Annotated in this window: 394 protein-coding genes, 5 tRNA genes, 1 other RNA gene, 1 pseudogene and 1 other annotated feature (1 of these 402 only partly in view); of the genes and pseudogenes, 133 read left to right on the top strand and 268 right to left on the bottom strand. The window is 37.2% G+C overall.

All coding sequences use genetic code 11. From position 1 onward, the window contains the following. A protein-coding gene (locus tag FHY60_RS03265) for an EAL domain-containing protein (RefSeq protein WP_243122209.1) crosses the window boundary here: on the top strand, nucleotides 1-665 show its 3' end. The gene continues 1,504 nt to the left of window position 1, outside the view; the window shows 665 of its 2,169 coding nt (coding positions 1,505-2,169); the start codon falls outside the window, past its left edge; the stop codon is at nucleotides 663-665. 82 nt (nucleotides 666-747) lie between these two features. On the opposite strand, the gene menA is transcribed toward FHY60_RS03265, so the two are convergent. The 3 genes from menA to FHY60_RS03250 form a co-directional block, all read right to left on the bottom strand. Then, nucleotides 748-1,695, bottom strand: a complete 948-nt coding sequence (menA, locus tag FHY60_RS03260) for a 1,4-dihydroxy-2-naphthoate polyprenyltransferase (protein WP_139903424.1) — start codon at nucleotides 1,693-1,695, stop codon at nucleotides 748-750. Nucleotides 1,696-1,799: 104 nt separating this feature from the next. After that, nucleotides 1,800-2,396 carry a protein kinase gene (locus FHY60_RS03255; RefSeq protein WP_139903421.1) on the bottom strand — a complete coding sequence of 199 codons (597 nt, stop codon included), beginning with the start codon at nucleotides 2,394-2,396 and terminating at the stop codon, nucleotides 1,800-1,802. A 182-nt stretch (nucleotides 2,397-2,578) separates the two neighbouring features. Next, nucleotides 2,579-2,905 (bottom strand): hypothetical protein, encoded by a 327-nt coding sequence (locus FHY60_RS03250; RefSeq protein ID WP_139903419.1) that lies wholly within the window; start codon nucleotides 2,903-2,905, stop codon nucleotides 2,579-2,581. 151 nt (nucleotides 2,906-3,056) lie between these two features. Here FHY60_RS03250 and FHY60_RS03245 point away from each other — a divergent pair, with 151 nt between their 5' ends. Beyond that, nucleotides 3,057-3,467: a hypothetical protein gene (locus tag FHY60_RS03245; protein ID WP_139903416.1), complete on the top strand. Its 411-nt coding sequence runs from the start codon at nucleotides 3,057-3,059 to the stop codon at nucleotides 3,465-3,467. Nucleotides 3,468-3,481: 14 nt separating this feature from the next. Beyond that, nucleotides 3,482-3,718: a DUF3892 domain-containing protein gene (locus FHY60_RS03240; protein ID WP_139903413.1), complete on the top strand. Its 237-nt coding sequence runs from the start codon at nucleotides 3,482-3,484 to the stop codon at nucleotides 3,716-3,718. Nucleotides 3,719-3,784: 66 nt separating this feature from the next. Here the strand turns inward: FHY60_RS03240 and FHY60_RS17770 are convergent, their stop codons facing one another. From FHY60_RS17770 to FHY60_RS03225, 5 genes are all read right to left on the bottom strand, one after another. Then, nucleotides 3,785-3,943, bottom strand: a complete 159-nt coding sequence (locus FHY60_RS17770) for a hypothetical protein (RefSeq protein WP_163215719.1) — start codon at nucleotides 3,941-3,943, stop codon at nucleotides 3,785-3,787. Between the two features lie 18 nt (nucleotides 3,944-3,961). After that, complete coding sequence (locus tag FHY60_RS17765; RefSeq protein WP_163195483.1) at nucleotides 3,962-4,126, bottom strand: hypothetical protein; 165 nt, start codon at nucleotides 4,124-4,126, stop codon at nucleotides 3,962-3,964. A gap of 227 nt (nucleotides 4,127-4,353) precedes the next feature. Continuing rightward, the gene (locus tag FHY60_RS03235; RefSeq protein ID WP_139903411.1) at nucleotides 4,354-4,953 is read right to left on the bottom strand and encodes a manganese catalase family protein; all 600 of its coding nucleotides are present in this window, start codon (nucleotides 4,951-4,953) and stop codon (nucleotides 4,354-4,356) included. A 3-nt stretch (nucleotides 4,954-4,956) separates the two neighbouring features. Further along, on the bottom strand, nucleotides 4,957-5,241 hold the full coding sequence (locus tag FHY60_RS03230; RefSeq protein WP_139903408.1) for a spore coat protein CotJB: 285 nt from the start codon (nucleotides 5,239-5,241) through the stop codon (nucleotides 4,957-4,959). 14 nt (nucleotides 5,242-5,255) lie between these two features. After that, nucleotides 5,256-5,462 carry a spore coat associated protein CotJA gene (locus FHY60_RS03225; protein WP_139906272.1) on the bottom strand — a complete coding sequence of 69 codons (207 nt, stop codon included), beginning with the start codon at nucleotides 5,460-5,462 and terminating at the stop codon, nucleotides 5,256-5,258. A gap of 193 nt (nucleotides 5,463-5,655) precedes the next feature. Between FHY60_RS03225 and FHY60_RS03220 the strand changes: the two genes are divergently transcribed. Together FHY60_RS03220 and FHY60_RS03215 are read left to right on the top strand one after the other, a co-directional pair. Beyond that, complete coding sequence (locus FHY60_RS03220) at nucleotides 5,656-7,731, top strand: MASE3 domain-containing sensor histidine kinase (RefSeq protein WP_139903405.1); 2,076 nt, start codon at nucleotides 5,656-5,658, stop codon at nucleotides 7,729-7,731. Nucleotides 7,732-8,060: 329 nt separating this feature from the next. Continuing rightward, nucleotides 8,061-8,834: a 3'-5' exonuclease gene (locus FHY60_RS03215; RefSeq protein ID WP_139903402.1), complete on the top strand. Its 774-nt coding sequence runs from the start codon at nucleotides 8,061-8,063 to the stop codon at nucleotides 8,832-8,834. Nucleotides 8,835-8,908: 74 nt separating this feature from the next. On the opposite strand, the gene FHY60_RS17760 is transcribed toward FHY60_RS03215, so the two are convergent. Beyond that, complete coding sequence (locus FHY60_RS17760) at nucleotides 8,909-9,103, bottom strand: hypothetical protein (protein WP_180375376.1); 195 nt, start codon at nucleotides 9,101-9,103, stop codon at nucleotides 8,909-8,911. Here FHY60_RS17760 and FHY60_RS03205 point away from each other — a divergent pair. Next, entirely contained in the window at nucleotides 9,030-9,239 is a 210-nt protein-coding gene (locus FHY60_RS03205) for a hypothetical protein (RefSeq protein ID WP_139903396.1), read from the top strand. The two genes, FHY60_RS17760 and FHY60_RS03205, sit on opposite strands and share 74 nt — an antisense overlap. 50 nt (nucleotides 9,240-9,289) lie before the next feature. On the opposite strand, the gene FHY60_RS17755 is transcribed toward FHY60_RS03205, so the two are convergent. Then, nucleotides 9,290-9,439 (bottom strand): hypothetical protein, encoded by a 150-nt coding sequence (locus FHY60_RS17755; protein ID WP_163215718.1) that lies wholly within the window; start codon nucleotides 9,437-9,439, stop codon nucleotides 9,290-9,292. A gap of 344 nt (nucleotides 9,440-9,783) precedes the next feature. Between FHY60_RS17755 and FHY60_RS03200 the strand changes: the two genes are divergently transcribed. Together FHY60_RS03200 and FHY60_RS17750 are read left to right on the top strand one after the other, a co-directional pair. Continuing rightward, nucleotides 9,784-10,014: a hypothetical protein gene (locus FHY60_RS03200; RefSeq protein WP_139903394.1), complete on the top strand. Its 231-nt coding sequence runs from the start codon at nucleotides 9,784-9,786 to the stop codon at nucleotides 10,012-10,014. A gap of 74 nt (nucleotides 10,015-10,088) precedes the next feature. Next, nucleotides 10,089-10,256, top strand: a complete 168-nt coding sequence (locus FHY60_RS17750; protein WP_163215717.1) for a hypothetical protein — start codon at nucleotides 10,089-10,091, stop codon at nucleotides 10,254-10,256. 119 nt (nucleotides 10,257-10,375) lie between these two features. Here the strand turns inward: FHY60_RS17750 and FHY60_RS03195 are convergent, their stop codons facing one another. From FHY60_RS03195 to infC, 6 genes are all read right to left on the bottom strand, one after another. Continuing rightward, the gene (locus FHY60_RS03195) at nucleotides 10,376-10,669 is read right to left on the bottom strand and encodes a hypothetical protein (protein ID WP_180375462.1); all 294 of its coding nucleotides are present in this window, start codon (nucleotides 10,667-10,669) and stop codon (nucleotides 10,376-10,378) included. A gap of 384 nt (nucleotides 10,670-11,053) precedes the next feature. Further along, a complete protein-coding gene (locus tag FHY60_RS03190; protein ID WP_139903390.1) occupies nucleotides 11,054-11,458 on the bottom strand; it encodes a hypothetical protein in 405 nt (134 codons plus the stop codon). A gap of 24 nt (nucleotides 11,459-11,482) precedes the next feature. Beyond that, a complete protein-coding gene (locus FHY60_RS03185) occupies nucleotides 11,483-12,316 on the bottom strand; it encodes a DegV family protein (RefSeq protein ID WP_139903387.1) in 834 nt (277 codons plus the stop codon). A gap of 177 nt (nucleotides 12,317-12,493) precedes the next feature. After that, nucleotides 12,494-13,405 (bottom strand): tRNA epoxyqueuosine(34) reductase QueG, encoded by a 912-nt coding sequence (queG, locus tag FHY60_RS03180; protein ID WP_139903384.1) that lies wholly within the window; start codon nucleotides 13,403-13,405, stop codon nucleotides 12,494-12,496. A 247-nt stretch (nucleotides 13,406-13,652) separates the two neighbouring features. Then, entirely contained in the window at nucleotides 13,653-14,588 is a 936-nt protein-coding gene (locus tag FHY60_RS03175; protein ID WP_139903381.1) for a D-2-hydroxyacid dehydrogenase, read from the bottom strand. Nucleotides 14,589-14,759: 171 nt separating this feature from the next. Further along, nucleotides 14,760-15,266, bottom strand: a complete 507-nt coding sequence (gene infC / locus FHY60_RS03170; protein WP_243122263.1) for a translation initiation factor IF-3 — start codon at nucleotides 15,264-15,266, stop codon at nucleotides 14,760-14,762. Nucleotides 15,267-15,871: 605 nt separating this feature from the next. Between infC and FHY60_RS03165 the strand changes: the two genes are divergently transcribed. Continuing rightward, entirely contained in the window at nucleotides 15,872-17,200 is a 1,329-nt protein-coding gene (locus FHY60_RS03165) for a helix-turn-helix domain-containing protein (protein WP_139903377.1), read from the top strand. Nucleotides 17,201-17,287: 87 nt separating this feature from the next. Here FHY60_RS03165 and FHY60_RS03160 read toward each other — a convergent pair whose 3' ends face one another. Continuing rightward, nucleotides 17,288-17,584: a hypothetical protein gene (locus tag FHY60_RS03160; RefSeq protein ID WP_139903374.1), complete on the bottom strand. Its 297-nt coding sequence runs from the start codon at nucleotides 17,582-17,584 to the stop codon at nucleotides 17,288-17,290. Between the two features lie 415 nt (nucleotides 17,585-17,999). Here FHY60_RS03160 and FHY60_RS03155 point away from each other — a divergent pair, with 415 nt between their 5' ends. The 3 genes from FHY60_RS03155 to FHY60_RS03145 all read left to right on the top strand — a co-directional run bounded on the left by FHY60_RS03155 (nucleotide 18,000) and on the right by FHY60_RS03145 (nucleotide 19,688). Continuing rightward, nucleotides 18,000-19,175, top strand: coding sequence for a DEAD/DEAH box helicase (locus FHY60_RS03155; RefSeq protein WP_139903371.1), 1,176 nt, complete (start codon nucleotides 18,000-18,002; stop codon nucleotides 19,173-19,175). Nucleotides 19,176-19,262: 87 nt separating this feature from the next. Then, on the top strand, nucleotides 19,263-19,427 hold the full coding sequence (locus FHY60_RS03150) for a zinc-ribbon domain-containing protein (RefSeq protein ID WP_139903368.1): 165 nt from the start codon (nucleotides 19,263-19,265) through the stop codon (nucleotides 19,425-19,427). 36 nt (nucleotides 19,428-19,463) lie between these two features. Then, nucleotides 19,464-19,688 carry a hypothetical protein gene (locus FHY60_RS03145; protein WP_139903363.1) on the top strand — a complete coding sequence of 75 codons (225 nt, stop codon included), beginning with the start codon at nucleotides 19,464-19,466 and terminating at the stop codon, nucleotides 19,686-19,688. Nucleotides 19,689-19,836: 148 nt separating this feature from the next. Here FHY60_RS03145 and pflB read toward each other — a convergent pair whose 3' ends face one another. Then, the gene (pflB, locus tag FHY60_RS03140) at nucleotides 19,837-22,062 is read right to left on the bottom strand and encodes a formate C-acetyltransferase (protein WP_139903360.1); all 2,226 of its coding nucleotides are present in this window, start codon (nucleotides 22,060-22,062) and stop codon (nucleotides 19,837-19,839) included. A 403-nt stretch (nucleotides 22,063-22,465) separates the two neighbouring features. Between pflB and aroC the strand changes: the two genes are divergently transcribed. Then, nucleotides 22,466-23,536 (top strand): chorismate synthase, encoded by a 1,071-nt coding sequence (gene aroC, locus FHY60_RS03135; RefSeq protein ID WP_139903357.1) that lies wholly within the window; start codon nucleotides 22,466-22,468, stop codon nucleotides 23,534-23,536. A 144-nt stretch (nucleotides 23,537-23,680) separates the two neighbouring features. Here aroC and FHY60_RS03130 read toward each other — a convergent pair whose 3' ends face one another. Both FHY60_RS03130 and FHY60_RS03125 read right to left on the bottom strand, forming a co-directional pair. Further along, the gene (locus tag FHY60_RS03130; RefSeq protein ID WP_139903355.1) at nucleotides 23,681-23,890 is read right to left on the bottom strand and encodes a hypothetical protein; all 210 of its coding nucleotides are present in this window, start codon (nucleotides 23,888-23,890) and stop codon (nucleotides 23,681-23,683) included. Nucleotides 23,891-24,358: 468 nt separating this feature from the next. Beyond that, the gene (locus FHY60_RS03125; RefSeq protein WP_139903352.1) at nucleotides 24,359-25,075 is read right to left on the bottom strand and encodes a TerC family protein; all 717 of its coding nucleotides are present in this window, start codon (nucleotides 25,073-25,075) and stop codon (nucleotides 24,359-24,361) included. Between the two features lie 137 nt (nucleotides 25,076-25,212). Between FHY60_RS03125 and FHY60_RS03120 the strand changes: the two genes are divergently transcribed. Continuing rightward, the gene (locus FHY60_RS03120) at nucleotides 25,213-25,473 is read left to right on the top strand and encodes a thioredoxin family protein (RefSeq protein ID WP_139903349.1); all 261 of its coding nucleotides are present in this window, start codon (nucleotides 25,213-25,215) and stop codon (nucleotides 25,471-25,473) included. A gap of 181 nt (nucleotides 25,474-25,654) precedes the next feature. Here FHY60_RS03120 and nudC read toward each other — a convergent pair whose 3' ends face one another. The 3 genes from nudC to FHY60_RS03105 are packed head-to-tail and all read right to left on the bottom strand — an operon-like array spanning nucleotide 25,655 to nucleotide 27,716. Then, entirely contained in the window at nucleotides 25,655-26,503 is an 849-nt protein-coding gene (gene nudC / locus FHY60_RS03115) for an NAD(+) diphosphatase (RefSeq protein WP_139903346.1), read from the bottom strand. Between the two features lie 15 nt (nucleotides 26,504-26,518). Next, nucleotides 26,519-26,836, bottom strand: a complete 318-nt coding sequence (locus FHY60_RS03110; RefSeq protein ID WP_139903343.1) for a hypothetical protein — start codon at nucleotides 26,834-26,836, stop codon at nucleotides 26,519-26,521. Between the two features lie 13 nt (nucleotides 26,837-26,849). Continuing rightward, nucleotides 26,850-27,716: a DMT family transporter gene (locus tag FHY60_RS03105; RefSeq protein ID WP_243122208.1), complete on the bottom strand. Its 867-nt coding sequence runs from the start codon at nucleotides 27,714-27,716 to the stop codon at nucleotides 26,850-26,852. A 166-nt stretch (nucleotides 27,717-27,882) separates the two neighbouring features. Between FHY60_RS03105 and FHY60_RS03100 the strand changes: the two genes are divergently transcribed. After that, nucleotides 27,883-28,767 carry an RNA methyltransferase gene (locus FHY60_RS03100; RefSeq protein WP_139903340.1) on the top strand — a complete coding sequence of 295 codons (885 nt, stop codon included), beginning with the start codon at nucleotides 27,883-27,885 and terminating at the stop codon, nucleotides 28,765-28,767. A 174-nt stretch (nucleotides 28,768-28,941) separates the two neighbouring features. Here the strand turns inward: FHY60_RS03100 and FHY60_RS03095 are convergent, their stop codons facing one another. The 12 genes from FHY60_RS03095 to FHY60_RS03050 form a co-directional block, all read right to left on the bottom strand. Continuing rightward, nucleotides 28,942-29,220: a hypothetical protein gene (locus tag FHY60_RS03095; protein ID WP_139903337.1), complete on the bottom strand. Its 279-nt coding sequence runs from the start codon at nucleotides 29,218-29,220 to the stop codon at nucleotides 28,942-28,944. Between the two features lie 27 nt (nucleotides 29,221-29,247). Continuing rightward, nucleotides 29,248-30,300 carry a tetratricopeptide repeat protein gene (locus FHY60_RS03090; RefSeq protein ID WP_139903335.1) on the bottom strand — a complete coding sequence of 351 codons (1,053 nt, stop codon included), beginning with the start codon at nucleotides 30,298-30,300 and terminating at the stop codon, nucleotides 29,248-29,250. Beyond that, the gene (locus FHY60_RS03085; RefSeq protein WP_139903331.1) at nucleotides 30,288-31,007 is read right to left on the bottom strand and encodes a tetratricopeptide repeat protein; all 720 of its coding nucleotides are present in this window, start codon (nucleotides 31,005-31,007) and stop codon (nucleotides 30,288-30,290) included. Before FHY60_RS03085 ends, FHY60_RS03090 begins: the two co-directional genes overlap by 13 nt. Nucleotides 31,008-31,134: 127 nt before the next feature. Continuing rightward, on the bottom strand, nucleotides 31,135-31,266 hold the full coding sequence (locus FHY60_RS18425) for a hypothetical protein (protein WP_279230435.1): 132 nt from the start codon (nucleotides 31,264-31,266) through the stop codon (nucleotides 31,135-31,137). Between the two features lie 337 nt (nucleotides 31,267-31,603). Then, complete coding sequence (locus tag FHY60_RS03080; RefSeq protein ID WP_163215715.1) at nucleotides 31,604-32,929, bottom strand: S8 family peptidase; 1,326 nt, start codon at nucleotides 32,927-32,929, stop codon at nucleotides 31,604-31,606. Nucleotides 32,930-33,177: 248 nt separating this feature from the next. Next, on the bottom strand, nucleotides 33,178-33,312 hold the full coding sequence (locus FHY60_RS18420; RefSeq protein WP_279230434.1) for a hypothetical protein: 135 nt from the start codon (nucleotides 33,310-33,312) through the stop codon (nucleotides 33,178-33,180). 52 nt (nucleotides 33,313-33,364) lie between these two features. Continuing rightward, complete coding sequence (locus FHY60_RS03075) at nucleotides 33,365-34,648, bottom strand: helix-turn-helix domain-containing protein (RefSeq protein WP_163215714.1); 1,284 nt, start codon at nucleotides 34,646-34,648, stop codon at nucleotides 33,365-33,367. A 124-nt stretch (nucleotides 34,649-34,772) separates the two neighbouring features. Further along, nucleotides 34,773-34,922, bottom strand: a complete 150-nt coding sequence (locus tag FHY60_RS03070) for a hypothetical protein (RefSeq protein WP_139903324.1) — start codon at nucleotides 34,920-34,922, stop codon at nucleotides 34,773-34,775. Nucleotides 34,923-35,044: 122 nt separating this feature from the next. Beyond that, a complete protein-coding gene (locus tag FHY60_RS03065) occupies nucleotides 35,045-35,302 on the bottom strand; it encodes a hypothetical protein (RefSeq protein WP_139903321.1) in 258 nt (85 codons plus the stop codon). A gap of 80 nt (nucleotides 35,303-35,382) precedes the next feature. Beyond that, on the bottom strand, nucleotides 35,383-36,297 hold the full coding sequence (locus FHY60_RS03060) for an SPFH domain-containing protein (RefSeq protein ID WP_139903318.1): 915 nt from the start codon (nucleotides 36,295-36,297) through the stop codon (nucleotides 35,383-35,385). 13 nt (nucleotides 36,298-36,310) lie between these two features. Further along, nucleotides 36,311-37,288 (bottom strand): FtsH protease activity modulator HflK, encoded by a 978-nt coding sequence (hflK, locus tag FHY60_RS03055; protein ID WP_139903315.1) that lies wholly within the window; start codon nucleotides 37,286-37,288, stop codon nucleotides 36,311-36,313. Between the two features lie 172 nt (nucleotides 37,289-37,460). Continuing rightward, nucleotides 37,461-37,943: an LURP-one-related/scramblase family protein gene (locus FHY60_RS03050; RefSeq protein WP_139903314.1), complete on the bottom strand. Its 483-nt coding sequence runs from the start codon at nucleotides 37,941-37,943 to the stop codon at nucleotides 37,461-37,463. A gap of 146 nt (nucleotides 37,944-38,089) precedes the next feature. Between FHY60_RS03050 and FHY60_RS18600 the strand changes: the two genes are divergently transcribed. Both FHY60_RS18600 and FHY60_RS18595 read left to right on the top strand, forming a co-directional pair. Further along, nucleotides 38,090-39,157, top strand: coding sequence for a GH3 auxin-responsive promoter family protein (locus FHY60_RS18600; RefSeq protein ID WP_341472544.1), 1,068 nt, complete (start codon nucleotides 38,090-38,092; stop codon nucleotides 39,155-39,157). Then, entirely contained in the window at nucleotides 39,138-39,752 is a 615-nt protein-coding gene (locus FHY60_RS18595; RefSeq protein WP_341472543.1) for a GH3 domain-containing protein, read from the top strand. Before FHY60_RS18600 ends, FHY60_RS18595 begins: the two co-directional genes overlap by 20 nt. A 103-nt stretch (nucleotides 39,753-39,855) precedes the next feature. Here FHY60_RS18595 and FHY60_RS03040 read toward each other — a convergent pair whose 3' ends face one another. Together FHY60_RS03040 and pulA are read right to left on the bottom strand one after the other, a co-directional pair. Then, the gene (locus FHY60_RS03040; protein ID WP_139903312.1) at nucleotides 39,856-40,107 is read right to left on the bottom strand and encodes a hypothetical protein; all 252 of its coding nucleotides are present in this window, start codon (nucleotides 40,105-40,107) and stop codon (nucleotides 39,856-39,858) included. Nucleotides 40,108-40,265: 158 nt separating this feature from the next. Then, the gene (gene pulA / locus FHY60_RS03035) at nucleotides 40,266-48,920 is read right to left on the bottom strand and encodes a type I pullulanase (protein WP_139903309.1); all 8,655 of its coding nucleotides are present in this window, start codon (nucleotides 48,918-48,920) and stop codon (nucleotides 40,266-40,268) included. A gap of 458 nt (nucleotides 48,921-49,378) precedes the next feature. Between pulA and FHY60_RS03030 the strand changes: the two genes are divergently transcribed. The 5 genes from FHY60_RS03030 (at nucleotide 49,379) to FHY60_RS03010 (ending at nucleotide 54,497) form a co-directional block, all read left to right on the top strand. After that, complete coding sequence (locus FHY60_RS03030) at nucleotides 49,379-50,638, top strand: hypothetical protein (protein ID WP_139903308.1); 1,260 nt, start codon at nucleotides 49,379-49,381, stop codon at nucleotides 50,636-50,638. A 236-nt stretch (nucleotides 50,639-50,874) separates the two neighbouring features. After that, nucleotides 50,875-51,600 (top strand): ABC transporter ATP-binding protein, encoded by a 726-nt coding sequence (locus FHY60_RS03025; protein WP_139903305.1) that lies wholly within the window; start codon nucleotides 50,875-50,877, stop codon nucleotides 51,598-51,600. Further along, complete coding sequence (locus FHY60_RS03020; RefSeq protein WP_139903302.1) at nucleotides 51,587-52,339, top strand: ABC transporter permease; 753 nt, start codon at nucleotides 51,587-51,589, stop codon at nucleotides 52,337-52,339. The genes FHY60_RS03025 and FHY60_RS03020 overlap by 14 nt, the downstream gene beginning before the upstream one ends. A gap of 9 nt (nucleotides 52,340-52,348) precedes the next feature. Further along, nucleotides 52,349-53,794 carry a sensor histidine kinase gene (locus FHY60_RS03015; RefSeq protein WP_139903300.1) on the top strand — a complete coding sequence of 482 codons (1,446 nt, stop codon included), beginning with the start codon at nucleotides 52,349-52,351 and terminating at the stop codon, nucleotides 53,792-53,794. A gap of 7 nt (nucleotides 53,795-53,801) precedes the next feature. Beyond that, nucleotides 53,802-54,497 carry a response regulator transcription factor gene (locus FHY60_RS03010; RefSeq protein ID WP_139903297.1) on the top strand — a complete coding sequence of 232 codons (696 nt, stop codon included), beginning with the start codon at nucleotides 53,802-53,804 and terminating at the stop codon, nucleotides 54,495-54,497. A 21-nt stretch (nucleotides 54,498-54,518) separates the two neighbouring features. On the opposite strand, the gene FHY60_RS03005 is transcribed toward FHY60_RS03010, so the two are convergent. Then, complete coding sequence (locus FHY60_RS03005) at nucleotides 54,519-55,190, bottom strand: LysE family transporter (protein WP_163215713.1); 672 nt, start codon at nucleotides 55,188-55,190, stop codon at nucleotides 54,519-54,521. Between the two features lie 123 nt (nucleotides 55,191-55,313). Between FHY60_RS03005 and FHY60_RS18680 the strand changes: the two genes are divergently transcribed. After that, a complete protein-coding gene (locus tag FHY60_RS18680; RefSeq protein ID WP_139906270.1) occupies nucleotides 55,314-55,430 on the top strand; it encodes a DUF2278 family protein in 117 nt (38 codons plus the stop codon). 111 nt (nucleotides 55,431-55,541) lie between these two features. Here FHY60_RS18680 and helD (FHY60_RS02995) read toward each other — a convergent pair whose 3' ends face one another. Next, entirely contained in the window at nucleotides 55,542-57,833 is a 2,292-nt protein-coding gene (helD, locus tag FHY60_RS02995; RefSeq protein ID WP_139903291.1) for an RNA polymerase recycling motor HelD, read from the bottom strand. A 230-nt stretch (nucleotides 57,834-58,063) separates the two neighbouring features. After that, nucleotides 58,064-58,318: a peroxide stress protein YaaA gene (gene yaaA / locus FHY60_RS02990; RefSeq protein ID WP_207671439.1), complete on the bottom strand. Its 255-nt coding sequence runs from the start codon at nucleotides 58,316-58,318 to the stop codon at nucleotides 58,064-58,066. 194 nt (nucleotides 58,319-58,512) lie between these two features. Between yaaA and FHY60_RS02985 the strand changes: the two genes are divergently transcribed. The 3 genes from FHY60_RS02985 to FHY60_RS17740 all read left to right on the top strand — a co-directional run bounded on the left by FHY60_RS02985 (nucleotide 58,513) and on the right by FHY60_RS17740 (nucleotide 60,444). After that, nucleotides 58,513-58,776: a hypothetical protein gene (locus FHY60_RS02985; protein ID WP_139903286.1), complete on the top strand. Its 264-nt coding sequence runs from the start codon at nucleotides 58,513-58,515 to the stop codon at nucleotides 58,774-58,776. A gap of 218 nt (nucleotides 58,777-58,994) precedes the next feature. Beyond that, nucleotides 58,995-60,164 (top strand): 3D domain-containing protein, encoded by a 1,170-nt coding sequence (locus FHY60_RS18415; RefSeq protein WP_279230433.1) that lies wholly within the window; start codon nucleotides 58,995-58,997, stop codon nucleotides 60,162-60,164. 142 nt (nucleotides 60,165-60,306) lie between these two features. After that, nucleotides 60,307-60,444, top strand: coding sequence for a hypothetical protein (locus tag FHY60_RS17740; RefSeq protein ID WP_163215712.1), 138 nt, complete (start codon nucleotides 60,307-60,309; stop codon nucleotides 60,442-60,444). A 62-nt stretch (nucleotides 60,445-60,506) separates the two neighbouring features. Here the strand turns inward: FHY60_RS17740 and FHY60_RS02975 are convergent, their stop codons facing one another. Genes FHY60_RS02975 through FHY60_RS02965 form a run of 3 tightly spaced genes read right to left on the bottom strand, consistent with a single transcriptional unit; the run spans nucleotide 60,507 to nucleotide 65,085 of the window. Further along, a complete protein-coding gene (locus FHY60_RS02975; RefSeq protein ID WP_139903283.1) occupies nucleotides 60,507-62,369 on the bottom strand; it encodes an ABC transporter ATP-binding protein in 1,863 nt (620 codons plus the stop codon). Further along, nucleotides 62,366-64,597 (bottom strand): ABC transporter ATP-binding protein, encoded by a 2,232-nt coding sequence (locus FHY60_RS02970; protein ID WP_139903280.1) that lies wholly within the window; start codon nucleotides 64,595-64,597, stop codon nucleotides 62,366-62,368. Before FHY60_RS02970 ends, FHY60_RS02975 begins: the two co-directional genes overlap by 4 nt. Before the next feature lie 8 nt (nucleotides 64,598-64,605). After that, the gene (locus FHY60_RS02965) at nucleotides 64,606-65,085 is read right to left on the bottom strand and encodes a MarR family winged helix-turn-helix transcriptional regulator (protein WP_139903277.1); all 480 of its coding nucleotides are present in this window, start codon (nucleotides 65,083-65,085) and stop codon (nucleotides 64,606-64,608) included. 228 nt (nucleotides 65,086-65,313) lie between these two features. Between FHY60_RS02965 and FHY60_RS02960 the strand changes: the two genes are divergently transcribed. After that, nucleotides 65,314-67,341, top strand: coding sequence for a methyl-accepting chemotaxis protein (locus FHY60_RS02960; RefSeq protein WP_139903274.1), 2,028 nt, complete (start codon nucleotides 65,314-65,316; stop codon nucleotides 67,339-67,341). 200 nt (nucleotides 67,342-67,541) lie between these two features. Then, entirely contained in the window at nucleotides 67,542-68,828 is a 1,287-nt protein-coding gene (locus FHY60_RS02955) for an MFS transporter (RefSeq protein ID WP_139903271.1), read from the top strand. Between the two features lie 64 nt (nucleotides 68,829-68,892). On the opposite strand, the gene FHY60_RS02950 is transcribed toward FHY60_RS02955, so the two are convergent. The 3 genes from FHY60_RS02950 to FHY60_RS02940 form a co-directional block, all read right to left on the bottom strand. Next, complete coding sequence (locus FHY60_RS02950) at nucleotides 68,893-70,971, bottom strand: methyl-accepting chemotaxis protein (RefSeq protein ID WP_139903269.1); 2,079 nt, start codon at nucleotides 70,969-70,971, stop codon at nucleotides 68,893-68,895. Nucleotides 70,972-71,143: 172 nt separating this feature from the next. After that, entirely contained in the window at nucleotides 71,144-73,420 is a 2,277-nt protein-coding gene (locus tag FHY60_RS02945) for a glycoside hydrolase family 65 protein (protein ID WP_139903266.1), read from the bottom strand. A 23-nt stretch (nucleotides 73,421-73,443) separates the two neighbouring features. Continuing rightward, complete coding sequence (locus FHY60_RS02940) at nucleotides 73,444-75,753, bottom strand: glycoside hydrolase family 65 protein (protein WP_139903263.1); 2,310 nt, start codon at nucleotides 75,751-75,753, stop codon at nucleotides 73,444-73,446. A gap of 214 nt (nucleotides 75,754-75,967) precedes the next feature. Between FHY60_RS02940 and FHY60_RS02935 the strand changes: the two genes are divergently transcribed. Continuing rightward, nucleotides 75,968-77,233 carry a response regulator gene (locus FHY60_RS02935; protein WP_139903260.1) on the top strand — a complete coding sequence of 422 codons (1,266 nt, stop codon included), beginning with the start codon at nucleotides 75,968-75,970 and terminating at the stop codon, nucleotides 77,231-77,233. A gap of 196 nt (nucleotides 77,234-77,429) precedes the next feature. On the opposite strand, the gene FHY60_RS02930 is transcribed toward FHY60_RS02935, so the two are convergent. The 3 genes from FHY60_RS02930 to FHY60_RS02920 form a co-directional block, all read right to left on the bottom strand. Beyond that, nucleotides 77,430-78,311 (bottom strand): carbohydrate ABC transporter permease, encoded by an 882-nt coding sequence (locus FHY60_RS02930; RefSeq protein WP_139903258.1) that lies wholly within the window; start codon nucleotides 78,309-78,311, stop codon nucleotides 77,430-77,432. 11 nt (nucleotides 78,312-78,322) lie between these two features. Beyond that, nucleotides 78,323-79,237 carry a carbohydrate ABC transporter permease gene (locus FHY60_RS02925; protein ID WP_139903255.1) on the bottom strand — a complete coding sequence of 305 codons (915 nt, stop codon included), beginning with the start codon at nucleotides 79,235-79,237 and terminating at the stop codon, nucleotides 78,323-78,325. A 123-nt stretch (nucleotides 79,238-79,360) separates the two neighbouring features. Beyond that, nucleotides 79,361-80,791, bottom strand: a complete 1,431-nt coding sequence (locus tag FHY60_RS02920; protein ID WP_139903253.1) for an ABC transporter substrate-binding protein — start codon at nucleotides 80,789-80,791, stop codon at nucleotides 79,361-79,363. Nucleotides 80,792-80,995: 204 nt separating this feature from the next. Here FHY60_RS02920 and FHY60_RS02915 point away from each other — a divergent pair, with 204 nt between their 5' ends. After that, nucleotides 80,996-81,970 carry a hypothetical protein gene (locus FHY60_RS02915; protein WP_139903250.1) on the top strand — a complete coding sequence of 325 codons (975 nt, stop codon included), beginning with the start codon at nucleotides 80,996-80,998 and terminating at the stop codon, nucleotides 81,968-81,970. Here FHY60_RS02915 and FHY60_RS02910 read toward each other — a convergent pair. From FHY60_RS02910 to FHY60_RS02845, 14 genes are all read right to left on the bottom strand, one after another. Beyond that, nucleotides 81,967-83,742: a cache domain-containing sensor histidine kinase gene (locus tag FHY60_RS02910; RefSeq protein ID WP_139903247.1), complete on the bottom strand. Its 1,776-nt coding sequence runs from the start codon at nucleotides 83,740-83,742 to the stop codon at nucleotides 81,967-81,969. The genes FHY60_RS02915 and FHY60_RS02910 overlap by 4 nt on opposite strands. 143 nt (nucleotides 83,743-83,885) lie before the next feature. Next, nucleotides 83,886-85,217, bottom strand: coding sequence for a hypothetical protein (locus FHY60_RS02905; RefSeq protein WP_139903245.1), 1,332 nt, complete (start codon nucleotides 85,215-85,217; stop codon nucleotides 83,886-83,888). Between the two features lie 3 nt (nucleotides 85,218-85,220). Further along, the gene (locus FHY60_RS02900) at nucleotides 85,221-86,075 is read right to left on the bottom strand and encodes a hypothetical protein (protein WP_139903240.1); all 855 of its coding nucleotides are present in this window, start codon (nucleotides 86,073-86,075) and stop codon (nucleotides 85,221-85,223) included. A 33-nt stretch (nucleotides 86,076-86,108) separates the two neighbouring features. Next, on the bottom strand, nucleotides 86,109-86,735 hold the full coding sequence (locus FHY60_RS02895) for a discoidin domain-containing protein (protein ID WP_139903238.1): 627 nt from the start codon (nucleotides 86,733-86,735) through the stop codon (nucleotides 86,109-86,111). Nucleotides 86,736-86,762: 27 nt separating this feature from the next. Further along, complete coding sequence (locus FHY60_RS02890) at nucleotides 86,763-88,253, bottom strand: glycosyl hydrolase family 28 protein (protein ID WP_139903236.1); 1,491 nt, start codon at nucleotides 88,251-88,253, stop codon at nucleotides 86,763-86,765. 196 nt (nucleotides 88,254-88,449) lie between these two features. Next, a complete protein-coding gene (locus FHY60_RS02885; protein WP_139903233.1) occupies nucleotides 88,450-94,242 on the bottom strand; it encodes a cell wall-binding repeat-containing protein in 5,793 nt (1,930 codons plus the stop codon). A 70-nt stretch (nucleotides 94,243-94,312) separates the two neighbouring features. Further along, nucleotides 94,313-96,526, bottom strand: coding sequence for an AraC family transcriptional regulator (locus FHY60_RS02880; protein ID WP_139903230.1), 2,214 nt, complete (start codon nucleotides 96,524-96,526; stop codon nucleotides 94,313-94,315). 211 nt (nucleotides 96,527-96,737) lie between these two features. Then, nucleotides 96,738-98,291 (bottom strand): extracellular solute-binding protein, encoded by a 1,554-nt coding sequence (locus FHY60_RS02875; RefSeq protein WP_139903227.1) that lies wholly within the window; start codon nucleotides 98,289-98,291, stop codon nucleotides 96,738-96,740. A 190-nt stretch (nucleotides 98,292-98,481) separates the two neighbouring features. Continuing rightward, on the bottom strand, nucleotides 98,482-99,378 hold the full coding sequence (locus tag FHY60_RS02870) for a carbohydrate ABC transporter permease (RefSeq protein ID WP_139903223.1): 897 nt from the start codon (nucleotides 99,376-99,378) through the stop codon (nucleotides 98,482-98,484). A gap of 18 nt (nucleotides 99,379-99,396) precedes the next feature. After that, nucleotides 99,397-100,377 (bottom strand): ABC transporter permease, encoded by a 981-nt coding sequence (locus FHY60_RS02865; RefSeq protein WP_139903220.1) that lies wholly within the window; start codon nucleotides 100,375-100,377, stop codon nucleotides 99,397-99,399. A 359-nt stretch (nucleotides 100,378-100,736) separates the two neighbouring features. After that, entirely contained in the window at nucleotides 100,737-102,263 is a 1,527-nt protein-coding gene (locus tag FHY60_RS02860; RefSeq protein WP_139903218.1) for an ABC transporter substrate-binding protein, read from the bottom strand. Nucleotides 102,264-102,461: 198 nt separating this feature from the next. Continuing rightward, complete coding sequence (locus FHY60_RS02855) at nucleotides 102,462-103,952, bottom strand: glycoside hydrolase family 30 protein (RefSeq protein ID WP_139903215.1); 1,491 nt, start codon at nucleotides 103,950-103,952, stop codon at nucleotides 102,462-102,464. A 154-nt stretch (nucleotides 103,953-104,106) separates the two neighbouring features. Beyond that, the gene (locus FHY60_RS02850; protein ID WP_139903212.1) at nucleotides 104,107-104,625 is read right to left on the bottom strand and encodes a glycoside hydrolase family 5 protein; all 519 of its coding nucleotides are present in this window, start codon (nucleotides 104,623-104,625) and stop codon (nucleotides 104,107-104,109) included. 257 nt (nucleotides 104,626-104,882) lie between these two features. After that, nucleotides 104,883-106,307: a glycoside hydrolase family 30 protein gene (locus FHY60_RS02845; RefSeq protein ID WP_139903210.1), complete on the bottom strand. Its 1,425-nt coding sequence runs from the start codon at nucleotides 106,305-106,307 to the stop codon at nucleotides 104,883-104,885. A gap of 449 nt (nucleotides 106,308-106,756) precedes the next feature. Between FHY60_RS02845 and FHY60_RS02840 the strand changes: the two genes are divergently transcribed. Continuing rightward, complete coding sequence (locus tag FHY60_RS02840; RefSeq protein ID WP_139903207.1) at nucleotides 106,757-114,712, top strand: glycoside hydrolase family 3 N-terminal domain-containing protein; 7,956 nt, start codon at nucleotides 106,757-106,759, stop codon at nucleotides 114,710-114,712. 86 nt (nucleotides 114,713-114,798) lie between these two features. On the opposite strand, the gene FHY60_RS02835 is transcribed toward FHY60_RS02840, so the two are convergent. The 10 genes from FHY60_RS02835 to FHY60_RS02795 form a co-directional block, all read right to left on the bottom strand. Then, a complete protein-coding gene (locus tag FHY60_RS02835) occupies nucleotides 114,799-115,569 on the bottom strand; it encodes a response regulator transcription factor (protein ID WP_139903205.1) in 771 nt (256 codons plus the stop codon). Beyond that, nucleotides 115,562-116,608, bottom strand: coding sequence for a sensor histidine kinase (locus tag FHY60_RS02830; RefSeq protein ID WP_139903203.1), 1,047 nt, complete (start codon nucleotides 116,606-116,608; stop codon nucleotides 115,562-115,564). Before FHY60_RS02830 ends, FHY60_RS02835 begins: the two co-directional genes overlap by 8 nt. Before the next feature lie 285 nt (nucleotides 116,609-116,893). Further along, nucleotides 116,894-117,403: a GNAT family N-acetyltransferase gene (locus tag FHY60_RS02825; protein WP_139903199.1), complete on the bottom strand. Its 510-nt coding sequence runs from the start codon at nucleotides 117,401-117,403 to the stop codon at nucleotides 116,894-116,896. A 267-nt stretch (nucleotides 117,404-117,670) separates the two neighbouring features. Next, nucleotides 117,671-119,551: a putative bifunctional diguanylate cyclase/phosphodiesterase gene (locus FHY60_RS02820; RefSeq protein WP_163215711.1), complete on the bottom strand. Its 1,881-nt coding sequence runs from the start codon at nucleotides 119,549-119,551 to the stop codon at nucleotides 117,671-117,673. 330 nt (nucleotides 119,552-119,881) lie between these two features. Beyond that, nucleotides 119,882-120,739, bottom strand: a complete 858-nt coding sequence (dapA, locus tag FHY60_RS02815; protein WP_139903193.1) for a 4-hydroxy-tetrahydrodipicolinate synthase — start codon at nucleotides 120,737-120,739, stop codon at nucleotides 119,882-119,884. Nucleotides 120,740-120,824: 85 nt separating this feature from the next. Continuing rightward, nucleotides 120,825-121,101 (bottom strand) — a binding site (T-box leader). 239 nt (nucleotides 121,102-121,340) lie between these two features. Then, nucleotides 121,341-122,255: a transposase gene (locus FHY60_RS02810; RefSeq protein WP_243122207.1), complete on the bottom strand. Its 915-nt coding sequence runs from the start codon at nucleotides 122,253-122,255 to the stop codon at nucleotides 121,341-121,343. 126 nt (nucleotides 122,256-122,381) lie between these two features. Further along, nucleotides 122,382-122,537 carry a hypothetical protein gene (locus FHY60_RS17735; RefSeq protein ID WP_163215710.1) on the bottom strand — a complete coding sequence of 52 codons (156 nt, stop codon included), beginning with the start codon at nucleotides 122,535-122,537 and terminating at the stop codon, nucleotides 122,382-122,384. Nucleotides 122,538-122,957: 420 nt separating this feature from the next. After that, nucleotides 122,958-123,695 (bottom strand): tRNA pseudouridine(38-40) synthase TruA, encoded by a 738-nt coding sequence (truA, locus tag FHY60_RS02805; RefSeq protein ID WP_180375461.1) that lies wholly within the window; start codon nucleotides 123,693-123,695, stop codon nucleotides 122,958-122,960. Between the two features lie 223 nt (nucleotides 123,696-123,918). Next, a complete protein-coding gene (locus FHY60_RS02800; RefSeq protein WP_139903187.1) occupies nucleotides 123,919-124,878 on the bottom strand; it encodes a glycoside hydrolase family 53 protein in 960 nt (319 codons plus the stop codon). Nucleotides 124,879-124,932: 54 nt separating this feature from the next. Next, on the bottom strand, nucleotides 124,933-126,993 hold the full coding sequence (locus tag FHY60_RS02795) for a beta-galactosidase (RefSeq protein WP_207671457.1): 2,061 nt from the start codon (nucleotides 126,991-126,993) through the stop codon (nucleotides 124,933-124,935). A 140-nt stretch (nucleotides 126,994-127,133) separates the two neighbouring features. Between FHY60_RS02795 and FHY60_RS02790 the strand changes: the two genes are divergently transcribed. Beyond that, nucleotides 127,134-127,961, top strand: coding sequence for an AraC family transcriptional regulator (locus FHY60_RS02790; protein ID WP_139903181.1), 828 nt, complete (start codon nucleotides 127,134-127,136; stop codon nucleotides 127,959-127,961). A 64-nt stretch (nucleotides 127,962-128,025) separates the two neighbouring features. Here FHY60_RS02790 and FHY60_RS02785 read toward each other — a convergent pair whose 3' ends face one another. The 4 genes from FHY60_RS02785 to FHY60_RS02770 form a co-directional block, all read right to left on the bottom strand. Continuing rightward, the gene (locus tag FHY60_RS02785) at nucleotides 128,026-131,133 is read right to left on the bottom strand and encodes a glycosyl hydrolase 53 family protein (RefSeq protein WP_139903178.1); all 3,108 of its coding nucleotides are present in this window, start codon (nucleotides 131,131-131,133) and stop codon (nucleotides 128,026-128,028) included. Between the two features lie 149 nt (nucleotides 131,134-131,282). Continuing rightward, entirely contained in the window at nucleotides 131,283-132,812 is a 1,530-nt protein-coding gene (locus FHY60_RS02780) for an ABC transporter substrate-binding protein (RefSeq protein ID WP_139903175.1), read from the bottom strand. A 55-nt stretch (nucleotides 132,813-132,867) separates the two neighbouring features. After that, on the bottom strand, nucleotides 132,868-133,827 hold the full coding sequence (locus FHY60_RS02775) for a carbohydrate ABC transporter permease (RefSeq protein WP_341472542.1): 960 nt from the start codon (nucleotides 133,825-133,827) through the stop codon (nucleotides 132,868-132,870). Nucleotides 133,828-133,845: 18 nt separating this feature from the next. Then, nucleotides 133,846-134,766, bottom strand: coding sequence for an ABC transporter permease (locus tag FHY60_RS02770; RefSeq protein WP_139903173.1), 921 nt, complete (start codon nucleotides 134,764-134,766; stop codon nucleotides 133,846-133,848). A 260-nt stretch (nucleotides 134,767-135,026) separates the two neighbouring features. Here FHY60_RS02770 and FHY60_RS02765 point away from each other — a divergent pair, with 260 nt between their 5' ends. The 3 genes from FHY60_RS02765 to FHY60_RS02755 all read left to right on the top strand — a co-directional run bounded on the left by FHY60_RS02765 (nucleotide 135,027) and on the right by FHY60_RS02755 (nucleotide 139,247). Then, nucleotides 135,027-136,559, top strand: a complete 1,533-nt coding sequence (locus tag FHY60_RS02765; RefSeq protein WP_139903170.1) for a response regulator transcription factor — start codon at nucleotides 135,027-135,029, stop codon at nucleotides 136,557-136,559. A gap of 29 nt (nucleotides 136,560-136,588) precedes the next feature. Further along, complete coding sequence (locus tag FHY60_RS02760) at nucleotides 136,589-138,340, top strand: sensor histidine kinase (protein ID WP_163215709.1); 1,752 nt, start codon at nucleotides 136,589-136,591, stop codon at nucleotides 138,338-138,340. 97 nt (nucleotides 138,341-138,437) lie between these two features. After that, nucleotides 138,438-139,247, top strand: coding sequence for a DUF3221 domain-containing protein (locus tag FHY60_RS02755; RefSeq protein ID WP_139903165.1), 810 nt, complete (start codon nucleotides 138,438-138,440; stop codon nucleotides 139,245-139,247). Between the two features lie 64 nt (nucleotides 139,248-139,311). On the opposite strand, the gene FHY60_RS02750 is transcribed toward FHY60_RS02755, so the two are convergent. The 7 genes from FHY60_RS02750 to FHY60_RS02720 all read right to left on the bottom strand — a co-directional run bounded on the left by FHY60_RS02750 (nucleotide 139,312) and on the right by FHY60_RS02720 (nucleotide 146,032). After that, on the bottom strand, nucleotides 139,312-140,997 hold the full coding sequence (locus tag FHY60_RS02750; protein WP_139903162.1) for a coagulation factor 5/8 type domain-containing protein: 1,686 nt from the start codon (nucleotides 140,995-140,997) through the stop codon (nucleotides 139,312-139,314). Between the two features lie 76 nt (nucleotides 140,998-141,073). Further along, on the bottom strand, nucleotides 141,074-141,784 hold the full coding sequence (locus tag FHY60_RS02745; RefSeq protein ID WP_139903159.1) for an SDR family NAD(P)-dependent oxidoreductase: 711 nt from the start codon (nucleotides 141,782-141,784) through the stop codon (nucleotides 141,074-141,076). A 25-nt stretch (nucleotides 141,785-141,809) separates the two neighbouring features. Continuing rightward, on the bottom strand, nucleotides 141,810-142,553 hold the full coding sequence (locus FHY60_RS02740) for an SDR family oxidoreductase (protein ID WP_139903156.1): 744 nt from the start codon (nucleotides 142,551-142,553) through the stop codon (nucleotides 141,810-141,812). Nucleotides 142,554-142,578: 25 nt separating this feature from the next. Then, on the bottom strand, nucleotides 142,579-143,211 hold the full coding sequence (locus FHY60_RS02735) for a ThuA domain-containing protein (RefSeq protein ID WP_139903153.1): 633 nt from the start codon (nucleotides 143,209-143,211) through the stop codon (nucleotides 142,579-142,581). A gap of 169 nt (nucleotides 143,212-143,380) precedes the next feature. Beyond that, complete coding sequence (locus FHY60_RS02730; protein ID WP_139903150.1) at nucleotides 143,381-144,022, bottom strand: hypothetical protein; 642 nt, start codon at nucleotides 144,020-144,022, stop codon at nucleotides 143,381-143,383. 265 nt (nucleotides 144,023-144,287) lie between these two features. Continuing rightward, nucleotides 144,288-145,220, bottom strand: coding sequence for a peptidylprolyl isomerase (locus FHY60_RS02725; RefSeq protein ID WP_207671438.1), 933 nt, complete (start codon nucleotides 145,218-145,220; stop codon nucleotides 144,288-144,290). 155 nt (nucleotides 145,221-145,375) lie between these two features. Further along, nucleotides 145,376-146,032, bottom strand: coding sequence for a hypothetical protein (locus tag FHY60_RS02720; protein WP_139903147.1), 657 nt, complete (start codon nucleotides 146,030-146,032; stop codon nucleotides 145,376-145,378). Between the two features lie 652 nt (nucleotides 146,033-146,684). Between FHY60_RS02720 and FHY60_RS02715 the strand changes: the two genes are divergently transcribed. After that, nucleotides 146,685-148,226: an LTA synthase family protein gene (locus tag FHY60_RS02715; RefSeq protein WP_243122206.1), complete on the top strand. Its 1,542-nt coding sequence runs from the start codon at nucleotides 146,685-146,687 to the stop codon at nucleotides 148,224-148,226. 74 nt (nucleotides 148,227-148,300) lie between these two features. Here the strand turns inward: FHY60_RS02715 and FHY60_RS02710 are convergent, their stop codons facing one another. From FHY60_RS02710 to FHY60_RS02700, 3 genes are all read right to left on the bottom strand, one after another. Further along, nucleotides 148,301-151,228: a glycosyl hydrolase gene (locus tag FHY60_RS02710; protein ID WP_163215708.1), complete on the bottom strand. Its 2,928-nt coding sequence runs from the start codon at nucleotides 151,226-151,228 to the stop codon at nucleotides 148,301-148,303. Between the two features lie 327 nt (nucleotides 151,229-151,555). Beyond that, complete coding sequence (locus FHY60_RS02705) at nucleotides 151,556-152,572, bottom strand: LacI family DNA-binding transcriptional regulator (RefSeq protein WP_139903140.1); 1,017 nt, start codon at nucleotides 152,570-152,572, stop codon at nucleotides 151,556-151,558. A gap of 282 nt (nucleotides 152,573-152,854) precedes the next feature. Then, a complete protein-coding gene (locus FHY60_RS02700) occupies nucleotides 152,855-153,919 on the bottom strand; it encodes an aldose epimerase family protein (RefSeq protein WP_139903137.1) in 1,065 nt (354 codons plus the stop codon). 288 nt (nucleotides 153,920-154,207) lie between these two features. Here FHY60_RS02700 and FHY60_RS02695 point away from each other — a divergent pair, with 288 nt between their 5' ends. From FHY60_RS02695 to araA, 4 genes are all read left to right on the top strand, one after another. Beyond that, the gene (locus tag FHY60_RS02695; RefSeq protein ID WP_139903135.1) at nucleotides 154,208-155,800 is read left to right on the top strand and encodes a xylulokinase; all 1,593 of its coding nucleotides are present in this window, start codon (nucleotides 154,208-154,210) and stop codon (nucleotides 155,798-155,800) included. Nucleotides 155,801-155,908: 108 nt separating this feature from the next. Then, a complete protein-coding gene (locus FHY60_RS02690) occupies nucleotides 155,909-156,997 on the top strand; it encodes a GntR family transcriptional regulator (RefSeq protein WP_139903132.1) in 1,089 nt (362 codons plus the stop codon). A gap of 33 nt (nucleotides 156,998-157,030) precedes the next feature. Then, the gene (gene araD, locus FHY60_RS02685) at nucleotides 157,031-157,720 is read left to right on the top strand and encodes an L-ribulose-5-phosphate 4-epimerase (RefSeq protein WP_139903129.1); all 690 of its coding nucleotides are present in this window, start codon (nucleotides 157,031-157,033) and stop codon (nucleotides 157,718-157,720) included. A 58-nt stretch (nucleotides 157,721-157,778) separates the two neighbouring features. Then, a complete protein-coding gene (araA, locus tag FHY60_RS02680) occupies nucleotides 157,779-159,269 on the top strand; it encodes an L-arabinose isomerase (protein ID WP_139903127.1) in 1,491 nt (496 codons plus the stop codon). A gap of 56 nt (nucleotides 159,270-159,325) precedes the next feature. On the opposite strand, the gene FHY60_RS18675 is transcribed toward araA, so the two are convergent. The 10 genes from FHY60_RS18675 to FHY60_RS02630 all read right to left on the bottom strand — a co-directional run bounded on the left by FHY60_RS18675 (nucleotide 159,326) and on the right by FHY60_RS02630 (nucleotide 170,955). After that, nucleotides 159,326-159,475 (bottom strand): RICIN domain-containing protein, encoded by a 150-nt coding sequence (locus FHY60_RS18675; RefSeq protein WP_139906265.1) that lies wholly within the window; start codon nucleotides 159,473-159,475, stop codon nucleotides 159,326-159,328. 327 nt (nucleotides 159,476-159,802) lie between these two features. After that, nucleotides 159,803-160,825, bottom strand: a complete 1,023-nt coding sequence (locus tag FHY60_RS02670) for a glycoside hydrolase family 43 protein (RefSeq protein ID WP_207671437.1) — start codon at nucleotides 160,823-160,825, stop codon at nucleotides 159,803-159,805. Between the two features lie 22 nt (nucleotides 160,826-160,847). Next, on the bottom strand, nucleotides 160,848-162,599 hold the full coding sequence (locus FHY60_RS02665) for a glycoside hydrolase family 2 protein (protein ID WP_243122205.1): 1,752 nt from the start codon (nucleotides 162,597-162,599) through the stop codon (nucleotides 160,848-160,850). After that, nucleotides 162,596-163,009: a DUF4064 domain-containing protein gene (locus FHY60_RS02660; RefSeq protein ID WP_139903125.1), complete on the bottom strand. Its 414-nt coding sequence runs from the start codon at nucleotides 163,007-163,009 to the stop codon at nucleotides 162,596-162,598. Before FHY60_RS02660 ends, FHY60_RS02665 begins: the two co-directional genes overlap by 4 nt. 10 nt (nucleotides 163,010-163,019) lie before the next feature. Continuing rightward, on the bottom strand, nucleotides 163,020-163,862 hold the full coding sequence (locus FHY60_RS02655) for a carbohydrate ABC transporter permease (protein ID WP_139903122.1): 843 nt from the start codon (nucleotides 163,860-163,862) through the stop codon (nucleotides 163,020-163,022). Between the two features lie 19 nt (nucleotides 163,863-163,881). Beyond that, complete coding sequence (locus FHY60_RS02650; protein WP_139903120.1) at nucleotides 163,882-164,751, bottom strand: carbohydrate ABC transporter permease; 870 nt, start codon at nucleotides 164,749-164,751, stop codon at nucleotides 163,882-163,884. Between the two features lie 109 nt (nucleotides 164,752-164,860). Then, nucleotides 164,861-166,096, bottom strand: coding sequence for an extracellular solute-binding protein (locus tag FHY60_RS02645; protein WP_139903117.1), 1,236 nt, complete (start codon nucleotides 166,094-166,096; stop codon nucleotides 164,861-164,863). Between the two features lie 771 nt (nucleotides 166,097-166,867). Beyond that, entirely contained in the window at nucleotides 166,868-167,797 is a 930-nt protein-coding gene (locus FHY60_RS02640) for an ArsR/SmtB family transcription factor (RefSeq protein WP_139903114.1), read from the bottom strand. Nucleotides 167,798-168,151: 354 nt separating this feature from the next. After that, the gene (locus tag FHY60_RS02635; RefSeq protein ID WP_163215707.1) at nucleotides 168,152-168,346 is read right to left on the bottom strand and encodes a glycoside hydrolase family 30 beta sandwich domain-containing protein; all 195 of its coding nucleotides are present in this window, start codon (nucleotides 168,344-168,346) and stop codon (nucleotides 168,152-168,154) included. Between the two features lie 338 nt (nucleotides 168,347-168,684). Next, entirely contained in the window at nucleotides 168,685-170,955 is a 2,271-nt protein-coding gene (locus FHY60_RS02630) for a beta-glucosidase family protein (RefSeq protein ID WP_139903108.1), read from the bottom strand. A 205-nt stretch (nucleotides 170,956-171,160) separates the two neighbouring features. On the opposite strand from FHY60_RS02630, the gene FHY60_RS02625 reads away from it, so the two are divergent. After that, entirely contained in the window at nucleotides 171,161-172,411 is a 1,251-nt protein-coding gene (locus FHY60_RS02625; RefSeq protein ID WP_139903105.1) for a helix-turn-helix domain-containing protein, read from the top strand. A gap of 63 nt (nucleotides 172,412-172,474) precedes the next feature. Here FHY60_RS02625 and FHY60_RS02620 read toward each other — a convergent pair whose 3' ends face one another. Then, the gene (locus tag FHY60_RS02620) at nucleotides 172,475-173,389 is read right to left on the bottom strand and encodes a DMT family transporter (RefSeq protein ID WP_139903101.1); all 915 of its coding nucleotides are present in this window, start codon (nucleotides 173,387-173,389) and stop codon (nucleotides 172,475-172,477) included. Between the two features lie 49 nt (nucleotides 173,390-173,438). Continuing rightward, the gene (locus FHY60_RS18410) at nucleotides 173,439-173,564 is read right to left on the bottom strand and encodes a hypothetical protein (protein ID WP_279230432.1); all 126 of its coding nucleotides are present in this window, start codon (nucleotides 173,562-173,564) and stop codon (nucleotides 173,439-173,441) included. A 288-nt stretch (nucleotides 173,565-173,852) separates the two neighbouring features. Between FHY60_RS18410 and lplA the strand changes: the two genes are divergently transcribed. Beyond that, nucleotides 173,853-174,851 carry a lipoate--protein ligase gene (gene lplA, locus FHY60_RS02615; RefSeq protein WP_139903098.1) on the top strand — a complete coding sequence of 333 codons (999 nt, stop codon included), beginning with the start codon at nucleotides 173,853-173,855 and terminating at the stop codon, nucleotides 174,849-174,851. An 84-nt stretch (nucleotides 174,852-174,935) separates the two neighbouring features. Here the strand turns inward: lplA and FHY60_RS02610 are convergent, their stop codons facing one another. The 3 genes from FHY60_RS02610 to FHY60_RS02600 form a co-directional block, all read right to left on the bottom strand. Further along, on the bottom strand, nucleotides 174,936-175,127 hold the full coding sequence (locus tag FHY60_RS02610) for a hypothetical protein (RefSeq protein ID WP_180375460.1): 192 nt from the start codon (nucleotides 175,125-175,127) through the stop codon (nucleotides 174,936-174,938). Nucleotides 175,128-175,152: 25 nt separating this feature from the next. Then, nucleotides 175,153-175,707, bottom strand: a complete 555-nt coding sequence (locus tag FHY60_RS02605) for a hypothetical protein (RefSeq protein ID WP_139903092.1) — start codon at nucleotides 175,705-175,707, stop codon at nucleotides 175,153-175,155. Nucleotides 175,708-176,192: 485 nt separating this feature from the next. Next, nucleotides 176,193-177,128 carry an aldo/keto reductase gene (locus FHY60_RS02600; protein WP_139903089.1) on the bottom strand — a complete coding sequence of 312 codons (936 nt, stop codon included), beginning with the start codon at nucleotides 177,126-177,128 and terminating at the stop codon, nucleotides 176,193-176,195. Between the two features lie 375 nt (nucleotides 177,129-177,503). On the opposite strand from FHY60_RS02600, the gene glpK reads away from it, so the two are divergent. The 8 genes and pseudogenes from glpK to FHY60_RS02560 all read left to right on the top strand — a co-directional run bounded on the left by glpK (nucleotide 177,504) and on the right by FHY60_RS02560 (nucleotide 182,685). Next, nucleotides 177,504-178,997 (top strand): glycerol kinase GlpK, encoded by a 1,494-nt coding sequence (gene glpK, locus FHY60_RS02595; RefSeq protein ID WP_139903086.1) that lies wholly within the window; start codon nucleotides 177,504-177,506, stop codon nucleotides 178,995-178,997. Between the two features lie 736 nt (nucleotides 178,998-179,733). After that, nucleotides 179,734-180,345, top strand: a pseudogene (locus FHY60_RS18585) (N-acetylglucosaminidase); the annotation flags it as partial. 129 nt (nucleotides 180,346-180,474) lie between these two features. Continuing rightward, the gene (locus tag FHY60_RS02585) at nucleotides 180,475-181,851 is read left to right on the top strand and encodes a methyl-accepting chemotaxis protein (protein WP_139903083.1); all 1,377 of its coding nucleotides are present in this window, start codon (nucleotides 180,475-180,477) and stop codon (nucleotides 181,849-181,851) included. 411 nt (nucleotides 181,852-182,262) lie between these two features. Further along, a tRNA-Pro gene (locus FHY60_RS02580) sits at nucleotides 182,263-182,338 on the top strand. 10 nt (nucleotides 182,339-182,348) lie between these two features. Further along, nucleotides 182,349-182,423: transfer RNA gene (locus FHY60_RS02575), tRNA-Gln, on the top strand. 3 nt (nucleotides 182,424-182,426) lie between these two features. Then, nucleotides 182,427-182,502 (top strand) — tRNA-Lys (locus tag FHY60_RS02570). A gap of 5 nt (nucleotides 182,503-182,507) precedes the next feature. Further along, nucleotides 182,508-182,591, top strand: a tRNA-Leu gene (locus FHY60_RS02565). A gap of 19 nt (nucleotides 182,592-182,610) precedes the next feature. After that, a tRNA-Gly gene (locus tag FHY60_RS02560) sits at nucleotides 182,611-182,685 on the top strand. 165 nt (nucleotides 182,686-182,850) lie between these two features. Here FHY60_RS02560 and FHY60_RS18580 read toward each other — a convergent pair. Continuing rightward, nucleotides 182,851-182,997: a trypsin-like peptidase domain-containing protein gene (locus FHY60_RS18580; RefSeq protein ID WP_341472553.1), complete on the bottom strand. Its 147-nt coding sequence runs from the start codon at nucleotides 182,995-182,997 to the stop codon at nucleotides 182,851-182,853. A 185-nt stretch (nucleotides 182,998-183,182) separates the two neighbouring features. On the opposite strand from FHY60_RS18580, the gene FHY60_RS02550 reads away from it, so the two are divergent. The 5 genes from FHY60_RS02550 to FHY60_RS17725 all read left to right on the top strand — a co-directional run bounded on the left by FHY60_RS02550 (nucleotide 183,183) and on the right by FHY60_RS17725 (nucleotide 186,844). Next, on the top strand, nucleotides 183,183-183,545 hold the full coding sequence (locus tag FHY60_RS02550) for a hypothetical protein (protein ID WP_139903081.1): 363 nt from the start codon (nucleotides 183,183-183,185) through the stop codon (nucleotides 183,543-183,545). Beyond that, a complete protein-coding gene (locus FHY60_RS18215) occupies nucleotides 183,479-183,670 on the top strand; it encodes a hypothetical protein (protein ID WP_139903078.1) in 192 nt (63 codons plus the stop codon). The genes FHY60_RS02550 and FHY60_RS18215 overlap by 67 nt, the downstream gene beginning before the upstream one ends. Then, complete coding sequence (locus FHY60_RS02540) at nucleotides 183,646-184,467, top strand: glycoside hydrolase family 2 TIM barrel-domain containing protein (protein WP_139903075.1); 822 nt, start codon at nucleotides 183,646-183,648, stop codon at nucleotides 184,465-184,467. The genes FHY60_RS18215 and FHY60_RS02540 overlap by 25 nt, the downstream gene beginning before the upstream one ends. Nucleotides 184,468-184,603: 136 nt before the next feature. Then, nucleotides 184,604-186,730 carry a glycoside hydrolase family 3 C-terminal domain-containing protein gene (locus FHY60_RS02535; RefSeq protein ID WP_139903073.1) on the top strand — a complete coding sequence of 709 codons (2,127 nt, stop codon included), beginning with the start codon at nucleotides 184,604-184,606 and terminating at the stop codon, nucleotides 186,728-186,730. A gap of 9 nt (nucleotides 186,731-186,739) precedes the next feature. Continuing rightward, a complete protein-coding gene (locus FHY60_RS17725; RefSeq protein ID WP_163215706.1) occupies nucleotides 186,740-186,844 on the top strand; it encodes a beta-xylosidase family glycoside hydrolase in 105 nt (34 codons plus the stop codon). A 118-nt stretch (nucleotides 186,845-186,962) separates the two neighbouring features. Here the strand turns inward: FHY60_RS17725 and FHY60_RS02530 are convergent, their stop codons facing one another. From FHY60_RS02530 to FHY60_RS02490, 9 genes are all read right to left on the bottom strand, one after another. Then, entirely contained in the window at nucleotides 186,963-190,316 is a 3,354-nt protein-coding gene (locus FHY60_RS02530) for an ABC transporter permease (RefSeq protein WP_139903070.1), read from the bottom strand. A gap of 2 nt (nucleotides 190,317-190,318) precedes the next feature. After that, the gene (locus tag FHY60_RS02525; RefSeq protein WP_139903068.1) at nucleotides 190,319-191,023 is read right to left on the bottom strand and encodes an ABC transporter ATP-binding protein; all 705 of its coding nucleotides are present in this window, start codon (nucleotides 191,021-191,023) and stop codon (nucleotides 190,319-190,321) included. 167 nt (nucleotides 191,024-191,190) lie between these two features. Further along, the gene (locus tag FHY60_RS02520; RefSeq protein ID WP_139903065.1) at nucleotides 191,191-191,796 is read right to left on the bottom strand and encodes a TetR/AcrR family transcriptional regulator; all 606 of its coding nucleotides are present in this window, start codon (nucleotides 191,794-191,796) and stop codon (nucleotides 191,191-191,193) included. Between the two features lie 207 nt (nucleotides 191,797-192,003). Continuing rightward, entirely contained in the window at nucleotides 192,004-192,927 is a 924-nt protein-coding gene (locus FHY60_RS02515) for a carbohydrate ABC transporter permease (protein ID WP_139903062.1), read from the bottom strand. 18 nt (nucleotides 192,928-192,945) lie between these two features. Then, a complete protein-coding gene (locus tag FHY60_RS02510) occupies nucleotides 192,946-193,923 on the bottom strand; it encodes an ABC transporter permease (protein ID WP_139903059.1) in 978 nt (325 codons plus the stop codon). A 123-nt stretch (nucleotides 193,924-194,046) separates the two neighbouring features. Continuing rightward, nucleotides 194,047-195,765 (bottom strand): type 2 periplasmic-binding domain-containing protein, encoded by a 1,719-nt coding sequence (locus FHY60_RS02505; protein ID WP_139903056.1) that lies wholly within the window; start codon nucleotides 195,763-195,765, stop codon nucleotides 194,047-194,049. 130 nt (nucleotides 195,766-195,895) lie between these two features. Continuing rightward, the gene (locus tag FHY60_RS02500) at nucleotides 195,896-197,461 is read right to left on the bottom strand and encodes a response regulator (protein WP_163215705.1); all 1,566 of its coding nucleotides are present in this window, start codon (nucleotides 197,459-197,461) and stop codon (nucleotides 195,896-195,898) included. A gap of 172 nt (nucleotides 197,462-197,633) precedes the next feature. Further along, complete coding sequence (locus tag FHY60_RS02495) at nucleotides 197,634-199,313, bottom strand: sensor histidine kinase (RefSeq protein WP_139903051.1); 1,680 nt, start codon at nucleotides 199,311-199,313, stop codon at nucleotides 197,634-197,636. Nucleotides 199,314-199,458: 145 nt separating this feature from the next. Then, nucleotides 199,459-201,039: a response regulator transcription factor gene (locus FHY60_RS02490; RefSeq protein WP_139903048.1), complete on the bottom strand. Its 1,581-nt coding sequence runs from the start codon at nucleotides 201,037-201,039 to the stop codon at nucleotides 199,459-199,461. A 226-nt stretch (nucleotides 201,040-201,265) separates the two neighbouring features. Here FHY60_RS02490 and FHY60_RS02485 point away from each other — a divergent pair, with 226 nt between their 5' ends. After that, nucleotides 201,266-205,483, top strand: a complete 4,218-nt coding sequence (locus FHY60_RS02485; protein ID WP_139903045.1) for an endo-1,4-beta-xylanase — start codon at nucleotides 201,266-201,268, stop codon at nucleotides 205,481-205,483. Between the two features lie 185 nt (nucleotides 205,484-205,668). Here the strand turns inward: FHY60_RS02485 and FHY60_RS02480 are convergent, their stop codons facing one another. Both FHY60_RS02480 and FHY60_RS02475 read right to left on the bottom strand, forming a co-directional pair. Continuing rightward, complete coding sequence (locus FHY60_RS02480) at nucleotides 205,669-206,667, bottom strand: endo-1,4-beta-xylanase (RefSeq protein WP_139903042.1); 999 nt, start codon at nucleotides 206,665-206,667, stop codon at nucleotides 205,669-205,671. A 67-nt stretch (nucleotides 206,668-206,734) separates the two neighbouring features. Beyond that, entirely contained in the window at nucleotides 206,735-207,532 is a 798-nt protein-coding gene (locus FHY60_RS02475) for a polysaccharide deacetylase family protein (protein WP_139903040.1), read from the bottom strand. A gap of 164 nt (nucleotides 207,533-207,696) precedes the next feature. Between FHY60_RS02475 and FHY60_RS02470 the strand changes: the two genes are divergently transcribed. Genes FHY60_RS02470 through FHY60_RS02455 form a run of 4 tightly spaced genes read left to right on the top strand, consistent with a single transcriptional unit; the run spans nucleotide 207,697 to nucleotide 211,062 of the window. After that, nucleotides 207,697-208,074, top strand: a complete 378-nt coding sequence (locus tag FHY60_RS02470) for a BlaI/MecI/CopY family transcriptional regulator (protein WP_139903037.1) — start codon at nucleotides 207,697-207,699, stop codon at nucleotides 208,072-208,074. Then, nucleotides 208,049-210,367 carry a M56 family metallopeptidase gene (locus tag FHY60_RS02465; protein ID WP_180375458.1) on the top strand — a complete coding sequence of 773 codons (2,319 nt, stop codon included), beginning with the start codon at nucleotides 208,049-208,051 and terminating at the stop codon, nucleotides 210,365-210,367. The genes FHY60_RS02470 and FHY60_RS02465 overlap by 26 nt, the downstream gene beginning before the upstream one ends. Further along, complete coding sequence (locus tag FHY60_RS18670; protein ID WP_139903031.1) at nucleotides 210,360-210,710, top strand: DUF3307 domain-containing protein; 351 nt, start codon at nucleotides 210,360-210,362, stop codon at nucleotides 210,708-210,710. Before FHY60_RS02465 ends, FHY60_RS18670 begins: the two co-directional genes overlap by 8 nt. Continuing rightward, on the top strand, nucleotides 210,691-211,062 hold the full coding sequence (locus FHY60_RS02455; protein WP_180375457.1) for a hypothetical protein: 372 nt from the start codon (nucleotides 210,691-210,693) through the stop codon (nucleotides 211,060-211,062). The genes FHY60_RS18670 and FHY60_RS02455 overlap by 20 nt, the downstream gene beginning before the upstream one ends. Nucleotides 211,063-211,198: 136 nt before the next feature. On the opposite strand, the gene FHY60_RS02450 is transcribed toward FHY60_RS02455, so the two are convergent. Beyond that, a complete protein-coding gene (locus FHY60_RS02450) occupies nucleotides 211,199-211,930 on the bottom strand; it encodes a SatD family protein (protein ID WP_139903024.1) in 732 nt (243 codons plus the stop codon). Nucleotides 211,931-212,111: 181 nt separating this feature from the next. After that, entirely contained in the window at nucleotides 212,112-212,975 is an 864-nt protein-coding gene (locus FHY60_RS02445) for a YitT family protein (RefSeq protein ID WP_139903019.1), read from the bottom strand. A 408-nt stretch (nucleotides 212,976-213,383) separates the two neighbouring features. On the opposite strand from FHY60_RS02445, the gene FHY60_RS02440 reads away from it, so the two are divergent. After that, nucleotides 213,384-217,019 carry a CARDB domain-containing protein gene (locus FHY60_RS02440; RefSeq protein ID WP_139903016.1) on the top strand — a complete coding sequence of 1,212 codons (3,636 nt, stop codon included), beginning with the start codon at nucleotides 213,384-213,386 and terminating at the stop codon, nucleotides 217,017-217,019. 67 nt (nucleotides 217,020-217,086) lie between these two features. On the opposite strand, the gene FHY60_RS02435 is transcribed toward FHY60_RS02440, so the two are convergent. From FHY60_RS02435 to FHY60_RS02415, 5 genes are all read right to left on the bottom strand, one after another. Continuing rightward, the gene (locus FHY60_RS02435) at nucleotides 217,087-218,190 is read right to left on the bottom strand and encodes a DHHW family protein (protein WP_139903014.1); all 1,104 of its coding nucleotides are present in this window, start codon (nucleotides 218,188-218,190) and stop codon (nucleotides 217,087-217,089) included. Between the two features lie 63 nt (nucleotides 218,191-218,253). Further along, nucleotides 218,254-219,507: an MBOAT family O-acyltransferase gene (locus tag FHY60_RS02430; RefSeq protein ID WP_341472541.1), complete on the bottom strand. Its 1,254-nt coding sequence runs from the start codon at nucleotides 219,505-219,507 to the stop codon at nucleotides 218,254-218,256. Nucleotides 219,508-219,658: 151 nt separating this feature from the next. Beyond that, on the bottom strand, nucleotides 219,659-220,156 hold the full coding sequence (locus FHY60_RS02425) for a hypothetical protein (RefSeq protein ID WP_139903008.1): 498 nt from the start codon (nucleotides 220,154-220,156) through the stop codon (nucleotides 219,659-219,661). A 101-nt stretch (nucleotides 220,157-220,257) separates the two neighbouring features. After that, nucleotides 220,258-221,013 (bottom strand): DUF4097 family beta strand repeat-containing protein, encoded by a 756-nt coding sequence (locus FHY60_RS02420; protein ID WP_139903005.1) that lies wholly within the window; start codon nucleotides 221,011-221,013, stop codon nucleotides 220,258-220,260. A 91-nt stretch (nucleotides 221,014-221,104) separates the two neighbouring features. Further along, entirely contained in the window at nucleotides 221,105-221,893 is a 789-nt protein-coding gene (locus FHY60_RS02415) for an SDR family NAD(P)-dependent oxidoreductase (protein WP_139903001.1), read from the bottom strand. A gap of 184 nt (nucleotides 221,894-222,077) precedes the next feature. On the opposite strand from FHY60_RS02415, the gene FHY60_RS02410 reads away from it, so the two are divergent. Together FHY60_RS02410 and FHY60_RS02405 are read left to right on the top strand one after the other, a co-directional pair. After that, nucleotides 222,078-223,253 (top strand): hypothetical protein, encoded by a 1,176-nt coding sequence (locus tag FHY60_RS02410; RefSeq protein ID WP_139902999.1) that lies wholly within the window; start codon nucleotides 222,078-222,080, stop codon nucleotides 223,251-223,253. Between the two features lie 218 nt (nucleotides 223,254-223,471). Beyond that, a complete protein-coding gene (locus tag FHY60_RS02405) occupies nucleotides 223,472-228,364 on the top strand; it encodes a TIM-barrel domain-containing protein (RefSeq protein WP_163215703.1) in 4,893 nt (1,630 codons plus the stop codon). Nucleotides 228,365-228,427: 63 nt separating this feature from the next. Here FHY60_RS02405 and FHY60_RS02400 read toward each other — a convergent pair whose 3' ends face one another. From FHY60_RS02400 to FHY60_RS02320, 17 genes are all read right to left on the bottom strand, one after another. After that, entirely contained in the window at nucleotides 228,428-230,194 is a 1,767-nt protein-coding gene (locus FHY60_RS02400) for a sensor domain-containing diguanylate cyclase (protein ID WP_139902995.1), read from the bottom strand. A 182-nt stretch (nucleotides 230,195-230,376) separates the two neighbouring features. Then, nucleotides 230,377-230,823 (bottom strand): hypothetical protein, encoded by a 447-nt coding sequence (locus FHY60_RS02395; protein ID WP_139902993.1) that lies wholly within the window; start codon nucleotides 230,821-230,823, stop codon nucleotides 230,377-230,379. Nucleotides 230,824-230,891: 68 nt separating this feature from the next. Then, complete coding sequence (locus FHY60_RS02390) at nucleotides 230,892-231,089, bottom strand: hypothetical protein (protein ID WP_139902991.1); 198 nt, start codon at nucleotides 231,087-231,089, stop codon at nucleotides 230,892-230,894. Between the two features lie 22 nt (nucleotides 231,090-231,111). Beyond that, complete coding sequence (locus tag FHY60_RS02385) at nucleotides 231,112-231,492, bottom strand: hypothetical protein (RefSeq protein WP_139902989.1); 381 nt, start codon at nucleotides 231,490-231,492, stop codon at nucleotides 231,112-231,114. Further along, nucleotides 231,450-232,070 (bottom strand): hypothetical protein, encoded by a 621-nt coding sequence (locus FHY60_RS02380; RefSeq protein WP_139902987.1) that lies wholly within the window; start codon nucleotides 232,068-232,070, stop codon nucleotides 231,450-231,452. The genes FHY60_RS02385 and FHY60_RS02380 overlap by 43 nt, the downstream gene beginning before the upstream one ends. A gap of 129 nt (nucleotides 232,071-232,199) precedes the next feature. After that, nucleotides 232,200-233,531: a glycosyltransferase family 4 protein gene (locus FHY60_RS02375; protein ID WP_139902985.1), complete on the bottom strand. Its 1,332-nt coding sequence runs from the start codon at nucleotides 233,529-233,531 to the stop codon at nucleotides 232,200-232,202. A gap of 33 nt (nucleotides 233,532-233,564) precedes the next feature. Beyond that, nucleotides 233,565-234,707: a glycerate kinase gene (locus FHY60_RS02370; RefSeq protein WP_139902982.1), complete on the bottom strand. Its 1,143-nt coding sequence runs from the start codon at nucleotides 234,705-234,707 to the stop codon at nucleotides 233,565-233,567. A 35-nt stretch (nucleotides 234,708-234,742) separates the two neighbouring features. Further along, on the bottom strand, nucleotides 234,743-235,534 hold the full coding sequence (locus tag FHY60_RS02365) for a sugar phosphate isomerase/epimerase family protein (protein WP_163215702.1): 792 nt from the start codon (nucleotides 235,532-235,534) through the stop codon (nucleotides 234,743-234,745). 21 nt (nucleotides 235,535-235,555) lie between these two features. Continuing rightward, nucleotides 235,556-236,593, bottom strand: coding sequence for a zinc-binding dehydrogenase (locus FHY60_RS02360; protein WP_139902977.1), 1,038 nt, complete (start codon nucleotides 236,591-236,593; stop codon nucleotides 235,556-235,558). A 29-nt stretch (nucleotides 236,594-236,622) separates the two neighbouring features. After that, nucleotides 236,623-238,308, bottom strand: coding sequence for a sugar phosphorylase (locus FHY60_RS02355; protein ID WP_139902975.1), 1,686 nt, complete (start codon nucleotides 238,306-238,308; stop codon nucleotides 236,623-236,625). A gap of 21 nt (nucleotides 238,309-238,329) precedes the next feature. Further along, on the bottom strand, nucleotides 238,330-238,989 hold the full coding sequence (locus FHY60_RS02350) for an SGNH/GDSL hydrolase family protein (RefSeq protein ID WP_139902972.1): 660 nt from the start codon (nucleotides 238,987-238,989) through the stop codon (nucleotides 238,330-238,332). Between the two features lie 63 nt (nucleotides 238,990-239,052). Next, nucleotides 239,053-240,693, bottom strand: a complete 1,641-nt coding sequence (locus FHY60_RS02345) for an MGH1-like glycoside hydrolase domain-containing protein (RefSeq protein WP_139902970.1) — start codon at nucleotides 240,691-240,693, stop codon at nucleotides 239,053-239,055. Nucleotides 240,694-240,711: 18 nt separating this feature from the next. Continuing rightward, nucleotides 240,712-243,339: a glycoside hydrolase family 38 N-terminal domain-containing protein gene (locus FHY60_RS02340; RefSeq protein ID WP_139902967.1), complete on the bottom strand. Its 2,628-nt coding sequence runs from the start codon at nucleotides 243,337-243,339 to the stop codon at nucleotides 240,712-240,714. 20 nt (nucleotides 243,340-243,359) lie between these two features. Continuing rightward, nucleotides 243,360-244,463 carry an ABC transporter ATP-binding protein gene (locus tag FHY60_RS02335; protein ID WP_139902964.1) on the bottom strand — a complete coding sequence of 368 codons (1,104 nt, stop codon included), beginning with the start codon at nucleotides 244,461-244,463 and terminating at the stop codon, nucleotides 243,360-243,362. Between the two features lie 10 nt (nucleotides 244,464-244,473). Beyond that, on the bottom strand, nucleotides 244,474-245,520 hold the full coding sequence (locus FHY60_RS02330) for a carbohydrate ABC transporter permease (protein WP_139902961.1): 1,047 nt from the start codon (nucleotides 245,518-245,520) through the stop codon (nucleotides 244,474-244,476). Beyond that, nucleotides 245,520-246,440, bottom strand: coding sequence for a carbohydrate ABC transporter permease (locus tag FHY60_RS02325; RefSeq protein WP_243122203.1), 921 nt, complete (start codon nucleotides 246,438-246,440; stop codon nucleotides 245,520-245,522). Before FHY60_RS02325 ends, FHY60_RS02330 begins: the two co-directional genes overlap by 1 nt. Nucleotides 246,441-246,523: 83 nt before the next feature. Then, entirely contained in the window at nucleotides 246,524-247,819 is a 1,296-nt protein-coding gene (locus tag FHY60_RS02320; protein ID WP_139902958.1) for an ABC transporter substrate-binding protein, read from the bottom strand. Nucleotides 247,820-248,216: 397 nt separating this feature from the next. Between FHY60_RS02320 and FHY60_RS02315 the strand changes: the two genes are divergently transcribed. Further along, nucleotides 248,217-249,227 (top strand): LacI family DNA-binding transcriptional regulator, encoded by a 1,011-nt coding sequence (locus FHY60_RS02315; protein WP_139902956.1) that lies wholly within the window; start codon nucleotides 248,217-248,219, stop codon nucleotides 249,225-249,227. A 420-nt stretch (nucleotides 249,228-249,647) separates the two neighbouring features. Here FHY60_RS02315 and FHY60_RS02310 read toward each other — a convergent pair whose 3' ends face one another. The 8 genes from FHY60_RS02310 to FHY60_RS18405 form a co-directional block, all read right to left on the bottom strand. Beyond that, nucleotides 249,648-251,837 (bottom strand): alpha-galactosidase, encoded by a 2,190-nt coding sequence (locus tag FHY60_RS02310; protein ID WP_139902953.1) that lies wholly within the window; start codon nucleotides 251,835-251,837, stop codon nucleotides 249,648-249,650. 37 nt (nucleotides 251,838-251,874) lie between these two features. After that, complete coding sequence (locus FHY60_RS02305) at nucleotides 251,875-254,271, bottom strand: glycoside hydrolase family 65 protein (protein ID WP_139902951.1); 2,397 nt, start codon at nucleotides 254,269-254,271, stop codon at nucleotides 251,875-251,877. 17 nt (nucleotides 254,272-254,288) lie between these two features. After that, nucleotides 254,289-255,329 carry a Gfo/Idh/MocA family protein gene (locus tag FHY60_RS02300; RefSeq protein ID WP_139902948.1) on the bottom strand — a complete coding sequence of 347 codons (1,041 nt, stop codon included), beginning with the start codon at nucleotides 255,327-255,329 and terminating at the stop codon, nucleotides 254,289-254,291. A gap of 189 nt (nucleotides 255,330-255,518) precedes the next feature. After that, entirely contained in the window at nucleotides 255,519-255,992 is a 474-nt protein-coding gene (locus FHY60_RS02295) for a hypothetical protein (protein ID WP_139902945.1), read from the bottom strand. Between the two features lie 109 nt (nucleotides 255,993-256,101). Continuing rightward, nucleotides 256,102-256,299 carry an anti sigma factor C-terminal domain-containing protein gene (locus tag FHY60_RS18665; RefSeq protein ID WP_139902942.1) on the bottom strand — a complete coding sequence of 66 codons (198 nt, stop codon included), beginning with the start codon at nucleotides 256,297-256,299 and terminating at the stop codon, nucleotides 256,102-256,104. Continuing rightward, entirely contained in the window at nucleotides 256,230-256,745 is a 516-nt protein-coding gene (locus FHY60_RS02285; protein ID WP_139902939.1) for an anti sigma factor C-terminal domain-containing protein, read from the bottom strand. The genes FHY60_RS18665 and FHY60_RS02285 overlap by 70 nt, the downstream gene beginning before the upstream one ends. A 36-nt stretch (nucleotides 256,746-256,781) precedes the next feature. Next, nucleotides 256,782-256,952 (bottom strand): hypothetical protein, encoded by a 171-nt coding sequence (locus FHY60_RS17720; RefSeq protein ID WP_180375456.1) that lies wholly within the window; start codon nucleotides 256,950-256,952, stop codon nucleotides 256,782-256,784. 19 nt (nucleotides 256,953-256,971) lie between these two features. Further along, nucleotides 256,972-257,103 carry a hypothetical protein gene (locus FHY60_RS18405; protein ID WP_279230429.1) on the bottom strand — a complete coding sequence of 44 codons (132 nt, stop codon included), beginning with the start codon at nucleotides 257,101-257,103 and terminating at the stop codon, nucleotides 256,972-256,974. A gap of 370 nt (nucleotides 257,104-257,473) precedes the next feature. Between FHY60_RS18405 and FHY60_RS02280 the strand changes: the two genes are divergently transcribed. Then, entirely contained in the window at nucleotides 257,474-258,037 is a 564-nt protein-coding gene (locus tag FHY60_RS02280; RefSeq protein WP_139902937.1) for a hypothetical protein, read from the top strand. Nucleotides 258,038-258,122: 85 nt separating this feature from the next. Here FHY60_RS02280 and FHY60_RS02275 read toward each other — a convergent pair whose 3' ends face one another. After that, nucleotides 258,123-258,341, bottom strand: a complete 219-nt coding sequence (locus FHY60_RS02275; RefSeq protein ID WP_139902934.1) for a hypothetical protein — start codon at nucleotides 258,339-258,341, stop codon at nucleotides 258,123-258,125. A 239-nt stretch (nucleotides 258,342-258,580) separates the two neighbouring features. Between FHY60_RS02275 and FHY60_RS02270 the strand changes: the two genes are divergently transcribed. The 3 genes from FHY60_RS02270 to FHY60_RS02260 all read left to right on the top strand — a co-directional run bounded on the left by FHY60_RS02270 (nucleotide 258,581) and on the right by FHY60_RS02260 (nucleotide 259,325). Next, entirely contained in the window at nucleotides 258,581-258,751 is a 171-nt protein-coding gene (locus tag FHY60_RS02270; RefSeq protein WP_139902932.1) for a YvrJ family protein, read from the top strand. Nucleotides 258,752-258,843: 92 nt separating this feature from the next. Continuing rightward, complete coding sequence (locus FHY60_RS02265; RefSeq protein ID WP_163215700.1) at nucleotides 258,844-259,068, top strand: DUF1659 domain-containing protein; 225 nt, start codon at nucleotides 258,844-258,846, stop codon at nucleotides 259,066-259,068. Between the two features lie 38 nt (nucleotides 259,069-259,106). Next, nucleotides 259,107-259,325, top strand: coding sequence for a DUF2922 domain-containing protein (locus FHY60_RS02260; protein ID WP_139902925.1), 219 nt, complete (start codon nucleotides 259,107-259,109; stop codon nucleotides 259,323-259,325). Between the two features lie 284 nt (nucleotides 259,326-259,609). Here FHY60_RS02260 and FHY60_RS02255 read toward each other — a convergent pair whose 3' ends face one another. After that, the gene (locus FHY60_RS02255) at nucleotides 259,610-259,816 is read right to left on the bottom strand and encodes a DnaD domain protein (protein WP_139902920.1); all 207 of its coding nucleotides are present in this window, start codon (nucleotides 259,814-259,816) and stop codon (nucleotides 259,610-259,612) included. Between the two features lie 118 nt (nucleotides 259,817-259,934). On the opposite strand from FHY60_RS02255, the gene FHY60_RS02250 reads away from it, so the two are divergent. Beyond that, nucleotides 259,935-260,240 carry a hypothetical protein gene (locus FHY60_RS02250; RefSeq protein ID WP_139902917.1) on the top strand — a complete coding sequence of 102 codons (306 nt, stop codon included), beginning with the start codon at nucleotides 259,935-259,937 and terminating at the stop codon, nucleotides 260,238-260,240. Nucleotides 260,241-260,425: 185 nt separating this feature from the next. On the opposite strand, the gene FHY60_RS02245 is transcribed toward FHY60_RS02250, so the two are convergent. Next, complete coding sequence (locus FHY60_RS02245; protein ID WP_139902914.1) at nucleotides 260,426-261,334, bottom strand: RpnC/YadD family protein; 909 nt, start codon at nucleotides 261,332-261,334, stop codon at nucleotides 260,426-260,428. A gap of 328 nt (nucleotides 261,335-261,662) precedes the next feature. On the opposite strand from FHY60_RS02245, the gene FHY60_RS18400 reads away from it, so the two are divergent. The 4 genes from FHY60_RS18400 to FHY60_RS02230 all read left to right on the top strand — a co-directional run bounded on the left by FHY60_RS18400 (nucleotide 261,663) and on the right by FHY60_RS02230 (nucleotide 264,308). Beyond that, nucleotides 261,663-261,797: a hypothetical protein gene (locus FHY60_RS18400; protein WP_279230428.1), complete on the top strand. Its 135-nt coding sequence runs from the start codon at nucleotides 261,663-261,665 to the stop codon at nucleotides 261,795-261,797. Between the two features lie 355 nt (nucleotides 261,798-262,152). After that, complete coding sequence (locus tag FHY60_RS18660; protein ID WP_423243583.1) at nucleotides 262,153-262,344, top strand: hypothetical protein; 192 nt, start codon at nucleotides 262,153-262,155, stop codon at nucleotides 262,342-262,344. Nucleotides 262,345-262,403: 59 nt separating this feature from the next. Next, on the top strand, nucleotides 262,404-262,664 hold the full coding sequence (locus FHY60_RS02235) for a hypothetical protein (RefSeq protein ID WP_139902910.1): 261 nt from the start codon (nucleotides 262,404-262,406) through the stop codon (nucleotides 262,662-262,664). 138 nt (nucleotides 262,665-262,802) lie between these two features. Further along, nucleotides 262,803-264,308 carry a flavocytochrome c gene (locus FHY60_RS02230; RefSeq protein WP_139902907.1) on the top strand — a complete coding sequence of 502 codons (1,506 nt, stop codon included), beginning with the start codon at nucleotides 262,803-262,805 and terminating at the stop codon, nucleotides 264,306-264,308. A gap of 87 nt (nucleotides 264,309-264,395) precedes the next feature. Here the strand turns inward: FHY60_RS02230 and FHY60_RS02225 are convergent, their stop codons facing one another. Then, the gene (locus tag FHY60_RS02225) at nucleotides 264,396-264,902 is read right to left on the bottom strand and encodes a GNAT family N-acetyltransferase (RefSeq protein WP_139902905.1); all 507 of its coding nucleotides are present in this window, start codon (nucleotides 264,900-264,902) and stop codon (nucleotides 264,396-264,398) included. Nucleotides 264,903-264,988: 86 nt separating this feature from the next. Further along, nucleotides 264,989-265,834 carry a hypothetical protein gene (locus FHY60_RS02220; protein WP_139902902.1) on the bottom strand — a complete coding sequence of 282 codons (846 nt, stop codon included), beginning with the start codon at nucleotides 265,832-265,834 and terminating at the stop codon, nucleotides 264,989-264,991. 213 nt (nucleotides 265,835-266,047) lie between these two features. Here FHY60_RS02220 and FHY60_RS02215 point away from each other — a divergent pair, with 213 nt between their 5' ends. The 5 genes from FHY60_RS02215 (at nucleotide 266,048) to FHY60_RS02195 (ending at nucleotide 268,070) form a co-directional block, all read left to right on the top strand. After that, the gene (locus FHY60_RS02215) at nucleotides 266,048-266,272 is read left to right on the top strand and encodes a DUF1659 domain-containing protein (protein ID WP_139902899.1); all 225 of its coding nucleotides are present in this window, start codon (nucleotides 266,048-266,050) and stop codon (nucleotides 266,270-266,272) included. A gap of 37 nt (nucleotides 266,273-266,309) precedes the next feature. Beyond that, nucleotides 266,310-266,528 (top strand): DUF2922 domain-containing protein, encoded by a 219-nt coding sequence (locus tag FHY60_RS02210; protein ID WP_139902897.1) that lies wholly within the window; start codon nucleotides 266,310-266,312, stop codon nucleotides 266,526-266,528. Nucleotides 266,529-266,782: 254 nt separating this feature from the next. Further along, nucleotides 266,783-267,340, top strand: a complete 558-nt coding sequence (locus FHY60_RS02205) for a hypothetical protein (protein WP_139902894.1) — start codon at nucleotides 266,783-266,785, stop codon at nucleotides 267,338-267,340. A 139-nt stretch (nucleotides 267,341-267,479) separates the two neighbouring features. Further along, a complete protein-coding gene (locus FHY60_RS02200; RefSeq protein WP_139902891.1) occupies nucleotides 267,480-267,725 on the top strand; it encodes a hypothetical protein in 246 nt (81 codons plus the stop codon). A gap of 57 nt (nucleotides 267,726-267,782) precedes the next feature. Further along, a complete protein-coding gene (locus FHY60_RS02195) occupies nucleotides 267,783-268,070 on the top strand; it encodes an AAA family ATPase (RefSeq protein WP_180375455.1) in 288 nt (95 codons plus the stop codon). Between the two features lie 217 nt (nucleotides 268,071-268,287). On the opposite strand, the gene FHY60_RS02190 is transcribed toward FHY60_RS02195, so the two are convergent. From FHY60_RS02190 to FHY60_RS02180, 3 genes are all read right to left on the bottom strand, one after another. After that, nucleotides 268,288-268,761: a hypothetical protein gene (locus tag FHY60_RS02190; RefSeq protein ID WP_139902886.1), complete on the bottom strand. Its 474-nt coding sequence runs from the start codon at nucleotides 268,759-268,761 to the stop codon at nucleotides 268,288-268,290. Between the two features lie 177 nt (nucleotides 268,762-268,938). Continuing rightward, nucleotides 268,939-269,817, bottom strand: coding sequence for a hypothetical protein (locus FHY60_RS02185; protein ID WP_139902883.1), 879 nt, complete (start codon nucleotides 269,815-269,817; stop codon nucleotides 268,939-268,941). 4 nt (nucleotides 269,818-269,821) lie between these two features. Beyond that, nucleotides 269,822-270,220 carry a matrixin family metalloprotease gene (locus tag FHY60_RS02180; RefSeq protein ID WP_139902880.1) on the bottom strand — a complete coding sequence of 133 codons (399 nt, stop codon included), beginning with the start codon at nucleotides 270,218-270,220 and terminating at the stop codon, nucleotides 269,822-269,824. A gap of 1,062 nt (nucleotides 270,221-271,282) precedes the next feature. Here FHY60_RS02180 and FHY60_RS18210 point away from each other — a divergent pair. Then, nucleotides 271,283-272,035, top strand: a complete 753-nt coding sequence (locus tag FHY60_RS18210) for a DUF6431 domain-containing protein (RefSeq protein ID WP_243122202.1) — start codon at nucleotides 271,283-271,285, stop codon at nucleotides 272,033-272,035. A gap of 30 nt (nucleotides 272,036-272,065) precedes the next feature. Next, entirely contained in the window at nucleotides 272,066-272,377 is a 312-nt protein-coding gene (locus FHY60_RS02170; protein ID WP_139902877.1) for a DUF6618 family protein, read from the top strand. A gap of 109 nt (nucleotides 272,378-272,486) precedes the next feature. Here the strand turns inward: FHY60_RS02170 and FHY60_RS02165 are convergent, their stop codons facing one another. The 15 genes from FHY60_RS02165 to FHY60_RS02090 form a co-directional block, all read right to left on the bottom strand. Then, complete coding sequence (locus FHY60_RS02165) at nucleotides 272,487-275,834, bottom strand: DEAD/DEAH box helicase family protein (protein ID WP_139902874.1); 3,348 nt, start codon at nucleotides 275,832-275,834, stop codon at nucleotides 272,487-272,489. A gap of 230 nt (nucleotides 275,835-276,064) precedes the next feature. Then, a complete protein-coding gene (locus FHY60_RS02160; protein ID WP_139902870.1) occupies nucleotides 276,065-276,862 on the bottom strand; it encodes an RpnC/YadD family protein in 798 nt (265 codons plus the stop codon). Between the two features lie 12 nt (nucleotides 276,863-276,874). Further along, a complete protein-coding gene (locus FHY60_RS02155) occupies nucleotides 276,875-277,510 on the bottom strand; it encodes a restriction endonuclease subunit S (protein ID WP_139902867.1) in 636 nt (211 codons plus the stop codon). Nucleotides 277,511-277,581: 71 nt separating this feature from the next. Next, a complete protein-coding gene (locus FHY60_RS02150; protein WP_139902865.1) occupies nucleotides 277,582-278,028 on the bottom strand; it encodes a hypothetical protein in 447 nt (148 codons plus the stop codon). Next, entirely contained in the window at nucleotides 278,021-278,476 is a 456-nt protein-coding gene (locus FHY60_RS02145; protein ID WP_139902863.1) for a DUF3990 domain-containing protein, read from the bottom strand. Before FHY60_RS02145 ends, FHY60_RS02150 begins: the two co-directional genes overlap by 8 nt. A gap of 65 nt (nucleotides 278,477-278,541) precedes the next feature. Continuing rightward, nucleotides 278,542-279,531: a site-specific tyrosine recombinase/integron integrase gene (gene xerA / locus FHY60_RS02140; RefSeq protein WP_139902860.1), complete on the bottom strand. Its 990-nt coding sequence runs from the start codon at nucleotides 279,529-279,531 to the stop codon at nucleotides 278,542-278,544. Nucleotides 279,532-279,866: 335 nt separating this feature from the next. Beyond that, nucleotides 279,867-280,895: an AAA family ATPase gene (locus FHY60_RS02130; protein WP_139902859.1), complete on the bottom strand. Its 1,029-nt coding sequence runs from the start codon at nucleotides 280,893-280,895 to the stop codon at nucleotides 279,867-279,869. A gap of 110 nt (nucleotides 280,896-281,005) precedes the next feature. Continuing rightward, nucleotides 281,006-282,187 carry a restriction endonuclease subunit S gene (locus FHY60_RS02125; RefSeq protein WP_139902856.1) on the bottom strand — a complete coding sequence of 394 codons (1,182 nt, stop codon included), beginning with the start codon at nucleotides 282,185-282,187 and terminating at the stop codon, nucleotides 281,006-281,008. A gap of 4 nt (nucleotides 282,188-282,191) precedes the next feature. Beyond that, a complete protein-coding gene (locus FHY60_RS02120; protein WP_139902853.1) occupies nucleotides 282,192-283,652 on the bottom strand; it encodes a type I restriction-modification system subunit M in 1,461 nt (486 codons plus the stop codon). A 363-nt stretch (nucleotides 283,653-284,015) separates the two neighbouring features. Continuing rightward, entirely contained in the window at nucleotides 284,016-285,803 is a 1,788-nt protein-coding gene (locus tag FHY60_RS02115; protein WP_139902850.1) for a hypothetical protein, read from the bottom strand. Between the two features lie 237 nt (nucleotides 285,804-286,040). Next, nucleotides 286,041-286,646: an IS21-like element helper ATPase IstB gene (gene istB, locus FHY60_RS02110; RefSeq protein ID WP_139902847.1), complete on the bottom strand. Its 606-nt coding sequence runs from the start codon at nucleotides 286,644-286,646 to the stop codon at nucleotides 286,041-286,043. Next, a complete protein-coding gene (gene istA / locus FHY60_RS02105) occupies nucleotides 286,615-287,844 on the bottom strand; it encodes an IS21 family transposase (protein ID WP_139902844.1) in 1,230 nt (409 codons plus the stop codon). The genes istB and istA overlap by 32 nt, the downstream gene beginning before the upstream one ends. A gap of 362 nt (nucleotides 287,845-288,206) precedes the next feature. Further along, nucleotides 288,207-288,701, bottom strand: a complete 495-nt coding sequence (locus tag FHY60_RS02100) for a transposase (RefSeq protein ID WP_180375454.1) — start codon at nucleotides 288,699-288,701, stop codon at nucleotides 288,207-288,209. A 204-nt stretch (nucleotides 288,702-288,905) separates the two neighbouring features. After that, nucleotides 288,906-289,388: a hypothetical protein gene (locus FHY60_RS02095; protein ID WP_139902841.1), complete on the bottom strand. Its 483-nt coding sequence runs from the start codon at nucleotides 289,386-289,388 to the stop codon at nucleotides 288,906-288,908. 102 nt (nucleotides 289,389-289,490) lie between these two features. Beyond that, nucleotides 289,491-289,865, bottom strand: a complete 375-nt coding sequence (locus tag FHY60_RS02090; protein ID WP_139902839.1) for a transposase — start codon at nucleotides 289,863-289,865, stop codon at nucleotides 289,491-289,493. Between the two features lie 238 nt (nucleotides 289,866-290,103). Here FHY60_RS02090 and FHY60_RS02085 point away from each other — a divergent pair, with 238 nt between their 5' ends. The 3 genes from FHY60_RS02085 (at nucleotide 290,104) to FHY60_RS02075 (ending at nucleotide 292,051) form a co-directional block, all read left to right on the top strand. Continuing rightward, entirely contained in the window at nucleotides 290,104-290,655 is a 552-nt protein-coding gene (locus FHY60_RS02085) for a hypothetical protein (RefSeq protein WP_139902837.1), read from the top strand. A 113-nt stretch (nucleotides 290,656-290,768) separates the two neighbouring features. Beyond that, nucleotides 290,769-291,479, top strand: coding sequence for a hypothetical protein (locus tag FHY60_RS02080; protein ID WP_180375453.1), 711 nt, complete (start codon nucleotides 290,769-290,771; stop codon nucleotides 291,477-291,479). A 119-nt stretch (nucleotides 291,480-291,598) separates the two neighbouring features. Then, nucleotides 291,599-292,051 carry a hypothetical protein gene (locus tag FHY60_RS02075; RefSeq protein WP_139902833.1) on the top strand — a complete coding sequence of 151 codons (453 nt, stop codon included), beginning with the start codon at nucleotides 291,599-291,601 and terminating at the stop codon, nucleotides 292,049-292,051. Nucleotides 292,052-292,103: 52 nt separating this feature from the next. On the opposite strand, the gene FHY60_RS02070 is transcribed toward FHY60_RS02075, so the two are convergent. From FHY60_RS02070 to FHY60_RS02045, 6 genes are all read right to left on the bottom strand, one after another. Further along, nucleotides 292,104-292,271 carry an IS3 family transposase gene (locus FHY60_RS02070; protein ID WP_279230464.1) on the bottom strand — a complete coding sequence of 56 codons (168 nt, stop codon included), beginning with the start codon at nucleotides 292,269-292,271 and terminating at the stop codon, nucleotides 292,104-292,106. Between the two features lie 172 nt (nucleotides 292,272-292,443). Then, complete coding sequence (locus FHY60_RS02065) at nucleotides 292,444-293,670, bottom strand: IS256 family transposase (RefSeq protein WP_139902829.1); 1,227 nt, start codon at nucleotides 293,668-293,670, stop codon at nucleotides 292,444-292,446. Nucleotides 293,671-293,911: 241 nt separating this feature from the next. Beyond that, a complete protein-coding gene (locus FHY60_RS02060; protein WP_139902828.1) occupies nucleotides 293,912-294,091 on the bottom strand; it encodes a hypothetical protein in 180 nt (59 codons plus the stop codon). 151 nt (nucleotides 294,092-294,242) lie between these two features. Then, nucleotides 294,243-294,467: a hypothetical protein gene (locus FHY60_RS02055; RefSeq protein WP_139902826.1), complete on the bottom strand. Its 225-nt coding sequence runs from the start codon at nucleotides 294,465-294,467 to the stop codon at nucleotides 294,243-294,245. Between the two features lie 85 nt (nucleotides 294,468-294,552). After that, nucleotides 294,553-295,731: a leucine-rich repeat domain-containing protein gene (locus FHY60_RS02050; RefSeq protein WP_139902824.1), complete on the bottom strand. Its 1,179-nt coding sequence runs from the start codon at nucleotides 295,729-295,731 to the stop codon at nucleotides 294,553-294,555. Between the two features lie 15 nt (nucleotides 295,732-295,746). Then, nucleotides 295,747-296,475, bottom strand: a complete 729-nt coding sequence (locus FHY60_RS02045; RefSeq protein WP_139902823.1) for a DUF1361 domain-containing protein — start codon at nucleotides 296,473-296,475, stop codon at nucleotides 295,747-295,749. A 166-nt stretch (nucleotides 296,476-296,641) separates the two neighbouring features. On the opposite strand from FHY60_RS02045, the gene FHY60_RS17715 reads away from it, so the two are divergent. Then, on the top strand, nucleotides 296,642-296,803 hold the full coding sequence (locus FHY60_RS17715) for a hypothetical protein (protein ID WP_163215919.1): 162 nt from the start codon (nucleotides 296,642-296,644) through the stop codon (nucleotides 296,801-296,803). A 192-nt stretch (nucleotides 296,804-296,995) separates the two neighbouring features. Here FHY60_RS17715 and FHY60_RS02040 read toward each other — a convergent pair whose 3' ends face one another. Beyond that, nucleotides 296,996-297,304 carry a glutaredoxin gene (locus tag FHY60_RS02040; RefSeq protein WP_139902821.1) on the bottom strand — a complete coding sequence of 103 codons (309 nt, stop codon included), beginning with the start codon at nucleotides 297,302-297,304 and terminating at the stop codon, nucleotides 296,996-296,998. Between the two features lie 236 nt (nucleotides 297,305-297,540). Here FHY60_RS02040 and FHY60_RS02035 point away from each other — a divergent pair, with 236 nt between their 5' ends. Then, entirely contained in the window at nucleotides 297,541-298,218 is a 678-nt protein-coding gene (locus FHY60_RS02035; RefSeq protein ID WP_139902818.1) for a 3-keto-alpha-glucoside-1,2-lyase-like domain-containing protein, read from the top strand. Between the two features lie 139 nt (nucleotides 298,219-298,357). Further along, a complete protein-coding gene (locus FHY60_RS02030; protein WP_139902817.1) occupies nucleotides 298,358-298,744 on the top strand; it encodes a (deoxy)nucleoside triphosphate pyrophosphohydrolase in 387 nt (128 codons plus the stop codon). Here FHY60_RS02030 and FHY60_RS02025 read toward each other — a convergent pair. The 6 genes from FHY60_RS02025 to FHY60_RS02000 all read right to left on the bottom strand — a co-directional run bounded on the left by FHY60_RS02025 (nucleotide 298,739) and on the right by FHY60_RS02000 (nucleotide 307,630). Continuing rightward, nucleotides 298,739-300,433 (bottom strand): molecular chaperone HscC, encoded by a 1,695-nt coding sequence (locus FHY60_RS02025; RefSeq protein ID WP_139902814.1) that lies wholly within the window; start codon nucleotides 300,431-300,433, stop codon nucleotides 298,739-298,741. The genes FHY60_RS02030 and FHY60_RS02025 overlap by 6 nt on opposite strands. A 2-nt stretch (nucleotides 300,434-300,435) precedes the next feature. After that, complete coding sequence (locus FHY60_RS02020) at nucleotides 300,436-303,783, bottom strand: tetratricopeptide repeat protein (RefSeq protein WP_163215921.1); 3,348 nt, start codon at nucleotides 303,781-303,783, stop codon at nucleotides 300,436-300,438. Between the two features lie 187 nt (nucleotides 303,784-303,970). Then, nucleotides 303,971-305,218: a GNAT family N-acetyltransferase gene (locus FHY60_RS02015; protein WP_139902809.1), complete on the bottom strand. Its 1,248-nt coding sequence runs from the start codon at nucleotides 305,216-305,218 to the stop codon at nucleotides 303,971-303,973. Between the two features lie 103 nt (nucleotides 305,219-305,321). Beyond that, nucleotides 305,322-306,080, bottom strand: a complete 759-nt coding sequence (locus FHY60_RS02010) for a transposase (protein WP_139902806.1) — start codon at nucleotides 306,078-306,080, stop codon at nucleotides 305,322-305,324. A gap of 97 nt (nucleotides 306,081-306,177) precedes the next feature. Further along, on the bottom strand, nucleotides 306,178-306,468 hold the full coding sequence (locus FHY60_RS02005; protein ID WP_139902804.1) for a hypothetical protein: 291 nt from the start codon (nucleotides 306,466-306,468) through the stop codon (nucleotides 306,178-306,180). Between the two features lie 166 nt (nucleotides 306,469-306,634). Next, the gene (locus tag FHY60_RS02000; RefSeq protein ID WP_180375451.1) at nucleotides 306,635-307,630 is read right to left on the bottom strand and encodes a nucleotidyltransferase domain-containing protein; all 996 of its coding nucleotides are present in this window, start codon (nucleotides 307,628-307,630) and stop codon (nucleotides 306,635-306,637) included. A 169-nt stretch (nucleotides 307,631-307,799) separates the two neighbouring features. On the opposite strand from FHY60_RS02000, the gene FHY60_RS01995 reads away from it, so the two are divergent. Further along, on the top strand, nucleotides 307,800-308,339 hold the full coding sequence (locus FHY60_RS01995) for a DUF4865 family protein (protein WP_139902801.1): 540 nt from the start codon (nucleotides 307,800-307,802) through the stop codon (nucleotides 308,337-308,339). A 79-nt stretch (nucleotides 308,340-308,418) separates the two neighbouring features. On the opposite strand, the gene pfkA is transcribed toward FHY60_RS01995, so the two are convergent. From pfkA to FHY60_RS01975, 4 genes are all read right to left on the bottom strand, one after another. After that, nucleotides 308,419-309,378: a 6-phosphofructokinase gene (gene pfkA, locus FHY60_RS01990; protein WP_139902798.1), complete on the bottom strand. Its 960-nt coding sequence runs from the start codon at nucleotides 309,376-309,378 to the stop codon at nucleotides 308,419-308,421. Between the two features lie 165 nt (nucleotides 309,379-309,543). Further along, the gene (locus FHY60_RS01985) at nucleotides 309,544-310,005 is read right to left on the bottom strand and encodes a flavodoxin domain-containing protein (protein ID WP_139902794.1); all 462 of its coding nucleotides are present in this window, start codon (nucleotides 310,003-310,005) and stop codon (nucleotides 309,544-309,546) included. Between the two features lie 112 nt (nucleotides 310,006-310,117). Then, the gene (lon, locus tag FHY60_RS01980; protein ID WP_139902791.1) at nucleotides 310,118-312,472 is read right to left on the bottom strand and encodes an endopeptidase La; all 2,355 of its coding nucleotides are present in this window, start codon (nucleotides 312,470-312,472) and stop codon (nucleotides 310,118-310,120) included. A gap of 27 nt (nucleotides 312,473-312,499) precedes the next feature. Next, nucleotides 312,500-313,075, bottom strand: coding sequence for a TetR/AcrR family transcriptional regulator (locus tag FHY60_RS01975; RefSeq protein ID WP_139902788.1), 576 nt, complete (start codon nucleotides 313,073-313,075; stop codon nucleotides 312,500-312,502). Between the two features lie 435 nt (nucleotides 313,076-313,510). Here FHY60_RS01975 and FHY60_RS01970 point away from each other — a divergent pair, with 435 nt between their 5' ends. From FHY60_RS01970 to FHY60_RS01955, 3 genes are all read left to right on the top strand, one after another. Then, a complete protein-coding gene (locus FHY60_RS01970; protein WP_139902785.1) occupies nucleotides 313,511-314,140 on the top strand; it encodes a YczE/YyaS/YitT family protein in 630 nt (209 codons plus the stop codon). 21 nt (nucleotides 314,141-314,161) lie between these two features. After that, nucleotides 314,162-314,908, top strand: coding sequence for a DeoR/GlpR family DNA-binding transcription regulator (locus FHY60_RS01965; protein WP_139902782.1), 747 nt, complete (start codon nucleotides 314,162-314,164; stop codon nucleotides 314,906-314,908). A gap of 412 nt (nucleotides 314,909-315,320) precedes the next feature. After that, the gene (locus tag FHY60_RS01955) at nucleotides 315,321-315,806 is read left to right on the top strand and encodes a staygreen family protein (protein WP_139902779.1); all 486 of its coding nucleotides are present in this window, start codon (nucleotides 315,321-315,323) and stop codon (nucleotides 315,804-315,806) included. Nucleotides 315,807-315,876: 70 nt separating this feature from the next. Here the strand turns inward: FHY60_RS01955 and FHY60_RS17710 are convergent, their stop codons facing one another. The 10 genes from FHY60_RS17710 to FHY60_RS01910 form a co-directional block, all read right to left on the bottom strand. Continuing rightward, nucleotides 315,877-316,014 carry a hypothetical protein gene (locus FHY60_RS17710; protein ID WP_180375450.1) on the bottom strand — a complete coding sequence of 46 codons (138 nt, stop codon included), beginning with the start codon at nucleotides 316,012-316,014 and terminating at the stop codon, nucleotides 315,877-315,879. 300 nt (nucleotides 316,015-316,314) lie between these two features. Continuing rightward, nucleotides 316,315-320,196: a DUF7902 domain-containing protein gene (locus FHY60_RS01950; RefSeq protein ID WP_139902776.1), complete on the bottom strand. Its 3,882-nt coding sequence runs from the start codon at nucleotides 320,194-320,196 to the stop codon at nucleotides 316,315-316,317. A gap of 91 nt (nucleotides 320,197-320,287) precedes the next feature. Beyond that, a complete protein-coding gene (locus FHY60_RS01945) occupies nucleotides 320,288-320,758 on the bottom strand; it encodes a hypothetical protein (RefSeq protein WP_139902773.1) in 471 nt (156 codons plus the stop codon). Between the two features lie 180 nt (nucleotides 320,759-320,938). Next, complete coding sequence (locus FHY60_RS01940) at nucleotides 320,939-321,538, bottom strand: DUF3137 domain-containing protein (protein ID WP_139902770.1); 600 nt, start codon at nucleotides 321,536-321,538, stop codon at nucleotides 320,939-320,941. A 220-nt stretch (nucleotides 321,539-321,758) separates the two neighbouring features. Then, a complete protein-coding gene (locus tag FHY60_RS01935) occupies nucleotides 321,759-322,259 on the bottom strand; it encodes a GNAT family N-acetyltransferase (protein ID WP_139902767.1) in 501 nt (166 codons plus the stop codon). 25 nt (nucleotides 322,260-322,284) lie between these two features. Further along, nucleotides 322,285-322,908 carry a class I SAM-dependent methyltransferase gene (locus FHY60_RS01930; protein WP_139902765.1) on the bottom strand — a complete coding sequence of 208 codons (624 nt, stop codon included), beginning with the start codon at nucleotides 322,906-322,908 and terminating at the stop codon, nucleotides 322,285-322,287. A 95-nt stretch (nucleotides 322,909-323,003) separates the two neighbouring features. Next, the gene (locus FHY60_RS01925) at nucleotides 323,004-323,432 is read right to left on the bottom strand and encodes a MarR family winged helix-turn-helix transcriptional regulator (protein ID WP_139902762.1); all 429 of its coding nucleotides are present in this window, start codon (nucleotides 323,430-323,432) and stop codon (nucleotides 323,004-323,006) included. A 153-nt stretch (nucleotides 323,433-323,585) separates the two neighbouring features. Further along, complete coding sequence (locus tag FHY60_RS18205; RefSeq protein WP_279230426.1) at nucleotides 323,586-323,729, bottom strand: BCCT family transporter; 144 nt, start codon at nucleotides 323,727-323,729, stop codon at nucleotides 323,586-323,588. Between the two features lie 22 nt (nucleotides 323,730-323,751). Beyond that, nucleotides 323,752-325,365, bottom strand: coding sequence for an ABC transporter permease (locus FHY60_RS01915; RefSeq protein ID WP_139902760.1), 1,614 nt, complete (start codon nucleotides 325,363-325,365; stop codon nucleotides 323,752-323,754). Between the two features lie 20 nt (nucleotides 325,366-325,385). Next, nucleotides 325,386-326,267 (bottom strand): ABC transporter ATP-binding protein, encoded by an 882-nt coding sequence (locus FHY60_RS01910; protein WP_139902757.1) that lies wholly within the window; start codon nucleotides 326,265-326,267, stop codon nucleotides 325,386-325,388. 309 nt (nucleotides 326,268-326,576) lie between these two features. On the opposite strand from FHY60_RS01910, the gene FHY60_RS01905 reads away from it, so the two are divergent. Next, entirely contained in the window at nucleotides 326,577-327,173 is a 597-nt protein-coding gene (locus tag FHY60_RS01905) for a TetR/AcrR family transcriptional regulator (RefSeq protein ID WP_139902754.1), read from the top strand. Nucleotides 327,174-327,321: 148 nt separating this feature from the next. On the opposite strand, the gene lacZ is transcribed toward FHY60_RS01905, so the two are convergent. Beyond that, a complete protein-coding gene (gene lacZ, locus FHY60_RS01900) occupies nucleotides 327,322-330,327 on the bottom strand; it encodes a beta-galactosidase, LacZ type (RefSeq protein ID WP_139902752.1) in 3,006 nt (1,001 codons plus the stop codon). 260 nt (nucleotides 330,328-330,587) lie between these two features. On the opposite strand from lacZ, the gene FHY60_RS01895 reads away from it, so the two are divergent. Then, entirely contained in the window at nucleotides 330,588-331,412 is an 825-nt protein-coding gene (locus tag FHY60_RS01895; protein WP_139902749.1) for an AraC family transcriptional regulator, read from the top strand. Between the two features lie 77 nt (nucleotides 331,413-331,489). Here FHY60_RS01895 and FHY60_RS01890 read toward each other — a convergent pair whose 3' ends face one another. The 3 genes from FHY60_RS01890 to FHY60_RS01880 form a co-directional block, all read right to left on the bottom strand. Continuing rightward, nucleotides 331,490-333,145: an extracellular solute-binding protein gene (locus FHY60_RS01890; protein WP_139902747.1), complete on the bottom strand. Its 1,656-nt coding sequence runs from the start codon at nucleotides 333,143-333,145 to the stop codon at nucleotides 331,490-331,492. 71 nt (nucleotides 333,146-333,216) lie between these two features. Next, entirely contained in the window at nucleotides 333,217-334,086 is an 870-nt protein-coding gene (locus FHY60_RS01885) for a carbohydrate ABC transporter permease (protein WP_139902744.1), read from the bottom strand. Nucleotides 334,087-334,105: 19 nt separating this feature from the next. After that, on the bottom strand, nucleotides 334,106-335,050 hold the full coding sequence (locus FHY60_RS01880) for an ABC transporter permease (protein WP_139902741.1): 945 nt from the start codon (nucleotides 335,048-335,050) through the stop codon (nucleotides 334,106-334,108). Nucleotides 335,051-335,511: 461 nt separating this feature from the next. Here FHY60_RS01880 and FHY60_RS01875 point away from each other — a divergent pair, with 461 nt between their 5' ends. From FHY60_RS01875 to FHY60_RS01865, 3 genes are all read left to right on the top strand, one after another. Next, nucleotides 335,512-336,354, top strand: a complete 843-nt coding sequence (locus FHY60_RS01875) for a helix-turn-helix domain-containing protein (RefSeq protein ID WP_139902739.1) — start codon at nucleotides 335,512-335,514, stop codon at nucleotides 336,352-336,354. Between the two features lie 223 nt (nucleotides 336,355-336,577). Next, a complete protein-coding gene (gene uxuA, locus FHY60_RS01870) occupies nucleotides 336,578-337,651 on the top strand; it encodes a mannonate dehydratase (protein ID WP_139902736.1) in 1,074 nt (357 codons plus the stop codon). 11 nt (nucleotides 337,652-337,662) lie between these two features. Beyond that, entirely contained in the window at nucleotides 337,663-339,297 is a 1,635-nt protein-coding gene (locus FHY60_RS01865) for a mannitol dehydrogenase family protein (protein WP_139902733.1), read from the top strand. A gap of 118 nt (nucleotides 339,298-339,415) precedes the next feature. Here FHY60_RS01865 and FHY60_RS01860 read toward each other — a convergent pair whose 3' ends face one another. From FHY60_RS01860 to FHY60_RS01820, 9 genes are all read right to left on the bottom strand, one after another. Beyond that, nucleotides 339,416-340,486 carry a Gfo/Idh/MocA family protein gene (locus FHY60_RS01860; protein WP_139902731.1) on the bottom strand — a complete coding sequence of 357 codons (1,071 nt, stop codon included), beginning with the start codon at nucleotides 340,484-340,486 and terminating at the stop codon, nucleotides 339,416-339,418. 2 nt (nucleotides 340,487-340,488) lie between these two features. Beyond that, entirely contained in the window at nucleotides 340,489-341,643 is a 1,155-nt protein-coding gene (locus FHY60_RS01855) for a Gfo/Idh/MocA family protein (protein WP_139902728.1), read from the bottom strand. Nucleotides 341,644-341,756: 113 nt separating this feature from the next. After that, nucleotides 341,757-343,262, bottom strand: coding sequence for a GH39 family glycosyl hydrolase (locus FHY60_RS01850; RefSeq protein WP_139902725.1), 1,506 nt, complete (start codon nucleotides 343,260-343,262; stop codon nucleotides 341,757-341,759). A 39-nt stretch (nucleotides 343,263-343,301) separates the two neighbouring features. Next, nucleotides 343,302-345,347 carry a glycoside hydrolase family 52 protein gene (locus FHY60_RS01845; RefSeq protein ID WP_139902722.1) on the bottom strand — a complete coding sequence of 682 codons (2,046 nt, stop codon included), beginning with the start codon at nucleotides 345,345-345,347 and terminating at the stop codon, nucleotides 343,302-343,304. A gap of 66 nt (nucleotides 345,348-345,413) precedes the next feature. Continuing rightward, the gene (gene uxaC, locus FHY60_RS01840; RefSeq protein ID WP_139902719.1) at nucleotides 345,414-346,814 is read right to left on the bottom strand and encodes a glucuronate isomerase; all 1,401 of its coding nucleotides are present in this window, start codon (nucleotides 346,812-346,814) and stop codon (nucleotides 345,414-345,416) included. After that, the gene (locus FHY60_RS01835; protein ID WP_139902717.1) at nucleotides 346,811-347,461 is read right to left on the bottom strand and encodes a bifunctional 4-hydroxy-2-oxoglutarate aldolase/2-dehydro-3-deoxy-phosphogluconate aldolase; all 651 of its coding nucleotides are present in this window, start codon (nucleotides 347,459-347,461) and stop codon (nucleotides 346,811-346,813) included. The genes uxaC and FHY60_RS01835 overlap by 4 nt, the downstream gene beginning before the upstream one ends. 139 nt (nucleotides 347,462-347,600) lie before the next feature. Continuing rightward, nucleotides 347,601-349,169 (bottom strand): glycoside hydrolase family 43 protein, encoded by a 1,569-nt coding sequence (locus FHY60_RS01830; protein ID WP_139902715.1) that lies wholly within the window; start codon nucleotides 349,167-349,169, stop codon nucleotides 347,601-347,603. 28 nt (nucleotides 349,170-349,197) lie between these two features. Further along, nucleotides 349,198-352,656, bottom strand: a complete 3,459-nt coding sequence (locus FHY60_RS01825; protein WP_243122201.1) for a glycoside hydrolase family 2 TIM barrel-domain containing protein — start codon at nucleotides 352,654-352,656, stop codon at nucleotides 349,198-349,200. Between the two features lie 124 nt (nucleotides 352,657-352,780). After that, a complete protein-coding gene (locus FHY60_RS01820) occupies nucleotides 352,781-354,865 on the bottom strand; it encodes an alpha-glucuronidase family glycosyl hydrolase (protein ID WP_243122200.1) in 2,085 nt (694 codons plus the stop codon). Nucleotides 354,866-355,085: 220 nt separating this feature from the next. On the opposite strand from FHY60_RS01820, the gene FHY60_RS01815 reads away from it, so the two are divergent. The 3 genes from FHY60_RS01815 to FHY60_RS01805 all read left to right on the top strand — a co-directional run bounded on the left by FHY60_RS01815 (nucleotide 355,086) and on the right by FHY60_RS01805 (nucleotide 359,073). After that, a complete protein-coding gene (locus FHY60_RS01815; RefSeq protein ID WP_139902711.1) occupies nucleotides 355,086-355,880 on the top strand; it encodes a Nif3-like dinuclear metal center hexameric protein in 795 nt (264 codons plus the stop codon). 71 nt (nucleotides 355,881-355,951) lie between these two features. Then, nucleotides 355,952-358,048: a methyl-accepting chemotaxis protein gene (locus tag FHY60_RS01810; RefSeq protein ID WP_139902708.1), complete on the top strand. Its 2,097-nt coding sequence runs from the start codon at nucleotides 355,952-355,954 to the stop codon at nucleotides 358,046-358,048. A 41-nt stretch (nucleotides 358,049-358,089) separates the two neighbouring features. Beyond that, entirely contained in the window at nucleotides 358,090-359,073 is a 984-nt protein-coding gene (locus tag FHY60_RS01805) for a glycoside hydrolase family 43 protein (RefSeq protein ID WP_139902704.1), read from the top strand. A 209-nt stretch (nucleotides 359,074-359,282) separates the two neighbouring features. Here FHY60_RS01805 and FHY60_RS01800 read toward each other — a convergent pair whose 3' ends face one another. Together FHY60_RS01800 and FHY60_RS01795 are read right to left on the bottom strand one after the other, a co-directional pair. After that, a complete protein-coding gene (locus FHY60_RS01800) occupies nucleotides 359,283-360,644 on the bottom strand; it encodes an MATE family efflux transporter (protein ID WP_139902702.1) in 1,362 nt (453 codons plus the stop codon). A gap of 399 nt (nucleotides 360,645-361,043) precedes the next feature. Next, nucleotides 361,044-361,745 (bottom strand): ferredoxin reductase domain-containing protein, encoded by a 702-nt coding sequence (locus tag FHY60_RS01795; protein WP_139902699.1) that lies wholly within the window; start codon nucleotides 361,743-361,745, stop codon nucleotides 361,044-361,046. 330 nt (nucleotides 361,746-362,075) lie between these two features. Here FHY60_RS01795 and FHY60_RS01790 point away from each other — a divergent pair, with 330 nt between their 5' ends. Further along, the gene (locus FHY60_RS01790) at nucleotides 362,076-362,828 is read left to right on the top strand and encodes a DUF975 family protein (RefSeq protein ID WP_139902696.1); all 753 of its coding nucleotides are present in this window, start codon (nucleotides 362,076-362,078) and stop codon (nucleotides 362,826-362,828) included. 458 nt (nucleotides 362,829-363,286) lie between these two features. Further along, nucleotides 363,287-363,511 carry a small acid-soluble spore protein Tlp gene (gene tlp / locus FHY60_RS01780; protein WP_139902693.1) on the top strand — a complete coding sequence of 75 codons (225 nt, stop codon included), beginning with the start codon at nucleotides 363,287-363,289 and terminating at the stop codon, nucleotides 363,509-363,511. Nucleotides 363,512-363,553: 42 nt separating this feature from the next. On the opposite strand, the gene FHY60_RS01775 is transcribed toward tlp, so the two are convergent. From FHY60_RS01775 to helD (FHY60_RS01735), 9 genes are all read right to left on the bottom strand, one after another. Further along, nucleotides 363,554-364,405, bottom strand: coding sequence for a DUF6544 family protein (locus tag FHY60_RS01775; RefSeq protein WP_243122199.1), 852 nt, complete (start codon nucleotides 364,403-364,405; stop codon nucleotides 363,554-363,556). Further along, the gene (locus FHY60_RS01770; RefSeq protein WP_139902690.1) at nucleotides 364,398-364,856 is read right to left on the bottom strand and encodes a MarR family winged helix-turn-helix transcriptional regulator; all 459 of its coding nucleotides are present in this window, start codon (nucleotides 364,854-364,856) and stop codon (nucleotides 364,398-364,400) included. Before FHY60_RS01770 ends, FHY60_RS01775 begins: the two co-directional genes overlap by 8 nt. Nucleotides 364,857-365,039: 183 nt before the next feature. After that, nucleotides 365,040-365,516, bottom strand: a complete 477-nt coding sequence (locus FHY60_RS01765; RefSeq protein ID WP_139902687.1) for a hypothetical protein — start codon at nucleotides 365,514-365,516, stop codon at nucleotides 365,040-365,042. A gap of 9 nt (nucleotides 365,517-365,525) precedes the next feature. Next, on the bottom strand, nucleotides 365,526-365,996 hold the full coding sequence (locus FHY60_RS01760) for a PulJ/GspJ family protein (protein ID WP_139902684.1): 471 nt from the start codon (nucleotides 365,994-365,996) through the stop codon (nucleotides 365,526-365,528). Between the two features lie 9 nt (nucleotides 365,997-366,005). After that, nucleotides 366,006-366,392: a type IV pilus modification PilV family protein gene (locus tag FHY60_RS01755; protein WP_139902682.1), complete on the bottom strand. Its 387-nt coding sequence runs from the start codon at nucleotides 366,390-366,392 to the stop codon at nucleotides 366,006-366,008. Beyond that, the gene (locus FHY60_RS01750; RefSeq protein ID WP_139902679.1) at nucleotides 366,393-367,817 is read right to left on the bottom strand and encodes a prepilin-type N-terminal cleavage/methylation domain-containing protein; all 1,425 of its coding nucleotides are present in this window, start codon (nucleotides 367,815-367,817) and stop codon (nucleotides 366,393-366,395) included. A 442-nt stretch (nucleotides 367,818-368,259) separates the two neighbouring features. Next, nucleotides 368,260-368,784 (bottom strand): 3-isopropylmalate dehydratase small subunit, encoded by a 525-nt coding sequence (locus tag FHY60_RS01745; RefSeq protein ID WP_139902676.1) that lies wholly within the window; start codon nucleotides 368,782-368,784, stop codon nucleotides 368,260-368,262. A 15-nt stretch (nucleotides 368,785-368,799) separates the two neighbouring features. Further along, complete coding sequence (locus FHY60_RS01740; RefSeq protein WP_139902673.1) at nucleotides 368,800-370,086, bottom strand: 3-isopropylmalate dehydratase large subunit; 1,287 nt, start codon at nucleotides 370,084-370,086, stop codon at nucleotides 368,800-368,802. 195 nt (nucleotides 370,087-370,281) lie between these two features. Further along, nucleotides 370,282-372,561, bottom strand: coding sequence for an RNA polymerase recycling motor HelD (gene helD, locus FHY60_RS01735; protein WP_139902670.1), 2,280 nt, complete (start codon nucleotides 372,559-372,561; stop codon nucleotides 370,282-370,284). A 545-nt stretch (nucleotides 372,562-373,106) separates the two neighbouring features. On the opposite strand from helD (FHY60_RS01735), the gene FHY60_RS01730 reads away from it, so the two are divergent. Next, nucleotides 373,107-373,997 carry a transposase gene (locus tag FHY60_RS01730; RefSeq protein WP_139902667.1) on the top strand — a complete coding sequence of 297 codons (891 nt, stop codon included), beginning with the start codon at nucleotides 373,107-373,109 and terminating at the stop codon, nucleotides 373,995-373,997. 37 nt (nucleotides 373,998-374,034) lie between these two features. Here FHY60_RS01730 and FHY60_RS01725 read toward each other — a convergent pair whose 3' ends face one another. From FHY60_RS01725 to FHY60_RS18200, 7 genes are all read right to left on the bottom strand, one after another. Next, the gene (locus tag FHY60_RS01725; protein ID WP_139902664.1) at nucleotides 374,035-374,382 is read right to left on the bottom strand and encodes a hydrogenase maturation nickel metallochaperone HypA/HybF; all 348 of its coding nucleotides are present in this window, start codon (nucleotides 374,380-374,382) and stop codon (nucleotides 374,035-374,037) included. A gap of 28 nt (nucleotides 374,383-374,410) precedes the next feature. Beyond that, entirely contained in the window at nucleotides 374,411-377,119 is a 2,709-nt protein-coding gene (locus FHY60_RS01720; protein WP_139902662.1) for an FAD-dependent oxidoreductase, read from the bottom strand. Between the two features lie 35 nt (nucleotides 377,120-377,154). Next, nucleotides 377,155-377,826: a hydrogenase nickel incorporation protein HypB gene (gene hypB / locus FHY60_RS01715; protein WP_139902659.1), complete on the bottom strand. Its 672-nt coding sequence runs from the start codon at nucleotides 377,824-377,826 to the stop codon at nucleotides 377,155-377,157. 150 nt (nucleotides 377,827-377,976) lie between these two features. Beyond that, the gene (locus FHY60_RS01710) at nucleotides 377,977-378,954 is read right to left on the bottom strand and encodes a DUF5692 family protein (RefSeq protein ID WP_139902656.1); all 978 of its coding nucleotides are present in this window, start codon (nucleotides 378,952-378,954) and stop codon (nucleotides 377,977-377,979) included. A gap of 136 nt (nucleotides 378,955-379,090) precedes the next feature. Then, nucleotides 379,091-379,663 (bottom strand): TetR/AcrR family transcriptional regulator, encoded by a 573-nt coding sequence (locus tag FHY60_RS01705; protein ID WP_139902652.1) that lies wholly within the window; start codon nucleotides 379,661-379,663, stop codon nucleotides 379,091-379,093. A gap of 15 nt (nucleotides 379,664-379,678) precedes the next feature. Next, a complete protein-coding gene (locus FHY60_RS01700; RefSeq protein WP_139902651.1) occupies nucleotides 379,679-380,143 on the bottom strand; it encodes a GreA/GreB family elongation factor in 465 nt (154 codons plus the stop codon). 181 nt (nucleotides 380,144-380,324) lie between these two features. Then, a complete protein-coding gene (locus FHY60_RS18200) occupies nucleotides 380,325-380,573 on the bottom strand; it encodes a hypothetical protein (protein WP_243122198.1) in 249 nt (82 codons plus the stop codon). 144 nt (nucleotides 380,574-380,717) lie between these two features. Here FHY60_RS18200 and FHY60_RS18575 point away from each other — a divergent pair, with 144 nt between their 5' ends. After that, entirely contained in the window at nucleotides 380,718-381,050 is a 333-nt protein-coding gene (locus FHY60_RS18575) for a hypothetical protein (protein WP_243122197.1), read from the top strand. On the opposite strand, the gene FHY60_RS17705 is transcribed toward FHY60_RS18575, so the two are convergent. The 4 genes from FHY60_RS17705 to FHY60_RS01675 all read right to left on the bottom strand — a co-directional run bounded on the left by FHY60_RS17705 (nucleotide 380,994) and on the right by FHY60_RS01675 (nucleotide 385,551). Beyond that, nucleotides 380,994-381,191 carry a hypothetical protein gene (locus FHY60_RS17705; protein WP_163215928.1) on the bottom strand — a complete coding sequence of 66 codons (198 nt, stop codon included), beginning with the start codon at nucleotides 381,189-381,191 and terminating at the stop codon, nucleotides 380,994-380,996. The genes FHY60_RS18575 and FHY60_RS17705 overlap by 57 nt on opposite strands. 45 nt (nucleotides 381,192-381,236) lie before the next feature. Continuing rightward, on the bottom strand, nucleotides 381,237-382,988 hold the full coding sequence (locus FHY60_RS01685; protein WP_139902645.1) for a putative bifunctional diguanylate cyclase/phosphodiesterase: 1,752 nt from the start codon (nucleotides 382,986-382,988) through the stop codon (nucleotides 381,237-381,239). A gap of 360 nt (nucleotides 382,989-383,348) precedes the next feature. After that, entirely contained in the window at nucleotides 383,349-385,112 is a 1,764-nt protein-coding gene (locus tag FHY60_RS01680) for a glycosyltransferase family 39 protein (protein WP_139902642.1), read from the bottom strand. Between the two features lie 157 nt (nucleotides 385,113-385,269). Continuing rightward, nucleotides 385,270-385,551 (bottom strand): hypothetical protein, encoded by a 282-nt coding sequence (locus FHY60_RS01675; protein ID WP_139902639.1) that lies wholly within the window; start codon nucleotides 385,549-385,551, stop codon nucleotides 385,270-385,272. Between the two features lie 117 nt (nucleotides 385,552-385,668). Between FHY60_RS01675 and FHY60_RS01670 the strand changes: the two genes are divergently transcribed. Further along, a complete protein-coding gene (locus FHY60_RS01670) occupies nucleotides 385,669-386,100 on the top strand; it encodes a vWA domain-containing protein (RefSeq protein WP_139902638.1) in 432 nt (143 codons plus the stop codon). Nucleotides 386,101-386,149: 49 nt separating this feature from the next. Here the strand turns inward: FHY60_RS01670 and FHY60_RS01665 are convergent, their stop codons facing one another. The 4 genes from FHY60_RS01665 to htpG form a co-directional block, all read right to left on the bottom strand. Continuing rightward, nucleotides 386,150-387,538 (bottom strand): alpha/beta hydrolase family protein, encoded by a 1,389-nt coding sequence (locus FHY60_RS01665; protein ID WP_180375449.1) that lies wholly within the window; start codon nucleotides 387,536-387,538, stop codon nucleotides 386,150-386,152. Nucleotides 387,539-387,742: 204 nt separating this feature from the next. Continuing rightward, complete coding sequence (locus FHY60_RS01660; RefSeq protein WP_139902632.1) at nucleotides 387,743-388,834, bottom strand: amidase domain-containing protein; 1,092 nt, start codon at nucleotides 388,832-388,834, stop codon at nucleotides 387,743-387,745. Nucleotides 388,835-389,071: 237 nt separating this feature from the next. After that, the gene (locus FHY60_RS01655) at nucleotides 389,072-390,895 is read right to left on the bottom strand and encodes a cell wall-binding repeat-containing protein (RefSeq protein WP_163215931.1); all 1,824 of its coding nucleotides are present in this window, start codon (nucleotides 390,893-390,895) and stop codon (nucleotides 389,072-389,074) included. Nucleotides 390,896-391,040: 145 nt separating this feature from the next. After that, the gene (gene htpG, locus FHY60_RS01650) at nucleotides 391,041-392,921 is read right to left on the bottom strand and encodes a molecular chaperone HtpG (RefSeq protein WP_139902626.1); all 1,881 of its coding nucleotides are present in this window, start codon (nucleotides 392,919-392,921) and stop codon (nucleotides 391,041-391,043) included. 313 nt (nucleotides 392,922-393,234) lie between these two features. On the opposite strand from htpG, the gene FHY60_RS01645 reads away from it, so the two are divergent. Then, nucleotides 393,235-393,999, top strand: coding sequence for an SDR family NAD(P)-dependent oxidoreductase (locus FHY60_RS01645; protein WP_139902624.1), 765 nt, complete (start codon nucleotides 393,235-393,237; stop codon nucleotides 393,997-393,999). Nucleotides 394,000-394,518: 519 nt separating this feature from the next. On the opposite strand, the gene FHY60_RS01640 is transcribed toward FHY60_RS01645, so the two are convergent. The 3 genes from FHY60_RS01640 to FHY60_RS01630 all read right to left on the bottom strand — a co-directional run bounded on the left by FHY60_RS01640 (nucleotide 394,519) and on the right by FHY60_RS01630 (nucleotide 397,117). After that, nucleotides 394,519-395,844, bottom strand: coding sequence for a methyl-accepting chemotaxis protein (locus tag FHY60_RS01640; RefSeq protein WP_139902619.1), 1,326 nt, complete (start codon nucleotides 395,842-395,844; stop codon nucleotides 394,519-394,521). A 220-nt stretch (nucleotides 395,845-396,064) separates the two neighbouring features. After that, the gene (locus tag FHY60_RS01635) at nucleotides 396,065-396,634 is read right to left on the bottom strand and encodes a nitroreductase family protein (RefSeq protein WP_139902616.1); all 570 of its coding nucleotides are present in this window, start codon (nucleotides 396,632-396,634) and stop codon (nucleotides 396,065-396,067) included. Nucleotides 396,635-396,778: 144 nt separating this feature from the next. Continuing rightward, nucleotides 396,779-397,117 (bottom strand): hypothetical protein, encoded by a 339-nt coding sequence (locus FHY60_RS01630; protein ID WP_163215934.1) that lies wholly within the window; start codon nucleotides 397,115-397,117, stop codon nucleotides 396,779-396,781. A 347-nt stretch (nucleotides 397,118-397,464) separates the two neighbouring features. Here FHY60_RS01630 and srtB point away from each other — a divergent pair, with 347 nt between their 5' ends. Further along, a complete protein-coding gene (gene srtB, locus FHY60_RS01625) occupies nucleotides 397,465-398,394 on the top strand; it encodes a class B sortase (RefSeq protein WP_139902611.1) in 930 nt (309 codons plus the stop codon). A 57-nt stretch (nucleotides 398,395-398,451) separates the two neighbouring features. Here srtB and FHY60_RS01620 read toward each other — a convergent pair whose 3' ends face one another. From FHY60_RS01620 to FHY60_RS01600, 5 genes are all read right to left on the bottom strand, one after another. Beyond that, on the bottom strand, nucleotides 398,452-399,381 hold the full coding sequence (locus tag FHY60_RS01620; RefSeq protein ID WP_139902609.1) for an ABC transporter ATP-binding protein: 930 nt from the start codon (nucleotides 399,379-399,381) through the stop codon (nucleotides 398,452-398,454). After that, nucleotides 399,371-400,450: an ABC transporter ATP-binding protein gene (locus FHY60_RS01615; RefSeq protein WP_139902606.1), complete on the bottom strand. Its 1,080-nt coding sequence runs from the start codon at nucleotides 400,448-400,450 to the stop codon at nucleotides 399,371-399,373. The genes FHY60_RS01620 and FHY60_RS01615 overlap by 11 nt, the downstream gene beginning before the upstream one ends. Before the next feature lie 13 nt (nucleotides 400,451-400,463). Next, a complete protein-coding gene (gene opp3C, locus FHY60_RS01610) occupies nucleotides 400,464-401,528 on the bottom strand; it encodes an oligopeptide ABC transporter permease (protein WP_139902603.1) in 1,065 nt (354 codons plus the stop codon). After that, nucleotides 401,521-402,462, bottom strand: coding sequence for an ABC transporter permease (locus tag FHY60_RS01605; RefSeq protein ID WP_139902600.1), 942 nt, complete (start codon nucleotides 402,460-402,462; stop codon nucleotides 401,521-401,523). Before FHY60_RS01605 ends, opp3C begins: the two co-directional genes overlap by 8 nt. A 98-nt stretch (nucleotides 402,463-402,560) precedes the next feature. Further along, entirely contained in the window at nucleotides 402,561-404,234 is a 1,674-nt protein-coding gene (locus FHY60_RS01600; protein ID WP_139902597.1) for a peptide ABC transporter substrate-binding protein, read from the bottom strand. A gap of 463 nt (nucleotides 404,235-404,697) precedes the next feature. Here FHY60_RS01600 and FHY60_RS01595 point away from each other — a divergent pair, with 463 nt between their 5' ends. Further along, the gene (locus FHY60_RS01595; protein WP_243122196.1) at nucleotides 404,698-405,747 is read left to right on the top strand and encodes an MATE family efflux transporter; all 1,050 of its coding nucleotides are present in this window, start codon (nucleotides 404,698-404,700) and stop codon (nucleotides 405,745-405,747) included. 96 nt (nucleotides 405,748-405,843) lie between these two features. Here the strand turns inward: FHY60_RS01595 and FHY60_RS01590 are convergent, their stop codons facing one another. Next, complete coding sequence (locus tag FHY60_RS01590; protein ID WP_139902595.1) at nucleotides 405,844-406,995, bottom strand: ABC transporter permease subunit; 1,152 nt, start codon at nucleotides 406,993-406,995, stop codon at nucleotides 405,844-405,846. Nucleotides 406,996-406,997: 2 nt separating this feature from the next. After that, complete coding sequence (locus FHY60_RS01585; RefSeq protein WP_139902593.1) at nucleotides 406,998-407,885, bottom strand: ABC transporter ATP-binding protein; 888 nt, start codon at nucleotides 407,883-407,885, stop codon at nucleotides 406,998-407,000. A gap of 537 nt (nucleotides 407,886-408,422) precedes the next feature. On the opposite strand from FHY60_RS01585, the gene FHY60_RS01580 reads away from it, so the two are divergent. The 3 genes from FHY60_RS01580 to FHY60_RS01570 all read left to right on the top strand — a co-directional run bounded on the left by FHY60_RS01580 (nucleotide 408,423) and on the right by FHY60_RS01570 (nucleotide 410,679). Next, nucleotides 408,423-409,451, top strand: coding sequence for a threonine aldolase family protein (locus tag FHY60_RS01580; RefSeq protein ID WP_139902590.1), 1,029 nt, complete (start codon nucleotides 408,423-408,425; stop codon nucleotides 409,449-409,451). An 81-nt stretch (nucleotides 409,452-409,532) separates the two neighbouring features. Next, a complete protein-coding gene (locus FHY60_RS01575) occupies nucleotides 409,533-410,099 on the top strand; it encodes a restriction endonuclease (protein WP_180375448.1) in 567 nt (188 codons plus the stop codon). A gap of 10 nt (nucleotides 410,100-410,109) precedes the next feature. Further along, nucleotides 410,110-410,679, top strand: coding sequence for a restriction endonuclease (locus tag FHY60_RS01570; RefSeq protein WP_139902583.1), 570 nt, complete (start codon nucleotides 410,110-410,112; stop codon nucleotides 410,677-410,679). 46 nt (nucleotides 410,680-410,725) lie between these two features. On the opposite strand, the gene FHY60_RS01565 is transcribed toward FHY60_RS01570, so the two are convergent. Both FHY60_RS01565 and FHY60_RS01560 read right to left on the bottom strand, forming a co-directional pair. After that, the gene (locus FHY60_RS01565; RefSeq protein ID WP_139902581.1) at nucleotides 410,726-412,225 is read right to left on the bottom strand and encodes a methyl-accepting chemotaxis protein; all 1,500 of its coding nucleotides are present in this window, start codon (nucleotides 412,223-412,225) and stop codon (nucleotides 410,726-410,728) included. Nucleotides 412,226-412,453: 228 nt separating this feature from the next. After that, nucleotides 412,454-412,975 (bottom strand): RNA polymerase sigma factor, encoded by a 522-nt coding sequence (locus tag FHY60_RS01560; protein WP_163216076.1) that lies wholly within the window; start codon nucleotides 412,973-412,975, stop codon nucleotides 412,454-412,456. A 198-nt stretch (nucleotides 412,976-413,173) separates the two neighbouring features. Between FHY60_RS01560 and FHY60_RS01555 the strand changes: the two genes are divergently transcribed. Continuing rightward, nucleotides 413,174-414,235: an iron-containing alcohol dehydrogenase family protein gene (locus tag FHY60_RS01555; RefSeq protein ID WP_139902575.1), complete on the top strand. Its 1,062-nt coding sequence runs from the start codon at nucleotides 413,174-413,176 to the stop codon at nucleotides 414,233-414,235. 120 nt (nucleotides 414,236-414,355) lie between these two features. On the opposite strand, the gene FHY60_RS01550 is transcribed toward FHY60_RS01555, so the two are convergent. The 4 genes from FHY60_RS01550 to FHY60_RS01535 all read right to left on the bottom strand — a co-directional run bounded on the left by FHY60_RS01550 (nucleotide 414,356) and on the right by FHY60_RS01535 (nucleotide 421,307). After that, nucleotides 414,356-414,709, bottom strand: coding sequence for a PqqD family protein (locus FHY60_RS01550; protein WP_139902572.1), 354 nt, complete (start codon nucleotides 414,707-414,709; stop codon nucleotides 414,356-414,358). A 27-nt stretch (nucleotides 414,710-414,736) separates the two neighbouring features. Further along, the gene (locus tag FHY60_RS01545) at nucleotides 414,737-416,656 is read right to left on the bottom strand and encodes an OPT family oligopeptide transporter (protein ID WP_139902569.1); all 1,920 of its coding nucleotides are present in this window, start codon (nucleotides 416,654-416,656) and stop codon (nucleotides 414,737-414,739) included. A gap of 386 nt (nucleotides 416,657-417,042) precedes the next feature. Beyond that, complete coding sequence (locus tag FHY60_RS18190; RefSeq protein ID WP_139902566.1) at nucleotides 417,043-418,722, bottom strand: M15 family metallopeptidase; 1,680 nt, start codon at nucleotides 418,720-418,722, stop codon at nucleotides 417,043-417,045. 182 nt (nucleotides 418,723-418,904) lie between these two features. Then, a complete protein-coding gene (locus FHY60_RS01535; RefSeq protein WP_139902563.1) occupies nucleotides 418,905-421,307 on the bottom strand; it encodes a diguanylate cyclase in 2,403 nt (800 codons plus the stop codon). Between the two features lie 180 nt (nucleotides 421,308-421,487). Here FHY60_RS01535 and FHY60_RS01530 point away from each other — a divergent pair, with 180 nt between their 5' ends. The 5 genes from FHY60_RS01530 (at nucleotide 421,488) to FHY60_RS01510 (ending at nucleotide 424,482) form a co-directional block, all read left to right on the top strand. Then, entirely contained in the window at nucleotides 421,488-421,679 is a 192-nt protein-coding gene (locus FHY60_RS01530) for a hypothetical protein (RefSeq protein ID WP_139902561.1), read from the top strand. 46 nt (nucleotides 421,680-421,725) lie between these two features. Then, nucleotides 421,726-422,118, top strand: a complete 393-nt coding sequence (locus FHY60_RS01525) for a hypothetical protein (RefSeq protein ID WP_139902558.1) — start codon at nucleotides 421,726-421,728, stop codon at nucleotides 422,116-422,118. A 1-nt stretch (nucleotide 422,119) separates the two neighbouring features. Further along, nucleotides 422,120-422,914 carry a Cof-type HAD-IIB family hydrolase gene (locus tag FHY60_RS01520; protein WP_139902555.1) on the top strand — a complete coding sequence of 265 codons (795 nt, stop codon included), beginning with the start codon at nucleotides 422,120-422,122 and terminating at the stop codon, nucleotides 422,912-422,914. Nucleotides 422,915-423,390: 476 nt separating this feature from the next. Continuing rightward, nucleotides 423,391-423,657, top strand: an RNA gene (gene ffs, locus FHY60_RS01515) — signal recognition particle sRNA large type. Between the two features lie 147 nt (nucleotides 423,658-423,804). After that, complete coding sequence (locus FHY60_RS01510; protein ID WP_139902552.1) at nucleotides 423,805-424,482, top strand: uracil-DNA glycosylase; 678 nt, start codon at nucleotides 423,805-423,807, stop codon at nucleotides 424,480-424,482. Nucleotides 424,483-424,704: 222 nt separating this feature from the next. Here the strand turns inward: FHY60_RS01510 and FHY60_RS01505 are convergent, their stop codons facing one another. After that, nucleotides 424,705-425,469: a MerR family transcriptional regulator gene (locus FHY60_RS01505; RefSeq protein ID WP_139902549.1), complete on the bottom strand. Its 765-nt coding sequence runs from the start codon at nucleotides 425,467-425,469 to the stop codon at nucleotides 424,705-424,707. Between the two features lie 141 nt (nucleotides 425,470-425,610). On the opposite strand from FHY60_RS01505, the gene FHY60_RS01500 reads away from it, so the two are divergent. Together FHY60_RS01500 and FHY60_RS17700 are read left to right on the top strand one after the other, a co-directional pair. After that, entirely contained in the window at nucleotides 425,611-426,117 is a 507-nt protein-coding gene (locus FHY60_RS01500; RefSeq protein WP_139902546.1) for a hypothetical protein, read from the top strand. Nucleotides 426,118-426,268: 151 nt separating this feature from the next. Continuing rightward, nucleotides 426,269-426,454, top strand: a complete 186-nt coding sequence (locus FHY60_RS17700) for a hypothetical protein (RefSeq protein ID WP_180375447.1) — start codon at nucleotides 426,269-426,271, stop codon at nucleotides 426,452-426,454. 182 nt (nucleotides 426,455-426,636) lie between these two features. Here the strand turns inward: FHY60_RS17700 and FHY60_RS01490 are convergent, their stop codons facing one another. The 3 genes from FHY60_RS01490 to FHY60_RS01480 form a co-directional block, all read right to left on the bottom strand. Further along, nucleotides 426,637-427,242, bottom strand: coding sequence for an NUDIX hydrolase (locus FHY60_RS01490; protein ID WP_139902541.1), 606 nt, complete (start codon nucleotides 427,240-427,242; stop codon nucleotides 426,637-426,639). 322 nt (nucleotides 427,243-427,564) lie between these two features. After that, on the bottom strand, nucleotides 427,565-429,355 hold the full coding sequence (locus FHY60_RS01485) for an ABC transporter ATP-binding protein (protein ID WP_139902539.1): 1,791 nt from the start codon (nucleotides 429,353-429,355) through the stop codon (nucleotides 427,565-427,567). Between the two features lies 1 nt (nucleotide 429,356). Continuing rightward, the gene (locus FHY60_RS01480; protein ID WP_139902536.1) at nucleotides 429,357-431,105 is read right to left on the bottom strand and encodes an ABC transporter ATP-binding protein; all 1,749 of its coding nucleotides are present in this window, start codon (nucleotides 431,103-431,105) and stop codon (nucleotides 429,357-429,359) included. Nucleotides 431,106-431,247: 142 nt separating this feature from the next. Between FHY60_RS01480 and FHY60_RS01475 the strand changes: the two genes are divergently transcribed. Together FHY60_RS01475 and FHY60_RS01470 are read left to right on the top strand one after the other, a co-directional pair. Continuing rightward, the gene (locus FHY60_RS01475) at nucleotides 431,248-432,096 is read left to right on the top strand and encodes an AraC family transcriptional regulator (protein ID WP_243122195.1); all 849 of its coding nucleotides are present in this window, start codon (nucleotides 431,248-431,250) and stop codon (nucleotides 432,094-432,096) included. A 75-nt stretch (nucleotides 432,097-432,171) separates the two neighbouring features. Then, nucleotides 432,172-432,618: a hypothetical protein gene (locus FHY60_RS01470; RefSeq protein WP_139902531.1), complete on the top strand. Its 447-nt coding sequence runs from the start codon at nucleotides 432,172-432,174 to the stop codon at nucleotides 432,616-432,618. A 56-nt stretch (nucleotides 432,619-432,674) separates the two neighbouring features. On the opposite strand, the gene FHY60_RS01465 is transcribed toward FHY60_RS01470, so the two are convergent. The 4 genes from FHY60_RS01465 to FHY60_RS01450 form a co-directional block, all read right to left on the bottom strand. Further along, nucleotides 432,675-433,361, bottom strand: coding sequence for an ABC transporter ATP-binding protein (locus FHY60_RS01465; RefSeq protein WP_139902529.1), 687 nt, complete (start codon nucleotides 433,359-433,361; stop codon nucleotides 432,675-432,677). Beyond that, on the bottom strand, nucleotides 433,354-434,520 hold the full coding sequence (locus tag FHY60_RS01460; RefSeq protein ID WP_139902526.1) for an ABC transporter permease: 1,167 nt from the start codon (nucleotides 434,518-434,520) through the stop codon (nucleotides 433,354-433,356). The genes FHY60_RS01465 and FHY60_RS01460 overlap by 8 nt, the downstream gene beginning before the upstream one ends. Before the next feature lies 1 nt (nucleotide 434,521). After that, on the bottom strand, nucleotides 434,522-435,175 hold the full coding sequence (locus FHY60_RS01455) for a cobalamin B12-binding domain-containing protein (RefSeq protein WP_139902523.1): 654 nt from the start codon (nucleotides 435,173-435,175) through the stop codon (nucleotides 434,522-434,524). A gap of 136 nt (nucleotides 435,176-435,311) precedes the next feature. Next, nucleotides 435,312-436,154 (bottom strand): undecaprenyl-diphosphate phosphatase, encoded by an 843-nt coding sequence (locus FHY60_RS01450; RefSeq protein WP_243122194.1) that lies wholly within the window; start codon nucleotides 436,152-436,154, stop codon nucleotides 435,312-435,314. 114 nt (nucleotides 436,155-436,268) lie between these two features. On the opposite strand from FHY60_RS01450, the gene FHY60_RS01445 reads away from it, so the two are divergent. Next, the gene (locus tag FHY60_RS01445; protein WP_139902520.1) at nucleotides 436,269-436,805 is read left to right on the top strand and encodes a LysM peptidoglycan-binding domain-containing protein; all 537 of its coding nucleotides are present in this window, start codon (nucleotides 436,269-436,271) and stop codon (nucleotides 436,803-436,805) included. A gap of 66 nt (nucleotides 436,806-436,871) precedes the next feature. On the opposite strand, the gene FHY60_RS01440 is transcribed toward FHY60_RS01445, so the two are convergent. Next, entirely contained in the window at nucleotides 436,872-438,002 is a 1,131-nt protein-coding gene (locus FHY60_RS01440) for a sensor domain-containing diguanylate cyclase (RefSeq protein WP_139902518.1), read from the bottom strand. Nucleotides 438,003-438,232: 230 nt separating this feature from the next. On the opposite strand from FHY60_RS01440, the gene FHY60_RS01435 reads away from it, so the two are divergent. Then, a complete protein-coding gene (locus FHY60_RS01435; RefSeq protein ID WP_243122260.1) occupies nucleotides 438,233-438,823 on the top strand; it encodes an RNA polymerase sigma factor in 591 nt (196 codons plus the stop codon). Continuing rightward, nucleotides 438,810-439,475, top strand: a complete 666-nt coding sequence (locus FHY60_RS01430) for a hypothetical protein (protein WP_139902513.1) — start codon at nucleotides 438,810-438,812, stop codon at nucleotides 439,473-439,475. Before FHY60_RS01435 ends, FHY60_RS01430 begins: the two co-directional genes overlap by 14 nt. 139 nt (nucleotides 439,476-439,614) lie before the next feature. Here FHY60_RS01430 and FHY60_RS01425 read toward each other — a convergent pair whose 3' ends face one another. After that, complete coding sequence (locus tag FHY60_RS01425) at nucleotides 439,615-440,442, bottom strand: DUF3298 and DUF4163 domain-containing protein (RefSeq protein WP_163216082.1); 828 nt, start codon at nucleotides 440,440-440,442, stop codon at nucleotides 439,615-439,617. A 136-nt stretch (nucleotides 440,443-440,578) separates the two neighbouring features. Between FHY60_RS01425 and FHY60_RS01420 the strand changes: the two genes are divergently transcribed. After that, the gene (locus FHY60_RS01420) at nucleotides 440,579-441,097 is read left to right on the top strand and encodes a hypothetical protein (protein WP_139902507.1); all 519 of its coding nucleotides are present in this window, start codon (nucleotides 440,579-440,581) and stop codon (nucleotides 441,095-441,097) included. A 182-nt stretch (nucleotides 441,098-441,279) separates the two neighbouring features. Further along, complete coding sequence (locus tag FHY60_RS01415) at nucleotides 441,280-441,915, top strand: hypothetical protein (RefSeq protein WP_139902504.1); 636 nt, start codon at nucleotides 441,280-441,282, stop codon at nucleotides 441,913-441,915. 77 nt (nucleotides 441,916-441,992) lie between these two features. Here FHY60_RS01415 and FHY60_RS01410 read toward each other — a convergent pair whose 3' ends face one another. From FHY60_RS01410 to FHY60_RS01400, 3 genes are all read right to left on the bottom strand, one after another. Next, nucleotides 441,993-443,981: an HD domain-containing phosphohydrolase gene (locus FHY60_RS01410; protein ID WP_139902501.1), complete on the bottom strand. Its 1,989-nt coding sequence runs from the start codon at nucleotides 443,979-443,981 to the stop codon at nucleotides 441,993-441,995. 232 nt (nucleotides 443,982-444,213) lie between these two features. Continuing rightward, complete coding sequence (locus FHY60_RS01405) at nucleotides 444,214-444,855, bottom strand: hypothetical protein (protein WP_139902498.1); 642 nt, start codon at nucleotides 444,853-444,855, stop codon at nucleotides 444,214-444,216. Nucleotides 444,856-445,047: 192 nt separating this feature from the next. Then, nucleotides 445,048-446,277, bottom strand: coding sequence for an aminopeptidase (locus tag FHY60_RS01400; RefSeq protein ID WP_139902495.1), 1,230 nt, complete (start codon nucleotides 446,275-446,277; stop codon nucleotides 445,048-445,050). Between the two features lie 317 nt (nucleotides 446,278-446,594). Between FHY60_RS01400 and FHY60_RS01395 the strand changes: the two genes are divergently transcribed. Together FHY60_RS01395 and FHY60_RS01390 are read left to right on the top strand one after the other, a co-directional pair. Beyond that, complete coding sequence (locus tag FHY60_RS01395; protein ID WP_243122259.1) at nucleotides 446,595-447,641, top strand: AI-2E family transporter; 1,047 nt, start codon at nucleotides 446,595-446,597, stop codon at nucleotides 447,639-447,641. 149 nt (nucleotides 447,642-447,790) lie between these two features. Beyond that, nucleotides 447,791-448,723 (top strand): TRM11 family SAM-dependent methyltransferase, encoded by a 933-nt coding sequence (locus FHY60_RS01390; protein WP_139902488.1) that lies wholly within the window; start codon nucleotides 447,791-447,793, stop codon nucleotides 448,721-448,723. Between the two features lie 44 nt (nucleotides 448,724-448,767). On the opposite strand, the gene FHY60_RS01385 is transcribed toward FHY60_RS01390, so the two are convergent. Next, entirely contained in the window at nucleotides 448,768-450,213 is a 1,446-nt protein-coding gene (locus tag FHY60_RS01385) for a DEAD/DEAH box helicase (RefSeq protein WP_139902485.1), read from the bottom strand. A 158-nt stretch (nucleotides 450,214-450,371) separates the two neighbouring features. Between FHY60_RS01385 and FHY60_RS01380 the strand changes: the two genes are divergently transcribed. Continuing rightward, complete coding sequence (locus FHY60_RS01380) at nucleotides 450,372-451,496, top strand: GerMN domain-containing protein (RefSeq protein ID WP_139902482.1); 1,125 nt, start codon at nucleotides 450,372-450,374, stop codon at nucleotides 451,494-451,496. 152 nt (nucleotides 451,497-451,648) lie between these two features. Here the strand turns inward: FHY60_RS01380 and FHY60_RS01375 are convergent, their stop codons facing one another. Further along, nucleotides 451,649-451,891 (bottom strand): glutaredoxin family protein, encoded by a 243-nt coding sequence (locus tag FHY60_RS01375; protein WP_139902480.1) that lies wholly within the window; start codon nucleotides 451,889-451,891, stop codon nucleotides 451,649-451,651. Between the two features lie 232 nt (nucleotides 451,892-452,123). Between FHY60_RS01375 and FHY60_RS01370 the strand changes: the two genes are divergently transcribed. Together FHY60_RS01370 and FHY60_RS01365 are read left to right on the top strand one after the other, a co-directional pair. Then, complete coding sequence (locus FHY60_RS01370; RefSeq protein ID WP_180375497.1) at nucleotides 452,124-452,288, top strand: DUF1540 domain-containing protein; 165 nt, start codon at nucleotides 452,124-452,126, stop codon at nucleotides 452,286-452,288. 117 nt (nucleotides 452,289-452,405) lie between these two features. Further along, nucleotides 452,406-453,137, top strand: a complete 732-nt coding sequence (locus FHY60_RS01365) for a lysoplasmalogenase family protein (protein WP_139902477.1) — start codon at nucleotides 452,406-452,408, stop codon at nucleotides 453,135-453,137. A 110-nt stretch (nucleotides 453,138-453,247) separates the two neighbouring features. On the opposite strand, the gene pyk is transcribed toward FHY60_RS01365, so the two are convergent. Further along, nucleotides 453,248-454,993, bottom strand: coding sequence for a pyruvate kinase (pyk, locus tag FHY60_RS01360; protein WP_139902474.1), 1,746 nt, complete (start codon nucleotides 454,991-454,993; stop codon nucleotides 453,248-453,250). 600 nt (nucleotides 454,994-455,593) lie between these two features. Here pyk and tnpA point away from each other — a divergent pair. From tnpA to tnpC, 3 genes are all read left to right on the top strand, one after another. Further along, nucleotides 455,594-455,902 carry an IS66 family insertion sequence element accessory protein TnpA gene (gene tnpA / locus FHY60_RS01355; RefSeq protein ID WP_139902291.1) on the top strand — a complete coding sequence of 103 codons (309 nt, stop codon included), beginning with the start codon at nucleotides 455,594-455,596 and terminating at the stop codon, nucleotides 455,900-455,902. Next, the gene (gene tnpB / locus FHY60_RS01350) at nucleotides 455,896-456,252 is read left to right on the top strand and encodes an IS66 family insertion sequence element accessory protein TnpB (protein ID WP_139902289.1); all 357 of its coding nucleotides are present in this window, start codon (nucleotides 455,896-455,898) and stop codon (nucleotides 456,250-456,252) included. The genes tnpA and tnpB overlap by 7 nt, the downstream gene beginning before the upstream one ends. A gap of 140 nt (nucleotides 456,253-456,392) precedes the next feature. Next, nucleotides 456,393-458,027 (top strand): IS66 family transposase, encoded by a 1,635-nt coding sequence (gene tnpC / locus FHY60_RS01345; RefSeq protein ID WP_139902287.1) that lies wholly within the window; start codon nucleotides 456,393-456,395, stop codon nucleotides 458,025-458,027. 67 nt (nucleotides 458,028-458,094) lie between these two features. On the opposite strand, the gene FHY60_RS01340 is transcribed toward tnpC, so the two are convergent. Then, nucleotides 458,095-459,183: a DUF3810 domain-containing protein gene (locus tag FHY60_RS01340; RefSeq protein WP_139902473.1), complete on the bottom strand. Its 1,089-nt coding sequence runs from the start codon at nucleotides 459,181-459,183 to the stop codon at nucleotides 458,095-458,097. A 228-nt stretch (nucleotides 459,184-459,411) separates the two neighbouring features. Between FHY60_RS01340 and FHY60_RS01335 the strand changes: the two genes are divergently transcribed. After that, nucleotides 459,412-461,334, top strand: a complete 1,923-nt coding sequence (locus tag FHY60_RS01335) for a putative bifunctional diguanylate cyclase/phosphodiesterase (protein WP_139902470.1) — start codon at nucleotides 459,412-459,414, stop codon at nucleotides 461,332-461,334. Nucleotides 461,335-461,373: the final 39 nt, after the last annotated feature.

Here is a 461,373-nt window from a genome sequence, read left to right as displayed (position 1 = left end):
TATGTGGATTTGAAGCACTGCTTAGACTTAATGGTAAGGAGTTAGGTTTTATTTCCCCTGCAGAATTCATTCCAATAGCGGAGGAATCCGGACATATTGTGGAATTAGGCCGCTGGGTATTAAAAACCGCCTGTACTAAAGCTTCTCAATGGCGCAACAAAGGTCTTGACTTTGTTTGTATGGGAGTGAATATTTCATCTATACAAGTTAAGCAGCCTGGTTTTATATCCATGGTGCGGGATATCCTTGCTGAAACAGGTATGGCACCACAGGATCTGGAGCTAGAGATTACGGAAACTGCGCTTATGAAATCCCTGGACACCAATATCGAGGTATTAAATGAACTAAGGTCCCTAGGGATACGAATAGCCTTGGATGACTTCGGTACCGGCTACTCCTCCCTGAATTATTTAATGAAAATTCCCATCACTACTTTAAAGGTAGACAAGTCATTTATTGATAACTTATGTTGCAGCAACACAGAAAAATCCATCATAGATAGCATCATTCAAATGGCTCACCACATGAACCTAAAAGTAGTGGCTGAAGGTGTTGAAACTTCTGTTCAGCTGGAAGTACTTAAAAGCAAATGCTGTGATAAAGTTCAAGGCTACCTATTCAGTAAGCCTCTGTCTGAAGAAGATGCGGAAAAATTGATGAGATAAAAAGTTCCGGGTTACGGCCCGGAACTTTTTTGTTCGGAAAAGAAAAAAATTGCGTTAATACGCAATTTTCTTTCTGGTCAAACTACTTCCATAGCAGTGCAACTGCTATTGTAACTATAAGGGTCACATTCATCATTACAAAGTTCTTTACTGACAATGGAAAAGTATCTTTTTTCGTCTGTAACTTGTCAAAGGTTTTTAAATTCTTATTGACAGGAATCAACGTAACTAATACTAATAGACAGCTAATAGGCTCTATTCCAAGGATTACAAGCAGTATGACCACGGCAAAGGCAATATAGTAAAGGCTTCTAAAAAGCTTCAGAGAATTTTCTCTTCCTATATATATTGGTAAGGTGTATCTTCTATTTTCTCTATCGTCTTCGATATCGCAAATGTTATTTGCCAGCATTATGTTTGCTATTCCGCTTACTGCCGGAATGGAGAGTAGGAATATATACAGAATTTCAAGAATGCCAATACTTAAGCTTAAATTGCCGCCACTGTAGACTATATTCAATACATTTTGGTCAAAAATATGGATATAGACAGAAATAAACACTATCACAAATCCCATAAATAAACCTGAAAAAAGTTCCCCAAAAGGTGTCCTTGATATTGGTATTGGTCCAAAGGAATAGGATATTCCCACTGCAAAGGAAAGAGCTCCTAGCAGTAATATTATTATGTCAGTATTTAAAAATAAAAGCACTCCAAACACTACTGCAATAGTGAGTAACAAAAAAATAACCGTAAGTACAGTGAATTCTTTCAACTTATACTTTACGATGGCATTATGGGTTTCATACCCATAGCCATGGGTTTTTTTCGCCTTTTTAAAATCCATATAATTGTTCACTGCTGTGGTTACCATATCAAAGGTCAGTAAAGAAACAAACATAAACGCAAAATTGCGTAGATTAAAGGTCTTAAATCTATAAAGTGAATATACCGTCCCTAACAGCAAAGGAATCATACTTGCAGCCTTTGTTTGAATCTCTACTAGCTTTAAAAAGCTTCTTATGTTCATATTATCCCTCCAAAATTTGATGCTACTATTTTAACACAGCATTTTTATTTCTCCAAGGACTCTATGGTTAAAGTTAAGCTGGCAAATACTTACAGTGTATTGCATCAAAACTCAGAAGGAAATGTGTCCTCAATATACTTTTCTATGTCTTTGTGCCACTTTTCATATAATTTTGGTCTTTCTTCCTTTAGGATCCACATAAAATCGTCCAATACGCCAAGTTTATATAAGCCCTTTGATAAATGACTTGGGAAATTTCGCTTTTTGGTATAGAACTTTTTGGGGTCTATCACCATTAGGGATTCATCAGCCTTAACCATGATATCCTTGCATCGTACATCCTGTTTAGTAAACTTAAGTTTTTTAAACTCTTCTAACAGCTCTATAATATTTATGGCCAGTCGTCTGGTAAATCCATTTGTTTTTATATGTTTATGTAGGGGCACACCATCTACATAATCCCTAATCATATAATTTCCCATCATACCATAAACTCTGGGAAAATACTTATTGTCATGAATTCTTTTCAATATATTATATTCTTTACGGCAGCTTTCAACTTCATAACAAATTTTAATAATCTTACCTTCCGGAAGCAGATAAACTACTCCATTATTACCTTTACCAAGGAACTTGCATTTTAGCAGATCTATATCGAAGTTTTTTATATATCGGTCATATATGTTCTTGTCCTTGCTCATCTTAACCCCCTTTTCTCTAAATTTCTATATATGTAGTTTTATGTATGGCACTCTACTTAGTGCTTACATTAGTATATGAATAAAGTTCCCGCTTTGACACCATATTTTTAACAATATTCAGAATTTCATATTTAGCACAAAAGAAAGACCAAAAGCTCTACACCTTTGGTCTTAAACATTTTCTATTTTCTATGGTACTTGTAATATGCTATAACTTCAACATTTTCACCGGTTTTATGATCTATATAACTCAAAATAATGCCATCTAAACTCATAAGTTCGGAACCCATGAGACCTTTAATTGGGTGTTCAAAAACTATTTTATTATCACAGATTATCCTGTATATATCATCAACTATTTCGATAATTCCATACTTACCTATTATACTCTCACCATAACAAATACCATCTCTGGTTGTTACATAGCGAACCTCAAAATTGTTAGTTCTTCTCAGTCTTGCCTCATTTTCCTTAAGCTCTTTTTGTCTGCTCCTATTAAAAAATCCCATCCCATCACCTTTTATCAATGTATTGCAAGTATATACATTATTATATACTAATGCAGTACACTTATCAAATTCAAGTATAAAAAATCCGTAATGAAGTAAATTATAACTATATGACTTTAGCAGCAGTAACTTTAAGAAAGGTAGTGATTATATGAAGTACTCATTATTTGTAATAACTCAAGAAGATATTGATGAGACAGCTATTATGGATTTTGAAAGAGAAAAAATCTATATTAGACCTTTCATTGAGAACATAGAAGAAGGTATGACAGGCCACTTTTACTATGAAATAACTAATGGAAACTCACCTGAAGAAGAAGATGTAAATCCTTATAACAAAATTGAAGGAATTCATGAAGTTTTAAAGATGATACATGAACTAGGAAGTTTTAAGCTTGTAATCTTAGATAGTGAGAAAAAAGTTCAGGATTTATTGGCTCAAGAACATGGAAATATAGAAAAAGCCTTCACCAGCCTCACTCAGGAAAAAGTTGATTTGGATAATCTATTGGAAAGATATCCTCACATGATAGATACCAATAGAATCTACATCATAGATTAAAAGGAGGTTTTTGTATGGATAATAATAAAAAAGCAAAAATCACCAAAGTCAGGAAGAATTCTGAAGGTGAAATCACTGATGTAATGACAGATAATGGAGATATTTATTCCATAGACGAGGCCATAATGATGGCAAAGGATAATGCTATCCAAGGAGTTAATGTAGGCAAATCCAGGAATGGTAGAGAATTTTTAAGAAGCAACCCAAATGATTCTGAAAGTGACAATCTAGATAATTTGCCAACATTTTAGTATCCAGAACATAATATTTAATAATAGTAATGAGGTAGAGATTACTGCTCTACCTCAAAGTTATTTTTAATGCACATCCTTTTTCTTCTTTGCAATCTCTAAAGCGCTGGCATACTTAACGCTTTTAAATTCCTGGGAAGTTTTTTCTCCCAACTTACTGTTCAAATATTCAGCAGCCTTATTTTCTTTCTCTATCTCATTACTCTTTTTTGTACTGTCTACCAAGACCATCACCCTCTTCTGTTACTTGATACCGGAATTTCTAGTATCTTTTTTCATAGCATTAGAGTAGTTTTCACTATTAAATTCTTCTGAAGCATTTTCTCCTAAGGTATCATTATAAAACTGCACATCATTATTTTGGTTATTCTTCTTATCAGGTTTATTTTTAGTTGAATTATGATTCATACATATTCCCCTTTCTTTTCTAAAATACAACTGTAGTATTTGCATTTTAAATACTAATTATTAAACACAATAAAATTTTAAAATATAATCACAAGAATAGAAAAAATAAAAGAAAATAAACACTGAAAAAAAAGGAAAGATTTTTCTTAGAGTTTTATTCGCAATATCCCTTCATTTTAACAAAAAAGAGCTGCCGCTCTTTTTTAGTGCGGCAGTTCATTTTAAAATTATTTCATAAAATCAGGTTTTGGTATAACAAAGAGATGTGGGTCTTGTAAATAATCTTGAACAATTCTCAGAGCTTCACCAAATCTTTGATAGTGAACCACTTCTCTTTCTCTTAAGAATTTCAATGGCTCTATTACATCTGGATCATCTGCGAAATTAAGTAACCATTCATACGTTCCTCGCGCCTTCTGTTCAGCAGCCAGGTCTTCTGTTAAATCTACAACTGGATTTCCTTTAACTTGAACATATGCAGCCGTAAATGGCACCCCGTTTGCATCTACAGGATATACCCCTTTGTCATGATCAGTATAATAAGGAGCCAAGCCTCCTTTTTCTATTTCTTCAAGGCTTGCACCCTTCATCAGCTGATGCACCATAGATCCAACTATCTCCAGATGTGCTAATTCTTCAGTTCCTATATCATTTAGTGTAGCTATAGCTTGAGGTGTTACCATTGAAAATCTTTGACTTAAGTATCTCAAGGATGCTGCTAACTCACCATCTGGTCCACCATACTGTGAAATAATAATTTTAGCCATCTTAGGATTAGGATTTTTTATTTTTACAGGAAACTCTAGCTTTTTTTCATACAACCACATAGATTATCTATCCTCCCCATCTAATCTCGGATTAGCTTCATATTGCCATGGCCATGGTTCATTCATCCACTGCCATGGATATGGGCTAGTAGAATTTTGAGTTATTGGCCCGTAGAGTCTCTCATAACTTTCTTTTAGCATTTTAGATTGCATAACGAAGGTATTATACTTAGCAATAGCCTCTCTGTCCATAGGATGAGTATTCAGATAAAGATGAAGGTCTATTATCATAAAATCTGAAGCCATGATCTGTTCTAACAATTCAAATTTACTTTTTTCATTGCTCATTATTATTCCTCCTTCTATCTATATCTGATGTCTGTCCTAGTTTTTTTCTCTTTACCATCATAGGGACTAAAAAGCTCCGGGAAAGCAGTGCCTCTTTTTAAGGCTTCCATTGGAGAGAATAGTGTACAAAGTTTCTGAAAAGGAACATAGGCTCTAGCTAGTAGTACGTCCTTAATCACAGTTTCCTGTGGAATACATTTTCCAGATGGTTGGCTACTCATTTTTTTCATATCATCGGCCACGGTATAAATTTCCTCCTTATATGTTGTTCACACAATTCCATCATATTCAAAATCATAGTTGGTGTGACTATAATTTTTTCTATTTATTTGAAGATAAAAAAAGGAATTTGTCACAGCACATAGAATAATAATTTGTAGAATAACCAATATAAACCAAGGTGAGGAGAAAATTATGTTGCAAAATAATACTTCTTCTAACAATCCAGAGCACATATCTAACTTGTCAGAAAGAATTGTTATTTTTTCCGTTGTAATAATCGCTCTACTTTTCTTGGCCTCCTATGATATTAATTTTTTTCATATAATAGTTGAAAATATCGGTGTCGTCCTAGGCTGCTGTATAATGATAATATCCTTGTTTACCTACAAATTATCACAAGACAAGAACTTTCATTTTATCGGTCTTACTTATGGCTTTGCATCTATATTCGAATTTGCTCAGGCCCTTTATCCCCCACATACATGCATATCTTTACAATTTTCTGTATTAGCAAGATTTTTTCAATGCTTTTTTCTACTTTTTATTAATAACAGAAGAAGGCGTAAGCTTAGCATAAAAAGGTTATTTTATATTTATTCTGTAATAACTATTATTTTGTTTATTTCAGTATATTTAGTTGATATGCTTCCAGAGTTTGAAATCACAGATGGAGTATTTTCTACTTCCTATATAGTACTCTGCTACATTTCAATCGCCGTATTTTCTGTATCAATAACTTTTCTTATAAAAAACAGACTTAATGACCATGCTGAAATAAGAAAGTACATACTAACTTATTTTATATTAATGATACTGTATCAAGTCAGCATTATAATCGCTATACCAGATACAGAATTACACTTAGCGGTAATACACTTTATTAAGTTATTCTGCAGCTATCCTATTTTTATGATGATTATTAAGCTGGCTTTTAAAGATCCAATAAAACTATTTTTTGCTGACTTGAGCATTAAGAATGATGAATTGGCAAAAAAAGAACAACTGCTAAAGAGACAAAATCAAGAACTTGTAACTAAGAATAAAGTACTGATAAGTGCTAACTCCGAAATCTTGAAAAGTCACCATAGATATAAACAACTTCTTCATTTTTTACCACATGCCGTAGTATTGTTAAAGGGTACTCAGATAGTTTTTACAAACAAGGTCTGCAATGAAATGTTTAAGGATGTTTGTGATGGCAGCCTCTTAAATCGAAACATAATAGACTTAATACCTGAAGACTGTAAAAATAAATTTAGGGGGCAACTCGATGAGGTCTATTACGGAAAAAACATTCAATGTGCACAGGCAAAACTTATATTAAATAAAAATAAATCCTATGATTTGGAATACACTTTACTTTATAATGTCTTAGACGATGAGCAATATGCGCTGCTTATACTTGAAGATGTTACAGAAAAAAAACAAGCTCAAGAAATATTGACTAAAGCAAAAATTGATGAAGAAAATGAACAGCTAAAGATTGGTTTCCTGGCAAATATCTCACATGAACTTAGGACCCCCATTAATCTTATATACAGCGCAATTCAATTAGAGGATAAATACATACACTCAGGTAAAGTCTCTGATACTCATCGTTTCAATAAGGTGATAAAACAAAATTGCTTTAGGCTACTAAGGATTATAAATAACCTAATTGACGCTACTAAGATTGATGCATGTTTTTTCAAGCCGAATATGAGATATATGAATATAATCACTGTCATAGAAGAATGTACTCTGTCAGTAGTTCCATTTGCTGAAAGCAAGTCTATTTCCTTGATCTTTGATACTGATGTGGAAGAAAAATATATGCTAATTGATCCGGATCTCATCGAAAGGATAATCCTAAATTTATTGGCCAATTCTGTTAAATACGGCGTATATGAAGGTAAAATATATGTCAATATTGAAGACTTAGTTGATTCTATAAATATCCGATTAAAGGATAATGGTATTGGGATTCCTAAGGACAAGATATCTTTACTGTTTAATCGTTTTGCACGAATAGACAAGTCTTTTTCCAGAAACACTGAAGGCAGCGGAATAGGCCTCTACCTTGTTAAACAATTTGTGGAAATGCATGGAGGCAGTATATCAGTGGAAAGTGAAGAAGGCAACGGTGTTGAATTCTGTATAAATCTTCCCTGTAATAAAAATCAAGAGTTACCCTTTGAAGAAATTAAAATGGTAGCTACAGATCTGGCAGAAAACTCAAATATAATTGATAAGGTAAATATAGAATTCTCTGATATATACATGGAATAAATAATAAAGCTATCCACATTAAAATCCAAGTTGGCTTTTTGTGTGGATAGCTTTATTATTCATTTCCTATTTCACAAAAGACTATTAGCTGTTGGTTTCATTTTATTTCCTCCCCATATATCTCTCAAAAATTTCTCATAATATATTTTAAGTGAATATATTTACAAATAAGGTTCCAAAATTCTTAATTTTTTCTTACAATAAGATGTATAATGTATATATAAATGTTCGAAGTTTGCGTAAAAGTTTTATATAATATTAAGGGTAAAGGCTTTTTTGTTAATGTTGGGCAATAATAAATAATATAAGTTACATTGTGAGGAAAAATTATGAGTTACATAGTATTTGATTTGGAGTTTAACCAAGCCTATAATAATAAATTACCAGATACAAACGAAGCTTCTTTACAATGTCCCTTTGAAATTATTCAAGTTGGGGCAGTGAAGCTAAATGACAACTTAGAGACTATCGCTACTTTGGATAGATTAGTGAAACCTCAAATATTCACGAAGCTCCATCCTTTTATTAAGGAGATGACAGGTATAACCCGTAACAACTTAAATACAGCAAAAAGTTTTAAGGAGGTCTTCGAGGAATTTATTGGTCTGGTAGACGACAGGAATACCATCCTTTGTGTTTGGGGTACAGCGGATATGAGGGAGCTTTTTAGAAATGCTGAATTTCATGGTTTAAATATAAGCTCAATTCCCAGAAAATATATAAATCTACAATCTTATATGTCAAAACTGCTTAGTTGTGAAAAGGGTACTAATATAGGTTTAAAAAGCACTGTAGAGTTGCTTGGCATTCCTCATAATAACGAGTTTCACGATGCCTACAGCGATGCTTACTTTACAGCAGAAATTTTCAAAAGAGTATATAGTGATAAAATAAAGCCCAAGCTTTATAATACAAATAATCCTAAACTCAGCAGCCGGTCTTCAGCAGGAAAAAAATATCTGGATAGTGAAGCTTTAATAAATCAGATGGAGAAAATGTTTAGCAGAAAAATGTCTGAGGAAGAAATTATAATCATTAAGTTAGCTTATATGATGGGAAAAACTAATCAATTCCAAATTTCAGAAAATCCAAACTCTAAGTAAATAAAAAACTAATAAAGCTATCCTTCATAGATAAAGCTTTATTAGTTTACTTTTTTATCAATAATTGTTGAATACTATAAGTTTTCTATTATACCAGCAACCATGTTGCATAAATCCTTTGATGCTTTTGGGGCAGTTTCCTCTACTCTTTCATGAGAATGCTTCACCTTCTGTATTCCCCTTGCCATATTTGTAATGCAGGCAATTCCCAGAACCTCAACTATAGGTCTGGAAGCGGCAACACTGCCATACTTAATTAAGCTAGTCAATAAAGGTATAAAAAATGCTCTAAGAGAAGATCCCGCCTTGCTTCTTGGTCTTAACACCTATAATGGCCATATAACATGTAAGCCCGTAGCAGAAAGTTTAGGACTAGCTTATACTGACCCCTTGACTATATTATAATGCATAAAGCCAAAAACTCGGAGGTCACTATCCTCCGAGTTTTTTGATATCTATTGTGTTTCTCTCTTATTTCTGTGCACCGGTGCATTCTTTGGCCTATTATTTTGAACAGGACCAATATTTTCGAATACTCCTTGTCGTACCTCTCTAAGATTTATATCTGCAAGCATCTTTTTTGAAAATTGTCCTTTTGTTGTCATGGTCTTACCTCCTAACGTTGTTATAATAGAAGAAAATTGCGAAGCAATAAAAATAAAACACGGAATCTACGGAGAACACTGATGACATGGAAAATTATATTGTTAAACAAAACCTGCAAATAAAGCAAAAATAAAATCCCTTCAGCGTAATTCAGCGTCTTCTGCGTGTTCCGTGATGAATATTTTGCTTTGCAATTTCTTTATATTGATACTATACACTTAGGTTGTGTCACCATGATTTTTTTATTCCCCCATTCTCAATTAGCAGCTTAAATAAAAAAGGAATATTTAAAATTGATGTTGGAGAAACTGACAATGAAGAAAGCAAATATGGAGGTGTTTCCGTGCCAGAATATAGAAGGAAAAATACAATATCCAATACCAGGGATAAGCTTGCTGCCGGACCGGTCACCACTGGTGATTTTGCTGCCTCTTCATCCTCTAACCTCACGGTAGATTCTGAAGGTGCTTATGATAAACCTGGAGAGCTTTTTCCACATAACAAGATAAACAAATCTAAAGATAATAAAGTAAGCAATGATAGCTTCGCAAACTCAGGAAATACTTTCTTGTAAATGAAAGATAATTTCAGAAAACATCATATTAAAGTTTCATCTATTTAAATAACTAAAAAAGGAGACTGTAAATTATGCAAAAGGGTAAAGAAAGTCTTGAAAGAAAACTAAAAAATAATAAGTATCACACAGAAGAAGTGTCTCATAACATAGAAATGAGATTTAAAAAGAGCACTCACACCAAGGCTAGTGCCATGCTTTCCGGCCTAGGAAGTGATAAAGAAGATACCCAGGAAGAGTAGCTCTTCTCTCTTATTCACTCCGACAGGGAACTCATAAAATAACAAAAGTCTGACCGCCCAGCGGCCAGACTTTTTTGTAATGTACCCAATATAGCATCTTATGTGGTTATCAACAGAAATTACTTTCTCTGCCTTACTACTTTTCTCTCCCAAGTTTCTAACAACTCCACCTCAATCCACAAGGCTCGTGGTTCTGTAGCTTTAAATCTTTTTCCTGTAACCTTGTATAGTCCGTTTCGCAGTTCAATCCTGTCAGCATTGAGGTACATATCAATGATCTTCGCATCTTTTTCAGTATCTAGGTCTTCGTACCCACAATCAATAGTTGATATATCCTTTTGTTCTTTTACTATTCTCTCATTTATGTCCTTAGCTGTAAATAATGGCTCAGTATATCCTCTCTTAAAAAACATAATCCGGATATTACTCATATAAACATCTCCCAATAAGTTTTTTTCACATAAGACCTAATTTATGTGTTCAATATTTATATATGCAGTTACGTTCTGGTTGACACTTTATAGGCCGAATATTTGAATAATTATAAGAATACTTTGAATTTCATCCAATTATATTCATTTGTATGTATAAAAAATATAAAACAAATAACGACATTACTTATTTATTGATAATCATTGTTGACAAATTACATGCTTTATTGTATTATTAAATCAATAAATACTTCCTACAAAATCCCCCCCAAATTACACATTAAAACTCCATCTATAAGGCAAAGATTTAAGACAGGATATCTTCAGCATAAAGAAAAGAAACCAGCAGTTGCTGGTTTCTTTTCTTTAATTAAAGTCAATTGTTACATAAATTTGCTCTCCTGACATACTTATATCCCGTACTTTTACATCCTTAAAATTGTCACCAGTAAATTTATTAACATCGACCTGTACCATATCTTTTTCCAGCCTTATGTAATCATTAAGGTTCTTGCCCCCCAACTCATTCATAAGTCCCATAAGAATCTTTATTCCACCCTTTGTTATTATATTGAAATAAAGTCTTCCGTCTCTATATCCATTAAAGGCCACCACTACCTTCATATCCGGGAAGAACTTTCCCACACTTACAGTAATTTCGGTCTGGCTTCCGTTTATAAGTTTTATACTTTTTATTCTATCTCGGTTGTAATTTATATTTTTATCAATAAAACCTATCGCTTCAGTCAAGGAAATATTTAAATATGCCATATATAAACCTCTTACAATACTAATTTAGAAAGCTATTACTATTCCTCCCTCATCAGCATAGGTAGAAGATAAGCCTCCCATTTCAACAATAATTATATCCTTAAAGTTGTATCTCTTTAATACCTCTTCTTTAAACTGCAGGGCTTTGTCCAGACAATTGCAGTGAGCTATGCCTAATACTTTATCCTCAAAATCCTTGCCCTTCTCACCTATTGTTTCAACTAATCTCATAAATGCCTTCTTATAGCCCCTTACTTTCTCAAAGAGCTTTATTGATCCTTCATCGCCACACATTATAGGCTTTATTGAAAACACAGAAGCTACCTTTGCAACTAGAGGACTCAGCCTGCCAGCCTTTGCTAAGTGTTCTAAGCTTTCCAGTAAGAAAAAAGTCTTCATTTCTTTTATATAGCTTGAGACTTTATCTACTATCTCCAAATCACTTATATTATGCTTTGAAAGTTCATGTATCTTACGGGCCACCAAAGTCTCCCCTACTGAAGCGCTTAGTGAATCAAAGACATGAATAAATTTATTACCTATTTCCTCTAAAAAAATATTTTTTGCCAATACAGCACTGTTATAGGAACCACTGAGTTTAGAAGATAGGGTTACTACAAAAACACTTTCATCACCTTCATATTTTTTAATATAGTCCTCAGGGGATGGGCACGCAGTCTTTGGTGATTCTTCGCACTGGGCCATATCCTGTATATATTGCTGTACATCTAGATTTTCATCATCCACATATGCCTTGTCCTTTAAGTATAGTACTAGAGGCGCCAAATCCACTTTCATTTCGGCCTTCATTTCAGCAGTTAAATCGCAGCTGCTATCGGCAACAATTTTTATAGCCATCTATTTTCCACCTTCCATAATACGGGTAAACCAAATTATATATATGCAAAATATATATAATTGAACTATACCATATTATTTGCATTTAATCCAGTTATTATTTACTTACATGACACTTACTCATTTAATAATATTAATTTTCTGTAGATATTTTGTTTCATTATATCTCTTAATGATTTAATCTTTGTCTTCATCGTACATATTTTTGATTATCTCATAATTTCTTGTAATAACCGCTTTTCCCTGCCAACTGTATGCTCTATCCCTATATCTTCTGATAAACTCCTTATTAGATATGCTCATAAGCTCTTCATAATCAATGTTAAATTTTAAATCCTCTTTAAATTCATCCAGTATTGTTTCTGCTACCTTCTTATTATGTGGACAAACATCCTGACAAACATCACATCCCCACACAAGTTTGTGCTTTTTTAATATTTCAATGTCTCTCTCAGAAAGTTCTCTCTTCTTCTGTGTTATATAGGACTTACATCTTAAGGGATCAATTGTAAAATCTCCAAGTACAGCACATCCGGGACACTTTTTTACACAGGTAAAACATTGATAGCAGGTTCTGTCCTGCGGTTTATCTGGTTCAAAGGGATAGTTATTTAATATATAACCTATAAAAACATAGGACCCATATTTATCAGTTATTATATGGCCATTAATCCCGAAAAAACCAAGTCCCGCCTGATGTGCTAAATACCTATCTGCCAGCGGTCCTGTATCGGAAAAAACCTTATATTTAAACCCTTCTATCTTATCCACGAGAAACTCCGCTATTTTTTCAAGCTTTTCTCTTGCAATGATATGATAATCTCTTCCAAAGGTATATTTGGATATATTCGCCTCTTCTTTGTGGCCAACAAAGTATGGGAATAGGCATACAATGACAGACTTTACCCCCGGAAGAGTAATCTCAGGATATACCCTCTTTTCTATATCCATCTCCTCAAAACCACATACATGTCCCTTTTCAATTTTATTCTTCCATATCTTTTCGAATTCATAATAGGGTCCCGGCGGTGCAATTCCTATATATTCAATGTTTAAAGTTTTACAGAATTCTTTTAACTGTTCCTTCACTTTCTTTTCTCCTTAATTATGCTTTTTATAATATCATTTGCATAATATCATATTTTTAGTAAAACATAAAAGAAAATTGCGTCACAACGCAATTTTCTAAATGAGTAATGAGCAGTGAGGAATGAGTAATTGAGGAAGATTTTTCTCCGCTGTCCTGCTAACTTATAAATAGCATATATTACTTGTCTCCTCAGTAAACAGCTTATTGTTAATATGGATATAAGCACTGATAAGGTCATAACATAAATTAATATCCCTTTTTTATACTAACTTTATTTTTTAAGTTTGTTTCCCCACTTTCTATCCCTGTCAAAGTATTCAAAAAGCACTCTACGGCTTCATCAACATCTGTTATTGCAGAAATATGCGGCGTGATTATTATATTGGAATTACTCCATAACTCAGATTCCAGTGGAAGAGGCTCAGCGGGAAACACATCTAAAATAGCAATCTTGATATTGTTATTGACTAATGCCTTAAGTAAAGCTTTTTCATTTAGCGTACTCCCCCTACCTACATTTATAAATCCTGCAGAATTTAGATACTTAAAAATATTATCATCTATAATTCCTTGGGTACTCTCTGTTAATGGCAAGGTATTGATCAGCCAATCCACCCTACTTAAATATTCTTGTACATCACTAAACTTTATAGTCCTATTGAAATAATTCACTGTCTTTCCACTTAGGGATACACCTATAACCTCTGCACCAAAATAACTTAGGCTCTTTGCAACTTCACTTCCAATTACACCTGTCCCCAATATTAGTATGGTCTGACTTCCTATAGACGCAGGAGTTAGCTGTTTCCAAAGCTTTTCCTGCTGATTTTTCTTAAATTCTCTATGATGCTGCAGGTCCGAAAGTATATAACTCAGGCAATATTCACTTATCTTTTTACCAAAAGAACAGATTGTTCTTGTCAGCAGCACATCCTTCTTCCACTGCCGTCCAAATAGAAAACCATCTACCCCAGCCCCTAAGGCATGTACCCATTTAATGTTGTAGAAAGCAAAATTATCTGTTGGCTTAAAGGCTACATAAGCATCAGCACAGCGCAGCTCCTTCTCTGTCACCTTATCTTCCGGAAGGCATAAAATTTCCTTTGATATTTTACTTTCCAATGCCTCCCCTATTTCCCTGTATAGCCTCCCGGTTATAAGTATCTTATTTATATCTGACATACTCTTCCCCCTAATAGAAATTTACTTGTTGAAATTTCGTGTATAATTTCTTTTATTTTGTCTTTTCCTTATATTATGATACCAAGACGATTACTTATCAACTTATTCTGTACTTTTTAAAATTAAAAAACTTGCAGCAATTAAGTCTGCAAGTTTTTATTAGGCTAAATACTAATGTTTTTTAGTTCCTATGATCATAAACATATTTCTGCCTTCTAACTGAGCGGCTTTTTCAACTACTCCAAATCCCTCTATTTTAGATAGAAATGCATCAAACACCTTAACTCCTACTCCGGTATAGTTGTTCTGGCGTCCTTTGAACCTAATAGACACCTTAACTTTATTTTCATCCTGTAGGAATCTCTTGGCATTATTAGCTTTTATCTCTATGTCATGCTCTTCAATAGTGGCACTTAGTCTTATCTCCTTCACCTCTACAACCTTTTGATTTTTTCTTGCTTCCTTCTGCTTTTTAGACTGTTCGTATAGGAACTTGTTATAGTCCATTATTTTGCAAACCGGCGGATTAGCGGCAGGAGAAATCATAACCAAGTCTAAGTCCTTTTCTCTAGCTAGCGACAGAGCCTCCTTTGTACTTATTATGCGGCTTTCTTCATCGCTAACAAGTCTTATTTCTTTTTCTTTGATACCTTCATTCAGATTTACGTTTTTAATAATCTACAACACCTCCAAAATTCGAAACATAATAGTTTCCCTATCTATCGTAACACTAAAACTTAAAATTTGCAAATAAGTACATACTATTCATCCAAAGCACCAGAGACACATTCTTCTATTATGTCATCTGTTATAACAAAAGTGTCTGAAGTTTGTTCATCAATTTTTATTTCTTCACCCAAATTCATACTGTTACCTCCTGTTTTACTTTTAAAAATATGCCATGATAATGAAACTAATGAAAGTCGTTATACAACATATTATCCCAGGCCTGATTTAACTTAACTGTGATTACACAATACAGTTATAGTTTATGCTAATACACCTTTTGGTGATTGTAGTATTAAGTAAATATTATAACCATCCATACAAATTTTATTAAATTTAATAAAATAACTATTTTTATTAATTATAGTATGACTTTTTGTAAATATATGGTATATTTCATTATAATTTACATTATATGAAATTTGCAAGAGCAATTTTTATTTTTATTAAGTTTAATATAATTTAATTTTCTTTACTGTTAACACTTGTATGTTAAATTAAACTATACTATAATAGTACTATAGTAAAATTTTACAGAAGCTTGGAGGTTGCTCTATATGGATCAATCAATTGGCGAAAGAATAAAAACTCTTCGTAAAGAACTGAAGTTAACCCAAACAGAATTAGCCGGCACAGAAATGACAAAGAGTATGCTGAGTCAAATTGAAAATAATCAAGCAACTCCTTCCATGAAGAGTCTTCAGTATCTTGCAAAAAAACTTGGTAAACCACTGTCATTTTTTATAGATGGTACAGAGTATTCATCAAATAAACCTGCTGTTGACTTACCTGTGGAAAATATAAATAAGCAATTAAACGAAATTATCTCCCTTATAAAAAAGCAAGAGTATTTCATAGCTCAAGCAAAATTAGAAGACTTGATTAATTCCTATGAATATGACAGGAGCAGTAAGCTATATGCTGATATAATTTTTAGATATGGGCAATGCCTAATCAGCCTTGAGGATTTTGATAAAGGCGAGGAATATATTAGACTTTCAGTAGATATATATATGTCTCAGCATCTTTTTGCTTATGCAGCTCGTGCTAACATGGAGCTTATGGGCAGATGCTATAGCGATTTTCAATATGATAAATGTCTAAATATTCTTGATGAAAGTTTAGATATGTATAAGCATGCTGTAAATCCAGATAATACTTTGGAAGTAGAAATGCTGTACTACAGAGCTCTTATGAAGCTTGCCAATGCGTCTGCGGAAGAGGTTCTTGCACTTATCCAGGAAGCATTAGATATATCAAAGGAAACCGGTACCTATTATAATTCTGATGAGTTATATAGGCTTAAAGCCTATATATATTTCATAATGGAGAAGTTTGATGACTTTAAGTTCTGCATCGAAAAAGCTAAACAATTTGCTGAGTTCACTGATAATCATATAAATCTTGCAAAAATAGAGATACTTCTCGCCCTATATGAAAATACAATTAATAATCCACATAATGCTCTGGAACATCTAAAAAAATGTGATATGTTAACGAATAAAAAAAGATTTAATTATTACATGAATCTTGCTTATGCCAATTATCTTTTAGGAGATTATGAAGCCGCCTATGAGGCTGTGGAAAATATAGAATACAACTCCAGATCAAACCATAAGGTGGATTATTTGACAATGTGGACCGGTAAAGTCTATGAAGGTTTGATACTTCATAAGCTCCATAAGCCTGAAGAGGCTTTTGCAGCAATAAATACAGCCATTGAGAAGTTGCGTTTTTTTGGGCCTTCAAAGTATCTAGCCTTTGCCTTCGAAAGTCTTGCTAACATTTATGCAGAATTAAATGATTATAAGCCGGCTTATGAATCAATATGCGAAGCTTATAATATTCGTATTTCCCTGCAGCGACAAGGTAAAATAGCCTTTTAAAAAAGAACCCCATCCGTTACCATAATTATAACGGTGGGGTTACAATTTTATCTTTTTCATATCTCCATTCCCCGATTCCAACGAATATCAGCAACTCAACCTATTTGGCTTAACCTTATATTGAACGAGTTTTATAATCATATTTTTATCAAGGTTAACGTTTTCAGTAAAACAATCCGTTATCTTATAAGTTGCACACCATACGTTAGAATCATTAATTCTCTTCAGTTGTTGCAGTGAGTTTTCCTTTCCTGACAATTCTGCATAAACTTCACTATCATTGATGTCGCCCTCTGCCTGCCACATAATCTTAGCTAAAAGATGCTTTCTGTCATTCTCGATTCTTTCGAAGGATACTTTTACTTTTTCTTTATTGTCTGCCATAATATTCTCCCCTCCTTAATTCTTGTATTTACCAGTTCTTATACTTATATTATATGCAACGTAGAAAATAATGTCAATAAAATGTTTAATCAAACTAAACATTTCGCAAGTTATCAATAATAAGTTTAATCCATTTCAACTTTTATATAATAGCATTGCCACCTTTAATGATTTTTCAATAAATTGTCATTATTTTTGATTTTTTACTATCATACCCTTTATATCGTATGCATGAATACTTTCACTGATACTAAAATATTCAAATAAAGGAATAGTTCAGGTGATTTAATTAATCTACAGGAAGCACAGGCTATAAAACTTCTTAACTGATAATATTGAAAATTTGTGTAATAATAGGTATAGTTTATTAATGTAATAATTAAGCATTAGTATTTTTTATAGGAGATTTAACATTATGAGTAATACATTTGATACACTTGGTCTAAATAACGCTTTGATAACAGCTTTAAAAAAGTCAGGAATCACCGAACCAACAGAAATTCAAAGCAAGGTTATTCCAGTAGCCCTTGATAACAAGGACATTATTGGTCAATCTAAAACCGGAACAGGTAAAACCCTTGCTTACCTGCTTCCACTGTTCAATAAGATAGATGCTGCAAAAAGAGAAATGCAAGTAATAATACTGGCACCAACCCATGAGTTAGTTATCCAAATACATAAAGAAATAGCAACTTTATCACAAAACTCAAATCTGGGAGTAACCTCAGCGGCAATAATCGGAAATGCCAATTTGGGAAGACAGCTTGAAAGACTTAAAGAAAAGCCTCATATAATCGTCGGCTCTTCCGGTAGAATACTTGAATTGATAAAAATGAGAAAAATCACCGCTCATACTATTAAGACAATAGTAATCGACGAAGCAGATCGTCTCCTTGATGCTACTAATCTAGAAACAGTAAAAGCTATTATAAAATCAACCTTAAGAGACAGACAGCTTATGTTATTCTCAGCTACTATGCCCAAAAAAACCGTGTCAATTGCTCAGGAATTGATGAAGTCACTGGAAATCATCAAGGTGGACGAAAAGGATGAGGTAAACCCTAATATAGCACACTACTATTTTGTTTGCGATCAAAGGGACAAAATAGTACTTTTAAGGAAGCTTGTACATGCAATAAAGCCAGAAAGAGCCCTAGTTTTTATTAATAAAAGCGAGGATATTGAGCGAAATACTGCAAAGTTAAAATATCATAAGCTAAAGGCAGAAGGAATCCACGGCAGTAATGCTAAAGAGGAAAGAAAGAAAGCTTTGGAAGATTTTAGAGCCGGCAGGATAAATCTTCTGGTAGCATCAGATATTGCCGCCCGAGGTTTAGATATCAAAGGTGTTACCCATGTATTTAATTTAGAGGTTCCGGAAGATCCAAAAGATTATTTACACAGGGTCGGCAGAACGGGACGCGCCGGATCTGAAGGTACAGCATTGACTATTGCTACAGAGAGAGAAATTCCACTTATAAATAACATCAGAAAGACATATAAGCTGTCAATACAGCAGAAAGATATTTATATGGGAAAAATTATAGATAAAAAAAATAGAAGGTATCACTCTGATAAAAATTACAAGTAATAAACTATTACAAGCTGTCTATACTAAAAATAGTAGGTTATCACCTAAACCTATAAATTTCATTGTTTATTGAGGGAGGCTATTTATATGACAGACAAACATTTAATCTGTAAAGATTGCGAAAAGGAATTTACTTTTTCAGAAGGAGAACAGGCCTTTTATAAAGAAAAGGGCTTCGAAAATGATCCGGTAAGATGTCCTGAATGCAGAAAAGCAAGAAAGCAAAATAACGATAGGGGCTTTAGAAAATAGTATCTATTTTGCTCACCGCAACAGGAGGTGGCTCTTTTGGATTTGGCAAGCATTAAGAAGGTTGAAGACCTTACTATAATGGGAGATGTTAATAGGCGTTTAGAAGAGGGTTGGGTTCTTATTGATACATATGTCAATAACTATGACCCCAATTCTTATCCAGGCGCCAACACACTACACTATGTTTTAGGACTGCCTGCAGGTCTCTCCAGCACAGAGATTCCTCAGGACACTAATTATGAGACAGACATGGGGTTTTAGTATTCAAAAAAATTTTTAGCTGCAAAGAAGTTAATTTAATTCTTTGCAGCTTTTATGTACTCACTAATAAAAAAATACCGAACTATCTACCATATTAGGCTGATAGTCCGGTTATTTATATTTATTTAAGAGGGGTTACTCACTAGGGTTACATTTTATCGTGGAAGGTTCTGCTTATAACTTCAAGCTGTTGTTCTCTTGAAAGTCTGTTAAAGTTAACTGCATAACCTGATACTCTAATTGTCAATGTTGGGTACTTTTCAGGGTGACTCATAGCATCTTCCAAAGTAGCTCTATTAAATACATTAACATTCAGGTGATGAGCTCCTTGGCCGAAGTATCCATCCATTATACTTACTAGATTGTCAATTCTTGTTTCTGCAGTCTTTCCTAAAGCATCCGGTACTATTGAGAAGGTATTTGAAACACCGTCTTCACATACTCCTGCATAAGGAATCTTTGCTACTGAGTTCAAGGAAGCAAGAGCACCTTCTATATCTCTTCCATGCATTGGGTTTGCTCCCGGCGCAAAGGCTTCACCAGCACTTCTTCCATCAGGAGTAGATCCTGTCTTCTTACCGTATACTACGTTTGAAGTAATAGTTAATACTGAAAGTGTATGCTTAGCTCCTCTGTAAGTTGGGTGCTTCTTAAGCTCATCGGAGAACTTCTTAACTATTTCAAGAGCAATTTCATCAACTCTGTTATCATCATTTCCGTACTTAGGGAATTCACCTTCTATTTCAAAATCTACTGCAATTCCATTTTCTCTTACAGGCTTAACCTTTGCATACTTAATTGCACTCAATGAGTCTGCTGCAACAGATAAACCAGCTACACCGAAGGCCATAAGTCTGCCTACTTCTGTATCGTGAAGAGCCATCTGTCCCGCTTCATAGGCATACTTGTCGTGCATGTAGTGGATTGTATTCATTGTATTTACATAAAGTCCTGCTACATATTCAAGCACTTCAAAGAACTTTGCCTTTACCTTTTCATAATCAAGAACTTCATCTTCTATCTTTTCAAGCCCCTTGATTACAGTCTTGCCCTTCTTCTCATCTACTCCACCGTTGATTGCGTATAGAAGGGATTTTGCAAGGTTACATCTAGCCCCAAAGAACTGCATCTGCTTTCCAACTTTCATAGCGGATACACAGCAAGCTATAGCGTAGTCATCACCATATATTGGTCTCATAACGTCATCATTTTCATACTGAATTGAGTCTGTTAATATAGACATTTCTGCACAGAACTTCTTGAAGTTTTCCGGGAGTCTCTGTGACCATAACACTGTCATGTTTGGTTCTGGAGCAGGACCTAAATTAATTAATGTGTGTAAGAATCTAAAGGAGTTCTTTGTCACAAGTGGTCTTCCATCTTCACCTACGCCACCGATAGATTCAGTTACCCATGTTGGGTTTCCAGCAAATAATTCGTTATATTCAGGTGTTCTAAGATGTCTTACCATTCTTAGTTTTATTACGAACTGGTCTATTAATTCCTGAGCTTCTGCCTCAGTTAATGTTCCATTCTGAAAATCTCTTTCGATATATATATCAAGGAAAGTAGATGTTCTTCCTAGTGACATCGCTGCCCCATTGTTTTCTTTAACTGCAGCTAAATATCCAAAGTAAACTGCCTGAACTGCTTCCCTAGCATTAGAAGCTGGCTGAGAAATATCTATTCCATAAGATGCTGCCATCTCCTTCATTGCCTGAAGAGCTCTTATCTGTTCAGAAACTTCTTCTCTCTTTCTTATAAGTTCATCAAGGAAATCACCCTTTAGATCCTTTAGATCTTTTTTCTTTTCTTCTATCAGGAAATCAATTCCATATAGAGCTACTCTTCTGTAGTCACCTATAATTCTACCTCTGCCATAAGCATCTGGAAGTCCAGTTAAGAGTCCTGCTGATCTAGCAGCTTTCATTTCTTCACTATAGGCATCAAATACTCCATCATTATGAGTCTTTCTGTACATTTTAAAATACTTATGAATTGTTTCATCCAGCTTAAATCCATATGCATCCAGAGACTGTTCAACCATTCTCATACCACCAAACGGATTAACAATTCTCTTTAAAGGTGCATCAGTCTGAAAACCAAAAATGACTTCATTTTCCTTATCAAGATATCCAGGCTTAAAATTGTTTATACCGGAAACAATTCCTGTTTCTACATCCATTACACCTTTTTTTATTTCTTCAACTATAAGCTTAGCAGCCTTATCCCAAACCTTCTTTGTCTTTTCTGTTGGGTTTGTAAGAAAGCTCTTGTCTCCTTCATACAAAGTATAGTTCTTCTGTATAAAATCTCTTACATTGATACCTTCTGTCCATTCTCCAGCTTTAAAACCTTCCCATTGTTTAAACATTTTACATACCCCCTAAGTTTTATAGAATTCTCATTTTCCAAAATTTGCAGTTCCATGTTCATTTTTATTTTATAAGTAATTAATAATTATTATCCCTATATTTTTATTATAATATCACTATAACAGTTTGTCAACATAACTGGTACAGTTTTTTATTTCACGATTTTTTCGTATTTTACAGCCATGTTAACAATTACGCTTTGACTATAACAGTATTTTTATTATTTTAACCATCTTATATTATTGAAAATTTTTCTTTGGTCCAAACCGTTATAATCTTTTTATTCTGTCACAATTTATCTTTAAGCAAATATACTAAATAAAAACTCTAGACATTATGTTTCTTTAAGGAGATAATATATAATAATTCATAAATCTGTATAATAATAACGGAGGTGCCAAAATGAGCGGCGTTTGGGGCAAAAAAATTCAGTATTCTATTTTCGGTGAATCACACGGAGCAGCCATAGGTATAACCATAAGCGGATTACCTGCTGGTCTTAAGTTAGATTTCGATCTTATAAAAAAAGAAATGCAAAGAAGAGCTCCTGGTTCCAGTGATCTTGTAACACCAAGAAAGGAAGAGGACAATTTTGAGATTTTAAGTGGTTATTTCGAAGGGAGAACCACCGGTACACCACTCTGTGCTATTATAAGAAACAAAAATACACAATCCTCGGATTACACCAACTTAAGATATGCCATGAGACCCGGACATGCTGATTACAGTGGAAGGGTAAAATATAAGGGCTTTAATGATTTCAGGGGAAGCGGCCATTTTTCCGGCCGTATTACCGCCGGCTTAGTATTTGCCGGCGCCATCGCTAAGCAAATACTAGTAGAGAAAGGCATAAAGATAATAAGTCATGTAAACAGTATCTACAATATAAAAGATACCTCCTTGGATTTAACAAACATATCGGAAGATATTATCAATAAACTTTCCACTATTCCTTTTCCTGTGATTGATGATAAAGCCACAGAGAAAATGAAACAGTGTATAAGAAAGGCAAAAGAAGAGAAAAACTCTGTGGGCGGAGTTGTGGAGTGTGCAATCTTAAATATACCGCCGGGTATAGGCGATCCCTTTTTTGATTCTTTGGAAAGCACGCTGGCCCACCTGCTCTTCTCTGTTCCTGCAGTAAAGGCTGTAGAATTTGGAAAGGGTTTTGAAATTACCACAATGAAAGGTTCACAGGCAAATGATCCTTACTATATTGACAACGGAACCATAAAAACTTCTTCTAATAATAACGGTGGGATAATTGGCGGTATAACCAATGGTATGCCAGTGATCTTTAGGTGTGCAATTAAGCCTACAGCTTCCATCAGTCTTGAACAGAACACTGTTGATATAATTGATATGAATAATACAACCTTGACCGTTGAAGGCAGGCATGACCCCTGCATAGTTCCAAGAGTTCTCCCTGTAATAGAAGCTGTAAGCGCTCTTGCTGTGTTAGAGCATATTTAACCTTCACATGTAAAGCTGTATTCTCATAGACAAAGATTAGAGTAATTATTAGGAGAATGTACGTGATTTGCCAAAATTTACCCAACTTGAATATCAATTATTAATTGAAAAAACTGCGCTGACGCGCAGTTTTTGTTATGTAGCCTATACCTTATAATTTCCAGGTCTCAGCTCCAGGTTTTTCATATCAATCCAGTAAACACCTTGTCCATCTGTTACACAGGCCTTACTTTTAAAGAAATCAAACTCTGATATTTTTATCTTTATAATATTTACAATATCACCATAGTTGAATTTGCCATAAGGTTCTATAATCTGTCCAACTACTCCATCCATTTTAACTCTCATCGGCATTTCAATCCCTCCCAAAATTCCTCTTACATATTTATACGTTTACAATAATAAATTGGCTCGCAAATTAACCTATCTTTTTTACCGGTTTATCAAAAAGAATAAATTAACTTACAAGTATATTATAACACAGTATAACAAAGACAGTATTAAATACTTCTTAAAATGTTATTAAAAATTTGTTAACTCCATAAAGAAATCCTCATAACTCCCTGCCACAGTTGCTTATGAGGATTTTTTAGATCTCCACTGGCATCTTTCAATATTTGTCTCGCCTCTTCTTCATTTTTTGTCAACCTCATACCCTATAGTTTACACCAGCAACTTCTTCGAAGCCTCCCATACCGCTTACCATAGGGCTTGCTGCTAAAACAGGTCCTTTTCTTGGGTCCTCCAGGCCTTCATCAGAAGTAATCTCTCAAAGCTATTCTCTCACAAATGATATGACATTATACCTGTATAATAAATAATTTAAGAGGCTCTTGTAATTTTATTTCTATTATTGTCAATCTGACTCTTTGATTCCTTGGCCCGGCCGTATCCGTAGATCAATGTTATGAGTGCCGCATTCCATGGAAGAATTTTCTCTACATTATTCCCTAAGGTAATATAATGCTTAAACAGAGCATCTTCTACTATCATTCTTACAGAGGTAAAAGCAAGAATTGCCCCTCCAATATAAATTACCATGGGATTCTTTTTCATTAATTTAACTACAAACTGACTGCCGAAAAAAATAATTGGTATATTAAGCAAAATACCAAAAGTAATTAGAAGCATGTTTCCATCTGCCGCACCGGTTATAGCTAAAACATTGTCAAGACTCATGCTTATATCAGCAATAATTACAGAAAATACTGCATCCCAAAACTTTTTATTTTCTTTCCCGTGGTATTCTTCATCTTCATGGTCGGACTTTATCAAATCCCATGTTACCTTAGCAAGAATTATACCCCCTACAAGCCTTAAAGGTATCCATTTTACCTTTAAAAAAACAGAAATACAGGCGGCAAAGTAAATTCTTAATATAATGGCTCCAGTTATCCCAATAAAACTGGCAAGTTTAGCAGACTTCTTTGGTAACTCCTTTGTGGCTAAAGCAATTATGCCAATATTGTCTCCGCACAGCACTAAATCCAACATGGTGATTTCTAAAATTCCTAATATCAAAGTTATGTAATGTTCCATATAATCTCCTCATTTAAAATATGTACTTATATATTTTATTACTGATGATTCTTTTTATGATACTTATAGGTTTTATATATTTTTTTATAATTTTGAAGTATAATATGTATATCACAATTTAAAAGGCTGGTGATAGAATGAAACCTGTAACACTATTTATTTTACATAACTGTCCATATTGCAAACGTGCTCTTTCCTGGATGGAGGAGTTAAAAAAGGAGCACCCCAGGTATGCTGATGTTCCTGTTATGATTATAGATGAGGGCATGGAACCGGAAATAGCTAATCAGTATGATTATTATTACGTTCCAGCTTACTATATAGAAGGAGTTAAGGTCCATGAAGGCGTGGCTTCCAAGGAAATTATACAGCAGGTTTATGAGAAAGCCATGAAGTAATTTTATAGACGAGAAAAAGAGATTGAAAGATAAATATCAATCTCTTTTTCTTTTATATGCAAGCTGATGATTACATTTTATATGATGAGGACCTGGATAACTTTATCTCAAATGAGGAAAATCCAACTTACATATTGTAAAACTTTTATTGTCAATTAAACTTATTCACCTTTTCTTTCGGTTATACAACATCCTTATTATTTGTATTTTCCACAAACCACTTAATGAGTTTCCCTGCAATCGTAACTTTTGATGGTATGGAGGGAAGATTATCCGCCGTATACCAATTCGCTTCTTCTATTTCCACTCCATCCGGACTTATTTCCCCACTATCATATTCAGCAGTGAAACCTACCATTAAGGAATTGGGAAAGGGCCATGTCTGGCTCCTAAAGTATTTTATGTTTTTTACCCTTATGCCAACTTCCTCCATAACTTCACGCTTTACGCATTCTTCGAAGGTTTCTCCGGGATCTACAAAGCCGGCTATTACACTGTACATACCTGGTTTAAAATTTTTATTGTGTGCCAATAAGATTTCCTTTCCCCTTGTTACCGCCACTATTATGGCCGGTGATATCCTTGGGTAGTTTATGAGCCCGCACTCAGGACACACCTTGGCCCTCTCCCCCCTCTTCAGTTTCATGAGGGCACCACAACAGCCGCAGTACTTGTGTTCCTTGTCCCAATTTATTATTTGAATTGCCCTGGCTGATACAAAAAATATTTCCGGCTCAAGACTGGGCATTATAGTTTTTAAGTCAATAAATTTAAAATCCTCTCCCACTGCAGTTGCATTATCCATTTCAGCAGTATAGCATTGTATGCCTCTTAATTCTCCTAAATAGAATACGCTCTTCAACTTGTCTCTGTATTCATTCACTTTAGCGTTCGAAGGTATTTCTGCTTTATCATTCCTTGTTTCTACTGCAAGCTTATTTCCGTTAAAAACGAACCATAAAGCTTCAGTGCTCTCTTCTTCCGGGAACTCAACAGCCGGTATAAAATAAAGATATTCTCCATGTTCCATATTAGAGACTCCTTCTCATTCTAATTCATTGCTTACTTTTTCTAGCAGCTTAATAAATTCCTCTTCTTTCTTCATTTCTAGGTATAGGTTCAACAGGGTTCGTGTGGACATATTTTTATACCCTTTATGACCATGTTCCAGAATTTCTCTAAGAATTTCTTTGTATTCCTCACTTCCACTCTCTATACTTTTAAATACCTTCACTAGAGTATCCTCTATGAGTTCCTCCTTCAGGTATTCTCTAAATAATTCAGAAAAACTTTGTAAGTATGTCTGCACCTCTTCGGGATAGGCTGAGAAATCGCCGGACATCAAATCCTCTATCTTAAACAAGACTATCGCTCCTCTATACATTTTCTTTTTTTATACTGTACGCAGCGTATATAACCATTGCAGCACCAAGCAGCTGTATAGGGGCTGCAGTTTCCTTTAACAGTAAATAGGACAGAACCATTGCTGTTGGGATCTCCAGATTGCCTATAATCGATACTCTTAATGAGCCTATGTATTTAATTGCAGCATATAGGAGAGTTAAAGGCATGATCTCACATATAACAGCCAATACCGCTGTTAAGATTACCAGTCTAACTGTTACCTCTCCGCTGAATAAGAAAGTAGGCGGCTGATAGATAACCAATGACAGCAGCGAAAAGGCGGTGGAGTAAAAATTAATACAAAGCGGATTCATAGTGCTGAGTTTCTTCTCAGAATAGATATTCATAAAGGCAAAGAAGACCGCAGCTAAAAGCCCGACGCCTATTCCCACCAAGGAAACCTTTCCTGCCCCTTCCATCAGACCCAAAGCAAAAAAACATCCTACAAAGGCCAAGATTAGGGCTATGAGCTTATTGCTGGTTATAGATTCTCTTTCAAAAATAAATGAGTACATAAAAACAATAATTGGATATGTATATAACAAAATTGCTACCAATGAAACATCCAAGTAACTAAAAGCCAGATAATAGAACACAGTCATAAAGGTGTTTCCTACTATGCCGAGCACCGCTGTATGGTACAAATCCTTTTTACTTATCTTTAGAGCACTTCTATTGGTGATAAGTATAAGAAAGAACATTATTGCTACAGCAATTATATACTGTAAGGTTAACAAGCTTATGGATTCTGCCCCCTCAGCAAAAGCAAGCTTAATTATTACTCCTGCACTTCCAAACAATATAGCAGACATTGCAGAATATATGTATCCTTTAATCAAAATTAGCCCTCCTTTGTTCACCGTAAATATTAGTATATGATAAAATCTTTCGTTATACAATGAATAATTTTCTTGAATATTTACTTATTGCCAGCCTTGTAGCACTGGTTTATAATTAACTCAATTGTACAATACTATTAATAAATAATAGGTGGGAGTAATTAGGATGAGTAACTTTGAAGATTTAAGAAATTATACACTGGAAGAAAAAGAAAAATTGATTGTAAATAGATATAAGTCTAGGCTTCACTTTGCCGGTAAGCAGCATCCTCTTATAAAGAAAATAGATGCGCTAAACAAAAATACCAAACCAAACCCAGAGCGACTTGCAGTTATTGAAGGCATCTGGGGATTAAACTTGCTGGCGGAAAATTCAATACGAATCAAGTACCTTATTATATGCATAGAAGATATTTACACTATAGAAGCTCAAGTGCTAATTGATAAGCTTATGAATGCGGCAGAAGAAGTCTATGTGCTGTCTAAAAGAGTGTTTAGTTCAATCAGTGAGAAGGATAACTCTCACGGTTTGATGGCGGTATGCTATCTTCCTTATGCCTCCTTTGATGATATCGTGCTTAAAAAGAATAATATAGTTGTAGTTCTGGATGGCCTAGAGATACCTGGAAATGTGGGTACCATTATACGATCTGCAGACGCTACAGGTATTGATGCCATAATAATAAATAACCGAAAAACCCGACTAAATCACCCAAAGACCATCCGAAGCAGTCTTGGAGCGTGTTTCACAGTACCCATTATAGACAGTAATTATGAAGAAACTATCAACTGGCTTAAGAAAAATAAGTTTAACATAGTACTCACTGATACGAGAGCAGAAAATCAGTATTTCGATTTAAATTACGAAAACAGAGTGGCTATAGTGATGGGAAGCGAAAAATACGGCATTGATGAAACCTGGTACAATACAGACTACACCGGTATTTCCATTCCTATGCTTGGAAGCTGCGACTCCCTAAATGTTGGAGTTGCAGCCACCATTATCATGTATGAGGTGGCTTTGAAAAATAAGGGAATAATGAAGAGATAATTTCAATTTGTGCTAAATTTAAGCGGAAGCCTATAACCTAGGTTTCCGCTTTATATATTATGAGATAACTCCATATATTTATTAGCTTTATCTAGCTTGCCTTGTTTTATATAAAATTCAGCAATTTCAAGGTAGGTCTTCTTTAATTCTTGGGGGTTTTTATTCTTAAGTAGTTCAATAATACTTATAAATAATTCCTCTAAGTGATGTTTTTTCATTCTTACTAAACTTTTCATAGTAGTCTGCCACTTTAAAATAACATTTAACAGCCTCAGTATAATTATATTTATAGAAGTAACTATCTCCAAGCCTCATATTAGCTTCAGCCTCTACACACTGAATATTATGTATTTTTGTGATTTTGATAATCTCCTTCAACTCTTCTTCACAAATATCCTGCTGAAGCTTTTTGCTACAATACCGTTCAGCTTCGCTACTTGTTAGAAATTCCATTTAATCTTCCTGCCTTCTTAATGGTCATCAATTCCCTTCTAATGATAGTTTTATATATTCATCTGCCTTGTCTAGCTTTCCTTGACTAATATAATATTGGGACATTTGTAAATATATCTTTTTTAAATCTTCCGGTTTTTTTTCTTTAAGAAATTCAATGTTCTTTGAATAGATTGCTTCAATTCTCGCATCACATTTTAAAGCTTTATAGACTATTATCAGATACTCATGTCCTTTTAAGACATATTCATAGTCATTATGTGTAGATGCCAGTTCAATACCAGCTAATAAAGCCTCCTCAGCTTCAATAAAAAAACCTTTACTAATGTATACTATAGATTTATCAATCATTGTACGACCGTATTTCTGAGGTTCTTTCATTTTTCTAATTTCCTCTGACCTAAAAAAATAATTCAGGCTTTCATCTAAGTCTCCTTTTAAGAAATAGAGATTTCCAATATTATTATACAAGTATGCGGTCACAATATCATTGTGATCCTTTATCTCATCTATTAGAATTCTACATATTTCTATTGCCTTATCATATTTTCTCATATCTCCATAGCAGTTTATCTTTATACTATAAAACATGATATACTTTTCAGGACATGACTTATAACTTGTTTTCTCTATGCACATCTCCGCATACTCAATAGCCTTATCAAACCATTGCATTTTTCTATATATTAGCGCCATATTAAACAAGGACTTTATTTCTATATCCGAATCACAGAACATAATAGCATATACATTAGCCTTATCAAAGTAGACTAATGCTTCTTTATAATTCATGTTCAAATATTTATATACACCTATTTGATTATATAAAAATGCTAATTTATCTTCATTTCCAATTCTTATATAATAATCCAGTATTTTTTGACAGTAATGTGCTGCATCATAATATTTTTTGATGCTATAATAAAAATCTGCCGCCTTTCTATATGCTTTAATTTCTAGGATTTCAAGCTTATAAAAACTAACGATTTCAATAATCTTTTTTATATCTTCTTCATCAATGTTCTGTTCTAAATTATCTCTACAATATCTCTCAGCTTCATCACTTGTTAGAAAATCCATAAAACCTTCCTCCTATACTCTAGAGACTTATCAAAAAATTCAATTGCATCATTAAACTTACCAAGCTCTATGCATAAATTGCCCATATTATTATATAAAAAACCTATGTTAAATTTTGATCCGTCCTTGACAATATTTGCTAGCTTGTAGCTTAATTCAAATGCTTTTTGAAAGTCTTTTTTATCATGATAGCAATTTATCTTTATCATATGTGCCATCACATGTTCATTGCTGTTTGTCTGGACTCCAGTTTGAGAAATACAAACATCCGCATATTCAATGGCCTTATCCAGCCAGGAAAGTCTTCTGTAGCACATAGCACTATTGAGTATAGAATGTATTTCTGCAGTTTTATCATTATACACAACAGCAGAAATATTAGCCTTATCAAATAGTTCGAGTGCCTCATGATACTTCATTTCTGCATATTTACATGCGCCTATTCGGTTATATAGAAATGGAATCTTTTCATATATATTATTTTTATTATAAAAATCCAGTACCTTGGTATAATGTTCAATGGCCTGAATATATTTATACTTATAAAAATACTCATCTCCAAGTATTCTATTAGCTTCAGCTTCAAGACTTTTGATATTAAATAATTCCGTAAATTTAATAATTTCTTTTAAATCTTCTTCACTAACATCTTGCTTCAGCTTTTCACTACAATAACGTTCTGCTTCATCACTTGTTATAAACTGCATAAGTAATTCCTACCCTCTTTTTATTCTACAATAAAGCCTTGTAATGATTTCATTATCTATCAGCCAACTTAACCAGCAATCAATGATTCCTTATCTACTAATTTATCCATTAGATGATAGCTATCTTCTAACATCTTGGTATAATCTTTTTTATCTTATAATATTTTAAGCTTTTATCAAAATCACCTAAATCCAAATATGGACTTCCTATATTGTTAAAAATCTGCCCTGCTATAAAGGAGTTTATACATTTTTTCAATTTCTGTCACTTCTTTTATTCCTTCTTCACTATTTTGATTTTGTATTTATCAATACAATACTCTTCCGCCTCATCACTTGTTTTAAATCCATAATTTTCCAATATTCATATTATTAAATTTATAGTTTCATCTAACTTTCCCCATTTTTCAACAATTATTGTCAAGAACCCTACCCAAATATTATTATACTACACTAAAAATTGTGGGAAAAGTAATACATTTTGCAACATGCATATATGAATTGAAATTTATTTCTAGCAACCCAATAGGACAGTCTATATACTGGCAAAATAAAAACTGCAGTTTTATTCTGCAGTTTTAGAAATATTAATTGGGTCATCCTTTTGTAAAATGACTTCCTATTATAGCCCCAATTGAAACCATTAAGTTAGCAAAGGCAAAAAATAACCTCTTATTGCCCTTATTTTCTTTTTTAAACCCTGAGTCTGCTCCTGGAACATACTTGTCTATTGGTTGAGACCAATCTAATACCTTTGCCGCTATATCTGTACTAATTATGTTATTTTTATCTGAATTTATTTTTATAAAGTAGTTTCCCGGCACATCATAATTCAGCTTCCAGAACAGCCTACCATTTTCATAAGTAAACTTTTCACTCATTAAAATTTCTTTTCTCAATCCATTAAGTTTGTAAAGTTCTATCTCTACCTCACCGGTAGAATCCTCTACTGCCTTTCCTGAACCATAATATAATTCTGCCTCCCATTGGTTCTGTAAATAAAAGCCGTCAGCATATTTGACATTCCAATAGTAATATTTTGTTCTTGGATTATCCAATATACCCGAATACTTTATAGAATCAAGGCAACTTTTGAAGTTTAAGATATTTTTTACTTCATAACTATCATAGTTGTTAACTATGCACTTCCTAGCTGGGGAATATTCAAGCAAATTCATAAATTGGTAAGTATTTATATCAGGTTTTATTGACTTGGCCATTACAGCCATAGCACAGACTGCTGCTGCAGCATAGCATGTACCATATGTAGTTGCCATTCCATCTTTATCTAATTCCACTCTAAATTTTTGTGCCTGCTCCTTTGTTAATGGTCCCCTTAAATTTGTTCCTGGGGCACATATGTTTATAAGGTTATTAAAATTAGAATGATATGCTAACTTGCCGTTATGGTCTATTGAAGCTACAGAAACCACATTATCCAGGGCTGAAGGAAAAGTATATTCACGGACTATAACATTTTCACTATGTGAGATCACTATTATTCCCTTTTCCACTGCTTCATTTATTTTACCGGCAAGTTTTGCATTATAGTTTACATTAGAAGTTCCTAAATAAATTACGTCTGCTCCTCTTTTAATTGCTATATCAATACCCTTGCAAATATCATCTATAGCAACTCGCGGCCGCTTACCAAGCTTTATACTCAGTATTTCAGGTTTTCTTGTTTCTTCAATGTCTAAATATTGAAGAAACAAACCGCAGAAGAACGTTCCATTGCCAGCCTCATCGCCCTCTGCTTCTCTTCCATATCCATCAACACAGTCGATTGGTACATTTTTGAAGAAGCTATGGCTAGTCTCGCACCCCGTATCCAGGAGGGCAATTTTAACCTTGGTGATCCTGTCAAAGTCTAAGGTTTCCCAAGCCTCTTTAACTTTTAATAATTCAAATACCCAGTTCAAATTGATCCCTCCTAATATATGCATTCATGATTATCCTTTCATACATACATTTATCGTAACATATCCATTGAATACTTTGTTTCACGGCATTTTCAAAATTAAACCTTTGTGTATTTAAAGTCATATATGTAGAATCATTTCTATAAGTAAATTGTTTTTACAAGTAAATTATAACATAAAAAAAACATATTGCAACATGATTTTAATAAACCAAGTCGCAATATGTTTCAAGTTAACTATTCAATATTTTAGTCCTTAAGCATTACTTTTATCATTGGTGTATCTTCTTCAACAACATTAAGTACAAATCCACCCGTCCATCCAATAGCAGCTAATGCAATTAGACATACACACAAAATTCTTTTTAACTTCTTTGTAAACATTGAAATCACACTCCCTTTTCTATATCATATAATGCTTTAAGAATATACTTTTTTAGTAACCTTTAACAATGCTTTCTTGCGACAAACTTATATATCTCTCTGCTTTGATAAGATCGCCTTGTTTTATATAGAATTTACTAATTTCAAGATAAATTCTTAATAGTTCAGTCCTATCTTTACTTTGTAGAATATTTGTAACCTTCATATAGGTTTGTTCTATACCTCTTGTATCTCCTAAATTTGTATAAACATCAATTAGGTTATAATATGCCCTTAACAAATAATCTTGATCACTATATTTCATCGTCATATCAATTCCTAATTGAAGTAACATTGAGGCTTCTTCATTTAATCCTTGTTTTATATAAGCCCTCGACTTATCAATTATTGTATGACTTAATTTATTAGGCTCCTTATTCTTCCTTATTTCTTGGGATTTTCCAAAGTACTCCATGCTCTTGCTTATATCGCCTTTATCTAGATAGATATTGGCAATATTGTTATATACAAACGCCGCCGTTATACTTTCATCATCCGCAAGCCAACTCAAAAGTTTCTCTCCTATTTGTAGTGCTTTATCATACTCACCTTTATCTGAGTAATTATTGAACTTAATCATATTAGCTCGAACATACTTATCCGGTTCAAGCTTATCATCAATCTTTGAAATACATATGTCAGCAACATTAATAGCATTATCAAATTTGGATAGTCTTCTATAGCATAATGCTAAGTTAAATAGTGCCTTAATTTCCATTTCTCTTTCACCATAGATAGATGCATAGTTATTTGCTCGTTCAAAGTACACTAGTGCTTCAATATACTCCATGTTTGCATATTTGCATGAACCCAACATATTATACAAATATGCCTGTATCTGCTTATCATCAATATTTTTAGCAATATCCAGTGCATTACTAAACGCTATAAAAGCATCCAAATACCTATAATTGCTGTGGTATATTATCCCAACCTTCTTATAAGCCTCCATCTCTATATCAGGTAAGTCATATTCCTTGGCAATACTCAGAACGTCATATATTTCTTCTTCCTTCAAATCCTGAGATAGCTTGTCCTTACAATAGTGTCTTGCCTCCTCTTGCGGAGACATCATAAGATATTCAGGGCTTATTTCCAGTTCTACTCCTAATGATTTAGCCTTTTTATTAAATTTTTCAGCAATACTTGTAGCTATTTTCACATTTATATTTCTTTTGCCAGCTTCAATCATTCCGAAGTAACTTCTGGTCATGAATTCTTCCTCAAAATCTTGCTGAATCATATTAAATTGTTTTCTCAATTTTTTAATTTTCTCACCAGGAGTTAAAAATTTCATCAGTTCATCTTCCTCTTGCATTATAAATAATCGTTTTATAATTGCTTTCTTACATTTTTTACAACCATCTACTAAAATTATACTACAACAAATCAAAATAATAAAGTGTTTCTTTACAATTTTATTAACTTTTTTTAATTTCAAGATTATTGGTCATCAGCCTTATTTTTATTACCATTAAGTCGCTTAATATTTGCGTACCTATACCATAATCCTTCATATCAGAAGTAAAATCCAACGCTAAATTTGCTTCTCCTGTGTCTAAACTATGCAAGAAGTATTCTCTCCACTAATAGGGGATACTTGTGTACCATTGTAATAATCTATTATACTTATAATAAAACCACAGTATGCTTAATCCTTTTAAGCACACTGCGATTTTATTTGCTGTAATATTTAACTATAATTGTCCTTAACCCACTGTTGTATGTTTTCAGAGGTTCTCTTGTCTGCGCACTCAATTGCTATGGTTGTGGTTCCTTCATCGTCATCAATACGTCCGGTAACCTTTATATCTTCATGATTATTTTTATCTGACAGAAGATACCCATTGGTTGTCTTTTTCTTTACTTCTAAATCAAAGTTCTGTTGAACTCCAGCAATAATCTTATTATAGTTTTCTACAGATTCTAACACTATGGTAGTCCTATCCAAACCTTATCACCTCTCAAGCATTTTCCCTTATATTATTTGCAAAATAAAGTCTTTTATGCCAAGAGATGAGGATAACAGTATTAGTTGCCCATCAATATTTTGCCAATTTCGCTGTCTGCTGGGATTTGAATGGTTATTTCATTGTCACCCGCAGAGTCAGCAACATTCTCCCACATCTTTATGGTTTTATAGTATTGATAGAAGTCCACATCTGTAGAATACACACTGTTATAAATGTTCTTTGCTTCCTCATTACCTTGTGCTATAGTATTGCTCTTGTATAGTTCTGCCTCATTGTATAAAAGCTTTATCTGCTTCTGGAACTCTGCTCTGATATCATTTGCCTGTCGTATACCGTCATTGATTATCTCATCTGCAACTCTTTTCCTATCCGCTGTGATATTTGTAAAAATAGCTTCTACATTTTGTTCAGGCAAGTATATGGAAGGAATAATAACTCGTCTTATCTCTAGTCCATAATCTTTTATCTTGTCCTGAGCTAAATTAGTGATTTCTTCTTCAATTTTACTAAGAATAGGATTTATTTCTATCTTCAAAGTGCCGGTTTCTGCATCACCAACTTCACAATTTTTTATAATATCGCTGTAATTATACTTAGCAAAAACATTTTTACTTATTTCATACACCACGTCTTCAACTCTTGAAGTAGCTCCAATATAGTTTTTTACCGTAAGCAACATCTGATTTACATCTCTTATATTAAATACTATATTGGGACCCATAATAAATATTTTATTGTCCTTAGTATAAGTGTTGGATGACTTTGAGGAATACATTACCATTGAAGTATCTACTACTTCAAACTTTTGAATAAAAGGTATTTTTATAGCTAGTCCATTTTCAACTTGCCTTACAGGTCTATCCCACTGTTTTATGACAACTGTCTGATTAGGTAATGCTATCTTCACATTGTAAGAGCAAAAGATATATGCAATAAAAAAGACTATGCTGAACCAAAATAAGAACTTTCTCATACTTTCCCCTCCCCTACTGTGTTACCTGTTTAGGTGCAAGTTCACCAATATTCATATACTTTACAGTACCATTACCATCATCGATTATCACCTTTGCCTTATCTAAAAGCTTTTCCAGCATATTTACAAGAAGCTGTCTCTTAGTCATATCTTTGTTCATCTTAGCCATTTCCAGCATAGAGAAATATTCTGCTACATCTCCCTTCGCCTTTGTGATGATTCTATCCTTCTCCGCATCAGCATCCCCTTTAATTCTTGCTACTTCAGACTTGGCTTTATTAACTTCTACAGCTTCTTCGGATTTAGCCTTTGAAATCTCCTGTTCTGTCTGAAGCTTAGCTTCATTAACCTGCTTATAGGCCTCTGCTATTCTTTCCGGCGGCTGGATATCTTGTATCTGGATAGTTCTTATAGCATAGCCAATATCTAAGTTTTTAAGATCTTCGTCAATGCCCTTGCTTATCAGCGGCGCAATCTGGCCTCTTCCGGTAGTGATAACATAATCAAGAGTTACGCTATTGATAAGCTTTCGCATATTTGTTAAGCAGACCTGTCTTATGGCATCCTGTGGATCTTTTATATTAAACATAGCCTTATTAGGATCTGTTATGTAGGCTTCAACAATCCACTCTGCTTCAACAATTTTATCATCTCCGGTTAGCATCCTTGCCTCTTCATCTATAGTCAAATACTGTTGATTGCCGTTATCCCTATAGCCAATATATATAGGGATAATAGCTCTTGTGTTCTTTATCATCTTTATAGTTTGGATATAAGGAACTTTGAAATGTCCCCCTGCTTCCACTACAGCAGTTTCCTTACCCAGTGTATACACAACTGCCACCTCATCTGTAGGTACACGATAAAAAGAATTCATAGCTAGCATCATTAAAATAATAATAATTAGCACTACACCGGGATAATTCTTAATATTCCTAAAGAAGTTCATCATTGCGTCGGTGTCACTGGTTTTCTTGTTTCTATTGATCACTTAATTCTCCCCCTTATAATATCATTGAATTATATATAACATAGTTTTTCAACATATTCAATTAAAAAAGAGCTTATTTTACTCAAGCTCTTTTTTAATAGATCTTCCTATATACCCGTACCTTATACCCTTCTGAGCCATACTTTTGTGAATAAAAAAATTATAAAAATAATTATTTATCTCTATTATCATGAAAAATTTGATCAATGGCTATTACCATTGACAAAATGAAGGGATAGCTCTCATTGTCATTTATATCAACTTCATAGGTGTCACTAAAAGCAAAGGCTCTTTTACTTATATCCGCGACTGAAATTCCGTTCCTATAAACTGTAAAGTTATAGGAAAAAATGCTTCCCTCTATGTTAAAGCTACCAAATACGCTATCAATATGAAGCTTCGGTTTGAAAAAAGAAAACTCCTTTTTGAGTACCGCAACTACAGAATTATCCATATGAATATAATATTCAGGCAAAAACTTAAATAACTTTTGCTCTATATATACTAGTTCCCTGCCATCCATACTGTATAGGTGAAGCTTGTTTCCAAAACTAAACACCTTTCCAACTACCTTATATGCATCATAACCATCTATATCTTTTATTGTAAAGTTATCACCAAAGCTGAATACTTTTTCTCTTACATAAAATTTCATACCCGCACCTCCTTAGATAATTGTATCAATCTATAAATTATATGTAAACCTATAAATCTTATGTTATTTTTAACTAACAAAAGACTAAAGTCCTACATATAATGTAGCGTACTTCTTATAGGGAGATGTTTACTACGGGAATTTTTGTGAAGTTAGCCTCTTATTCCATGATAAAAGCAGCTAAACTATCAGAAAAAAGATATGAGAATGATACTAAGCACGCCTACGATATCAACTTAAGTATCTTAAAAAAGATACTTGAAACTAATAAGGCCACTGAAATTGGGAGAAAGTATAATTTCTCCAGTATTAATAGCATATCAGATTTTAAAAGCTCTATTCCTTTAAGTACCTATAAGGATTATGAAGATTACATCCTCCGTATGTCTAGGGGTGAAAAAAATATATTGTTTAAGGAAGAGGTAAGCTACTTTAGTATAAGCTCAGGTACTACAGGAAAGCAAAAACTAATACCTGTTACAAAAACTTCAAGGCGCATTTCTTCCAGCTATATGGGAATATTGCCCCAAAGAATTCTTTATAAAAACTTCAAGGAAAGTTGGACCTATGGAAGAGGACTTGCCGTTACAGATATGACAACTACAAGCTACACCGAAAGCGGCATCCCCATTTGCTCTGCTACCTCAGGAGGTATGAAGGCTATAAAGAGAATTATTCCTCTGATTTGGACTACACCTGTAGAAGTTATGAATTTAGGAAAAGGGGTTGATACCTTGTATCTTCACCTACTCTTTGCCCTTAAAGAGCGAAATTTGATGTATATAAGCGGCATATTCATCTCTTCTGTTTTGGACCTTTTCAGATACATGGAACTTCATTGGAAGGAGCTTGTCTCAGATATCCGCAAAGGTACCATAAGCAGGCGCATTGTAATGGAGGAACCATCAAGAAAAAAGCTCCTTTCCTATATGTCACCAGATGCGGGGCGTGCTGACTTCCTTGAAATGGAGTTTAAAAAAGGCTTTAAGGGAATTGCAAAACGAATTTGGCCGAAGCTGATTTATATTATTGCAGTAACCGGTGCTAACTTTTCCATATATGATGACAAGGTTGCCGAATACACTGACAACCTTCCCATTTACTCCAGTGCATATGCAGCCTCAGAAGCGGTTATGGGAGTCAATATGCATATAGATAGATACATTTACTCTCTTATTCCCAGAACAGCCTTCTATGAATTTATACCAAATTAAAAATATTTATGATACTAATCCTATTACCATAAACATTAATGAACTCCGGTTAGGTGAAGAGTATGAGATTGTTATAACCAATCTGGCTGGCTTGTATAGGTATAGGTTAGGTGATGTGGTGAAAGTGGTCAGCTATTTTAACAACTGTCCGGAAGTTCAATTCATGTATAGAAAGAATCAGCTTATAAATATGGTATCAGAAAAAACCACCGAAGAGCATGTACTATCAGCACTTACCAATACCTTTAGACAACTTAGAAGCAGTATAAATGATTATACTGTACTGCCTGATAACAGTGTATCACCCGGGAAATATATATTTTTTATAGAGCCGAAGACTCCCGTATCTCAACCAAAAACCAAAGAAATAAGCAGCCTTTTAGACAGGGAGTTATGTAAAGCAAATTTAGCCTATGAAAGGCAGAGGCAGAAAAACAGGCTGGCTTCTGCTGAAGTACGTCTTGTTCCTTATGGCACCTTTGAGTCTTTGAAGAGGATAAAAGTTCAAAAGGGCATATCGAAAAGTCAGATTAAAATACCAAGGGTATTAAAATCACAGGAGGATATCCTGTTCTTCTATAATTGTCTCAGATAGAAAAAAGAAGAATAAGATAGCAGCATAAATTAATAGGGTCCCAGCTTACACAAAATAAGCCGGGGCTCTACTAATTATTTATAGCTTATCTCAAAAGTATAACTTAATATCTGCAGGTCTTACTATGGCAATCACATTCATAATCACAATCATCATAATCATCGAAGTCATCTCTATCTGAGTTAATGTTAATTATATTGGTATTTTGTGATGCTCCGGCAACACCTGTAGGATTGGTTAATGCAAATAATGTTCCAAGAATTAAAAGTAATAAAGCCCCTGAGCCGCTTCTAGATCTCCTTACGATTTTACAGCAAGATCGTCGGCAGCAGCGTCCTCCATGCCCACAACTCATTTTTTTCTTCCCCCTTTGTTCTATTTTTTATCCTTCTGTAATTTGTGAAAAACTGTTCTTTGTATTATTTTATTCCGGCTTGGTGTTTTTCGTACCATATATAAGTCTTCAAAGGTAAAAGGATGTCAAATTATTGACATCCTTTTGCTTAATATTAATTATTTTAATATGCTTTCTACAGTTCCGGATGTTATTACACCTTCACCTCCCAGAACTTTGACCTTACTAACTTTTGATATTATTGACTTTACATAAGTCTTCTGAGAAGTTACATCCTTACTATTTACAAGTATTACTGGTGCTTTTACGCTGCCAGCCAATGCTGAACCGCAGATTGCATCAGGATAGTTACTTCCTGTAGCAAGGTAAATATTTGAGAAATCATATCCGTCAGCAAACCTCTTCAATACTGCTAAATTTGTAGCATATCTGTCTACACCTGATATTCTTTCTACTCCTGCTATACCCTTAACAGCAGTTTCTGAAATTACTCCGGTACCACCAATTACATAAACTTTGCTATTGTTGTCCTTTATGAATTTTGAAACTCCAGCAGTTAATTGGTTCTCAGCAGTAAGAAGTATTGGGCTTCCTGTAGCTGCCGCATAAGAAGATATTGAAAGTGCATCCGCATAGTTTCTGCCTGTAACCAGGAATACTTGATTCTTAACTTTCATCATATTAGCTACTGCAAGAGAAGTTTCATATCTGTCTCTGCCGCCTATTCTCTCTACTGTAATGCCCATGGTCTTAATAGTATTTTGTACAGCAGCTGATACAGCTCCTGTCCCACCAATGATATATACTTTTTTAGCCCCTAATCTAATCAATTCAGCTTTAACACTTGCATCAAGTGTATTGGTGGGAGTCAGAAGGATCGGTGCATTTAACTGTTTAGCAAATGGAGCCGCAGTCAATGCATCTGCATATTCATCCCCTCTTGCAAGAACTACATTTGCAGAAGTTGTCCACCCAGCCTGAGAAACCTTAACAGCAGTCTCATATCTGTTGGCTCCACCTGTTCTTTCTATAGTAGGTGCCTTTGGTTCTGAAGATATATCTAGAAGATTTTTTGAGGATACCACATAATCACTGTTATGATTTATTTCAAACTCCACATAACCTTCTCCATCGGCTTTTAGGCCAGTAGCTACTGCTTCAAGCTTCTTAGCAGCTTCATTATAGTAGTAGATATTGATATTGTTTCTATCATTACTTACAAGCCAAGCAGCATCAAGCATAATTCTTACCTTAGCCTTTCCCGGTAACTGTCCGTTGTTAGCAAAGGATATTACAAGTACGCTTTCATTGTTTACTGCCTTAGCTATATCTGCCTTATTTCCGGTAGCAGTATTGTTAATTGAAGACACGGTCACTGACATGTCAATAGCTTTTGTTATTCCAGTGATATCATTACCGCTGAAGGTCCATTCTACTCCATTTTGCTTAAAGATTACGGTCTTCTCGGTTCCTTTTATAGCATCGAATATTTCCTTAGCCACCTTTTTATTATTTGTTATATCTACGGTTACAGTTCCATTGTTTGTCACGCTGTTAATAACACTGATAACCACGCTGGAGTCGCTGTTTGTAACACTTGCATCTGATGGAGCTGTAGGTGCTGGTGTATCAGGCGTAGAATTCTTGGAAGCCTCAGCTAAAATTACTGTAGCGCCATCAGCAATAGCGGGTAATGTAAATGTCACTTTTTTATCAGTAGTAACCGTAAATTCTCTTCCACTGTATAGGTCTCTCACTATGCTTCCTGCAGCAAACGGAACTGTTACAGTGATATTCTTTGAAGTAATATCTGTATTTATGGCTACCACTAGAGACTTACCTTCGTAAGTTCTATCAAATACAAGATACTTTTCAGCATCTCCGCCTGCTATCTTAGTTCTGGTTCCCTTTGCAAATACTTTTGAGTACCCAGCTCTAATGTTTAACATTGTCTTGTAGTGTTTATGCAATGAGGAATACATAGGATTGTTTAACCTATCCCAAGGCATATCGTAACGATTTTCGCTAAAGTTTCCATCAGGGCTGCTCATGTTATTTGCAGTTCTGCCGCTTGCACCTAGTTCCTCTCCATAATAAACTACGGGTTGCCCCTTAGCGGTCATCTGGAGGGCTACAGCAGCTTTTAACTTGGCAATTTTCTCTTCATCTGTTCCACTTAACCTTGTTAAGAAACCATCCTCATCGTGACTGCTTAAGAATAGGCCCAGTGAGGCAGTATTATCAATTTTTTCATTGATCTCCTCCATATAGTCTTCCACACCATCAATTTGTCCATTTACAAAGTTCAGTGCTGACCATTTAAAAGAGAAATCCAGTATTGAGTCCATCTGTCCGCTTCGCAATTGGCCTCCATCTTGATTAATGTTGGCATTATAAGCTTCACCAATCAGTTTGAAACCTGGATTAATAGCGGTAACCGCGTTCTTAAGAGCTTTCCATGTTGTATTTTCCACATTATTTACAGTATCTACTCTAAAGTAGTCGATAGTATTTCCTTTTTGTGTCTTTAGCCTATTTATCCAGGCAGTTTGCCATTCTATTAACTTATTTCTTACATCAGGATCTTCAGTCTTAAAGTCAGGAAGTCCTGATAGGTCACCGGTTACCTGGTCACTGCTGCCAAGTGGTCTAAACATCCCCTCAAACTTAGCCTTTTCTTCATCTGTTGGATAATTGTCTAAATTATTTGTGTTCGTATCAGTAGTTCTCATACCATATCCAGCATGGTTAATAACTACATCCAGCATTATCTTGATACCTCTGCTATGGGCCTCATCTATTAGTTCCTTAAAGTCATCCAAACTTCCAAGATGTTCATCTATTTTTCCGAAATCCTTAGCCCAGTAGCCATGATACCCGTACTGCTGCTTATCTTTAGCTGATAATTCACTGTCTGTCCAATTTCCAGCTTGATTAAAGTCAATATTGTCTACAATTGGAGTTATCCAAATGGTATTTATTCCAAGGTCCTTTAAGTAATCAAGTTTTTGAGTTATTCCTTTAAAGTCCCCTCCATGATAAGTTTCAAGATGTGTCTTATCATACACTACTCCATTGGGACTATCATTACTTGTATCTCCATTGTTGAATCTATCAGTCAGCATAAAGTAAATTCTAGCTTCATCCCAGTCAAAGTCTGTATTTCCCACTGACTGTCTAGCCTTTACCGTAACTGATGCAGCAGAGTGATGTGTATTACCAAATTCATCTGTTATAGTTATTGGAATATTCTTTTCGCCAGCTGTTATAGAATCTTTAACCGCTATAGCCTGAGCCATAAGTTCTGTATCTACATTTACCTTTTCTTTTCCGCCCAATTCCCTTAAGTCTAAATATGCTTCTCTTATTTTAACATTTTCTTCTGATGTAACATTTAGACTCAATACTGCATTTTGGTTATAATCTATAGCCGAAGGTGCAACAGTGGCACTTATATTTAGCTTAGGTATTGCATAAACAACCTTTGATACTCCATCAACTGTATTCATAGGATCTGTGATTTCTCTGGTATTACCCTTTTCATCAGTAACCAGGAAGGTATATTCATAGGTACCTTCTCTAGTTAAGTTCATGGTATAGGTATAAAGTTCTTCTAAACTCTTATACTCCATATCATAAGTTTGTCCGTTAACTTTAACCTTAACCCCTTTCAAGGTTTCCATCTTGTCTTCTGCAAATAAGGCCGCATCCCTGTAGTAGAAGGTCAGCTTACCGTTGTCCAGGACAGGTCCTGATACTGCCGGTGTTGTGAAGAATTCTCCGACCCCAGTGGTTACAGTAGCCTTAATTATAGTGCTATTCAAATCTGTTATGATCTTTCTGTCGTAATCGATTGTATCTTTTTGTTCCCAATTTAGACCTTTTCTCAGTACAAATCCAATCCAAGTTGTTTCAGGAGCAATTTCAATTTTTGCAAAAGCACCTTCTTCAGTCACAGATTCAAATTCGATCATATCGTTCCTGACGCCGGTGTTCCACACCCAAATATTCCAGCCGTCATAATCGTTATTAGGTCTTATATACCTGAAGTATACATATCTCTTGACATTTGGCTTAACTGTTATTACTATAGTTGATCTAGCATTACCGGCTTGAGCTGTTATTGTCACTGTACCAGCAGCAATTCCTGTAACCTCTCCATTTTCGTTTACCACTGCTTTACTTAAATCAGATGAGGTCCATGTTACAGATCTGCCTGTCATCGGCTGTTCAAATTGATCTTTAACCAAAGCTGTAAGAGTTGTACTTCTTGTTGCATAGACTATATTGGAACCACTTATTGTTATTGATGTTGGAACTAAATTAGCTACAGAAACTCTCATTGTGCTTTCAGCACTTCCGCATTGAACTTTGATTTCTGCAGTTCCATCTAGCTGTTTAGCAGTTATTTTGCCCTTTTGATCAACAGTTACGATTTCATCTGCACTAGAAGACCATTGCACTTGTGCATTAGGCATTATTTTGCCCTTTTGATCTCTTACAACAGCTGTAACATAAGTTGATGTCCCTTTCTCCAATCCAATAAAGGCTTTTGACAACTCAATGGTTGTTGCTGTTGGTGTATAGGTCTCTGATGCTTCATCATAGAGCACCATCATGGATAAACCTTCAACAGAAACTCTATTACCCTTTACTTCTCTGATTACTTGTGTCCCTGCCTTACTATGGTCAACAACAACCTTCCATGTACTGCTAAAAGGTAGATCCATACTTGTTACTGATTTATTTCCGTTGTATATAACCACAATATTTTTCCAGTCATCACCATTGGCGTAGTTCTTTAGCTGGAATACCACAACATTGCCATCTTGCTTTAATACTACTAAATTACTGTTTATGGCTTCCTTCGTATCCATTCTGAGAGCCGGATGTGATTTTCTAAGTTCAATCAACCCTTGATAATAGTCAAATACAGGTTTAAAGTCAGCCTTATTCTGCCATCGTATCATATTGATAGCATCTGGGCTCTTGTAACTGTTATGATCACCGTATTTTGTTCTTAAGAACTCATCTCCAGCTTGTATAAATGGTATACCTTGTGAAGTAAACACTATGCCATTAGCTAAAAGCGTTCTCTTAACAGTTTCATTATCTAAAACATTATTTAAATCTATATGTTTATAAGGATCTGCATTATTCACAGCATCTTCTACAGAACCGCCATCAACTAATTTACCATCTTTAATATTGAGGAAACCAACTTCTTGTGCTAGGCCCCCGGCTGTGATAAATTTATCCCAAAGATTTAAATTATCATGTGCTGTTACATAGTTAATAGTTTCAGTGGGCGAATTTGTAAAGTCATCAATGGCCCCCCTAATGCCCTTAACTATATCAGCTTCTTTTCCAGGTTCACCACTGGCAAATCCTTTGGTGGCATCATCACTTCCGCCTTTAATGGCACCTCTGATATTATCATTGAATACCGCAAAGCCCTTATCTTTTTGACTTCCTTTCAAAGTTTGTTCAGTGAGCGGTGAGGATCCACCTGTCCATGGTTCCCCATAAATCAGAACGGAAGGATTTATTTCATTTCTTAGTTCATCAACAATCTGAGTCATAGTAGTTGTATCTATTAACCCCATTAGGTCAAATCTGAAGCCATCCACCCCATATTCATCAGTCCAATACTTAACAGAATCCTTGATGAACTTTCTAACCATGGGTCTTTCACTCGCTACTTCATTACCAACACCTGAACCATTGGTATAACCGCCAAAGTCATCAGTACGATAATAGTATCCCGGAACAATTAGATCAAAAGAAGAGTTTCCAGTTGAATAAGTGTGATTATATACTACATCCATAACAACACTTATACCCTTATCATGAAGAGCCTGTACCATTTCCTTAAACTCTGTCACTCTTACCGCTGCATCATCTGCATCGCTTGAATATGAGCCTTCAGGAACATTATAGTTTTGAGGATCATATCCCCAGTTATATTGTGGATCTGATGATTTTTCGTTAACCGTAGCATAATCATATGAAGGTAATAAGTGTACATGAGTGATTCCCAATTCCTTAAGATGATCTATTCCTGTTTTTATGGATTCATCTCCTTCTAGTGTCGTACCACTTTCTGTAAAGGCTTTAAACCTACCTTTATTATCAATTCCAGAGTTAGGATCTATTGAAAAATCTCTTACATGCATTTCATAAATTATGGCATCGGTAGGTTTAATCATTGTTGGCCTATCGTTAGGATCAAAGTTTTCCGGATTTGTCTTAGAAAGATCTATTATGACTCCCCTCTGGCCATTGGCTGAAACTGCTTTAGCATATGGGTCAACAGCATAATTAACTTTGCCGTCTGCAAATTCAACCTTGTACATGTAGTACTTTCCAGCAAGGTCGCCTTTAACTTCCAGGGACCATACTCCATTGTCACCTCGTACCAGGGCTGTTTCTGATCCTCCAGTGTGATCCACTACCTTACCGGATTCATTATATACTCCTTCAGAATCATAAGTAGCCAGACTAACGCTTTTTGCTGTAGGAGCCCAAAGTTTAAATATACTGCCGGCAGGAGTATAGGTTACTCCTAAGTCATCACCAGAGTAATAATACTTAGGATTATCTAATATTTTTCTCATTGTAACTTTACCTGCAGCGTAAGCCTGACTTTTTACCTCATATTGTTTTGTTACATCAATTGATCCTTCTTGCAAGGATAATTTAACTTTATTGTCCCCTAGCTTAATCGCATTTACAGGAATAGTTGCTCCCTCTTCTACGTCTATCAATTGGAAAGTAGCAACATCTGAGTCAGCTATAGATCCGGATGTAACAGCATAGATATCTGTCAAGCTATCAGCCATTGCTGACATCACTCTTGCTGATATATCTATAGGACTATAGTATACCTTTACATCCCCTTGCCGTAACCATATTTCAGTGGATGTTCCAGTGGTGATTTCCACAAAGCGGTCTCCGCCTTCCTGGCCAGCACTCCAATCTGATTTTGCTCTTGTTATAAAGTTTAGTTTTTTAAATGGAAATGTAAATGTGGCCCTAGCAAACCCCTCTTCTGTCTCTTCGGTAAAGGTATATAAGGCACCGTTACGGCCGTCTTCCCACAGCCACAGCCCCCAATCTGAGAAAGCTTTTCCGTCATACCTATAGTAATTAATAGTGAAGGAATACATTTGAACTATTTCTATTATCTTAGTTGCCGTTTTACCATTATAGGAAGCCTGCACAGTTACTGTTGTTTTATCCACAGCATCTTCTGCAGCCACCAGTTCATTTCCCTCTATAGAAACTTTTTTATCCGTTTCTAAAACAGACCAAGTTGCTTCCACTTCTGTCTGAACTGCATGTTCATCAGTATAGATTGCTTTCAGAAGTATTCTACCTCCCATTGGAAGCTGTTGTGGAGCTTGGATATTTAGCATTGGTTCTATGGTGTCGCTTGGTTCTGTTAAGGTATACACGCTGCTGTAAGTTGATTGAACATTGGGATTTCCCAATTCATTCCAGTTAGCAGCTATTGCATTATCATCAGTCTTAGGAATCACATCAAAAGCCCCATGTTCAGCACTGTTATTGCCACTTAGTACAACAATACCTTTTACTTTGTCACCAGGTTTTAGTCCTAACAAATCTAAAGGGATTCTTCCTTCAAAACCAATTGTTCTATCTACAGCGAAGGCTGCCCCCTGTAAATCGTTGAAATTCAATATCTCCTTATGGGTACCGTCTTCAGCCTTATATACAGATACCCAATTTATCTGGTTATCTCCCTTAACTCTAAACATTATGTGTATATTGGGCTTAACATCTGTTCCGCTATAATTATATTGTGAAGCCCATGGATTTCCATCATAACTCGAATCCACTTCATTGACATTCAATGCTATGTCAATTAGTTGACCATTATCTCCCCAGTTTGGTACATTTACCGCATCTACCCAGAAGTATAGGTTTTCATAATCATTAACAAGATAGAAATTATCAATGTCAAATCCTTGCCATCCACCACCGGACGATATACCTATGGGAGTTAACGCATTCCACAGTCCATCCTTCTGTCCATCAATAACTATATTTAACTTAGGTCCAGAGCTTATCGTATAGGCATCACTATATATGGATTGTACGTCAGGTCCTGCTGATTCATTCCAGCTGTCAGCCAGATTATTACCTGTAGCTGCAGGACTTACATCAAAGGCACCATGTTCTGCCTCGTTATTACCACTTAGTACTACTATTCCCTTTACAATATCGTTATAGTTAAGGCCTAGAACATTTAAAGGTATGCTACCCTCAAATCCATTTTCTCTGTTAACCGCAAAAGCTGCGCCTTGCAGATCATTGAAGTTCAAAACCTCAGCAGGGGTACCCTTTACTACCTTATATACAGAAACCCAATTTATCTCATTATCCCCCTTAACCCTAAACATTATATGGATATTGGGCTTAACATCTGTTCCGCTAAAATTATATTGTAAGGCCCATGGATTCCCATCATAACCTGAATCCACTCCATTGACGTTTAATGCGATGTCAATAAGTTGTCCATTATCCCCCCAGTTTGGTACATTAATGGCATCCACCCAGAAGTATAGGTTGTTTCTGTCATTGGTCAGATAAAAGTTTCCAATGTCAAAGCCTTGCCAACCAGCAGTATCCGATGAAGCTAGCGGATCTAAAGCACTCCATCTGGCATCCCTGATACCGTCTATTGCTATAATACCTTCTGCTTTTGTCGTCAACGAAAAGCTTGGCAACAGACTGAATAATAATAAGAAAGATACTATTAAGCTAATCTTACTTTTTAGTTTTTTCATACTACACCACCTCTCTTAAATTACGCAATCGTTTGCTTGTTTTGGTATGGCAAACGATTGCACAAAGTTATTATAACATTATTTGTAAACCTATTCAACAGTGTTTTCCATATTATTGTTGACATTTTTTTATATTTTTAAGCTTTTTTATCACTTCTTTATCTTTATAGTTCTAAATATATTACTTTTTCTATCCTGCTCATCCAAAAAATCATTATTTCATCTCATTTTTCGCAATCGCTTGCATATGTTTGTCTTGCATAATTTTATAATAAGTTTCAACTTAAGAACTTCTAAGACCATAATTCATATAATGTTCTATACTAATGTAAAAATGGCGGTAACTAATGATCAAAGTTAATATTTTCTTAATATTTAGTTTAGTCATAATCAAGGAATATCTGTTAAAATACTAGTATGGGAAGCTTTCCAAAGAAATTATGAGAGGATGTTATAAATTGAGGATTAAGAAGAAAACAGCTATGCTTTTAAGCTTTGCATTGGGCTCTACTTTATTTGTTACCACAGCCTTTGCTGAGGTAACCACCAAAAGTGGCTACGATCAATTGAAGGATGCCATTAAATATACTTCAAGAAGTTTAAGTGAGACCTTATCCAGCTACACTGCTGATGTTTCCTATGAATTAAAAGACAATGGAGTTACATTGAGTTCTGAAAATGCTGTCCTAAAAGTAGACCTTGAAAAACAAGCTAAAGAAAATACTGTATTATCTGTTGACTTTGATGGTATTAAAAGAACTAGCTACAGCTATGTAGACAAAAAGACCAGTATTTACTACGATGAAAATGAGGATACCTATAATGTGCTCAATTTAATTGACTATGAAAATACTGTAGTATCACCTGACCCCTTTAAAGAAAGCGTTACTGCTGATATTGAGAGGATAATTGATGCACTTGTAGGTAATCTTAAGGACTATGTTGCAGTTGATGACAATACAGATGGCAGCAAGGAAATATCCGGTTCTTTGAAGGAGTCACAAATACCGGCTTTAGTTAACGCGGTAACCTCTTTTGCGTTTAAACAATCCTATCAGCTTAGGTATACCACTAACAATGATAGTTCCACCAAAACTATGCCGAATCTTATTAAGGATATCTTTGTAAAAGAAGCTTCTGGCAAGATGCAGGTAAGCAAGGATGGATTAATCTCAAGTGCCTTTGCCACAGCAACTCTTTCAGGTAAAGATGATAAAAATGCAGACCATGATATAACTCTAGAAGTTTTGGTTAAAATTAGTGAGATTAATAGTGCTCATGTTACAAAACCGGATTTGACTGGAAAGAAAGTAGTTGAATCTACTTCTCAGCCAAAAGAAAATAACATTAATACAAAATTATATATAGGTAAGTTTAAGAACGATATTGTTATCGAAAAAGACAACCAGTTCGTTAAAGTTGGAGAAAGAATTTTAACCATAGAGAAGATAGAAGGCAACACTATTATAGGAAACTATGATGAAGAATTTATGGCTGGATTTGAAGACTATGCTAAGGAGTCCCAGAATTTTCACTTTGTTGGCGAAATTATGGAACCTGGATACTCTGCAACAGTATATGCATCAGATTCAGATAAGACCTCAGTGTTAGGAGATATTAGATTTGATTATCCTTCATCTGCCGTACATTTCTATCATCAAAAGGCTTATGCTACAAGCTTTAATTATGATGGATCATTTTATAAGATATTTGAATAAGTAACTATCAACGTATAAAACTAATACGTAACAGAAACAAAGTGCGAAGCACTTTCTTTCAATGAGTAGAGAGTAATGAGTAATTAAGGATGAAATTCAGCGGAGCTGAATTTCTGCTAAAATTACTCATTCCTCACTGCTCATTACTCATTTAGGAAATTGCTTTAATACGGAATTTCCTTATATTATACACTGACTTTATCATAATAATTGATTGGATTTATTAGGAGGCTTATATGGAAAAGGTAATTGAAATTACTAATTTAACTAAGATATATAAAAACGGAAGAGGTATAAAAGATATTAATCTAGATATCTATAAAGGTGATATCTTTGGTTTTCTAGGTCCTAACGGTGCCGGTAAAACTACTGCCATGAAAATTATGACCGGTCTAGTAAAGCCAGATAGCGGCAGCGTTAGAATAATGGGCTATGACATAGCTGACGAATTTGAAAAGGGCATGGCAAGGGTAGGCTGCATCATAGAGACAGTTGAAACTCACCAATATCTCACAGCCTATGAAAATCTGAAGCAATTATCCAGATACTATACATATATAGATGATAATAGGATAAATGAAGTCTTACACCTAACTGGATTATTGAAATTTAAAAATGAAAAACCTAGGAAGTTCTCACTTGGAATGCGTCAGAGGCTCGGTATTGCTGCGGCTATACTATCAAAACCGGAAGTAGTTATATTGGACGAGCCTTTAAACGGATTGGATGTAGAAGGCATGATAGCAATGCGAAATCTTATTAAGGATTTAGCCCAAACTGAAAAAACAACCTTCTTTATATCCAGTCATCTAATTCATGATGTGGAGCTTACCTGTAACCGTATTGGGGTTATATATAACGGAAGATTGCTTAATGTAGATACCACAGAAAACATACTGACTAGCTATGCCACTCTTGAAAATTACTTTGTTAGCGAGGTAGAGAGAAATGGGAGGATTTAAGCCAGCTTTGATTAATGAAATAGAAAAACTATATAAAAAGAAAAAGGTTACAGTATCCGCAGTATTATCCGTTATAGTAATAATACTGGTTCAATTAACCATGACTGTCCTACAATCCGGAGTAGGTTTGAGATCTGTGGGAAGTATGGAGTTTCCAATACTTGTGCTATCAGTCACGGTGGTTTCGATACTCCCCCTTTTTACAGCACTTGTAACCATAGACAGTTTCTCCGGTGAATTTTCTCACAACACCATGAAAATTTCTTTAACAAGACCAGTTACAAGATTAAAATTACTCCTTGCAAAAATATGTGCAATAATGTGTTTTGTCCTGGCCAATTTGCTGCTTGTTATGATTCTCTCATTATTAGTTGGACTAATATTTAATAGAAATTCTTTTACACTTTTAGGTTTATATAGGGTACTAATTTCTTACATAGTCACCCTGTTGCCAATGCTTGTATTATCAATCATGATTATATTCTTTACTAACATATTAAAAAGTGGTACCGGCGTATTTTTTCTATCTATAATTGTCTTTATAGGTTTTAAGGTCTCAGAAATTATTTTTTATCAATATTCAGGATTATTTCTCACTTCTATGCTGGATTGGTATAACCTGTGGATTATGGATATTTTCCCACTTGGAAAGATAATCCGTACATTTGTGTTAATGTGCAGTTATGTTATAATTTTATTTACAGGAAGCTATAGTTTATTTGATAAAAGAGACTTTTAAGGTGAAATAATGAATATAAAAAGACGTTTGATTTATTCTAATACTCTTACTATTATCATCCCACTTTTCATAAGCTTTGTAATTGCTATTGCAGTAATAAATATTACATCTTTAGCTTTTAAACGGGATATAAATTATGAGAATTTCAAAGAACTTGTATCTGTGAAAACAGAACTTCTTCACATAAGCAGTGGTATAGCAAAGCAAAAGATCAACATTATTGAATACAATGAGTATAAGGAATTTTTGCTTCAAAGGTTATCTCCAATACAGGGAGAGTTTATTGTAACTCAGAATGATAGTCTTGTATTTTCAAGCGGTAATATTACCAAAATTGATTTAGAAAAGTGTTTGGAAGCATCAAAATCAGGCTTTTTAAGCAAGTCAATAAAAATTAAGGGCAGATCTCAATTTATCCAAGTTATTGAGCATAAGTTTAAAGACGGCACCACAGGAAAAATAATCTTATTAGCTCCAATAAATGAAAAGTCTGATTTCTTGTTTAATTTTATCCTTTTGGTTGGAGGAGTATTTGTCTTATCCTTTATTTCAATAAATATATTTATGTCCTACTTAATGTCCAAAAGAATATTAAAACCCGTAACGCTTCTAAAAAAAGCAGCCTCAGAGATAAGCAGCGGAAACTTAAACTATGAGGTTATTGAAGATGGAGATGAAGAAATTAAGGAACTATGTAAGGATTTTGAGCAAATGCGTTTGCAGCTTAAGGATTCGGTCCATGAGAAAATGCTCTATGATGACAACCGTAAAATGTTAGTATCCAGTATCTCTCATGATCTAAAGACACCTATAACATCAATTAAGGGGTATGTGGAGGGTATTTTGGACGGTGTAGCCGCTACTCCGGAAAAGATAAATGAATATTTAAAAACCATTTATTCTAAAGCCAGTCAAGTAGATCTCATGATTGATGATTTGCTCTTATATTCGAAGCTGGATCTCCATCAGCTCCCTTTTAATTTTGAAAGCACAAATATCATCCAGTACTTTGAATACTGTATATCTGATTGTGCTGAGGAATTAAGAAGATCCGGTATAGAAATAACTCTGGAAAACAATCTTACAAATTCAAAGTTTGTACTTATAGATAGAGAAAGAATGAGACGTGTTATAACTAATATAATTGATAACTCTCGTAAATATATGAATAAAGAAAAGGGCCAGATAAAAATAATTTTGAGAGAAACTAATTCCAGTATACTTGCTGAAATAAGGGATAATGGCTCCGGTATAAGCAAAGACGAAGTAAATCAGATATTTGACAGGTTTTATAGAGCAAATAAGGCCCGTACCGGTACAGACGGCAGTGGTCTAGGCCTTGCAATTGCTAAGCAAATTGTTGAAGGCCATCAGGGTAAAATATGGGCTATTAGCCATGGTAATGATGGTACAAGCATTATAATATCTCTTGCCAAAATGGAAGGAGTGAAATAACACCCCTATGAAAAAAATTCTAATTATAGAGGATGATTTAAGCATAGCAAAACTTCAGAAAGACTATCTTGAAATGGCTGGGTATGAGGTTACTCTTAGTACAGATGGTATTTCGGGGCTAAATTCTTTAAAGGAAAATCAGTATGATTTATTAATTTTAGACCTTATGCTGCCCCATTTAGATGGTTTTGATATATTAAGAATTATCAGGGATGAAAAAGCTATTCCCGTATTGTTGGTTTCTGCAAGGAAGGAAGAAGCAGATAAAATTATGGGGCTTGGCCTAGGAGCCGATGACTACATCACTAAGCCTTTCAGTTTCGGAGAACTGGTTGCAAGAGTGAACTCACACATACAAAACTATGAAAGATTAAGAAACAAATTTGGTGGTAAGACCCCGTCAAATATAATCACCATCCGCGGATTAGAAATACAAAAGGATTCCCGAAGAGTATTTCTAAATGGCAAAGAAATATTTTTGGCTCAAAAAGAATTTGAGCTTTTGCTGCTATTAGCTCAAAATCCCAACAGGGTCTTCGGCAGAGAGGAATTGTTTGAAAGAATCTGGGGGTTGGATGCTTTGGGTGATATTTCCACAGTAACCGTGCACATAGCCAGGCTCCGTGATAAGCTGGAATCCACACCTTCAAATCCACAATTTATAGAAACAGTTTGGGGTGCCGGTTATAGATTTAAAATATAAGGCTAAAAATTAATTAAATATTCATTGAAAATGCGGATACAGTTTTATTAGTCCAAAGATAAAGAAGCCTACTCCCAGCAGAGCTATACCATGAGCAAGTAGATTGGTAAACTTTCCTGTTTCCTTTACTTTTATCACCTTTCTTCCTTTAGATGCCAAATAATTAATACCTGTAAGACCTGTAAGTATGCCTGACAACATTGAAGTCACAAAGGTTGCATAAGGAATTACCCCAAGATTACGCCAGTACCTTATAAAGGTAGTACTAAAAGTCAGCCAGGAAAAATGTGTCATAGGATAAGTCAAGGTTATAATAAATCCTGTAAAAACTGGGTGCGCAGTAATTCCCTTCTTTTCCAAGAGCTTTTCCTCTTCATTGAGGTCATAGCTCTTACCGCTTTTTACTGCTCTTAACCCAATAAAGAAGGTAACTATACCGGAAACCGTCCAAAATAGGGCTTCCATTAATTTATTTGATTCAATCCAGCTTAGTAAACCAAAATTAATCAGTACAGCATCTAGCACGTCTACCATGACTGACCCCATTGCAACAAGAATTCCTCTCCTAAATCCCTTGGTTATAGTCCATCTTACAGACTCTATTCCCGCCGGACCGATTGGAATCGATATTATAATGCCTGTTGCCAGTCCTATGAATAGTGCTTTTATAAATAATATGTAGCTATCTGCCATTGTCATTCTCCTCTACCAAATAGTCTTCATAGGCTCATCTTCTATTAAACCACAATTATTAACTATTATAAAGGTATTTTTTAACATCACCTTTCATGAGCTTACGTAGTATAGTATTATTAAATCCATGCTATAACAAATACAACCTGGCAGGATGGCGGTTTATTAGTACATTTTCAACAGGAAAACAAATGGGCTGCCATCTTTTGGGCCTTTCAGTCTCAGAAGGCTGCATTATAGGAAAGTAAGCAGTTATAGCCTATTAATCCATTTTAAGCTATCAAAAGCAAGACTGCAGGGTATGTATATAACATTCCTCTTCAGTCTTGTTTATTAAAAATTCATTTATAGCTATTTCAGCAACTCTGATGGCCCACCCTTATATAATATATATTCCATATGGAGCGCTCTGGTTAAAACTACATATAATAATCTTTTGTCTAGCTCTGTATCCCCGTAATTAAAGCTATCACAATCAAAAACTATGCTGCAGTCAAATTCCAGCCCCTTTGTCATATAGGAAGGTATTATTATTTTATCCAAGTCTATCTTCTTGTCGGAATCACTGATTAATTTCCACTTTTGCTTACTCTTTCTCAAAACCTTTTTAAGCTCACTGCACTGCTGATAGGTCTTACAGATTATCGTTACGTTTTTCTTCCCTGCCTGCTCTGCTTCCTCTACTATTCTATCAATGATTTCAACCAGGTTCTTATTGTCCTTATACTCTACTAATTCAGGCTCTTTACCATGCCTCAATACCGGTTTAGCAGGTTCTAAGCTGTTCTTTTGCTTTCTAAGCACATTGTTGGCAAAGTTGACAATTTCCACAGTAGACCTATAGCTTTGTGTCAAAGGAGTATAATAAATATCCTCCTCATATACATCCTTAATAAGCCTCTGCCAGTCATCAATTCCTTTATAATAGTAAATGCTTTGACCGGTATCTCCCACAATTGTCAGCGAGGAGTTATATGCTAACTGTTTTAGCACATAAAGTTCAAACATGCTGTAGTCCTGTGCTTCATCGATAACAATATGCTGAAACTTATACTTTTCATCTATACCATTTATTTTAAAATGCAGATATAGCATTGCAGCTAAGTCATCACTGTCAATTCTTCCATTATTAAAGTTTTCATTTATCTCATCAACCATAAACTTAGCAAGCTTCTCGGGAATTTTGTCATCCGTCATTATCTGGAATATATTTTCATCATTAAACAACATTAAATACAGCTTAACTATATCATCCTTTTGCCAGTTTGTAATGTAATTATTAATGGCTTCCTTGGCGGCTTCCCTCAGCCCTTGCTTTTTATTGTCTCTCTCATTATATAAATTGGAAAGTATAGCCCTTCTCTCACTGCTATCTTCCATGGAATTTCTTGCAGCAGCTATCTGCCTTCCATATTCCGCTTCAATATCTGCACTTATAGTGGCAAGTCTATCCTCCAGCCTGTTAACCAGGTATTTCTTTATCTCTTGCTTTCTTTTACTGATGGGTGTATGAGATAAGTCTTTTACATATAATCTCTTTACTTCTCTGCCACGGAAAATGGTGTGTCCCTCTACAACAATATCCTCATAATCCATTCCTGTGGCTTCTATATATTTCGCATACCTGTCAATTATGGTTTTATACACCATGGTTCCTTTAATTTTGCTGCTGTTTGTAATATATTTTGCCCTCTCATCTTGTGAACTCTCAATAATATCAGCAAGTTTCTTATCCTTTGAATATATCTTATACGGTATGCCCAGAGTTTCCAGGGCAAACTCTTCAAAAGTACTCTGCTTTACATCTTCAACTCCCAAGTTTGGCAATATATCTGAAATATAGTCGAGAAATAATCTATTAGGAGCAACTACAAATACATCGCTTCCTATCATTCTCTGCCTATGCTTATATAGCAAATATGCTAACCTGTGCAGAGCCACTGTTGTTTTTCCTGAACCTGCAGATCCCTGCACTATTATGACCTTACTCTTTTCCGCTCGGATAATTTCATTTTGCTCCTTTTGTATAGTAGCTACTATGTCCTTAAGTTTTCCCTTAACAGCCTCTTCAAGATTTATCCTCAGGAACTCGTCAGTTAGGCCTTCTTCATTACCTCCATCCTTAGACTTTAATATTATTTGATCGATACCTTCATCAAAGACATTAATCAGCTCTCCATCTCTTATCAGCAGCTTTCTCTTGAGAAGCAGCTCTCCCTCTATAACACCCATAGGTGCCTCATAGGAAATTCTTCCTGAGGTACCGCTGTAGTATAAATCTGCAATAGGTGCCCTCCAGTCCACCACCTTTTCCTCTCCTGACTCCTCATCCATTAGGCCAAGCTTCCCTATGTAAAAACTGTCTAAAGTCCCTCTGGCTTCTTCAAAATCAATTCTGGCAAAATAAGGTTGTTTTCTTACTTCTTTATAGTCATTCAAGATTTTACTGCTTATATTCTGCAGATTAATTGCTGTCTCTAATTCATGATTATAGGAGCCTCTTGATTGCTTTTTTAACTCAGCTACCTTGCTTTCCAGCCTTGAGTAGTATCTCTCTTTATTTTCAATTTCCTTATCCAGCCACTGACCTGTATTTTTCAAAGCATTTTTTTCATATATAAAATCTTCTTCTCGAATCGACATATATACCTCCATATAGCAGAGTTAATTCTTCATACTTTCCTGTTAAGAAAAATCTCCCTCTGTCACCATATTTTTTATAATTATAGGTTTGAATGAAATTAAATCTGTCAATAATTAAAATATCATAAATCGAAAGGGGTCTTAGATCATGGGGAAAAAAGTTTTAATAGGCGTATCAGTAACTCTTGCAGCAGGACTACTTACCTTACTCGGCAGATCCAGGATTAAGGCTAAATCTTAGCAAAAGGCGGGATAGAGATATCCTGCCAAAAGCTATATAGATTACTTCCCTTTTGATTTTCAAGCTTCTGCCCCATCTCCAATGGATAGGGCTGAATAAAATCAGTTGGTCTAAGTATACCATATAATCCAGAAAGGATTCTTAAGCTTTTTTGAGCAAATTCTATGTCTTCGGAATCAAAATCTTCAGCCTTTAGAGCCTGAAAAACAATGCCGTAAAAAGCTACTTTCTTATTTCCTATCAAAATTAACTGTTTTCGCCGATGATAATATTATTAACATTGATGCGTTCTCCTTAGTCACAAAGTTAAAGAGACTATTCCCTCCTGATGTAGAATGCTTTATAATAGTCTCATAAAAGATATTATACTATATTCTAGCCCTAGGGCATAGGTCAAGTAAGTTTATAAATTTGTACTTATATTAAGGAGAGTATACTATGGAAGATGAACTATTAGAAATAATAGTATTAACAAGAAAAGATTCTGCTGGACTTCCGATTCCGGAAAGAATCTTCATTAACGATGGTATTGAAGGTCCCTCTCAATACCAAGTTGAGAGAATAATTAGACGTGATAATGAGATAATTAAGGGTGAAAAAACAACTATGTTTACATGCTTGGTTAAATTAGAGAATATAAAGCGCACCTGGGATATACGATATTATCACGATGATGACCGCTGGATGCTGTATAGGGCCTAGGCCTAAAGCAGAAACAATTAAAGTGTACGCCTAATATGAAGGATAACATATTAGGTGTATATTTTTTTGTAATGTGTAAAAATTTATCAAATTTTATCTTACAATTTTTACCATGAACTTCCCTTTCAACCTAGTAATTCATTTTACTGCTGTGTTATAATACTAATTGTATTGTAAATACTAATGAACTTTTACCTTATCTGCTAAGGAGGTGCAGCTTGTTGCATAAAAAACTGTTAGCCCTGTCAATGTCAATAGTTTTATTGTTTAGTACAAGCTATATAACCTATGCCATATACTCTCCCCAAGATGCCATCAAGGAAAGCAAAGCTAAATTTAACCAGCTAAGTACTAAAATACTTGACATGAATGTTGAAATATCAAGTTTAAATAAAGCTATAGACGATCTAAATGAGGTTATAAGTGAAAACATTGTATCTATAGAAGAAAATGTAAAGCAAATTGAAGTTTTAGAAAAAGAGCTGAGTCTATTGGAGAAAGAGATACAGGAAAGTCAAGAAATCGCCGATAAACGCCTTAGGGCTATGTACAAAAATTCCTACAATAAAAGCTATCTTTCTTTACTTCTGACATCTAAAAACTTTTCTGACCTATATGAAAAAGTTGAGGCAACTGAAAGAATTGCAGCCATGGATAGAGAATTACTTGAAAATTTAGGAGCAAAGAAAGAAGAATTAAATAATAACTTGGCAAGTCTGGACCAAAAGCGTCAGCAGCTCATAGACCTAAAAAATACTAACGTATCTAATCTACAGAATTTGAATGATAAAAAAGCTAGCTTGGAAAAGTTGATTGTTCAGCTGGATGAAGAAAAAAAGCTTGCAGCTGCAATGATTGAAGAAAATGAAAACAAACTTATAGCTCACTCTATATCAGTAATTGACTCTCAAGGCTCAAGTATTGAAGGCATGAAAGGTGCCATTTCCACTTTAAAGTCCTTAATCCCTCAAATAAGTACAGCTTCAGTGAAAAAGAAGGCTGAAGAATATTTATCAACAGGAAATGAGAAACTGACAATAATGATACTTAACAGTAAAAATGCAGAAAATAATGCTGGCGGAAATACTACATATAAAGCTACATATACTATGGTGGCAACGGCTTATGCCGGTCACACAATAACGGCTATGGGGCTAAAACCTGTAAGAGATCCTGATGGCCTAAGCACTATTGCAGTAGATCCCAGTGTTATCCCCCTAGGTACTAAAGTATACATACCCGGTTATGGCTATGCTATCGCTTCCGATACCGGTGGTGCAATTAAAGGCTACAAGATAGACCTGTTCTTAAATTCAAATGCAGAATGCTATAAGTGGGGTCGAAGAACTGTCACCCTTCACGTGGTGGCATATCCAGGCGAATGGTAGTAATAAAATATAACTAAAATTATAAAGAAAATTTCACATATATTTCTAGTTTTTTAAAGATTAAAGTCATACATACATCAACGTTTTCAGCAGAAACTATATTTGTTACTGATATAGATTTTGAATACGAGGAGATGTGGTTATGACAAAAAATAAAAATAAAGTTAAGAATCAGATGTCAAACAAAGCGCCAAGCAGTAACAAAGCAAACAGTCAAGGAGTGAAAACCTTAGAAAGTCAAACCCTCCAAACTAAGCGCTACCAGTACGAAGAAGAATAATAAAAAGCAAAGGGGATGTATTATTTCCGCCTATTGGTGGTAAACAATACGTCCCCTTGCTATTAGCTTGCTGTTTCAAACTGGCTGTTATAGAGGCTTGCATAAACGCCGCCCTTTGCCAGAAGCTCCTCATGATTACCTTGTTCTACTATATCTCCATGCTGCATTACCAGTATTAAGTCTGCATCTCTTATGGTTGACAGTCTGTGAGCTATGATAAAGCTGGTTCTATTCTTCATTAAGTTGTTCATTGCCTTCTGAATTTGTACTTCTGTACGGGTATCCACAGAGCTAGTTGCTTCGTCGAGAATCAGTATCTTAGGATCAGCTAAAATTGCTCTTGCGATGGTTAACAACTGTTTCTGCCCTTGAGATATATTGGTTGCATCTTCATTGAGCACCATATTATACCCGCCCGGAAGTGTGTGTACAAAACTATCAACATGGGCCGCCTTAGCTGCCTTTATAACCTCTTCATCAGTAGCATCAAGTCTGCCATATCGGATGTTTTCCATAATTGTGGCATTATATAACCAAGTATCCTGTAGTACCATACCAAACATTGAGCGGAGATCTCCGCGTGTAAATTCTCTTATGTCATATCCATCAATCAATATAGCCCCTTCATTTACATCATAAAAACGCATCAGCAGCTTAACCATAGTAGTCTTACCTGCTCCGGTCGGACCAACTATAGCAACTCTTTGACCTGAACGAACTTTTGCAGAGAAGTCATTTACTATGATGGTATCCGGATTGTAACCAAAGTGAACATTCTTGAATTCTACATTACCGTTAACATTTTCAAGTTTAACAGGGTTAGCTGCCTCAGGAACCTCTTCCTCTTCTGCCAGGAACTCAAATACACGCTCTGCAGAAGCAGCAGTTTGCTGAAGTACGTTTGATATATTGGCAATTTGTGAAATAGGCTGTGTAAATTGTCGAACATATTGTATGAAGGCTTGAATATCACCTACAGGGATTCTTCCCTTTGCAGCCATATATCCGCCTAAAATACATATTGCTACATAGCCTAGGTTCCCAACAAAATTCATAAGAGGCATCATAATACTTGTTAAAAATTGTGATTTCCACGCTGTTGCATATAGTTTTCCATTCAGTTCATCAAACTTTTCAATGCTCTTCTTTTCACCGTTGAAAGCTTTTACTACCAGATGTCCGCCGTACATTTCTTCCACATGGCCGTTTACATGCCCTAAGTAATCCTGCTGCTGCTTAAAATACTTCTGTGATTTTTTTGCAATAGTCATTATCAGCACCATTGATAAGGGAAGTATTAAACCTGTTACAAGCGTCAGCTGCCAGCTTATTGTCAGCATCATTACAAAAACTCCTACCAAGGTGGTCACTGACGTAATGATCTGGCTTAAACTTTGATTAAGTGTTTGGCTCAATGTATCCACATCATTGGTTATACGGGATAATACTTCACCATGATTAGTGCCGTCAAAATACTTTAGAGGCATTCTGTTAATCTTTTCAGAAAGTTCTTTTCTGAGATTGTAGCTTACTTTCATAGATACATTTGACATAACCCATCCTTGTATATATGAAAACAGTGAACTAACTAAATATATAGCTAGTAATATTAGCATTATATTTCTGATATAGGTGAAGTCTATGCCGCCTTCCCCTTTTATCTTTCTAAGAATACCATTAAATATCTCAGTGGTTACATTACCTAAAATCTTAGGACCTGCTACTGAAAGAGCCGCACTAACTGCCGCAAATATTAAAACTATTATAATGGAAAGTTTATAAACATTTAAGTAAGCCAATAACTTTTTCATGGTACCTTTAAAGTCTTTAGCCTTTTCCCCTCCGCCCATCATGCCCATGGGTCCATGACCTGCCCCAGGTCTTTGGGTCCGCCTAATTTTTGCCGCCTTATTCTGCTCGCTCATGCCAATTCCTCCTTTGAAAGCTGTGATAGGGCAATTTCTCTATAGGTTGCACAGGTTTCCATAAGTTCTTTATGAGTACCTATTCCAACCATTTTACCTTCATCAAGAACTACTATCTGTTCAGCATTTTTAATTGTTGAAATACGCTGTGCAACGATAATTACTGTACTGGAGGCTGTTTTTTCTTTCAGAGCTTTTCTTAAAGCTGCGTCTGTCCTAAAATCCAAAGCTGAAAAACTGTCATCGAAAATATAAATTTCCGGCTTTTTCATTAAAGCTCTTGCAATAGCCAACCTTTGTTTTTGTCCACCAGAAACATTAGTTCCAGCCTGAGAAATCTCAGATTGAAATTTATCCTCCTTGTCTTCAATGAACTCCATGGCTTGAGCAATCTCTGCTGCAGTAGCCAAATCTTCTTCTGTGGCATTTTCGTTCGCATACTTTAGATTACTTTCAATGGTACCGCTGAATAGGAACCCCTTTTGAGGTACATATCCGATTTTATCTCTCAGCTCCTTTTGATTTACTTCTCGCACATCAGCCCCATCAACAAGTACCTGGCCTTCTTTAACATCATAAAAACGCGGTATCAAGTTAATAAGGGTAGTCTTGCCGGCACCGGTGGCACCAATAAAGGCAGTGGTCTGTCCAGGGAGAGCCTTAAAACTTATATTCTTTATAACATCTTCCTCAGCACCAGGGTATCTGAAGGATACATTCCTAAATTCAACCACTCCCTTTTGCTGCATATCGAAGCTTTTGGGTCTTTTGGGGTCCTCAATTACGTTCTTTGTTTCCAGAACTTCAGCTATACGTTGAGCTGCTACAGAAGCTCTTGGAATCAAAATAAACATGAATGACATCATTAAGAAGGCAAATAAAATCTGCATGGCGTACAGCATGAAGGCCATCATGTCTCCTACCTGCATACTGGATTGCTCTATTTGATGGGCTCCTACCCACACAATAAGCAGTGAAACACCATTCATTATCATCATCATAATTGGCAACATAACTACCATTACCCTATTTACGAAAAGGCTTGTTTTAGTAAGGTCCCTATTGGCCTTGTCAAACCGTTTTTCTTCAAACTTCTGTGTATTAAAGGCTCTGATAACCATCATACCAGAAAGATTTTCACGGGTTACAAGATTAAGCCTATCAATAAGTTTCTGAATAGCTTTAAATTTAGGTAATGCTGCTGATATTACTGTTATTATCAGTAGCAGCAAAGCTGTTACAGCCACAGCAATAATCCATGACATAGAAGAACTTTTAGCTGTAGCTCTTATTACTCCTCCAATACCTATTATAGGGGCGTAAAAAACCATTCTTATCATAATGACAATAAACATTTGTATTTGATTAATGTCATTTGTTGTCCTTGTAATCAATGAGGCTGTGGAGAACTTATCCATCTCCGTATTTGAGAAGCTTTGAACTTTGTTAAATACTTTACTTCTTAAGTTTCTTGCAAGCCCTGCTGCTGTCCTGGAGGAGAGGAAACCTACCGCTACTATGGCGGCAGCGCTCAGCAAGGATATTAGCAGCATGTATACTCCTGTTTTTAAAATATACCTGGTTTGTATTTTATCTGTATTCATGCCTATGGCTTTATATTCAGCTCTAACTGCTCCGGCAGCTGCCTGGACAATCATGCTTTCCCCAAGGGCAGTATAAGTCTCGCTGGCACTATCTGCTATAGCCAGTCTTTCCTCTTCAGTACGTTGTGAAAGTAAGGCAAGTAAGTCTGTATTATTGGGTATCTTTACCCCATTAAATTCTATATCTTGTCCTTTTTCAATGGCGGTCTTTTGTATTTCTTGTATACCATAAACCGTAAGTATGGACTTACCCATCACTGCATTTAGTCTATCTATTTGTTCTTCATCTAGATTCTTAAGTACATAAACAGGTTCATTTTCCAATGCTGGATAGCGCTTAACATACTTGTCGTAATTTTCACCGGATTTATCTATTAGTTCATAATTACCTAAAACTTCTTCCTTATCATTGCTATTCATAAATAAAACTATCTTATCCATTTGGCTCTTTCTTATAGCTTCAGGTACGGCGGACTCAATACCTCCCTGCTGTATACCTTTATTTACAATACTAGACAGATAGTCCGGAAGAGCTAGGTCACACATGGCCTGTACAAACAATAAGAATATTGCAGCTATTATTAGACCAATAAATGGTTTTAAGTACTTACCCAGTTTAAACATTATTTCATTCACTCCTTCTGCTTGATTTTATTTTGCTCAGTTTCCCATTTTTCTTGTTTTCTGTGCAGGACTCTTTCCAGCACTGCAAGGCCTTTTAGTATTTCGTCCAGTTCTTCAGGGGTAGCCTCACTGACCATTGCTTCAAACTCCTTCTCTACACATTTGAAATGTTCTTCCGTATTCTTTTTTGTCTCCTCTGTTACACTGACATAAACAACTCGTCTATCTTCCTCACTGCGGGTTCTTTCAACCAGTCCCTGCTTTTCCAGCCTATCAATAATACCGGATACGGTGCTGTTTGAAAGACCTAGCTCTACGCTTAAGTCACTGACTTTCATTTCTCCATGCTTTGCTAAAATTCCTATGAGCATTCCTTGCGGTGCAGTTAGGTTTATTCCCTTAAAGTGGTGCTCCAAATTATGTTTAATATAATGCATGACTCTGTTTATTGTTTTGACTACAATAATACCTTTATTTTTTTCCTCCAATAGTTATTCACCTTCTTAACGTAATTTTATTGAAATTGATTACAGATATTTTGCATACACATATTTCGCATCTAAATATTTCGTACACGAAATATATTTTACCCTTTTAAATGTTTTTGTCAAGGTAGAAAACAATAAAAATCTTGCAAACTTAACTTTAAGTGTTTAGAATTATAGAATATACAGATACTTATGACAAATTGTTCGCTATGATTGGGGGAGCCGGATATGAGAAAAAAAAGTAAAGTAAAAACCATTAAAACGCAGTCAATAAATAAAGAAGTAGTAAAACTTTTAGTCCTAGCTGTAGTGTTACCTTTTGCTCTAATTATGATCGTTAATATTTATTCACTAAATAAATTTGTACGAGATGATTTTAAGAAGCTGTTAAATAGCCATACTGATAGAATTTTTGATACGGTAAATAGCCTATATAATACCAATTCTGAATTAGTTGATTTATTATCAAGAGACCCAAATGTAAAGAATTTTAACGGAGATGCTAATAGCTTGTACTTATTGAAAAATAACCTGCAAAATGTAATAGTAACTCATAATTCAATTATGAGTTCGTCTTTAGGCACAGAGCAAGGCCTGCTTATTTCTATTCCTGAACATAGAGACAATAGCTCTAGTAATCCTAAAGAGTTAGATTGGTACAAGCTTGCAGTGGAAAATTCCGGTAAAGTTGTAGTGTCTAGTCCCTATCAAAGTAACGGTGCCTATAAAGGTTATGTAATAACCTTTGCAAAAACTATCAGTAACGCAACGGGCAAACTGGTAGGTGTAGCTTCAATTGATGTTAAATTCTCCAGTGTAATTGATGCTCTTTCTTCAGTGCAGCTTGGATCCAATGGGTTAGCTATGGCTGTAGATAACAGTGGTACTATTATTGGGCATAAGGATTCTAATTTAATTGGACAAAATAAACAGCAGCTACCTTGGTTAAATGATATATTATCTAAGGAAGGAAAAGAAACTGTGGCCACCATAGACGGTGAGAGCTATATAGTATTCAAAAGTTTAAATAGCGAAACCGGTATAACAGTTATGGGAATACTGCCTATGCAGGAAATACTGGATAAGGTTATCTCAGCCTTACTCCTATCAATTATAGTAATTATTATATCTATAATAATAGCAGCTCTGATTGGATATATATTAGGAAAGAAGTTAACCTCACCTATACGTATCTTGGTTAAGACACTTAATAGGATTAAAGAGGGTGACTATTCTCATAGGGTTGATGTATCCCAGCTAAGAAATACAGAAGCATTACTTATTGCCAATGCTGTAAATAGCCTTGCTGGTTCCATTAATGTAATGATGGAAAACCTGGAGTCTACTTCCAAGGACGTGAAGGAGTCTTCAGACTCATTATTAGAAATAACAAAGAGCTTTAGTTCCGCAAATGTCGAAATTTCCACTGCTATTGAACAGGTAGCTGCAAGTTCCGTAGATCAGGCTCAAATTCTGAATCAAGGCGTAACCTTATCTTCGGAACTTGGTTTAGAAGTGGAACAATCTCTTTTAAGCTCTGAAAGCATGCTGCAGGCTGCAAGTCAAACACAAAATTTTGCGGTTGATGGCTTGAAAAATATAGCAAGCTTAACAGAAACCTTTAAAGAAAACTATGAAGCCAATAAAGTTGTTATGTCGGAGTCACAGACTTTAGTTAAAAAGGCCTCAGAGATCAGTTTCATCACCAATGCAATCAAAGCAATTACTGAGCAGACAAATCTGTTGGCACTAAATGCCAGCATTGAAGCTGCCAGAGCGGGTGAAGCCGGAAGAGGCTTTGCAGTAGTAGCTGATGAAATAAGAAAACTTGCAGAACAATCTTCAAAATCTGCTGAAGAAATTAATAAGGTTATAACTCATATTAACAATAGTATCCTGCTATTGCAGCGCCACTTAGGGGATTCCAACAGGCTCTATGAAATAACCGGAGAGCACGTGAAGCAGACCAGTGAAGGTTTCTCCAGCATCAATAACTCTATTAGTCTGCTAAAAGAGAATGTTATTGTGGTTGCAGATTCCTTAAAGAAAATCCATGAGAAAAAGTCAGAACTTCTTGATACCATAGTTAAATGTGCTTCTATTTCTCAGGAAAATGCAGCTACCACAGAGCAGGTTAGTGTTTCTGCAGAAGAACAAAACTCCGGTCTGCAAGACATATTGGAGGATTGCGAAAAGCTAAACAACCTGGCTGAAAAACTGAACAAATTAATGGATACTACAGGGAAGTCTGAGTAAAAAACTGCGTAAACCGCAGTTTTTTTAATGTATTTTTTTATACAAGTGGCTACAGTAATATCTGAAAAACAGGCTTATTTAATACATTGGCTATGCCCTTGTTCAATGCTATAATATACTGGATTATGGCCTTTGTTTTTTTAAATAAGGCATGGTGATATTAATTGAGTAATAATCTTAATGAGACTATAGGTGGTAGCATGCAATTAAGTTTAGCAAATAAATTCAGAAAAATAAAGAAAAGTGACAACAATATGCTTCTCTTCGCTTTCGAAGGAGTTCTTATTACATTAATTAATAATTTAATCAATAACAACAATAATCTTTTCGCAACCAGACTTGGAGCAAGTGATTTTCAGTTAAGCCTTCTCATTACTATACCTCAGATAGTAGGAATGCTGGTTCTGATTCCCGGCAGTATTTTAACAGACCGGATGATAAATAAAAGAAGGATGGTTATTCTTTCTCTTTCTGCCCTTGTCTGTGTCTATGGTGCAATAGGCTTTGTACCAATGTTAGGCAACTATAGCTTTACTGCATTTTTGATACTATTGGCAATATCCGTAGGTCCCATGACCATGTATAATACCTCCTGGCAGGCCTACTTTTCAGATGTCATACCAATTAACAGGAGAAATCAGACCTTTACTCTACGTACAAAGTGGACTTTTCTGGTTGGAGTAGCTACACCCTTGGTCACCGGTTTTCTACTTGCTTGTGCACCAACGGTTTCCGGAAAAGTTATATTACACCAAAGTTTCTTTTGGGCTAGTTGTGTATTTCTTCTTCTGCAAATAACCACCCTAAAGAGAATCTCCGGTGGTAATTCACAAGCTCAAAGCGGAAGTATTGGGCTTAAAGATTTGAAAGTTGCTGCTTTAGACATGCTTCATAATAAGAAACTATTAGGCTTCATTGGAGTATCCCTATTTTTTCACATGGCCTGGCAATCTGATTGGACAATGTATTACATTGGACAAGTAAACTATTTAAAGCTTAATGAAGCTTGGTTAAGTTATGTAATAGTTGGTGGAGCTGCAGTACAGTTTCTTACCGTAGGCTTTTGGAGCCGGATAAATGAGCGTTATGGAGTTAGGTTTTCCATAATCTTTGGAGGTTTCGGCCTATGTTTGTTTCCTTTAAACATGATTTTGTCTACAAGTTTGCCTGCCCACATAGGACCTACTGTATTTCTTGTGATGGGAACTCTTGCTAACTTTGCTTTTGCAACGGTTTCTCTAAATCTAATGCAGTGCCTGCTTCAGGTAGTGCCTGAGAAAAACAAGACCTTGAGTATTGCCATTTATGCTTTGCTTATTGCACTTTCCAATGCAGTGATGCCTATGGCTGGTGTTAGGCTTTATACTTCCTTGGGAGCTAACCTGAATGCACTTCGCATCACATTTACTATAATATTTATTGCCAGAATTGTAGCAGCAGGATTATGGACCTTACGTTGGTGGTTGCTCCGCAGTGATCCCAAGTAGAAAAAAGGGACACGTTATTAATTCAAAATAACGTGTCCCTTTTAATGCACATAACCCAGCCCAATTAGGCTTTAAATTTACTTATAGCCTTGTTCAGATTTTCAGATAAGTCTGCCAGCTTCTGGGTCATAGCATTAAGCTCTTCTGTATAAGCCAATTGTTCTTCTGTTGAAGCAGATACTTCCTCAGTAGAAGCAGTTGTCTCTAAAGCTACAGAGGATATAGACTGTATACTATTTATAACTTGCTCCTTATCCCTATTCATCCTATCAACAATATCCGATATACTTAAGATGTTTGATGATAGAACCTCCATTGATCGGTTTATTTCGTTAAACATATCAAAGGATTGCTCCACTGCTTTAAACTGAATGTCAGAGGACTTTTCTGTATTTGTAATTGATTTTATTGTCCTTTTGATCTGAGAAGAAATTTTCTCAATGATCTTATCAATTTCTTTTGTTGAAGCTTCTGACTGACCTGCTAACTTTCTTATTTCTTCAGCAACCACCGCAAAGCCTCTACCGGCTTCACCGGCCCTGGCAGCTTCTATTGAAGCGTTTAAGGCCAATAAGTTTGTTTGGGCAGAGATAGCTTTAAGCATGCCGGTAATCATATTTATGTCAGAGGTGTATTTATTCAATGTGCTTATGTCTTCAGATAAGTCATGAGTTAGGTTCTTTGTTTCAACTGATGTTTTATTTAAAATATCTGCAACAGAAGTACCCTTCTTAGTCAATTCAACTACCTTCAGGGAAGTATCTGTAATTGCTTCTATGGAGGTTACAACATTGTTAATCTTATCTGATAATTGTACAAATGAATTAAGACTTTTTTCTATTTCTGCTGATTGATTGCTCATTCCTGCAGCCACTTCCGATATTGTCTTAGCAACATCACTGGCAGCCAAGGTGTTTTCCCTTGAAATCTTTGAGATATCAACAGATAATGAATTTATATTCACAGAAATATCCTTATTTTGTGCTATAATGGATTTTAATTGATATACCATAGATTTAAAGTTGCTGATCAAGGAACCAATCTCGTCTTTTCTATTGCTGCTAACCTCTACTTTTAGATTGCCGCTTTCAACTTCTTCCATTGATTTTGACAGCTTAGTTAATTCCTTGGTAAATCTATAAGAAAATATTAACATTGCTATGATACCAATAATGCAGCAGAGTATAGCGATAATTACAATAGTATATTGAGTTGAGGTCACTGAAGAAAGAATTTCTGCCTTTGAAGCCGTTGTTACATAGGTCCAATTGTTGCTGGATTTAAAATATGAAACTAACAGCAAACCTTCATCACCTTTTATTTCAAAGGTGTTTTCAGTACTGGTCTTGGCATGTTCAATAACGTCCTTGATAAACTGTTGCTTTTCTATATCAATGTCATCTTCAATAGGTGAAATAACTCTACCCTTTGGTGTAATAGCATATGAGATTGCATTCTCACTGACATTGCTATTTAAAAGTGCCTCTTTGAAAACATTAAAATTAAGGTCTACTATGTATAAAAAGTTATTATCTACTCCTTTTCTCGCAAATGAAGCCAAAGAATTGGTAACTAAAGAATCTTCTTTATTCAATATAGTTTTGTCCAAGTTTAACTGCCAGGGCTGACCTTTTACAGTGTCGATGAGTTCATTTTTCCATTTCTTTATTGCTTCCGGCTCTTTAAAATAAATAACACTTCTATCTGTTACCATCATTTTATCTGTTACTATATAATAGTGATCAATTGCCTTATTAAGGGTAACATTAGTTGATAGTTTCTTTTGAATTTCTATGTTGAATAGCTCGTTTTGAATATTGTCAAAGTTACTATCATTTGGATACATCTGTTTGTCTGTAAGTAACTGAGTTGTTTCATTGGTTACTTGATCCAGCAAAAGTGAAAAATAGTTCTCAATTTGAATGACGGAGTTACGCATGTTTTCCCTTGCTTTTTGAGTCAATATCTTTGATGCTACTATAGAAGTTGCAGTTCCGATAGTGATAGAAAAAACTAGAAGAAGACATATTGTAGCACTTATAAGTTGTCCACGGATAGTTCGGCCACCGGTTATTTTTCCAACTCTCGTAAACAATTGCTTAAACTTTGTTTCTTTGCTGGTGCTTTTGCTCTTAGGTTTCATTGCAATTACCCCTTTCGATTTTTGAAATTGTTTTCACAGAAAATTTCATGGAAAAAGCATGAAGATTTTCAGCCTCATGCTTTTTCCATCTCAACCATTGCAATAGTCCCGAGGTTATACCATCCGGCATAAAACTGTGATGTAATCATGATACCGGAAAACAGACATAAGCTCACTGATATCTAATTTCTTTAATATCGCCGCTCCTGCACATAATTTTTTCATTTGCTATAATAAAGGTTTCTTCCATGCTATTGCTATTATCAGCCTTTATGACCACTGCATCTTTAGTAATTTTAACTTCAAACTTCTGACCTTCATGCACCAGTTTAAACTTTATGGATTCCCACTTTTCCGGGAGTCTTGGGTTAATAGTTATGACATCCTGTGAAGCATTAACACCTGCAAAGCCCAGAATAACTGCCATCCAGGCCCCTCCGTTGGAAGCGGGATGGGTTCCGCCAATATATAGAGTACCTACATATTGTTTTGAATCACCGGTAAGGTCGATAGTTGCAGTCTTCATAAAGTATTTATAGGCCCAGTCAACTTTCCCTATTTCCGCAGCCAAAAGTGCATAGACACAGGCACTTAAACTTGAACCATGCTCAGTAATTGGCTCATAGTACTCCCAGTTAGCCTTTTTTATCTCCATGGAATATCTATCTTTAAATAAATTTAGCATTAACACTACGTCCGCCTGTTTCAATACTTTTGTGGCAGTGGCAAGTCCATTACCTCCTCCAAGATATTCATTTGGATTTAAAATTCTTGACTTGAGTTCTTTTAGAGTAATATCCTCCAGTCTCTTATATCCGTCAAACTGTTCTATAATTCCGGTTGATGCATCCGGTTCCGGCACATAAAGCCTCTTTAGCATGTCCTTTAATTTGTCTATATCATCCTCAAAATAGATTTTTTCTTCAAGCTCATCATACTCTTTCTTATATTTAGTCCTCAGTAAATCTATGACTTTCATCACGGCTTCCAAAGTGCATCTTACCATGGCATTTGTATAGGCATTATTGTTAACCCTTTCATGGTATTCATCAGGGCCTGTAACATCCAAAAGTTCATATCTGTTCTTTCCCATGTTGAAATAGGCATAGGAGTAGAAAAATCTGGCACATTCAATAATTACCTCGGCGCCGCCTTCCAAAAGGAGACTTTCATCTCCAGTCATCAAGTAATACTGCCATATTGCATAAGCTACATCTGCACTGATATGAATCTGCTTATCCCTGAAATAAGTTCTCATAGGCCTGCCGGTAAACACATCGGTAACATTAAAATAGGTACAGGCATCATCACCGCTGTCTTGGCTTTCCCAAGCATAAAAAGCCCCCCTATAGCCATATTCTGAGGCCTTTCTTCTGGCTCCATCCAATGTATTGCACCTGTATTTCAATAAATTCTTAGCTATCTGTGGATTGGTGTGTAAAAAGAATGGCAGCATAAATATTTCAGTATCCCAAAATATAGCTCCTTTATACACCTGCCCTGAGAGGCCCCTGGCAGGGATTGAGGCCCTGCCAGTATGAGTTGGAGCAATGATCATCAAATGATACATGCTATACCTCAGAGCTAGCTGAGCATAGTCATCCCCCTCAATTACTACATCTGCCTTCTCCCATCTTTGTCTCCACAGCTCTTTATTGTCACTAAACAGTTGGTCATAGCCTTTCTCTACAGCCACAGCATTAGACCTTAGGGCTGCCTCAGAGCAATCCTTTTCCTCATCCTGTGCTGTAAAAACTGAAACATACTTAACAAAACTATATTCAATACCGGCTTCAGCCTTAACAGATATTTTCCTCAAAATAGAGTTTTGCTGCCTTTCTATTGTTTCCTCACCAAAAGTTCTCTCAATTCTTTCTGCTACCACTACCTCATATCTCTTTTCATGAGTTACTGCCTCTGCAAGAAGGTTGTCACTTTCCACCCGGAGGGTTAATTCTTCCAAATGAGGACCATTGATGTCCCATACATCAGCGTCTATACCGGTCTCTAAAACTATACTGCAGGGTTCTGAAACCCGTAAGCTGTACTTCATACATAAAAGATGAATATTTGACAAGCTTAAGAACCTCTCAGAATTAACCTCTACTCTGGCTCCCTTACTTGTAGTAAAGATTGTATGCCGCTTGTGTACCACATTTTTTATGTCAAGGACCTGCTCATGTTCTAAAACTTCACCGGACAACACTGACATAGGCTCTCCATTGCAATAGAGCCTGGTAATCAATCCATTTGGGGCATTTACCGGTTCACGCCACTTGTTCCCTACCTTATCATACACATTTGACAGATTACAGGCTACAAGCTGGTCCTTAGTGTATTCTTCCATGGTGCCCCGATAACCCATATATCCGTTACCTATGAGATACTTGTTTCCATTATGTTCAATCTTATTCTTATGGAATTTCTCATCCTTAACAATCCATTCCAAATTAACACCCCTTCTAAGCTTCATTAACCCTTTTGCCTTTCAGGCAATGGCAGAATTATTCCATCTTCATCTATTTCATAATTGCTTCCATAAATATTAAGAGATACCTTTTGTCCGGAGTTTACCTTCACCTTAACTGCTTCTTTATTCACACTGACACTCACAACAGAGCCCTTGTATAAAATTTTAAAAGAATAAGACTGCCATTCTTTCGGAATTGATGGATTCATTTTTATATAGTTTCCATCGGATCTCATACCTCCGAAACCGTACACAATATTTACCCAGGATGCAGCTATAGAAGTAGTATGAAGGCCCTCATTGGTATTTCTGTTGTAGTTATCCAAGTCCATTCTTGTAGCAAATTTAAAGAATTCGAAGGCTTCTCTATGCTTGCCCAGCTCAGCAGCAAAGATAGAATGTATTGAAGGTGAAAGTGAAGATTCATGAATACATCTTGGCTCATAGAACTCGTAATTTACCCTCTTGCTTTCCAGGGAGAAATCTTCACTGTATAAAAACATAAACATTAATACATCCGGCTGCTTTATCATGTCATTTCTATAGATCCTGTCGTAGGACCAATGATTATAAAGCGGAAAATCTTCCACAGGTATTTTATTAATATCCACATGTGGCAGGTCAAAATACCCATCATGCTGTTCATAAATTCCTGTAGCCTTATCCAGAGGAATTCGCATCCTGTTCACCATCTTGGTCCAGTTGTCAACTTCACTGTCTGAAAAGTCTAGTTTAGTGAAAAGAGCCTGAAGTTTTTCTGATGCATTTTCCTTCATTTCCTTTATCACATCAATGGCGTATTCAAAGGTCTTTTTAGCCATATAGTTTGTATAGCAATTATTGTTCACCATCATCTGGAACTCATCCGGTCCCATAACTCCAAAGTAACCAAACTCACCGGTGCGGCTGCCCCAGTCTCCCCGGGTAGCTAAGAATCTGCAGATTTGTATGAGGGTTTCGCAGCCCTTTTCATATAAAAACTCCTTATCCCCGGTCACTTTTACATAGTGGAAGATACCATAGGCCACCGCAGTACTTGGCTGGAACTGAAGACTTGCATGCTGCCATAAAGTACACGCTTCCCTTCCGTTAAGTGTAGCAATGGGGTAGCAGGCTCCTTCACAATCCAACTGTTTTGCTCTCTCTAAGGCCTGATCTAAAGTATTGTATCTATACTCCAGAAGATTTCTTGCTGCCTTTGGATTATTGAATATATAAAAGGGCAGGCAGTAAGTCTCTGTATCCCAGAAAGTATGTCCATTGTAAGCTTCTCCGGTAAGCCCCTTAGCACCTATATTCAGCGTAGGGTCTTCACCATGATAGGTTTGATGCATTTGGAATATACAATATCTAATCCCCTGCTGATTCTCCAAGTCCCCTTCAATTGTTATGTCAGAAGTGTCCCAAACTCTCTGCCAATAGGAAGCGTGCTTTTTCTTTTCTTCATCATAGGATCCTGTTAATAATTCCTCAGCAAGTTTTTCCCCTTCAGCCCACAGGTCACTTTCATCAATACTCTTATCTTTTACCACGTGGTTCAGTACGAGCTTGTCTACGTTAACTTCTGTACCCTGCACTGCTTTCACCCTGAACTCATAACCTATATACTTCTCCCTCTCCACTACCGCTTTATCTAATGCTTGAGTTGAGGTAACTACGGCTGCTGAATATATCTTCTGCTCCGTTATAGAAGTTTTACCCATTATAGAAATTGCTGCTTCATCTCCATGAACTTTAGGACAGTTCCAATAGTTTTTTCCGGTGGACCTGTGAATTGTATTAAAATCTAGCCCCATGGAAACCTCTACTTGTCCATCAAAGTTCAATGCCTTGAAAGTTATTCTTTGGCAGCCGTGTTTAGGGCTCGTCATACTGACAAATCTTTCAAAGCAAATGTTCAGAAGTTGTCCCTTGGAGGTTTCCCACGTAAAACTTCTGCTTAGTACACCTGTCTTTAAATCTAAAATCCTTTTGTAATCCTTTATTTTCGAAGCTGCTAAATCCAAAGTTTCTCCCTCCAGAGAAATCCTGGTATAAAGCCAATCTAAAGCATTAATCATAAAGTGGGTCTGCTTGACAATACCCTTATAGTGTAAGGCAGCTGCATCCTCACCAATCTCATAAACTCCATTAAAGTAGGAACCTAAAAAGCTTCCACCGCTATAACCTTCTTCAAAGTATCCTCGGATTCCCATATACTCATTTCCCAGTGAAAATATAGACTCCGATACATTATTTCTTTCAGGATCAAAGTTTTGCTCAATAATCCTCCACGGATCCACTACCAAATACTTATCTGCATACTTTTGCATAAATAACACCCCTTAAGAATTTATACTTAAATTATAGTTTTTGGTAATGGCAGAACATAGTACGTAATCCTATTAAATGGTTTGAAAAAATGCTCTAAATTCCGTACATAATGAAATAATTTGAGACATATGTTAAAATAGTTATGTGAACTTTTACATAATTTCAGTATTACTGTATTTAAATAAAATTGCGACCTGAAAGGCGGTATATAGGATGTATTCAATGTTAGTTGTAGATGATGAGTACCTTGTTCGGGTTGGTATCAGAGAAACCATTGAATGGAAGGAGCACTCAATAGAGATAGTCGGAGATGCGGATAATGGTAGGACAGGCTTAGAACTTGCCCTAAAATACAAGCCTGATATTATTATTACAGATGTAAGGATGCCTAATCTGGATGGTCTGGAATTTCTCAAGGCAATAAAAGCTGCTAACTTAGATTCTATAGTAATTATCTTGAGTGGATATGAAGAGTTTGACTATGTCCGTACAGCTCTTCGCAGTGGTGCCTTTGCATACCTCTTGAAGCCTATAGACAACAACGAATTACTGGAAACAGTTTTGGATTCAGTGAAAGAAATTAATAAAAAACGCAGCAAGCTTCAGCATTATTCACGAATAGAAAGAGAGCTTTCCAGTGTTAAACAGCATTTTGTAAAGGATCTCATAATCGGAAAGATTTTGGGCATAGATAAAATCCGTGAGAAGCTTGAGCTTTATAATATCACCATCTCTGAAAAGGATAATTTTGCTCTGTGTCTTAATGTTAACTCTTCAGAATACCTTATGAAGTCCTTAACTCAAGATAAGCTTCAAGCATTAAAAAATTCAATGACAGACATAATATCTAACTTCATATGCTGTAATAACTTTAAGGCTGTATATACTGATATGTCAGACTTGCAGTGGATGATTATTCTCAGCGCTCCAGAAGAAAAAAATCCATTGAAGTTAATTAAAGGATCCATAAAAGAAGCTATAGATGAGTTTGAACAAGTGACAGGCCAAACCGTTACTGTAGGCATAAGCAATGTATGCAATGACCTGTCAGAACTTCACACTGCCTGTGCCGAAGCCATTAAGGCTGTAGGATTGAATATGTTCACAGACATAAACCGCATTCTGTGCGCAGGCGTATCTGAGAACAATATATCCTCAAGAAAAATAAATGAAGCCATAAAATACATTACCGCCAACTATAATAAGGATATATCTGTGGAATCTGTAGCTAATGCCCTTTATATCAGCTCCTCATATCTTATGCATCTTTTTAAGGACAACCTTGGAAAAACCTTTAATGAATGTCTTACAGAAATCAGGATAAATGCAGCAAAAGAATTGTTAAGTAACCCTAAATACAAGGTCTACGAGGTTTGTGATAAGGTTGGATACAACGATATAAAATATTTCAGCCAGATATTCAAGCGCTCAACCGGTATGACACCAAGCGAGTACTCCAAGTATTGTAACCATAACTAGTTGCCTGACACACTTTGGGAATTAGTAATTAGCAATGAGTAATGAATAATTATGGTTGAAATTCAGCAGGGCTGAATTTCTTCAAATCATGTATATATTATTAAAGGATAGCGTTGGCTATCCTTTAATTTTTATTTATGTCATATTATTTGAAGTAGTTATATGTCATAAATCTCTATTTATCTATTGTAAAAATCTACTCCTTCACCGCTCCCAGAGTGGCTCCGGCTGTAATCCTCTTTTGGAAAAGTATAAACAGGATAATGGGGGGAATAATTGCAAAAGTTATGCACATCATCAGCTGGTCCGGTGTAATCTTACCGCCTTCACGGGCAACGTACAACTTTACCATAACCGTAAAACTGCTGTCCTTCTTAAGTACCAGATATGGCAGAAGGAAGTCTGACCAGGCTGCATTTACCGCATACATGGCAACTACCATGTTCATAGCTTTGCTCAGCGGTGCTACTATGCGGAAAAATATCTGAAAGTCTGAGCACCCATCCAGTCTTGCAGCTTCTATGAGCGAAGAAGGGATTGACTTAAAAAAGTTTACGTATAAAACGACATAAAAGGCATTAGCTCCAGCTGCAAACCATAATGGTGTAAACTGATTATTCATTTTCAAAGCAACTATATTTTTAAATAGTGGAACTAAGCTTGTGGTTGCCGGAACCATAAGGCTCAGCATAATCAAGCTATATACTATTTTACTTCCCTTTGGCTTTAACATTGCAAGTACATAAGCAAGCAATCCATTAAATACTACGGCACAAATCACACTTCCTGCCACACTTATAAAGGAGTTTTTATAGTATTGTAAAAATTTAAGTTTATTCCAAGCTTCAACTATTCTTTCCGGATGAAACTCCTCAGGCCAAAAGGTTGGTGGCTGCCTAAAGAATTCTTCTTGAGACTTTACACTGGATAACATTACCCAAAGTGGAGGCACAATTGAAATAAGTACAATTATAAAACATAGTAAAATTAAAAGAAAATAAACAAACTTTACGGATCTTTTTTTCAAATCAAAGGAGGTTATTGCTCCAATATTTTTCTCACTAAGCCTTGACACCATTCAGTTACCTCCTATTCCTCAGAATTTCTGTTTAAGAAATTATAAATGCAAGTTAAAACTACTAGTATTATAGCAATTATGACACCTACTGCCGTAGCCTGTGATATTTTCATATCTATAAAAGCATATCTGTAATTCAGCTGCATCAGTGAAATGGAAGCATTGTTAGGGCCTCCTCCGGTCATAACCATTGGTTCATATAACACTTGGAAAACCGCAATTATCTGCAGGATCAATAAAGTTCTGCAGGTACTGAAAAGCCCTGGTATAGTGATATAAATAATCCTGTGCCATATTCCTGCCCCGTCTATGGATGCCGCTTCATAATGGTCTTGGTTTATACCCTGAAGTCTTGCTAAATATACTAATGCCGTAGAACCGGCACTTTTCCAGGTCATTGTTACAACGATCAGGGGAATTGTCCAACTGGGGTTCTCCAACCATACCTGTGGTGATATTCCAAAAAGGCCTAAAATAGAATTGAGTATTCCGCCATTTCCAGGTGACATAATCAAAGTCCACATCATAACTGTAGCTACTCCTGGTACTACATTAGGGAAGTACATCCCTACTCTAAACAGTGATTTAAAGTAAGTAACTTCGTTTAAGAGAATAGCCATTATAATAGGAACCATAAAACCTATCAGCAGTGACCAGAATATATATTTAAAGGTATTACCTAAGGCCTTTAAGAAAACAGGATCCTTAAATACCTTAATATAATTTTCAAAGCCTATAAACTCTGTAACAGTAAAACCCTTGGTGCTATAAAAGGAAAGCCGTACACTTTCCATAAGAGGTATCCAAACATAAAAAGCAAACAATATCAGAGATGGCAGCATTATTGCCCAGCCTGACATATGTGAACGGTATTTATTGCTGATAATTTTTCTTCTGACTGTAGATGTATTTAAGGCACTCTTCATGGTATAACCATCTCCTCCCTCATGTTATTAAAATATCATAGGCTGCGTAGCATTGTCTAACTCATAACCCGGAAAATATTGCCACGCAGCCTAGATTACTACACTTTAAATATTAGCTAATATTTACTGATTTACAGAAGCATCAAGTTTCTGCTGGAAGTTACTGTTTGCTTTATCCAAGAGTTGTTGTATATCAGCATTTTCATTTGTCAGCACTTCCTGAATAATTGGGTATAACTCAGCATACATATCTTGGGTCAGATTAGGTTCTTCTGTACGTAGGGTCTTTGCAGAAATTTCAAAGTAATCTTTATATAGATTATAGTTTATGTTTTCATAGTTCTTTCTGACTTCTTCAACTTTGTTTATATAATCCTTATTAGTCCAAACCTGGAAGGATGGAATAACTGGGATTCCATTATCTTGACGATATTTAGCATCATCTTCAAGTCCTTTTTCTGTATCTTCATTTAATACTGGTGCTCTACCCATGATTTCTAGGAATTTAAGAGCTGCATCGATTTCTTCAGGAGTTGCTGTAGCTGAGAACATGTAAGGTGTACCACCCATTAATGAGTATTGTCCACCAGGACCAGCCGGCATTGGAACCAATGCTATGTCATCTTTAGGAAGACCATAGTCCTTTGTTGGAACGCTGATTGCGTCTTGTGCAGCAAAGTACATAGCTGCATTTCCAGTACCTATAGCCTGCATACCGGAGGACCAATCCTGAAGTATTTCATCTGTCAATGCATTATACTTCCACTTTAAATCCTTTACAAACTGCATAGCTTCAACAGCTTCCTTAGAATTCAAGTTTGCCTTCCATTTACCGTTTTCCTGTACCTGGAGCTCAGCACCAAAGGCCCAAGCTATATTTGAGAAATGCCATCCGCCTGAATTGTCCTTTGACAACATTACGAATCCAGCTTTTCCTGTCTTCTCTTTAATTATTTTAGCGGTTTCTGCAAGCTCCTGCATAGTCTTTGGATACTTTGGTATATCCCCATCCATCAGGCCTGCTTGCTTGAATAGAGGGATATTTATAAACATACCTAATGCATATCCATCTCTGGGAACTCCGTAAATCTTACCGTCCTTAGACAATAATTCACGGACTCTTGGATCCATGGAATCATACCAGCCGTTAGCTTTTAACTGTTCAGTAATATCTGCAACATAGCCGTTAGCGATAAGCTTCTGTGGTTCCGTGAACCAGGTTTCAAATACTGTTGGAAGTTGTCCACTTTCAGCCAGCGGAATAAAGCTTTCTACGCTGTACTTGTAATGTGCAGGTTCTACAGTTATCCAGTCATATTTTGATTCACACAGCAGTTTGTAATTGTTAAACAGTTCAATTTGATCTGCATTAGTGTCTTCCGGCCACATACCTATTTTAATAGTAACCTTTTCATGCTTTTCAGTGCTTTCGGTAGGTGTTGTGGTAGGTGTTGTGGTAGGTGTGTCTTTTGGCTCTTCCGTCTTTTTGCATCCAGCAAGAGATGATACTGCAAGTAATGCAGACAATAGTAGTAAAGATAGTCTCTTTTTCATTTTCTTTCCCCCTTATTAGATTTAATCCTCTGATTCAGATGTGTTCATACATCTTATACTGTAATTATACAAAACTGGTAAAGGGTTCAAAAGGCTGCAATCATGCTAAATGGTTTAGTAATCTGCTAAGTAATTTATATTCATTGAAAGCTCCTTACATTTTATGTATAATTAAGCTAAGCTTATCGGATTGGGGGAATCAATTTGTCTGCTAAAATGCGTATAGTTCTGCAATCTGTAATAACAGTGATGCTTTGTATACTTCTTATAATGATACTAGGCTATAGCAAGATGCGGGATGTGCTACTGGATAACCGAATACAATTCTATAGCGAATCCATAAAGCTGCAGCGTCAAAATACTGAATATTTTATGAAGCTTATTGAAAATATAACGGATTACTTCATTGTTGAAACAAAGCTGGACAACTCCTTAAAAGAGAATAAATATGACTCTATTGTCACAAATAATCTATCAAATCTAAGGGGAATTAACCTGGACATAATTGGTTCCACGGTATATTCGTATAATGGACAACGTTATGAAAGTAACAATATCTACAACTTCCCTGCCTTCGATATATTTTCCAAATCTAAGGAATATCAGGAGTTTAAAAGGAATGGTCTAGGGGATATGTGGATATTTTGTACTGATGATATTCCCTCTTATAATTATACCGTCAAAGTAACCCCTGATGTTATTTCCTACATAAGGGAAGTTGATTACGATAAGAAACCTGTTGGAATTATAATCGTTACCATTGCTACTTCTTCCTTCACTAAGTACTTCAGCTATGATTCTTTTAATTCAGACTTTACACTATCTGTTTATCTACCCGGAAGGAAGCTGCTCTATGAATACGGAAATAAAAACCTCCCCTTACCTGAACAGGCTGATCTTGATAAACTAATTGCATCAGGCAAGGGCTATATGTTATCAAAGGGAGGTAATGAGCTCATAATTGCAGAAAAGCTTTTAGGTAAGAATACCTATATAATTAAGGCTGTATCCCTTGAAAATTTCTATGCTGAAACTCATAGACTAAAAGTCACCTTTATATTGATAGCTGCTGCCCTGTCAATTATACTTGTTCTCTTCTATACCAGCTTGGCAGATAATATTCTAAATCCACTTATGGTTCTCCATGATAAAATTATAAAATACCGCGGTCAACCTTAGTTGACCGCTGTTTTATTTTGTGCTTTAATTTCCTTTAAAGTTTTTATACCCACCTTTATTATTACCGTTGTACCACAATTGGGCTGACTAAATATAGTTATGCCATACTTATTTCCGTATTCCAGCTTTATTCTCTCATCTACATTTTTCAAGCCGTATCCACCGGATTTGCTCTTATCGAGATTGTCATACTCATCCAGCATATGGGGATCAAAACCCATTCCGTTATCCATTACCTCAAAAATAATCATATCTTCATATCTCATACCGTTTATCTGAATTTTTCCGTTTTCCTTCTTCTCTCTGATACCGTGTTTTAAGGCATTTTCAACTACCGGCTGCAATATGAGCTTAAGAATATATATATCCATAATATCTTCCGCAATGTTATAGGTAATATCCAGCTGATTTGGAAATCTCATTTGCTCAATGACTACAAAACTCTGGACAAGACTTATCTCTTCTCCTACTGTGATAAATTTATCTCCCTTGTGAAGGCTTAGTCTAAAGAACTTTGCCAAGGCCATGGTTATTTTCTCAATGTCAGGTTGTTTCTTTATCTTAGCCAGCCATACTATTGCATCAAGAGTATTGTATAAAAAATGAGGATTGATTTGAGCCTGAAGGGCTGATAGCTCCAGTTCTCTTTGTTTTTCCTTTTCCTCATTGTTTTTGATTATCAGTTCATCAATTCTGTTAACCATATCCACATAGGCCTTTTCCAGTTCACCAATTTCATCATATACTCTATCACTAACCTGAACATTCTGCCGTATTCCTCGGAAGCCCTTCATAGCAGCCTGCAGCCTTCTCAGTGGCTTTGAAATATATGCTACGGTCAGAAAGGATAAGGCAATTGCGATGACTGCACTTATAGCAGAAATTATCCAAACATTATAACTGATCTGTCTTGTAATAACCTGGATACTATTTTCTTTTATGTAGGTCAATATATGCCAATCAAAGCCTATGGTTTTCAATTGCTTGCTAAAGGAGGTACCTGCTACCACCATTTTTTCTCCCCTATAGTCAATGTGCCTCAAACCCTTGACACCAAGGTTACTGTAATCATAGTCAAAGATGGTTTTTCCTACATTTTCACTATCTACTGAAGACATAATTGTACCATTACTGTTAACAAGCATGGAAAAGCTGTTGTTAATCAATACATGATTATATATCTTCATAAGATTGTTGGATTTTAAGTATATTATCAGATAGCCGTTAGTGTTTCCGGTATCCAGATTCCTAAACTTTCTCCCTATCATAATATAGGTTTCGTTGTTACTGCCTCTGGCAATTCCATCACTATAGGTTATGGTTTTTGCCTTGTCTATGCCATCCAGAAAAGCCCTGTCCGGAAGGGTTATATAGTTATCATCGGACATTTTGTAAACCTTACCATCCGCAGTAATAATGACCACTTCGCCGATAATGTCATAATTGCTCATCTCTGAAACAAGCTGTTTCTTTACAATACTGTATTTTTCACTGTCCGGTATTGATCTATTATAAATCAACTGATATAGTCCTTCTCTTGAGAGCAGTTTTACAGAGGCCATATTAACATCATTTATTATCAAATCCATACTTTTACACATCTCACTTTGGGCTGAATAAAGATAAGAGGTCAAGTCTTTATATATCATATTTTGAGAATAAAAAAATAAGGCCACGGTAATTATTACTGTTGCTATCATAAGAATTAACAGGGTATTTCTCAAGAAACTATTATATAGGCTTTTTCTTTTAAAAACAGATAATCTACTCATCTTGTCCCCCTTACTGCTGAGCTGTGACTAAGGATTTACTCTTGCTTAAATTTACTAGTATTCATATTTATATTATATTTCCATTTACTAATCATGTAAATAAATAACGGCCCTCTTAACTCTTAAGAGGACCGTTATTCTGTTTATTGCTGCTGTGCTTTTTTCCTTGTTAGAATTACCAAAGCTGCGGCTGATGCCAATGCCGCTGCAGCAGCTGCTACAGGGAAAGTATCCCCCGTACTTGGATTTGGTAGGGTATTTGTCATGTATATAAAGTCTATGTCAAGATTCATTGGCTGCCAAGATCCTATTTGGAAGGCATTGCTCCCGCCTCCAAGGGCAAAGCCGCTCTTCTCCAGGTCTATTACTATATTCTGCCATGAGCTGGTGATCTTAGGAACTGGATTTCCGTCTGGTCCCTTTATATCTGCAAAGGACTTATCTCCTCTTGCAGCATTATCATCTATGTCTCCTCTTTCGGCTACGCCTATTCTTGTATAAATTTTCTCATTAACTGCTCTTTGGTCACCTTTTATTCTGATTACAACATATTTGAAACTCTCTGTGTTATTGGTTGCTAATCTATAGAAACCGCCATCGTTCATCTTAGCATGCAATATTCCGTTGGAAATAGTGAAGATTCCTGCGCCTGATTGATTCCAATAAACTGTTGTACCATCACTCAGTTTAGTATTGCTTAGGGGTAATTCTGCTCTGTTAAAGTTATCTATTAAAGCGCCGGTAATTATATCCTCTGGATTTGTAACTTTAGTTGGAGCCGGGCTTGTCGTCTCTGCAGGTGTAGCCGGTGCTGCCGGTTCTGCTGGTGCGGCTGGCTCTGCCGGAGTTGCCGGCTCAGCGGGTGTTTCCCCCGGAGCACTTGGATTTACATTTGTCATGAATATATAGTCTATATCCAAGTTCATAGCCTGCCAGGTACCAATTTGGAAACCATTGCTGCCACCACCAAGACTAAAGCCACTCTTTTCCACGTCAATCACTATATCCTGCCATTCTGTTGATACAGCCGGAACCGCCTCTCCATTTGGTGTTTTCAGTTGGGCAAGGGATTTGTCTCCTCTCTCTGCATTGTCATCAATGGCGCCTTTTTCAGCAGGTCCTATTCTTACATAGATCTTATCGTTAACTGCTCTTTCGTCACCCTTTATTCTAATTACAACATACTTGTAGGTTTTATCATTATTGGTTGCAAAGCGGTAATAGCCACCTTCGTTCATCTTAGCATTCAACACACCATCCGAGATTGAAAAGGTTCCGGCACCGGCACCGTTCCAATATATAAATGTACCGTCGCTTAGTGTATTGTTTTCGCCGTTAACTGCTACTTCTGCCCTTTCAAAATCGTCCAAATAATTCCCCTCTACCGCTGGTTCAGCAGCTAACACAGACAAAGATGTGGATACTAAGGTGAAAGCCAGTGTCAAAGCCGTTGCAAGAAGTTTTCTTTTCCTCATAACTTATTTCCTCCTTAATTTATTTGGTTTTCTTATATATAGTACATAGACTACTCCACCTATGGCTAAAACTGTAACACCTGCAATAGCACCTGCCAATACTCCTTTGTTGTCATTGCTTTCCACTATTTCTACCACCGGTGTACTATCTACAGGTTTACTTTCTTCTGTTTTATCGCTTGAATCCTCTGCTGCCGGTTTTTCCTCCGCAGGCTTTTCCCCTTGAGGAGTTTCAGCCGCTGGTTTTTCCTCTTCTGGCTTGTCTTCTACAGAAAAGTCCGCAGGCTTTCCATCCTTAGACAGATAAATTTCATCTATATATATGGTAACCGGTTCAGTGTTATTGAAGTGTATTGCCTCTAATCCATCCGGCAGATTAAAGCCTGAGGCTGCAATGTCGATAACTATGTCTTGATATTCAGTAGTTATTGCCGGCACCGGATTTCCATCCGGACCTTTTAAATCCACAAAATTTACTAATCCCTTAGCGTCAGGGTTTATTGATAGGAATTGTTCTTCTCCTCCCTTTTCGCCCTTTACTTTCATTATGATATATTTAAAGGCAGGATCCTTTATCATGCCGCCTTCTCCAAACCACCCCTGAGCTTCCATTTGAAGTTTAAGTGCTTTATCTTCTATTTGTGGAACTGCCTTGGCCCATTGTATCCAATAGATTGTTATGCCTTGACTGTTAGGTGTGTTGTAAGCTCCGCCGTTTCCTTCCACCCCCAATGAACTTCTGTTATAGTCATCAAGCAGTAATGCGTTATCCGGTGATGCTGCAGAAACCCTCATAGTAAATATTGACATGACAAAGGCTATAACTAAGGCAAATATGCCTATTTTATTCTTCTTCATACTCCACCCTCCTGAATATCATTGTATTTGTACTTAATTGGCTGCATAAACCTCAAATTCTGCTACCTGCCCACCAACAGCTCCGGTGTTTGCAGTAAACTGAGCCCTGATAAATTGCACTTCTGTTCCCTGGGGCAAGTCAATAGTAACTTGATTTCCGGTTTTAGGATCATATTTGTAGTCTGTACTTGGCACTATTTCCTTGAAATCATTGCCGTCATTGCTTCCCAGTATAGAAAAAGTCTGAACTCTTTTTCCCCATATTTTATCCGGATTAACCCTCAATCGAAGTTTAGCAATCTTGGTAGGTGCTCCCAAATCTACAGTAAGGTTATTGGGATAAGAATTTGCCTTACCTTCCCAATAGGTATTGATATCACCGTCTGTACTGTATTTTCCTTCATATACATCTTGGAAGGAATCAGCTGTGGAAGTTTTGCCCACTGCAATATTCTCACCTAAGTCCTCAAATTCATACTCAGATGTTTCTGCCCACTTGGGTGTCATTACCCTAGTTTGGTCCGGTGTGGATACCTTGGTAACAGTGCCGGCAATCTGAGAAGCCTTGTTATCTCCCAGAACATAGCTTTCAGCTATTACTCCCAGTGATAGAATCAGTATTATTGAAAGTGCTGCGATAACATGTTTATTTTTATTCATAGCTTGCCACCTCCCTTTTATCACAAATTACTCAAAGACGATACCTGAGACATATTCGTTAGTTTCAAGGTTTGCATCTTCTGATGACTTTATGTCTTTACCAAGAATGTTGAGCCCCTTTATCTTTACATTCTCAACCATATGGTCTTTATCAAAGCCAATTATTCTGGAAGGTGCAGCTTTTCCGCTCAAAATCTTTACATTTTCTACAGTGATATTTTTTATATGTCCTCTTTCTTTTGTAGCAGACCAACCGCTGCCCATGATAGTAAAGTCTATCAATTGCTTGTTTGCACCGGCATCTCCTTCACCCATTTGGGCATCTTCTACAATTATATTGCTGTAGCGGATATCCCGAACTGTTGCATCGTCTGAGTTATGAATGCTTATTACAGGCTTATGAAAATTGTGCAAAACAGTTATGTTCTTAAAAGTAATATTGCTAATAACAGCATTTTCCCTCTGTCCTTTGTTGGTTTCATAACCTATTTCGCAGGATTGGGCAAGGTCCGTCCAAACCTTTATGTTGTCAAAAGTAATATTGTCTGAGTTTCCTTCGTAGTTCTTAACTACCAAGCTATCATCCCAGGATCTCACAAAGGAATTGGTAACTGTGAAATTCTTGCAGGATTGCAGTGTTATTCCGTCTCCGTTCTGCCTTGCAGATATGATTTTTATGTTATCAATTGTGGCATTTTCCGAACTCAATGAATTAAAAGTCCATGCATTGGGATTCATGAATATGATACCTTCTACGTAGATATTTTTTGAATTTACAAAGTCTATCGGCACCCTTGCTATTTGGCCTTCATTCTTCCAACTTGACCAGAGGCTTCCATCCATTATTCCCCTTCCACGTACAGTTACATTTTCTACGTTATTAGCCCTTATTGTTCCATAGACTACAGCTCCCCCGGAAAGGTATAGTGTCTGTCCACTTTCTAGCCCTACATTATCTATATTCCATAAGCCCGGACCTACGTAGATGACATTCTTATCGTTAAAATCAGGAAGATCCTGCTCCAGGGGATTTGCAAATATGTGTATAGCTGTCTCAACGCTGTCATTGTATTCAACAGTATATTGGTCTGGTTTTTTTACGGTAAAAGTAATTTTGTTACCGTTTACTTTCGGCTTAATACCAGCTGATAGTGGTGATACTTTAACCTTTGATATGTCTGTAACCTCAGTCAGTTCAATCTCTATCTTAGCAGTGCCTTCAAAGTCAAAATATGTCATGGCCGTATAATCCATTGGCGGATTTCCATTTTCCACCCATGTATGTGTATTATTTACAGGTGCATTATACACAAAAAGAGGATTCCCATTGACGCTAATCTTTGTGTCGCCTGCTTGCCTCATTAGCTTGGGCCCATCATAGAGCACTAATGTAGCCTTTGTTGAATTTGAAATTAAATCTACTATCCTATAGGTTGCAAAGGCAACAGATAATATTGCTGAAATTGCTAATATTAATATTGGCAATTTACTTTTTTCTTTCACTGTCATAACTTCCATTGACCACCCATCCTTCCCTACAATATAGATTAAATATAATTATTGTCCTACTTTAATTTTACAGTGTGTCAATTTTAATAAAAAGTGTATAAAACTGCTAAATGGTTTAATAAAGTGCTTTGATTTATTAAAAAAGAAAAAGCTACCAGCCTATATGTCGGTAGCTTTTTCTTCATATGTTTGTGAAATGTCTATTTTATTTTAAAACCTTTTGAACTGTTTCAGCAGGCAATACTCCTGCCCCGCCAATAACATTAACTTCCTTTACCCTGGATCCTATTGTCTTGATATAAGCATTTTGAGCATTTGTATCATTACTGTTAACCAGAATGATGGGAGCCTTCTTACTTCCTGCTAAAGCGGAGCTACAGATTGCATCCGGATAGTTAGCTCCTGTTGCAAGATAGATAACAGAGAAGTCAAAACCTGCGGCAAACTTATTTAGAATTGCTAAGTTTGTAGCATATCTGTCATTTCCGCCTATTCTTTCAGCTCCTGCAATACTCTTCATAACGGTGTCTGCAATTACTCCGTTACCCCCAATCACATATACCTTGCTGTTGTTGTCTTTTATGTATTTTGCAACCTCAGCAGAAATTGAGTTCTTAGTTGTTAGAAGTATTGGACTGCCAGTGGCTGCTGCATAGGAAGAAATTGAGAGTGCATCCGCAAAGTTTGTGCCGGTGGCTAAGAATACTTGACTCTTATTTGTCATCTTCTTAGCTATTGTCAAAGCTGTCTCATATCTGTCATTTCCGCCTATTCTCTCTACTTTGATACCCATTGCAGATACAGCATTTACTACTCCGGAAGAAATTGCTCCAGTGGCGCCAATTACATATACCTTCTTGGTCTTAAGTCTTATTAACTCTGCTTTTACTCTAGCATCAAGAGCCTTAGGTGCAGTCAGAAGTATCGGTGCATTTAACTGTTTTGCAAATGGTGCTGCGGTCAGCGCATCTGCATATTCATCTCCTCTTGCCAGCACTACATATTCAGAAGTTTTCCAGCCAGCCTGAGAAACCTTAATAGAAGTTTCATATCTGTCTGCACCGCCTAATCTTACTATAGTTGGCTCTACCGGTACCATAGTTAAAGCCTTGTCTGATACGATATAATCACTGTTATGTGTAATATGGAACTGTACATAACCTTCTGAATCTGCTGTTAATTCACTGGCTACAGGTTCTATTGCTTTACTTACCTCATTAAAGTAATAGATATTTATATTGTTCTTATTTCTGCTTGCTAACCATGCATTATCGAGTTTAAGTTTTATCTTTGCTCTTCCGGGCAATTGTCCGTTATTTGCAAAGGATATTACCAATACATTTTCATTGTTGATTTTTTCTCCTATTAAGGCTTTATTCTCACTTGTTGTTGAATTTAAAGTTGCAATTCTTACTGTCATGTCTATATCCTTTGTAGTTTCTGTGATGTCCTTACCTGTAAAGGTCCATTCAACTACATCTCCTTTGAATATAAGGGTTTTATTCGTCCCCTTTATAGCATCAAATATCTCCTTTGCTACTGTCTTGTTATTAGCTACATCTATGGTTACACTTCCACTGCTTGCTACGTTGTTTATTACTGAAATAACAACTGCAGTGTCCGTATTAGTAACACTTGCCCTATCCGGCAGCGGTACATTTTCATCTCTGGTTTCATCTGTGTTATCACTCGTATCTATTACAGATAGGGTGAGCTTTACTTTTCCATCATAACCGTCAACTTGTCCCTCAAATATAAATACTCCGGATTTGGTTGTGTCTACAGTATTTGGTGTCCATACGATGTCCACAGCTCTTGTACTATTATCTGACATTGTTGCAATTACTGCTCTTGGTAAGGTGAAATTGCCACCTTTCTCTATAGAAGCTGTTATATCTGAAATACTTACAATGGTGGGCTGTGCGCCTCCTACCTCTCCCGGTGCCGGTGGGCCATCTGACGGATATTTAGCAAAGTAGATATCATCAAAGTAATATGTGCCTGCGTTCCACTGAGCAAGAGCTATTGATACAATGTTACGAGTATCAATTCCGCTGCTTTTAACAGCATTCAATGGTGCATAAACCTTGGTCCAGGTATTCTTGGTAGAGCCTGTATCAGTCCACTGACTTGCTATTTTTCCATCCTTGTCTTTGAAAACTAAAAGAACAGTATTTGATCCCTGAGTGTCTTTTACATATAAGGACACATAACCATAATCTGTGATGTCAAAAACTTCTGATCCCTTTGGTGTTACAATTACACTGCTCTTAGTAGTGCCCGGATTGCCGGTCTGTGTAGTTACAAGTTTTGCAACCCTTGTTCCCGTCAATGCTGCATCTGAAGCTATTTCAGCTGTAGCTCCTATGCCTGCCTCTAAAGTCTCAACATTTTCAAAGTCTTGATACCATATTGAGGCTCCTGCAGGTGTAACCTGAGGTGTAGGGTCATTAATATAAGTTGAGAAGTATAGCTTATTAAAATAATACTTTCCTTCTGCAGGTACTTTTATGTTCACTTTATTAACAGCAGCAGTATCTAAATGGTCTATATTTGCTCCTGTTGCTACGCTTAGCTTTGTCCATTGTCCTTTAACCGTCTTAGCTGTAGCTTCTGCTTCCCAAGATACTCCCTTGTTATCTGTGAATATAACTGATATGGTGTTCTCTCCATTCATATCTTTAACATAGAAGTTAAAGTAATCGTAATTAGCTAAGTTAGTTGCCGCCAATTCTCCACCCTGTGGCAGAACTGTAATACTTGTCGCCTTAGAAGCAGTAACTTCAGTTGCTTGAACTGCGCCATTTTCACCATCTAAAGCTACTGATTTAATAGCTGCCCCATCTCCTGCGGTAACACCGCTGTTTGAACTTAAGCTATTATACCAGGTAGATTTTCCTGAAGCCTTTACTGTAGCAGGATCACTGACCTTTGTATACCTGTTATACTTTTCTGCAAAAATACTAGTCAGTGGTTCCTTTGGAGTTACCCTATCCATATGGATAAGTCCCATGGTCTGGGTCTTGGTTATTTCTGTATACCAATTGAAGGCACACCACCAAGCACCACCGCTTATAAAACCATCAGGATTTTCTGTGCCATCCTCCTTGGTATTTGCAAGCTTAGTAAATGCATTAAAGGTTGTATTAAAAATTTCATATTGCTTAGTAATTGTAGTATCACCGTCAGAAGACCAATATCCATATTCCGTAGCCAGTATTGGCTTATTAGGGAACTTGTTGTGCATTTGAGTTAGAACATCTATGGTACCGTTATAAGCATTAACTCCTGTAAATACTCCTTGGTACATTGTCATACCTATTATATCAGCTGCCCTGTGGGAATCATCGGTTGCATCTCCGCCGGAAGCAGACTGACCAACTAATCTTGTTCCATCAATTAAGCTAGCTGCATTCTTTAAATCAGTTATATAGTTTACTCTTGAAAGTTGCCCGCCGGATTCATTTGTAGTTCCGTTAAACCATACTGATGGCCTGTTATAGGAAGCATAAATCATTTCCATATACATTTGTCTTGCTAAACCACGGTTAGTCTGCGTTTCGAAGGCCTCTCCGCTGAACCAGTAGGCCGGTATTTCCTGCCAAACCGCCAAACCTAATCTGTCTGTGTATAAATAAGCAGTTTTATTAGCCGGGAAGTGACCTGTTCTAACAAAATTAGCCTTTAAAGTGTTCTTTATTATTTCAAAGTCTTTGAATTGCTCTTCATTATTCATTGCTGGGCCTTTGGTGGGATGGTCTTCTGTTCTACCTACACCGGCAAGGTAAGGTGCAAGTTCACCGTTAAGAAGAAGCTTATCTCCGTCAGTGCCAAGTGTTCTTACCCCGAATTGAGTATAATAAGTATCTAATACATTACCATCAACCTTTGCAGTAACCTTTAATACATAAAGATTTGGTGTTGAAGGTGTCCATAACTTTACATCCTCTATCTTTGCATCTAATGTATCTACAGCTATATCTGACAAGGTAACATTTCGACTTTCAACTACATTTGCGGCAGCCCCCAATAAGTCTTCTGCATATTCACTGGTTTTGTTTTCAGCAGTAACTTCAGCTTCATAAACTTCATAGGAAAGCTCAACATTTTTTGCAGTATTGGCCCTATTGTTAAGCACTGTTTTAACTTCAATTGATCCATCTGTATCAAGAGGTTTAATATCGCTTCTCACTATATGAATATTATCAGAAGCTTCAAGGTAGCAAGGCCTAATCATACCGGTATAGTTCAACCAGTCAGAGGTTACATAGGGGAGTATTTCTCCATTGGAGAAGGACTTATCCCAAGCTGAGTTGTCCACTCTTACTGCTATAACATTTTCTGACCCATATTTTATAACATCTGTCACATCGAAGGCAAAGGGTGTATAGCCTCCCTGATGTCCGCCCATATATTGTCCATTAACCCAAACATCAGCAAAATAGTTTACACCTAGGAAGTTTAATGTTAAGGTTTTGCCTTCTAAAGCCTCATCTACTGTAAAGGTTCTTCTATACCAAACACCGCCTTGGTATTCCTCAAAGCCAGCCTTTGTTTCAGCCTTATCAGCATAAAGGTCATTTTCCGGTGCAGGAAGTACCTTAGAAGTCCAAGAGGAGTCATCAAAGTCTACAGTATATCTTTCTTCTGCTTCAGCTTCAATAGCAGCTATTCCCGCTGCATCTCTTGTAGCTATAGACTTTTGTGGATCCAAGATCACTCTTTCCTTCTTCCATTCTCCACCCAAGTGAATATTTACTCTGGACTTTTGTTTTTCAAAGGAGCTCATAGGAATGCCATTTTGATATGGCACTGTGGTTCCATCTATATATTTAAGCTTTAAGCTTGTATGTCCATGATTAGGAGGGTTATCGTTTTCATTTTGAGCAAAATATACATCATCAAAATAATAAACGTTGTTCCAGTCCCAATACATTCCTAGTCTTATTTCACTTATCTTGGTAAAGTCGATATCTTTGTTATAGTCAAGTGGAATGACCATCTTAACCCATTCATTTTTAACAGTCTTCTGTGGATCTGATGAAAAATCCCATGACTTATTATTAATATCTGTGATAGTTATATGAACATCATTGCTTCCGCTTGTATCTTTTACATAAAAGATCATATATTTATAATTGGATACATCCATATATCTCTCATAGTCATACTTTTTGTCCTCATCCTTAGGATCAAGCGAAGGAGCCAAATACATTGGGGTAATAATTACACTGTTTTTGCTGTTATCCCAGTTACCCCCCTGATTATCTGACATAGTAAGCTTAACGGAATTAAAACCATAAGCTGTTGCTGTATCCACCCTCTCCAGTGAGGTAGTTACTGTGCTTGCGGGAGCAAAACCATCGCCATATTCAAAGTTTTGGAACCATTGTGGAGCAAGCTCTGGTATTTCCGGGTTAACTTGAGGCTTTTCAAAGTATATATCATCAAAATAATAGGTTCCCCGATTATACTCACCTAATCTTATCTTTATTATCTTTGTAAGATCTACACCGGTAAAACTAGCCAAAGATACCTTCAGCTTAACCCATTCACCTTTTACACCCTTATCTACCCATAAGCCTTTTTCAGCTCCATCCTCAGATGTCAATGTTACTTCGACGCCATTATTTCCTTCCATATCTTTAACATAGAATACAAGGTTTGCATATTCACTGGCATCCATGGATGATCCAACAGCGGGTACCACATCTATGTAGTTCCCTTCTACATTGGGCCAACCAGCATTACCGGTTACCTCCATTTTTAAACTTTTAGTTCCTTCTTCACTGGCATTTTCTGCTGTATCAACAGTTACAGTTACACCACTGCCTCCGGTAAATCCTGTGCCTGTTTCAAAATCGTTATATACTAAAGTGTTTGTTTCCGCCTGTACCTTTATGGGTACCTGGACTAAGGTCAGTGACATTAAAAACATTATAAGTTGAAATAATGAAGTCACCCTAAGAAACTTGTTGCCTATTCTAGGTTTATTCATTTACTTTGCCTCCTTGAATTATAATATTGATGTAGCAGCTATCCTTCAACTACCACCTCAACACAAGTTACTACTTGTAGGTATTCCTGTATACACTAGGCGTAATCCCAACAACTTTTTTAAAGGCCCTATGGAAGTAAGTTATATTTGCAAAGCCACATTTTTCCGCTATGACAGCTACACTGTGGGAGGTTTGAGTTAGTAAGGCTTTAGCACATTCTATGCGCTTCTCGTTAATATATTCTATTACTGTTTTCCCTGTGTGCTGTTTAAAGATTTTAGTAATATAAGAAGCAGTAAATCCAATCTCATCTGCAACAGACTCAACAGATAAATTAATATCTCCATATCGCTGGTCAATTATCTCCATAACATTCTTAGCAATATTTTCATACTTTGAAGAACTGCTGGTCTTATAGCTTTCTGCTATGCCCTCAAAGATCTGGAAAACAACTTGATTGAATGTATTTATGCTTTCAACACTGGACATTTCAGTAGTTAAAGCCTCCAATTTTTCAACCCAATTATTACTTTCAGCTAGCCTTATGTTTTTTATTCCCTGGCTGACCTCCCAGAATAAAAAGGTGGAATAAATTTCAAAAGTGGAGTAGTTACACTTTTCAAGTTCATTAATAACTTCCATGTATAACTCTTTTGCCTTTTCAACCTTACCGGTTGTAAGTGCTGAAACTATTTCTTTACCTTTGTGTTCGGGATATGAATATTTCACTTTAGTTCTATTTTCAATTTCTTCATAAGTAACGATGGCTCCACCATCATGAAAGAATTCATTTCTTGCCCCTTCCTTTAAATACTCAAAGGATTTTTGAAGGTTTTTATAGGGAATTATTTTATTGCTTATACTAATAGAAAGAACAGCTTTAAAGTAATTGTATATAAGTTTCTGAATCTCCTGAATGTCCTTATCAATTATATCTTTGTAATTCTCATCGTCTATGTCTCCATTTATTATGAACAGTAACTCGTCTTCAGAAACATATATAAACTCTGTTTTATATCTTCCTTGTAATATTTCCTTAGCAATATTGGTGACAGCAAACTTAATGAGATTAAAGTCCTTTACGTCTTCTGATGAAACATGTTTTGTGTCTATTCTAACAAGAATCAGAACATAGGGTAAGATTACAGATAGGCCTATGCTATACTCCTCAAAACCTTTTTTAATAAAGGTCTCCTGCAACTCCTTGCTATGATAAATAAAGTTTGATAAGAACTTTCTTTTATTTTCCTCTAGAATATCCATCTGTTGAATCTCATACTCTGACAGTTTCTTTAAAAGGTCCTCTACAGGGTCATACAACTTTCTTGACAGGAAGATAGCAGCACCTATACCTACAAGAACTATAAATCCACAGAGAAGTAAAACCTTTACAAGTACTCCGGATATACTCTTGCTGGCAACCTTGAATGGTGTTACAGATATCAGGTTCCAATCTAATTCCGGCATTTTTATATACGTAATTAAACATTTCTCTCCATTCACTTCTTCTATTACATATCCACTGTTAATGGAATTGGAAGCAATATCCCTAATATATTTCTCTTTGAGAATGCTTAAAGGCTCTTCATCTCCATCACTTATTATGACTCTTCCGCTTCCGTCTGTTATTATATTCTTTGTACTGCCCAATTGCTTCATTTGATTCGTAACCCTTTTAAGCCATTGGTTGCTTAGATTTATTATGATAACACTATTAGGTCCTACGGCTACTTTATCATAGAAAAGAAAACTATAACCTATGGTTTCTTCGCCGGTTTTTAAATCTGCAATCATTCTTGGAATTGGAGTATGAGTTTCATAGGATCTATGTTTATCGATAATCTCTACAATGCTCTTATCTATAAATTCTTCCTTGTTCTGAATTAAATTAGGTGCATTTTCATCACTTATATAAAATCTTTCGGCATTATATACATATATAGAATCTATATTGCTTACTGCACGTCTATAGTTAGTCATCTGTTCTAGGGCAGGTATAAATTGAGTGGCATCGGGTTCATTATAGCTGCACAAAAGATTTATATATTGATCATATCTTATTTGAATGCTTGTACTTTTTATCATGTTAATGGTAGCTTGAATATCACTGGTTGATTTTTTTAGGTCTTCAATATGAATTTCATATAGCTGCTTAAGCATGTTATTTCTCATATTGAAGAACAACGTTCCTGAAACCGTGATAATAAATATCTCAATTACTGCAATAGTCATTGTCAGCATTTTAAAATACACTCTATCTTTGCGTTTGTACTTAAATGTCATATGTAAACCTCCAAATCCAAAGTTACTTCATAATGCATTATATCACGGATAAGTATTTAGTACCAACTTCAGTATTTTCCACACTTTCTTCAACCATCAAATATGCGAAGCCACCAAGGGAATACATTAAATTATTGCAAAAACCAAATATACAAGCTAAACACTTGTCCAGCTTGTATATTTAGTTCTGATTAATTAACTAGTTTAGTCTCTATCTGGTACTAAAGTATGCTTCTATCTGTTTTTGAACTTCTTCACGATATTTATCTAAGCCAGCATTCTTGGATTGAGTTAATAATGTATTGTATGATTCTTCCACATTTTTTACAAGACCTGCTTGAAGTGGCTTACCATATTGGTTCTTAACTTGATTGATTGCAGCTACTTCGGTCTGAACCGGTGTTTGATCCAATATGAACGCATCTAGAGGATTTGGAGTAGCAAGTTTCTTGTTCTCTTCAATTATTGATTGCCACTTTTCCCATGTTCCAACTTGCTTATAGGATAGAGCATCATTTCTCCAAGCCCATGAGGATGGAGCTCCATGCTTGTCGGAATCTATATTACTAAAGTCTATTTCATTATTGGCTGTCAATTCATAGGAAACATCCTTTATACCATACTGCATTAGATCATAGTATTCTCTGTCTGTCATTAACTTTTCAAGTAATGCTAATGCTCTTTCTGGATGTTCTGATGCTTGTGGTATAGCTGTTAAGTTCTGAGTTGGAGCTGATGCATGAACCTTGTTCATCAATCTGTTGTATTCAAAAATACCAACTTCCCATTCTGGATGCTTCTTTAGTAAAGTTTCAACTGTACCCTTTGCCTTTGCTAATGTAGAGTTGAAGGAAGCTGCAGCTTTACCGTTTTCGAAGGCTGTTACACCATCTTCAGTTAAGGAAAGTGCACTCTTTGACCAGAAACCTTGATCTGCCCAAGACTTCATTTTTTCCATGAAGGGCTTATATTCTGGTGTTTCTATTGTTGCTAACACTTTTGTTGGATCCTTAGGATCGATTACAAGATTTGAAGTACCCTTGTCACCTGTATCAACTATTTCATAAGGAGTTGTGAAAATAAATAGGTTGTCATATGCGTCTGAACCAGCTTCATTTGTAGGCATAATATCCGGTTCATTCTGCTTAATACCTGCAAGGTAAGCTTCTATAGTATCTACTGAGTTAATTTCCGGTAAGTTATGTTTCTTTCTCAAATCTTCTCTGTATATGAAAACACCTTGTACAAATTCCGGATTCTGGTTTGGAACACCATATATTTTTCCATCAACCTTTACTCCATCCCATCTGTCCTCACCTATCTGTTCAAGCAGTTTTGGTGCATATTTAGGTATTAAATCTGTTAAATCGATGAAAGCATCATTCTTTGCATATTGTGCATAAGTTAACCAGTTAGCTGAATAAACCAAGTCCATTGGCTCCCCTGAAGTAAGCATTAGGTTATACTTTGTACCAAAGTCTGTCCATGTTGAGTAAGTAATCTTTACTGAAGCATTTAGATCTCTTTCAGTTAGCTTATTCAATTCTGCAAGTATTAAATCATGGTCCTTAGCTTGGTCTCCCATAAGGTATAAATTTAGTTCAACATGCTCGCTAAGGTCTAATGCACCCTCTTCTGGAGCAGTTGTTTCAGTTGTTGATGGAGAAGGTGTATCTTTAGTTTCTTCTTTCTTACATCCTGCTCCTAATGAAGCTACTACTGCTAAAGAAGCAGCAAGAGCAACCAGCTTTTTCACCTTTTTCATAAATGTACCTCCTAAATTTGCAATTTAAATTTTTTAAACTTTGTTTTTAGTAAGTAAACTTATACATTTTCATCTGAAGATAAGTTAATATTGTTTTCCCTATCTTCTTAATTTTTTATTGAAAGGATTGCATTCCGGACTGCAATCTTATTTCCAGATTAATATTTTATAAATAGTAAGCAATGAATTTTTAGCCTTTAACAGCACCTATAGTTATACCCTGAACAAAATACTTCTGTACAAATGGGTATAGTAATATAATTGGACCAGTTGCTACCACGGCGGTAGCCATTTTCAAAGATTCCTTAGGCAAATCGCTTGTTGAGATCATGCCCCCTACCGGTGAAGCTTTTATAAACTGAGCACTTTGAAGAGTTCTGTATAGCAGATACTGCAGCGGAAATTTAGCCTCAGTCTTTATAAACAGAGATGCCATAAACCAGTCATTCCAGTAACCTAAACCAAGGAAAAGCCCTACGGTGGCTAGTACCGGTTTAGACAATGGCAATATAATCTTCCAATATATATAGAAATCTCCTGCTCCATCAATCTTTGCTGATTCAACCAATGATTCAGGTATAGAATTCATAAAGTTTCTTACCAACAGTATGTTAAAAGAACCAACCATACTTGGGATTATCAATACTAATAAGCTGTCTTTTAAACCTAAATATTTAGTTATTAATATATACCAAGGTATTAAGCCGCCTGAAAACAGTGTTGTAAAATATATAAAGAAGGCTATTTTGTTTCTATTTTTAAAATCTTTTCTTGAAAGAACGAACCCCGCCATGGAAACAATCACTATTCCACCAAAAGCTCCACAGGCTGTAACAAGTATACTAACACCATAAGCCCTTATTATCTGTTCCGGGAACTTAAAAAGTGTCTTATATGCCATTACTGAAAATTCTTTTGGTATAATAGAAAATCCATACTTTACTATTGCCTCATCCGCAGTAAAGGATCCGGATATAACTAATATAAAGGGAATTAAACACAAAACCATGAGGATGGTTATAAATATATATCCTATAATATTAAAGGCCATTACATCAGGCTTCCTTATAACTGATGTCTTTCTCATCTCTTTTCCTCCTTTAGTCTAGAATAAGGCGTAATCCTCGTTAACTTTTTTAATGATAAAGTTTACTGTAAGGATAATTATTAGGCCGAAGACTGATTGATATAAACCTGATGCAGTTCCCATACCCACATCGAAGGTAACCGCCAAGGACCTATACACATAAGTATCTATTATATCAGTAGCATTAAACAAAGCTCCGTTATTTCCTACAAGCTGGAAGAACAAGTCAAATTGTCCACGCATTATTCCACCTAAACTAAACAACAGTAACATTATGAATGTCGGTTTCAAGGATGGTAAGGTTAGATATCTTATCTTCTGGAATACATTACATCCATCTATGTCCGCTGCTTCATACATTTCCCTGTCAATACCCATAACAGCAGCTAAGTATACGACGGTCCCATAACCTAGACCCTTCCAGCTATTAAAGAAAACAAGAATATATTTCCAATAACCTGATTCACCATAAAAATTTATTGGCTCCCGGCCTAAACTTTTTAACAATCCATTTATTGATCCATATTCATAATTCAAAAGGTTATAGGCAAAAAAGCCAACCAAAACCATTGATATAAAATGTGGTAAAAGCATTACAGATTGAGCAAACCTTTTGTAGAGTTTTCCAAGGAGTTCGCTTAATACGATTGCAGTAGTAATTTGAAGAATATTACCTACTAAAATAAATGCGATATTGTATAGTACTGTATTTTTTGTAAGTGTCCAAATTATGGCATCTTTACCACCCTTAAAAAGGAATTCAAAATTCTTCAGCCCAATAAAAGGACTTCCAAATAATCCGCCTTTAAAGTTGTACTTGGTAAAGGCATAGTATATACCAACCATAGGCAGATATGAAAATACTATAAAGAAACATATTGCAGGTAAAATCATAAGATAAAGAGTTTTATTTTGTTTCAATTCTTTTAAGAAGGCTTTCTTTTTCTTCTTATAAGGAGACTGTACCGCTGCAACTGTTTTGGTTTCGTCATTAAGCATAGTTCTCTTTCCTCCTAGCATTCCACTTTTTGTTGGCAAAGCTTATCATGCTTTACCTTCCATTAAATTGTTTTGCATTAACTTGTGTTAGCTAACTTATGTTTACAGAATAGTACAAGCTGTATCTTGTGTAAATTATACATACTGAGAAAACAATGCACATTTCCTAAAAATCCATAGTATACTTTTTCGATTTCATTGAACTTTTTTGATTATGTACACATAAAAAACACCAAACTTACGCTGATTTTTATCTAAAAGAAGGTATAAAAAAAAGCTGCAGAAGCCTTAACTTCCGCAGTTTTTTATTTCTTCCTAGGTTTTATATTCTTTTTTATTGTTTGTTCAATTTCTTACTGCTACTTTTTAATATTAAAATAATCCCTCAACTGCTTTTGGACCTCATCACGATACTTATCAAGGCCGGCTGCTTTAGATTTACTTAATAATGTCATATAGGACTCTTCAACGTCCTTCACGAGTCCCGCTTGAAGGGGTTTTCCATATTGATTCTTTATTTGGTTAACCGCCGCTATTTCGTTTTGTATTGCATCAGTATTGATTACAAACCCTTCTAATATATTGGGAGTGGCTAGTTTGAGATTTTCTTCAACTCTTGGCTCCCATTCTGCCCATCTTCCAACCTGTGGAAGCTCTAAATTAGTGTTTATCCATGCCCAGGCCGCAGGTGCCCCGTGCTCATTCCTATCAATATTTGTATAATCTAATTGGCCATCTTCAGTCAAGTTATAGCTTAGGTCCTTTATACCATATTGTATGAGATAGTAGTACTCTTTATCCGTCATCAGCTTCTCAAGCAGTGCTAAGGCTAATTCGGGATACTTTGATACATTAGGAATAGCCGTTAAATTCTGTGTCGGCGATGCCGAATGGACCTTATTGCTTATTCTGTTATACTCAAACACTCCAATTTCCCATTCCGGCTTCTCTTTTTGCAGTCTTTCAACTACCCCCTTTGCTTTTGGCAGGGTAGAATCAAAAGTAGCTGCTGCCTTTCCGCTTTCAACGGACTGCGTACCATCTTCATTGCTTGAAAGGGAGCTTCTTGACCAAAAGCCTTTATCCGCCCAAGCTTTCATTTTTTCCATAAAGGCTCTGTATTCCGGCGTTTCTATGGTTTCTAAGACCCTTATTGGGTCTTTAGGATCTATTAAAAGGTTGGATGTTCCGGTATCGCCTGCATCTACTATTTCATATGGAGTGGTAAATATAAATAAGTTATCATAGGCCTTTGAGCCCGGATCGTTAGTAGGCATAATAGTTGGTTCGTACTTCTTTATGCCATCAAGATATGCTTCTATTGTATCAACTGAATCTATTTCAGGAAGATTGTGCTTTTTTCTAAGGTCTTCCCTATATAAAAATGCCCCTTGCACAAATTCAGGATTTTGATTCGGTACCGCATATATTTTATTGTCTACTTTTACCCCTTCCCATCTGTCTGCAGTAATTTGTTCATACAGTTTTGGGGCATATTGGTGTATTAAATCGGTAAGATCTCTGAATGCTCCTTTTTTTGCGTAAGTGAAGTAGTTCAACCAGTTTGCTGCATATACAAGATCCATCTTGTCCCCGGCTGAAAGCATGAGATTGTACTTTGTATCAAAATCTATCCATGTGGAATAGGTTATTTTTACTGTGGCATTAAAATCTCTTAGGGTCAATTTATTTAGTTCTTCAAGTATTGCATCATGATCCTTGGCAGGGTCGCCCATTAAATACAAGTTAAGCTCAATCGTATCATCCCCCATATTCTCTGTCTGCTGGCTTTCCGATGGCGTTATATCTGACTTACAGGCTACTAACAGGGCTGTCACCATTATTATTGCTGTAATACTAGAAACAATGCTTTTGAACTTCCTCATAATATCCCCTCAAATATTTTTAAATTTATAACTTCTTTTTCGTTTGACTATAGTATAGTTTAAATCATCTACGCTGTAAATTGGATTAATCGAAACAATATTGCACTTTTCGAAAATCATTATAATTTTAGCAAATTGTAAGTGTACAAATATGAACAGTAGACATTTTAGCTACTGTTCATATTTGTACAGCTTTTATTAATTACCACTATTCATGTTCCAAGTAAAAGTAACCGCAGCGTTGGATGGAAGAGTGTATTCATAGCTGGAGCTTCCATAATTAACCTGAAAACTTTTCTCGCTTCTGCTCCTATTATGGGCAATAAGTGCTATAGAATTATCAGGATTTTTAAAGGCCACTGTCTCAACCTCATCCTGATAATTATCTGAATCAATTCTGTAAGCCCCGGGTTCAACGAATTTGCTGATATGGCCCATGGTGTAATAATCCAGGTTATAAGTTACCTCCTTAGTATCAGTATCTATTTTAACTATTCCACGGCATGTACTATTACTTAATACAGTTGGCCCATTATTTTGATCCAGTGCGATATTCCACCATACTACAGTCTTAGCATAATTTCTTGTAGCGCGGATTACATGCATCATCTGGTCATTAAAAGCATCTTTAAAGGGTGGCACCCATTCTCCACCGGAAGCTTCCGTAAACCATATTTCCTTATCCGGGAACTTGTCATGTACTGCAGTCATGGCATCATGAGTTCCACCATAGCAGTGCCAGGCAGAGCCCGCAACATATTTTGAAGCTTCCTTCAGTACAACCATAGGATAGGCTTTTAGATCCCAGTTGTGATCATAGGCAATAATCTTTGTATTTATGTTGTTCTTCTCAAATTCCGGTCCCAGATAATTATTAATGAAGTTAACCTGCTCGTTGGGATCCATTCTCATGCCTGTATACTCTGTAGGTACATACATAGGCTCATTTTGCGGAGTTATTGCATAAATTGGAATGCCCTCTTCCTCATAAGTCTTAATAAACTTGCTAAAGTATTTTGAGTATACTTCGTAGGCATCAAGCCGCAAGGCTCCTCCAATAAGATTATCAGAAGTTTTCATCCAGCCCGGAGCACTCCAAGGGGATGCCATAACCTTTAACTTTGGGTTTAAGGTAATAGCCTGCTTAACTGCAGGGATTATGTATTCCTTATCATGATTGATAGAGAATTTTTCAAGGTTAAAATCTGTTTCTCCTTTCGGCATATCATCATAGCTATATAACTTATGGGCAAAATCAGAAGCTCCCATAGGCTGACGGAGAAAGGACATATTAATTCCCTTTTCTTTAGTAAACAGCTTCTCCATAAGCTCGTTACGATCTTCTTCAGGGAGCACCTTAAATACCAGCCAAGCGGAAGCATCAGTAAAGGAAGCTCCAAAGCCATCCATCTGCTGATAGGTTATCTCAGGATTTACGGAGATAACCAGTTTCTCAGATGATGTATTTTTCTTGGCCTTGTTAGTACTTTCTGGAATTATGGCAGGTTGTTCCGTTAAAAGATTTTTTTGATCTATAGTGGAAAGCCAAACCTCTACATTACTGCTTATATTCATATTATCACCCTTCTCAGTGTCTATTTTTTGTTCTACTTTACACCCGCTTAGTGTTACGGAAATTATTAAAAACATCAGCGCAGTTAGCATTAATAGAATTTTTCTGCTTCTCATTAACTTACACCTCATCTTACTTATTTTGTATACCTTGATATTAAGCCTGCTATAGTAATATTTTTGTGGAAATTACTGGTTTTTATTTGCTCTCCCCATTTTCTTTTAATCTCTTCAAAAGAATCGTTTGTTGTATCCGCCACTTCTTTTTTGTCTATCCAAAGGAACCAGTTATTACTTGTTCTTGCTTTGCTCCTTTATAAGCCCAAGTTGTCCAGCTTATTCCCAGCTTGTTATATTGCTGCATGGCGTATTCTTCATTTGGTCCGTTATTAAATTCCCCAACGTAGCCTGCAACTACAGGACTGTCTTTATATCGTTCTGCAATTTTAACCCACAAATCCTTCATGAAATTCCTATACCAAAAGGGTATGCGGATACAATTAACTCCCATTTCACTTAGTTCGTCAAAGTCGGTCTCAGTAATCCAGTTGTCTTGATATGTATCATAGAGGTCTAAAATTTCCTCATGGCTAAAACCACGGCTTTTTAAGGCATTAATGCTATCCAGATTTGCCCACTGCCTATCAATACCGTATACGGGACACATCCAAGATTCTTGTATCAACCATCCCCCAAAATTAGTCCCTCTTAAAGCTACAACTTTTCCGTTTTCATTCACTAAACCTGTGCCCTGAACCTTTAGAAAATCTGAACTGACTATACTTCTCATACGCTTTCCCCCTATATTTCCTTCTACTGTTCTGATTAAAATTTTATATATTCTATATAAATCTACAATTATAAATATAGGTATTATATATAGTTTTAGATAAAATGAAGATTATACATTTCAGTAATATATAAACTTTTCAGTAATACTACTATTGTAGTTTGTAATTTTACGGTTAAATAAAAAAGTTTAGAAAATATGCTATTGAATAATTTTCTAAACTTCTGAATTTCTGATTATATTCTTGTTAATTAACTTTAAATTCTGTACCACCTGTAGGTAGCAACGGCTTTTGCCGGAACTTTCCCTGAAATTTGAACTCCTTCACATACTATATTAAAGTATTGTTTATTCTTAGTTTGATTGATTATAACAACAACTATTGTATTGTCAGGATTTAAAAAAGCTACATTTGTCAGAGTTTCTGGTGATCCGTAATTACTCTCTATTCTCTTTGCACCACGCTGTATAAACTTAGAAAATTGGCCAAGTATGTAGTATTCAGGAAGGCACCAATAATTATCATATACCTTTTTACTACCTATAACTCCGGTAGCTTCTGCACTTTGCAAAATCATTGCAGGCCCCGGCGTTCCTGTCCATTGATGAGGACCTATATTGCTATCAAGCATAGTTACCCAACCATTATAGCTGATAGCCCAATTTCTAAAGTATTGAGCTATTCTATCAGCCCCCATTGTTCCCCATACAGCACGTTCCGTAAGCATTATATCCTTAGAAGGAAATAACTCATGGGTCCTTGTCATTTCAATTGGCTCGCCATCATAGTCATGGAAGGCAATACCGTCAACTGCGTTAAAAGCCTCCTCGCTGTTGAGTACTCCAGCGGCAAACTCAACACCCTGTTCGAAATTATGGTCAAATATCCATATCTTAACGTCTAGGCCCTTCAATACCAGTTCCTTTTTTAAAGCTATAGAAAGTTTCTTCTGTTGGTCCGGAGTCATACCGCAGCTTGGATAAGATATTTCAAACAAGGGTTCATTCTGCAGCGTTATAGCATATATTTCTATACCCTGCTCCTTATAAGCCTCCAGGAACTTTATAAAATACTTTGCCAAAGCAGGTATATACTCGTCTTTAAGTTTTCCTCCGTTTAGATTGTTGTCATCTGTTGAAGCAAACTCTTTGCTTTCCTCTTTCATCCAACCCGGTGGGCTCCAAGGTGATGCAAAGAATTTCACCTCCGGATTTATATCCTGTATTTCTTTTAATGTATCAATTATATGAAAATCTATATCCTTTTGTATTGAAAAATGCTTCAAATCGGGATCAGTTGAGCCTTTTGGCATATCGTCATAGGAGTAAAACTTTCGGGCTGTAAAATCCGGTGTTCCTATACACACTCTAATTAAGTTCATACCGATACCTTTTACGGAATCAAACAGCTTTGTAATTACCTCCTTTCTTTTTTCAGGAGACATTCTGGCCAAGTTAAATACCGTAGTTTCTTCCATAGATGTCCCTATGCCAAGCATTGTCTGAAATTCCTTATTTACATCAATATTAATAGTGGTGACTTTTGAACTGTATTCTAGTTTGATCTCTGTGTATGGAATTTTATCCATCTTATACTCTATTTCCTTAGGCCCATTAAACCAAGTCCCTGATCCCGGTTCCCTTTCTGAACTTATCCAAAGCTCTGCCATTTTATTATTCATATATTGTTCTCCTTCCTTCACCAGTTCTAAAAAAGGACTATCCACTCACATTTATTCCAAGTTTCCTATGTAAAGCTTATCTCTATTTTATATGACTAATGAAAATTAACAACTATAAATATCACTATTTTATATATTTTTTTAGATAATGTTAGTTATACAATTTAAAAAAATGTAACCTTTTCGAAAAATAATAGCTTCTATACTGCCCAAACCTAAAAAAGTGTATAAAATTTCCAACCTTTTCTTAATTTTATGTACTTTTTTACCAATATAAAGGTTTATATAATAGCTTTGTATAAATAATTATAATTTTATTTCTAACAAATAGGAATGATTTACAATCTAACAAAATACCATTGAATGGAGGTGTATATGAATCCTTTGAAATATGTGCTAAGTAAACGTTAACAGGCACGGTGAAATTTTATTAAGGGGGAATTAAAAGTATGCTTAAGAAATCCTTGGCCAGATTCTTAGCAACTACATTCACTGCTACAATGCTTTTAGGCAATGTACAACCTTTGGCGGCAGTGGAAACACCAAAATACCTAAACTCAAGTCTATCTATAGCTGAAAGAGTTGAAGACTTACTTGGAAGAATGTCCCTAGAACAAAAGGTTGGTCAAATGATTCAGACCGAAAGAGCAACCACAAGTCCAGAAGACGTTAAGACTTATCACTTAGGCTCCGTACTAAGCGGCGGTGGTTCCCTACCTACTCCTAACACTGCAGAGAGCTGGGCAAACATGGTAGATGCCTATCAGGCTGCAGCCATGTCTACTGGGCTTGGTATTCCAATAATCTATGGTGTAGACGCAGTACATGGACACAACAATGTTGTGGGAGCAACAATTTTCCCACATAACATAGGTCTTGGTGCTACAGGAAACACCTCTCTTGTTAAAGCAATAGGTGAGGCTGTTGCTGAGGAAGTAAGAGCTACTGGTGTTCATTGGACCTTTACTCCAACACTTGGCATTCCACACAGTGAGAGATGGGGAAGAACCTATGAAACCTTTGGTGAAAATGCAGAGCTTGTTTCTAAAATGGGCGTAGCATATATACAAGGTTTACAAGGCGATAATCCGGATAAAAGTCTTCTGAGAACAGATAAAGTTATAGCTACAGCAAAGCATTTTATAGGAGAGGGCTTAGCTGAAAACGGTACAAACCAAGGTGATATTAAACTAAGCGAAGAAGACTTTAAAAATGCTTTAGAGAATGAGTTGCTTATACCTTATAAAGCAGCTATAGATGCTGGTGTAAGATCTGTAATGATTACTTATAATAGTTTGAATGGTGAAAAAATACATGGTAATCCTGAGTTGATAACAAAAGTATTAAAAGAAGAACTAGGCTTCACCGGAATTGTCATATCAGATTACAATGGAATTGATCAAATCGCGGCTTCCACCAAAAAGGATAAAATAGCTAAGGCCATAAACGCCGGTATTGATATGGCTATGGAACCTACTAATTGGAAAGGTTTCTATACAGATCTATTAGCCCTAGTGAAAGAAGGTAGAGTTCCTCAATCCAGAATTGATGACGCTGTAACCAGAATTTTAACGGTAAAATTTGAGATGGGACTTTTTGAAGACCCCTATGCTCAGAGAGATTTGTTAGACAGCTTTGGTTCAGAAGAACACAGAGAATTAGCTAGACAAGCTGTGAGAGAATCCTTGGTTTTACTTAAGAATGATAACGATATCGTGGGAAGGCTAAAGGATATGGATAACATCCTTGTAGCTGGGAAGTCTGCTGACGATATTGGGATACAATGCGGTGGTTGGACTATCAGCTGGCAAGGCAGTGCAGGTAATATAACTTCCGGAACTACTATTTTACAGGGCATTAAGGATGCTGTTGGTGATGGAGTAACGGTAACCTATAATAAACGTGGCAGAGCCTCCGCTGATAACGATGTGGCTTTAGTATTTATAGGTGAAACCCCTTATGCAGAGTCTAACGGTGACAAAAGTACCGATGCATTAAAGCTTGATTCTGAGGATCTAACCACACTAAAAAATATTAAAGAAACAAATCCCGATCTTCCAATAGTAGCTGTACTGGTAACCGGAAGACCTATAACAATAGCCGACCAAATAGAAGACTTTGATGGGCTGATAGCAGCATGGCTTCCCGGAACTGAAGGTCAAGGCATAGCCGACGTATTATTGGGTGATTATGACTTTACCGGAAAACTAACATTTACATGGCCATGGTATGCAAAAGACATCCCACTCAAGCATGAAGCAGGAAAAGCACTGTTTAACTATGGTTATGGACTAAAGAAAGGTGAAACTTCTGTGCTGCCTGAAAAGCCTGAGGAAGCTGATATACCAGCTAGTCCTATCCCTGGAAAATTAGAAGTAGAAGAGGCTAGGAATCAAAACGGATTTAGTTTTGAAAACTGCAGTGATGAAGGCGGTGGGCAAAATGCCGGATGGACAGATGCAGGAGACTGGCTTGATTGGTATGTTGATGTTGAAGAAGAAGCTAGATATAAAGTTACCTTTAGAGTTTCCAGCCCAGGCGGCTCAACAGGTGGGCTCGAACTCTATGCAGGTTCGAGACTTCAAAGTAAGGCTGATGTTCCTGACACCGGTGCCTGGCAGAACTGGACTTCAGTATCAGGCACAGCTAATCTTAAGGCCGGAAAGCAAACCATAAGATTTAGGGCTGGAGCCGGTAACTTTAATATCAACTGGATTAGCTTTGAAAAAGTTGGGCCATATGAAGAAGGACCGGAGGACCCACAAGAACCAGAGGTAATCTATACCCCAGAAGGAAACATGATTGAAGAAGACTATGTACAAGTATGGATGAGTTCTTCGGAACAATCTCAAAGCATGAGCTGGTATGATTCTCCAGAGGAAATATCTAACAAGCTAGCTAGAAAGTTTAATTTGGATATAACTTCACCGGATGGTCAAGAAGCAACGACTATACTTATTGATACTTCAAAGACCTACCAGACCTTCTTAGGAATGGGAACATCAATGGAAGAGTCTACAGTTAATAACTTAGCTAAGATGAGTCAAGAAACTAGAACAGACTTCTTAAAGAAACTTGTGGACCCAGTTGAAGGTGCTGGAATGAGTATCTTAAGAGTAACTATAGGTACAGCAGACTTCACCGGTCAAGAATTCTATACCTATTATGACGAAATTGAAGATCCAAGTAATCCAGACTGGTACAATACTACAGGCAAGGGATTTTCTATTCAAAAGGATATCGATTATAAAATAGTAGATACAATTAAAGAAATTTTAGCTATAAACCCAGATGTTAAATTATTCGCTTCTTCCTGGACTCCACCAGGATGGATGAAGCTCCCTACTTCAAACAGTAATAGCTACCCAGATAACGAAAAGCTTCTAAAGGGTGGAAAGCTCAATGATGATTTTATCGATGATCTTGCAAAATACTATGTAAGATTCATGGAAGAATACGCCAAGCTTGGAATTCCAATATATGCAATTACCCTTCAAAATGAACCAGAGTTAGAGATTAATTATCCAAGCTGTAATATGACACCTGCACAGGAACTTAAGTTAGCAATAGCTATAAAGACGGAAGTTGCCGCCAGTGAAATTCTTAAGTATCATAACATAGCTCCTAAGCTTTGGGCCTTTGACCATAACTTTAGCGGCGCTGTAAGCTATATGGCACCAATATTTGGAGACGAAGAAGGTTATGCTGCTGTAGATGGTGTTGCCTTCCACGATTACAGCGGCGAACCAACTGCAATGACTCAAATGCATAACTTATATCCGGAAAAGGAAATGCACCTTACTGAAAGGTCTGTCTGGGGAACAAGCGGTGCGGACAGAATAGCCCAATACTTCAGAAATTATGCTGAAAGTTATACTGCATGGGTAACTATGCTAGATAGCAATATTGCCCCAGAACAATGGACAGGTACCCCTGACCCAACAATGTTTGTACAAGATGCTAACGACCGTAACAACTATTGGGCCACTCCTGAATATTATATTTCCGGTCAGTTCACTAAGTTTATCCGACCAGGTGCTGTAAGAATAGATACAAATTATGGTTCTTCATCAACAGTTACTAACGTAGCCTTCCAAAACACAGATGGTTCTATAGTAATGGTAGTTATAAACCAGACTGATAAACCTCAGAAGTTTGTAGCTTTATGTGGCGGAACTCAATTTGGCGATGTAATACCTGCTAAGAACGTTGCCACTTATAAATGGTATCCAATCGTAGGTATTAAGGTTGTTCCAGGAAAAATAGAGGCTGAAGACTTGACTGGCGGATATGATTTTGAGGTTGAAAATGGTCATGTAGGTTATATGCATGAGGGTTCATATCTTGACTACATTATTGATGTAAAAGAAGCCGGATTATACAACGTTACCTTCCATTACGCAACCGCTGATTCAAAGGCCAAGTCAATAGATATTCTGCAGGGTTCAAATATCCTTGGTTCTGTAACTGTAATGCCAGGCACTGATGAGCATAACTGGCAGTGGGGATGGTTTAGAGATGTAAGAACCACAGTTAAATTTGAGAAGGCAGGCCAACAGAAAATCAGACTATTAATTCATACCGGTGAATTTAATCTTGACTCCTTCACTTTTGAAAAAATAGATGAAATACACACTTTACCGGGAATAATCCAAGCTGAGAACTTTTTAAAGGCTTCTTCTGTAGGAATTGAGAATCTGGACACACCGAATGTAACGGTAGGCTATATAGAGTCAGGCGATATTCTGGAATATAAGGTTAATGTACCGGTAGAAGGTGATTATCCGATTTCAGTTAGGCTTGCATCTGATGTTGATAATCCAGGCTTCAATTTCTACTCTGATGATGAGTTAATAGCTACAATGAGCTTCACAAAAACTGGTGGCTGGTCAAATTGTGAAATTCAAAGTGATGTAATCCACCTTAAGGCCGGCGAACAAACTATTAAGCTAGAAGCAACGAACGGTTTTAATATAGATTGGTTTGCAATAGGTCAGGCATTGATTGCAGCTTCGGAAGCCTCCATTTTAGAAGGTACTGAGGATGGAAGTACCATTACAGTTACTCTGATAAACGGAACATTCGCAGACAACTTAACGGCTGAAAATTGGACAATAGCTAATCTTCCCCAAGGGGTTACATTGGGCGCCGTTGAAAGAGTTAATGCTACAACAGCAGAATTATCTTTAGAAGGAAACAGGACTGTGGATTATGATTCCGATATTGAATTAACCGTTACTTGTGCCGCTGCTGAGTTCAATGGTATAGCCGGTACTTCTGCAAAGCTGATGGTTACCGCTATTAATGATGGTGAAATTTTAACTTCTGAATCAGATATTACCCCTAATACTTCGGAGGTAATAGTTAAAATTAACGGTGGTAACTTCATACAAGATAAAGTAAATACGATTACTTTGTCCGGTGCTATGATATCTGCAGGAAATGTTGCCCTTGACTCCGTAGAATATATAAATTCTACTGAAGTGAAGATTAAATTAAAAAACTGGAAGACCTATTATGAAGATCTGACTTTAACAGTAAATGTACCCGTAGCTGCCTACAGTGATTCTACTTCCGGAACTCCTCTTAAAGTAGACATCACTTGTGTACACCAAGGTACATTGCCTACCCCTATTACTTTAGGGGATGATCCGGTTACACTAACGGAAGCCATAGCCTTTAGACTAAAGGGTTCCTTAGTAAGTAATGTAGCCACCGGAAATAGGGCTGACTACTTCCTAAAGGTTGAAGAAGCGGGAGATTATACACTAACCTTTGCTGCATACAATAATGGCGGCGTTACTAACGCACTTAAGTTAAGTAAGGGCCGTGGTATTAACATCGATGGAAACCTCATAACCTACAACATGGGTAACTTCTGGGGCTCAATTAATGGCTTTAAGGACACAATCCGCTTAGAAGCCGGCGAGCAAACCTTGCGGTTCGAAGCTGTAAGTCCTGAATTTAGACTTCATTCCGTTAAAATTGAGAAAAAAGCTCAACCTATAGGAATTTCAAGTATCCTGGGCGAGAAATCCGTCATTATGGCAGATGCCTTCTTTAGAGCTTCAAATGATAAGGGTTATGCTATTGAAACCAAGAATGGTATCAAGAATATTGGCTGTACCGTAGCAGGTAGTTGGTTGGATTATTCAATCGATGTTTCATCTGCAGGAAAATATAAAGTTAACCTAAATTACGGAACAAACGTAGGTGGAGCCATAGCAGTTCTTCAGACAGAAACTGGTAGAGAATTATCAAGAATGCCATTAGCATCAAATGGTAGCTGGGATGCCTTTGTTGACACCACTACTCCGATGTATGTCACTTTAACTGCAGGCGAACAAATCTTGAGAGTTTATGTTGATGGAGATGGATACAATTACAGATCCTTAACCTTTGAACCTGTGGTAGATCAAGGAGCACCGGTAATAAGCGGTAAGGATGGTGCAGTAGAAATCGGAACTGAAGTTGACTTAATCAGGGCTTTGTCCATAGTTGCTACTGATGACTTAGACGGAAATATAACTTCAAAGGTAGTAATTGACGACAGTGCTGTAAACTATGCTGCCGCCGGAACTTATGATGTCAAGGTATCCGTTACTGATGATTCCGGCAATACTTCAGAAGTTACCTTTAAGCTCACAGTAAAAGAAGATGCTACAGCACCGGTAATACTTGGTAAGAACGCTGTAATTGCAGTAGGATCAACCTTTAACCCAATCAGAGATCTAGGTATTAGTGTTACGGATAACAAAGACGGGGATATAACTTCTAAGGCCATAATAACCCACCAAGTAGTAACGGACAAGGTTGCAATATTCGTAGTTAAGGTTGCGGCCGTTGATAAGGCAGGAAATTCTTCTGAAAAATACTTTGTTGTTAGAGTACTTGAAGAAGGTCAAGTCCCAACAGATCCAGAAGAGCCATCTGACCCAAGCGGTGGCGGAACTATGACACTACCGGAGACTGCTTCTATTGTAAATGCAGATGTAGCCATAGTTATTACTGTAATAAACTGCGTAACCAATAACGGAAAAGTATTTGTAGATATCACTAATAACAAAATAGTTGCAAAGGAAATCTTTGATGCTATCAAAGGAACGGATAAAACTGTTATCTTTACACAAAGTGGCATAGAATGGTCCTTTAACGGAAGAGATATTGCCGGTACAACCAAGACTATTGATATGACCTTTGCTATGGCATCATTAAGCACTACCACTAGCAGTAATAAAGCAGCTATAAGCCAGAAGGCAAACAATGAAGAAGTTCTGGTACTATCCTTTGCAAACAATGGACAGTTGCCTGGAAAGGCAAGAATAAAGGTTAAGCTGGATGAAGCTTGGCTTGATGGTAAGGACAAAAATAATTTAAACCTCTATTATTATAATGAAGTTTCTAAAGCTATAGAAACAGTAGCTAACGGCTTAGGATCAGACCCAGATGGTTATGTTCATTTCGATATAACTCATAACAGTGATTACATCATAATGGATAAAGACCTGACAAAGTTACCAAAGCCAATAACTACTGTAAGACTGGGCGGAGCAAACAGATATGAGACTTCTGTTATGGTTTCTCAAGCCGGATGGACTACTGCTGAAAATGTAGTATTAGCAAGAGGCGATGATTTCGCAGACGCATTATGCGCAGCACCTTTTGCTAAGCAGTTAAATGCTCCAATACTTCTTACTTCTACAAAGACTCTAGATAGCAGCGTAATTGCTGAGTTAAAGAGACTTAACCCTAAAAAAGTATATGTAATTGGTGGTATAGGTGCAATCTCAACAACTGTTGAAACCCAAGTTAAGGCAATGGGTATTGTTGTAGAAAGAATTGCTGGAAATGACAGATATGAAACTTCTCTGGCTATAGCCAATAGGATGACTAATAAGGGCCAAGTATTCTTAGCAACAGGAACAAATTTCGCAGATGCACTTTCAATATCCTCCTATGCAGCAGCTATAGAAAGCCCAATACTTCTTACCGCTAAGGTCCAAATCTCTGCTGATGTTGCTAACTTCATAAAGACTAACAAGAGCAAGGTTTATGTAATTGGCGGTGATGGAGTTGTATCAGAGGCTGTAGTTAAGAGCATAGCCGGTGCAGAGAGAATTTCAGGAACAGACAGATATGCTACCAACTTAGCAATACTAAATAAGTTTGAAGCAGACTTTGATTTCTCAAATATATACCTTACAACAGGTTCTGATTATCCGGATGCTATCTGCACTTCAGCCTTAGCTGCTTGCGGAAAATCACCTATTATACTGGTGAACACTAAAGATACTGCAGCACAAAATACCTACATCAAATCAATAATATCTAAGGTTAAGACTGTAAATATTATTGGCGGTGAAGGAGTAATATCAACAGACACTGTTGAGAAGGTTCTAAAATAGCTTCAATATATAATGACTAATTTTAAAAAAGGGGCTGTCGCATTAGCGATTTTTTATCGTTAATGTGACAGCCCCTTTTAAGCCTTTTATTGCATTGAATTTCTAAATTCCCTTGGAGTTAAGTTTGTACACTTCTTAAATATTTGAGAAAAATATTTTTCATCCTTGAAACCTACCTTATAAGCCACTTCATAGGTTTTATATTTCAAATCCGCAAGCAACTTTTTAGACATTTCAATTCTATACTTGTTGAGGTAGTCAACAAAATTAATATCTAATTCCTTCTTAAATAATAAACTTAGATAACCGGATGTAATGAACACCTTATCTGCCACCAATTTGAGGTTTAAATCCTTGGAATAGTTTTCGTGAATATAGTCTAAAGCCGTCTTTAAAACAACATTGATATTTTTACTTGCTGAGGACACACTGCTTTCTATTAAATTTCTATCTCGTATTACTGCAAACTCAATTCTCTTATCCTTTTCCACTATTTCCTTTGCATTAAGCACAGCTTTCAATATTTCCTCCGGCATACATGGCTTTAATAAATAATCGCAAGCTCCATACCTAAGAGCCAATCGGGCATAATCAAAATCGTCATAGCCACTTAAAAAAATGACTTTCACCTTCAAACCGTTTTCATTAATTACCTGTAAAAGTTCTAACCCCGTCATATTTGGCATTTTTATGTCCATTAAAGCTATGTCCGGATGAACCCTTCTTATAATATCTAAAGCATCTTGTCCATTATTTGCCGTTGCACATACGTCAATACCATTGCATTCCCAATCAATTACACTTTTTATGCCACTTATAACGTTAGGCTCATCATCTACTATAATCAATTTACACACTTCTTACTCCTCCATCAATAATTTTTTTACTATTAATCGGAATAATAATTTCAATGGTAGTTCCATTCATCTCTGTGCTATAAATATTGAAATTAAAATTATCATCATAATATAAAGATAAACGCTTTCTAATGTTTTTCATTGCGTAGCCGGTAGACTCATTAGCTATATTAGACCTGTCATCTGATAAAATCTTTGCTATTAATTCACTGCTCATTCCTCTACCATTATCTTTGATAGTAAATCTAATTCCTTTATCGTGCTGGTCTCCGGTAACAATAATCATGCTTTCAGTATTACTAAACTCTGTGCCATAGGCTATGGCATTTTCTACAAAGGGTTGCAATATGAGCTTTGGTATACGATATGATAATATTTCCTCATCAAATCTTATAGAGTAACTCAGCTTATCACCATACCGCATTTTCTGCAGCAAGAGATAGTTTTCAATAAAATCCTTTTCATTCTTAATGTACGTAAACTCATATCCTCTATTTAGCGTAAGCCTAAATAACTTTGATAGAGCATAGATCATTTCGCTTATTTCCTTGTTATTTGATTTCTGAGCCTTCCAGAAGATTGAGTCTAAAGTATTATACAGAAAATGTGGGTTGATTTGAGCCTGCAAAGCCTTAAGTTCTGCTTCCTTCTCCTGTATTTGCAGTAGATATACTTTATCAATCAGGTTATTGATATTATCAATCATGTCATTATATTGCTCTCCCAACACCCCTATTTCATCATTATATTTAAAATTGACCTTCTCCTTAAAATTCCCCTTTTTTACTCTTTCCATGGAATCTATTAATCTATTTATGGGAGAAGTTAAGTATGTAGAAATAAACATTGTGAATATCAGTGCTACAATGAGACAGCCTATTACTACCATGATTGTAGCAATGAGAACAGAATTCAAATCACTGAGGAGCTCCTTCATCGGCACAGTATATATGATTCTCCATGAACTTTGCTCAGTAGTATAATACTTATCCACCACCGTTTCTATATAAGCTCTACTGATTATATCCTTATCCGGCATTATTCTATAAATTAAAATTTTATTGCCCCTTTCTTAAAAATACAAGACTGCCATAACTGAAAGGGTATAACAGAAAATTGTCCATATATAATAAATATACCTCTTAAAGGATTATATAATAGTATAATATTTAATAAAAAAGTTTAAATTTTCATAATTCTTGTGATGTAACATTGAAATTTATAAGCGTAAAGAAGTATTGTATTTAAAAAGAGGTATATTTTGTTCTACACTTTGTGACTTTGTGCGGAACAAAATATACCTTTAATATTTAACCTTCACTTACTATGCTACAAGCTTCAGAAATTCATCCATAGACATAGCATACTGTATCTCCTTGGCTAACTCTTTCTCTTGTCTAAAGCCTACTTTTCTAAAAGCTTTTAATGACCTTTCATTTCTAAAGTTTACTTTTGCCACTACCTCTCCGGCTCTCCAATTAAAAAAAGCAAACTTTAAGCCTTCAATAATGGCGTTTGGTCCCAGCCCCTTCCCCCAAAGGTCCTTGTTGCCGATGACAATGACCATTTCTGCTCCACTTAGTTTTGGTACTAGTCTCAAGAAACCAATGGGTTCATTTTCATTGATGGTTATAACGAAGAAACTTCCATTTTGATTAAACAAATGTGTCAGTATAGGCATGTTTACTCTGTCTAAGACCTGCCTGATTCCACTGCATACATTTTGTTGTTCGTTCAAATATCGTATAACCTCCTCGTCCTCTAACCAATCGATGATTTTAAATACATCTGATCTGTACACCTCCTGCCGTAATTGAACACTTATACCTTTCATTAGTACAATCCTCCCTAAAAGTTATTAAAAGCCTTTCAAGGATTTATATCCTGATGGTTCTTTTCCAATTACCACCCAATAATACCATCCTGAAACATTTATGTAAAATAACCTAGAAAGGATTACGGCAAAATGCCTAAGGAAATATAAGTTTTTCGCCGTTTTACTGGAAAAAAGTTAAGCAATCCATTAAAATACTTTCCTTAAATTAATTTCATAAAATAAGGTTATGTATAAGTGCTTTATCACAAACATAACCTCATTTTTTTATACTTCTGCCTCTTTTTCCTTCAGTTGTGACATTCTGGAGTAAAGAGCCGTATATTTAAATGCATGCTTCTTAGTCATTTTATTTTTTTCTAAGTACTCCATATTAGCTTGCAGCACTTCTTCCAATTCGTCATCAGCCAATGGAATACTATAAAGAAAGCCTTGCACACTATCGCACTGCTTTTCTTTTAAGATTTCCAATTGGCTCTTTTTCTCTACACCTTCCGCAACCACCTGTAACCCTAAATTGTGAGCCATTTGAATAATTCCTTCACAAATCTCTTGATTCTTGGTAACACTTGTTAAATCAGTTATAAAGGACCTATCAATTTTCAACTTATCCAGTGGTATTTTCCTTAGATAGTTCAGTGATGAATAACCAGTACCAAAGTCATCAAGGGCTACTTTTATTCCTATATTCTTAAGTTCATTCAATAGATTTATATTACTATCCATGGACTTCATAAGAACGGATTCTGTAAGCTCAATTTCCAGAAATTTTGGTTCTAGCCCTACCTCATCCAGTATTTCATTTATTACATTTATTAAATCGTTATGTTGTAGTTGAATGGCGGATATATTTACACTGATACAGCCAAATTTAAGCCCTTTTCTCTTTAGATACACATTCTTTTCGCAGGCCTTCCTGAGACACCACTTTCCAAGTTCAACAATAGTTCCACTCTCCTCAGCAATAGGTATGAATTCAGCCGGGGAAACAGGTCCCAATTCCTTGCTGTTTAGTCTTAGTAATGCTTCTATGCCTATAATGGCACCAGTTTTTATATCATATTGTGGTTGGTAATATACCTTTAGTTCATTATTCTTAATAGAACTCCTTAGTATTCCCTCTATTTTTGTTTTTCTCTCCAGCCCTTTCAGCATATATTCATTAAAAAATATGTACTTGTTCTTTCCTGCTTCCTTGGCCTTGTACATAGCTGCATCTGCATTTTTTAACAGTCCGTTGGGGTCAATACTATCCTTAGGATATATGGCAATACCAATACTCCCAGAGATATAAACCTGTTTATCATTTATCTCATACATATTATTAAGTATTTGTAACGCCTCTTCTGCACACTTTATTATGTAGCTATTATCTTGCAGGTTAGTGAGCATTATAAGAAATTCATCTCCACCTAATCTGCAGGCTATATCTTCATTCCTAAGTATACTTCTTATTTTTCCTGAAATCTGTTTTAGCAATTCATCTCCATAATTGTGACCTAAAGTATCATTTACATTCTTAAAATTATCTAAATCGATAAACAAAAGTGCCAAAGAACTATTTTTTATACTAGCCCCAGTAATTTCTTCCTTCAGGCGTTCCATGAAATGTGTCCTGTTAGGCAGTTTGGTGAGGGTATCGTAATAGGCTAAGAATTTAACCTGTTCTTCTGCCTTCTTAAACTCTGTGATATCTATAATAGAACCTGAAAGAATTGGAGTTTGTCTTATAGCATCTCTTATAGCTTGTCCTTTACATAAAACCCATATTTCCTTTCCATCCTGATGGGTTACTCTAAACTCAATTCTTAAGCAATCTGCCTTTCCATATATATAGGCTGTCGTATCATTTTTTACTCTTTCCCTATCTTCCGGATTGATATGGCTTCTATCTATGTAGCTGATTTCCATATACTTAGGAATATCATCATACATAAGCTCACGCCATTTTTCAGTAGCAAAAAAGTTTCCGGTTTCCAAATCCCATTCCCAAAGAACTTCGCTTGCATTGGTTAAGGCACCATTGTATCTTTTTTCAATATCAGTCTTTAATCCTTCTAGATTCCTAAGTCTAGTAATATTTATATAGTTTAATATTAACATTATTAGCAATACAAAAACCAAAAATACCATAAGTACATTATTCAAGATTTTACCTCCAAGCTTAAAAAAATAAGTAAAATGTTTCATATGTAATCAAATTTTACCTTATATATTACCATAATTCTACAAAAAACTTCAAAACCCTTCTTATTACTTATGTTTTTTCATAATAACTTTGTCCATTGTTAAATTGATTTTGGAGGACTAAAATAACCTTAATTAGAGCATTAGTGGTGAAGGGGGACGGTTCAGCTTTTATCATACAAAAAATTGTTTAAGAATTTTGAATATAAGTTTGCATATGTAATGTTACAAGCAAAAAACACCCTGGTTATTACCAAGGTGAATATTTTAAGTAAAAATGTTGAACCGTACCTATACTTTATCCAGCTTGCTTTTCAAGTTATCGCTTATGTCCATCAGCGGTAATCTAACTTCGGATGATTTTATCAATTTATTTTTATGCAGGATATATTTTATTGGTCCAGGATTAGGTTCTTGAAATAGCATTGGTACAAACTCATGGAGTTGTTTCCATATTTCAAGTGCTGATTTGTGATCATTATTCTGTATACATTTATAAACTTGAACGAAATTTTCTGTTCTAATATGAGAAGATGCCAATATGCCTCCGTGCCCTCCAAGTAATAGTGTTGTATAGAATAGTGCATCCTCACCGGTTAGTATAGAAAAATCCTTTGGTGGATTCAAAAGTAGTTCTGTACTTTGTTTTATATCTCCACAAGAGTCTTTTATACCTACTATGTTTTTCAGCTCAGCTAGCCTGTATATAGTAGAATTCTCTATATTTCTACCGGTTCTGTATGGAATATTATATACGATAATATTTAAATCTGTTGCTTCCGATAATCTTAAGAAGTGCTCATAGATTCCTCTTTGATCAGGCCTGCTGTAATAAGGTGAAACAGATAAGATTCCATCAACCTTGTATTTTTCCAAGGTTTTAACCTGTTTTACAAGCTTTTGAGTATTGTTCCCTCCAAGACCAACATAAACCGGAACTCTACCGTTTACATATTCCATAGTCTTTTCAACAATTTGCTCAAATTCTTCTTCGCTTATTGTAGGACTCTCTCCAGTAGTGCCTAGGGGCATAATTCCTGAGATTCCCTTAGGTATATAATATTCTAAAAGGTTTTTGTATGATTCAAAGTCTATACCGTCATTTACAAAAGGTGTTATTATCGGTAGCCAAACTCCTGTTAACTTCATATTATCTCCTCCTTGTATAACTATCTTATGAACTAAAAAGTATTAAAATGCAATAAAAAAACTCCCACCTCCAAGACCTTTATATCTTGGGGACGAGAGTTGATAATTCGTGGTACCACCCCAGTTTATCAATATGTCGCCATATTGACCTTATTGAGTACGACAACTGCTTATCATGAACCATAATTAGTTGTATATACTCTAGCTCAATAACGGGAGCTCCCGTCACAGTCTACCCCTCAGTTGAGGCTCGGTGTGAAGCTCAGAGACCTTTTTCCATAGAAACATCTTTATTCCTTCTCAGCTAACGGAACTCTCTGCAAAAGACAGTGTCTATGTACTCTTCTCATCACGGCTTTATAGTAGATTTTTTATACATTTTATTTTATAATAATACACTAGATAGAATATTTTGTCAACTTATATTGGGACGGTTCAATACTTTGAGAAATTTGACTATTTCTTAATTTCTGGCTGTTTTTTCAAAATATCAGCTTGTATACATTATATACTTGTCCACTTATAATACAGTTTTTTAGAAAGTTCTTAATTAGCTTTTTTTGAGACTTACTCTACAATTACAAAGCATAAGGCAATATTTTTATGCGATACTAAGCTCCTTTATGATATCACTTATCAATGACTTGTATCTATTGTCCTCAGTAATTAGTGAGTACCCCTTTTCACAAAGCCTACTTACAGTAGAAATAGTGACATTGCCAATATATTGACATATATCCTTATGGCTATAATTTCCTAAAGACCGCATGATTAATATACATACAGCTTTTAGCTCTATATGTCTATGATTAAATTTAATATGTATATTAAAGTATTGGTTTGTATACTTTGATACAAAGTCAATAATGTCCTCTGCTTTTACATCTCTTAGTAAAATCTTACGTTCACTTCTACATTCACTTCCTTCATTTATAAACTCTACATCTATTTCCTCTTGCCTGTCAGATATCCTATTTATATATTCTAAGTAAGACTTTCTTGCTCTATCAACATTTATACTGAAGTGTCCAAGTATAAAATCAGTACCTAATATATAAAATTCATCATGAAATATTCCAAGATATACTCCTAGACTTGAATACTTATATCGTTCAACGCATTTTTCATACCTGGTAATGTCCTTGGGATTGTTGTGTATATAAGCTGATAAGGTCACCAGATATCTTTCATCATCTACGAGCTTGCTTTTAAATCTGTCTTGAAATACATGTCCATGCCTATTGTACTTTTTATTAAAATAGGCAGCATAGCACTGATTAATAGACTTCATTATCTTACTTATATCAGCTCCGCAGCAGTCAATTACAATATGCCCATGTGTAGTCATAAGACAATAGGCATATACCTTAAAAAGAAAGATTTGTTGGTATTTTTTAATTAAATGAAGATATTTATCCTTATCAACGTCATCCCTAAAAAGTGCTACATCACTTATACTTCTAACCATAATGTGGTAAATACCTGCTTCATTCTTAATTCGTGCAACTCTTGGCATGGCAATCATCCTTTCCTTTTTTTAGATTATTGCCACTGATGCTAATATTAAACAAAAATACTTGAAAAAATTATAATTAATTTAAAAATACATTATTATCTATTCTATACAATTTTGATACACACATTAATCAAGCTTCCCATCCCATGCCTGTATTTTTATATTTGCTAAACTTTTTATTAACTTCACCAAGATTTTTGACATGATACCTTTCTGGCCTAAACCATAGATAGCTTTATTTGCCTCAATAGTTATGCACTGTTTAAGTTCTGCTTCATCCATCCCCTAAGATTTAGCAATATCAAAGGCAGTCTTACCTTGGGCCCTTGCCTTCTCTATTTCAACTTCTGTAATTTTCAACTTATTCTTAAGCACTTCAACTACTCTTCTGCTGTACTTACTCATAGGCCTCATTTCTGTCCCGTATGCAATGTACCCAATATTTAAAATAAACAATAATAAAGTGAAAAATTTTAATATTTTCTCAAATTTAATATATTTTCCTCCTAATAAGAAGTTTCCATGTGTATATAAAAATTATTCCTACTTTCAATAATTTTCTTGGTTATAAGGATAAAGCCTATGCTTAATACTATTGAACCGTCCCTTTGCACGAGGCTATACAAATGTGGTGGAAGCCTTCTCATCCTTAGGCGCTGATATAGCAATATATGAAGATTCAGTAACAATGGAATTTTATATCTAATAATTAACTTCCTTTAGACAAAGTCCTTTGGCAGGTGCTATGGGCCCTGCTTCTGACCTCTTCTTTTCCTCCAATATTATTACCACATCTGAAGGTGTTAGTTTCCCTGTTCCTACTTCTATGAGAGTTCCGGTTATGATTCTCACCATATTCATCAGAAAGCCGTTTCCGTTGACTTCTATTTCTATGTTGCCCATTTCTTCCTTTATATTTATGTAATTAATAGTCCTTGTGGTGGATTTTTTATCTGATTTCAAACTGGTAAAACTTTTAAAATCATGTGTGCCTATCAGCACTTCAGCAGCTTTTCTCATCTCGTCTAAATTTAATTTTTCATTCATGTGGTAAACATATTTTCTGTTGAACACGTCTCTATACTTATTGTTGTTAATGCTATAGACATAGGTTTTTGACTTTACATTATACCTGGCATGAAACCGCTCTGATGTATCCTTCATAGTCTTCACCACTATATCTTCCGGAAGGAACTCATATAAGTAGTCCAGCATTGCCTCCACAGGAATAGTGGAATTGGTATGGAAGTTTGCCACGTAATTATCGGCATGAACTCCTGCATCCGTCCTTCCGCAGCCAATGACCTGGATGTCTTCACCCGTCATCCTTGACAATACATTCTCCAGTTTGGCTTGAATTGTTTGCTCTCCTTCTTTTTGTTTCTGCCATCCCTTATATCTGCTTCCGTCGTATTGGATTGTCATCTTTAAGTTTCTCATTATCAAACACCTCAAATTTATTTTTAGTATCAGCTGTAAAATACATTATTTTCTTTATTTTTGCTTTATTATTTCCTATACCTCTTAACATTATATAGGTAAACACCTATTAAATCTAGAGTCAACATTATCTAGAGTCAACATTATCTACAGTTTAAAAATAAAGTGAGGCATAAGTATCATTGCACTTATACCTCACTTTGCTTGTAGTTTCATTATTCCCTTATTTAAAAAATGCATCTATTGCAATGGTAGGTTTTCCATCATTGCCCCAAGCGCTGAGATTATAATGGCTCCAATTGGCTGCACCTTGAGGCTCCCAGTAAAATACACCGAGTCCTTTATCATCTTTAATTGCCTTTACTCTTGCGATAACTTCCCTCAGCATGTCATAAGTATTCTCAGGCTTTGTATACTCTCCGCCAATTTCACATATCATGACTTCTTTCCCGTATCTTGATATCATTTCATCTATGTTATTGCATAAGTTATCTATTGTTTCAGTATAGTCTTTATTAACCCAGTAAGGATAATAGGACATACCAATGACATCATATTTTCCCCCATTTGCATGATGCTTGTCAAAAAAGTTAATATATCTGGCTCCGTCGTCGCCCTGATCAAGATGGATAATGACCTTTGCATCCTTGCAGACAGCCTTTACAGCCTCATAGCCGCTGTTTAACAATTTGCTTAGTTGTTCAAAATTATCCGTGCTGCCCTCCGGCCACATCATTCCAAAGGGAATTTCATTACCTGCTTGTACCCATTCAGGATCTACATCACTATCCTTTAAAACTGTCATAACCTCAAATGTATAATCATAGACGTCTTTTACTAACTCTTCAAAACTATGATTTGCCCAGGCTGCAGGCTTTACCTGTTTTGCAGGGTCTGCCCAGGTGTCGCTGTAATGAAAATCTATCATTATCCTAAAGCCCATTTTTTTAGCTCGTAGGGCCATTTCCACTACTTCAGTAGTACTACAGTGTCCGCTTGCCGGGTCATCAGACGGATTCACCCATGCTCTTAGTCTTATAGAATCTATTCCATGTTCTTTTAGGATTTCAAGGCAATCCTTTTCCACCCCGTTATCATCATAAAATTTATAACCCGTTGCTTCCATTTGGGGGAGCCAGCTTACATCAGCTCCCTTTGCAAAGTTTGTCACCTTATTATCCATACAATTTTCACCCCATTATACTGACTTCAAAGTACATCCTGTATCGTTATATGCTTATATTTGCTCCTTAAGTATAGCTATACCAAAGGGCTTTAAGTTGATTTCATCCTGTACTTGGTCGCCGGAAAGTACATCGGTATATTTTTCACTACCTAATGAAACCTTCTGCTGTGTATCATTAAAATTCATTACAAAGGTAAATTTATTCTTTTCATCTACTCTTTGTTGAGCAGTTACCCCTGCAGGCAGCTCTGCCTTTATTGCTTTATTTAACATAAGAGTATCTATTAGTACTCCATAGAATGCATCATTAAAATCATCCTTTACCCTTGTAGCTATATAATAAGCCTTACCTGCTCCAAAATTATTAACAGTAAGAGCCGGTGTTCCTGCATAAAAGTCTTTCTGGTACACTCCAAGTACTTCTGCAGTCTCAGCATGTATCAATTCGCAAAGATCTATAGATTCGAATTTGCCTTTTATGTTAAGTAAGTTGTCTTTCTGAACCTCAATTTCATTGGTCTCCCCATCATACAGGCAATCTATTTCCTCTGCCCAAATTCCAAGCACCTTTCTCAGTGGTCCCGGGAAGCCTCCTAGGAAGCAACGGTCATTTTCATCTACTATACCTGACCAATAGGTGACCACAAGGGTTCCGCCGGCTTTAACGAATTCCTCTATTCTTTCTGCAACACCAGGTCTAACCATATATAGCATGGGTGCTATAAGCAATTTGTATTTAGAAAAATCACAGTCCATATTTATAATATCAACAGGTACTCCCTTTTTCCAAAAGGCCTTATATTGACCCTTTACTGTTTCGTCATATTCTATTCCGCAGTTTCTTGGTCCTTTTCCATCGTTAACTGCCCATCGATTTTCCCAATCAAATATAATTGCTGTCTCAGCAGGGACTGTTGTACCTATTACTTCATCCAGTTTAGTAAGTACTCTTCCCACTTCAGTAACATCTCTAAATACTCTTGTATTTTCATGTCCAACATGATCCACTACAGCACCATGAAACTTCTCACTGGCCCCTCTGCTTTTTCTCCACTGGAAATACTGAACTGTGTCTGAACCGTGAGCCACTGCCTGAAGTGAAGACAACAAGTGCATGCCAGGCTTTTTCAATTTGCTTATTGGCTGCCAGTTTGTAGTACTTGGTGTACTTTCCATAAGCATGAAAGGCTTTCCACCTTTAAGCGACCTATTTAAATCATGTACCATAGAGATAAAGGAAGCTAACTCTATATAATCAACATCACTATGCCACATAGGATAATTGTCCCAGGACACTACATCTATTTCCTTTGCCAGTTTCCAATAATCAAGTCCATCATAAGTTCCCATAAGATTTGTTGTTACAGGAAGATCCGCATTTACTTCCTTTAGTACTTTAATTTCATGCTTCATAAAATCTATAGTTTGGTGAGTTACAAATCTTTTCCAATCCAAGTTCAAGCCATGGAGAGTGCTATCTCCATGAGGAGCTGGAGATTGAATCTGGGACCAATCTGTATATGTATGGCTCCAAAAGCTAGTCCACCATGCCTCATTTAATTTATCTAAGGTTCCATATTTATCTTTAAGCCAATTACGAAAGGCTTCTTGGCATAGGTCGCAATGACATTCTCCACCAAATTCATTTGAAATATGCCAAAGCAATACTCCAGGATGATTTGCATATCTATCAGCCAGCTGCTTATTGATTATTGCAACCTTTTCTCTATATACCGTGGAGGTGTAGCAGTGGTTATGTCTCTCTCCATGCAAATTCCTCACTCTGCTGGAAGTAACTCTTAAAACTTCAGGATATTTAGCTGAAAGCCATGCGGGTCTAGCACCGCTTGGAGTTGCTAATACTGTATAAATTCCATTATTGTAAAGCTTATTTATAACGTTATCAAGCCATTCAAAATTAAACTTCCCTTCTTCTGGCTCAAGAGCACTCCATGCAAATATACCAACACTCATAACATTGCAATTAGAAAGCTTCATCAGCCTAATATCTTCATCAATGATCTTGGGATATTTAAGCCATTGGTCAGGGTTGTAGTCTCCTCCATGATAGAAATGAGGAAATTTATTATTTATTGGACCATAATTTTTCATCATAGAATCACCTCTATACATCTTTCAATTAGTTATATTAGGTACTATAATATAACTATATTAATATTATATGTCCGCATTTTATCCATAAACAATCTAAACATATTAAGATAAATATGAATATATTAAGGTGGTAAAGCATGAGTTATATAATGTTTACGGCAGCAACGGATTTTGAGGCCCATCTCCCATTTTATCTCGTAGGCGTAGGGATTAAACACCAGCAGGAACATGTAATACGTCCTTATGGATATCCTTACCTTCAGTGGATTCAATGCAGGAAGGGCTGCGGTCAGCTATTAATAGGAGGAAAGTCTTTCACTGTGCAAGAGAGACAAGGCATGCTTCTTTTTTCCAATGTTCCTCATGAGTACTATGCAGTTACAGCTTCTTGGGAAGTGGCTTGGGTTACAATCGGCGGTTTTGCTGCTGAGCAAAGCCTATATAATGGAGGAATATCCCAATCTGCAGTATTATCTGTATTAGATCCTGAATTATTTTTACTAAGAGCTGAGAAGTTACATGAAATGGCCAAATCCTATAATTCCTTGAATAGCCTAGAGTGTTCTAAAATTATTTATTCATTACTTATGGATATTTTAGCCTACACTGCTACTCCTAAAGTTGAGTCCAGGCTAAATCAATACTCTAAGCTAAAACCGGTTTTTGATTATATAGAGAGTAATTATAAGGATATAATTACCCTAGAAAACTTATCAGAAGTAGCTAACCTTACCCCTCAATACTTTTGTTCATTATTTAAGAAAACTACAGGAATCCGTGTCTTTGAATATATTAATAGTGTCAGGATTAAAAAGAGTAAGGAAATGTTAATAAAAAATAAGGATATGGCTGTTAAAGACATAGCATTAACATGTGGTTATGACGACGTCAGCTACTTTTGTTCTATATTTAAGAAACAAGAAAAACTGACTCCTTTGGAGTTTAGAAAACTTCATGGAGTATAAGCTTCTCTATATTAACTAATGGACAGGAATGGTATATAGAACCATCCTGCCCGTAAAATAATTTTTACTTGTTAGAATATCTTCTTTTTCTCACTGTTAGTGCTAAGCCAGAGGTTAGTATGGAAAATCCTATAATCATTAATAGAGTTTGATCTAACAAGAATCCTGTCTTTGGAAGTTGTCCTTTAGCAGTTTCTGTCTTTGCCTCTTCAGTCTTTGGAGTTTCTGTCACATAGCCTGTTCCTTCAGCAGGTTTATCTGTCTCATCGCTAACAGGTTTATCCCCCTTATTATTTTCAGCAGTATGGGAAGGTTCCTGAGGCTTTGGTTCCTCTGCATCTGTGTAAGTTTTTTCATCTACATTAGATACTTCATCTGTATTAGTTCCTGCTTCTTTGCCTATAACCACAATATGTGCTTCTGCCTCTATTCCATAAAAATCAACAATCCCCTTTATGGTAAAGCTTCCTGCATTAATATAAAGAACTTGATTTATACTGTTCCAGGTAACACTGACCTCTTCAGTTGTATTATCGCTAAACTTAGCCTTGACCTTTTCTGGCAAAACCGGAGCAATACCCTCGTCGGTTGTTATATTTACAGCATCAATAGCCACTATTGTTCTTGGAAGTTCACCTACCTTTACTAGTTTGAAATCATCAATTGCTCCCCAATTTCCTGCATTTCCATCTACCGAAGCTCCAATGGTAATAGTTCCATTTGTTATCTTAATATTTTCTATAACGGGTGTCTGCCACTCATTCCAGCCCTTAGTTTTATATTTAGCCCTTAACTCCTCTCCACCATAATTCTTTGCAAAAATAAATGCAGAATTCTCTCCTTCTCCGCCTTGTGCAAAAGCTGACAGCTTATAAATACCGTTTTCTAGTCCGGTTATATTCTGAGATACAGTAAAACTAAAGGCTGCGTCTGACCAATAATGAAGAGTTTTACTTCCGGAATGTCTGTCATTAGAGGATATATCTGCCCCAGTTCCTTCTAAAATCCAATTTGATAAGTCAGTCTCAAAGCCTGGATTTAGCACATAGCTTACCTCTTGTTTTGCTATAACTTCTATCTCAGCTGTAACCTTTATATCACTATCTGCTAAGTAACCGCTTACAGTAAACCTTCCTTCCTTAGAGTATTTCGAAGCTTCTATTTCTTCCCATGTTACCTCTTTTTTATATGAATTCCCGTCGCTATAGACTGTTTTAATTGCTGAAGGCAGCAAGCTAGCTGGATTAGTTCCTGCTTCTGTTGTTAAGCTTACCTTTTCCATTTGGATAATTATTGGGGCAATGTTTTTATTAGTGCTAACAGCATTGAATACATCTAAGGAAGGTAAAGTGTTTCCTTCAAAGTCGAAGAAAGCTTGATTTTCCCATGCGTTGCCTTCTCCAGCCTGCCATCCGGCTCCATTAACAGGAATCCAGGCTCCTTCCCAATAAAAAATTCCCAAACCCTTACCATCAGGCACCTGGGCCATGGCATTCATCATGGTTCTAACCATTGTAGCTTGCCCTTGAAGTGAAGCAGGGTAGCCTCCCTCTTCCTGTTGATCTAGCCCAAAAATATTGCCATGTTCATCTCCATCTTCCAAAGTGTATGCATATGCTGTTTCTGCAATAACAACTTCTTTGTTGTACCTCTTGCTGATATCATTAGCATTGTATATAAGTTCCTCCGGTGTTCCATGCCAGTAAGGATAGAATGAAAGTCCTATTACGTCAAACTCTACACCTCTTTCAGTGATTTCATCAAAGAACCATCTAAAAGTATGGTTCTTTCCCCCATCTGCCAAGTGAAGCATTATCTTAACATTCTCTCCCTGCTTTAGCGAATCCTTTACTCCTTTTATACCGCTGTTTAATAGTTTGGCCAATCCGTCAAAACCTCCGCTGTCTTCTCCCCAGTTCTTACCATCAGGCCAAAGCATACCGCCGTTTATTTCATTTCCTATCTGAACCATCTCCGGCAGTGAATTTTCACTCTTTAGTGCAGTAATTACATCCTTAGTATAGGAATAAACTGCATTCTCCAAATCTTCACCGGTAAGATTCTTCCATGCTTCCGGTTTGTTTTGCTTTCCAGGATCCGTCCAAAAATCACTATAGTGAAAATCAAGTAACAGCTTAAACCCTAAGGCTTTTGCTCTCTTAGAAAGTTCAATGGTGGTAGCCAAATCATTTTCACCGCCGCCTTTACCTGCGGGGTTGTTCCAAATTCTCAATCTTACCCAATTTACTCCATGCTCCTTAAATATTAGTAATGGATCCTTTTCAATTCCATTTTCATAGAACTTACCACCATTGTCTTCTACCTGTTTTAACATGGAAATGTCCATACCTTTTATAAAATTCTCTGGTAGATTTTCAATAGCCGGAATATTTAAAGGTTCTATTACAATTATCTTAGCCTTTGCTTTAACCTCGGTACCAGCTATTGTTCCATTAAGCTCAAAACTTCCTGCTTCAGCCAAACTTGCTTCGTCTATATCCCTCCAAGTTACAGCTACATCCTCTGATGTGCCATCATTTCTTGTTATTGTTACCTTTTGAGGTAATACCGGCATCTCAGCTATATTAGTGTATACCGTTACAGGTCTTACAGTAAACTGTGCCAAATCTCCAACCTTAATGAGCTGAAAATCATCTACAGTTCCCCATTCCCCTGATTTACCGTTGCCATAAACTCCGATTGTAATTGTGTTATTGGTAACCAGGATGTCATTTATAACAACGTGATTCCAATCCTTCCAGCCCTTTTCTTTTGAGCGTGCAGTAAGTTCTTCTCCACCATATCCCTTGGCAAAGAGTGTACATGTCTCTTGATTCGTGCCGCCTTGTGTATATGCAGAAAGAGAGTATCTACCATTTTCTATACCAGTTATAGTTTGTGAGAGAGTAAAACTGAAATCTACATCATCCCAATACCATAAGGTATTATCCCCTGTCTTTGCGGCTTCACCCCCCTTAATAGCTGCTGCATCCACGGGTGTTGCACTAAAAGTCCAATGTTCGTAAAGAACTTCGGATTCAAAACTTGGATTTTGAACTAGGTTTCTACTTTCATCTGCTCTAACGGCCTTGGCTCCGGAAAATGATGAAACCAACATACAAAATGTTAATATAAGTATAAGTAGTTTGTATGATTTATTGTAATTTTTCATGAACCGTCCCCCTACTGTTTCTATTACTATATTTTCACAAAACAAATGACAGATAACATGCTTATAAACTTATGTCATGCTCTCTGTCATTTTGTTATTTTTCACGTGTTAGTCTTTTGTTAAATGCTCATAATAAAAATTCTGACCAATTACTTATGGTTCTTCATAAACTCATCAGCCTGAGCTTGAACTTCTTGTAATACTTTATCAAGACCGGCTTCTTTTAGCTTTTGCCTATAAGTAGCAACTCCGCTGCTTACATCTACCATACCAAGGTTAAGAGGAAGTCCGTACTGAGACACTACGCTGTTAATTGCAGCCATTTCATTTTTCACATTGCTATCATCGAAGGAAAAAGTTTCTAATGGATTGTGCACTGTATCATTTTTTGCCCATAAATCCGTGAACTTCTGAACAACTGCTGGTTCGTCTACATCTCTACGATTCAAGGGTGTATGCCATCCCCATGGACAAACTCCACCTGCCGGGAAGTTTCCGGTAGCCTCTAAAGTCTTATACTTGTCTTCGCCAACCGGTTCCCAATGTGTGCCCTTTATTCCATAGTTAGTTAAGTCATATATGTCTCTGTCATATCTCAATAAGTCTATAGCCATTAGGGCTCTTTCTGGATTTTTTGAAGTTGCATTTATAGCCATACCGTTGTTTGTATAAACGTTTATTAATTTTTTTGCACCAGGATTTATATCAACAACTTCTGCTTTCCATTCCGGATGTGCTTGGTTCATAGTAGAAACAGCATTGGCTACAGATCCTAGATTCCAAACCATGGCAGCAGCCTTACCTGATTTAAATGCATCATCTCTTGTTTCTTTGCTAACGATTGAGTTCTTAGACCAATATCCCTTATCTGCGAATTCCTTCATCTTTGTGACGTAGTCAACATATTCTTCCGTTTCCACCATTGAAATAATTTTTCCGTTTTGATTGTTTACATCGTATACGAATAGAGGCTCTGATCCTGTTCCTTTTACCAAAGTAAGATTTCTTCCTTCTATTTCATATGGCCATTGAAGGTTCTGGCCTCCCCCATTTACTATAGGTACTATGTCTTTCTCATTTTTTGCAACGGCATCAAGGTACCTTTCAAAATCTGCTTCACTCTTGATTTCACCAATTCCGTGCTTTTCCCTTAGGTCTCCTCTGATACCTATAACGTTATATGCATATTCGTTCTGATCATTAGGAACCATATATATCTTTCCATTAACTCTAGCTTGTTCCCATGCAACTTTAGGTTGCTTCTCCCAAGTATTTGGCGCATAGTTTGAAAGCATTTCCTCAGTTATTTCATAGAAACCGTTTCTAGTAGCTATCTGATTATAGAAACACCATCCGCTTGCTGTGAATATTAGATCAAATTCTTCACCTGATGAGAATAGTAAAGGATATCTTGTATTCACATCTCCCCAAGGTATGAATTGTACATCTAATGTTGCGTTTATTTTTTCTTTCATCAACTTGTTTACTTCACCATAAACCAAATCAAAATCCTTTGGCTTGTCTCCAAGTAAGTACATCTTAAGGGCAACTTCGCTTAATTTTTCAGGTTCATTTGTAGATACAGGATCCTTTTCCTTTTTACCACATCCGCCCAGCACTGATGTCAAAGTCATAGCCACAGCTACTGATAAAGTAAGTTTTTTCAGTACCTTTTTCATTTTAAATCCCCCTTGATTCATTATTTTTTGTATATGATAACCCGATAAACGGGGTTTATCCTTTGACTGCACCAACGGTGATTCCCTGCACAAAATATCTTTGAACAAATGGATATAATAGTATAATAGGACCAGTAACTATAATTGTAAGTGCCATCTTCAAGGATTCACTGGGCAAAGTCATGTTTACGTTAACAGTAACCCCGTTTTGAGCCAGTATAGTCTTGTAGGCTTCTATATTGTTTACCATCTTGTAAAGGAAGTACTGCAAGCTGAACTTCTTTTCATCTGAAATAAACAGCATTGAATTATACCAGTCATTCCAATAAGCTAATGCGGTAAACAGGCCTACTGTAGCCAGTGCAGGCTTAATTAATGGTAATATTAACCTGAAAAATATTGTAAAGTCTCCTGCCCCATCTATCTTTGCAGATTCTGTTATGGCTGTAGGAATACCACTCATATAACTTTTCATAACAAGCATGTTGAAAACGCTTAATAATGGAGGCAATACAAGTGCTAAGTAACTATTTTTCAGATGTAGATACTTTATCATTAAAATGTACCATGGTACAAGTCCTCCACTGAACAAAGTTGTAAAGTAGAAGTAAAAAGAAAATTTATTTCTCCATTCAAAATCTTTACGCTGGAGTACATAGGAAGTCATAGCTGTTACAAATAATCCTAAGAAAGTTCCCATAATGGTTACTAAAATTGTTACACCATAAGCCCTAAGTATGGCTCTTGGATTTTCTAAAGCCAATTTATAGGCTTGAGTAGAGAACTCCTTTGGAAGGAGGCCAAAGCCATGTTTTATAATGGCATTTTCAGAGGAAAATGATCCTGAGACAACCATTATGAAGGGTATTAAACATGCAATTGCCACCACAAGTAAAACTATATGTGCTATTAAATCAAAGACTATTTTATCTTTTGGCTTTTTATTTCTGCCTCTTTTTATATGTTTCTCCACTTTCAAATCAGATATATTTGTATTCTGAGATAGTCTGCTCAAAATTAACGCCTCCTTCTTCTAGAATAACGAGTAATCTTCATCATATTTCTTTACAAAGTGATTCACAGTAACAATTGTCAGAAAGGCGAAAACTGATTGATATAATCCTGATGCTGCCGCCATACCAAACTCGCTATTGTTAACTAAGGCTCTGAAAGTGAAAGTATCAATAACATCCGTAGTATTAAACAAGGTTCCATTATTCCCAACTAACTGATAGAACATCTGGAAATCACCTTTGAATATATTTCCCACAGCAAGCAGTATAAGAATTATCATTGTTGGTTTTAAGCATGGTATTGTAATTCTGAAGATTCTTTGGAAAATATTTGCTCCGTCTACTTCTGCTGCTTCATAAATCTCAGTATCTACTCCCATAATCGCTGCCAGATACATTACAGTTCCATATCCCACGTTTTTCCAAGCATTAAATACAATTATTATGAATATCCAAGCCACCGGTTTAGTATAAACATCCACCGGCTCCATATTTAAAGCCTTTAGTATATTGTTAAAGGTACCAGTTTCAAAATTAAATAAGTTATAAACCATAACTCCTACAATAACCCAAGAAATGAAGTAAGGAAAAAACATAAAAGATTGTGTAACCTTCTTAAAGTATTTGCCCCTTATTTCAGAAATAAATACTGCTATAGTAACCTGCATTACAGTATTTACAGCTATAAAGGCCAGGTTATACAGAACTGTGTTTCGTGTAACTTTAAAAGCTTGTCCAGAAATGAAAAAGAATTTAAAATTTTCAAAGCCTACCCAAGGACTGCCGAAAATACCATCTCTGAAATTGTAACTTTTAAATGCTAATATTACGCCTGTCATTGGTACATAACTGAATATGAAGAAAAATAGAGTTGCAGGTAAAAGCATAAGCAGTAATGTATTATACTTTTTAACCTTATAAAAGAAACCTCGTTTAGCCATCTATCTCGTCCTTTCTAAATGCTAATACGTTTTCATATCTGTTACTAAAATATTAACATGGACTGCAATTTTATAGTTTAGTAATATTTTAAGATAGTAGTAAAATATTATAATCTTACTAACATAAATTTTTTCCATAATTTTAAAAGGTAAATGCTTGTAACAAAATCATGTAGGTCCATTGTATTCTTAGATAAATGGATATATAATTATCCTAAGTTTTATGTAATGTTGTGATTGAAACTTTGGAGGTGTGGAACATGAAGGTACTGATTGCAGATGATGAGATCTTTACCCGCGAAGGTATAATTGAGCAGATCCCTTGGGATTCGTTGTCAATAACTGAAATTCAGCAAGCATACGATGGGTTAAATGCTCTTGACATAGCATCTGTTTTTGAACCTGATATTCTGCTTACCGATGTCAGGATGCCAAGGATGGATGGTGTAGAGTTATCCTTTAAGCTAAGGGAACTATACCCTTCCTGTGAGATTATTTTCATGAGTGGTTATTCAGATAAGGAATACCTTAAATCTGCAATTAAACTTAAGGCAGTAAGTTATGTGGAAAAGCCTATTGATATTGATGAGTTAGAAAATGCTTTGAGAAATGCTGTAGCTTCAAAATCAAAGGATATAAAAACAAAGGAAAATATTAAAAGGCATATGTCACTGGAACTTATCCACAATCATGCTAATACTTCAATGTTAAAAGAGTTCTTTGATTGCCAGACCCTAAACCAGCTTATGCATTCAAATTTTATTACAGTTTTAGTTGACATTGTAAACTCTGACACCTTGATAAAAGAGAATATTCTGAACAATATTCAGAATATGGTTGTAAAAAATGGTTATAACTGTATGTCATGCTTTAAAGATGATAGAATTTTACTCCTCCATCTTTATTGGGATATGGATAAAAAACAATTGTCCAAGCATCATAGACTTGAACTGCTATTTAATTCTCTATCAAATTACCTTAGAGATTACAGTGACTTTTTTTTAGCAGTAGGTAGACAAGTTGCTGGTTTTGACAAAATATATGAGTCCTACGAGTCTGCATCCGAAAACTTAAATAAATCCTTCTATTATGATCATAATTCAATCATATATCCAAGTAGCTTTAAGTCACCACTATACAAACATGATGATAAACTTTTTGATGAACTTAGACAGTATCTTTATCAAGAAGATAACCAACATACTTTTTTATTAATCAAAAGGCTCACTTCGGAGATTAAGCAATGTAAAGATACTCCGGTGAATTATATAAAGGAAATTTATTTTTTTCTCTTTCTACAGCTTGTGGATTTCGCTTCTGAAAGGAAACTTGGTCTTACTGATAACGATTTTAACAATAAATTGTCATTTGAAAAGTTTTCAGAATTCCGTACTATATATGAGACAGAATCATATATCATAGAAAAGGCAGAAACTATTTTTAATTATTTGTCCGAGAAAAATATGGCAGGAAACCCAATAGTAAACATAATGAAATATATCCATGATCATTATGCCGATATAGATTTATCTCTTCAGTCCATTAGCGAAAACACCTATTTGACGCCAAATTATATATGTACTATATTTAAGAATAATACAGGCAAAACAATAAATAAGTACATTTTACAATATAGAATCAGTAAGGCTAAAGAGATGTTAAGGGACAGGAAAATGAAGATTAACGATATAGCCGCTAAGGTAGGATACAGTGATGGAAATTACTTCACAAAAACTTTTAAAAAAGAAACGGGTTTAACCCCATCAGAATACAGGCAGAAAAATTTAACATGAAAATCCGCTTTTTCCCAAGATTAAAATTAATGCATAAGTTTTTGTTATCCTACTTTGCACTTATAATTATCCCTCTATATCTTCTATCAGCCCTTACTTACAGTAAAGTTTCCTCTATACTTGAAAACTATATAAGATTTTCAACTAAGCAGGCTTTTGATCAAACCAATTCCTTTTTATCCTATAAAATGTACAGGTTCCAAGAGGTGTCTGATATACTTCGTATCGATGACAATATAATTCATATTCTAAGCAAGGACCCCAGAAATTATGACATACATTCACAGGTTAAGGACCTGACTTATCTCCAGAAATACCTGGACTCTTTTCAAGATGATGTGGATATCTATAGGGTACGGTTGTATGTAAACGACGAATATTACTACTCTGCTGATACAGTAAACCTTTTCGCCTACACGCAGGCTGTAAATTCTAAATGGTATCCTATTCTTAAGGAGCCGGGCAGAAAAAATCTATGGTGTCCTTCTTCATACCTTGATGACATAAATGATCAAAACTTTAGTTTGCTTTCTGTGGCTGCATCTATTCGTGATCCTGTAGATTACAGCCGAGATATAGGATTTCTCCGTATCGATTTTAAGAAACAGATGATAGATGATATTATGCAAAATGCCAATACTGTAGATGGTAGCTTTACCTACATTCAAAATGCTAACGGAGTGATTGTATCCGCTTCTAATGAAGAACTAATTAGTAAGTATGGAATTGGTGTAGAATTGACTAAAAAACTTTCTAGCCGTTCTGCTTCTATGGAAACGCTAAACATTAACGGCAGTGAGTGCCTGGTGGAAAGTAATTTAATAGCTAATACAGACTGGTATATGATCACTGTGATACCCACAGAAAGCATATTTGTCAAAATAAGATCAATAAGAAAAGACATGCTGTTTCTTATGGGAATCATAGGTACCATTGCCTTTGCTCTTGCTTTTTACTTTTCCAATTCATTGAACATAAGGATTTCAAAGCTAATTAAAGCAATGAGAAAAGTCCATACAGGAAATCTGGATACCTTTATAGCTAATACAAGTAACGATGAAATCGGGGAACTTATCGATAATTATAACTATATGATAAAAAGGATGTCAATCCTTATTGAACAGCAGTACAAATCCGGTAAGAAGGTTAAGGCAGCTGAACTTAAAGCACTGCAGGCACAAATTAATCCTCATTTTTTATACAATACCCTTGATATGATTAATTGGATGTCCTACAAGAATATGAATAAAGAAATAAGCTCTGCAGTAAAAAACCTTGCAAAATTCTATAAACTAAGTCTCAACAGAGGAAAATCTTTTACCTCAATTAAGGATGAACTAACTCACGTTTCCCTTTATGTAGAAATTCAAAATATGAGATATACAAATAGAATAAATTTATTAATTGCTGTAGAAGAAGTTGTTTATGAATATTCTATACCCAAAATAACTCTTCAGCCTATAGTTGAGAACTCCATTTTACATGGAATACTTGGAAGAGAAAATGAAAATGGTAAAATAACAATAACTGGCAGGATTAATGGTGATGACATTTTAATACTTGTTCAAGATGACGGTATTGGTATTCCTGAAGATAAATTAGCCACAATTTTCTCAGAAAATACAGAAAACCAAAAAGGCAGCGGCTATGGAATACAAAATATTAATGAGAGGATAAAAATTTCCTATGGCGAGCAATATGGATTAAGCTATACCAGTCAGTATGGTAAAGGAACAGAAGTATTAATTAAAATCCCTGCAATAAAACATTCCGGAACTTAAACAATTATATAATTAATAGAAACTTCGTACTAAGCCAATTTTCTAACCGTATATAAATTGAAGGTGAAATAATAAAACAATAGAAAAGGGGTGCCTTATGAATAAGTTTTTAATAGTAATAAGTTCTCTTCTCCTTCTCCTAACCGGCTGTGTTTCCAAAAACAGTGCAGGTAGCAATATCCCCAATCCCAGCAGTAATAATAATGAGACCAAGAACCCTAAGATGGTAGGCAAGGTAAGCCAAATAAATTATGTTGATGATGAGTTAAATTCAATATTAATTTTTGATGAAGAAAATATGGCCTTTGTTTTCCGTATAGATGATAAGGTTGACTTTAAGGAGAAAGATAAACTCAAGACCGGAGATAAGGTGGAAATTGAACATGCCGGTGAAATCCGTGAAAGCTATCCTGCCCAGGGTACTGCCCTAAAGGTAAATATATTAAATAGTAAGAGTGATAAAACGGTAAACGTAAACCCACTCACTTATACAGTCATACCAATAAAAGCTGACTATAAGGAAGATTACTATCAAAGGGCTTTGTCTAATGTTTTTGGGATTACTACCGATATTATCGATGATAAGTCTGAATTTGACAAATATATGCAGGATCTAAACTTTGTTCCAGATTTTAAAATTAATATTACAGGGAAATATGACGAAGTGTTTTTTAAGAATCATAAGTTAATATATATCTCCAAGTTTACCAGCAGCACACCTACCTATGAAATAAAGGAATTCAAGAAAAATGGAGATGCTATCACTGCTGTCATGGAAGAGAAGACCTCTGAAGTACAAACCGACGATATAGTTATCAAAGGCTTTCTTATAGAGGCTGAAAGCAGCCTAATCAATGAAAACACTGTTATAGAAACTGAATATCTTCGAAGGGTTTCAACTAAGTAACCCTTGGTGTAGAAAAAATCAGCCCCGCACAGGAAAAGCGGGGCTGATTTTTGTTGGGCTTATTTTAGTTTTCCGGATACTCTCCTACTCTTTGTTGAACTCCATCCTTATTGGCAGACTTTCCAGTATCGTTGATTACATGGGTAATCTCCCCATAGGTACCGCCGCCTAAGGCCATGGTGACCATACGGTGAAATTTTACCCCCGGCTTATCAGGAGCCTCTATGGCACTGCCTAGCTTAACTGAAGGATTAGTTCTGAAGAAATTATACAGGCCAAGTCCCCAGGCTTCGTGTCTATCTACGGAGTCTGCTACCTTATATCCCGCATATCCATTCTTATTGCCACTCATCCAGCTTTCTTGATCCGGAACGTCATAGGGAATCTCACATTGATAAAAATATGTGCGGCCCCTCTCTCCCTTCCATAAGGTCTGATACTCATGATAGTGCTCAACAAACAAGCCATATATGGTTACATCATTGCCATTTACAACCAGGCCGTTTTTAGTTGTGTTTATATCCCAGCCAACTCCATCACCATGATCTGCACGCCATATCCAGAAGTGGTCTCCTATGACATTATTGCTGTTTATTTGGAGGCTCACATCAGCCTTTCCAGCTCCTGCCCCTCCAACTCTAAAAAATACATCGTGTAAGGAGGTTGGATTGGCTGAGTGGTCCAGTGAACTGCCCACTTCTCCCACTTCCAAAAGCTTTGGTGAGTTAACCTCGCCCGCATCAAAGAGAAGTCCCGCTACCTTAACCCCATCCACATCAGCGATGGACATAGCTATTATTCCATTGTCAGGTATCAGGGTTGCCATACCCAAGCCAAGTATAACCGTATTGGGTCTTGTGACCTTGATAGTTTCCTGTAGATGATATACTCCCGGAGTGAACAATATGTTCTTCCCTTGCTTTAGGGCGTCATTGATACTCTGTGCTGTAGCAGTTTCCTGCTTTGCAATGTAAAACTCCTCAAGGGGAATAGAAAACTCACCTTCCGAATCCCGCTCATTATTCTTCCAGGTGGTACCCTTAGTTTCATATCTAAGTCCCGGAACAAACACCTTATATTTATTATCCTTGTCTATATAGAGAAAGGGCTTTTCTCTAACAACCGGCGTAGAGCTGATAGTGGTATAAGGTGGAGTTGGCCATTTGTCATCCTTAGGCGCATTTTCAACACCTTGGAATACCATATTCCAACCGTTTCCTCCCCATGCACCTATCTCTGAATTTCTTGTATACCACTGCTGTTGACTTCCGGAATCTATTTTCCCCTCCACAAAGGAATCTGCCAAGAAACCGCCACTGGAATAGCCCCTATCCCATAATGCCAGATCCCCCTTTATGTGCATCCTTCTGTAGGGTGCCGCTTGTGAAACAGCCCAGGTATTTGTACCTGAAGCAGGAACTACGGCCAGGTTTTCACAGGAACGCCAGAAGTTGCACAAGGCGTTGCCATTGCGCCAATTGGCATTGCCCCCAGCAGAACCATTTATAGTAACCTCATCGGGAGTCAAGCCTAGGCCTGCTGCCTGAGTATAAAAACCTATAGTTACTTCCACATTATATGTGCCCGGTTTAAATAAAAGGGCGTACCTCTCCGGACCAAAATGGTTTCCCTCCTGCTGCTTTAAGATATCATTACACAGTTTTTGAATGGCCTCCATGGACATAGATGAATCAAAAACGAATACATTAGGTCCAAACTCACTTGTTGTAAACAGCTCTGTTGATAGCATTTCAGTTACCTCCAAACAGCTTAATCATAAGCTTTTCTAAGTTATTCTTATTAATATACTAAGCATCTGGCCTTTCTTAAAAAGCCCACTCAATACCGTTATTGTCCAGCATAACTAACCTGTCCTCACAATAATCTGATCCGGTAAAAAACGGCACTGCCGCTGCTGCGGATTCTTCCGGCTCAATGTCACCTTCAGCGGCCTTAGTACCACTCATATATGACCGTACCCATCCCGGATGGTATAGACGGAAGGTATAGCCCTTAGGTCTCAAGTCGTTAAACATAGTCTTAACGGCCATATTTAAAGCAGCCTTTGACATGCAATAGCCAAAGACCTTGTCTCTCTGGCAATTGATGATGCTACCGGCCTCTGAAGATACAAAGCATAGTCTTCTCATGCCCTTTTCCATCAGTGGAAGAAATCTTTGTACCATTCTTACAGGTCCAAGAGCATTGACATCATAAATCTTCTGGCTAAGAGAAAAGTCCAAGCCTTCTCTTATATCCCCTTCAATGCCGTAGATTCCCGCATTATTAATTAACATATCTACATGGTCTGTATTTTCTGCTACTAGCTTTGCAGCCTTCTCAACTGATTCTAGTGAGGCTATATCTAAAGGAACCATAATTAACATGTTGGGATATTTCTGAGATAAATCATTTAGTTCAGTCCATTCAGGCATGAATTGGCCGGCAAATACCTGCCATCCTTCTTCTAAAAGCTTTTCACATAAGGCCAATCCAACTCCGCGGTCTGCACCGGTAACCACTGCTATTTTTTTCATAGAAGCACCTCCTACATTTCATACTCTACCATGGCCATTCGCTGCCTTTCCAGTCACGCATAACCAGCCTGTCTTCATCACCTGGGTTATCAAGCCCTCTATTACAACGTTTACTTAGGAAGTACGCAATAGCGCACTCTGCTGCCCTATCTGCTTCCAGTTCTCCATTGAGATTTTTGACTCCGGACATGTACGACCGAACCCAACCCGGATGGTACAATCTAAAAGTAAAGCCTTCAGGTCTAAGGCGGTTAAACAGTATCTTTACTCCCATATTCAGGGCAGCTTTAGACATAGAATATCCATACCAGGACTGACGGTGGCAGAAATTGATACTTCCTGCTTCAGAAGAAACAAAGCACAATCTTTTTAGGCTGCTCTTATCCATAATTGGCAGGAAGGCCTCCACTACTCTTAGCGGTCCCATGGCGTTCACATTATAAAGCCTCTTCATATCATCATAGTCCTGCTCTTCACTGATTTTATTTTCTTTTGTGGGTGAATTGACACCGGCATTGTTTATTAGTAAGTCAACTCTGTCAGTATGTTCTGAAACAATTTCTGCTGCCTCAACCACTGAGTCATCCTTTGAAACATCCAAAGGTACAATGTTGACATTCTGAGCATATTTTGCAGACATCTCCACTAATTCAGGCCACTCAGGCATATAGCAGCCGGCAAAGACCTTCCAGCCCTTTTTAGCTAACACTTCAACCATAGCCAGCCCTAATCCACGGTCTGCTCCCGTAATAAAAGCCACTTGCTCCATAAGAATCTCTCCTTTTAAAATGGATTTATATTTCTTTACTGCACCAGCTCAATGCGTTCTTAAGCATCTTCTGAAAGTTTGGTTCCAGCCAAACCTCCAGGTTATGTCCGGGAGTAAGTACACATACGCGTCCCTTTCCCTCAGTTCTGGTCCACCCTCCCGGCTGGGTTCCGTTGAAAGATGAAGTATTAATGAATACCTCTGCCTCTGAGTCATCAAAATTCATAAAATAATGTTCATCCTTGATTGTAAAGTTACTACAGCCTTCCACTATTGGATGGTTGTTTTTGATCTCTACCGTAACCTCACATTGCTCCGGATGATGAGTAAATACACCGCCCATTAAGGCACGAAGCTTTGCAGAATCCGCATAGCCTGAAGTTCCGGAGTGAATTGCTAAAAATCCTCCACCCTGCTGAACGTACTTTGTGAAAGCGCTTTGAACTTCTTCACTGTCCCAGGGAGTTGTGTCCTTTGATGAAATATTATTGGACTTAGTAAATATTATTACAGGATATTCATACATTTTTTCTTCTGACCACTCTTTAGCATCTTCTTGAAAGTCAAATTCTATATTCTGGGCCTTCAGAGGCTCAAGTCCTCCCTTAATAACGCTTGATGGATGATAATAGTCATCACAAATTACCAGTACTTTCATCGTTGTCCCTCCTCGTATAACTTTCTGCTTATAGTGTAAATGTTTTGTCAGCTTAATTATATTACTGCCTATATGTAATGTCTACTAAACATATCCATAAAAAAGTGTACAAATCTAAAAAGTATATAAAATATAAGACGGACCAGAAGTTGGTCCGTCTGCACTAATATTATTTATTTTTCTTCACTTTAAACCCGTCTTTACCGGTAACAATCTTTATGTCTAAGCTGTTTACTAGCTTTTCCAGACTCCTTAGCCGGTTGATATATCTGATATCCCTTCTGCTCACCAAGAGATCCACCATTTTAATGATATCCTTCTTCTGAGCTTCATCAAGACTGTTTTCTTCCTTTAGGCACCAGGAATTAATATAGGCCAATGTAGTCCAAATCTGTTCATTTGCTATTTTATTAATATCAGTGAGTACCCAAGTGAAGTCTTTCCTTCTGGTATTAGGTGGATAGGCTTCCTTAAAGAACTCAATAAAGTGATTTACCGGCCGTGGGTCCATCTCATTAACATATTTGCCAAGGGCAGTTTTTAATTGAGTCTTTAAGTAGTAATTGGTGTTAACTTTTATAGTACTTCCCATTGCATCTATGCTGTTAAAAATAAAGTTATAGGTATCCTGCAGCTGTTCACTGCCAGCTCCGCTTTTTCTAAGCACCTTCGTAAGTTCTATGTATTCCAGTATATTCTTTTTTGTGTTCAACGCTTTACCGTACAGCACCTTCCATACTTCCTCAGCATTAAGGCCCTCAAAGTTTGGTACCTCATCTGTTTTTGCTTTGGTCTCTATGTCATTTTTCATACCTTACCATCCTTTTCACTTTTGTCTGTAGTTTGACAGTATTTTTTACAGCTAATTTTCCATATATAATATAGCATTAAAGAAATCTATTGTTAAGGTATTTTTTAGGATAAATTTTCATTTACCTTTAATCTCTAGTTATAATTAAGGTAACTTTATTTAATATACATGCCAGGATATTATGGTAGTGGATTCATTTGTTCAAAGTTTAAGCTTGCCCCAAAATCTTCAGCAGATTTTGGGGCAAGCTTAGTTTACAGAGAATTTACTTCTGTTGCAGTGAATTCTCTATCACATACTCAGTGCGCTTCTTTTCAAGCCAAGTATTGTACACCGTTGCCAACTTATCTTCAAGGAGAGCCTTCCTAATTTCCTGTTTACTCTCTTCATAGTTTGCTTCTTTTGCTTCTTTCTTTTCAATTACTTTAATAATGTGGTATCCAAATTCTGTTTTAACTATATCACTGATTTGTCCAACTTCTAAAGCAAAGGCAGCATCTTCAAACTCCTGTACCATTTGACCTCTTGGGAAGAATCCAAGATTTCCGCCGGTTGATGCACTTGCATCTGTAGAATATTCCTTTGCCAGTTCTGCAAAATCTCCTCCGGCATTCAGCTTTTCTTTAACTTCTTTAGCGGTTTCCTCAGTTGCAACTATAATGTGGCTGGCATTTACCTGTTCTTCTACATTAAAGCTTTCCTTGTTTTCCTCAAAGTACTTCTTCATCTCATCCTCTGTTATCTCAATAGTAGGTTCAAGAAGCTTCTTTATCATTAAATTCTTTTGAACATTACTTTTTATTTCGTCCATAGTATAGCCATAATATTCAAGAGTTTGGTTAAAGTATTCCTCTCCACCATTTTCCTCAATCATTTCATCTACTTCTTTTTTTATTTCCTCTTGTGTAACGGTGATATTTTGACTCTTAGCCTCAAGCTCAATAATTTTATCAGCTATTAAGGAATTTAAAGCAGCCTCTCCATTTTGCTGCACCATGTAGTCATATAGTTCATCTTTGGTAATAGCTACTTCACCAACTCGTCCAACTATAGTATCTTCTGTCTTTGCAGATGGTGTCTCTGTGTTTTCTGGATTTGATGATGTCTTAGCCATATAGATAAGTACACCTGCAGTAATTATAATTACTGCTGAAATCATAGCAGCCAATGTCCCTTTTCCGTTAATCAATTTTTTCAAGTCGCTTCCTCACCTTTCTTAGGTTATATTTGGGAATTGTGTCTTTGTAAAATAACAACACTACTTATTATAAATCCAGGTCCATATCCACTTTAATATTGTATCACAAGGACCTTAAATGAACCTTAAATGTCCTAATGTCTATAATATTGCTATCAAGTAAAATATGCAAGCTTTATATGATCCTTTTTCCTTCTATTATTCCAAAGCAAATCAAAATTTACTTCATGACGCTCACCATAAGATGAGGTTGTAATATAAAATTTATTATCTGCAGGATTAAGTTTCAGGTGAGTTATGGTCATCCAGTGCCATACATACTCTTCCAACTCCTTAATAGGATGAGTTAATACCAGTATAGCAACAGGCAACCTTTGTTCCAGTGCCTGTGATATAAATTGTACAGCCTCCATAATATTAACTGTATCATCCTCCAGGATATGAGGTACTAAGGAAATACCTTTTTCACTTGCGTAGGCCATTGTATTGTCTGCAAATTTATGGACAGATGTAAGCCCTCGCCAACCCGGTACTACATATTTACGAACCTCTATCATATGTGGAAGAAATTCCTTCTTATTTATATTACCTTTATAGGGATATAAGGGCATATACTTATCGGCAAAATTTATAGCCAGATACGCGGTTATATTTGCAGCGGCAATGGGTCCACAACCACTTAGCTGATGAAACTTCTTTGGGAACCAGTACTGATTTCCTCCATAGGAAATTTTGTCCTCATCATATATGTACAGCTGAATTTCCTGTAAGTGATCCAAGCCTGGTACAGTAAACTTTTCCAATCCACTCACCTCTCCTCCACTGATTTTATTTTATAGTTTTTATCACAGTCTACATTAAAGCACAAACCTTAGTCAATAGTTCAAATCCAGATAATATTTCCAAACTATACATGTCTAATACCCGGGAAATGTGTTATAGTTATATTATGAGTATTCATAAATCTCTTCTGAAAGGATGTCTGTGGAAATGTCAAATAAGACTAAGCCATTTATGCTATCTCTTTATTTCATAGTATCCATATTTTTTATGGAAACTCTATTAAGGTTAAACACTACCGGCGGTATTTTTTCTTCTGCATTTTTCTTAACCTTACTTTTCTCATCCTCTTTTGCACTTATATTTTATATAATATGTAGTTTCTTCAAAGCAAAAATAAGCTGTATTGTATCCTCTGTGGTTCTGGCACTGATTGCGCTTATCTTTTCCTCACAACTGGTATATTATAAGTTTTTTAAAACTTTCTATACCTTATATTCTGCTGGCAACTCCGCTCAGGTTTTTGAATTTTGGAGAGATATTTTAACCATCACCTTTAAAAATATATTTTTGATTATATTATTCTTTGTACCTTCTGTTTTAATAATTATATTAAGAAAAAACTTGTTTTCTTCCAAAAAATTAAACTGGCAGTATAGATCAATATTTGCAGGTGGAGTTATTGTGTTTTATCTGCTGGGTATCTCGTCAGTATATGCCGGCAGCAGGGACCAGAACTCTGCCTACGACCTATACTTTGATAATAGCTCTCCAGCTCTTTCCGTAGAGAAACTAGGTCTGATTACCACTATGAGGCTAGATATGCAGAGACTTGTCATGGGCTGGTCACCTACTTTAAAAGAAGATTTCCTGGATATACCTGTACTTTCGCCAAGTACAGGAGATAAGGATCCATCTGAAACTGACGGCGCCGAGACCTTTGACCCCGACAGCCCCAATGAAAATACAGATAAGCCCAAAGAGATAGAATATAATGTTTTAAATATAGATTTTGATAAACTCATATCAGAAGAAAATGATGATGTCCTTAAGAATATGCATCAATACTTTGGGAAGGTGCAGCCTACTGAAAAAAATGACTACACCGGCAGATACAAGGGATGCAATCTTATCTTCATCACTGCTGAAGCCTTTTCACCTTATGCTGTACGTCAGGACCTTACACCTACATTATATAAGATGGTCCATGAGGGCTATAACTTTACAAACTTCTACAATCCAATTTGGGGAGTCAGCACCTCCGATGGTGAGTATGTTGCCACTACCAGCCTCATACCTAAAAGTGGTGTATGGAGCTATTATAAATCAGCAAGCAACTATATGCCTTTTGCCATGGGAAACCAATTTAGAAGCCTGAATTATATTACAAAGGCTTATCACAACCACAGCTTTGACTACTACCGCCGTGATCTTTCCCATCCAAATATGGGTTATGAATACAAAGCTCTTGGCAATGGACTGGATGTAAAGAAAACCTGGCCGGAATCTGACCTGGAAATGATGGAAAAAACTATTCCGGAATATATTAATAATCAGCCCTTTCACACTTACTATATGACGGTAAGCGGTCACATGCTTTATGACTTTTCAGGCAATAGCATGTCTGCAAAAAACAAAAGCTATGTAGAAAATTTGCCCTACTCAGAAGCAGCACGTGCCTACTTAGCTTGCCAAATAGAGTTGGACAGGGCCATGGAATACTTATTAAAGCAGTTAGAACTGGCTGGTATAGCAGATAAGACTCTCATTGCCTTGAGCGCAGACCACTATCCCTATGGTCTTGAGCATGAGGACCTTGAGGAGTTAGCGGGTCATAAAGTTGAGAAAAACTTTGAACTTTATAAGAGTACCTTTATTCTATATACAAAGGGGATGACACCCGAAACCATTGACAAGCCCTCTTCAAGCCTTGATATCATACCAACCCTATCAAACTTAATGGGACTTGATTATGATTCCAGGTTACTTATGGGTAGGGATATCTTCTCTGACTCTGACCCTCTTGTAATCTTCTTGAATAAAAGCTTTATCACAGATAAGGGGCGTTATAACTCCCAGACCGGTGAATTTATTCCGGCGGAAGGAGTTACAGTTGATGAAAGCTATAGAAAGACTATTTCTGCTTTAGTTGAAAGTAAATTCTATTACTCTACAAAAATATTGGAGACTGACTATTATGCAAAGGTATTAAAGCAGCAGCAATAAAGGACATTACAATTGTTTAATGGACAAAAGAACCTCTCGCGTGGAGAGGTTCTTCTATTTTGCATATTATTGTTTTAGAAGGTATTCGTATACCAAGCAGAGTCGTACTGGGCGCCACCTTTAACATAGGTAAACTGGTATTTTACTGTAGCTCCTGAGGATAGACCGGTAATATCATAGATCCATGAACTGCCGCTGCTTGTCATATAAACATTCAGCTGTGTTCCATTGTTTACGATGTAATGAAGTATGACATAACTTGAAGTGCCGTAGGTTGGAGTAAAGGTTATTCTTGCAGTACTGGAGCTTTGTTTAGCAAAAGAGTAATTAAAATCTCCAGACTGACCGCCACCGTTATTGCTGCCGGCATCAAACTGTATCCAGTTCACATTGAAGCCGCCGGATGCTGCATATAGCCTCAATGTCTGATTACCCACAGTTAGGTTAACTGTTGCAGTTACTGTTGTCCATGCCTGCCAGTCTCCAGTGTTTGGTACCACTGTTGTGGCCAAAACTGCAGCTCCGTTTCTAAGCTGTATGGAACCTGCTGCGCTGGTGCTTGCTACCCTGTAGGATACTGTATAGGTACCAGCTGTAGGAACATTGATGTTGTAATCCATCCAGTCACCGGTATCTATCCAGCCTACATTTAATCCGCCCTCTACACAGCTTTCCGTTTGAACTCCGCTCATGGCATTATAGTTCTCAGCCTCTATTTTTCCAGGTATAGTTGTATAGTTATTTACCGGCGGAGTAGTTGAACCATTAGATGTAGCCATAGAATTTGCAGGTACATTTAAGACATAGCCATCGGTGAAAGTTACAGTTTTAGCAGTGTTAGCTGGGTTATAGGCCACATAAGTCTTAGTAGTCCCCTTCTTAAACACTGCATATAAGGCGGTATTTGCCCTAACCGTAAAGTCAGGAGTTCCCATACCGTTCAGGTTATGAATCCAATGACAGGTATGAGCTTTTGTTTCACCGGCTTCCGGAGATATGTTTCCATTCCATTTGCTTAGTGCAAGGGCTGGGTCATATAGGGCCAGGTATGAGTAGATAATATCCTGCCATTTATCCGGTTCCGCATTACCCATCTCTCTGTACAACTCGTCATAGTTTTTCTTGACGTAGTTAGGATCTGTACCTAAGTATAGGGAGCCTCCGGTTATAGGCAAGAAGTTTATTCCATGAACTTCTGCCGCTGTTCCTGCCCACCATATTTCATGAGTATATTTTCCTCCCCATACCATTGATGCATATTCATGTCCATAGCTTGGATGAAAGATATCATTATATATATCGAACCAATAGTTATTAATAGCTTGAACTTCTGTGGTATAAAGGTAAATACCCAAATCTCTTATGGTCTTATTTCCAGTGGCTTCTCCCCAAAGAATGATGGACTGCCAAGCATTGATTGCTTCAGAAGAAGACTCTTGATTATTTCCATCTGCAAATAGTGAGTGTCCGGATGCCCAGGAGTGTCCTTCATATGGATCAAAGCCTCTCAAGAATGGATATGCGGTATCATTTCTATCCCAGTTTGCTATATCTTTTATTAATAAGTTAACCATTCCACCCCAGTTACTGCTTGATGCCCAGGTCTTGTCTCTCAAAGCTATATGGGCTGCTGCATTTATAAAATACCCATAGTGAAAATGATGGTCATTTATTTGGTCATTGGTACCGTAGCTTGGTTCTACCCCAATCAGGGTTCCCCATTGATCATTTCTATAGAAATAACGGGAACCTTCGCCGGCATTATACTTAAACCAGTTTTCCAGGTTGCTCTTTAAAAGATTTAAGAAGTAGGTCGCCGCAGATGTATTTCCTACCTGTTCAGCTATAGGAAGTATTTGTGCTATCTTTCCTAACTGCTTTCCATTCCAGTAGGTATCTGTAGCACTTAATGGATTAGGTTCATTTTTAACTTCTTCTACATAGCTGTTTAAAGTTGCTTTGTTATAGGTGCCATTGTCCGGAAGATTAGGGAGTATACCGTTATAGTTATAGGTTGTGGTAAAGCTTCTGCCTGAAATAGTTTTCATTTGACCTCGGATGCTGGGGTAGGTATATGTTAAAGGACTGATTGCAGTGTTGTTTCTCCATTGATGGGGATACAAGGCTATTATGGTATCAAGGTTTGAACCTTCTTTAGCGGTGGTTGTGAAAGTAAAGGTGGTAGTTAACACACTGGCCGCTTCATTAAAGGTCCAGCTGACTTTTGTATCCGTTACAAAGGCATAAGCTCTGGCCTGAAAATAGGAGAAAGCAGCCGAGCTGCTATCCGGTAATACAGCAGTTGAGAAATAGGTTTTGCCTGCCGGTAAATTACAGGTTATGGTACTTGTACCTATTCCGCTCCAGGTAGCTCCTGCAGGAGCAAACAGACCATAGTTTTTACCATTGACGGTTATTCCAAGATACTGGGTTCCGGAGTTCCCGTAAAATACTGTTGGAGTTGAATTGAATACCAGTCTTGGATTACCTCCTGTAAAAGTGTAATAAGTATATGGACTTCCTTTGACAAGAGTAGCCTTAAAATTATTTGCGCCGTTAGCCATTACAATATCCGTTGTCCAGTCAGTAACTTTCTCCGCTTTTGCATCAGCAAAGGTTGTTGCATTGCTCATCTGCATTTTGTAATCAACAGTATGTCCGTAGAAGTAAGCTATCCCACCTCCACCGCCAACTGGTCTTCCTACTTCTAATCCTGAAGAAGATGCCTTATAGCTAAGTGGATGGGCAAACATCGGTTCAGAATATTGAGTCCATAGTACTGAACTCTCCCAACTGGTAGTAGGTATAGCCCCTGTTAAGTTTGAGGTTTTGTAAATAGTTGAGGGCGGCAGTGCTAGGCCTGAGGGTGCAGTGTCGGTATAACTGCCCAGACCTACACTAACGGTGGCAGCCTTTACGGCCACCCCATTTGTAAAAGCACTAAGCAGCATAGATAGGGTAAGACAGGATGCAGTGAGTAGCTTTTTTCTTGTTTTTCTCAAAATATTACCTCCTCGTATATTTTTAAAAACAACTTTCAGTTTCTGAAAACGTTGTTTTTTTACCCATAAAGCTTTGTCATTTAGGGATCAGAGCTTATGTACTTTTTATAAGTTATTAGGGAAGTAAATAAATTTATGTTGAAAAACAATATGAATCGTCAGGTTAAGGATAAGCAATTTGATTACACAAAAGAATCTGTTGTGCAGATAAAATCACGATATATGGAATATATTTCCATTTACTTATATAATACCCTATTATTTTTAAAATTACAATACATTCCGTAACAAAAATAAACCTGCCGACGTGACAGGTGATTTTTACAATTATTTGCGGGCATCTGAAACCCGTAAAATGATATTTGGTACTATTTTTTCATATTTATGATGCTTACAGCTATTTTTAACCTTTTCCATTAATAACTCACTGGCTCTTTCTCCAAGTTTAAAGGTGTCTATATCTATGGATGTAAGTGCCGGTGAAATATACGGTGCCAGTGGGAAATTGTCAAAAGCTATGACTCCTAGCTCCTCAGGAACTTTTATAGATAACTCATTTATTGCTCTTATAGCACCAAAGGCAGTGTAATTATTTATGGAAATGACAGCATCCGGCGGTGACTCCAGACTTAGGAGTTTTTTCAGAGACTCATAGCCATCCACATCTGTTCCCATAGTATTGATGATATATTGAGGATCTACTTCAACCTTCAACTTTTTTAAGCATTTTTTATAGCCTTCAATACGCTGATTTGAAATTACCTCTTCCTTTGATCCCGCTATAAAAGCTACCTTCTTGTAGCCCCTTTCATACAGCCGTTCACAGGCTAATTCTCCTGCGGTAGTATTGTCAAAATCTACCCATGTACTCTCAATATCTATATTAGGATTTCCTATTATCACGTAGGGAAAATCAATTTCGTTGAGTTTTGATATAATCTCAGCATTTACCATAGATACATGGAGGATTACACCATCTACTTTTCTATTATAAACAAAGCGCTCCAACAAGTTCTCTGAAGGATCCAAATAGCTGAAATCACAAATGGTCAATTCATAATTATTGGATAAGACAACACTTTGCAGTCCACCTATCATGTTATAGAAGTAAAAGTCCACCAGCACGTTACTGCTGTGTGAGTTAAACAAAAAACCTATGTTGAAATTACTTTTCATAACTAGCTGTTTAGCTGTGCTGTTGGGCACATAATTCGTCTCTTTCAATATCTCCCGTATCCTTTTCTTTGTTTCATCGGAAATTCTGGGACTGTCACTGATTACCCTGGATACTGTAGATATGGAGACCCCTGCAAGCTTAGCTATATCTCGTATGGTTGTTGCCAATTAAGCCACCTCTTCCAAAAATGGATGTATTTACTTGATTCTTTATTATTTTTCCAAGAATACATTATATAGTATAATACAAGAGGCTCTGACATATCAAGTTTAAAGTTCTACCGGATTCGTATCACTGTTCCGGTCTGCTATAGCAGAAGCTTATAATTCTTAAGATAATGCACCAATAAAAGATGCTGTTGCTTTATTTCAAATTATTAACATATTCTACTTTACTGGACAAATAAAGAGCTGCCGCTCTTTTTATTGCGACAGCCCCCAAGTGCTTATTTAATCTATAACTGAAAACTTATAGATAGTAGTATGTTTATATTCATCCCCTGCTTTTAGTACTGCAGAAGGAAAATTGTTCTTATTTGGTGAATCCGGGAAGTATTGAGTTTCAAGACAAAGGCCGCTGTGATTGCGGTAAACATAGCCTCCCTTGCCCACAACGGGACTTTCCTCTAAGAAGTTACCCGTATATAGTTGAACTCCTGGCTTTGTAGTATATACTTCCATAACTCTTCCACTATTTTCGTCTACCACTTCTGCAGCCTTCTCCTTAAGGTTTCCATTGGTATTCAACACCCAATTATGATCGAAGCCCTTAGTATTTTGGATTTGCTGGAAGTCTGCATGTATATCCTGTTCTACAGGCTTCATTATTGTAAAGTCCATAGGTGTACCCTTTACATCTGCCAGTTCTCCTGTTGGTATGGAGGCTTTGTCCGTTGGTGTAAATTTATCTGCATTGAGCATTACCTTATGTCCTAGGATATCGCCTGAATTGTGGCCTGATAGATTGAAATATGAATGATTGGTTAAATTAACAACTGTATCTTTATCTGAAACTGCATGGTAGTCAATTCGCAGTTCATTGTCTTCCGTTATGCTATAAGTGATTTTTACATCAAGGTTACCTGGATATCCACCTTCTCCTTCTTTACTCCTATAAGTCAGCTCCAGAGCTTCAGTTCCGTTATTGTTAACGACCTCTGCCTGCCATACAACTTTGTCAAAGCCTTTAAAACCCCCATGGAGGTGATTTTCACCTTCATTATTATCAACCTTGTATTGAATTCCGTTTAATTCAAAGGCAGCTCCACCAATTCTGTTGGCATAACGTCCTATAGCAGCCCCTAAATATGGTCCCTTCTTTTCATAATCAGCAAGCTTGTCAAATCCAAGCACTATATCCTCAACTTTTCCATTTTTATCGGGTACCATTAAAGATACAATAACTCCTCCAAAGTTTGTTATCTCAGCAGTAATTCCCTTTGAATTCTTTAATGTGAATATATCCACCGCTGTTCCGTCGGCAGTATTTCCATAGAAGCGCTTTGTAATGCTCATTGCTATTACCTCCCTGATTTCCATACATACAATTCTACTTTATGCAATATAAGTCTCCTTGTCAAGTAGACTTATATGGATAAGTCCTATTGTCAAAATACTGTCTTAGTAGTAAAATTAAAGTATAAATTGTACGTACAAGAACTTATACTTTGTATGTACATGTTCTACATTCTTTTCTATACCACTACATACACGTCAAGAAAAGGTTTACTTTTTTTTTTATGAAGTTAACCCTTTACATATTAAAGTTCTTTAAAATTCATATTTTATGGAGGAATCAAAATAATGAGTGATATCAGGAATTCCATTATCAACGGTAAAACAGTACTGGGTATTGAACTTGGCTCAACTAGGATTAAGGCGGTATTAATTGGTGAAGATAATTCACCTATCGCTTCCGGCAGCTACCAGTGGGAAAACAGCTATATAGACAATATCTGGACCTATAGCCTGGAGGAAGTTTGGAAAGGTATACAGGATAGTTATCAGGAGATGGCTAGGGAGGTGAAGCAAAAATACGGCGTTACCCTTGACACCATTGGCGCCATAGGCTTTAGCGCCATGATGCACGGCTATATGGTTTTTAATAAAGAAGGCGACCTTTTAGTCCCCTTCCGTACCTGGCGTAACACTATTACTGAAAAGGCTTCCGCAGAGTTAACAAAACTTTTCAACTATCATATACCCCAAAGATGGAGCATAGCACATCTTTACCAGGCTATTTTAAACGGAGAAAAACATGTGGCTGATATTGACTTTCAAACAACCCTAGCCGGATATGTACATTGGAAGCTAACCGGCAAAAAGGTTATGGGTATCGGTGAAGCCTCAGGCATGTTCCCTATAGATATATCAACAAAAGACTACAACAAGTACATGATCAGGCAATTCAATGAATTAATTGAAGATAAAAACCTACCCTGGAAGCTTGAGGATATACTGCCCAAGGTCTTATTAGCCGGTGAAAATGCAGGTGTTCTCACCGAGGAAGGAGCAAAACTTCTCGATGTTACGGGCCAGTTAAAGGCAGGTATTCCTATATGTCCTCCAGAGGGAGATGCAGGAACAGGTATGGTCGCAACCAACAGTATTACAAAACGTAGGGGTAACGTTTCAGCAGGAACTTCTGTTTTTGCCATGGTGGTACTGGAAGAAGATCTAAAAAAAGCCTATGAAGAGATAGACTTAGTTACAACCCCTACCGGCAACCTTGTAGCTATGGTTCACAGTAATAACTGTACTTCGGATCTCAATGCATGGGTTGGTATATTCAGAGAATTTGCCGAGACAATGGGTATGGAAGTTGAGACGGATAAGCTCTTTGCAACACTTTATAATAAGGCCCTTGAAGGAGATGCAGATTGCGGCGGCTTATTGGCCTATAACTACTTATCCGGTGAGCATATAACTCATTTTGAAGAAGGACGTCCCTTGTTTGTTCGTTCAGCAGACAGTAAGTTTAACTTAGCTAACTTCATGCGTGTAAACTTATTTACGTCCCTGGGTGCCTTGAAAACCGGTCTGGATATTCTTCTGAAGGAAGAAGGGGTTAAAGTTGATGAAATGCTAGGTCATGGCGGCTTATTCAAAACTAAGGGTGTGGGCCAGAAGATCATGGCTGCAGCTATAAATGCCCCTGTTTCTGTCATGGAAACTGCCGGTGAAGGTGGCGCTTGGGGCATGGCCTTACTTGCTTCCTATATGCTGAACAAATCAGCAAATGAAACACTGGATGATTACTTGAATAATAAGGTTTTTACAGGTCAAGTTGTTACAAAGGCTGAACCTGATCTCAAGGATGTAGAAGGCTTTGATGAGTTCATGAAGCGTTACACTAAAGGACTTGCAATTGAAAGAGCTGCCGTGGATTTTCTCTAGGGACAGAGGGGACAGAGGGACGTTGTTTGTGTCCCTCTGTATCCGTAAGTTATACGGACAACTAGTTTAATTAACTATTATTTAGATTAAAAGTAGGTGTAATATTGGATGACAGACGCGGATAAACCAAAGTATCAAAAACTGAGAGATTATATTATAGAAACCATCAGTTCAGGTAAGATTAAGGCAGGTGAAAAATTCTACTCAGAGAATGAGCTGGCTGAACACTTTGAAATTAGCCGAAGTACCGTAAGGCAAGCAATAGGTGAGCTGGTTAATGAAGGTTGGTTATACCGAGTTCAGGGTAAAGGTACCTTTGTATATAGGCAGCCTCTTCAAAATAGTGATAAGGTAAAGACAATTGCAGTTGTAACTACCTACCTAAATGATTATATCTTTCCTTCTATCATAAGAGGTATAGACAGTGTTCTGTCAGTTAATAGCTACAATATGCTCCTGAGCTGCACAGGTAACCAATATCAAAAGGAACGCTTATGTCTTGAAAACCTCTTAAATCAAAATATAAGCGGTTTAATAGTTGAACCTACAAAAAGTGCCTTGCCCAACCCCAATATAGATTTGTACAAAAAGTTTGCAGACTTAGGCATTCCTGTGCTTTTCATGCACGGCAGCTATCGGGAATTGGATTCTTCTTATATAGTTGAGGATGACAATGAAGCAGGTTATCTGGCCACCAAGCATCTCATAGAGCTAGGTCACAAAAATATTGGCGGAATCTTTAAAATAGATGATATTCAGGGTCACTATAGGTTTGCAGGTTTTCAAAGGGCTCAAAGGGAAGCTGACCTTGAAATTTTGGATTCACTGGTTATGTGGTATGAAACTAACGATCTCAGCGAGAAAATTGATATAAGTAATCATCAATTAGAAAACCTCTTATGTCAAAGTTCTGCACTGGTATGTTACAATGATCAAATTGCCGTTAAGGTTATGGATGTTATAAGAAAAAAAGGCTTAAAGGTTCCGGAAGACATATCACTGGTTAGTTTTGATGATTCTCAGCTAGCCTTAGCTTCAGAGGTAAAACTGACAACAGTGGCTCACCCGAAGGAAGCCCTAGGCTGTGAAGCTGCAAAGTCAATTATCAATATGATTGAAAGAAAACAAGACTATTACGCTTTAAAGTTTAAACCGGAATTGGTTCTGCGTAATAGTACACAGCAAAAATCATCATAAGATTAAAGTATATTTATAAGGAGTTGAAATTCAATGCTGGAAAGTTTAAAGCAGGCTGTCTTGGAGGCTAATTTAGAACTGCCAAAGAGGGGTCTCGTTACTTATACTTGGGGTAATGTCAGCGGCATAGATAGAAATGCCGGTCTCATAGTTATTAAACCCAGTGGGGTTCCTTATGAGGAATTGAAGTTAGAACATTTAGTAGTACTGGACCTTGATGGAAATAAGGTAGAAGGTAAACTGAATCCTTCATCAGATACCGCTACCCACCTTGTAATTTATAAAAACTTTAAAGAAGTTGGCGGCATTGTTCATACCCATTCCAGATGGGCTACAATCTGGGCTCAGGCAGGCAAGAGTATTCCTGCTCTTGGAACCACTCACGCAGATTACTTCTATGGAGAAATCCCCTGTACAAGAGTAATGACCGATGCTGAAATACAGGGCGAATACGAAAAAGAAACCGGTAAAGTAATTGTTGAAACCTTTGAAGGTAAAAATCCTATTTTTGTTCCCGGCGTTGTGGTAAATAACCACGGACCTTTTACTTGGGGCAAGGACGCCCATGAAGCTGTACACAATGCAGTGGTATTAGAGGAAGTTGCCATGATGGCTTACCATACCTGTGCACTGACACCGGATATAGGCCAGATCAATCAAGCTTTACTGGATAAGCACTTTTTAAGAAAACATGGTGCAAATGCTTACTATGGGCAAAAATAAGGGAGCATAAAGATTAATAATCTTTACGGGCTTATAAAAATAAAAGGAGGCATATATAATGTTAAAATTAAGACCCTATGAATTTTGGTTTGTTACAGGCAGTCAGCATCTATATGGACCAGAGACTTTGGAACAGGTTGCTAGGCATTCTGCTGAAATAGCAGAGGCTCTTGACAAAGATAGCCTCATACCTTTTAAGCTTGTCTTCAAGCCTGTATTAACTAATCCTGAGGATATAAAGAAACTCTGTATAGAAGCTAACTCAAACGAAAACTGCGCCGGCCTTGTAACCTGGATGCACACTTTCTCCCCTGCAAAGATGTGGATTGGTGGATTATCCATTCTTAATAAGCCCTTGTTGCATCTGCATACCCAATACAACAGAGATATCCCATGGGACAGCATCGACATGGACTTCATGAATCTTAACCAATCAGCCCACGGCGACCGTGAATACGGCTTTATTGGTGCAAGGCTCAGATTAGCCCGTAAGGTTGTAGTCGGCCACTGGCAGGATCCTGAAGTCGTAAAGAACATAGGACACTGGATGAATACCGCTGTGGCCGTAACTGAAAGCCGAAATATAAAGGTTGCCCGTTTTGGTGACAATATGAGATATGTTGCTGTTACCGAAGGTGATAAGGTTGAGGCTGAAATTAAGTTCGGTTGGCAAGTTAACGGTTATGGTATCGGAGACTTAGTAAAATATGTGGATGCTGCTACAGAAGCAGAAGTAGATGCAGTTATGGCTGAATACGAAAGACTTTACGACTTTGCAGAAGATTGCAAGAAAGGCGGTCCTAAACACGAAGCCGTTCGTGAGCAGGCCCGTATAGAAGTTGGCCTAAGAAAGTTCTTGGAAGAGGGTAACTTCCAAGCCTTCACAACTAACTTTGAAACACTACACGGTTTAAAGCAACTTCCCGGACTTGCAGTTCAGCACTTAATGGCCGAAGGCTATGGCTTTGGCCCTGAAGGTGACTGGAAGACCGCTGCCCTAGTTAGATTAATGAAAATAATGGCTGACGGAAAGGGAACTTCCATAATGGAAGATTACACTTATCACCTGGAGTCAAGAAATCAATTGATACTGGGAGCCCATATGCTTGAGATATGTCCAACTCTTGCTGCTACCAAGCCAGTAATTGAAGTCCACCCACTAGGAATTGGCGGAAAAGAAGATCCGGCCCGTCTGGTGTTCAACGGAGGAGCAGGCCCTGCAGTATGTGCCTCCTTGGTTGATATGGGCGGAAGAATGAGATTAATCGTTAATGATGTGGCGGCAGTGGAATTAAAGCATGATATGCCAAAACTACCGGTAGCCCGAGTACTTTGGAGACCGGACCCCTGCCTTAAAACTGCTGCAGAAGCATGGATTTACGCCGGTGGGGCCCACCATACAAGCTTCTCCTATGTAGTAAAAGCAGAGCAATTGGCTGATTTTGCTGAAATGATGGGCATTGAATTTGTTCATATCTGCAAGGATACTGATATTCCTGCCTTGAGAAAAGAATTAAGACTTAATGACATAGCTTGGAAATTGCAATAAAATAAAGGGACGATTTGTTTGCCACTGCTTGATGAAAACAAATCGTCCCTATGCTATTAATTAACTAGAGTTAATCTCCACCGCTGATTGCTATTGCCGTTATCATGCCATTGACCTATTTTTTCACTATTCGCAGTACAGGCAATTAATACATTATGGGGCAGGTTACTGGCTTTATTTACTATCTTCTTTACTCCATTACCTATATATCTTTAACCCTAAATCTTTGAACATCTGTACCGTTATCAGAATATTTCGGGTAAAATGTATCATTACCTAAGGCTTTATAGCACCAGGTGTGCCAATGCAGAAATTAGGTGCACACATTTGCATTAGTATAAGATATGCACACCAGCTTCCAATCCTATTGATTATCATTTAATTTCCCAAAATATTGTTAACTAGTTTCTGTAATACCTCCCTGCTAAAGTAATTTTCAGACTTTATTATAATAAAAAAGACAAACTTCATAGTGAAATAAACTCACTTTGCAATTTGTCCTTTGTTATTAATAGTAATAAATCCTCATTGTTTTACTCTTTACTTCCGGAAGGTTCAACTATTTCCTCCCCAACCTTTACCGGTGTTCCAAACACCGGATAGTCACCTTTCCAAGTAAATTTCTGTGCTCTTACACTTCTTCCTGCCCAGCCTCCGCCGCTAAACTCACAGGCATGGTATACTATCCAGTCTTCCTTACCGTCAGGGGACTTTACAAAGCTAGCATGTCCAGGCCCATAAGCAGTCTCTGCCTTAGAGAATACCGGTCCTGTCTTTTCCCAAGAAGCCGGATTCATTACATCTCCATCCTTACAGGTAAGAAGCCCCAGACAGTAGTCATCTGTCCAGCTTCCGCTGGCTGAATAAACAATATGGATTGTATCATTTTTCTTCAATATTTGGGGTCCTTCATTTACATATGGTTGTCCATTCATTTCCCAGTCTTGCTCCGGCATTGAAAGCAACACTCTTTCACCTGAGATGGTATATGGATTACTCATTTTAGCGATATATATGCCTTGTCTTACATTTACGTCCCCTTCCCATCCTGACCAAACAAAATATAGCTGTCCATCCTGCTCTAATACAGTACCATCAATAGCCCACTTATCCGTCTCTGCAGCTATTTTTCCTTTAAATTCGTAGCTGCCTTGTGGGTCATCAGATTTGCTCTCTAAGCAGTACATTCTATGATTCTCATTTCTTCCATCGTCTGCTGCAAAATATATATACCATTTACCATTTAAAAAATGAAGCTCCGGCGCCCATACTTCAGCAGAATATTCTTTTCCAAAGGGTGCTGTCCAAACGTTTGCTGCTACTTCCTTATCCAGATTTTGAAGTTTCTTTGTTTTAGTAACATATATTTTATTACTTCCGTTGGAATAACAGTAATAGTAATATCCATCCTTATAGACAACCCAAGGGTCTGCACTGGTAGCAGGTCTTATAGGATTAGTAAACTTCTCTCTTTTAGCGCACTGACTAAGCGAAAAAGCTCCCAAAGTAAATAGTAAGGTATACACGATTAAATACTTGAGAATTTTACTTTTCATACCTATGCTCTCCTATATTCTCTTATAAATTAACACTTCTTATTTTTTCAGGGTCTACTTTTACTTTCCTATCTGCAGTCATAAGCCCGTTAACCTCTTGCATTACATCTGTAAGCTGAGTATAACAATATCCTCTTATATACGGAGTATTCTTTATTGCAGTTGTAATACTTGTATATCTCTCCATAAAAGCTTCCTCATCTTCTACACTGCCGAAATACCCCCAATTTTCCTCAGATTCACTCTTAAAGGCAATACCACCGTATTCGGTAATCATAATTGGCTGACCAGCATACTCATGTCCTTCTGCAAAAATCATTCGGCCAACGGCATCTTTTCCAAGAATTTCATCTTTATTGAAGAACTTTTTAGTGAAGTTTTCACCCCATGCCTCATAATCATGTATAGCACAAATATCTGTGTCCCGTACCATTTCCCAGCCATCGTTGGAGCTAACCAATCTGGTACTATCCATGGCCTTTGTAAGATGGTACAAGGATGCCGCAAAATTCTGCTGGGCCTTGTCTACAACAATATTTCTCACCCCCCAGGATTCATTCAGCGGTACCCAGGTTATAATACAGGGATGATTATAATCTCTGTTAATAAACTCCACCCACTCATGGGTTATATTTTCTATCTCCTCTACGCCGTAGTCATAGGAACTGGGCATTTCTCCCCATACAAGAAGACCAAGCTTATCTGCCCAATAGTAATATCTTGGGTCCTCAAACTTTTGATGTTTTCTTGCTCCATTAAATCCAAATTTTTTAGTCATTACTATATCATATTGGATTGCTTCATCACTTGGCGGCGTCAGTAAGCTTTCCGGCCAATAGCCTTGATCCAGAATAAGTTTCTGATAATAAGGTCTATTGTTTAAAAGAATTGTGTCACCCTTCAATGATATTTTCCTCATACCAAAGTAACTCTTAACAGCATCAACTACATTTCCATCCGCAGTTAATGTAAATTGAACGTCATAAAGATTTGGATTTTCAGGGCTCCAGTAATGAATTTCATCGATATAATCCTCTTCTCGAATATCCACTGTGCATCTTGAAACTTTGTGATCTATTCCATATGCCAATTCCTTAACTAACTTTCCTTTATACATAACAGAAATATTAATCTTTGTATTAATTTTATATTCATTAAGGAATATCTCCAGATGAACATTTTTCCTGTCAATATCCGGAGTCATCCTAACTTTATCAATATATATATTCCCAGTGGTCTCTAACCAAACTGTCTGCCATATGCCTGAGGTAGGTGTATACCAACACCTATCATTTTTTTCTTTCCAATATTGTTTTCCTCTTGGCTGGGCTGTTTCGTATTTATCTTCTACCCTTACCACTATTGTATTATCACCTAGGGATAAAAAATTAGTTATATCCATTTTAAAGGACACGTGTCCTCCCTTATGGTCTCCAGCATATACCCCATTTACCCAAACCTTAGTGTAATAGTCTGAGGCCCCAAAGTTTAACAATACCTTTTTCCCCATAAATTTCTCGGGCAGAGAGAACACTTTCCTATACCAAAGAACTTCATGAAAATCTTGAATATCTATACCGCTCAATTTACTTTGATAACAAAAAGGGACTACAATTCTTCTTGCGAAAACTCCTGTATCATACCATTTTTCTTTCTCGCCAATATTATCATCATCAAATTCAAACTCCCATTCTCCATTTAGATTTAGCCATTCTTCTCTTTCAAAGTCCGGCCTAGGATATTCATTTCTTAGTACATTATCATTATTCATCATTTTATCCTCCGAATTTCCATTATCGCTATTGATTTGTTTCTTGCTAATGCTATTACGGCTGCTGACATAAAAGCTATGCATCCTATAAAATCCATACAGAAAAAAGATATAAGAGAACAAAGTATAAACCATATAGGTATCTTCTTAGCCACTTTTTGAGGGTTAAGCTTATAAGAGCAATATATGTTTATAATACCTAACAATACAAAAAAAACGCCAAAGGTCACAGTAAAGCTATACAAATTCTTTGCTACTACCCGAGAAGACATCACATCCAATGCTGATGCAGATTCGCTGTCCAGTACCTGACCTCTTATCCATGTTCCATAAAAGAATATGGTAATAACTCCGGTGATAATCTGCCAAAAGGCCCCCATCAAGCTAAGGGACTTTTCAAATTTCCTAGACATTTTAAGTCACCTATCCTTTAACCCCAGAAGTTATAGCTAGCCCTTCTAAGAAATACTTTTGCGCAAATAAGTATACAATAAAAGTAGGTATCATTGCCAGCACTGCTCCGGTCATTAAATGCGCAAATTCTGATTCATATACACCTTGCAGTAACTTCAAGCCAGGGGTTAATGGTATTTTTTCAACATCATTAAAAACTATTGAAGGCCATAGAAAGTCGTTCCAGGAGCCTGTAAAACTAAATAGGCCTACTACCGTTAAAACAGGTCTTAACATTGGAAGAATGATCTTTATATATATGGTAAATTCGCCAGCCCCCTCTACTCTGGCAGCTTCGTCAAAATCCTTTGGTATTCCAAGCATAAATTGTCTGATGAGGTATATGTTTAGTACCCCACCGAGTCCAGGAACAATAACTGCCATAGGAGTATTTATCCATCCTAAGAAATCAGATATCTTATAAAGCGGTACTAGATTCACTATACTTGGAAACATCATAGTGGAAATTAGTATAATAAATATTGCGTCTCTGCCCTTGAATCTTAGTCTTGCATATGCATACGCAGCCATTGAAGAAACTATTATAACTAAAATAGTATGAGTTGTGGAAATAAGTAAAGAATTAAAAAACCACTTAATTATTGGTGCCGAAGAGGTATTTGTCAGTATACTTACATAGTTTTTAAGAACCCATTGTATTGGTAATAGCCTATAACCGTTGGTTACAATTTCCGCTTCCGACTTAAAAGATGTCAATATGGCCCAGGCAATGGGCACCAACCATATGCAGGCCATAAATGCCAAGAAAATAAATGCTACAACCTTCGATACATTCTTTCTTAAAAATTTCATTATTTACTCACCTCGCATTCTAATCACTATTTCGCATAAGTCTATATTGGAATATGCCAACTACTAATATGCATAATCCAAGCATAACAGCCATAGCCGATGCAATACCAGCTATAGATTCACCGGTACCGAAAGCCGCCTCTCTAATATACATAAGCAATACAGTTGTTGAACCCGATGGTCCCCCTCTTGAAAACATATATGGCTGGCCGTAAATATTAAATTGAGCCACAGTAGTAACAATTAGGGTATAAGATAAAGGATTTTTTATGGAAGGTAAGGTTATATAAAAAAACTTCTTTATGGCATTAGCACCATCTATGGATGCAGACTCATACAACTCCTCCGGAACACTGGCTATAGCAGATTGGTATATAACCATATTGCCACCTATACACCACCATACTGTGATCATTACTAAGGCAATCCAAACATAGGGTTGAGTCCCTGTCCAATTGACATTCAACTTTATTATATTATTAACAGGTCCAAGGGTCTTATTTAACAAGAAGGTCCAGGTTATAATAACCGATGTAATTGATAAAAGCGAGGGCATATAAAATATAGATTGGAATAATCTATGTCCTTTTGGTTTAGTATGCAGCGCCACTGCATAAAGTAACGGAACTATAATACAAAAAGGAACACTAAATAAAACAAATTTTAATGTATTTGCAAAGCCTGTATGAAACTGCTTATAAAAAGTTGATTGTTTATTTACAAGTATTTCATAGTAATTATCCAGTCCCACAAATTGCGGAGGGCTTAATAAATTCCATTTCGTAAAAGAAATAATAATACCAAAGATGGCCGGAACAGCAAAGAAAACCACAAATAAAACCAAGTGGGGTGTTATAAATAAATAAGGTGTAAGCTTCTTTTTATTCACCGTTTTATTCACCTCAAATCATTAAATAGTAACTTTTATTAAAATTGCTGATTATTACTACACATCCAGTAATGCGCAATAATAATCAGCGCAACATTTATAATTACATCTACTTCTTAACTGCAGCTATCTTGTCTTCTGTCTCTTTCACCGCCTGATCCAAACCTTGCTTAATATCCATTTTCCCAAATACTGTATCTGTTACAATTTTATCTAAAGCTTCAGTAGCAAAACCGTAGTATTTGTACATAAAGATTTTCTGTGTTCCTTTGTCTTTAAGTAAGAATGCTTGCGGCATTTTGTTAAATTCTTCATTCTCTAATATCTTGAATGAAGCTGGAACTTGTCCTGCTTTAGCCCATTCCAAAGAGTTTTCTCCAATCCAATTTATGAAATCCATTATTGCAGCTGCTCTTTCATCATCCATTTTAGGATTCTTCCACATTACAAATTGATGTGATGAGGACCAGTTTACCTTTTTGGAAGCATCAAAAGTTATAAAATGAGTCATACCCCAGTTTAAATCTTTTATCTCGTTAAGTCCATTCATCATCCAAATACCTTCAGGCCAAAGAACCAACTTACCTGCCTTAAATAATTGTCCTGGATCTTCTCCATCCTGGTTAGCAACTTTTGTATCAACTAAAGATTTAACGGTTGACAATACCTTTTCCCCTTCTGCATTGTTAAAGGAAGGTTTTTCTCCATCTTCACTCAGTTTACCGCCTAATTGATCATACCAGGCAAGAAACTTAACTCTCATCCAAGTTACACCCATACCGGTTATTCCATCTTTTTGGCTGGCTTCGCCTATTTTCTTTACTTCATCAATAGTAATAACACCATCATCTAAAACACCTGGCCCATACTTTGCCATTAAGTCCTTGTTGTAGTAAGTGACGAAGGAGTGAACATCAAGAGGCAAGCCATATCTCTTTCCATTAACTTCTCCAGCACTCCAGCCTTCAGCAATATAGTTTTCGCCCTTGATTTTACCATTGGAAGATACATAGTCGTCAATTGGCAGCAGCATGTTGCTTTCAACGAAAAGCGGTATTCTCTCTGCATGAACAATATTAAGATCCGGAACATCTTTACCAGAGTTAACTACAGAAGGTAACTTTGTATACATGTCACTTGCTTCTATAGTTGTATGCTTAACTTTAATCTTTGGATTAGTTTTGTTATATGCCTCTACCATTCTAGTCATATTCTCTCCGTCAGGCCCAGTAAATGGCGTCCAGAAAACAATTTCCTTTTGACCTGATTTACAGCCTGTAAATCCTGCCAAAACTGTAACCGTTGTCACTGCTGCACAAAGAATACTTTTTAATTTTTTGTTCATAGGATATCCCCTCCATAATATTTATTAATTATTTTCAAGTGCAAACAAAATTGTTTACACTGAAGAACCTAATTAGATTATTGTGTAACCTTAACATTATCAGCTTGTTTCCTCTTGCTATATTTTTATTGTCTGCGAAAGCTGTTAAGGAGTATATAAATATTAAGAATACCACTTTCATGTAGCTGCTCTGTAATCCGGTGATGTAAAAATTATCAAATTTAGATTTTATGGTGAAAATCATTACATTACTTATAACCAATGAAAATAGTAGATTTTGCCCCAATATCATTGTTGAAAAAAGTAGGTAATAATACTTTTCCAGATATTTTCAAAGTAAAAAATATAAATACAGGATAATCATTGGCATAATGTTCCAAACGACAGATGGCAAGAATCTGTTAGGTAGTGCTTTTGTAACCATATAACCCACTGTTGGAAGTGCAGTAAGAATAATAGCTCCAGTTAAAACTCTGATAAGTAACAAAACAGGTGAGAAAAAGTTCAGTTGCTGAAATTGATAATGTATTCTATGCAGGAAGAAATACCTGCATCGGAAAAGAATTGCATTATTGTACTAATATCATGCCAATAACTAGGATGCCTTTAAATATATCTATAGAATATTCCCTTTTCATATTCTCACACCCTTATACTATAGTGACATATTTTTTGTTTTATTTCAATTTTTATGTAACTTTTGTTAAAAAAATTTTTTAATCGACAGGTAATTAGAGCATTCTGTTATTTATTTACCTGTCAAATTAAAAATTATATACTATAATCTATTCTCATAACAATATTTTGCTCATAATCACCAAACTTTTCTCCGAAAATGTTTATGCCTCCAACATTTTGAGCATCATCTTTAATTCCTATCCTTACAGATATATAATCATTCTTGCCAAGTTCCAAATCCTCTATATTAATGTCAGATACCTTTTTCTCATCGATATACGCTCCATCCTTACTGACTTTCCAAGCTTTTAAAAGCCCATATTGGGTGCAGCCGTCCGACCAGAACACAGGGTTTAGTCTTCCCCTTCTCCCTCCAAAGTCTCCAGGACTTGTCCAAGTCCCAATTTCCTTTCCATTTATCCACAAAGTAATATCCGAAGGCCAGTTGTTTCTGTAATTTGGCGCCTCAGAACAAATCTCCATGGATATTTCTATAGACTTTTCTTTTCCTATTTGAAGTATATTGTTTGGAAATCTATATTCCAAGTATCCTTTGTAAAACCATATTAACTGAGCATTCGTTCTCAGTGGATTATAAAAGGCTCTCGGACTGTCTTCCCTATCAATATACCCCATTTCACTTACCATACCACAGGTCGGTTGAACTGCACAATCTACAAAATTTCCTATCGGCATATTTATGTAGAAAGAGTTATCTCGAGAATGTACTATGTCCGAAGTTAACTTAATAGTTATATTATCATTTTTCCTGCTACAAACCTTCATAGATCCTCTAACCCCAGGCTGAAGTTCGGTATGAATCAACCCCGCATCCTCCAGCACCTTAACATTTAAAGCCGCTGAAGAAGTTGGAATATTTAGCTTTTCAGCAATTTCGTTTACATTATAGCTGTTGAAATTCAGTAGCTTAATTATCTCTATTCTTACTTCTGAAGCCAATGCTTTAGCTATATTGTATAACTCTTCAGCGCGATCTATATTCAAATCGATATCCTTACTCATAAAACCTTTTCACCTCGTTCAACACTAATGTCATATTTGTACATTTTTCATTTTTAACTTAAATATTTGTATATTATACTATGAAGATTTATGGTTACGCATTATTTATAACAGAATCTATATTATTAATCAACTTTTTTGTTTAATAACAAGTTTTATGTTTTTTTACAATTTTATTGTATTACTAATATTCATAATAGTCAACAATTTCTTAATAAATTTCTTATAATAATTATAAAGTCTTTCAGTTATTTGTATCTATATGTAAGCCAAAAGCATCCGCAGGACTTGTGGTTTAAAAACCTTAGCCTGCGGATATTTTTCTCCTTATTTAATTACGAATGTATTAAAGGACTATGGTTTTAATGTTACTGTGAATTCTTCACCCTTGTTCTTAAATCTGAAGATACAATCTCTATCCATTGCGTTGCTGACTGCAACAGTTATTTCCCCATTTGGATTTTCAAAGGCTAAAGATACACCTTCCCAATGTGCCTTAGTTCCAAGTCTTACTGCACCAGGCTGTACAAAGTGGGAAAAATGCTTCATAAGGTAAAACTCCGGATTGAAGATAGCCACTTTTGTTTCAGTAGCGATTGTAATCATGGAGTTCTGCAAAAATTAAAATTGCAGCACTGTTGATTGAAAAGTTCTTTGATCACTTTTTCTCTCTCTGCTTCGGAAACCTTAGCCAGTGCAATCCAGCCAAGCTCATTAAAACAGCCTCCAAAACCGTGAATGGTCTGGTGCTTTTCTCCCGTTAGCTCAAAAGTGTCTCTTCCACCGTCTGTGAGTTCTATATCATTGTCTTTCCAAACCTCTTTTTCTGTTGTAGAAATTTACCTAATACTCATATCTTTGTCTCCTTATGTTCAGCTTATAAACTTTTAATTACAGTTATTTAATTTATCCAGTAGCTCTTCCAGCATTTCCTCAGAGAACTTTCCGCCGGAGAAATTAACTATGGAGCGTAACACAAAGTCCTTCATCATCGCAGCCATATCTGTTCCAAGACCCTCAGTGTCAGCAACTTCCTGCTGCTCTCCAAAGAAGCCCTTCATTAAATCTGCAGCTATGACTTTTCCTGCAGGATGACTCATTACATCCCCTACCGTTGAAGTCTTTGTAAATTTCTTCTTGATAACAACTGTTGACTCAACCTTTACAATTTCTCTTAGGGGAAGTGATACAGAAGATCCTCCTACCAATATCTCAAAATCTCCGCTTTCTACGTGCCAATCCTTTATTTCTGTGTTATAGTAAGCAAAGGCTCTCTTATCCAAAGTAAAGGTTACAGCCTTTTCTTCTCCCGGTTGAAGGTCTACCTTTTCAAAGCCCTTAAGTTCTTTTTCTGGCCTGATAACACTGCTTACAACATCTTTTACATAGAGCTGAACAACTTCCTTACCTGCAACCTTTCCAGTGTTCTTTACACTTACACTTACCTTTAAGGTATCCTTATCGGTAAGCTCTTTCTTATCTACTAATATGCCTGTATATTCAAAGGTGGTATAACTAAGTCCATGACCAAAGGGGAATAGTGTAGCCATCTCTTTCTTGTCATAATACCTATAACCAACAAACAACCCCTCTTTATATTCCACTTTATCTCCTTCACCGGGGAAGTTTAGGTATGATGGATTATCACTTAGCTTTATCGGGAAAGTTTCTGCCAGTTTGCCACAGGGATTAGCTGCTCCAAAGAGTAGATCTGCTATAGCTCCTCCAGCTGCTTGTCCTCCCAGGTAAGCTTCCAGTACTCCCTTTACCTTACCTATCCACGGCATTTCTATTGGTGACCCGTTGCTTAAAACTACAACTACATTTTGCTGAACTTCAGCCACAGCTTCTATGAGTTTTATTTGGTTCGAAGGCATGCTCATATGAGTTCTATCGTAGCCTTCAGACTCATATCTGTCCGGAAGTCCTGCAAATATTACAGCAACATCGCTGTCTTGAGCTGCAGCCTTAGCCTCAGCAACCATATTATCATCACTATTATCACTGTTTAAATCGAAACCTTCAGCAGATACTATTTCTGCACTGCCAGCTAACTTCACCATTTCATCTAACACATTGTCTATTTCTGTAGGATTTACATGGGAACTTCCCCCTCCTTGATATCTTGGCTTATTCACAAAGCCACCGATAACTGCTATCTTTCCCTTCTTCATAAGAGGAAGAATATCATCCTCATTCTTTAATAGTACCATACACTCCCTGGCCACTGCTCTTGCCAAAGCATGATGGGCCTTTTTATCATAGGTTGCATTTTCTTTTCTGTTATCAACAGCTTTAAAGACGATGTTTAATATCCTTTCTACCGCTTTATCAAGAACCTCTTCTGATAATTTACCGTTCTTTACCGCATCCACAATTTTCTTATCTCCTAAGCCATTGCTGGAAGGCATCTCTAATTCCAAGCCCGCCTTAAGTCCTGGGACTCTCTCATTTACTGCACCCCAGTCGGAAACCACAAAACCTTCATGTCCCCATTCTTCTTTTAATATGGTAGTCAACAGGTATTTATTTTCCGAACAGTATTCTCCATTAACCTGATTGTAAGCACACATTACTGTCCATGGCTGTGACTGTTTCACAGCCCCCTCGAAGCTGGCAAGATATATTTCCCTTAGGGTTCTTTCATCCAATATGGCATTTACAGACAGTCTTCTGTGTTCTTGATTATTTACTGCAAAGTGTTTTAGTGAAGTACCTACACCCTGACTTTGAACCCCCCTTATGTGACTGGCTGCTATCTCCGAAGATAGATATGGGTCCTCTGACAAATACTCAAAGTTTCTACCGCATAAGGGTGAACGTTTTATATTAGCAGCAGGTCCTAATAGCACAGAAACCTTTTCTGCCTGGCATTCTTCGCCTAAAGCTGCTCCTACCCTTTCTACAAGGCTTCTATCCCAAGAAGATGCTAAAGTTGCTCCCGCAGGAAAACAAGTTGCAGGAACACTGCCATTCATTCCAAGATGGTCTGCAGTTTCCGCCTGTTTTCTTAGTCCATGTGGTCCATCCGTTACCATAATTGATGGTATTCCTAATCTCTCAACAGCCTTTGTACGCCAGAAGTCAAGACCGGAACACATCCCTGCCTTTTCTTCCAAAGTCATTTGAGAAATAATCTTTTTAATATCTCTGCTCATCTCTTAACCCCCATAGCTACAATTTTTATTTTGATTTTATCATCTTTTATGATATATTTTTTGTATGAAACTCATATTTTTGGTACGAGCTTACCAAATTGTTAATTCACCGCAGATATAAAATAAGTGACATAAAACACAGAAAAAACGGAGAACAATGAAGGATTTTTCTATGTGATTAACTTTCTTCCAGGAGGTACCCATAATGTTTTTCCAGAATATTCACAGATCCATACCAGAGGATATTGAGTATATATGCAAGTTGATCTTTGAAGCTTTTAAGCTGCCGGTTTATTTTTTAGATGCAGCCAATGAAGTGTTTTATTCCTTTACTTACGGCTATGCTAATAATCCATTGGCGGAAGATAAAAATAAGCTTTTTATAGAACTCTTTCAAGGCACAGAAGCCAATACTTATCCTACCATTAAATCCACTAAGTATTATGAAAACTATTTTGCTGTGAATTTGAATATAGATGATATGTATTTAGGTAAATTTATCGTTGGTCCTTCAACCTACTCCTACATTAGTCCCTATGCCGTAGATACTTTAATTACTGACAATCAAATTCCTATAAGCTATAAAAGAGATCTGGTTAACTATTTTAATTCATTGACGGTTATGGATTATAGAAGACTGCTTAGTGCTAGCCAGTTGCTCAATTTGATCGTCTACAGAGAAAAATTAGATTTGGCTGCAGTAATAGAAAGAAACAGCTCCTTGAAAAACATCGGTATGAAAATTAATAGCAGCTATGAAAACAGCTTATCAGAGAACAGAGAAAATACCTTTTTCCATCATTCCCTTGCTGCAGAGAGAAGTATACTCAAATGTATAAAGGAAGGTGATGTGGAAAGCTTAATTAAACTCCAGCAGGCTCCTAAAGATGGAGAGTACGGTATCCTTTCAAAAAATAATCCCTTAAGAAGTGAAAAAAATCTCTCTATCTGCCTAGTAACCCTTGCTACCCGTGCAGCCATTGAAGGTGGTCTAGATGCGGAATTAGCCTTCACCCTCAGCGATTCATCTATACAAGCTATAGAAGAGATAAATGATGTGACAGATCTTTGGAATCTAAACAATATTATTCTCTGTGACTTTGCCAGCAGAGTACGGAAGGTAAAGTCCCTTAACTATTCTAAGAATATCCTGTTATGCATAAGCTATGTACAGAAGCACTTGTATGAGAACATCTCTGTATCTGATTTGGCAGAGATTTTAGATGTAAACCCCAACTACCTGTCAGAATTGTTTAAAAAAGAAGTAGGAATAACCTTGAGTGAATACATACAAAGGGAAAAAATCGAGGAAGCCAAAAGATTATTGACCTCCACCTTGGATCCCATCTTATACATATCTGCCAGGCTTAATTTTCATGACCAAAGCCACTTTACAAAGTTATTTAAGAAGTTTACAGGGTTGACTCCCAAAAAATACAGAAATAAAAATCAATAATCAGGTGGTATTTACCAGTATATTTTTTCGAGTGAAACTTTCTCTACCATTGAGTCATTTCTATTACGCCGCAGCTTTCCTATCCTCCTCACTCTTTTTAAATCCTCCTACCTGGGACAACAGCATTCCCGTCAACATCAAACCGCAGCCTAGAAATCCCCTTAAGTCTAAACGTTCATTTAATAAAAGCATGCCACCGATGCTGGCAAACACTGCTTCCATGCTCATGATGATGGCAGCATGAGAAGGCTTGGCATGTTTCTGTCCAAAGACCTGCAAGGTGTATGCTATACCTACGGAACATATGCCACCATATAGAATCGGCACAAGCGCTTGGCTTAGACCAAAAATAGATATGTTCTCAAAGCTCACTGCCACTATGAAACTTAGTATGGAACAGGTTATAAACTGAAGAAAGGAAAGGGTTAGTGCATCTACCTTCTTGGTTAAATAATCTATTGTCAGTATGTGAAAGGCCCAAAATAAGGCTCCGATAAGCTGCAGTAAATCTCCTTTGTTGATAGAAAAGTCCTCATTAACACTTAGAAAGTAAAGCCCTACCACTGCAAAGGAAACACCAATCCAAGTAGTAAAGTGGACTCCTTGTTTTAGGAAAATACCTAAGATTGGCACCAAGGCAATATATAATCCTGTAATAAAGGCTGCTTTTCCTGCGGTAGTATAGGCAAGTCCCACCTGCTGCAGGGATGATCCCAAAAATAGGGCACTACCAGCGACAAGCCCCCCCAGCAATAAAGTTTTTACTGCAGCAGTGCTTTTTTTATTTTGTCCTTCATTTACTTTTTTCTGATATATAATCAATGGCAACAGTGATAGGGCCCCTAAAGCAAATCTTACGGCATTAAAGGTAAAGGCCTCCACATAGTTCAAACCTACCCTTTGAGCCACGAAGGCAAAACCCCATATGGTTGCAGTTATCAATAGTAAAATGTTAGATCTGACTTCTTTTGTATTCATTTTAATCACCCTTGTCCTATTTAATCTGAATAAATAACTAGAGGGGGCACTAGTGCCCCTTCTTAACTTCATAATAGTTCATAACGGCTTCTTGTCTAAAGCCGTAAATATAGGATGAATCTTCATCACTATCTACTCTTATCTTACCAATAGTTCTTCCATTCAACTCAAGCATACAGGTTATCTTGTTATGTTTCTCCTGGTCTTTAGGGTACTCTATTTGAATATGGGGTAAGCCAAAAAAATGCTGTTTTGTATTCCAATCGCCTCAGCATCAGGATTTTTAGCTTTTCTAATAAGAATTCACTATTACTTAATGATACAGATTTAAGTAAAACTAGTCAATAACAAGCCAAGAAGTAGTTTATATCAGTAAATATACATATATCATAAGAATATGTTATAATTTCCATATAAATTATTTGAATGACTTTCAAAGTAATAATTTTGTGAGGTGCTTAACATGATAAGTATTCGAAATGAATCCACAGACCCACATTTCAATCTTGCCCTAGAGGAATATGCTCTCAATTATCTTGATCCCAAGGAGGATTATGTGATTATTTGGCAAAATGAGCCTTCGGTAATCATTGGTCGTAATCAAAATACCGCAGAAGAAGTGAATGCCAAGTTTATCAAAGATAATAATATCCATGTGGTGAGAAGGCTATCCGGTGGTGGAGCAGTTTATCATGACCTGGGAAACCTAAACTTTACCTTTATAGTAAACAGTGATAAGGATGTGTTAAGCAACTTTAAGAAGTTTACGGAGCCAGTAATAAAAACTCTTGGAAAGCTTGGTATCAATGCAGTGTTTTCAGGGAGAAATGATATAACCATAGATGGTAAAAAGTTCTCGGGTAATGCTCAGTATTATATTAAAAACAGACTTTTACATCATGGAACTATACTTTTCAATTCTGACCTTGCTGTGATTGAAGAGGCTCTTAACGTTAAAATCGATAAGCTTCAGTCTAAGGGAATAAAATCAGTAAAAAGCAGAGTTACTAATATTTATCCCTATCTTAAGGAAAAAATATCTGTTAAGAAGTTTAAGGATATTTTATTAAAATTCTTAATGGAAGATGAAAACTATAGTGAAAAAGAATACATATTAAATGACAGAGATCTTTCAAAAATAAGAAAGCTGATGGAAGAGAGATACCTAAGCTGGGAGTGGAATTATGGTGAATCACCGGCCTTCGATGTAGAGAAAGCCATGCGGTTTGAAGGCGGCAAGCTTGAACTTAGATTTAACGTTAAAGATGGCTTACTGCAAGGGCTTAAAATCCATGGAGACTTCTTTGGCAAGAAGGATGTTAAAGAAGCAGAGGATGTTTTGAAGGGAAAACAGTACAGGGAGGAAGCCATTAGGGCGGCACTTGAGGTCATAGACTTTAGTGAGTACTTCTCTGCTATAACAATTGATAATTTTATTGAGTGCATGTTTTATAATAATTAAGACTACCGGAGGATTTTATCAGCTTCTCTACGAAAACTCTTAAATTTAATTAGGCAGAAATTTAGCCAAGCTGAATTTCTGCCATCATTTTTGATCATTGAGCATAAAATAATGGGCGCCTGTAAAGTGTGGAGCCCTGATACCCTGTTCCACATAGCAGCAGCAGGCAATACACCTTTCCTTTTGATTTTCTGCCCCTCTCATACCGTGGCCAGTCAAGCCTTTGTCCAGAGCCCCAAAATGAAACTCTCCCAACATCACAGGCATGTCAAGCATTTCGCCTATATGGGCAATCTGTTCATTAAGCTAGATTTTCAGCACATCTTCTCATAAAGTCCATCAGTGTTAAGGTGAATACGATTGTTACTATTAAAACAGCAAACACATAAATAAACGCTATTGGTGGTATAAAAATAAGGATAAAGCTCACTAAGCCTGCCAATTGAAGCAGAAAGTACTGCACCCATCTTTTGTTGGCCTCATGGTATATATCTTGCTTTTCTTTCTTTTCAGCTATAGATTTTATTCCACAGAACATATAGTAAACACTCATTATTCCTATTATTACTGCAGCTATTCCTATTAGAATGCCTAATGGACCAGAAATTCCATAGTTAATGCCACCATCTTGTGCCGGTTTTTCATATATAGAAAATATTGATAATGCCAGCATTACGATATTCAAGGCTTCGGCCTTTGAAAAATGTTGACTGAAATCAGATAGAATATGGAAGCCCTGGGCAAGAAAAACATACCCGATTAAATCCGGCAACACATCTATGCCCTGCAGCCTGAAATCAATCATAATAAATAGGAATCCCCAATAAAATTTGTTGAAACCTTTTTCAATTAACATCGAATACCCCCTATTACTTTATATTTTATCCCTCCCAAAGTATATGTCAGTAATCATTAGTTTGTCTCCTTCCTATCTTTGTTTACAACCATACAGGCCCAAAGAAAATGTTAATGTTTTAACAAATAAATGACTATATAAATTCAGCTGGGCTGAATTTATACTAGAATGACAATTATTGATTCTTTAAGTAGTAATATTTCTGTGGAGTATATATTACGATTTAAGTTAATAATAAGAATAAAAGTTTTACTTTGAAGTGCCGTTGGAATTGTCTTAAGATAATATATTATTTACTTGAAATTATACCATTTAGTGGAAAGGTTTTCAATAGTTATCTGTATTATTCATAAACTAAGGGAAAAAATATCCCCACCCGTATTCTTTGTGTTCTCAGTGGATTCCGTGTTTAATTTTTTGCTTCGCAATTTTAGTATATTAGCTCTATCCCTTTTACAGCCTAAGTCTGACCTCTACCTTATAGTCTACCATTCAAACTTACAGTTCTTAATTTCACTTTCCCATATCTCATTGAGCTTTTGAACATATTCTTCAGGCATTGCTTCTTCTGCTGCGGATATATTCTCTTTCAGCTGCTGAAGATTCTTTGCACCGGGTATTACTGTAGCTATTTCCTCGTAAGAAAGAATAAATCTAAGGGCTGCTTGAGTCATGGAGGTTTTGTCGTTAGTAATAAAGTCTATTTTCTTCAGCCATTCTGATCTTTGTTTTATTGTTTCAGCACTCCAGCGGCTGCGGATGCCATGAAACCTGCTTTCTGAATTGTATTTTCCAGATAGCCAGCCCGAATCCAACGGAACCTTAATGATCAGGCCAATGTGTTTCTCCTTAGCCTTCGTAAAGACTGCTGCGGTTTCTTGATAGAATATATTAAACATCACTTCCATAATCCCTGAGTTACTGTTATCTATTACCTCCAGCATCTCCCGACTTGAGTCTACAGAAGCACCATAGGCCAAGATTTTTCCTTCAGCCTTCAGCTGTTCAAGGACTTCATATTGGGGTGCACTGCCGTTAAGCAATTCAAAGGGTGGATTATGCAGGAGTATTGAATCCAGATAGTCGGTCTGTAGACGTTGCAAGCTGCCTTCCACCGCTTCACGTATTCTATCCGCCGAGAAATCACTGCTGCCATCAGCATGATGGCCGTACTTAGTATTGATTACAACTTCATCTCGTCTCCCCTTCAAAGCTCTACCCAGCAGTTCCTCACTTTTTCCTAAACCATAGCCGGGAGCCGTATCAAAAAAATTTACTCCACAATCCAAGGCGGCATGAACTAGTTTAATTGCTTCCTCATCGCTCATTGTTCCCCAATCTTTGGCATTGCCAAGCTGCCAGGCCCCAAAGCCAATTTCTGAAACAAATTTACCTGTAGCACCATAAGGTCTTTTTTTCATCTCTATACATCTCCATTCATAATAATAATAATATTCAACTTAGAAACCTTTATGCTCATATCTATTCTTAGGTTCGGTAATAAGTTAATTTTATCAGAAAGGTTAGTACAATAATAGTAATTTCACACTCTCCGGTAAATTTAATACGTGATTTAATAAAAATCAGCAGTTCATGAGGTTCCTTCTGCATGAAACTGTCTTAATGCATTGTTGACTTTTACCTGCTTGTATCTTATACTAAACACATAACTGATACAATGGCTGAGAAAAGAGATCCGTATTAGATCGGAAGTACTTGTACTTAGATTTAATACGTTTTTTTTAACTCTGATTATAAAACCTTTACATAAATTATGCAATGGGGAGGGAAACTTTATGGCAAAGTATGTAATGGCCTTTGACCAAGGCACCACAAGCTCTAGAAGTATTTTATTCAATGAAAAAGGACAAATTGTCAATGTGGCACAAAAGGAATTTACTCAAATTTATCCCAAGGCAGGCTGGGTTGAGCACAATCCCATGGAAATATGGTCAACTCAGTTCAGTGTTGCTGCAGAAGTTATGGCAAGATTGAATGTTTCTGCAGAGGAGATTGCCGCCATCGGTATTACAAATCAAAGAGAAACTACTATAGTTTGGGATAAGAGAACAGGTTTGCCCGTGTACAATGCCATCGTATGGCAATGTAGAAGAACCGCAGAATACTGTGATGAGCTTAGGGCCAAGGGCATGGACACTATAATAAGGAAAAAAACCGGTCTGGTATTGGATGCTTATTTCTCCGGCACTAAGATAAAGTGGATTCTTGATAATGTTACCGGTGCCAGAGAAGAAGCTGAAAAGGGGAATTTATTATTTGGAAACGTAGATACATGGTTAATTTGGAACTTGACCAAGGGCAAGGTTCATGTTACCGATTATACAAATGCTTCGAGAACAATGCTTTTTAACATATATGATTTAAAATGGGATGATGAATTGTTGGAGCTCCTAACAATTCCCAAATCCATGCTGCCTGAAGTAAAGCCCTCCAGCTTCCTATATGGATATACAGACCCTGTTTTGTTTGGTTCCCCAATTGTCATTGCAGGCGATGCAGGAGACCAGCATGCCGCATTATTTGGACAAACTTGCTTCACAGAAGGTATGGCCAAGAACACATATGGTACAGGCTGCTTCATGCTGATGAACACAGGAGAAAAACCGGTTAAATCCAGTAACGGCTTACTCACTACCATAGCCTGGGGAGTTGGAGGTAAGGTTCAATATGCCTTAGAGGGAAGTATTTTCGTTGCCGGAGCAGCTATTCAATGGTTACGGGACGAACTTAGAATGATTAAGACTGCCGCTGAATCAGAAGAATATGCAACAGCCGTTGAAGATACAAACGGAGTCTACCTGGTTCCGGCCTTCGTTGGTCTAGGTGCTCCCTATTGGGATCCATATGCCCGCGGAACAATTGTAGGCTTAACAAGAGGAGCCAGAAAGGAGCACATAATAAGAGCAACTTTGGAATCCATAGCCTATCAGACTAATGATGTTATAAAGGTAATGGAAAAGGATTCAGGTATAAAACTAAAGTCACTAAAAGTTGATGGCGGTGCCTGTGCTAATAATTTCTTAATGCAGTTCCAGTCAGATATACTTGGCGTACAGGTAGACAGGCCACTAGTCATTGAGACAACCGCTTTGGGAGCAGCTTATTTAGCCGGTCTTGCCGTTGGTTACTGGAAGAGTAATGATGAAATTGCTGAAAACTGGTCCATCTCCAAATCCTTTATCCCAGCTGCTAATGAAGAAAAGAGAGAAAGACTCCTAAAGGGATGGCACGATGCCGTTGGCAGGTCTGCAGGATGGGCTAAAGAATAGGAAATAATATGCTAACCTCTAGGAAAAACTAAAAATAAAGTGACTAATTTTCCCTAGAGGTGGTACCATGGATATATTTAATTCCTATAGGCTGTTAAAAGAAAAAGATGGTTATTCCATCATTCTATATATTGATGATAGCCTAACAGAATTTGCAGAGGATATAGTCCAAAGTAATAGAGAAAGTAAGAAGAGCTTTAATACTGACATTAGACAGTACCTAGCTGAAAGATTTCCAAATATAAAGCTACTTTCGGTTAAGATTATGTATCGAGGAGTAATCCTCTCATTTTTTGCTTTTAATTCTCTTGCTCCAGGTGCTTATGCACTTACAGAAAGTGTCCCCGCTTCTGTTGCCAAGAAAATCAAAGATACGGTGCATTTTTTTAAACGTGGGGATAAGCCTATATTAATTTCAAAATTACATAAAGCAAAACTCAATCCAATAAAGAAGGTTTATTATATAGTTAAGCCTGGTGATACCCTGTCCTCTATTGCCAAAAATAATAACACTACAGTTGAAACAATAAAAAATATGAATAACCTTACATCAGATAAGCTTTATGCCAATCAACTGATAATGCTCCCGGGTTCACGCGACTCTGCTGCTATTGAGTCTGGCGCTGTTAATCCCTTTACGGCATTAGTTGAACTGCATAAAAACCTGTCTGCAACTCCGGTAGTTTATAATGTTTCATCTAATAATACCAGCCAGTGGCTCCCGGCCACTAATGAGCAAATAGAGTTCTATATAAACCCAGATAATTTTATAAATGACCCCTATGGCAAATATCAATTTTTAGTTCTAAACTATACTTCCGGTATTACAGCGTCAGATTTAAACAGTATTCTAGCTGGCAAAGGAGTTTTAGAGGGTAAAGGTGCGGTATTTCTACAAGCTGCTGTCACTTATGATGTAAGTCCCATATATTTAGTTTCCCATGCACTATTAGAGACAGGAAATGGCAGTACAGCCTTAGCTAAGGGTATTACGGTAAGTACGGTTGACGGGGTTTCTGTTACTCCAAAGGTGGTATACAATATGTTCGGTATAGGTGCTTATGATATTAATCCCGATAAGTATGGGTCACAGTATGCTTATAAACAAAATTGGTTTTCCGTAGATGCTGCAATAAACGGTGGAGCTAAATGGATCTCAGCCCAATATATAAACAATATACATTACAGGCAAAATACCCTATACAAAATGCGGTGGAATCCTTCTAGTCCAGGTACTCATCAATATTCAACAGATGTAGCTTGGGCATATAATCAAACCTATAATATTAAAAGGTTGGTTGATAAATTATCCAACGCAAACTTAGTGTTTGATATACCAAAGTACTGATGATAAGGCAGTCATTACAGACTGCCTTAATTTTTTTACAGAATATATTTCCAGACCTAATGGTATTTTATTGAAGTTTATATCAGATTATGTTACATTATAACCATATTATTTAAAAGGAGGGTAAAAATGAAATTCAGGAAAATAAGTATTAAGATCTTGGTAATGCTTTTACCAATAATTATACTATCTGTATTTGCAATTTCTCTGGTAGCTTATTCCTCCAGCAAACAGATTGTTAACGAGGAAATAAGCAGTAAAATCACCGCTCTTCTAGGTGACAACATAGCAGCCATTGATATCCCCTCAATACAAGAAAACATTTCAAAAGACTTGAACTCTAATCTGACTAGCCTAATGTATAAAATGCTAATTATAGGATCCTTATGTCTAGTAGTATCAATTATTGCTGTTATTCTTCTGGTAAGATATATAAGAGTTAATATAGATAAGGTAAATTCAATGGTTAAAAAACTTGGAGAAGGAGACTTAACAGATAAAATTTCAATAAATACAAAAGATGAGTTTGGTCAAATGGCTGAAAATCTAAATAGCATGCTAGATAATATAAAGGCAATTATTCATAATATTACTGATTATTCTAATGATTTGAGTGCAGCAAGTGAAGAATTGTCTGCAACTGCAGAAGAAGTTTCTTCACAGTTTGAGACTATAAATAAATCCATACAGGAAATCAATGCAGGTGTTCAGGAAACCACTGCTACAGCTGAAGAAATATCTGCATCCATGCAAGAAATCGATTCCAATGTGAGTCTTCTATCTGATAAGGCTGTTGATGGAAACAGCAATTCAATTAAAATAAAGGAACGAGCTGCAGAAATGCAAAATAGTAGTAAGGAAGCTCTTGAAGAAACCGAACGGGTATATGCAGACAGGCAAAGTAAAATTCTCAAGTCTATAGAAGATGGTAAAGTGGTAGAAGAAATCCGTGTAATAGCAGATACCATTGCCAATGTAGCTGAGCAAACAAACCTATTGGCCTTGAATGCTGCCATAGAGGCTGCCAGGGCCGGTGAGCAGGGGAAAGGTTTTGCTGTAGTTGCTGATGAAGTAAGAAAGCTTGCTGAACAGACCGCAGCTTCCGTAAACAGTATTAAGATGATAATTGATAAGGTTCAAGTTTCCTTCAAGGATCTTTCTCATAATAGTAGACGCCTGCTGGTTTTTATGAATGAAAATGTAAAAACGCAGTTCGGAAACTTCGAGAGTATTGGAAGTCAATATCATGAAGATGCAGACTTTGTAAGCAGTATGTCCGAGGAATTAGCTTCCATGACTAAAGACTTAAAAACTACAATAGGTCAAATATCTTACGGAGTTCAATCCCTAGCTGAACTTTCTCAAAATTCATCAATTAACTCACAGCAAATTAATGAAAGCATAAACGACTCTACTGCAGCCATGGAGCAAATTGCCCATACAGCTCAAAGCCAGGCTGAGTTAGCCCAAAAGCTAAACGAATTAGTTCTAAGATTTAAAATATAATACCTAGTAAGAAAATTAAAATATGCCGGCACAGAGGAGGTACCATGCCGGCATTCCAACTAATGAGTAGACGTAGCTATTGCTTGTTTCGGTGGAGTAAAATCTGAGCCATATTGAATGTGAACCTACCCTTCTATACTGGGACCCACAGAAAATGCTGAAGTAATATATTGGTATCTCCAATCAATGACAATTGGATTATCATTGATTGGATTTATACTATACCATATATTACTACATATTATGCCATTATAGGACAAATTGTTCCACATTTATAAGCCAAAATTTGCCTATGCCCCCCCAATCCTTTAATATTTTATGATCTATAAGTACATAGATTATTTTAAAAAATAGGTATTGACGAATAAATAAATTTCATATAAAATAACTTAGGCATGGAAATCAATTTAACGGGGTGTGGCGCAGATGGGAGCGCGCGTGGTTTGGGACCATGAGGTCGCAGGTTCAATCCCTGTCACCCCGACCATTGGATTCATTGGGATATCGCCAAGCGGTAAGGCACAGGACTTTGACTCCTGTATGCGAAGGTTCGAATCCTTCTATCCCAGCCATTTGGTTCACTAGCTCAGTCGGTAGAGCACATGACTTTTAATCATGGTGTCCGGGGTTCGATTCCCCGGTGAGCCACCAAGTGTGCAGATGTGGCGGAATTGGCAGACGCACTAGACTTAGGATCTAGCGCCTACGGCGTGGGGGTTCGACTCCCTTCATCTGCACCATTTATTTTAAATTTAATATGCGGGAGTGACTCAATGGTAGAGTGTCACCTTGCCAAGGTGAAAGTTGCGGGTTCGAATCCCGTCTTCCGCTCCAATAGAAAGAAAACAGAGACAGGTTCTCTGTTTTTCTTTTTATAAAATGTACAAGTTCCCTAGGTTGTGGATCTTTTAAGTCCTTTAATTCCTCAAGCAGTTACTATTTTTAGTGTAGTTTCACCAAATTTGATGCTATATTAGCATAAAAAAAATATGGCTATCCCTATAGTGGATTACCTATAGCTACAGCAAGCTCGCCAACAACTAATTTAGAAGAATCCCCATAAACTGCAGTTGTTAAGTCTGAAGCTTCTATTTTTAAAACTGCCAGATCGGTTTTGGCATCTTTACGTATTAACTTTGCTGATATCTTTATTATAGAATTGCTTCCTTAAATGAAGCTTAAATATTTGTATTTCAAAAACCTATAAATTTTCATGTCATTTATGTCAAATTACTATGATTGAACATTATTCTTGGAATGTATACGATTTAATAAGAACCATTAATATATATAAAATCCACCGAAACAAAAGTGTATTGGAGGTTTTAACTATGTTTAAATGTATAGATATCAGTGGAATTTGGAATTTCCACCTTGACGGAAATAAAAAAGGCATGCCTCCTGTTTTCAGAGACACAATTACCCTGCCGGGCACCACTTCCTATGCCAAAAAGGGCAATAGAAATGAAAGCAGAGAAGTTGGCTTTCTAACAGATATTTATGATATAACAGAAAATCTATCCCTTGGGAAACATATCATTAACATACTGGTGGATAATACGCATTACCCAACAAAGGGCGGCCATCTAACCTCACCGGATACGCAGACAAATTGGAAGATTATGAGATGGGTGAGGATGTTCTTTTATGGAGCGAATATGAGCCCAACCTCTACACCTTTAAGCTTGGTTTAAAAATCAATGGTTCTCTAGTAGATACGGCTGAAGTTACCACTGGCTTAAGAAAGCTTGGTTCCGATGGGGATAAATTCAACATTAACGGAGCAAAACCTTTATGCGTGGAAAACACGATGGCTTGATCTTCCCAAAGACCGGCTTTGCTCCCACTACTGTAGAAGAGTGGCTTAAAGTGCTTTCAATATCCAAGTCCTATGGCATAAATCATTACCGCTTTCACACCTGCTGTCCACCGGAAACTGCCTTTGTGGCTGCTGATATATTAGGAATCTATATGCAGCCTGAACTTCCTTTCTGGGGAACCATGACTGACGAAAGCTACGAAAATCATAATGCCGTAGAGCAGGAATACTTAATAGCTGAAGGTCTTGCCATGTTGAAGACCTACGGCAACCACCCTTCCTTTGCAATGATGTCTCTTGGCAATGAGCTGTGGGGCAGCAAGGAAAGGATGGCAGAAATTCTGCGCCTCTATAAAAGTATTGATAACAGACATTTATATACCCAGGGCTCTAACAACTTCCAGTTTACCCCGGTTATCTTGGAGGAAGATGACTTTTTCAGCGGTGTAAGATTTTCACGAAACAGGTTAATAAGAGGTTCTTATGCCATGTGTGACGCTCCACTGGGCCATGTGCAGGTGTGCGAACCAAGCACCATGAAGAGTTACGATGAGAACATAGTTCCAACAGAAATAGAAATCGATAAGACTTCGGTAAAAGCAGCCGGAGAAACTATTGAAATACAATTTGGCACAGGAACAAAGAAGGTGGAAGCAATAAGCTCCGATGTCGGACTTATCCCCAAGGTACCGGTGGTTTCCCATGAGATAGGCCAATATCAAACCTATCCCAATTTCGATGAAATATCCAAATATACCGGTCCATTAAAGGCAGGCAGCTTTTATATTCCATACTGAATTACTTTAAATCTGACAAATTCCAACCGGCTGACGTGTTAGATGTTGATACACTAAGGAAAGTGCTTAATACAATTTACCATTGACAATGGACAATTGTCAATTTAACAGATATTACAATACGGGAGTGATAATAATGAATTCAAACAAAAACAAGTACGAGTATCCCTTTCAAAACCCCTCCTTGCCCATGGAAGAAAGAATTAACAACCTCCTAGATCTTTTGACAAGGGAAGAAAAAATTCAGCTTTTGGACAGTGGTAACCACACCATCTCCAGGCTTGGTTTTTCTGTGGCCGGCCAGGTGGAAGGCTATCATGGTGCTGCACTAGGAGGCCCCGGTAAATGGGGGGGCGATGTGCCTATGGCCACCACACAATTTTGCCAAGCTATTGGTCTAGCAGAAACCTGGGATCCCATACTGATTAAAGAAGCGGCTGAAGCAGAAGCTATAGAATTCAGATATGCCTATCACAAGCTTGGCAGAGGCGGTCTTGTAGTAAGGGCCCCCAATGCCGACTTAGGAAGAGACCCTCGATGGGGACGGACAGAGGAATGCTTTGGTGAAGATCCATACTTCAACAGCGTAATGACCGTTGCCTTTGTTAAGGGCTTGCAGGGGGATGATCCGAAATATATCCGGACAGCTTCCCTCTTAAAGCATTTTTTAGCTAACAGTAATGAGGATACCCGTACCTCCTCTTCTTCAGACTTTGATGACCGCTTATTCAGAGAGTACTATTCCTATCCCTTTATGAAGGGTTTTACGGTGGGAGGAGCTGATAACTATATGACGGCCTATAACAAATATAATGGCATCCCCTGTATAATAAATCCCTTTATCCGGGATATAACTATGAAGGAATGGGGTGTGGACGGTATTATCTGCACCGATGGAGGCGCCTTAGGTCTTTTGGTAACAGATCACCACTATTACGATAATAACAGAGATGCTTCCGCCGCCTGTATCAAGGCCGGTATAAGCCAATTTTTAGACCCCCTATACACCGATGGCGTTAATGAGGCCTTGGATGCCGGTTTGATAAGTATGGAGGACATCGATGAAGTTTTGAGGAGAAACTTGAGAATCATGATCCGTCTTGGCCTTCTGGATCCACCTGAAATGGTGCCTTATACAAAAATTGGACAAACGGCTCCCTGGGAAAGTGAGGCGCATAAGGCCCTGGTAAAGAAGGCTACACAAAAGTCCATAGTGTTATTGAAGAACAGTAATGACTTACTTCCTCTTGATAAGTCTTCCTTAAAAAGTGTTGCCGTCATCGGCCACAAGGCTGACATTGTACACGTAGATTGGTACGGCGGAGATCTGCCCTACTCTATCACTCCACTGCAGGGGATAAAAGATAAGCTAGGAAATAATGTTACTGTAAATTATGCCTTTGATAATACCAATAATGCAGCTGTGGAGGCAGCATCAAAATCGGACGTAGCCATAGTTATAATAGGTAATGATCCGGTATCCGGAAACTTAGGCTGGGCAATCACGCAAATGGACAGTGAAGGCAGAGAAGCTGCCGATAGAAAGTCTATAAACTTAGAAAAGGCCGATGAAGACATTCTGCAAGAGGTACTTAAGGCCAATAAAAATACCATCCTTGTGCTGGTTTCCAGTTTCCCATATGCAGTTAATAGGGCTCAGGAAACTATACCTTCCATTTTGCACATGACCCAGAACAGCCAGGAGATGGGCAGTGCTCTGGCAGATGTAATTTTCGGAGACTATAATCCTGCTGGCCGTCTTGTGCAGACCTGGCCAAAGTCCCTGGACCAGGTGCCGGATATTATGGATTATAATATCCGAAACGGCCGAACCTACATGTATTTCAAAGGTGATCCACTTTATCCCTTTGGCTATGGTTTAAGCTATACAAAGTTCAGGTACTCAGATTTAATACCAAGTTCAACTGAAATAGGTCCAAATGACACTCTGACAGTCACTGTAGATGTTGAAAACATAGGGTACCGGGACGGAGAAGAGGTAGTCCAGCTGTATGTTGAATATGTAAACTCCTCTGTGGAACGTCCTATAAAAGAATTAAAAGCCTTTAACAGGGTTATGATCGAAGCCGGTAAAAAGACTTCTGTTGGGCTTTCCTTTGATGCAAGGGATACCGCTTATTGGAATGCTGAGAAGGCTGCTTGGGTAGTGGAAGATGTAGAACTCATAATAAAGGTTGGTGGTTCTTCCTCCGATAAAGATCTATACCAATGCTGCAAAGTAAAAATAAAACATAACAATTAGGAGGCAAATATGACTACTATAGTCACCGGTGGCTTCACAGGGGTATTCTTTGGCTTGTATGCCACAAGTAATGGAACTGATTCTACTTCCAATGCTACTTTTCAAATAATTTAAGATATGTAATAAAAACTATCCACAAAGCATAACCCTTTCAAGTTATACTTTGTGGATAGTCTGTTAATTCTGTATGTTTCTATATCCCATTTGTGTGGAAACCATAAGTACTGCACCCTTATTCTGCACTTTTCAGGGATTCAATCATATCTATCTTGTCAAATCTCTTATACATAGCCAGGTTTACCGCTACGGAGAACAATATGGTCAATAACACTGAGATCAAGAATGAAATTGAACTGATTTCTTCCAAGAACATTATTACATTGGTTTCTGCGGCATACAGGACAAATTTATTCATCAGTATTCCTGCAAGTATTCCCGCTAAACTGCCTATTACAGTAAGTATCATGTTTTCCCTGTATATATAAAGGGCCAGTTCGTGGTCATAGAAGCCCAGGAGTTTTATTGTTGCAAGCTCCCTTCTTCTTTCTGTAATATTGATATTTGTCAGGTTATAAATTACAACAAAGGCCAGGACTCCAGCGGAGATTATAAGTATCAACACTACGGAATTTATGCTGTCTATACTCTTGTTGTAATCAATGTGGATGTTATTCTTAAAGCCCACAGAGGTTACCCCTTCTATAGTTTTCAGTTCTGCAGCGGTTTTATTCTGAGCCTCCTCGGAAGTGTCCTTAAGCAGTCCATAGAAGCTGTTATAGCTTACATCACTGCCCATAAGCTTTTTATAGTAAGCTGGACTCATATAAACATAATGCTGGATATAGTGCTCTGTTATACCTGCTACCCTTGCTTTCACAACCCTATCCTCTAGGGTAAGCTCAATGGTATCCCCAAGGGCTTTCTTGGTAAGCTTGGAAAGCTTCCTTGTCAATATGACCCCATCATCCTGAAACGCTATTTCTTGCCCCTTTGTATTTAAATAAATATAGCTATTAAACTGATTCTTATCTTCCGGAACAATTATATAAGCATCCTGACTTTTTGAGTCTCCCATACCTACAGACCCATTCTTTGAATAAAAAAATAATATGGACTTAACGTTATTATTTTTTTGCGCCTCTTCCTTTATGACATTTTTGTCTGATTCAGTAACATTTTTATTCAGATTTCCCTGCATGTTATACCGGTAGATCTCTTGGAATTGAGCTTCTGTTGCACCTATTATTCCTTCCTTAAGCCCAAAGCCGGTGATCATTAAGCCTGTGCAGGCAGCTATACCAATAACCGTCATGAAGAGCCTCTGCTTATATCTGAAGATATTTCTGGCAGTAACCTTCCTTGTGAAGCTCAACCTTTTCCATATGAAGGAAATTTTCTCCAAGAATATGACCTTACCGGACTTTGGTGGCTTTGGTCTCATAAGGGAAGCAGGCACTTCTCTTAACTCATCTATGGTTGCCCCCACTGCCGCCGCTGCGGTAAAGAATACGGCCAGCAGTGAAGCCTGAAGGGCAAGACCTCCATTAAAGGGTGTTAGGGTATCCGGAATAGCATAAAGGGATCCATAGGCATTTATAATAAGCGGCGGAAACAATCTAAAGCCAATGGAAATTCCTATAAGACTTCCAACAGCACTGGCTGAAAGTGAGTATATCAGATAATGGGCTACAATGGCCCCCTTGGAATAGCCAAGGGCATTAAAGGTTCCGATCTCCATCCTCTTTTCCTGCACCATTCTGGTCATAGTGGTGAGGCTTACCAAGGCTGCCACCAGGAAAAATATTAGGGGGAAAGCCTTCCCGATATTATCGATTCTGTCACTGTCCTGCCTGTAGGTTTCGTAGCCTATGTTAGCAGACCTGCCTAAGACATACCACTCAGGCCTTTTGATGTCTGCAAGCTTTTCTCTGTTTTTCTTAATTTCAGCTTCAGCCTCTGCAAACTTCTCATTGGCATCCGCCTCTTCCTTCTTTAATTTTTCTTTATTTTCTTCCAGTTCTTTTTGTCCATCCTCCAGCTCTTTCCTTGCGTCTTTAAGCTTTGTTAAGCCTTCCGCTCTTCCCTGCTTCAGTTCAACTTCCGCTTTTGCAATTTCTTTTTTGCTCTTTTCAAGCTCCTCTTCACCTTTTTTAAGGGCTTCCTCCCCGGCTAGGAGTTCTCTTTCTTTTGCCTCCAGCTCTTGTTTACCGCTGCTTATAGTGGCCTCTGACTTGTCAAAGTCTTGCTTTAAGGTCTCTATGTCGAAATAGGCCTTTATGCCTTCCAACATATTATCATTTTTCAGTGCAGCATACATGTCGTCAAAGTTCTTTCCTTTGATGTACTTCTCATAAAGTCTGTTTATGTCATTATACTGATAAGCATAGGTAACATCGGTAGGATCTGCTTCCATCAGCAGCCTTGCCTTTTCCACCTCTCCACTTATTCCAGCGGAAATACTTTCTGCGGCCTGCTGCTTTCCTGCTGCTAGCTTAGCTTCGCCTTCCTCAAGTTCTCTCTTGCCGGCTGCAAGCTGAAGTTTTCCCTCTTCTATTTTATTTTTATTGGCAGCTATTTCCGCTTCACCGGATAAGATTCTCTTTTTCCCATCCTCTATCTGTTTTTGTCCATCTGCCATCTTTTGATTGTAGCGAGCCTCATTTTTCTCTAATTCTCTCCACCCCCTGGCTATTTTCTCTTCTGCATCATTTATCTGCCTATGGGCATCGGCAAACTTTTCTGCAGCTTCTTTTTTAGCGTCTTCAAGTTCAAGCTCTGCCTCTCTCAGTTTATCCTCTGCTGTATTTAGAACCTCAGCATATCTTAACTCATTTCTTGGCTTGCCTAAATCCTTTAGTGACTTTTCTATATTACTGATGTAATTTTTGTAGGCTTCATTGTCCAAAAGGCTGTTAGTAGACTCATCGCTTTCAGTTCTCACATAGATCTCTGTATATACTTCACTTTTGAAAACCTCAGGCAGTATATACACAAAACCGCTTACACTGCCGTTTCCCAATGAGCTAAGCTGTCTTTGGGCAGATACGTATAAGGGAGATTGGGCCGTTCCCACAATAGTAAATTCCATATGTTTCAAGCTATCTTCTAATTTACTGTCGTTGCCGGACTTAAGGATTAGCTTATCCCCAAGCTTTAGATGAGCCCCTTCCAAAAATTTATCCTCTACCACTGCTTCCCTGGAATTTTCCGGCTTTCTGCCCTGGGTAAGCCTTATATCGTTGATACCCCCTTCCGGACTGAGAGAGTTGATATTCAGCACCAGCTGCCTTTCATTCAATTCCGTCACCGCATCAATGGAGTAAGCCCCCTCAGCCTTTGTGACCCCATCTAACTTTTGAATTTCAGCCAGGTCTCCCTCAGTAAGACCAAGAGTGGAAATTATCCTAAAATCCATAAGATTGGTTTTACTGAAGTAAGCATCTCCTGATATCTTCATATCGGGGCTTGTTGCCCGCACTCCTGCATAAAAGGCTACGCCCACTGCAATGATTATTACTATTGATAAAAACCGTGAAAGTGTCTTTTTTATGTCTCTTAGTAAATTTTTTAAAAAAGTTTTTCCCATGTTTACCACTCTATACTTTCTATTGGAGCCGGATTTTCATTCCTTTTGATACTTGCTATTTTTCCACTCTTCACGGTTATAACTTTATCAGCTATTGGTGCAATAGCCGAGTTATGAGTTATTACAACCACTGTCATATTGTACTTCTTTGCCGTATCTGACAGCAGTTTTAATATAGCCTTGCCGGTGTTATAGTCCAGGGCACCGGTAGGCTCGTCACAAAGCAATAGCTTAGGATTTTTTGCAATAGCTCTGGCTATAGATACCCTTTGCTGTTCTCCTCCGGAAAGCTGTGAGGGGAAGTTGTTGAGTCTATCGCCCAGTCCCACACTTTTCATCACTTCCTCCGGATCCATGGAATCCTTGCACAGTTCCACTGCCAGTTCTACATTTTCCAAGGCATTTAAATTCTGCACCAAATTATAAAATTGAAATACGAAACCAATGTCTTCCCGCCTATATTTTGTAAGGAGCTTCTTATCAAACCTGCTTATTTCATTGCCATCTACAAAGATACTTCCCTCCGTTACATAATCCATACCGCCTAAGAGATTGAGTATTGTTGATTTTCCTGCACCGCTGGCCCCGAGAATGATAACAAACTCACCCTTTTCTATAGAGAAGGAAACATCATCTACTGCTGTAATCACAACTTCGCCCATATCATAACACTTTTTTACGTTTTTTACTTCTACAAAACTACCCACTTTTTTGCGACTCTCCTTTCTTTATTTCTGATTAAAGTATCATTAATTTGAAGATTTTGGCAAGAAAAACAGAAAAAATCCCCCATAATTATTCATTATTAATTGATGAACCGACGTTCTCTTTTCACTCAAAAATATAGCTTTCTATCACAGAAAGCATATTACTATTATTCTACATCTTCTGTATCTAATTTATTTACAAGGTCCGTATAGAAAATGTCTATTAGGTTTAGTATAATTTTTCTAACTTCCTCACCCTCTTGCTTTTCCCGCACTATAATAGCAATAGATTCCACCAGGCTGTAAGAGATGAGATAGATACAAAAGTCGTCCTTGAGTCTCTTGCCCTTAATTGACAGTTCATATTTCATCTTTTCTGCAGTTACTCTGCTTATAAAATCAACAAATATACTCTTACAGTTTTCATACTTAGAGCCTTTACTTTGGTTGAGAAGTATTGAAATTTCAGTACTGCTGGAGTTAAAGATCTCCACTGTTTCTTCCATAAGCTCATCAAATACTACAGATGCCCTTTCATTAAGCTCTACCTTGTCAAACTGCCCTATATAGTTAATAAGCCTGTGATACACAGAGCCTATGAGATTCTCATATATATCTTCTTTTGAGTAGAAGTACTTATATATGTTTCCCACTGAAGTATTGGATTTTTTAGCTATACTTCTTATGGACGCCCCTTCATACCCCTTCTCCATAAACTCCTTCAGGGCCTCTTTAACTATACGGTTTCTCACTTCGTCTTTCAGATATTGCATTAGAAAACCTCCGTTCATTTTTAAATTTTATACCTCTTTTTTTTTAATGTCAATAGTTTGTACAGAAAGAAATTATATGCAATGAACATAAAAATAAAATCATGGAAAAACCCAATAAAATAAGAATTTTCCCATGACATATATTCACTATTATGGAGTTAATATTATTCAAAACACAATCAATATGTTTCAGCATAGTATTTCATACTATTCCTTTACACTTCCTACATTTATTCCAACTACGAAATACTTCTGAAGGAAGGGATATACCAAAAGTATGGGCGTTGCTGCAACAATGGTAATTGCAGCTCTTATGGATTGCGGGGTTACACTATTGCTTAACTGGGATCCTCCGCTCCGGGCAGCTATACTGCCTTGAACTGCTGAGGCAGTGGCACTGGTGCTCATAGATGTGGCCAATACCTTCATAAGTTCATACTGCAGAGTACTCAAGTGCTGCTTTGAAGAATTATAAAGGAAAGTATCAAACCAAGTGTTCCATGCTCCAACAGCCACAAAGAGTCCTACTACAGCTAAAACAGGTTTACAAAGAGGGAAGATTACCTGCATAAAAATTTTAAACTCTCCTGCGCCATCAATTTTGGCAGCTTCTACCATACTATCCGGAAGGGACTTTATATAAGTTCTTATAACGATAAGATTAAAGGCACCTATCATGGATGGAATAACATAAACCCAGAAGCTGTTTATAAGCCCAAGCCTTTTTATGAGGAAGTATCCCGGTATCAAGCCGGCGTTAAAATACATGGTAAGAACAAACACCACAGTGATGAATTTTCTGAAAACATACTCTTTCCTGCTCAAAGTATAAGCAAGCATGGCAGTAAAGAACAAATTAAGTACTGTTGAAAGTACTGTCCTTGCTACAGATACGAAAAAAGCACGATACACATAACCGTTTGCAAAAATGGATTCATAATTAAACAATGTCCACCTTCGTGGCCATATATAAATTCCTCCACGCATGGTATCTGAGGCATCATTAAAGGATATTGCCAATGTATTTAAAAAAGGGTATAGGGTTACAACAACGAGCGCCAACATAAATATTGCATTAAATATATTAAATATTCTGTCTCCAAGCTTCATTTTTTTTCTTCTCTTTTTCATATTATACTGCCTCCTCTCCTAAACCAGCTTTTCTTCTCCGATTCTACCTGCAATGAAATTTGCCATAAATAGCAGTGTTATACTAACTACACTTTTGAAGATTCCGGCTGCGGTAGCAAGGGAATAATTAAACTGCTCAATACCGTATTTGAGAGCAAATATATCAATGGTCCTGGAATAGTCTTGTACCAGACCGTTCCCTAAGAAATACTGTATTTCGAAACCGGCATCCAGAATATGTCCGATATTCATGATAAGAAGTACCATAAAAGTTGGTTTTATGCCTGGAAGGGTGATGTGAATCATCTTCTGAAAACGTCCTGCTCCATCCATTTCTGCAGCCTCATACAAGGCCGGATCTATTGATGCAATAGCTGCCAGATAAATTATTGTATTCCATCCCACTTCCTTCCAAACGTTAGCTATACCTACAATTGGCCAGAATAGCTTTGGAATACTCAAAAATGCAATTGGTTGATCTATAATGTTAAGTTTCATAAGAAGATTGTTTAGTATTCCAATTGCCGGATCAGTTGAAAGGACATTTGCAATTATTCCTGTAGCAATAATCCAGGATAAGAAGTGTGGTAAATAAGATATTGTTTGAACGGTACGCTTCAGGAATCTATTTTTTATTTCATTAAGCAGCAGTGCCAAAATAATGGCAGAGGTAAAGCCCAATACCAGATTAATTAAACTCATTGCCACTGTATTTCTAAAAACTTGACCAAAGCCCATATAAGAGAAAAGGTCTTTAAACTGTTTAAGGCCTACCCACTGTTGTTTGAAAAAGCTCGTTCCAGGTCTGTAGTTTTGAAAGGCCATTAGCCATCCCCAAATAGGTACATATGCAAATAAAATAATATATGCCAGAAAAGGAACAGACATAAAGATGAGTTCCCTTTGGCTCTTAATGACTTTCCATGTTATCTTTTTCTTTTCTTTGACTTTTATAGTATTTTTACTTTCATTGATATTTTGCTGAATTTCTGCCATATATTCTCCTCCCTGTATTCCTAAACTGCCTGGTGCTAATTATTGTTTAACAGGATAATGGAAGATACGCACTGGGGGTGACGTATCTTTCACTATCCTGTAGGTTAATTCTAACTAAATCAGTTATTTAGAGTTATTAGTAGTAGGTGTCCAATTCTTTATTCTGTACTGTATACCTTCGTTAATAGCATCAAGGTAAGCCTTTGGATTACAGTTATTGAACTCCTCTACAAAGGCGTTCCACTGTGCTTCAAAATCAGCAGAATTTGATGCAATAACTCTTGGAAGCCACTTAAGTCTTGCGTCTTCTAATTGGGTATTTGCTATAGAAGCCGGTGAGTTAGCCGGAATATTGATATTCCATGCCGGATAGTGTACAGGGTTCTCAGGAGCATCTCCCATCATTCCTGCCCTACTTACAACACCATATTGCTTGAAAAAGTTTCTATCATACTCATTTAGGCTCTTTTCAAATTGTATTGGGTTGTCATTTATAGCTGTTGCATTTCCATCACTATATTGTCCTTCTATCTTTGGCATATAGCTGTAGATAGCTGCCGCTCTGTTTGCAGCCTTATAAGCATTGTCATTGTTATTTACTTCTTGTTCATCTGACCAAACTGGTTGTCCAGTAGCAGCATCTATGGAGTAATCTTCTCCTTCAACTCCCCAGTTAAGAAGCTTCTGCCATTTTTCAGACATTAGCAGATTGAGAGCATAAATTACTCTTTCAGGTTCTTCACAGTTCTTTGTAATAGCAAAACCGTTCCCAAGGTTTACTACGCTACGGTCTCTATAGTAAGGTTTAATTCCTTCATAAGTTAGAGCAAGCGGAGCATAGGTCCTTTCATATCTCTTATCCTTTAAAAGAGTTTCTTCAGCACTTTGGAAATGCCATCCCTGGTCATACATACCAAGTACACGGCCGCTGGCGATCTTTTGTAGATACTGGTCTTTATTCTGAGTAATAGCCTCTCTGTCAAGAACACCTTTATTATACATTTCATTTAATTTCTTAAAATATGTCTTAGATATTTCCTTATCTGCATAAAGTTCTGCAACACCATCTTTTACAATAACTCCACCGTCATTTGGTGATCCTGCCAACTGTGCAGGAGCATTTTCCAATACGAAGGATGATCCTGCTACAGCCAAGGTCTCAAAGCCGATTGTTGGCTGTCCATCTATAGTTGGATTCTTTTTCATATAGTCTTCTATAAGGTTAAAATACTGGTCAAGAGTAGTTACCTTTGGATAACCTGCTTGGGCAAGTACATCCTTTTGGATCCAGAAGGCTGGTCCACCATAATAATTTGCAGTATACTTACCATGGTAAACTCCCCAGTTAGGCATGCAGTAAATATGTTGATCATTCTGGTCCTTCATCTTTTCCCAGTGTGGTTCATAATGACTGTATATATCCGGCGCATATTTTTGAATTAGCTCTTCAAGAGGTATAAGGGTATTTGCATCTTGGAATTTGGAGTTATAGGTTACCAAGTCAGGTAAATCATCACCGGCTATCATAACGCCAAGCTTCTGATTAATGTCACCTGCCAGCAATTCAATTTCAAAGGTTATTCCCAGTTCTTCCTTGATCTTCTTGTAAATTTTGTTGTCCGGTGTGGCTGCAGGAATTGTGGAATCACCAATGAACACAGAAATAGTTATTGGATTTTCTGGACTTACCAAAGGTTTGTCTTCTGATTTTGTTTCTCCGTTTTGGCTAGGTTGGCTGGTTTCAGCAGGCTGTTTGCTGTTGTTATCTTTTTTACACCCTACCAAGGTTGTCAATGAAACTGCAAAAGCCATACACAAAGCCATTATTGCCTTTTTTTTCATTTCAGTATCCCCCTTACACTTTTTACATTCAAGACCATATTGCCTTGTATACATACATTATAAATAGTAAACGAATACATAACAATTTATCAAATTAAAGGTATAACCCCCTTATTTTTTACATTTATATTTAATGTATGCCATTTCTAAACTCCATAGGTTTCATGCCGGTGTACTTTTGAAACTTCTGCAGAAAGCCATTATAACTGCTGTAGCCCACCTCTTCGGCAATTTCATGATTCTTTAAATTGGTAGTCTTCATAAGCCTTTTAGCTTCTTCTATACGCAATTTATGTATGTATTCATTAAAGCTAACTTTAAACTTCCGTGTAAAAAGTTGACCAAGATAAGCCGGATGCATATATACCTTGTCTGCCAGTTCCCGTATGGTAATGTTTCTTTTATAGTTTTCACTTATAAAAGTTTCAATCTTTGCCATATTACTTTCTTCCCCCCTATGCTGTGTCTTCTTTAAGTGTTCACAGCAGTACAGGCAGAAGTCCTCAAAAAACTTCTTAAGCTCCCACATAGTTCTCTCATGTCCCTTAAGTTCACGTATGGTATGATTGTACATAAGCTTCCTCGTCCTATTCTCTGATTGATATAACAATTTATTTACCTTGTCTATCATATTTGAGGTAAACATTATGACTATATTGGGATCAAGGTTGTGGCTTTGAAAATAGGAGAAGATTGTATCAATTGTATCCTTTATCTTCCCTATGTCAACTTCCTCCACAGCCTCGAGGACTTTATCAGACATAAAGAGTTCATTAAACTCAAATTTGAAACTCTTATTCCTAACCTCATCAAAAGGAATCAATGAGTTCAAGCCTCTGTAAAATCTATGACTTAAAGCTGCTTCTGCTGTGCTGTAGGAATGATTTATTGCCTCTATTCCCAGTACCTTTTCTCCCACAGCCATTGTAAAGCCTGAAGAAAGAACTGAAAGAATACCTTCATATATTCTTCCAGCTATACTATTTATTTTGCTCTCATGAGCTTCCTCATCATTTAGACTTGCTAAAATCACATATCTATATAAACCATGTTCAAGCACAAAGGTATTATGGTCGTCTCCTACTACCCTATCAATAGCTTCCCCTACCTTTTGCCTTATGTCTTTTATCCCCGCTTCTTCTTGAGCTTCAAGCTCTATGACAATGCAATTCCAGCTCTTGAGAAGGTCTTCTTCATCCATAATAACCTTAAGATATTCTAAAAATTCCTCTTTCACATTGCCTCGGATTAAATTGCTCAGAACTGCATTCACAGCGGCAGTCAGGTCCCTTTCTGCGCTTTCCTTATCCCTGCGCTGCTTATCCATCTCCTTTTTAATCTCCAGGATTATTTCATATATCTCCTCCTCCACAACAGGCTTTTGAAGGTAGTATCTTACCGAATACTGCATTGCCTTCTTGGCGTATTCGAACTCACCAAAGCCGCTGATTACTATAAACTTTATATTTTCTTTCCCCTTTTCCCTGGCATGCCTGATCAAATCCAAGCCATCCATAACCGGCATTTTAATATCCGTCACTACAAGCTCAGGTTCATATTTTTCTATAACTTCAGCCGCTTCCCTGCCCCCGCTGCAAGCTCCACAAACTGAAAAACCAAGTTTCTCCCAATCTATTACATACTTCAATACTTCCAAGGCCATAGGTTCATCATCTACTAACAAAACCTTGTACATTAAATCTCCCCCTCTCAACATGCCAAGTGTTAGCTAATTTTTTGTAACCCGAATTAGTTCAACTTCCCCTTCAAAGAAGTTTCCCGAATTAGTAATTAATAATGAGTAATGAGTAATTTCATCCTTAATTACTCATCACTCATTACTAATTTAAAAATTGCTTAGCAATTTTTTAATGTAAACTCACAGCATACTCGTGCTGTTTACTTACATCTATCCCATAATGCACAACAGTGCCTTTATTAAGCTCACTATTTATATAAAATTCCACCTCGTCACCGTAGTATAACTTTAGCCGTTTATACACATTGCTGATACCGACTTTTTCAGCGGAATCTTCTTTCTCCAGCATGTCAAGGATATCATGGAGTTTATCGGGTTCAATGCCTGAGCCGTTATCTTCAACATCCACACTTAGATAATCTCCCTTCCGCCTTACATGTATTTTTACTATGCCTACCCCGTCACTGCTCTGAATTCCGTACTTACAGGCATTCTCCACCAGAGTCTGTATGCTCATCTTAGGCACCTTTAATTCAAGTATTTCCTCGTCCACCTGGATTTCATAGTGGAACTTTTCCAGAAAACGAAATTTCTCTATCTTAAGGTACATTTCAGTAAAGGAAATCTCCTCCCGTACTGTAACTATGTCATCCTTCCAGCTTATTAACCTTCTGAATATCTTGGAAAGATACTTTATAACTTCTGTCAAATCTTCGTAGTTATTTTTAACGCAGATGGCCATTACCGCATTTAGTGTGTTAAAAAGAAAGTGTGGATCTACCTGGCTCTGGAGAAAGTTCAATTCTGCTTGTACTCTTTGAATTTCCAGATCCTTTTTCTTTAGCTGAAGCTTGTACACATCATTGATCAAAGTATTTATTTTAGAAGTCATCATATTGAAACTCTGTACCAGTTCCCCAATCTCGTCCTTACCTCTGGCTATTTCAATAAGTTCGAATTTTTCATTTTCCACTCCCTTCATATGCTTATGGAGCTTTTTAAGCCTGTAATTATAGGATCTTACAATAATCCAAATAAGCATTGAAGATATGAGGGTTACTGCAAAAATAATGCAGGGGATATAAATATTAGATTGTCCTGATGCATTGACAACGGGGTTACTGCTGGGGACACCGATTATTTTCCATCCGCTTAAAAAATTGCCACTCCTGAAAGTTCGGATTAGATAGTTACTGTTCTCTTTACTTTTATAGAGGCTGCTGAAATCAGTAAACCCCTTTGATAAATCCTTTTCCCATCTTCCGCCTGTGGAGCAGATAACCCGGTCCTGGGGATCCACCAAAAATAAGTCCAAGTAATCTCTTTCCCTGTAAAATATCTCATATAATTTGTTTATATCAATATCTATTTTCAAAACGTGTTCATAACCTTGAGAACTTGAAGTAAACTCGGTGAGTCTCCTCAAAACACTTATATATTGAACATAGTTACCCCCACCATCGCTGGATTTGTCTAAGTATGTGTATAAGCCTACCTTATTGCTTAATTTATGAACCTCTCTATACCAGGAAGAATTCCTAATCTGTGCGTCAATATAATAGTAGTTACCACCGCTGTCTATAGTATCGTTAGTTGTATACAGGGCTATTTGCTTAACGTCATTATAGATAGGCAAATATCTATTTAGTTTATCCCTCAGTAAGTCATGATAGGCTGCATAGTACTCAGAATCGTTTTTGTACTGTCTATCCATCATCTCATACAGATATTTATCAGTAGATACGGAATGGCTTATATCAACACAGCCATAGATTATGGATGAGATATCCGATATTACCCTATTCATGGATATATTATAGTTTTCTATCTCCCTTTCCTTAACATCCATAGATATCTTTCTCCAAAAGATTAGATTGATTGTTAAGATGGGTACGAGTACACAAAAAATGTATATTATTGTGAACTTTGAATTTAACGGAATATCATTTATGAAATTCAACAATCCCTTTTTGCCATGCAAAATGATACACTCCTCACCGCTCAAGCATATTTTGTTTTTTTCTATAATCAGAAGGTACTTGATGGGTAATTGCTTTAAACTTATTCACAAAGTACTCGGAGTCACTATAGCCTACCATTGAAGCAATGGCTGAGATTTTCATATTTGTCCTCCTAAGCAATTTTTTAGCCTCCTCTATACGAACACTGTGCAAATAATCAGTGAAATGCATACCTGCAGTTTTAGCAAAAACTTGTCCCAGATATACCGGATTAACAAAATATTCTTTTGCAACCTGCTGAAGTTTTAAGTCCTTCTGATAATTTTGATGTATATAATTCTTAATCTCGATAATAATATCCTTGGAACTCCTGCAGCTAATATTCTTGTAATAATCAGCCAGGTACAAGACCAAGTCATAAAAGTCTTCTTTTAAGGAATCAATAGATGTTTTCCCTACAGTCATGGCAATATGCTCGAGTCTGCTTATAATTTCATCTGCTCTTCCATTATGGGCCTGTATGTTTTTTACCAGCTCAAATTCAATACTTTTTATATAGTTAGTAATAACCTCTGTGGCACACTTTTTATCATAGAATTCATCAAAGACATTTTTGATCTTTTCTTCTATCCCGGGAAGGTTACAGGATAATATATCTCTCACTAAGTTTTCAGGATTTGTTTCGTAAAAATTATAGTTCAAAGAAATGTTCTTAAATTTTTCATAGTAAAGTACTTCCCTGTCACTCTGAAAAAGCCTGTATTGAAGTGCTATCAAAGCCTGTCTGTATAGCTTGCCCACATTTTTTGTTTCTCTTGCTTTTTCACTCAAGGACATGCAAACTAAGCATCCGCATTTTTGCTCTATCTCCTTCTTTAAATTCTCAAGATAATTCTCCTTCTGCATAATGAATTCCTCCGTAAGGATTATGCCGAATCGATGAATATCCTCTTCAAAAATTTTTAGCACATGGTCATTGCCTACTGTGTCTTCAATGGCTTTTCGTACAGATAATCTTTTTCTTTGAAGTTCTAAATCTTCAAGCTTATTCATCCATTTTTCAAACTGACTAATTTCCAATAGGGCGCATCTAAAATAGGTATCCTCTTTCAAGCTGAGGATACGTTTACATTTTTCTAGCAATTCCTCACTGATTTCATCTTTTATTAGTCTGTTAATATAATTGTTGGCTGCAAATTTCAGTTTATTGGCCTCAGCTTCAAGAGTACCAATTTCAGTTTTAATTTGGTCCGTCACTCTCATTAAAGCCGGAAGTATTTCTTCATCATCTATAGGTTTCAATATATAATCACTGACTCCATAACGCATTGCTGTCTTAGCATATTCAAATTCACTATAGGCACTTGAAATAATAAACTTCGTCCTCAAGTACAATATTTCCGATGCCTGTTGTAAAAGCTGAAGGCCATTGACCTTTGGCATTCGAATGTCCACAATGGCTAAATGTGGATTATATTGCTTTAAAAATTCTAAGGCTTCTTCACCATTTGATGCCCTGCCGCATACAACATACCCCAAGGACTTCCAGTCAATAAGTTTTTCTAAGAGTTGTATTACTGCAGGTTCATCATCAACTAATAAAACCTTAAACATTGAAACATCTCCCCCATCACCAATCTATTACCTGACCTATGATAATTTTACCACCCAGCATAAATGTTTTACAATATAGGTTTTAATTGTCAGTAATTATATATTTCCAAAAGAAGTTAAATTTATAGGGGGTAGATATTTAGTTTACTGAATACTTACGTTCCGACAAAAATGATAAAATCATGATGTAAACATTTACTAAAACAATCATATCAAGGAGGGAAATATGAAGAGAAAAGTTTCAAAAATCCTTAGCTATGTAATGTCTGCCTGCATGATTGTCGGAATTTGGGCAACTACCCCTGTTCAAAGGGTCTCAGCGGATACCCCCACTGAGGATGACATAATTGTCAATGAAACCTTTGAAGATGGTACTACCTCCGGTTGGACTCCCAGAGGTCCTGTGACGTTGACAGCAGTTACAGAGGCTGCTGCCAGTGGAGACCATAGTATGAAGGTTACAGGAAGAACCGCTGCATGGAATGGCCCATCAATAAACTTGAACGGAAAGCTCTTAAAAGGTGCAACCTATAACTTATCTTTAAAGGTAAGAGTTGTACCAGGCCAGGCCGAAGAGCAGGCAGAAAATACGAATCAGCTTATAACAGTGACAATGCTTAGAAGAGAAAGCACAGCAACTTCTGACAGCTATGACACTATAGCCTACCAAAACACAGTGAACGAAGAATCTTGGACAACCATTACAGGTACCTATACCCCGGCCTATGATGCTTATACTACACTGGCACTATATGTAGAAGCACCAAATGCTGCATTGGAGTTTTATGTTGACGATGTAGTTATAACGGGCCGCAAGGTAGATAATGGCGGAACCGTGCCCAGGAATCCAAATGCTCCTCCTGCTGGAACCAATATAGTATCTAATCCCAACTTTGAGGATGGAACTACTGACGGTTGGTATGGAAGAGGAACAGCACAGATTGAAGCCACCAAAGAAGATGCTGCCAGCGGAGAGTACAGTCTTAAGGTTACCGGAAGAACTCAGAACTGGAACGGACCTGCTGTCTCCCTGATAGATAAAATTAATTTGGGCAGTACCTACACTGTTTCACTTAAGGTAAAAGCTGTACCGGGACAATCCGGTCTAAAAACCGTTTCCGTTACAACTGAGAGGACTATAGACGGTGCTCAATCCTGGATCAATTTAAAATCCAATGTAGGTATCAGCGATAGCTATTGGACTACTATCGACACAGAAATGTCCTTATTGGATGCAACCCCTGCCATGACTCAATTGGATCTATACGTTGAATCTTCCAATGGGAACTTGGAGTTTTATGTTGATGATGTATCAGTGGTTGAAATTGGCGGAAGTGGTCCACTACCAGTTCAGACAGACATTCCTTCTTTAAAGGATGTATTTAAAGATTACTTCACCATAGGCGGTGCAGTAGTACCTGAAACCATTGCAGCAGGCAGCTTATCAGAACAGCTTGTTAGAAAGCATTATGCAATGATAGTTCCCGGTAATCATATGAAGCCGGATGCACTTCAAGGAACAGAAGGCAACTTTACCTTTGAATATGCCGATAAAATTGTAGATTATGCCATAGCAAACAATATGTCTATGAGAGGTCATACCTTAGTTTGGCATTCACAGATACCTGATTGGTTCTTCCAGGATCCTGATGATCCATCCAAGCCTGCTTCAAAAGAACTGCTGCTGGAAAGGGAAAGAACCCATATAACAACAGTATTAAAGCATTTCAAAGAGAAGTACGGTGAGAACAATCCTATTATTTACTGGGATGTTGTTAATGAAGTAATCGGTGATGACGGCAACTATAGAAACTCCAAATGGTATCAGATTGCCGGTCCCGATTATATCAAAGTAGCCTTTGAGGCTGCCCGGGCAGCAGATCCGGACATGAAGCTTGTTATCAATGACTACAATATAGAAAACAACGGTGCAAAAACCGAAAAATTCTATCAGGTAGTAAAGAAATTACTTGAGGCTGGTACTCCTATCGATGCTATAGGTATGCAGATGCACATGAGTACAAATACTTCCATGGATGCTGTTAAAGCCTCTATAGAAAAGTTAGCCGAACTGGGTCTTGAAATTCAGATTACAGAACTGGATCTTACTATAGAAGATTCTCCAATAACTAGCGCTAGCTACGCTAAGCAAGCAAGAATGTACAAGCAATTCTTCGATTTTATAAAGACAAAAGACTATATCGATGTAGTAATGATATGGGGAGTAACAGATGCAGATTCTTGGAGAGGCGATAAAGTGCCATTGTTATTTGACAAACGGCTTCAAGCTAAAGATGCATACTGGGCTATTGTAGATCCTTCAGAAGCTAACATCGATAGACAAAGTGCAAAATCAGCAGAAGGAAGTCCTAAAAATGCAGATGACGTTATCTGGTCTACAATCCAACCTATTTCAGCTAACATCTTTGCCTCTGGACTAGACGGTGCTTCTGCAAAGGTTCAGACAATGTGGGACAGCCAAAATCTTTATATAAAAGCATATATAAGTGATGCTACTCCTGACAGTAAGGATAGTGTAGATATATATATAGATAAAAAAGGAGATAGATCTACCAGCTATCAGTCAGATGACGAACATATAAATGTTAAACGTGATGAATGCAGCCGTGATGCTAATGGATATACCGTATATAAGGTAATACCTATTGCCGACTATTCACCGGAATTAGGAAAAACTATTGGCTTTGATATCAGGGTTAATGATGATAAGGGAAGCGGAAATGTAGATTCACAGGCAGTATGGAATGACTACGCTAATAGACAAGATACAAATACAGCTTACTTTGGTGACTTAGTTCTATCCGGTCCTTCATTACTGGCTAACGCTGCATATGGTACTCCAACTATAGACGGAACTATAGATTCTGTATGGAATAAGGCAACTAGCTTGGAAACTAATACTTGGGTTCAAGGTAACTCTGGAGCAACAGCCAAGTTCAGAACTCTGTGGAATGAAAATGAGCTGTATGTATTAGCAGAGGTTAAAGATGATCATCTAAATAAAGCAAATGTAAATGATTATGAACAGGATTCCATAGAGATTTTCTTGGATCAAAATAATAATAAGACAGCTTATTACGAAGCTGATGATTACCAGCTCAGAGTAAACTATGACAATCAGCAAAGCTTTGGTAGCACAGGACCACTGGAAGGCTTTAGGTCCGCTACGAAAATAACTGATAAGGGATATATAGTTGAAGCTGCTGTACCACTTTCAGCTATAACTCCTAAGGCCGGAACTATTATAGGCTTTGATCTGCAAGTTAACAATGCAGATGACAGCGGTTCAAGAGTAAGTGTAGTTACTTGGTGTGACCCATCCGGTAATTCCTGGTCAAGTACTTCAGGCTTGGGAAACTTACAGCTTGTAGCTAATCAAACTGAACCTGGCACAGGCGGTGGAACTGAACCTGGCACAGGCGGTGGGACTCAACCTGGTACAGGCGGTGGGACTCAACCTGGTACAGGCGGTGGAACTGAACCTGGCACAGGCGGTGGAACTGAACCTGGTACAGGCGGTGGAGATGTTAATACACCAACTGAAAAGGCTATAGTACGTCTTGGCGGTGCAAACAGATACGAAACAAGTATCAAAATTTCACAGTTAGGATGGACTACTGCTGACAATGTAGTTCTTGTAAGAGGCGATGATTTTGCTGACGCATTGACAGCAGCACCATTTGCTAAGCAGTTAAATGCACCGGTACTTCTGACTTCATCTAAGGCTCTTGATGCAAACGCAGAGGCCGAAATAATTAGATTAGCTGCTAAGAAGGTATATATCATTGGCGGTTTAGGAGCTATATCTACAGAAGTAGAAAATACAATTAAGGCAATGGGCATTACTGTAGAAAGAATAAGCGGAAACGACAGATATGCTACTGCCCTTGCAATCGCTAATAGGATGCCTGTTAAGAAACAAGTATTCCTGGCTACAGGCAAGGACTATGCAGATGCACTTTCAATATCTTCTTATGCAGCAGCCACCGGAAGCCCAATCCTTCTTACTGCTGGCAACCAATTAACTGCTGAAGCTGCAAAATTCATAAAGGATAACAACAGCAGGGTTTATGTAATTGGTGGTACCGGAGTAATTTCAGAAGCTGCTGTTAAAGGTATAGCAAAAGCAGAAAGAATAGCAGGCACCGACAGATATGCTACAAATTCAGCAGTTTTGGAAAAGTTTGCTGCAGAATATGATTTCTCAACTATTCACCTTGCTACTGGAAGCAATTATCCTGATGCAATCTGCGGATCAGCTTTGGCTGGCAGAGAGAAAGCACCTATAATACTGGTAAACAGTAAGGATATAACTTCTCAGAGGACTTTTGTAAAGTCAGTTATATCAAAAGTCAGTAAGGTTAAAGTTCTTGGTGGTGAAGGTGTGTTAACCCCAGGAACCGTAGAAAGCATACTAAATTAATAGATACCAAAATATACAGGGGCTGTCGCTAAAAAAAGAGCGTCAGCTCTTTTTTATAGAGTCTGGCGCCCTTAATAAGAAAATGGCAAAACAATAAAATAAAAAAATAACATCCCTTCCGCATTATTCCGCGTATTAAGCGTATTAAGCGTCTTCAGTGATAAGTATTTTCTATAAACTACCTGCTAAAAATCCACTATCCTATTAAAGGAAGCTTTAGGCTGACTCTTAACGTCAAAAATCAGCGGCCAATCTTTTCTACCGGGAACCGGGAAATTGTCCTTCCAGGTATACTTGTCACTTACTCCCCAGAAGGTCACTGAAGTAATGACATCCTTATACTCTCTGAAGACAGAGAATATATTATCATATACCATTTCCTGGAGATACAACATTTCTGATGTAGGTTCAACCAGATCCTTTCTCCTATCTTCAAATTCAAACATAGATACATCCATCTCTGTTATCTGAATTTGAAGTCCCAGGGATGCATAGCGTTCTATGGCCTTTCTTAAATTACCGATGAGATTTCTGTCCCAAATATTCCAATGGGCCTGGAGGCCTACCCCATCCATTGGGGTTCCCTTTTCCACTAACTCCTTTAACATCTTATAGGTCTTTTCCATCTTATAGGGAATCTCATTGTTGTAGTCATTATAGATAAGAGCAGCTTCACTGTCCTCTGCCTTTACGATTTCAAAGACGGTCTTAATGTAGTCCTCCCCTAGAATTCTCCTCCATTTTGTGTCCCTGTACTGCTCATTTAACTTATCTTCTATGGCCTCATTTACTACATCCCAGGCATATACTACGTCCTTATAACGATTACAAACAACCTTTACATGTTCTTTTAATCTTTCCAGCACTAACTCCCTAGAGGCTTCTCTTCCGTTCTTATCTAAAAATACCCAGTCAGAAGTTTGATTGTGCCATACAAAGGTATGTCCTCTCATCTTCATATTATTATTAAGGGCAAATTCTTTCATCTTGTCAGCCTTTTCAAAGTCATACCAGTCCTCTTTAGGATGAATCTCTCCAAACTTCATGGCATTTTCAGCAGTGATACTGTTAAAATGTCTTTTAAGCAGGTCTCCATGCAGGCCCTGTAAATCTTCTACAGTTACTGCCGCACCGATTTTGAAATAATTCTTATAAGTCTCTGCTAATGATTGAATCTTTTGCATAACCCTACCTTCCTTTCTAATTGACAATGGACAATTTAAGTGGCTTTTCCCGGGAAGCTGTGAATGACTATAATCTGATAATCTCTCCGCCTTTGATTTCTACGCTTCTGTCATCAACATTTATCCATACAGATATGGCACTTGGATTATAGACAATTTCTCCATTTGCTGAAAATTCCAAGGACCTTAAGGCTTTAACATATCTCACTATCTCTATGTTTGTGGCATACCATATGTCTTCCCTGCCGGACATGAGCCTGCAGAACTCCTCAATTAAGTCCCAATTGTTCTCTCTGTCAAACTCAAAACTATGGCCCCAAACATACATTAATTTTAGCTTTCCCTTATAGTCATATTCCAAAAACCTCTTGCCTGTTTCAATAAGATTATCACTATGATGGCAGGTAGCAGGCCATGTTAAAAAGTTTTCCGGCATTCTGAAGTCATGATGTGAAATCACCGTTCTGGAATATTCCATTCCCAAAATCTTAAGGGTTTCTACTATTTTGTCATTAAAACCCCCAAACGGATAGGACATGCCTTTTATAGGATAACCTACCAAAGTCTCAAGGTTCTTTCTGTCTTCAATTATTTCCTTCACTACTTCCTCCACAGGAATGCAGTCTAAAAAAGGATGAGTCACTGTATGAACTGACACTTCATGTCCTTTATAAAGTTCTGCCACTTCCTCGGCGTTGATAAAGGGTTCTCTGCCGAAAGTACCGGAATTCAAATGGAAGGTACCCTTTATTCCATACTTGTTAAAAATGTTTACAAGCTTTCTGTCAAAAATCTGTCCGTCATCGTAGCTCATGGTCAGAGCTTTAGTTTTGCCCTGCGGAAACAAATCAAATCTAATCTTCATATTCTTCACCTCTAACTTTTATGATAACATTTCCTAAAATTATTTAACATGGAATATATTATTTTATTTGCATATTCTTTTTCAAATTATCCATTGACATTTCTTGACTACAAGTGTAAACTAAAATCATATCGCAACTACATTTGTAATCAGAGGTGGATATAATGAGTAAATATAACATAAGTGAAGCAGAATGGAAGGTTATGGAGTGCTTATGGAAAAATGACAGTTTAACCCTAAAGCAGATTTCAGAGGAGCTAAAAGACACAAAATGGAGCTATACTACCATAAGGACAATGGTAACAAGGCTTATGGAAAAAGGAGCAATAGGTGCGGATAAGTCCTCAACGTCAAACTTTAAATACTACGCACTTGCTCCTGAAAAAGAATGTAAGCTGGAAGAGACCAGGAGCTTTCTCAAGAGAGTTTTTGGCGGTTCAATATCTACTATGGTGGCTACCTTGGCAAAGCAGGAGACCCTATCAAAAGAGGAAGTTGCTGAACTAAAAAAGATAATTGAAAATATGGAAGGAGATCAGTGATAGCATGGAGACTCTTATAAATATATCTGTTGCTACTTCTATAACAGCCTTAATAATCTTAGGGATTAAGAACCTGCTAAAGACTAGAATTTCTCCCAAATGGCAATTCGCGCTTTGGATCATACTGGCCTTAAGACTTTTGGTACCGGTACTGCCTGAAAGTAGGGTAAGTGTTCTAAATACTGTACCACAGGTTAAAAAAATAGAAGTTGTCAAAAAGTCAACAATTGGTCCCATAGAAAATACCCTACAGAAAAATGAAGCCTACGTTACTGGACAGGTGGTAATCGGAGAGCAAAATAAGCAAATCACCTTCAGCAAAACCCTTATGGATAATGTTCTGCTGATATGGAGCACCGGTTCATTAATCATGTTATCCTACAGTACCTTGGTTTACCTGTTATATCACAAAAAGACAAGAAGATTTATACCTGCAGAAGATCCATCAGTATATGCAGTATTGGAAGAATGTAAAAAAGAGTTGGGTATAAGCTCTGATATCAAAATCAGAATAGGTGGAGATACCCCATTGTTAAAGGGATTATTTAAGCCTGAGATAATCTTGCCTGAAGGATACACTGAGCAGGAGCTGAAAAGTGTATTCATGCACGAGCTCATGCACTATAAGCACAAGGATATCCTGTGGAGTGTACTTAGTACATTGTTGCTTTGTATCTATTGGTATAATCCTATAATGTGGATCTGTTTCAAGGTCTTCAGAAGAGATATGGAGATTTTATGTGACTACAGGGTATTAGAAGTCTACTCTGACAGAAAGACCTATGCCTCCGTACTTCTAAAAACTGCCCTGAATCGAAATAACTATCTCCCCTGCACCACTTCTATGCAGAATGGTGAAAAAGACATAAGCAAGAGAATCAAGTATATTGCCTATTTCAAAAAGCCCAAGGTACTTGGAAGCTTTATTGCTCTTGCTGCAGCTGCAATAATTACAATAGTTTGCCTTACAGATCCTTCACAAAAGACTTCTCCGGAAGTTAAAGACACCATAATATCCTCCGGCACCACATTGAATTATGATGAACTCTATAGCTACAAGACCTTATATGTGGGAAGTGCAAGTAACGTTGGAAACATTTCTTCCCGCTTATATTACTCCCAGTATGGAAAGGGAATTTCTCTGCAGACCTATACTGAACCCTATGGGGCAACTATAAATTATAAGGTCACACCAAAGCAGTTTAACGGTGAGGACAGTATCGATAATTCTGCCGAAATGAGAAAAAATGCAGCCATTATGCTCTGTCTCATTGATAATGTGGATTATATTACCTTTAACTTTGAGAATGGAAGAGAGATCAGAAAATATACCTTTTCCAGAAATTCAGTAGAAAAGGTCTTAGGGGTAAGTACCAGAGACTATTCCGTATCTCTGGAGAAGTTTAAAGGAGAGTTTATACCACTAATAGATAAGCAGGATTGGAGTTCATTAAAGCCCTCTTCCTTCATAATTAATAACGAGGTGGCAGAGCAGGTTGAGAAGAAGCTAAACACTATTATGGAATCCCCTGCTGCATCAAGCAATCCGGCAGATTACATCAAAGCCCATCAGAATGAATATGAGGATATACTAAAAATGGGCGACGATGCTCTATCCTATATGCTTTCACTGTTTGAGCAGAGGGAAGTTAACGGACTTAAAGCCCATGTAATGATGCAGCTTTGTATTGACCTGTTAGGAAATAGAAACAATGTAAAGGCCGGCTCCTATTCTTCACCGGAAGAATGGTACAGCAAACTTTCACCATATACGCCTGCAAAGCTTCCCCCTTTCAAATATGAAGGTAATGATACTATTCTTAAACTGGTTTACTCCGCTGCACTAAATAAGTACTCAGCAGTTGTTTCTATAACTGATCCTCATACAGCTATAGCGCCTGATAGTGATTACTTGACAATTGTAGCTCCAAAGGTTTATGGAACCTATGAAAAGGGAAATGAGCTAAGGATATTCGCCAACGTTTACTACAGCGGCTTTAGACTCTATGATAAGACTATTAACGAAGAAGGCGCCGGAATAGTTCCTGCAGCAATAATATACACAAAGAACGATGATGGTACCTACAGCTTCAAGGACTACATCGAAGCAAAAGACGGGGCAGACTTCAAGGAATCCATTGAAGAATTTTGCAGTCCTAAGGATGACATAGCCAAGTCAATATTACAGGAATACGGCAAGCATGAAGAGCTATCTAAGCTAATGCGTGAAAACCTGACGAATTACCTTAAACAAAACAATTTGGATTGTATTTCAGACAAACAAAATGGCTAAGGAAAAAAGTAGTACCGACAACAGGATATCAAGTTCTGCTCTACGCAATCATGTACTTACCGTCTTCATTATCAGCTTTATTTTTCTCCTATTACCTTGCAGCCCGGATATTGCACTAATTTATTCCCTAATAGTGGCTATATCCCATTACATTATAGATAAGATAAAATGCAAAAAAACTTTTGAAACACCTAGAAAAAGATTTATTGGATTTATTGTAGATCAAATCTACCACATTATTGTTATAGTTCTTTCTTGGATATTAGTTGAGTATTTTTGGGGAACATATAAAACATGGCTGGGTAATATTATCTACTTAAAATTTGGTTATCTACTTTCTTGAAACCAATACTTCAATATCTTTCTTTCCATTTAGTCTCCCGTTAAAGTCAAAGACAGATGTAAAAATGAAGAATGCAAATACTATCTCCCATAGCTGCAAAAACACTAATGAAGAAAATAGATATTTAGTTAGTAAATATATTGGAATATTTGAAAGACTGATTATTATAACACTTGTTTTAAAAGATTCCTATTCAGCAATCGCATTTGTCTTTACCGCCAAATCACTGGCAAGAGCAAATGATATAATTAAAAAAAGTGATGACTTTGCAGGCTACTACTTAGTTGGAACCTTGTTAAGTACAGCACTTGCCATCCTCGGTGGTATCTTTCTTCAACTGATACTTATATAATGCTAGTGATGCATACATAATCCTATTAAAAATCAGCTTAATAGCTTTAGCCTAAAATCTAGTCAATCAATTTAAATTTACCTATATAATTATCAACGGAAAGCAATTGACTTAGCTTTGAATCAACCGCTTTCCGTTAACTATTATCTATAAACTCAAATATTTTTGATAAGTTACTCTCCGCACCTTTAATAATATGCCATTTTGCTCTTTCACAATTCCCTTGTACCGCTTGCTTAGTTAGATTAAGTATTCTTGCAGCCTTTTCGTAGGTACCATATTCGTCGTACATTTGCACAGAGTTCCACTTACTTTCCCACCATTCAGCCATAATTACATCCATCAATTCAAAAATAGTTTGTATTGCAACAGACAAATTACTATCCTTCATACTTATGCATGTACTATTACTTTCTCTGTTTTGCTTCAAATTATCTATTGCTTTTCTGGCGAAATAAAATGCATTTCCATTCATGTCCCAAGAGTTTAGTCTTGTATAATGCTCCTCCAAAATATGAGTCACATCATTATAATCCATTGCCACCTCATCATCTATATTATTTAAATAGAAATAATCTATCTCGCCTAGCCCTAACCCAACTCTTAATTTAAAGGGCTGGCAGTAAAATCTTAGGTAGCGAATTAATACAGGAATATTCTTTAGCTCACCGCATACGCATTGTATTTCATCACCTCTTGATGAACGGAAAGGAGTTATTGTCTTGATTCCAAGCTCCAGCAATCTTTTATTTAAGTTACTAATCTTCTTGTCCAGCAGACTTTTGGGATTTTCATTAGGATTGCACGGAATACCTTTTTTAGATCCAACTATATCCGCAGTTATCACTGCGAATTGCTTTTCCTTCAACTCAATTCACTCCTTTCTAAAAACCATATAATATTTTTATTATTAACACTTGCTTGTCCGTATAATCACATATTGCTCAATACAACTAGATTGTATACCATAAAACCAAAAAAATCCATGTTAAGTTTATCAATACCGCTATTGCTTCCCTTTTTCCTAGTGACTAACAGCAGTTTTATCATTACTTATAAATCTTATCCATAGTAAATCCTCTTCCCCTAACCTCATTGACCTGATTGATTATCATAAAGGCCTTCGGATCTATGGAAGAAACCAGCTGGTTCAGCTTAGGAAGCTCACGGTTTGTTATTACTGTAAGCACAACCAGGCAGTCGTTACGGCAGTATCCTGTCTCTGCCTCAATCAGCGTTGAGCCCCTGTCCAAATGTCGTATTATCATTTGATTGATCTCTTCATACTTCTCACTGATGATCTTAACCTGTGTACGGGATTTTCCAAGCAGCAGTACCTTATCCAACACAACGGTATAAGTCAATACCAGCAGTATACCGTAAAGCACCTGTTCCTTATTTGCAAAGAGCATCTGTGAAATCAGTATAGTGAAGTCCATGGCATACATCACCACAGAAACTGAAAAACCAAACTTTTTATTTAGTACCAAGGGTGGAATGTCCATACCACCGGTGGAAGCTCCTGCTTTAATTACAACACCAATGGCAAAGCCTATCATTATGCCGGCATATATTGCAGACAATAGTCTATCCGAGGTAATATTGTGTAAAAAATCTACCTTCTGAAAAGCTCCCAGGATCAAGGGGTAGAAGAAGGTACTAATTAGAGTTGTCAGCGCAAAGGTACGTCCAAGAATCAAAGCCCCCAGAATGAACATTGTAACATTAAAGATAGAAACAAATACAGTAACCGGGATCCCAAGTTGATGATAGAATAGGAGTGCCAGTCCCGTAGTTCCTCCCGTTATAAGACCATTAGGAAGAATAAAGGCAGTCACCGCCAAAGCATATATAGTATTTCCTAAAAAGATGAGGGCTATATTTTTCAATGGTGTTGAAAATCTTTTAACCATATGATTCTGCTCCTTTAAGAGTTTCCGTAAATTGTCCATATCACTCAAAATATTAACAGTTTCTAAAGGTAATGTAAAGGATGATAGCTATATATAATTTTTAGTCATGCGATAAATTAATAACATTTTTTAAAAGAAAGTCAAATTTTTTTGGAAGTTAACTGCTTTTCAAACCTTTTAGCAGTTTTGTGTAATTTACATGTGGTAGATGAGGTAGTACCATTTTCATATATGACAAAATATTCTGTAAAATATTTACGCCGGTAGCCTGCGGGTGCACTCTAATTATAAATATAATTTAAAGGTGGTGATGATAGGATATGAGCTTCTAGTAAAGTTTGTTGTATTTGCAGCGGGGACTGTCATAAAAAAACTATAAAACATATCTTGTAAAATGGAGGTAAAATAATGAGTAAAGCCTTAAAAAAGTGTGCTATTTTCATGCTTGCTTTAGCGGTTCTTCTTTTTCAGAACGTAGTCTTTTTCCCCACTGTATATGCGGCAGATACTTCTAACTTAGCGCTAGGAAAGCCAATTACTGCCAGCAGCGTACAACAGACCTATGTAGCAACAAACGCTAATGACGGAAACGTTAACACCTACTGGGAAGGTGCTCCCGGCACATATCCCAATACTCTTACCGTTGACCTGGGGAGTGTGCAGTCAGTTTATAAGCTGGTATTAAAATTGAATACCTCCTGGGGTTCACGCACTCAAACCTTATCCGTCCTATCCAGCACCGATAATACTAACTATACCACTCGAGTAGCTTCAGCAACCTATACCTTTAATCCATCCAGCGGTAATACAGTAACAATAACCTTCACCGAAACCAACGCCAGATATATCCGCTTGAACTTTACTGCAAACAGCGGGGCTACCGGTGGCCAGGCAGCAGAATTAGAAGTTTATGGTACAGCTCCCTCAGGTACTCCTGACCTGGTTGTAACCGATATCTCCTGGAATCCTGCCAATCCGGCTGCAGGTAATGCTGTAACCTTCAGCGCCACAATCAAGAATCAGGGTACAGGTACAAAGACAGCAGGTATCATCAACGGTGTCAGCTTCATGGTGAACGGAACTCAGGTATCCTGGTCCGATAACAATACCTCAGCCTTAGCCCCAGGTGAATCTATAACAGTTACAGCTAACGGTGGTCCATCAGGTTCAGCCACATGGACTGCTACTTCAGGCAGCCATACAATTACAGCCTGGGTTGACGACGTAAACAGAATAGCAGAATCCAATGAAAACAATAACCAATACAGCGAAAGCCTTACTGTGGGAAGCAGCGGCGGAAGCGGAACTCCTGATCTTATAGTTACTGACATTACAACTTCCCCTGCTACCCCATTGACAGGAAATTTAGTTAGATTCAGCGCTGTGGTAAAAAATCAGGGTACCGGAGCCACACCGGCAGGAACAATTATAGGTGTAAGCTTCTTCGTTGACGGAACTCAGGTAAGTTGGTCCGATAACACCACCTCTTCCCTGGCACCGGGAGCATCTGTGACAGTAACTGCTAACGGAGGTCCAAGCGGGTCTGCAACTTGGACAGCTACTACCGGTAACCATACAGTAATGGCCTGGGTGGACGATGTAAATAGAATAAATGAAACTAACGAAAACAATAACCAGTACTCAAAGAACATCCCAGTTACTACTGCACCTATGCCGGATTTAGTAGTAACTAATTTAACCTGTAGCCCTGCTTCACCGGTAACCGGAGATCCAGTAACCTTTACAGCCACTGTTAAGAACGAAGGTACCGCAGCCGGAGCTCCAGGAGTTGTTTCCTTCAAGGTAGACGGAACTCAGGTTTATGCTTCACCAAGCAATACCACACCTTTAGCAGCAGGAGCAACTACTACAGTTACAGGAACATGGACAGCTACCACCGTTGGAAGTCATACAGTAACTGCAACGGTAGATAATGCAAATATTACTTCAGAAGGCAACGAAAATAACAATACCTATAGCACAAGCTTAACCGTTAACCCAAAACCCGGTGTAGACCTAATTATAACCAGTATTTCATGGTCACCTTCCTACGTTACAGCGGGAAATACAGTTACCTTCAGCGCTGTAGTTAAGAATCAGGGTACCACAGCAGGCTCTGCAGGCACTGTGGTGTTCAGAGTTAATGGAAGCCAGGTGGCCTCAGTAAACAGCTCCGCATCTATAGCTGCCGGCTCAAGCATTACTGTGAACGGAAGCGGTTCCTGGACTGCAAGCAGCGGAACCCATGTGGTAACCGCAACTGTAGACAGTAATAATACCATAGCAGAAACCGATGAGACCAATAACTCCTTCAGCACAAATCTCTCTGTAGGCAGCGGCGGCCGTGGTGCTACAATGCCCTATACAAGATATGAATCAGAAGACGCCACTATAGGTGGTGGTGCAATACTGCGTTCAGCTCCGGACTTCAACTATGCTCTTACAGCCTCAGAGGCATCAAATCAGAAATATGTAGAGCTTCCTACTGCCGGTTCCTATGTTCAGTGGACAATAAATCAGGGCGGAGCAGGAGTGACCATGAGATTTACAATGCCTGATTCTTCTGACGGTATGGGCCTAAACGGTTCATTGGACTGCTATGTAAATGGTGTTAAAGTTAAGACCATAAGCCTTACTTCCTACTTTATGTATCAATATTTCCAAGGTGATCAGCCCGGTGATGCTCCAAACGGCGGCCAGCCAGCCTTCCGTTTTGACGAAACCCACTGGCTTTTATCAACACCACTTAAAGCCGGAGACGTTCTGAGAATTCAGAAATCCGGAGACAGCTTGGTTTATGGTGTAGACTTTGTAGAGGTTGAACCTGTTCCGGATCCTATAGCTCAGCCGGCAAACTCCTTGTCAGTAACCGCATACGGTGCTGTTCCAAATGACGGCATCGATGATCTTGCAGCCTTCACCGCAGCAGTAAACGCAGCAGCTGCTCAAGGAAAGATCCTATATATACCTGCCGGTACCTTCCACTTGAATAATATGTGGGTAATAGGCTCTGTCCAAAATCCTCTTTCAGCTATGACAATTACAGGAACCGGTATATGGTATACTAATCTGCAGTTCACCAATCCTAATGCCCAAAGCGGTGGTATTTCACTTAGAATGGCCCCAACGGGTAAGTTAGATTTCGGCCATGTATATATCAACTCAAATCTAAGGTCCCGTTACGGTCAAAATGCTGTTTACAAGTGCTTTATGGACAATTTTGGTACAAACTCAAGAATTCATGACTTCTGGGAAGAACACTTTGAGTGCGGCTTCTGGGTTGGAGACTATGCCCATACTCCTGCAATTCCTGCTGATGGGTTGGTAATTGAAAACGGACGTATAAGAAACAATCTGGCTGACGGTGTAAACTTCTGTCAAGGTACAAAGAACTCCGTAGTTCGTAACTGCAGCGTAAGAAATAACGGCGACGACGGTTTGGCTATATGGCCTGATTCTACTATGGGAGCACCGATGGCAGTGAATAATTCCTTCTTATATAACACCATAGAAAACAACTGGCGTGCAGCGGCAATTGCTATCTTCGGCGGTTCCGGCCACCAGGCAAGATATAACTACATCAAGGATTGCTTTATGGGCTCCGGTATCAGATTGAATACTGTATTCCCAGGCTATCACTTTGAAAATAACACAGGAATACTTTTCTCCGATACCACTATAATAAATTCCGGTACAAGCAAGGATTGTTACAACGGCGAGCGCGGTGCCATTGACTTGGAAGCTTCAGCCACCAGCATTAAAAACATCACCTTTGAAAACATCGATATTATAAATTCACAAAGGGATGCTATACAGTTCGGTTACAGCGGAGGCTTCTCCGGTATCCTGTTCAAAAAAATCACCATTGACGGCACCGGCAAAGACTCAATAACAACTTCCAGGTTCTATGTGCCCCACTTAGGTACAGCTATTTATACCTATACAAGTAACGGGTCTGCAACCTTTACCAACCTTGTTTTGAGGAATATTGAAGCAGATCCTCCTCACCTAATTATGAATGGCTTTGTTGTAACCTTTAACTGATAAAATAGACAAGGTTGCCCGGTATGGGCAACCTTTATTGTATTTAAAAAATAACTAATTATAACTTTTACTTAAGCATATAGCTATTATTCAATATCAAAGTATTGTAAATGAACAGTACGTCCTGGTCCTTGGAAAAGTCAACATAATTCTCCAAGAGATCAGTGCCCATATATCTTAGGTCAATGAGAGTTATTTTAGCGTATCCGTGCAGGAGAAGCGGTGCAAGGCTGCTGCCAAAGGAATCCCGGAATATTATGAGTTCCTTGTCTGTGGTTGCTTCCGGGTTTGAAACAGTAAGCACCGACTTTGCGCCGCATAGGAAAAAGTCATAGGAGTCTATGGTGCCAAACTTGTCTTCCCTGTATACCTTGCTGTAGGTCTTATCTATGTGGTCATAGACCGTGGCCCTTTCCAGCAGGTCATTGGTCAAATAGACCAATTTATCCGGTTCCAGCCTCATGGCCGCCTGGCCGTAATAGGAACCATAGAAGGGGTATAGGGTCCTTTCTTCATATTGTACCTCAGGTATGTGGACATCCTTCCTAAGCTCCCTGAGCAGCATATCTGCAATGCCCCTAATCCTGTCCTGACTCCAGTGAATATCTGTTTTATAGTAGTCCTCCAACTTCAAGGCATGGAACACATCTATATAGTTCATATTGTGGACATTTTCCTCCAACAGCTTTAGCAGCTTGTCATAGTCCATAGAAAGATAACCTTTGTCTGATGCTGCAAAGTAGTTTTTGTCTGGAATTATTGCATAGCTTACCTTTTTTCCCTCTAGGTATTTGGCATAGACCTCATTAAACTTCTTAGCTGCATTGATAATGGCTTTTTCATTTAATGGATACTCCATCTTAAATATGTTTCCATCTATTATATAAATATTGTTATTGTCCTTTTGTCTGAAGACATTAAAGCTTGCTAAGGCCTTCAACTCTCTTAAGCCATCACGGAATATAAACTGGTCCAAAAAATACTTTTCATATTCTTCAAAGTAATCTCCCGTTAACAGTTTCTTCATAGAAAAGGCTGGCGGCTTGGCCAGGGTGCGCCGCTCACTGTAGGAAAGTTCTTTGTCAGGCATTAGTATATTGGCAAGCATAAGACCAAATATCGTGCACATAAAGCTGACTGTTACCGTAATATTTTTAAAGTTATTTTTCATAGCAGCACCTCTCTGTCGGTGGTTGTTAAAATCAAATACCTATATTTTTTACGACCCTTCATATTAAAAGCGAAAATATAAAAAAGGGTTAAAGGAGCCGTCAACCAGATAGCCTGTTATAACTAAAAGCAATAGAACAATCACTACAGGCTGTAAAACATTCATCATCTGTTGGCCTTTTTTATTGCTTATGAGTTTCTTTGTAATGGAGGCTGCCAGTGGAGTAGCTCCTATGGCTGCAATAATAAAGGTAAGTCCATAACTTTTTAAATAGTAGGCAGTGACTGCATTGCTAAAAGGTACCTCCAGCAGGCCAAACATGCCACTGAGATTTTTTGTAACCTCACCCATGCCATCGGCATTAAATATTACAAAGCTCATTATAATAGTGAATATTACATAAAGATGGCCTACAAAAGCCGGAAGTCTGTCTAAGGCAGGTTTGAGAATGTACTTTTCCAGCACCAGAAAAACTGCAAAATAGAGACCCCATATTATAAAATTCCATTGGGCTCCGTGCCAGAAGCCTGTCAAAAACCATACCACAATTATATTCCGGATCCATTTTACCCTGCTTACCCGGTTACCGCCCATAGGAATATACACATAATCTCTGAACCATGTTCCCAGTGACATATGCCACCTTCTCCAAAACTCCGTTATGCTCTTAGAAATATAGGGGTAGTTAAAGTTTTCGAGGAAGTGAAAGCCAAAGATACGGCCAAGACCTATGCCCATGTCGCTGTAGCCGGAAAAATCAAAGTAGATCTGCAAGGTAAAGGCTATGGCTGCCATCCAATAGAACAAGAGGCTTTTGTCATCTGAGTTTGCAAATATCTTTACAAACTCTCCCAGTGTATTGGCTAAAAGTACCTTTTTGGCTAACCCAAGGGTAAAGCGGCTAATGCCGTAAGCGGTATTCTCAAAGGAATGGGTACGCTTATTAAGCTCTGCTTCAACGGTAGTATACCTAACTATGGGTCCTGCAATGAGCTGTGGAAAAAGGGATACATATGTGGCAAAGTTTAAGATATTCTTTTGGACCTTTGCCTCACCTCGGTAAACATCCACAGTATAAGATAGGATTTGAAAGGTATAAAAGCTTATACCTATTGGAAGCGCCAAGTTTAAAGGCGAGATTCCTGTAGCAAACATGGAATTTATATTTTCAATAAAGAAATCGCTGTATTTGAAAAACAGCAGGACTCCTATGCTCACCACAATTGATGAGATCAGGGGAGCTTTGCCTCTTCCCTGCTTTATCCCCTTGTCTATCCATAGTCCATGAAGATAGCCTGAAATTATAGAAAAAATCATAAGTGCAGTGTAAATTGGTTCTCCATAAAAGTAGAAAAATAGGCTGGACAACAGTAGAAGAAAATTACGGAATTTTTTTGGGACTATAAAATATAGTCCCAAAACCATTGGTAAAAAGTAATATAAGAAAGTTATACTTGAAAATAACATGTTAGTTCTTTAGTGCAAGGAAAGCATCATGAAGAGGCTTTGCCTGATCATCGCTCATTACTAAGAATACAATGTCACCAATGTTGTCCACTATTATATTCTCCTCTTTCACACCTACACATATCCATTTCATCGGATCCACATTTTCCTTGATATCTTTCTTTATTTTTTCTACATCTGCACCTTCTTTAACACGCACAAGTACCAAAGAGTAAGCGCCGGGCCGTATTATAGGCTCAGATGCCAAAGCTTCTTTAAACTCAATGTCGGCTTTACCCAGGAAATATTCGGCCCTTTCAGCAGTAACAGTTTCATTCTGAAGACCGGACTTAATGTACTCCTTGAAGTTGTCATCCACCTTAGCTGTATCATATATTTTCTTTAGTATATCTTCCAGACTCCCCTCCAGGTTGCTTGTCTTGCTTCCTCCCGCGGGCTTACATGCTGCTAGGCTAAAAACTGTTAATAGTGCTAATATTAATGTAATAATCTTTTTCATTTTGCCTCTCTCCTTTTCATAAATTTAATCTTGTATTACATTAGACGAAGGAGAAAACATAAACGCTCCAAATATAATATACAAATTTTAATTTTTTTGTGTTAACTGATTTTTTTCCCGTTTAATTTTGCAGAACCGATCCCTGCAGATAATCTTATATTCACAGCATGGTTATCTGCTTGGGTATCCTCTTCTTGATCAGAATCAGTACCTAATAAATTGTAACTAGTATCTTTAGGTATTGATAAATTGATATCTCCTACGCCCGTATAAACATTTAGATCCTTTGTATTAGTAAAGCTATCAACATCAAAATCTATGCTCCCAACGTTACTTTGGATAAAGGAATGTTCAGATACGCTTATATTACTTAAATCAATACTTCCAATATCTGTTAACAGATCTAGATCTCCTTTTATATTTTTAGCCCTTATATCCCCTATATTATTTCTAACATTGATTGCTTTAACCTTATCGGGTACTCTTATGGTATATTGAACGGATATATTTACTGAATCATACTTTTTCTTAGCCCAGTCCCATATACTTGTAGTAATATCATTTTTGGCATAAGCTCCAAGGGTAATCTGATTTTCTTCCTCCTTTGCCAATATAATAACATTATCAATTATATCCTTCTTTACACTATTATCCTTTGAATCTATGGTTATAGCAGTCTCAATTGATAGTTCATCATTGTTGGCTTTACTTAGCTCGACCTTGCCAATTTCATTTATCACATATAAATCTGCCTCATAATTAACAGGTATAAGTACCTTGTCCATTTTTACAGGTCTTTGGCATCCAATTAACATAGCAACCAATAATAAAGATGATATCCCAAGTAACTTTTTCATCGTATCAATCCTCCTTATAGCCCCGGGACAAAGGGACGTTGTTTTTGTCCCTTATTTTTGTCCCTTACATATATACAGGTTTACTGACAACCTATAAAAGGTCTCTCTTCCTAAAAGGAGCCATCATAAATTTTACAGCAGATTTCATATTGGTAAGCCATACTATATGGGCATCCTGCTTGGTATTATTCAGTATTCTGGGAACAAAGAACTTAGCGACGGTTTCCGGCTTTTCCCCTAGGATATTGAAGATCTTCTTAAACTTGTCATCCCGTGTAACTGAGGAAACCTCTCCTGTAGGTGATTTGGTTATAAATTCAGTAAGCATCATGCCGGGAGATAGTCTGCCTGCTTTCACCGGTGAGTCCTTTAACTCCTTTGCAAGCCCCCTTGTGAAATAGGTAAGAGCCCGCTTTGAAGTACCGTATAATATAGTTTGCTCAATAATCATATCATTGGAGCCCAAGCCCTCCATGTTCCAAATCTGTCCATGACCTTGTTTGAGCATATTTTCGGCAGCTATCTTTGAGCCATAGATAACACCCTTTATGTTGGTATCCACCACAGCATCCATATATTCTTCAGGAGTGTCCCATAAATATTCACGGGGACAGTTTTGGCCGGCATTGTTGATCCAAATGTCCACATTTCCCCACTTTTCAACGGACTTATTCCATAGGTTTCTGATCTCCTCCCTATTTCTCACATTACAGGGAATATAAATAAATCTGTCCTTATATTCTGTAATCTGGTCCTTGGCCCTCTCAAAGGATTCAGGCTTAGACCCCGAAAGGGTTACATTGCAGCCGGCTCTTAAAAATTCTTTTGCCATTTCCAAGCCTAAGCCACGGGTACTACCGGTTATTACAACATTTTTCATTATTACTTCCCCCTTATACATGGTTTTCATCATCTTAATTATACCATTTTTTAACATGAAAAGGGACAGAGGGACGTTGTTTCCGTCCCATTTTTGTTAATTGGGACAAAAGTAATATACCTATGTTATAATTTAATTGGTATATTTTTCAATATGCCAACAAGTATTTTTCAAGGAGGATATAATGAAAAGTAATACAGTTGATAATGTAAAGCAAAAGCGAATAAAAAGGATACTGCAAGTGCTTGTATTTATACTGGTGTGCGTTGGTATTGTATATGCCATAGGCTTCCTCGCAGGTACTTATTTTAAAGATTATATTAAAACTCATATTGCAAGTTCCAGCAAACTCTTGACCATGGTTCGTATATATGGTCTGATTATTATTTTCTTCTTCAGTTTTCTTATTCATATAATTATACATGAAACAGGCCACCTCATCTTTGGCCTTTTAACCGGATATTCCTTTGTATCCTTTAGGGTAGGTTCTCACGCCTTCATAAAGGAGGATGGGAAGCTCCGCTATAAACGGTTTAGCCTCCCCGGTACCGGTGGTCAGTGTCTTCTGATGCCTCCACCACAAAAGTCAGGAACTTACCCCTTTGTGCTGTACAATCTTGGCGGAATTATTATGAATGCTATGACGGTGGCAGCAGCGCTTTTTGTGGTAATCTTTATGAATGACGTGACCTATCCTATAGATACTATACTATTTTTGTTTTCCTTAGGTGGAATATACTCAATAATAATAAACGGTATACCAATGAAACTTTCCGGAATCCCAAATGATGCCCATAATGTGCTTTCAATAGCCAGGGATATGGAGGCCAGAAATGCCTTTCACACACAGCTAACGGTTAATGGCCTTCTAAGTCAAGGCAACCGCATCAAGGACTTTCCACTAGAAATGTTTAAGCTTAGGGAAAATTCAGACCTGTGTAATCCATTAAATACAGGTACTAGGCTTTTTGAATATTATTGGTACCTGGACAATATGACCTTGGAAATGGCTAAAGAATGCATTGAAACCTTAACTCCTTATTATAGTAAGCTTCCCCAATATTATAGGCAGTTAATAAATTGTGAACGGATCTTTCTGGAGCTTGTTGGCAATTGTGACAAGTCCTTTATCGATAGCTTATATGACGACTCCCTGAAAAAATATATAAAGGTTTCAAAATTCATGCTTGGCAGATATAGATTACTTATGGCCTATGAGGGCTTTTATAACGGAGATAGAGAAAAAGCATTAGAACATTATGAAGCTGCAAAACAGATAGCCAAGAAATACCCTGTAAAGGGTGATGCGGAAATGGAACTGATGCTTATGGATTGGATTAAAGAAAGACTTAAAATATAGTAATAATCATATCTCTTCGATAGAAAATGTATTATAAGGAACCTCACTAAATACCGTATAGAGACAAAGGGACGTTGTTTGCGTCCCTTTAATCTTCACGGAGTTTTTTCCACTTTGTGGGTGATTTACCAAACGTATAAGTCATATATATCTACTGTCAGTAATAGTAGAAAGGTATGAAATTCAAATCTATTACTTTAAAGGGGGAAAATAAAAGTATGAAATTAAAAACAGAGCTGAAACGGCACATAGCATTTCTGATTGTAATTTTCTTTGCACTCAGTAATGTATACGTTGCCAAAGTAAATGCAGTTGCACAGCCGACTCTGGGTGACGGAGCCCAAATATCTTCTGAAGAGGCAAAAACAGGCATAATCATAGGAAATGTCAGGGTACAGGTTCTGTCTTCAACCCTTGTAAGGCTAGAAGTAAAGGGTCCAAAAGGCTTCGAAGATCGTAATACCTATTTTATTGTGAACCGGTCCTGGTCCGGAACGGAGTGCACACGGACAACCACTGATGGCTACGAGTATATAAAAACATCTAAGTTTATCGTGAAAGTACCTCAGGGAGCAACTTCTCTAACCGGTATTGTAATCACTAAACCGGATGGAAACAAAATTTGGACCTACACCACACTGCCTAGTGAAAAGGTTTGGTTGCCATCAGTCAGTGAAAAAACTATGGCCTGGGCAATTGCAGACAACCCTAGAATGGTACCTGCAGAGTGGGGTTATAATCCAGCGCCTACAACAGAGAATAACAATGGCTGGGATTTGGATAATAATGCCCCTGATATGTATGTATTCCTGCCAAATGGAGATGGCCAACAGCTTCGAAAAGACTTTTTAGACCTTACCGGTCATACGGATTTAGTACCGCTAAGTGCGCTAGGGTACTGGGACAGCCGATGGTATAAGTATGACGAAGCTTCCGCCCTACAACAAATAGAGAATTACCGTGCCCATGACATTCCCCTTGACAATCTGGTAATTGATACTGATTGGCGTGTTAATGGTTCAACCGGTTATGAGATAAATACCGATCTTTTTCCGGATATGGCCAGGTTTTTAAGTGAAGCACATGAGAAAAACGTCAATATTATGTTCAATGACCATCCGGAACCGGTAGCCGGTGGGTTAGACGCTGCAGAGGTCCAGTTTCGAAATAACGGCCTTAGAGACTTACTTGAGAAGGGATTGGATATCTGGTGGTATGACAGAAACTGGAGCGTAGTATTAAATCCTCCAAATGGCCTAGTAAGAGAAACTTGGGGAATGTATCTGTATAATTGGATAACCTCTGATTTTAACAAAGACAAGCGTCCATTGATTATGGCCAATGTAGATGGAATAGACAACGGATACCGCAACAGTGCACCGTCAATTGCCTCTCACCGTTACTCAATTCAATGGACCGGTGATATCCAGCCGGACTTTTCATCCTTGCAGCGAGAGGTTGAAAATGCAGTTTACAGCGGTATGCATGCTGCCTATCCATACATCAGCTCTGATTTGGGCGGACACACATCAAATCCAACTCCAGAAGGATATATAAGGTGGCTTCAATATGGTGCTCTTTCGCCAATTACAAGACCCCACGGTACTTTAAATCTCCCAAGAATGCCTTGGGCTTTTGGTGAAACTGCAGAGAGTATATCCCGAGATTTCATCAAGATGCGATACCGATTACTTCCCTTGTTCTATTCACTGGCAAGAGAAAGCTATGATACTGGAATACCTATAATGAGACGTGCTGATTTTTACTACCCTAATTATAAGGAAGCAAGCAGTAATACTCAGTACCTCTTGGGAGATGGAATCCTAGTAGCACCAGTATTGGAAGGTGTCAACAACACTACTGTGGTACCATCTAGCTGGTTGACAGCACCAGATGGCTCTCAAGGTCTCAAGGGCGAGTATTATGCAAATGGAAACCTGACAGGCAACCCTGTTTTGACTCGAATCGACAGTCAAGTTAATTTTAATTGGGACATGAAGAGCCCTGCCAATGGTGTGCCGGAAGATAACTTTAGTGTGCGCTGGACAGGAAATATTACTATCAGAGACCAGGATGCTGTACTTGCAGTAACTGTTGATGATGGTATCCGCCTATATATTGATGACAAGCTTGTAATTGATGCCTGGGGTCCTCACGACTCAGAAACACTGGAGGCGAATATTTCACTATCCAAAGGTACTAACCATTCTATTAAGATTGAGTATAATGAAGGTGCCAGACATGCTGTTATCAGTCTGAAATGGCGTCCTGCATCACCAAGCATAAATGCTAAAAGGACTCTATGGATTCCTGAAGGAAACTGGAGCGATGCTTGGACCGGAAACATTGTTAGCGGTCCGAAAACAATAACCGTTGAAGTACCAATTAATCAGATGCCTATGTATATCAAGGCCGGAATCCTAGTGCCCCTTGCACCAGAAATGTCCTATACCAGTCAGAAGCCTTGGGACCCTATTACTATAGACTTATATCCAAGTGTTGTTAATGAGGCAAAAGGAAGGCTGTATGAAGACGACACAGTGAGCAATGAATATAAAGACGGAGCCTTTAGGACTACTGAAATGAGTGCCAAAGTAGACAATGTTAACAAGAAAATCACTGTAACTATAGATCCTGCTCAGGGAACCTTCGATGGTGCAATAAATGAACGTTCCTGGGTAGTAAGACTGCATAAAACCGCTGAATGGATGAATCCTATTCCTCAATCCGTTATGGTAGATGGCGTAAGCACAGAATTCACTGTTATAAGTAAAGATGAAAATGCCATGCCTTTTATGAACAATGGCGGCTCACCGGACGTAGATGTTGTTGAAGTGTTGGTACCTAAAGCAGCAGTGTCCGGTAAAAGGGTAATAGAAGTAACCTACTCTGTTGAAGCTAATAATGCTGACAAAACCCAATTAGTGGCAGAGTTAATGGAGGCAGAAAAAATAATACAGTCCGCTGAACCATCTGACTATACTGAGGATTCCTGGACTGACCTGATGGATGGCTACAAGAGTGCAATGTCAGTGAAGGAAAGCGGCGACCCTTCACAGGCTGAAGTAGATGCAGCAGTAATTGCATTAAAGGCCGCTAGAGATAAGCTAACCGTTGTAAATCCTCAAATTGACCTTATGACTTTTAAAGGAAAAATATTCAAAGAAGCTGTTAATCTAACTGAAGAAGGAACTATCACATGGGCTCACTACGGCTTGGGAAGTGCCAATGGCTTTAATCATAAAAATGGAAACAACCAAATTAGCGAACTGAAGGTAATTGGAAGTTCCGGCCTTGAACAGGTGTTGGATTCAAGAATCACCATGTCGTGGACTGATGGTACTCCGGTGCAGAAGGCTGATGGGGTAATAAATGCATCCTTTATCCGCCACTCGGGCAACGCTTCAGAGTTTACAGTGGATCTGGCATCTCATGAAACACAGCGATTGAAGGTTTATACCACTACATGGAAAGCCAAAGGTAAGTTTGAAGTATTTATAGAAGATGAAAAGGGCGTAAAACAACCAATGGAGTTTACTGATAATAATGGAGTAACAAAGCCTGCAGTTGCATATTTTGACTCCCCCGCCGGCAATGAATATATCCTGTGGACCTTGGATTTAAAGCCTGATAACAGTAAATTTGGAAAACAAAGATTATATATTCGCTATACCACTGAAAGTACCTATACTTACGGTGGAAATACCTCCATACAAGCTGTTACCCTTGCAGCTGTAGATCCTGAGGAAAAAGCTTATATTTTAGGTTATGGAGAAGTCTTTGCAGGAAAAGTGAACTTATCACAGGAAGGAATATCTGCTTGGGCTCATTATGGCCTAAACGATACAAATTCCTACAATTATAAGAATGGCTCTCAGCTTATCGGGAACCTTATAAGTTATGCTGGAAAGAATCGTTTGGATGATTCAAAGATCAATATGTCCTGGACCGATGGAGCGCCTGTACAAAATGCAGATAATGTTACCAATGCCATATATGTTTGGGGAGCAGGTAAAGGTTCTGAGTTTAAGGTGAAAATTGACCGTCCAAGCAGATTAAAGGTTTATACAACTACCTGGAGAAATGACGGAAAATTTGAAGTTATTTCTGAAGACGGCAAATCAAAGCCAGTCATCGAATACTTCAGTTCTCCAGATGGCAACGGCTATACTTGTTGGACAGTAGATTTCTTACCTGGCAGGGGCTTTAAGGCCCAGACCGTAACAGTAAGATATACCAATGATATGGAAGGTGGCAACACTTCTATTCAAGGAGCTACCCTAGCACCGTTGAAAAATTTCCTCGAAACAATCCAGCCGGTAGCTGATATAGAAATAGCAGCGGGAACCAGTATGGTGGAAGCCCTTGCAGCTCTTGCTAAAACCACTACTATTACCGATAACTGGGGACAGGTACATGAAGTGACTCTAAACTGGAGTATAGCTGATTTTGACAGCAGCAAGGCAGGCCTATTAACTGCAACAGGCACCTTCACATTACCGGAAGATGTAGAGCAGCCCGTTGTGCCTATTGACCTAAGGGTAACAGCTAAGGTCACAGTGGTGGATAAAACTCCTCCAGCCTACAGCTTCACCATAAATGGAAATGTACTAAGCAAAAATGCAGTATTTGATGATTGTCTGCCTCTGACATTTAAAATTTGGGATACTTACTCCAGTCTTGCTTCAGTACAACTTATCATAGGAGATAAGACCTATACCCTTGATCCTCAAAGTCAAGCTGAATTGGTATTAAACTTCAGCGGAAAAACAGGAACCTATACAGTGCTAATTACAGCCGTGGATGATGCCGGCAACCTTCTTGAGGATAGCTTCACATTTACGGTGACAACCAGCATAGCTTCAATGAGAAGCCTTATATATGGCTATATTAAATCGGGAGAACTGAAAGGTCCATTGGTGTCGCAGCTTACTAATAGTCTAAACCAGGCAGAACATCAGCTTGACAAAGGCAGAGCAAGCCAGGCAGCAAAACACATGCAGGACTTCATAAAACACCTCAATAACAATGCTTTGCGTCAACATGTTGGAGAAGATGCAAAAGCAGTTTTGAATGGTGATGCAGCTGCTCTTGTGAAAATCTGGTCTTAGAAACTAGGGGGCGTTGATTTTGTCCCGTCAATTGGGACAAAATCAACGTCCCTCTGTCTCTTTTTATTCACTATTAGTTGTTTGGTTTCTCCCTTTCAGTTTAGCTTGATACAAGGCAGCATCAGCACGCTGAATTATTGGAATTGTGGAAGTATCGTCTGTTTGATACCGGGATATACCGATGGAGATTGTTATATGTTCACCTGTGGGGTTTTGAACTTCAGCAACTTTAAGTCGCAAGCGCTCAGCAATGTCATAGGCTTCATCCACATCTTCCTCACGAATCAGTATGGCAAATTCCTCTCCCCCGTATCGGAAACTTTTGATTCTTTCGTTGGTAATTTCCTGTAAGTGCTGTGCTAATTGTTTAAGTACTTCATCACCGGTGAGATGACCATAAGTATCATTAATTTTTTTAAAGTAATCTATGTCAATCAAGATCAGGGAAAATGGGATACCTTGGACAAACCACTCTGACATCACTTGATCAAAGGCTCTTCTATTCATTAGTCCTGTCAAACCATCAATTTGAGCTTGATGACAGAGCAACTTGTGATAATCTATCATATGATAATAAAGCTGGCGTATTTCACTGATGGCCAAATGAACTTTACTCTCTTTCAAGTCATCTTGTATTCTTATACTGCACTCATCATCCTCTGCCATATGCTTCAGCCAATTAGACGTCCACCTAATTGGTCTGATGATGGTTATATTGAAATAGCGATAGATGAATAATGACAGGAAAATAGAGATACCTACAACTATAACTAAACTTATGCTCAGCAATCTTCTGGTGGATACTACTTCCTCTTGTTTAGTGTACAAATGCTGTTTTTCAAGTTCATTAATCTGATACATCAATTGAGTTATTTCCAATTTTGTTGCCCTGGTTACAGAATCGTATGATTGCAGGTCTGTATCTGCATTCAGATTATCGCTGGTTGCTAAAGTCACATTCAATGTCTGAATCATTTGCTTATATTCCCCAACCCACTGCTGGAGAGTTTCACTCAGTTGATTTACCAACTCTTTTTGCTGAGGACGCTCCCCTATATTATCGTAGATAGACTTAACGGCTTGTTCAATATCATTTTTCCTTGCTTCTAGCATCAACTGAACATTTTTGGAAATAAACTCACCGTTATTAAGAAGCTCCTTACCGGTTTCCTCCTCCACCAACGATACATTATCAATACATAAGCTATGTCTCTCCTCTAGCTGCAATTCAGATACTTTCCCAAATCCAAAAACAATATGAACCAACGGATCCGTAGGTTTTTGCATTTGGAACCTTATGGTGTATTGCCTCATATCCTTAGTTAGATCTACGGTGGCAACATGATATTTTGTATAGTATATACTGTTCTCAATGATTACTTGTATAGGCCGGTCCCTTGTAGACTTTGCATCAAAGGTAAGTTTGTACTGCTTTTTCTCATCGAGAGTAAAAGAACCTTGCATCACTTGGATTGACCAAGACAACGTTCCAATTGAGTTAATTGCTACATTAAGCTGCTGATCATTCATATTGAAACCAGCATTAGCTCCTTGGCTTGGATCCACATAGCTCTTCCAACCGTTTCCTGAGAAATAGTCCCTTACACCTTGCTCCACTTCTTCAACGGATTTATCTATGGAGTTCATTAGCATGAGTACATTGTAAGAATCACTGGCCATATCATTTACCCTGCTCAATCTATTCATGCCGATGTAGGAAAAGACTCCTATGAGCACCATCATCGTGAAGATTAGAAAAAAAGCCAATATCATGACTCCTTTTATATTCTTAGTGAATAAGTTTAATAAACGTCTTAACATCCTGCTCATAGTGCCTCCCTCCACCTTAATTCTTCCAATGTGGTTATATCAATTATAAACAAATTCCCAAATCTATGCAACAAAACGTTTCCACTTCTACTGCCTTAAGAACTTACTAAAACTGGTTATTCAACTAAAAACCCAGCAGAAGAGCCCTTGCTTCTGCTGGGTTTTTGTTACCTGTTATGCCTCTATGTCACTTTTACTGTTTTTCTTCTAATTAAGTACTTACTTATCTTAACAATAATCCATATGCAAAATTGCATGAAGAGTACAGCTGCCGTCACGAAAGGGATTTCTCTAGATGCCAAATATGCAAACATAGGATGTTTATAGTTAATTCCGTATAGGCCTTCCGGACAGTATAGATTTACCAGTAAATAATATGCCGGAATAGTAATAATCCAATAACTTAGCTTGTCAACAGCCATCCACATCCCTGCAAAGCTTATAATTCCGGTAGTAGTGACCAATATAAAGTCATTTAGTGTTGAGTCTGTCGGAGCCGGGAAAATAATAATAGGCAAAAATATATATTGTAATAAATAGAGTAACACCTGAAACATAGCAACTGTGCAGATATTTTTTACTATTACCCTTATTCTATTATTACTTTCTCCTGCAAAAAATCCATTCATATAGTATACCTATACCTCTCCCGGAGACAAGTGGACATTGTTTTCGTCCGACTGTCTCTTTTAAAAAATTACATTGGTTTAAAGATTTCTACAAACTTAAGGGAATGTTTGTATAATACTATTATCTTTCCATCCATCTTCTCTAACTTAAAAGGAGAATTTAAGTCTATAGTCAACCACTCTTCCAGTCTATCATAATTAGCTACAGTCTTATCATTAAATTCTGCTCCGGTCCCATCTGTGAAGTAAATTCTTAATGATCTCATTTCCCCCACCTACTTATTTATCTCATAACACCGGACATAAACAATGTCCCTCTGTCTCATCTAATATTCTCAGTATCCTAACTGTACAGTCAATCTTCCTGTTTATCGGTTTTCTCCATGAGTTGGATAAAGGTAAATACATCTTATCTTTGACAGATGCCCCCATATCCCAAAGACCATCTTCTGATATATTGCTATTTATCCACTCAACAAAATATTGAAGCTTCGATTTTACACAGCTATAGCCGCTTAGTATTTCATGAGCATATATATACCTACTAGCAACTTTTGAGCAGAAGGTACCAGGCTCCTCTCTCAGACATCCGTCGTATATGTAATATATACCTTTTGGGGAGTTGATTATGTACTCCAGAAACTTAGCTTCAACATCCCTTGGCAACATTCCTGACAGTATAGACACCAGATAAAAGTTCTCAAAGCCCCACATGCATTTATCTTTTGGTGATTTATTAACCTCATAATAGGCTTCTTTATAATTATTATGGTTATATTCATCTCATGAAAATGCATGACTAATAATTTTAGCCCACCCTTTAGAATGGCTGCATCAAATCTCAATATCCATGTGGCCACAAATAATCTAGTCAACATATCGAAGTCGTGATTTTTTTCCCTAGAATCTCTTAATTCCAATTCTCTAAGCAAATACTTCTCCATATAGGTCAGAACCTTTTGAATTGCTTCATCACGCTTGTCCAATCCTAGTATTAGAAATCTTCTCATAGCTTGTTCTGTGGTAATTGGTGACTGAGAAAACTGACTCATACTATGAAACTGTCCCCAGGATCCATTTTCCCATTGAAGTTGTATGATGTCATTAACCCCTTTTGTTTGTAAGACCATTTTCTTTGCGGCTACCAGGTCTTCACTCACACTATCTAGCTTCAACACATCACGCAATAAAAGATACCTAGGTACCGGGTCTAAATTGTAATTTAGAAGTATGTACGCCTTATGCACATTTCACCTCTCCTTTTGCCTAAGCTTATACTATAATTCTACCACTTATATCAATTAAGAGACAGAGGGACGTTGTTCTTGGCTCCACGTGCCACAAACAACGTCCCTCTGTCCCAACTGTCCCAGTCCCTAAAACAGGCTCTTCAATATCTCCCCTAAGGCTTCATAGGAGAAATACTTTTTGCCCTTTTCAAAATTATCTTCAACTTTAACTTTTCTGTATTCGCCGTCCTTTAAGTAAGTTATAACTTCCTTGGCAGCCCTGTTTATTATAGCCTCATCTACCTTAACCAGACCTTCTTCGTCCACCTGGTGAGTTTCACCTAAAGACACTATATTAAAGCCAATCTTTCTGAGATCCTTGGCATATACTGGATATTCGTAAACCAACATTGGTTTTTTAGCGAAAAGTCCTTCCAGAAACTGATTGCCGAAGCCCTCTAAGATGGAAGGATAGGTCACGAAATCAGCATGAACATAGGCATCCCAAAGTGAGTACATTTTTACTCCGTCTTTGGTGTATCTGTAAGAGTCTATTACACTGTTTACAAGTTTTAGTTTTATATTATAGGCTTCAGCCTTTTTCTTTAGAGCATTTAAGTACTTTTCTTCACATTCAATAAGGCCTGCCATCACAAAAACTATATCTCCGGTAAATTTCTTGCCGTCATATAGAGAGCCTTCTCTTAGTGCACTCATATTTTCTTCTTCCATAAGCTTTCCTATGGTATCCAGTGCTAATTCAATGGCCTTTCTTTCTGTAACTCTTGTAGCCTGTAGAATCAGTATATCCTCTTCCTTAACGCCTATTACTTCTCTGAAGTCCTTATTGTAGTCATCGATTTCCCATAGGTCTGCTGAAAAGTCAAAGACATTGGGTACTATAGTGGAATCTACGCCTTTTCTTTCCTTTAATTCGCCCTGGGCAATGCTGTTTATTACCGCATTCTTGATGTTATCGCCCTTTGGAGGGAAATATGTCTCTAATAGTTCCTTTACGTAGTCTGTGGTTGGCTTGCTGTATTTTTCTCTTTCCCAGTAGAAGTCATGGTTATGAACCACAGCTCTTATACCTGTGCTCTTTACAGCATTGTAGATTCCTATGGCAGCAGGAAGTCCCCAACCCAAAGACCAGATATTATTGGGTACAATTACCTCTATATTTCGTCTTCTGATTACTTCAGCAATCTTCTCCTCAATGACCTTTGCAGCCTTATTTATCTCTTCTTTTAATCCATCTTCAATATAATCAGTGAGCTTCAGGTAAGAATTGGCTACTATTTTGTCATTGAGAGCATTCTTGTAGTAAAGTTCCTCTATCACTTCTGTGTCTTCATAAGCATTTCCGCCTATATATATAACCTTATGGCCTTGTTTTTCTAATTCAACCTTCCACTTTTCCATTTCAAGAGAAACTCCATCTGTTTCTCCAATTCTAAAATGACATAATGCAATATTCATACTTGTGCCTCCAGTCTTAAGGGTAGCTTATTTTTATCTCTTCATTAGTGTTATCCTTAATGTCCTCATTATTCTCTCTGCTGCGTCTTCTAGTAAAGTCTTGCTATTGGCCATAGCCTCCTCCAAGGTCATAGGCTTATCTACTAAAGAAAAGATACTGTCAAAGCCTTTCTCATAAAGAGTATGGGCATCCTTCCCAAGTCCCCCTGCTACAGCTATAACCGGTAAGTTATAACTCTTTGCAAACTTTGCTACACCATAGGGTGTTTTGCCGAAGGCGGTTTGATAGTCCATCATGCCTTCGCCGGTTAGAACTAGGTCAGCATCCTTCATTTCCTTCTCCAGACCGGTAACTTCCACTACTATGTCGATTCCTCGCTTTAGCTCAGCATTTAGGAAAGCTAAGACCCCTGCTCCCAGTCCTCCGGCAGCACCTGCACCGGGGTAATCCAGAATGCTCTTGCCGGTAGTCTGCACCAGGACCTTCCCATAGTTCAGCAGGTTTCTGTCTAAAATTTCTACCGCTTCTTCATCTGCGCCCTTTTGAGGACCGAAAACTCTGGATGCTCCCCTTTCTCCGCAAAGGGGATTATCTACATCACAGGCAGCTATAAAGTTTACTTCTTTAACTCTTTTGTCTATTCCTGATAGATCTATTGTAGTCAACTGTCCCAAACTTTCTCCGCCTAAGCCTATTTCTTGGCCCTCGGCATTAAAAAACTTTGCTCCAAGAGCCTTGGCCATACTCATTCCGCCATCATTGGTAGCACTGCCGCCTAGGCCCAGGATAATAGTCCTGCAGCCCTTATCCAAGGCATCACTTATAAGTTCTCCGGTACCAAAAGTGGTGGTTACCAGGGGATTTCTCTCCTCTTTTGATAAAAGGGGAAGACCGGAAGCAGCAGCCATTTCGATAATAGCGGTAGTGTTATCTCCCAAGATTCCGTAGAAGGCTTCAATCTCTCTAAAGAGAGGGTCCCTAACCTTAGCCTTTATTATCCTTCCTCCGGTGGCGTCCACCAGTGACTCCACCGTTCCTTCTCCGCCATCGGCCATTGGTACCTTAACAATTTTTGCATTCTCATATACTTTTTTGATTCCTATTTCCAGGGCCTCAGCCACTTCTTTGGCAGACAAGCTTCCCTTAAAGGAATCCGGAGCTATAACAATTTTCATAAATACTCACGCCTTACTCTTTTATTATAGATATTCTACTTTACATGGTCATGAAGAAAGGCTAAACTCTTTCTTATTCCTTCTATCGTCTCTCCTCTTAAGTGGCATTCTATAGAAAGTGTGCCATTATAATTTAATTCCTTAAGCACCTTAAAGAAGGACTTAAAGTCAGTGTGAGCAAAGCCCGGAAGTTTTCTGTTACTATCAGCCAGATGGTAATAGCCAATATATTTGTGATGCTGCTCAATGGTCTTTGCCACGTCATCTTCTTCTATATTCATGTGGAATATATCACCTAACAGTTTGACTTTTTTGCTACCGGTACCATCAATATATAATGCTCCTTCACTTATCATATTAATCATATGGTCTTCGTATCTGTTAAGAGGTTCCAAATAAAACAATACATTATGCTTTTCTGCAGTTTCAGCTATTCTCCTAAGTGAATCTAAAAGTATTCTTCTATCTTCAACTAATGGCCTCTTTGCAGGAAATCTTCTTGCATACATGCCATAGGCAGCAGGAGCCACAAGACCCTCTCCGCCCATTTTAGCAATATTCTCCAAGGACTTTTTTACTCCTTCGACGGCAATATTACGCTTTTCTTCATCAAAATCAGCAATCCAGTTTATATATCCGCCACAAACTGCAGCGATACCTATGCCAGTCTTTTCTGATGCTTCAGCAATTTCTAAAGCATCTCCTTCAGTTAAATTCCTTTGAAAGAAATTCAGTTCCACAGCATCAAAGCCAATTTCCTTTGCAAGGGCAAAGCTTTCCTTAAAAGTTTTGGTTCCCAATAAATTATCTTGTATTGCAAATCTCATAAAAATCATCCTCCCCTTCTACTATAGCGCTAAGACCATTTGAAGTACTTGTTCTGTGGCATTGTCTAAAAGCTCATAGGCCTTAGCTGCTTCATCAAAAGGAATAGTATGAGTTATAAGCCCCTTAAGATCAAGCTTTCCTTCCTTCTGAAGGTCCATTACAGTATGATTTAATCTTAATCTGTTCCATCTGTAGCTGAGGGATGGATCTACTCCTGATATTTGCGAGCAAACCAAGTTAATGCGGTTATGATGGAACTCCTCTCCTAAGTACAGTCCCTTAGGTTCACCTTGTATAAAGCCTGAAGAAACAACTCTTCCTGAATAAGCAGCACATCTTATGGCCTCATGAAGAGCTCTTGGCGCACCGGATATCTCTATGGCTACATCTGCCCCAAGACCTTTGGTAATTTCTTTTATTTCTTTTGCTGCATCGCACTTGCCGGAATTAAGTATGATATCGGCTCCAAACTTCTTGGCAAAGGCTAGACGGGTATCGTCTAAGTCTACAGCTATTACCCTGGCCCCGTTGAGCTTAGCCAATTGAGTAACTATCTGTCCAGGTACTCCCTGTCCAAACACAGCTACAGTTTCTCCTACATGAATATTGGCGTCCAAAATGGCATTTATTCCTATGGCTCCGATGTGGGAGAATATGCCGCAAATAGGGTCAAGGTCCTTGTGCAGCTTACGGTCCTTGGCGAAGCTTTCTTCTGCAATGTGGTTGCTCTTATGTCCCCAAGTTCCAAAGATGATGTCTCCTACTTCAACCTCTTGAACGTCCTTGCCTATCTCCACAACCTTACCCACTTCTTCATATCCCCACTGCTTTAGAGGATAGGTCCAAGATGTCTCCGTTTCCTTTTCAAAAATTCGGTTTGTTGCATCCCACTTCTTGTTGAAGAAGGGGCTTGTGCCTCTGTATGAGGTTAATTCCGTTCCTGCACTTATGCCGGTATAGAGGGTTTGAATTCTCACCTCATTTGCTAACAATTCTCTCTCTTCATATTCCTCATAGCCAACTTTTTTAGGTTGTTCCAAAACCAATAATTTACCCATAATCACATCTCCTCATTATATATGTTAATTTATAATAGTATCCAAGCTATTTGATAGGGTTTTAAATCTGTAACTTCTTCAATCTGACCTGAAGCCAGAAGGTCTCTTCCTACAATAGGTTCCTTAAGTTTTACATTCTTGTCCGTAACATTCACTATAGCGATAATTCTTTCATCAGTGCTTTCATTATACCTTTCAACAGCAAAAAGTGATGGTGATAGTTCCAATACCTTTTGACTTGCATAAGGTGAAAAGGCGCTGTGAGACCCTCTTATCTTAAGAAGTTCCTTGTATCTTGTAAACACCATATGCCTTAGTGAAGTCTCATCCTTTATCTCAGCTGTAAGCTTGTCGTAATGCAGCTTTTCTCTGTTTATCCTTCTGTTGATACCGGAAGCTTCCACACCTTCGTACCAGTTTTCTGAACCCAGCAGACTATGATAGTAAATTCCCGGAACTCCTTGCATGGAGAGCATTATGCCTTGGGAAGCCATGAATCTTTGGAACTTCTCATTGTTGTCCTTTTCCGGACTGGTTATGCCGTTAAGGTAGCTGATGTTCAGTTCATAGGGGCTTTTGCTTCCGTCAGTGTTTGTTCTGTAACTTACCCTGCCGCCGTTTTTTAGTACATTATCTATCAGGAAGTTCTTTTCTTCTTCTGTAAGTATACCTTCTATAGGTCTTACTCCTACCCCGTCATGGGAAGCCAGGAAGTTGAAATAGGTGTTACCTTCCTTTAATGGAGTGTCTTCCAGGGACTTTGCCCATTGAGTCAACTTACTTGTATCCCCTTTTTGTAGTGAGAACATAGTCAATGGAGGCAGCGGGAACTGGTAAACTAAGTGAGCTTCGTCTCCATCTCCAAAATAACTTATATTATCTAAATGCGGTACATTGGTTTCTGTAATAATATAAGTACTTGGGAAAAACTCCTGTAAAAACAGCCTCATAAGCTTAACAATGGCATGGGTTTCTTCAAGATGCATACAGGTTGTGCCAAGCTTTTTGAAGGCAAAGCCAATAGCATCCAATCTTATGAATTTGGCTCCCTTTTGAGCATAGAATAACAGTACTTCTATCATTTCTGCCAAAACCACAGGATTGGAGAAGTTTAAATCTATTTGGTCATCGGAGAAGGTTGTCCAATAAAACTTTTCTCCTTCCTTGGTCTTAAACTTAGTAAGCAGTGGCAAGGCCCTAGGTCTTGTAACCATGCTATAGTCTGCATCAGGGTCTGCCTCAATGTAATAATCCTTGTATTCCTCAACACAATCTAGGCAGGCCTTGAACCAAGCATGAGATTTAGATGAGTGGTTAACTACTGCATCTATCATCAAACCGTAATTATTACTTAGTGCTTTGATATCCTCCCAATCTCCCAAGCACTCATCCACGGTCTTATAATCCGATACAGAAAAGCCATCATCAGAAGTCGACGGACATATAGGAAGTAAATGAACATCTGTAACCTCTTCCTGGCAGTTTTCGTCTAAAAACTTTTTCAGAGTTCTGAGGGGTTTCTCCTTATCACTTATTATGCCGTCTCCATAAGTGATTAGCATTGCATCCTTTTCATTTAGCTTTATATTTTTTATATCCTTGTAATTTTCCCACTTATCTATTAGGGAAGAAATAATATTTTCTGCATTCTTTAAAGTCTCATCCTTATATATTACCTTTAATAATTCTAAGGATTTTACATGAAAGTCCTTCATTTTTACCTCCAAAAAATTTTATTAATCGAAGCTTAACACAGCAACCTTTGAAGCAATGATGTCAGCAATTCTTTTATAGCCTACTTCATTTGGGTGAATATAATCTTCAAAATATTTTTCAGCATTATAATAGTGAAAATTAGTTAACTTTCTCATATCGATAGTTGTAAATCCTAACATTACAGATAGCTCCATAATTGCCTCATAATAGTCTATAAGTGTTAAATTTATAGAGTTTTTACTAATATATCCCTCTTCCTTCACAGCGCATTTATCTGGAATTTCATAGCGAAATATTGGAGTTAAATACACTATATTAGCACCGGGGTATAGTTTTCTCAGCTTATTAATCACTGCTCGTACAGCTCCATAAAATGTATTTTCATCATTGCTACTTGCATCCCCTAAAGGGGCTCCCCAGTACCAGTCATTTGTGCCATGCCATAGTATAATCAAATCAGCATCTTTATGAATATTAGCTTCATTATCCAGTAAGCCCACTAAGCTATTGGGGGTTGCTTTGGAAATCCCGCTAGACCCTATTGCATGATTATATATTTCATTAATATTAAGTTTTTCTTTTATTAAAGCTTCGTAGCCGCCATCTCCGTGATTTCTTGTAGATATACTGTCGCCATATATTACTGCTTTATTGATTTTAACAACCTTTTTATTATCCATGTCTATCTCACCATCTTTTTGCAAATTCACTTTGTACCATGGTATCCATACCTCAAAGTATAGTTATCTAATCTCCAATGACCTATCTCCATCAATAAAGAAATCATATTTTCTGTCCAGGTATTTAACCTGAAGCTTAAATCTATCCTTGGTTGCTATTTTTAAGCATACTTTTCCATCTTTACTGGATGCATAAAAGCTAGCTGTTTTTCCAAAGAACCAATAGTTTTCACAACCACTTAATTCCTCTTCGGCATCAATAGTCCAAATTACCTCTTGCTTTAATGCATCTGCTTGCAGTCCTATTCTAAACTGGATTGTGTATAGTATCGGCGCAATGCCGGACCAGCCTACAAATTCTTTCTTATCAGCGTTTCCGGAAGTTATATGGTCCGGGGGATAGTTTTCCCATATACTTCCGGTGCTTTCAAACACTTTAACCACATTTTCTAGATGGTTTAAAGCTATCTCTTTAGCTAAAGTGTCATATCCATATTTTAAGAGTCCATAGATAACCATGGTGTTTGTGGGTGCCCAGACGGACCCCTTCCAGTAGCCGCCTTGGTGGTCATATTCCATTTCATCTGCTGCACAGACCGGAACTCTGTGAATTCTATTAAAAGTATTTTTATCATTAAGCCACTGAACCAATCTTTGTGCCTTTTTTTCATCGGCTACTCCAGATATTAAGGCCCAATAGGCTGCTATGGTTTTTACTGGGGCCCTTTGGCCATCATCCTTCAGGTCAAAGTAAAACCCCTGATCTTCATCCCACATAAGGGCATTAATTGCATCCTTTGTGAGCTTTGAGCTGATCCTTAAGAAGTCACTTCTTTCCTTGAAGAGCTTCTCGTCAATGTGCTGATGATCTAATAATTCCTGCATTATATCTACAAGGGAATTTGCAAACAGCACCATTTCGCAGCTTGTATCTACAGCACAGCCCAAGTATTTATTCCTGGGGGAATTATCCATACTGGCCCAATCAGTAACATATAGGTTGTTTGCATGTCTGATATGGTACCATAGGGCCTTATAGTACTGAAATAAGGGTTCTGCCACCAGCTTTAGCCTCTCAAGGTCTCCGGTTTGACAGTAGCTTATATACTCTGCCCAGGCCATTATAGGATGATTCAGATTATCTAAGGTCAAATAGGGGTTTTTAGGAACTACCCTGCCTAAATTGGGCTTGTACATCTCATCATAGGAAATATTATTTATCTCCTTAAGCCTCCTATGGCCATAGTTATAGTGAAAGTAAGAGTAAAGGGGCTTATCATAAACATTTACCCACTTATAAAAGTCCCTGCCGGTTTCCCTCACCAACTCCCTTGGTATTTCACCATCTTCAAGCTGCTTACAGTAGAAGTTATCCAGTGAACAGATGCCTGGTATATACTTATGAAAGAGGTTGCAGAACATGGTTATAAAGGCTGTATCCCACATAAATATATCTTCATTGAAAGCCGCATCCACAAAGTCACTTACAAAGCCACTTTCTGCAGTCGGCCTCTTTATATTTTTGTAGGCAAGCTTTACTGCATACCAGTAGCAGTCTATTATTCCATTGCCCCTGGTCAAAATGGGGTTTGGCAACTTATCTTTTACTTTTTCAAAGATTTTTACCTCAAAGGGTTCATATACTTTTCTGTCAAAATACATACCCCTTGGGAGACTGTCTATTTTATAGCTAGGTTCACTCATAATAGTTCTCCAATCACCTTAATACAAAACTATGGTTATTATTTTCTTAGGCTCTACTGAAAAAGTTAGCCTATTGTCTTGCACCTTGATCTCTGCTTCTATATTTTCAAGTAAGTCTGTAAAATATGCCTTGGTACATGTAAAGCCAAGGTCTAGGTTTACCAAGCTGGCTTCTTTTTGTGTATTGTAAAGCCTAACAACTATGCTGTCACTGTATTCATGCTTTTTAACAGTGCTCAGTAATACATTACTGTTATCTATATTAACTAAAGATTTATACTTAAGTCCTTCCTCAAGCTTTCCGGTGGTCTTCCACACATCAAAACATCTAAGGGGATAAAGGTACTGCTGGGATACCTCATTGATGCTTTCCTTACCGAAGTATAAGGAATAGTAAAATGTACACTTACCAAGCTCCTTTGAGTCCTCTGTCTTGATAATGGGTGTTGTGCTGTGCTGGCCACTTTGCCAGGATATTGGCAAGTACCTAAACATATGGGATGTGCTTCTCAGTAGGGTAATATACAAGTCTAAACCTTCATCAGATGGTTTAGTGTTATACTCATAAATCCCCTTGCTTATCACATTCAGCACACCATCATCACCACGGATACCGGCATAATTTTGCATGGGCTTTAAAAAGGATTGGGTAGATCTTAAGTCCTTGTCAAAATCAAATCTGTGATTATCTCTCTCTATCTCGTCAAAGCATACATGAGAATAATCTATTGGGTTAATATAATTAGTCGGAAATTTAACTGTAATAACATGGTCAGAGGCCTTGTTTTCAATTTCAACTTTAAAATCTATTCTCGGGCAGCCACGGTACAGGGTAACATAGGTCTCTATAGCACAATCTACGTACTCAGTGCCTCTGCCTAAAAACTTTTCATCCGCTGATTTTGGGACATTGAGTACGGCTTTCAGCTTTAGGGTTGAAGCTAGATCTGAGTTTCTTATGACAGAAACACTCTTTAGTGTTGCAAATACATGCTCCTCTCCTAAGGGGGATACATGCTGGTATTCGTCTCCTATGTCCCCTCTGCTGACATAGGTGTTCATGTCCTTATACTGTTTGCCGCTGACTTTATCCAATATTGTTAAGCTGCCGTTTTGATCCGGTGTTATTTTATAAAATTCATTCTCAATAAATCTGTGTGACCCTTGACTTCTGATATATAATTCTGCCTGCCGTTTTTCCATAGCTGATTTGGGTACCACAATATAGTTTTTAAAGCCTAAGGCCGGAACCCTCTTGGCCTCAAATCTTATCTTAAAACATTTCCTATATATCTTTTCTTTACTTTCGTATTTGAATTCTCGCGTTATGATGTCTTCCCATTGGTCTATATACTCGTAGTTAATGGGGTTTCTTTCCGTATCGTAAAGTTCTATATCACAAACCTCATTTTGATTTTCCACATGGATTACTGCTTCGGTAATCATGGTGTTATCAAACTGAAGGGGGTTGAAAACCGTTAGGTATTGCTCCTTGCCCACAAGGTCTTCGGTGTTGATCTTCTTTGCCAACTTTTCAAAGGCAAGGTCAGAAAGTCTGGATACTATGGTGTGGGCATTCACAATGTAGCTGTGGATATCCTTTATAACTTCATCGCTGGAACAGCCTGCAATGGCGTCATGGCCCAAGGCCTTTAATATATGCTTCCAAGCATAGGTAAACAATTCCGCCGGATAGGCTTCACCATGGCTGAAGGCTATGGTATTAAGCGGTTCCGCATATCTCTCTACCTCCCTCAAGGCTTCAAACATAGCGTATTTGAGGTAATGTCTTGTGGAACCTACAGCGTTGGGATCCGGTCCATAGCGAAAGTCTCTCAGTTCTCCCTCTATTTCTTTTAGCTCTACCTCTTGGGCTCTTTCTAAGGCTAACTTTGCATAGTCTTCAATAGAGCCATTAACAATGTCTAAGTCCTTGAAGGCCTCTTTCACCTGCTTTAGCTTGGCAGTAAAGTCAGAATCTTGATATAGGTGGTCCGATCCGTTTATGAGTAAAAATGTATTGAGCTTGCTCTTGGCTTTAAGGCTCTCATAGGCACTTTTAAAATGGTCTTCAACGGATTGTCCCAGCTTTCCCCAGCTTTTGAGGCTCCAATAGCCAAGGAGCATATACTCACCCAGAACCTTGGAACCATCCGGCGCCTTCCATATAAATTCTTTATTTTCTAAGGTATCTATACTGCAACCCCTAAAGAAGAAGGCTGACTTCATGCCCACCCCGTTTAATATTTGGGGCATCTGTGAGATATGGCCGAAATTATCCGGAATGTATCCTGCCTGCATCTTGCCGCCAATGTCCATACACACTTTATGGCCTACCAGGAAATTTCTTATCATAGCTTCTCCGCTGGATAAAAACTCATCCGGTAAATTATAAAGTGGTCCAAAGGTAAGCTTACCTTTGGACACAAGGTTTTTGATGCGGTCCTTGTTTTGAGGAAAAATCTCCAAATAATCCTCAATGACAACACTCTGGCCGTCAAAGGTATAACATAGAAAATCTTCATCTTCTTCTAAAAGCTCTAACAGATTATTAATTAAATCGCACAATCTGATCCTAAAATCGTTGAAAGTTCTATACCACTCCCTATCCCAATGGGTGGAAGCAGCAACTATAACCTTATCCATGGTAATAACCCCTTAGTTTTCTACTTTATTCTCTTTGTTGTCTCCTTATCAAAGAACATAGCCTTTCCGTCTTTCACATGAAGGTTAACCACAGTATTCGGCTTAATCTCCATATGATTTGTTGTCATGATCTTCACTTCTTCGCCGGCAACCCTAGTGATCAGGATTGAATGGGTTCCCTGTGGTTCAACAAAGTCTATAGTTGCTTCACATAGGAAACCCGGTCCCTTGTTACCGTCAACAGAAAGCCCTATAAATTCAGGTCTTACTCCCATATCCACATTTTTGTTTATATATGGTCTTAGGGCCTCTCTCAATTCTTCTTGTACCTTGTATCTGAAGCCATCTCCAACTGCATTTAGCTGGCCGTCTCCCAGCTCTATCTTAACGTCAAAGAAGTTTGTAGGCGGTGTTCCTATGAAGGATGCTACGAACTTAGTGGCACTGTCATGGTATACTTCCATAGGTGTACCTATTTGTTCAATGATTCCCTTGTTCATAACCACTATTCTGTCTGCCAAGCTCATGGCTTCTGACTGGTCATGGGTTACGAAAATGGAAGTGGATTTTTCATTGTTATGTATGTTCTTAAGCTCAGTCCTCATTGAAACTCTAAGCTTTGCATCAAGGTTTGACAGGGGTTCATCCATCAAGAAGATCTTTGGCTTAACCACTATGGCTCTGGCAACGGCCACTCTCTGTCTTTGTCCACCAGACATTTGGGCAGGATATCTGTCCAATAAGGCTGTTATGTCTGCCGCTTCAGCTGCTGCATAAACCCTCTTTTTAATTTCATCCTTTGGAACCTTTTGCAGCTTTAAGGGGTAGGCTATGTTCTCAAACACAGTCATGTGAGGCCATACCGCATAGCTTTGGAATATCATGGATACTCCTCTGTCTCTTGGCTTCTTGTTAAGGATACTTTCACCTTCAATTAAAATGTCTCCGCCGCTTACTTCCTCTAGTCCCGAAATCATTCTTATGGTTGTGGTCTTACCGCAGCCTGAAGGTCCTAAGAATACGATAAATTCGCCTTTTTCAATGGATAAGTTCATTTTATTTACTATCAAAGCACCGGCTTTGCTATATCTTTTTTCTAAATCTTTCAATACTAAATAGCTCATTATATCCCTCCTATATTTCTACTCCGCCCCACATTTGGTTTACGTATTTCCTTACAATGAATGTAAATACTAAGGCCGGCAAAATTAATATAATGCTACCTGCTGCCGCATACTGTATACCACTGGAGGTTGTACCGATAGCCTTATACACTACCAAGGCCAAGGTCTGATTTTCATTAGTTAATATCAAAGCTGATATAGTATCATTCCAGGCTGTCAAAAATGCATACATAGAACTTGCTGCAAGTGCAGGGAAAGCCAAGGGAAGAGTGATTCTCATAAAGGTGTTGAAGCTGTTTCCTCCAAAGATATATGAGGCTTCCTCAAGTTCTCTGTTTATTCCTACAAATATACTGGAAGTTATCCATGCTGTCAGAGCAATATTAGGAATAGAGTATAATAGGGCAAGGCCTAATAAGGTATCAAACAAGCCAAACTTGATAAGCAATACTGCCATGGGAATACTTATTCCAACCACAGGGAACATTCTAACAATCAACATCCCCACGTTTATGGTCTCTTTGAATTTGAAGTTGTATCTTGCCATAGCATAGCCTCCAAGACTTCCTATGGATAATGAAATCAATATGGTATATAGGGAAACTAAAATACTGTTTTTCAATGCCTTTGTTGAGTTATTAACTATGGCAAAGAACTGCTTGAAGTTAAAGAAAAAGTCCTTCCTATACTTAAACTCCATGGGTCCTTTTTCCAGGGTCTGGCTGAAGTCTTCCAACAACTCTTCTCCGGAAATTAAAACACCGTATTGTCTCTTAAAGTGATTTTCCAGTTTGGTTGGATTCTTAGTGGTCAATATAGACCTATAGCCCTCTCCATCCCCTCTGTCGTGGAAGATTTCATACTCTCCGTTTTCTGCCGGTGCAACCTTTACCGTTACCGAGAAACTTGGGATGAGCTTTTTAGGGAATTGTGTCAATTCAACGTCATTAGAAAAAGCAACATTAAGGAAGAATAATATTGGAACTATAACAGCAATGACCATTGTTGAAAGAATAATGCTGACTACAGTTTTTTGAACAATGTTTAATCTATCCATTAATTATTCCCTCCTTTGCTTGTTTTTTTGTTAGCTACTCTTAAATAGATTAAGGTAGCAATAAGTACTATAACTGTTGTTGTAAAGGATAATGTAAAGGCTAACTTTTCACTGGTTGATACACCGGGTACTACGTCCACATAGAAGGCAATTCTCTCTACCAGGAACGGTGTTTTGTTAAAGCCCAGCACCATAACTGCAATAGCCCAAACCTGTACTGCTGCTATCAATCTCAAAATTATGGAGGTTACAATTGAAGGCTTTAGTATAGGCAAAGTTATGTCCTTAAATATTTGCCACTTGTTGGCCCCAAAGGTATAGGCAGCTTCCTTAAGCTCTCTTTGCATACCTTGCAAGCCTGCTGTCAAAATGATCATAACTGAAGGTGTAACTGTCCATGTATCTATCAATATTATTAAAAATACTGCCGCCAACCCTTCTGCATTAAGAAAAACAATAGGTTCTTCAATCAAATTAAAGAACATCAGAATAGAATTTATCCATCCTTCTTTTACTAAACCGGTCTTCCAAAGTATAGCTACCGCAGTAGGCGTAATTGCCATTGGTATCATGGCCACAAACATCAAAAGTTTTGAACCCCTAAACTTACGAGCTAACAATACTGCAAGCAAGAGGGCTATAAAATATTGCAACACTACAGAAACTGCAGCAAATATAGCTGTATTCATAACAGCCTTGTCAAAGAGCTCAGCCTTAAACATGAGCTTAAAGTTTTCTGTCAAGGTAAAGTTACCATTCATATCTGTAAAGACTTCAACCATTCCCGAAAGAACAGGGGCAAGCCAGAATACTGCATAATAGATAAAGGCAGGCATTAATAATAGATAGGGTATGGACTTCTTGCTTATGAAACTTCTTGAGGCTTTTGCTTTTTCATCTTGGTTTATAATCTTACTCAATGTTATTACCCCTCTACTTTTATTTTTAAAAAACTGTCGGGGATATTATAAATACCCCCGCATAAAACATCTTAGAATCTACTTTAATATTTCTTTAATGCTTCCAGTTTAGACTGTAAATCTGCAAAAACTGCATCGTCCGGAACTGCTTTAGCTGTCAATATTTTGTTGAATAGGTCACCGTAGATAAGCTTAACTGCATTCCAGTCAGTGTATTCAGTTGATGGTACTCCGGATACGATAGTTGTTTCAAGCATGTTTGATCCGGCTCTCATGATAACGTCGCTGGAATCAAGTAAATCTCCAACTTCCTTGATTGGGCTTAGAACGCCACCAAACTGTGTGCAAAGATCGTAGTTAACTTCTGGAGTTAAAACATATTCTATAAACTTTTCTGCCAATTCTTTATTCTGAGTTCCCTTTTGTATACCGTATGTCCAAGCACCTGCTGTTGAACCTGCACCCTTACTTCCCTTAGGAGCAGCGCCTACAATGTAGTCATTTGGAGAAGCTGTGTAAGCTACACCAACCGGTCCCATATGAGCAAAGGTTAACCAAACTGCTCCGCTCTTTAAAGGATCTGTTGGAGCTGTATACTGATCTTGTTCTGGATAGAAGGCATTACCCTTAGCCATTTCAGCTATTATGTTCATAGCTGACTTAAAGCCTTCTGAATTGAATTCCGGGAAGCTTGCACCATAAGCCATTCCTAATCCAGCCATTGGATATAGTAACTGAGAACCTGTCATGTTAGCAGGCATCATTGTCTTACCAACGCCTTCTCCTGCTGCTATAGCATTAGCCCAAGCTGCATATTGCTCCCATGTAATTCCGTTTACAACATCTTCTTCTGTAAGTCCATCTGGTAGGTACTTAAGAGCCTTCTTATTTGCAATGGTGATGTATACGTCGAAAGTTACAGGTACAAAGTATCTCTTTCCATTTTTTGTGGTTGAGTTATCAAACATGTTAGTAACTGTTACACCGCTTTTGTTTACAACATCAGTGATATCTTCGACCCAACCGCCATTTATATATGGGGCCATGTTTGCAGTATCTACGAAAAGGATATCGGATACTATTGTTGAACTCGCCTGTTCAGTGGAGATCTTCTTAATAGCGTCTTCTTGAGATACGAAATCAACATCTACCTTAGCGTTATACTTTTCTTCAAAGTTCTTAACAAAAGTGTTTATGATATATTCTTTTTCGTGTGGTTGAGGTGTTCCGCTGTAAGTAATCTTCAAGGTCTTAGTCTCGGTTTTTGGAGTCTCAGTATTGTCACCTGTTTTAGGTGTTTCTTTTGATCCGCATCCTGTTAAGGCTGCAGTAACTGCAAATAAAGTTGTGAGAGTTAAAGCCAAAAACTTCTTTTTCATTTTATTCCTCCTAAATATATTGTTATTATAATTTGTTATTTTGATTAACAACCCTGTTGTATCTAGCGTTTAAATATATGTATCTCCTTATCTATTAATGTAAATAAGTACTTAATGTATATACAAAGACAAGAATAAAAAAACGTTTTCTTGTACTGTGATAAACACTAGAATCATTAGCGATAAGTAAAGTATAATCTCATAGAAACGTTTTTTCAACAAATCAAAAGGCTTGTCTGATGAGTTTATCTCTCTAATATTATCTTTTTCTTTAATATTCATATTTTTCCGCATTTTTTTAATGTAAGCGTTTTTTTGATATATTGCAAATTGCTTATTTCGTGGTATAATTTAAAACAGTACTAATACATTGAAAATAGCCAAGGAGTGGATCATAATGAGTTCGAATATCAAGGATGTAGCAAAACTTGCTAACGTTTCTATATCAACCGTTTCCAGAGTAATCAACAACGCCCCCAATGTTCAGCCGGAGACCAGAGAAAAGGTAATGGCCGCCGTAAAGAAATTGAACTTTAAGCCCAACAGAATAGCACAAAGCCTTGGAGGCGGTTCATTTAATTCCATAGGCGTAGTTTCTGCTCGTTCTTCCAATCAGGCTTTCGTACCACTGGCGCTCCAATCTATTTCAGAGGTGGCAGATAAGAAAGGCTATGAAATTATACTAAATAATTCAACAGATGAGCTAAAGGAAATAGAAAAGTGTTTATCAATGATCAACAGCAAGGTAATCCAAGGGCTGATTTTGCTTAGTTCCAAGGTAAATGACTTGCTTATAGAAAAGTTGTATGAAATAAATTTTCCCTTTGTAGTCATGGGTAAAGTGTCAAATGACTATTTGGCCAAAAGGGTCTACACAGTGGATACGGACAACGTTGCCGACTGTAAAGAGGCAGTAAATTATCTCATAGAGTGCAATCATAAAAGAATAGCTTGTATTCACGCTCCCCTAAATTACGTAGTAAGCAAGGAGCGTCTTGACGGATATATTGAAGCCCATAAGGAAGCCTTGTTACCGGTAGATTATTCACTGATTGCAAACGGTGGCTATGATATAAACGAGGCCTATGAAGCTACCCTAAAGCTTTTAAAGAGTCCTAACCCGCCAACGGCCATATTTGCAACGGACGATATCAAGGCAGTAGGTGCCTATAAGGCCATCCTTGAATTAGGACTTAAGATCCCGGAAGATATCTCCATCATAGGACACAATAACTACGATATTTCTCAAATAACAACCCCACCCCTCACAACCATAGATGTTCCTATTTTACAATTGGGTAAGGTTACCACAGAGATTCTTTTTAATCTGATAGAAGGAAAGATCCCACCGGTAAGAACCCTGTTGGATACTAAATTTATAGTGAGAGGCTCCTGCAGGAAACTATAGGAAAAGGGACTGTTGCTTATTTGAAATAAAGTGCGAAGCACTTTTTTAATTAGTAATGAGTGATGAGTAATTAAGGATGAAATTCAGCGGAGCTAAATTTCTGCTAAATTATTTTTCAAATATTTATCTAATAAAAGCGCACAAAATATACCATTATTATTTACTGTTCACTATTAATTCTTGGATTTATAATTTGTCCATCCTGTGTCTCATAAAACATTTGGCAAGCTATTGCATGCCAAAAAAAATTATAAAATTAAAGATTTTTCGTAGAGAAGCGGAGAAAAATCCTCCTTAATTGCTCATTATTCATTTAGAAAATTGCGTTGATACGCAATTTTCTTTTTAAGTGCAAACTCCATTTTTCATTTAATAATAAAAAGCTGCCGCATTTTATTTTGTGCGACAGCCCCTCCTTTATTATTTAGCCCTAAGTCTCCAGTACACACTTGCATAGTCACCCTTTAAAGTAGGTACGGCTATGCCGGCATAAATCAGTTCATCTCCTCCGTAAACCATGCCCGAACCCATAACTTCGTAGTCCCTATTCTCATCCAAGCCTCTCAGCCTAAGGATGGAGGTCAATGGCGGGTTTGGTTTGGCCATGATCCTGTAGTAAAACACCACAGCCTCTCTCTTATCCTCAGATACAAACATCCAGGCAGTGTCGTTGCCTTCAAAGGGACTTCTAAGCCTGTAAAAATCTCCAAACTGTACCAGTTCCCTTATTTCCTTGTATTCAGCCACCTGTTTCTTAACCGCTTCCACTTCCTCAGGAGTAAACTTAGTTAAGTCAAGCTCATAGCCCAAGTTTCCTGCCATGGCCACATGGCCTCTCATGTCTAATCTTGTAACCCTATCCACCTGATGGTTGGGCACAGCAGACACATGGGCCCCCATGGTTATGGCCGGATACACCATACTGGTGCCGTATTGAATAAACAATCTTTCTACAGCATCAGTATCATCACTGGTCCAGGTCTGAGGCATATAGTAGAGTATGCCGGGATCAAACCTTCCCCCTCCGCCGGAACAGCTCTCAAAGAGTATATCCGGGAAAGCAGCAGTAATCCTGTTCATAATGTCATATAGGCCAAGTATATACCTGTGTGCAGTTTCCCTTTGCCTTTCTGCCGGCAAATATGCTGATCCCGCCTCGGTTATGTTTCTGTTCATGTCCCATTTCACATAGCTTATAGGCGCACTTCCCAACACCTTGCAAACTGCATCCACAATGTAGTCTCGCACCTTAGCATTGGTTAAATCCAAAACCAGCTGATGTCTGGACTTGGTTCTTCTCCGGTCCGGAACATAGATGCACCAGTCAGGATGAGCCCGGTATAGGTCGCTGTTTTCGGATATCATTTCCGGCTCAAACCACAGGCCGAACTTAAGGCCCAGCTTATTTATTCTCTCAGCCAAATCATCCAGGCCTGCCGGCAGCTTTTCCCTATTTAAATACCAGTCACCTAATGAACTGTCGTCACTGTTTCGCTTTCCAAACCATCCATCATCCAGCACAAAGAGCTCCAGGCCCAATTCTGAGGCTACCGTTGCTATATCCTCCAACTTTTCCGCAGTAAAATCAAAGTAAGTGGCCTCCCAGTTGTTTATGAGTATAGGCCTTGCTTGTAACTTGTACTTACCCCTGCACAGGTTATTTCTGTAGAGCTTATGAAAGGTTCTGGACATCTCTCCGAGGCCATGATTGGAATACACCATTATGATTTCAGGTGTTTGGAATGTCTGGGAAGGCTCTAAAAGCCAGGAAAAGTCAAAGGGATTTATACCCATGGAAAATCTGGTGGTCTTAAATTGGTCAACCTCCGCCTGGGCTATGAAGTTACCGCTGTATACCAGGCTGAAGGCAAACACTTCCCCATGTTCTTCATCCGCATTTTTACTTACCAAGGCAGCAAAGGGATTTTGCTGATGGCTGCTGGCCCCTCTCCTGCTTTCTATGGCCTGGATACCAGACTTCAAGGACCTTCTTTCTAGATGGCGCTCCCTGCCCCAGGCCCCGGAAAGATGGATAAAATCATAGTCGGAGTTATAAAAGTCCACATTGGCACTCAAGGCTCTTAAAACCTTAAGCTTTTCTGTTCCCTTGTTTATAAGCTTTACCTCCCTGGATATGGCATTGTACTTTTCAAAAACCGTATAGGTAAGGACAACTTCCAAGCCACAAAGCTCATCCCAAAGCACGATTTCCAGGCTTTCAGCCTCTTCATCCCTTTCAACATAGGTGCCTGGCAGGCCTTCCAAGACCCTCTTTCCCTTAAGAATCCTATGACTTTTATATCTTAGATCTGTTATGGTAGACCCATTTTCCAGCTGCACTTGGTAGGCAGGACTTCTAAAGTCGCTGTTACCGTAGGCAGCATACTCCTGCAGGAGGGTATCCAGGGAAAAGGTTTCGTCCGGATCGTCAGGGGTTGGGGCTTGTGGCTTTCTACCATAGGGAATAAATCTTGACAAGTGGTTACTTCTTATCTTCTGTCCCCAATATAAGTGGGCCAAGTATCCATCCCGGTAGATTTGAAAAATATAACTGCTGTCACCGGCTTGTAAATGAAAGGTCTTAGTTTCATCATTAAACATTATTGGCATAACTTCCTCCAATCCCAGCTATATCAAGAGTTTTACACTATAAATCACAGCTGTTTAAATCTATTCTAACTTCCCTTTTCAATAAATATATATTTCCCTTTATCGTGATATTAATAATGCTTTCCGATTCCTTAGCCACCCTAATCTCTTGTCCATCAATACTTATATTTATTCTTTCCCCCATCCAATACAGGGCAAAAGAAAGTTTTATCCAAGCCTTAGGCAGCTTAGGATTGATGCTGAGTACCCCATCATCATTAGTAATTCCTCCAAAGCCCATAATAACAGCCAGCCAAATTCCACCCATGGAGGCAGCATGAATTCCTTCATTGGAAGATATCATATTTTGTCCAAGGTCTATTTCCGCAGCCTTTTTAAAGAACCTGTAGGCTGACTCAGTATCGCCGAAATCACTGGCCACAATGCTGTGGACTGCAGCACTCAAAGAGGAATCGTGGATAGTCCTTTCCTCATAGTACTGCCAGTTACCTCTTTTCACCCTCTCATCAAAGTAAGCTCTGAGCAAATACAGGAGCATTACCACGTCTGCCTGCTTCAGAATCTGCATATTTACAACCGCGTCCCTGGTGTAATCCTTCAGGATAGTCTGCTTTTCATCAGAATTTTTATACTTGGTCAAGTCAATGCAGGGTTTGGTCAAAAAAGTGTCATCCTGAGGAATTATATGGTCATCATTTGGCTTTGGCAGATAAATGCTGTCCAAGGCAGCCTTGTAATTGTCTATTCTTTCTTTTAAATTGAGTTTTTCATCCAAATCGCCAATATGACTCCATCCCTTGCTTACGGCCATGTCGTACAGGTCTATGGAAGTTTCTATGGTGAAATGGGCCAAGTAATTTGTATAGGCATTGTTGTTAATGTGCTCAGTATATTCGTCAGGCCCTATGACGTCCTTGATCTCATATCTATTTTTCTCTAGGTTCCACCAGAGCCTACTGTACCAAAACTCAGCGCACTCAAAGATTATTTTGCAGCCGTAAAGATCCATAAAATCCTCATCCTTGGTGCTGAGGTAGTAGTTCCAAACTGCATAGGCAATATCTGCGGTAATGTGGTGTTCCTTTATGCCGGACCACACCTTGGTAGCCTTGCCGGTCATAATATTTATGGCAGCCCATTCCGGAGTCTCTTCCTCGCCGGTAAAAGCAGTTTCCCAGGGATACATAGCCCCCCTATATCCAAATTTCTTTGCCTTGTTCCTAGCCCCTTCTATGGTGATATACCTGTACTTCAAGAGCTTCTTAGCTATATCCGGAAAGGTATATTGGAAGTAAGGCAGGATAAATATTTCCGTATCCCAAAATACATGCCCCTTATAACCTTCACCAGTGAGAGCTTTAGCTCCCACGCTAAACCTCTCATCGTGGAAAGGGGTCATGATAAGCAGGTGATACTGGGCAAACCTCAGAGCCAACACATCAAAGTCATTGTCAGTTTGGATTTCCACCGTAGCCTTCTCCCAATATTCCGCCCACTTGTTTCTGCTGTTTTCAAAGAGGTCATCGTATCTTAGACCACTGTTTTTCACTAGGTGGTCCAGAGACAACTTTTTTAGTTTTTCTAAATCCTTGTCTGCGGTAAGGTCCTTGTGTATATCAATATCCTTGTAAATATCAAGATTGTTGTATATATTAAGGTCGTTGTCCAAGCTTGTGAAGATGTTGTTGACCTTCTCCACAGTAAGGGTTTCCCCCTTCGCCACGGTGACCATGGAGCTGCAGTATAAGCTTCTTCGCTGCAAGGAATAGGTCAGCTTGCAGTTTAGAACCTTGTCATTGAGATAGAAATTCACTGTGCTATTAAAGACAAAATCAATTTTTGTTTCCGTTGTCTTTTGAAGGAGCTGAATGTACTTGTTGTCGTACACCCTTTTGTCTCCATCATGAAAGTGCTGAACGCCGGAGTTAGTCTGTCGCCCGTTGATACCGGTTCTTACGGATATGTCAGCATCCTTGCTTATGGGGGTTATCTCCACCTTCATGCCGATTAGGTGACGGTCCTCTAGGGATACAAATCTCCTGAAAAGTATTTTGTATTCTTCCCCCCTTTTGTTTTGCCAAAGGACTAATCTTATGAGCTCTCCGGTTTTCAGGTTCAATTGCCGACTGTATTCAAGTATTCTTCCATCTTTGAGGGAAAACACTTCCCCATTCATGGATATGACCATTTCCGTTATATCCGCCGCATTTGGAAGCTCTGTCACTTCCTGCCGGTCAAATTTATTATAGGTTCCGGCAATAAACAAGTTCCTGGTTTGTCCCAGGTAAGGCTCTTCAAAGGCAGACCTGAGGCCCAGGTAGCCATTGCCCAGCGCCATGATACTTTCACATTTGCCCTGGTACCTGTCATCAAAACTTGTTTCTTCCACAATCCAATTCTTATACTCCCCTGTACCCCTATTATAATTCAGCATAATGATTTCTCCTTAATTTACAGTTTTACAGATTGGCCAGTCTCGGCAGACTCATAAAAGGCATCTACAATCTTTTGAACAATTAAACCTTGGTCAGCAGTACAGAGCAGATCCTCATTGCCCAGACAGGCATCAATAAAGCTTTTTATGCTTCTGCTGTGCTTATCCACCTCAGCCAAAAATGGCAGTTCCATATCTATAAGACTTCCATGTTTTTCTGTGTAAATTACCGGTGGGAAAACTGTGGCCCCGGCCTTTTCCCCAAACAGGTTCACATTCATGAGAGACCTGTCCTTCATATTTAGGGCAAAGGCTGTCTCCAATATCATTGAAGCCCCATTTTTAAAGCGTATAAAGCCAAAGGCAGAATCTTCTACGGTGAACTTTTTGGGGTCCCAACCTCCCATGAGGCCTACTCCACCCTTTTTCCCAATCTTGTCATAGGTAACGGCGGATACATAATCTACCTCCGGATAGCCCATGAGGTACAAGGCCGTATCCAGCATGTGGACTCCAATGTCTATAAGGGGTCCCCCACCCTGTATGTCCTTGTTGGTAAAGACTCCCCAACCTGGAATCCCCCTTCTTCGCAGGGCTTGAACCTTAACAGAGTAAACTTCACCGAATTCTCCGGCGTCTATAAACCTCTTGATAGCCTGGACCTCTTCACTTTGCCTGAAATGAAAATTATAAGTCAATATCTTATTATTTTTCTTAGCAGCCTCCGTCATCCTCTCCGCCTCGGACTTTGAAATGGCCGGCGGCTTTTCACACAACACATGGCATCCATTGTTTAGGGCAGCAATAACCGCCTCCGCATGAAACTTATTGGGAGTGCACACACTAACTGCATCTAATTCCACATGCTTAAACATTTCCTCATAACTCGAAAAGTAGTGTGGTATGTTGAACTTTTCAGCCATATACTTTGCTCTGTCCAAATTTACATCAATGATTGAAAGCGTTTCTACAACATCTGAATTCTTCATATAGTTTGGCATATGAGTCACTTCAACTATCTGTCCAGCGCCAATTATGCCTACTCTTAACTTTTTCATCGCAATCGCCCTTTCTTTTTAAAAAAACGTTTTATCAATTTGATGATATCACTTTTCTATTTGATAGTAAACCTTTTTATTGTTATAATTGCGGCACAAAAAACAAAACTATCCACAAGCCCGGCACCTTTTGAGTACCGGATGGGGATAGTTTTGTTATTAATTTTATTATTTCTTGTGTTCTAAAAATTATAGCATCATACCTGCATAGCGAACCCTCATTGCCAATATGGTCCTAGCAGTCTCACCAATATTTCTCATAAAAAATACAGTTCTATCTATAAGATAATTTATCAGGCTATCATCAAATTTCATCTTCAAATTCATATCCTGAGCTCCGGCCTTGTTGGTAATCTGATAGCTGTCACATAGACAGCATAATACCCAGGCATCACTGTTTTGATAAGGACTTAGAAAATACAAAAGGTGCGGAAACTTTGCAAAGACCTTTGTGTAGTAAGCCTTAACTGCCGGAATTTCAAATATCTCCCTAGGATCATCATCATATCCGTCTACCTGAATAACCAGCTTATTCTTATAATTTTTAACACCATTTTTTATAAAATATTTTATAGTATCCTCCATGTCCTTTATGTTTGAAGTTTCAATAGCTTTTCTGTCTATAGTAAGAAACAACAAAGTTGAATCTGGAGTAGCTGCCATAGTCCCCACCTCCTTATATAACTCATACTGAACACTAAGATTAGCAATATAGTTATTTTATCATATAAAGGTGGGATTGAAACATTGCAAATGAATTTTTGACACTAATTTATATACTTAGAAGGTTTATATACTTAGAAGGAAGCACCCCATTTATTTCTATGGTTTTTATATTTTTATTATTTAGAAATTGTAAAAGTTCTCTGGCCTCTCCATGAACCAAGACTCCATAGATATTTATTCCGTTACTTTCAACATAGTTAAGTGCCTTCCTATAGTACTCCGATTTAATTTCACTGTTATCCAAGGCTGCACTGCCTTTTGCCTATCATTCACATATTTTAGGAGGGACATAAAATGCTTGGTATAGCCTTCCTCAAAGGAGCCATCAAAGGTCCCCTCATCAATTTTGTCCCGCTTATAGTGCGCTAGCTGCAAATATGGATATTTATCCTTATCTACACTGTCTAAAGCAGCAGTTCCATCATAGGGATTGGGATTAAAGCCTGTCAAATACTCCCCTCTTGTACCTTTTGGCACAGTGAGCACTGCAGCCCACTTAAAGGTCAGCTTATCATCATAGTTTTCTCTCAGTTCATCCAGATCCTTCACCCTTATATCCTCTTGAAGCATTACGTAGACAGACACATAGGAAAGGGGATTTAATTCCTTGATATAATCAAGCATTTCTTTATTTCCGGAATCTATAACGGTATTATCGGCATGTGCTGATTGTATATTCAAAAACTCCATAAAGTTAACAGGTAAATTAAGCTCTGTAATAACTCTTTAGTCAAAATATAGGTCTTTGTGGTATTTGTCCACAGTCTTTTGAGTTGGGTTATAATAGAAGCTGCTTGCCAGCGGAGAAACTATATAGTTGATTGCAAATAGGATTAAAAACACAGCCGCAACGGAAGCTAATATAACCTTGTGCAGTTTCTTGTTTACACTTCTCAATAGACTTAGATGGCTTCTTTTACTTCCTTAGGCAATCCCTTAAACTTTTGATCAACTGTTTAATTAGGAGTTCTGCTTTACCTTCTTGTTTGCCTTCACTTACTTTTTCATACAAATAATTATATGCTTCATCTCCATCTAATTGATGCATGTAAAAGGCTTTTATATTATACTGCACAGACCCGCCATCTATTGATGCTATCTTGAACTTTATTATAATCCATAACTACACGCCTTTCTATACTAACTTTGACATTAGTATTATTTACAGAACAGGTGTAGTTCAAACATTTATTCTGACTTATTAAAGTACTCTTTCAAATAATCAAAGTGTAGCAAACTTGCCACACTAGTTCATCGATTAATTTACTATTTTACTAAATCAACGTCCCTCTGTCCCAAAGGCTTGCCTTTTTATGTGAATAATAGTATTCTTTATATAGAGTTCCTGCCTAAGTCCTCCAGTATGTTTTCAACGTATTTATAAACAAGCAATTGCATAAAATATTATAGGTGATGTTATGAAGAAAAAAAGCTATTTTAAGGACATTTACAATTTTGATAAAGCGAGTAACTCTTATTGTATAGAAGTATCCTTGGACAATTACGAGGACGTGTATGATGACTGGGATCCCTCACCTTTCAAGAAAAGAGATATAGAGGACGAATTTAATGACTTTATAGTCAACTCCTCAGAGGATATCCCACTTAAATACAAAACCACAATTGTACTTTATTTACCACAGTCTAAAAAAGATGAAGCAAAAGAAGCGGCTTTAAAATCGGCCTATCAAAACTATTACTCCTATGCTCTGGAACGTCTTAACATATCCCTGTCAAACCTATATAGAAAGATAGGTATGTACCTGGTTCTTTCTCTGCTCTTCTTAACAGTAGGCTACTTCTTCTTCAAAGAGGATCAAAATGTACTTCTCAACGTACTCCACGAAGGCATCTTTATCGGTGGCTGGGTTTTCTTGTGGGAATTTTTCACTGAGATTTTTATAACCAGAAAAAAAATAGTAGAAGAACATAAATTATTTGAACGAATCTATAACTCCGAAATTAGATTCTCCTACTACTAAAAATATAGTGTATAAATGCAAAAATAATCCACACTTTATATGGGTCTCCATATATTTGTGTGGATTGTTTGCTCTATACTGTTAATTAAACATTATCCAACGGGACAGAAGCAACGTCCCTCTGTCTCCTCTTGAGATGTGTCTCTATAACCTCAGGAACTAAGCCGGTCTCCAGCCCTGCCAACTTTAGATTAAACTTGTATATGCCGCAAAGGGTGGTCATGGTATTAGTGATTAGGTACATGTAAAAATATCTCTCCTCCGGTGTAAGCTCCACAACAAAATCTTTTTGCCAAAACCTCATATCAATTTGCTTAAAATTTGCTATTGCTATTTCCTCCTTTTTAAACCTTAAAATTATTTTCTTAGATAATTAATATACAGTTGGATAAGAAATTACCTAAAAACAGTGTAATGTTTGCAAAATATTCATATATTAGCACTTCTGTTCGATTTTTTCAAAAGATTTTTCATCCATCCGGGGCAATTTTTCCTCCACCGGCATAATAATTGCTATACAAACTCAATTAAGGAGGTGAAGTCATGGACGATTTTTTAAAGGGGGTGGCCAACACCGGGTTTCCTATTGTGGTAGCAGGCTACCTGCTGATCAGGATAGAAGGCAAGCTGGATAACCTATCCGCATCTATAAACAAGCTGTCCACGGTCATATCCGTAAAACTAGGCAGCAAGGATGAAGATAAGGGGGCATAGGTGGTTCGGAAAAAAATTTTTACATGCAAGGGGCAAATATCCTTTTTCATGTATATTCATTACTCGTAAACACAAGGAAAGGAGGAATGAAAATGGCAGTATTAACCACTAAGGATTCCACGAAGCTTGGCTTAATATTGGTTACCGGGGTTAATGAAAAAGGTGACGAAGTTAAAAAGACTCTGAACCTTTCAAAAATCAAAGTAACTGCTGCAGATGAGAACCTATTTGCAGTAGCAAAAGCTATCGAGCCACTTTTAAAGCGTCCGATAGCTTCCATCGAGAAGAACGATGTCTACACCTTGGCCAATGCTTAAGATCAAGTGAACAAAATTTTATGAAAGGAGGTTTTTAAATGGAGTATTCAGTTCAAATGACCTTTGTTAATGAAGTTGGAGACAAAGTTAACCTAACTCTTGGCAACCTCAGACCGGACGTTACACAGGCTGAAGTTAGCGCCCTTATGGATGCTATTTTAGCTCAGAACATATTCTTCTCCCCCGGCGGCGATTACAAAACTAAATATTCAGCACAGCTTGTACAAAGACAGGTTACTAAGTGGGATTTAGTATAAGCATGAGGGCACCGAATTTTCGGTGCCTTTTTGCTTACTTATCTGGCATCCACTATCAAAGGCATCTTTTCATAATACACCCTATAAGCGAGGTCCCTTTCCTCCTCAAACCGCAGCAGCCTTTCCACTAGTAAGTCACGGCGGTATCCCTTCAGTTTTCACACCTATAGGAATTCTTCCTGAAGGTCTAGGTATTCACTATCATGAAGGCCGATTGGTTCCTTGGGCTTAAAGTCTACGTATTTGGCCTTACCCTCTGCAGGATTCTTGAAAGAGCTTGCAGATCACCTCTCTTCACATCCCTTGGGATAACCTTCCCTTGGCCAGGTTGTAAGTATTCCGTTGATATAAGCCATACTAAATTTTCCCTTTTCTAAGGCTTTATTTATTGCCTTTTTGACATTATCATAGCCGTGCTGACATACTACTATTTTTACTGCATGAAGGTTCAATTCACCGATACAGCCCGTTAACTTCTCATACTCCTCCAATTATGTGGGGTTTTCTCAGCAGGTTGATAAAATCCTAGGATTATAAATCTTCTTTACGAAAACACCTATTTTCATTTTAGAAATTACTGTTATAATCAAATTAAGGGAGGTTATCATTATGAAAACCATTGAAGAAAGAATCAGAGATGTCAGAGAAGACTCAGGACTTACCAGCGAAGAATTTGTAAAAAGGTTTAATGTTGATGGCGAAGTTGTGAAAGTAATTGCGGACAAAAACATCTTCCCAGAAGGCTTTACGCAAAAAGATGCAGCTGAATACTATGAAATCGCTAAAGCCCTAAATGCCCTAGGCTTAAATCATGAGGATTTGAAATTACTATTGCAGATAAAGGAAGCAGGAATCACCCTTCAAGATATAGAAATGCTTAAGAGGCTTAAAGAAATCGGAATAAAAATGGGATAATAAAAACTGCACCGATGTATTATCTATGATACAACGGCGCTTTTCATTGGTATAATATTGAGACTACCTATTGAAACAATGTTTAAAAATTGAAGAAGCTCAAGTACTTATGGGACAAAAACAACGTCCCTCTGTCCCCTCTGTGTTTGAATAAGTAAAATAAACTTTCAATAGTTGAATACCTATCATTCAACACTTTTAGCTTTTTTTAATAACTCCTTAAACTCTTCCAAGCTATTTATTTTTATTATCTTCTTATGAAGTTCATCAAGTACTTCAATATCATCCAAGCTTTGGATTCCTTCTCTAATAAGTTTTGGAACAAAATCAAACTTTGCTGCCAATAAATCTACAATGTACTTTTTAGCCGAATCTAATGCTGCTTTCTTTGCTGCTTCTTTTCTTTCTTCCTCTACCCATTCATTATAAATTGGAGAGTTCATAAGCATGCTCCTTCCTATATATTTCTTTATCAAATCACTTGAAAACTTTTCAGCTGCTAAAATAGACATAACTGATAATAAATCAGCATGAAGAGCTTCATCAGTAACAGTGTCAATTGTGGCCATAGTAATTTGAATAATTCTCTCGTCACTCTCTGTCTGGCTCTTTTCCATTAATGGAATAAGTGGGTATAGCCCTGTCAGTTTTCTTTCAATTACATTCTCTTTATTCATTTCCCATACTTTTATTGTTTTAAACTTATAATTTAAAGTTTCTTCCCCATGACTTGCATCTTTTAATGAATACTGCTTATTATCGTGATTGCTATAAAAATAGACTACAATCTGCTCAATTGAAGGAGTCCCAATTCCCTTCTCAATGGTATACTCCCAAATATCCGCTCTATATCTCAGCATTCTAGCAGGAAGCTTATAATCCAAATATCCTTGAGGTTCTATATTTATTATAGATCTACCCTGTGGTGCATCAATTAAGATTAATTTATCTAGTTTTGATTCTTTCTTTGCTGGCACCTTGTCCGTATCCATTTCTTTAATCCATTCTTTCTTACAGTCAGGCACAACAAGGTTAATCCAGCCTTCTATACAGCTTTGCATTAACCGTTTTATTGGTATATCAATCTTTGCCAAGTTCAATTCACCTCTGTATACCTTATTGTTATTTTATCATATTGAAGAATTAATAGACAGTAAAAGTAAACTTTTATTCATAATTTGCTGCATCGGTGCCGATAGTTATATTATTGCCACTTACGAAGTTTTCAAACATATGTTCCTGTTAAAAACAAAATATATAAAATAAATCGGGTAGGAGGAAAATTAATATTACCGACCTCTCACAGCTGACTTTCACCTCCAGGTTGTCGCCCATACATGCTGTGCACACTCAAATTACATATCCTATCCGCTTCAATAAGTAAACTATCCACGGTAATATCTATAAAAATAGGCAGCAGTGATGAAGATAAAGCCGTATAGGAGCTTAGACAACAATAAATTCTGCATTCAAGGGACAAAAGCCATGGAGCCACTGCTTAAGTATCCGGTATCTTCCATTGAGAATAACGATTCTTACACCTTGAACATGGAATAATGAAGTTAAAAATTTCACCGCTGTACCATCTATAGTACAACGGTGTTTTTAATTACTGTAATATTGAAATTAGCCATTAAAAGAAAACTCAAAAGGAAATAAAAGCATCAATTGGGACAAAAAGAGCGTCCCTCTGGTAAGCGTCAAATATTCAACACATTTTTTCAATAAAAATCTTGTGACATAATACCTCTAGAATAAAGTATTGAGAGGAAGGTTTTATTAATTGAAAAAATTAAATCAAGGCTAACCCTGAAATTTCAATTTCAGAGGGTTTTAATAAACAACTTTTCTTAGAAGTTGTTCAAGTTTTATCATCTCTATGTTAAATTTAAGGAATACCTAAAATGTTTTTCTGGCTGCGGGAAGTACTGATATGCGTAAATCTATAGACGGTCTCGACATCATCGTCCAGATGAATTTTAAGCTAGATCCTTTAACCGAGCGTGAGCTCCGTTGGCTTTTAGATGGACTTGATATTCATCAGAAATGGGCTTATAATGCAGTTGTACAGCGCAAAGGTCTATGTGAAATTCTTACCTCCTAAATTACAATACAGGCCTAAGCAGTGCTGCAAAAGTAAAAGAAGCGGTAGTATCCGAGAACATGATAAGAGGAGGAGCCGCTTACTCCTTGGTTTTACTGCGGGTAAATGATAGCAAAGATACAAAAGCAGTGGCAAAAGAAATGTTCGAAGGTATCAATATGTCCAAATGGATTTGCGTAGGCGCAGATGAGTTAAGGGTAGCAACTGCCGGAGACACAGTTATGCTGGTAATGCTGCAAGACACCCTTTCCGATACAATTACCTGTAAGGATATCGAAGATGCCTTCAAAAAACTGTGCGGCGAGACAAGGGGACGTTGATTCTGTCCCAGGCAGAGGGACAGAATCAACGTCCCTCTGTCCCTTAGCGAAAACCATTGAAAAATTATTGACAATATTTTCGACATAATGTAACATAATACACGAAATATTTTATACACAATATTGGGGGGACAAAAGATGAAAAGGAAAGTATTTAGAACGCTCATCTCCGTTTTGACTTTAGCGCTCATATCTGCAGGCTGTAGCGTTCAGAAGACAAACAAAACTGAATACACTAAGGAAGCTGACGCAGTTTCCAGTGCATCTAAGACCGACTATACGAGTCTTGACAAGCTCAAAGACAAATATGACGTCATTATTATAGGTGCCGGTGGTGCAGGAATGACTGCTGCACTTGAAGCAAAAGCCAATGGAATGGATCCAGTTATTTTTGAAAAAATGCCGGTGGCCGGTGGAAATACAGTAAAAGCATCTTCTGGTGCTAATGCATCTGAAACAAAATTCCAAAAGGAACAAGGCATTGAAGATAGCAATGAACTATTCTATAAAGAGACATTAGAGGGCGGTAAGGGAACTAACGACAAGGATCTACTTAGTTATTTCGTTGAAAATTCAGCAAGTGCCATTGATTGGTTAGACTCTATAGGCATAAAATTAAATAACTTAACAATTACTGGTGGTATGAGTGTAAAGCGTACCCACAGGCCTGAAGATGGTTCCGCAGTTGGACAATACCTTGCAGCTGGTTTAATAAAAAATGTACAAGCACAAAAAATTCCTCTTTTCGTAAACTGTGAGGTTAGGGAGATTACTCAAAAGGATGGCAAAGTTAATGGTGTTAAAGTTCTTATCAACGGTAAAGATGAGAAGACTATTGAAGGAAAAGCTGTAATTGTTGCAACTGGTGGTTACGGCGCAAATATGGATATGGTAACAAAATATAGACCGGACCTAGAAGGATTAGTTACAACAAACCAACCAGGAACTACTGGAGATGGTATAACAATGATTGAAAAACTAGGCGGTACTACAGTTGATATGGATCAAATCCAAGTTCATCCGACAGTACAGCAAGAAAATTCCTATTTAATCGGAGAAGTTGTACGTGGAGAAGGCGGAATCCTTGTTTCCAGCGAAGGTACTCGTTTCGTAAATGAGATGGGTACTAGAGATGCTGTTACTGCATCAATTAATGCACTTCCTGAAAAATCAGCTTATGTTGTATTTGATGCTGGCGTAAAGTCTCGTGCTAAAGCAATTAATCAATATGAAAAAATGGGCTTTGTATTAAAAGGAGATTCCATTGAAGATTTAGCTCAAAAAATGAATGTTCCAGCAGATAAGCTGAAAGCAACTTTAGATACATGGAACAATGCTGTAAAGGATAAAAATGATGCTGAGTTTGGCAGAAAAACAGGAATGGACAATGACTTGTCTGCTGCTCCATACTACGCTATTAAAATAGCTCCTGGAATTCACTACTCTATGGGTGGTGTTAAGATTAATGCCAATGCAGAAGTTTTAGATAAAGATGGAAATGCTATACCAGGTCTTTATGCAGCAGGAGAAGTTACCGGAGGCTTGCATGGTAAAAACAGAATCGGCGGTAACTCTGTTATCGACATAGTTATTTTCGGCCGCCAAGCTGGTGTAAAATCCGCTGAATATGTAAAATCAAACTAACTGTATATACTAAAAAAGTGCCTGCCCCTTGACAGAAAACCGTCAAAGGTTCAGGCACTTTTAGTTTGATAATTTTACAATTGGATTTTATCGTATTTTTATTCTTGTGTAATGTTCTTTTTCATCAGAATGATGGATATAAGCTCCATTATTCAATTGCACTTTTAATGACGCAGGATTATCAATATGAACGCTCATATATATTTCACTTTCTTTAACAACATCTTTTGCCTTATCTATTGCTAATTTCAGCCCTTTCGTCCCATATCCTTTACCCCGATAATTTTTATGGATGCCATAACCAATTTGTCCAGCACCTTCTCTTAAGGAATCTGTCAAACAGTGCCTTAGCTTGAATAAGCCAACAATATTAGTGTCGTCCCATAAAAAATAAAATGTTTCTGGCACATAACCCTTAGGTAAATCTATGCCTTTTGAGAACTTTATCATCTCTGGCAAGGCCTGATTCATAAAATCTTCATAGGAATAGCCATAATATTTATTTTGAAAGCCATTTTCATCCCTTGGGGTATCTTTAATAAACTGATACTCCTTTTCGGCATCTTCTACATTTGCTTCTTTTAAATAAATCATATATCACCTCGTTATATTACTGCTTGTCTATTATTACTTAATTATATCAGCATATCTATCTATTGTCTCTCCATAGGTCTCCCCTTCTAGCCCGTCCCCCTTTCTCCAGCATCATCTTCTTCAAAAAAGTTCCATACCGCAATGGTTGTCCCCTCAAGAATATCCTCCTCTTCCTCTTCATAGATTATGTCTTCAGATACCACTTCTTCAATTATTTCATCATCTAGATCCTCATCTGGCTGGTCTAAACTCCAGAACATTAACGGCTTGTCTTCACTTGCATCTATGACTATTTCTTTTGCTTCTTCCGTTGGACCACTTTCTTTCTCTACCAGCTGTACTTCTTCTACTAAAGTTAGTTCCTTTGTCAAATCTTCTTCTGTTGCAGGCGTTTTTTCTGCATCTACAGGCTCTAAATTTTTCGCTTCTGCAGCTTTCACACCATCAACCTGGGTCTTGTCCACTTCCATCTTATCATCTACTGTATTTTCAACCACTGTATTTTCAACGCATGGTAATAGAATCCCGCTAAATAGTTCTTTAACCGGATATTCCCTTTCCAAACAAATTTCATAGAGGTGCTTTAAAAACTCCTTATTTTTTACGTCCTTAAGTTCTTTTTTGATTTCCTGAATTACCCTCTTGCTGTTTTTAAAGTTATGCTTAAACCAGTTTACTATCATGATTTCCTTGGTGGATTTTGAAACTATAATCTTGCCGTAGCTTTCAAAGCTTTGCAAGAGCCTTTCTATCACTTCTGCCGGATATCCGGTTTCAAGCTCAGCCACCTTCTGGTTGAACTTGTAGATGCCGCATTTGCTGGTCATAGTGTTGGTAACAAGATACATGTAAAAGTATCTCTCCTCCGGTGTAAGCCCCAGAACAAAATCATTTTGCCAAAACCTCATATCAATTTGCTTAAAATTTGCCATTGTTATTTCCTCCTCTAAAATCCTAAAATTTATTTTCTAAATAATAAATATACAGTTGAAGAAGAAATTGCCTAAAAACAATAAATTATTAACAAAATATTCATTTATTGACGCTTCTGTTCGATTTTTCTCAAAGAATTTTTTCATTCTGGGGCAAAAGGTATTTTTTCTGTATATTCATTACTCGAAAAGACAAGGAAAGGAGGAAGGAAAATGGCAGTTCTAACTACTAAGGACTCCACAAAGCTTGGCATAGTGATGATTACCGGTGTGGACGAAAAGGGTGACGATGTTAAAAAGACAATGAGCCTTTCAAAGATCAAGGTAGCTGCTGCAGATGACAACTTGTTTGCTGTGGCAAAGGCTATCGAACCCCTGCTCAAGTATCCGGTAGCCTCCATCGAGAGAAACGACGTCTACACTTTGGCCAATGCGTAAGAGCCTGAAAAAATATAGTATGAAAGGAGGTATATAAATGGAGTATTCTGTACAGATGACCTTTGTCAACGAAATTGGCGATAAGGTAAGCCTAACCCTTGGCAACATCAGACCAGACGTTACACAGGCTGAGGTTAGAGCCCTTATGGATGCCATAATTGCCGAAAACATATTTTTCTCTCCCGGCGGCGATTATAAGACTAAGTACTCAGCACAGTTTGTACAAAAGCAGGTTACTAAATGGGATATGGTATAGAAATTGGGCACCGAGTTTTCGGTGCCTTTTTCTTTCTTACCTCACTGCCTTCTTTCGCTCTAATAACGCACTCTTCAACTTAAAGGATTAGTCATCAGATAGATATAAAAGTTTATGTCATAATTGTTTTTAGCAATGATAAAGTACCGAAAGGTACTATTTTTTTCTCACAATGCCCTTCCGCCGGAACTGGAAATAGTGTAGGATAAAAAAGTAAGAGCACCCTCAATATGTCCTGGCTGACATAAATATGAATGAGAGTGCTCCACCTAAGCAAGATAATAATATTATATTTATTCAAGGATGTCAACAGCTATTCTGAAAATATCCATAAATATAAGTATAGATTAGAGTATCTGAGGTTAAAGTGTCCTAAGTGTGGATGTATATTATGTTATTGGGGTTCTTATGAAGTAAATTATGTTGATGATGACTGTGAAAGAAAGCTTCTAGTACTCAGAGGAATGTGTAAAAAGTGCGAACAATCCCACTCAATAAAACCATGGTTCTTACCGGGGAAACATCAATATGCATTACCTTGCAGAGAAGCAGCTGTGCTGGCGCACAGGAACGAGAAGGTAGGACTAAGACGAGCTTTGCGAGCAGGATTTAAGAAGAAAGAAGTGTCCTTAATGAATCTCAAGTACTGGATAGAGACTACAGCTAGGAAGTGCAGCATTTTAATATCTAAGATACTTGCAATAGTACAGAAACACTTCGGAAATGAAGATACCATATCCACTTACGTTAGAGAGATAAAAAGAAATGATAAATTCGTAACTTTTCCTGTAAAAGGCTATGGCCTAAACTAAAATCAAAGGTTTTTACAAGAAAAAGGAGGGCAAAGTTAAGACTGTTACTGAAGAAAACCTTATTAAGGCGCTTCAATATAAGAAGGAAGTACCGGAGCGCAGCGTAAGGCAAATCATTCAAATAATGGAGCTTGAGGGTGTGATAAAAACGGGTGAAATAAAGCAATCAACCCTTTCCAGGTTAATAAAAAAGTACTCTGAAGTTTATGAGTCAGAGATAGTAACTAACAATAAAGTATTCAGGCGCTATACCATGGAAAGAGTTAATCAAACCTGGGAGAGTGATGTTAAATACAGCGTTTATCTTCCGGATCCTAATAACCCGGATCGGATGATTCGGACATATCTAATTGCATTTATTGATGACAAGAGCAGGACCTTGTAGACAAGAAAAATAGAATGAGTTTCACTAAACTCTATGGTAAGGAAGGGAGGGCTTAGGATGTATGAATCATACTATGGTTTCAAAAAGACTCCCTTTATGCGAAGCATAGATACTAAAGAGCTCTACCAGCATCAAGACTTTGTAGAAGTCAAACACAGACTTAAATATGCCATGGAGAAAAGAACCTTCGCGGTAATAACCGGCCCTGTCGGTGCCGGCAAAACGACAGTTTTAAGGTGTATTCGTGAAGAGCTAAATAACAATATTTACACTTATATATACATATCCCAATCAGCCCTTACTCCAAAGATATTCTACAATGAGATACTGAAACAACTGAAATAATATCTATGCTGCCGTTTAGGCAGCATTTTTTTAAAATAAAATTCCGCTAGCGCTTCGAACTTCTCTGTAACATTTGGAAATTCTAACGGAATGATATCGTGGAAAAATTCCGGCACAGTAGTGTGAGAAACAACATCATTCCTTCTAAAAGACATTCTTGATTTTCTTCCTTAAAAATCTGAGTATAACCGCCATTGCTGTATGGAAAAGTCATATTTTAATAATGTCCTTCAATTTGTTTTCCTTTTTCATAGAACACAGCCTGCCCAAAATCAACTTGTGCTTCACCCATAGGATGTTCAAGGGGAATATATCCTTCTTCATCTTTGTAAATTTCTTTCTTCCTCTTTGCAACATAATCTGCTATTGTTCTATAACTTACATTAAGAAGTTCTTTATATTCTTCTTTTAATCTTGTATAAATTCTCTTAGCAGTATGTCTTTGTTTAACTGGAGCCGTCTTATCTTCCTCTAACCACCTATTAATTATTGGTATTACGAGTTCAATCTTTTTAGGCCGTCCTCTTTTATCTCCTTCTTGTTTACCTAAACTTTGATTAAAATCAGCTTTTTCAAGATATTTTATTACTGTTCTATAATTATGCCCAGTAATTTTAACAATTTCGTTTACTTTTTTCCCTTTACTATAGTACAGCTTTTTGATATTCTTAACTTGAGTCATTGTTAACATTCCTTTCTACCCCCTTTAGCCTCGTCAACTAAAGGGTAGTTTATTTTGAGGATGTTGGCAATGACTTTTTTCCATTTTTTATTTGTATTTTATTTCTGCAACTCTTTGTATTTATATTTTACACTAAACATCTAGTCATATTTTTGAGTTTTACACAAAAATATTTACAGACTCTTTCTATTCAGTAATATTGTTATTTTTTATTGCGTTTAATAGCTTTTCAAATGACTTTTGATCTTCTTTAGCTATAAAGCTATTAATTGATGATATTGTATAAGAACCACCATCAACTTCATTTAATAAGACCACATATTCCTTATCTATTTCAGCTTCAGCAGGTAATGTAACTAATATATCTTCTGGCAATATATTTTTAAAGTTTTTTGTTACTTTGCACTGAGCTATTTGAACCATGGGATTTATAGTTTCAATTTTTTGGGGTTTTATAATAGCAATATATTCGGAATCTAATACTAATTGATTTATATCGTTTGATTTCAATTTTTTAGATTTGGCATTTATTGTGCTCTTAACAATACCTGAATGGGAATTTCTAATAAAATCTACTACTTCTGATTTATTTTTAAATTTTTTATTATCAGAAATTCCACCGTATTTTAAGTAGTCAACGGTATCATCATTGTTTAAATGTAAAACTGTATCATAATAGCTGGTATATATTGTATGAGGATAAAGTGAAGATTCGTATCCTTCTAAAAACAAGATAAATTTTTCTCCTTCACTGAAACCTTGTATATTACTATCATAGACATAAATCTCATTTTCATTTATACTACCTACTATATTTTCAATAGGTCGGTATCTATAAACATTCGTACTACCACTGAAAGCTTCTTCATCAATAGCTTGAGCAACAACTATGTTAGTGCAATTATATATTACTTCGTTGAAATTTAGTTCTTTTACGTATTCACCCTCAGATGTAATAATACGTGATTCTGTATTATGTGCTATAGTTTTATTTTGATTTGAGCACCCAATAACAGATATCACCATAAAAATTACGAGAAATAAGATTGTAAACTTTTTATACATTTAGTTACCCCCCTCTATATATTTGCATTAAGTGTTCTTTATCCCTTGTTGTTAGTTCAGTTATAGTGCTAGCAGACTCATACATAATATCAGTAGTACTACTTGAATGACCTCTCCAACCTAATGCATGACCTAATTCATGCGTGGCGGTTTTTTTATATCCATTTAATGTACGACTTTGCTCTACTATTGCTACATTAACAACACCTTGTGGTTTATACACTGTAACAGTATATCCAGAACCATTTAAATTATAATAACCTATGGTTGGTAGAGATGATGGGTATACGCACAAACCAGTATTATTAGTTTTAAGTTGTGGGAATAACGGCTTTAATTGATCATATGTGCATCCATGGACTCTTATTTCATAATCTGAATAATCCGTTTTTGTTAATTTCATTCCTGCATTATTCCACTGAGAAATCGCATAGTCAGCAGCAGTATGGAAATCACTAAAGCTTACGCTATATAATGAATTCTGTACTTTAATCGACGTCTTGCCTCAATCATTTATTTTAAGCTCATCACTAATCCAAAAATTTAAAGTACCTAAAGAAGCAGCATATACTGTGCCAATACTACATAGAAGTATAGGTAATACAGTAAAAATTAATAGTTTCTTTCTAGACAGTTTTTTTTTTGATTCTAAGCATTTTAAATTCACTCTCCCTGAGGTAAATATTGTATATATTTTATATTTTTACAATTTTATGCTATTTATTGAATAATCTTGTTTTCATATAATGCATATATATCAGTTTGGAACTTATCATAAGTATTTGATTTATAGGAAGTAAGCATCAAAATAAATTTTAAATGTTGCATACTAAATGTTATACATACTCTCCCCCTCACCTATTATAAAATAAACAAAAATTTTTATTATTTTGCTTGATAGGATATTATATCATATTTCCAAAATAATCTAAATATAAAATAATATGGTGAATAATTAAGAGTATTCCTGTATTAATTGCAAAAGTAAATTCCGCCACTCTAGGTTGTAAGAGTGGATTTTAGTTATACAAATAAGAGAGAGTATAGGGAGTGGAATTTAGTAGCACAGAATATTAAGAAGATTTCACCTGTGCTATCGCACCGTGTCTCATATCTATAAGGGGCTTAAGATACGTTTTTTCAAGTATTTATCCCATGTGATAGTATAGGGGTGATCATTCTACATTTAGAAAAACCCTATCAGATCCAAAATATGATAGGGTTTTTCAACAACCTGAAGTATAGTTTTTTATACTTGATATTTTTGCCATGATATTATTGTTAAAGCCACTTTATAATGTCGAAAAGTTGATGTAAATGCCTGTCCAATAATTGACGATATATTGACCATAGAGGTAAAATTTTTAGAAAGGAAAACGCTCCCCTTTGAAGTACTAATGTTACCAGTATTAGTACAGGGAGCGTCCTAAAACAACTATGGTTAGTATATCAAAATTTGAGTTAATTGAAAAGAAGGAACCCGGAGTTTTTTGTTAAGAGTGTAGAGCAAAGTTTTTGCCCATGTTGTGGAGGATGTTTAAAGGTCATAGGTAGCAGGAAAAGAAAGTTTATAAATAGTGAAGGAGCAGTGGTTGTACTCATAATTAGAAGGCTCAGATGCTGCGAATGTGAAAAAATACATCATGAGCTACCAGATATACTTGTTCCCTATAAACGTTATGGAAACGAGAGCTTTGAAGTTGTGGTATCCGGGGACAATAACCACTCGGTTGCTGCTGATGAATCAACCATATATCGCTTAAGAAGTTGGTTTGATTCATTAGAAAAGCCTAAAAGCCTGGACGCATTGAACGAGTTCTTCAGAGTTTGGCTTGAGGAAGTAAGATTTCTCCTGAACTTTAAGATGGATGCTCAAAGCCCTATGTCCTTAATCCTTGTTGGCCAGTCTGAACTATGGGAGAGATTTCAGCTTCAAGCATACGCAGCTATAAGACAAAGAATTGACATTCAGTGCAAACTCCCCCAGATGGATAGATCTCAGGTTGGCGAATACATAAAAAAACACCTTGCTTACGCAGGGACAGAACATGATATTTTCTCCAGCGCTGCTATAGATGAGATATTCAGACACTCCTCCGGAGCAGCTCGAGTTGTAAACAAGGTATGCACACATTGCCTCCTATACGGAGCTCAAAACGGTAGGAGAATCATCGACGACCATATGGTTAAATTCATAATCCAAGGCGAGTTGTCTTGAGTGTTATAAGGCGAAGGAGGCGATGAGACAATGTTTACCTGTACAAACAAGTGGAGAAACGGTAGAAAAGAAGAATGGCATGGAATGATAAGCAAAATCAATGAATACGGCGATTATGTTGAGATATTCATCAAGAGCAGATCTTTTCTATTTGTTATTTGCGGAAAAGGAGAATACGGATATTGGGCATGTGTTCCGGACTATAATGCCGGCTGCTATCTCAGCGATCTTAAGGATACTTTCTATAATTCAGAAAAACTTATGAAGGCCATGAAAAACAAAGTTGACTCTATAACTGTTGCTGAGGCGCTAAAGGAACTATCTGCTTACTGGAGCGCTTAGCGTCACAAAACTTTTTAGGACCTGTTTTTCAGCAGGTCCTAGATTGACAATAACATCGTCAGTTTAGGGATAAATAACACCGTCAATTTATGGACATTATGGATTAGCTCTAACAAACCTCTTCTGAATTTTTCTTAATATCAGCAATAATCCCCATTATTTTTCTTGCAGTATCCATATTATCTTTAAACAACTCTACAATACTTCCAACTGTTCTGAAGGGATCTTCCTGTAGAACTCTGTTATCCTCTATAAAGCCATTAGTAACTATATAGTCTACAATAAGCTTCACAAAATGAATCTGTTTCGTATTAAGACTTTGATTATTTAAAAACTCTGAGAAGGCTTCATTAGCTGCCTGTCTGTCTAATCCGACTATTTTCCTAACAAGCTTTGTAACCGGCATATCACCAAACTCTTTCTCATAATCTGACGGTGTTCCTAGCTGATTCCACATTATATCTTCTAAAGTCTTTAAATCCTCTTTTGTAAGTTTCTTATTATTTCTTAGCTTATATATAGCAAGTTCGTCCTTATGCTCCTTTAAATAATGCTCTACTTTCTTTCTATAGTTCTTAAGATCATTGGCATTATACATTGCAGAATTACTTTCTTCACTTATAACGAAGTCTTGGAAATTAGTATAGTATATCTTCTGATTTTCCTTCTGTAAGTATTTTAATAGTTCTCTTAATGCTTCTCTTACATTATCCAGCTCAAATATATCTACGTTTTCCCAAAACTCTTCTGTCTTAACCTTTTCTATTACATACTTCTGAGCCTGTACTTCTGGAATTGTGCCAAGCTTTGAAAGCTCTTCTGCAGTCCTTATTACACTTTTTATAGGTTTAGTGGCATTATTCCCTCGAAGCATAGCCAGCTCTATAGTATACATTAAAAGGTCAAATCTCTTCGCCAATTCATCGTCATTTAAAGCAGTTATAAGTGGTGATATATGCTCTTTAATTTCTCCTACACTTAAGGCTCCTAAAGCTGTCCATTCATTGATATTCTTATATTTATGGACAAAATGAAGTTCCATTCTTACTCTAAAATTGTCTTCATTTAAAGCATTTATTGCTGTTAAGACCTCATCCAATAAGCTTTGTCTATAGGCTTTATGCTCGTCATCACTATATTTAATATCCTGCAGTTCTCTTATCATATCTACCTTTATATTAAATAATTTCTCAGTTAAGCTTTCAACCATTCCACCTTCGAAGCCCTTAGGATTAGCTCTGAAGAAATCAAAATTATTGCAGAAGTCAAATATTAAAAATTCCTTTTTATCAATACCTACACCCAGAAGGTCAGGACATAGTCTAGTGCCTCTTCCTATCATCTGCCAGAATTTTGATTTAGATCTCACTTTCTTAAAGAAAACTAAGTTTAATATTTCCGGTATATCCACACCAGTATCAAGCATATCCACACTTACAGCAATTTGAGGCAGCTTATTTTTGTCTGAGAAATCATCTATTAGAGTATCTACATAATTAATACTATAATCTATAACCTTTGCAAAATTAGATCCAAGATTAGGATATAGTATGTTAAACCGTTCTGCAATTGCCTGAGCATGCTTATGACTCTTGGCAAATATGATGGTCTTGCCTAATTTATCTCCGCCTTCAACCTTCAAGCCCTTTTCCATCAAGCTATTGAGTACTAAATCTATTGTGCTAGCATTAAATAGCCACTCATTTATAGCTGTATTTTCTATTTCCTCGCCTATATTTTCATCATCATCAAAGGTGCTTTCGTACTGCTCTTTTTCTTCCTCTGAAAGCTGGTCATACCTGATTCCCTCTTCCATTATCTTAGACTTAACCTCTATAGTCCTATAATCTACAAGGTATCCGTCCTTTACAGCCTTGTCTAGTTCATAAGCATAGGTAGGAACACCACTTTCAATGTCAAAAACAGAATAAGTATTCTTATCTATTTCATCCTTTGGTGTAGCTGTCAAACCTAATAGATATGCATCAAAATAGTCAAAAATAGCTTTATACTTCTTATAAATACTTCTATGGGATTCATCCACAATAATCAAGTCAAAGTGTCCCGGAGTAAAGAGCTTTTTACCTGACTTTGTTTTAGTCTCATCAATAGAGTTCATCATAGTTGGATAAGTGGAGAAAATCATTCTTGCTTCCTCTGGATTATCTCTATTGTCAAGCAGGTTGCATAGTGTTAAGTCCGGCAGTAACTTTGAGAAGTTTCTTTTAGCCTGCTTTACTAAGGCTTTTCTATCCGCTAGAAAAAGAATATTTTTAATCCAGTTATGCCGCATAAGTACATCTACTATAGAGATTGCCGTCCTTGTCTTACCCGTTCCGGTAGCCATAACAAGTAAGGCTTTTCTCCTTCTGTTACTTAAGGCCTCACATACTGAAAGCACTGCTTCCTTCTGATAGTATCTATTAGTAATACTGTCCTTTATCTGAACATTATTGAAAGGATGCTTGCTTGTCCTTCTATCTACCATCAATTGAAGTTCGTCTTTAGTAAAAAAGCCATATATCCTTCTTTCTTGATAATTATTATAGTCATCCCATATATAAGCCTCAAAGCCATTAGTAAAGAATATAACAGGTCTTTGTTTATACTGCCTTTCTAGGCAATCTGCATAGAGTTTAGCTTGTTGTTGGCCTACCTTTGGATCCTTGCTGCTTCTCTTTGCTTCTACTACAGCCAGAGGCTTTCCATTGCTTCCATAGAGCACATAGTCAACATAACCTACTCCTGCATTATTGGGCATGCCGCTAACTTCAAGCTCTTCTACTATATCCTTGCCGAACTCCCAACCTGCAAGTTTTAATTCTATATCAATGTATCTCTTTCTTGTTTCAAATTCACTTATTTCATCAACTTTGAAATCATAATTTTCAGTATTGGTCTTTCTTTTTTCTGTAAGCTCTTTTCTTAAGGCTTCATTTTCTTTTATAATTTCTTCAAGTTTTCTATCCTTTGAACTTAATCTATCATAAAGATCTTTAAGTTCTTCCGGCCTTGTTCTCTTTTCTTCACCTTCAAGCAGAATATCCTCACTAAACTCCACTGCTGTGTACTCATCAGCGTAGCAGTAATCAATCCAGGATACAAATTGATGAAGATTGTGAAGAGCAAGTATAGCCTCTTCTCTCTTAATATTTGCATTGGTATGTACTGCTACATTACCCAGCTTAACAATATACTTAAGTAATGGCAGCATTTCTGAGTCTATAAGGCTTATAAAGTTATTATCGTATATTAAGCTGGCCAGATTATCCTGATAGGGTGCATGTAAATCACTGTCGAAACTGTAAAGCCATTTAACAGCTAGTTCCAAGGCTCTCCTTGTTAATATCGCACAAGTAGCAGGACTGACCACTAAACTCTTTTCTGCTTCAATGCAGGAGTCTGAAAAGCTCTTAAATAAATCCTTTCCTTTTAAAAATTCAAAATTGCTTATCATCCCATTTACCCCTTTATGTTTAGGTTTATATTAATTAAATAATTCTCCTTTAAAAGCTTTTTGCATCAAGGAATTAAAGTTGTTTTCTAATTCTTTCAAACTACTCTCCATTGCAAATTTCAATTTGTCGACTTGGTATCAGTAACATAATAAGCTCTTAAAATATTACCTCACAGATAATATTTTAAGAAAAACACTGGAAAACTAACCATCCCAGTGTATATATAAATTTATTTCTCTTCCTTTAATTTTTTTACTTCCTCAATAGTCAATCCTGTTTTTTTTGCAATCATCTCTATTGAAAGTATGTCTAAAAGCTCTCTTGCTATTTCTATTGCTTTTTCTTTCTTACCTTCTTCTATAAGGCTCTTTCCCAGTTCTGTCATTTTTAACTCCTCCTTTACCTTTTCTAAATCTTTACCCTCTAAAAATTTATTTGCAAAGGCATACAATATTGATTCAACGTCATGTCTATATCTTTTATCTATATTTTTAACTATCCTTAATGCATTAAGAATCTTATCAACTTTAGGTAAATTCCCACCCATTATAGGTGTAAATGTTAGTGATATTATATCCTGTTTTGTTATATCTTCATTGTGCTCCATCTTATATATAATATCATTATATATCTTATCGCCATCTTTATCTATCATATATATAGCTTTAATCTTAAACTCACTTATACCAGTTATTAACTTATCAGAAACATTTTTTATATTATTTGAATATACAACATAAGTTACTACATCTTTTGCTGTTTGATGACTAAGCAATGCTTCATAAGCTCTGAATCTTCTTAAATCAGCCACACCTTTATCTGTAGTCTGAAATTCGAAGTGAATGTAGGTATCATCCTCCATCAAAAAAGTATAGTCCATAAACATATTCTTTGTTTCCAAAACTACTATCTCTGTAGGTGCTACTTCTTTAACCTTTTTGTTTATACCAAAAAACTTGAGTCCTTCTTCTGCAAATAAGTCCATGGCTCTTTTCATTATTAAATCTTCATAATTTGCTACTGTCATTCTTTCACCGCCTTATTTAAATATTTCACCTTTAAAAGCTCTCTGCATTAATGAATTAAAGTTATTTTCTAATTCTTTTAAGCTATTATCCATATTAGCTTTCAATTTGTCGACTTGGTTGACAAATGTGGCAAATTGATTTTGGATGTCTATTGGAGGAACAATTAACTCTAAATTTTCTATTTGTTGCTTTGTAATTGCTTCTCTAGTTGCTCCACCACTTGTAGCTATATCCCATAATAACCTTTGGTAACTATCATTTGTAAATTGATATACTAAAAATATAGGAAGTATTTCTTCATTTTTACTACGTATTATAGCAACGTGTTGATTAACTCTTGCTGGAATAAGTTCATTAGGTACAATACAACATCTTGCTACTGATGCACCTGTAATATTTAAAAGAATATCATTTTCTTCTACAATTACATTATTTAGTTTTTGTGCCTGTTCATCATCAATAAATGGTAAATCTTTTTTTATAAACTTATTGTTATGAACATTCATACTCCTTATTAAAGAAATACCTTCTTCTTTATAACTTGAATTTCCACCTTTAGGAGTTGCTCCTGAGCCAATCTTTGAAGTAACGTCCTTACATACTGCTTTTTCCCACCCTCTAGGATTAGAAACTGGATCTCCAAACATCTCTATAAATCTCGATTTGCTTTATATATTAAAATCCACACAATCCACCTTAAAGTTCGCCAAAAAAGTGATTAATCTAATAATCTGCCTTCTAAGTAAGAGCACCTTAAATACTCTGGGTTGCTATAATAAACAGATGAATTGAAGTCTGAAATTTCATCACTTATAAATGAATTAAATACTTTAAATATAATATCCTCTAAATTATCTTGCTCTGAAATTATACTTATTATTAATCTCTGATACACTTTTCCTATTGCTTGAACACTTGGAACACTATATTTACATACTCCAACAGTATCATAATCACCTTCTGGTATATTAAAACACTCTATTATTTCATCTGACACTTGCTCAAATGATAGACAATGATTGACTTCTGCAAGATCTAATTGCCTGGCCAATTCTTCTTTTCCTAATATTTGAACAATTGTTGCCCTTCTATTTTTAGTTTTTCTACCTATAAATTCTATAAGACAACATACATAAAACAAATCGTTTTTTAAAGTATCATTCATTAATAATCTCACCTCTTTCAAACTTCAGACAATCAAGAGCTTTTAAAGTATGAAAGCTTATTTGATGAGTAGGATATTTAAATTTTGCTAGTTCCCAAAAAGCCTCTCTTGAAATATCTCCTGATAGATAATCATTTACATAGTTCCATACAGTATCATCTGCCATAGGTCCTTCAACAATATCATAATCATGTATAAACCCACTTCTACATTTTGCAATAAAGTCTAACCATTCATCATTCATTTCTTCAAACTTTAATATTCTTAAAGAATTATTTTCTGTATAAGTATAATAGTTAATTATAGGACTCTGCCTATTCCTTCTAGCCCATTTTTTTGCTTGTTCAAAATTATTTGTACAATAAAATCCCCATGAAAAATCTTTAGTATACTTACTTTTTCTAATTTCAGGAAACTCCACTATTTCACCTGAAGCATGATATAACATAGAGTACTCTCCCTCCTACTATTGTATAATAAATATCAATTTTATATATAAACTCACCTAAAGCTCTACCCGATAAACTTTCTATGAGAAATCTTAACATTATTCTGATTTACCATTGCGTATTGAAGGGTGGTATCTATCTTCTGATGTCCTAATAAATGTTGCACCTGCTCAATGGGCATCCCCTTATCAATAGCTCTTGTTGCAAGTGTTCTTCTAAATTTATGAGGATGTACCTTATTAATATTAAGTTTCCTTCCCAAATCTCTCATTTTAATCTCAACCCCACTAATATTTAACCTATTATAGGGTTCTATTAGTGATACAAATAATGCTTTGTTATTATCTACTCTACTATTAAGATAATTTTGTAAATGTATTTTAGTTCTTGCATCAAAATAAACTCTTCTTTGCTTATCACCTTTTCCTTGAACAATACATTCTCTCTCATTGAAATTAATATCTTCAATATTTAATTTTACTAGCTCCCCAACACGTATCCCTGTAGAATTCAATAAATCTATAATTGCAAGATCGCGTATTTCTGTGCAGTTATCACGCATTAACTCTAACTGCTCATCTGTATATACTTCTTTTACAATCTTTCCAGTTCTTATTTTATGAATCCTTCTTACAGGGCTTTTTATAATGTAGTTTTCATCCTCAAGCCATGAAAAGAATGTTGATAAAATTCTTCTGATATTATCAAGACTGACCTTACTGCAATTACTTTTTTTATAATATTCAGCTAAGTATCCTCTTAAATCCTCTGTTGTTATATGCTTCACTGGTTTACTTAATGACTTTAGCATATTGTGTATTGTTGATTTATAATACTTAATAGATTTTTCTGAGCAACCTTCTACACGCTTTGCACAAATAAATAAATTGCAATAATCTACTTCTTCGTTCTCAGAATCCTTATTATTAGCTTCATCCATTAAAGCAGCACTTTGTAGCTTTTTTAATAAAACCTTATGAAGCTCCTCCATCTGCATATTATTAAGTATCTTTATCATTTCCTGTTCAATTTCAATTATGAGGCTTTCTACCATAATTTTCAGCTCCTACATTTTAATATATTATGGTATATTGCCATTAATTGTATTACTATACAATTTACAAAATAATCTAACTAAAAGTGCTATTCTGCAACACTTTTAACTAGATTATATTTATTAGCAATCTTATCATTCATTACTATAACTTCACTTTTCCAAATAGTATTTTGATATGATAATTTCTTTTTTAATGCATCTGATACAGGTAATAACCATTCTATCTCATGACCTTTAATAACAAGAATAAATTTTAGCTTTATTTGACTATTATCTAATTCAAAAAAGTTATTATTTATCTCTCCATAATTCTGATTCTTTTATTTGTACCATTATTCCATCGCCCTTTCAACTTCATCCTTATACAATTGAATAAAGGTATCCATAATTGTGTTATTTTTTAAATCTGTGAAATTAATATTACTTTCAAACTTTACACCATCATCGGTTTTATATAATGAATAATACATAATTTCATCACTTTCAGAACGTTTAACTTCAAAATATTTTGCGAAAATATAATCATGTGTAGTAAGAAAAATTTGTATCCCATTTTTTTGTAATTCCATTAGTATTTCTACTAAATCTGGAACAAACTTAGGATTAATATTGGCTTCCGGCTCATCCCATAGGAGAACACTACCCTCTGTTATATTTTCATTCATTAAAAGCTGCCATAATAAACCTATTTTCTTTAATCCTTCTGCTTCAACTGCAAAATTAATCATATCTCCATTATTTTTTTTCACATAAAATTCTTCATTTTCAATAACTACCTTACCCTCCATCATTTTTTCAAGAATTGGTAGTATCTTTAACGCAATCTTTGGAGGCTCTTTTAATTGCCACTGACTAGCTTTATTTATAATATCAATTAATGTTTTATCAAATGGAAATTCATTAAATTTGTCAGCCATTGATACAAATCCTTTAGAATGTGTAAGCATATCTTTTGCTGGAATAAATGTACAATTAATTTCTTCTGATGGATATGATATTTCATATGAGCACTCATCATCACTTCCAACTGTTGAATTTATTCCATTAATGCTCAAGTTTAATTTTCCCATTAAATATTGTTTATCTGACTTATTACTAATCTTTGAAGCTTTTACCTCTAAAAATAGTGGTTTAAGCTGCTTAATAAAAAAAACATTATTAACATTGACAGACTTAAAATACTTTGAAATATCATTTATATTTTTACTTTTAGAAATTTGAATATCTGCATAAATCGCTTTAAGCAATTGAGTTTTTCCCGTTCCATTTTCTCCAGTTATTATATTTATACCTTTTGAAAAATTAACTTTAAAATTTTTAAAAACTGTAAAATTTCTCAATTCAATACTTTCAATACTCACAATTGTATCTCTCCTTATCACCCATAAGGTATATAATTTCTTTTTTACATTATAACCCATAATTTACCTGTTTAAAATAAATTTAATAGTTTTTACTGAATCAAGCTATATCAATTAAATAATTCTCCCTTAAATGCTTTTTGCATTAACGAATTAAAGTTATCCTCCAGTTCTTTCAAACTCTTCTCCATTTCAAATTTCAATTTGTCGACTTGCTTAACAAAGTCTGCAAATTGATTTTGAAGTTCCATTGGTGGGAAAATCAACTCATAGCCTTTTACTAAATTAGTATTTAAATTAGGTTGATTTCCTCCTCTACCTAAATCTCTTAAATCATTATATAATAATCTTAATTGATACCATATAAAATCCATATTTTCATCTTCATTAGGTAATATTGCTGCACATGCTTGATTTGTAGTTGCCTCAATTCCAAGCTTTCCAGTCATTCCACGAGTTTTACCTTGACCATACATAGCAACTAATATTGTGTTTTTGGGCAACATATTAACCGAGCTATTATTAAATCCTTCTTCCGTAATATACTCTTCTGTTTCAGTGATTACATACTCTTTTAATTCTGTAGTTTTTACCCATGGAATACTTCCGTTTTCCCAATATACATTTTCTTTTCTACTTGGAGTTGCTCCAGTCTTAATTTGAAACTTATCTCCAATTGCTATCTTATCCCAACCTTTATTGTTTTTGATTGGATCCCCAAACATCTCGATAAATCTCGATTTGACTAATTCATCTAAATCTTCTATTTGAGCTTTTCTTTTGTCTATTAATTCTTTGGATTTGTCTAATACTTTTGCTACTTTTTCCTGAACCACTCTCTCAGGAATACAAATCTTCAATTTCTTTAAATCATTGACTGAAAAGCTGGCTTGATTTACAGACTTCTTAGTTATGCTTGGTAACTGATTTTTGAATAAAGGACTATTAAAATAATAATAAGCATATTTAGGATACAATATTTCTTTATTCGGTCTTAAGCATAATAAATTCATTCCATGTATTATATCCACATCTAAATTTTCAAATATAGCAGTTTTTCCTAGATGTTTCTCACTATTTATATGAGACATCAATATATCTCCATCTTTTAGTAGGTAATCTTCATAATTTCCTAATTCCTCAATACCTGCATACCCCATTCTATTCAAATCAATCCTTGAGTTTGCAATTGTTTCAATTCTTGTAATGGGATATCCTCCATCAAGTTCTCCCTGCTTTATACTTGCTCCATTTCTAATAAAAATAAAAACATCTTGTAATCCTTGCTCCATCTTATCACTTGCCTTCTATTATTCTTTCTAATTCATTTATTCCTTGAATTATCTCTTCTTCTAACCCCTTAATCCTTTGCAGAATCACACTAGGAGCCTCATACTCTACTTCCTCATACACAATTTCCTTATACTTATTTATAGATAAATCATAATCATTTTCTCTAATTTCTTTCACATCAACAAAGAAAGACTGCTCTGTTCTCTTCCTGTCTACTTCTTTGTCCAGATTATTAAATCTCTTAATAATGTCAGGGATATCATTATCCTCAATTGGATTTCTCTTATCATCCAAGCTGTAGCCATCAGCTTTCATGTCATAGAACCAAACCTTATCTGTTCCACCGGTGCCGGTTTTAGTAAATATCATTATAGCTGTTGATACTCCTGCATAGGGTTTAAACACTCCACTTGGCATGGATATTATAGCTTCGAGCTTATGATTATCAACGATTTCCTGTCTTATTGATTTATGTCCTCCTGTTGATCCAAATAGTACTCCATCCGGTACTATAGAAGCGCATCTTCCACCCGGCTTTAATATTCTTAAAAATAGGGCTAAGAATAACAGCTCGGTTTTCTTAGTCTTTGTTATTTTTAATAGATCTGCTGATACAGCTTCATAATCTAAGCTCCCTTTAAAAGGCGGATTTGCTAAAACTAAAGTATATTTCTCTTTATCTGTATTTGCCTCAGATAGTGAATCCCTATATTCTATGTTCGGATTATCAACACCATGTAGCATCATATTCATAGCACCAATTCTAAGCATTGTTCTATCCATATCAAAGCCATAGAACATATCATTATTAAAGTGCTCCTTTAAACTCTGAACTAAGAAAAGATCACTGTGGTTATCTCTTAAATATTGCTGCGCTGATACAAGGAAGCCTGCTGAGCCTGCGGCTGGGTCTACAATTATATCTTCTGGTTTTGGCTTCATTAGCTTAACCATCATATCAATTATGTGTCTTGGAGTTCTAAATTGTCCATTAGTTCCTGCCGTAGCAATCTTTGATAACAGGTATTCATACAAGTCTCCCTTTGTGTCTTGGTTTTCCATATTTAAGTTTGAAATACCATCCACTATCTTAGAAAGCATCAAAGGCGTTGGAATTTTAAATATAGCATCTCCCATATATTTTGCATAGGCAGAATCTTTCTTTCCATGAAGGTTTTTTATGAACGGAAAAACCTCTTCTGAAACTATTCTATACATTTCTCCTGCTTCTTCATTTTTAAACTTACTCCATCGTAAGTGCTGCTTATCATTTGGAAAAATCCCTTCATAATCTATCATTAAAAGTACTGCTTCATTTTCCTTTGTGGTTTCCATATCGTCTAATCCTTTGATAAATAAAAGGTATGTAAACTGTTCAATAACCTCTAGTGGGTTAGTAATTCCACCAGTCCAAAAGGTCTCCCATATTTTATCTACTTTACTTCTTAATTCGCCTGTAATCATGTTTTCCTCCTGATATTACATTACTATAAATTTATAAATCCTTTGCTCTCTATAGCTCTATTATACATCATATTTATAATTGCTTTCCACACCCTCTTACAATATTTGACTTGTGAACACATGTGAAAAAAGGGGCTTTCGCATTATCGATTTATAATCGCTAATGCGAAAGCCCAAATAATTAATGCCATCTCTCTCAAAATTTTTCATCAATTGGCCAAAAGGAGCATCTCCTGGCACATTCCTTTAGTGTTTCTATCCACATACTTATTTACCTCTTACAGTTATATTTACAAATTTATCAGCAAAAGGAACTAAGTTCAATTCATGTATACTTAAGTCCATCCTTTCATATAATCTTTTTTACTTGTTATAAATAGCACCACCGCAAAATGGACAACTATTTTTTTCCCACGCATGCTTCATTTTATTAATGTTAATAGGTTCTGAGCAGTTCTTACATGGAAATATTTCTCCATTTTTAACTCTAATACTCTGTATTATTCTATCTGGTTCATAAATATATCTACGTACTCTATCATGGATAACGTCATATTTTGTTACAAACTCAAATTTTTTATCTTTAGCATGTGAATCATAAGTACATGCATAATTTAATGCATAAATTGAAAGTTTATTTTTTATCTTTGTTTCTTTAGGAGGCACATGTCCCTTTCTAAAATGCAATAACCTATGATAAATTAATTCGGAGAAGAATTCATTAGAAATTACTTCCATATTATTTTTTGTTTCCTCAATTGCAAAATGGCTACATTTTTTTGACGAGCAGTATTCCTCTAGGTCCTTCCATATGCGCATTAAATTGTTGTCATCACGTATATTACTAATCTTTTTGTCACCATCATTCTTAATTGCATTAACTATCATATCTTCGCTTATATATTTAAACGGCCTTCCGGAATATACACCGTTAATCCTATAATTCTGAAACTCAGACCAACTAAAAAGTAGCATTGTCCCAAAATCTCTTGAGTTGCCCATTGAAGCTAGAACTAACATTTCTAGTTTTTTATCGCTATTGAATAGTACGCTATAGTCTAAATTTAACTCACCTAAGTAATGCTTTAATCTGTTATTAATAAAGTTTTTAAAATAATTAATACATATCTCCTTATCTGTTTTGGAATTCTCATATACTAAACTGTCATCTAGATTAATAAAATGTTGTAGGTCTGCCCCATTATCAAGACTATATAATCTTCCTCTATAAGGCACTATGCCCAACCAAAAGTAAATTGGTGTGTCAATCATTCTATCTATATAAAACGCTAAGAAATCCTGAGCCTGCTGATTATAATACAACTTCTCCCACTCATCAACGTAGAATGTAATTGACTCAAGCTTTAAAAGCTTGAGAGTATCTATTAATTGAGTCCTTACATCTTGTATATTTAAATAAGTAAGATATGTGTTATTCGTCGCCATTTTTTCGCTTACTTCATTAATTAAAGTAATTGTATTCTCAGCCGACATCTCGGAAGTACCTACATTTAACTTCGAAGCAATTTTATTTTTTATATCTAATAATTCCTTTTCAAATGATTCACTTTTTATAGTTCCCATTTCTAAATTAACATAAGTTTGGCTACCCTGCTTTATTATTTCTTTAAACATTCCTATCTTAATAATCGCTTTTTCTAAACTCCTAACTAATTCTTTTTGATTATTCTTAAATATTGACAGAAACTTTTTAAGGAATATCTCTTCTTGAAGTTGATGTATGATACCACTTAACTGTTTAATTAACTCATTATACAAAAACAAACTAAATACTCTGTTAAACTCTTCTTGATTAAATCTTTGAGGTAAATGAAGTCTTTTTACATTCAAGTAAATAACAATTGCTTTATTTTTACTTACATTTTCATTTATACTTTCTCTAGCTAATAAAAATAAATGTGTTTTTCCAGTACCTCTCAAGCCAGATATTATTCCACTGGATTTAGTTGAATATGAAATTAGGTTAGATAAATGGTTCTTATTATCCACATGTACTGCCTTAAGTTCATTTATTTTATCTTTAGATTCGTCTAAATCAAGTTCATAGTCAGCTCTTAAATCTGCAAAAGCTTTATTCATTCTTTCAATAAAATCAGCATCTTCAACGAATTCTTTTAATTCTTTCCTCATACGTACCCCCACCGTAAATTCATTATCACAATAATAACAAAAATATTCATACATTTCAATTTACTCCTATAAATTTGCTATAACTCAAGCTCTGTTATAAATCAGTTTTTAACAACTATGACATTTTATATACTATATAACAATAGACTTAAGAAAATAATAGTATCTATGTATTTTGCAAGTGTAATTTTTAGCGTTCTGCAAAGAATTTTTCAAGCACCCTTGTTTACATATATGTTAATTTATGGTTGAGTGTTGTATTCTGTAACTCCCCCCCTTGAAAAGAAGGAGATAACTATGGTGTATTATCCTATCAATGATCGCACTAGTAAGCCTTTCGTCATAGAAAATACTGTTCCATCTGCCGAATTCAAGATTAGTGGTTATGATTAAACTCCTACGTTCATAGCAATCCGAAATAACTTGGAATAAAAGCTGTGCTCCCTCAGCACTAAGGGGAAGATAGCCCCACTCATCACAAATAAGCAAATCACATTTTTCTATTGACTTAAAAAATCTTTTTAGTTCTCCAGATGCCTTAGCTTCTACAAGCTCATTAACAAGTGCGGCTGTCCTAAAAAATCTTACTCGTTTCCCCTTATTTATTACCTCTACTCCAATTGCGGTAGCAAGGTGAGTCTTGCCTGTACCTACACCACCGTAGAGGATAAGGTTTTCCCTTCTATCAATGAAATCTGCGTTTCTTATGCTCTCCAGAGGAAGTTTTTCTGGAATCTCTATATCCTTAAAACTGTAGTTTTCAAATGTTTTAATTACATCAAATTTAGCCTGTTTTAGGCATCTGTTGATTCTAGTAGTTTCTCCAAGGCTCTGGAAGCTCATTGTAAAAATCAGTATATTTTAATGCATTGGGTCTTCGTGCTAGTGTGGATAAGTATGGGATCCAGTTCATACTTTCTGCATTCTTGCAGTACAGCCTTCTATGTGTAACTACGTGGCCATATTTTTCATCAAGTATAATAACCTGAAATGCTGTAGCCTTGATGAGAACTTTCTTACCAGCTAACGCTGGAGAAGTAGAGTATGTATTGGTTTCAAATTTAACCTTGCCATAATTGTCTGCAGTTGCACTAAATATTCTATGTATTTCAAATCCTGCCGCCGGTAGAAGAAACATCTTCTTTAAGTCATCGTTAAAGAGCTCTTTTATAGTTACATCATTCTTATAGTGCTTTCTATCCATGTCATTATCGCAAATCTGCAAAAGTAACTTATTATAGTCATCAATGTTCTTGAAAGCGGGTATAGGCACAAATAAATTTCTTCTATGGTAACCTACCTTGTTCTCAACGTTACCTTTCTCATTACCACTTGCAGGGTTGCAAAAATTAACCTGGAATTTGTAGTGAGCGGCGAATCTTTCAAATTGTTGAGTAAGAGTTCGATCACCATCTTTATTTATACTTATCACTGCTGCAGATAAATTGTCAAACCAGATTTTATAAGGAACCCTCCCCACATGCTCAAAAATATTCTTCACCCCTTGAAGGAAACATTCCTGGTTCTGACCTCTAAAGATTTGCACATATCCTCCATTGCTATAAGGAAATGACATGTTTAAATAGTATCCGGTAAACTCTTCACCGTTTTCAATGAAAGTTGCCTCTCCAAAATCCACCTGAGCCTCACCGGCAGGATGGTTAAGCGGCAACGAGCCATCCTTTTTGCTAAACAGTTCTTTCTTTTTTGCAGAAACATAATACTGAACTGTTTTTAGTGACAGGTCAAGCCTATCGCCAAACACCTCTTCTAGCCTGTCATACACACGCTTCGCTGTATGACGTTGCTTTTTTGGTGCTGTCAAATCAGCCTCAAGCCATGAATCTATTAGTTCCTTATATTTATCTATTTTCAACTCATTTTTACTTCTTCGCTGTGGACTATGGTTGAAATCTTCCTTATCAACATACTTTTGCACAGTTGCAAATGCATGTCCTGTTATCCTGCTAATCTCCCTTAAACTTTTTCCTTCAAATTGACTTAGTTCTTTGATATAATGAATTCTATACATTGTTAACATCCTTTCATAACCTCCCCTATAGTCTCGACAACTTAGAGGATATATTATTTGAAGGTGCTTGACAATGTTTTTTATTTTTCCAGCAAACTGCTAGAGTTTTATTTTGTTCTATTTTCATTTTACACTAAACATTATTAGGTATTAAAATAAAAAAGAAACATAAATAGAATAATAATGTTGCAATACATATATTTATAATATATACTAAAATATGTAAATACGTATTTGTATAATAGTATATAAATTAATCTTATTGTTCTAAAAAATAGATGAGGTGATTTATGAAAAAGAAACGTTATGATTAAACCACAAAAACCAGTTATTCTTCATCCGTTAGGATGAGAAGACTACTTCTACTTCCGCTATTCTACAGTAGAAGTTACCGAAAAATTTAATAAAAAGGTAAAAAACAAATTGGCTAAAGCGACTTCTCCTTTCTTAAGGAGCTGCGCTAGCAGCTTTTTAAAATTATAGGCTGCGATTTTAAATCCAACCCATAATTTTGAGCGCAAAAGTCCCCTGACGGGCATGGTGTCAATTCTATACCTTCTTCTAAGTACAGAAGGTATACCCTCAACACCTGCTCGCTGATTCGTAAGTTCTATATATTCTGGCAGAGACATTTTAGCCCTTTGAAGGTCTTTATTGTATCTTTTTTCGCTAACACGTACAATGTTAAACTCCTTTTGTTGTTTAATCGGGCATTGGTCTCTAAGGGGACATTTTTCACAATCCGACTTTTTAAACTTAGCACTATATGATTTTGAGCTGTTATAAGACTCGACGGGCTCATTACCACTCGGACATTTGCTTATTACATTTTTATCTTTATCCACAGCAAAATCAGAGTAAGGCAATTTATCTGTGGATGGTTTTCTTCCAACAAGTTCTCCTGGTATTAGTTCGATACCTTTTTCTAAAGCAGATTCAGCTTTTTCTTGTTCATGGTAAGCACCATCGATTATAACTTGTACTTTATCTTCATCACTTTTCTTAGAAGCGATAGCTTCAATAACATCATCAGAAAAGCTTGAATCGCTGTAGATATTAGGTTTTAGATCTTAATTTGTGATAATACCACCTGTAACATCATTAAAAGCTTCAACCACATTTACAACATAACCAGTATTGTCACCATATTTTTTTCTGTATGTTGCATCAGGATCTGTTGGATTTTGAAGACTTGTTGAAGATATATCTTTACCTGCTTTCCCAGTAATATTATTGTTTGAGTCTTTATCGGTATGATCTCCAAGCATTCTAATAAGAAGCTGATAACTATCCAAATCAGTTACTGTTTCTCCAGCTTGTGAACAGACTTCAAGTAGAGCCAGGGAATGTTTTAGAAGCATTGAAAGCTTAGAATCAGCTTGTGAATCCTGAGTTCTGTATATTGTGTCGTTTTTATGACCTTTTTCAAGATAAACAAGGCAATCTTGAGGAATGAGCGATTCATTTACTTCCTTTAACTCCTTAATAAATCTGCTGTTAACAGAGTAAATTAGCTCTAATCGGCTAAGCTTTTTACAGGAAGAACTAACCATAAGCGAATCAACTCTAACCTTTTTATTATCAATGCAAAGAAAATTAGCCGAAGCTTCAGCTAACGCTTCAACTTCTAATTTAATTAAGTCTATTTCAGTAGATTACTCATAGTCAATAACCCTATTTCTGAAATTGGTTAAAGTATTGATGGATACTGGTTGTTTATCATAATTAGTTGTACAAAGGGCGTACTGGTATCTTTTATCAAAATGAAGTGAGCCTATGAGCTCTTCATCAGACTGTTGAAATATTTCTTTTATCATAAGAAGGCCTATAATCACATTAACAGGAGTATTAGGTCTTGAAGCTTGATCACAACTATAAATTACAGAAAAACGGTCCTCATTTATTAGAGGGAAAATCTGATCCCTAAAAGCTTGAGCCCAACTTTTCTTTAGAATATCTTGAAGATATTTTGGCATTTGAGCAATAGGGTCTAATAATGAAGTTTGTTGAACGTTATTTCTGCAAAACATAGTAAAATCTCCTTTGTGATAATATTATTATTTTTATAGGTACATTTGGCCCCGGGTCAAATGACCAAATACTATTATATCATGAGGTGCTACGCTTGGGAATTATTACTAGCTTTTTGTGGGATAATCATCTTAATAATAAGCTGATGGAATAATCTGCTTATATCATCAATCAATCTATCATTTATTGAAGTATCATACTTTATTTATTATAAATAAATCTAAAGGAGTCTTGTATATGAAAAAAAACAGAAAAATAATTATGATATTAACTTTTTTATTTGTCTTTGTAACCATATTTTCTAATATTAGAGTACAAGCACAGGAGAATCATAAGAAAATCAAAGTAAACACAAAACTATCAGTTAATAGTGAGATTTTGTCCAAATCTCAAATGGGTGATGAAAAGCAGCATTTAGAAGATGCACATTTTAATAAGTTTAAATCTAAAATTGATAAAGTAACCTCTTTAAAAATGAATCTAGACATTATACCTGGAGATGAATGTAATTCAGTTAGCGGACAGAGTGTTCTACATATCGGTAAAGAAAATTACTCATTCACTGTAGAAGGAAACTTAGATACATTCAATATAAATAATAAAACTGTATTTTATGGTCCTGTATTCGGAAAGCTTAAGAACAAGCAAAAAGAAGATAGTACAATAATAGGATTATATTATGATCCATCTACCGATACCACAATTGCTTCTCTTAGCGTAGGAGATTTAAGTAAAGATGGTGTTACTTTATGTTATTCGGCGAAAAGAATACAGACTATTCAGACTTAATAGCACAAATGAACTCGAATATTAGTAACAATAGTATAGTCAATAATGGCATAAATAATTCTAAAGATAAGGTTGAAGGTTTATTAGCTCATTCAGCATCCACGTATACTACTATGAATTCAGCTTTGGGAGACTATACTTATGTCAATTCAGCATCAAGTAAATGGCTTTCAAATAAAGATGGTTACTATCAGATAATTGATTCTCCTCCAAATTCAGAAATATTAAATTATACTGGTAAGTACATGATTATATTAGAAACTTATAAGGGAGATTTAGATAATAGTGTTATTAACAGGGTATGGACAAACTCTTCTGCAGTGAAATCATTCATAGGTGCACAAAATGCAGGCGTATATTCAATTTATACGTGGTTTGGATCTGACAGAGGAAATATAAATATATATAATGTAGGTCCAGCAAATGGTAACTCCATTAAAATCCCATCATATCTTGATTATGTAGCGAAATTTTTAAAAGCTAATGGTTATTGGACATATATAAAGTCAATTATGAATTGGTACTTTGCAAATAGTGTTGATGTCGGAACAATAGACGAGTTTCGTAAAACACAAAACGGGAGAATTTATCAAGACGGTAAATTTATACGACGAGTTGATAAACAAGCAGATGTCATATACGAACCAACAGATTTAACATCTTTTGCTCAGAATAACGGAGGAGCTAGCTTCAATTTTGACTATAACTCTTATGGAACTTCTAAATCTTTGACAAGTGGAGCACAAGTTGTTTATACTGTTTTCCATGATGGATACAATGCTTTTTTATGGTCGGATAAGGTATATAACAGCTGGACTCAATAAATGTATATTACTTTCTAATATATAAATATTAATATCTTGCAACACTTTAATATTATCAGGATATAAACAAATCATATTTTATAAAGGCAAATTATCTAATTGTATTGAGGTGGAACACTATGAAAAAATCATACACGATAATTTTGATAATTCTCATTCTACTCTTCGCTATCTTAGCCTTACGCTACCATCGAAGTGATACTGATTCATATTCCGGTGTCACTAAAATAGAAATAAAAAAAATTATTCCAGGAGATACAGATATATTCGACGAACAGAAAATGACTACGATAAAGTCATGGACATTTTCCGATGAAGAATCGATAAAAGTTATATTTAATAAGTATACAATTGGACTTTTTGAACCACTACGTCCCAAAGTATCTGGTAGTGAATATGACCCATACTATTTAAAAATCCTATATGATGATGGATCATTTGAGGAATGGATCTTATGGCTTGATAAGGAATTTGAGAAAGATGGTTCTGCTGAGAATAAATCAAATAGATTCAAATACAAGCTAATAGATAAAAAGTATGTTCGTGAAATTGGCAAATTACTAGATCAATAAAAGTCTGAAAATTGGATTTATGTCAATATAGTAGACACAAAAACTCAAACTTTTATGCAGTTTTTCTTAAGGCTTCTTCAAGCTGTTGAGGTGTCATATAAACGATACTGCTATGAAGCCTTTTTCTATTGTACCAGGATTCTATGTATTCAAATATAGCTATCCTTGCAGCATCAAAGTCATAGTATGCAGCGAGAACGTCCATAGGTTTGTGTAAAATAGAAAAGACATGCTATTCTTTATTTGGGAATTATTACTGAGGTAAAACTCAGTAATAATTTTAATTTTTTGGGGAATTACTAAAAATAGATAGTGTAGCCTTTTGTTGATATTATTTTGTGCAATATTTTTATTATTATACATAAATATTCTAAATAGTACAGGCTTCTCAATTACAGATATTGTTCAAGCCTTTCATCAAACCGTATACTAAGTTGTGCCAGTGTGCTGGCCCAATTCTGGATAGGTGCGGTCCATTTAAGCATTATCTGCTCCGTGGCAAGATATAGAGCCTTTATAAGAGAATCATCAGTAGGAAATACTGTCCGAATCTTTGTAAACTTTCTAAGTTGTCTATTAAAACCTTCCAATGCATTGGTCGTATAGATTATCTTTCGTATTTCCGGTGGAAAATCAAAGTAAGTAGACAAGTTCTCCCAATTGTTTTTCCATGATTGTATAACTATTGGATACTTATCTCCCCACTTTTCCTCTAGCACTTGCAATGACTGAACTGCCATTGACTCATTTACGGCTTGGTACACAGTCTTTAAATCCTTCAAAAAGGCGTTCATATCCTTTGAGGGGATATACTTTATAGAGTTTCTTATCTGATGTACTATGCAGTTCTGAATATTAACTACTGGGAAAACAGCTTTAATTGCATCTGGAAGCCCTTTAAGACCATCCATACAGGCTATGAATATATCCTGAACCCCTCTGTTTTTCAAGTCATTACAAACTGATAACCAGAATTTTGCTCCCTCGTGTTCACCAATCCATATTCCAAGAATGTCCTTACAGCCCTTCAAATCTAGGGCCATACAAACATAGGCTGCTTTAGTAATTATTCTATGATCCTCCCTTACTTTAAAATGAACAGCATCCATGTATACTATGGGATACAGCGGATCTAGGGCCCTGTTCTGCCAGGCAACAACTGTATCCATTACTTTATCAGTGATCTTAGAAATCATTGCTGGGGAAATATCTACCCCGTACAGTTCATCTATTTCTGATTTAATGTCATCCACAGACATACCTCTAGCATAAAGGCCTATAACCTTCTTATCAAGCTCATTGCACACAGTTTCATATTTTCTGACTATCTTTGGCTCAAATTCTGCTTTTCTGTCTCTTGGAACATCTACTGCAACTTCTCCAAAGCTAGTTTTTATATTCTTTGAACTATACCCATTCCTATAATTTTTATCAACATCCTCTTGTCTCTCATACTTTTTTCGGCTAAGGTGTTCCTCCATCTCTGCCTCTAGAAACTGCTGTATTATCCCTCCAAACAATCTCTGCATTAATCCATTCTTGCCAACAAGGTCCTCCATGTTCTTACATTTACTCAATTCCTTATTCAAATCTATATCTGGTAATTCTAATAGGTTCATTTTTTATACTCCTCTCAAAAATATTTTATAGTTATTATTTCCACAATTACCAGCTACACATACATAAAAAGAGCATACATAGATTTGATTTACACAAATCTATGTATGCTCCCATCTTGTGTATTACTCCTAAACCATTATTGATTCCAGGCCTCATCATCACATGCCTTTTGGCAGGAACTTTAGCTAGCTTATTCATGATGATCATAAATGTAACCTTTATGACGAAAATAGACAAGGACTATGTGGCTAGAGTAGGTGGCTTATACAATTCAATTGCTATGTGCTCAATCCCTTTAGCCTCTATGATTGTTTCCGCAATTGCTCCATTTACATCTATTTCATTCTTATTTGTGCTCTGCGGCATATTCACTATAGTTCTATTTTTGGCACAAATATTCAATAAACCTTTAAAAAGCATGTAAGGGAATCCTATTTTAATTCTTTGCTTTTACTTCAGTGTTTATTATTTGCTCCTATATACCTTGGTGGAGCAAAATAATAAAAGCAGGGCCCTTATCCTTGTGGTGGATAAGGATGTCCTGCTTACACAATCAATTTAGGAATTAACTTTACTTCCAGAATTGCCACCATTTCTTATCCCCCGGCAATGGCACATGTCTTAATCGCTCTCTAGATTTAAGCAGCTTTTCAACATTCTCTATTACTTCGATATAATCAATTGTTTCCTCTGATTCTGGATCGACCCAATCTAGTGTTTTCTCTTCCGAATCTATATCTATATATTTAGCATCGGAAAATGCTGACTTAATAAAGAATATACCTAGCTTTAACAAACCGGCCCTGGTAGCCTGAATGTACCTTAAGTGTCCATGACCGTTAAATCCACCACTATCGTATTATAAAAAGTGTTGAATATCCTCACCTCTCCGTTGGAATAACCGTTACATTAGGAAATTTTTTTCGTATATCCATACTATAATAAAGGTTTTTGTTTATATAAAGCTCCTTTAAACTCTTCATACTTGACATTGAATTAGGTAATTCACTAATATTATTGCCGCTTAAATCTAATACCTTTAAGTTATTTAGGTGTCCTATTTCATCCGGCAGCTTTTTTATCTTATTACTACTTAAGTTTAATATCTCAAGACTCTTTAAATTACCTATGGAAGCTGGCACAGCTTCAAGTTTGTTGGAATATAAGATTAATTCTTTAAGATTTTTTAGGTTTCCTATGGTTTCCGGAATTTCTTTTAGCTGATTATTATATAAATCTAATTTTTTTAACCCCTCTATATTTCCAATAGATTTAGGCAGTTTCTTAAGCTTATTTGACCAAATCGATAAATCTTCTAATTCCTTTAATTCACAAATATATTCTGAAACTGATTCAATACAATTGTAACTTATCCATAACCTTTTTAGTTTTTTAAACCTTCTTATTTCATTTGGTATTTGTTTAAGTTTATTAGATGAAATATTTAAAAACTCCAAATTCTCAAAGCCTAGTGTGGCATTTTGTTTTCTTATAAGATATTCTATCTTGTTAAATAAAGATATACTTTTTCCCCAATATTCAATTTCATTCGCTGCTAATTCAAGAACCTTAAGATTTTTTAGGCCACTAATTATGAAAGGTATAAGTCCTAATTTATTATGATTTAGATTTAGTTTTTCAATCTTCTGTAACTTAAGAATTTTGGGCGTAACATTAGTTAAATTGTTGTAAGTAAGATTTAATTCAGTCAAATTTGTACATCCAAAGACATGTTCAGGTATCATGGTAAGCTTCTTACCATGATAATTTAATGCCTGGACATTTTGCGGACTACTCGAAGGCATACCAGGGTCATTAACTATTACGCCTGGATATAAACATGAATCTAACCAATGCTCATACCAATCATAAAAACCTATACTCGAAGTCCTTGCTGTTGGTAACAAACAGTCATATTTGTTTTCAAACCTTTCTATTTCTGATATATCTACTTTTTTGGAAATATACCTATGCTCTTTAGACCCAAAGATAGAAAAGTCTTTATCCAATGACTTTAATAAATCAAGTTTACTTTTTATAATTGCTATTCTTGAATTCATATCTATAAATCTCCCCTAACCTTCTCTATTCAAAACCACCTCATACCTACTCAACCTTGCAATAAAATAAAGCCCTACATATGCAAGCACCAAAAACATCCCAAAAGTGATTGTAAAAGCCACAGAGTGCCTATTCAAACTTCCCAAAACACTCTTTATTAAGCCCACCGGATTTTCAATGATATCCCAAGTGTTCCACCTAATAAACCTTCCAAGATATATGCCAAAGCTACTTAATAATAAGGTACCTATCACCATCAGCCATCCAGTGAACTTATTAAGCCTAACAGCCACTAATTTTTGAACCGTATAAAGAGAAACAAAACCTAGCAAAAACCCTGTAAATATAAATAGTGAGAACATCACAAAATCATACCACACTATGAAGTTCATATTGTAGCCACCCATAAAAGAGAAAAATCTCATTCTGCTGAAATGAATATAGTCTGTTATTAAGTAGGGTGCATTTGGGTAAAAGAATAGCCATATAGCTCCACTACCAAAAAGCATCAGTTTTTTTAATCCACCGGATTTATAGTATCTGCAAATATAATCTATGAGCAGAGCCATCGTAAAAGGTATCCAGGCAAGAAAAAGATTCCAAATCAGAAACAAAAAACTTGTCTCCCCTGTATAAAGCACTCGAACTATGGCCATTACACATCCTGCAAAGGATAAAATCAGAAATACCCCTAAAATACCAGCAATATGCTTCTGAGCTGCTAACTTGTTGTAAAAACTCATTTACTACCTCCACAATAGTGTTTTGATTTACTAATATCATATCATAAAATTGATTTGTTACCAAATTATTGTAAAAAAGAACGATCCACATTAAATGCATTAATGTGTTTTATCTCCCAGGGCTATTGGTGATTCATTTCACTATAGCTAGGGGGTGGTATTGGATATGCTAGAAACACTTCTAAAATGTGTTACTGTAGTGTACATAATTAGATTAGTTTTACAACACAATCTGTTTGTGTATCATCTAAAGATCGAAATTAGATTTATAGGACTCAACATAGAAGCAAAAAGCAAAGAAAAAAGTGCTCCATCCCGCAAAGATTAGCACTTTTCTCTACTTAACTATTCACGTTAAAATCTAATAGCCCTAAAACAAAATAAATGTTCTAGGTATGCTTAGTGTTGGTAGCACTAAGCATTTCTTATTTATATTATATCAAATTTATATAAAAAATAAACAAATAATTTTTATGAGAATACCAAACTGAGTATTTGGTATCCTCGGTCTTACCTATTACTAGCACCCAGTTCCATCAATGGAGCAAACATTCTTAACCGGTTGTGGTTTTTCTTCATCAATATAATCAAAAATATCAAGGGTCTTTCTCCCATCCTCTAAAATAAAGAATGGAATTCCGATTCTGCCTTCGCTAATAACTTCTTTAAACAATTCATCATTATCGCGATATGCCAAGAACTCCTTTAATGTTCTTGTGCTTTCGGTAATATTTTTGTATTCCAACTGGATATCTTCTCTTTTCTCCAAGATGGCTTTTGCTTCAACACAGTCTGGGCAAATTGCTGCTCCGTACATAGTTATTTTCATTATGTTCTCCTCCTATAGATCTATATATTTTCAGCAGTCTGTCTTTAGTATTACCTGACCACTCTATTTATAAAAGATTATATCACACTTGCCTTGTTGAATATATAAATAAGTTTGTCTTGGGTTAAACTTCCACTTATCCTACTGCCGGATAAAACTATATAGGCAATTCATTAAAAAATTTCATAATAATTACATAAATTTCAACTGTAGCTTTTGCAGCAGAAAAGACTGTTTTGGATTATAACTTTAATGATGGAAAGGCTGCCGGCTGGGTAGAATATAGCCAAGATGCAGGAAGAACCATGCTATTTACTGATGGTGCTTACACAGCTCCTGCTGACACAAGCATTAAAACTGTGGTTGGCGAAAACATAAGCGATTGTACTATTGAAGTTGATGTAAAGGTTTTAAGCGGTATAGCAAACTCCGGAGTAATTTTTAGGGTAACCAATCCAAAGGCTGAGAATGGTGACTTTTTCAATGGTTATACAGTAGGTATAAATGACATCGGTGGCGGTGAAGACGGAACTGTCTACATTGGTAGGTTTGATCAGTCCTGGAATGAAATAGGCAGAAGTGAGGTTATTCCTGGTTTATTGAAGGATAAAACTGCACATTTAAAGGTTGTTGTAAAGGGATCAGACATCACTGTTTATGCAGATAGCAGCAAAGAACCGGTGGTTACTGCAAAAGATGATAAATATGCTTCCGGAGCTGTTGGTGTAAGATCACACTTTGCATCTGTAAGCTTCGATAACTTCCCTGTAAAAACTGAAGCTGCAGGAGAAACTGGTACAAGCGTTGTCTCTAGCAACCCAAAAACCGGTGATGCAGGTGTACTAGGCGTAACAGTAGTAGCCGGTCTTTCAGGCCTTTCCAGCCTTGTACTTCTCAGAAAGAAGTCAAGATAAACATAATATAGTAACAGCAACTAAAAAAATCACAGATGCACCTAAGAAAGGGCATCTGTGATTTTTAATTATACATATCTTGTAGCCAATTATCCATAGTGTTATAATGCTTAAGATATATTTAACGGAGGATTTGGCTATGAAAACAATAGAAGTAGTTGCTGCTATTATAAAGCATGATAATAAAATATTGGTTACCCGCCGGGGCTACGGTGAATTCGCGGACATGTGGGAGTTTCCCGGTGGGAAAATGGAAGTCCACGAAACCCGCGAAGCAGCCCTTATCCGTGAGATTAAGGAAGAATTAGAGGTGGACATAAATATCTCCGAGTATTTGACCACTATTGATTATGACTACCCAACTTTTCACCTTACAATGCATTGTTTTATATCCAACATTTGCGGCGGTGAGCTCCGTTTAAATGCCCACAATGACGCCAAGTGGATAACCACAGATGAGCTGGACAGCCTTCCTTGGGTGCCGGCGGATGTATTGGTGGTGGATAAACTTAAGGGTCTATCATAGATGGTCACCCATTAGCTCTACCATCACATCCACAAGCCGTTTGCGGGCTTCCTCAATTTTTATTTTGTCTCTGCTATTCAGGGCGCTTTCAAACTTTGTAATTTCTTGTTCCAGCACTCTTCTCACATCCCCCATGCTCTCCTCGTAGAGTCTTTCAGCCTTTAAGAGCACCAGCTTATTGGCTTCATGCTCCCTTGGGTGAATCTTTAGATAGGCCAGTTCTTCCATCCTCTTCTCTATTTCTTCCTCAGTCATGTCTACGTTATGGCCTTTTATTATCATTTTCTTTACCTCTCCGGTAGATACCACCTTAACCTGGACCTCCAGGATTGAGTTTATATCATAGGTATAGGTTACATCTATGGCTTCTTTGCCTGCCAAGGCCTTTGGTACTGTCACTGAAAGCTCACCCAGGTACAGATTATTAGAAGCAAAGCGGCTTTCTCCCTGGAGCACATTTACCCTCAGGGTGGTTTGATAATCATAGACGGTGTAGAGCCTTTCTGTCCTGCTGGCGGGAATCACTGTGTTCCTTTCAATTATGGGGCAAAAGTAGCCGGACTCATAGCGGCTGCCTTCCAGCTCCTTCACTACCTCCGTACCAAGGGTAAAGGGGCATACATCTGTAAGGATTACCTCCCTGATGGCTTCCTTTCTTTCCTTCATAGCTCCCTGGATTGCTGCCCCCAGGGCAACTACCTCATCAGGATTTACACTGGTGTTTGGCAACCTCTTAAAGAGTTTACTTACATATTTATATATTACGGGAAGTCTTGTGGCCCCTCCCACCATTACTACCTGATCTATATCGGAAAGCCTTACCTTGGCATCTGCCAGGCTTCTTTTTATAGGCTGTCCTATGCGTTCCAGGAGTTTTTCGCAGTTTTTCTCGTATTTATCTGTATCTACTTCCATTTCTAAGAGTTCATCATTGATCTTACAGGACATAAGGGGCTTCTTTTCTGTCATAAAACTCTTCTTGCAGAGCTCAGCCTGCTTCCTTATATGAACTAGGGTTTTATGGTCAAGTTCTTCAGCCTTTAGGCCCTTTTCATTTAAGAACATGTTGACCAATACTTCTGTAAAGTCTTCCCCTCCTAAAAAATTGTCCCCGGCTACTGCATGGACTTCCAAAATGTTCTGGAAGAGCTCCAGAATTGACACATCAAAGGTTCCGCCGCCTAAGTCGAACACCAAAAATCTCGTGTCCTTATTATTTTGATATAGGCCATAGGCTATAGCTGCAGCGGTGGGTTCGCTGATGATCCTTTCTACCTTAAGTCCTGCCAATTCCCCTGCCCTCTTAGTGGCCTTTCTTCTGGCATCACTAAAGTAGGCCGGCACACTGATAACCGCTTCCGTTACCTCTTCTCCCAAATAATATTCGGCATCTTCTTTGAGAGACCGAAGAATAAAAGAAGACAGTTCTTCAGCAGTAAAAGTCTTGCTGCCTAAGGTGTACTTCTTGTCACTACCCATGTCTCTTTTAAAAACACTGGCACTGGTATTGGGATATAAATACATCCTCTCTAAGGCGGTTTCTCCTACATATAATTGTCCTTCCTCATCGATACTTACTACGGAGGGAGTAAGATGTTTTCCCAAACGGTTGGGAATTATTTCAGGTCCATCCTCTGTAAAATAAGCTACCAAACTGTTGGTTGTTCCTAAATCAATACCAATAATCATAGCTACCTCACTTTTGCTTTATCTTTCATTTCATTTATTTTTAGTATACACTCCACATCAGTTGGAGCAATATATTGAACTTCCATATACTTCTGTAAAGCTCCTAGGTAATCCCCTTGAAGCTCCAGCATCATTCCCTCTAACAGGAGATATTCATAACATTTGCAGTTGTTACAGTTCTTGCAGTTAGTGCTTTCTCTCATAAGTCTCATGTAATACATGGTCTTTTCAAATTCATTGTTGTTGTAATTGATAACCGCAAGCATGTAAAGTCGTTCCTTGGAGCGGCTTGGATTGCGCAGCCATTGTTCTATACTGCCGAATTCCGTATTTATATTGCTATAAAAGGCCCTTGCTACTTCAATACCTTCCTTTGTCTTTCCCAAGGCCTTAAGTACATGTGACATGTGCACTAATACATACAAAAAATCCTCGTCAAATTTGGAGCCATTCTGGGCATATGCTTCACAAGCCTTATAGTAATACTTTAAGGCCTTTCGCTTCTTCCCCAGTATCCAAAACAAATAATCTGCCAATTTTAAACTGGGAAGAATCTGCTTAGGATATTTTGAAACAGCTTTCTTATAGTAATTTAAGGCATTATTTTTATCCCCTGCAAGACCGTATATTTCTCCGCAGTCCAATAAATAGCTCATTTCTCCCACTTTAAGCTTTAAGCGCTTATGAGCTTGCTCTAAAGCCTTATCCCAGGCTTTCACTTCCTTATATATATGCATCAGTTTTCTGATAGCAATTTTGGCATCGTCTTTCTTTTCCAGCATTTCATAAACTTTAATAGCATCCCCATATCTCCTTGTCATCCTATAGCAAAAGGCTATATTCCAATAAGGGAGATAATCATTTTTATAAAGATTGTCAATGGCTAGTTTATAATACTTGATGGCTTCCTCATAGTTGCCCATAAGCTGATAGGTATAACCTATATTGTTATAGGGATACATAATAGCATCACTATCATCCTTTAGTGCCTCATCAAAGGCCTTCAAGGCATTTTGGAAATCGTTGTTTTCCAGGTATATGAGTCCTAGGCTATTATAGTAATACAGACAGGGCCGCAATTCAGCCTGCCGTTTTCCATAGGTAACTGCTAGGCTATAGTCCTCCGGTTTGAAACTTTCCAGGTACCGTCTTTTATAGATTTCCATTAGCTCACTATAAACATATTTATTTTCGGGCTCTAGTTCAGTTACCTCTAAATAATTATCAACAGCCTCTTTCAATTTGCCCATAGCATGATAACATCTACCTATCTGATAGTATCCGTAGGCATAATCCGGATACTTTTTTACCATCTCCTGATAAATAGGCAAGGCCTGCTGATTTTGTTTTAGCTCATAGAGTATATCAGCTTTTAAAATCATGCTGTTATCACTGGTTTTAACCGCCAGCCTCTTGTTTATTTTGTCCAGAGCCGGCGAATATTGATCTATATCATAGTAACAACGGGCTTGTTCATGAAATATTAGGGATATATCCTCCAAGTCTCCAGGTTTTTTCTGTACTCTAACGTAGAATTTATCCAGCTCTGAGATGATCTCCTCTTTTTCTCTATTGGTCTCTGCCAGTATTCTTCGTATTTTGATTTCCAGGAAGGCAAGCTCATTACTCTCAACGCCGGCCTCTTTGGCACTGTTGATCACCTTAGAAGCATCAGTGTATTGTTCATACTCAATATATACCTTTACAGCAAGCAGGTATATCCTTGCATACCCTTTGTAGATTTCTACAGCTCTAAAATAATCATCAACGACCTCCCTGGCCATTTTCAAGTTATAGTAAGCTTCCTGTCTATATATATAAGCAGGAAAATACTCATTGTTTATTCTTAGTATTTCATCGCAGACATCAATACAGGCCTTATTATCGCCCTTCTTTAACAGCACCTGAGCCTTCGCTGATAAGTAAGAGATTAGGTCATAGCCCTTTCCTTCTGCTTCTATGGCCAAATCAAGATATTTTAAGCACTGCTCGGAATCTTCTGTATCAAAGCCCTTTTCCTCCGCAAAGCTATGATAGCATTCTGACATGGCATAGTAGGCATAAGGCAGTCTTCTTAGCTTTTTCACTGTGTCTTCTCCGCCCTGATCCTTAGCCTTTAAAATTTCTTCCAGCCATTGCTCTACATAAGGAAAGGCTTTTTTATAATCCCTCATAGCCAGATGTACACGGCTAATCAGGTTGTAATAATCATAATAAACAGAGTCCTCAACCTCAATAGATTGTACAAGTGCAGTACACTCCTCATATAGTCCATTTTGGAAAAGGCACCATGCCAGCTCAAGCATGAGCTCTTTGTTATTAGGCTCTATTTCAAGCCGCTCTCTGTATTCTATAATCAGTGCTTCATTTACTTTTTTTAGGTCCACTGAAAGCTCTTCATTATACTTGTCTATTTCTAGTAACTCTAAGTACTTCTCTTTAGCGGTTTTATATTCTTTCTTGTTTAAATAATAGGCACAAAGTATTTTCTTAGCGCCGAAATGATTTGGGTTAGTTTCCAAAATAGCATTGCATTCAGCAAATGCCCTGTCCAGGTCTCCGGCATCCAGGCTCACTTCTGCAATATGATACTGGGCATACAAGTCCGTAAGCTTCTTGGCCCGGAGTTTCTCAGCAATCTCCTTGGCCTCCTCAATTCTTTCTGCCTGCAGGTAGTAGCGCATTTTTTCTATTTCAAGATATGGGTGCATCAAATTGATTTGGTCAAGCTGTTCAAATAATTCTTCTACACCTTCATACTGTCTATTATCATTCATCCTTCTTAGCGAAAGATAGTGTTTGATGAAACCATCAATATCTGCTGTGTCCTCTCCCTCAAATGTGGAGAAGTCCATCCATCCCTTGCTTTCCGGTTCCTCAAGTATATAGTCAACAAATTGCTTCGGATAGTTTTCATATAGCTCTTCCTTTGAAGCATAAAGCTGATAGGTTTCCTCAATGAGTTCCCACACCTGTGCAGGTAAGCGGTAGTGCTCCATTAAAAACTTCAGAAAGGCTTCCCTGGCCTCATTACAAGTATCAAAGTCCGTATTTATGTCTTCCTCAAATAATTCCTTCCAACAGTCAGGATTGCACCTTTTGGACAAACTGTTGTAGACCGCTTCTATCCTTTGTATCCATTGAGCCATAGGTGTGTTTTCAACAACCTCATCATCTTCAACATCTATCAGCCGGATAGCCTCCTCATAGGCTTCCCTAAGGGCTTTGAAGCCTTCCGGATCGTCCTCCGGATTAAAGGCTGATAATCGTGTCCTATAAGCTGTTTTAATTGCTTTTGCATCTTTAGTTTCCGGTATGGCCAAAATTTGAAATACCCTTTTCTTCTCCATATAACCACTCCATAATATGTAATAACTATCCATTGAATACATAGTTCTACAAAACTTGTAAATCACCCCTCTATATTACCACAATCTGTATTTACTTTAAATATAATAAATTTTTGGTCCGATAAATGTTGAAAGACCGCATGTTATTATTACATGCGGCCTTTATCAGCGACTATTTATTTATATATTACACATTATCAAGTTCAGGATAGAACAAGGGAAGCGGGAACCAGGACTTCACCATAGGGTGAGAGTAATTATAGGCTGCATTTACGAAGCTGGAATGGGAAAACAGCAGTGCACTTGCATCAAGATGAGCTAAGGATATATCATAGTCGGCCTCGGTTTCGTCCACCCTGATACTTCCGTCCTTCACTTCGATTTTGTATCTTCCCTTTTCTTTTATATCCAATACCAAAGCGCCTTCTTGCAAGGGCTGGCAGGTATTTTTTAACTTCATAAAGGCCTCTATGACCTTCTTATAATTGATAACATATATGTTGGCAGAACTATTTATGGAGTAGGTCTCACAAAATCTGCTCAGTTTCATGAACTCTTTAGCTTTCTGAAAATGCATAACTACATTGGTGTCCTGTATGTTAAAGTTCTTCATAAAGGATATCAGAACCTTGTCTATGTCCTCCTGGTCCACCAATACCATTTCTCTTATCTTTTCATAATTGTCCGCTGCAGATATATAGCCTGCAAATTCATCGTTCTTATATACAAAGTAAATACGGCTGTTCCATGACTTTGCTATATCAATGAAACTTTCTTCTGGCCTTACGGCATGAACCGGCTGTGAATTATGTAGGTGGATTGCCTTGGGTAAGTCTTGAGCTGTGTCGTTGGTAGTGTGCTTGTCTGCATTGTTGGTTTGAAGCTTGTCCGTGTGTTTGGAGGTATGCTCTGCGGTACGCTCGGTGGTACGCTCGGTGGTACGCTTGTCCGCATCCGCGTTGTATTCCACAAACTTATAGTTATCTTCCACTGTTATGTTGCAATGTTTGATGTTAGCACTGTTAAACTCCAAGTTCATAGACAGTCCGCAAGGGGTAAAGCCCCAATATTCATAGCGCTGTCTCATACCACTTAAAACCGCAAAGTCGCAGCCTTCTTCCTCCGTCTCTGCCATAGCCCTATCCATTAATAGCTTCATATATCCGGATCCTCTGGAATACCTGTGAACAGAAACAGTACCTATTCCCTTTCCTTTTAAGTGACTGCCTCCAACCATTAGGTCCAGGGGAAAACTTCCCACCATGGCCTTTATTTTGCCTGCTTCCTTTACAATATGGTGATACACAGAGGTTTCTTCATGTCCCTTATATAACTTTGGCAGGATTGTAGGAAAATCAATGCCGAAAACATAATTGCCAAAGTCAATAATATCCTCATAGTCCTTAGGATTGCCTTTTAAAATCTCATAGTTCATTTATACTCCTCCTTTATGGCGAGGCGCCCTCTCTCTAGGTGCCACCCACCTCACAAGTCACATCTTACATTTTCTGAGCCAAAGGGACGTTGTTTCCGTCCCATTACATTCTTCCAATTACACTTCTGGAGATACCGGTAATTCGAGCCAACTGTCTTACAGTCACTCCCTTTATGGCCTTTACTTTTTTAATTATGTCATCCCGCTTCAGCTTCTCGCTTTGTTGTAATTCGCTTATATTTTTAATTCCCAGTTTTATAAAGAAATTTATTATTTCTTCATCCGTTAATTTCCGTTTTTCCTCGTATTCCATACAGGTATCTTCATTGGCTTCACTTAAATAGTGCTTGACCTTTTCCAGTGCACTTTCTTTATCTTCTGAGAACATATCCAATACATAATCAGTATCTATGAATGAAACTTTGTCGTAATATTCATTAAGGCTGCTCCACTTCCACCCCTTGATATCCTTCACCAAATTTGCCTTAAGCGGGTTTTGATGAATATATCTGAATACTGTTTGGAAATATCTCTTATCCTCCACAGGCTCACTCTTGAATCTACCTTGAAATAAGTAGCCACAGCGCTCATACTTTGTATTGTACCAAATTCCATAACTCCCATTGATCCTTTGCATTATCAAAGAAATCGGTTCCATAGTTTCCCGTATTAATAAGTGCACATGATTGGTCATAAGACAATATGCGTAAATTTCGTACTTACTTATTTCTTTGTAATATTTTAATGTCTTTATAAATCTTTCTCTATCTTCATCTTCTTCAAAAATGTTTTGCTTGTTTATACCTCGTACCATAATATGGTATATTCCACTTTTACTATACTTTCTGGCCTGCCTCGGCATAATAATCACCTCAAAATTACTTTTTATCTAGTGATTATTGCCAGGTTCCGAAAAAGTATTCTTCTTTTAGCGGGACAAAAACAACAACCCTTTGTCCCTATCTTTCAAAATCGTACAGTTCATCTTCCATTCTCTCTAGCTCTATTTCAATTATCCCATTATCTCTGCACGCAAAATGGTCTTTTGAACCGACAGGTTGCTTTCTTAAGGCATAGTATTTAGGATAGATGTCCGCCAATGTAGCATAGCAATATTTCTTTAGGTCATTTACTTCCATGTCCAGGCAATGTTTCTTTATGATTATTTCATCACCTTCCCTAAAAATAGGGCAATAGCCTTTCTTCTTAGTTACCGTCATTTTAATCACTGTTTGGGGCTTTAACTCCATATTATCCCTCACCTTTCTTATCTTTGATACCTCTTATTTCCATCCTCCATTCTTTATACGAAAGGGTGAGCGTTGTAGTTCTATCTGGGACAAAAACAACGTCCCCTTGTCTCTCCCCCTAGCAGCGACACCTCACTAGCAGCGACACCTCACTAGCGGCGGCACCTCAAAAGTAATCCTCATAAATAGATATCAGCAGCTGTTCAGCTTTTGCCGTATCAGGCTCCTCCCTTAAGGTGGTTGCCTCTGCAGCTTGTCTGAACTTCATCTCATATACTTCCACCATCTTAAACAACTCCTCGTAGGAATACTTCCCCTGTCTAATGTCCATAAGTAATTCATGTTCCTTTTCCCTGTAGGTATTTATCTCATGGGTTTCCAGTATCTCAGCCCCCATAATAAGCAGCCTGATTAGGTGCATTGCATGCTTGAAAAGTTTGTCCTCGCCTTTTTTCCTATTTCTGTGGTTGAGCTTCTCATATTCACGGATTATATTGCTTATTTCAGAATATATACTTACAAAATCCCTTACCGGATACTTGTCTATATGGATATCCATATAGATCTCTGTATCCATGGACTCTTTGTTTGATTTATCAATATTGAGCCTTATGCTTCCTTCCGGAAAGCTGGTATACCTATCTGAGAAGTATTTCATTTGACTGTTTAGTGTATTTAATATATGCCTTTCTTTTTCAGCCTGAGGGTAACAATCTCTGGCTAGTGCATTTTGCAACCTTCGCAGTTGGGCAGTGGCATAGTTTCCAAAGGTGTGTATTATCCTTTTAGAAAGAAAAAGCTGCCTATTGTCCCTAAGCCTTTTGCCATATTCATTTATGTATAGGATATGGTCCTCCCTAGTTCCCAATTGCTCAATTATATTGGGATTGCCTTTCATTGCCAAAGACACAAACTTCTTCAGTGAATAGATGACAGTGTCTGTTTTCCCATCCTCAAACTGTTCAAAGTTCTGAAAACCATATATATTTTCCTTTTTCTCAATAGCTACTCCCCGCAGATCTATATCACTTTGTCCTATGTTGGTTCCATAGCCAATTGATCCGGAAAGCGTCAAATAGATAATATTCTTCCCCAAGTTTTCATTGGTATGGATGAACTCATATTTCTTGTCACTTAATATATCCTTTATCATTGCCTCCATCATAATCCTCCCTCTATAATCTCTGTATCTGTAGTTTTTTCACTTTTTAAGGGACAGAGGGACGTTGTTATTGTCCCAGAGAGACAATAACAACGTCCCTCTGTCCCTATTAAAAACTTTTATAAGGTAATCTGCAAGCACTCTATTAATTCAAATGAGGTGATTAAAAATGATAGCATCCCAATACAAAATTACACTGCCCAGCGACTATGACATGACCATCATCAAAGACAGAGTAAAAAATAACAGTCATAAAACCGATGGCTTTGAGGGCTTAAAGTTTAAGCTGTACTTAATAACAGAAAAGGATAAAAATAATAACATGCAAAACAGTTACTCCCCTCTCTACCTTTGGAAGGATACCAATGGCCTAAATAAGTTCTTGTTTAATGGATTCTACGACAATATTCTAAATTCCTTCGGATGGCAAAAAGTCAACATTGGCGTACCCTTACTTGACACAACCACAAGTAAAATTAATGATATAAAATATTTATTCGAAACTACTAGGGATATACCACCGCAGAGAAGCCTAACTAAATTCATGGATATGGTGAAAGAAAATCTCCCGAAAATTGAAAATGCAGAATACATAGTTATCTATAATCCGGATTCTTGGAAATATACCGCTTATTACTTCATCGATGATTTAAATAAGGTAAAAACAGAAAGCGGGACAATTTATGACATACTTCATATTTCGCGATAAAAGCCATAGAGTAGGGACAAAGGGACGTTGTTTCTGTCCCAATGGGACAGAAACAACGTCCCTTTGTCCCCCTGTCACCCTACGAAGACAGTATCCTCATCATATTGTATATTTTCTCGTTGAATATTCTTGGCATACTTAGGGCTTCATCGATATCAATATCGATGATCTCTCCGTTCTTTATACCAACTGCACTTGAAGTTTTACCCTCCATTAACAACTCAACGGCTCTCTCGCCCATTCTGGAAGCTAAGATCCTGTCAAAGGCAGATGGGTTTCCTCCCCTTTGGATATGGCCAAGGATAGTTGTTCTGGTCTCAACACCGGTTATCTCTTCTATTTCTCTTGCAAGCTCATTTGTATCGCAGACTCCTTCCGCAACTAACACCAGATGATGGAGCTTCCCCCTGGACTTGCCTTGAAAGATCTTTTTGCATATTTCATTCTTATCAAAATCCTTTTCTGGTATTAATATGCTTTCGGCCCCGCCGGCAAGACCTCCATAAAGGGCAATTTCTCCACAGCCTCTTCCCATAACTTCCACTATACTTACCCTGTTATGAGAGTTAGCTGTATCTCTCAGCTTATTTATTGCTTCAATGACAGTATTGAGGGCTGTGTCAAAGCCAATGGTGTAGTCTGTATATCCCAGATCATTGTCGATGGTGCCGGGTATGGCAACAGCTGCCACCCCAAGCTTTGATAACAGTGAGGCTCCGGCAAAGGCCCCATCCCCTCCTATGACCACAAGGCCATCAATACCAAATAGTCTAAGTACATTAGCAGACCTTTCCCGCGCTTCCTGCGTTCTAAACTCGTCGCAGCTGGCAGTTTTTAGTATAGTACCGCCCTTTTGAATGATTTCAGCTACTGCGCTCCTGTTCATATCAAAAATCTCACCGTTTATGAGGCCTTTATAGCCCCTCTGTACGCCCTTTACCCTAAGCCCCTTATCCAGTCCGACTCTTACTACAGCTCTAATCGCTGCATTCATTCCCGGTGCATCTCCACCACTTGTCATCACTGCTATAGTTCTCATATCGAATTTCCTTTCTCTTTTTATTTTTCTCAGATTCACTACCTTGAATTTACTATTCTATATGCTAGTAATAGTTTCCTTTATACATACTTTTAAAATAATCCACAAGAAAAAAAGAAAAATCCACATTAATGCCCTTTTTTCTACATTAATGTGGATAATGAATTATTGTACTACCTTATCAATGAACTTTTCAGCCTTCCTATAGTCCCTATAATTTGGATGCCCCTCTGCAAACTTGCTCATAAATTCAAAGATTTTCTTATCGCTGAATTCTCTGCTGACAAAGCTTCCTTTACAGGCAAAGCTTCCCTTGCAGCTTGCCCCTTTTGACTTTAAAATCCTTATCAATTTCTTATTATAGTATGTAAATCCAACACCACTGGTTGAAAATACAAAGACCTTTTTATCTTTCAAGTTCATCTTTTCAACCCATTTATATAGTTGTGGAGCCAGGTCTTCCTTGTAAACTCCGGAGCCAAATCCAATTAAGTCATAATCCTCGATTTTAATTTCACCGGAGCCTTTTAAGTTTATCAAGTCAGCATTGATTTTTTCAGCAAATACCTTAGCTATCTTTTCAGTATTGTTTTTATAATTTGAAAAATAAATAATTAAGGACTTCATAAAACATACCTCTCCCCATATATTTCTATATTTATATTATAATATAGAAAGTTTATATTATAACATAAAACACAAAGGCCGCATGTTAATTTGTCATGCAGCCTTTTAAAGTTTAGACGAAATCCCGGGACAAAAACAACGTCCCCCTGTCCCGCATATTTATTCCAAGGGCCTCTCTCAAAACTTCCTCTATGGTCTCTACAGGTATTATGGTTAACTCGTCCACAATCTCCTTTGGTACATCCTTAAGGTCTGCCACATTATCTGCCGGAATCAGAACCTTTTTCACTCCTGCCCTTACGGCACCAAATAACTTTTCCTTAAGGCCTCCGATAGGAAGTACTGAGCCTCTCAGTGTTATTTCACCGGTCATGGCCAGCTTTGAGTCTACGGAAATTCCCGTTATCAGAGAAGCCAGGGCAGTGGTCAGGGCAATTCCGGCGGATGGACCGTCTTTAGGGGTCGCTCCTGCAGGCACGTGGATGTGGAGGTCTTTCTCCTTAAAGTTAAAGCTATTGGCCGCCAGCCTTGACTTTAACAGGCTTAGGGAAATTCTTGCAGATTCCTTCATCACTTCGCCCAGCTTACCGGTTAGGATGATTTGTCCATTTCCAGGCATGTCTGTAACTTCGATAAATAATATTTCACCGCCAACAGGCGTCCAAGCTAATCCTGTTACTACTCCCGGTGGATTTACTTCTTTTACCTTGTTGTATCTTGAAACTTTCTTGCCCAAGATATCTTCAAGCGTTGCAGCAGTGATAACATAAGGTACTTCCACGGTATTTGAAACTATCTTTTCCGCAGCAACCCTTGTAACTGCCGCTAGCTGCTTCTTAAGGCCTCTCACTCCTGCTTCCACAGTATAATCATCTATTATCTTTTGAAGGGCTTCGTCCTCTATGATTAATTGGTCTGAGGTCAATCCATGTTCATCAATAATTTCAGGTATTAAATGATTTTTTCCTATATGGAACTTTTCCGTTCCGGTATAGCTGGATATCTGTATTACTTCCATTCTGTCCAATAGAGGTCTTGGTATGGTGTCAAGGGAATTGGCTGTGGCAACAAAGAAAACTTCAGATAGATCATATGGTGCATCTAAATAGTGGTCTGTGAAGGTACTGTTTTGCTCCGGATCCAATACCTCCAGCAGGGCACTGGCAGGGTCGCCGTTGTGGCCGCTCATCAGCTTGTCTACTTCATCCAGAATCAAAACCGGATTCTTTGCGCCTGCTTTCTTTATGGTTTGAATAATTCTTCCAGGCATTGCACCCACATAGGTTCTTCTGTGGCCTCTTATTTCAGCCTCATCTCTGATACCACCCAGACTTAGACGGATATACTTTCTGGCTAAGGCATCTGCAATGCTCTTTCCTAAGCTTGTCTTACCGACCCCTGGGGGTCCAACAAGTAATAGGATGGATCCTTTCTTGTCCTTCTTCAGCTTCATAACAGCCAAGTGTTGAAGAATTCTTTCCTTAACCTTGTCCAATCCGTAGTGCTGCTCATTTAGTATTCTTCTGGCTTCTGCAATGTCTATCTCCTTCACTTCCGGCGTTTTCCAGGGAAGAGCAACCAGTAGGTCCAGATAGTTTCTGATGATGTTATAATCTGAGCTGCTTGGACTCTGACTCTCCAACTTAGCCAATTCTTCTAGGGCGATTGCTTTAATTTCCTCAGGCATTTGGGCTTCTTCTATTCTTTGGCGGTAGTCCTTCTTATTTCCCGTGCCACTGCCCTCGTTGAGTTCCTTCTGGATAATTTTCATATGCTCTCTCAATACTTGTTCCCTATAATTTTTATTGGACTTTTCGTTGAACTTCTCTGCCAATTCAACCTGCAGCTTTACATGTTCCCTATGCTTTACCAGGTAGTCAGCGAATTTCAAGGCCCTATCCTTTATGGACTGTATATAAAGGAGCTCATATTTTTCTTCTCTTGTAAGCCTCATATATTGTGATACCATGCCAACAAGCTTATTTAAATCATAAATGTCATCAATTACCTGCATAAAAGGTTGGGCACCTTTAAAGTAAGAGCTGATTTCCCTGATGGCATTTTTCATTTGATCGAGTACATTTTCTTTCTCTTCTTCTGTCATATCCATGATATCTGAAGCTATTTCGTATTCACCAAAAACGGCTTCTGTACTGATTTCCAACTTTTTAATCTCTATACGGTCCAGGACAGTAATGTTTATTTTATAGATACCATCCTCTCTTTGCATTTGATTTACTTCAAATAAAACCCCAACATCATTGAAGTCGGCTTCCGTAAGATTCTTACTGTTAAAGTTTTGTTTTAGCTGCAGGGCTATGCAAACTGGGCTTTCCTCCTGGAGGTGCTCCAACTCAACTTCATTAAGACTATTTAGTCTTAGGGTTTCAACCATTCCCGGCAGCAAAACGCCATCTGATACCGGAATGACCAATCTTTTTATATCAAAATCTAATATCCCTATCATTAATTCCTTCCTTTCTATAACGGTTTTTCAATTATCAGTTTTATTTAACAGAGCAGCTTGTATTATTTCAATTGCCTCTTGAAGCATTCTATCTTTCCCTATTTCATCACTGCAAGGGTTGTTTGATATTGCCTTTATAGGTGAAAAAATAATCGCCAAGAGAGTTTCGTTGCTATAATCCTTTAGGCAACCTCTTCTCTTCATATCATCAAATAGCCTATATATATTGTGAACTCCCTTTTTCCCCTCACAATGATTGACCAGTGCCGGGCAGCTGGAGAATTGTTCAACAAAATGATATATATCCTCATGCTCATGGATGTAAGCATAGTAGCTGCGGATCAACGCCTCAAGGAGCTGGCTTCCGTCCATTTCACCGGATACCTTGCTGAGTAAATAAAAAAACACTTCTTCGGAGTATTCCCGATATATATCCTGCAGCATCATGTCTTTATTTTCATAATATACATATACCGTGGCCGGAGATACCCCTGCAACCTTTGCAATTTTTGAAATAGAGGTTCCCTGAAAACCTTCTTCCAATATGAGTTTTATGACGGCTCTTTTTATATTCTGTTGTTTTTCATCATCTTTTTTTCTCATCTACTCACCTCTATTATTTATCTATAATAAACGATCATTCGTTTATTGTCAAATTAATATCCATGTAAAAGTATAGATAGTTTGGTGCTTGTTGAGAGAGGACTTAAGAGAGTGACAAGTTAAGAGTGACAAGTGACAAGTTATGGTTGAAATTCAGCAAAAGCTGAATTTCTACATCTTCTATTGTAAGTTCACTTGCCACCTCCTCCCAACTTTCTTATTAATCGTAAAATACACTTACAATAAAAAAGAGCTGGTGCTCTTTTTTTATTTATATGCATTATATCTTTGTACAAGATACTCCTTATGATTACTTGATATAAACAAGCCTAGTTATGAATACAAAATCTCCACTTATCTCTACGGCAGTTGTAAAATGATAAAAAATATAATACAATGATAATAAATAATAATGACTTCCGAAGGAGAACGCTAATGAATAAAACTATAAACATTATTAAAAGAATTGTCTTATTTTTTGTAGGCTTGTTTATAATTCAAATCGGTGTAGCCTTATATTTGGAAACTAATATCGGTTCTGATCCCTTTACTGTGTTTGCTCAAGGATTGGCAACCTGCTTAAAGATTACACCTGGACAAGCAAATCTGATTATACTGCCTGTATTCTTCGGCATAGTATTATTTACAGCAAGAAAGCGTATAAATATTGGTACTATTATTTGTGTATTGGGTGTTGGCCCTTTTATCGACCTAGGTGTAAAAATAGTTTCAGTGTTCCCCCTTTCCTCCTATAGTATGGTGGTAAAAATACTGCTTGTTGCCCTTGGTTGTATTATAATTGCAATTGGATTTTCAATACTTTCAGCCAGTAATTTGGGTGTCGGTCCAAATGATATCATTCCTTTTGTAATAATGGACAAGACTAAGTTCCAATACCGCTGGATCCGTATGACCTTTGATATGACTTATCTGATTATAGGACTTGCATTAGGAGGGGTAGTGGGTGTAGGCACCATAATAGCTGTTTTGATGTTGGGCCCCAGTATTCAATTTTTCCTTCCCCATGGAGTAAAGCTTGCAAAAGCAATTAATATTTTGGAATAATAAGATTTAAGGTGATACTATATGTTTACAGAGGAAAGACTCAATCAGATTCTAGAACTGTTAGAACATGAAGGAAGAGTTCAGGTAAAGGACTTAAGTAAAAAATTTAATATATCCGAGCCAATGATAAGGAAGGACCTGCAAAGGCTTGAGAAGGAAGGCAAGCTAAAGAGGACCTATGGCGGCGCCATACTTGAAAGAAGGAAAGCCGAAAGTACAAGCATCGAAACAAGACTCATAAAGAATAGCCAAATCAAGAGCTTGATAGCAGAAAGGGCCTTTCAAGAGCTTGCTGACGGAGACCTTATATTTTTAGATATATCCAGCATAAACTATCTGCTTGCCAAATTAGTTTCAGAGCGTAATAAAAAAGTAACAATTGTCACAAATATGATAGAAATACCCTCCCTTTTTGGCAGTGACAGTGATACAGAAATAATATGCATAGGTGGAAACTACAATAAGAAATTAGGAGGGGTTATTGGTTCCGCAGCTATAGACAACATCCTAAGGTACAGGGTTGATAAGGCCTTTATCGGCAGCTGCGGCATCAATGTTTACCAAGGAACCATCAGCAATTTTGACCTGGAGGAAGCCTATACAAAAAAGGCCATCATAAACTGTTCCAAAACTGTTTATGTGGTCATGGAAAATGAAAAGTTTAACTTCGACGGCCCCTATAACTTTGCAAGCCTGGATGATATAAATTATATAATCACCGAGAGTGGGGACATAGGGACGTTGTTTCCGTCCCACCAATTCTCTTAACATTTTATGGCCTATTCATCTTCTTCATCAACATAATCACCATAATAATCATAATAGCACTGAAAAAATTCTTCTCCTTTTCAAAGCTCGAAGAAGAATAGAAACTTCTTTTTCACAGCTGGTGGAGCAGCTGAATGCTCAAAAGGTTTTAGCCAAAAAGATGGAGTTTATATCAGCATTAAATTTGATGCAGTATGGCAGGGTGTAGAGTTTACCTTTGGATTTGGTAAGAAAATTGAAATTATTGAACCTACAGAAGCTATATTTGAAATCAAGAAGAAGGTCTTGGAAGTGATTGATTTGTATCAAAACCCTTTCAAAGTCTGTCATTATAGGGATAAATTACATATAATCCAAATCATATAAACTATCATATAATGCTTATTGTAAACACTATTTAAGAAGGGATTAAATGAGCAAATTCAACCCCCAAAAGCTTTCTGTTGAATTTAGAAGGGGTGTTACTGGTACCTACCCCATTATTTCAAGGCACTATACCCTTACCCATTCTGATGAAACCGGAGAGCTTTTTTTAACTATTGGATTAAGCTATGCCTATGACAAAATTAATGAACTAAGAGATGAAGTGCTTGGCCAATGGATTATGATGGCAGGAAGTTATTACTATTACGTATATTTACATGTGGATGGACAACTTGGTTCAGAAACAGCAGCTATACGAAACTTCGTTTTTAGGCGGGAACTTCCCCTTGCCCTTGAAGCTATAAGGTATGGTGACAGAGAACTTTTCTCTGCCCATCCCCAACTAGATAGGTCTCCAATAATAGTTTTCTTCATGTCAACCAATCCTATCTTTAATAAAATTGAGAATTGGGGTAGCTTTGAAACTTATAATATTGAAAAAACTCCACCCATTGCCACAGGTTCCTTGCAGTAGGTCATGCCTGATAGGGTCCAGAAAAAATCAAGTGACAAGCTTTCAAAATACTTGTCACTTGATTTTTATTTTAAGATCTTGGCCTTATATTATCGTTTTTCTTACTGTTTTCTCTCTTTTCTTCGAGATGCCATACCTCACCATTGTCTTCCCTCTTCATTCCCGCTGCAGACATCTGCTGGTTTGTAAGTTTTTGCTTTTTGCTCATTTTCTCCACCTCATTATCATAGTTTTAATAACTTACAAAAACAGTGTCTCCATTTATATTATTCATATGCAAAAGGCTTTTAATCAAATTTTACCATGTAATAAAATCAAGGTTACACTATACTTATATGCAGAAGAATGTATAAACTGCAATGGAAGGGATAAAGCAATTCTTTATAATAATTTCAGGAGATGTAGTATGCAATTTTCTAAATGAGTAATTAGTAATTAGTAATTAGTAATTAATAACTAATGAAAGAAAGTGCTTCGCACTTTCTTTCAAACAAAGCAACATACCCAATTATTGCTTATCCAATATATCTCTAATCCTCTCTAAATTCTCTGTTAGGCTGCTCAGAACCATTACCATCTGACCAAGCCTGTCATCCCCTTTTATAACCTTATTTTTAACAAAGGTCTTCTTAATCTCTTCCCATCGTCTTTGCTCTTCACTGCTTAAGCAGCCTACTAGTTCTTTCCACTTGAGCATATTGGCCTCTGCCCCGCTTGTTAGTGTATGGCTGTCATTCTCATAGCTTGCCTGTATTACAGCAAAGAGTTCTTCATCGTTCATGATGGGAACGACCTTCTCCACTATCTTATTCATATTTCTGTAGGAACCTTGAAGCTTGAAAGGCGGCTCATTTCTGTACTCATCCCCTTGGGCAGCAGAATGGATATATTCCATATTAACCTTTAGGACAATATCTCTTACAACAAAGAGTTTCTTTATTACGCTGATATACTCATTGAGTTCATCCAGAGAATAAGTACCTTCAAAGTTAACACTTTCTCTATCTGCTCCCTGAGCCATTTCCACCAGACTATATAAATCCTTCTGGCTTCTAGTGGACAGCTTGTTAAGCACCGGGTTGGAGGTTATGCTGTTTTCAATATAGCTGAGCTTAAAGGCAGCTTCATTTTCTCTGAGCATATCTCCAAGGTTATATACATCTGCTCTGTTGGCAAGCATATCCGGTATCTTGAACTTTTCACCGCTCTCTGTATAGGGGTTACCGGCCATAACAACTACCACCTTCTTACCCCTAAGGTCGTAGGTCTGGCTAACCCCCTTGTAAACACCCTCAATCTTTCTCTGACCATCACATAGGGATATGAATTTCTGTAAAAACTCCGGATTGCAGTGCTGAATATCATCTATATACAACATCACATTGTTCCCCATCTTCAGAGCTAGGTTCAGCTTTCTGAGTTCATCTCTGGCTGCGCTGTTGTTAGCCTTATCCGGATCCAAAGAAGTCACCTCATGTCCCAATGCCGGACCATTGACCTTTACCAGGATTATACCAAGCCTGCTGGCTACATACTCCATCAAGGTGGTCTTACCATAACCCGGTGGTGAAACCAGCAGCAATAAGCCCATGAGGTCAGTACGCTTATTTTCACCCAAAACCCCAATCTGCTTAGCTAGATTGTCACCTATCAGGGGCAGGTACACCTTGTCTATGAGCTGATTTCTGACAAAGGAGGACAGTACCTTAGGTTTAAAGTCCTCTAAATGCAGGTCTTCTTTAAACTGTTGTACAAGTTCCCTTTTTATGTCCTGATATGCCAGATAATCCTTAACTGTAACTTCACTGAAGTGTTTTAATTTTTGCATGAAATTAGTGTAGGCTAGAGTATATTTGCCTCCATCGATTACACCGTGAGTACCCACCAGTCCTTCTATAATAGTCTTAGTATCCACCAGGACTACTCTGCCCAAATTAGAACTGTTCTCAAGCAGTATAACAATGACTTCCTCCAGTACACCGGAAAGTTCCTCTTCCGCCAGGGCTTCAAAGATTCCACTGTGATCCAGGACCTCATACCTATATGCATTAACCCATTCTTTAGCAAGATAGAAGGCTCCCGCTATATCCTTTGTGCTGTTCTTTAAGGATAGTGAGAATTCCTCGAAGGCCTTCTTTTCCTTTAAGTAGCTTATGAAGCCCTCATAAATTTTTTGAGCCTCTTTGCTCACTGCAAAGGCATCGCCCTTCATAAGCTCCTTGCAAAGATATTCTGCCGCTGCAGGTATATGCACACTATCAAAGAAACTTAAATCCTTATAGGCACTTTTAAGCTTTTCCACTATATAGGGTACAAAGTTCTGCAAATTAGGCTGTGAATTAAAGTAGAGCTGAACCTTTGCCAATTCCCTTAATCGTACTTTTAAAAGCTCCACAGTGCCTGCATCTGCAAGCCGGTTCCAGAATAGTCTCGCCAAGGCCCTGACCTCACTCTTGTATATGAGCAAGTCTATATTGTAGTGCAAGTCCAGTAGGGTTTTTAGAATCTTTGCTCCGTCAACATCATGGACGCCCTTAGTGTAACCCTCTTGATACCTTGGCTCCATGAACCTTTGAGCCAGCTCTATCAACTGGCCTTCCGTCATTGTATATAACCTATCCAAGCTTTCAAATTCCTTTTTCCTTGCCGCTTCAAATATGGAGTAAGCCAGATACTCTCCTCTGTAAACCGCTGTATTTTCCGATACTATACTCTGGTCAAAAACATGCCTGTACTTGTTTATCTCCTCATTTACTACCTTATCCCAGAAATCTGTGCCTGTGATATGGTAGTATAAGTCTCCGTCCTTCTGGACTATGGAAAGCTCTATAGTCTTTGTATTTACGGAGAAGTGGTGCTTGCCCAGCTTTATCACGTTGTCCCCGCCGGCATAAAGGTCCTGCTTATCCTTTAGCTGCCTTATGGCATTCTCCTTCAGGGTCTTTAGGCTGGCAGTGATCTCGTCGGCCTTAACGGTATCTCCAAGGTCTCTCAGCTCGGAAATAATGTCTCTTACCTTCTCAGCCATTATATCCGTGGCCAGATATCCGTTGATCTCCTCCACAGAATTAAAGGCCTTAACCCTGTTGGCTATACCGTTTAGGATTCGTTCAGAGGAATTAAACAAGGCCATTATCTTCTTATTTAGCTTATCTATGATGGAAGCCTTGTTACCTTCAAAGGCATTGTAGAGTTCCTCTCTCTTTTCCGCAAGCTTTACCACATACTCATCAAATTCGGCAAACTTTCCTTCCAGCTCTTGTATTTGAACCATTACTTTATTTAGATATAACTCACATTTCTCAACAGTATCCGAAACCTCTAAATAATTTACTACGGACTGGGCAAGCAGCTTCATTTGAGAATTAAACTGCTGAGTCATTTCACTCTTTGCAAAGTCCTCAACCTTGGCCTTTACCTTGGCCTTGGCATTATTCAACAGGGAGAATAAGGCTGAAATCTTCTCGATTATCTCTGTGGTCATGGTAGGGTCTTCAATTTTGAAGTTGCTTACTATATCTATGAGAAGCTCCAGGTCTTTGGCAGTGTCATCCATCTTCTCCGTAAGCTCTTTACCCTCTTTTGATTTGGTAATCTTATCTATGCCCCCCTGCAGGTCCTGGACCTTAGCTGCATAAGGCTTAAGCCCCTCCGGCCCAATTAAGAATTCAACACACTTATTTGCGAACTCTTCATTTTTTTCTTTAACCCTATCGTCCAGGGAGTCTACCAGGGCCAGGTCCGTATATCTCAAATCCCTTAGTGAAACAATCTTGCCCCTTAAGTTTCGTATGTCCGCCAATGCCTTTACATACTCATACACAGTGTCAAAGGTACCATAGGTTAGCTTTTTCAGCAGTTCTTCTGCTTCCTTTTGCACCTCATCTATCTGCTTTTTGGTGGAATTCTTTATTCTAATTACCTTTTCAAACTCCCCAATGGCAAAGGAGGAGGTCTCTTTGATCTGCAAAAGCACTTCCTTTAGGTTAAAGGCTTCTTCCTTGTCCAGCCAGAAATAGGTATCAATTATTTGCTCCGACTCTTTTACAATATCAATCAGACGGTCGTAGGATTTACCTTGAGCAATGGAACCGATAATCTTGTCAAAGAACATAGTTTCTCCGCCCACGATATCAATCTTGGCAGATCTAAGGGCTTCTTGGATTACAGTGGCCTGGGCAGCTGCAATATCCTTCTGAATGTTGATGCTGGCAAGTTCGATTTCCTTTTCCTTTTCAAGCTTAAGTTTAAATTCTTCATGGCCCCTGCCAACTTCGTCAAGAGCCTTCATGCTGCTGGCCTTTTCTTTGATACCTTCAGCTTCTGCCAGGAACTTCTTCCTTAATATTTCAGCTTCAACAGTACCTTCTTTTTCTTTTACTTCAATCATAGCAGCGTCACCCTTAGCCTGAGCTAGAGCTTTAGCTTCTATAACCTTAGCCTCTGCTATGCCGCTGGTAGACTCCTCAAGAACCTTAGCTTCAGCAATGGTCTTGATTGCCTCTGCTTCCTTTTAGTGTACATAATTGTCCAATCACTGCGTTTTCTGCATTATCCCTATCCCCTTGCATATTGCTGTGCTTCGAAATAAGTCTTAGGGGAAAAAGCTCAACTTTGGTAATGAACGTACTTATTATAAAGGCAGGTATTAATAATACTGTATTCAGTGTTCCTCCAGGATCAATGGGTAAGTAGTACATCAGCATTGCAATAATCCAAAAGTTCAGAATTAATATGCTAAAAGCGAACATAAAGGGCAATTCCCCGACCTTCAGAAACCCTAATAATGCATAGAAGGGACCGTCACCACTATCTATCTCTATGTCAAAGTCAAAAAGATCAAAGTCCAAGACGCCAATAATGATAATAATCCAATATAGCACCACCAGAATTAACAGAACTGTAGGGATAATATTGCCTCCGGTAAAGGCATACTTTAGTGACTCCGGCATAATGACCTCCTTTCCACCAACTCAACTTTACATTTCCAACACCCCTGAAAGAATACCCCAGCATTACCATCAGCACTTAGTCTGCATTATTCTATATTTCTAAAGACCGTGTATAAATCCTGCATAAATTAACAAAAATATACATTTGTATTCGGTCATAACCTGCTATCAGCTTTAACACTACAAATTAACACCTGGTTTTTCACCACTGGCACACCCCATATTGCACAACTCCTTCAGGACTTCCCCAAAGAGCTCATAAAGCTCTTTTAACCTGTCAACTTCTCTTATAATCCCGGGTACCCGGAAGTAAAGTTCGTCTACGCCTCTAAGAAAATAACTGTTGAAATAACCCTCATCATCCCTTATCTCTAAACTAAAGCGAGGTTGACATTGTATTAAGGATCTTATTTTACTGTTGGAGAACAGCTGCCTAACCTTATCCCTGCTATTACCTTTAATGATAAACTCCCTGTCAAACTCCTCATATCCTACTTCCATATCCTCCATACCCAGTAACTTCCCAAGGCTGCTGAAGAGTCCACTCCTATAGATTTTAAAATAGAAATTACTGTGGTTTACAAAGGGTGCCCTCATTCTGGTATAGGTTACTGAAGATTTTCCTGTAGATACCCTGTAAGTGTCAAGCACTACGATCCAATTACCTACCTTGGCCTCAACTCTATCCCCCTTCCAAAAGCCTCCGTATACGTAGTCTCCTTGAATTTCTCTGGCCAACTGCTGCCAAATTTCACTTTTACTTGGACCAAACAATCCCATAAAATTTCCTCCTTTACTACTTATTATCCATTACCAATATACACATTATATAATATTTAATACCATATTACAAGATATGTTTTCACCTTATTTCCAATTATTTTTTCCATATAAAATGATTAAGCCCAAATGACTTCCAATTAATCATTCGGGCTCTTTTTTTCTAGGTGCCTCTCGAAGGTGCCTGCCACCTCACAAGTCACATCTCCTGATAAGTGTTTTAATCTACTCCAACCACTTTACTCCTTCGTTCCATCAATACAACATCATGCCATGTCCCATCACTCATCTTAGCTATTTTTTCTCTTATACCTATCTCTCTAAAGCCACATTTCTTATGCAATGCCATACTTGCTGCGTTCTCCCTTATAATTGCACAATATAGTGTCCAAATACCACTTTCCTCAGATTGTTGTATAACATTTTGCAGTAGGGCAGTTCCAACACCTTGTCCTTTATACCTTTCTCCTACATAAATACTTACTTCCGCCACTCCGGTATAACAGCTTCTGTTTGAAGTTGGACTTAAAGCAACCCAGCCCATTATATCATTCTCCCTACGCGCCACTAATCTACATGCTTGAAGATGTCCTTTATTCCAATCTTCCCAAGAAGGTGCTCCTGACTGAAATGTAGCTATGCCTGTTTTTATTCCCTCCAAATAAATGCTCTTTACCTGGTCCCAATCAGAATCTCTCATCGCTTCAATTTTAAATAACATTCTAATCCCCCATCTTACCACCAGCTTACTTTTCCCCGTAAGCTATAAAAATACTTATACTTGCATTGTCACAACTGCAGCTTGAAGCAGAGCAACAATTTCCACCTGCACAATCAACTAATACATCCTTTAGGCCTGCATTTAAAAACCAACCTTTTACATCCTCACGTTTGAATCCCAACCACCTATCATGCTGTTCAACCCTTAAGAATTCGTGTTTGTGCTCATCTAAGTCTGTAATAACCAACTTACCACCGGGTTTGAGAATTCTAACCATTTCTTTTATGGTTTTCTTCGGGTCCTCAACATGATGTAAAAACATATTTGCCATGGCATAGTCCACTGTGTCATTATCAATTGGCAGCTTCTCAGCCTCACCCTGCCGGTAATCTACTCCTTCAAAGTCCTTGAATTTCTGTTTCATCTGTTCCAACATTTCTTCTGACTGATCAACAGCTATAACCTGTAATCCCATTTGAAGCAGCCCTTCTGTTATAAAGCCTGTACCTGACCCTATATCAGCAGCTAGCTCACCTTCTTTTACATCAGCAATCCTATAAGCTTTCTCTCTTACTTCTTCTGAGAAAAAGCTTTTTCTCATAGCATCCCACTGGCTTGCCACTTCGCCGAAATATAATTTACTACTCATTCATACCCGCCCCTTTACCATCTAACTCCAATAACTCTTCAATAATTTCTGATGAATCCTTAACCAATTTTGGACATATGGATCTTTCCGCAAATTTATTCAATAGCCTCAAGAAGTATTTGCATACTTTCTAGAACCTGTTGTTTTTTATCAACGGGTATTCTTTCAAAGATTTTCTCAAAATATTGGTTCATTCGTTCTTCAATGCTTTCATAAATCTTATGTCCACTTTCAGTGAGCGATATGGTTATATACCTTCTATCCAGAGGGTCTGTATCCCTCTTTGCCAGCTCACTTGTAACCAGATTATTTACCGTTCTGCTCATTGTACTGTTTTCTAGGTTTAATAATTGCGCCAGTTCATTTAAAGAAATACTTTTTGCACGGCCTATCTCTACTAATGCATGACACTGAGACATTGTTATACTGCAGCAGGAAATTTGACTTTCTTCTAAAACGCCCAGTTTTCTCTCAAGTAATCTTATTTTCTCACGCAATTGTCTTGAATCATCTATAAAGTTCATAACTAATTACCTCCCACAATTATTGTAACATACAATAGTTCGAATGCGCAACTATTATTTTCCAACCTTTCTCACATTGTTGTGTATAGTTTAACCATAAGGCTGCTTCCAAGAGTCAGAGACTAAAATTCTTTATAAAAAAAGATCAGCCTATTACTGATCTTTTTTGACAAAATTCTTAGGGTTAGGATTTCCATTTGAAGATAGCCTTCCTAAAACGAAGGTTGCAAAGTGTGCCGATGTAATAAAAAACGTTATTATTAGCAGGATAGCTAATATTAGTGTTCTAAATCTCATTCCATTACAACCTTCTTTACTGTTAAGCCCCTTCAACCATATCCCTTGTTCCATATCCAATATAGCCTAATACCATCAAAGCAATACTGAGTACAGTCATAGTAATAAAGATAGCTGCATCAAAATTATCAATCGGCATACGCGGAATCCAACTTTGAACCGCTGTTTTTGAGAACCATTCCGGCAAATCTAAGATTCCGCCAAAGTAGTTTAATGCAAAGGAATATCCCAGGTATACATAAATAGCCTTACCTAGTTTTGGTACCCAGCCTAAAGCCAAAGCTGCTAGTCCAGTAAAGAACAAGACAGAAGGCAGAAAGTTGTAACCTGCGGCTATAAATTGCCCAAAATTCATAGTTGTACTATCTCCCATTGCAGAAATTGCTGTACCGCCAAGGCTGCCTGCAGCCAGTAAAATTCCAACTACTCCGGTAACCAATGCCAAAATAACACTTGTCCAATAGAGCTGAGCTCGAGTCACTTTTGTAGCATAAAGCTGACTCAAATGCAGCCTCACTTCTTCTGCGTAAAGTTTATTAATGATGACAATTGGTAAAACAGAAACCAAGCCAATCATTACCATAATAATAGTTCCGGTAAAAGATTCTTCCAGCGAAACACCTGTCAGCGTGAACATTTGCTTCATCATATCATTGCTACTAAGAAAGGTCTGCATATCTCCATAAATTGAACCGTAAGCTGCCCCCATTATCACGAACGCAATCAGCCAGCTAATCATTACTCCTTTGTTAATCTTGATAAACAAACCAGGTACCGATAACAAGGATTTTTTAGCAGACTCTCTACCCTCTCTTACCGGTAAGTAACCAGAACCCATATCACGTCCGCCTTCAAGGGCAAAAGCAACGATCACTGCAACGATACAGAAGACTATCGCAAAAATCAGAGGAATCCAATTGTTTTTAGTAAAAGGATAAGTCAGATAGGTCCACCCCATAGGATTAAACATTGAGAAATCAACATTTGACACATCTGTAGCAGCACGAAGAATATATAGTAATCCGATAATGCCAAGAGATGAACCGGTAGCACTGGAGGAAGTTGGCATAATTTGCGCCATAACCAATGCAATGGCCCCTCCAAGGATGCCGGCCATACCTATCGATACACCAAACAATAGTGATCCTTCGGATGTAATCGTATCTGCGCCAAAACCAATCATAACGCCGGAAATAAAAAGGGCTAAAATAGCATTAATGAGTATTATTTCTGTGATTACAGCAAGAGAATTAGCTTGACGTCCTACCCTGAAGGAGCGCACTAGTTCAGTAAGTCCGTGATCTTCTTCCTTTCGTGTATGGCTTACAACATGTAAAGCAGCTATAATCATCGCAAATAAACCACAGAACAACAGCATTTCATGGGCATACATAGCCCCCAAGGTATAATCTGCTGCCGACTCTACTGGTGTAGGACCAACCATTGATATCATGGCAGGATTTTTGAGGGTTTCAAACATTCCCAGCAAGCCTTGTCCCTTACTAATTTCTTCAAAAGCCGGAATAAACCCTCCTGAAAATAAACCCAGACCCAAAATCCAGATAATAGCTTTTTTCCAATCACGTTTCAGATACATTTTAAACAGTGCACCCCAACGTGCAAATTTTTCTTTCATGATAATTCCCCCTTCCCATGCTAGACTTCATAGTGACGCATGAATAAGTCTTCAAGGGTTGGCGGCACTGATTCAAACTTCTTAACACCTAATTTTGATGCTTTCAGTAAAATATCATTAATATATTCATTATCCACAGAGAAGGTAGCTTGGTTGGCCATTTGCTTGAAATCATAAACACCCTTTACAGATGCCATTTCAGCTACATTACCTTTTGTTACTAAGGTTACTGTAGAACGGGTCAAGTGTCGTAGTTCATCCAACGTTCCTGTTTCAACAACTTTTCCTTGGCGTATAATTACCACCTTATCTGCTAAACGCTCTACTTCACTTAAAATATGTGAGGATAGTAAGATTGCTTTCCCTGCACGCTTAATTTTTTCAACTTCATCCTGGAACACAGCCTCCATTAAAGGATCAAGACCGGAAGTCGGTTCATCAAGAATATATAAGTCGGAATCCACAGATAACGCTGCAATCAGTCCAACCTTCTGGCGATTACCTTTCGAATAACTTTTTGCCTTTTTTTTAGGATCTAATTCAAAACGCTTAATCAAATAGTCACGTTTATCCTTATCTCCTCCACCATGTAGGTTTATAAATAAATCAATAATTTCCCCACCGGTTAAGCTGCCCCAAAGAGCCACATCTCCCGGAACATAGGATATACGCTTATGAATTTCAAGGCTATCCTTCCAAACATCCTTACCAAAGATTTTAGCATCCCCGGCATCCCCTTTGATAATTCCCAGTAAAATACGAATAGTTGTTGACTTACCTGCGCCATTTGGCCCAATAAACCCTACAACTTCCCCAGCATTTACTGTGAATGTCACATCATGCAATGCTTTAAATTTACCGAATTTTTTTTGCAAACCCTGCACTTTTACAATTTCTTTCATAATAAAACTCCCTTTCAGAATATTTTGAAATAGTCTTATAACGTGCTTTCCGGTCTAAAGCAAAGTTCAAAATACAGTGAAATAATATGAACTATATATTCAACTAAAGTTCATATTGCCTATTTTTTAAACGATGTTTTAAACTAAAGTTCATTTATTAGTTCTATTATAGTTCTCTTTATTCGTTATGTCAATAGGAGCCACAACATTTTGAACTATTATTGATTTGATAATTCAAAACTTATACTATATAATATAGATATCCATTTAATATTATTTTGGCATAACGGACAGAAAGAAGGTTATTGAATGAATGGTTATGAGAAGAGGACACAGGATAAAAGAAATCAAGTCTTAGAAGCGGCTTTTGAGTTGATGAGCAAAGATGGCGGCATAGAAAACCTAACAATAGATGATGTGGCCAAAAATGCTAAGGTTAGTAAAACTTCCATTTTCAAATATTTCGGGAGTAAAGAAAATCTTATCAATGAGGTTTTTAAGTACTTTTTAGATAAAATAGGGAATACTGCCCGAGAAATTATGAGCAAAAATATGCCTTTCGAAGAAACACTCATTGCAATGACTCAAAATAAAATTAATCATATAAAAAAAATTAACAAACAATTTTATTTGGACTTGATGGATTTTTTAACCAGGAAGCAGGACAATGGATTATCATTGTTAATGGATCAATACACCAAAGAAAGCTACAGTATTATGCTGGATTTGTTCCATCGTGGGCGTAAAGAAGGCAAGGTTGATTTGAAATATTCAGATGAATTTCTTTTGCTCTATTTTCAATCTATTGTTGAAGGTATTTCCAGCCCACACATCTACGAAAGAATTCTACCTTATACAGCCCAATGGACAGAATTGCTTATTAAAGGTATTGCGCCAAGTAAATAGACTTGCTACAAAACAGCTTAAGGTATTTCACAAAAATATGGGTTCCAAGAAATCGCAATCTCCACTCCTATTCAACTGCGGAAATAGCAAATTCTTGGGACCCTTTGCTTGTTACAAAAACATGGCAAGCAAAGGGTCCCTCTGATTTTTAGTCTTCCTTAAATATTGGCATTATATTAACTTTAAACTCAAATTCCTTTTCATCCAGCCTGTACTTCTGTAAAAGTTCCGGACCACAGGAATTGGAGCCTACTCCGCTCATCTTATAGTCAATGTTAACTATGGTCTCTTTTCTTTTTTTCAGTTCATGTGGATGTCCAGCGGCAGTCAAATCCTCCGGTGTGTAATGGGCTGCATTGAAAGAAAATTCATTGTCACTTGTAAACTTCAATCCCATACCCAGCTCATTGGATATTATACACCACTGAGTTCCGTATCTTGAGCCATTTTCCTGAGGAACAAGATAGTTTTCAAACATTTCATCAACTGTGGTGAGGTATCTTCCAACCTTTACGCTTTGGCATTTATCTATATAGGACTCATGAGGTCCATTTCCAAAGTACTCAACCTCTTCCGTCCCCTCCGTCATCTGCAGCTGCAGGCCAAACCTTGGCAGGAATACGAGGTTTTCACGAACTTTGACATAAGTATTAAGAGCTATTTCACCGGATCCTGATATGGTCCAAATAGCCTGTCCTTTTAACAGCGGAAGATTCGTATATCCCCCTAATGAGAAATCAACAGCTATATCCACACAGGAATCTGTTTGCTTCAATATCCGGGCCCTATATACATGCATAAAAGCCCGGTCAATACCTTCTGCGGACCACCGATGCTTTATATTTCTGTCATTATCCGTTGGAGCCCGCCATACATTGAACTTGGGCATAGCACTTATAAGTTCCACATTATTCTTTCTTATGCTGGTAAACCCTCCATGATACAGGTCAAACCTATGGCAGAAGTCAAAACCTTCAATGGTAACTGTATGTCCCTCTTGGACTACCTTTATAAAAGGTATCTTTGAGTTTTCACACTCTTCTATTTTCTCTACCGGCAGCCTGAATTGTTCAAAGGTTACCTCATAACCTTTTCTTTGCCATAGTGTGTTCTGTTTCTGGTGGAAGGATACTGTAAGATAGTAACTGCTCTTTGAAGCTTGCGGCAACTTATAATCCAGTGTGATTGTTTCTGATTCATGTGGTAGTGTAGTAAGTCCACTCACTTCACCCTGCTGTACTATCTCCCCGTCTTTCTCCACTGTCCACTGCAGTGATAGGTGTGAGAGATCAATAAAATCATATAGGTTAGTAATCTTAACCTGTCCCTTTTCTAGATTCACTGCTTCCACTTTAACAGGAGCAATGACCTTCTTTAGTTCAAGAAGGCCTGTATGAGGTCTTCGATCAGGATATACCAAGCCGTCCAGACAGAAGTTACCGTCATTTGGTTTGTCCCCAAAATCTCCACCATAGGCGTAAAATTCGGTGCCTTCTGCAGTAGCCGTCTTTATCCCATGGTCACACCATTCCCAAACGCAGCCCCCCATTAGCTTTGGATACTTATATATGATATCCCAATAATCCTTGAGGTCCCCGGGCCCGTTACCCATAGCATGGCTATATTCGCACAGGAAGTAAGGCTTTTTATTTTCTTCCTTGCTGGCATATTCTTCAATATACTGAGTGGAGGCGTACATACTGCTTACCATGTCTAAGACCTCAGTATCTGTACTGCCCTTGTAGCACTCATTTGCCCCCTCATAATGTACTAGTCTTGAACCGTCCCTATCCTTTGTCCATCTAGCCATGGCAATATGGTTGATGTCATAACCGGATTCATTTCCCATGGACCATATTATAACAGAAGGGTGATTTTTATCTCTTTCAACCAGCCTTACAGCCCTGTCTAGAAAAGCCTTCTGCCACTGCAGATTCTTTGTCAGCATATGAAAATCACCAACAGACTGTACTCCGTGACATTCCAGGTCTGCTTCATCTATGACATAGAAGCCGTATTCGTCGCACAAATCCAAAAATCTTGGATCGTTTGGATAATGTGAAGTTCTTATGGTATTGACATTATGACTTTTCATAAGGGCCAGGTCTTTTTTCATGTGGTTCAGCGGTATAGTTTGGCCAAGTTCAGGGTGGGAATCATGTCTATTTACCCCCTTTAATTTGATAGCTTTTCCGTTAACCTTGAAGACACTGTCCTTGACTTCAATCCTTCTAAAGCCAATATTAAACAAAAGCACTTCCTCTCCGCTGCTTATGAAGAGTTTATACAGATATGGGGCTTCAGCATTCCAAAGAGCTGGGGCTGTAAGCTCCAAAACAATGCTTCCCTTACTTTTTATAGTAGCTTGTCCACTCGCAGCTACCTTTCCCTCTGCATCCTTCAATACTGCGGTGGCTTCTATGCTTCCCACAGTTTCAATTTGGCAGTTTAAGTAGCCCACTTTAAAATCCTCTGAGAGATTTTGTCTCACGAAGACATCCCTTATATGATTTCTATCTCTGGCCAGCAGGTACACGTCTCTGAAAATGCCGGAAAACCTCCACAAGTCCTGGTCTTCCAGATAGGACCCGTGGCACCACTTCAGTACCATTACCGCTATTCTGTTTTTTCCCACTCTTATATATGGTGAAATATCAAACTCCGCAGGCATTCTGCTGCCTTGGCTGAAGCCTATAAATCGGCCGTTTATCCATAGATAAAAGCAGGAATTTACCCCCTCAAAAACAATATATTTTGATTTTCCATCCCAGTTTTCTGGTACATTAAAGTCTCTCACATAGGTACCTGCAGGATTTTCATTGGGTACATAGGGAGGATCGCAGGGAAAAGGATAATTTATATTGGTATAATGACATTGGTCATAACCCTTAACCTGCCAGCAAGAAGGCACTATCAGGTCGTCCCATTCACTGACATCCCTGCCCTCCTGGTAAAATCCATCTTCAACTTCCTTTATACTGGAATAATATTTAAATTTCCAAGTCCCGTTTAAATTCTGATAGAAATCCGACTGTCCCCTTTTCTTTGACAAGGCTGCAGCTTCAGACCTGTAGGGTATAAAATAGGCCCTTGGAGCTTCCCTGTTTACTTCCATCACATCTAAATCTTCATAGTATTTAGGTACATTTATCATCTAATCCACCCCTTTATCCTTATTTCAATGAGTATTTAGTAATGAGTAATTAGTAATTAAGGCAGAAATTCAGCAGAGCTGAATTTCTGCAATTACTCATTTAGAAAATTACGTTAATACGAAATTTTCTTTTATTGCGCACCACGTCACAGAAACATATAATTATATTAATCTCACAATTCAATTATACCCCTTAACAAATAAGAGCGTAAATCAAAGGATATTGCCAAACATATGATAATATTGACCTGGAGGTTAAAATGGAGAGTTTAATTTTGTATCCCGTATTACATAAAAATATAGCTAATCTGCCCTTTTATGTAACCGGTCTGGGTATCAATTACTTGGAAGGCGGCATAACACGAAAGGATGGCTTTCAGGATTATCAATGGGCTTATTGCATTAAAGGATCTGGCAGGTTCATTATCGAAAATAAGACCTACGACATCCCTGTCAACAGCGCCTTCTTTTTCAGAAAGGCTCTTCCACATCAATATTTCACTGTGGAAGAGCCTTGGGTTACCAACTGGATAACCTTTAACGGGGCTGCCGTAGAAGGCCTGTTAGATTACATGAATATAGGTAACCATGAAGTGATCAGCATAGTCCAAAGGCAGGACTTGGAATACATTATGGAGGATATCTTCAGCCTCCTTTCCCCTTCTAACAGCGGAAAGGATGTAACGGCCTCAAGCTTATTATATAAGTTTCTTATAAAGATGAAGGACTTTAAAGATACTTCCAGTAAAGAAGAAAATATAAACCTATTTAAAAAGCTGCAGCCGGTAATAAATCTAATGGCGGAAAATTATAACAGGGTTATTACTCTTGAAGAAATGGCAGATAAAATAGAAGTAAGCAAGCATTATCTATGCAGGATTTTTAAAAAGGCCTACTTGGTTACACCCTTTCAGTATTTAAATCAACTTAGAATCCAAAAGTCAAAGGAAACCATGATGAATAACAAGCTGCTTAAAATTAAGCAGGTTGCCTATAATTCAGGCTTCAGCGATGTAAGTTATTTCTGCTCAATGTTCAAAAAAATAGAGGGCTGCACCCCCATTGAGTTTAAGAAAACCCACTAGCCATGAAGGTGATTAAGTGAAAAAACTATAGAGTCAGGTACAGCAATGCACCTGACCCTATAGCTTGTATATTTCTTTTATTTACCCATTACTTTTTCATAAGCAGCAGTACGTTCATCAATGATAGCCTGACCACCTGAATTTAGGTAGTCATTTAATCCGCTATCGAATACAGAGTCAAACTTATTTGCTGGAGCTGCAACTGCTTGAGTTAATAATGTATCACGCTTTTCATTAAGTGCAGGTCCCATACCTTCTTCTGCCTGTATTGCACCTGCATTAACCTTCTTAGTAAATACTCCGTCAAGTATGCTGGCGTCATAAGCCTTCTTAATATACTTAGCATCAACGCCTACATAGCTAAATGCCATAGATTTTAAAGTAAGTTCTTTGTCACCAAGGTCTAGACCGTTAAGAGTAATTGTGTAGTCTATGTTGCTAGGTGAATTCATAATTTTATCACCAGTTGCTGATAACATCTTGATTGCACCGTCAGCTGTCTTTTCATGGTTAACGCCTTCTTCACCAATCTGTAAGAACATGCGGTGTTCAAGATCGCTTATCCAGTCAAGGTAAAGTAATGAAGCAAGAGGTTCTTTGTTAGTAGATGGGAAGAATATCTTACGGTCAACTGGATCTGATAAGAATTTGGCATATTTTCCTGCATCATTCTTAAATGGGCTAATAGCTATATATGAAGCTTCTTCACCAGCTATTCTCTTTATGCTGTTATTGATACTGTTTTCACCATCACGGTAAGGATAATCCCAGTTATGGATGAATGCACCAACATAACCAGCCTTCATCATATTGTCCTCTGTCTTATCGCCTGCAGGATACATTGCGAAGTCCTTCCAAACAAGTCCTTCATTATACCATTGGTTAAGTTTTCTGACACCCTCTTTGATACCAGGGAATAAAAGCTTTCTGTCATCAAAGCCATATATATACTTTTCTTTTTCAGTGATTGTGCTTGGAACGAAGGAAGCTAAAAGATGATCTGCACGCCAGCCAATATCAAAGCTGGTAGAGAATGGTACCATCTTATCAGCATCTGCTCCTAAAAGTAAGCTTGCATTATCTTTGAATGCTTTTAACATTGCTTCGAATTCTTCTAAAGTAGTTGGTTCTGGTATATTAAGCTTTTTGAGCCAGTCTTCACGTACGAAAACGTTAGTACGTGCTTGGTTTGCAAGACGTGCTTCAATTGCCCATATAGTACCAGTTTCAGGATCTTTATTGTAATTTATATTAGTTTCAGTTAATAAGCCAGTTAGATTAGGTAATAAGTCTTTATATTCTTCAATTAGCGGAGCTAAGTCAAGAACTCCACCCATCTTTGCATAAGTCTGAACTGTTGGATAACTGTAAGTTACAGCAATATCCGGTGCAGTACCAGCTGCAAGAAGGTTGTTGATTTGTTCAACTTCTGTCCAACGTGGAACAGGAACAAAGGTTACTTCAACATTATGATCACGCAGCATTCCTTCTTTAATGTAGTTTGTAAAGAAGTTATCTTCCGGCTTGGAACCGCCCTCATTTCCACGGTCATAAACTTCTACTGTAATCTTTCTTGTAGTAGTAAATCTACCGTTAACGATTTCAGCATTTTCTTCTGTTTTAGTACCAGCATCAGGCGTAGTACTTGGAGTTTCAGCTGTGGTCTTCTTACAACCGCTAAATAGCATAGCAGACATTGCAACTGCCATTATAATTGAAATTGTTTTTTTCATAATGTCCCTCCTTAATTATATATATAAACGTGTTTGACACATTGTGTCCATAAATTACATTAGTTAAGTTACTACTCTTTTACTGCTCCTAAAGTAACCCCTGCAATGAAGTATCTTTGAAGCCATGGATAAACAAGTAATATTGGAACAGTAGCAAACATAACCGTTGCAGCTTTCAATGTTTCTGAAAGCCCTGGTGTTGAAAAACCTTCTTGTATAGAAACTTCTACAGACTGTGCATTATTTAAGATATTATATAAAAGTAACTGTATTGGATAATACTTTCTGTCATTCATATACATCAGTGCATCGGAAAATCCGTTCCAGCGTCCTACCGCATAGAATAGTGATAAGGTGGCGATAACAGGCATTGAAAGTGGTAAATAGATTCGAATTAATATCTTAAAATAGCCTGCTCCATCAATTTCCGCAGATTCTCGAAGACTGTCAGGTATACCTTGAAGGAAACTTCTCATAATAATCATGTTGAATACACTGAGACATCCCGGAATAATAAGTACTAAAGGATTATTCAACAAGTTCAAGTCCTTCATCAGCAGGTAATTTGGTATAGTTCCTGCGCTGAAATACATAGTAATAATGATGAAGGTATTTATGATCTTTTTTCCTTTTAATTCTTCAAAAATCAGCGGATATGCACACAATGTTGTCATAGTCATAGATACAATAGTACAAATAACCGTCAAAATAGCTGTCCACGCCAGTGACCAGGTATACTTTGAGTCACTAAGTACTGTTTTATATGCGTCTAAATTCCATCCTTTAGGCCACAGCAACACCTCATTTTTTATTAAAGCATCTGCTGAGCTAAGCGAACGAGCTAACACATTCAAAAGAGGTAACAGACAAATTAATATAATTAGAAAGCAGATAAAAGCAATTATCCAATCTCCGATTTTAGTAGCTCGTGATTTTATCATAGTAGACTCCCCCCTTGTCTTATAAAATACCTCGTTCTCCAAACTTTTTAGCTATCTTATTGGCTGCAACCAAGAAAATTACACCTATTACAGATTGGAAAATACCAACTGCAGTGGTTAATGAGAACTGCAGTCCCCTTATACCATACTGGTATACAAAGATAGATATAACATTTGATACGCTGGTAACCATCTTATTAGCTAAAGCAAATGGACGGTCAAACTCACTACCAAGTATTCTACCAAGACTCATAATCAAAAGTATTACAATAGTAGGTCTTAAGCCAGGTAATGTAACGTGCCAAATCTTTCTGAAACGACCAGCACCATCAACTGAGGCTGCTTCATAAAGCTCAGGATTGATACCTGTAATGGCTGCCAAATAGATAATAGTATTCCAACCAACACTTTGCCAAATTCCCAGTAACACATAGGTTCCTACCCAATGTGGCGGTGAATTCAGGAAAGGAATTGAGTCAACCCCTAGCCGATTTAAAAAGATATTAATAAGACCATTTGTAGGAGCAAAAAGCTGCAATGCTAAACCTGATATAATAATCCATGATAGGAAATGAGGCAGGTATGCAATTGTCTGAGTCACACGCTTAAAGCGCTTAAAAGTTAACTCATTAAGCAATATTGCTAAAATAATAGGAGCCGGAAAACCTACAACCAGGTCAAGTAAATTAAGCATGAAAGTATTTCGTAATGCATATAGGAAATCACGATTTGAAAAGGCTTTAATAAAATGTTCAAATCCATAATTTCCTGCCCACTCCATCTCCCAGGCACTTTGAACGATACTGTATTTCTTAAATGCTATCTGTATATATGTCATAGGTATATACTTAAAGATAGCAAAATACGTTAAAGGAAGTACCAACATTAAATACAGCGGCCAAAATCGCTTTATATAGCTGATTCTTCTTTTCTTTTTAGCCAGCTTCATCTGGACTTTATCCATTTCCTCACCTCGTCTATTATATTTATTTGCGTCACTTAATATAGCCTTATATTATCATGCTTGTGTAAAGGTGTACATTAAATATCTAATTGTATTTGTAATATTTCACTATTGTAAATATGGCATCATATGATTTTTTTCGTTAATGCGAATAAATATACAAATACGTTTTATGTAAGTATGCGGTATTATCGCACTATATTACTGTTATTACCTGCTTTAAGTAAAGTATTTAAATTTAGATTTATGAATATATATAACTTTTTCACCCTAGATAAAGTTAGAAAATATACTACTTTATTAGATAACTTAATACACAATAACAGGGTTTAATACCCAATACATCCAATATTAAGCAAGACTTTTTCTTTTTCAACAAATATTTAAATATAAGTCTGTTTATTATATAATTAATGATTATAGTATAGAAACATAAATTACCGTACTTTAATTTATAGGAGATGAGATCACAAGTGAATCCATCAAAGTATATATACAACATTCATCCTAAAATTATATATTTTATTGATAGACATGCTATCTGGGACTGGACCCTTAATGATCATATAAATTACTATAATTTAATGCTGATTTACGATGGTAAGGCAGAATTTACCTGTAACAATACAACCATACAAGCTACAAGCGGATACTTACTTTTTCATAAGCCCGGCGACAGGAGAAAAGCTCATACTTTTGCTGATAACCCTATGAAAGGTTATGGTATTGATTTTTACTATACCTGTCCAGTATATGAAGACGGTGAATGGAAATATGTAGAACCAGAACTTCCTTTTAGCTACTTTCAAAAAATTGAAGATAAATACCTTTTTTCCAGATTACACGACTTATTTGCAAAACTAAATCGCTTCCATTTATCCACATCGGATACAAAAGAAGTAAGCGAAAGATTGATATTTACCGAAATATTAACTCTGTTGTTTAAGTATAAAGAGGGGAATGAATATAATTACGCCAATGCAAGGAAGGTAGATAAGGTTATAAACTACATGACTGAACACTACATGGAGAATATCACCCTTCAAGAGCTGGCTGATTATACAAAAATCAGTCCTTCTTACTTAGGCAATATCTTTAAGAAGGTTACAGGGAAATCTACTATTGAGTACCTCATTAATATAAGAATCAATAAAGCTAAATCCCTGCTCAAGGACGGTGTTACTGTTTCTGAAACCTCTAAATTAGTTGGTTTTAATGATATCTTCTACTTTAGTAAGGCCTTTAAAAAACATGAAGGCCTAAGCCCATCCCAGTATGCAGATTTGCAAAACGGGGAAGATTAATATAATTGACAGCTGCCAATGGACAATTGACAATTAGACTTGTTTCGTCTTTTGCTGCAAATAAGCAAGAGTTCCTTAACTTTTATAGTGAGATATTACAAATGTACGTATAATTTTCATGTATAAGCTTATGCCTGCATGTTATCATGATTATACTCTGCAAACGTATAGATTTTTAAGTCTATATTGACAGAAAAATTTTATGAGGATTGGAGTGATACTCATGAGGATGACCTTTAGATGGTATGGAGAAGGTAATGATACAGTTACCCTAGATCAAATAAAACAAATACCGGGGGTTGAAGGCATTGTTTGGTCTCTTCACCACATACCTGCCGGCGAAGAATGGCCAATGGATAGAATTCTAAAAGAAAAGGAACTTATTGAAAGCCATCGTTTCAATATAGATGTAGTAGAAAGCGTTAATGTTCACGAAGACATTAAACTGGGTCTTCCTACTAGAGACAAATATATTGAAAACTACAAGAGAACTATTGAAAAACTTGCAAAGGCGGGCGTTAAGTGCATCTGCTATAACTTCATGCCTGTTTTTGACTGGGCCAGAACTGATTTATACAAAGCTCTTCCTGACGGTTCTACAGCTTTGTTCTTTGAAAAGGCAAAGATTCATAACACAGATCCAATGGAATTAGTTGATAAGATTGCCAAGGGTGTTCCTGGGCTTACAATGCCGGGTTGGGAGCCGGAAAGACTTGCTCATTTGAAGGAGCTCTTTAAGGCCTATGAAAATGTTACAGAAGAAGATCTTTGGAATAATTTAAAGTATTTCCTTGAGCAAATTATTCCCGTATGCGAAATCAATGATATAAAAATGGCCATACATCCGGATGATCCACCGTGGTCAATATTTGGTCTTCCAAGAATAATCACAGGCAAGGAAAACCTGAGAAGGTTCTTAAAGCTTGTTGATAGTAAGTATAATGGATTAACACTCTGCAGCGGTTCTCTTGGTTCTAACCCTGACAACGACGTTGTAGAAATGATAAGAGAGTTTGGAGACAGAATTCATTTTGCCCACATAAGAAACATAAAGATCTTCGATAATGGTGACTTTATAGAGACCTCACATAGAACCTGTGACGGATCCATTGATGTTGCCGGAATCATCAAGGCTTATCATGATATTGGTTTTGACGGTTACGTAAGACCTGACCACGGACGACATATCTGGGGGGAAAAATGCAGACCAGGTTACGGTTTATATGACAGGGCTCTTGGAATCATGTATTTATGGGGATTATGGGACGCTCTGGAGAAAAATGAAGGAAAGCTTTAAGCGAGGTGCGAATGATGAAAGGCTTAGTTTTAAGCAAGGAAGGCATTAAGAATACAGAAGCTTGGGAAAAGTCAGGAATTGAACTACCTAAGTTCGATTATGAAAAGATGGCAGCTGCAACTTATGAGAATCCAGCCTGGGTACACTTTGGAGCAGGTAATATTTTCAGAGGTTTTACAGCAGTGCTTCAGCAAGACCTTCTTAATAAAGGCCTCACTGCTACGGGAATCATTGCTGTAGAAGGCTTTGACTATGAAATAATAGACAGAATTTACAAACCATATGACAACTTAAGCTTGCTTGTTATCATGAATCCGGACGGAAGCCTTGAAAAAAAGGTTGTGGCAAGTTTAAGTGAAGGTCTGGCAGCAGATGTTTCCAGAACATGTGAGTGGGAAAGATTACACCAGATCTTTGCAAAGCCTTCTCTTCAAATGGTGAGCTTCACTATCACTGAAAAAGGTTATGCTTTGAAAAATATCTCCAATGAGTATTTGCCAATAATAAAGGAAGACATGGCAGCCGGTCCTAAGACTCCAAAGACAGTTATGGCTAAAGTTACAGCCTTGGCATACACCAGATATAAAAACGGTGAACTGCCAGTTGCCTTTGTTAGCATGGATAATTGTTCACAGAACGGTTTAAAGCTTAGAAATGCAGTGGTTACCATTGCTGAGAAATGGGCTGAAGCAGATTTTGTTGAGCCAGGCTTCCTGGATTACCTAAAGAATGAGGAGAAGGTTACTTTCCCGTGGAGTATGATAGATAAGATTACGCCTCGTCCTTCCGACAGTGTAAAGGAAACTCTAAACTCTATGGGTTTTGAAAGTACAGAAATAGTTTGTACAAAAGTTAATACTTATATAGCTCCTTTTGTCAATGCAGAAGGTCCTCAGTACCTTGTAATAGAAGATAAATTCCCAAATGGCCGTATGCCATTGGAGAAGGCAGGAGTATACTTTACTGACAGAGAAACTGTTGAGAGAGTAGAACAGATGAAGGTTTGTACTTGCTTGAATCCACTTCATACCGCCCTTGCAGTTTACGGTTGCTTACTGGGCTATACTTCTATAGCAGCAGAAATGAAGGACCAATACCTAAAGATGCTTGTTGAAAAAATAGGTTATGCGGAAGGTATGCCTGTAGTTATCAATCCGGGAATACTAAATCCTGAAGATTTTATAAAAGAAGTTATCGAGGTTAGACTTCCAAATCCATTCATACCTGATACTCCACAGAGAATTGCTTCTGATACATCACAGAAGGTGGGAATAAGATTTGGTGAAACAATCAAAGCTTATGCTAAGACAGAGGGCTTAGATCCTAAGAACCTGAAATATATTCCACTTGCAATTGCAGGCTGGTGCAGATATCTTCTGGGCCTAGATGATTCCGGTAAGGAAATGCAGTTGAGTCCAGACCCACTGCTAAGCGTTCTGAGCCCCCACCTTGCAGAGGTTAAATTCGGTGATCCAAGTTCAGCAGGCAACAGCTTGAAGCCAATACTTTCAAACGTTGAAATCTTTGGTTCCGATCTTTACGCCGTTGGACTTGGTGAAAAAATAGAAGGCTATTTTGCAGAAATGATAGCCGGCGTTGGTGCTGTCAGAGCAACTTTGAAAAAGCACCTTGAAATTAATCAGTAATTAGCAATGAGTAATTGTGGAGGATTTTTCTTCGCTCCTCTACAAAAAATCATCTTTAATTATTCATTACTAATCAATCATTACTAATTGAAAGAAAGTGCTTCGCACTTTCTTTCATCTATTCAATCTTTTGGGCTTCTTTTTGAGCAATCAGGCACAGTTCAACTGCTTTGAAGGTATGCTCTTGAGTCATTGCATTTTCTGTTCTGTTTAAGCAATCCAAAATTAGCTGACCAAAGTATGGGAAACCAACTTGTCCTTTAACATCAAAATGATGTTCCCCATCTTTATTTACAAGATAAACATGATCTGTTGAAGCCTCTCTGGCTACGTCTACGTATTTTCTAAGTTCGATGTATCCATCGGTTCCTAGGATGAAAAGACGGCCGTCTCCCCAAGTGCTTAATCCATCTGGAGTGAACCAATCTAATCTGAAGTATCCAGTTGCTCCATTGTTTCCCACTAAAGAAACATCGCCGAAGTCCTCAAAATTTGGGTGCTCCTTGTAGTTATAATTTGCTACTCTTGGATTTTGAACTACGGCATCAGTAGCTCCGGTGAAATACAAGAATTGTTCCAGCTGATGGCTTCCTATATCGCAAAGTATTCCGCCATACTTATCCTTCTCATAGAACCAATCCGGTCTCCATCCTCCTACGCGGTGAGGTCCAAGGCCCATAACTTGAACTACTCTTCCGATGGCGTTTTGTTCAATCAATTGTCCTGCAAAAACGGAGGCTTCATTGTGAAGTCTTTCTCCGAAATATACAGCAAACTTTCTTCCGGTTTCCTTCACCTTTGCTTTTGCCTGTTCAAGCTGTTCCAAGGCAGTCATCGGCGGCTTATCTGCAAAGTAGTCCTTGCCCGCATCCATGGCTCGAAGCCCTATGGCACAGCGGTCAGATGGAATAGCAGCACTAGCTATTAGTTGAACTGATTCATCCTTAAGTATCTCTTCTTCACTCTGGGCAACTTTTACCTGAGGATAGGTTTTACAAAAATTCTCAACCTTCTTCATATCCGGGTCATAAACCCACTTTAACTGTGCTCCTGCTTCAATCAGTCCGTTACACATTCCATATATATGGCCATGGTCTAGGCCCACTGCCGCAAAGATAAACTCTCCTTCACTGCAAACTTTATTTGGTTTCCCCTTTGGTGCATAGTTCATTCCGCTTTCTTTAGTCATAATTACATCTCCCTACCAAGTGTTATTTTTTCATTATCAAAGTTTTCAACATTGGCTGACTTTTCATAAAAATGAGGCACGCTTGCTTGAATGCCGGCTACTGTATAGAATGGGTCATCTTTAGCTAAAGGCAGCTTTACAGGCTGTTTTGTTGAGGCTGACTTATAGATGGCTGTTATAAGCTCTAAGGCATTCTTGCCCTCTTTTCCAGGTATCAGTACCTTTTCTCCGGTTTCCAAGCTATTAAGTACGTCATCCAACTGGGCAGTGTGTCCATGATACTTTGTTTCAGGCAGACTTTCATAGTACTTTTCAATCTCCCTTTCCAGCTCCTCATTTCTTTCCGGGAATCCATTAGACTTTGAGGTTGAAGCATATACCTTCCATGGAGCTGAAATTCTTGCATTCTTACCTTGGAAAATAATCTGCTGCTCTTCACCGTGATGTACTACTGAACTGGTTATTTGACCCAAGGCACCATTCTTATATTTCAATATGGCAATTGATATATCCTCTACTTCTGCATTGTCATGGGAGGTATTGCTCATAACTGCCTGTACCTCCTCAGGCATGCCCATCATCCAAGCAGCCATATCTATATGATGTACTGCATGGTTTAATGTACATCCTCCCCCTTCCTTTTCCCAGGTACCTCTCCACCAGAGGTCGTAATAGCAATGGCCTCTCCACCAGAAGGAATCTATTTGAGCATGTACTATATCTCCTGCCAGCTTAGAGTCTAAGGTTTTCTTCAGCTTCATATAAGCTGTTGAATAACGGTTTTGCGCCACTACGGAAAGAAGCTTCCTATTTTTCTTCGCTGCCTCCAGCATGGCGTCACATTCCTCCAGGGAAGCGGCCATGGGCTTTTCGCATAGAACATTCTTGCCGGCATTGAGGCAATTAATTGATATTTCTGCATGTACGTAAGGAGGAGTGCACACGTCCACCAAGTCTATGTCATCTCTTTGTAAAATCTTTTTGTGATCGTCATATATTTCTGCATCTGCCAGATTAAACCTCTGTTTCTTCTCTTCCGCTTTTTCAGGATATATATCTACAAGGGCAACTATTTTACACCTATTCGGGAATTGAAGATATCCCTTGATATGTTCCTGAGAAATACTACCTGTACCAACTATTGCTACTTTTATCATAATAAATCACCAACTTCTCACTATTTTTTAATAAAATTTATTAGAAATTCAGTTCCGCTGAATTTCATCCATCATTACTCATTATTCTTTGAAATAAAGTGTGTAGCACTTTATTAGTAGCTAGTAATTCTGCTGTCGTCTAATCCCAAATAGGTGTCTGTTTCATCAACAATGCCAGTTAATTCTATTAGAGTTACGGCATTTTTGGTCAGTGTAAATTTAAGTTTAACATAGCCATCTTCTGAAGCTGCTCTTGAGGTAATCAATTTTGGCTGGGCTGCCTGTCTTAAGGTTTCTACGTCTGCTTTGCTTGGGAATCTTGGTCTGCCCATCTGCTTCCAGGTTCCCCATGGGTTGCCGTTATTTTCATCTATGAGCTGCTGTTTTATAAATACATCCTTAGAATCTATAGGAAGCTCAAGCTCGTATTCCCTTTCAAAACCCTCTCCCTTTTCCATTGACTCATTCCAAGCTACCAATGCTATGGACCCATCTTTTCTCCTTGTAACTAAGAGATGTTCATCCCTGTATAGACGTTCCTCTCCCATAGCACTGAAGAATGAGAACATGTGGAAAGCAGGCTTTGGAATGTTATTTAAAGCCATCAGTCCAAATCCGCCGTGGAATTGAGATCTTGGTACATCTGTTTCTTCAAACACATCGCTAAAGGTCCAATATGAGAAGGAATCTACATAGTCGGAACCTTCGCTTAAAATCCTGGCAAGATAGGCCGCATTAAAAGGAGTATCATGCACCGGATTTTGAGGATGATAGGAACTGTTATATTCGGTAATATGGAAAGGAAGATCCGGAAATGGTGATTCTTTGATCATTCCTCTTACAGTTTTAAACTCATCCAACATGTAGGTTATAGGATTTGTATCCTGATATACTAAGTGTGGAGTTCTTTGAGCCTCTTTAGTGGTATAGGCATGTCGTGAAACAAAATCCACCGGTACATTTTCTCTATGGCAGAATTCCAGAAAATCCTTGATCCAGTGATCTGCCCCTCCGCATATAGCCGGTCCTCCAACCTTCAAATCCTTGTTAACTTCCTTAATAGCTGTAGCTGTAACCTTGTAAAGTTTAAAATATTCTTCTTTATTTGCATCCTTCCAGAAGTTAGTCAGATTTGGCTCATTCCAAATTTCAAAAGGCCACTGTAAAACTTCCTCCAGGCCATACCTGTCTATAAAATGTTTAACAACAGCCTTCACAAGATTAGCCCACTTATCGTAATCCTTCGGAGGAGTTATATTTCCTTCCCAATAAAATACGGTGTCCGGTCCTGAAGCCAGTCTCTTTGGCATAAATCCAACTTCAACAAAGGGCTTTATTCCCAGTTCCAAAAAAGAGTCAAATATTCTGTCTATATATGTGAAGTTATAGAAGGGTCTAATCTCACCATCTACTATGTCCTCCCGGTAAATGCCCACGTCATCACAAAGCAATCCATGTCCTCTTATATATTTGAAATCTATACTTTTCTTTACCAGGGCAAGGGCATCTAAATACTCTTTTTGAAGAGCCAGCCCCAATCTTCCTGTTCCCACGCAATAATTCCAATTAGAAGGAAACACTGCACCGTGGGAATCTTTGTCCACTTTAATAAACGCCATTTTATATTCCACCTTTCTTTAATTGTCCATTGTCAATTATCAATTGTTTCCCATCCACAGGATATTTGTAACCAGTCTGGGATACAGCCTGCTGCCTCTTGGAGTTCCGGTATCACTGTTTACCTGGTCCGTGGCTCCGTCTATGCTGCAGCTTACCTGCTGCCACTTGGCATGGACTCTGTCCCATTCCTCTTCACCTTCAAAGTCAAGGTGAAGTATTTCCTTTATTACATACTGGCATAGGAATATCTTACTGTTCCAAGTATTTTTACTTGTTGAAGATAGCTTCCAGCCGCCTGAAGTTTCATCAATGCAAATTCCCGGTTTTATTACTGTTATGATGTGTTTCTTAAGAACTTTTATCATTTCTCCGTAAGGCCCCTCTTCACTGACTGATGTTGTATCCCCAATGATGTATGGATATATAAGAGCCTCTACCGCAGGTATTATCCTTGAGGTATTTCCTTTTTCAAATACTGCAGGAATATACTGTTCCTTTTCATCATACTTGCTCACAAGGGTATCTGCTGCTGCCTTTGCCTTTGTTTCAGCTCTTACTGCTAACTCCTTTAAGTCATAATCCTTAAATATTCTCTGTAAGAGCACATAGGCAGCCCAGGTCTTTACCCCAAGATACAGATTGTTTCTTGCCTGTCCAAGACTCACATCAAGGCTGTCATAAGTAGTTATTTCAGCACCGCCATAGCATCTTGAGCTGTCTACATCCATTATTCCGTCATTGTTCTTGTCTCTAGCAGCTAAGGATTCAAAGCACTCAGCAAAGATCTTAATATTCTTATCTACCCATTCTCTGTCCTTGGTATTTAACCCATATACTGCACCGGTAAGGATCCAGTTTAATAGTTCTTCATGGGTCATATAGCTGAAGCACCCATCTAAGTTTGGAAGTTCATAAGAGGAGTATCCCTTTGCTGTAAATCCATTTGCCACTCCCATGTCATGAGTAAAGGCTAGTCCTATCTGATCATAGTAACTGTAGCGCTCAACGAATAAGTCTAGGGCGTTTTTAATGGTCCATGGATGGAACTTCATTTCAAAGAACACGTGATCCACCGTCAAGTCAAAGGTGTTCATCATTAAATATTCACCTTCATTTACAACCCAAAGAGGAGATCCATCCTCTTTTTTCATCAGCTGGCTGCTGGCATGATAGCTGTGTGTGGCATGAGCTATAAGGAATTGTCTATGTTCATTTAGCTTAGTTTCTTTAAGCTCTTTGTCCCTTTCTGCAGCTATGGCTAAATAGTACTGAGAATTTTTAATTCCGAAGTCCAGTACACTTTCCAGAGAACTAAATAAGCCTGTATAGTAGAACTTTGTATCAATTCCTGTGGTTATAGCTGCATCCTGATAAGTTGCCAGAGCGATAGTATAAGTTCTTACTTCTCCTGCGGGAACCTTGAATATCAAAGATGGAGCTCTGCCAAGATCATGATTCTGGTAATTGTCATTTGCCCATGAAGTTAATATATCAAGCCTTGAAAACTCTTTTATACCTTCGCAGGCTTCCGCAGCAAAGCCATACCTTCTTTCACAGGCAGCACCAAGGTATTTTCCCTCTGTGGTTATTGATAGTCTTCTTTTTGGTCCTTCTATGCCAAATATCATTTCTGCGTCAGTATTGTTACTGCTGTTATCAAGGGTTAATTGGGCAAAAATAACCGGAGCAAAAGCCAGTTTCTTTTCCTCTTCAGTCATAGCAGCAGGATCTTTCACATTCCCAAAGGGAGTTAAAACAGAGAATTTAAAATTTCCGGCGGTCCATGTATCTGAGGCCCATCCCATTTCCCTGCTTATTTCATCTTCCTTAAATAAGGATACTTTCCCGGCCTTTTTTGTGTTAGCAATTTCTCCTGTGAATTCCTGCTCAGCACTTTTATTATTGATTGTACAGAAAGGCAAGAGTCTTATATTTCCTTCCTGCTTATACCCAATATAAACGTTATTTTCCGGCGGCCTAACGTCACTTAATACAAAGCCTCCACCTGCACCAATCTTACCCAGCATAAAGCTTGAAAATGCTCCAAAGGCGCTGTGATGTGCATAAAAAGATTTATTGTCCATCTCTACCATCTTCCCTTCTATCAGTATTTTTCTGTAGCAAAGATTCTTAATAATACCTTTGATATTTTAGAATCCAAAGTATTCTTTTGCATTATAATAACTTATGTCCTCAACTATCTTCCCGACAAGTTCCATATCATCAGGCACTTCGCCACTCTCAACCCATTCTCCAATGAGGTTGCATAGGATCCTTCTGAAGTATTCATGTCTTGTGTATGAAAGGAAGCTTCTGGAGTCTGTAAGCATGCCCACAAAGCAGCTTAATAAGCCTACGCTGGACAGAGTTTTCATCTGCTCTATCATTCCTTCTTTATTATCGAGGAACCACCATGCGGCTCCAAACTGAACCTTGCCCTTGATGCCTTCTCCCTGGAAAGCTCCCATTATGGTAGCCAGAACATAGTTATCAACGGGATTCAGTGTGTACAGTATAGTCTTTGGCAGCTTATTATTCATCTCTAAGCTGTCTAGGAAGCCAATAAGCTTATGGGCAAGCTTACTGTCATTGATAACATCATATCCCGTGTTAGCTCCAATCTTTCTGAACATTCTTGTATTGCTGTTCCTGATTACATTGATATGAAGCTGCATTGCCCAACCAAGGTCAGCATATACCTCTCCCAAGAATATCAAGGTGTAGGTCTTATACTTTTCTTCTTCCTCCGCAGAAATTTCTTCCCCTTTCATAACCTTATCAAAGATGCTTGAAGCTTCTTCCTTTGTAGTTTCTATATAAGGGAAATAATCCAGTCCATGATCGGATATCCTACAGCCTACGGAATTAAATAATAGGGCCCTGTGTTTTAGCGCCTCAAGAAGGTCGTCGTACTTTTCAATTTTTTTGCCCCATGCATTTTCCAACAGTCCTATCCACTCTAGAAAATCACTCTTTCTAATATCCACTGCCCTATCAGGTCTAAAGGTAGGCAGAACCTTTGCCGGAAAGTCCACATCTTCCTTAAGGGCAATATGATATTCCAAAGAATCAACAGGGTCATCCGTTGTACATATAACTTCTACCTTGGACTTTTTAATCAAGCCCTTTGCCCTATATTCTTCTTTAGCCAGCAGGGCATTTACCTTCTCCCATATAGCAGGTGCAGTTTTCTCATTGAGAGGTTCTTCGATTCCGAAAAATCTTTGAAGCTCCAGGTGGGTCCAGTGATACAGTGGATTTCCTATAGTCATTGGGATAACCTTTGCCCAGGCCATGAACTTTTCATAATCATCCCCATCTCCGGTTATATATTTCTCCTCTATTCCGTAAGCTCTCATGGCCCTCCACTTGTAGTGGTCTCCATACAGCCAGGCTTCTGTTATATTCTTAAACTGCTTATTCTCACAGATTTCCTGTGGACTTAAGTGGCAGTGGTAATCTATAATGGGCAGAATCTTTGCATGGTTTTCATACAAACTTACTGCAGTTTCAGTGGATAACAAGAATTTTTCATCCATAAACTTTTTCATTTAACTCCCTCCCTTGCCTCTCTTACTTTATCAACAAATTTCTTTGCATTTTCCATAATCTTTGCTGTACCAAATTCCTTATATCCCTTCATCAGGTCTCCACCTATTCCTATAGCCACAGCGCCTGCCTTTACCCACTCATGGATATTGTCCAAGCTTACTCCTCCGGTAGGCATAATATTAGCCTGAGGCAGTGGACCCTTAACAGCCTTAATAAAGGAAGGGCCAAATGCACTGCCTGGGAATAGCTTTACAATATCAACACCGGCCTCCATGGCTTTGATTATTTCTGTTATAGTCATACATCCTGCAAGGTAGGGCACTTGATATCTGTTGCAAAGCTTAGCAGTTGCTTCGTCAAAGCCAGGACTGACAACATATTCTGCACCTGCAAGTATTGCAGCCCTTGCAGTTTCTGAGTCCAGCACTGTTCCTGCACCTACATACAGCTTATCCTTAAAGGTTTCTTTCAGAATCTTAATTACTTCTGAGGCCCCTGGCACTGTATAAGTAACTTCTATGGCCTTTATGCCACCTTCTATACATGCCTGTGAAATATCAACTGCCTCTTCCTTTGAATTGGCCCTTACCACGGCAACTACACCACATTCACAAATTGCATTTAAAATTTTCAACTTCTTCATAATTTCTGCCTCCTCATCTTTTAATAATTTATATAGGCCACATGGTATCTTCTAAATTATTTGCAGTTTTTTAATGAAAAACAGGGCAAAAGCCCTGCCTTATTACATCTATTTAAACTTTATTCTCCTATGAATAAAGCTTCTATAGTTCGTGATATTCAAACCAGTCAAAGCAGGCGTAGTTTTCACTGTCTTTTCCGTTACTACAAGCATATAAGCCTATGTATGCGCCAACAAAGCCACCTGCAACATCTGTGCTTAGGATTCTTCCGTCAACACTATCTGCCAGCACTGTATAGTCGTCACAGGTTTCTCCGAAGGAAAAGCTATATGCCTGACCATTAGCCTCTATTTTTAAGTATAGTTTTGCCGAAGATGGTTCTTTTTCTGCAAGGGTCTCTTCCAGACCATTACTGCACTTCACCAATTTAACAAGTTTCTTCCCATTATTAAGGATATAAGTAAATCTGAAGTTAAATCTGCGGTTCTGATACAGAACTAAACCAGCCTCTTCACCTTCACTTTGGGGTTCAAATTCCATGGCTGTGAAAGCTGCAAAGTTTATATGCTGCTGTCTTCTTCCTACAAAGCTTGGAGCTTCCAGTCCGGTTATGGGATATGGCGAAAGCTTAAGACTTAAATATCCCGGTTTCTGTGTTAAGCTGTAGAATTCCACCTTTGGCGTCTGTATGGTGTTCCATACAAGGCCCAGCTTCTTACCTTCAAAGTTGTCACAATTAGCCTTTGCTCCATAGATTTTCTGAGGTAGATTTGGTACCGGATATGTGTCCTCAACTTTTCCTGTTCCCGGGCTTACCAGTGGCCATCCATTTTCCCAGGTAACCGGCACAAGGAAGGTTTCTCTTCCCAGATTTCTATAATATCCTCCATAAGGCCTGGAGGCAAGAAGTACCATCCACCATTCACCGTTCTGAGTTTCCACTAAGTCGCCATGCCCAACATTGACTATTGGATAATTCCTTCCCAAATGTCTATGGGTTAAAATTGGATTACCCTTATACCCTTGGTAGGGACCGAGTATATTTTCACTTCTTGCAATAGTGATGGCATGCTCATGGCCGGTTCCTGCCTCAGATATCATAAGATAATATAAGCCATTTATTTTATAAATATGTGGTCCTTCAGGCCAATCAACATCCCTCATGGATCCCCGCCAAAGAGAATAGGTTTCTCCCACAAGTTTCATGGTGTTTAAGTCTAACTCCTGAAGCCAAATCTCCCAATTGCCATAGTATTTCTCTCCTTCAGGAGCTGGTCTTGTGCCTACATAATACGCTCTTCCATCCTCATCGAAAAACAATGAAGGGTCTATACCGGGAGCATCCAGCCAATAGGGATCAGACCATGGCCCTGCAGGATCCTTTGCCGTCACGATGAAGTTACCACCGGTTGATACATTAGTGGTTATCATATAAAAGGTGCCATTATAATAGCGTATGGTTGGTGCAAATATACCCCTGGACTGTTCAACCTTCTCTATATCCAACTGCGAAGGCCTATCAAGCACATGGCCTATCTGCTCCCAGTGAACTAAATCCTTACTGTGGAATATTGGTACTCCTGGATAGTAGGCAAAGCTGGAGGTAACCAAGTAATAGTCTTCTCCAACTCTGCAGATAGATGGATCAGGATAAAATCCCGGTAAGATCGGATTTTTAAAATAATTGTTATTATTATTGAAATAATTCATTTAACTCACCCTTCATAAAAACAAAATACTATTTCTCTGTATATTCCTCAAAACGGAACCAGCTAAAATCAAAATTACTTCCTGGCAGGAATACGAAGGTAACCTTTTGTAATCCGGTTATCTTGTCAAGCTCATATACTCTCTCTTCGTATCCCTCTGACTGTATAAATTCTACCAGTTGATTGCTTTCACCTTCTGCCCCACTGAATTTAATGTGAATTGTATTTTTGTCAATAGATGATCTTCCGCAAATTACAATTCTACCGGTACCCTTATCAGTAAAATCCATGCCTTCAAATTCAAGTGACACATTGTTTCCGATACCTTCAACATTATTTTCTCGTACGGTAAAGGTATCACCATAGATATGATCTGAATCTGCAGCATAGTTAACCTCAAAGGCCCTATTCTTCTTCTCAAAGTAGAAACCCTTAATGTGCACCTTCTTATTCAGTACAAAGCAAAGAGATGTAATTCCTTTAAGTCGTTTTGACAACTTATAAGTTTCTTCCTGATACACATTCCACTTGGACTCCTTTTGATAGATTACATCGGCCAGTAATTCACTTCCCTCTTCTCCAGGCCATCCTTCCCAAATCTGTATAGGATACTCTTCACTGCTTAGGGCAAAGATAGGAATTGTTATAAGATCTGAGCCATAGGTCCCAAAGTCTATTCCGGAAAATCCTACTTGAGTTTCACCGTCCCTGCTTGTTGCTACTCCTCTTTCATTTCCGTTTGTCACTTCACCTTTGCTGTAATCATAAAGTCCTGCAGATATAAAGCCGTAAGGGTCCTTATAAGCGGTGCCCAGACCAACTGATTTAAACTCAAGTTGAGATATGAGTTTTGTCTTGTCAGTACCATTCTTACTTGTACAGCGAAGTCTGAATTCTCCATCCCCAAAAGCCGTCACCTTGGCACTGTGACCATAGGCCTCTACTTTTGCATTGTTGGAAGGGATTCCGGCATCATTCACAACGCTCCACTCAACTTCCTTATAAGAAGTATTTTCCGGATATAGTTTAGCCTTAACGGTTATTTCTCCTATTGTTTCACTAAACTCTTGTCCGCACTCGCTGATAAGTTCTATTTTTCTTACGGGAATTTCATCACTGCTTCCCATAACACAAGGTAAGTCCTGATTTCTTGCGCTTGCGGATATGCCCTCCAGGTTAGTATCTATTGGTGGAAGAGCTTCAAAGGTCATAGCTGCACCCTCTAAGTCCTCAGAGGTTACTTCAAGCTGGATCTTTCCGGGCTTTAAGGTCGCTCCTATTATGGCCATTAACTTACCATTGAATAATCTTCTGCTTAAACCCTTATATTGGTCATAATCTGTGCTGTCACCATTATCAAGTCCAAGGAGTCGTCCCTCTCCGGAAACTTGAATCTTTACTCGATTGTTAGCATTCTCTACTATATTGCCAAACTCATCTTCCACATTTATTTCTGCAAAAATCAAATCTGTACCATTGGAAATGAGCTTTTCTTTATCAGGCTTTAAACTAATCTTCTTTCCATCTTTGAAGGACCTTTTAACATCTGCAGCAATAACTTTACCTGTCTCATCATAGGCTATGGCTTTTAATTCACCTTCTTCATAGGGAATTTTCCACCAGCCAACCAGCTGAGTACCCTTTTCATGATCAATGTCAAAGGTACCCACACTAGTGCCATTTAATTGAAGTTCAATTTTAGGTGCATTAGAGCAAACCCTCACATCAATTATTTGCCCCTTATTAAAATCCCAATAAGGGAAAATATGCACCATAGGCCTTGTTTTATAATCCGTCCATTCAGCCTGATAGATGTAGTAAGAATCCTTTTTAAAGGCAGCTGTATCAATTTGTCCAAAATAAGAATTCTTTGTGTGGTAGGGAGTTGGTTCACCTATGTAATCAAATCCCGTCCATATAAACTGGCCCAGGGAGAAATAGGTATCCCTTTCTGCCATTATGCATGCTTCTGCAGATTTTGCCCCCCAACTGGTGGTACTATTACCAAGAGCAGAACACTGCTCGTCATCATCCGCAAGGATAGATTTTTCAAATGGGAAGCGATAAACACCCCTGCTCTGCACAATGGAAGAAGTCTCACTGCCGTAGATAATCCAATCCGGATGCTCTTCATGGTGTTTGTTATAGTATTTTTCAGCGTAATTATAGCCAGCAACTTTAACGATATCAGCGCATTTTTGGGCATTCTCCCAAGGCATATAGTTTGAACCTATGGTTATCTTGGCATTTTCTTTTGGATCATATTGACGGACATACCCTATAAGCCTTCTGGTTATTTCCTGTCCTCTTTCATCGGCGTGAGTATCATAAATTTCATTTCCTATACTCCAAAGCAAGAGGCTTGGGTGGTTACGGTCTCTCATTATCCAGCTCTTAACATCCCTTTGGGCCCATTCTTTAAAGAACCTTCCATAGTCATAAGTGGTTTTTGATCTTTCCCACATATCAAAGGCTTCGGATGCCACCAGCATACCCATTTCATCCGCTAAGTCCATAAGTTCCGGCGCAGGCATGTTATGGGCTGTTCTTATGGCATTAACACCCATTTCCTTCAGTATTTCAAACCGTCTTCTTAGAGCAGTTTTGTTAAAGGCAGCCCCTAGTGCTCCTAAATCATGGTGTTCACAGACTCCGTTTAATTTCATCTTCTTACCGTTTAGAACCAGGCCTTCATTTGGATCAAGTATAAGCTCCCTGAAACCTAGATTCTGTGTTATAGACTCAATTTTCACCATATTCTGCTTGGAATTTTCATCTCCTTTAAGCAGGTATAATTCGGTTACGAATTCATATAGGTTAGGTTCCTCTGTACTCCATAGCAGCGGATTCCTTACCGTTAAGGTTTGCTTATTATTGCAGTGTACATCTTTAGGTGAAGCCACCTTTTGTGAAACTGTGGCAACAATTTGCTCCTTATATATGACGGTATGAACTAACAGAGCATCTTCACAGAGGTTTAATTCAGTTTCTACCTCTACCTGCCAGTCACTATCTCTTTGCTTAGTCCATATATACACACCATCTGTTACAATATGGTTCTTGCTTCTTTCCTTCAACCATACATTGCGGTATATACCGGCTCCGGAATACCACCTGCTGTTAGGGCTCTGATGTACAACTTTTAATAGGATTTCATTTTCCCCATTAACTAGTGCATCGGTTATATCATGTTCAAAGGAGGAATACCCATACTTCCATTCCCCCACAAACTTTCCATTGACATATAGGGTAGAATCCATATATACTCCATCAAAATATAAGAGAACCTGGTCTTCTTTCCTCTCATAGGTGAATCTTTTGCGGTACCAGCCTATGCTATTTTCATAGAGGTCCAAGGTGTTGTAAATAAGCCAATCATGAGGAATATCCACGGAGTTAAAATTCAGCAAACTGCTGTCTGAAACTTCAGGACCACTCTTTGCAAATTCCCAACCATCATTAAAAAGTATTTTCTTATTCACGGTCATGTACACCGCCTTTCTTTGAATACTTATTGAAGTCTATATAATATGTTTTGAGAAAGTTAACAAAAAGTTTAATTGTACATAGAGATTCAGCACCGTTGCTGAATCTCTACTCCTTAATTCTTGATTAGTAATATATCTTCCTGCCATGTGCATCCTTAATGCCGGTTCTTCTATAGAAGTAGGTATTTATAACATCTCTCCATTCTATAGAATCCTTAAGCTGTATATTAAACTTATCGCTGACCAGCTTAAATGTATCTTCGTCTATCTTATCCTCTAGGGATTTCCAAGCTTCTGTAAACTCTTCAACCTTTTCCACACCTTCAAAGTGGGTATCGTATATATGCTGTATAAGTGTTTTCCCACTCTTAAGCTTATAAGTATAATCCACATGATGGAAGAATAGCAGCAGTTCTTCCGGACAAGTTTCTATATTCTCATACATGCTTGCTACCGGCTCATGATACTGTGCAGTAAAGCCAGTACCTGTGGCTACAGTTCTGTCCACACCAATACCTTTCCAATCTGCATAATGATAAGTTCCCCATGGAGTATATTCATAGCCTTCTACACTTGGACCATAGTGATGATGCGGATATACCATCCAGCCTATTCCAAGAGGGCTTGTATATTTCTCATAGACCTCTCTGGACTGCATCAGTATAGAAACTACTTTTTCTACCACTTCAGAGTCACTGCCAAAGGTTAACTTCACCCATTCTTCTGCTATCTCTTCAGAACTTAATTCGGGATTCCAAGCTATCCTTCCCAATCCATAAAAGTTCGCCTGGGCTAGAGGGTGTCCTGTCCAACATTCACTGTCTCCAAGGTTTGATACTGCGGTAATTCCGCCATATTTGCTGTTAAATAAACTTCCATCTACTACCTTGCTTACAAGGGATCCTTTTCCCCTTGCATAGGTATCAAAGTCTAATACCTCTTTCCACATTGGCAGAAGATAGCATACATGCTTCTGCTGTCCGGTATATTCTTGAGCAGCCTGGAATTCCAATATCATATTGGTTTTTTCCATAGCTCCGAATAACGGTGATACAGCCTCTCTTATCTGGAAGTCCATTGGACCATTCTTCACCTGAAGTATTACATTATCCATAAACTGGCCATCTAAGGTTATAAAATTGTCATAAGCTGCCTTGGCTCTATCCTTTGTCCTGTCTCTCCAGTCAAGAAGGCAGTTATAAACAAAGCATCTCCAAATTACCAGCCCTCCATAAGGTTTTAATGCCTCCGCTAGAACGTTTGCTCCCTCTGCATGATTTCTTCCGTAAGTATAGGGTCCAGGTCTGAATTCCGAATCAGCTTTAACAACAAATCCACCAAAGTCAGGTATATATTTGTATATTGTATCCGCTGCATTCTTCCACCACTGCTTAACTCCTTCATCAAGTGGATCAGCGGTTGATAATCCCCCTACTTCTATGGGCGCAGCAAAATTTATGCTTAGATAAGTCTTGATGCCATAAGTTCTAAAAACATCAGCAATTGGTTCTATATCAGCTAAATATTCTTCAGTAATAAACTTCGTTTCAAGTTTGTGAACGTTAACATTATTAATAGATACACCGTTAATACCTATTGAAGCAAGCAGTGCTGCATAGTCTTTAATACGGCTCATATCTTTTACAATCTTATTATCACTGAAGAAAAAAGACTTACCAGCATATCCTCTTTCTATCTCTCCACTTATATTGTCCCAGTGGTTGATCATCCTGAGCTGATTTCTTGGGATTTCCAGTGTATCAACTTGAGAAAGTTCCTTTCCCATACTCATTGCCTTAATAAAATTAAATACTCCATATAGGACTCCTACATCATCTTTTCCAATAATATTAAGACTTATATAATTTGCTTCTCTAATATTCTTTACTAAAAAACTTCCCTTAACTAAATTATCATTCACTTCTATCCCTAATTTAAAACTTTTGGCATCATCTGCAGTACCAATAAACAAGTAGGATGAAGTCAATTTTTTATCTGTTATAACTGGATCTATATCCATTATTTCCTTAAGTGCACTCTTTAACTCTTCTACAGCTGTATGCACAATCTCACTATTGTCATTAACCACTATATGACCGCATACCTTTCTGTATTGTTCTTTTAGCTCAGAATTAGTGCACTTTTTATAGTTTAACCAGCAGTTATACATACTACCATAATTCTTCGACATCTTCTCAAATTTCAACATAGAATATTCTCCTTAAAATTGATTTAGATATTACTATTTAATTACGCTTTATGATACCATCAGATGGCTTTATTCAACATGAAATATATTATTACATTTGTAGAATATCACTATGATTTATTATTTATATCAAAATGTACATTGCTCTTCTATCTGGTATGATGATAATATTTAACTAAATGGTACATTAATTATTTCTGGTTTGAAAGGAGCCCAATATATGAGAATAACGGTTCAGAATGTAATAGATGCGCTTACAAATCCTCCAATTCTGATGAATAGTACCGTTGACCATCTACTCTTTGGTGATCCTACTGCAAGGGTGACAGGAGTCGCCGTTACCTTTTTGGCAACACAAGAGGTTATCGAAAAAGCAAAAGCTTCAGGCTTGAATATGATCGTGTCCCATGAAGGTATCTTCTACAGCCATTGGGGCAAAACTGACGGCCTGAAGAATGATCAGGTATACCTTCAGAAATTGCGGACTATTCAGGATTATGGTATTTCTATTTTCCGGTACCATGATTACATTCATAGATTTATGCCAGATGGTATAACCCGGGGACTACTACAATGTTTGGACTGGAAAAAGTATGAGGTTGAAAATCTTCCAGCTGCATCCATCGTGGAAATTCCCCCAACTACTCTTCAGGAAGTTATAAAACATGTTAAAGAGCGCCTAGGTATCAAATATGTCCGTTTTATGGGAGACCCATCTTCCCGCTGCAGCCGAATAGGTATGCTGGTTGGCTACAGAGGCGGGGGCGAATTGGTAGTACCTCTGTTTACAGAGAAAAACCTTGATATGGTAATCTATGGTGAAGGCCCGGAATGGGAAACACCAGAATATATAAGAGACGCTGTTTATCAAAAAAGACAAAAATCCCTATTGGTTGTAGGTCATGCAGAAAGTGAAATGCCAGGCATGAAATATTTAGCTGATTGGCTTCAGGAAAGGTTTCCTGATATTCCGGTTCATTTTATCCCTCAGGAGCCAGTGTTTCAAATTGGCTAGTGAGTTTATGATACAGTAATCTGCCTGCTTTAGTACGAAAACAATTTCAAAGCACAAAAGGAGGAATTCTATTGAAACTTAAGAACAAAAGCACCAGTAAGATAACAAACTTTAAGCTAAAGACAAATTTAATGCAATTGTTTACAAGAGTTAGAAAAGTAACTGTCGTCCAAACTATTCGTGGACAACTTATAAGTGCTACAATATGTCTTCTTTTAGTTTTTTCTATCACTATCGGAACGGTAACTTCTATGGTAGCCTCAAAGACATTGACCAGCAAAGCAAGAGAAAATATGCATAACTCCGTTATCCAGATTAATAATTATTTTTCACATTTGCTGGATCAAGTAACCAATGAAACAACTCAGTTACTTACAGATAAACAGATGTATCCATCAGATGATGCCTTTGACAACATTCAAAACGCTTTATTTAACATAGAGATTCAAAAGAAACTATCAGCTAATGTTACCCTTAATAAGGAAATTGAGCACTATTATATTATAACAGATAAAGTCATGGTAACAGATAAAAAAGTTGTTTATTTTAAAGACCCGGAAAAAGCAATAAAATGGAAGAACCAGCTTATTAATACAGTAATAGGCGAACCGTGGCAGTTAAATCTTGATAAAACTGTATTGGTTAATGAAGATCCTTTAGTCACATCTTCATTAGTTTCATTTGTCAGAAAAGGAGTAAACAATAATTTCTTATACATAGTAGACCTGAATTTTAAAGTCTTCAAAGAGGCGCTTTTAACCAGCAATATCAGCGAGAATGCCATTTCTTATGCTATTACCCCCAGCGGTAGAGTTATATCATCTATTGAAGATGATAGTGATATAGAAAACCAACAGTTTATCAGGGACGTTATGGAACAATCTAAGAGTAGGACTGAAAATACTTTTGAAATAAAAGGTAATAACGGCCCATTGCTAGTTTCATATTTTAAATCCAGCAACAATTGGACCTATGTAACAGCGGTTTCAAAGGCAGAAATTCTTTCTTCAGTGACCTCAACTCAATCTACTATTATAATTATCGCTATATTCTGCTGTATTATAGGTATCATAGCAATGTTAGTATTCTCTTATAAATTTACCAAGGAGTTAACTAAACTATCAAAATCAATGGAAGAAGTTGAAACCGGTAATCTGAATGTAGAAGTAACCAGTACCAGAAAAGATGAAATTGGTTCTTTAATTAGCAACTTTAACTCCATGGTATATCAATTGAAGTCAATAATAGCACAAAATAAAGAGATTTCTATGAATGTAAATTCCTTATCTATTGATATCTCAAAGATTTCAAGGGAAAACACTTTGGCTGCCAGTGAGGTTGCCAAAACAATATCAGAGGTGGCTGCAGGAATGAGTAATCAATCAGCAGAAATAGAAAAAAGCCTTAATTCTGTTGTTCAGTTATCAGATAAGATTAATAATGTTACAGCCTCAATAGATGCAATTACAGATACCTCCATAAAAGTAGCTGAATTAACTAAGGAAGGTACTTCTGTTGCTGATATATTAAATAAAACATCCGTTGAAACAAAGAACCTAACCCATGACTTATCTGAAGACATAAGCACATTGAATAAATACACCTCTGACATAAATATGATTACCGGCATGCTTAAAGCTATCTCTGCCCAAACAAACTTATTGGCCTTAAACGCCTCAATAGAAGCTGCCAGGGCCGGTGAAGCCGGTAAAGGTTTTGCGGTGGTTGCTGAAGAGATAAGAAAGTTAGCAGGCCAGTCAGAAGCTTCTACAAAAGAAATAGATAAGATCATTGAGAAGATTTCTTCTCAGATCAATAAAACAATAAAATCTATTACAAATACTGAAAAATCCTCTGACATTCAGTTTAAAGCAGTGGAACAATCTTTTAACATGTTTAACGAAATAAACCAGTCAATGGAAGTTCTATCTTCAAATATCTTAAGTATATCGGATATTGTTGATAAGATGAATGCAGATAAGGATCAAGTGATAAACAGTATGCAGTCTATATCCTCTGTAGCTATAGAGACTACAGCTTCTACTGAGGAGGTATCTGCTTCAACAGAAGAACAATTGGCACATACAGAAGAGCTCAATGCTATGACCAAGAAACTGGCAAGCTTATCTGAAAGTTTAAGCAATGCTATTAGTAAGTTCAAAGCATAATAATGCTAATAATAAAACTAAAATAAAAAGGAGATAATGCTATGAAAAATAACGATGTAAAACAAAAAGAACCTATAGTTACCCATATTTATACTGCGGACCCTTCCGCCCATGTGTTTGAAGGCAAACTCTACATATACCCTTCTCACGACCTTGATATAACAATGGAATCTAACGATAATGGTGATCAATACGGTATGACAGACTACCATATTCTATCTTTGGAAGATAATAATACTACCTGCGTAGACCACGGCGAGGCTCTTCACATAAAGGACGTGCCTTGGGCCAGGAAGCAGATGTGGGCTCCGGACGCAGCTTATAAGAATAATACCTATTACTTATACTTCCCTGCAAGAGATAAGGATGGCATTTTCAGAATTGGTGTGGCTACCAGCCCAAATCCAGCAGGCCCTTTCAAGGCACAAGAAAATTATATAGAAGGCAGCTTCAGTATTGACCCTGCTGTTTTAGTAGATGACGATGGCAGAGCCTATATTTACTTTGGTGGTCTTTGGGGAGGACAACTAGAAAAATGGCAGACAGGTAGCTATAATCCTGATGGTGTAGGCCCTGACAGTTCAGCTCCAGCCATTGGACCAAGAGTTGCTGAGTTAACTGATGATATGCTTTCATTTAAGAGTGCTCCCCAGGAGATATCAATTGTGGATGAGGATGGTAATCCAATACTTGCCGGAGATGAAGAAAGAAGATATTTCGAAGGTCCATGGATGCATAAATACAACGGAAACTATTATCTTTCATATTCTACAGGTACTACCCACTATATAGTATATGCCATGAGCAAGAGCCCAACAGGACCATTCGTTTATAAGGGCAGAATACTAAACCCTGTAGTAGGTTGGACTACCCATCATTCCATCGTTGAATTTGAAGGTAAATGGTATTTATTCTATCACGACAGTTCACTATCTGGTGGAGAGGACAATAAGAGATGTGTTAAGTTTACTGAGTTGACTTACAATGAAGATGGCACTATAAGAACAATAGACCCTTATAAATAATTAAGAATTAAGATTTAAGAATTAAAAATGTTGTTAGAAATTCAGCTGAGCTGAATTTCACCTTATAAAAAAACTATCAGATTCAATATCTGATAGTTTTTTGTGCTTATTTTTTAAACGATAGAGTTATTATAATTTAAGATTTTTTGTAGTGCAGCGGAGAAAAATCTTCCATCATTCTTAATTCTTAATTTTTAATACTTAATTTCCTATGTTGTTGCAGGTTTAACCAAGGATTTCTTTTTCCATTGACCTTGTCTATAGCGTATTACACTGGCTATGGCAGTGATAGTCCAGGTCAGTCCGCTTGTAGCCCATATGCTCCAAACACCAAAAGCTGGAACTGCAGCTAAAACACTTGAGAAGCCAACCCTTCCCATAACCTCCACAAACCCATTGATCATAGCATATAAAGAATCCCCTGTTCCATTAAGAAGTCCCCGTGTAATATAGATCATTCCAAGAGGGAAATAGAAACAGCTGGTAATTTTAATTGCCTTAGCTCCAAGGCTTATAACCGCTTCATCCTTGACGAAAACCTCCATCATGGCACGTCCTCCAAATTGTGCTCCCAGCAGGGCTAAGATACTAAATCCAGCAACTATTAAAATACTCTTATGGTATCCCTTTTTCACCCTATCAAGTTTATTTGATCCCATATTTTGTCCCGAAAAAGTAGACATGGCTGCAGATAAGGAATTAAAAGGCTGCTGTATAAGCTGCTCAACTCTGCTGGTGGCCGTATAGGCTGCAACTGCTACTTCTCCAAAGCCATTTACAACTCTCTGCAGAGCTACCAGGGACACGGCAATCATGGAGTTCTGTATGGCTACTGGAACACCAATCCTTATACACTTTTTAATTATAGACTCACTTACTTTCCAGTGACTCTTGTCTAATTTAAAGTAGGGGTTCTTTTTCCAGGCAAAAATTATGCAGCCCACTGCAGAAATTAATTGAGAGCTTACAGTAGCATAGGCTACCCCTAATACTCCAAGTCCAAAGACCAGTACAAGGATTAAATCCAAGACAACATTGATAATACTGGCTACAATTAAGAAAATGAGAGGTGTCTTTGAATCCCCTAAAGCTCTAAGCATTGCGGCTATAGCATTATAGGACGCAACCCCTATCATGCCCCCAGATACAATCCTCAAATATGCGGTAGCATCTTCTAAAATTTCAGGGGGAGTATTCATTGCCTGGAGAACCGGCCTTGCAAGCGCAGCAGCTAAAATGCTCATAATTATTCCCACTATCCCTATAACATAGACAGAATTTGCAATAGCTCTCTTTACCCTTGCTTCTTTCTTGGCACCAAAGTACTGTGAAATAATTATACCTGTTCCTACAGATAATCCTGAACAAAGAGAAAAAAATAAAAAATTCAAAGACCCGGTTGACCCTACTGCTGCTAAAGCATTAGCTCCAACAAACTTTCCCACTACTATAGAATCCACCATATTGTAAAACTGTTGAAATATATTGCCCAGTAACATAGGTAAGGAAAACTTTATAAGAAGAGAAACCTCATTTCCTTCTGTCATATCTTGTACGTACTTCATTGACATATTATTAAACTCTTCCTCTCTTGTGTATTGATTACGCAAACTCATAATCTTATTACAAGTATTGTCACTACTTTAGCTTTTAAGGATTTTCAGTTACTCCTTAAATCTCTTTATCTCTTTATATTATACAAAAACTTTTCCAAATAAAACAAGCCATACTTAATTTTTTCTCCATCATCACCTAAACTGATTTCACCAGCCCATAGTATATGTTTAAATTATTTCCTTTAGCAAGGGTGTAATACTTCCAGTGTATGATATCACCCCCCTTTTACAATATAATAAGCCAACGGTATTAATACATTGTATCAGGAGGGTGACTTAAGTAACAGACTATATTTAACCTTTTTTGTATGGTATAATTAAATCAGGGAGATGGATGTGAAACTCTGATTTAAGCTATTCAAAATAATCTTTAAGTACCTCATCTTTTTTATCTATAACAATATCTTCAGCCTTTACCTTCTTCAACAATAACTGATGTATGATATCCTTAAGGAACATGTCACTTCCAACAATATAATAGATGACATTTTCTCTTTCAGTTAGTTGTTGAAGCCTTTCATAAAAATCTTGCCTTGAATTTGTCCAATAATTTTTGTAACTTTCATCAGTAAGTTTATCAAGCTCATCTTTGAAGATATAATTCCCGGATGAATCTACATTTACATTGATCAGATAAGGTACACCTGTTTTATCATTGATAAAGCTATGAATAAGTGGTCTCATTGTGGCTATTCCCACTCCCATGGATAGCAGAATTATGGGCCTGTGGCAGCGCCTTAAGCCCATTCTTGAGCCTAGCTTAAACAACACAACTTCATCGCCAACATTTAACTTAGATAATTTCTGCTTATATTCCGAAGAACTACCTGGTACTCTTGTTGTAATACCAATTTTATTCTCTTGAGGCAGCGTCATTATAGACATATGACGGATCCAATTTCTATTAGGCTTCTCTCCTTCATCAAATCCAGCATGAGCTATGTGGGTATGAGCCCCAGGTTCCCATGTGAAGTCTTTCGGCTTCTCAAGATAATAGGTCTTTGTTCCCTGTGCTTCTTCAATTATATCTATAATTTTTAATTTATACTTAATCATGTTACATCTCCTTTGATAATAATTCTCATTTAAATAATATCACCTAAAGTTTTTTTGGTCAAGGATATAAAATGCCAAAGTTTTGAAATTTATTGCTATAAGTCTCATAAGAAACAATTAAGTAGAAAAGTGAAGCAAATAGGAGTAATTTGAAGCTTGTATATACTTTTTCCATAAGCCAGGTCCTCACAGGTAGATATAAGTATTTTATTAACTTGATATATAGTATTATATACCATATAATATATTTGTGATGATTGCTTATCATTTTATCCTTTAATATAAAATTGCATAAACAAATAAAGTAATTGTTAAGGTGGGGAGTTTATTATGTGGTCAAGAAGTGAATTGAAAGCCAGAGCTAAAGAGGTCTTGAGAAGAATCTACTGGAGTGCTTTTGGCGTAAGTATTGTAATTTCTTTAGCCGGTGGTGATTATGGGGGAGGTGGCAGCAATTCTAGCTCTAGGAACTCCGGAGACTCTTTTTTTGCAAATATCTTTGATAACAGTGCTGCATTTTGGCGATTCGTTACCATTGCTTTAATTGGTATTGGATTTATTACGGTTCTTCGTATTGTTGTGGGTTATTGCTTAGAGGTAGGCGGTAGAAGGTATTTTATTCAGTCCGCTCAATACAGAGATAATTCCGGATGTTTTAGCTTTGCTTTTGCAGGACATAACTATAAGGAAATAGTAAAAACTATGTTTGTAAAAGATATTCTTATCTTTCTTTGGAGTCTGCTGTTTATTATACCTGGTATAGTAAAATCCTATGCCTACAGGATGGTGCCCTATATACTGGCAGATAATCCAAACATCGGAGTAAAAAGAGCTATAGAACTAAGCAATGAAATGACTAGGGGGCACAAGTTTGATATGTTTGTATTAGACTTGTCCTTTATCGGTTGGTACTTGTTGGGCGCTTTAGCATGTGGAGTAGGTGTTCTATTTGTAAAACCTTATGAGAACGCTACTTATGCTGAGTTATATTTAGTATTGAGAAGAAACGCCATCTATTATAACATGTGCAGGCCTGATGAATTGTTATTAAATCAGCCAGAAGGTTATTATGATAGATGGTAAGAACAGATATCTTATAGCAGATACCTGAGGTTAGACATAATAAGATGTATAAAAATTCTGTAGAGTGGAGATTTTTTAGTGACAAGTTTAGAGTGACAAGTGACAAGTTTAGGATATTTTTTCTCATCAAAGCTGAGAAAAAAATTAAATATATAATTTTAGAAATTCAGCTTCACTGAATTTCATCCACAACTTGTCACTTGTAACTTAAAAAATTGCGATAACTCGCAATTTTTAATAGTGTCCTATAACTGGCTTGTCCTTTGTTTTATGTTTGCGGTCCGAATCATACTCCTGCCAGTACACTCTTTATTCATTCAACCTTGTTCTGGCTGCCTTTAGTAAAGTCATAATGGTATCTTTATCAACCTTCTTGTCCAGCATCAATTGTACGGATAAGTTTTTGTACCGTGGTAAAACTAACTACTAGAATCAATGAACAATAAGGAGGATTTGCAATGAGTAAACCGGATGATAGAAGAGATAATGTAGATAAGCTTCAAGAAACAATTGATAATACAATCGAGAATATGAGGCTTACAGAAGAGGCTATAGAAGAGACAGCTAATGCAAAAACGAAGGCTGAACTGGAGGATAAAAATAAACGTAGACAAGAGGCACTGGAATCCTTGAGGTCTGAAATTAGAGATGAAGCAATAGCCAAAAAGAATGGTTATAAATAGTTAATGTGAAAGCTGGGCTCCAATATGGGACCCAGCTTTAAATTAATTACTTATATTGTATTTAATTTCCGCAATACCAATCTTTCCATAGCTATAGTCTCCTTCAGGCAGGGTCCATACAGCCTCACCACCGGAGGAAATTCTAGTACCATTAAAGTTCTTATATTCACATAAGGGAGTTGACCATTTATACTTTTTATAGGTTTTTCCTGAAGGAGAATAATATCTGTCTTCAGAAACAAAGTTTATAAGTTCTCCTTTATCATTGAAGTACAGAACTGCATGGATCTTTATACCCTCATTGGTAAAGGTAGCTTTTACTGTACTTGAATCTACGGTCTCCCATTCTATTCTCTCATCTATAAGGCTGCCTGGGGCTAGCACACACATGTCATTGAATACAGTAACTGTTTCTCCCTCATTCATCTCAGGTCCCTTTCCGTCTACCACTGTAAGCAAGCCCCCTAATTTAGCAAGCATACTTGCCTTTCCGCCAATGTAGCGATGAACGCCATAAACCGGTAGTCCAAACATTTTCATGTCCATATAATATAACCTTGTAGACTTTATCAAGTCAGTATATTGCTTGGCCTTCATTTTTGCCCAACCTTTTTCGGGATCTGCTTTAAACTTTCCTTCAAAAGTCACGGTAAAATTTCTTACCTTCTCTTTTCCTATTGCCTGGGAGTACCTGATATATTTTTGTACCGGTTCCGGTAAATCTTTGATGTCTTCTTCTGTAAGTATATCTTTTTCCATTGTGGCAGATTGCTCCAGTTCCTTTTGTACCGCCGTATTGTAGACATTTTTTAACTCTCCGCATTTATTGAATAGAAGCAGAATTACTACAATAACCAGTACTAATAGGATAAGCAACATATACTTCTTATCCATTGAATTGACCTCCCATTTCTTCGATTTTTTCAAGGAGCTTTTTTATTCCAGTGCACATTACTTCTATCTCGTGGTGGCTTAAACCTTCAAATAGATACATAATGAATTGAGCATCCTTATCCTCTCGCTTCTCCCAAAACTCTTGGCTCTTTTTTGTCAACTTAAGCCTTAGTGCCCTGGCATCCCGTTCATCCTGGTGTATTTTTAAAAATTCCTTTTCCTCAAGCTTTAAAGCTAGCTGTTTTATGTTCTGTCTGGAACTTCCCATAAGCTCTGCTACTTCGCTGAGTGTGGGTGGATTATCACCAAACTGAGAAATTATAGCCGTCAAAAACCATTGCTTCGTGGTCATGCCATCCTTACCCATATACTTATCCCCTAAAGCCTGAAGCTTATTGGCAAGAAGAAAGAGACTTCCGAAAATATACTTCTGTTTTTCTAAATTATCCATTGTTTATGTTGCCTCCAAAGTTAGCTTGCATAATACGTAATATATTACTCATATAAGTAATATATTACGTATTTATCATTTTGTCAACTGCTTTTACATAATTATCCTCTCTTTATTTTATTTGAACTAGACTGACTAAAAATAGGACTTCACTACATAGTTTATAGAAAAGTCCTATTTTGATTAAGCTTTATATAGTTTTTTCGAATTAATTGTGTAGCTTGAATAAACATATAAACCGTAACTATTTTTTACATAGTTCATGTATACATCTGCAGTTATAATATAAACCTGATCTCCATAGCTTCCGGTAGAATACAATGAAAAACTGCATACTCTTGTATTTCCAACATCACTAAAGGAAATTGGACTATTTAGCTGGGTCTTATATGATGCCATATTGTCCCCATATAATCCTCCCGAATTATAAACATTCATCAGATACAGGTCTCTACTTACAGCACAATCTTTATTTTTCATATAATTAATGAAATCATAGATACCAGTCTCCGCAATGTAATATGCTTTAGTACTGTTTAATGTGCTCAATGCTGACTTACTGCTTTTCACACTGGCATCCAGCATATATGCAGCTAACATAAATGTTGCCATCATAATTATAACTACAACCAAAAGAGCGGCACCCTTTTTCTTTTTCATGCATCTCACCTATCTTCTTATATTAACAGCAGTAGAACTTGAAAATTCACTGTTCCCTTTCACTGCTGAAACAGTTATATAAATCAGCTCATCTTCCTTATCTGGTGAGGTTCCCTGACTGATAACCACAGAATCAATGTAGGAACAGGTCCTACCATCCGCATTTACCAATTCTTTTTTGCCACTGTTAAAATAGATATCCGGACTAGTTGTATTTGATGTTAAATCAATTACAACCACTCCATTGGAAAGTACTTGGGCTACAGGATTTCCGGACAGGGTTATGCCTGAGGAACTTCTTATTTTATCAGTGAGCATATTCAAAGCCTTATTGGCATTGTACAGTAGGTCTATATTATGATTATACTCTGCAGCCTGCCTTATTTGTGTAAACAATGTCCTATACATAAATAAGGATATTATGCTAAACATGCTGAGTGCTATCATTAACTCAATTAGCGTTAAACCCTTCTTCTTCATAAACTCACCTTAATTAGCCAGCACATGGCTCTTAATCATAACTTCATCGCCAGGCTCTGAGGGATTTCTGCGAACTCTTACAGTAACCTCATGAAGTATTCCACCCTCAGGGTCAATTATATTTCCCTGTACTGTGACATAATAATTATTGACCTTTTGAAAGTTTGTACTAGGATTACCCTCTCCGGCATAATTACCTATATTTTCTTTAGTTGTTTTATATTTTTCCAATAGCATCTGAGCCTGCATCATCATATTTTGCCTTTCCATTTGAAGGCTCATATTTTTATTGGCAGTTATATTTAATCTGATAACCAAAACAGATATTACGGCAAAAACCCCTATGGCCACCATTAGCTCTAAGAAAGTAAAACCCTTTTTCTTTTTAATCCTCATTTACCTCACCACTTTTTCATAGTGATATCTGTTTCCATATTCATCAATACCGAACACCTCATAACCTGTACAGTCTTTTAAAACATTCACCGCCACTGAACCTTTGAAATCACTGTATCTGGCTCCTTCCATGTTCCAACCGCTGACTATCAAGGCATAGCCTTGAAGAAAGCTGTCACTACTTAACTTACCTATTTTCTTCCATGGCGCCCAATAAGAATTACTTATATTGAGGTTTTTAAGAGCATTATAGGCTGCATTGCTCAAGTCTCCTTGATCTCCAACTGCCAGAGTTTTTATGTTTGCTTTCAAGATATTAGATACCATGGCAACATTATTTGCCAAAGTTTGATTCATCTCAGGTGTTACCATTGTAGAAAGATTGATGGTTGTATAGCCCACATTATCACCATCTTGATCTACTCCGTAAACCACATATCCCGTAGGATTAGAAGTAACATAGACAATGACTGTTCCCGGCTTATCAGAAAAAGCAGTATCCTCCGTTGTTATGGCATCTGCATCATGAACTGATATTATGGAGTAATTACCTGTTATGCTGGAACTATAATAAATTCCTATACTATCCGAATTGTTATATGGATTAACTATGTGCTTGGAGGTATTTCCCGGAGTAAATTGTGTTTTTAGTTCTCCGTTCAAAGGATTTTTCATTACATCCCATATCTTATTAAGTGGCTCTCCTCTTAGTATTTTATCTATTGCTATACTTTTTATATAGGTGACTACATCTCCTATATTTTTCAAAATACCTGTAGGTACAGGCCCTCCATCATTGATACCACCTGGTGAACTGCCGTTTCCTCCTCCAACACCGCTTTGAACTACCGGCGGGATAGGCGGATTTTTTATGATGTTAATATCAATCATATCTCCACTGTTATCTATTCCATAAAGCACATAACCGGCCTTATACAAAATCACTACCACATCGCCGGCAAAGCTTTTATCCTTACCAAGGGCATTGCCTACCCCTCTGACATCTGCAGGCAATTCAGCGTTAGGATCTGCGGAATAGCCCAATACTACGGAGGCAGATGCTGGATTGTTTTGCCTTACATCTTGATGAGTATAGTTTATGGACGTTGCGTTATTAAATGGATTCTGCAAGGCATTACTGCCGGAGAAGTATTGGGTCATATCAGATTTTATACCTGAAAGTACCTGTGCCATTATCTCTGAATAGCTCTTTCCCTCCAGAAAAGCAGCATTCAAAATAATTGCATCCCTTGCTCCACGGCTTTCAATAAAAGACCTCACTAGCATAACATTGGTAGTTACACTTTGATTTTTTGATTGGGTCCTTACACTTGTCACATTAGGCGTTATTACCATGGTCAGTATGCCTATTACTGAAATAACTATCATCAGTTCAATTAAGGTAAAGCCTTTCTTAATCCTCATGCATATCCTCCCTTCTCCTATAATATACAAATTCAGTAGTAATCATGCTCCAAACCAGTTTTTATATCATAGTTCTCAAATATAATGTCGTATTATGTCATTCATTATACATTATTTCAAAATTCTTTCAAGTAAAAGATTTATAGGACTTGGAAAAGTCTCTGGATTACTTTCAGCTAATGTGCTCCATGAGTTCCATACTGTAATTAAAAAAGAAGGTCTATTCCCAGCAGAGCTGAAAAGAGTCCAAAATAAATTATATCATCATAAATCATTTTTCAGGATAACGCTTGTTTAGTTATATGTCTCATAAAAAACAGGGCTACATTATCCTGTCAAAGGATAGTACAACCCTGCACATTGCTAATATTCATTTGTTAATATCCCAATTAATTCATCAACTTTAGATTAGATTTCATAAATTCATCCTAATGATCATAAATCAATAGTTCTTATCAGCATAACCAACCCAGCCGCCTTCTTTGACAAGTGTCTTGTCAAAGTCACCAACCTTGAAGTCTATGATATCTGATTTTTCTGCTGAAGTTACAATTATTTTATCGTTATCAACGTCAATCTCTATTGAAGTGTCCTTACCTGCATAGTTATCAAAAAGATAGTCTATCTTATCTTTCGGCAGTTCTATAGCAAACATTCCACAGTTGTACATATTCTGTCTGAATATCCTTGCAAAGTTTTCCGCTATAACTACATTTATTTCATTTACCTCTAAAGCCCAAGGAGCGTGTTCCCTGGAAGAACCGCAGCCAAAATTAGCCCTGGTCACAATAACCGCCTTGTCTTTGATGTCTTCTTTGTTGTTGAAGCCTGGCAGCGCTAAATCTTCCAGTAAGTAGGGTTTTAGAGCCTCTTTAGTGATCTCTGTAAGATACTTCGCAGGAATAATTTCATCGGTATTAATATCGCTTCTATCTAAAAATAAAACTTTTCCTTTAAAATTCTTCATGTTTACCTCCGCTACCTAAGCTGTAAATAGCTCTGAATTAGTTATTTTTCCTTCAATGGCTGATGCTGCGGCAGTAGCTGGACTCATCAGATGAACTGTACCGCCCTTACCCATTCTGCCGTTAAAGTTACGGTTAGTTGTGGAAGCGCAGACTTCACCGCTGGCAAGCACTCCGTTACTCATACCTAGACAAGCTCCACAGGTTGGATTTGTTACGCAGAAACCTGCCTCCTGAAATACTTCTATAAGGCCTTCCTTTAAGGCCTGGGAATAAATAGCCGGAGTTGCTGGACTAACAATTGCACGGACATTATCGGATATTTTTTTGCCCTTAAGAATACTTGCTGCAATTCTCAAATCTTCTATACGTCCATTAGTACAGCTTCCTATGTAAACTTGATCAATTTTTGTTCCTTCCATCTCTCTTACAGGCTTTACCTGATCAGGTTTGTAGCCAAAAGTAACCATAGGCTCTAAATCTGAAACATCATACTCATAAACTTTTTCATAAGTGGCGTCCTCATCAGAAATCCATTTTGAGTATTCCTTTAAAGCCTCTTCCTTTGAAGCAAACTCATCCTTTATGAAAGGCCAAAGATATTCAATCGTTGTCATATCCGGATAGCATACTCCACAGGTGCCGCCGGCTTCTATAGCCATATTGCAAAGTGTCATACGAGCTTCCATTGACATTGCATCGATGACCGGGCCGGTAAATTCTATAACCATGTTTGTGGCACCGTTAACTGTTAGTTCTTTAATGATGAAGAGTATCAGGTCTTTTGCATAAACTCCAGCCTTCAGCGTACCGTTGAGTACAAACTTTATTGTTTTTGGAAAGTGGAAGGCACAAACACCCTTTAATATACCAACTTCAAGATCCGTAGTTCCTACTCCGGCGGCAAAGGCTCCAAAAGCTCCATGGGTACAGGTATGGGAATCCCCCATTATAACTGTATAACCTGGTCTTACGAATCCCTTTTCCGGGAATATAGCGTGACATACACCATTTCTTCCGATATCAAAAAAGTCTTTTATACCATGTCTTCTGGCCCAATCTCTCATTATCTTCCCTTGCTCAGCAGTCTTTGAATCCTTTGCGGGGGTTACATGGTCTATAACAGCCTTTATCTTCGTTGAATCGAAGACTCTGTCCATCCCTCTTGCCATGAGATCGGTGATTGCAATAGGGGTGGTAATCTCATGACAAAAAACCCTATCCAGCTTTAAAACATGCGTATCAGGGAAAGGCATGTCCACCCTATGTGCATCAAATATTTTCTCAGCTAACGTCTTACCCATATACTTCTCTTTCTCCTTTTCCTTTTCCTTTTCCTTTTAATACAATGTTAAATAACAAATTATTTTCTAACTTCTTTGTTAAGATTATACTATTATTTTTTATAATTTGAAAGTAAATTTTATATTTTCTTATCATTATCGCAATAAATGTGAGGTGCCTGGCACCTCACAACTCACATCTCACATCTTTCAAGATTAATCAAGCAACTCTGTTCTTACTCCAAGAGAATATATATACAAGCGGTGAAGGGGTCTTGTCATTGCTATATAAAGCAGTTTTATATCAAGTTCTTCCTTCCGGTAAGCATCCTTAGAGGCATTGGCCACAATTACCACATCAAACTCAAGTCCTTTTACAAGATAAGATGGTATTAAAACTACTCCGCCTGAGTACTCCTTCTCATGGCCGGTAATAAACTCAGTCTTTACCTTAAGCTTATCTAAGTACTGTTTTACCGCTTTACATTCCTGAAGAGTCTTACATATAATGGCCACAGATTTAAAGCTTTCCTTCTTTGCATCTTCTATCTTTTGTTTTATACTGGTAGCTATCTCCTTTATGCTTGAAAGCTCTGTTACCGTAACCTCCTCCCCATGTCTTATTACCGGCTTAGCCAATGGCAATTCCTCATTTTCAAGGTTTTTAATTACCTTATTGGCTGCCTCCATAATTTCAACGGTGGTTCTGTAGCTCTGTTCAAGAGTCAGGAAGGCAGATTCTTCGTCTTTGAAGATGTATCTGCTTAGGTCACTCCAGTTTCTTATGCCCCTATAGGAATGTATTCCTTGAGACAAGTCTCCCAGTATGGTAAAAGACCCACTTTTCATGATGGATTTAAGCACATATATTTGGAACAAGCTAAAGTCCTGGGCTTCATCTATAAGTATGTGCCTTACTGAAAACTTGTCTTCAAGTCCATGGATTTGATAACGGAGCAGCATAAGGGGAGCAAGGTCCTCTACTTCCAGCATTACCTGCTCCAGTATTTCATTAGTGTAATTTATAACCTCCATTGTAAAAGCATCATCTATATATTTATGAAAGTATTCCCTGTATTCTTCTTTTCCACTCATGAACTCCTTATAATATTCAAATGGAGCTTTAGCCTTAATTTTATCCATATAAGCCCTAATCGGAGTTTTGGATTCCTTTTTTATCTTTTCCAGCAGGGCATCCCTATCCTCGGTTAGCTCTATTATCACTTTTCTTCTTTCCGGACAATCCTTCATGGAACTTCTCACTTGCTCCAGCTTTATATCATAGCTGCGCTCGACTCCCTCCAATACTCTTCCTTTATTCTGCCTCAAGGTATTGGTGAGATTCTTTTTTATTTCATCCATTCTCTTCATAAAGGGAAGATAAGAGTATTCCTGAAGAAACAATCTTTGAAGTTGATTGTAGGACAGAAGGATTACATCATGTATCCTGAAATCATCCTTGGGCAGAAAGTTTCGCTCGATTTCATAAATATACCGCCTCAAGATATTCATAAAGTGTAGGGAGGATTTGAACCGTGATATCTTCCTTGTAAGTTTAATTGATTCCTCTGAGAAGCTCTCTTGCTTTTCTACAAAGCTTGCCAACTTCTCATGTGTGGGCTTTATTTTAAATTTGGTACCGATTATGTTCATGGCCAGATCTTCAAATGTAGTCTGTAAGACATTTTCTACGCCCAAATCCGGCAATACTTCTGATATATAACTGAGAAAGAAACGGTTAGGTGCAATGATCATGAAATTCTTAGGACTTAAATGATCTTCATGATTATATAAAAGATAGGCAATTCTATGAAGAGCTATGGTGGTCTTTCCGCCTCCTGCAGCTCCCTGTACAATAAGAGGCTTCCACATATCCGCTCTGATAACCCTGTTTTGCTCTGCTTGAATGGTAGAAACTATATCCTTAAGCCTGTTATCCTTGGAGGATCCTAGGCTTGCTTGGAGGAAATCGTCATTAGTGGTGATGTCTATATCATACATTTCTTTGAGCTCTGCATTTTCTATGGTGTACTGTCTTTTGAGACTGATCTCTCCCTTTACAACTCCGTCCTGACACTTATACATGGCCTCACCAATTCTGCCCTCATAATAAAGGTTTGCTATGGGCGCTCTCCAATCTATTATGAGAGGCTCGTTATCTTCATCCTTTAGAAGGGATATTTTCCCTATGTAAAGCTTCTGTACGGTTTCATTACCTGCTTCGCGAAAGTCAACTCTTGCGAAATATGGCTTTAGCAGGCTTTTACTGAGATTCTTTACCCTCTGGTTTAAGTTCTCCTGCATTGTGGTATTGATCATAAGTTCATTGAACTGCTCTGCATTATCTGAGTTATAGTGCGTTATACTGTACTCAACATCTTTGTCGATCTTACTCTTTTGCTTAATAATCTGCTCATTATACGCCTTCATGTAATTTAGGATATACTTTAGTCTCTCAACCTCTATGGAATATTCTGGATGAACCGATGCTGTCATATACTCCACCTCTCTTTCTGTTTGTGTGCCACCCTTTAGGTGCCAGCCACCTCACAAGTCACTTTCTTTACTTTTGGGTTGCTATGCTCTGGTGTGCCGCTTCCAGGTGCCAGCGACCTCACATGTCACAAGTCACAAATCAAAGTTACATTTCTCTTTTGGGGTGATATCACCACACATCTTACTTTACTATTTTATATAACCTCCATATAATAATAAAGCTTCCAATAAAGCGGTAATCAGACTTTCCATACTCCTCACTGAACTTTTTCATAGCAAAGTATTTAAATCATAAAACTTCTATGTTTTTCTTGACAATGTGCGGTTTTTATTATATGATATTAATATAAATTTGACAGTAGTATATAATTTTGGCGAAAATCTTGTTAAAACAGGCTGGATTCATTTTCCAGTCTTTTTGTTTTTTTCAGGTGCCTTTTTTCAGGTGCCTTTTTTCAGGTGCCAGGCACGTCACAAGTCACATCTCACATGTATAAGCAACTAATTTTTGGTAATAATTACAGAGAAAGATGTGAGGTGATTTTATGGCAAGAGCCAAAAGAGTTATTTACGAGGGTGCAATTTATCATGTTATCTTAAGAGGAAATAATAGGTACCATATTTTTAATAATCAAAAACATAAGTCTTTCCTTATAAAACAACTTAAAGATTATAATGAAATACTAGATTTTGAGTTATTAGCTTATGTTATCATGGATAACCACTATCATTTTTTGATTAGAACCAATAAAAACTCCATCAGTGAAGTCATGTTTTACATAAATAATGCCCTCGGGAAGTATTTAAGCCGTGAGTTGAATAGGACCGGACATAATTTCGATAATCGATATACCTGCAAGCTTGTAACATCAGAGATATATCTAATCTGGCTTTTAAGGTATGTACATAGAAACCCGGTTAGGGCGGGAATTTGCTCCAATATTGATGCGTATAGGTGGAGTAGTCACTATTATTATAAGCGAGGCATAAGTTCCTTTGTTAAGACAGATCTGATTCTTAGCCTTCTGGGATCAAAAAGAGATTACGCTATAAGGCAGTACCACACCTTGGTTACCTTTGCTGGTGATGATGTAAATCATCAACTGGATTTAGAAGCACTTAAAAATAAATATAATTTTAATGATGTAAATTTAGGGCAAATAACTAAAGATGCCCCCACAGAGGCACCTTTAACTCAATGCACGCGTAAATCCTTAGATGATATTTTCCGTTCACTTAACTTAGACTACGAGCTGGAACAGCTATTATTGTCCGGTAGCAAGAAACCTTCTCTTACCAATTACAAGCTAAACTTTATTAAAGAAGCTCTCAAACATAAATATACGTTGAAGGAAATAAGTGCTTTTCTTAATGTAAAAAGCAACTCACTTTCCATGCTATTATCCCGTCACAAAGTGTCAAGATATGAAATGTGAGATGTGAGGTGCCTGGCACCTATGAAGGTAGCACCACCTACGGCACCTCTGCAACTATCTCCTTGATCATGAACTCTTTACCGCCCAGAAGCTCCCATGTCCTACTTCCGCAGTTTGGACACTTCCCATTACTCTTTATCAAATTAAAGACCTTATTACACTCCCTGCAAATTGCGTTGCCAGGTAATATCTCTATTTGTAATTTTGTCTCCTGCAGCATGGTTCCTTCCACCGCTGCAGGGTAGCAGGCTTCAATGTACCTGGGAATCATGGAGGAGAGTTCTCCAATTTGGAGTACCAAGGTATCAATTTTGGTTATTCCATTGACTTTTGCAAAGTTTTCCACTGTTTTTATTACTTCAATGACAACACCTAGTTCGTGCAATACAGCCCACCCCTCTCCTATGTTTATCTTAATTATTCTGCTTTTCGTTGTTTCCCGTAAAAACTGATTGAAGGAATCTTATAGGTTTCTTTGCGGTTATTCTCACCTTACGTTTTAGGGCATACCTTACCACTTTGCCTTTCACCTTTTCATACTCCACACTAGAGCTGTCGTATCTTCTTATCAGTTTGATGGCGTCAAACTTACACCTTGTTGTACAAGCACCACAGCCTACGCAAAGGAATTCATCCACCACAGTGGCGCCGCAGCTTAGACAACGTTCTGTTTCCTTTTTAACCTGCTCTTCCGTAAAGGTGCCACGTATGTCCTTAAAGGTCTTTCTAGAACTGTCCCCTTCAGTATGGGGCGCCTTTTGTCTTGGAACACAATCATAGCCTTGGAGATTAAGATTTTCTTTATCCAGGGCAATGTAATTTCTCCTTGTACGTCCCAGGGTTAAGCTCTGTCCCGGTTGAACATAACGGTGGATTGAAATGGCAGCTTCTTTACCCATTGCGATTGCGTCAATAGCAAACTTAGGTCCGGTAAAGACGTCACCGCCGGCAAATACATCAGGATCTCCTGTTTGTAATGTAAGCATATCTGCTTGTACTGTTCTATTGGGATTCAATTCTATTTTACTACCCAACAGCAGGCCGCCCCAGTTTATAGCTTGACCAACAGAGATTAAAACATTATCTGCCTTTACCACTCTAATTTTCTTTTCATCAAACTTAGGACTAAACCTTCCATTTTTATCGAAGACGGATATACATTTCTTGAACTCTACACCGGTAACATGTCCATTTTCCGTTATAATGCGGTTAGGTCCCCAGCAGTTATTTATTCTAATACCTTCTCCCAAGGCTTCATCAATTTCTTCCTCAAGAGCTGGCATCTGTTCTCTGTCTTCCAAGCAGTACATATCAACATTGTCTGCCCCTACCCTCACTGCAGTACGAGCAACATCAATAGCTACGTTTCCTCCTCCGATTACTACGGTATTTCCTTCCAGCTTAACTGCATCACCAAGGTTCACCTTTCGTAAAAAGTCCACACCGGTGAATACACCTTCAGCCTCCTCACCTTCTACGCCAAGTTTTCTGCCTGCTTGGGCACCTATAGCGATGTAGAAGGCCTCGAAGCCTTGATCTCTTAAGTCATGGATACTAATGTCTTTACCAACTTCTATTCCGGTCACAAATTCTACTCCCAGTTCCTTTAAAATATCAATTTCTGCATTAACCACATCTTTTTCCAGTCTGAAGGACGGTATCCCTAGGGTAAGCATACCTCCAAGCACCTTTTCCTTTTCAAAGACCGTTACCTTGTAACCATCAATAGCCAAGTAGTAAGCACAGGAAAGACCCGATGGACCAGCACCGATTACAGCTATTTTTTTACCATATTGATGTCTTATCTTAGGTATATATCGGTGTTCCTTCTTCAAATCCTGATCTGCTATAAATTTTTTGATATCATCAATAGCTATAGGGTCGTCAATATCTCCTCTAGTACAGGCGGACTCACAATATCTAGGACAGACACGTCCACATACCGCCGGGAATGGATTCTCATGCTTGATAAGCTCAAGGGCTTCTGTATATCTCCCTTGGGCGGCAAGCTTGATATATCCCTGTATACCAATATGAGCAGGACATTCTGCTTTACAGGGGCTTGTACCAGTATCTGCAACTACCTTCCTATTTAGTCGGTAATCCGGATTCCACTTATCTGCACCCCATTCTGTATCATGGGGGAGGTCTCTTTTCTTTTTTTGTATAGGAGTCTTTGAGCAGATTTTCTGGCCCAATTGCAGCGCATTAACAGGACAGTTTTCAACGCACTCCCCGCAGGCTACGCACTTTTCCTTGTCTACTTGGGAAATATAGTTTGAACGAACCATATCTGGGTTAACAAACATCTCCGCGATTCTTAGAGCAAAGCAGGAACATCCGCAACAGTTACATATGGCATGAGTTTTTCCTGGTCCGTCTAAATTCGGTATACTGTGCATCAATCCATTTTCTTCAGCTCTCCTTATGATTTCAAAGGCTTCTTCCCGAGTAATCTCTCGCCCTCTTCCTGTACGGATGTAGTATTCAGCCGCATGTCCCAACTGAATACACATATCCTCCTTCAAGTGACCGCACCCTTCTCCCATGGCTTCTCTTGAAGTACGGCAGGAGCAGTCGGAAACAGAAAATATGGTGTTTTCGTTGAGATATTTAGATACCTCTTCATAGGATGCCCTTCTGGTTTCGCCCTTTATGGACATCTCTATGGGTATAACACGCATAGGGCCGGTTCCCACAGGAAAGATACCTGCAGCTAAAGGTCCCTTCAACTTTCCATATTCATCAAAGGCCTTTGCAAGTTGCGGGTACTTTTTAACATTCTCCCTGTTGTTAACTATCATCTCCATATGGCCGGGAACCCAAATATCATGCCAGTATTTATCAACCCCGTCTATTTTATTTACAAAGGCAGCACCGGCAAGGGCTAATTCCCATAGCAGCCTTTCTGTCTCTTCTACGGATTTTCCGCATAGTAGAGCAATTTCTTCAGCACTTCTTGGAACACGAAACTCAAGACAAAGTCCTACTTCCGCCATCTCTTCCGTAAGAATGGGCTCCAAAACATAATACTCCGGCCGATCCGGCGTAATTTCACCCTTAGTCCCTCGTTTTGTCTTGCTAATTTTATTAGCAAAATCTAACACCTTTTCTTTTACCATACATTGGCCTCCTATTTAAATATTCTTTTTCGGAGTTAATTCTCATTCCAGTTCTTGACTTCGTTGCACACCCACTCTATCCATTGTTCAAAGCCTTCACCAGTTTTAGCAGAGATAGGTATTATCTTGATCTTGGGATTTAACTTTTTTACCCTCTCCTCCACAGCCTTGAAGTCAAAATCGAATATACTTACTGCATCAATTTTATTGATCAGCAAAACATCGACAATGGAGAACATCAGTGGGTATTTCAGAGGCTTATCATCACCCTCCGGTACACTTAAAATCATGGCATTTTTTGATGCGCCGGTATCAAATTCCGCTGGACATACTAAGTTACCTACATTCTCCAGAATGATAAAATCCAAGCCTTCTGGTTTCATCTCTGTGAGGCCTTGCTTGGTCATATCTGCATCAAGATGGCACATGCCCCCGGTATGTAATTGGATTACTTTAGCACCGGTTTGAGCAATCTTATTAGCATCCACATCTGAATCAATGTCTGCTTCCAAAACTCCAATTTTCATTTCATCCTTCAGTGCCTCAATGGTTCTTAAAACTGTTGTGGTTTTCCCGGAACCCGGTGAGGACATTAAATTCAATAAAAAGGTCTTGTTTCTTTTTAGTTCTTCCCTTAGCAAATTAGCTTGCCTATCGTTGTCTTCGAAAATACTTCGCTTAATCTCTAGAACTTTGTAGTCAGACATACCATCAAATCCTCCAATTCATTTAAATTCTTATACTATATAAAAATAAACATTACAGATATGCAATGAAATATGTGAGTTGTCGTCGTGACTTGTGACTTGTGAGGTGCCTGGCACCTCACAAGGGCACCTCCGCAAGGTACCTCCCCCCTAAGAAAGAGCTTTAACTTCCTTATGAGCCCTTAAATCTGTATAAAGCTCGCCAAAATAAGGATTTCTCTTTGTCTTTACTACCTTGTATATCATGTAAATCAGTACTACTATATTGGCTAATAGAGCAGCAAAGCTGAAACCAAAGAGTGGTGCCTCCTTATAAGAGGATGCCACAGCAAAAGCCCCCTGATCTTGGAAGGCCGGAAAGGTCTGCGCAAACATACACCATATAGCCAAAGTTTGTGCACGATGCTGCAGCCATGCTCCCTTTCCTACCGTAAAGGCACAGAGAGTTGGAGCTAGAAGAAGCGCAAAACCGCAGTACCAAGCATGTCCAGGTAAAGCGTTGTATGTATATGCAAAATTCCATAGATCATAGGCTATTATCCAAAACCACAGCATGTCCGGCCAAAGCATATCTTTGCTTCTGTCTTTGGCAGTTTCCTTTCTTAAGCAAATACCCACCCATCCGGTTATAGTTATAATGTTAAGAATACCTGCTATACCGTTCATGAAATTCCAGGAACCTCCAAGAACATACATAGCATCATCAACCAAGATTCCTCCACCCTGATATTGAATCCCGATTTGGAAATCTCGGGCTACTGCCTCCAGTATGTTAATGGCAAGTATCAGCGGCGGGAAAGCTAAGGCCCATTTCTTATCAGCTAATCTAACTTCCTTTCCTGTCTCTTTGTTAGTCCATTTAACATGTCTGATGCACCAGAAGCCTATGCAACCTGCTGTTGAAGAATACACCTTTGCTAAATGAAACCAGTCTGTATACGTTTTCTCTTTTAGCACAGTAAACCACAGTACAGAAAGAACTAATGGTAACACAACAAAACTGAAAAGTCCCACATACTTCCATCGACGAGCCACTTCATTAAAGATAAAAAGCCCTGAAAATACAAGGAGCCATACTCCCCATACGCCTAATGTAGTTGCACCGTCGGCATAATTGAAAATAAACATACTATTCCTCCTTACATCCTTTATTGTAAATTATTAGTGCTCTATATTTATATTGTATAATTTTTCACAATCAATCTGCAATAGACAAAAAAATGAAAGTGTCTAATTTTTACACTTTCATTTTAACGTATGGTTATTAACTTATATCTTCTTTTACAAAGGCCTCCACAGATCTTGGAATACTTCCTGTAATCATAACAAGAAGTCTTTTTAGGATAATCTCAGGCTCCTCTTCCATTCCACTATCTACCCAGTCAATCATGAGTCCATTAAATACATGTACATAAAAATTAACTATGAAGCTTCGGTCCTTGTCCTTTAAATTTACTTGCATTTTTTCAACGCACTCATCAACTACACCCTCCATAAGCCTTCCGGAAAGGTGGGCAATATAGGTTTTAGCTTCCTGCCAATAAGAAGAATAGTACACATGCAGCATCATTTTTGAATTTCTCTTTAAATAATTCATGGTGGCCAAAAAGCCTCCTGCCCAGGTTTCAAAGGTTCTGTTTTGGGCAATCTCCTTTGATAACTCCTGGTGAAATATGAATTTAAAAACATCCATTATATACGTAAAATGATTATAAAAGCTCTGTCTGTTTACGCCGCAGTGTTCACAAAGCGCCTTCACTGTAATCTTATCTATTGCTTTCTTACTTATCAGTTCTTTAAAGGAGTCTATTATGGCAGCTTTTGCATTCTGTTTCATAGGCCCTTCCTTTTACTACAGTATTTCTAAGATTTCAACGGTATACTTCTCGCTGGGAGCATTAACTTCAACCACGTCCCCAGCTCTTTTTCCCATCAAGGCTTTTCCTAAATCAGATTCTATGCTTATAAGCATGTTTTCAGGGTCCGCATCCATAGTAGTCACTAAGGTTACCACATCTTCATCGTCGTATTCTACAAACTTAATACGGGCTTTCTTGTTGATACCCAAAACTGATTGGTCAACCTCATTTTCATCGATTACTGTTGCTGTATTAATCATGTTTAATAAGTACTGTATCCTATTATCATTTTCTCTATAATTGGCACAGGCCTCCTTATATTCCGCATTTTCAGACCTGTCGCCATGAGCCGCCGCTTCTGCCTTTTCTCTGGCTATTTCTGCTCTTTTTACTGTCATTCTATATTCTAATTCTTCTTTTAACTTTCTCATATTTTCTTTCGTCAGTGTGTTGTTCATTTAAGGGTAACCCTCCTTGAGAAATATTATATAATATTATACTAATATTATATAATATTTAGAAAAAGATAAAAGATGTAACATAGCATTAGTTTTTGAATTTCTTCAGGACTTCCATATCTTACACCCCTATAATTTTCATCTGCATATATTTCGCAAAACACTGTAAATTCCCTCATATTTAACTTTTCTCAACCTTAACCTTTTGCAAATGATAGATAAAGTTCAGTACAGGATCTGCCTTTCTTTTTTCCTCTTCTTTTATCTTTTCTAATCTATCAATTATTCCATGAAAATCTGCAAATTGAGACAGATGTTCAGCAGCGCTTCTAAGCTTATCTTCATAACTGAGCTTTTCCCTTCCCGGTATTCTCTCCTGTCTTGGAATATTAAAATCTTTAAAATTACTTCTTATATTTTTTTCATACATATCCTGCACCACCTTTCTATTTTCTTATACTATATTATCGTTGTTTTCAGAAAATTCTTTAATTTCGCACTGTGTGAACCTCTTTGTTTTAATTATGTAATAAAGTCTCACCCAACCAATGAAACTATCTTTGCAGAAATTCAGGTGAGGACCATATTTGAGGAAGCTTGGAGCGAGCTCGATCACGATGTTAGATATCCCTACGATATCGACAATGAGCTATTGAGAAGTTACCTCATCATGTTTAACCGCTTGGCGGGTACTGCCGATGAAATGGGTTCCTTCATTAAGCATCTTGCTGACAATCTTAGAGAGCAGGAGCATAATTATGCAAATCAAATAGATAATATAAAGGTCAGAATAAAGACTTTGACAGGAAATGGCGGAGATATAGATACTATCCTCAATGAACTGGATGTCTTAAAAAGTTCCTTTCTTCTGACTCATCTGCATGGAGGCACCAAATATATTGAATAAAGCTATAGGGGAGTCCAAGACGGCTCCCCTTAAATATATGGCCTCTAAGATATAGGTGTAAGCATCCAAGAAACCACCCACAACTGCAAGCAGCATTCCTGCAAGATATGATTCTGACATTTGAACATTTTTAGTTTTCATTATAGTCCTTCCTTCTAGAGGTATCCTAGGAGCTTAAAGTATTTTTTATTTCAACAATTTGATAAATTCTTCTTCAGGCACTGGCTTACTGACCAAATACCCTTGAAACATGTCGCATTTATGTTTTTTCAAATAATTCAGCTGGCTATGATTCTCTACTCCTTCAGCAATAACATTTAAGCCTAACTGTTTTCCCAGGAGGATAATAATGTTAGTAATATTTTGTGTATCTTCCTCAGACTTTATATCAGAGATAAAGGACCTATCTATTTTAACCAAATTTATTGGCAGGGTCCGTAAATATGTCAGTGAAGAATATCCGCAGCCAAAGTCATCCAGAGCTATCTTTATATTTTTGTCTCTGAGCTTTTTTAACTTTCTGACAGCTAAGTTCATAGATTCTATCAACACTGATTCAGTAATCTCTATCAATATAAGTTCCGGAGCCACACCTACCTTCTCTATGGTCTTTAAGATTAAATCAGTAAACTCCTTTTGGAGCAGTTGATGAGGTGAAATATTGACTGAAACATAAAAATCAGTGTACCCCCTGTCATACATCTTTTTTGCATATTTACATGCATTCTCAAAGACCCACCGCCCTATTTCTATTATAGTTCCATTTTCTTCTGCAATACTAATAAATTTCGCCGGTGAAATCATACCTTCCTTGGGATGTATCCATCTCACCAGGGCTTCACACCCTTTTATTCTTGCATCTGCTACATCAACAATAGGTTGGTAATATAGTTGAAACTCGTTATTCTCTATAGCCTTATGCAAGTCTGCCTCAATTTTAATTTTCTCTATGGCTGCTTCTCCCATCTTGTCATCATAAAAAGAATTATTGCCTCTGCCTGCTTCCTTCGACTTATACATGGCTGTGTCCGCATTTTTTAGGAGCTCGTTAAAATCTGTACCATGATCGGGATAAATTACGGCACCACTACTGTGGGTTATGTGAAATACCTTTCCGTCAATGCAAATAACACTGGCTAAGACCTTATGCAAATATCTTGAAAGTTGCTCTACTTCCTCTTTATCTTTGATGTCTTCCATTAAAACGATAAATTCGTCTCCACCCAGTCTAAAGCTATTGATCTTATTTCTGTTAATTTCTTTAAGCCTCTTGCTTACCTCCACCAGTAGTTTATCTCCTAATGAATGTCCATAAGAATCATTAATGACCTTAAAGTTATCCAAGTCTATGTAGATCATTGAAAATTTTGACTTGCTTTCATTAGCCTTTTTTATCTTTTCATTAATTACTTCTGCCAGCATAATCCTATTAGGGAGACCGGTCACAGGATCATAATAAGCCAAATCATATATTCTCTTTTGCTGCTCTTTGAGTTCTGTTATATCCGTAAGTACTCCAAAGGCCTTGATTGGCTTTCCTCCCTCATCATATTCACATTTTGAATTTGTAACCAGCCACTTGTATGTCCCATCTTTACACTTAACCCTATATTCGAAGGTGTGAACTTCAATATTTTTACCACTTTGCTTTCTAATAGCTTCTCTTACAAGCTCTATATCGCTAGGATGGATAATGTTAAACCACGCCTCTAAGTTCTCCAATTCTCCAGGATTATAACCAAGAATATCATATAGCTTGCCATTAAAATACCACTGGTGGCTGGTCAGATCCATTTCCCAGATGATATCCTTGGTAGCCTCTGCAATTACCCTGTAGCGTTCTTCTCTTTTCTTTAATTCCTCTTGCTTTTTCATTAGTTCCATTACAGTATGTTCTATATCTTTTTCACAAATTTCTGCCATTTCAAACTTTTCCATAATTTACCTCTTAAAGAATAATATGTATTTATTTCTCTGAACCTCTTATCACTTAAATTAAACAACTATCTATTACTCAACAATATATTATTCAACAAAGCTTAATAAATTCCTTTTATGATTCACCGGAAATGTAATGAGTAGTTATGGAGGATTTTTCTTCGTTTAACTACGAAAAATCTTCAATTTAATAATTTTTTAGGCATGTGATAATATAACTATTTACCCAACCAACAGCTTGGGTGGCTCAAAAAAATAAAACTGCGTCACAACGCAGTTTTTATAATATAATTTTGTAGAAAATCAGCTCCGCTGAATTTCATCCATAATTACTCATTATTAATTACTAATTGAATACTATTACCAGCCTTCAAACATTTTCAAAAATCCGAATCCATAGCTTTCATCAACCACGGTACCGGATATGGTAGGATAGAACAGAATAAACAGGGCTACCACCAGCACCATATAGCCATAAATATGGTATCTTCTGCTTTTTTTCTTTTCATATAGATGTGCCGCCATATATACGATGCTCAGTATGATAAAAGGAACTGATGCAAAAAAGTGATATATAAAGGTTATCCTGGAAACCAGTACCCAGGGTAAATAATTTGATAAGCCTCCCAATACTATAAAGAAAGCTACCTTATCCTTCTTCTTCAGTCCAATTATAATCACGGCAATAAAGGCCAAGGAACCTAGCCACCATACAGCCGGATTTCCCATGGCAACTATACTGGACATCTTCCCTGCCGGCAGATAGTCCTTGCCATAATAGTACCACATAGGCCTTAAGATAATAGGCCATTCGTACCATGGCGATGCATAGGGATGGGTAGCCACAAGATCATTATGGTAGCTGAACATACGCACCTGGACCTTAAATACATCAATAAGCCCATGTCCTGGTCCCGGAATCATCATAAATGGAATATAGGAAGCTATATATACTGCAAGGGGTATTACAATAAAGAATAGAACAGCCCAGCCTATTGTTTTGACTGTATGTTTTTTGAAATTAGCTTTTATATTGCTGCAAGCTTCATATTCATCCATATTCTCTGCAGCATTTTCCAGCCTTAAATATTCTACCGCCTTCTTGTATTCAGTATACCTATCATATATTTCCTTAAAAAACAAAATTGCCAGTCCCACAGCAGCATAAATACAAATCCATTTTGTAGCCGCTCCAAAGGCGAAAAACAAGCCGGAAAGTCCCAGGGAGACTATAGATTTCTTAAGCCCAGCTTTGCTTGGTTTTGTCTCAATGAATTTTAACATAAAGTAATACATCAATATTATAAAAAATACTGCATATCCATCCACTGTAGCTATTCTTGTCTGGGTAAAATGCATAAAATCAAAGGTCAGTAAAAAGGCTGTAAGGAATGCAAATTCTGTCCTCTTAAACAACCTCTTTCCCAGGATATAGATGCAGGTGATCATTGCAATACCAAAGAGTGTTCCTGCAATTCTCCACCCGAATGGATTCATGCCAAATATAGCTACCCCCAGAGCTATAAATATTTTTCCCAAAGGTGGATGTGTCCACTCATAGTGCTCTAGCTTGTATAACATTTCATAGGCTGTTCTTCCATGATATAGTTCATCAAAATACATGCCGGTTAGGAATGATCGCTCTGACTGCACGTACTGCTGCTCATCGAATACCAGCTGGGGACTTCCCTGGCCCTTTGCGGATACCTTTTCTTCAATCAATTCCACTATCGGAAGGGGCTTATCCTCCCCTTTGGCGAATATGCCAATTTCGTTCAGCATTCCATCCGGCTTGATTACTGTAAATTTAACATATCTTGCTCTGGTATCCACATCCACGGTAGTCCACCTAAATATTTTGTGCTGGTCCATAGCCGTTCTGTTCTTCCAATTAACCTTATCGGTGGAAAAACTCACATTGTAGGTTCCTTCGCCAAGGCCCACAAAATAGCTGATCTTTTCAAGCTCCTTATCCTCTCCGAGATCAACATAAAAAGTTTCACCAAGGACTTTAGGCTGCCAAAAACTCTCCGGCACCTTTGTAGTTCCCAGATTAAATAAGGCAATTACAGAATATATTAAAGTTAACAAAAAAATAAGTATGTAATCTTTCTTTTTAAGCATTGAGGCACCTCTCGACTTAATAATATTCTATATATTCCGGTAATTATATTTTTATACCTTTATAGATTTCTACAAGGCTGCAAAAAATCCTCTTTTAAGCCATCAGGACGCTTTGCTTTCCACAGAAATGTGTCAAACAAAACGTCCCGCTGCCATCTTATCTAGACTTTGAGGCAATATAATCAAACCACAGTGCACTGAGCATACCTGATATAAAGCCTGCAAAGGTAATCATTGCGATAATTATCCTAGCAAGATCACCAAATCCTTCTCCGGTTCCACTTCTAGCTATTACTATGTTGACTATGGTGATTATAAGACAAAGAATTGCAGGAAGATATTTTACTACTCTTGCTTTCTTGAAAAGCCTATGAAGTAAATAGGTAAGGAGTGAAAAGACTAAAAATACTATTACAATTATAATGAGTAACCTATCCATATTGTATCCTCTCCTTTATATTTTCATCTCAAGTATACCAAATTAATCTATATAAATATATACGAAAATTATTGTGGCCAAAGCACCTATACATAAGAGTATATTATCTTCCTTTTCATGAAATTCAAGAAAAATAGAATAATCATATTCATTGTACTTGCAGCAATAAGCCTATTATATGTTGGGTGCGGTAAAAAAGATATATCTACTCATATAGCTTCCGTCTCAGAACCCATTTATGTAGACTTCAAAACAATAGATGATGACAGCAATATATTGGACTTGATGTTTGTTGTAGATACAACCGGCTCCATGCAGGACGAACTGGATTATCTAAAAGCCGAGTTGAAAAATGTTATCCGAAGAGTTGATGCAGAAGCCTCACAGAGCTTGGATATTCGTCTAAGCTGTAATTATTATCGAGACCAAGGCGATGAATATGTTGTACGTCCCTTTCCTTTTACCAGAGATATTGACGAGGTAATAAATGACATGAATAAGCAATATGCGGATGGCGGTGGGGATACAATTTTTGAAGATTTTTCGTAGCAAAGCGGAGAAAAATCCTCCACAATTACTCACCACTCAATACTAACTACTAATTATCATAAAAATAAACCCTTCTCACTTCATCATACTTGTCCGCAATGCTGTTCATATCCTCAGAATCAAACCTGTAAGTCAAATATCTGTTAAAAAAGGCTAACACAAAATCCTGCTGTATCATTGAAATTTTACGTCCGTCCAATTGGCCGGTATAACCATAGGTCTTAGTCAATGGTGAATACATATGAATCATTGTAAAATCCAGGTGTGTTGTGCCACTTATTTCATAGAGTTCTCTATAACCTTTGCTACTTTTTAATAGGGGAAACAGGTTTGCGTTATTAGGATCCGTTATCCACTGCTCACTTCTTAGAAAGAGTGCCGGAATTCTAAGTCCGGTATTGATGATCTCTGCATCTACCGGGTCTAGCCATGGATCAAAGCCCGTTATAGCTCTAATGCGGCTGTCTTTAATAGCCGTAACAACTCCGGCCCCTCCACCGGCAGAATGGCCTAACAATCCAATTGCAGACAAGTCAAGCTTATCCCATAGTATTGAGGTCTTATCTGAGTTGAGCTCGATTAAAGTATCTATTGTAAACTGTATGTCCTGTACATAAGTATCAAGCACTATATTGCTATATGTTAAGTATTCCTCCCGACTTACCCCAAAAGGGATGGCCTCCTTTCTGAGGTATTCTGCCTCTCCGCTGTCAAATACTGTAACGGCAGCGGCATAGGTATGACTTATGCCGGCAACAATATAACCGTGACTTGCAAGTAACTCCGCTAAGTCCGTATGAAGGCTCCTCAGGCCGGTTAGTCCGTGAGATATAATAACCAGAGGATATTTTGATTTTGCCTTGCCTATATCAGCAGCTTTATATGAGTTTGATTTTATCAGTGCCATGGGCCTTAACAAAAACTCAGGAATACCCACTATTTTTGCAATGGATCCAGCTTCCACAGCACCCCCTTCCAGCCAAGGCGCCCTCTTATGGCCTTCTGCCTCGTCCGCCGGATACCAGAGTTGAATCTTTATCTTCCTGTTAGCATCCCTACTGTTACTATATAAGGCAACCCTATTTGTATCTATAGCATCAAAGGATATTGTACCTATTTTATATTCTCCAGTTGGCTTCGTTAAATTGTATAGTGGAAACACATAGGAAGCTGCTAAAGACATAATTATGTTGATGGTTATAAAAATGATGATGAAAAACCTGCTCCCCTTATTGGTATACATTCTTTCAAAACTGGTAAATTTCCAATAATTTAGAACGACAACTGCTTCAATTAACAGTACTAAAAAATATACAGGATATAACTGCCATCGTACTCCTTCAAATATCCAGTGCAGTATAGTGCAGATTAAAACAGAAAGACAGATATATTTTATAGCCTTAAACCATCTAACTGTTCCAGAGATGAAGATAACCATAAACAAAATGACCAGTAAACAAAGTATCCCTTCTAATAATCTCATCTTTTCCTAGCAGACTTTGCAGTATTATCTGCCGGTCTAAAGCTAGTTTCACCTCCTACACAGTCAATTTGAAACAATTGAAAAAGACTACTAAGCCCTAAGTCTTTTGTAGTCTTTATAGTTATCCTTAATCTTTTTTTGTCATATTATACATATAAATCAGAAATGAACTCTTACAAGATAAAATTTAATACTCTTATTACTCCATCCTAAATCCCATGGAACCCTGTGGCGATCTGTATTATGACAGTTAACCAGAGCATAGCCCTTTGAATCCGAACCGGTTACCACAGATATATGAGTTATTCGTCCTTTCTTCACATAGGCTACGAAGTCTCCCGGCAGCAACTTATAAGAGGCCTTAAAGACCTTGTCATAGGTACCATAGGCTATGACAGAAGCTCTTCCGCTGCCTACCCAATAATCTTTAAATCCTTGAGCATTTGCCCAAGCCCTTGAGCCATCCCTATCGTAGTTCCATGTTTTATTCTTTTTGAACTTACCACCTTCGAAGAGTATCTGTGAAGCAAAGTTTGCACAATCTCCCCCCTGTGGATTCATGTTCTTATATTTTATATTATACACTAGTCCCTGGCTTATATCATTAGCAGCCCCGCTATATTTGTCTGCATAAGCTACTGCATCTATCCTTCGCTTGGAAATATTTGATAAATCTCTGGAGCCTTGAGCTAAAATATATTCTTTTATAGAGTCTACTTTAATATTTTCTAAGTTTAAGGAGTCTGCAAATGGATCAGTGTACCATTCCTTGATAATTGTCCATACTCCATTGATATTCTTGATATTTATTATATGATAGGTGCCTATTCTGAAATTATTATCTACATCCTTATTATCTTCATATACATACTTATATTCTGTTGAACAGAGAGCATATACAGAGTATTGATCATCTTTTCCCCTTATCCTTTTTATTTCAATATTGGGTGTTATGCTGGTGAAGGTGACTCCCTGCTTTTCTGACCAGTTTTTAATATACTTCATCTTCTTGACCTCGTATTCAAAAGCCCATTGTCCAACCTTTTTACTCCTATCATAAATTAAATCCATAAGCTCTTCATCTTGCTCAAGAATGGCTCGGCTTTTCAATACAAATATTTGCTTAATAATTTTTTTAATCTCATCATTTTCAATGGAACCGTAGGCTACGTATCCTCTAAAAAATGATGATAGAATCAAGAAAATTGCTGTAAGTATAGAAATTAGTCTAAAACTCTTAAATCGATACATTTTTATCACATCCCCATAACATTGATGTAATAAGTATGTGAAATTTAGGTTTATCCTATAATTACAGTTAACAAGTTTTTTATATGTAAATCTTTCATGTAAAGGAAAAAACAAAAAAATTAGACACACAAAAAAAACGGAGAACACTGAAGACACTTAAGGATTTTTCAAAGAAGAGTTCTTTCTTTTAAATTCAAAATAGCTGCCGCTCTTGTTCATTTAGTGCGGCAGCTATTATTATTTTATGATGAATCCCCCCATATCTCCACCTACATTACTATAATTCTCATCTATCTGAATACTGCCATGGTTAACCTCATGTAAGTTTTGATATATATTATATTTATAGTATTTAGAGAAGTAATCTTCCTGTCCCGTTCCCATTGAAGTTTGCCATACATATATGTCAGGGTTCACATTTTCCTTCACATGTTTTACTATTCTATAGTTTCCATAAACACCTATGTCCCATCTTCTTTTTTCCGGGTCTGCTGCTTGAAATTTCTCCATTGTATCCATTATACCTTTAAAATATTCTTCCACTTTATTTAATGGAATGTCCCCGGTATTTTTCTCATCAACGGCAAAATATATGGTTGATGGCTTTTCCCCAGAGGCTGGTTGTCCAACTTCAATAGCTTGTTCAATTGCTTTTGTACACTGCAAAACACCATATTGGTAATTGAATAACTCCGCCTTATTATTATAATCCTGATAAACAGCTACTATCTGCAGTCCGGCAGCGGAAGCAGCCTGTGCCTCCTCTTTTGTCAGCTTCTTTAAGGGATCCTCAGTACTGTAATATCTTGCAGCAAAGCTATAGCCTTCAGCTTTGAACTGTTCATATTGGCTCAGTGACAGAGGATAATAGCAATCAAAGCCTCTCAAGGCACTATCAGGAACAACAAACTGTGCGGCTATATAGCCTGTCTCTCCATTATATCTAACCTTATACCAATGATCAGTTTTTCCTATTATAGTAACTGCTGTTCCGTTATTCATTTCATCTAGTACCGGCTGATCAGTTCGCGGATACCTTCTCAAGTTCACAGGACCACTTGATTGAATATGAGCCCCTTCTTCATATACACCTGATACTTGAGTCATTAGCTTATCCAAAGTTTTGGGTTGTACAACACTTTCTCCTCCCAAAGCTATAAGGTTGGAGGTATTATTTTCCTTAATAATTTTTAAAGTATTTTCTGCTGGTGTTGCTGAAGTTAATATCAGCGGGTTACAATTCTTGCTTGCCAGTGCACCGCCTGCCAACGCGTCCGGAAAATTATCTCCTGTGGCAATGTAAGCACTGGAGAAGTCTAATATATTGCAAAACTTTTTCAGCAATACATTATTTCTAGCATAAATATCAGCACCCAGAATTCTTTCTACATTAGTAAGCTTATTAACTACAGAGTCAGATACTAATGAATTATCACCTATAACATAGGTCTTACTTATATTATTTGATTTCAAATACTTTTCTACTGCAGGATCCAAGCCTTTCTTATCTGTCAGAATTATTGGCATTCCTAAATTAGCAGCAACAGGTCCTACTATTAATGCATCACCAAAATGACTGCCATTTAATACAAAAACACCTTTACTTACCCCTATAAACTTGGCTACCTCAAGAGAGGTTTCATACCTGTTTGAACCAGCAAGTCTCTTAACCTTCATTCCATGCCCTGTAAGGCTATTGTAAACACTTGTACTTACAACACCGGTACCGCCGATTATGAACACATCTGTTACCTTCAATTTCTTCAAAGTATTCAGTGTCTCACCGGTAAGCTTATCTTTTTCCGTTAATAATATTGGAGCATCATACTTTTTTGAAAGCGGTGTTGCAGCAAGTGCATCAGGATAATTGTCCCCAGTTACCAAAATAGCATACTTGGCTGTCTGCCACCCATTGAGGGCAATCATGCTGGCAGTTTGATACCTGTTCTGTCCCCATATCCTGTCCGAGGTTGCTGCATTTACTTTTACCGGTTTATAATTGAAAAGCAGTACTAAAGCTGAAACGAATAAGGATAAACCAGTAAGAATCTTATTTTTCAAATCCATAACCCCCTTTTATTTCCCACTAAGTTATATGTAATACTTTTACTCCAATTATTAATTATACCAGATGATGCTATTAAATAGAACATAAAAAGACCCTGGTCTGTGACGCCAGAGTCTTTTTACTGTTATGTTTATTTCTTTATTTCATTATCTTACAAATATTATTAGTAAACTCTACCGGATCAGCTATTGGCAGGCCTTCAATAAGCAGAGCTTGATTGTATAATATTTCTGTATAAAGCTTAAGCTTATCTTTATCTTTTTCATAAGCTTCCTTCAGAGATTTGAATACGTCATGATGTACATTAATCTCCAGAACCTTGTCTGCCTTTACTCCTTCACTGTTAGGCATAGAATTTAATATCTTCTCCATTTCAATGGACAGCTCTCCTTGATTAGACAAGCAAACCGGATGATTTTTTAATCTCTTAGAAGCCCTAACCTCTTTAACTTTTCCGGATAGTAATTCCTTCATGCTGTCAAAGAGGCCTTTATTTTCTGTTTCTTCAGCCTTAACTGCCTCTGCATTTTCATCTGCCTCTAGTCCTAAATCGTTGCTGGATACAGATCTGAACTCTTTATCTTTATATTTCATTATCATCTTGATTGCAAATTCGTCTATATCCTCTGTGAAGTACAGTATTTCATAGCCCTTTTCCAGTAAAAGCTCTGTCTGAGGCATTTTTTCAATTCTCTCATTGGATTCACCGGCAGCATAATAGATGTACTTCTGTGATTCGGTCATTCTTGTTATATATTCATCCAAAGTTACCATCTTCTTCTCTTTTGAGGAGTAGAACATCAGTAAGTCCTGAAGCATATCCTTATTAGCGCCAAAGTCATTATATACACCAAACTTCAATTGACGTCCAAAGGTCTTAAAGAATTTCTCATACTTATCTCTTTCATTTTTCAGCATGTTTTCCAATTCACTCTTAATCTTTGACTTTATGTTTTTAGCTATAAGCTTCAACTGTCTATCATGCTGTAATATTTCTCTGGATATGTTAAGTGATAAGTCTTCTGAATCTACAAGACCTTTAACAAAGGCAAAGTAGTCCGGCAGTAGCTCTGGGCACTTGTTCATTATCAGTACTCCGTTTGAGTACAGTTCCAGGCCCTTTTCATATTCCTTTGTGTAGTAATCAAAAGGCATTGTTTCAGGGATAAAAAGTATAGCATTATAGCTTACAGCACCATCCACGCTGATGTGAGTGTATTTTAGAGGCTTATCGAAGCCATAGTGCTTTTCTTGGTAGAAGTTTTCATAATCTTCAGTCTTAAGCTCATTCTTGTTCTTCTTCCATATAGGAACCATACTGTTTATGATCTGTTCTTCCTTATACTGTTCATACTCCTTGTCGCTGCCTTCTTTTAGTCTGCTCTTAGTTACATCCATCTTGATTGGATATCTTATGAAATCAGAGTATTTCTTGATGATACTTCTTAGTCTGTATTCTTCTAAGTACTCATCATAGCTTTCTTCTTCGGTGTTTTGTTTAATTTTAAGTATGATATCTGTACCGTAGGTATCTTTTTGGCAAGGCTCAATGGTATATCCCTCTACCCCCTGGGACTCCCACTTATAGGCCTCATTACTTCCAAAAGCCTTACTGATAACAGTAACAGTTTCTGCTACCATAAAGGCTGAGTAGAAACCAACACCAAACTGTCCTATAATGTCATAGCCATCCTTAATTTCATTTTCAGTCTTGAATTTCAATGATCCGCTCTTAGCAATAACCCCCAAGTTTTCATCCAATTCTTCCTTGGTCATTCCAATACCGGTATCAGAAATCTTTAATATTCTGCTATCTTTATCTGCTGTTATTTTAATGTAGTAATCCTCTTTGTTAAAAGTTATGGAATCATCGGTCAAGGCCTTATAATAAATCTTATCGATAGCATCACTGGCATTTGAAATAAGCTCTCTTAGAAATATTTCCCTATGGGTATAGATTGAGTTAATCATGAGATCTAATAGTCTTTTTGACTCAGCTTTAAATTGTTTTGTTTCCAAGTTAAATCTCTCCTTTCGCTTTTCTAACTATAATCTTAATTTTAGCACTCTATTATCCAGAGTGCTAACCCATATTTTTTATATAACATATTTTAACTTTTAAATCAATATGTTTTTGCCTTCTATACTTTTGTTGGTAACCTTTGGGACAGTTTATAAGTTCAATATAATATCCTAATGAATTCCTTTTGATAGAGGCAGCTTTACAGGATAATACATTTTCCTATAAATATTATTCTGATAAAATGTTTATAGCTATATAAGTATGGTTATAAAGTTTTAATGATATTAGTATTAAAAGGGGTGTAAAAAAATGATTAAGGATAAAATAGTTTTTATCAGTGGTGCCAGCAGTGGTATCGGTGAGGCAACAGCCAGGCGTTTTGCAAAGGAAGGCGCTGTACTGCTGCTATGTGCAAGAAATATAGTTAAACTCAATGAATTGAAGAAAGAGCTGGAGGAGAACTATCATACCAGGGTCTATACGTATGAACTTGATGTAAGAGATAAGCATGCCATAGATGCTGTATTTGACAGCATACCTAAAGAATTGAAGAATATAGATATCCTTGTAAACAACGCCGGCTTGGCCCAAGGTCTTGAAAAGGTTCAGGATGGAAAATTGGATGAATTTGATGTTGTAATTGATACTAATATCAAAGGACTTTTATACCTCACCAGAAAGGTAGTTCCCACCATGGTAAAAAATCAAAGAGGTCATGTTATAAATCTTGGCTCCTTAGCAGGTGTTGCTGCCTACCCTGGCGGTGCTGTGTACTGTGCAACTAAGGCCGCTGTAAAATTCATAAGCGATGGCTTAAGAATGGACATAGTTGAAACACCTATCAGAGTAACCAATATTCAGCCCGGTCTGGTGGAAACCAACTTCAGCGTAGTTAGATTCCGTGGAGATGTTGAAAAAGCCGCCAAGGTTTATGAAGGTATCAAGCCTCTTACTGCAGAGGATATAGCAGACATCATTCTATATACCGCTTCTGTACCGGAGCATGTACAGATTTGTGAGGTAACCGTTACCGCTACCCATCAAGCTACCGGAGGCATAGTGTATAAGAAGTAAGAGTATTATTAATTAAATAGGTTTGGTTAACACCAAAACATGCTTACGATTTAAAAATTAAGAATGATGGACGAAATTTAGCGGAGCTGAATTTTCACTGTCATTCTTAATTCTTAATTTCTAAAAGCTTCTTATGAATACATTTATTATTTTTGTAAAATAATAACTTATATAATTTTTCATAAGAGGAGCTAGCTTTATGATAGATATAATCCCCTATATCGCTGCTTTTGGAATTCCAATTGCGCTTCTTCTTGCAATGGCTATCATGATTATAACAGACAAAAGAAAAAAGTAACCCCTTAAGGATTACTTCAGTATTATCGTAGGCATGCTCTATATGCAAGCATGATGACATCATATGCCATTAAGGCAGAATTTTAATTCTCCTCTGCTTCCTTACCAAGGCTCTCTTTATATAGTCCCTTCGCTTTTACTGCGAAAAAGGCATTACTAATAGTAAACAGTGCAAAATTTATACAATAAAAGAGCAGGGTTTCAATCCCCTGCTAAATAAATCTACTTATCTTCCCCAACTATAAACTTACCAATTTCAGCTTCCAGGCTATCTGAAACTTCCTTTAATTGGCCGGCAGCATTGGCAAACTCACCTATTGTAGCTGAAACTTCTTCTGTTGCTGCAGCAACCTCTTCCGCGCTGGCTGAAGACTCTTCAGCCACTGCAGAAATATTCTGCATTCTAACCAATATTTCATCTTTCTTTTGTTTGGTTTCATTTATGGCTGTTCTTGTACCGATTATTTCATTCTGCAATTTTCGAATGGCTTGAGAAATGCTCTCAAACAATCTCATACTCTCAGCAACGGATTGATTTTGAGCTTCTACAGCAACCTTAGTTTCACCTATGGCTTCTGCAGCTAAATTTGATTTAGCATTTATCATGTTAATCAATTCTTGAATTTGCTTTGTTGCTACAGTAGATTGTTCTGCCAGTTTTCTAATCTCCTCTGCCACTACCGCAAAGCCCTTTCCCGCTTCACCGGCCCTGGCAGCTTCAATGGCAGCATTTAAGGCCAGCAAATTGGTTTGATCTGCAATATTATTTATGGTATTTGTGATTAATCCAATTTCCTCACTGGACTTATTCATATCCATAACTACTGATGAAACATTTTCTGTCTGTATATTTCCTTCCTTAGTTTTTTGTAAAAGCACTTCCATAACCTTTAATCCGCTTTCACTAAGCTTGTTTGCTTCTACAGACATGTTTTCAATTGTTGCAGCTAAGGATTCGATATTATCTATATTTGATGCTAAAACTCCCAATGATTCAACGCTGTGACCTATATCCTTTGCCTGCTCCATGCTGCCTTGGGCCAATTGGGTCACCGTTAAGGCTGCCTCACTGGCAGCGGTATTTATTTCACCGGACATCATACCCATTACTTCAGCAATATTAAACACTACAAAGGAAGAAGTCTTTAGGTTTTTTATCAAGCTTTCAAAATGTGATATCATTTCGTTAAAATCATCAGATAGTTGTCCAAATTCATCCTTTGATTTTATTTCTGTTCTTACCAACAAATCTCCCTTGGCAGCCTTTTTTATGGCAGCCTGCAGTTTATTTATATTTGATGCTATTGATTTGCTCATAAGTACCGCAAAAAGTACTGCTAGAATAAACACTATTCCAATAGAAAGTAATGTTAAACTTCTTATGCTTTTAGCCTCTTCAATTAACTGAGCCTCGTTAACTATTTTCATAACTTTCCAGTTGATGAAGACAACTACTGACAACGGTATCATAGAAATCAATAATAAAGACACCACCAATTTGGATCTTATTCTACTAGGAACATTTTTCTTACCTTTTGTCTTTTCCATAAATATCCCCTCTCCTAGAGCAATTACTTACTTTTTGCTTACTATGATCATAGCTTCATTATATCACATTACACCATGAAGCAAAATAGCTTTTGTCACATTTTAGTATGGTGAAATATACCTCACAAGTAATTATCTGTTTGGCAGTTTTCCTGTGATTACTTTCGACAGCTTTAATTAAAAATCCACATAGATCCTGCTATGTGGATTATATGCCATATTAATTTATTAGCAAATCTTCAAGTTTTCTCTTAGGAACATGGTGAACCTGATTTTCATCTCTCCAGTACTTGACATCCTTGGGATCCTTGATGTCTTCAAGTACAATTTCTTCCTTTGGTTTTCCCAAGGCTATGACTAATAGCACCTCCAAGTTTTCGGGAATATTGAAGGCCTTAGCAACTTCTGCCCTATCTACAGAGCCAAACATACAACCTCCCAGCCCCTTTTCAGCGGCACCTAGAAGAATGCTTTGACAGGCTATGCCATGGTCCCACATTGGATTTTTTGATATGTTTTTATCCAGTAACATAACAATATAAGCTGTGGGTCTCTCACCTACGGAAGGTCCATCCCAATCTTTCAAGTATCCTGCCCATTTCAAATTTGGAAAGATAAAATTATTAGACTCTTCACTATACGAAAGTATGTACTTTAAAGGCTGGAGATTAGCCCCGGATGAAGAAAGTCTGGCCAAATCTATTAGGTCCTCCAGGACTTCTCTTTCTATCTTTATATCTTCATAAAACCTTCTATAGGTTCTATTTGCCAATACAAGGTCACGCAGCAATGTTAACAACTCCTTTACAGTGTTTATATAACTATTATGACATAATTAATGTATCTTTTCAAATAGTCTGAACATTTGCTTAGTCCAACAAAATAATAAAACAACTGCGTTTTGCCGCAGTTGTTTTAAATTGACAGTTGACAATTATTCAATGCTGAACTTGTCAATTTCCTGTTGTAATCTTTCAGCAAGTTCATAAAGCTCTTCGGTCTTTGTAAATACTTCTTCCATACCTGCCAGCTGCTGCTGAGCGGATGCCGAAACTTGTTCTGTGGCTGCAGAACTTTCTTCTGTTGATGCCGATAAGTTTTGAAGTATTTCTACCATCTCCTCCTTTTTATCGGACATCACAGAACTTTTTTCACTTATGTTCTTTATATTATCTATCATCTTACCCACTGAAAGGGATATTTCATCAAATATATCATTAACCTCTGTCACAACCTTGTCATGTTCAGCAACTACTATTTTAGCCTGAGCCATCACCTCTGCGGCGAATTTAGACTTGGTCTGTATAGTATCAATTAATTCCTTAACTTTGGTAACTGCTTCCGAGGATTGAGAAGCTAACTTTCTAACCTCTTCGATAATCCCCCTTGATTTTATAGATTTAACTTAGAATTAATTTGACTGCTCGGATTTTTGTCGAAATATGTTTATCCAAATAGCATTCTACAATAAATATACTAGCTCTGTCCAGTTATAAATGGTTGACAACCCTTTAATAATACTTTATTATTAAGACAAAAATCTATGTAAGTATTGTAATACGGCTGCTCACAATCGTTTTCTGACCTACTTATCCAGAATGATTTAATCAGGAGGCTTAAATGAGAAGAATAAAATTTTCACTTAAAAATTCTTCCATTATTAATAAAATCCTATTTACCATTTCACTTTGCATATTTCTGCTTTCTTCAAGGGTACTTATAATCAGAGCTATAGATAACCACAAGTCAAAAATTCTAAATGATGAACTATCGAAAATCTATGATAAAATCAATTCTTCAGCTGAAACAAGTTCCAATGGTCAAATGAGTATTCCACAGGATATAAATATAGATTTTGAATTTGAAGACACTGCTTCCTCTCAGCAGGATATAGATGAAGCAGACAAGACCTTTGCCCTAAAAGTAGCAAATAAATATGCCTTGGAAAGAAGAAAACTTGAGGAACAAGCCAAGATAGAAGAAATTAAGAAGCAAGTTTCCAGGCTGCTTGAAATAAACAGTGACATTAAGGGCTGGATAAGAATCGATAATACGCCCATAAGCTATCCCATAGTACAAACCTCAGACAATAGTTTTTACTTGGACCACGATGTGACAAAAAAAGAAAGCCGACATGGCACAATATTTGTTGATACAGCCAATGACATAAGTTCTCCAAAAAAGCTTTCCGGCCAAAACATAATACTCTATGGTCATAATATGAAGGACGGTTCTATGTTTGGCTCCATCATAAAATTCCAAGAAGATGACTTTTTCACAATAAATGACGCCATAAATTTGGACATATTTCCAAACAGCTACAAGTTTAAGATCTTTGGTGTTTATATAGTTCATGAATCCTTTGACTATAGGAATCCACAGCTTGGATCACAAAAAGATATTAATAACTTCTTAAAGAGTATTAACAGTAAAAGTGTTCAATACCGAGAGGTCACCCTGACTCCTGAGGATACTCTTTTGACTATATCTACCTGCGGTTATAACTTTGATGGCGCCAGAATTGTAGTTTTGGCTAAGATGATTAAATAACAAAACTAAAGCTTGTTTGAAAGTTTAGATTTTCAAACAAGCTTTAGTTGATTGCTTCTATTTAGTTGACCACTTCTTAAATTCTTCGTCGGTAGCCAGTACATAATGGGTTCCGCCAGCATGTTGTTTAACTCCCGCAGCGTAATTTATTCCACTGGTACCATAATCATAGGTTTCAGATACTCTTGCCTTTTCCATAACAGGATTAGGGTGAGGTATTGCTGATAACAGTGATTTAGTATATGGATGGATAGGATTTGAGAATATCTCTTCAGTAGTTCCGGTTTCAAGTAAATATCCTAGGTGCAATACTCCAATCCTATCAGAGATATACTTAACCATGGATAAATCATGGGCTATAAATAGCAAGGCTGCATGAGTCTCCGCCTGAATGTCCTTCATCAGGTTTACTACCTGAGACTGAATAGATACATCCAGGGCACTGATGGCCTCGTCTGCAATAATCAGCTTTGGATTCATTATCAGTGCTCTTGCTATACCAATACGCTGCCTCTGTCCACCAGAGAACTGGTGGGGATATCTGGTGGCATGCTCCTTAGATAGGCCTACCTTCTCCAGTATCCTGTATACTTTTTCTTCTCTTTCCTGCTTACTGCTATATAGTTTATGAATATCCAATCCCTGTGCAATGATGTCCAATACCTTCTTACGAGGATTTAAACAAGCCATAGGGTCTTGAAAAATCATTTGCATATTGATTCTCAAGTGCTTTCTTTGCTTTTCTGATAACTTGCCTGAGATATCAACTCCGTCAAAAATTATTTTACCCCCTGTAGGATTGTACAATCGGATTATAGAACGGCCGATAGTAGACTTTCCACTGCCGGACTCACCTACCAGGCCATAGGTTTCACCGGGATATATTTCAAAGCTAACTTCATTTACAGCTTTAACCGTTAACTTTCTGCTTATTCTGAAATACTGCTTCAAATCTTTCACTTCTAATAAAGGCTGCTTATTTTGCATCTTGATGCGCCTCCTTTAACATTCTGTCTATCCTGTTCCTCAGCTCTTCGGGCATTTCAACCTTAGGCGCCTTTTCGTGCAATAGCCAGGTTGCAGCATAATGAGTATCCGTAATTTTAAACATTGGAGGTTCAAGGCGGTTATCAATATTCAATGCGTATATGTTTCTTGGAGCGAAGGGGTCTCCCTTCACTTCGCTTGCCAGGTTTGGCGGTGTCCCGGGTATGGTATAAAGTTTATCATCCTTTGTCTCCAAGTCAGGCATTGCCGATAACAAGCCCCAGGTGTAAGGATGTCTTGGATCATAGAAAACCTCGTCTACAGTTCCTTTTTCTACAATTTTTCCTGCATACATAACCGCTACATAATCCGCAACCTTTGCCACAACTCCCAGGTCATGAGTAATGTATATGACGGATATATTCATCTTCTTTTGAATATCCTTTATAAGCTCTAATATCTTTGCCTGGATTGTAACATCTAAAGCTGTGGTAGGTTCATCACAGATCAAGAGGTCAGGGTTACATGCCAGTGCTATAGCTATAACAACTCTTTGTCTCATACCACCGGAAAGCTGGTGAGGATAATTTTTAATACGCTTTTCAGCATCATTAATACCAACAAGCTCCAGTAGTTCAATAGCCCTTTTGTAGGCTTCCTTTTTAGGAGTTTTATAGTGCCATATCATACCTTCAACAATTTGTGCCCCAATGGTCATAGTAGGATTAAGGGAAGTCATCGGATCTTGGAAGATCATTGCTATACGCTTTCCGTTTATCCTCTTTCTCATTTCCTTCTTTGAAAGCTTTAATATATCTACTTCAACTTTTTCACCATCTCTATAGTAAGTGAAATTAATGGATCCGGAATTAACCTCTCCATTGTTGCTTAATATTCCCATGGCAGCTTTCATGGTAACAGACTTACCACTGCCGCTTTCTCCTACTATTGCCAGAGTTTCTCCTCTGTATAGATCTAGGTCCACCCCTCGGATAGCATTTACCCTGCCGGATGATGTCTTGAAGGATATAGATAAATCTCTAATTGATAATATCTTTTCTTTTTCCATCTATCCACACCTCCTACATTTCTTTCATTTTAGGATCAAAGGCATCACGTATACCGTCAGCCAACAGGTTAAAGCTCAGCATCAAAACAGCAAGTACTACTATTGGTGCCACTATCATGTAGGGATGAGTGGTGAAGGATTTAAAGGCATCACTGATTAATGATCCTAAAGAGGCCATGGGAGCCGGAACACCCAATCCAATAAAGGCTAAGAAGGCCTCAGTAAAAATAGCATTTGGTATAGAGAACATTGTATTTGTTATTATCTGTCCTAAAATATTAGGCAGGATTTCCTTAAATATAATAAAGAAATCTCGTGCCCCTAAGGTCCTGGAGGCTAAAACAAATTCCTGCTCTTTTAACTTAAGCATCTGAGCTCTGGCTATACGGCTCATACCAATCCAACCTGTAATCATCAGGGAAAAGGTAATTGTAAGCAATCCGGGCTTCAATACTATAATCAATAAGGTTACTATTACTAGATTAGGGATACCGTTTAATATTTCAACAAAACGCTGCATGGCATTGTCCACCGCTCCGCCAAAGTAACCCGATATAAGGCCGTAACTCAATCCAAAAATCATGTCAATTAAAACCGCTACTAATGCTATATAGAGAGAAATTCTGGTACCCATCCAAGTTCTGGTGAAAATATCTCGGCCTAAAATGTCGGTACCAAACCAGTAATAAACATCCTCCAAACCGGTTGTGCTTCCATCCTCTGATACATACTTATTAACTTTAACGGTTCCTGTGGATGTGTTTATGGTTTCACTGCCATCAAATATCCCAAGTTTTTCTAAGCCCGGAATTCTCGGTGCAAGGTTTTGATGAGCAATAATCTGAGAATCGTAGGTGTGCTCATTAAGTCCTACTCCCACAATGGCCATTATGGTTATCAATATGATACAGATAAGTCCGATGATAGCACCCTTGTTCTGCTTAAAACGCTTAAATACATCTTTCCAATAGGATTGACTAGCATAGATTTTATCAACCTGAGATATATTTTCTTTTCCAACTAATTCAAAATCATTTTCTAAAAACTCTATATTTTGTCTAATCAGATCATTACTCATGGCTGTCCTCCTTTGCTAATCTTATTCTTGGATCAATTACACCATATAAAATGTCTACTACCAACATAATACCTATATACATGGCACTATAAATAAAGGATAAGGCAACTATCACATTATAGTCATTGGACTGTATTGCCGTCACCAAGAGACTTCCTATTCCGGGAATAGAAAATATCTTTTCAATAACCAAGCTTCCTGTCATCAAACCTACTATTAATGGTGCCAACACTGTAATAATTGGTATCAAAGCATTCCTTAACTGATGCTTGACGATCAATCTAATACCGCTTATGCCTTTACTTTCGGCTAAAAGCATATAATCAGAGCCTAACACCTCTAGCATTTCCGTCCTTGTAAAACGAGCTATTGTTGCAATAGTAAACATACAGAGAGCAATGGTTGGAAGTGCAGAGGATTCTAAAGGTGAATTTATAGAATACAACAGTGGAAACACCTTAAGCTTATATCCAAGACTATAAGACAAAGCTAGTGCAAATACATAAGAAGGTAAACTAACACCTAAAACCGAAATGACAGTAGTTATAGTGTCCCAAATTGTATTGTGCTTCAAAGCTGCTATTATACCTAAAACCAGTCCTACCAAGGTTCCCAGCAGAACAGCTTGTCCCCCAATTCTTAATGATATGGGTAAACGTGTTTGCAATAATGTAGAAATCGGTGTGTTTTTTGAAATCGTATAGGAAACCCCAAAATCTCCAGTGAGCATATTCTTTACATAATTAAAAAATCTTATGAATACCGGTTTATCTAATCCATACTTTGCATTTAATAATGCAATTTGATCTGCAGTTAACTTTTCATCATTGAATGGAGAGCCGGGCATAAACTCAAGCATTAAGAATAATATCAATAAGATAGCCATTAAGGTAGCTACGGAGATAGCTATTCTCTTAAGCAAATATTTTTTCATGTTCAACCGCTCCTTTATTTGGGTATAAACAACACAATAATAAATATTACAGTGGTTAGGTGCTAACCACTGTAATATTAAACAATGATACAGAATCTTTAGTTCTTTGCAGCGTTCTTATAGATTCTATTAATACCAACAGAGTGGAATTCAATACCTGTAACTCCGTTCTTTATCATTACAGCACTACCCTTTTGGTATACCGGGAAAATAACAGCTTCATCCATTACCATTGCTTCTGCTTTCTTTAATTCTTCCCATCTCTTTTCCGGATTTAGAGCAAGTTCCCCGTCTTTTGCAGATTGGATAATTGCATCATATTCTTTATTTGACCAGAAACCATAGTTGTTAGGACTATCTGTTGTCCACATATCCAGATATGTCATAGGATCAGCATAGTCAGGACCCCAACGGGTTAAGCCAATTTCAAAGTCTCCGGCTTGCATTCTTTCAACTCTGTTTTTCTTAGGCATTGTCTCGATCTTAATTGTAACTCCAGGCAGATTTGTTTGAATCTCAGCCTGAATAAATTGAGCAACGTTTTGTGCAGATTCCGTGTCTTCTACTATCATGGTATAAGTGAAGGTATCCTTGCCTAGTTCTTGTTTTGCCTTATTGTAATAATCTACAGCCTTAGCTTTATCTGTTGAAAGATAAGTTCCTGCAGTTTCACGATAGTCCTTTCCGTCAGGACCGGTTGCAAGTAATGTAGGCACTGCAAAGTCTGCCACTATGGAACCATCTTTTAATATATTATTTGCAATTGCAGCCTTATCATAAGATAATGCTAGTGCCTTACGAAGATTTACATTTTCTAAGCCCGCAACCTTTTGGTTTGGAGAGATATACCATAGGTATCCTTCCATGATATTATGGAATTCAGGATCAGCTTTAAACTGCTCTACCTGTTCTCCTGAAAGGGTTGCAACGTCTAAGTCGCCATTCTGATATGACAGCATAGCTTGTTGAGCTTCCTTTATAACTTGGTACTGTATACCAGCTAGCTTAACAGCACCGGCATCCCAGTAATCTGCATTTTTTTCCAGTACTATTGTAGTAGCTGCTGGTTCATAAGCCTTAATTTTGAAAGGACCATTACTTAGAATAGTGTCCGGTGATGTTCCAAACTTGTCTCCAGCTTGCTTAAAGAACTCTTCATTAACTGGTAAGAATGAAGGGAAGGCCATTAAGGATTCAAAGTATGTTACCGGATGAGATAGTTCAACCACCAAAGTCTTATCATCTTTAGCAGTAACGCCTAATTCTTCTATACTCTTTTTACCTGCTGCTATATCATCAGCATTTTTTATACCTGCAATTCCAGCTATAAATGCATATTCACTGGCAATTGCCGGATTAACGAGACGTCTCCAAGCAAATACGAAATCGTGAGCTGTTACAGGTGTACCATTTGACCATTTAGCATCCCTTAAGGTAAAGGTATATGTTAACCCATCTTCACTTTTCTCCATATCCTTTGCCATAGCTTTTATTGGTGAACCAGCTTCATCTACAGAATACAAACCTTCTGTAATTGCTGACATTACTTCGAAGGAAGTACCATCTGTAGCAATTTGCGGGTCCATGGAAGCAACTTCAACATCCAGCTGCACCTTTAGGACTTGTCCACCATTATCATTAGGTGTCTGTGTGCTGGTGTTTGTGTTGCTCTTAGTATCAGTGCCGGTGCTTTTCTCCCCACCACAAGCAGCCAGGCTAACTGTCAAGGCCATTGCCACAACCAGTGACAATATTTTCTTAACACTTTTCATTTTTTAACCCCCTATTTATTTTTTTAAAACAGAACATATTATAGTATATGCCTCCGCTATTATAAATAATATTATATATTCATTTTTTTCGTTGTCAATACGAATATTTAATAATTACCCACATATTTTAATTTTATTTTAATATTATTTCCAAACCATTATTGATAAACTATTAATTTTCCATAACCTTCTAGCTGGAAAAATATATAATTCCACTTGACACTTCAGCTATTTAAATCATGAAATTATATACTATAAAACAAAACAAAAAACTAATTATTCTATATGCTGAGAAAAGGCTATAAAACATTTTATATTATATTTTCTTATGGTATTTTATTAATTTATTGTTGTAATATATTGGAGGAAATATTATGAAATACGAAATATTTAATGGTAGGCGACAGCTTGACTTCTGATATACAGGGTGGATAAACTTCGGAATTGATAGAAAATAATAGAGGTGCCTGGCACCTCACATCTCGGTGGAAAAAAATATGATAGGGCAAAGCTAGCATCTGTACAAGCCATTATAATGACCTTGGTATTGGGGATTGCAATCACAATAATTACTTTATCCGTCAGCCCCTTTCTGCCCAAATGGTTAGGTGGTGCATCTGAAATCCAAAGAGATGCATCGATATACTTTGCTATAGTATGCCTTCCTATGCTATTCCGTGCTTCAGCCATAATATTGGGTGCTGTACTGAGAGCCAGCGGAGATACGAAAACCCCAATGAAGGTTAATCTTGCCATGAATTTAGTTAATGTGGTGCTTAACTTTCTTCTGATTTATGACAGTCGAGTGATACGCTTAGGGGGCTTTAGTTTTCATATGTATGGTGCCGGCCTAGGTATAGTAGGCGCTGCGGTGGCTACCGCTATTGCATACTGTGTAAGTGGGAGGCGTATAGCAACTTCTCTGGGCCACGTGGTATTTACATCCTTGGTAACAAAATTAGGTACTATCTCCTTTGCAGCCCACTCTATAGCACTAACAGCGGAGCAGGCCTTTTATATCCCGGGCTATGGCATGCAGTCCTCTGCCTCCACCCTAGCAGGACAGGCTTTAGGTGAAAAGAACGAAAAGAAGCTGCACCAGGTATCGATTACTGTACTACAAATGGCTATAGCTGTTATGACTATAACCGGAACAATACTTTTTATATTCCCCGACACCATGATGTCTATCTTTACCCAAGATCCTGAAGTAATTAAAGCCGGCGCCTCAGTCCTAAGGATTGTAGCTGTTTCTGAGCCCATGTTCGGTGCCCTCATTATCTTGGAAGGTATTTTTAACGGTGTGGGGGATACGAAGGCCTCCTTCTTTCCATCGGTGGTGAGCATGTGGGGTATCCGCATAGTGTCTACCTACATATGCGTTTCCCTCTTAGGCTTTGGCCTTAATTCAGTATGGATTTGTATGGTGGCAGATAATGTGCTGCGCTTTATTTTGCTGTTGATTCGATTTATCAGCGGACGGTGGAAAAGAAAGCTGCAGTTTGAAAAATAATAGTTGCTTGGACATTACTGCAAAAAGCTCCTCAGTATTTACTGGGGAGCCTTTTTTTGTTTAACAAGTAATATCCTTTTTTCTAAAAACTATTACTCATGCAGCAATTGATACAATTGCAAAGGAGCAGATAATTAGTACGCCATTAAAATATGTTACGTTGTTATTAAATTTAGTAATTAAATTCCCATTTAGTAATTCCACAATATTGCAATAAGTCAGCGGAATTAAATGACTTACTTTTTTGAAAAAATGTAATTGATTATTTAGTATGTTTATTGAGACTGCTCCTATAACAGCGACGCTAATTGATACAGTACTATTCTGCACTATGGTAGACACTAAAACACCAATAGACGAAATAAATATAACTAATAAAACTTGCATTGGTAAAATGAGTAGTATAAACTGTCCAATACCGATAAACCCTTGTAAAATTGAACCATTGTTACCATAGAAAAGTGATTTAAAGTTAATATTTGCAAACTCAGTAGGGTAATTTGGATTTCCAGAGCCTTTTGTAAAACCAAGTGCTAGAAAAAACAATCCTAGAATAGCAAATGTAATTATTGTAATGATACAGCTAATTGCAATAATTTTTGAAAATAAGATCTTTGCTCTGGATATGGGCTGTGTAAGTAAGACTTTAAAAGTACCTTCATCACTTTCACTGGATACAACATCAGATGACAATAAGAGCACAAAAATTATTAGAACTATCGGGAGTACATCTCTAAATGCAAGTCTTATAAAATTATATGCTGTCATAGACGCTTCTTCATTCACAGGCTCTATATTACTATCAAGTAAAAGCTGATTCTTTTTAATCCTTTTCTCAATTGAGGCTGTATCTTCTCCAGAAATAGCATTTCCTAGATTTATATCACTTAAAAGATTTTTATCAAGTTCTATTTGATTCTTTATTTCTGTTTTCCAATCGCCTCTTAATGCACTACTGTTTCTTTCATTCATAAGCTCGATGTTTTCTTCAAGTCGTTGGATTAACATACCTAATTTTTTCATATCACTTTTACTACTATCATAAGTTTGTTTTAGAGTAGTAAGTGAGTCTTGCGATGATTTTAATTCTTCCTTATAGCTGCTTAGTTTAGATTCAGTTTTTAAATTATCCAATGAATTATTGGCAAATACGTAAATAAGGAGTAAGGCACAAAGCCCCAATATAGTTAATATGTTCTTTCTCTTACAGAAGAACTTTCTTATTTCCGTCAGCATTAAGTTATACATAATTAATTTACTCCTTTATATATGTCAGAATAGTCAGATTCTATACTTGACCCAACCTTTTCTATATCCCAAAAGTCTATATCATTAGTGCTCAGTAAATTAAGTACATTACTCAATTTATTATTCTTTATACTAACTAAAATAATATTCGTATCAGTATTTGATATACTATTAATATATTCTGAATTCTCTAATACAGCTTTGGATTTTAACACATCACTAACTTGAATTCTATATGAAGTATTATCACCTATATCCTTGATGCTCTTAATAGTAACTATTTGTCCATCTTTTATAAACATAATTCTGTCAGAGATTTTTTCTACTTCACTAAGTAAATGAGATGAAAATAATACAGATATTTTTTCTCTCTTAGCAAGTGTAGTAATTAATTCTCTGAATTCCATTGTTCCCGTTGGATCTAGGCCATTTGTTGGTTCATCCAAAATCAACAACCTAGGTTCACATAATAAGCACATACCTAAAGCTAATCGTTGTTTCATTCCCAAGGAATATTTAGCAACTTTTACATCAATTCTATCACTTAAGCCTATAAACTCAATTATTTCATCTAATAGAGCCTTAGATTTTCTCCTAAGCCTTTGAACTATCTTGAGATTACCTTTACCACTTAGATTTCTGTAAAGCCCTGGACTCTCAATCATCACTGCAATTTTTTCCAAAGCTTTTTCTCGGTTTTTCATTATATCATTTCCGTCTATTATAATCCTTCCTGACTCCGGAAAAATCAAATTTGATATTAACTTTAGAGTTGTAGTTTTTCCTGCACCGTTTGGGCCTACAAATCCAATAATCTCGCCTTGTTCTACATTAAAACTAATATTTTTTATTATTTGTTTGCCACCGAAACTTTTAGATAAATTCTCCACTTATAATATATTCATTTTCTCCTCCTTAAATCTTGAGGGGGCTTATTTATATAATTAATATCTTCCAGTAATTAATAGGTATAATATGTACGAGTATAATGTGTTACATATCTACCTAAAATTATGTCAAGTGCAGTTGTAATATTTTCACTAGACTCAGTGTAATAGTATCCATTAACAAAAGTTAATTTTTTATGATTATTTTTCTTAGACTTTTTATCATATTACCTCACTCTCCCCTCATTAGCCAAAATTATACATTAAGCTCTATATTTTGTAAATGTTGACAATGTTTCAACTAAGGTGCAAGATTAAAATTATTATAAATACATTTATTGGAAACTTATCTATTATGTTTTCCGGAAAGTATATATCAAGGACCTGCTTAGGATTGCTGTCCACTATAAAGGCTACATCTTCTTTAGCTTTAATCTCTTCATTTAACCCCCATCCTCCTGTAATATACAAATTCCTATTTGTATTATATACTAATAATAAGTAAAACTAACAATATTGATTAACTACAGGAGGAATAAAATGTACAGTTTTAAGAACGATTATAGTGAGGGAGCACATCCAAGAATCTTACAGGCCCTTATAGAATCAAACCTTGAACAGACCGATGGCTATGGTGAGGACTGCTATACAGCAAAAGCTGTAGAACTTATAAAAGGTAAGATAAAAAATAAAGATGTGGATATCCATTTTTTCTCCGGCGGTACCCAGACTAATCTGACTGCAATTTCTGCTTTTCTAAGGTCTCATGAGGCAGTCATAGCAGCAAATACCGGCCACATACTGGTTCATGAAACCGGTGCTATAGAAGCTACCGGTCACAAGATTATCTCCATGGAGTCAGATAATGGCAAGCTTACTGCCAATCTTATAAAAGCTGCCCTGGATGCCCACACCGATGAGCATATGGTTAAGCCTAAACTTGTGTACATATCAAATCCTACAGAAATTGGATCAATATACAAAAAGGCTGAGCTTGAGGAGATAAGCAGCTTTTGCAGAGAAAAAAATCTCCTACTGTTTATGGATGGGGCAAGGCTGGGCTCCGCTTTGTGTTCTGAGGAAAACGACCTTGAGCTTTCAGACCTTGCTGCTTTGACAGACGCCTTTTACATCGGCGGTACCAAAAACGGAGCATTACTGGGCGAAGCACTTGTAATCTGTAAGCCCTCTCTGAAGGAAGACTTCAGATTCCATATGAAACAAAAGGGAGCCCTGCTGGCTAAGGGAAGAATTCTTGGAATACAATTTCTTGAGCTTTTTAAAGATGATTTATATTTTGAACTAGCAGCACATGCAAATGAATTAGCTAGGCAGATAAGAAAAGACCTAACTTCCATGGGCTACAAATTCTTAACCCACTCCCCCTCAAATCAAATATTCCCTATTCTGCCTAACATCATCATAGAAAAGCTGCAGCATAAGTATACCTTCTATGTTTGGTCAAAGGTAGATGAGAATAACTCATCAATCAGATTGGTAACCTCCTGGGCTACTAAGGAAGAAGCAGTTTTGAATTTTATAAAAGACTTAAGGGATTTGACTGAATAAACTTTCTATTATAATCCTCTGCGGAATATAAGCTGGCTAATTGGCAATAATTTTAAATAAATAAGCTTCAGGAGGGTTATGATGGATTTCTTAGAAAAGATGTTTCGTATAATATCACTGATTGTGGCGCTAAAAATAATTGGAATGGTAATTTTAGATTTTAAGGCTAAAGCCAAATTATCCAATACCAGAAATAAATTAAACTATGGATTGGCTTCTAGGAGGGATCTTTCTAGTTTATCCAATGCAAGCTTTATTACATGGAGTCTTGGAATTTTAACTGAGCTGGGCTTTTCAAATCTACAAGTTATGTCCTATAAACTTTCAGACAGCTATCAGATTAAAGCATTTATTAACGGCAGTGACGCATATATTAAATTTATTAAACTAAACCCTAAAGATACACCTTTAGACGAAGATGATTACCCAACTGTAGGTAGACCAGAAGTGCAAGAATTTCTTGGTACCCTGGAACGGGATAATATTAAGATTGGTTATGTTATAACTAATGGTAATTTCAGTGATGAGGCCAGTGAATTTGCGGCCACAATGCCCATGGGGTACTATGTGAAATTAGTTGATGGCTGTGAACTTACAAGACTTCATAGAAGAAATCAAAAACAATACTTAGTAGCCAATCTTGATTAGGAGGTAGTCTATGTATACTTTATATAACTTTCTAAATGGTATTTTTGTACTCTCAATAACCATTGCAGCCATATTTTTTATTAAAGATATTTCATATGCTATCGATCTGGTTAAGGCCATACTACGCACCCGAGAAAATCTGGACCGTTGGAAAATGGGTTTAATTAATTTGGATGACGTGCACAGCCTGACCCCTCGGGAGTTTGAATATTGGTGCGGAGAGTTTATCTCTAACCTCGGTTACTCCAACATAAAACAGACACCTATGGGACCGGATGGGGGAAAAGATATAATATGCAGATATAACAATCTGGATACCTACGTTGAATGTAAAAGATACCTCTATGACAGCTACGCCAAACACAAGGTCGATGAACATGTCTGCAAAAAACTGGTGGGAGCAATGGTACACGATGGGATCTCTCATGGCGTGATTATTACAAGCGGCATAATTGTGGATGGCTGCTATAAATACATCAAATCTCTGCCGAAGGGGATTGATATTAAATTTATTGATGGAAAGGCTTTGGTGGAATTGTATTGGAAACTACACTCTAAGCAGAAAAGATCCTCGGCATAGAAAAAAACTGCGTCTTAACGCAGTTTTTTTAATGAATAATAGATCACTATGCTTTTGTTATTACCGTAAGTTCATTACTGATTTCTCGAAGCTTGGTGAGCTCTTCATTAATACTGATTATTCTGCTGTTCTGAGTCTCTATCTCCTTTAGTAAATGTTGAGATGTAGCGGAATGTTCCTCGGTTATACTTGCTACATTTCCTATACGCTCTTGAATATCTGTAAAGGCTTCTGTTACACCATTCATAACTTCAACCTGTTTATTGACATTTCTCTTTACAGATCGGAAGGCTTCCTGGATTTCTCCAAAGACTTGATTTGTTCTTTCCACAACAACATGTCCATTTTCTGCTGCTTGATTTCCTCTCCTTACTTCTTCAATAGTAGTATCTGTAGCCATATTGATATCCTTGATAACCTGTTCGATTTCAGCGGCAGTTACCTTTGTCTGTTCTGACAGCTTTCTTATTTCCTCAGATACTACGGCAAAGCCTCTGCCTGCTTCTCCTGCTCTGGCTGATTCAATAGCCGCATTTAAGGCCAAGAGGTTTGTCTGATCGGAGATTGCTGTTATGCTTGTTAGTAGTCCATTGATTATATTCATCTTTTCATCCAGTTTTGTTACCGTTGCTAAAGCAGAACTTATTGCTCCTTTTACTATAATCATTTCTGAGCTAAGCTGTTTCATTTCCTCACTGCTCTTAACCACCTTATGGTCTGCCTGTTGTGAGAGCTTCATTGTATCATTAGATACTTCCTGTGCCAGCTTCACATTATTAAAAGCCTGAAGCATTAAGTCATTTACACTGTTTAAGCTGGTGGCTTCTTCCTCTGCGCCGCTTGCCATTTGCTGTACTGCTGCGGTTACTCCTTCACTTATCTCTTTTGTATCAGAGATATCCTGACTGCTTTTCTTAATATTATCATTCAAAACTAAAGAATTTTTCTTTACTACTTCCATTGTATTCTTAAGCTTATCTAGCAGTAATCTGGCCTCTTCCTCTCTTTGCTTTGATGCCTCCGCTAAACTTCTCCCCCAGTCTGTCAGGAAGTATAGGATTAATGAGTTTAGATTAATCATGAACATACGGGTGATAAATTCCCTAATCCCTCCATCCCCTGTTAATAATTTGTCAGGGAAGGCTATGAAATAACCAATTAATAAGAGGTCAATCAATGCCGTATAGACAAATAAAATATCCCGTCTAAAGTAAAAGGCTGACATGACCGCTGCAATTGGTATTACTAGGAAAAATCTAAATCCACCTTCAAGATATAATAGAATAAATGCTATAGCCGCAGGACATAAGGGCAGTATAACCCCAACAGCCAATGATGGAAGCCATTTTTTACGATACATAAAGTAAATGATAGATGCACATATACTGGTTATAAGCATAAATAGTGCTATCTTTGTTGCTAATTCTCTTTCACGGGTATAGAATGCTTGTACCGCCAAAATAAAAGAGCAGACTAAAATCATTATGTAGTTTACTTTAGCAACTTTTTCGAAATTGAAAACGCTGCTATTCATATCTTTTGCCACTATACTCTCCCCTTTACATTTTTTGATGTATTTAGATAATATTTTTCTATCTCATTTTATCATAAAGTACAAGTAAGGGACAGAGGGACGTTGTTTTTGTCCCAAAAATCGGCACAGAGGGACGTTGTTTTTGTCCCAAAAATTGGTTAGAGCATAATTTTAGTGGGCAAAGATAGAAAAAATACTAGATAAACAAAAAAGCACATTTCTGTGCCTTTCCTTATAGCTTTATGACGCGTTAGGATATCTACCTTTACCATATACCTTCAGCTTATTTATTGTTCTTCCAAGTTTAGCTCTGGCAGCACTTTCCGTCATATTCATAATTTTAGCTATATCTTTATGCTTCATTCCATAATAGTATCTTAGGTCTACCATTTTCTTTTCAACGGAATTCAATTGGTCCAGTGCATTCTTAACTCTTTCAAAGTCATCTTTGATCAGCAAATTATCATAGCCCTGCTCCCAGTGTGCCTCAACATCTATATCTTCACTGGGAACCTCGCGTTTTGTTTTTCTGTAATAATCAATCAATGTGTTCTTCGCTATAGTAATTACCCACTTACTGCTTTTTTCAATATCATTTATTTTATCCCGGTGTTTATATACTTTAATAAACACCTCTGAGGTCAAATCTTCAGCTTGCCAATAGTCCTTTATGGACATGAATATATGATTGAAAACTACCCTGTTATACTTATTATACAACTCTTCGAAATATGTATCCTGCTGCTTATCTATGTATTTCACTTGTTTTCTCTCCTCTATCTATAAAGCATTAATATCACAATATAATTGTAAATCAGGAAAGTAAATAAAAGGTTAAAAGAATATTAAGATAAGCTAACAAAATTCTTACATATTTCTTAACTTTTTTCTTTATAACTGCATAAGTGAATGGGTAACATATATTATAATTAATTTATTTGTTCAAAGGCGGTAATTGATATGAAGAATAGTGTAAACAGAATAGCTATTCCCTCAATTTTGGATGTAGGAAAAGGAAACTTGCCTAATATAGGTTACCTAGTAAAAATGAATGGCTTTACACGGGTTGCCATTTATTTTGGCAGCGGCTTACAGACTCTCTTTGGCACCGCTGTATTGGCATCTTTAAAGGAAATTAACTTAGACCTGCTTAGCATGCAGGAAATCGATGATGTTGACATAAACGAGATAATCCATCATGCCTTTTCTCTTTCAAAGGAAACTGAAGCTATAATCGGTATAGGAGGGGGTAAAGTTCTAGATGCTGCTAAATATATGGCTTTTCTAAGAAAACTCCCTTTTATCAGTGTGCCAACCTCTACCTCCAATGATGGCTTTTCAAGCTCCAACGCTTCCCTTATGATAGAAGGCAAGAGGACCTCCGTAACTGCTTCAATGCCCTACGGAATAATAGTAGATATAGATATTATAAGAAGTGCGCCGGAAAAATTCTTATACTCAGGTATTGGTGACTTGGTGTCCAAGATAACCGCCCTTTATGATTGGCAGTTTGAAGAAAAGATGGGCAAAGCCATAATGGACGACTTTGCTGTAATGATCTCTAAAAAAGCAGTAAACAGCTTTGTTAGAACTGAATTCAAAACTATAAAGGATGACTTTTTTCTAAAAGAACTAGTGGATTCCCTTACCATGAGCGGCATAGCCATGGAAATTGCCGGAGACAGTGCCCCGGCCAGCGGCAGTGAGCATCTCATCTCTCATGCTCTTGACAAGTTATACGAAAAGCCCCAGCTTCATGGAATTCAAGTAGGCGTGGCTACCTACCTCATGAGCAAGGTTCAGCAGCATAGATTTGAAAGAGTCATCAAGGTCTTTACTTCCACCGGATTTTTTGATTACGTAAAAACCCTGGACATGAAAAAAGCTGACTTTGAAAGGGCTATTGAAGAAGCTCCGAAAATAAAACCTGACCGGTGTACCTACATACATATACCTGAATACAGAGAGGCAGCAAAAAGGCTGTTGTATGAGGATGAGATATTGCGGGAACTACTGATTTAAGGCTGTTGTCAGGTAAAATACTTGGGGTACAGTTGAAAGAAAGTGCGAAGCACATCTTTCAATGAATGATGAGTAATGAGTAATTATGAAATTTGCTTAGCAATTTTCCTTAAATATACTCTACTGTTTTCCTCTTTCAAAACTTATCCAGCCTTTTTTATTTAAGTATCTTAAAAACATTATCAGTCTTTCATTTACCGGCTGACAGTAACTGCCGTATTGTTTCAGCAGACACTGTCCTATTTCGTATACTGATTTCTTGCCGTCAATTATCCTCCAGGTGCTTGAGCTCAAGTCATCCAGCTCTAAATAAGTAATATAGGGCTTTTTAACAAGCCATCGGAGGAACTTTTCTGCCTGTTTATCATGCTGAAAGATCAGGTAAACTTTACCTTTCTCATCTTTCCAGTTTGTATGTTTCCTTTTAGGTACATAAAGGAGGAAGTTATCCTCCTTTTTCTTTTTATGTTTCATTGTTATCACCTATTATGCAGATTTGTACTAGACTCTATCCTTTTTTACCGTATAGAAGTACATCCAAAGACCAAAGAGGAAGAAGGCAATAGTCGCCGTCAAAGGCTCTGCTGCTATTGTAGGTATAAGTCTGCTGCCAATGGCAATATCTATGGCAAAAGCTGCAAAAACTGCAACTACAATTCCCATAATTGCATCACCGGCAACAATACCAGAAGCAAGCAGTATTCCTTTTTCAATCTGTAGCTTGGATTGCTCTTCATTATTCTTAAACTTTTTCTCAGCAATAGTTCTGATTATGCCTCCAACTAACACCGCCGCATTTAGGTGGATCGGAAGATATATCCCTAAGGCCACCGGAAGAATCGGCAATCTTGCCAGTGCACAAAATATTCCAAAAACTCCACCTATGAGCACAAGGGCCCAGGGTAGATCTCCGGTCATAACCCCTTTAACAACCATTGACATCAAGGTTGCTTGAGGTGCTGCTACTTCCCTTGAGCCAATCCCATAGGTGTCATGCATAACCAATAATACTAAACCGGCAAATAGGGATGCGGCCACCAGACCTATATACATTCCTATCTGCATATATTTTGGCGTACCTCCAATTATAAAACCGGTCTTCATACTTTGTGCAGCTCCACCTGCAACGGCAATGGCTACACAAATAACTCCTCCTATTGTAATGGCTATAAGCATTCCCTCGTCTCCAGCCAATCCAATTGACCTCAGTATCGAAGTTGCAAACAATAGTGTTGCAATAGTCATGCCGGATACAGGATTGTTAGAGGCTCCTATAATACCTACCATTCTTCCTGACACTACTGAAAAGAAGAAGGAGAATACTATAATCATTAATGCCCCAACAAATCCTGCATTTATCATAGGCAGAAACCATGAAAGCAGGAATACAAGAATAGCTCCTATCAGCACCCAGGTCATCGGAACATCCAGCTCTGTTCTCTTTTTACTGGAACTCTTATCTCCAAGGCCACCAATAGCTGTTCTAAATGAGTTTATAATTGTAGGAAGTGATCTTGCTAGGCTTATAAAGCCACCGGCAGCAACTGCTCCTGCACCAACATATCTGATATATTTACTCCAAATATCCCAAGCCCCCATTTCTGTAATCAGAACCTCTGATGGAAACAGGGGTTCTGCCAGTCCTGATCCAAAATACTTAATTAAGGGTATAAGTGCAAACCAAGCAATGAAGGATCCGCCAAACATATATAGGGCAACTTCTGTTCCTACAATAAAACCAACGCCTAAGAGTGATGCCAGTGTATCAAATCCAAAGATTGTATTTTGCATTGGCTTTACCACCCATTCCGGTTCTTCACCCCAAAACCTTAGGCCTCCGGACAAAAGCTTGTATAGAGCTCCGCCCAAAAGACCTGTCATAACTGTTTTAAAGCCTGTTCCGCCGGCACTACCCGTGACAAGTACCTCTGCAGCAGCCATGCTTTCAGGAAATATAAGCTTCCCGTGTTCCTCAACAAGGAGATATCTTCTCAAGGGAACGACAAATAAGATGCCTAAAAGTCCTCCAAGTATTGTAACAAAAAATATGGTGCTCAAGCTTAGGTTCATTCCCCAAATAATTATAGCCGGCATTGTAAATATAATACCTCCGGCAATGGATTCTCCCATGGCGGCAATTCCTTGAATCAAATTAGCCTCTAAAATATTATTCCGCCCAAAGAACCCCTTTAGAATACCTGTAGCCAAAATAGCAGCAGGTATACCGGCAGAAATGGTAAGGCCAACCTTGAGTCCGAGATAGGTATTTGCTGCTGCAAAGATTATTCCAAATACTGCACCTATTATAAGTGATACTGCTGTCATTTCAGGCATCGCTTCACTTACGGGCACATAGGGAACATAGTCATCCCCGTGGATGCCGCCGTAAGCATTATGAGATAATCCTCTTTTCTCGCTCATCTCTAATTCCTCCTTCGCTGTAATAATAAATATTGTACACCTAATTGTATGGTTTATGCATTTTTCCCATAGCGAAGGAAGCCACCTCTTGCGGCTGTGAATTCTGGCAGCTACCGTTCATTGCTCAAATAATCTTCAAATTAAAGAAATATTTATACTTTCTGTCTGATGTCAAACAGAATATCTCTTCTACTTCATTATAATTCATAGCTGTACTCCTTATTCAATAGTTAAGGCCATTATACCTCTTAGTTGATTTAATGATAATTTTACCAATTTTCTACACAAAAGATAATAAAAATGAATTAAAGCCTGCCCAAAGTCCTGATAAAAATCCAGGTTATTGGGCAAGCCTTAATTCTCTGTGCCTTCGGCTTTGAATTTTATTATTTAAGCCCAAAGTACTCTTCAAGAGTAATGCCTCTCTTCATTATTTCAGTGGCAATTTCCTTACCAACATAACGAATATGCCATGGTTCATATATATAACCCGTAATTGATTCCTTTCCCTTTGGATATCTGATAATAAATCCAAAAGCTGCGGCATTTTCCGCTAACCATTTTCCTTCACGGGTGTTACCAAAGGACTGCTTTAAGGTATAACCCATAGCAGCACTGGAAATGTCCATGGCAAGGCCTGTCTGATGCTCGCTTTTACCCGGGTAGGCGCTTTCCATTTTGGCTTTTGTCTCTCCAAGCTGGGCTACATTTCTTGCATATATGGTCTTTTGAAGTTCATAGTTTCTAAAACCGGATACAGCATAGAGATATACCTTATCTTTTTTGGCTTTGGCAAAGAGCTGAGCAAGAGCATCTGCCGCTTCCTTTCTCATGTAGGCAGCATCGTTCCTTCCCTTGTAGGGTACTGTAATTTTTACCAGGTCTGAAGGTTTCCAATTAGCAGGCAAACTTCTTTCCTTATTAACTACCACAAATATGCTATTATAGTCATTGATATTAACAACTTCTATATTGGCACTTGTTGAGATCTTCCCATTATTCTTGTTGTTACCATTAAATATCTTTTCTTGAGCCCTTAACTTCTCACCGTTAAATTTATCCAAAAGTTCTTTTTCCTTTGGTTGCTTGTTAAGAAATAACTTGTCAAAAGTCTCTTTTATTTTTGTATCTTCATTTATCATTTCTTCTATACTATTTTCATTTTCCGCTCCAGCTTGTGAAGGTTTGTCCACTTTTGGTCCATAGGGCTTTCCATTAACTTGTCCAGTAATTTTCGTCTTATCTGAAACCTCTATTTTAGAGGATTTATTCAGATCTATATTTTTGAATTCACCTGCTAAGGAAACTACTGCTCCGCTGCCTTCTGCTTCTATGCTTATTTTTTCAATACTTGAGGATGGTGCCGCTGTAATTTCAGCGTCTGACTTTACAAGCACAGGCTGCTTAAAGCTTCCCTGAAGCTCCACAGCAATCTTTTGCTTATTCTTACCTGAGATTACAAGCTTTCCGTCGGTTCCTATAGCCGCGGAGATTATGGCATTGGTGGTAACTGTGGTTATATTTATCTTTGTGGTATAATTTATTTCTAACTTGGCTTTACTGCTAGAATCAATATTTAAGGCTTCGGCAGCAACTTTATTCAGATAGATGCCATCCAAACCTCCGGAAAGGACATAAATATTTTTTGCAGTTACATTATTGATTGTGGCTGCCCCATCCTTACCTGGATTAATATATAGCGATCCTTTTATTTTTACATTATTTATCCTTGCGTTATCTGCAGATATATAAAGGTTACCTTCCAATTCAGCATCACTGAAAGTAACATTTTTAGCCGTTATCTTTACATTTTTCTTTATTGCCAAAGGACTGTTTGAATTCAGGGGTTCGTAGCTATAGCCCTCTTTATCCAAGATCAGATCAGCGTTAGTTATGTTCTTCATTTCCACTGAACTGCTTGTCTTTATTTTAGCCAAAATAATCTGTGGATTTATGTCCTCTTTTATACTTGTTTGTGCCTCAACAAAAGTACTGGCATTAAAAACAGTTGTGGTAAAAAACAGCACGAGAGCAATGCCAACAACTTTTTTGACTTTTATCATCATTTATCCGCTTCCTTTATGCTTCTTATTATTTTTTCTCCAAACACTATTCTACTATGTTTTTAGTGTTTTATCAAACTTTGTCAAATTATATAACCTCAGCGGTATGATGTAAACTGTTAATTTTTAATGCTGGTAATAAATATTTTAAGGGCAGCCGGAATCTCTCCGGCTGCCCTTAGTTTTCAGCTTATATTCTTGCTTCTACAGTCGTCCTTTGCAGCATAAAGGTCTTGATCAGCTTTTTCAATGAGCTCCTCAAGCGTCACAGGTTTATTGGGATTAAAACAGGCAATGCCTGTGCTGAAAGAAATCCTATAGGGCTTACAACAAGATGCATTAACCAAAGCACAATTCTTTTGTATTTTCTCTCTAACAATAGGTTCATCCCTTGAAGATGCCCCTATAAGTACAGCCGTAAATTCGTCTCCGCTTATTCTTGCTATAATATCATCTGACTTTAGAGTTTTAGTTAATATTTCAGCCACTTTTTTTATGGCATAATCTCCTTCACAATGACCAAACCTATCATTGATCTGTTTAAGTCCATCCAAGTCTCCATATAAAAGTAAGAATTCTTTATGATAATTCTGGGAGTATTCAAAATGTTTCCTGGCAAGGGTCATAAATCCTCTTCTATTATACAGGCCGGTAAGTTCATCTCTAAGAGATTGGGTTCTAAGCTGAATATTATGTTCTTGCAATTCTTCCATGGCTTTTTTAAGCTGTTCTTCAACTTCTTTTCTTCTCTGAATCTCCTTTGTAAGCCTCATATTAATACTGGATAGCTCACTTGTCCTCTCTTCTACCTGCCGTTCCAAGTCAAGGGCCTGATTCCTTATATTTTCTACTAATAGAGCACCATTCAGAGCTACACCAATATTATATCTGACTACTTCATATATTTTGTTTACTCTATTTTCAAAACCAAATACTCCATAACCCAAAGGATTGTCCCCTTGATGAAGGGCCATGACAATTACGTTAAATCTATCTTTTCTCAGCTCCTTCATTATGTCCTCAGGTAATATGTCCAGAGTGTTGAAGTATATTCCTGTTTTACCTGCCTCTGCACGGTAGTCTCCATTGAAACCTAGTATTAACCTTGAAGACCTTAAGGGATGATTTCTATCCTCATAGATTGAAACATAGCCCTTATTTATATTAAATTCAGGCAAGAACTTATGTAAGGCATCCATTTGCTTTTGCCAATCCAGATTAGACATCAGCTCCTCTGCCAGACACTCTAAGCTATCAGTCTGAACAAAAGATAGAAAACTTGATGATGCACCCATACGTTTTACAGCATCACATACAATGATGCTGGCAGCTTGAAACATATTTTCTGCCGCAATTAAGTTGTCTTTATTTACCCAATTGGCTATGATATTTTTCCTGATGCATACTAAAACATCCTGCAAAAAGGTTATTTCCAGCTTTTTTAATATAGCCCAAAAGGTTAGGCTGTTCCAGGAGCTGAGAAACTCCCCCTCCCTTTTATTTATAAATTCTTCATAAAAGGCATCTACAACATTATTCTCATACTTAAGCAGATCTTTATAATCATCACTGCCTTCTGGCAGACCTGCAATTTTATTTATGACTTCAAGTTCTTTATTGATACTGTCTTTAGTCAGCCAGAAAACACTGTCTGTAGTGTCCCTCTCAAGTAAATTCAACTGTGCAAAGGCACTGGTAGTCATAGAACCAACACAGCCGCAGGAAGACCGCACAATCAGTTCTGTATCCATAGACTTAATCCGTTCAACCTCTTGTCCCTCTATAAGCCTGTACAACATATCCGCAGAAGCTCTGGCCTGCTCATAAAAGGACTGACTAACTGTTGTAAGGCCATGAAATTTACTGATATCTGCATCATCAAACCCTGTGATAGGAAGGTCTTCCGGAATCTTTCCATATTGCTTGTGCAATTCTGTCAGGGCCCCCACTGCCATATTGTCATTGGCACATATTATGCCATCATATTGCAAATTATTTTCTTTAAAATATTTTATGGCCTCACCCCCGGAATCGAAAAGAAAACTTCCTTCATAGTATAACTCAGGGTAATAAGTTATATTGTGGTCTCTCAGTGAATCATAGAAGGCACGATGTCTTTCGTCACTCTCTCTCACGCTTTTGGGACCACCTATAAAAGCTATTCTTCGGCATTTATGTTCTTCTATAACATGATCCACTACCCGACGCATGCCGTTATAGTTATTTATACTTACAGTATGATATCTTCCATAACTTTCATTCAGATTTACAATAGGAATACCCTTAAAACCATCCAACATAGAAATAACATTTTCCTCTTGTCCATAAATTCCAATGGCCGTGGGTAAAACGATTACTCCGTCAACATGGTTTTTATGAATAAAATTGACAAGTAGATTTCTGCTTCTTTCCCACTCATTCGGAGAACCTAATCTGCCTACAACAAAGCACATCAGGTTTATATCCTTTTCCTTTGCATAGTCTCCCACTCCGGAAATAATCTTTGTTTGATAGTAGTCAACCTCACCCCAACCGGAAATCCAATCAACAATAAGACCAAATGTTAATCTCTTTTTTTTCAACTGCATGGATGATCCCCCCACCCTAGAACAAAGTAAACTTTTTAGTTTCCAGTGATAATATGTTATCCTTATTTTACCACATAATAATAATTATAGCACTTCTCTTAAAATAATTTAAATATTATTTTCAATTATTTAGTAAAAGTTTATATCTGGGTCTCTGTATTTTTGCCAGGGGGCTATTGCATGAAAATCAGCATTGGTATCTGTGCAAGCAAGCTTGAACTGGCTGTCAACGGTGAAAAAAGCATGATAAATAACAAAAAAATAAAAAGTTTCTTTGCTTTATTTGTTTGGCACCTTGTAATCAATATACTTAAGGTTATTAAAAGTTCATACATTGTTTATTGTAATGTGTCTTTTTTATGTGTAAACTAAATAATGTGAATTGTAATATCCTATAACGTGACTGGGAGGAATCAATTTGAACAGCAAAAAAGTTTTTAACAAAATTGCTTATCATTTAAGGGATTGCTATGGCTTGGATAAATTATCCAAACACCTTTATATTGGAGGGCTGTTACTTTCCTTAAGCAGATTCACCTCCACCCTAGGACTTCTTTCAGTATTCTACGGAACCTGGAGATGTTTTTCTAAAAACAAATATAGAAGGTATCAAGAGTTAAACTCTTATGAAACCCGTTTATTAGCTGTGAAGCAGCGGTTTTATAAATCTAAAACAAATGTTATACAATTAAAAGATTACAAGATATTCAAATGCCCATGTTGTTCTCAAAAGCTAAGAGTACCAAGAGGCAAGGGAAAGATCATTATTTCCTGTAAAAAATGTCATACTGAATTTAGGGGTAAGTCTTAAGATGAAATACAAATTAATTGCCGCAGATATGGATGGAACACTATTAAATAGTGATGGAAAAATTACAGATAAAACAAGGGTGGCCATTGGAAAAGCTGTAGAAAAAGGTGTCATATTCTCTATTTGCACCGGTCGTCCTATACAGGGAGCGGAGAGCTTTAACAGCCTGTTAAATTTAGATTCCCCATTTATAACCTATAACGGTGCCATGATTGTAATGGGAAAATCAAAGAAGATTCTGTTCCAGCAGAATCTTACTGCAGAAGCAGCAAGAAACATATTAAGCATCGGAAAAGAATTTGAAACCACTATTGTTGCTTGGTCCATGAATAAATTATACTGCTATAAACTAAGTGAAGAAATACATGACTATAAGCAAATCACTAAGGTAGAGCCAAGACTAATTGAAGATGAAGAAGAACTTATTAAGAATGGAATTACAAAAATACTATGGATTGATAGTCCGGAAAAGTTGACCTATTATCAGGAGGTCTTGAAAGATAGGCTTGGAGATAGTGTCAATTACTGTACTTCCAGACCAATGTTTCTGGAGTTCTTTCACAACAAGGTTTCCAAAGCTGTGGCCATGGAAAAGCTAGGTGAGCATTTTAACATAAAAAGAGAAGAAATGATTGCTATAGGGGATGGATTTAATGACCTTCCAATGATTGAATACGCAGGACTGGGAGTTGCAATGGGAAACGCCCCTGCTGACATCAAAGCAAGGGCAGACTACGTTACCTTGTCCAATGATAAAGACGGAATTGCACATGTACTGGAAAAGTTTGTCTTATAGCTGAATAAAATTCATCACAGAAGACGCGGAATACTCTGAAATACGCGGAGGGTTTTTCTTTTTAATTTTAACATAGAAGAAGCAGGACACTGAGTACCCTTCAGTGTCCTATCTGTTTTCCGTGGAGTCCGTATTTAAATTTTAACGTGGCAGCTAAAACGCTGGCTAGACTTATTTCCAATGTACTGGCCCCTAAATTTTCCTCAAAATAAGGTATAACCGAATTTATTGCTATAAAGACCATGGCATTAATAAAAAAATTTTATCAAAAACATTAGAATATAATTTAGCATTTATATATTCAGCAATAATACACCTCATCTTTTTGGTGTTTTATCACCAAAGAACAGCTACATGGGCTAATATCCATTATATCATAATAAACCCATATGCTCCATAATACATCCCTATTACCACTAGAATATATATTGTTTAAGCCTGCACCATATGCTATTATTAACTCATGGAAAGACAAGTCGTGCTAGACGGGGAGCTAGCGGTGCCCTGTAGCCTGCAATCCGCTACAGCAGGGTTGAATTCCTCCTTCAGGCTTTAATTTGTCAGGTCAGTGTAACTAAGCTAGTGTTGAGAGCTTGGTCCCATGCATCGGGAAGTCATGAAAATCCGTCAGGTTCGGAAGAAAGCAGCGGTAAATGAAAATTCCCGAGTGCCGTGGATTAATCGGGCTTGAGCTAACTTAATTGCAAACGCTGGTAGGTTAACTGCCAACAGGAGGTGCACGATTTACATATAGAATAAAAGTCCCGGTGGAGATTCCATATCTTCTCCGGGACTTTTTATCATATACCTGTCATATTTGAAATTGTGAATGGCCATTGATATAATTATTAAAGATAAATTCGATATTGACGTAACGGAGGTAAAAAATTATGGCCGTAAACATTAAAGGTGATTGGCTGGACCTGCTGAAAGACGAATTCGAAAAAGATTATTATAAAAGGCTGAGGGCCTTTCTTATAAAGGAGTATGCTACTAAAACTATTTATCCGGATAAGTATGAAATATTCAACGCCTTAAACTACACTGACTACAAGGATGTAAAAGTTGTTATACTTGGCCAGGATCCTTATCACGGTCCAAATCAAGCCCATGGTCTCAGCTTTTCCGTTAGACCGGGAATACCGGCTCCCCCTTCCTTGGTTAACATATATAAGGAGCTGCGTGATGACCTTGGCTGCTACATACCAAACAACGGCTACTTAAAGAAATGGGCGGATCAAGGTGTGCTTCTGCTGAATACAGCTTTAACCGTCAGAGCCAATGAAGCCAATTCTCATAGAAATATAGGCTGGGAAAACTTTACCGATGCCGTTATTTCAGCGCTGAATAATAGAGAAAAACCTGTGGTCTTTATACTTTGGGGAAACAATGCCATCTCCAAGGAAAAACTCATTACCAACAGGACACATTATATAATTAAGTCAGTACATCCAAGTCCTCTTTCTGCATCCCGAGGCTTCTTCGGCAGCAAGCCTTTTTCAAAGACTAATAATTTTTTAATATCCATTGGTGAGAAGCCCATAGATTGGCAGATTGAGAATATCTAACTGATTTAAGCTTTAGAGATATAGATATAATTAGTGACAAGTGAAAAGTGGTAAGTTACAAGTTATGGAAGAAATTTATCAATCTGAATTTTCTAATACTTTATATTTTACCTTTTCTCAGCTTTGCTGAGAAAAGGGCTCCCAAACTTGTCACTTGTCACTCTTAACTTGTCATTAATAAATTTCTTTTCCTTAGCCACAGCATCTTATTACTAGATAATGTTACTTGTTCATTCCAGTATATATGAGTATTGCATCTCTTAGGAATGCTGCTGTTCCAGGTTGGTCTTTATCATAGTAAGCAGTAAATCTTTCATCATCTACATACATCTCGGCAACTCCAGCATGTGCTTCTTTGCTGTACTGGCCCCAAGCCATGGATATCCATTGCTTGTGAAGGTCTGCTGCCTTTTGTGCCAACTCACCGGCTGGGTCACCAGTCTTAAAGGCCTCGGCAAGAACTTCATGGATCTCTTCCCCAAGCTTTGTCATCTTGTTGTAATCTTCTTCAGACATATTCTTAAAGGCCTTATTTGACTTTTCTACGGCATCCTCTCCGTACTTTTCTCTGATTTCTTTACCATACTTCTTTTCATTTGCATCTATCAGCCTTTGCTTAAACCCTTCAAATTTTTCCTTATCACTCATTGTAATTCTCCCTTCTGTTACAGCTATTGATTTCTCAACATTAGCTATTAATAAATCTAATTGTTCACGCTTTGCAAGAAGCTTTTCATGATGCTCTCTCAGTGCTTTGGCTCCATCAAAGGAAGGTGACGTTACTATTTCTTTTATATTTTCCAGACTTACACCAAGCTCTCTGTAGAACAGTATCTGCTGCAGTCTGTCTACCTCTGCCTCCCCGTATATACGATATCCTGAAGAATTGATTCTTGCCGGCTTTAGAATTCCAATTTCATCATAATATCTCAGCGTTCTGGTGCTTACACCTGCCAATTTGCTTAACTTTTGCACTGTATATTCCATGTCCTGTGTCTCCTTTAATTATCATATTGCACTTTGAGCTCATCTATTTGACTTCCCCTTGCAAGATAAATATACACCTTTACGCAACGTAAAGGTCAATAGCATTTTCAAAAAATATTTTCTGATTTAATTGAACGTTACTTGTATGCTATTACATCCCGTCTACCGGAAGATACTGGTGAAGATGTAAAAAGAGAACTACAGGCCAATATAAAGGATATGCTTCCGGATGACCCAAGTGAAGCTGATATTCGCAGGGTCCTTGAAAAGCTTGGCAATCCGGCAAAGCTGGCGGATGAATCCCGTCAAGTGAAACGGTATTTAATCGGGCCCGGGCTCTACTATAAATATATTTCAGTGCTTAAATTAGTTGTCATGATAACTTGCGTGGTATTTTCAATACTTGCCCTGTTGGAAGTAGTTATTGAAACTCCGGCAGATAGAAGCCTTATAAGTATGACTGTTGGTACCATTGTCAGTGTACTTGTAGCTGCTGCGGAAGGGGTATTTCAAGGTGCTTTCTGGGTTACCTTGACCTTTACTATAATGGAGCGAACAGGTGCAGCAGTGGGTACATCCCCCTTTGCAAAAAGTTTATTCGCGAGGTGCCAGAGGCTTTACTTTAGCAGCCCCCCTACTGGTTACTGAAGTACTCCATAAATATATTTTTGTAATTCTTATACTTGCCGCAATGCAATTTGTCATTCTTATTTACAAGTTTATTGTGCCTTATTGGAACCGACCTCTAGCTATAACCAGTGCGGCACATAGCTCTGCTTTATGTATCCTTGTAATTATAATGGTAACAGATAGGTATCTGATCAATCCTGATTTTGTATCTTGGATTTCTAATGCCACTAAAGCCTCCGTATCCCAGATAAATGGAGATATGATTACTTTCTCCTGGCTATTCGCTATTGTGTTTATTGCTATAAGTGTAGGAGAAAGCATCATGGCCTTTGTTAGAAGCAGAAAGAAAGCGTGAAACACTTTCTTTCAATAAGCAGTGAATAGCGAGTATTGAGTAGTGAAGCGGAGAAAAATCCTCCTTAATTGTCAAAAATCAATTATAAATTTGCGTTGAGCTATAATTTCCCATGTAAGAAGTAAGAGGTAACTTGTGAGGTGCCCACTTGTGAGGTGCCTGGCACCTCACAAGTCACCTCTCTAAAAAAGCTTTTCCCCCAGCTCTGCAAAGGCGTGAAGCATTATAAAGGCTCTCATATCGATTTTGACATCACTCTTCAATAGGTCTTTGGCTTCCTGCTGTGATAGCAAAATGGTTTCAATGTCTTCATCCTCTTCAAGGTATTCCTTTGAAATATTTCCTTCGCAGGTACAGAAAACTATTGCTGCAGATTCGTCAGACATGCCAGCAGTGGCATAGACACCTTTTTTTGTTTTTTCGTAATTTATTGATACAAGCTTTAGGCCGGTCTCTTCTTTTAATTCCCTTTCTACAGAAACCTCCATGCTCTCGTTACCATCAATCAGGCCAGCCGGAAGCTCATATACGTAATCATTTAGGGGAACTCTGAACTGTCTTATACATACTATTTTTTTGCTTTCTACATGCAGAGCTGCTATTATTACCGCATCCATTTTTTCTTCTTTACCCTCAAAGTACTGTCCCTTCAAGGTCTCGAAGTTTTTTCTGGAGGCTATTATCCAGTGCTTTGTTTTGCCTTTCTTATTTTCATATTCTGCATCATAAAGATTCAAAAATTTTGTTTCCGCCAAGGCAGTAAGCTTCTTTATTCTATTATTCTTCACGTAATCACCTCATGCAATAAGAAATTTAAGTTCTACTTTATCTTCATAGTCGATAAAAGTTTCACCTATAGTAATCCTGTATTTTATATACTCTTGTTCTAATTATACCTTTATACATAATATTATTAAATCCTTTTTTCAGTAAACATTTTGAAATGAATAATTTAAAGGCCGCATGCAACTATATGCTGATTAATACTTGGATCCCCATAAATGGCTGAATAATGGATAATATTTATGTAATAAAAAAACCCGCCTGCTCTTGAAAAATAAAAAAACAGACAGGTTTATTATAAACTTAATAATGAATTGTTCCTTACCCCTAAGATATAGCAGATAAAACGTCTCCTTGGCAGGTAAGCGCATAATAAGAGCCTTTTTTAGCCATAAGCTCCTGGTGGGTTCCCTGTTCCACTATGGTTCCGTTGTCTATATACATTATTTTTGAGGCATCCTTGATAGTGGACAGTCTGTGGGCAATTATGAAGGAAGTTCTTCCCTTCAACAGCTTTTTCAACCCTTCCTGCAGGGCCATTTCAGTCTTAGTATCTATGCTGGAAGTAGCCTCATCCAGTATTAAGATCTTTGGATCTGCCAGCAATGCTCTGGCAAAGGAAATTAACTGTCTCTGTCCCACCGATAACCTGCTGCCTCTCTCATTGACTTCTGTCTGGTAGCCGTCCTTAAGACTTACGATAAAGTCATGAGCCTTAATGGCTTTGGCTGCAGCTATGACCTCCTCATCGGTGGCATCCAGCCTTCCGTAACGGATGTTGTCCATTATGGTTCCGGAAAAAATAAAGGTATCTTGCAGCATAACTCCCATCTGCTTTCTTAGGGATTCCAGTGTCACACCCTTTATGTCGGTGCCGTCTATTTTGATTGCTCCGCTGTCTAAGTCATAGAAACGGCTTATAAGATTGATTATTGTAGTCTTTCCTGCACCTGTGGGTCCAACTAAAGCAATGGTTTCGCCGGCCTTAACCTTAAAGCTGATATTGTCCAAAATCTTCTTTTCCGGCTCATAGCTAAAGCTTACATTTTCAAACTCCACATCCCCCCTGATAGAGCCAAGTTCCTTAGCGCCCGGTATATCTGTAACCGTAGGTTGCTCATCCATGGTTTCGAAGATTCTCTCCAAATATGCCATTGCATTGATTATGGAATTATAGAAATTCCCAAGGTTAGTGATAGGCGCCCAGAATCTCCATATATAGCCCATAAAGGCCATGAGTACTCCCACTGTAATGCCGGAATTGCCGGGAGTGATGGAAGCTATGCCTACCACATAAACTGCGGATACAGTAAGCACCGATATGTTTTCCACCGCCGGCCACAGTAAAAACTGAGTGGCTACAGCCTTCATCCAGGAGGTTCTGTAGGTGTTGCTTACCTCTCTGAAAATCTTTAGGTTTTCTTCTTCTCTTCCAAAGGATTGGGTTACCTTTATGCCCGCAATGCTTTCATGTATATAAGCATTCATGTTGGACTGCTTACTGCTGAGGATCTGGTAGGCCTTTCGCTGAGCATTTTTTATGAGGAATATCACCCCTGCCAAAATCGGTACACCGGCCATACAAACTAATGTCAGTTTAACGTTTATGGCAAACATAAATATAATTATTACTAACAAACTAAATAAATCAGTAATCAAGTTTATCAATCCATTGGATAACAGATCACTTAAGGAATTGACGTAGTTTACTACCCTCACCAGTATTTTTCCGTGGGGCCTGCTGTCATAATAGGTAAATGGCAGCTTTTGTATATGTGTGAATAAGTCCAATCTTATATTTTCAATAACCTTTTGTCCAATATAAGACATGGTTCTTATCTTATATTTCATGCAGACACCGGTAATTACCAGTGTCAAAACGTATATTACAGACAGCAGTACCAGGCCTGACTTATCCCTCAAAGGAATCCTGTTATCTATGGCATCCTTTATGAGATAAGGACCTATAAGGCCTGCAACGCTGGCAATAAGCATAACTGCCACGGTGATTATCATGTCCTTTTTGTAAGGCTTAACATATCCAAGAATCCTTTTTAGGTGCTTAGCATTAAACTTGGTCTCTAAAGACTCGTCTACGTCGAACTTATTTCTAGCCACCCTATATTACCTCCTTTACCTTCACATTGTCGAAGTCTCCGAATTGATTTACAAATACGCTGTGATAATAGCCCTTCTTAGCCACTAACTCTTCATGTTTTCCCTGCTCTACTATCCTTCCGTTTTCTATAACCAATATTAAGTCCGCATTTTTAACAGAGGTTATTCTATGAGCAATGATAAAGTTAGTTCTGTTTGTGAAGACTGTCTTCAGAGCCTTTTGTATCTGATGTTCCGTTTCCATGTCTACCGCGGAGGTAGTGTCGTCAAGAATCAATATTGATGGATTCTTCAGCAGGGCTCTGGCCAGGGCAATTCTCTGCTTCTGTCCACCGGACAAGCCTACGCCTCGTTCGCCCACAATAGTATCATAGCCTTCCGGAAGATTTACAATAAAGTCGTCAGCTCCCGCTATGGAGGCCACATGCCTGATCTTTTCCATATCAGCATTGGGAACTCCATAGGCTATGTTTCCTTCTATGGTATCAGAGAAGAGGAAGATATCCTGCATAGCCACTGCGATATTCTCTCTGAGTTTTTTAATATCCCATTCCTTTATATTAAGTCCATCAATTTTTACTTCACCAGAAGTTGCCTCGTAGAATCTGCAAATCAGGTTTACCAAAGTTGACTTCCCTGACCCTGTAGGACCAAGTATAGCTACAGTCTGCCCGGGCTTAGCCTTAAAGCTTATATCCTTAAGAACTTCTTCATCTCCATAGTTAAAGCTCACATTGCAGAACTCAACATAGCCGCTTATTCTGTCCCTATGGATATTTGTTTTTTGGTTCTTTATCTTAGGATCTACATCCAAAAACTCCCTAACTTTTTCCGCAGAGGCAATAAATCTCTGAACATCGTTGATTAGCCAGCCGGCCATACGCATGGGGTTGTTTAGCGCCCATATAAGACCGTTGAACATAACCAGCTCTCCCATGGTTAAGGAGCCGTTGATAACCATAAAGCCACCAACCAGAATTGTAATTACTGAGAACAGGCCTGCCAGGGAATCCAATACGGGAAGATACTTTTCCCACACCCTGGAGGATTCCAGGTTTCTTTCCCTGTAGGCAACATTTTGCTTTGTGAACTTCTGAATTTCATACTCTTCCTTGGCAAAGGCCTTTACCACTCTGTTTCCGCTTATATTTTCCTGAACCACGGAATTTAGCTTTGAAAACTGATCTCTAATGGCAGAAAAAGTAGGTCTTACAGTGTTGGCCATCTTGGTTGCAAGATACCCGATTAATGGCGTTATGGATATCATAATCAGTGTGAACTTCCAATTTATTGAGGCCATACTGATAATAGCAAAAAGCAGCAGTGTTCCATTATCAAAGATGTTGTAAATTACCCAGGCCACAAAGTGCCTTATCATGTCTATATCCCCGGTCATTTTTGCCATGATATCTCCGGTTCTTGTATTGTTGAAGAAGTCAAAATCCAGTTTTTGAAGTTTGTTATACATATCTTCCCTTATGTTAAAAATGGTATCTTGAGAAATACGTTCAAAAATCATCTGGAATACATAACGGTTAACTGTTTTTAATACGGTAATCCCTATCATAATCAAAATAAGCTTCAGGAGTAGCTCCTTCATGCCTCCACTTATTACCTTATCTACAATAATTCCTGAGATATATGGATTTACCATATTCATTGCTGAACCCAATAAAACCATGAACATCGCAAGAATGAATTTACCTTTATATATTTTGACATGTCCCCATATCCACTTGAAACTCTTCATAGATGTCCCCCTAATTTATTTTTTTATCATGCTTAATTATCCATTAAATCCCTTGAAATAAAAATGTACATTTTTACTTAATTGATGTATATTCTTATATAGATATCATAGATTTAATAAGCATTAATTTTTCTACAATGGGGTGATTGTTTTGTGCAACATAGGAACCAATGCAGAGGTATTTAACCCACAAGTTCTGTATGCATTAAAGTGCAATAATAAAGATTCTATAAAAACCTTCTATCACTGCCACAAGCATGCTGAGTTAAGCTACGTGCTTTCCGGCACCACTAACTATACTATAAATAATTCCGTATATAAGCTTAAAAAAGGAGATTTTATCATATTTAACCCGGGAGTATACCATGAAGAATTTTTAACTCCGGGCGAACAGGTCAGCGAGTTGCACATGGGTTTTGACAATCTTAGTATAGAAGGGCTCCCCAAGAACTTTCTGTTGAAGGAGAATTCCTCCCCTGTGGTTCATCTAAAAAAGTATCGTAAGGAGTTCGATGGCTGTATTCATCAGATAATCACCGAACAGGCTAAGAATGAGCCCGGTTTTGATATTATATTAAAGTCTCTTTCAATGAATTTACTGGTACTCTTACTTAGGGAAACCTACTGTGATGAGGAAGTTCAGGAAACCGAATCCTTAAGCTTTAATTCTTCCGATAAATCCACTATAGTTAGAACCATCATTGCCTACATGAATGAGAAATATACTGAGGAAATTTCTCTGGATAAAATGGCCAAGACTACTTACTTAAGTCCTGTGTATATCTCAAAGATTTTTAAAGAAGAAACCGGATACTCACCTATTAACTATCTTATAAACATAAGATTACAAAAGGCAAAGCAGCTTTTAGAGAGTGGCAATTCCTCCGTAAAAGCTGCTGCAGAAAGTGTAGGCTATAACGATGCCTATTACTTCAGTAAGCTCTTTAAAAAGTATTATGGCTATCCGCCGTCAAAGATCTCTGCAAGATAATAACTAAGCTCCCTTGATATATACGGTAACATTAGCAACTACCGGAAATATAATGGAGTATAGAGGTGATATACCATGCAGAACCGATGTTATAGGACGGTTAGCAGCACCAGTAGCAAAAATCCAAATAAGGCCCAGAATTCCCACAATAATGAAACCAACACCGACCAGCAACCTGAGTATTTTAGGCAGCTGGCTACCTTTGCCTCCAGACTCTTACTTATCAGTTCCATTATTACTAATATTGAGAGGGAAGCAAAGTTGTTAATAGTTGCATCAATAATAAGTCTTTATGCAGGATTCTTATTGGTGAAGTCAGCAAACATAGAAGCTCAGGTTCAGCAGATAGCTCCCGGTCAGACAACCCTTGCAAATAGGTTAAAAATAGTAGGTACTACCGGCAGCCTTATATTTTCTTTTATTTTGTATATAGTTCTACTTATAGAAACCGCAATAGGAACACCTCCTACTGTATCTGGTCAAACTCCTGTTTCCGGCACCTCAGGCGCACTACTTGTATAAAGGAAGGGCTCCAAGTTTATCTTTGATCTCAAGATAAGCTTGAAGCCCTATATGGTTTATTTTTCTAAATCTAAACCTATTCTTCCGTCCTTAATTTCAATAATTCTGTCAGCCTTTTCAGCTATTCTTCTATCATGAGTGATTATTACAAAGGTTGTCTTAAATCTTTCATTGATCTCTCTGAGGATATTATAAATATTCTCTGTTGACTCTGAATCCAGATTTCCTGTGGGTTCGTCTGCCAGAATAATTTTGGGGTTATTCATCAAGGCCCTGGCTATGGCTGTCCTCTGCTGCTGTCCTCCTGACATATTGTTTGCCATATTGTTTTTCACTTTACTAAGGCCAACTATGTCCAGTAAGTATTCCGCCCTATCCTTTATCTCTTGGGTTATGCCGTAATTCTTTATGCGGTAGGGCATAAGAACATTTTCCAATGCAGTAAATTCCGGCAGGAGATAATGAAATTGAAATATAAAGCCGAGAGTTTCATTTCTCAATTCCGCTAACTCATTTTTTTTCATGCTGTCTGTTCTTTTACCATTAATATAAACCTCTCCTGTGGTTGGTTTATCCAGAGTTCCCATAATATTAAGCAAGGTACTCTTTCCACTACCGGATTGCCCAATAATAGAGGTAAAGCTCTCTCTTTGTATTTCCAAATTCAAATCATATAATACTTGGCTCTTTACAACAGTACCATAGTACTTATTTATATTTTTTAAACTTATTATACTATCCATTTTTTATTACCTCCATTGGATTAAGTCTTGAGGACTTTCCTGCCGGAATTACCGCTGCCACTACAGCAGCTGCCAATGCTATAACTGCAGATAGTGCTATAAACTTGGAATCTATGAATAATGGTACCACCGGCGTTCCATCAGCATTTAAAGCAAACTTAGTAAAACTTACTGAAAGTAATAGCCCTAAGCCTACCCCCATGACTGAACCTGCTATTCCCAAGATTAGGCCTTGGAAGATAAATATCAGGCTGGCGGCCTTATCCTTAATTCCCATAGCCTTTAATATACCAATCTGCTTTGACTTCTGAACTACAGAAATTGCTAATACACTTGCTATTCCCAGTACCACAGACACCAGTACAAAAACTTGAATCATACTACTGGAGGCACTTTGTCCGCTGAGACCGCTTAAAAGCTGCTCGTTTTGTGTCTTCCAGTTTTCTAACTTTAGATTACTGTTATTTAAAGCATTTTCGATGGACAAGGCAACCTCATCAGCATCAAATACCATATCCTCTGCCACTTGTGTCTCGATAGAAGTCACCTTTCCTTCAAGACCAAGAAGTTTTTGTGCTGCGGCCCTGTCCATAATTGTCCAACTTTTATTAAGTGCTGCTACCTTTAGGTCAAAAATACCTGAGATAGTAAACTCCTTAACTTCCCCTGCTGCTGTCACCAAAGTAATGCTGTCTCCAACCTTCAATTCGCCTGCCTTTGCCAGTTCTTTACCAATAACCAACTCATTTTCCTCTTCAGCCAGCTTACCTTCGACCAGAGCTGAGTTAATGGAATAAATCTTGTCTGCAGCCTCAAAGTCAAAGCCCCTCACTTGAACCGAATAGGAATTGTCTCCAGATTTTATAAAAGCAAAACCGTCAACTGCTGAGGATACTTTTTCAATACGATTGTCCGCTTGCTTTATAAGCTCTTCTATTTTTTCATAATCAGAAATATATTTTACCTCTCCCTCAGGTAGTACTGTTATATGTGAAGAACTTCCAATTGTCTTATTTACCAAACTCTTTTGCAGCCCTTGTATCAGAGAACCTATAAAAACCTGTACCGAAACCCCTATAGCTATACCCAAGGCAATAAGTATAGATTGTCCTTTACTGGATTTTAGAAATCTCCAGGCTATTTTAAATGCCAGCCTCATATTACTGTCTCCTCCTTAGTTCCTGTATGTCAGTAAACTTCTCTATGAGTTTATCCGCTCCAATTTTTTTGAAATTATCCTTATGATCTTTAAAGGCTAGACCTGCCGCTACAATAGTAGCAGAAGAATGAACCTTCCTTATAGCATTTACCAGCTTCTTTGCTGTAACCAGATTATAGTAATTACTTACACTTATCACTATATATTCCGGTTTCAAAGCTTCTACCCCCTGTAAAAAATCCTCTTCAGGAGTATTACTTCCTATAAAAAGAGCATCGTAGCCTGATAGCATAAAAAAGTCTGCTCCCATTCTTGCTCCCAACTCATGATATTCTTCACTAGGACAAATGATAACGACCCTTTCTCCCCTATCTACAATATTCAGTCTTCTTCTTTCTTCCATGACATAGGGATAGCAGCACTCAATTATGGTCCTTACTATAGCACTCCTTGCATGCTCTTTCCAAATACAAAGCCTTTTATCCTCTATTCGGCAAACCATGTTGTTCAATGCGGGAGCCAGAACTTGTTCATATAGATCAACAACTGATATTTCTTGTTTTTCAACTTTGTCCATAATATAATTTACCGAAGCCTCTTTGTCTTCACTGTCGAGGTGCCTTATAAATTCTTCATAAATTTGCTTTATCTCCATTCCAATACCACCTTTATAATAAATTTTACTCTTCAATTGTGGACAATTTAATTGTATCAAAAATTCTTGTTTTTGAATAGCTTTTTATTAAAAAAAGTCTGATTATACAATCCGTTCTGTATAATCAGACCTTTTATTATAGATAAAAATATGCCAGCACTATAGCTCCAAGGATTATTCTATAATATCCAAATACCTTGAAGTCATGTTTCTTAATATAATCCATTAAGAACTTAATTGCAAAAACTGATACTAAGAAGGCTACAAGGGATCCTGCTCCCAAGGCTGCCCATTCTGTAGCGTTAAAAGCCATACCTGCCTTTAACAGTTTATATCCGCTTGCTGCTAACATTATCGGCAGTGCCAAGAAAAAGGAGAACTCTGCAGCTATGTACCTGGAGGTTCCTAACAATACAGCTCCTATAATAGTAGATCCGGATCTTGAAGTTCCGGGAATCAGGGCTAAAACTTGAAACAAACCTATACAAATAGCGGTTTTATAGCTCAGCTCGGAAAGCTCATTAATCTTAGGTTTATGATTCCAATTTTCAATAATTATAAATATTATACCGTATCCGATCAAGGTCAGCGCCACTGTGGTTGGATTATACAGGGCCTCTTCAATCATATCGTCAAACAAAAATCCTATTATGCCGGCAGGTACTGTGGCCACAGCTATCTTAGTCCAAAGTACTAGGGTATCCTTTCTTTGTTCTGCACTTTTCCTGGAATCAAAAGGATTCAGCTTTCTAAAAAACAATAAAATAACTGCCAGTATAGATCCCAGCTGAATAACCACAAAAAATGCTTCCTTAAAGCCATCAGAAAGCTTAAAACTCATAAAGTCTTCCACCAGTATGAGGTGTCCCGTACTGCTAACCGGAAGCCACTCTGTAATACCCTGTACTATACCTAATATAATACTCTTCAATATTTCTATAAAGTCCAATTCTAATACCCCCATTATCAAATTATTCATATCTACTATAATACATTTTAGTTTATTTTACAAATCAGTTTTTTTATACAAATGAATATTTTTCCATATAAAGGCAATAATTCATAATAAAAATATGTTGAAGGAAGTGAAAAAATGTTAAAAAACAAAAAGCTTATTTTAGCTCTTACTATTCCGGTAGTGACCTTTGTTATAATCTATGCGGTTCTTTCTTTGGTAAAAAAAGATGACCAAGCTGTAGAACAGGTTACACCCGGCATCAATACAGAGTCCACATCTATTGGTGTAACTTCAACGGAAGTTGATACCCCAGAACCTTTTATTTACCATGTGGTTCAGGAAGGTGACACCCTCTATAGTATCACGAGGCAGTATATAAACAGCTGTCCGGCACCGGTAGCAGTAAAAACTATAGCCAAGCTAAATAATCTTTCTGATGCTTCGGTAATTGATGTAGGTATGACCTTGCGAATCCCTATAGACTACTTCGAAAGCGGTGAAATATATACCATACAAAAGGGGGATACCCTGTACAGTATAGCCAAAAACACTTTAAGCGAAACGGATGTAAGTACTTATGTTGATAAGATTATGTATGATAATTTTCTGGAATCAACAGAGTTAATGGTTGGAGATGAGCTGTTTATTACTACAGCAGCCTTCCCGGAATAGGACTTAACTTAATTAAAAATTAACGAAGAAATTCAGCACAAGGCTGAATTTCTGATTTTTTTTGATTTAGGTGATATTATTTTCATTATTTTTGTCCTCTGCACAGCTTATCCACAGTTTTCTCATTTTTTTATTCTTATACATTTCCATATCCGCAGCGGCATAGATGTCATTTATCTTTCCAGCATTAGTGATATTAATAGACGTCACTCCATAACTGAATAAGACTCTTAGTCTCTCACTGTTATCAGCTAGCTTTTTCTCAATTTCATCTAAGGTCTTATATACCTCTTCTATACTAATATTTCTGAAAAATATTACAAATTCGTCTCCGGACATCCTGCCGTATAAGTGTTTATCAGTCAGGCATTCTTTTAAAACCTTTGAAAACAGTATCAGGGCACTGTCACCGGCGGCATGACCATAGCAGTCATTGATGCCCTTAAAATCGTCTAAATCAATCTCTACGAGATAGGATCTCTCATGCTCATTCTTAATTTCCTGAAGCTGCTCCAGTAATTTTTCATTAAAGTATCTACGGTTGAAAATACCGGTTAAGTCATCATACTTGGTGCGATAGATAAGCTCCCCTCTCATATAGGAATTTTTCAGGCAAAGCTGTAATTGATTTTTTATATGGTTCATAAGATTTATGTCATATTTCTTGAAGTACCTATTATCTTTAGCACTATCAATATTCAGCACTGCCACTAATTTATCATCAATAAATATTGGAGTACTGATAGTGCAGTGTATAATTCCTGTATGCTTTTCTACTAAACTTGCCTTATGTTCTAATAATTCCTTTCTGTCAAATTGCATAGGCTCCCTAATAATTGCTGCCTCTTTATAACCATTGATTTTATGCAAATAAGTTTCATCCCGCTCAAGAACTAATTCCTTAAGCTCCTCCGGATATCCAACTACACTTTGAAAGTGAAATTTATTATCATCTCCCATCACTAATAAGCTTCCTTTGTCAGCATTTGGAATTATCTTGATGGCAGTCTTTAGAATCCGGTCAAACACTTCATCCATATTATTTATTTTTATTATCTCATCACCTAATTGAAAAAGAAGCTTCTCTGCACGTTTAATAGAGTTAAGTGCTTTTATCCTTCTTAACAGTCTTATCCCTAAAATTATATTTAACCCTATTGAAACCGCCAATATACTAAATAAGATATAATTTGCCATTAGACCAGCCCCATTACATTTATATATTCTAATTATAACATTTTTTACAGAAATGCAACATGGCAATTACAGTCTCTTAACTTTTGTATTTAGCCTTTACTTTGCCCATCTAAATTCCTTATAATGGATATGTATTTGTAAAATGTAACCTAATTTGAATTTCCTACATCTTATATATGTACGGGAATTCTTGGCGGGATTAAACAAGGAGAGTGAAACCTTTGATAGACGTGGAGCTGATCAAAGCTGCCCAAAATAAAGATAGAGATGCCTTCAGGAGTCTATTTGCAATGTACAAGCAAAAGGTATACGGAACAGCCTATCTCATACTAAAGGATTATCAGCATTCGGAGGATATAGTACAAGAGACCTTCCTGCAGGTATATCTTAAGCTTGAAAAGCTAAAGGACCCTCAATACTTTGAAAGATGGCTTTATAAAATTACAGTTAATCTTTGTCTTGATGCAGTAAGAAAGCTTAAGAAACATCCCTTATCTTCCCTGGATGAATATATAGAGTTAAAACCGGACTTTTCCTTAACAGATGCTAAAACTCCGGAAGCTGTTGCAGAATATAAGGAAATTCAAAAGAAAATACTAAGCTGTATTTACTCCCTTCCCTCTCAGTATGCTGCGGTTCTTGTACTTTTTTATTATAATAATTTCACCATAAAAGAAATATCTGATATAATTAATTGCTCCGAAGCAACAGTAAAAACACGGCTTTTCCGTGCAAGAAAAAACCTTGAAAAGGTACTTAGCAAGGAGCAGCTGGATACAATAGATAGCTCTATAGGAGGTGCTTCCAATGAATACAGATAAATTAATATCTGATGCCTTAAATAACAGAGCTTCAAGTCTAGACCTTCCACCGGAAAAGTTTGAAAAGATGCTTGAGTATATAGAATCCCATGGAGAAATAGAGCAGAACAATAGTCTGTACAAATTTATAGATACTGTAAAGTCTATAAAGACTGCCTTCTCAATGAAGAGCTTGCTTAAAATCAGTTTATTTATAATAATCATTATTTCAGCTCCTGTAATACTAAAGAATGCCGGTTCCTTTGGTGCGAAAAAGGCCTCTGAAAGTCAAGTCTCCAATAATAGCGACTATTGGGCGGGAAATGAGGCCGCCGCACCAAGCACAGGCTTTGGACCGGAAGAACCTAAGTCAGAGGAAGCTCCTACCCAAGAAGATTCCGATAGAAACAACGGATCTAGGGGTGGCCATAGAATCATATTAACCTTAGCACCACAGAATATATCAAATTCTCAGGTTGCCTATGTAAGCTTTGAGAAGATAGAAAAAAATATCGCCGAACTTCGGGCTAAAGGGGCTGATACCATCTATTTAAATGATATATTAATAACTGAAACAACGGTGATAAAAAAGGGTGAAACCATATACTATATGCTGGTAGATGACATAAAAGTGTCCTTGACGGAACCGGTAACCTTGATGGTGGCGGACTGACAGTGAAATACAAATATTGTAATGTTTAATGAGTAATTATATTAAAACCTTAAGGCATGCTATGGCGCATGCCTTAAAAATTATTAAATATAAAAGATTTTTCGTAGTGCAGCGGAGAAAAATCTTCCTTAATTACTCATTAGTCATTGCTAATTGCTAATTTTATTCCCTCTGCAAAGGTCAACTTGGATAGGGGAACTCTAAACTCCGGCATGCCATGTGCATATGGTGCTATTTCATATTCAGCAAAATAAACAACCAGATTTCCTTCTTCTATGTAGAAGGGATGATCCTTTTTTATGCCCTTAAAGTCCGTTATGGCGTCTTCAAAATATAATTCCCTGTTTGCCTTCATCTCATTTAACACAACTTCATCGATAATCTCCTTATAGTTAAAGTCCTTATCAAAAAGCTGTGACAAGGAATAAATGCCACCTGTCTTTAGGTCTATATTGTATCCCTTCATATAACTCAAACCATGTGCTCCACCGGTATACCTATAGTAAACTACAGTAATGCTTAAAAAACCATTCCTATTGTAGTTCACCTTGTAGGACGTATTCACTTCATATTTATGATATTCTAGGTTATTATCCTTTGAATCCTGGAGGGCACCTTTAGCCTCCTCCTCCAAAGAAGCCTTAAGCCTCATAGCCTCGGTTTCAAATTTGCTATTTAAGTTTTTTTCTATATCCTTATTGGCAAGGCCACTGAGAACCGGGAGTTTTATATCCACAAGCAAAGCTTCCGTATCCTCCTTTATGGCCTTTTCCGTAACCAGAACCTTTACTTCTTCCGTTTTTTCTATATTATTTATATTTATGGAGGCTGGGGTCTTTTGTATACTCCTCTTGCTATCGGCATTATTACTGTTTACAGTCTCACTTTTTTTCGTACAGCCTAAGGATGATATAACCATAGATATAATCAAGGCAGAGTCTATAATTAGCCTAATTGACCTTTTCATACTATCACCTTCCTCATATACTATTATTTCCATTATAACACTTCTATAAAATAAAGTTAAAGTAATATTCATTACACTCGAAAATTAAGTAAAGGGGTTGTCAACTATTGAGAAATAACGGACAAGGAGGTCAATTATGGCAGCAATTACTGCACAAATACTTATAGGTCACACTAACAAACTCGGCAACGGAATGCTCCCAACTCACTGCTTGCTTCTGTCGGAGGGCAGTAAGCCCATATGGATTCTCAAAAATCTGGATATTTTAGAGGACCATACTTCCTCCATAAATACAATTAGATGGGTACCAACAGAAGGTAACATTTTAGAAGACGCACTTGTAATGATCTCCATAAGCATTCTCAAGGATGGGAAGCTCTTGGATAAGGCAAAAAAATATTTTGCTGATTTATCTAAGCACCTAATTGATCTAAGAGAAGACATAAGTCCAAGCAACTTACTGGAACTCCGTGAAATCAGTAAGGAATTAAAATATGACTACAAAATAGCGATCACATGCTTCAGCGGAACTACCCTAGAAGGCAAGCTGGATAAACTAAAGGAATACTCCATGGACGTAGAGGTATGTACCCCTAGCTATAACAGGTTCTATAATCCATGGATAGATAAGACTGTAACGAAAGGAAGCTTGTAAAAACTGCGTTTGGACGCAGTTTTTTAATGAGTAATGAGTAATGAATACTGAGTAATTATGGTTGATTTTTCTCCCCTTCACTAATTACTCATTGCTCATTCCTAATTACTAATTATTAATTATATTCCCTAATAATTTTGGTATCTTTTAGCCAAAATATACATAGAAGGGAGTAGTGAAATATGGAAAAAAGAAATTTAACTGTAAAAATCGTTACTGCTGCAATTGTAGCTGCCTTGCTGTTCCCCGCTGCTGCTAGGGCTTATAGTCCCAATGGTGCAAAACCACATCATAAGGCCTCTGTTAAACATAAGGGCTTCAGTAAGCCGGATTTGCAGCGCTTTGTGGATGAGAAAATTATCACTAAAGAGCAGGCTGAAAAGATAGAAGCCTTCCTGAAGAAGCGTGCTGAGGAGAAAAAAGCTGAGCTTGAAAAGATAAAAAATATGAGCAAGGAAGAAAGAGAAAATTATATAAGGGAAAATTATAAAACACGTCCTGACATCTTTGGAGACCTTGTCTCATCAAAAATTATAACTTCAGAACAAGCCCAGAAAATTAAAGAGATTATTTCTCGTCACCATGGAGATATCTTACAGGAAGTACTAAAAAATGAGGTTTCTAAGGGTACCATTAGTCAAGAACAGCTGGATAAAATCAATGAATTTGTAAAGAAGAAAAAAGAGGAGTTAAAACTAGAGAAGGAAAAAATTAAGGCCATGTCAGAAGCAGAAAGAAAAGCATACTGGCAGGCTAATTCCAAAAACAGAACGGATATTTTGACAGAATTAGTTAATTCGGGTATCATTACCCAATAGCAAAAGGAAGAGCTTTCAAAGGTTCTGCCAATACATCCTCATAAAAACGAAAGATAGGGGCTATCCCCTATCTTTTATTACACTACTTTAACACCGTCGTCATATATACTTTCATCTCCATGAAATGCCTTATAAAGCTTCCACATTTTATCCTTGTTCTTAACAAATACTCTGATTATCTCAGGATCAAAGTGCTTTCCGCTGCCTTCAATCATAAAGTCATAAGTTGCCTCAAAGGTATAGGGCACTTTGTAGGGCCTTTCGGTGGTAAGTGCATCAAAGACATCTGCCACCGCAACTATCCTGGCACTTAAAGGTATATCTTCTCCCGCCTTCCCCCTGGGATAACCGGACCCATCCCATTTTTCGTGGTGTCCTTCAGCTATATCTATACCAACTTTAAAAATACTTCTCCCGCTGAGCATTATATTTTCTTCTGCCGCTCTAAGCACCTTACCTCCAAAGATGGTATGCTGCTTCATTTCTTCAAATTCTTCCTCTGTCAGCTTAGCAGGCTTTAAGAGAATTCCATCCCTGATTCCTACCTTTCCTATATCATGCATAGGGCTGAATCTCTCAATGTCATCTATATATTCAAGAGTTATCTGTTCCTTGTACAAGCTGTCCTCATACAAGAACTGAGCTATATGCTTGGAATATACCTTCATCCTTTCAAGATGTTCTCCGGTATCCTCGTCTCTTGCCTCTGCCAGTTTTGCCAAGGCTAATATACTGCTATAAAGAAGGTTGTCCATAAATAGGTTTCTTTCAAAGCTTATTGAAACACTCTTTGTAATAACTTCAAGAAACTTCATATGTTCTGTGTTGTAGATATTCTTCTCCACACTTGAAAAGAATATTATACCAACCGGTTTATTATTTGCTATAAGAGGAAGGGTTATAGATGATCTTATTCCCGCCTCAAGAATTACCCTATTATACTCCTTAACTGGCCTGCCTTTTACATACTCCTCCAAGTCATTAATCATACGGGGATTACCGGTTTCTATTATGGACTTCAGACTGGTTTTATCAAGCAAGTACCTTTTTCCTATTAAGTTTTTAGGAAGTCCCTCTACCTTGCCATTGCTGATGCCATAGGAAGCCTCAAGCATTTTTCCCCCTTCCTTTACCAAGGCCACCCCTATATAGGAGTAGGGTATAAAGAAGGAAAACTTATCAAATATAAACCTTAGAACTTCATTAATGGAAAGATTTTGGTTAATATTTTCTATCAGTGAAACTAGCCTCTCTATCTTTTGGGTCATATTTGTTATTTCCCATATTATAGGACCAGTTTCCTTCTCAGTGGTATTATCAGTGGAAATTCCTTTTTTCAGTATACTGATATCGCTCAACCCTTCAACAAAGGTACCCAGCGGCAGAATCAAGTGCCTATATAGCCTGCCAAGTGTCATGGATATTACCGCCAAAAAAGCTAAACCCAGAAGAACTTCAATGGTTTTATAATATAATTCACTTTGCCTATTGTGACTTACGGCAATCTCTGTAAGCTCGTCACAATAGGCCGCCAGAGTTTCGCTGTTGTCACTTATGAAAATTATTGAATCTATGAAATCTCTATCAATCTCTTTCGCCTCTGATACCTTATTAATGGACTTTTCAAATCCCTTCCATATATCCTCTGTCTTCTTCAAATTTGCACTTATGTTTACATTGGATTTTTCAAAGCTGATGACAGTGCCTTTATATTGCATCTTTCCACTCTTAAGCTGATTAAAGGTGCTTATGTATTCATCTCTCGACTTTATAATGTTCCGCTGAATTTTATTATACCTGTCATCAATAGCCTCCTTGCTCTCAACAATATAATCTAGTTTTTCTGCCTGCAGCAAGGCATATTTGGAGTTTGCCTCCTTCGCCATAGACTGAATATACATTCTTTGTCTGCCTAGCACATTTATTAACTCCGCTCTTTCTTCATCAATTTTGCCGCTGACATAAAGTAAAACTGACAAGCATATCATAATAATTGCTCCTAATGCAATCATAATACTTAAATCTTTCTTTACGTACTTAATTATATTATTCCAGCTCTTTTTCAAAGTGCACCTCTCTTTTGTACAGTCTACATATACAGGTCATATTTTTTAATTTTGAGTCACATTCCCAGTAAATTATTTTGGCACTATTATATAGCATTATTTTTTTATTATACAACAAAACTGTGAGTTGTTAAATTATCAGATAAAGTTTTTGCTTTGTTATTTTGATGGTAAAGTTTTGATTCTACCATTTCCCGCAGAAAAATAGGCAAAGGTAAATTCTGCCCTTGCCCTAGAATTTATATTTAGTTAATATGGCCTCTGCAGAATTCTTTAAATCCTCGAGAGTCCCATCATTCAATATAACCTCATCACAAAGGTTATTAATTATATAAGGTACATCCGCCTCTGTGTTATGGGTAGAACTACTGTTTTGAACTGTCTTTTCTCCATCTCTGCTTATTAATCTCTGCTTTCTTATCTCTTCGCTGACCTTTATACCAACCACTAAAAATTGCTTATTTCTCCAGTAATTTAAGTCAACCAGGGTTCTTCCTCCCGCTACTATGGAAAGTTCCTCATTTCTCAATATGGCAAGCTGCTCCATAAGCGCCTTGTGATGGGCTTCACCTTCTAGGCCAGCATTATCCCAGCCATATTTCTTCTGCCCATTCTCATATATAAGGGCCAAAATATAGTCACACATGATATCCTTATCCATTTCTCTAAGCTTATCCGCAACTGTTTGTCCGATATATCTTTCCAAGCCTCTCCACTGTGGATTAACCTTGGCTACCTTCATCATTTCCCTGCACAATACACCAATATTATATATTTTGGCATTCTGTCTTAACTTCGTAAATTGCTCAGCAAGAGCATCCTTGCCTGCGCCCATTTCTCCGAAAATAACTATGCCGTTATAAACCTTTTCCATTCCTTCAGCCTCCTAACAATAGCATTGTACCTCTAAATCAGAAAAAAATCCACACCTATGACTTAGTGTGGATTTTCCATAATTAATTTATTCTTTATACCTCATATGATACCAATGATATAAAAGCAGAATAATTAAAGGCACCTCTTTGGGTGCCCTTTTGACATTCTGTCTTAATAACAATCTGAACAGTTAAAATGCAAAGTTTCCATCAATAAATACAGGAATTTCCTTACCATCTGCAGTAATACCTGTTATTTCAAGGTCCTTTGTTCCGATCATGAAATCCACATGAATCAGGGAATTATTCACCCCTGCTTCTTCCAGTTGTTTTTCGCTCATATTTTCGTTGTTCTTAATACAAGGAGAATACGCTCTTCCTATAGCTAAATGGCAGGAAGCATTTTCATCAAAAAGTGTATTATAAAATAGTATATTTTGATTTGAAATCGGTGAGTCCTTTGGTACTAGGGCCACTTCTCCAAGATAGTGTGAACCCTCATCTGTTTCTATGATTGACTTTAGCACCTCATAGCCTACCTCAGCAGTATAGTCTGTTATTCTGCCATCCTTAAAGGTAATGGAGAATTTATCAACAAGACTGCCGTTGTGGTTTAATGGCATTGAACTCACAACAGTACCGTTAACCCCGGTCTTCTTTGGTAATGTAAATACCTCCTCAGTAGGCATATTTGCAATAAATTTTACTCCACCCGTAGTTTCCTCGGATCCACCTACCCATACATGCCCCTCAGGAAGCTCAATAGTCAAATCTGTTCCCAAGGAATTCCTGTAATGAAGGTATTTAAAGTTATTGTCATTCATAAAAGCCATACTCTTCTTCAAATTGAGAGTATGCTCCTTCCAAGCTGCTACCGGATCCTCTGTATCCACTCTTACAGCTTTTAATATAGCCTCCCAAAGTCTTGCTACAGCCTCTTCTGCTGGCAGTTCAGGAAACACCTTTCGCGCCCATGCCTCTGTAGGCACGGAAGCTATGCACCATGCATTCTTATTGCTCATAAGAGCTTCATGATACTCCTTTAATTCAGTTGTAAATGCCTTCATAGACCTGGAAATCCTGCTGACATCTACGCCTTTAAAAGCATCCGGATCTGATGCCTTTATCTGTATAAAGGCCGCACCCTTGCGTAAGTTTGTAAGGGTGAAATCCTTTTTCCAAGAAGGAACTTCATCAAATACCTCATCCGGGGCATTTAAGTATTTTATTCTGGAGAGCTTTTCATCGTTCCACTCTACAAAAACATCTCTGGCACCAGCCGTATAGGCAGCCTCAGTAATAGCTCTTGCAAAATCCGCTGTCTCCACCGGTGACATCAAAACTACTGTCTGGCCCGGCTGTACGTTAGCGCCGATTTTAACTACCAGACTTGCATACTTATTTAATAATTCCTGATTCATAAACTTCCTCTCCTTCATTGTGTACAATGGTATTGTTAACTTAATATTACCACAATATGTCTTTTGTAACCATACTTGTGCAGAAGTTAAGCAGGTTTCTTGGAAACATTATTTGCACCCTATATTATCTGTATTTCATTGGAAATAATTCTATATGTGATATAATTAGGTTAATAAGATATCTTAAGGCTTTTCTGTATGCACTGGCATAAGTCTTCACAGCCATTACTATCAATTAATCAGAGGTGTTGTTTTTGTTTAGGTTTAGCAAATTTAAGCACTTTAATTTAATCCCTATTATTTTCGTCTCAATTGTGATGTATAAGCTGGTAGATAACATTGAGACCGTAGGTTATATTCTCAGAAAAATACTATCTTTAATGTCCTATTTTATATGGGGGTTTGTCATTGCCTATCTGTTAAATCCTCTTATGACCTTCATAGAACGCCGCTTTAAGACAAAAAGGGCTGTCAGTATCTTAATTACTTATTGTATTTTCTTATCCAGCATCGTAGCGTTTTTTATGTTGGCAATACCTAGTTTAATAAAAAATATAGGGGAAATCCTCAACCGCCTTCCGGCCTTTGTTACCGAGGCTGAAAAGTACATAAATGAGACAATTTTAAACAGCGACCTCTTTGTTAAATATAGCGGCAATTCTTACTTCAGCGAGAATATAAATGATATTCTTAATTCTATCAGAGCCTTGATAGAAATTAACTTTACAGTAATCTTTGAAAAGCTCATTGATTTTTCCTCCATATTATTTAACCTCTTTACCGGTATCGTTATTTCTGTTTATCTACTGATAGAAAAAGAAGAGGCAATAGACTATATTAAAAAAATTCTATTTACCTTTTTAGATAATTCCAATGCGCTGCAAATTATAAAATGGGGCAACAAGACAAATAAGATCTTTAAACAGTTTGTTATAGGAAAGTCTATTGACTCCTTAATCATCGGCATACTTTGCTTTGTAGGTCTGCAGCTTCTGGAGGTCAAGTACTCGTTTATCATAAGCATTGTAATCGGTGTTACAAACTTAATACCTTACTTCGGAAACACTATTGGTTTAGTTCCCGCCCTGGCTATCACCATCTTCTCCGGACCAACAAGCCTGCTAAAGGTAACTGTTCTTGTAATATCTCTCTCCTTATTTGATGGCTGGTTCCTGGGACCAAAGATTATTGGTGAAAAGGTAGGTTTAAGTCCAATATGGATTATCATAGCAATTACCGTGGGCGGTGGCATCTACGGTATCATTGGCATGTTTATTGCAGTGCCCCTGACCGCCGTAATAAAAGCAGCCTTAGAAAGCTACATTGAGAGAAAAGCAGACTCCAAATTAATGAGCAATGAGTGATGAGCAATGAGTGATGAGTAATGAGTAATTAAAATCCGTTCTCCGTGGATTCCGCGTTTAAATTATTGCCTAACAACTATCAGGTAATTTGACTTTGCTGATATCTAATACTACAATAAGGTATACAATACCGTAAAGGGTGTGCTTATATGATAAAATCAAACTCTTATTTCTATACCATAAACTTCCCAAAGTATGAAGAAGACCTAGGGAAGACAGAACTTAGGTATTTGTTTAAGCAAGACATTAAGTATAAATATTTATTTTCTGATTTTTACATACCAATCTCCAGGAGCGCATTTTTAAAAGAATGTGTGTCCATTATTTATACTGCAGATACCCTGGAGGAAATAGTTGAAAGAATTACATTAGATAATGCATCCTATGATAATTTTAAGGTAAGGTATATAAAGCACGAAGGTGATGCCTTGTCTCATGAAGAGCGGCTTAAGGCAAACTATGCTGTAGGATATGCCATCAACGGAGAAGCGGATGTACATAATCCCAGAATAATTTTGGGCATCTCCAAGGTTGGTAATCAATGGATTTTCGGAGTGCATGAGAAGAATAATTTGGAATGGCAAGGCCGTGAGCAAAAGCCTTACTCCTACTCCAATGCCTTAGGGGTAAGAACCGCCAGAGCCTTAGTAAATATCGCCGCTGCCGGAAATGAGGATTGCACAATCGTTGACCCCTGCTGTGGCATAGGTACCGTAGTAATTGAGGCCTTGTCTCTAGGGATGAACATAGAGGGTTATGAGATAAATCCCTTAATCGGGGAAAATGCTAAGAAAAACTTAAAATACTTTGGCTACGAAGATGTAATCACTATAGGTGATATGCATGAAATTAAAAAGCACTATAATATTGCCATCGTAGATCTTCCCTATGGACTGTTTAATCCTACTACCTTAAAGGAACAGACAGATATTATGAAAACCGCTCGGCGCATAGCTGACAGGGCTATTATTGTTACCATGAAAGATATGGACGAATACATTATTAAGGCCGGCTTTACCATTGTTGACAAAACCAGCGTTTCTAAAGGTAACTTTAAAAGATATATAGCAATATGCAGATGATATAAGTTTGAAACCTCCGGATTGGTCTTCCGGAGGTCTTTTCTTTACTTACTGGCTCTCTGAACCTTCACTTCTTTACCTTTTATTCCTATTTTCTGCAGGGTCTTAATCACCTTGTCGCCCTTGCCGTTTAGTATATCTACGTAAGATACATGGTCCAATATATCAATTATACCTATATCTTCCCCGCTTACTCCTTCTATGGAAGTAATTGCTCCAACGATATCTCCCGGTCTCATCTTTTTCTTTTTACCAGCGTTTATGTATACCTTGGTTACTTCCTTGTTGAGCTCTTCACTCTTGTCTTTCTTTATAACCGGCGCCCTTTTTTCCTTTTCCATAAAGGCTACCTTGGCTTTTTCGGCTTCAGCCCCTGAGGGCTCTGCTTTTCTTGGTATGCTGTAGCCTATGTATTCCTCCACCTGGTTAAGATATTTTTTCTCGTAGGGTGCAGCAAAGGTTACAGCCTTTCCTGACTTTCCGGCCCTGGCAGTTCTGCCTATCCTGTGGACATAGCTTTCATTTTCTACCGGTACATCATAATTTATTATAAGATCCAAATCTGTTACATCTATACCTCTGGCAGCTACATCAGTGGCAACCAGGATCCTAAACTCTCCCCTTTTGAAATACTTCATCAGCTCCAGCCTATCCTTTTGCTCCATACCCCCGTGCAGAGCCCTGGTGTAGATTTTTTCAGCCCTCATTTTCTCGTTGAGGGTATCCACATTTTCCTTTGTACTGCAAAAGATAATGCAGCTATCAGGGTTTTCAATGTATAATATCTTCTTAAGAAGCTCAAATTTATGGTCTTTATCTACCTCATAGAGATCTTGGTCTACCCTTTCAGACACAAGTTTCTTTGGGGTAATCTGTATGCTTACCGGCTTTTTCATGTACTTGGAACACAATCTTTCTATTTCCTCCGGCATAGTAGCTGAAAACAGCATGGTGGCCCTACTCTCAGGAAGAGTTTCTATTATTTCACCAACCTGATCAATAAAGCCCATATTAAGCATCTTATCCGCTTCATCTATAACCAGATACTGAACTTTCTGCAGGTCAATGCTGCCTCTCTTTATATGGTCCATAACCCTTCCCGGCGTACCGGCTATTACATGGACCCTCTGTTTCAGCTCCCGCAGCTGCACAGCCATAGGCTGCTTACCAAATACTGCCGCACATCTGACCCTCTTAAACCTGCCAATATTGGTTATGTCTTCTTTAACCTGCACTGCCAGCTCCCTGGTTGGTGTAAGGATTAGGGCCTGAGGCTCTCTCTGCTCTATATCTAAGCTCTCGCAGATTGGAATACCGTACGCCGCTGTCTTACCGCTACCGGTCTGGGACTTTACAATCAAATCCTTCTTTCGTAAAGCAACCTCTATAACCTCACTTTGCACCTCTGTAGGTCTTTCATATCCAAGCAAGTTCAGTGCTTTCAAGATTTCTTCACTTATATTATATTCTTTAAAGCTTTTGTTTCCCATTGTCTATTACCTCTTCTTCGTATTATGAATTTATTATATACTCTTTCGTTAAGGGTTAATACATATTTTCTTTCAATTTCAAGCTGCTACTAGAATATTTATCAATTAACCGCATAGTATAAACTAGCTCAATAAAAAATCATGTAGGTGGTGATATTATGAAAAAACTCTTTTGTGGAATCCTATTAACCTTGTTTACTTTAACCGCTTCTGGTTGTCAGCTATTTATTCCTAACAGCTATAAGACAAAAACAGATACAGACACTATTAACCCATCAACTCCTAACCCCAAAGAATCTGAGACTCCTTTTGAAATACCAAACAGCAGCGACAGTGAACCGGATGAAGCTAGCACTGCTTATAAAATTGAGGACTACTATCCCTTTCTAGCTGATATCGTATATACATACGAAGGAATGGGCAGTGAATTTGCAGCCAATACTCTTTCCGTAGATTATATAAAAGGGAATAAAATTCAGCAACGTATAAAAAATAGCGGTACTGAACTTGTCAGGATTATTGAAAAAGTAAACGGAGAATTGAAAATAGTTTTCTCAAGAGAAGAATGTTATTACAGAGAAGACCTCACTTCCAAGCAGCCCAATCGAGAGGAGATATTGTTAAAGGAGCCCCTTGTTAAAGGTAATTCCTGGACTTTAGATGAAGGAAGAAAGCGTACCATTACCAATGTAAATGTAGATGTTTCTACTCCTTCGGGAAATTATAAAGCTCTTGAAGTCACCACTGAGGGCTCAAATTCCAAGACAATTGACTATTATGTACTAAATAAGGGGTTAGTTAAATCCGTATTTAGATCCGACAGCCTAGAAATAATTTCTTCGCTGAAAGAAATAGAAACCAATAAGCCTTTGACTCAAAAAATTAATTTTTATTATCCCAACACTGTATCTGATAAGTTATCCGTTATTCAACAGGAGGTAACCTTCAACACCAACGACATAACTAAGATAGTTTTGGAAAAGCAGTTTAAAGATCCTCCAAGTAACGAACTGATTAGATTAATGGCACCAAACGTAAAAATCAACAGTCTCTATCTGAACAATGACGGTATGGTCTATGTGGACTTTACAGATAACTTTGTAACAGAAATGAATTTGGGTTCCGGCTATGAAGGCATGGTCCTTCAAGGCATAGCCAACACCTTGGGAAAATATTACGGTATTAAAAAAGTGTACATAACCTTAGACGGCAAACCATACAGCTCCGGCCATATTATAATGGAAAAAGGCGAAGCTTTTAATGTAGAGCTTGAATTGGATTAAAAGGGCACTTCGTATAATAATAGAAAACTGTTAAGTAAAAATAAAACTAACTCAAAAATTAAAAACTGCGTCTCAACGCAGTTTTTAAAATATAATTTTGTAGAAATTCAGCTCCGCTGAATTTAATCCTTCATTGTCAATTGACCATTACTTTAACTGCTTTGATTTCCAGATAGTAAACTATCTATAGCCTTTCTGTCAAATCCTACTATGATGTTTCCATCTATATCTATAACCGGTACTGACCGTTGACCGGACTTTAGTACCATTTCAAAGGCGCCCATTCTATCTCTTGATACATTCACCTCTCTGTATTCTATTTTTTTCGAATCAAGATATCTCTTAGCTCTTAAGCACCACGGACAAGATGAACTTGTATAAACAGTAACACTCATTTTTTACCTCCTATAAATATACCCCTTAATGGTATCTTCTAGTTTTATTATACTCACCAGGGGTATAAATGTTACCATAGATTACCTTGAAAAATAAAATTTCAAAAGCTTTAGTCTATAGGTAACGAGGCACAATGTTACCATGAATAAAAGTGCTATAGATGCAGATAATAGATATGTAAAAAACTTAAGGAGTGATATCATGGATAATACTGCACACAGAAAAAATTCAATGCATAATGGTCATAATGACAGTATCGGCTGCGTAGTTAATGAATGTAAATTCCATGCAGGAAATGTTGATTACTGCACATTACAGCAAATTAAAATAGTTAAACATGAAAACAGAGCTGATACAATGCAATGTACTGACTGCGGAAGCTTTGAAAGAGCTTAGTACAAAAACATATAAAAGGCGCCGTGAAGGTGCCTTCTATATAAAAACTACATATAAAACAATGTCTTGTCATATCCTAATAGGGGTATGACATTTTTATTTGTGTGGTGATATTATATGACAGTGATTAAAAAATTTATAATTTATGCCGTATTAATTCTTTTGGCAACACTATATATGACCTTTCTTTATCTTGACTATAACAGGATGAACACCTTTTATACTACCTATAATCTAAAATACATATCCATATTGCTCTGTTTCTTATTATCACTTATGGCAATGGACCATGCTATAAGTCCAATAGATATCCGTTTGCTGCAAACAGGTTTATTTATGACAACTTTGGCAGACTTATGCCTCTTGGTTCTAGATAAATTCACCATTGGAGTAGCTGTTTTTTGTGTAACTCAAATCATATACTGCATAAGATATAATTCCCACAAAGCCTATCCCACTGTTGTACGATTTCTGATGATTTTTGAGGTTTTGGCCATATTGTACATATTACTCGGCTTTTTCATTAAAAACCTGGAAACTCTATTTTGGGTTGCCACCGCATATGCCATTTGTCTAATGACAAGCGTTATAAGAGCCATAAAGCTCTGTCAGGCAAAGCAGTTTCCCAGTCCCAATAGATACATGATTGCTATAGGCATGGTTTTATTTTTGCTATGTGATATTAATGTTGGGCTCTCAAATGTTATTCAATTGCTAAAACCACAGTCCATATTTCTCACTTACATATACAACATATCAACCTTCTTAATCTGGTTTTTTTACCTGCCCTCTCAGGTGCTCCTGGCCATGAGCGGTTACAACTTTTGTCAATTAAGAATTAAAAATTAAAAATTATAAATATTAGTAGAAATTCAGGTCCGCTGAATTTCGTCCTCCATTCTTAATTCTTAAATCTTAATTCTTAATTAAAAAAAACCAGCGTTTCCGCTGGTTTTTTTCTATACTGTTCCGCTTAGCACTAAGCCATTATTTGTGTCGCAGGTTATCACAGAGCCGTTCTTCAATATGCTTAGGGCATTTTTTGCTCCGGTGAGTACAGGAATGTCTAAGGCCAGGCCTACTGTTACTGCATGGCTGTCTACAGCTGGGTCCTCTACAATTATTCCTGAAGCGTTTCTTAGATAAGGTACCATATCATTAGTTGTATTGTTTACTACTACTATGTCCCCCTTATTAAAGCACTTTTCAAGTTCCTCAACGGATCTTACCACGCAGACCTTGCCGGTAACTTTACCCTTCACCACACCGGTTCCTTTTACAAGTATATTACCTACGGTATGCACCTTTAAAAGGTTGGTTGTACCGCTAACTCCACCGGGAACTCCTGCAGTAATAACAACTATATCACCATTTTTAACCAAGTTAACCTCTAAAGCCTTTTGTACTCCTGCCTCAAACATTTCTTCAATTGTGGACAGTGACTCCACAAGGCATGGTACTACACCCCAGGATAGGTGAAGCTGTCTTTGAACTCTTTGAGAATCTGTTGGAGCAATTATGGGGCAGGATGGTCTGAATCTGGATATCATCCTTGCAGTTTCTCCCGAGTGTGTTACAGATATAATAGCAGCCGACTTTAAGTGGAGCGCTGTAGTGCATGTAGCATAACTTATAGCATTAGTTATGTTATCCATCATATCAAATTGCATGGAAGCTAGTCTCTTTCCGTAATCTATGGATTCTTCTGCCTTCATGCATATTCTGGCCATAGTTTTTACACTCTCTATAGGGTATTTTCCTGCAGCGCTTTCTCCGGAGAGCATGACAGCACTAGTACCATCAAAAACTGCATTGGCAACGTCACTGGATTCAGCTCTTGTAGGTCTTGGGTTTTTAATCATGGATTCCAGCATCTGAGTTGCTGTTATAACTGGCTTTCCATTTCTATAGCACTTTTCAATTATCATCTTCTGAACAACAGGAACCTCTTCTGCAGGTATTTCTACTCCTAGATCTCCTCTTGCCACCATTATTCCGTCAGAAACTTTCAGTATTTCATCAAAGTTGTCTACACCTTCACGGTTTTCTATCTTTGCAATGATCTTTATACCTTCTCCGCCAAGCTTCTTCAATACCTTTCTCACTTCGTTGACATTGCTGGCCTTTCTGACAAAAGAGCAGGCGATAAAGTCAAAATCATTTTTTACAGCAAACTCAATATCTTTGATATCCTGCTCTGTCAATGCAGGAAGATGGGTATCTGTCTCCGGAATATTTACCCCCTTGTTATTGCTTATTACTCCGCCGTTTAGTACACGGCAGTGGATGTCCTTACCTTCAACCTTAACAACCTCAAGGGCTACCAGACCATCATTGATCAGGATTCTGGTACCTACTTTTACATCTTTGTAAAGCTCCTTATGAGATATTGTAGCCCTTTCCTCGTTTCCTAGGATATTCTCATTTACAAGGACAAAGCTGTTTCCCTCTTTGAGATAAACTTCATTATTTTCAAATTTACCCATTCTTATTTCAGGTCCCTTAGTATCTAAGAGAAGCGGTACGGGTTTTCCAAGCTTTTCTCTAACCTTTTTAAGCCTATCTACCCTCACTTGTTGATCTGCGTGAGTTCCATGAGAAAAGTTTAATCTTGCAACATCCATACCTCCCTCGATTAATTGCTCCAGTAAATGTTCATCATCTACAGCAGGACCAAGAGTACAGATAATTTTTGTCATTCTCATAATATCAGCTCCTTTACTTATCTAATCATACTTTAAGCTATTATTTAAAGTTGACAGTTGACAATGGATTAATAAAAGTGCTTAGCACTTCCCTTATACTATCTACTAGATATTATCCCATTCCTATTAGATTTACACAAGAAAAAGTGATAATAAAGTCAGAAAATTTTAAAATAGGCTTGACTTAATTTTCTGAATATTGTATTATTAAATCACCAAATACATCAAATACTTATAAAGAAAAATTGAAAATATAAGAAAGAGGTGATTCCGCCAAAACATTTATAATTTGCCAAATATTAGGCGCAAGCCTTGGTTTATCAAGTGTTTTCAATACATGAAAGGAGGAAATTCATCTAACTTACGCAATTATAATGGGTTCACATACAAGGGTTAAGTTGCGCAAAAATTGAAAGGAGTGTTGCCAAAACTTGCAAGATAATGCACCGACGCATATAAGAGAAAGCTAGGAAAATCACTTTTTAATAAAGTAGATACTCCTAGCTTTCGTTGTGTGTAAGCGTCAAACTGTCCACACATTTTATGAATATAAATCTTGTGAGATAATACCTCTAGAATAAAATTCCGGAGGTGTTTTTATTGACAAAATTAAATATGGAAGATTGGCAGCAGCTCATTGCTGATTATAGATCTAGCGGCCTTACCGGGCCGGTATGGTGTCAGCAAAAACAATTGAGTATACACAAATTACGCTATTGGATTAACAAATTCAACAAAGCAGAGTTTAAAGAAGAACCAAGACAGCAGTGGGTTTCAGTAAAAACAAATTTATCTATAACAACAACATCTATTACTGTAAAAGTCGGTAAGGCTGAAATTTCAGTTTCGCAAGACTTCGATAAAGAACTCTTTGCAGATGTTGTCCAATCCCTATTAACTTTATGTTAAACCTAAAGCAGACTTCTAATGTATTTTTGGCTGCTGGAAGTACTGATATGAGAAAATCTATTGACGGTCTCGCCATCATCGTTCAGATGAATTTTAAGTTAGATCCATTCTCTGATGCACTTTTTGTATTCTGCAACGCTAAACGCGACAAACTCAAGTTGCTCTATTGGGAGCGGAATGGATTCTGGCTTTACTATCGCCGTTTGGAAAAAGGTCGCTTTAAGTGGCCTAATAATTCTAAAGACAAAGTTATACATGTAACGGAGCGGGAGCTCCGCTGGCTTTTAGATGGACTGGATATTAACCAAAAGGGAGTACATCGTGATATTATGCAGAGAAAAATCATTTGATTTTTTGTGGATAACCCTAAAAAATTCAATCAAAAAGTGGATAATTTCCAACTCTTTAAAACTTCTAAAACCGTTGAAAACACTAGCTTTTTACGACTTTTTTTCTTGATAATTTTGTATGAAAAGTGTATAATATAAGTATGAGTAAAACAGAAGTAAAATCATTTAACTTAGAGAATTACAGTCGTAAAGAGCTAGAGGATGCCTTCATAAAACTCAGCATTGAAAAGGAGCAGGCTGAGCTTAGACTAAAATGGTATGAAGAGCAATACAAGCTCAACAAGCAGAGACTATTTGGTAAATCCAGTGAAAAGAATATAGATGGTCAGATTAACATGCCAATATTTAACGAGGCTGAAAGTGAGCGACAGCCTTTTACTGCTGAGCCTAATTTAGATGATTGTGCAAAGCAACAACAATCTTCATCCAAGGCTAAAAAGCTTAAAGGAAAACGTGAAAAAGATCTTTCAGATCTTCCTAAGCAAATAGTTGAATATAAGCTCTCAGCTGAAGAACAGGTTTGTTCTCAATGTGGCGGTCAACTCCATGAGGTGCGTTCCGAAATCCGCAGAGAGCTGGAGGTCATCCCGGCACAAATTATCGTAAAAGAAATCCACAGCATGATTTATTCCTGTCGGAAATGTGAAAAGGAAGATATAACTGTCCCAATGATTTCGGCGCCAACCCCTAAGCCTGTCATTAAGGGAAGTATAGCATCCCCTTCTATAATAGCATATATCATGACTAGGAAATATGTAGATGCTACTCCTCTTTATAGGCAGGAACAAGAATACAAGCGGCGTGGTTTACCAGTTAACCGTCAAAACATGGCTAACTGGATTATTCGGGCTGCACAAGATTGGCTGAATCCTTTGTACCTGCGTCTACGTAAATACCTTACGGACTATGATGTAGCTCATGCGGACGAAACAGAACTAGAAGTTCTCAATGAGCCGGGCCGTGAGGCCACAACAAGGTCTTATATGTGGATGTACCGTACAGGCAATGGGCATGAGCCTATTGTTCTATACGATTATCAGCCATCAAGGGCAGGAGATAATGCCAAAACCTTCTTAAATGGATTTAAGGGTTATCTTCATGTTGATGCCTATGACGGTTATGACAAACTTTTGAAAGATTCCAAAGCCGGCGGTGCCATGGAAGTTACTCTCGTAGCGTGCTTCGCACATGCAAGGAGGTATTTCACTGATACCTTAAAGGCAGTGACTGATAAAGAAAGCTACATGTATACCTCTGCTTATCAAGGAGTCAAATATATTGATGAAATGTTTAAGCTTGAGGAAGAACTATCAAGTTTGTCATCTGAAGACCGGTATGATGAACGCCTTAGCAAACTTAAACCAATGCTAGAGGCTTATTTCTCATGGATTGAAAAGGAACACGCTCTTGCACTACCCAAATCAAGTTACGGGAAAGCTGTCAATTACTCATTCAATCAGAAGGATAAACTGATGAGTATACTCAAAGATGGCAGGCTGGAACTTAGCAATAACCGCGCCGAAAGGGCAATAAAGCCATTTGTCATTGGGAGAAAAAATTGGCTGTTCGCCAATACTCCGCAGGGAGCAAAGGCAAGTGCAGTTACTTATAGTATTATTGAAACTGCAAAGGAAAATGATCTTAATCCTTTTGAATACTTAAAGTACTTATTTGAGCAGTTTCCAAATGTTGATATAAATGATTCTGAAGTTTTAGATTCTTTATTGCCTTGGTCATCTACCTTACCTAAATACTGTAAATCAAAACAAGTATAGCAGAGTCCCCATCTGAATAATAGGTGGGGACTATTTTACGCTTACTTCGTTGTGTTATTTCATGCACTTACTCCATTCTACCACTCTTGTACTCCGCCAACAATAAATCCACCATTCTTCCATAGCTCTTAACCCCATCGGCTTGGCCGTTGGACTTTAAGTAGGTATCATTGACGGTATCAGAAATCTTCTCTATCTTTCCTTCGTACTTTTTCCAAAACTCTCTATTGTCTTGTAAGTCCCTTTTAATACCTTCGGAATAGGTGAAATATAACTGCCTGAAACCTTCATAATCAACATCTGCCAAGGCATTCATAGAATTAATAAGAGCAAGCATAACTCCGGAATATTTAAAATCAGCATCGGGATGGGAAGTGCAAGTGACATACGCTATATAATTGGCCTCGTCTTCTCTGGCAAAGCCCCGCTGATGCGCCATTTCATGAGTAGTGGTACAGGGCAGCATGAAGTCTCTGATATTGTTGTTTACATTGGGCTCTCCAGTATATGGCATGTATATGCCTGTTATACCAGTATAACTCATAGGTACGGACAAAAGCACCCCTTTGGGTCTTCCGTAGCTGCCCCCAAGCTCAGGGTAAAGTTTAGCTGCCTCAGAATACCCCAGGTAGGCACGCTTAAACACATCCTTATAGCCGCCTTCTATGTGCATTACCCCCTTGGAATCTTCTGCTACCTGTGCTCTTAAGTTATTGGCCCTTTCTATCAAAAGCTCACACAACTCATAAAGTTCCTGCTTTGAGGACTTTTCAATGGTTAGGCCAGCTATTTTATCAAAAGAAAGCCTATTATAGTTAAATCCCCAGAACAGCATGAACAATACATATAGGCCGGATAAATAAGCAGCTATATTCAGGAGCTGCTTTAAAAAGCCACCCTTTATAATCTTTATTATTAAAATAACTACCATCACTATAAGAATAGCTATTAGGGTAAAAACAAGAAATTCCGCCGCAGAAAAGGGTACTATGGATGAAATAAAGCTTAGAAGCTGCCGTATGGGCTTATTTATACCGGTAGAGTACAGTTTTTCCACAAGCTGCGGTACAGATTTACTAACAGAGTTCAACAGCATAATAATAGGTACAAGTCCAACAATAACAAGCTTATTTCTTTCCTTTTTATCAATTTTCATAACTATTCCCCTTCCTGACTTTTTACCTATTATTAAATTTACCATATAGTAATATCATTGTCTAATTTGTTATAAGATTTGAAAAATAACCGATATATTTCAGGCAAATATATAATTATATTATGACTTTTGTATAAAAATTCCCCCTTTTGTGATATAATTCAATTATGATGCAGTGCAGTACTTTGATAAATTCTTTACTACGGTATGCATATATGAGGTGCGATTATGGGTAATAGTGTTAATGAGTCATTTTTCTTTTTCGAAAATTATAAAACTCTTGTATATAGTTCCTTAGGCACTTTGATCCTGCTCATGTCCTTTATTGCTGTTTTATTATTCTATATATGGAAAATAAAAAGGATGAAAAAGGAATTAGAGGAAAATCACAAAGAACTTACTGAGCTTTATGAAGAATTGGCTTCCACGGACGAGGAAGTACGGGCTCAATACGAGGAACTCGCTTGCACTCAAGAAACCCTTACCAATACAGAAGAGCGCTATAGGCTTGTATTGGAATCAACCAATGATGCTATATGGGACATTGATTTTAATACAGGAAATATATATTTATCAGAAAAATGGTACGAACTATTAGGCTATAATCCTGAGGAATGTGAGCAAAGTATTTGGTTCTGGAGAAAATTTGTTCAGCCTGATGATATACATCAGATTTTCAAGGCCTTAAAACAGCATTTGAAAAATAAGGTTCCTTATTTCAACTGCGAGTTCAGAATAAAAAATGTCCATGGGGATTATATATGGATCCGCTCCAGAGGTAAGGCTCAATACGACTCTGAGGGCAAGGTCTATAGAGTAATGGGTTCTCATATGGATATAACAGAGTTAAAGGATTATGAAGCTGAACTGCAATATGTAGCCTACCATGATGCACTGACCGGATTAAATAACAGGTTGTATTTATACGATACCATAGGCCTTTATTTAAGCCAGCATAAGAACTCAAATACAATGGATGCAATGCTTTTTATCGATACGGACAATTTTAAATTCGTCAACGATACTCTTGGTCATTCCTTTGGGGACAAGTTTCTCCTGATGGTGGCAATGAGGCTTTTGACTTTTACCGGTGACAATTGTGAACTGTTTCGACTTGGCGGGGATGAGTTTATTATATATATCAAGAACGCGGAAAACAAAAGTGCTATAGAAGCCTATGCCAACAAAATAATTGACAGCTTCAGCGAACCCTTTAATATCGATGGAAATAGCATCAGCACCTCTGTAAGCATTGGTATTTCCTTGTTTCCTTATGACGGCACAGACGTTGACACCTTGCTAAAGTATGCGGATATGGCTATGTATAAGGTTAAGGAAAGAGGAAAGAACGGTTTTCGCTTTTATAACAGCATATTAAATGATGAAATTCAGGCTAGAGTTAAAATAGAAAAACATTTAAGGAAGGCTCTGGAAAATAATGAATTTATTCTTCATTATCAGCCACAGGTAAATGTACAGACCAAAAAGGTGGAAGCCTTTGAAGCCTTGGTTCGATGGCAAAGTCCGGAACTGGGCCTGGTATCCCCCTTAAAATTTATACATGTGGCAGAAGAAACAGGCTTTATCGTTCCTCTGGGCGAATGGATATTAAAAAACTCCTGCCAGTTTTTAAAAGCTCTTAACGCTGCTAAGGGTACGGATTACAAAGTATCTGTAAATATATCAGTAATGCAGCTGCTGCAGGATAACTTTACAGACATGGTGGAGCGGATACTTGCAGATACAGGGCTCTCACCCTCATTATTGGAACTTGAAATAACGGAATCCATTATCATGGAATCTCCTGACCTAATAGTGGGAAAACTTAAGCTATTGAGAGAAAAAGGTATAAGCATAGCCCTGGATGATTTTGGTACAGGCTACTCTTCCCTTGCTTACTTGAGAAAAATACCAATTACTACATTAAAAATTGACAAGCTGTTTATAGATGATATATCTTCAGCAGGCTGCAATACCTCCCTGACAGACTCTATAATAGATCTGGGCCATAAGATAGGTCTTACCATTGTGGCAGAAGGTGTTGAAACTAATGATCAATTGGAGTACCTTGAATCTAATAATTGTGATATTATTCAAGGTTATCTGTTCTCAAAGCCACTTCCACCCTCAGAAATACATAGAATTTTATAAAATCATAACTATAGGAAGTTCCTTTTTGGAGCTTCCTTT

This window comes from Clostridium thermarum (genome assembly GCF_006351925.1).
GTDB classification, from domain to species: domain Bacteria; phylum Bacillota; class Clostridia; order Clostridiales; family Clostridiaceae; genus Clostridium_AU; species Clostridium_AU thermarum.
Note: the sequence above shows the minus strand (reverse complement) of the source record. Positions and strands in the feature narration are given on the sequence as shown.

Excerpts from the sequence above, each read along its gene's own strand:
- opp3C (WP_139902603.1), bottom strand. The coding sequence starts at position 401,528 with ATGAGTAATGATCTGATTAGACAAAATATAGAGTTTTTAGAAAATGAT.
- FHY60_RS02345 (WP_139902970.1), bottom strand. The coding sequence starts at position 240,693 with ATGAGTGAACCTAGCTATAAAATAGACAGTCTCCCAAGGGGTATGTAT.
- FHY60_RS02930 (WP_139903258.1), bottom strand. The coding sequence starts at position 78,311 with ATGGTGTCAAGGCTTAGTGAGAAAAATATTGGAGCAATAACCTCCTTT.
- FHY60_RS02440 (WP_139903016.1), top strand. The coding sequence starts at position 213,384 with ATGAGTAAAGCCTTAAAAAAGTGTGCTATTTTCATGCTTGCTTTAGCG.
- FHY60_RS02265 (WP_163215700.1), top strand. The coding sequence starts at position 258,844 with ATGGCAGTATTAACCACTAAGGATTCCACGAAGCTTGGCTTAATATTG.
- FHY60_RS03165 (WP_139903377.1), top strand. The coding sequence starts at position 15,872 with ATGGATCAATCAATTGGCGAAAGAATAAAAACTCTTCGTAAAGAACTG.
- FHY60_RS01630 (WP_163215934.1), bottom strand. The coding sequence starts at position 397,117 with ATGGCTCAGGCTAAAATAGTAGTTGCTGAACATGACAAGGTTGTGACA.
- FHY60_RS01800 (WP_139902702.1), bottom strand. The coding sequence starts at position 360,644 with ATGTCAATGAAGTACGTACAAGATATGACAGAAGGAAATGAGGTTTCT.
- FHY60_RS03100 (WP_139903340.1), top strand. The coding sequence starts at position 27,883 with ATGAGTAACTTTGAAGATTTAAGAAATTATACACTGGAAGAAAAAGAA.
- FHY60_RS02600 (WP_139903089.1), bottom strand. The coding sequence starts at position 177,128 with ATGAAAAAAAGACCTTATGGTGCTACAGGTAAATTTGTTTCAGAAATT.
- FHY60_RS01720 (WP_139902662.1), bottom strand. The coding sequence starts at position 377,119 with ATGGTAAAAGAAAAGGTGTTAGATTTTGCTAATAAAATTAGCAAGACA.
- FHY60_RS01420 (WP_139902507.1), top strand. The coding sequence starts at position 440,579 with ATGGCAGCAATTACTGCACAAATACTTATAGGTCACACTAACAAACTC.
- FHY60_RS02830 (WP_139903203.1), bottom strand. The coding sequence starts at position 116,608 with ATGCCGGATAAGGATATAATCAGTAGAGCTTATATAGAAACGGTGGTG.
- FHY60_RS02120 (WP_139902853.1), bottom strand. The coding sequence starts at position 283,652 with ATGATTACAGGCGAATTAAGAAGTAAAGTAGATAAAATATGGGAGACC.
- FHY60_RS02610 (WP_180375460.1), bottom strand. The coding sequence starts at position 175,127 with ATGCTTGACATGCCTGTGATGTTGGGAGAGTTTCATTTTGGGGCTCTG.
- FHY60_RS02985 (WP_139903286.1), top strand. The coding sequence starts at position 58,513 with ATGGAAGATGAACTATTAGAAATAATAGTATTAACAAGAAAAGATTCT.
- FHY60_RS03010 (WP_139903297.1), top strand. The coding sequence starts at position 53,802 with ATGAAAAAAATTCTAATTATAGAGGATGATTTAAGCATAGCAAAACTT.
- FHY60_RS02215 (WP_139902899.1), top strand. The coding sequence starts at position 266,048 with ATGGCAGTTCTAACTACTAAGGACTCCACAAAGCTTGGCATAGTGATG.
- FHY60_RS02395 (WP_139902993.1), bottom strand. The coding sequence starts at position 230,823 with ATGAATGGATTTTTTGCAGGAGAAAGTAATAATAGAATAAGGGTAATA.
- FHY60_RS03235 (WP_139903411.1), bottom strand. The coding sequence starts at position 4,953 with ATGTGGTTGTATGAAAAAAAGCTAGAGTTTCCTGTAAAAATAAAAAAT.
- FHY60_RS01425 (WP_163216082.1), bottom strand. The coding sequence starts at position 440,442 with ATGAAAAGGTCAATTAGGCTAATTATAGACTCTGCCTTGATTATATCT.
- FHY60_RS01615 (WP_139902606.1), bottom strand. The coding sequence starts at position 400,450 with ATGGAAAAAGAAAAGATATTATCAATTAGAGATTTATCTATATCCTTC.
- FHY60_RS02145 (WP_139902863.1), bottom strand. The coding sequence starts at position 278,476 with ATGTTATATCATGCTTCAGGTGAAATAGTGGAGTTTCCTGAAATTAGA.
- FHY60_RS01875 (WP_139902739.1), top strand. The coding sequence starts at position 335,512 with ATGAGATCACAAGTGAATCCATCAAAGTATATATACAACATTCATCCT.
- FHY60_RS01605 (WP_139902600.1), bottom strand. The coding sequence starts at position 402,462 with ATGAAAAAATATTTGCTTAAGAGAATAGCTATCTCCGTAGCTACCTTA.
- FHY60_RS02810 (WP_243122207.1), bottom strand. The coding sequence starts at position 122,255 with ATGCCAAGAGTTGCACGAATTAAGAATGAAGCAGGTATTTACCACATT.
- FHY60_RS02620 (WP_139903101.1), bottom strand. The coding sequence starts at position 173,389 with ATGAATACAAAAGAAGTCAGATCTAACATTTTACTATTGATAACTGCA.
- FHY60_RS18205 (WP_279230426.1), bottom strand. The coding sequence starts at position 323,729 with ATGAGATTTAGAACACTAATATTAGCTATCCTGCTAATAATAACGTTT.
- FHY60_RS02285 (WP_139902939.1), bottom strand. The coding sequence starts at position 256,745 with ATGGAGTTTTTGAATATACAATCAGCACATGCCGATAATACCGTTATA.
- FHY60_RS01985 (WP_139902794.1), bottom strand. The coding sequence starts at position 310,005 with ATGAAGTCCTTAATTATTTATTTTTCAAATTATAAAAACAATACTGAA.
- FHY60_RS02310 (WP_139902953.1), bottom strand. The coding sequence starts at position 251,837 with ATGCCAATAATGTTTAATGATGAAACTAAGACCTTTCATTTACAAGCC.
- FHY60_RS01340 (WP_139902473.1), bottom strand. The coding sequence starts at position 459,183 with ATGAAAATTGATAAAAAGGAAAGAAATAAGCTTGTTATTGTTGGACTT.
- FHY60_RS02865 (WP_139903220.1), bottom strand. The coding sequence starts at position 100,377 with ATGCTTAATGACGAAACCAAAACAGTTGCAGCGGTACAGTCTCCTTAT.
- FHY60_RS01940 (WP_139902770.1), bottom strand. The coding sequence starts at position 321,538 with ATGGGATTGTTTGGTCCAAGTAAAAGTGAAATTTGGCAGCAGTTGGCC.
- FHY60_RS03230 (WP_139903408.1), bottom strand. The coding sequence starts at position 5,241 with ATGAGCAATGAAAAAAGTAAATTTGAATTGTTAGAACAGATCATGGCT.
- FHY60_RS03125 (WP_139903352.1), bottom strand. The coding sequence starts at position 25,075 with ATGGAACATTACATAACTTTGATATTAGGAATTTTAGAAATCACCATG.
- FHY60_RS02510 (WP_139903059.1), bottom strand. The coding sequence starts at position 193,923 with ATGGCAGAAATTCAGCAAAATATCAATGAAAGTAAAAATACTATAAAA.
- FHY60_RS02855 (WP_139903215.1), bottom strand. The coding sequence starts at position 103,952 with ATGAGAAGCAGAAAAATTCTATTAATGCTAACTGCGCTGATGTTTTTA.
- FHY60_RS01710 (WP_139902656.1), bottom strand. The coding sequence starts at position 378,954 with ATGTTTATTTTCAATTATGCCGACGGTGCAACTACATTAGGCGTATGG.
- FHY60_RS02430 (WP_341472541.1), bottom strand. The coding sequence starts at position 219,507 with ATGATTTTTTCTATAATTTCAGGCTATCTTCATGGACTATGGATAGAC.
- FHY60_RS02490 (WP_139903048.1), bottom strand. The coding sequence starts at position 201,039 with ATGTTTAAGGTTTTATTAGTTGATGATGAACCTGCAGTAATACAACTC.
- lon (WP_139902791.1), bottom strand. The coding sequence starts at position 312,472 with ATGATAGGGATATTAGATTTTGATATAAAAAGATTGGTCATTCCGGTA.
- FHY60_RS02155 (WP_139902867.1), bottom strand. The coding sequence starts at position 277,510 with ATGTTTGGAGATCCAGTTTCTAATCCTAGAGGGTGGGAAAAAGCAGTA.
- FHY60_RS02485 (WP_139903045.1), top strand. The coding sequence starts at position 201,266 with ATGAAGAGAAAAGTTTCAAAAATCCTTAGCTATGTAATGTCTGCCTGC.
- FHY60_RS02350 (WP_139902972.1), bottom strand. The coding sequence starts at position 238,989 with ATGGATAATAAAAAGGTTGTTAAAATCAATAAAGCAGTAATATATGGC.
- FHY60_RS03155 (WP_139903371.1), top strand. The coding sequence starts at position 18,000 with ATGAGTAATACATTTGATACACTTGGTCTAAATAACGCTTTGATAACA.
- FHY60_RS02010 (WP_139902806.1), bottom strand. The coding sequence starts at position 306,080 with ATGCCGAGGCAGGCCAGAAAGTATAGTAAAAGTGGAATATACCATATT.
- FHY60_RS03195 (WP_180375462.1), bottom strand. The coding sequence starts at position 10,669 with ATGTTTTTTAAGAGAGGATATACTGAGCCATTATTTACAGCTAAGGAC.
- FHY60_RS02420 (WP_139903005.1), bottom strand. The coding sequence starts at position 221,013 with ATGAAAAAGTTACTTGGGATATCATCTTTATTATTGGTTGCTATGTTA.
- FHY60_RS01850 (WP_139902725.1), bottom strand. The coding sequence starts at position 343,262 with ATGGCGTTTATTAAAGTGGACAAAGATTCCCACGGTGCAGTGTTTCCT.
- FHY60_RS01955 (WP_139902779.1), top strand. The coding sequence starts at position 315,321 with ATGAGCAAATTCAACCCCCAAAAGCTTTCTGTTGAATTTAGAAGGGGT.
- FHY60_RS02040 (WP_139902821.1), bottom strand. The coding sequence starts at position 297,304 with ATGAAAATAACTATGTACGGAGCAGCAATTTGCCCAGACTGTGTTGAA.
- FHY60_RS03130 (WP_139903355.1), bottom strand. The coding sequence starts at position 23,890 with ATGCCGATGAGAGTTAAAATGGATGGAGTAGTTGGACAGATTATAGAA.
- FHY60_RS03090 (WP_139903335.1), bottom strand. The coding sequence starts at position 30,300 with ATGGATTTTCTAACAAGTGATGAAGCTGAGAGATATTGTAGAGATAAT.
- FHY60_RS03075 (WP_163215714.1), bottom strand. The coding sequence starts at position 34,648 with ATGAAATTTTTAACTCCTGGTGAGAAAATTAAAAAATTGAGAAAACAA.
- FHY60_RS02180 (WP_139902880.1), bottom strand. The coding sequence starts at position 270,220 with ATGAAATTAACAAAAACGGATTATTCAGATTATGAAATAAGAGTCCAT.
- FHY60_RS01830 (WP_139902715.1), bottom strand. The coding sequence starts at position 349,169 with ATGAATTATTTCAATAATAATAACAATTATTTTAAAAATCCGATCTTA.
- FHY60_RS01745 (WP_139902676.1), bottom strand. The coding sequence starts at position 368,784 with ATGAAGAATTTTAAAGGAAAAGTTTTATTTTTAGATAGAAGCGATATT.
- FHY60_RS01790 (WP_139902696.1), top strand. The coding sequence starts at position 362,076 with ATGTGGTCAAGAAGTGAATTGAAAGCCAGAGCTAAAGAGGTCTTGAGA.
- FHY60_RS01825 (WP_243122201.1), bottom strand. The coding sequence starts at position 352,656 with ATGACCGTGAATAAGAAAATACTTTTTAATGATGGTTGGGAATTTGCA.
- glpK (WP_139903086.1), top strand. The coding sequence starts at position 177,504 with ATGGCAAAGTATGTAATGGCCTTTGACCAAGGCACCACAAGCTCTAGA.
- FHY60_RS02670 (WP_207671437.1), bottom strand. The coding sequence starts at position 160,825 with ATGAAAAGTAAAATTCTCAAGTATTTAATCGTGTATACCTTACTATTT.
- FHY60_RS02080 (WP_180375453.1), top strand. The coding sequence starts at position 290,769 with ATGAATTCAGCTTTGGGAGACTATACTTATGTCAATTCAGCATCAAGT.
- FHY60_RS18670 (WP_139903031.1), top strand. The coding sequence starts at position 210,360 with ATGGCTAAGGAAAAAAGTAGTACCGACAACAGGATATCAAGTTCTGCT.
- FHY60_RS02645 (WP_139903117.1), bottom strand. The coding sequence starts at position 166,096 with ATGAACAAAAAATTAAAAAGTATTCTTTGTGCAGCAGTGACAACGGTT.
- FHY60_RS01395 (WP_243122259.1), top strand. The coding sequence starts at position 446,595 with ATGTATAAGCTGGTAGATAACATTGAGACCGTAGGTTATATTCTCAGA.
- FHY60_RS01470 (WP_139902531.1), top strand. The coding sequence starts at position 432,172 with ATGCAGAACCGATGTTATAGGACGGTTAGCAGCACCAGTAGCAAAAAT.
- FHY60_RS02170 (WP_139902877.1), top strand. The coding sequence starts at position 272,066 with ATGTTTACCTGTACAAACAAGTGGAGAAACGGTAGAAAAGAAGAATGG.
- nudC (WP_139903346.1), bottom strand. The coding sequence starts at position 26,503 with ATGGAACATGGAGAATATCTTTATTTTATACCGGCTGTTGAGTTCCCG.
- FHY60_RS02730 (WP_139903150.1), bottom strand. The coding sequence starts at position 144,022 with ATGAAAAATGACATAGAGACCAAAGCAAAAACAGATGAGGTACCAAAC.
- FHY60_RS02115 (WP_139902850.1), bottom strand. The coding sequence starts at position 285,803 with ATGAGGAAAGAATTAAAAGAATTCGTTGAAGATGCTGATTTTATTGAA.
- FHY60_RS01430 (WP_139902513.1), top strand. The coding sequence starts at position 438,810 with ATGAATACAGATAAATTAATATCTGATGCCTTAAATAACAGAGCTTCA.
- FHY60_RS02500 (WP_163215705.1), bottom strand. The coding sequence starts at position 197,461 with ATGTACAAGGTTTTGTTAGTAGATGATGAACCTATGGCCTTGGAAGTA.
- FHY60_RS02770 (WP_139903173.1), bottom strand. The coding sequence starts at position 134,766 with ATGGCTAAACGAGGTTTCTTTTATAAGGTTAAAAAGTATAATACATTA.
- FHY60_RS01815 (WP_139902711.1), top strand. The coding sequence starts at position 355,086 with ATGAGAATAACGGTTCAGAATGTAATAGATGCGCTTACAAATCCTCCA.
- FHY60_RS01665 (WP_180375449.1), bottom strand. The coding sequence starts at position 387,538 with ATGGTTATCTTCATCTCTGGAACAGTTAGATGGTTTAAGGCTATAAAA.
- FHY60_RS02875 (WP_139903227.1), bottom strand. The coding sequence starts at position 98,291 with ATGAAAAAGGTGAAAAAGCTGGTTGCTCTTGCTGCTTCTTTAGCAGTA.
- FHY60_RS01555 (WP_139902575.1), top strand. The coding sequence starts at position 413,174 with ATGAAGAATAGTGTAAACAGAATAGCTATTCCCTCAATTTTGGATGTA.
- FHY60_RS02340 (WP_139902967.1), bottom strand. The coding sequence starts at position 243,339 with ATGGATAAGGTTATAGTTGCTGCTTCCACCCATTGGGATAGGGAGTGG.
- FHY60_RS02015 (WP_139902809.1), bottom strand. The coding sequence starts at position 305,218 with ATGAACTATGAGATTTTAAAAGGCAATCCTAAGGACTATGAGGATATT.
- FHY60_RS02515 (WP_139903062.1), bottom strand. The coding sequence starts at position 192,927 with ATGAAAAAGAGAAGAAAAAAAATGAAGCTTGGAGACAGAATATTTAAT.
- FHY60_RS02295 (WP_139902945.1), bottom strand. The coding sequence starts at position 255,992 with ATGGCAGCTACTCCAGATTCAACTTTGTTGTTTCTTACTATAGACAGA.
- FHY60_RS03050 (WP_139903314.1), bottom strand. The coding sequence starts at position 37,943 with ATGAAATTTTATGTAAGAGAAAAAGTATTCAGCTTTGGTGATAACTTT.
- FHY60_RS01680 (WP_139902642.1), bottom strand. The coding sequence starts at position 385,112 with ATGCTTAAAAAGAAAGATTACATACTTATTTTTTTGTTAACTTTAATA.
- FHY60_RS01885 (WP_139902744.1), bottom strand. The coding sequence starts at position 334,086 with ATGATAAAATCACGAGCTACTAAAATCGGAGATTGGATAATTGCTTTT.
- FHY60_RS02800 (WP_139903187.1), bottom strand. The coding sequence starts at position 124,878 with ATGGATAATAAGGTGACAAACTTTGCAAAGGGAGCTGATGTAAGCTGG.
- FHY60_RS02025 (WP_139902814.1), bottom strand. The coding sequence starts at position 300,433 with ATGATTATTGGTATTGATTTAGGAACAACCAACAGTTTGGTAGCTTAT.
- FHY60_RS02955 (WP_139903271.1), top strand. The coding sequence starts at position 67,542 with ATGCAATTAAGTTTAGCAAATAAATTCAGAAAAATAAAGAAAAGTGAC.
- FHY60_RS01880 (WP_139902741.1), bottom strand. The coding sequence starts at position 335,050 with ATGGATAAAGTCCAGATGAAGCTGGCTAAAAAGAAAAGAAGAATCAGC.
- FHY60_RS01660 (WP_139902632.1), bottom strand. The coding sequence starts at position 388,834 with ATGTATCGATTTAAGAGTTTTAGACTAATTTCTATACTTACAGCAATT.
- FHY60_RS18400 (WP_279230428.1), top strand. The coding sequence starts at position 261,663 with ATGAAGATAAAGCCGTATAGGAGCTTAGACAACAATAAATTCTGCATT.
- FHY60_RS01545 (WP_139902569.1), bottom strand. The coding sequence starts at position 416,656 with ATGAGCGAGAAAAGAGGATTATCTCATAATGCTTACGGCGGCATCCAC.
- FHY60_RS01375 (WP_139902480.1), bottom strand. The coding sequence starts at position 451,891 with ATGAGTGTTACTGTTTATACAAGTTCATCTTGTCCGTGGTGCTTAAGA.
- FHY60_RS18420 (WP_279230434.1), bottom strand. The coding sequence starts at position 33,312 with ATGTTTACAAAGAAGTTAAAAAGAATTTTGTGTGTATGTCTAATTGCA.
- FHY60_RS01705 (WP_139902652.1), bottom strand. The coding sequence starts at position 379,663 with ATGAAACAGAATGCAAAAGCTGCCATAATAGACTCCTTTAAAGAACTG.
- FHY60_RS03190 (WP_139903390.1), bottom strand. The coding sequence starts at position 11,458 with ATGGCATATTTAAATATTTCCTTGACTGAAGCGATAGGTTTTATTGAT.
- FHY60_RS02895 (WP_139903238.1), bottom strand. The coding sequence starts at position 86,735 with ATGAATAAAAATAAACATGTTATCGCAGCACTTTCAATAATACTGATT.
- FHY60_RS02850 (WP_139903212.1), bottom strand. The coding sequence starts at position 104,625 with ATGAGAAGTATAGTCAGTTCAGATTTTCTAAAGGTTCAGGGCACAGGT.
- FHY60_RS02790 (WP_139903181.1), top strand. The coding sequence starts at position 127,134 with ATGAGTTATATAATGTTTACGGCAGCAACGGATTTTGAGGCCCATCTC.
- FHY60_RS03240 (WP_139903413.1), top strand. The coding sequence starts at position 3,482 with ATGGATAATAATAAAAAAGCAAAAATCACCAAAGTCAGGAAGAATTCT.
- FHY60_RS03185 (WP_139903387.1), bottom strand. The coding sequence starts at position 12,316 with ATGGCTATAAAAATTGTTGCCGATAGCAGCTGCGATTTAACTGCTGAA.
- FHY60_RS17755 (WP_163215718.1), bottom strand. The coding sequence starts at position 9,439 with ATGACAACAAAAGGACAATTTTCAAAAAAGATGCTTGCAGATATAAAT.
- FHY60_RS01575 (WP_180375448.1), top strand. The coding sequence starts at position 409,533 with ATGGATTTCTTAGAAAAGATGTTTCGTATAATATCACTGATTGTGGCG.
- FHY60_RS02540 (WP_139903075.1), top strand. The coding sequence starts at position 183,646 with ATGCGTGGAAAACACGATGGCTTGATCTTCCCAAAGACCGGCTTTGCT.
- FHY60_RS01670 (WP_139902638.1), top strand. The coding sequence starts at position 385,669 with ATGAAATTCAAGAAAAATAGAATAATCATATTCATTGTACTTGCAGCA.
- dapA (WP_139903193.1), bottom strand. The coding sequence starts at position 120,739 with ATGAAGTTAACAGGAGTTTGGCTACCGATAATAACACCTTTTGTAAAT.
- uxaC (WP_139902719.1), bottom strand. The coding sequence starts at position 346,814 with ATGAAAAAGTTTATGGATGAAAAATTCTTGTTATCCACTGAAACTGCA.
- FHY60_RS01740 (WP_139902673.1), bottom strand. The coding sequence starts at position 370,086 with ATGGGTAAGACGTTAGCTGAGAAAATATTTGATGCACATAGGGTGGAC.
- FHY60_RS01380 (WP_139902482.1), top strand. The coding sequence starts at position 450,372 with ATGAAAAAACTCTTTTGTGGAATCCTATTAACCTTGTTTACTTTAACC.
- FHY60_RS02480 (WP_139903042.1), bottom strand. The coding sequence starts at position 206,667 with ATGCAAAAGATTCAATCATTAGCAGAGACTTATAAGAATTATTTCAAA.
- FHY60_RS02390 (WP_139902991.1), bottom strand. The coding sequence starts at position 231,089 with ATGAGATCATTAAGAATTTACTTCACAGATGGGACCGGAGCAGAATTT.
- FHY60_RS02880 (WP_139903230.1), bottom strand. The coding sequence starts at position 96,526 with ATGACATTTAAGTACAAACGCAAAGATAGAGTGTATTTTAAAATGCTG.
- FHY60_RS03220 (WP_139903405.1), top strand. The coding sequence starts at position 5,656 with ATGTTGCAAAATAATACTTCTTCTAACAATCCAGAGCACATATCTAAC.
- FHY60_RS03215 (WP_139903402.1), top strand. The coding sequence starts at position 8,061 with ATGAGTTACATAGTATTTGATTTGGAGTTTAACCAAGCCTATAATAAT.
- helD (WP_139903291.1), bottom strand. The coding sequence starts at position 57,833 with ATGTCGATTCGAGAAGAAGATTTTATATATGAAAAAAATGCTTTGAAA.
- FHY60_RS03040 (WP_139903312.1), bottom strand. The coding sequence starts at position 40,107 with ATGAGTTGTGGGCATGGAGGACGCTGCTGCCGACGATCTTGCTGTAAA.
- FHY60_RS01770 (WP_139902690.1), bottom strand. The coding sequence starts at position 364,856 with ATGGATAATTTAGAAAAACAGAAGTATATTTTCGGAAGTCTCTTTCTT.
- FHY60_RS02370 (WP_139902982.1), bottom strand. The coding sequence starts at position 234,707 with ATGAAAATTGTTATAGCTCCGGATTCCTTTAAGGGAAGCTTGTCTGCC.
- FHY60_RS01975 (WP_139902788.1), bottom strand. The coding sequence starts at position 313,075 with ATGAGAAAAAAAGATGATGAAAAACAACAGAATATAAAAAGAGCCGTC.
- lplA (WP_139903098.1), top strand. The coding sequence starts at position 173,853 with ATGATAAGTATTCGAAATGAATCCACAGACCCACATTTCAATCTTGCC.
- FHY60_RS02950 (WP_139903269.1), bottom strand. The coding sequence starts at position 70,971 with ATGAAACCTAAGAGCAAAAGCACCAGCAAAGAAACAAAGTTTAAGCAA.
- FHY60_RS02920 (WP_139903253.1), bottom strand. The coding sequence starts at position 80,791 with ATGAAAAAGAGACTATCTTTACTACTATTGTCTGCATTACTTGCAGTA.
- FHY60_RS02900 (WP_139903240.1), bottom strand. The coding sequence starts at position 86,075 with ATGAAGAAGAATAAAATAGGCATATTTGCCTTAGTTATAGCCTTTGTC.
- FHY60_RS02315 (WP_139902956.1), top strand. The coding sequence starts at position 248,217 with ATGAGTTCGAATATCAAGGATGTAGCAAAACTTGCTAACGTTTCTATA.
- FHY60_RS02400 (WP_139902995.1), bottom strand. The coding sequence starts at position 230,194 with ATGAGCAGGATGTTAAGACGTTTATTAAACTTATTCACTAAGAATATA.
- FHY60_RS02970 (WP_139903280.1), bottom strand. The coding sequence starts at position 64,597 with ATGTTTAAACTGGGTAAGTACTTAAAACCATTTATTGGTCTAATAATA.
- FHY60_RS02745 (WP_139903159.1), bottom strand. The coding sequence starts at position 141,784 with ATGAAAAAAATAGCAGTGGTTACCGGTGCAGACCGCGGAGTTGGATTG.
- FHY60_RS02635 (WP_163215707.1), bottom strand. The coding sequence starts at position 168,346 with ATGAAGCATTTTTCCCACTTTGTACAGCCTGGTGCAGTAAGACTTGGA.
- FHY60_RS01645 (WP_139902624.1), top strand. The coding sequence starts at position 393,235 with ATGATTAAGGATAAAATAGTTTTTATCAGTGGTGCCAGCAGTGGTATC.
- FHY60_RS02840 (WP_139903207.1), top strand. The coding sequence starts at position 106,757 with ATGCTTAAGAAATCCTTGGCCAGATTCTTAGCAACTACATTCACTGCT.
- FHY60_RS02195 (WP_180375455.1), top strand. The coding sequence starts at position 267,783 with ATGTATGAATCATACTATGGTTTCAAAAAGACTCCCTTTATGCGAAGC.
- FHY60_RS02210 (WP_139902897.1), top strand. The coding sequence starts at position 266,310 with ATGGAGTATTCTGTACAGATGACCTTTGTCAACGAAATTGGCGATAAG.
- pyk (WP_139902474.1), bottom strand. The coding sequence starts at position 454,993 with ATGAGAATGACAAAAATTATCTGTACTCTTGGTCCTGCTGTAGATGAT.
- FHY60_RS02065 (WP_139902829.1), bottom strand. The coding sequence starts at position 293,670 with ATGAACCTATTAGAATTACCAGATATAGATTTGAATAAGGAATTGAGT.
- FHY60_RS01570 (WP_139902583.1), top strand. The coding sequence starts at position 410,110 with ATGTATACTTTATATAACTTTCTAAATGGTATTTTTGTACTCTCAATA.
- FHY60_RS01400 (WP_139902495.1), bottom strand. The coding sequence starts at position 446,277 with ATGAATCAGGAATTATTAAATAAGTATGCAAGTCTGGTAGTTAAAATC.
- FHY60_RS01925 (WP_139902762.1), bottom strand. The coding sequence starts at position 323,432 with ATGAACTTTATAGATGATTCAAGACAATTGCGTGAGAAAATAAGATTA.
- FHY60_RS02275 (WP_139902934.1), bottom strand. The coding sequence starts at position 258,341 with ATGAGGTTTTGGCAAAAAGATTTTGTTGTGGAGCTTACACCGGAGGAG.
- FHY60_RS02475 (WP_139903040.1), bottom strand. The coding sequence starts at position 207,532 with ATGAAGATTAGATTTGATTTGTTTCCGCAGGGCAAAACTAAAGCTCTG.
- FHY60_RS02785 (WP_139903178.1), bottom strand. The coding sequence starts at position 131,133 with ATGAAAAATTACAATAAATCATACAAACTACTTATACTTATATTAACA.
- FHY60_RS03015 (WP_139903300.1), top strand. The coding sequence starts at position 52,349 with ATGAATATAAAAAGACGTTTGATTTATTCTAATACTCTTACTATTATC.
- FHY60_RS03060 (WP_139903318.1), bottom strand. The coding sequence starts at position 36,297 with ATGAGAAAGTTCTTATTTTGGTTCAGCATAGTCTTTTTTATTGCATAT.
- FHY60_RS02280 (WP_139902937.1), top strand. The coding sequence starts at position 257,474 with ATGAAGAAAAAAAGCTATTTTAAGGACATTTACAATTTTGATAAAGCG.
- FHY60_RS02535 (WP_139903073.1), top strand. The coding sequence starts at position 184,604 with ATGAATTCAAACAAAAACAAGTACGAGTATCCCTTTCAAAACCCCTCC.
- FHY60_RS01405 (WP_139902498.1), bottom strand. The coding sequence starts at position 444,855 with ATGGAAAAGGTTTATAACGGCATAGTTATTTTCGGAGAAATGGGCGCA.
- srtB (WP_139902611.1), top strand. The coding sequence starts at position 397,465 with ATGAGAAGAATAAAATTTTCACTTAAAAATTCTTCCATTATTAATAAA.
- FHY60_RS02755 (WP_139903165.1), top strand. The coding sequence starts at position 138,438 with ATGAATAAGTTTTTAATAGTAATAAGTTCTCTTCTCCTTCTCCTAACC.
- FHY60_RS02410 (WP_139902999.1), top strand. The coding sequence starts at position 222,078 with ATGAAAAGTAATACAGTTGATAATGTAAAGCAAAAGCGAATAAAAAGG.
- FHY60_RS02375 (WP_139902985.1), bottom strand. The coding sequence starts at position 233,531 with ATGAATATTGCATTATGTCATTTTAGAATTGGAGAAACAGATGGAGTT.
- FHY60_RS01455 (WP_139902523.1), bottom strand. The coding sequence starts at position 435,175 with ATGGAGATAAAGCAAATTTATGAAGAATTTATAAGGCACCTCGACAGT.
- FHY60_RS03225 (WP_139906272.1), bottom strand. The coding sequence starts at position 5,462 with ATGAGTAGCCAACCATCTGGAAAATGTATTCCACAGGAAACTGTGATT.
- FHY60_RS01730 (WP_139902667.1), top strand. The coding sequence starts at position 373,107 with ATGGCAAGAGCCAAAAGAGTTATTTACGAGGGTGCAATTTATCATGTT.
- FHY60_RS02425 (WP_139903008.1), bottom strand. The coding sequence starts at position 220,156 with ATGAAAAAGATTATTACATTAATATTAGCACTATTAACAGTTTTTAGC.
- FHY60_RS01890 (WP_139902747.1), bottom strand. The coding sequence starts at position 333,145 with ATGAAAAAAACAATTTCAATTATAATGGCAGTTGCAATGTCTGCTATG.
- FHY60_RS01700 (WP_139902651.1), bottom strand. The coding sequence starts at position 380,143 with ATGAACAACACACTGACGAAAGAAAATATGAGAAAGTTAAAAGAAGAA.
- FHY60_RS17700 (WP_180375447.1), top strand. The coding sequence starts at position 426,269 with ATGGTAACAGATAGGTATCTGATCAATCCTGATTTTGTATCTTGGATT.
- FHY60_RS01510 (WP_139902552.1), top strand. The coding sequence starts at position 423,805 with ATGGCCGTAAACATTAAAGGTGATTGGCTGGACCTGCTGAAAGACGAA.
- FHY60_RS03085 (WP_139903331.1), bottom strand. The coding sequence starts at position 31,007 with ATGCAGTTTATAACAAGTGATGAAGCAGAACGTTATTGTAGTGAAAAG.
- FHY60_RS02355 (WP_139902975.1), bottom strand. The coding sequence starts at position 238,308 with ATGAAGGACTTTCATGTAAAATCCTTAGAATTATTAAAGGTAATATAT.
- FHY60_RS02205 (WP_139902894.1), top strand. The coding sequence starts at position 266,783 with ATGAGAGTGCTCCACCTAAGCAAGATAATAATATTATATTTATTCAAG.
- FHY60_RS02530 (WP_139903070.1), bottom strand. The coding sequence starts at position 190,316 with ATGGGAAAAACTTTTTTAAAAAATTTACTAAGAGACATAAAAAAGACA.
- FHY60_RS02000 (WP_180375451.1), bottom strand. The coding sequence starts at position 307,630 with ATGGAGGCAATGATAAAGGATATATTAAGTGACAAGAAATATGAGTTC.
- pflB (WP_139903360.1), bottom strand. The coding sequence starts at position 22,062 with ATGTTTAAACAATGGGAAGGTTTTAAAGCTGGAGAATGGACAGAAGGT.
- FHY60_RS02860 (WP_139903218.1), bottom strand. The coding sequence starts at position 102,263 with ATGAGGAAGTTCAAAAGCATTGTTTCTAGTATTACAGCAATAATAATG.
- FHY60_RS02445 (WP_139903019.1), bottom strand. The coding sequence starts at position 212,975 with ATGGTTAAAAGATTTTCAACACCATTGAAAAATATAGCCCTCATCTTT.
- FHY60_RS02765 (WP_139903170.1), top strand. The coding sequence starts at position 135,027 with ATGAAGGTACTGATTGCAGATGATGAGATCTTTACCCGCGAAGGTATA.
- FHY60_RS02090 (WP_139902839.1), bottom strand. The coding sequence starts at position 289,865 with ATGTTTTGCAGAAATAACGTTCAACAAACTTCATTATTAGACCCTATT.
- FHY60_RS02075 (WP_139902833.1), top strand. The coding sequence starts at position 291,599 with ATGAAAAAATCATACACGATAATTTTGATAATTCTCATTCTACTCTTC.
- FHY60_RS01910 (WP_139902757.1), bottom strand. The coding sequence starts at position 326,267 with ATGAAAGAAATTGTAAAAGTGCAGGGTTTGCAAAAAAAATTCGGTAAA.
- FHY60_RS02905 (WP_139903245.1), bottom strand. The coding sequence starts at position 85,217 with ATGAGGAAAAGAAAACTTCTTGCAACGGCTTTGACACTGGCTTTCACC.
- FHY60_RS01760 (WP_139902684.1), bottom strand. The coding sequence starts at position 365,996 with ATGAAGAAGAAGGGTTTAACGCTAATTGAGTTAATGATAGCACTCAGC.
- FHY60_RS01855 (WP_139902728.1), bottom strand. The coding sequence starts at position 341,643 with ATGATAAAAGTAGCAATAGTTGGTACAGGTAGTATTTCTCAGGAACAT.
- FHY60_RS01820 (WP_243122200.1), bottom strand. The coding sequence starts at position 354,865 with ATGTTGAAATTTGAGAAGATGTCGAAGAATTATGGTAGTATGTATAAC.
- FHY60_RS17750 (WP_163215717.1), top strand. The coding sequence starts at position 10,089 with ATGCAAAAGGGTAAAGAAAGTCTTGAAAGAAAACTAAAAAATAATAAG.
- FHY60_RS02270 (WP_139902932.1), top strand. The coding sequence starts at position 258,581 with ATGGACGATTTTTTAAAGGGGGTGGCCAACACCGGGTTTCCTATTGTG.
- FHY60_RS18190 (WP_139902566.1), bottom strand. The coding sequence starts at position 418,722 with ATGATGATAAAAGTCAAAAAAGTTGTTGGCATTGCTCTCGTGCTGTTT.
- truA (WP_180375461.1), bottom strand. The coding sequence starts at position 123,695 with ATGAGAAACTTAAAGATGACAATCCAATACGACGGAAGCAGATATAAG.
- FHY60_RS03175 (WP_139903381.1), bottom strand. The coding sequence starts at position 14,588 with ATGTCAGATATAAATAAGATACTTATAACCGGGAGGCTATACAGGGAA.
- FHY60_RS02085 (WP_139902837.1), top strand. The coding sequence starts at position 290,104 with ATGAAAAAAAACAGAAAAATAATTATGATATTAACTTTTTTATTTGTC.
- FHY60_RS01460 (WP_139902526.1), bottom strand. The coding sequence starts at position 434,520 with ATGAGGCTGGCATTTAAAATAGCCTGGAGATTTCTAAAATCCAGTAAA.
- FHY60_RS02225 (WP_139902905.1), bottom strand. The coding sequence starts at position 264,902 with ATGATTTATTTAAAAGAAGCAAATGTAGAAGATGCCGAAAAGGAGTAT.
- FHY60_RS03245 (WP_139903416.1), top strand. The coding sequence starts at position 3,057 with ATGAAGTACTCATTATTTGTAATAACTCAAGAAGATATTGATGAGACA.
- tlp (WP_139902693.1), top strand. The coding sequence starts at position 363,287 with ATGAGTAAACCGGATGATAGAAGAGATAATGTAGATAAGCTTCAAGAA.
- FHY60_RS02960 (WP_139903274.1), top strand. The coding sequence starts at position 65,314 with ATGAGAAAAAAAAGTAAAGTAAAAACCATTAAAACGCAGTCAATAAAT.
- FHY60_RS01895 (WP_139902749.1), top strand. The coding sequence starts at position 330,588 with ATGGAGAGTTTAATTTTGTATCCCGTATTACATAAAAATATAGCTAAT.
- FHY60_RS01765 (WP_139902687.1), bottom strand. The coding sequence starts at position 365,516 with ATGAAAAAGAAAAAGGGTGCCGCTCTTTTGGTTGTAGTTATAATTATG.
- FHY60_RS18405 (WP_279230429.1), bottom strand. The coding sequence starts at position 257,103 with ATGCATCAATTAGATGGAGATGAAGCATATAATTATTTGTATGAAAAA.
- FHY60_RS02630 (WP_139903108.1), bottom strand. The coding sequence starts at position 170,955 with ATGAGCAGAGATATTAAAAAGATTATTTCTCAAATGACTTTGGAAGAA.
- FHY60_RS18595 (WP_341472543.1), top strand. The coding sequence starts at position 39,138 with ATGAATTTATACCAAATTAAAAATATTTATGATACTAATCCTATTACC.
- FHY60_RS02690 (WP_139903132.1), top strand. The coding sequence starts at position 155,909 with ATGACAGACGCGGATAAACCAAAGTATCAAAAACTGAGAGATTATATT.
- lacZ (WP_139902752.1), bottom strand. The coding sequence starts at position 330,327 with ATGATAAATGTACCTAAATACTATGAAGATTTAGATGTGATGGAAGTA.
- FHY60_RS18410 (WP_279230432.1), bottom strand. The coding sequence starts at position 173,564 with ATGCTTGAGTTGAATGGAAGAACTATTGGTAAGATAAGAGTAGATAGT.
- FHY60_RS02825 (WP_139903199.1), bottom strand. The coding sequence starts at position 117,403 with ATGAAAGGTATAAGTGTTCAATTACGGCAGGAGGTGTACAGATCAGAT.
- FHY60_RS17765 (WP_163195483.1), bottom strand. The coding sequence starts at position 4,126 with ATGAATCATAATTCAACTAAAAATAAACCTGATAAGAAGAATAACCAA.
- FHY60_RS01905 (WP_139902754.1), top strand. The coding sequence starts at position 326,577 with ATGAATGGTTATGAGAAGAGGACACAGGATAAAAGAAATCAAGTCTTA.
- FHY60_RS01415 (WP_139902504.1), top strand. The coding sequence starts at position 441,280 with ATGGAAAAAAGAAATTTAACTGTAAAAATCGTTACTGCTGCAATTGTA.
- FHY60_RS02655 (WP_139903122.1), bottom strand. The coding sequence starts at position 163,862 with ATGAAATTTTTAAGAAAGAATGTATCGAAGGTTGTAGCATTTATTTTC.
- FHY60_RS02585 (WP_139903083.1), top strand. The coding sequence starts at position 180,475 with ATGAAATTCAGGAAAATAAGTATTAAGATCTTGGTAATGCTTTTACCA.
- FHY60_RS02925 (WP_139903255.1), bottom strand. The coding sequence starts at position 79,237 with ATGAAGAGTGCCTTAAATACATCTACAGTCAGAAGAAAAATTATCAGC.
- helD (WP_139902670.1), bottom strand. The coding sequence starts at position 372,561 with ATGACAGCATCGGTTCATCCAGAATATTCCATAGAGGTTGAGAGACTA.
- FHY60_RS02660 (WP_139903125.1), bottom strand. The coding sequence starts at position 163,009 with ATGTCTAGGAAATTTGAAAAGTCCCTTAGCTTGATGGGGGCCTTTTGG.
- FHY60_RS02300 (WP_139902948.1), bottom strand. The coding sequence starts at position 255,329 with ATGAAAAAGTTAAGAGTAGGCATAATTGGCGCTGGACAGATAGTTGAA.
- FHY60_RS01530 (WP_139902561.1), top strand. The coding sequence starts at position 421,488 with ATGAAAATCAGCATTGGTATCTGTGCAAGCAAGCTTGAACTGGCTGTC.
- FHY60_RS02360 (WP_139902977.1), bottom strand. The coding sequence starts at position 236,593 with ATGGGTAAATTATTGGTTTTGGAACAACCTAAAAAAGTTGGCTATGAG.
- FHY60_RS01590 (WP_139902595.1), bottom strand. The coding sequence starts at position 406,995 with ATGTATAACTTAATGCTGACGGAAATAAGAAAGTTCTTCTGTAAGAGA.
- FHY60_RS17725 (WP_163215706.1), top strand. The coding sequence starts at position 186,740 with ATGACTACTATAGTCACCGGTGGCTTCACAGGGGTATTCTTTGGCTTG.
- FHY60_RS02940 (WP_139903263.1), bottom strand. The coding sequence starts at position 75,753 with ATGCAAAAGTATGCAGATAAGTATTTGGTAGTGGATCCGTGGAGGATT.
- FHY60_RS02910 (WP_139903247.1), bottom strand. The coding sequence starts at position 83,742 with ATGAGTAGATTATCTGTTTTTAAAAGAAAAAGCCTATATAATAGTTTC.
- FHY60_RS02885 (WP_139903233.1), bottom strand. The coding sequence starts at position 94,242 with ATGAATAAACCTAGAATAGGCAACAAGTTTCTTAGGGTGACTTCATTA.
- FHY60_RS02760 (WP_163215709.1), top strand. The coding sequence starts at position 136,589 with ATGCATAAGTTTTTGTTATCCTACTTTGCACTTATAATTATCCCTCTA.
- FHY60_RS01480 (WP_139902536.1), bottom strand. The coding sequence starts at position 431,105 with ATGAAGAGTTTCAAGTGGATATGGGGACATGTCAAAATATATAAAGGT.
- FHY60_RS02870 (WP_139903223.1), bottom strand. The coding sequence starts at position 99,378 with ATGAGAAAGACATCAGTTATAAGGAAGCCTGATGTAATGGCCTTTAAT.
- istA (WP_139902844.1), bottom strand. The coding sequence starts at position 287,844 with ATGTTAACAATGTATAGAATTCATTATATCAAAGAACTAAGTCAATTT.
- FHY60_RS02735 (WP_139903153.1), bottom strand. The coding sequence starts at position 143,211 with ATGAAAGTACTGGTAATTTGTGATGACTATTATCATCCATCAAGCGTT.
- FHY60_RS01805 (WP_139902704.1), top strand. The coding sequence starts at position 358,090 with ATGAAAAATAACGATGTAAAACAAAAAGAACCTATAGTTACCCATATT.
- FHY60_RS02160 (WP_139902870.1), bottom strand. The coding sequence starts at position 276,862 with ATGACAGTAGCAAATTATGAAGATTTAATAATGAAAAGAGCCATGGAC.
- FHY60_RS02045 (WP_139902823.1), bottom strand. The coding sequence starts at position 296,475 with ATGAGTTTTTACAACAAGTTAGCAGCTCAGAAGCATATTGCTGGTATT.
- FHY60_RS01440 (WP_139902518.1), bottom strand. The coding sequence starts at position 438,002 with ATGGCAAATTATATCTTATTTAGTATATTGGCGGTTTCAATAGGGTTA.
- FHY60_RS01755 (WP_139902682.1), bottom strand. The coding sequence starts at position 366,392 with ATGAGGATTAAAAAGAAAAAGGGTTTTACTTTCTTAGAGCTAATGGTG.
- FHY60_RS02220 (WP_139902902.1), bottom strand. The coding sequence starts at position 265,834 with ATGGCAAATTTTAAGCAAATTGATATGAGGTTTTGGCAAAATGATTTT.
- FHY60_RS02385 (WP_139902989.1), bottom strand. The coding sequence starts at position 231,492 with ATGTTGCCAAGGGATGTTGAAGCTAAGTTTCTGGAGTACATAATCAAC.
- FHY60_RS02665 (WP_243122205.1), bottom strand. The coding sequence starts at position 162,599 with ATGATGAATAATGATAATGTACTAAGAAATGAATATCCTAGGCCGGAC.
- pulA (WP_139903309.1), bottom strand. The coding sequence starts at position 48,920 with ATGAAAAAACTAAAAAGTAAGATTAGCTTAATAGTATCTTTCTTATTA.
- FHY60_RS02935 (WP_139903260.1), top strand. The coding sequence starts at position 75,968 with ATGTATTCAATGTTAGTTGTAGATGATGAGTACCTTGTTCGGGTTGGT.
- FHY60_RS02605 (WP_139903092.1), bottom strand. The coding sequence starts at position 175,707 with ATGTTAATTGAAAAAGGTTTCAACAAATTTTATTGGGGATTCCTATTT.
- FHY60_RS01685 (WP_139902645.1), bottom strand. The coding sequence starts at position 382,988 with ATGGAAAAGTTTGAAATGGCAGAAATTTGTGAAAAAGATATAGAACAT.
- FHY60_RS02190 (WP_139902886.1), bottom strand. The coding sequence starts at position 268,761 with ATGTTAACAATGACTCAAGTTAAGAATATCAAAAAGCTGTACTATAGT.
- FHY60_RS01750 (WP_139902679.1), bottom strand. The coding sequence starts at position 367,817 with ATGAGGATTAAGAAAGGCTTTACCTTAATTGAACTGATGATAGTTATT.
- FHY60_RS01365 (WP_139902477.1), top strand. The coding sequence starts at position 452,406 with ATGACAGTGATTAAAAAATTTATAATTTATGCCGTATTAATTCTTTTG.
- FHY60_RS02640 (WP_139903114.1), bottom strand. The coding sequence starts at position 167,797 with ATGAGTAAGGATATCGATTTGAATATAGATCGCGCTGAAGAGTTATAC.
- istB (WP_139902847.1), bottom strand. The coding sequence starts at position 286,646 with ATGAGCTTCCAGAGCCTTGGAGAAACTACTAGAATCAACAGATGCCTA.
- FHY60_RS02230 (WP_139902907.1), top strand. The coding sequence starts at position 262,803 with ATGAAAAGGAAAGTATTTAGAACGCTCATCTCCGTTTTGACTTTAGCG.
- FHY60_RS17715 (WP_163215919.1), top strand. The coding sequence starts at position 296,642 with ATGCTAGAAACACTTCTAAAATGTGTTACTGTAGTGTACATAATTAGA.
- FHY60_RS01970 (WP_139902785.1), top strand. The coding sequence starts at position 313,511 with ATGAATAAAACTATAAACATTATTAAAAGAATTGTCTTATTTTTTGTA.
- FHY60_RS02060 (WP_139902828.1), bottom strand. The coding sequence starts at position 294,091 with ATGCTTTTTAAAGGTTTATTGAATATTTGTGCCAAAAATAGAACTATA.
- FHY60_RS01965 (WP_139902782.1), top strand. The coding sequence starts at position 314,162 with ATGTTTACAGAGGAAAGACTCAATCAGATTCTAGAACTGTTAGAACAT.
- tnpC (WP_139902287.1), top strand. The coding sequence starts at position 456,393 with ATGAGTAAAACAGAAGTAAAATCATTTAACTTAGAGAATTACAGTCGT.
- FHY60_RS01620 (WP_139902609.1), bottom strand. The coding sequence starts at position 399,381 with ATGCAAAATAAGCAGCCTTTATTAGAAGTGAAAGATTTGAAGCAGTAT.
- FHY60_RS02005 (WP_139902804.1), bottom strand. The coding sequence starts at position 306,468 with ATGGAGTTAAAGCCCCAAACAGTGATTAAAATGACGGTAACTAAGAAG.
- FHY60_RS17705 (WP_163215928.1), bottom strand. The coding sequence starts at position 381,191 with ATGAAAACTAAAAATGTTCAAATGTCAGAATCATATCTTGCAGGAATG.
- FHY60_RS02030 (WP_139902817.1), top strand. The coding sequence starts at position 298,358 with ATGAAAACAATAGAAGTAGTTGCTGCTATTATAAAGCATGATAATAAA.
- FHY60_RS01915 (WP_139902760.1), bottom strand. The coding sequence starts at position 325,365 with ATGAAAGAAAAATTTGCACGTTGGGGTGCACTGTTTAAAATGTATCTG.
- FHY60_RS02625 (WP_139903105.1), top strand. The coding sequence starts at position 171,161 with ATGTTTTTCCAGAATATTCACAGATCCATACCAGAGGATATTGAGTAT.
- FHY60_RS01535 (WP_139902563.1), bottom strand. The coding sequence starts at position 421,307 with ATGCAGTTGAAAAAAAAGAGATTAACATTTGGTCTTATTGTTGATTGG.
- FHY60_RS01505 (WP_139902549.1), bottom strand. The coding sequence starts at position 425,469 with ATGGAATATACAGTGCAAAAGTTAAGCAAATTGGCAGGTGTAAGCACC.
- FHY60_RS03160 (WP_139903374.1), bottom strand. The coding sequence starts at position 17,584 with ATGGCAGACAATAAAGAAAAAGTAAAAGTATCCTTCGAAAGAATCGAG.
- FHY60_RS03020 (WP_139903302.1), top strand. The coding sequence starts at position 51,587 with ATGGGAGGATTTAAGCCAGCTTTGATTAATGAAATAGAAAAACTATAT.
- FHY60_RS01390 (WP_139902488.1), top strand. The coding sequence starts at position 447,791 with ATGATAAAATCAAACTCTTATTTCTATACCATAAACTTCCCAAAGTAT.
- FHY60_RS02365 (WP_163215702.1), bottom strand. The coding sequence starts at position 235,534 with ATGAGATTTGCAATACAAGATAATTTATTGGGAACCAAAACTTTTAAG.
- FHY60_RS02890 (WP_139903236.1), bottom strand. The coding sequence starts at position 88,253 with ATGGAAGTTATGACAGTGAAAGAAAAAAGTAAATTGCCAATATTAATA.
- FHY60_RS02495 (WP_139903051.1), bottom strand. The coding sequence starts at position 199,313 with ATGGATGTTAAGGAAAGGGAGATAGAAAACTATAATATATCCATGAAT.
- FHY60_RS01930 (WP_139902765.1), bottom strand. The coding sequence starts at position 322,908 with ATGAGTAGTAAATTATATTTCGGCGAAGTGGCAAGCCAGTGGGATGCT.
- FHY60_RS02415 (WP_139903001.1), bottom strand. The coding sequence starts at position 221,893 with ATGAAAAATGTTGTAATAACCGGTAGTACCCGTGGCTTAGGCTTGGAA.
- FHY60_RS03025 (WP_139903305.1), top strand. The coding sequence starts at position 50,875 with ATGGAAAAGGTAATTGAAATTACTAATTTAACTAAGATATATAAAAAC.
- FHY60_RS01945 (WP_139902773.1), bottom strand. The coding sequence starts at position 320,758 with ATGCCGGAGTCACTAAAGTATGCCTTTACCGGAGGCAATATTATCCCT.
- FHY60_RS02235 (WP_139902910.1), top strand. The coding sequence starts at position 262,404 with ATGATAAGAGGAGGAGCCGCTTACTCCTTGGTTTTACTGCGGGTAAAT.
- FHY60_RS01580 (WP_139902590.1), top strand. The coding sequence starts at position 408,423 with ATGTACAGTTTTAAGAACGATTATAGTGAGGGAGCACATCCAAGAATC.
- menA (WP_139903424.1), bottom strand. The coding sequence starts at position 1,695 with ATGAACATAAGAAGCTTTTTAAAGCTAGTAGAGATTCAAACAAAGGCT.
- FHY60_RS02050 (WP_139902824.1), bottom strand. The coding sequence starts at position 295,731 with ATGAATTCAAGAATAGCAATTATAAAAAGTAAACTTGATTTATTAAAG.
- FHY60_RS03250 (WP_139903419.1), bottom strand. The coding sequence starts at position 2,905 with ATGGGATTTTTTAATAGGAGCAGACAAAAAGAGCTTAAGGAAAATGAG.
- uxuA (WP_139902736.1), top strand. The coding sequence starts at position 336,578 with ATGAGGATGACCTTTAGATGGTATGGAGAAGGTAATGATACAGTTACC.
- FHY60_RS02695 (WP_139903135.1), top strand. The coding sequence starts at position 154,208 with ATGAGTGATATCAGGAATTCCATTATCAACGGTAAAACAGTACTGGGT.
- FHY60_RS01995 (WP_139902801.1), top strand. The coding sequence starts at position 307,800 with ATGATAGCATCCCAATACAAAATTACACTGCCCAGCGACTATGACATG.
- FHY60_RS02550 (WP_139903081.1), top strand. The coding sequence starts at position 183,183 with ATGTTTAAATGTATAGATATCAGTGGAATTTGGAATTTCCACCTTGAC.
- FHY60_RS01520 (WP_139902555.1), top strand. The coding sequence starts at position 422,120 with ATGAAATACAAATTAATTGCCGCAGATATGGATGGAACACTATTAAAT.
- FHY60_RS01865 (WP_139902733.1), top strand. The coding sequence starts at position 337,663 with ATGATGAAAGGCTTAGTTTTAAGCAAGGAAGGCATTAAGAATACAGAA.
- FHY60_RS01445 (WP_139902520.1), top strand. The coding sequence starts at position 436,269 with ATGTTAAAAAACAAAAAGCTTATTTTAGCTCTTACTATTCCGGTAGTG.
- FHY60_RS17735 (WP_163215710.1), bottom strand. The coding sequence starts at position 122,537 with ATGGATGAAGCAGAACTTAAACAGTGCATAACTATTGAGGCAAATAAA.
- FHY60_RS02405 (WP_163215703.1), top strand. The coding sequence starts at position 223,472 with ATGAAATTAAAAACAGAGCTGAAACGGCACATAGCATTTCTGATTGTA.
- FHY60_RS02330 (WP_139902961.1), bottom strand. The coding sequence starts at position 245,520 with ATGGATAGATTAAACATTGTTCAAAAAACTGTAGTCAGCATTATTCTT.
- FHY60_RS02845 (WP_139903210.1), bottom strand. The coding sequence starts at position 106,307 with ATGAATAATAAAATGGCAGAGCTTTGGATAAGTTCAGAAAGGGAACCG.
- FHY60_RS17710 (WP_180375450.1), bottom strand. The coding sequence starts at position 316,014 with ATGAGCAAAAAGCAAAAACTTACAAACCAGCAGATGTCTGCAGCGGGA.
- FHY60_RS02020 (WP_163215921.1), bottom strand. The coding sequence starts at position 303,783 with ATGGAGAAGAAAAGGGTATTTCAAATTTTGGCCATACCGGAAACTAAA.
- aroC (WP_139903357.1), top strand. The coding sequence starts at position 22,466 with ATGAGCGGCGTTTGGGGCAAAAAAATTCAGTATTCTATTTTCGGTGAA.
- FHY60_RS01465 (WP_139902529.1), bottom strand. The coding sequence starts at position 433,361 with ATGGATAGTATAATAAGTTTAAAAAATATAAATAAGTACTATGGTACT.
- FHY60_RS03205 (WP_139903396.1), top strand. The coding sequence starts at position 9,030 with ATGCAGGCAATTCCCAGAACCTCAACTATAGGTCTGGAAGCGGCAACA.
- pfkA (WP_139902798.1), bottom strand. The coding sequence starts at position 309,378 with ATGAGAACTATAGCAGTGATGACAAGTGGTGGAGATGCACCGGGAATG.
- FHY60_RS02740 (WP_139903156.1), bottom strand. The coding sequence starts at position 142,553 with ATGGAGCAAGTGGCTTTTATTACGGGAGCAGACCGTGGATTAGGGCTG.
- FHY60_RS02305 (WP_139902951.1), bottom strand. The coding sequence starts at position 254,271 with ATGCTGAATTATAATAGGGGTACAGGGGAGTATAAGAATTGGATTGTG.
- FHY60_RS01600 (WP_139902597.1), bottom strand. The coding sequence starts at position 404,234 with ATGAAAAGTGTTAAGAAAATATTGTCACTGGTTGTGGCAATGGCCTTG.
- FHY60_RS02260 (WP_139902925.1), top strand. The coding sequence starts at position 259,107 with ATGGAGTATTCAGTTCAAATGACCTTTGTTAATGAAGTTGGAGACAAA.
- FHY60_RS01860 (WP_139902731.1), bottom strand. The coding sequence starts at position 340,486 with ATGACTAAAGAAAGCGGAATGAACTATGCACCAAAGGGGAAACCAAAT.
- FHY60_RS02095 (WP_139902841.1), bottom strand. The coding sequence starts at position 289,388 with ATGGTTAGTTCTTCCTGTAAAAAGCTTAGCCGATTAGAGCTAATTTAC.
- FHY60_RS03095 (WP_139903337.1), bottom strand. The coding sequence starts at position 29,220 with ATGGAATTTCTAACAAGTAGCGAAGCTGAACGGTATTGTAGCAAAAAG.
- FHY60_RS01450 (WP_243122194.1), bottom strand. The coding sequence starts at position 436,154 with ATGAATAATTTGATAATGGGGGTATTAGAATTGGACTTTATAGAAATA.
- FHY60_RS01775 (WP_243122199.1), bottom strand. The coding sequence starts at position 364,405 with ATGGATAAGAAGTATATGTTGCTTATCCTATTAGTACTGGTTATTGTA.
- araA (WP_139903127.1), top strand. The coding sequence starts at position 157,779 with ATGTTAAAATTAAGACCCTATGAATTTTGGTTTGTTACAGGCAGTCAG.
- FHY60_RS01370 (WP_180375497.1), top strand. The coding sequence starts at position 452,124 with ATGCATAATGGTCATAATGACAGTATCGGCTGCGTAGTTAATGAATGT.
- FHY60_RS01950 (WP_139902776.1), bottom strand. The coding sequence starts at position 320,196 with ATGATTGAAGTAAAAGAAAAAGAAGGTACTGTTGAAGCTGAAATATTA.
- FHY60_RS02780 (WP_139903175.1), bottom strand. The coding sequence starts at position 132,812 with ATGAAAAAGGTACTGAAAAAACTTACTTTATCAGTAGCTGTGGCTATG.
- FHY60_RS02335 (WP_139902964.1), bottom strand. The coding sequence starts at position 244,463 with ATGAGCTATTTAGTATTGAAAGATTTAGAAAAAAGATATAGCAAAGCC.
- FHY60_RS02795 (WP_207671457.1), bottom strand. The coding sequence starts at position 126,993 with ATGAAAAATTATGGTCCAATAAATAATAAATTTCCTCATTTCTATCAT.
- FHY60_RS01935 (WP_139902767.1), bottom strand. The coding sequence starts at position 322,259 with ATGTTATTTAAAATTGAAGCGATGAGAGATTCTGATTGGGACCAGGTA.
- FHY60_RS17740 (WP_163215712.1), top strand. The coding sequence starts at position 60,307 with ATGACAAAAAATAAAAATAAAGTTAAGAATCAGATGTCAAACAAAGCG.
- FHY60_RS03120 (WP_139903349.1), top strand. The coding sequence starts at position 25,213 with ATGAAACCTGTAACACTATTTATTTTACATAACTGTCCATATTGCAAA.
- xerA (WP_139902860.1), bottom strand. The coding sequence starts at position 279,531 with ATGGTAGAAAGCCTCATAATTGAAATTGAACAGGAAATGATAAAGATA.
- FHY60_RS01335 (WP_139902470.1), top strand. The coding sequence starts at position 459,412 with ATGGGTAATAGTGTTAATGAGTCATTTTTCTTTTTCGAAAATTATAAA.
- FHY60_RS01795 (WP_139902699.1), bottom strand. The coding sequence starts at position 361,745 with ATGATTAAGTATAAATTAAAAATTATAGATATAATTGAAGAAGCACAG.
- FHY60_RS02320 (WP_139902958.1), bottom strand. The coding sequence starts at position 247,819 with ATGAAAAAGAAGTTTTTGGCTTTAACTCTCACAACTTTATTTGCAGTT.
- FHY60_RS18215 (WP_139903078.1), top strand. The coding sequence starts at position 183,479 with ATGGGTGAGGATGTTCTTTTATGGAGCGAATATGAGCCCAACCTCTAC.
- FHY60_RS02435 (WP_139903014.1), bottom strand. The coding sequence starts at position 218,190 with ATGAAAAATAACTTTAAAAATATTACGGTAACAGTCAGCTTTATGTGC.
- FHY60_RS01675 (WP_139902639.1), bottom strand. The coding sequence starts at position 385,551 with ATGGATAGGTTACTCATTATAATTGTAATAGTATTTTTAGTCTTTTCA.
- FHY60_RS03150 (WP_139903368.1), top strand. The coding sequence starts at position 19,263 with ATGACAGACAAACATTTAATCTGTAAAGATTGCGAAAAGGAATTTACT.
- FHY60_RS01550 (WP_139902572.1), bottom strand. The coding sequence starts at position 414,709 with ATGAAACATAAAAAGAAAAAGGAGGATAACTTCCTCCTTTATGTACCT.
- FHY60_RS03005 (WP_163215713.1), bottom strand. The coding sequence starts at position 55,190 with ATGGCAGATAGCTACATATTATTTATAAAAGCACTATTCATAGGACTG.
- FHY60_RS02250 (WP_139902917.1), top strand. The coding sequence starts at position 259,935 with ATGAAAACCATTGAAGAAAGAATCAGAGATGTCAGAGAAGACTCAGGA.
- FHY60_RS02165 (WP_139902874.1), bottom strand. The coding sequence starts at position 275,834 with ATGATAAGCAATTTTGAATTTTTAAAAGGAAAGGATTTATTTAAGAGC.
- FHY60_RS01845 (WP_139902722.1), bottom strand. The coding sequence starts at position 345,347 with ATGGACAATAAATCTTTTTATGCACATCACAGCGCCTTTGGAGCATTT.
- FHY60_RS02185 (WP_139902883.1), bottom strand. The coding sequence starts at position 269,817 with ATGTATAAAAAGTTTACAATCTTATTTCTCGTAATTTTTATGGTGATA.
- FHY60_RS01640 (WP_139902619.1), bottom strand. The coding sequence starts at position 395,844 with ATGGAAAAGACAAAAGGTAAGAAAAATGTTCCTAGTAGAATAAGATCC.
- FHY60_RS02520 (WP_139903065.1), bottom strand. The coding sequence starts at position 191,796 with ATGCAATATCTGAAAGACGAAGTGAGAAACCGTATAGTTAAAGAGGCC.
- FHY60_RS02700 (WP_139903137.1), bottom strand. The coding sequence starts at position 153,919 with ATGAGCATTACAAAGCGCTTCTATGGAAATACTGCCGACGGAACAGCG.
- tnpB (WP_139902289.1), top strand. The coding sequence starts at position 455,896 with ATGTTAAACCTAAAGCAGACTTCTAATGTATTTTTGGCTGCTGGAAGT.
- FHY60_RS02750 (WP_139903162.1), bottom strand. The coding sequence starts at position 140,997 with ATGCTATCAACAGAGCTGTTTACAACAAGTGAGTTTGGACCTAATGTA.
- FHY60_RS01385 (WP_139902485.1), bottom strand. The coding sequence starts at position 450,213 with ATGGGAAACAAAAGCTTTAAAGAATATAATATAAGTGAAGAAATCTTG.
- FHY60_RS02505 (WP_139903056.1), bottom strand. The coding sequence starts at position 195,765 with ATGAAAAAAAAGGCAATAATGGCTTTGTGTATGGCTTTTGCAGTTTCA.
- FHY60_RS02125 (WP_139902856.1), bottom strand. The coding sequence starts at position 282,187 with ATGGAGCAAGGATTACAAGATGTTTTTATTTTTATTAGAAATGGAGCA.
- FHY60_RS02150 (WP_139902865.1), bottom strand. The coding sequence starts at position 278,028 with ATGAATGATACTTTAAAAAACGATTTGTTTTATGTATGTTGTCTTATA.
- FHY60_RS02975 (WP_139903283.1), bottom strand. The coding sequence starts at position 62,369 with ATGAGCGAGCAGAATAAGGCGGCAAAAATTAGGCGGACCCAAAGACCT.
- FHY60_RS02470 (WP_139903037.1), top strand. The coding sequence starts at position 207,697 with ATGAGTAAATATAACATAAGTGAAGCAGAATGGAAGGTTATGGAGTGC.
- FHY60_RS18200 (WP_243122198.1), bottom strand. The coding sequence starts at position 380,573 with ATGTATGAAAAAAATATAAGAAGTAATTTTAAAGATTTTAATATTCCA.
- araD (WP_139903129.1), top strand. The coding sequence starts at position 157,031 with ATGCTGGAAAGTTTAAAGCAGGCTGTCTTGGAGGCTAATTTAGAACTG.
- FHY60_RS03255 (WP_139903421.1), bottom strand. The coding sequence starts at position 2,396 with ATGAGCAAGGACAAGAACATATATGACCGATATATAAAAAACTTCGAT.
- hypB (WP_139902659.1), bottom strand. The coding sequence starts at position 377,826 with ATGTCTGACTACAAAGTTCTAGAGATTAAGCGAAGTATTTTCGAAGAC.